Raw genomic sequence first — 461373 nt, forward strand, 5'->3', positions numbered from 1 at the left:
AAAATGATAAGCAGATTATACTCGCTGCGCTTCATCTGACTGGATAGAAACCGAGTGAGTCCGCTATAATCCCTTTTTTGAGTGAGGATTCGTTATGAGTATTGAGAAAGAAGAAAACGCCGTGTGTGAAGCCTGTGGCTGCGCTGGTGAGATTGGTTTCATTATTAAAGAAGGCGATGACGTTGCCGACGTCACTATTTATGCGAGTTCAAAAGAGTTGCTGGAAGCCGAATTTGCGCGTTATTTAGAATTGGCAAAGTCGGTAAATGAAAACGTTGAATTTAATACCAGCGAACTCAATTCTGAATCGACCGAATTAAAAGCGCGCTTTAAGTTTGAAGTGAGTGCAGAAAAACTGATTTTTGAATTAAAAAGTCGTTCTTTAGCGCGTTAATGCTAATTTGTTTAAATTATATGCAAACGAGTCTCTATGAGGCTCGTTTTTATATCTGGCTATTTATTAAACCAAGTTATTTCCTGACGTAATAAAGAGCAGCCTGGTCAATACATTCTAAACGCCTTGCCGCAACCTTCACCTTTTTCGCCTGAGTAGAGTACACTTATGCCTCGCTACTTATCTCAAACGAGGATGTTGTCGTGACCCGGTCTGTTCTGCTCTCTTGTTTATTGCTCTTGCCCTTGTCTCTTCAAGCGCAAGCCCTCGATCACTATCAGATCCTCAATCATCTGGATAACTACGGGAATTTAGATCTGCGAAACAAACCCTACACCTCGCTGCCAGACGGATTGAAAGTCAAAGGCAATCTCAATATCGGCAAAACAGCGATTAAAGCACTACCACGAGATCTCGATATTCAGGGCAGCTTGGATGCGCGAAACAGCACGCTCACAACCGTCTATGCCGGTACTTCAATAAAAGGCTATGCCAACTTACTCGGCAGCCAAATCAAAAACTGGCCAGCAGGGGTGAAACTTGGCGGTTACCTTAATTTGACCGATACGCCGCTGGAAAAGCTGCCCAACGGCTTGGTCGTTAAGGGCGATCTCAGCGTGATTCGCACGCCATTAACGAGCTTGCCAGAAGGGATCGTGGTAGAGGGGAATCTGTATATCGGCGGATCGGCCTTGAGCGAATTTCCCAATAAAATGACCGTTAAAGGCAACATTTTCCTCGGGGGTAACCGCATATCCAAATGGCCACAAGAGCTCAACCTTGGTGGCGCAGTGGCTCGCTAACACATGCAGTGGCGCGCTAAAACAAATAATGACGTTGATGAGAAAGTAAAAAACAAAAGCCGACCATTTGGCCGACTTTTGTATTAAACGGTTATTTGCAATCCGGTTGTAACTGATTGTTGACCGGGTTAGCGTAGCTCGCCACCAAATAGTCTCTGGCGCCCTCTGGGAGTTGGTGCAATTTTTCGCTTAGCTGACGACGCACTGCTTGCACAATCTCCGCACTTTCTTGGCCAGCGGCCAGACGGTTGATCGGATAGACGTGGTAGTTGGCATGAATTTGACGGTCAATCTCTTGCGCTAATGCTTCTGGCGTTTCAAAAGCACCTTGGATCACATCACCAAAAGCGACATGCACTCGGCCTTTGTAGCCGACAATTCCCTGTATGATGCTTTCAATATCCTCAAACTCACCTTTCTCATAACGGCCGTGCGTCGCTTTCTCGTACAACTCTTTCGCCTTAGCGATGTCGCACGGATCGTTCTCGTATGAGATGGAAACAGGAACAATTTTTAGCGCGCTCATGTAGTCAGCAAAAGCGATTTTTTGCTTACGGCCTTCGACATGAAACATCTTTAAGATAGCGGGATCGGTAAAATCATTGCCATCTTTTGCTCGGCCCTCTTTCTGCGCGATCCAAATCGAGTTACCGCTATCAAGAGAAAACTTGATATAGGAGGAGAGCTGGCCTAGCACTTTCATCATTTCACGTGGCGCTTTGACCGAACGTTTTACGATAAAGCTCTTGTTGAGTTTCATCAGCTCCGTGGCACACGGCTTTTTCAGTAGGTTATCACCTATCGCGATACGTACCGTTTTGTGTCCGTTGGTAAATAGCCCATAGTTGACCAAAGCCGGGTCCATCGCAATATCACGATGGTTGGAGACAAACAGATAGGCACTGTTGCGGTCAAGCTTATCGAGCCCGCTGTAGGTCACCCCGTCGGTGGTGCTCTCTAAAGTATCTTCTAGATAGCGTTTCACCACTAACTGGATGGCTTCAACAGAATCCAGCGTACGCCACTTGCGCTTCAGATAGAGACGCAGAAACGGTTTTACTAGTCCTTTGAACCAAGGACTACGCTGTGGAAAACGATGTTGCAATATCGCACTGATAAATTCATCGTCTTGGATCAGGCGCTCTATTGCCGCAGGGATCTCTTCGTCATTGTAAGGACGAATCTCTGCATAAGGATCGATATGGTCAGTCATTATTCTTTTCGTGTTTTAAAAAAGCTGGCACATTCTACGCATTGTTATTCGCGCACGCAGCTACCTTAGCCATAGTTTGAGGAAGGTCATACCAGTCAAATCACAAATATGACAATTTGTTGTGTTTAGGGTTCCTCAGACACCGCCGAAAACGGCCAATATCTAGGGCAAAAGTTGGCTTTTGCCTTCAGAGACGGTAATCTTGGCGCCCCAAGATTTGAGGTACCTAAGATGAACTACGCGATCGAGTTTAAAAGCGAGCACCACCGCCACCTATTCGCCACGGCGAGAAAGCGCACTTTGAAACACCAACTAGTGATTGTGCGCGCTGGCCTTGCACTGGTGAAACTCGGTAAGCAAGAGTTCGCGGTCAAACCCGAGCAAGGATTTTGGATCCCACAAAACTGTTTAACCGCTCTGACGGTTCTGCCGCATACACAGCTAGAGCGGTGCGATCTTTCTCTTAGGCTCAAAGAAACGTTTCCAAGCAGTTCAGGCTACGTGACACTCACCCCCTTGATGAGTGCACTGTGCGACAAACTTGCCGTGACACCTGCGCACTCCGCTGCCCATAACGAATTGCTCGCCGTACTTAAACGTGAGATCACCGAACTTGATCCATCTTCTTTACCCAACCCGCTCAACGAGGCGATAAATCATTGGGAAAAAGAGAGCAAAGCCCTGCCAAGTGAGGTGTATCTAGCTTTATTGGTGCGTGAAGCGATCAAACGCCAGCAATCCGGTGTTAGTAAAGATGCGATTGTCGATGCATTGTTTGCGGGAAATCTACCGCAGTGCGATCAAGCTTGTGAAGCCATCGCTGGGCGTATTCTCTAAGCGAGAAACTGGGGGCTTTTGAAAACGACACCGCCGCGAAATCGCGGCGGTCAGTCAAAAAGTACGAAAAGAAGAGCGCACGGTTTAAAAAGGCAGTTCGATTTGCATCATCACATCCCCTTCGGATGTATCGTGCCAACGGTAATCAAAGCGCATGCGAGGGTGGCCTGCTTTTTTGTCACCAAAACCAATACTAAAAAGCACACCATGACTGCGTAACCACTCTTCTGTCGTCATACTTTGCGCCTCTTTCTGGTACTCATCAGGTAACCAGAAACCAATGCCAAAATGGTTGCTTGCTAAATTTTGACTGATTACAGGGCTATCTTCAGACTTAAGCGCCCATTCATCCCAATAATCTTTTTGTTGTGTGGTCTGTTGATCATCCAAATGCAGAATCACTGCATCGCTTTCTTGCGCATCGATGGATTGACATGCCTCATGCATCTCATCTTCCAGCATCACCGAACGCTCCTCGGGAAGAACGCATGAAGCGTAAGCGTGCTGAGACAGCAGCAGATAAAAACTCGCGATGATCAGATTCTTCAACATACTCATCAGACCTCTACTCAGAAGTGGGCATTGTCTTATACAGACACTTTTCAATCAATAATTTTGTGACCGATGCAGTCGTTAGCGTATGTAAACTCTCACCATTTTCAGCCGCCCGACGAATATCGGTACTTCTTATTTTTAGCTTCTCAGGGCAAGCCATTACTGACCAGCGCTTGAGTATTTCTTGCGCTTTATGGAAGTCAGCAAACTTAAAAAAGTTATCTGGTCCGATCACAAAGGTAATATCGGCATCAGGATACTTTTCTTGAATTCTTTCTAATAGGGCAAAAGTCGTGACGCTTTGACCTGGCTGGTATAACTCTTGCTCAAATGAGGAACGCTGAATATTCGAGAGCGATAGATCCGCAATAAATGCGTCGAGCAGCTCGCACCGAGTTGGGTAATCGAGCATGGTTTTGCCCCACGCGTGGGCAATCGCTGGTTCCAACAGGACTAAGTCAAAATGGGACAGAGATTCGATCACACTTTTGTGACCCAAACTGGGGGGATTAAACGCACTCCCAAATACAGCGATTTTCAGCATAAATGGTATTTACCCGGGCTTTGGAGTTTTCTCTTCAAACGAATCGGGTATGATACTACCAGTCTTGATTATTTTGTATTACTCATCCGGATTTATACGTTCAGACGTACTTTGGATGACTTAAGCTTGCAGGAAAAGGAAACCGAAATGGAACAACTCATCCGCGATGAAATGCGTGTTCTCCCAACAATTGACCCGCATTTTGAAATTGAACGTCGCGTTTCTTTCATCAAACGAAAACTGCTTGAATCCGGGTGCAAAGCACTGGTTCTCGGTATCAGTGGCGGCGTCGATTCTACGACTTGTGGCCGTTTGGCGCAGCTAGCGGTCAACCAGTTAAATGCAGAGAGCGGCACTAACGCCTATCAATTTATCGCCGTACGCCTTCCTTATGGTGAGCAGAAAGACGAAGACGAAGCGCAGTTGGCGCTCTCTTTTATCCAGCCAACCCATTCCGTTTCCGTCAACATCAAACAGGGCGTTGACGGCTTACACGCCGCGTCACACCGAGCGCTAGAGGGAACAGGCTTGATTCCGAGCGATGCGGCCAAAGTGGACTTTGTTAAAGGTAACGTCAAAGCGCGTGCTCGCATGGTGGCGCAATACGAAATCGCCGGTTACGTTGGCGGTTTGGTTTTGGGGACTGACCATTCGGCAGAGAACATCACCGGGTTTTATACCAAATTTGGTGATGGTGCTTGCGATATGGCTCCCCTATTTGGCTTAAGTAAACGTCAGGTGCGACAACTAGCCGCAACCTTGGGCGCGCCAGAATTGCTGGTGAAAAAGACGCCAACAGCGGATTTGGAAGAACTCGCACCACAGAAGGCCGACGAAGATGCATTGAACCTGACGTACGAGCAGATTGACGATTTCCTAGAAGGCAAACCCGTCAGCCAAGCAGTATCTGACCGACTAATTGCTATCTACAAAGCCACCCAACATAAACGTCAGCCTATTCCGACCATCTACGACTGAATGGATTTCTGACATGACACGATGTAAAAAGCCAGTTGCACAGCGCAACTGGCTTTTTGTTTACTGCGGATGAGAAAAGTTGCGCGACGTTAGCCGAGATGGAAAGTCACATCCGACTCTGGTACGCAGCAACACGCGAGCGCTTTACCGTCACGTTTCTCTTCCTCCGACAGCGCAGGCACGTCCGGCTGATGAACGCGCCCTGCGGTGACCGTCACTTTGCATGCGCCACAAAATCCGGCGCGGCAACTGTAGCTCATCTCCAATCCTGCATTTTCCACTTGATCAAGCAAAGGCTGCTGGTTGTTGCCGTCAAATTCGTGCTCACCGAAGCGGATGGTCACGTTTTGCAGCGGTTTATTGGTTGCAGCAGAAACCCCAAAAGCTTCTTGATGGTAATGGTTTTCAGGCAAGCCTTTTTTCAGCAATAGACTCTTAGCTTTTTGCATAAAGCCATCTGGCCCGCAAACAAACACCTGACGCGTCTCAACCGCTGGGATCTGTTTGATGTGCGATAAGCTCAGCCGTCCTTTGAGCCCGAACCAATCCACTGGCGCTTGAGTTAAGGCGATTTTCACACTCAGGCGCGGATGCTGCGCTTTCAACTGCTCTAACTCGTCACGGCACGGAATGTCTTCAACACTGCGGCACTGATGGTAAAACACCACATCGTCCATCGCTTGATGATCAGCCAGATAGCGCAGCATGGAGAGCATCGGAGTCACACCGCTTCCGGCAGAGAGCAAAAGTAACGGGCTGTGTTTATCGGTGAGTTGAAACTGACCATCGGGCGTTTGCGCACTGAGCACATCACCGACGGAAAGATGCTCTGCCAACCAGTTCGATACGCGCCCACCTTGAATACGTTTGACCGAAATAGCGTAGCGCCCAGGTCGAGATGGGCTCGACGAGAGCGTATAGCGGCGCGCAATCCGGACTCCATCAATTTCAACTTCAATCGGCAGGTGCTGGCCGGGCTGGTAGATAGGCAATTGCCCCGACTTTGGCTCCAACCAAAAAGTGATAAAATCACGCGCTATGGTCTCTTTCTCAACACAAGTCAGTTCAATGCGCACTGGCGAGTTGTCCGGGTAGAACTCTTTCTCTTTACTTTCGATCACTTCTACGCGATCGCCCGCGCGGATCATCCCTTCATTGCGCGCCACTAGGTTCTGGCCAAAAAACACGCCGCCATGTTCATTGGCTCTAAATTGCAGCAAGGTTTTCAACGGCTCTTTACTCTGGCGAAACTGACCTTTTTCTACATCCACTGTGGTCAGTACACAGCGCTCACACGGCTTGACGGCCTCAAATTCCACCTCGCCAATACGAATCCGTTTCCAGCCATCTTCGGCAAACGCATCGGTATTGCTCACCACTAAATTGGTGCGAAATTGATCCATCAGATGATGCTCAGGGCTGCGACGATTCAGTTCCGCCAAAGATGCTTCACTGATCACAAGCAAGGGATAACCATCGGCAAAACTGACGTTGTGCCCTACTTTTTCACGCACTCGGTTCGACTGTTCACCACAAAACAACAGCTCAACACGCTGCTGCAACACGTCACTAAACCAGTCATCCGCTTCATCGGTGGTGGTATAGGCAATAAACTGATCTTTCCACACCTGCGCGGGCGCTTCTTGCATTTTAAAATCGCGGTAGCGAATCGTCAGTGGTGGTTTGCCAACAGAGCTAAACACTACACCGTCAGCCACAAGCGCGGAAGAAATGGTCACCAATTGAGGATACTTGCGCGCCGTCACCATGCCGCCATCGGCGGTTGCCAGCATAAAGCGGCGGTCAAAACTCAACCCCTGCTTCTCGACCCAAGCACTGGAGAGGGACAGTCCACCGACCGATTTCACCGGAAACACGTTAATTTGTTTAAGAATAGCTTGTGACATGGGCATCGCTTCCTTGTTATTTTGCGTGGGTCACATGATAACCAATTGATATCCATGTTAAAACGTTTTTAATTTGCAGAATAGCGAACTGTAACCGCAATAAAAAAGCGAGTGAAATGACAGACGCTTTCCTATATCATCCCGTCGCCTAAACGGTAGCGTTTGCGCAAACTGTTTAGGCTCCTTTCGGATCACAACTTTTGGTGGGAGCAACAATGACAACACTTAAGATTACTCGTCCTGACGACTGGCACGTTCACCTACGCGATGGCGAGGTTTTAGCCGATACCGTTCGCGATATTAGCCGCTATAACGGTCGCGCGCTGGTGATGCCCAATACCGTTCCTCCTGTTACCACCACCGAAATGGCGCACGCTTACCGCGAGCGTATTATGGCGCACCAACCCGCGGGCCAGTTTGAACCACTGATGACGCTTTATCTCACCGACAACACCACCGCTGAAGAAATTCACAGCGCGAAGGCAAGTGGTATCGTCGTCGCGGCGAAACTCTACCCGGCTGGCGCAACGACAAACTCCGACTCTGGTGTGACCGACGTAAAGAAGATTTACCCAACGCTGCAAGCGATGCAAGACGCCGGTATGCTGCTGCTGGTACACGGCGAAGTGACTCATCACGATGTCGACATTTTCGACCGCGAAAAGACTTTCCTTGAAACGGTTTTAGCACCGATTGTGAAGGACTTCCCGGGTCTAAAAATCGTTTTAGAGCACATCACCACCTCAGACGCGGTCGACTTTGTCAACCAAGCGGGTGACAACGTGGCGGCAACCATTACCGCTCATCACTTGCTTTACAACCGTAATCACATGCTGGTTGGTGGCATCAAACCGCATTTTTACTGCTTGCCAGTACTAAAACGCAACACTCACCAGTTAGCGCTACGCAAAGCGGCCACCAGCGGCAGCAAAAAGTTTTTCCTAGGGACCGATTCGGCTCCGCACGCTAAAGGGGCGAAAGAGTCCGCGTGTGGCTGCGCCGGCTCTTACACTGCGCACGCTGCACTTGAGCTCTATGCTGAAGTGTTTGAACAAGAGGGAAAACTGGAGAACCTAGAAGCGTTCGCGAGTCACAACGGCGCCGATTTCTACGCGTTACCACGCAATGCAGACACCGTTACCCTCACCAAACAAGCGTGGTCCGTACCAGCTTCCATGCCATTTGGCGGTGATGAAGTCGTACCTATCCGTGCTAATGAACAGATAGAATGGACCGTACAATAATCGGTTTATAGCGAAAATCGCAATAAGGCCGCTGATTTTAGCGGCTTTTTTATTCCTTTCACATTTCATCATCTACGCTTATAAATGATACTCAGAGCGGCAACCCAACCGTCTCTAGCAACGTACAACCATGATTGACGGCGCGATATGCATCTAGATTTAGATATAAGAACTTTGTCCATTGTTTCCGTATTGGTCTCAACCGCCTACGGTATTGGCATGCTTATGCTAAAAGCGATTCAAACGACTCATATTCGCGGGTTACAAACGCTCGTCTTCGCTATCTTTTTGATTGCATTTGGCTTTATGGCGCTCAGTTTGGGCAATTCAACCACTTTCTGGCTATCAAAAATTCTCGCCAATAGTGCCATAGGTTTGGGATATGCCTTAGTCGTCACCGGACTCAGTCAGTTCCGCCAAGCCTCATCCAACAGCACCACCATCGCGTTGGCAGGCTTTCCTGTGCTGGTGCTGTATCTGATTTTTTACTCTGAATTCCAAATGTCGACCAACGCGAGAATCATTGTGTTGAGTGTGTACATTTCTCTTTGTTGCGCGCTCAGCGCCTACGTTGTCGCTCGCGGGGAAGCGAAAGACCACCCCATCGCGGTGCGACTACTTTCAGCCGCCTTTTCGCTGATGTCACTGTGGATGCTATTTCGCGCCGTGTTCACCTATCAAAGTGCAGAAATAGATGACTTTATGCTCGCGAGTGATATTCACCAAATCACTTTTCTGCTCTCAATTGCGATGATTTTAACGCTTGGTTTTACCTTCCCTCTGATGGTCAACGCACGCTTGGTCACCAACATCTATAATACCTCGCTGCTTGATCCTCTCACCAACCTCTACAATCGACGAGCGATGGAAGATATGCTTCCCCGAGAGCTTTCGCGAGTAGAAAGGACCCATTCTGAGCTATCGATCATTTTGCTGGATATAGACTACTTCAAACAAGTCAATGACAAATATGGCCACCAAGTCGGGGATGTCACTTTGGCTGGGATCGGACAACTGCTCAACACACATTTGCGCGGGCAGGATTTGTCATTTCGTATCGGTGGCGAAGAGTTTTTGATTCTACTGCCGGATACAAATTTAGACAGCGCATTAGTGGTCGCGGAGAAGCTAAGACAAATCATGTCCGAAACACAGTTCTCCCCAAAACAGCAAGAGCCTTGCACCGCCAGTTTTGGCGTCGCGCAACTGCTGCAACACGACGAGTGGGATAGTTTGCTCAATCGAGCTGATGCGGCCTTATATCTGGCAAAACGCAAAGGCCGCAATCGAGTCTGTTTGGTGTCCGATATTTAACCCGCTGGATAACAAACTGGCTGATTATCAAGCGAACTTAGCGCGAGCCTTTTGTACACAAGTGACAATCGCCACCACGAGTAGCCCCGCGAGCACCCCAATCATACCGTTAAGTAGCACCGGGAGCAGCGCATTGGCCAAGGTGTATGCCGAGAAATTCATTAACACGGGTTCAATCAAGTGATGAATAGCCGGAACGTTGTGCACCACGATGCCTCCACCGACGAGGAACATGGCGGCAGTTCCCACTATTGTTAACCCTTTCATCAGCTTAGGTGCAAAGCGAATCAAGCCCTGACCCAGCGTATTACCAATTCCCTTGCCGTGCGAGCGGCGTTCGAGATAAAAGCCAAGATCATCGAGTTTGACAATCGCTGCAACAAGGCCATAGACACCGATGGTCATGACAAAAGCGATCAAACTCACCACTAATATTTGCGCGGTGGTACTTTGGCCTTGCACTGTCCCCAGTGCTATCACGATAATTTCCGCCGAGAGGATAAAATCGGTTCGTACCGCCCCTGCAATTTTCTGTTTTTCATAAGCTGCAATGTCGGTAATCGCTTGCTCAGTTCCGCTCTCCTTATCTTCCGATGGTTCGGCGTGATGCCACTTTTCAAGGATTTTCTCCGCGCCTTCAAAGCAGAGAAACAGGCCACCGAGCAGAAGCAGCGGCATGATTAACCAAGGGACGAAAGCGCTGATCAGTAGCGCTGTGGGCACTAGGATACATTTGTTTCTAAACGAGCCCTTGGCAACCGCCCAGACAACGGGAATTTCCCGCTCTGCGCTCACCCCAGACACTTGCTGGGCATTGAGAGCCAAATCATCCCCTAGCACACCTGCGGTCTTCTTCGCTGCCACTTTAGACATGACGGCCACATCATCCAACACGGATGCAATGTCATCCAATAAGGTTAATAAACTCGCCCCTGCCATTTTATTGTCTCGTTGTATAAATTACTGTATTTCAAAATGTAACAGCGACCTCGACTCTTGCAAAGCGATTATTCTGCGCGCTATGCAACATCTTCGACGCGGTTGTTTTCAGCTTAGAGTCGATCTACCCTTGGCTCTTCATCCACAGGTACGCCTAAAGGGAATGCCATGCAAACAAGACAAACTCACCCAATCGGAACACCGGGACAAAAATGGGGAGAAGAGGAGCGCCTGGCTTGGCGAGCTCAAACTCACATTCAACGTGAATACCAAAGTGAAGTGGTGCCAAAGATTCAAGCCTTGGCCGAGCAGTTTGACATCGCGCAATATGGCGCGCTCTCTTACGATCCCGCGCGTTATCCGCTGTTTTGCCTCAAGAGCAAACGTTGGGACAAAACAAAGCCAACGGTACTGATTACCGGGGGTGTACACGGCTATGAGACAAGCGGTGTGCATGGCGCTTTGCAGTTTATGGCAACCGAGGGCAAACGCTATGAATCTCACTTCAATCTGGTGTGTGCACCTTGTATCAGCCCTTGGGGCTATGAAGTGATCAACCGTTGGAACCCCAACGCACTCGATCCGAATCGCTCTTTCTATCCAAACAGCCCAGCGGAAGAATCCGCTCATTTGCTCAGTTTGGTCGCACAGTTAAGCGACGTGCTGGTGCATTTCGATCTGCATGAAACAACCGACAGCGACGAAAGCGAATTTCGCCCAGCGCTAGCAGCACGTGATGGCCAAGAATTTGAACCCGGCAACATTCCGGATGGTTTTTACACCGTCGGCGACAGCGAAAATCCGCAGCCAGAATTTCAAGCAGCGGTCATTGCTTGCGTGGCGAAAGTGACGCACATTGCGCCAGCGGATGAAAATGGCGAGATCATTGGCTCTAGCGTGGTGCAACATGGCGTGATCAACTACCCAATGGCGAAACTGGGGCTTTGCGGCGGCATCACGCAATGCCGTTTTGGCACCACCACGGAAGTCTATCCTGACAGCCCTAAAGTCACCGCCCAAGAGTGCAACGACGCACAAGTGGCAGCGATTGTCGGCGGTTTGGATTACGTGATCAGCACGCTTTAGATTCAAACTCCGCTTGGTTACAGCAAACGGCTTTTATACTGCTCCGGGGTTAGCCCGGAGTATTTTTTAAACATCGAAATGAATGGGCTCGCCTGATTGTAACCCAGTGTCAGCGCCACCTCTTTTACCGTTTGCCCTTTGCGCAACAGTTCCATCGAGTAGAGGTAACGCACACGCAGCCGCCACTCGGTAAAACTCATCCCTAATTCACTCTGACAATGCCGCGCGAGTGTGCGCTCTGTGGTGTGTACGCGCTCTGCCCAAGCAGAAAGCGGCGTGTTGTCGGTCGGATTTTCCTCCACGTGCGCCAGCACAGGCGCCAGATATTTATTGTTCGACGAGGGCAAAAAGTGGTGTTCGGTTTTTTGCGTCGCAAGCTGATCGAGCAATACCTGCACTAAACGTTTGTCGGCATCACTTTGCGCCACACTGATATCACGAGCGCGAAAATCTTCAATGATCGCCGACACAATGGGCGTAATCTTGATCAAACTGGTTTTGGCGGGAAATTGCTCAGTCAAACTGCTGGAGATATTCATTGAGCAGTATTCAAGCGGGCGGCGATTGTAACTCTTGTGTGTCACGGCCGGAGGCACCCAAATAGCCAAATGCGGCGGCGCAAGAAAACGGGTACCTTGCGCTTCCATTTCCAGAATGCCGCCACTGATCAGTTGCACTTGCCCCCACGGATGACTGTGCGCACGCGTCTCGGTATTGGACAGAAACGCCTCAAAATTCATGAATACGTCGGATGGTGCCCGCTTTATCGATAAAGAAGGATGAAGGTTTCGCGTCTTTTTTTTCAAACTTGTCTTCCTGTCACGCGCAATGTCTGATTGGAGATACATATAATTATACAGACCTGCCAAACTCTATTTCAACTTACATAGTGCGAGCAGGATCTCATGGTGTATCTTCTTCCGTTATTCACAGTATTCATCTGGGGTGGCAATTCGATTGTCAATAAACTCGCTGCTTCCACCATCGAACCCAGTGCGATGAGCTTCTACCGCTGGTTTGTGGCGATGGTGATTTTAACGCCATTTTGTCTGCCGGGAGTCATTCGCCAGTGGGCGACCATCAAGCCTCACCTCACTAAACTGGCGTTTCTGGCAATGTTAGGGATGGTGCTCAATCAGTCGCTCGGTTACTACGCCGGGCTCACCACATCGGCATCGAATATGTCCCTCATTACCTCGCTGGTGCCGCTGCTGAGCGTATTTTTGAGTTTGCCCTTGCTTGGCAAAAAGATTTCACCACTGAGTCTGGTTGGCGGAGTCGTCTCGCTGGCAGGCTTAGCGCTGATGCTCGGCGAAGGCGACCCAAGCTACTTTTTCCACCAACCGATCACACCGGGAGATGGTTTGATGGTACTTGCCGCTATCGTCTACGCTGCCTATTGCGTGCTGCTCAAGCGCTGGAAAATGCCGATGTCCAACTGGACACTGATTTACATGCAAGGCCTGTTTGCCGTGGCCATGCTCACGCCGCTTTGGCTGACCAGTGAACAGTTGCAACCGTCACCCGCTGCGTTCCCGCTGATTTTGTACGCTGGCGTTGCAGCGTCGATTCTCGCACCTTGGATGTGGGTCAAAGCCATCGACACCATCGGAGCTGACTCTAGTGCGATGTTTATGAATCTGCTTCCGGTGGTTTCCGTCACATTGGCGACCACCTTGTTGGATGAACAGATCTATCTCTACCATTTCACGGGGGGATTGATGGTGGTCAGCGGCGTCATTCTGTCGCAGATGAAACGGCGTAAAAAAAGTATCCCCGGGTCGGCAGAAGTCTCCACTGCCAGTATCTCTTAGCCCAAAAATCACTCTTTTGCGCCACACAAGTTAAACTGATTGCCAATAAGTAACATCTTTGTTATCTAGTGTCTGGTATTTTGCCAACAAAGGATTGCTCTATGAGTCGTGGTCAACGCAATATTACTCTTCGTTTTCTCGCTGAACCGGGCGACGTCAACTTCGGTGGCAAAGTCCACGGCGGCGCCGTGATGAAATGGATCGATTTGGCCGCTTACGCCTGTTCTGCCGCTTGGAGTGGTAAGTATTGCATTACAGCCTACGCCGGGGGAATTCGTTTTGTGGCCCCGATCCACGTCGGCAATCTGGTCGAAGTCAGCGCAAAAGTGATTTACACCGGCACAACGTCAATGCACATTGCCATCGACGTGCAAGCCAGCGATCCTAAAGATCTGAAAAATCGCTTAACCACTCACTGTATTGTGATCATGGTTGCCGTCGACGAAGAAGGGGTACCGACGCCTATTCAAAAGTGGGTGCCAGAAACCGATGAAGACAAAGCGCTGGAACAATCTGCGATTAGGTTGATGAACATGCGCAAAGAGATCGGTGAAGAGATGGAAGCACACGTTAAATATCTCAAATAACGTATTCCGTAAGCTCTGCGCGCCTCTGTCGTGCAGAGCCTGCTCCCAACTACTACGAGTACACTGCTCTTGTTACATCATCCTGAAACCAATCTGTCATCAATTCTTCATTCATCTTTGCTCTAATCGCAATATTCCAACGACCAGCACAGGCTCATCAATTGAAACTTCAGGAAACGACACTGAGTGAAACTACCCTTTCCAATCTAAAATCCGTCGAATACCAGTGGGTTCGAACCATGTATGTGGAAGGTTATAACAATGATGAGATCAACCACTACATTCGCACTTGCTTTGGCGGCGACTCTACGTTTGCCGATCTGTTTCGCAAAGTCGCTCTGCAACAAGAAAGCCTTTATACCTTGCTGCAATACTTAGGCTGCGCCCCTTCCAGCCGAGAGTTTTAGCCCTTCTTTTCCCTTCCTTTCAGGCTAGCGGTTATTTTTGTGAACTGATACGCATCAGGTACGCATGTATCTGGGCGAAGTCTCGCTAAATGGGTAGTCTTCTCACGTCTGAAACATAATTTACAGATATAAAAAAGCCTGAGTCTAGACTCAGGCATCCGGTTACAAAAACTGTTAGTTTTTAAGCGTAAGGAACAAAGCTAACAGCCAGCTATGCGTAACGCCAGAAATGCCTTTGCTACTGATCGGCGGCCAAACCAAGAGTGTAGACAAAGAACAAATAAATGAGCGACCTGTTACGGTCGCTCTTATTCTTATACTTTCCAGTTAATACCTTAGCGATTAACCTTTCACACCACCGGCAGTTAAACCACCAACCAGCCAGCGCTGTGCGAGTAAGAAAACGATCGTGATTGGCAGTGCAGACAACACAGCAGCAGCGGCAAAGTCGCCCCATAAGTAGTTCTGTGGGTATAAGTACTGCTGCATTCCAACCGCTAATGTGTACGAGTTTACATCAGAAAGCAGTAATGATGCCACAGGAACTTCACCTACTACACCGATAAACGACAGAATAAACACCACCGCAAGGATTGGCACAGACAACGGCAGAAGCACCAAACGGAATGCTTGCCAAGGTGTCGCACCATCTAACGCCGCCGCTTCTTCCAGCGAGTTATCAATGGTTTCAAAGTATCCTTTGATCGTCCAAACATGCAACGCAATCCCGCCTAAGTAAGAGAATATCAAACCGCCGTGCGTATTCAGACCAAGGAAAGGAATGTACTGACCTAGTTTGTCGAACAGAGCATAAAGTGCTACCAGAGCCAACACCGCTGGGAACATTTGGAAAATCATCATCGCTTTTAGGATGGTGTCTTTACCTTTAAAGCGCAGACGCGCAAACGCATAAGCCGATGTGGTAGAGAGGGTCACAATCAGCACCGATGTGATGCCTGCTACTTTCACCGAGTTCCATAGCCAAGTAAGTACTGGGAATGGCGGAGGCGTAACACTACCATCCGCGTTGGTCACGGCAAAGCCGAGTGCCAATTTCCAGTGCTCCAGTGATGGGTTATCTGGGATCAAGCTGCCTGTTGCAAAGTTACCCTCACGGAATGAGATCGCGACGATCATCAACAGTGGGAAGATAATCATTGAGAGGAAAACCCACAGAGCAATATGCGTCGCCCAGACACGGTATTTAAGAGAGTTACCTTGTACCATTGCCATTTTTACTGCTCCTTAGTTCTGAGATAGCTTAGTGAAACGCAAGTTAAGCAGTGCTAATGCGCCAACCAGTAAGAAAATCAACGTTGCGATGGCACTCGCCAAACCGAAGTCTTGACCGCCGCCGCCTTCAAACGCGATGCGGTAGGTGTAGCTAACCAAGAGGTCAGTGTAACCTGCAGGTTCTGAAGTACCGATCATGTTCGGGCCACCAGAGGTCAATAGCTGAATCATCACAAAGTTGTTGAAGTTAAACGCGAAGCTGGCAATCAGCAGTGGCGTTAACGGTTTGATCATCAGTGGCAATGTTACGCGAGTGAAGTTATGCACAAAGTTCGCCCCGTCAATCGCAGACGCTTCGTAGAGATCTTCAGGAATCGCTTTAAGTAGGCCCATACACAGGATCATCATGTAAGGGAAGCCAAGCCAAGTGTTGACGATTAACACCATGCTTTTCGCCATGATCGGATCTGAGAACCAACTTGGGCTGATACCGAACAGCGCGTTCAGTACCATGTTGATCTCACCAAAGCTTTGGTTAAACAAACCTTTAAAGATCAAGATGGAGATAAACGCAGGTACAGCGTAAGGCAGAATGAGCAGAACGCGATAAATTGCACGACCTTTCAGCTCTTCCCACTGCACCACGCTAGCCAAGACTAGGCCAATCATCAGAGTCAGAACGACGGTCAGAATTGAGAAAACCACGGTCCAGATAAAGATGCTGATGAAAGGTTCTTTAATGCCATCGTCTTTCCATACACGCTCAAAGTTATCGGTGCCGATTTGCACTACAAAGCCCGGAGAAACGGTACTGCCAACAAACTCGCCTTGCTCGTTGATCGCTTGGTAGAAACCAACATCCATATTCGGTTTAAGCAGCTCGCCCGTTTGGTTGTTTTTCAGTGTCTCACCATCGGCTTGCATGGTGTACAGCGGCACAACCCCAGCAAACTTGCGCAGACCACTCATGCGGATCTCTTCACCGCCAGGGAGATGTAGTTCAATACTGTTCAGTGCGCTACGATTACTCACGATGGTTTTGATCGGCTCAACTTCGCCAATCGTCCTTTCCACTGGCGTCAGACTCAGTTCAGAAGGCGCAGCGCCCATCGCGAAATCGTCCGTTGAAAGTGACACGTCACCATCTTTAATCACAATGCGATAACCTGCATCGGTTTTGTATAGGGTGAATGGATAACTTTCACCGCTTTGGAAGGTGCGATCGAGTAAAACGGTTTGCGCGCGGTCCAAAGAGAGTTGATTTTTAGCACTGTAGTTGGTAAACGCGAGACCGACGGTATACGCCAACGGGAAAAGAATGAACAAAATCATTCCGGCGATACCTGGATAAATGTAGCGGTGTGCGTACGTCTTTTTACTACCAAAAATATACAATGCTAACGCAGTAAGAATGATAGTGAGTATTGCGAACGCAACCTCACCTCGGGAATACATCAGAATTGTTGCGTATCCGTTAAGAATGCCGATGGTGCCAAGAAGTGCCCACTTGATAAGCACTTTTTTACTGCCCGGCACACTGGTTGCTGGAGCTGTCATAGCATCTGTACCTTGAACTGACTGCATAGGAAACCTGCTAGCGATATAAAAACATAAAAGAGAGAAAAGTGAGGAGGAGTTACCCCCTCCTCAAAAGAGCATTTATTTAGTCATTTGTTTTTCTGCGTCAGCCAGTGCTGCATCCACAGTTTGACGACCATCAACGACGTTGACGATAGAGTTCTTCGCCGCGCCCCAGAATGCACTCATCTGAGGGATGTTTGGCATGATTTCGCCGTTCATTGCGTTGTCCATGGTCGCAGCGATACGAGCATCTGCATCCAGTTCACGTTGGAAAGAGTTCAGCGCAACCGCACCTAGTGGTTTATCGTTGTTCACCATACGTAGACCATCGTTGGTTAGCAGGTAGTTTTCGATAAACTCAACCGCTAGGTCTTTGTTTGGCGATGCAGTTGAGATACCAGCGGTCAGAACGCCAACGAACGGTTTAGAGGACTGGCCGTTGAATTTCGGCAAAGTGGTGACACCGTAGTTGATGCCCGATTTCTCAACGTTACCCCAAGACCAAGGACCGTTGATGGTCATGGCTGTTTTACCTTGGTTAAACGCAGATTCAGACACTGAGTAATCCATATCCGCAGAGATAACGCCTTTCTCAACCAGTGATTTGACGAACTTCATCGCATCTTTCACGCCATCTTTTGCGATGCCTGCGTCTTTCACATCGTAACCTTCAGAGGTGTACTTGAACGCGTAACCGCCATCAGCAGCCATCAGCGGCCAAGTGAAGTACGGTTCTTTTAGGTTCCACATGATGGCTGATTTGCCTTGTTTTTTCAGTTTCGCGTCCAGCGCTTCGACTTCTTCCCAGCTCTTAGGTGGGTTTGGCACCAAATCTTTGTTGTAGATAAGCGACAATGCTTCAACCGCCACTGGGTAACCAATCAGTTTGCCGTCGTATTTCACTGCATCCCATGCGAAATCAACGATGCCTTCTTTGATTTTTTGCGAAGGTTTGATTTCAACCAGAAGACCCGCTTCTGCATAACCGCCAAAACGGTCGTGCGCCCAAAATACGATATCAGGACCATCGCCAGTCGCTGCCGTTTGTGGGAACTTATCCTGCAGGCCGTCTGGGTGTGCGACGGTCACTTTAATGCCCGTTTCCGCTTCAAATTTCTTACCAACTTCCGCAAGGCCGTTGTAGCCTTTGTCACCGTTGATCCAAATTGTCAGTTGTCCTTCTTCGATGGCAGCATTCGCACCAAAAGAACCCAGTGCAACAAGAGTACCTAGTGCTACAGCGCTTAGAGCATTTTTCATGTTCGTATCCTTTTTATATTTTGATGTAGGGCCACTCCACAGAGGGTGAGCCGTATTTCGACATGTATCATCTGAAAAATACCTCTATGACTCATCCTCCTATCCTCTACGCCCTCGATATTATGGCGCATTTTCGTGATCTGCATCGTTACCGTACCGCGACCTAAATCACAAAATGGTTACTTGATGTGATCGAATTCATATTTGCAGCATTGATTATTGTGATGTTTGACCACTCTGCGCTGGCAGCCAAGTTTATCGCTCCTCCCTGACTACTCCCCCTACAATAAATTGTGACAGGAGGATGTCGGCTTGCTCAGAATCGAAGAAACTTCACTCATCCAAGAGTGGATGGTAAGAACCCTTTCCAGCCGAGTCTGATTAGACCCATTTTTCGCTGGTTTTAGCATTGCCATGCGGGTGAAATAGCATACATTAAGATGTTAGTGGTAATTATTCACGGGGGAGGCATCTTAATAATGTGGGGGAGAAAAACCCGTATTTGGCTATCGCGGGTAGCACTTTCAATCTGAAAATGGTTAAAGTGCTACCCTATTTTCTTACCATGTCCCTGCTTACCTATTCCTACTGCTACTGTCCGCTTCCATAATTCATATAATGATGGGCAGTGAATTATAAAAAATTGATCGAGGACGAGCTAAATGGCGAGTGTCACGTTAAAAAATGTTTGTAAAGCGTATGGCGACGTAATGATTTCTAAAAACGTCGACTTAGAGATCCACGAGGGCGAGTTCGTCGTTTTCGTCGGACCGTCAGGCTGCGGTAAATCCACCCTATTGCGTTGTATCGCCGGGCTGGAAGACATCACCTCCGGCGATCTTTACATCGGTGATAAACGAATGAACGATGTTGAGCCATCTAAACGTGGCGTTGGCATGGTTTTCCAGTCTTACGCGCTCTACCCTCACTTGAATCTGTATGACAACATGTCTTTTGGCCTCAAACTGGCAAAAGCAGACAAGAAAGAGATCGACAAACGCGTTGAACAAGCGGCTGAAATCCTTCAACTGGGCCACTTACTAGAACGCTTACCGAAATCCCTATCGGGCGGTCAGCGCCAACGTGTCGCTATTGGCCGTACTCTGGTTTCTCAGCCGAACGTATTCCTACTCGATGAACCGCTTTCAAACCTTGATGCGGCACTGCGTGTTCAGATGCGTGCGCAGATCACTAAGCTTCAGCGCCAACTTGGCTGCACCATGATTTACGTTACCCACGACCAAGTGGAAGCGATGACCATGGCAGATAAGATAGTCGTGCTGGATGGCGGTTTCGTTGCGCAAGTGGGTAAGCCGCTTGAACTTTACCATTACCCACAAAACCGTTTTGTTGCGGGCTTTATCGGTTCACCAAAAATGAACTTCATGAGCGTGATGATTGAAGAGGTTGAGACGAAACAGGTGAAAGTCAAATTATCGAACGGCACCTCGTTCTGGATCCCTGTTGACGGCACAACGGTGAATAAAGGCGATCGCATGTCTCTAGGCGTACGTCCTGAGCATTTAGTGTCGGCAAAAGAGGGGGATGCGGTCATCGATGGTGAAGTGATGATCGTCGAAAAGCTGGGTAACGAAACGCAAGCTTACCTCAACTTGGAAAGCGCGGATGCGGACGTGATTTATCGTCAACCTGATACGCTTGATGTGGAAGCGGGTGATCGCTTGGAAATTGGTATCCCAGCGCACCGTTGCCATTTGTTCCACAGCGATGGCCGTGCATGCACACGTCTATTTAATGAAAAAGGCGTCGAGCGTTAATTTCGCCCCATTCGCTACGCATTCAAGTTGTAAAATCAACGCCTTCCTTGTGGAAGGCGTTTTTATTGGCACGATGGAATATGACAGCGCGTCCGCTCAACAGCAGCGCCCAGACTTTCAAGCAAACAAAAAGGGAAGCCGTGCTTCCCTTTCGTCTATTCATGCTTCACTGAATGGTGAGCTTAGTGGATCGGTGCGTCACCTTTCGCTGCAAACTGACCGAAATACTGCTCTAATACTTCCGGAGTCAGTTTACCTTCCGCTTCCAACTTTTTTAGCTCGGCAACAATCGCTTGTTGCTCCTCTAGAGAAGGCAGTTTTACTTCTGGCTCTTGTGCCACTTCCGCAGACATTGCTTGCAGCTCTTTTTCAAAATCCGTCATGGTTCTTACCTAAAACATCGAAACTAAGCGGAATTCTACCCGACTCTACAGTTTGAAGCTACCTACCATGGAATCGAGGCGTTGCGACAACAAGCGAAGGTCACGACTGGCCTCGGCAAGCTCTTCAGCTGTGCTGGTTGTCACTTCATTGATGGCGTTAATCTCTTCGATATTTTGGTTGATGGTATGCACCACCGTCGATTGCTCTTCCGTCGCAGTCGCTACTTGAGTGTTACGATCGGAGATATCTGCAATGCGCTCAGAGATACTCACCAGCACATGCACCGCTTCATCGGTCGCTTCCACCCCTTCAAAGGTCACGGTTTTACCCGCTTCCATCGCGGTCACAGCGTCTTTGGCATCGCTTTGCAACTGATTGATCATTTTCTGGATCTCTTCAGTTGACGACGCAGTGCGACTGGCGAGATTACGCACTTCATCCGCCACCACCGCAAAACCACGTCCTTGCTCCCCTGCACGCGCCGCTTCAATTGCTGCGTTCAGTGCCAACAAGTTGGTTTGGTCGGAGATATCACGAATTACATCCAAAATCGAGCCAATGTCTCTGGTTGTGGTTGCCAGTTGCGTCACCACTTGGCTGGTTGCTTCCACATCATCCGCTAAGCGGGCAATGACGTTCTTCGCTTTAGACACCACTTCACGCCCCAGTTTAGTATTGTCTGACGCTTGGTTGGCGGTATCCGCTGCGGTTGCCGCGTTAGACGCAATCTCACTGATGGTTGCGCCCATCTCGTTAATCGCGGTTACTACTTGAATGGTTTGATCTCTTTGCTCTTGGCTGTTGTTGTGGGTGGTGGATGCTTTCGAAGAGACACTCTCCGCCGCTTCACTGAGCGACATACTGGTCGACGCTACTTCTTTCATGGTGGCGTGGATTTTCTCAATGAAGCCATTGAAACCCGATGAAAGCTGAGCGATTTCATCTTGCCCCTTAACTTCAATCCGTTGAGAAAGGTCGCCCTCGCCTTTACCCAAATCGGTAAAACGCAGCGCAATTTGCTGAATCGGTTTGGTAATGCTGTTGGCCAAAAACACGCCCATGAGAATGAAGACAATCGCCACTACAACAGTGGTAATCATCATTTGCGTTGCTGCCGCGTTGAGCTCCACAAACACCTCATCGACGGGTACAACGCCGACCACAAACCAGTCCATCGATGGCACGTAGGCACTGGAAACAAACACCTCTTGACCACCTATCTCTATCTGCAACACGGTCGGTTTGCCTTTGTTGAGCAGTGAGGCTGAGCTGGAGTCAATGTACGAAGAGAGCGGTTTACCAACAGCCTGCTTATCGCGGTGAATTTGGATTTTACCCGCGCTATCCACCAGAAACACGTAGCCGCTGTCTTCGATTTGGAAACCGTTCAGCTTGTCTACCATGTCATCCATGGATTTAGACACGCCGGACATGGTAAAGCCACTCAGATGTTGGTAGTTGGCAAACATTTTCACATCGCCATTGGCTTCGGTAAAAATGCTCACCATGGTCTGTTTACCCGAGTTGGTAAAACCAAAAAACCAGCCATCTTGCGACTGATTGAGCTGGCGTAGGAAGCCATTTTGGTTCCAGTAATACGCCGTCTGGCGGTTTGCCACTGACGCATCGTTGAGCTGATACTGCTCTTTAACGTTATTCAGTTGCTTAATCAGCTTGCTCTGACCTTGCGGGTCTGCCGTTTCGCGCACACTTTCACGCACAAACTCATTTTTTGCCAACTGCTCTGCCGCAGAGAGCAACTGAGACACATCCTTGTCAACTTGCAGGTTAATCTGGTTCAAGATCAAGGGCAGTTCGATATCAACCAAACGATGGCTGATAACGTCTCTTGATTGTTTCTGCGCCATGACGCCCAGTAAAATGGTGGAAGCAAGGACAGCAAAAGTTATCCCGATGACAACTTTTTGTTTAATGCTCACTGAGTGAAGATTCATCATATTTGGACCTTTAATTAGAATCACTTTCGTGTGGTGCCTGCGCACAATGCGCTTAGACTGGCAAATACTTTTAAAGAATAGTCTATTACATTCTCATGAACGGAAAATATATCGGCTAAGTCAGCAAAAACTGGAGAAAAAACGTCACTGCGCGACTTTTTACCTCAATCTGTTGATCACCTCTTGAGATCACTTGCTCAGCCCCCCATAACAATCAACGAAAAATAACGGAACTTTTTTTACTTTTTGTGAACAAAGACAAAAACTCAATTGATGTAAGTAACCATGCAATACGCTCATTTTGAAGGATTAAAAAACTATCTTGAGGGCCAAGTCGTTGGCCAGCATGAATTAGTCAAACAACTGCTTATCGCACTTCTCGCCGACGGACACATTCTGGTCGAAGGGCCTCCGGGGCTGGCCAAAACTCGCGCGGTCAAAAGCCTAGCCGATTGTATCGAAGGTGATTTTCACCGCATTCAGTTCACTCCTGACCTTTTACCTGCCGATTTGACCGGAACCGACATTTTTCGCCCGGAAACGGGCGATTTCACTTTCCAAGCAGGCCCGATTTTTAATAGCTTGATCCTCGCCGATGAAATCAACCGCGCGCCCGCTAAAGTGCAAGCCGCAATGCTGGAAGCGATGGCCGAGGGCCAAGTGACCGCAGGGCGCCATACCTATCCGCTTCCGGATCTTTTTTTGGTGATGGCGACGCAAAACCCGATTGAACAGGAAGGCACTTATTCCCTGCCAGAAGCGCAATTGGACCGTTTTCTCTTGCATCTTGAGGTCGATTTCCCGGATGAAGAGAATGAGCTTGCCATTTTGCGCATCAACCGGGGGGAAGCCAAAGGCGAAAAGGCGGTGGACAAACCACGCGTAACACAGCCTGAGATCTTTGCGGCGCGCCAAGCCGTGCTCAACGTGCACATGGCTGAAACCTTGGAGCGTTATCTGGTGCGCTTGGTGATGGCAACCCGTGCTCCTCAGCAGTACAGTGATGAGCTGGCGGGCTGGATCAGCATGGGCGTCAGTCCAAGAGCCACCATCGCGCTGGACCGGTGCGCTCGTGCACACGCTTGGCTCAGTGGCCGCGATTACGTCACACCTGCCGACATTCAAGCCATGGCATACCCTGTGCTGCGCCACCGAATCATGCTGAGCTATCAAGCGCAGGCAGAAGGTGTCACCGCCAATCAGGTGATTGACAAACTCCTCACTCTGGTTGGCAGCGTGTAACTTATGGCTCAGTTTGCGCTGCCACCGCACAGCAACGGGGTTACTTTGTCGCTGGAAGAGCTTTTGTACTACAAAAGCCAATCGATACGCTGGCTGCCTCCGGCACGCTCACTTTGGTCCGTGCTTGGCGGGATGAACAGCAGCCGCCAGCGCGGTCGGGGAATGGATTTTGAAGAGGTACGCAAGTATCAGGCAGGTGATGACATTCGCAGTATTGACTGGCGCGTCACCGCCAGAACCGGTAAGCCGCACACCAAGTTATTCAGCGAAGACAAACAGCAATCGGTGCTGATTTATCTCGATTTGGGGCCAGATATGCTGTTCGGTTCTCAATATCTGTATAAATCGGTTCAAGCGGCCCATCTCGCCGCCGTTTTGATATGGACCACGCTCAGTAAGAAAGATAGGATTGGCGCGCTCATCGATACGGGATCAGAGCTGCTGGAGTTTAAACCAACCAGTCTGGTCAAAGGTGGGCTGACGATACTTAACGCCATCCTAAACGCTCACAATCGTATCGTTGCAGATAGCCCTAGTCATCTCGATAGAGCCGCAGTGATACCGCGACTGCAACGGATGTCGGCCAAAGGCAGTGAGATCATTTTTATCAGCGATTTTGTGCGCTTTGCCCCATCGGCACTTGAACAGATCGCGACGCTGAAACAGCATCATAGCGTGCGATTGGTGCAACTGTATGACCCGCTGGAGTACGGTGAAACCGATTATCGAGGCCAGTTGAAGCTGACCGACGGGCAAACCTCACGCTGGTTTAATTTTGGTTGTAAGCAACAAAAAATGGACTTAAAAAATAGCTTTGAACAGCATCAGCAGCAGCTTCGTCTGTTAAGTTATCGTCATGGAATTCCGTTTAGCACGCTCTCTTGCGCTAAACCTCTCATCAATCAAATTGCAGAACAATAATGACAACCCAAACTGATACTTTAGCCTTGCAGCCTATTCTTCTTCCTGCCGCTCCCTCTTGGTTTCCACTTGCTTGGGGTTGGTGGGCGATACTTGCCGCCGTGGTCACCACATTGCTGTGTATCGCGCTTTATCTCCGTTGGCGTACCCACAGGCTGCGTGCCAAGCGCACTGCACTGAAACTCTTTGAAAAGCCGATCGTGGCACATACCCCCTCTTCGGCGATTGAACTGCTGCGCCAAGCCGCGTTGTGCTATTTCCCGCGCGAGACCATCGCGTCGCTACATGGAGAAAAATGGTATCAGTTTCTCGATTTACAACTCGGCGAAGCGCGCTTTTGCAACAAAATGAACCAGTGGCAAGCGGCCTTATATCAGAGCAAACGCAGCGAACTTGACGCTGAGCTTATCAACGACTGTAAAATTTGGGTTGAACGGGCACTGCCGCCTAAGCGAGGTAAACGTGGCTGAGCTACAAGGATTGAGTTTTGTTTGGTGGTGGATGTTTGTGTTGTTGCCACTGCCGCTCATTCTTTACAAGTTGCTGCCTGAAGCAAAAACCGAACACGCTGTGCGTTTCGCTTATCTGCCGACAAGTGCCGCAAATCAGGCAAAACAAGGGCGAGCCACAAAAGCTACCACACTCCTGATTTGGCTATGCCTGCTGTGCGCGGCGGCGCGTCCGGTTTGGTTTGGTGAGCCGATTGAGTTCCAGCCTGAATATCGCGATCTGATGTTGGTGGTCGACTTATCCGGCTCGATGCAAGAGGAAGACATGCAGGATGACGGTCAATATATCGACCGTCTGAGCGCAGTTAAAAAAGTGGTGACACAGTTTATCGAGCAGCGCCAAGGCGACCGACTCGGCCTTGTACTGTTCGCCGACCATGCCTATCTGCAAACGCCGTTAACCGCTGACCGCCAAACGGTAGCCGCGCAGCTCAACCAGACAGTGATCGGCCTAGTGGGGCAAAAAACCGCCATCGGCGATGGCGTTGGCTTAGCGAGCAAAACGTTTATTGACAGCAAAGCGCCACAACGCACCATTATTTTACTCAGCGATGGCAGCAACACCGCGGGTACCCTCTCGCCATTAGAAGCCGCTGAAATCGCGCAACGTCATCAAATTAAGATCTACACCGTCGGCGTTGGCGCAGGTGAAATGATGGTGAAGCAGTTTTTCATGACGCGCAAAGTCAACACCGCCGCCGATCTGGATGAAAAGACCTTAACGCAGATGGCTGAAATGACCGGCGGGCAATATTTTCGCGCGCGCGATGCCAAAGAGCTGGCGGGCATCTACGACGCCATCAACCAACTCGAACCGGTCACCAGCGATGTGCAGATCTGGCGTCCGCAATCAGAGTGGTTCATCTATCCGTTAGCCATCGCATTCTTGCTGTCCTTATTGCTGTTTGTTTTTAGGAGCAACCGTGTCTGATTTGATTTTTCTTCATCCACAATGGCTGTTTGCGCTTATCGTTATCCCCGTGGCGATCTTGATCCAAGCCAGCCGGAAAAAGTGGCGCACAGGCCCAATTGCCGCGCACCTACTCAAAGACAACACCATGCAGCGAACCTCAACACTCTGGCTTTGGTTGCTGGCTTGGACTCTCACTATCGTGGCACTGGCATCACCCAGTTGGCAAAAGAACCCGTTACCGAGCTTTGACCTCGCCCACAACCGCGTGTTGCTGATGGATATGTCGCGCTCGATGTACGCCGATGACATCTCGCCCAGCCGTTTGCAGCAAGCCAAATACAAAGCGCTCGATCTGCTGCCCAAATGGCAAGAAGGCAGCACCGCCTTAGTCGCTTACGCCGCCGATGCGTATTTGCTCAGCCCTTTGACCAGCGACAGTAAAACGCTAGCCAATTTGGTGGAAAACTTGTCGCCAGAGCTGATGCCGTTTCAAGGCTCAAACTTAGCCAGCGCATTGCGATTGGCGCTCACTCAATTGCAAGCGGATTCGGGCCGTGGCGGCGACATCGTGCTGATCGGTGATGATGTCGACGACAGCGAGTTACAACAGGCGCTGGCGCTACTGCAAGGACACTCTGTGCGCGTCTCTGTGTTGACGGTTGGCACACCTGCGGGCGCGCCTGTGCGTCTGCCAAACGGCTCACTGCTGACCAATGCTCAAGGTCAACCGATCGTCGCGCAATCGAATCTGGCCAATATGGCCAAGCTCGCCGCGCAAACTGGCGGGATTTTTCTCCCCGTGCAACACGATAACCGCGACATCGAACAGCTTGCCGCGCTCAGCAATCAACCTGGGTTGTGGCAGCAGGTGGAAAGCCGTCAACAAGAGAGCGGTCTCTCTCGTGTTAACGGTGGTTTTTGGCTGATGCCCCTGATTCTCGGCTTAAGTTTGCTGCTGTTTCGTAAAGGCGTATTTTGGATGCTGCTCATCGCACTGCCGCTTGCCCACACACCAAACGCCAGCGCCTCGCCTTTTTTAACGCCCGATCAACAAGGCAAAGTGCAGTTTGATGCAGGAGAGTATCAAGCCGCACAACAAACGTTTAGCGACCCACTATGGAAAGGCGCAGCCGCTTATGAAGCGGGTGACTACGCCCAAGCCGCGCAGTGGTTTTCCAGTTCAGACAGTACAGCGGCGCTGTATAACCTTGGTAATGCATTAGCCAAAAACGGCCAGTTTGACGACGCGATCTCGGCGTATCAGCAAGCGTTAACCAAGCAGCCGGATCTTACTCAAGCGCAAGCCAACCTTGAGGCGGTGAAAAAGGCACAACAGCAACAGCAACAGCAACAGCAACAGCAACAGCAACAGCAACAGCAACAGCAACAGCAACAGCAACAGCAACAGCAACAGCAACAGCAACAGCAACAGCAACAGCAACAGCAACAGCAACAGCAACAGCAACAGCAACAGCAACAGCAACAGCAACAGCAACAGCAACAGCAACAGCAACAGCAACAGCAACAGCAACAGCAACAGCAACAGCAACAGCAACAGCAGTCTTCGAGTTCAGAGAGCAGCCGTCAAGAAAAAACGGCAGAAAAATCGTCGTCAGCAGATAAAAAAAATGCGCAAGATGATCGCCGCGAAGACGCAGAGTCAAAGCCTCAAGAAACTGCCAAAGCACAAGAGCAAGAGCAAGAGCAAGAGCAAGAGCAACAAGGCAAACCCAACTCCACAGAAAGTAGCAATAGCGAACAACAGCCAAGCGTTCAGGCAAAGCAAGACGAAGTGGATGCTGATAAACGCAAGTTGGAGGCGATAGAGAGTGCTCGCGACCCTGCTTATTTGCTCAAAGTGCAGATCTTGTTGCAAGCACAAAAGAGACCTAAACCGGATAACAATGGAAAAACTTGGTAGCGAAACCCGATGAAAAAGTTAAGCCTGTTTCTTATCTTGCTGATTGGCTTTGTCAGTCAGCATGCCTTGGCAAACTCCTTGGTTGCCAGCGTCAATAAGACCCGATTGGCACAAAATGAGCTGATCGAGCTGCGCATTCGCGCCGATTTTTCTGTCGATTCCAGCGACATTGATTTGAGTGTACTCGACAACGATTTCTTCAAATCGGGGCCTCAGTTCAGCTCAGCCAAGAACTACATCAACGGTCAGTACTCACAAAAAAGTGAATGGGTACTTTCCATCTCGCCAAAACGTACTGGGAACCTGACTATTCCCGCGTTCAGTGCGGGAGGGCTGCAAAGTCAACCCATCGAGTTGATCGTCTCAAGCGATAGCAATACGCCAAAGGTGAGCGACATCATCCAATACTCGATGCAGCTCGGGCAACAAACGCTCTACCCCGCGCAGACCACACCGCTAAAAGTGGAGATCCGCATTAAAGCGGACCCAAGACGTTTGGAAAACCCGCGCATCGTTCCGCCCTCAGTAAACGGTTTGTCGATGCAGCCTGTCGGGCAAAGCAAGCAATACCAAATAGTCGAACAAGGACTGCAAGTGACCGTGGTCGAGCAAAACTACCTCATCAGCGCACAAACAGCAGGCGAGTATGAAATCCAAGGCCCGCAGTTTCAGGGCTCACTGATTTATGGCGACAGCCTAACCGGCTCGGCCCGCCTGCTATCGCTCAACAGCAGCGGTGAATCGAAACACATTGAAGTGAAAGCCATCCCGGCCAACGCTAGTCGGCCTTGGTTGCCCGCGAGCCAACTTGCACTGACCCAAAGCTGGCAAACCAGCCAAGGGGGAAATTTAGACAGCGTGGAACAAGGGAGTGCGATTTCACGCATTATCAAGCTCAAAACCAAAGGGATCTCGGCCGACCTGCTACCGGAGATTGCGATCAATTATCCCGACTCGGTGCGTGTCTACCCAGAAAAGCCACAGTTTAGTACCGCTGATGATGGCAGTGTAGAAATGACGGTCAAACAGGTGCTGATCCCAAGCCAAACAGGCCGTTTAACGTTACCTGAACTGAGTATCGATTGGTGGAACACGCAAAGCGATCAGCCAAAACGCGCGACGCTCGCTGGGCTAACCCTAGACATCACACCGAGCAGTTCACAAGTGTTGAGCCTGCCAACCTTGCCGGCGGCAAGTCAGGTCAACAACGAAAGCAACCAGAACGCGGCGGCAGAAAGCGGCGCATCCCCCATTTGGGTTTATCTCACGAGCCTGTTTGCCGCGCTGTGGGTTCTCACTCTGCTTGCCTTTGCACTTTACTGGCGCCGCCAAACTCGTCGCACGCAGGCACCTCATCAGCAACAGGCGCTCACGATGGGCGAAAACTCGGTACTGCAAGCGATTGAGCGGGGCGACGCGGCGCAGATTGAGGCGGCCACGCGCATTTGGCTAAACCAACATAAGGTAGACGCCGCGTTACGTGCGGAAATTGAGCAGCAGCTTGAGTTAATGAATCAAGCGCACTTTTCAGCCCAAGCGGGAAGTTGGACGCCCGAACCACTGAAGCTTTTGCTTAGTCGCGTAGGGAAAAGTCACAACAGACAGGAACAGCCGCTCGCCAAGTTGTAAATGGCCTCACCACGTCACGAAAATTTTTTGGCCATCGATTGATGGCCATTATTCGGTGAGCGCTTCAACGATATCGTGATAATGACACACTCGGTTGCGCCCCGTTTCTTTTGCTCGGTAGAGCGCTTGGTCGGCTTGTTGATAAAGGCGATCAAAATGCAGGTCGCGGCCATAGGCTCGTTTGCTTGATACGCCGACAGAAACGGTCAGCAAATGGCCATGCGGATTCACTTCGTGCTTAATTTGCTCTTGTTCAATCCGCGCTCGAATACTTTCTGCTCTTGCTCTGACCGTCTTTTCATCGCTCCCTACCATCAACAAAACAAATTCTTCACCGCCAATGCGGCAGAACACTTCTTCTTCATTTTGCGTGTGATGCTCAAGAATGTGGCCGATGCGTATCAAGGCAATGTCGCCTTCTAAATGGCCGTAATGGTTGTTGAACAAGCCAAAGTGGTCGATATCAAGCAAGATCAAACCAAAAGCGAGTTCCTGCTCATCGTCATTGTGGCAAGCGGTTTCCATAACATGTTCGAGCATGCGGCGGTTACCAAGCCGTGTGAGAGGATCGAGTTTAGAGAGCACTTCCAGTTGCAGATTCGCTTGTTCCAGCTCCAGCGTGCGTTTACGCACCTCTTTTTCCAGATTTTCATTGAGCTCACGAATCGCTTCCTGCGCCTGAGTGCGTTGCAACACCTCAGCCAAACTGGAGGCAAACATACGGATTACCTCTCGCAGTTGCGAGGTCAGCGGCCCACGGGTTAATAGGTTGTCAACCGCAATGAATGCAATCGGGCCATCGCTATTGCTGGTGAGTAGCGTCATCGCTCCCCAGCCAAAACCGACAATATTGCAATCGTGATAAATTGGTACTGACTCTTCAAACGCGACTTCGTTAGGCATAGAGCGAGCGAGATTAATCAACGAATAATCTTGTGTTTCACCAAAGAAATAGGACTCGTCGACCACATTGCCTTGAATGTCCGTACCCCAAGTCCCTTGCATGTAAGAGCAGCTCTCATCGGTGAGAAACACCGCCATGCGATCCACGCCTAGGTGAGTAATGGCAAAACTGACCGCCGAACGGCACACGTCGCTCACTGTGGTGCAACGCGACAACTCCACCATACTGGAGTGCAACATGCGCACGTTTTGCTCTTGCCGTTTACGGATATAGATCTGCGACAGTAGCGCACCGAACGACTGCAACATCTGCTTTTGATAGCTGGTGATGGGTTTGCGGTGAATAAAATTATCCAGCGCTAGCCAGCCGAAGGGCTCGTTTCCGTCACGCAAAATCAGCATCACATTCCAACCCTGCCCGACCACTTTGCCAGCCGTATAGAGCGGCGTTTCATCAATCACTACCAGGTTGGTTTCACGCGAGGAGAGTGCGGTGATGTACTCTTCACCAAGTTGGTGTAGATCGTATTGAGTGTGGAATTCGCTGACGGTATTGCCGTGTTCGTCGGTACCGTAAGTACCGCTAAAACAGCGTTTTTTCATATCGAGCAACATGAATGTTGAGCGGTCAAAACCAAGGCGATCACGCAGCGCCTCGACTGCCATTCGGTAGAGATCGTTGAGCGAACCGGGGTTTGAAATTTCTAATGCCACTTGCTGCACCAACTTCATGTTGTCGATAAACCGCTCACGCTGATTGATTTCGTCAATGTATTGCGCTTCACGGATATCGCGATTTTTCACTTCCAAGCAAGCGTGTTTTTCGGCGCGGATGCACTGCCAGCGCGCCGCAGCCAGTTGCATCACATCGTGGGTCTCTTCATAAATATGGTGCGCTGAGCCTTCGTTTACGCCCTGAATTAACAAATAGGTACGCAGCATCGGATAGTTGTCCAGCATCATGATGTAGCTGGCGCCACCTAAAGGCTGTTGGTGATCCCAGTTGCAGGTGTTGATGGCCAGAGGAATTAAGCTTTCCGAAGTATCAAACTGGCCCGCCCATGACCAAAAGGTGGCAGGAAACTCGCTTAAACTGCACGGTTCACCATGACGGTATTGCAAAGTAAAAGAGGTGTTGATCAGCGGATCGTCGAAAATCACCATCGCTTTCGGACCCACCAACTCAGACAAAAACTCAAAGATGGTTTGCGCCAACAGTCGATGATCCCTCGTTGACGATACCTTACGTGTAAAGTTCCTGATCTTCACCTTGCTACACCACTTAATTATTCTCTCGAATTAAAGTTAGCGAGGAGTCAATGTGCAATCAATCGCATTAACAATCAGCTGTTAAGTGCTTCGCAAATTTGCCCGTTGAATAGTCACAAATACGATAGCGGCAACAGTTTAAGTGCCAACAGACTTGCTATCTTATGAGGCTTTTTATTACCACAAATAGAAAAAAGCCCCTCGTATGAGGGGCAAGATTTACCATCGCTTGTAGTTATAATATTGTATGCCAGCAATTCGGTATTAACCAAAGTCACCATTCACATAGCCGCGAGTACGGTCATCTTTCGGCTCACCGAAAATCACTTGCGTCTCGTTGTGCTCCACCAACTCTCCCATCAGGAAGAAAGCGGTACGGTCGGAGATACGGCGCGCTTGCTGCATCGAGTGGGTTACGATAACAATGGTGTAGTTCTTCTTCAGCTCTTCCATCAACTCTTCGATTTTGTGCGTTGCGATCGGGTCAAGTGCGGAGGTCGGTTCGTCCATCAGAATCACATCCGGCTCCATGGCAATCGTTCGAGCAATACACAAACGCTGTTGCTGACCACCAGAAAGGCCGAACGCGTGTGATTTCAAGCGATCTTTCACTTCATCCCACAGCGCGGCACTGCGTAGAGAGCTTTCTACTACTTCATCGATGTGTTTTTTGTCTTTGATGCCTTGGGCACGCAGGCCATAGGCCACGTTTTCATAGATGCTCATTGGGAACGGGTTTGGCTTTTGGAACACCATGCCGACTTTGATGCGCAGATCGGCGACATCAACGTTGCCATAAATATCTTCACCATCCATCGCCAATTTACCGGTGATTTTTACCCCTTCAATCAGGTCGTTCATGCGGTTGAGGCAGCGCAGCAGCGTCGATTTTCCGCAGCCTGAAGGGCCGATTAGCGCCGTCACCTGGCGGACAGGAATCGGTAGATTGATCGCTTTTAGCGCTTGGTTGTCGCCGTAGAAAAGGTCTAAGTTTTCGATATCAAATTTGTTCATGTTCTTCATCTCTAAATCGGAAAATTCGTGTCATTTAACCTGCGAAAGCGCGCAGTGATTAATACGTTGCGGTGTTGAAGCGCTTGGCGATCAGTTTGGTCACCATGTTGATCAGAAGGACCAATACAATCAGCACCGTTGCTGTACCGTAAGCCTGATTCCACTCTTCGATGGTAAACAGCTCTGTGGTTAGCTTATAAAGGTGAACCGTTAGCGTACGGCCTGAATCGAATAACGAATCAGGAATACGTGCAACCATGCCTGCTGTGAGGAACACAGGCGCGGATTCACCGATGACACGACCAATACTTAGAATGACCGAGGTTAAGATACCTGGCATTGCGCTTGGAAGAATCAAACGCCAGATAGTGTAAATTTTAGAAGCGCCCAAACCGTAAGAGCCTTCGCGATATGTCTGTGGCACGGCCATCAACGCCTCTTCCGTGGTACGGATAATCACAGGCAAAATCAGAATACTCAGGGTTAACGCGCCGGAGAGAATCGAGAAACCAAGGCCAAGAATGGCAACGAAAAACGTCATACCAAACAGACCGAAGATAATTGATGGAATACCTGCCAGCGATTCAGTACAGAAGCGAATCACCTTGACCAAGCGGCTACCCACTTTGGCGTATTCGGTTAAATAAATCGCGGTCATGATGCCCAGAGGCGCCGCTACTGCGATAGAAGCAATAACCATGTAAATGGTTGAGATGATCATCGGGAAGATGCCGTGCTCATCACCCGTACGAGTGTAATCGTCGGTAATGAAATTCCAATCCACGTGCTGTAAGCCATTCGACAGAATGTACCAGATGATCCAGAAGAGGAAGCCAACGGTCAGAGCCGCTGCCAACCAGATAAAGCCACTTAACACATTGTCTTTAAACTGACGTGCTTGTTTTAATTTTGCGCGATCCATAATTGTCACCTTCACAAACGATTACTTCGCTTTTTCTCGGTTAAGGTAAAGCAGAGATGCGTTGAGCATCATGATGAACACCAGCAGCACGACACCTGTGGCGTAGAGTGCATTGGCGTGCACACCACTGGCATAGGACATCTCAATCGCGATGTTTGCCGTCAGTGTACGAGCGGAGTCTAAAATGCCTTGTGGCATGGCTGGAGCGTTGCCCATCACCATAATGATGGCCATAGTTTCGCCAAGCGCTCGGCCAATTCCTAGAATAACGCCAGTCATGATGCCGCTGCGCGCAGCAGGAACAAGCAGTTTGAAGATAGTAAAAATTTTCGAAGCACCCAGCGCCAAGGAGCCCTCTTTGTAAGCTCTTGGCACCGCACGAATCGAGGTTTCTGATACGGTAATTACCGTCGGCAGAATCATCACACCAAGCACAATAATCCCTGCCAAAATGGTGTTACCCGCTGGGACGTCAAAAACGTTTTGGATCAGAGGTACGATGATAACTAGGCCAAAGAAGCCGTAAACGACCGAGGGGATGCCGGCGAGCAGTTCAACCGCTGGACGAATGATATCGGCGACACGCTTTGGCGCAATTTCTGCGATAAAGATGGCGGTTAACACCCCGACAGGCACACCAACCAAAACAGCGCCAAAGGTGGACACCATTGAAGCGACGATCATGGTCGCGACACCATAAAGTGCAGGTGGCAGCCAATCTTCACCGAGTACGATGCCTGAAACACCAGCCTCTTGGAAAGCGGGAATACTCTCTCGCACAATGAAGTAGGCAATCACAGCCAAAGAGACGATGCCAATCACCGCGCTGGTTAAGAAAAGACCGTGGAAGATACGTTCCCGCCAGTCAACTCTCTTTTGTGTACGTAAACCGGATTTGCTAATAGCTTTGGCTTCACTGTTCATAAGCTTTTCACTACGAGTTGCGATGGTCATTATAAAATCTCACGTTTCGATAAAGTTCGAAGTGGATAGAAAACGCTCAGCCCACAATCAGGGCTGAGCAAATTGAGCGATATTGATTAGTGAACTGAGATGTAGCCTTCTTTCTCTACCAGAGTTTGTGCTTCAGGTGTCAGCATCCAATCTAGGAACTTCTGAGTTTCTGCTGAAGGTTTGCCTTGCTTGTAAAGCACGAGGAAAGGACGCGCTACTTTGTAAGAGCCGTTTTTCACGTTAGCTACCGATGCGTCGGTACCGTTAATCGCGAGTGCGTGAACGGATTCATCCACAGTGCCCAGTGAAATATAACCAATTGCGTATGGGTTTGAAGCAACCATAGTTTTCAGCGCACCGTTACCGTTGGCGACTTGAGCGCGTTGAGAGATAGCCGATACTTCTTTACCAGAGACTTTCTTTTTCAAGCTCATGATGTCTTCGAATGCGCCGCGAGTACCCGAAGCGGTGTCACGAGTAATCGCAACGATTGGTTTGTCTTCGCCGCCAACTTGTTTCCAGTTGGTCACTTCACCTTTGTAAATTGCAGTCACTTGTTCAGCCGTCAGGCCTTTTAGCGTGTTTTTAGGGTTAACCACCACTGCGATACCGTCACGAGCGACCACTTCTTCAACCAAAGTTGGCTCTTTTTCAGAAGATTTTAGGTCACGAGATGACATGCCAAGGTCGGCACTGCCGTTTTTCGCCGCTTTCACACCAGCAGAAGAACCCGGTCCTTGTACTTCGATAAATACATTTGGGGTTTTCTTCATGTACGTTTCAGAGAAAACTTCCATCAGTGGAGTTACACTGCTTGAACCCACTGCAGAGATAGTTTCTTTAGCAGAAGCTGAGGTCACTGTCAGAGCGCCCAATAGAGCGATTGCACCGATTACTGTCTTTTTCATCACAATATCCTTTATGGCTCGATTGCCGTTGTGTTTTACTTGAACGAAGCTCACTTTAGGACGCGAATGTGACATTTGTGTTTCACTTAATTGAACCCTCTATGACACATTGCTGATTGATCAATTAATAATCGCAGCCACTACTTAGAGAAAATAGGCGAGAAAAACATTATTTGCGCCCTGGACTAAAAACCGCGCCATACCTGCTAGAACCGACTCTCAACAAGCAATCTATTCATCAAAAGTTACAGATATGCGCAAGAAATCGGCACTCGTTCGCACCATCTCACCGATTTGAGACACACAGCAAATTAGTAGTGATATTTTTGACAAAATAAGTGGTTGAATAGGCCAAATTTCAATTGATAGATTTATGTATAAATCACAAATAATATTTATTATCATTTAGAAAATAAATACAGAGGGTTGTTTTAATGCGTCAATTACTTAGCGCACTGTCGATCAAGGCACAAATTTTGCTGCCGGTCGCGTTTACCATTGTTCTTTTACTCGCAGGGCTCACCGTAGGCACAAGCACACTTAAGCAGGCGTTTGAACGCGTCACTGTCTCCACAGAGCAGCTCATCGTACACAAAAGTGAGTTGGGCGAAATCGTCGATAACATGTACGCCATGCGCATCAAGGCCATTTATAGCCTGTTTAATCCCGATGATGTCAGTACCTTGAGTCAAGTCCTCGGTGAGAGACAAAGCAATATTCGCCTCTTGCTTAACCAGATAAGCACCATGGATGGCTTAGAAACGGAGACGCAGCAAATGCGTCAGGCGCTGGATCACTACGTAAGCTATTCTCGCAATACCATGCTGCCACTGCTCAATACCAAGCATCACGAGCGTTACCCGCCACCGGGCTTTCAGGAGCAATACGATAACGCCATGAGCGCCTATCGCTTCGCTGGCGAAGAGATGGTGAAAGCGATTGATCGACTGTCCACAAAGCTCAATCAGATGGCATTAGATGAGGTCAGCGAAACGGGGCAACAGCACGATAAAACCCTGATGGTATCCGTGTTCGCCATGATTGGCATTCTGACCGTCGCCGCGCTGATTAGCCTGCTGTTAGCCAGCCTGATCGTTAAGCCGATCCGAGCTTTGCAGCAGACGATGCAACAAGTCGCCAGCGGTAACTTGCTGGTTAACGCCGAGGTAGAAGGCAAAAATGAAGTCGCGCAACTGGCGCAAGATGTCAACAGCACGGTGAAGCAGTTACGCCAAACCGTCGATTCTCTGGTGCGTATCAGTGTCGATGTGGCGTCAGCGTCGACCGAACTTGCTGCCGTAATGACACAGTCGAGTGTCAACTCTGATCAAGAAAAGAGCGAAGTCGAACAGGTGGCTTCCGCCGTCAACCAGATGGAATCGACCGCCGCCGATGTGACCGCCAACGCGGCCAAAGCAGATGGTGCTGCCAATCAAGCCAATCAACTGGCTAAACGTAGCCTAAATATGTTCGAACAAAACAGCCGTGCCAACGACAAGATGGCCGAGCAGCTTAACAACGCCGCCCAAGTGGTCACCTCGCTGAAAACCCAATCGGAACAAATTGGCAAAGTGATTGAAGTGATTCAAGGCATCTCGGAGCAAACCAACCTACTCGCGCTCAACGCCGCCATAGAAGCAGCGCGAGCGGGTGAAAGCGGCCGAGGGTTTGCGGTGGTCGCCGATGAAGTACGTATGCTCGCAGCAAGAACGCAAGACTCGACCAAAGAGATCCAAGCCATCATTGAAGAGCTGCAAAATCAATCGGGGCGGGCCAACGAGAGCATGAACTCCAGTTTGCAAATGCTGACCAGTAACCAAACCTTGGCCAGCGATGTCAGTGCCACACTGCAGGAGATCAGCCATTCGATTGAAGAACTGGCACTGATCAACGCTCAAGTGGCGACCGCGTCTGAAGAACAAAATCAGGTGACGTCAGACATCAACAGCAATCTGAGCAATATCTACGAACTGGTGAGTCAAAATGTTACAGGCATTACCCAAGCGGCGGCGGCGAGCCACGAGCTTTCTAACTTGGCGGAGAACCAAAAGCAACAATTGGCTTACTTCAAGGTTTAAAGCTTAGGATTTTGCTTTGAGCGCCTCGATAAACCATTTCATGTGACGAAAAAGAACAAGCTCCGCCAGTGCGGAGCTTGTTGCTATTGATTTTCAGTAAATCGCTGAGTTTTAGTAGACAGCGATTCGCATCTGCACCTTGATTATTGTTCGTCGGTCACCAATAACATTGAGAAGGTGCTGCTCTGCGCAGAATGAGGGTAGTTGTACACCTCACCATTAACGGAATCAAAGGTCATGATCCCCTGCCCATCACCACTTGGTGTGTTGCTCCAGATATAACCGCTTAAATCCCCTGTTTCCACCGTGTAGCCGCTAGCAAACGCCGTCCCATTCATCGCCGGGCCGAAGCAAGCGTGCTCGGTCAAAGCGACCAACTCTTTAATGTTTGGCAAACGCCACTGCTTTTTCTCCGCAAAATTGTGCAGTGCATGGTTACCCGACTCATCGCGGATCTGCTGGGCGGTCAAAAGTGCACTTTGCCACGTCACCTGGTCAGCCGTACCCGTACACGCTTGCTGCGCCGTATTCCAACTCATACCAACCGGGCAGCGCATCCACGTCAAACCTGTTTTCAAATCGGTTACTGTACCTTGCGCGGAGTAATCATAACGCGAGTTTGGGGCACTTTTGGCGATATCAATTGAACACTCTTGCGCGGCTATCGCCGTTTGAGACGCCGCAGCGAGCGCCAGTGCGGTGATTAATTTTTTCATCTTACTGCTCCTTTGCTGCAACCAGACGGATTGGGAATTGGAAGGAAGTACCGCTATCTGGGCTCACCTTATCGGAGTAAATTTCCACAAAGCTCACGTATCCACGATCCGCACCTTTGGTCGCGACCACCGGAAACTGAACCACGCCCAAAGTTTGATATGGCGAATAGCTGTTGAAGCTAATGTTGTTCAGCCAAATCGCGCCAGTATTAAGATCTGGGCTGCCTTGTGTCTGCTGGGGGAAATAGCGGACATCGAGACCATAGACTTGATCGTTTTCATCTTTGGCCGTTTCCCCAAAGTCGATGATGTCGTAAAACTCAAGGTAGGTCGGCAAACGCCACTGAGTGATGCCACACAGACTTTGTTGGTTCATGTGTGCAACGTATTGTTGGGTAGAGCAGAGATTGTCTTTGGCCTCGACACAACCAACCACTTGCAGATCGTCGCTGTAAGGTTTGAAAGTCTGTGACTCAAACACAAAGGTGCGATCCTTAAACTGCACTGAGCTGGCATCGCCACTTTTGTTTTCCCACACCAGCCCGCTACGCTCATCCAGCGTACAAGCCCAATTGGTCGCGTCATCGGCTAAGGTTTGACCTTTGGCATCCAACTTAACAAATTTGAAACCGTTGCCCGTCAGCGTTTGTTGGTCGCTGTTATCAAGGCCATATTCTGCATCCTGCCCAGGGTAAGACTCTTGCGCTTCCGCCACCTCTTGATCGCCATCGGTGAAATAGAGTGTCGCGCCTGTATCATTGTGGCCGATACGACGCTGTACTTCGGAGACGATGTTCGCAACGAGTGCAGCGCGCTCCGGTGAAGTAAGGAGCGCAGCCGTGAGGGATTTGCCGTCAAAACTCAGATCCTGCGCTAACAACGAAACGCCGCTTCTCATTTGATCTGTCGTCATCTCAGCCAGCAAGGCCAGCGTGTTTTGTTCCAGCGTCACCAACGCGTTTTCACTGGCATTTGCCAGCACACTGCCACTTAGCGATACGCCCGCCGCGGTCAACTGCGATTGCACGATCTGCTCCGCTTGCTCTAAGGTGTAACCATCATTGACCAACCCCGCCAGCAAGGTGGTCACGCCATTGATGCGATTCCCCTGGGCGAGTCGTTGCCCCGGAGCCGCCAGCGGTACGACCTGCCCTGCTCCGTTATCCACTTGCGCCAGGATCGTGCTGATCAAGATGTTTTTGTTGGTCGAGGTAAGAGAGAATTTGCCGCTATTGTCGCTTTTCGCTTTCAGCTCAGTGCTATCGCAGACAAAATTTTGGTTGTCATCGATACACACCGACGTATCGAGCAGTGAACCGGGCATCGCGATATTTCCTGACACTTGGTAGGTTGGCACTTCGCTACCGCTACCGCTACCGCCGCCTCCACCACCGCAGCCAGCAAGAGCTAAAGAGATAGCAATGACAGAATATTGAAACTTCATAGATTGATCTTCTTCTAGTAAATTGCGTTTGTTGTTATCGAGAGCGCAAGGCTCTCACCATGGCAAGCAGTAGCAGCCCGAGCAAAGCAAAAGGAGAACCGCTGCCACCGGAACGGCTGCTCTGGCTCTCACCATCCGTATTGTTGCGGCTGCCCGCACTGCACTGATATTGAGCAAAATGACTTACGCCCCACGATTTCAGAACCCCAACGTTCCCCGAGATGCGATCAGATATTTCAAGACGCCAAGTGCCCCAGCTTGGCTCGCCAAGTAGCGCTTGCAGCTCCTCGTCATACTGAGCCGTGAAGTAACCTTGAAAACCGTGTTGAGAGCCAGATTGGTGACTGAGCAGTGGCACCGATTTGCCTTGCGGAGAGATCAACGTCACCTGCAGGTCTTGCAGTGCGCTGTGCTCGATGTGCAAATAAACGGCGAAGCTGCTGTCAATTTTGCGCGTTTTGTCGGTTAGGGTTTGCACAAAGATCTTGTTGCCGGGGCTAGTCCTGCCTTGGCTATCGACTTTGGCATCCAGCAAAGGCGCATTCAGGTTTCTGGCTGGGGTTTGCAGCAGCGGCGTGCCGTTCACTAGCGATACGATGTCGCGCCACGACTGCGCTTTTAGTCTGTCGGCGAACTGATAATCCAACGCCACTGTCGAGTCAAACTGCGCGCCACAAACAAGCCCATCGGGCAGTGCGACCTGCAAGGTTTGCGCATCCGATAAGGTGGTCGCGATCTCTCGCACCTTCGCTCCGTTGAGCTGCCATTGACCTTGAATGCTCGCTTGGCGCTCATTGGCCGTCAGGCTGAGTTCAACTGGCTCGTTTTGTCCAATGTAACGGGAGTTGTAGCGCACGTTGAATGGCGCTTTGAGCAGGTTATGACGATTGAAGCTTTCAATAAGAAACTGCGCATATTCCTTGTTTGGAAACAGCGTTTTGGCAGCAAAAACCGTCGACTCCGCTAAATCGTGCATTTTTACCCCACGGCCAACCCCGTACATGCCCTCAAGCACAATGGTGTCAAACTCTCGAAACACGCTGTCACTGCCATCACCATAACGGGCGACCGCCGCTTTGAGCGCTTGAAACAGCGGCGTTGACCAAAGCTCGTCACCTAATTCACCTCCCACACTCACGTGCGCGGGGTATTCGGCCTCTTCGAAGTAGCGCGCGCGCTGATTCCACAAGCTGCGGGTCGAGCGGCGCACGCCAAACACACCATCCCAATTAAATACGGTATCAATCTCAAACTCTTGACCGCGACGAGAAGCGTCCAAATATTGCTGACGATAGCTGGCGCTGCCTGCCCAATAGTCTCCCAGCCCTTCGCCAATCGCTCCTGTGTGTCCATAAGCCCAGTCCGGTACTATCTGATAATGAATGCCGTGACCGAGCTCATGACGGATCACGTCGGCATCGATGGCGTCAGGCGACGCGCCACCGATACCGAACATCACCGCACGCGGGCCGTAGTAGTAACTGGAATTGTCCTTGGCTAAACCGCGCGCATCAAAACGCAGTGGCTCTCTAAACAAGGTGTAGTTCAGGCTGGCTAAATAGCGCAGCGAGCTATCGAGATGATAAAACGCCATGAGCTGCGGAAAAGCGTCGTCACCCAAACGCACACTTTGCAACGCATCAATAGAAGGAAATGCTTCAACGCCCTCAGGCGCTAAGAAATCACCACTGTCACGCACAGGCTCGCCACCCTGCTCAGTGACCGCGAGCAGCGCCTGCGCGTCCACTTGCTTAACACGCGGATTGGCAAGGTAGAGCTGGCCATCGGCTTGCAAAACTTGAATGGATTTCTCAACATACTCGACCGCTTGCGGGTATTCATCCAATGAGGACCAGACCGTCTCTGGCGCCGCTTGTTGCTGCATGGTGCGCAGATCTGGGTCAAACAGCGAGACTGTAACATCCAGTAAACTACCTGAGCTCAGTGCTGGCGGCTCCTTTGCTTCCAGCGTGCGCGGTGACTCGATTTCTGCCGCCACCAGCGCTTGGCCGTTACGCAGCTGCGTGTCTTGCACACTTTTAAACACACGCACCACTTGCTGCTCTGGGTTAGTCGTCACGACCAAGGCGCGCTGCGGCTGATAAACACCATTGACCCAAACATCAAAATTGTAATGGCGGCCCAGCTTCGACGCCGTTTGGTAGCGCAAGATAAACTCGCCGTCCTGCGCATAATGGGCATCAAGGTAGCTTTTGGCTTGCGCGGCATCGGCGACCGTCGTGCCTTCGGCAGGGTAATCCCACTGTCCGGCCTGAATCGCTGGCGCTGCCGCAACCAAAAGTGACAGCGCTAAAGGGGTTAACTTCATGGTGAAATCCTAGAACTGATATTTGGCATTGAGAGTGAAATAGCGTCCCGGCTCACTCGAGTAGTGCTTGTCTTGGTCAAGAATGCCGGCAACGTCTTGATAACGGATGTACTTTTTGTCAAACAGGTTGGCGATCGTCGCACTGAGACGAAGATCTTTAGACAGCTGGTAGGTCGCCCCGATATCCACACGATTCCACGCGCTGGTGATGGCACACTGAGCCGCTAAACCGAGATCGGTTTGGCAGGTCGGTACGCGATCCATCGCCGTTGCCCAGCTCCATAAGCCGTAGGCACTAAAATCTTGCACGTGATAGCCGAGCGACACACTGCCTTCCAGTGGCGTGATACTGCGAATGTAATCGCCGTCTGCCTCTTTCCCATCGACGTAACCCAGCTTGGCGCCGACGTCCCACTTTTGGCTCAAGGCGTAACCCGCAGAGACTTCTGCGCCATACGTTTCTACGCCCTCAAGGTTTTGATATTGCTTGATATAATTGCCGCTGTTGGTATCAAAGCTGATGGTGACGATATCGATGAAATTGTCGAACTTGTTGTAAAACGCAGCCAGCGACAAACGCACGCGGCCGTTATCAAATTTGCTGCCAATCTCAAAAGATTCCGAGGTTTCCGCTTTAAGATCCAGATTCGGCGCAATCACGAAAGGGGTCAGAGGAACGAACTCGTGTGACACATAGCCATAGGCTTTGTCATATTCCGCGGCTCGGTAACCGTGGTTGTAAGAGAGATAAACCCGGTTGTTGGCAAATAGCTCGCGCGACAACGACAAACTCGGCGACAGCTCTGAACTGTCGATATCTTTCAGCGGGAAACCGCCGACTTCGCCATCGGCATCTGGCGTCAAGCGATGAGCGTCAAAGCGCAAGCCGCCGGTAAGGGTCCATTGTTGCAACTCGATCATGTCTCGCACATACAGCCCAAGGTTGTAAGCGCGAGCCGGGGCAAACGGCTGCTTGGCTGAGATTTTGACGCCGTTCCAATCCAGCACCTTATCGCGATCGGTGCGTTGGTAGTAGTCACTTGCCAGTTCGATGCCAAATGCCAGCTGATGATCTGCGCCTGCGGCGAAAAGCGACTGCGTGAAATCAGCGCGCATGCCGATTGTTTCATCGGTGAAGGTTTTGTGTTCCTGTTCGCGGCGCTTGACCAGCAAATTATTGTGATCCACTTGATGCATCAAACGGTTGGTTTGCTCGTCTGACTCAGTATGACGCCAATAGAGTTTCGTATCTAACTGACGGAACCAAGTGGGATCCAGCGGGGTAAGTTCAGCGCCAAGGTAAGCGCTGTATTCTTCGCTGCTTTGATCTTGCGCGAAGTCTTCTATTTTCCACTCTCCATCTTTTTGAATCGAGGCGGAGCCTTCCAAACGAGTTTGGTTTTGTGTGTACAGCTCGGCGCGCGCTTTTAACATCAGCTCATCGCTGTAAAAATGGTTGAGGCTGTACGCCACGCTATAACCATCAAGCTCACGGTTATAGGAATCTTGATCAAAATTGCGCGTCTCTTGCCCTTGCCAGTAAGCCACGCTGATCAGGCTGTCAGTATCGCCAGAACGAAAGGCGAGATTGCTCGCACCTTTGTACTTTTGGCTGATGTCGGTGTACGTGCCAGAAACATCGGCGTAGAAATCCTTGCCTTGCAAAAAATCACTCGGCTGCTTGGATTTTAAGATCACCGCGCCGCCAATCGCCCCCGAACCATGCACCGATGAGCTCGCTCCCTTGATAAGCTCAATGGTACTTACATTGGCAAGATCAAAGGTATCGCGCCCCACTTGATCATTGATGTCATTGGCGCCAAAGCCGTCAGCAGAGCGAATGCCATCGCGAATGATGCTGATACGATTGCCCGTCATACCACGAATGGTGATGTTTTGTGGTCGGCCCGCACCGCCCGTCACGCTCACGCCGGGCTCGCCTTGCAGCGCATCGTACAGCTCGGTCACGCCTCTCTCTTCCAGCGCATCCCCCGTCACTACCGCGACACTGCCCGCCACCTTCGAGATCGGCTGCTCAATCCTATTCGCCGTAACGACCACTTCTTCCATCACCGCTAGGTTTTCTTGCGCGTGGACGACATTTGCAGCCAGTACCGACAGTACCGCCGCACAAACAGGATTCAACTTCATTTTTGCTCCGCTTGGCTCGATGTTTTAAACAGTGAAATCAGAAACGCGTATTCCAACGCTTGTTGCTCCAGCGCTTTTCGGCGATCGCTGGCATGGCCCGATTCGAAATCGGTTTGCAGTAAATAAGGACCTTGACCGGTGCTCAATGCGGCCAACTTACTGAGATATTTGGCTCCTTCCCAATAAGGCACACGCTGATCATTTAGGCCGATCTGCACCAATAAGGGTGGATAAGGAACGGCTTTGATATTTCCATACGGGTCATAGGCTTGCATCGCTTTTAACGCGCTTTCCACCTGCGGATTGCCCCACTCGCCATATTGCTGCTCAGTCAACGGTAGGCTGGTGTCGGTCATGCTGTTCACCACATCGACAAACGGCACTTTAAGCACCGCTCCGGCAAAAGCTTGCGGCGCTTGATTGAGCGCTCCAGCCACTAAAGTGCCGCCCGCGCTAGAGCCCATGGCGTAAACCAAACGCTCACCCTGTTGGTAGTGTTGCAGGCTTTTGGCGGCGGCGACGAAATCATCCATCGAGTGGCGTTTCTGCTCACCTCGCCCCGCTTGATGCCAAGCGTCGCCGTAGTACCCGCCGCCGCGCACATGGGCAATGGCGTAAATCGCCCCTTGATCCAGCAAGCTGATGATTTGCAGCATAAAGTAAGGTTTCATGGTAAAACCGTAAGCCCCGTAGCCGTACAAAATCACTGGCGAGTGTGCGGTAAGTTTATCTTTGCGATAGGCAAGCGTGATCGGCACCTCAACCCCATTTTGATCAAGGATCACCTGCTCAGAAACGTAGCGCTCAGCATGGTAGTTTTGATAGACATCTCGTGACAACGTCACCAGATCAAGCGTCTTCACATTCAACTCTTGCCACATTGGCGGAGTAGTCATGGACATGCTGCGCAGACGAAGTTGATTGCTGGAGAAATCGCCATTGCGCGATACCCACGCCACTTGTCCTTGCTGATTAAGCGGCAAACGCTTTTTCAACTCGCCAGCATAGTTAAACACCAAGACTTGTGAATCGGCCTTTTGCTGAGTCACGGCCACTAGCGCGTCGGCAAACAGATAGAACTGCTGCAACCCATCCAGCGCCTGAGTAAAACGCGTCCACTCACTTGGCTGTTTCAGCGGCGCGGTATACAAGCGCGGTTGGCCGTGCAAATTACTCTTGATGAACAGCGTGTCTTTGGCGACATCGGCGTAATACTCAAGGCCAGCTTGCGCTGGGCGAATTGGCCGCACTTCACCGCTTTGTAGATCGAGCAGTTTTTGTTCACTGCTATTTTCATTATTGCTTTGCAGCAAGGCATAACGCGGATCGCTGGCTTGATAAAAAGAGAGTAACCAGTCCGCTCTCTCCTCTTGCCAAATCAGTTGTTCGCTCAAATCGGCGACGGTTAGGCGGCGGATTTCACTTGGCCTTTGCGTGGTGGGATCTCTACGAATCAAGTAAACATATTGCCCATCGGCCGAGTAAAGCATTGACTGATCGAGCCCGGTGGCTAAGATTTTCTCTCCCCCTTGTTTGAGGTCGACTTCCACCAGTTGATAGCGCTCTGAGCCGTCGATATCTTCGCTAAACAGCAACTTACTTTGATCGCGGCTGACCGCCCAAGCACCGATTTGATAGTATTCGGCTTGCGCTTGTCTTGGCGCAAACGAGTAGACCAGCTGAGCTTGCGCTTTTGCGTTTGCTCGGCGCAACAAACTGAGTTCGCCCTGCTGCGAAGAGAGCTTCCATTCCATTGCGAAACGGCTTTGCCAAGGTTCATCAGCCTTACTGACCGTCATCGCTTGCCATTGGCTCAGTAACGAATGCTGCAAATCACGTAAAGGTGACAGTACCTCGTCAGTCAAGCGATTGTGTTGCTGCAAATACTCCAGCACTTGCGATGATTGGCGACTCTCATCGCGCAGCCATTGGTAAGAATCTTGGGCAAAAGTAATTCCTGCCGGAGCCACAGCCAGCATGAGTAAAACATGAGCAAATTTCATGAGAAAAGGCACTTAGATTTATAGAATTAATAAACGTGCCTATTCTGCCTATAAATAGAAATGATATCAATTATCATTGGCGTTATTTTTGAGATTAATGTCACATGACAGTAGTAGGAATACATCTCGTTTACATACGATCGACGGTAAAAGCGGCCAATCGATCATATCGCGAAGATTTAGGGACAGAAAAAAACCGCCAGTCGGCGGTTTTTCAAACAAGAAGGTTGAGGATTACTCGTCAGCAGCAGATGGTGACTTTTTCTTCGGAATAAAGATGCTGTCGCCCACGGCCACATTCTGATAGAAGCTCCTGTCGCGCTTAGCAGGTTTCTTCGCTGTCGATTTTGCTTGCGGTTTGGCTTTCTTCTGCACCACCGCTTTTTTATGGTAATCCGGTTTGCGTGGTTTCAGACCGGTAAACTTGCCTTTCAGATCGTCGAAGTGGCTAAAGGTAATGTCCTGCTGCAAAAACGCTTCAACACGCTTAAAGCTGTCCCAATCTTTTGGCCCGACAAGCGAAATTGCGTCGCCTTTGTTGCCAGCACGTCCAGTACGGCCAATGCGATGCACATACTCTTCGGTGTGTTTTGGCATATCGAAGTTAATCACATGAGTCACGTTAGCAATATCCAAACCACGCGAAGCAATGTCGGTTGTAACTAAGATCTTAAACACCGCACGCTCAAACTGGCTCATGATGGTGTTGCGCTGGGTTTGGATTAACCCACCGCTCAGAGCCACCGCTTTGAGGTTTTGTTGGTTGAGTTTTTCCGTCAGGCGATCGGTGTCAGCACGCGTGGCGGTGAAAATGATCACCTGACGGTATTCGGCTTCGCTTAATACGCGATCCAGTAAGGCTTCTTTGTGATCAAGATGGTCACACAAGTAGAAACGCTGTGTGATGTCTTTGTGCTCTTCATTCGAAACACCGATGGAAATGCGCTTCGGTGAATCAAGCATTTCCGATGCGATGTCATTCACTTCCGCATGATCTAACGTCGCAGAAAACATGAGCGTCTGACGACGACGATGCTTGGCCGCGTTGTGGATCCGACGCAGCTCTGGGGCAAAACCGAGATCCAACATGCGATCGGCTTCATCTAGCACTAGCGTTTCCAGGCCGTCTAAATAAAGTGAGCGGTGCTCAAGATGGTCAGCCAAACGCCCAGGCGTGGCGACAATGAATTTCGGGTAGCGGCTGAGCGCTTTCACCTGATCATTGAAGTTTTCCCCACCAACAATCAAGGTCGCATCGTAAGACAAGCCCGCTAGCATAGAGCGCAACTCTCCGTACACCTGTTTGGCTAACTCACGGGTTGGCGCAAGAATGAGCGCTCGAGGATCTTTTGCAGATAATGCTTTGTTCTTTAAAGATTTGTGCAAAATCGGCAACACAAACGCAAGGGTTTTACCTGAACCGGTTTTGGACGATGCCAGCAAGTCTTTTCCTGCGATCGCCACGGGAATGGCTTGCTGCTGAATTTTGGTCGCTTGCTTGAAATCAAAATGCTTTAAGGTTTTCAACAAACGATTATCTAGGCCTAAATCTTTAAATTGCAAAGGGTTCTCCACTTATTCGCACCAGTCCAGACAGGCAAATTTTATGCTGGAAATGGCTTTTAAAAAACGCGCAATGATACCGCAAACCACTTGATAAAGGATAGAGATCACAGAAAATTAATCCACCTCTGCGGCCTAGTTTCAAGCTCAACATCCGCTAGCCGCGAGGTACAACGGGCAAAAAGTGAGTGTTTGGTCAAAAATTCAGGTATTTGCGCCTCTGCCACAGTTTAACTCACACTTGTCACTTATACTGTTTACAATCATGGTGTCTTTATGATTGATATAAGCTTTATGATTGATCTAAGCAGTGACTAACTAAAAAGTAGAACAAGGAGTTTTTATGAACAAAATCCTAATTGCAGCTGCCGCAACGTCTGTCCTTTTACTGGCGGGGTGTGCATCAGGACCGGATGCGCAGACCAAAGCGGCCATGTCGCAAGTTGACGATCTGAAGAATCAGGTTGAGATGCTGAGCAAAGAAGTCGCGGCATTGAAGAGCAATCAAGCCGATGCAGAAATGCGGGCCCAAAACGCCTCAATGGCGGCAAAAGAAGCGTCAATGGCCGCGATGGCAGCACAAGAAGAAGCGGTGCGTGCTAACGAGCGTATTGATAATATCGCGCAATCTTATACCAAATAATCTTCACTCAGCGCCGGACTTAACCAAAGTCTGGCGCTGCCACTTCAACGGGCACCCCGTTTTGTGATGTCAGTACCGCTCTTGCTTTGCTGTCATCCAAATTGAGCTCTCCCATCCACCAATCCAACTCGATAGGCACAGTCAGTTCATCTTGTACACCGTTGCTGCGTGTCAGTGGTTCATGCGCCTCAAGATAGACAATACGCCCCGGCTCCAAGCTGACTTTAACTGGCTGGTTGATAACCGCCACCTGCTCCCCTTTCTGCACTTGAGAGAACAGCCATTCGATATCTTTTGGCTCCATTCGAATGCAACCAGCGCTGACACGTAAACCGATACCAAAATCTTTATTGGTACCGTGGATCAAATAATCACCACTGCCATAGGCAAGACGGAGCGCAAATTCTCCGAGCGGATTTTCCGGGCCTGAGGGTACGATGGGAGGAAGTTCAATACCTTTCTTAAGATACTCTTTACGGATAGAAGCGGGCGGCGTCCACGTTGGGTTCGGTCGTTTTTCACTGATTTTGGTCACCATTTCTGGCGTGTCTCGGCCAATACGACCAATCCCGACTGGGAACACGTGTACCTTGTTGATTTCAGGCTCAAAATAGTAAAGACGCAGCTCGGCCAGATTGATCACTATGCCTTTGTATTCCACAGGCGGCAGGATCATCTGTGTTGGTACTGAGAGCACGTAACCCTCTTGCGGCAAGAAAGGATCAACCCCTTTATTGGCCGCCATCAAAGCAAGAAAACCGACATCGTAGTGCTTGGCAATATTGGCCATGGTTTCACCACTTTCAACTACATGGTGCTGAATGCGGCCAATCAAGCGGCTCCCTTCCCGCGGCAAATCAAATGTCGCCGCCCATAAACTGCCACTGGCCAACAGAGAAATAAAATAAGCCGATAATCGCGCCGTCTTGCCTTTCATCTAGTCGCTGTCCTTTGCTCTTTTGTACTCCGCTAAGGTTATCTCTCTTTCCCGTTTGTGATCAACCATCGGCGCTGGGTAACTGAGCATGCTTTTCCCAGGCCAGTTCCACGGCTGATGAATGTATTTATCGGGTACACTTGTCAGCTCAGGCACCCAGCGGCGAATGAAGCGACCATCCGGGTCAAATTTTTCCCCCTGACTGGTCGGGTTGAAAATGCGAAAATAGGGCTGACCGTCGCAACCTGTGGATGCCGACCACTGCCAGCCGCCATTATTGGCTGCAAAATCACCATCAATCAGATTTTGCATAAAATACTGCTCGCCATCGCGCCAGTTGAGGTGCAAATCTTTGGTGAGAAAACTCGCCACGATCATGCGCAGGCGATTGTGCATCCACCCGGTTTCGTTGAGTTGGCGCATCGCCGCATCGACTATCGGATACCCAGTTTGGCCTTGCTGCCACTTTGTAAGCCATGCTGACTTACCCGGCCAAAAGAGTTTGTTTTCCCATTCGACAAAGCCCGCCCCTTTTACCAACTTAGGTTCAAACCAAATCAGATGTTGATAAAACTCGCGCCAGATCAGCTCACTCAGCCACGTTTCCCGCCCCGGCGATAAAAACGCTTGCTGCCAATGCAAACGCACGATGCATTGGCGTACCGACAACGCGCCTAACGCTAAATAGGGCGATAACTGACTGGTGCCAGCCACTGCGGGAAAATCGCGCTGCTTGTCGTAGCTATCCACCGACGTTGAGCAAAAGTCCCTGAGGCGCTGCAAAATCGCAGTGCTGTCTGCTGGCCAAGCATCGCTGGCTTTTCTCGGGAAAGAAAATGGCGCGTCAGGCGTTAAAATTTGCTCAGCCAAGCTTTGCGGTAAGTGACAAGGTGCAACCGCAGAAGAGGTGGCAATCACGGGCAGCGTAAACTGGCTTAACCAAGCACGTTTAAACGGGGTAAAGACTTTGAAGTACTCGCCCTGCTTGTTGCGCACTGAACCAGGTGGCATTAGACATTTGTCGTGAAAACTTTGTAGATGCATGCCGCTTTGCGCTAACTCAGCTTCCAGCCAATGGTCACGCGCCTGCTCATTCACTTCATATTCAGCATTGATCGCCACGCTATCTGCGCCGAGCCGCCGAGCCCAGCTAGCAACTTGTACTGCACTCTGTTGGTAAGTGTCCACTTCGGCGTAAAGCATAGGAATATTGAGCGCCGCGAGGTCGCGTTGCAACTCAGGTAAGCGACGCCAAATCCAGTCTGCTTGAATAGGCGCCATGTGCTGAGATTGCCACTGCTCTGGCGTGGCGACAAAACAGGCGACCACCTGCTGCGAGTTTTGTGTTGCATATTGCAAAGCGGGGTTATCGATCACGCGCAGATCGCGTCTAAACCAAACCAGTTTCATTGACTTTCCTGCTCAAAATGGAGTTTGCTCAGCACTTCTGACAGCGTGATCGTTGAATTTTGCTGTTGCAGTTGACGCACAATACTTTGCTGCTTCTCCTGCAGCGCACGATTGGAAAACAGGTGCACCCGCTGATATTTAGCTAACACATCGGCTTGCAGCAAACCACTGACATCATCAACGTGATCAATCAAAGTGATATGCCAGCCTTGATCGCTCAAACGCACTGCTTCTATCCAGCTTGCCAACGAATCACTGCTTTCATAACTGATAATCAAACACTTACCTTTGCTCGCCGCTTTGTTCTCGGCATCCAATACGGCGGCTAAACGACGCACAAGGATCGAACGCAACAACCCTTTTTGCAGTGAACGGTTAGCGCTTTTCACCAACTCCACAGACTGCAATATCGGCGATAGAAACTGCTCACACACCACGTTGAAGGGGTACTCGCGCAGCACAGTGTTTAATAGGCTTTCCACTTTGCCTGCACTGAGATCGGCTAACGCAGAGAGCATAGCTTCGACTTCTTCAAGCGCTTGGCTCTCTAGGCGGCTAATATCGGCCGTTTGGCCCAACAAGGCCTGCACTTTACCAATCGCGACCCCTTTGGCCAGCCAGCCTTGGATATCGCGGATCATCGCCAAGTTTTCTTCATTGTATAGCCGATGACCTTTTTCGGTCCGTTGCGGCTGAACGAGATTGTAGCGACGCTGCCAGGCTCTGAGTGTCACTGGCTTCACGCCCGTCATTTCTGCCACTTCGCGGATGGCGTAGAGTTTCTCTTCTGTTTGCTTACAAACCATAACGTAACTTCAATTCCTGAGGATGAGGAGCCAAAAATTTCTGACTTTGCAGATAATCATCGGGATAAGTGTTGAGATAATGTTTTATCAGTGTCAGTGGCGCCAACAAAGGCAGCATGCCTTGACGATACTCGTCAATTGTTCGAGCCAACTCTGCTTTCTGCTCTTTATTGAGCACTTTCTTAAAATAGCCCTGCAAGTGCATCAACACATTGGTATTGTTTTTGCGACTGGCACGGTGGGTTAATGCACGCATCAAATCCTCTCGATATAAGGGGATAAAGGCTTCCAAGTCGTACTCAGCAATCGCGGCAACCAAGCGGCCAAGCTCACGATAGGATTGCGGGTGGTGGGCCATCAAGGTCAGTTTATAACGTGAGTGGAAATCGACAATGCTCTTGCGCGTACGCACGCGTGCCACATTCTGATTAAAATCATGCAAGCAATAAACGCGGGTGATGAAATTTTCACGCAATACCGGGTCGTGCAGTCGGCCATCTTCTTCTACGGGCAACCACGGCATTTTGCGCATCAAAGTCTGCGTGTATAAGCCGACCCCCTCTTTCTCCGCGCCATGCTGTTTATACACCTTGACCTTTTCCATACCACAGGTTGGCGACTTGGCGCAGACAATATAACCACTCAACTCTGCGTCCATCAGTTGCGATACTTTCTGTTCGGAATAGGCCAGCATTGCATGCGAGTAATCCTTGTCAGGATTTTTGCTCTCCACTAAAGCAATGCGTTCGGCGTCCGAGACCAAACGAATTGTCGGGCGTGGCACAGGCATGCCCATCCCCACTTCCGGACAAACAGAAACGAAATCCATATATGCGCCAAGATCCTGGACAACAAATCGACTCAGTTTGTGTCCAGCGTCAAATCTGACTTTATCGCCAAGCACACAGGCGCTGACGCCAACTTTGATACCTGTCTTTTCCATCACACCACACCTTGTACAAAAAAATCTCCTGTATAGATATAGCAAAAAAACCGTGAGTTATACAAACTTTCTTTTTGTATACGTACAGATTTTCGCAAACAGAATAGGTTACTTTATGATTAACAAGGTTAATATCTTGTGAGTACAGTCAACGAATTACATCATTCTCATTAACAGCCAGCCAAGTTTACTATTGGTTTGCCAGAGACAAATCGATTGCCTTTTTGCTTTCAACATATTTAGTTATCAATAGAGACACAAAGACATAAATCAAAGCAATCTGTGAGCACTGTCTCATGGAATATCCATTTATCTAGCTAGTATTGCCTCAACGAACAGAAACAGTTTCAACAGAATTGGTAATTAGAATTCACTTTTGATGATAATTACCTCAATAGAAATATTGGAGAACGCTATGGCAACCCCACACATCAACGCACAACCTGGTGATTTTGCAGAAACCGTCCTGATGCCAGGTGACCCGCTGCGCGCGAAATACATCGCAGAAACCTTCCTCGAAGACGTTAAACAGGTTTGCGATGTGCGCAACATGTTTGGCTTCACTGGCACTTACAAAGGGAAGAAAGTCTCTGTGATGGGCCACGGCATGGGCATCCCATCCGCGTGTATCTATGTGCACGAGTTGATTGCAGAGTACGGCGTTAAGAACGTGATCCGTGTCGGCAGCTGTGGCGCCGTACGTGACGACGTAAACCTGATGGACGTGGTCATCGGTATGGGTGCATCTACTGACTCTAAAGTGAACCGCATCCGTTTTAACGATCACGACTTTGCCGCTCTAGCAGACTACGGCCTGCTTGAAGAAGCGGTTAACCAAGCACGTGCGCAAAACGTCCCTGTAAAAGTGGGTAACGTGTTCTCTGCCGATCTGTTCTACACCCCTGAAGCTGATATCTTCGAGAAGATGGAGAAACTCGGCATCCTAGGTGTGGATATGGAAGCTGCGGGCATCTACGGCGTAGCCGCTGATCTCAAAGCAAAAGCGCTGACTATTCTGACCGTTTCTGACCACATCATCCGTGGTGAAAAACTGAGCTCAGAAGATCGTCAGAAGTCATTCAATGACATGATGAAAGTTGCTCTAGAAACCGCAATCAATATCTAAACTTTTGGCCGAGTTCGCTCGGCCATCCGAATAATCCCGAGGGGGTGATTGTGTCTAACGGCGAACTGCCAAAAGACGCAGATGGGTTACAACTCAACTTTTGTAAAACATTGGCGTGTGACAACTTTGGTCTGAGCGATGCAAAGCGATACGTTTTGCAACATGCGAACCCTAAGCGTCCAGCGATGGTCTGCCGTGAATGTGGTGCTTTCCCCCCCTTACTTAACAACCGTGAAGTGCTGAACGAGCTGCATCGCTTGCGTCAGCTTCACAGTGACGGCCTGCCAGCTTGCCGCAACGACGATTGCGCCAACTTTGGCCTATCCGTTCATACTCACAAACACCTCTACCATGCGTTTGGCTACAGTGGCGATCGACAAAGATATCGCTGCAAAAACTGCCAATCGACTTTTGTCGACAAATGGTCTGGGGCAAATAAAAAGCTGCAATTCCAAGAAAACTTGATGGGCCTGCTGTTTACGGGCTACTCAGTGCGAGAGATATGCCGCAAACTGCACATCAATCCCAAAACGTTTTACGATCACGTCGATCACATCGCTAGCCGTTGCCGCCGCAAATTGGCTACCATTGATGCGCGCTGGGTCAATCATGCGCAAAGTTATCAGCTTGCTTCCCATTATGTTCCGTTACAGCCGAACAGTGATAACGGCGTGTACTGGATCGCGTCTGGCGAGGCCCAATCCGGCTATATTCTCTGCCAACACGTCAACTACTCGGCCAATGAAGAACCTTTAGGCTCGGTGGATCATAACCCTTACGAGCCGGTTTCTCGTTTTGTCTCTCCCGATTACGTTGCCGAAGCCAAAGAAGCGGCAGGAGCACCGTCAGACTATTTACGCGAGCGGATTGATCAGAAATATCAAACTATTCTGGCACGTGGAAATGTGGAAGACCCGATAGGTAACATGACGGTGTTTAACTATCCGTCAAAAGGCGCAGTGGTTCGTCCGCCATACACTTCTTACGCTCACTATCTTCATGTATTGGATATGTGCAACGACGCTTGTCGTGTCTCGATTTACATGCCACAAGATCCATTGCTGCGCTCTGCGGCGCTGAGTGTTTGCCTCTCGCGGATCAAGAGCCAGAATGTTGACCTGATGTATGTTGAAGAAGATGCGGACTGGAAAATGGATCAGCCTTTTGAACGAGTCGATATTGTCTATATGAGCTGGTGGCGAGATCGCTGGGCAATCGCCAATCAAGGCGACATGCAAAAAGGCATCTGTTATCTTGCCGGCAATAATAACCATCCTGAACAATGGTTTAGTACCGCTACTACACGCAACATCGCCTTCTTCCAGCGTCGCTTCCAAGTTCTGTTTGAAAGCTTTATCAATGAACCAAGACGCAAACTCCGCCCCGGAGGCATTTTGTCACTGCTGGATATATTCAGAGCGTGGCACAATTTATGCTACCAAGACAAACAAGGGCAAACCGCTGCACAGCGGCTCGGCGTAACTGAAAAGCCACTGACACTCAAACAGCTTTTGTCCTAATGCAGCACTGTAGAAGGTTTAACCTGAGTTAAGAATGTGAAATAACGCCCAATATTCATAACCCAGCGGCAGCGAGCGGAACAATTAAGCCCGGATATAGTGCTAATTTTTGACACGTCAATATAATGAAAGTGTTAGACGCCCTCTTTACTGTCACGGATGTAAACTTTGGATAAAAGCCAATTTCAGTTAGATACAGAACTCAGACAGCTCAAGGCTCGCATCAATCAAGAGCCAGAAGCGGTATTCAAAGTCGCTGAACAGTGCTACGTCCGTGCGGAACAGATTCTCTACCCTGAAGGTGAAATTCGCGCGCTGCTGATCCTCTCGCAGTGCTGTTGGGACTTGATGGACTATCGCCGTGGGCTGAAGTTTGTTAAAGACGCCTACAGTAAACAAAACCGCTTAGATAACGACGATCATCTTCCGGAAATTCTCCATCTTCACGCCCTGCAATACTGGGGACAAGCCAAGTATTACTCCGCCCAGCAGTATTGGATAAACACTCTTGAACAATCCGCATTGGTTGATGAGGTGGCGATCCAAATTGAGGCTCTGATTGGCCTTGGCAATGTTTGGCGCATCACGACAGACTACAAACTTGCCGCCGCCACCCATGCACTCGCGGTTAAAGTCGCCAATAACGCCCGCATTGATTGGCTGGAAGGCAAAGCACGGATTTTGCTTGCCTGGGACTACTACCTGCTCAACAACTATGTGGAAATGTTAACCGTGCTGGACGGTGCAGCCGAAGTGCTTAAGGATTACCACGACAAAACATGGCAAGCCGAAATCTGGGATTTTCGTGGATTAGCCTTACTTGGGCTAGAGCGGCTTGACGCCGCCGACGAAGCGACGCAAAAAGCCCATGAACTCGCCGTTGAGCACAACCTGACGTGGATGAAAGCCCATTCGTATATAAGCCGAGCGCGCTTGGAACTACTGCGTAAAAATACCCTCAACGCGGCGAAACTGCTCGCGCAAGCAGAAGCGTCCGCCGTTCGTTTTGACAATGGCGAACTGCTCAGCCAAATTTGCTTTCAGCAGTCTAAAGTCGCCGAAGAGCAAGGCAATTATGAGTTGGCATATCAAGCCTTTCAGAAATACCGCCGCCACTCACTGCAGATGCTCAGAGAACAAACCAGCCGCGTCAGCATGGACAAAGCTCGTGGCTCAAAAAGACAACTGGAGCAGCGCGCTCGTAAACTGATCAACCGCATACGCGCGCAGCACGAATATGATCCGGAAAAGCAATTTTCCAATGTGGTGTCCGAGACTTATTGGTGGGAACAACTGGTTCTGTTTAAGACCGAACTGAAAAAAGGCAACCACGCGGTGATCATGATCCGCCACAGCGACTCTGCGTATTTAGACGTTTGTACTGAACTGGCGCACAGCCTCTCCACCACTAAAGATCTGATTTCCCGTTTGAGCGCCGACCATGTTGCGATGCTGATCAGTGAAAAAGAACAGGCGGCCGAAGAGTTGTTCGCCATATTCTCCAGTATGCTGAGCATCTATCCTTGGAAACGCAAAGGTTTGAACGGCGCCCTACCCGAAATCACGCTGCACGACATTCTCACTTTTCCGTTTACGCTAGAGCAGTTGGAAGAGAGCCAAAGAAAAAAGACAAAGGTAAAGAAGCATGGAAAAGCTGCTGAATAAAGTCACCGATGCAGGTTTTGATCCTGCCTCCGTGGCCGGAGAAGAGGCCATTATTCTTTGGAATCATGTTCGCCAGCATGTTGCTTCCACCCGCAAAGAGCGCGCGCACTGCTACATCATCAGCGCGGAGTATCGCTACGAGTTAAAGCAGTTACAACTGAGCATTGACGAGTTGCGTCAAGCGCTTCAATTGCTTGAATTACCTGAAGACGCAGAAGACATTCTTACGGTTAAGGCCAGCCTGAGTGAACGATTGGTCGACATTGGTGACTACACCGCCGCACTCAATGAGTACATCTCCTCCTCTAATATTGCCGTTGAACACGGGTTTATTGATGAATATGTGACCACGATTGTCGGCATGGGTAACCTTTGCGATGCGTTTGGCGATCACAACCGCGCTCTGCGTTACTATCAAAAAATTGATGGTATTGACCACTCCATCAGCAGCCGCTCGCTGCGGCTACGTTATAAACTCTATCTGCTCTCCTGTTACATCCATTTAGGCCGTGTCAATGTGGCCAAGGATCTTTTAAAAGAGTGTGAAGAGCTGAGTATTCTGGTCAGCGATAAAATTCTTTCAGGGCAAGTTCTGCTTTACCAAGCCAAGCTGCACCGATTGCAGAACCAACACATGCAAGCCTTGCTGGCTCTGTCAAAAGCTCAGTACTCCTCAAGTAGCCTGCACTCGAACTGGCTGTCGATCATGAATCGTATCGAGCTAGCTTATTCGTTATGTGCGATTGGCAAACAAGAACTCGCCAATATGCTGCTGGTCAGTGCAGCGAAGAACATTGAGCTTAAAGCCTCTCCCATCGTTGCAAAGCAGTTTTACGACGCAATGAGTAAGGTATTAGCCGCGCAAGGTCGATTTAAAGACGCGTTGGCGTGTGAGAAAAAAGGTTTTCGCATTGAGTCGGATCTGATGAAACATATCCCGATCAGTGAACTTGGGGCAAGCCAGCTGCGCCGCATCTCCCGTTTTGATCTGCAACTGAAATTGATCCTCTCTGAGATTGAAAACAAGGAACTCAAAGAGACCACGCAGCAGCACAAAAATACCATGGCGCAGTTGCAGCAGGATGTGTTCACCGATCCGCTTACCGCGCTGCACAACCGACGTTGGCTGGACGTCAAACTCAAAGATCTGCTGCTGCATGAAACGCCGTTTGCGCTGATGGTGATCGATATCGACCACTTCAAATCTATCAATGATGAGCTGAGCCATTTAGTCGGTGATAAGGCGATCGTCAGCGTTTCACATGAGCTTGCCGCTTACTTTAGGTTTCGCGGTGCCTCATGCGTACGTTTTGGCGGAGAAGAGTTCTTAGTGATCTTAGAAAATACCGACCTCGCTAAAGCCGAGCTGCACGCAGAAAATTACCGCGAACGCATTTTCCAGTTTGGCTGGACAGAAATTTTAGGTGAACGCGGTTTGACCGTCTCAATCGGCATCACCCTACATCGTGATGGTGAAAATACCCAGCGCACCTTCTATCGCGCCGACAAAGCGCTCTACCGCGCCAAAGCCAACGGGCGCAATCAGGTTTGCACTGAAGAGTAACGCAGTGTGGGGTTTCCCACGCTGCTGTTTTTTCTCTAAAGCATCCCCCACTCGCGCCATCCCATCAGAGTCCATTCCCTCACCTAATATAATTCTGTATACTGCGCGCCTTATTTTTATGTGTGCTGAAAAATCAAGCGTGTCATAAGGATATGCAGAAAACATCACAACTTTTCTGATGATTAATCGCACCGACCATAAGCTACTTGGTTGTTTTGTCCATTTCATAGACAATCAGGCGCGACTCATCACAAACAATGATGTGTTCTTTCGATAATTGAACAGAGGTTAACTATGAATCTTTCAGCTAAAACCGTAGTGGTAATTGCAATCGGGGCGGCGCTTTACGGCATTGGTGGGTTGCCCATGTTTGGCATTCCGGTCTTTGCCAACACCACTCTCAAACCTGCGATGGCGGTCCTCGCGCTGTTTTCTGTTCTCTTTGGCCCTTTGGTCGGTTTTTTGGTTGGCTTTATTGGTCACTGGGTGACGGATCTGTTTGCCGGTTGGGGCGTGTGGCTAACTTGGGTTCTCGGCTCTGGTTTGGTTGGTTTGATTATCGGTTTCTTCCCATCTCTGACTCGCAATCGCTTAGAAAAAGGCGAATTTAGTATGAAAGACTTTGCCCTGTTCGTGCTGCTCGCGCTGCTTGGCAACGTGTTTGGTTATGGCTGCTCTGCGTTTCTCGATACCCTGTTATATGCCGAACCTTTCAGCAAAGTCTTTACCCAACTGACTATCATTGCCTCAGGTAACACCGTACTGATCGCCGTTGTGGGCTATTTCATTCTTAAATCGGTCGCGAAACGCAATAAACAAAGCCGCAACTTAACTGAGGCTTAATCGCGCATGACCATCGAATTTTCTAACTTCTCTTTTCGATATGAGTCGCTGGACAAACCGACGCTAAAAAATATCAATCTAAGGATAGAGAAAGGAGAGAAAATCGTCATCATTGGCCCAAGCGGCAGCGGCAAATCGACGCTTGGCCAATGCCTCAATGGGCTTATACCACATGCGGTTAAAGGAGAAATCTCTGGCAACCTATGCATTAATGGGCAAGATACTGGCCCTTTTGAGATGCACCAATTCACCGAGCAAGTGGGCACGGTATTGCAAGATACCGACAGCCAGTTTGTAGGGTTGAGCATTGGTGAAGATATTGCGTTCGCGCTGGAAAACCAACTGACTAGCAATATTGAGATGTACCCGCTGGTCAAAGCCACTGCGCGTATGGTCGATCTGGAGATGATGCTGGAGCGCTCGCCGCACGATCTCTCCGGTGGACAGAAACAGCGTGTCTCACTGGCGGGCATCTTAGTCGACCATGTCGATATTCTGCTGTTTGATGAACCGCTGGCCGCACTTGACCCGAAAACGGGTAAAAAGACCATTGAAATCATTGATGATCTGCACACACAAAGTGGCAAAACCGTGGTGATTATTGAACACCGTCTGGAAGATGTGCTGCATCGGCCAGTGGATCGCATCATCTTGATGGATAACGGCGAGATAATTGCCGACACCACACCTGACAAGCTGCTTGCTTCTTCTTTGCTGGCGCAGTACGGAATTCGTGAGCCGCTCTACCTTTCAGCCTTAAAAGCGGCGGGCTGCCAGCTTACTGAACATCATCATCCATCGAAGCTGTCGCACATCCCTGTCGAACCGTTTGCCGAACCGCTTCGCGCTTGGTTTGATGCCGCTACCAATGCCTCTGACTTCCCTTCGTCTGCTCCTCTTTTGCAAGTGCGTAATTTGACCTATTCCTATGATGGTGAGAAAAATGCGCTTGAGGGGATGAATTTCGACATTCAACGCGGAGAGTTTGTCTCCGTGCTGGGTAAAAACGGCTCAGGAAAATCCACCATCACCAAACTGCTGATGGGGGTACTGACGCCAGATGCAGGTGCAATGTACTTAAATGGCGACGACCTCAGTCTGTTGTCGATTTTTGAGCGCAGCCAAAAAATCGGCGTAGTGATGCAAAACCCCAATCATATGATCTCCCATCACATGATTTTCGATGAAGTCGCTTTTGGCCTGCGTAATCGTGGCCTCGACGAAATGCAGATCGAGAGCAAAGTGCTCGACGTTCTGGCGCTGTGTGGACTGAGCAAATATCGGCATTGGCCGATTGAAGCGCTGAGCTACGGACAGAAAAAACGCGTGACCATCGCCTCGATTCTCGCTTTAGAGCCGGAACTGTTGATCCTTGATGAACCGACCGCAGGTCAAGATTATCGCAATTACACCGCGATGTTGCGCTTTATCGAAAAACTCAACCGCGAGCTTGGCATCACGGTGATGATCATCTCGCACGATCTGCACCTAGTGCTTGAATACACCACACGTTCGCTGGTCATTGCCGACAGCAAATTGATCGCCGATGCGCCGATGACCCACGTTTTGAGCTCGCCCACTTTGCTCGATAGCGCCAACCTCACGATCACCAGTTTGTACCCGTTGGCGGAAAAATTTGCCATCGCAGACCGTGATGGGTTAATGCGCCACTTTATCGCCAGCGAGAAAGCCCATCGCGAGAAAGTCGACGAAAGTGAAACCTTGTCAACCGAGCGCTGTCACGAGAAGCAGGCATGAAAGAGACCAAAATGAAGTTTGGTATCAACTACATTGATACCCAATCGCCATTGCATCAACTTAACGGCATCACTAAGTTCGCCCTGTTTATCGCGTGGATCACGGTAGTACTCACTACCTTTGACTTACGGATGATTGGCTTGTTGATCATCGCAGGTCTTGGGCTGCTAAAACTCACCCGAGTGCCATTTCGCGTGTATAAACCTTTGCTGCTGGGTACCGCGAGTGTTCTGCTGCTCAACGCACTGTTCATGTTTGCCTTAGCTCCGCAGCAAGGCAGCGAATACATCGGCACTGCGCACGTACTGCTCTCGCTGCCCGGAGACTACTCGCTCACCCAAGAGACGCTGTTTTACCTAGTCACCGTGACGCTGAAATATTTCAGCATGTTCCCGATTGCGTTGGTGTTTGTCTTCACAACCCATCCGACGGAGTTTGCCGCGAGCCTTAACCGCCTCGGCGTGCCTTACAAAATCGCCTACGCGGTCAGTTTAACGTTGCGTTACCTACCGGAAGTGAAGAAAGATTTCGTCAATATCATGCACGCCCAGCAAGCTCGCGGAGTCGAACTCAGCAAGAAAGCACCGCTGTTTACGCGTTTGAAAAATGTCGCCAAAATTCTTGGCCCGCTCATTTTTTCCAGCTTAGAGCGCGCAGACCAAATTTCCAACGCGATGACACTACGCGGCTTTGGTCGGCATAATTCGCGTACTTGGTACAGTTTAAAACCGCTCAAACAAATGGATTATCTTTGCCTAACCGCGATTGTCGTGATCGTCGCGGCAGCGATTGGTAAGCGCTTACTCGACACGGCTCTATTCTGGTATCCGTGGTCGTAAAAACAGCGAGGCCCTGCATTATGCAGGGCCTCGCAATTTAGCATAGTGATTAGACTGCGGTGGTCGCAATCACCTCACTTGGCTGGGCTTTTTCAAGTTTAATCGCAATAAACTTGGAGGTTGGGGTAAATGTGCGTTCACCGTAACTCTCCAGCGGAACCAAAGGGTTAGTCTCAGGGTAATAGGCCGCAGCTTGCCCCGCAGGCATATCATACGCCACCAGCTCAAAGCCGCTCACACGGCGTTCCACGCCATCTTCCCACAAGCTCACCAAGTCGACTTTGTCACCCGCTTGATAACCCAAACGGCGAATTTCCTCTTGATTGACAAACAGCACATCACGTCGGCCAAATACGCCACGATAACGGTCGTTCAAACCATACAGCGTGGTGTTGTATTGATCGTGCGAGCGCAGCGTTTGCAAAATCAGATCCGGAATATCACCACGTGACGTAACGTGCTCATTCACCAATTGTGCTGGCAAAGCCGAAGGAGAAAACTGCGCTTTGCCACTGGCGGTATTCCACTCACGCCGCGCCGCCGCATTGCCCAGATAGAAACCGCCAGGGTGCTGCACGCGTTGGTTAAAATCTTTAAAACCGGGAATAGTCTGCTCAATCAAATCACGAATACGGCTGTAGTCGGCGATGGCCCAATCCCAGTCAATCGGGAAGTTGCCCAGCGTCGCTTTAGCAATCCCGGCCAAAATGGCGGGTTCAGAGCGCAAATGTGGCGAGCGCGGTTTCAACTGACCATACGAGAGGTGCACCATACTAAAGGTATCTTCCACCGTTACGCCTTGCGGGCCATCAGCTTGCTCGTCGATTTCAGTGCGACCCAAGCACGGCAGGATCAAGGCATCACGCCCGGTCACCAAATGCGAGCGGTTGAGTTTAGTGGCGATGTGTACCGTCAGCTCACAGTTACGCATGGCTTGGTGAGTGCGAGGCGTATCCGGTGTTGCTTGGGCGAAATTGCCACCAAGACCGATAAAGACTTTAGCGCGTTTTTCTTCCATCGCCTGAATCGCCTGCACGGCGTTGTGGCCATGTGAGCGAGGCACCTTAAACTGAAAACGTTTCTCCAGTGCATCAAGCAAAAACGCAGGCGGTTTCTCATTGATCCCCATGGTGCGATCGCCCTGCACATTACTGTGACCACGCACTGGCGATAAGCCTGCGCCCGGTTTGCCCACGTTGCCGCGCAGCAATTGCAGATTCACCACTTCCTGAATGGTTACTACCGAGTGGCGATGCTGCGTGAGCCCCATCGCCCAGCACATGATGACGCGATCGGCGTGGCGATAGATGTGCGCCAGCGACTCAATTTCATCGAGTTGCAAACCTGATTGATCAACAATTTGCTGCCAAGATGTTTGCTCAACGGCGGCTAAATAGGCGTCTAATCCGTTGGTGTGCTGACGAATGAACTCGTGGTCAAACACAGGTTCCCCGCCCTGCGCGTACGCTTCACGTTCCCATTGCAAAAGAAACTTCGCCATGCCGCGAAACACCGCCATGTCGCCGCCCAGCGCCGGATGATAATAAGCGCTGCTGGTCGGTTTAGAGCCGTTGCGTAGCATTTCAATCGGCAATTGTGGGTTTTGAAAACGCTCCAAACCACGCTCTTTGAGTGGGTTAAGGCAGACAACCTGTGCACCGCGTTTTACCGCCGCGCGCAGCGGTTCTAACATCCGCGGATGGTTAGTACCGGGGTTTTGTCCGACAATAAAAATCGCATCAGCGTGCTCAAAATCTTTAAACACCACCGTGCCTTTACCCACCCCGATGGTTTCAAACAGCCCGATCGCGCTGGCCTCGTGACACATATTGGAACAGTCGGGAAAATTATTGGTGCCAAAGGCACGCACAAACAGCTGATAGAGATAGGCCGCTTCGTTGCTGGCTCGCCCCGAGGTGTAGAATTCCGCTTCATCAGGCGACTGCAGCGCGTTGAGATGCTTGGCAACTAAATCAAATGCCTCTTGCCAAGAGATAGAGACATAGTGATCGCTACTCGCATCGTAGCGCATCGGATGGCTCAAACGACCTTGGTATTCCAACCAGTAGTCACTTTGCTTTGCCAACTCACTGACACTGTGCTGGGCAAAAAATTCCGGCTCGACTAAGCGGCTGGTGGCTTCCCAGTTGACGGCTTTGGCGCCGTTTTCGCAAAAATTGACCACGCCGTTTTCCGGCGATTCTCCCCAAGCGCACCCGGGACAGTCAAAGCCACCATTTTGGTTAGTCTTGAGCATCGCGCGTAGGTTACGAAAGGCATTGTCGCTGCCTAACCAGCTTTTCGTGACCGCTTTGAGCGCTCCCCAGCCACCAGCAGGGCCAGAATATTGTTCAATTTGTTCTTTTTGCTTCATGACGACACTCCTCGTTCGGAATGACAATGAACTCTGATTTACCACTCGGATTTATTAATGAGCGATAGAAAATAGCGATCCTAGCGTCAAGCACTTTGATTTCGGTGAAATAACGTTGAGGAGATAAAGTTCACTGACTGATTATTCAATGCCACAAATTATTTGGGGCGATTTTTATTTTAGATAGAGGTTAATCGCTATCTCTACGTTAGTCAAATTGATTGATTTAAATTTTAATTGATAGGAACTATCAGGATAATTAAATACAAAGCTTGCATTTTCATCACTTTTCTCGCTATTGCTCTCTTAAAAACAAAGCGTTGAGAGCCATCACTGCCAAACGGGTTAATATTTCAATCTTGATAGAGCTCATCTATCAATTGATAAAAACAATCAATTTGATCTGGGTCATTTTCAACTTTATTCTTGACCACAATCAAAGAAAGTGAAAATCAGCACAGAGTAAAAGCGTATTTAAAACTCAGAAACATTTCCGTAAATAGCTATTTTTTAACATTGAAAATCATTATTTAAATGAAGATTAAATGTTTTTATAAATTTTAATTTCTCTTTAATATTCGGAAATCAGCAAACTGATATATTCTGTAAATTAATTAAAATAGCTGTGGTATTGTGAGCGAAACATCTATTTTTTTGGTGAGATTGCTGTATTCCACTGAGACTTTGCCACGACCATCAATGCTTATTTATCGACCAACTCCAACCGCTATCATTACGCTACCCCGATCCGATTCACGACGTTTTTCTCTCGTGCGCCTTGAGTAGAAAGATATGGCGTTTTCAATAAGCGATGCGTACTCACCGATTGCAATCCGAAGCGCTGATCGTCAATATTGAGCAAAACGACTCAAGTCAGGCCGTTTCAATGCCTGCAACCTCTCTACGCTTGGCGGCTTAGGAAAGCACTATGGATATTAAGCAATTGAAATACCTCATTGCTCTCGACGAAACCCAGCATTTCGGGCAAGCCGCAGCGATGTGCCACATTACCCAGCCAACCCTGTCGATGCGTATCCGCAATTTAGAAGAGGAGTTGCAACTCACTTTGATTAACCGTGGCCAGCGCTTCGAAGGATTTACCGATGCAGGCGAGCGCATTCTCGCTTGGGCGCGCAGTGTGCTCGCCGCGCACGACGGTTTGCAAGCAGAAGCCGCCAACTGCCGCGGGCAACTGGTCGGGAATCTGCGTTTTGGCATGGTCCCTCTAGCCAGCCTTGACCCGATGACGTTGCTCAAGCCACTCACCCAACACTACCCAGATCTGCGCTATCAGCTCTTTTCGATGACCTCGGAACAAGTAGTTGACGCGTTAAACCGCAATCAGCTTGATCTCGGCCTTTGCTATCTCGATCAACTCGATACGCGCCAATTTGAGGTGTTTGAACTTCAACCTACCCGCATGGGGCTACTGCACGATAACCGTTATTTTTCCTTCGACCAGAGCGAAATGGCTTGGGAGAGTCTCGATAAGATCCCGCTTGGCTTGCTTACTCAGGGGATGCATTACCGCCGCTCGATTGACCTTAGTTTTCACAGTCACGCTATTGAACCGCACATTCAGTTAGAGAGTGACTCGACATTTCAGTTGCTGCAAGCGGTCAACGCCGGGCTATGTTGTACCATTATGCCACTCAATGGTGGCATGGAAGCCATGAACGAGCATCTGCGGATGATCCCGATCGCCAAAGCCAAGGTACACTCGCGGATTGGCCTACTGATTCGCAGCAGTGAACCGCGTTCGGTACTGGCTGAACGATGCTTTGCCAAAGCAAAGACGATATTTGCCGCCGACTCGCTCACCACGGCATAAAGAGAGAAAAACTCATGACCTGCACCATCACACCTCTGACGCAACTGAGTGAAACCAACTTCGCTGCACAAAAACCAGATCGTTATCAATATGTAGAGATGGATACCGGACGCACTCAAGGCAGTAAAGCGCTGGCGAGTGAAACAGCGCTCTCCATCAGTTTTAATGGCATCAGCTACGCGGTGATGATGGTGACACCGGGCAACATCGAAGATTTCGTTATTGGGTTTAGCCTCAGCAGCGGCGTGGTGCACTCAGCTCGTGAAATTCACGATATGCAGTTAAGCGTTGGCCAAGATTCACTGCATGCGGCGGTTGAGATCGCCAATCGCGCATTTTGGGCGTTGAAAAGCCAGCGTCGCCAGTTAGCCGGAACCAGCGGCTGTGGCATTTGTGGCGTGGAAGCGCTTGAGCAAGCTTTGCCATCGCTGGAAACACTGCCAGAGGTTGCGCCGCCTAAGCCAGCTTTGTTTTCTGGGCTACGTGAGCGCATTCAGCAAGCGCAAGTGTTGGCTCAACATAGCGGCGCATTGCACGCGGCGCTGTATGTCACTGACGTCGGTGAACTGGCGCTGTGCCGCGAAGATATTGGTCGTCACAATGCCTTGGATAAACTGATAGGCGCGATGGTGCAAGCAAACGTCAACCCAGAACAAGGATTTGTAGTGATGACCAGTCGCTGCAGTTTGGAGCTGATCCACAAAGCGGTGCGCGCCAGAATCGCCACCTTGGTGACGCTCTCGGCACCGACTTCACTGACGGTGCAATGGGCTCGCCGCCATCATTTGAACCTCGTCCATCTGCCCAAAAACAGCGCGCCGAGACTCTACAGCCCGGCGCCGCTTTGGGGAAACGAGCGACTCAAGCGAACTCACCAGTGAGTAAAAAGCAAGTTCGCTATGATGAATAGCTTAGCTCCAGCGCAAGACGCGCGTTTCGTTCCCTTCCTCTGGTTTGGCCGGAATATTGAGCGAGAGTAGCAAACTCACCCCAGCCATTGCCGCGCCAATGTAGAACACGCTGGAAGGCGAAACCAGCCAGATCACGCCAAAGGTCACCGGAATCACTACCGCCGCGATGTGATTGATGGTGAAAGCAACACCTGCGGTTGAGGCCATGTCTGCTGGATCAGCAATCTTCTGGAAGTAGGTTTTGATCGCCAGCGCCAGCGCAAAAAAGAGGTGGTCAATCACATACAGCGCGGCGGCCCACTCTGCACTTTTGACTAAGCCGTAGCCGACGAAGACAAAAATCAGCCCAACGTACTCAAACATCAGCGCCTTGCGCTCACCCACCACACCGATAAAACGGCCAATCCGTTTGGCAAACAAAAAGTTGAACAGATAATTGATCAAAAACAGCAGCGTAATATCTGCCGCCGAGTAGCCAAATTTTTCCACCATCAAAAAGCCCGCAAACACCGTGAAGATCTGCCGGCGTGCACCACTCATAAAAGTGAGGGCGTAGTAGAGCCAGTAGCGCTTACGCAGTACCAGCTTCTTATTTTGTTGTACCTCGGTTTTAAACTGCGGAAAAGCAAACACCATCACCAGCACCAACACGAACCCGACACTACCAGCAATCAGATACACAGTGCGAAAATCGAATTTCAGTTGCTCCAACATTAACCAAATCGAGCCGTAAGTAACCAGCGAAGCCAGTGCGCCCACTGAGACATATTTACCCAGCATTTCCGGCGCTTCCGCTTTACTCAGCCACTGTAAGGAGAGCGACTGCTTGAGGGTTTCAAAGTAGTGAAAGCCCGTCGACATCAATAACGTAGTCAGCAGCAGACCAAACAGGGAAGGAAACAGTCCGGTGATCGCCGTGCCGAGCGTGAGCATTGCCAGTGAAATCAACATGAAGCGTTGTTCACGAATAAACAGTAAGACAAATACCACGGTAAAAGCGAGAAAACCGGGTATTTCACGCACACTTTGCAATAAACCAATATCCGCACCATCAAAGTTGGCTTTTTCTATCACAAAGTTATTGAGAAGCGCCATCCAAGTGGAGAAGGCGATAGGCACGATGATGGAAACGAGCAGTAAGAAGTTTTGCGGTGTTTTCCAACCTTGGCGGTTTGCGGTCATGAGCTGTCCCTAGTTTTGACGTGAATAAGCCCAGCGCGGCCGATTCAGAACAGTCGTCATCATACTCTGCTGGCATTCAAAGGTGAAATTATTGTTACAAAAGGTATCGGTGGGAAGAAAAGGATAAAAAAGCCCCCCGAGATGGACAATCTTCGGGGGGGCTCAATCGACTTCGAACAGTGAGGAATAGAGGCTCTACTACTTCGCTTTATCCAAATCTGCGAGTAGGGTTTCAACCGCGACTTTCAGTTGTCTGTCGTAATTTTTGGCCATGTCTTCCGGCGAGTTGTAAACCAGCACATCCGGAATCACCTCTTGGTTTTCAAACCACTGCCCTTGGTCGTCTTTAAAACCAAGTTGAGGCACACCGTAGACGAGTCGAGACTCTTGCTGAGGCTCCCACAACACCGCCGTGCCCGTACCCGGCACACGTTCACCGACCAATTGGCCAATGCCTTCACGCTTGTAGAAATAGGGCACAATCGAACCATCAGAATAGCTCGCCGCATTGGCCAACATGACACTCGGCTTCGCCCAGCGGCGCTCAGGGAAAGTCGACAACTGATAGCCGTCACGTGTGACTTGGGCGCTGTGGCGCGTACCGGAGAGCACTTCCATGAGTTGGTCGTGCAAATTGCCGCCCATGTTGTAGCGAATATCAACAATCACACCTTCTTTGTCGTTGTACTCACCAAACAACTCATTAATCAACCTTTCGTAAGAGATCGGTCCCATCTCTGCCACATGAACGTAACCCAAGCGCCCTTCAGACCATTCCTCCGTCAGCGCTTTGCGCTCGTCAACCCAATGCTCATAGGCCAGTTCCGCTTCGTGGCCCAGATCAATCGCCACCAATTGGGTCTCTTGCGGCTCTTTTTCTCCCGGGCTCAGCACATTCAGACGCACCATTTTGCCAACTTTGCCATCCAGTAGCGGATAAATGTTCATCTCTGGCGTGATTTCTTGGCCATCCACCGAGTAAATAATGCTGCCCGGTTTGATGATGGTCTGATAGGTGTCAGCAGGACCCGCAGGCAGCACGGCCTTAATACGCACCCCTTTTCCACGGTAGTTGTCATCATAGAAAAGCCCTAAAGAAGCTTGTTCTGGCCAGCCAGATTTTCCGTCGAGGAAGAACGCGCCAGTGTGTGAGGCATTGAGCTCGCCCGACATTTCACTCAGCAGCTCGGCGAAATCTTGGTAGGTACGGATTCCAGCCAAGTGCTTGCGGTACGCCTCACCGTAAGCGGCCCAATCCACGCCATGCAGCCCTTTGTCGTAAAACTTGCTTGCGGTTAAACGCCAAGCATGGTCAAAAATGTACGCCACTTCTGCGCTAAAGTCGTAATTGGCTTCAGCTTGGTAGTCGACATAGTTGGATTCGCCACTCGGCAGATGAAGCTCTTCAATACCGTGATCGCCAATCAGCACCAGTGTCTCACTGTCTGGCTCCATTTCGATCGCTCTCACCTCTTCCGCCGCACGGGTAAACAACACTTCGGTGCTGCTATCTTCAATCATGATCTTGGTGAACTCGACACTATCGCCAACTTGGTTTGCCACCAACAGCGCTTTGTTATCACTCGAGAGGTAGGTAAAGCGTGGCAACATGGAGTACGGCGTGATGCGGTAAGTACGATGCTTGAGTCCGCGCGGCTCAACCAGCGTATCGATAGGCATCGCTTGCTCACCCTCTTCGCCCTTGTCGAGCGCGATTTCTCGATCAAGCCACTTCTGCTCTTTACTTTTCTTTAGATCGTAATCGGCCTTTTGGTTGAGCACCGTGACGTAGACATCCGACTGCACTGCCCAATCGTCGATATCACGCAGGCTGTTTCTGTCGGTTAACCAGTAGACCATCTGTCCATCGGCGCTAAATTTCGGCTCACCTTCAACAAAACCGCTGTTGGTGATCTGTACTGGCGCTTCGCTGCCGTCGGCTTTCAACAGCACGATATCGGCATTGTAAACCGCACGGTTACGCGTCACCAAATATTGGCTGTCGGGCGACCATGCGTAGCTTAGATCTTGGTCATAGTAGGAATAGAGCTGGGTATCATTGAGTAACACATAGTGTTTATCTTCTTCCAGATTGTAGACTTTAAGCGTGTTGCTGTTTTCACGGTACGCCAGCTTTTTGCCATCAGGCGAGTAGAGTGGCTGAGTTTGATCAACTGGCTCATCCGACAATTGCTCTTCTTGCACATCCAATGAGGTGGAAAAGCTTTTGCCCGTATCGTTCACATAACTGTGGAAGATATCCCAGTTGCCATAGCGCTCTGAAGCATATACCAGCGACAAACCGTCAGCCGAGAAAGAGACATTTCGCTCTGCTTGCGGGGTTTTGGTAATGCGTTTGGTTGCCCCCGACAGCAGCGACACGGTATAGACATCGCCACGGGCCACTATCGCCACTTCAGGCGCCACCGGCGAAACCGCGATTTCTGTCGCTTCATAATTGAGATTAACGAAGTGTTTGCCTTGCCCGAGAAACACCTGACGGATATTGACCTCAACTGGCTTTGCGGCGGACTCACTCGCCGCTTTATGCCAGATCTGCCCGTCAAAGCCGTAGGCGAGATCGCCTTGTTGGCTGGTTGAAAGAAAACGCACAGGCAAAAACTCGTGCTGGGTGATTTGCACTGGTTTATCCGCTTCATTCAACCCTTTTTGCCAAATGTTGAAGCTGCCTGAGCGCTCCGACAAATAGAAGAGCGACTGCCCATCGGCAGACCAAACGGCATCGCGATCTTCACCACGGTATTGTGTGATACGGCTGTGTTTGCCTGTTTGTGGATCAAAGCGCCAGATGTCGCGCGCTGCGTCAGAGACATCGCGTTTACGCCATTGCTGTTCCATCGGGGATGGCAGATCGGTATAGAGATACTGGCCATTTTTCCCATTGATGGACAAACTGCTGAGCGGATTCGACAGCATCAACTTTTCTCGTCCACCTTCTGCATTCACCGCATACAGCTGCGCAGACGCGGTGCCGGCAAAGCCATTGTTCACGCTGGTATCGGCATCGCCCAAACGCGCTGAGCTGAAGTACACCTGTTTGCCATCGGCGCTGAAAGCGTAAGGCACATCTTTGCTGAAGTGGTAAGTTAAACGCTTCGCTTCGCCACCGTGCAGCGAAGTGATGAATACGTCACCCGGGCCAAAGCGGTCAGCATTGAAAGCGATCGACTGACTGTCTGGCGACCAAACTGGGTGCTCGCTGTAGCTGTCAGCCGAGGTCAGTGGCAGCGCATCACCCCCTTGCGAAGGCACCAACCAAATCTGTCCGGCATAGGTAAAAGCGATATGTCGGCCATCTGGCGACAAGGCAATATCGCGCATCCAAGTTGGGGATGGCATTTCGGTCTTTGGAACAACACTTTCCTGAGCAACGCTCATCATTGGGCAAGCGAGAGTCATCGCCAACACCACGGAGCTAGGAGTCAAACGTCGCAATTGCATCAGTTTTCCTTATTACTTTTTAGTTATTTAATGTGACCTGTTTATTCAACAGTGACAGGGCATCCTATTACAGAACAAAATCTTTCTGAACAAAAAAATGGCCACAAAAAATGGTGCAACTGCTCACTTATCAGCCAAGCATCCAATAACTCTGCTGAAACCTCCGCAAACCTCGGCGATTTTCTTTGGTTTTTCCTGAAATCAACTCACTAAATTTATTAACAAAAAACCTGGTTTTTATGATTTTTTCTGGTTAGATTGGTTAAAAAACAACAAACAAGGAGAAAAGCATGGAAATTATCGTTCGTCCGACTTGCGTTGATGACGCGCAAGCACTGGTGGAACTCTATTCACAACCGAAAGCGCAACGTGAAACCCTGCAACTCCCAAAACCGTCAGTAGCAATGTGGAAAGAACGCTTATCGAATATTCCCGCCGGAGTGTATAGCTATGTTGCGGTTGTCGATGGCAAAGTGGTCGGCAATATCGGCTTTCACCATTCTCAACGTGCGCGCACCGCGCATACCGCCTCATTTGGTATTGGCGTGCATGACGACTATCACGGCTTGGGGATTGGCAGTAAGTTGATCGAAACGGTGACCGAGCTGGCAGACAACTGGCTTAACGTTCACCGTATTCAGATTGAAGTCAACAGCGATAACGAAAGAGCCATCGCCCTGTATAAGAAACATGGCTTTGTGATTGAGGGAGAGGCGGTGGATGCGTCATTTCGCGATGGTCAGTTCATCAATACTTACATCATGGGGCGCATTCGCCAACGTGCTAGTTAAAGCGCAACCATAGGTTCTCAAGGCCAGCAGTGCTGGCCTTGTTTTTATCAAGCGGCCAAGCTCTGCCAGCGCGGATTGCGCTGCAAATAATGCTTCACATAGCTGCAAATGGGCACCACTTTGTAGCCAGCTTGCTCAATTTCAGGCAGTACCGCTTCCATCAATACTTTACCGTATCCCTTACCTTGCAGGGCCTCTGGTACCTTAGTTGAGGTAATGTGCATCACCCCATCGACCAGTTGGTAAGCGAGTGTGGCATAGTACTCTCCCTCCAAATGCACGCTGTAACGTTGACTTTTCTCATCATGAGTGACGTTATTCACACTATTCCTCCAAAATTTCAGGTATTTATCATTGAACATGTTAATCCCCCTGAATAAAATTCCCAATCGAAATATGCGCGAATACCATTTGGGGCATACGCTTAGTGTATGCGAGAAGGCAGTGGCTCATCACTGCCAAATCTCTCGGGCTGCTCTATCAGGGATCACAACAATAAATGACGTTATCTATGGCGAGAATTCAAGGACGTAGTCCGTCGGTACAACAGAGCAATCAAACGCACAACGTATCCACTTTAAACAGTACGGACGCACTGGCGATGATTGAGCATGGCAGTGAAATGACGCTGAACGTCACCACACCTGTCGGTATCAAGTTTCTAACCACAACTAAGTTCATTGGTTCGCACTCTAACAATGCGATATTAATCGAAGTGCCACAGATCTCGGATGAAGATCTGCGTTTCTATTTTCAAGCGGGCTTTTGGATCAATATCAAAGCGCTTTCGCATCGCGGTGAAGGGGCGATCATTCAGTTTCGCAGCCAAATTTCCTACCGCTTGGGCGATCCATTCCCGCTGCTTGTGCTGAGTGTGCCCAGCACCATGCAGGTGTCGCAGCTGCGCAAAGAGATCCGCTATGAGGTGAACCTTAGCGCGAAAGCCTATTTGGGCGAGATTGGCGTGGATTGCGAAATACGCGATCTCTCCCGTGGCGGCTGCCGATTTATTACTACGCCGATGAGCCGCACTTTCCAAGTGGGCGAAGAAGTGTCGCTCGACATTGTCTTAGGTAAAAATGGCGGCGTGACGCTCGCCCCGCTCAAAGGCAAAGTGTGCAATTTGCAACGATCGACCCATTACGCTCGCTATGGGGTGGAATTCGATGACTACGGCAAAGTCAACGCCAAGAGCCTGCTCAGCCACCTCACTTTCGATGGCACCAAACTTAAGCTAAGAAGCTAGATGATAAAAAAACCGCCCAAACTTGTGGCGGTTTTTTGTTTTACAATACACGGATTTTACAGACGGAAGAAGCTTAACTGCTCTTTCTGTTTTTCGGCTAGATGCGAAAGCTCAGCACTCGCGCCTGCGCTCTGGCTGATACCGGCGACATTCTGATTCACCAGTTCCGACATATTCACCACGTTACGGTTGATGTCTTGCGTCACTTGCGATTGTTCTTCTGCGGCTGTCGCCACTTGAGTGTTGGAATCGTTAATATTGGCAACCGCATCGGTAATGCCCATCAGCGCATCATTCGCTTGGCGCGTCAGTTCATTGTTGCGCGCCAGCATATCGAGGCTAGTCTGCATGCTTTCATTGGCGAGGCCCGACTGCGTTTGCAGCTCTTCGATGATCGCCTGAATCTCTTTGGTCGAATCTTGCGTTCTCGCTGCCAGCATACGAACTTCGTCGGCCACCACGGCAAAACCTCGTCCAGATTCACCAGCACGCGCCGCCTCAATCGCCGCGTTCAGCGCCAGCAAGTTGGTTTGATCAGACACGCCACGGATCACTTCAATCACATCGTTAATCTGCACCGATTGCTCTTTCAAACGCATCACCACTTGCGCCGCATCGTTCAAGGCGTGCGACATCTGCTCGCTTGCCTGCGCACTTTCGCGGAAAATCGCCAACCCTGATTTGGCTAAGCCATCGGCTTCACGCGCGGTGGAATCCGCTGCGGTCGCGTTATCGCTGACATTATTCGCCGTGCTCGCCAGTTCGTTGACCGCCGATGCCACCTGCTCAATTTCTGCCAGCTCTTGCTGCGCGTTGACTTCCGCTTGGGTCATCACCGCCGCCAGCTCAGTGGAGGCAGAAGCCACCTCTTCTGAAATACGCGTTAGTTGATCGACCGTGGTATGCAATTGGCGAACGGTTATGTTTACGTCTTTGCTAAGGTGCGCGATTTCGTTGTCACCATCCACATCGGCATGTACCGACAAATTACCTTGCGCCAGTTCGCGCATCACCGCCTGAAGCTTAATAATTGGAGTAACAATCATGCCAGAGAGGAACCACGCCACCAGCAACGAGGCAGCAATAACGGCCAACACCGTAACCATCGCGGTGTCTTGCACCTGTTGATTGTCCAGATTGCTTTTTGCCATGCGCTCAGTAGCCACTCGGTTAACTTGCTGCGACATGGCATTGATGGCTTGAACCATGTCGTTACCGACACGGCGATATTCGCTAATAAAAAGCAGATATTCGTCTTGCGACACCGAGCCTTGATCATAGCGACCTAAAAAGGTGACCGCACGAGTGGAGTGGTCAATGTAGCTATTGACCGCATCACGCACTTGGTCAGCTTCACGGCGAAACGAACCACGCTTGGTGATCGCATCAAGATCTTGGCTGATGTCACTTGCGCCTTGTTTGAGTTCGGCGAGAAATGCGTCACGGCGATTGGCGTCGTAAATCGCGTACACCGCACTAATACGCAGTGGGTAAACGGCATCGTCGATTTTTGCCAGAGTATCTTTGTAGTACACCAAAGATTCGGTGTTACTGGTGATCTCTTCTTGCTCGGCTTGAAGGGTGTTTTTCGTCAGCCACAACGCGATGAGTAAAGTAAAAGCGGTCAAAAGAACAGGGACTAAGACTTGAGTCCTGACAGACAAATTCTTCAGGGAAAATTGCATTTAACGCCTCGATGATATGAATGAATGCGTCCTTGCTATGCGAATGTTCACTCAGGAACAGTGATGGCGGAATATTAGAGATTGATCACATTTTTGTCCAGAAAAAACTCTATTGATTTCATAGCGTTATCGACATTAAATTGGCATAACGTCAAACAATTATCCTTATGACAAGATGTGTCAGATTGTGAAGAAAAATAGTCATTTGGGTAGGAAAAAGAGAAGGGCCACTTTTACGTGACCCTTGAAAGGCTTATTTGCGTAGTGCGTTGAGCTTCGCTTGGGCGATACCAAAGATGGTATCGATCGGGTAGCTGCCATCGTCGGTCGGCTCACCAGCCCGTTTGCCAGTGAAGATTTCAATCGCTTCGGTGACGTGTTCAATCGCCCAGATGTGAAACTCCCCTTTTTCTACTGCGCGCACAATATCCGGGCGCAGCATCAAATTATGCACGTTAGAGCGCGGGATGATCACACCTTGCTGCGGATGACGTCCTTTGATCACACACACATCAAAGAAACCTTCGACCTTCTCGTTCACCCCGCCAATCGGCTGCGATTCACCAAACTGGTTCATGGATCCGGTGATCGCAATGTCCTGACGATTTGGCTGTTTAGAAAATGCCGACGCCACCGCGCACAATTCCGCCATACTAGCGCTGTCGCCATCCACGCCACCGTATGATTGCTCAAAGGTAATCGTGGTGGTTAAGGGCACACGCGCATTGCGGCCGAACACCGACGAAAGATAAGCAGAGAGGATCATCACCCCTTTGGAGTGAATGCTGCCGCCGAGATCGACACTGCGTTCAATATCAATTACTTCGCCATCACCATAGCAAGTAGTGGCTGTAATGCGGTTGGGGGCGCCAAACGCATGGTCACCGGTGCTGATCACAGACAACGCGTTGACCTGACCGACCGCTTTCCCTTCGGTGTGGATCAAGGTGGTGCCATTGATAAAGCCTTCCATCACTATGTCTTTTAAGCGGCTCACACGCATCTCTTGATTACTCAGCGCCTCTTCCACATGACCGATGCGGATCATGTTGGAATTGGACTGCTTCGCCACGTAGTTCGACTCACGTAGCAGATTGGCGATGTGCGCCGAATGCAGGGAAAGTTTGCCCTGATCAGCGACGATGCGCGAGCTGTGCTCAATGATGCGTGCAATGGCTTTTTTATCGCAATGCAGCATGTTGTTGTCATGCACCACGCTGGAGATAAAACGCGCGTAGTGCAACTCGGATTCCGGAGTGCGCTTCATCTCGTCTTCGAAATCGGCGGTGACACGAAACAGTTCGCTAAACTCAGGATCGTAGTGTTGCAGCAGTTGATATGTGCGATAGTCACCAAACAAAATGATCTTAATATCCAGTGGGATAGGCTCGGGATCGAGCGATACCGCGCCAGTCAGCGTGACCTCTTTTTCCAGCGACGTAAAACTGAGGTGGCGTGAGCGCAGCGCCCGTTTTAGGCCATCCCAAACGTAAGGCTGCTCGAGCACTTTTTGCGCATCCATCAGCAGCACGCCGCCATTCGCTTTGTGCAAACTGCCTGCGCGAATCAGCGAAAAGTCGGTAAACACTGTGCCTTTAAAGGTCGCGGTTTCAATCGAGCCAAACAGAGTGTGATAGTTAGGCGTCTCTTCCACCACAATAGGAAACTCGTCGGTTTTGCGGCTGACTAGCACGTTCACTTTGTAACGACGTGGCAATCTTTTATCCAACGCAGCCGAAGCGATCTCCCCTTGCTCACCGCTCTCTTCCAAAAAGATGTCAGCATTCTCAATGATGTCTTTTTGCAGCTCGGTGAGATAGGTTTTGATCTCCGAATATTGTGAATAGTCGAGTTTGAGTTGCTTGATAAAGTGGGTGATCACATCACGCGTCACATCATCATTGAGCTTTTTGATCTTCTCAGTGTACGCCTCTTCCCACTCGGTAAGCTGGCGCACCATGGAGCGTAAACTCACTTCAAGCTCATCAATGCTGGCCCCAAAGCTCTCTTGTTCTTTGCGACTCAGCGCATCAAAGGTTTCTTCGGTATGCAGCTCTTCACCATTCATCGCGACAAACTGATAATCGCCCTGCGTGGTAATCGTAAGGCTGATGCCTTTCTCTTTGGCATCTTTTGAGATGCGTTCCAGCTCCGCTTCTTGCTTTTGCACCAGCTGATTTTTCAATTTGTCGGCGCGGCTGAAGTACATTTCATTGTCAAACGCCAAAGGCATCGCATTGACCAGCTTGGTCATCAGCTTTTCGATGTCGTTACGAAAGCGCACCCCGACCCCCTGGGGAAGTTTAAGCACTTTGGGCGTGCGGATATCTTCAAAATTCGCCACATAGCACCAATCGTATAGCGAGCTGGCATCATGAGGATGACGATTGAGGTAGCGCAGAATCATGGTGCGTTTACCCAAACCGTTCTGACCGATGGCGTAAATGTTGTAGCCTTTCTCCTTGATCGACATCGCGAACTCGACCGCTTTTTGCGCGCGCTCTTGTCCGACAATCTCATCGATCGGTGTCAACTCTTTGGTTGACTTACATGGCAGTTGTTCTAATTCGGCCACAGAGTAAAGTTGGTCTGCGGTTAGTCTTTGAATCGCCATACCTGCCTCCTTGTTCTTGTTGTTGTCTGGTTACCCTAAGCCCGAACAATTCGGTCATTGAGCGTTCTGTCGAGATGGTTGGGCGTATCTAGCATCACAGTACATCAAGTCTAGTTGGATTTAATAGGATTTTTAGTGACTTAACCTACAGCCCCGCACAACTGGACATATTTCCACCAGCTTGGCTCCTAGTTCATGCTTTTGATACTCACTTGCATTTGATAATAATTTTCATTTAAACTTATGGAAATTATTTTGCTGGGGATTGAGACCGTGGATGTGGAACAATGTTGGTTGCGCTACCTCAAAGCGCAAGAGCTGATGGAACAAGGCCACTGGCCGGAAGCGCACCATTTGTTTAACGATGTGCTTTCACATCTGCCTATGCATATTCAATCTGCAACCGAGGCCTGTTCACTCAAGCCCTGCCAGTTTGCCTGCCTGCTCAGCGGGCTGCGGGACGCCAGCATCGCGCAATCTGAAATTTATAACCGCATGGGGTTGCATCACGATGCTTTCAGCACTCTCAATCAAACCTATGCGTTGTTTCAGTTTCTCGCTTTGGAATCGGGCGAGTTGATCGACCGTTTACGCTCCACTCTAGTTCAGCATACCGACGCGCTGCTCTCCTACATGGCCGCTTTCTGCCGTGCACAGCGCAACGCGCACTGGATGCTGGAGTTGGAACATGTCAGCCGCGCTCATGCCCAGTTTTCGGCGCTCCATCATTACTCAGGGGCTGCTCAAGTGGCCAGAGTGCTCAATTAAGACAAGGAATTTCAATGTCATCGCAACCCATTCTCACGGTAGAGAATCTCTCCGTCAGCTTTACCACCAACGACGGTATCGTGGATGCAGTAAAAAAAGTTACTTTCCAGCTCAACGCAGGGGAAACGCTGTCGATTGTCGGCGAATCTGGTTCAGGAAAATCGGTCTCTTCCAGCGCCTTAATGAAGCTGTTGCCTAACAACGCCATCATCCATCCAGACTCTTTGATTGTTTTTGAAGGTCAATCGATCTTAGAAAAAAGCGAAAAAGAGATGCGCGCCATTCGCGGCGATCGCATCGGCATGATTTTCCAAGAGCCGATGACTTCGCTCAACCCTTATTTGCGCGTCGGCATTCAAGTCGCCGAAGCGATCATGTGCCATCGCGCCGTTTCGCCCAAGCAAGCCAAACAGAGAGTACTGGAACTGTTTAATCTGGTGCATTTGCCTAACCCACAGCAAGCGTATAAGAAGTTTCCCCACGAATTTTCTGGTGGTCAATTGCAGCGTATTATGATCGCCATGGCACTGATCAACGAACCCGATATTTTGATTGCCGATGAACCCACCACGGCGCTGGATGTGACGGTACAGGCGGAAGTGCTGCAACTTATCAAAGAGATCCAAGCCAAAATGGGCATGGCGATATTATTCATCACCCACGATCTTGGTGTAGTGAAACACTTTGCTGACCGCGTACTGGTGATGTGCAAAGGTGAAGTGGTGGAACAAGGTGAGACGGCGACGCTGTTTGAAAATCCGCAACACGATTACACCAAGATGCTGATCAACGCTATCCCTAAAGGCAGCAAAATCGCGCTGGATGAGCGAGCGCCCATGCTACTCAAAGCCGAAGATATTCGAGTGCAGTTTCTCACCAAACCTCACTTCATCCCTAGCCGCTGTGAGTATTTTGAGGCAGTCAAAGGCATTTCGCTGCAACTCAAACGCGGTGAAACCTTGGGGATTGTTGGCGAGTCAGGTTCGGGAAAATCGACCTTAGGCCGCGCTTTGATTGGCCTACTGCCTTGCACTGGACACATTGAATTTCAGGGTAACGATCTCCATCAGATAAGCGCCAAGCAACGTTTTGAGCTGAAGAAAGAGATGCAAATGGTGTTTCAAGATCCCTACGGATCGTTATCACCACGCATGACGGTGGGCGAGATCATCACCGAAGCGCTCACCGTACATCGTCCCCAAATGAGCAAAGCCGAGCGGATGCAACGAGCCCGTGAAGCGCTCAAAGAGGTACGCTTGGAGCCAAACGCGATTAACCGCTACCCGCACGAGTTCTCTGGTGGTCAGCGTCAGCGCATTGCCATTGCCCGCGCCTTGATCCTTGAACCGTCGTTTATTTTGCTCGATGAACCGACCTCAGCACTCGATCGCTCGGTGCAGTTAACCGTGATTGATCTGCTCAAAGATTTGCAGCAAAAACACAATATCGGTTATCTGTTTATCAGCCACGATCTGTCGGTAGTTAAAGCGCTTTCAGATCGCGTGTTGGTGATGCAAAAAGGCGAAGTGATGGAACAAGGAAGTGCCGAGGCGATTTTCCATCATCCACAAAGCGATTACACCAAGAAGCTGATCAGCGCCTCATTTGATCTCGATAGCCAACTCAAGGTGGAGGAAGTGGCCTAGCGTCATCTGTTTGTCGTAATTACACGCTAGTCTTCAAAACAGCAGAATAAATAACAACGTCAGTCATCGTTACAACAAGCAAAAAACAGAAGTATTAAAAAGTAGGTATAGCTACCTTCGGCATGGCCGCCGACCCGTCAGTTGTCTCAGGCTTCACAGACGCTGACAAAAATGCCGCGACACTGTCGCGGCATTTTCACTTTCTCGCGGGTTTAAGCTGGGCTTAACTCTCGGATCCCCATGTTGAACAGAGTGAAGGCGTATAGGTCTGTCGACAGATCGATCATCTTACTCATTGGCATTCCCGCACCATGTCCCGCATTGACATCAATACGGATCAGAACAGGATTCTCTCCCGCCTGCTTTTGCTGTAGTTGGGCGATAAACTTGTAGGAGTGGGCAGGCACAACGCGATCATCGTGATCAGCGGTGGTCACCAAAGTCGCTGGGTAATGCACGCCCTCTCGCACATTGTGCACCGGTGAGTACCCCAGCAGATAGCGGAACATCTCTTCACTTTGCGCCGAAGTACCGTAGTCATATTTCCAACCTTCACCAGCAGTAAAGGTGTGATAGCGCAACATATCCAACACCCCCACCGCAGGCAGTGCGACTTTAAACAGCTCGGGCCTCTGCGTCATACACGCGCCGACCAACAAGCCACCGTTGGAGCCGCCGCGAATTGCTAAGTGCTCACTGTCAGTGTACTGCTGTTCAATCAAGTATTCGGCCGCAGCGATGAAGTCATCAAACACGTTTTGCTTTTGCATTTGCGTGCCGGCGTTGTGCCACGCTTTACCATATTCACCGCCGCCACGTAAGTTGGCCACCGCGTACACGCCGCCCAGTTCCAGCCAGCTTGCCACCATACCGGAAAACGCAGGCGTGAGGCTGACATCAAAACCACCGTAACCATAAAGGATGGTCGGGTTTTTCCCGTTGAGCTGAATATCTTTTTTGTAAGAGATAATCATCGGGATCAAGGTGCCATCTTTTGAGGGGTAGAACACCTGCTCAGAAACAAAATCCTCGCGCTTAAATGGCGCGCTCGATTCGCGATACACCACCGATTCACCACTGTGTACATCCAAGGCAAAAATGGTCGGCGGCGTCACGTAGTTGGTGAAGGTGTAATAGAGCGTTGATTGCGACTTTTTCCCTTCCAGACCGCTCGCGCTGCCTTGTCCGGGTAACTGAATTTCTCGGATCAGCTCGCCTTGGTAGCTGTACTGCACCACTTTCGACAGCACATCGACCATGTAAGTGGCAAACAGATAGCCACCCGCCGCTACCACCTCTAAAGGCTGCTCTTGCTCGGCGATCACATCGCGCCACTCGCCACTGGCAATATCCACGCTGACCACTTTGCCGTTAGGGGCATGCAAATTGGTGTAGAGGATAAAATGGCTGTCGGTTGCGTCGAGCAGCTCGGTGTCCGAGTCAACATGCTCCAGCAGCGTGAAGACTTGGCGCTCCTCGCTGTGCAGATCGACATAAAACAGTCGGTTACCTGAGGTCGACTCATGGCCGCTAATCAGCAAATAGCGATCATTGTCTGTCGTTTGAGCATAGACATAGCGATGCACTTCGCCCTCATTTTCACCGAACACCAACACATCTTCTGATTGCGGGGTGCCGAGCTGATGATAATAGAGCTTGTGCTGCTCAGTGCGCGCCGAGAGCTCACTGCCTTGCGGCTTGTCATAGCGAGAATAGTAGAAACCTTGGCTACCGAGCCACGCCACGCCGGTAAATTTCACATCGACAATTTCTGGTTCAATCTGCTCACCGGTTTGTGTGTTGAGCACAAAGATCTTGCGCCAGTCACTGCCCCCTTCAGAAATGGTGTACGCCACCAGCGAATCATCTTTAGAAAAATAGACCTGATCTAGCGAAGTGGTGCCATCGGGTGAAAAGCGGTTTGGATCGAGAAATACCTGCGCCTCGCCTTGGTCGCCTTTGCTGCGATACAACACGCTTTGGTTTTGCAGGCCATCGTTTTTATAGAAGTAGGTATACTCGCCGCGTACAAACGGTTGAGAGTATTTGGCGTAATTTTGGCTGGCCGCGATTCGTTCACGCAGCGCATGGCGAAACGGGATTTGCGCTAAGTAATCGAAGGTCACGGCATTTTGTCCATCCACCCATTGCGCGGTTTCCTCGCTGCGATCGTCTTCCAACCAGCGATAAGGATCGGCGACTGGATGGCCAAAATAGTGTTCGATAAGCTCTTGTTTTCGTGTGTTTATATATTGCATAACGTCCCTGTGGTCTTTCTATGCTTGGATTGAAAGGAATCGCCTGCCATCGGCTATTCCTTGCTAATAAGAATAATTTCACCCCTTAATTCGGGGTGAGAGGCGGCTTTTTCAAGGTTAAATTGGCAACAATCCTCGAAATGCAGAATAGATCGCAGTTCAGAAATAGTGCGAAATGGTGAGATAGCGCGCGCGAATATGTTCAATTAACAAGCGCACTTTGTTTGGTGGTTGACGCGTAAATGGATAGACGGCGTAGATGCCGAGCTTTTTACCAACCTGCTCTGGAAAAATATCCACCAGCTGGCCGTTGCGAAAATCGTGGTAGACCAAACAACGTGGCACATAAGCGATACCGTGGCCACCGAGCGCCGCTTTGCGCAGTGCGGTGGCGTTGTCGGTAGAAAAGCAGCCAGAGACTTTGACAATGTAGTTACCTTTGTTGCCTTTAAACTCCCAATCTGACGCGCCCGTGGTTTGATAGGCGTATTGCAGACAGTTGTGGTTGGTCAAATCATCCGGTTTGATCGGTTTACCATGCTTGGCGATGTACGAGGGTGAGGCGCACACCACCCACTGTGAGTCGAGAATGTGACGCGCGATCAGACTGGAATCTTCCAAATAGCCAGTGCGGATCACCAGATCGTATCCTCCAGAAATTAGGTCAACAAAGCGGTTGTCCAGCGACATATCAACGGTTAGCCCCGGATGCAGGTTGCAAAACTCAGCCACCGCGTCGGCTAAAATCAGATCGCCCGAGATGGTCGGCACCGACATTTTGATGTGGCCGCTGACGTTTTCGCCGAAACCGGAAATCGCGTCCATCGCTTCCATCGTGGCTTGCTTCACATTTTTAGCACTGTGTAACAACGCCTTGCCTGCTTCGGTTAACGTCAACTTTCGCGTGGTTCGATACAATAGCTGCACGCCTATCTCTTCTTCCAGTCTGGCAATTCTTTTACTAACTACTGAATTTGTAAGGCCATTTTCTTCCGCCACCTTACTAAAATTGCCCTGTTCTACCACTTGGCAAAACAAAATTAGGTCATCTGCTCGCATCTTATTATGTGATTTTTGGAAATAATGAATTTCATTATTTCCCTATATCAATAAAAAATAAAGGGGTAAATTCACCACAAATTAACAACCCCATTACAAAAACAATAAAGGATTTTCAAGATTTCAGCCGAACTCGCCTGAGATTGGAAAGTCAGAGTACGAGGAAGTACCCATGAGTGAAACCATACTTGCCTTGGTGGCCTTTTCGCCGATTGTCGTCGCCGCCATCCTACTTGTTGGCCTTAACTGGCCAGCCAAAAAAGCCATGCCAGTCGCCTTTGGCCTGACCGTTGTCATTGCCCTATTCTTCTGGGATATGTCCGGCACACGCGTGCTGGCGTCTATTGTACAGGGGCTTGGCATCACAGTGTCGGTGCTGTGGATTGTGTTTGGCGCCATTTTCCTGCTCAACACCTTAAAACATACGGGCGCCATCACCACCATACGTAACGGCTTTACCGACATTTCCGCTGACCGGCGCGTCCAAGCCATCATCATCGCTTGGTGTTTTGGCTCTTTCATTGAAGGCGCATCCGGATTCGGCACGCCCGCGGCGATCGCAGCTCCGCTGCTGGTCGCGATAGGCTTTCCGGCGCTCGCGGCGGTGTTAATGGGGATGATGATCCAATCGACACCCGTCTCTTTTGGCGCAGTCGGTACGCCGATCATCGTCGGTGTCAACAAAGGCCTCGATACTCACAACATCACTGAAAGCCTGCTCGCGCACGGTTCAAGCTGGGATATTTACTTACAGCAAATCACTTCAAGCGTCGCGCTTATTCACGCCGCCGTTGGCACTGTGATGCCAGTGCTGATGGCGATGATGCTGACCCGCTTTTTTGGCAAGAATCGCAGTTGGAGCGAAGGCTTGGACATTCTGCCTTTCGCCCTGTTTGCTGGCTTGGCGTTTACCGTGCCTTACGCGCTAACTGGTGTGTTCCTTGGCCCAGAGTTTCCGTCTCTGATTGGTGGTTTGCTTGGCCTAGCCATTGTGGTAACCGCGGCGAAAAAAGGCTTTTTGGTCCCTAAAAGCCAATGGGATTTTGAAGCCGAAGAAAAATGGCCAACGGAGTGGTTGGGTTCACTGAAAATCGACCTTGAAGAGGTCAAAGGCAAGCCGATGAGTTTGGCCAAAGCGTGGACACCTTACGTGCTACTGGCGGTGATTTTGGTCGCCAGCCGTGTCAGTCCCGATTTCAAAGCGTTGCTCACTGGCATCAGTATTGCGTCCGGCAATATTCTCGGTGAAACAGGCATCACTACCGCGTTTCAGCCACTCTATCTGCCGGGTGGGATCTTAGTCTTCGTCGCGCTGTTGGCCGTGCTTATCCAATCGGGCAGTGTCAAACCGATGGCGAAAGCGTTCGGTGAATCAAGCAAAACCTTGGTTGGTGCTGGCTTTGTTCTGGTCTTCACTATCCCGATGGTGCGTATCTTTATCAACTCAGGGGTTAACGCTGCGGATTTGGCCAGTATGCCCGTTACGACTGCAAACTTCGCTGCGGACTTAGTCGGCTCGGCGTTTCCGGCACTGAGTGCCACCGTCGGCGCACTGGGCGCGTTTATCGCCGGCTCCAACACTGTCTCTAACATGATGTTCAGCCAGTTCCAATTTGAAGTGGCGCAAACCCTGACCATTTCCAGTGCCGTTGTGGTGGCGCTACAAGCGGTGGGCGCTGCCGCCGGCAACATGATCGCCATTCATAACGTGGTCGCTGCGTCTGCGACTGTCGGCCTGCTTGGGCGTGAAGGTGCGACACTGCGCAAGACCATTATTCCCACGTTCTACTATCTTGTGATGACAGGCATCATAGGTTTGGTGTTGATTTATGGTTTGCAACTGACCGACGCCCTGATGATTCCATAACCACCATGTCACTGCACGGCATCGCGCGCCACATTGATTCGGCGCGCATGCTTGGCAAGCTTACTTCAGATGTCGACTGCGACTTGTCGCGCAGTCAGTGAAAGCGGATTGAGCAGTGTAACACGCTCAAATCGCGCCCTTAGATTGACAGCTAGGAACCCAATATGATTATTTCTGCTTCGACCGATTACCGCGCTGCGGCAAAAGCCAAATTGCCTCCCTTTCTTTTCCACTATATTGATGGCGGCTCCTACGACGAGCGCACGCTCAAACGCAACACCGATGACCTCGGTGACGTCGCGCTGCGCCAACGCGTGCTGCGTGACATGGCTGATCTCAGCTTAGAAACAGAAATTTTTGGTGAAAAAATGGCGATGCCTATCGCACTTGCCCCTGTCGGTTTAACTGGCATGTACGCGCGTCGCGGCGAAGTGCAAGCGGCGAAAGCGGCGGAGAAGAAAGGCATTCCGTTTACCATGTCGACCGTTTCAGTCTGCCCGATTGAAGAGGTCGCCCCCGCCATTCAACGCCCCATGTGGTTTCAGCTTTACGTGCTCAAAGATCGCGGTTTTATGAAAAACGTGCTTGAACGCGCCAAAGCAGCAGGCGTGACCACACTAGTGTTCACGGTTGATATGCCGGTACCGGGCGCGCGTTATCGCGACATGCACTCTGGCATGAGCGGTCCTAATGCGGCGATGCGTCGCGTGTTTCAGTCGATGCTGCACCCAAGCTGGGCGATGGACGTTGGTTTGCTGGGCAAACCGCACGATCTGGGCAATATTTCCACCTATCGCGGCACGCCAACTAAGCTGGAAGATTACATCGGTTGGCTAGGCGAAAACTTCGATCCTTCAATCTCGTGGCAAGATCTCGAGTGGATCCGCGACTTCTGGGATGGGCCGATGGTGATTAAAGGCATCTTAGATCAAGAAGACGCCAAAGACGCGGTTCGTTTTGGCGCTGACGGTATTGTGGTCTCGAACCACGGTGGCCGCCAGCTGGACGGTGTTTTATCGACCGCCAAAGCGCTGCCAGGGATTGCCGATGCCGTCAAAGGCGACCTGAAAATCTTCGTCGATTCAGGCATCCGTACTGGCCTAGATGTGGTGCGTATGCTGGCGCTCGGCGCCGATTGCACTTTGCTTGGGCGCTCGTTTGTTTACGCACTGGCGGCGCAAGGCGGTGCTGGAGTTGAGAACCTGCTGGATCTCTATGCTAAAGAGATGCGCGTTGCGATGACGCTCACAGGGGCGAAGACCATTGGCGATCTTTCGCGCGATTCTCTGGTAAAAATGCCTTAAGCGATTGATATAAGAAATGGTGCTGGAAAACGTGAGCCCAGCACCGCAGCCATTTCAAGCATAAAAACACATCGGCTGCACTGAAGAAGGAAGCAATGATGGCTAACACCCTTTCCAACGCCACTTATCAACAACTCAAAACGCTATTTGCGACACGCATTGAGCCAAAGAGAATCATCACTCAAGAAGCCAAGCGCCTCGCTTACGGTACCGATGCCAGCTTTTATCGCTTGATCCCCAAGATTGTTCTGCGCCTCAAAGATCTCGACGAAGTGATTTTCGCCATTCAAAGTTGCCGCGAACTGGGCGTGCACTGCACCTTTCGCGCCGCTGGTACCAGCCTTTCCGGGCAAGCGGTGTCCGACTCAGTACTGATCACACTGACCGATGACTGGCGCGGGCATGAAATTATCGACGATGGCCATAAGATCACTCTGCAACCCGGCGTGATCGGCGCAGATGCCAACAAATACCTTGCGCCTTTCCAGCGCAAGATCGGCCCAGATCCCGCCTCGATCAATACCTGTAAAATCGGCGGCATTGCGGCCAATAATGCCAGTGGCATGTGCTGCGGCACCGCGCAAAATTCTTACCGCACCGTAGATAGTATGAAGATCGTGTTTAGTGATGGCACCATTCTGAACACCGCAGATCAAGCCAGCATCGCTGCGTTTAAGCAAAGCCACGCTTCGCTCGTCTCCGGCATTGAAGCGCTTTGCCAGCAAGTGGCTGATAATAAAGAATTATCAGATAAAATTAAGCACAAGTATCGTCTTAAAAACACCACAGGTTACGCTCTTAACGCCTTGGTGGATTACCAAGATCCGATTGAAGTGATTGAACACTTGATGATTGGCTCGGAGGGCACCTTAGGCTTTATTGCCGAAATTACCTACAACACGGTGATTGAGCACCCCAATAAAGCCTCAGCATTGTTGGTCTTTGCCAGCATCGAAGAAGCGTGTCGCGCCGTGACCACATTATCTAAGTTGCCCGTGGCCGCTGTGGAACTGATGGATGGCCGTGCGCTGCGCTCTGTTGCCGACAAAGCGGGTATGCCGAGCTTTATTCCATCGTTGGATCTCGAAGCCGCTGCTATTTTGGTTGAGTCTCATGCAAGCGGCCAAACCACGTTAGATTTACAATGTAAATCTGTGATGGATGCACTAAAAGAGTACACCATTATTGAGTCGGTGCCCTTCACCAGCGATGCTGCAATCGTTGCGACACTCTGGGGAATCCGCAAAGGCATGTTCCCTGCTGTGGGGGCGGTACGCGAAGTCGGTACCACGGTGATTATCGAAGACGTTGCTTTTCCCGTGGAAAACTTAGCCAACGGCGTGCGTGACTTACAAGCCTTGTTTGATCGCTTCCAATACAGTGAAGCGATCATTTTCGGCCATGCGCTCGAAGGCAACTTGCACTTCGTGTTCACTCAAGGGTTTGATAGCCAAACAGAAATTGACCGCTACGGTAAGTTTATGGATGAGGTTGCAGAGCTCGTCGCGGTTAAATATCAAGGCTCGCTTAAAGCGGAACATGGTACCGGGCGTAATATGGCCCCCTATGTCGAGCTAGAGTGGGGGCGTGAGGGCTACCAGTTGATGCAGCAGATCAAAGCGCTGTTCGATCCGCAGGGCCTGCTCAACCCAGGGGTCATCATCAATGATAATCCCCATTCGCACATCGAAAACCTCAAACCCATGCCAGCCGCTGATCCTTTGGTGGATCGCTGCATTGAATGCGGCTTTTGTGAACCGGTTTGCCCATCGCGTACGCTCACACTTTCGCCTCGTCAACGCATCGTACTCTATCGTGAATTGCAGCGCAGAGAACGCGCAGGTGAAAAGGTTGAAGCCAGTGAATTAGAGAAAGTATTTGAATATCAAGGTATTGATACTTGCGCTGCAACCGGATTGTGTGCCGATCGCTGCCCAGTTGGCATTAATACTGGCGATTTGGTGAAAAAACTTCGTATCGCCAAATATGAGAAATTTACGCCGATCGCCAAATGGACGGCGGACCATTTTTCCGCCACCACCGCCCTAACGCGCGCTGGCCTCAAAGCCAACCAGATCGCCACTAAGGCGCTCGGCGCAAAAACGGTCGGTAAACTGACCAACGGACTGCGCTCGCTTTCCAAAGGGACCACGCCTATTTGGTTTGCAGAATATCCGCAGGCCAATACGCATGACTTAGGTAAAGTCCCACTGGCGCAGCGCTGCGACGAGAAGAAAGTGGTTTACATGCCCTCTTGTGCCAGCCGTAACATGGGGCAACAGAGCAGCGCGGCAGATCAACGGCCACTGACCGAAGTGACATTGTCACTCATAAGCAAGGCGGGATACGAAGTGATCATCCCTGCGCAATTGAGCAATCAATGTTGTGGCATGCCATACGACAGCAAAGGGATGAACGAATTAGCCACAAACAAAGCTAAACAGTTGGAAGAAGTGCTGTGGCAAGCTAGCCGAGAAGGAACCTATCCGGTGCTGATGGATACCAGCCCTTGCGCCAAACGCAGTATTGAGCAGTTTAGCAAGCCGCTGGAAGTGCTTGAGCCTACGGGTTTTGTGCGCAAGTATCTGCTGGAGCATCTGCACATTACTCCGCTCAACGAAACCGTCATGTTGCACGTCACGTGCAGTTCACGCCGCATGGGACTAGAAAACGACATGTTGGCACTGGCCAAAACCTGCACCAGCCAAGTGATCGTGCCTGAGCATATTCAGTGTTGCGGCTGGGCGGGCGATAAAGGGTTTACCACGCCAGAACTCAACGCCGCCGCGGTTCATCCGTTAAAAGCGCAAGTGCCCAGTGATTGCCAGCGAGGCTTTAGCAATAGCCGCACGTGTGAAATTGGTTTGTCGCATCACAGCGGCATACCCTATCAATCCATTCTCTATTTGGTTGATGAAGCCTCTGCCGCAAAAAGCTAAGCTTGTTTTCCCTCATGGCCCTGTTTAGGGCCATTTTTGTTGTTCGCAATTTTAGATTGAGCTGGGCATACTAGGCGAAACTGGACACTCAGCAGAGCATACGGGAAAAAACATGACCGAATCGCAGCAACTGATCGCTGAACTGAAAACTCAACTCAAACTGCACGGCGTGCACTATACCGACATCGCTAAGGCCTTAGATCTGAGTGAAGGCTCAGTGAAACGCTTGCTGGCAGAGGGCAACAACATCAGCTTGGCGCGTTTAGAACGTATATGCCAGCTTATCGACCTAGAGATGAGTGAGTTATTTAAGCTCGCCTATGCGCAAAAACAGGGGTTAACGGCGCTCAGTTATCAGCAGGAAAAAGAGCTGATTGACGACAAAGCATTGCTACTGGTCGCGGTGTGTGTCGTGAATGGCTACACCTTTAAACAGATCGCCGAACAATATCAGTTCAGTGAACCAGATCTGATACAAAAGTGCGTACAACTCGATCGTCTCGGCATCATCGAACTGCAACCCAACAACCGCTTTAAATTAAAGCTCACCAAGCAGTTTGCCTGGATTGCCGGTGGCCCCATTCAATCGTTTTTCCAGCAGCAAGTGCAACACGCCTTTTTCAACAGCTATTTTTCCGCTGAGGATGAAAAGCTGGTGATGGCAACAGGGTTGATGTCGCTGCCCAGCAACCAGAAAATGCAGCAGAAGATGCAAAAACTGGTCGGCGAGTTCTACGCTACCTGCCAAAGTGACAATGAACTGGATATCAAAGATCGTCACGGGACATCATTGGTGCTCGCGATTCGCCGCTGGACTTTTCCGCTGTTCGCCGAGCGAGAAGCAAACGCGAGCCAGCGCAAAAAGTAACATCAGATTAGATTTCGAGCAACAATATACGTTACTTCTGTCGCTATTCTCGCGCCTAAATGGGATTTGCGGCACTCTGCCTGCCATTGGAACGTAGTAAATCTACGCACTCATGGAGGCTACAATGTTATTTTCTCGTCGATTTTTCCCTTACTTTTGCACCCAATGTTTGGGCGCTTTGAATGACAATGTCTATAAAAATATCTTGCTGCTGATGGTCACTTACAGCCAGCTCGATAGCTTGCCAATGCCTGTCGATCTATTTGTCAACTTGGCTGCGGGTCTGTTCATTCTGCCCTTTTTACTCTTTTCTGCGCATGCGGGGCAAATCGCCGATCACATGGACAAAGCGCGCCTGATCCGCCGTTTGAAAATCGCCGAATTCTTTATCATGGGCTGCGCTGCCGTGGCTATTTTGACGCAAAGCCCTATCGCCATGCTGGTGCTGCTCTTTCTCACGGGTACCCAGTCGGCGTACTTCGGCCCAGTGAAATACTCTCTGCTGCCGCAAGCGTTGCTGCCTCGTGAGCTGGTCAAAGGCAACGCTTGGGTCGAAATGGGCACCTTTATCTCGATTCTTGCAGGTACGCTAACCGCCGGATTACTCATCGCGCTCGACAACGGGCTGCCGATTGCCGCAGGGCTCGTGCTCGTTTTGTCACTAATTGGGGTGTTCACCAGCCGTTTGATCCCTTCTTTACCTACCAACACTGCGGGCAAGGTAAGCTTCCAGCCAATTTCTGCCTTAATCACCACACTCAAAACCAGCCAGCGTAATCGCGGCATCTGGATGGCAATCCTCGCCATCAGTTGGTTTTGGTTTCTGGGCGCAACTTATCTAACTCAGTTCCCTAACTTTGCGAAAATCCACTTGCACGCCGACAGTACTGTGGTCTCGCTGCTGCTGGCCCTCTTTTCTATCGGCATTGCCGCTGGCTCTTGGCTGTGTGAAAAGCTCTCTTTTGATCAAGTCGAACTCGGTATTTTGCCCTTTGGCATTGCGGGTTTAACGCTGTTTGGCATTGACTTGCTGCTTGCTCTTCCGCAAAGCCAACCGTTGACTGATTCCTACTGGCAAGCAGGAGCATTTATCGCTCAGTCTGAACACTGGCGAGTTATGTTTGATCTCTTCATGGTTGGCGTTAGTGGCGGCCTGTTCGTTGTGCCACTGTATGCTTTTATCCAATCACGCGCCGAGCATGGGCAATGTGCGCAAGCAATCGCCGCCAACAACATCATGAATTCGCTGTTTATGGTCGCGTCAGCCGCGTTGGCCATCGTATTTTTAACGGTGCTCGGGCTCTCTATCGTCCAGTTGTTTGCTCTGCTCGCGGTCGTCAATCTTATCGTGGCGGTATACGTCTATCGCCAAGTGCCTGAGTTTACACAACGTTTTGTCAGCTACTTGCTCAGCCATCTTATGTATCGCGTGACCATTCGTGGCCGAGAGTTGATCCCTCAGCAAGGAGCCGCCCTGCTGGTGGCGAACCACGTCAGTTACGTTGACGCGCTGATTCTGATGGGGGTGTCACCAAGGCCAGTTCGTTTTGTGATGGCGAAAGAGATCAGCGAAATACCGCTGCTCAAACCTCTGTTCCGACACGCTGGCGTTATCCCTATCTGTTCGCCGAAAAAATGTCGTGACACCTATCAAAACGCTTTTCAGCAAATAGACCAAGCGCTCAACAATGGCGAAGTGGTGTGTCTTTTCCCTGAAGGTCGTTTGACCACCGACGGGTTGTTGGGTGAATTTCGCCCCGGAGTAGAAAAGATTTTACAACATAACCCAGTCAAGGTGATTCCAGTGGGTTTAGTCGGACTGTGGGGATCGTTTTTCAGTCATAAGAATGGACATGCTTGTACTAAGCGACCAAGCCGCTTCTGGTCAAAAGTCAGCGTCAACATTGGCGAGGTCGTGTCTGGTGATGTCACTGACCGTCACCAATTATTCCAGCAAGTACAAAACTTGCTTGCTCAAGCAGAGTCACAGTAACGGAATAAATCGCATGCGATACTCATCGCAGCCACGAAAGGAGTCGAGATGAAAATCATCATCTTACATGGGTTGTATATGCATGGCTTGGTCATGCAGCCACTTAGCCACCGCTTGCGAAAGCTGGGCTATCAAACGCAAACCCTGACCTACAACTCAGTCAAGATTGATGAGGAAAAAGTCTATCAAACGATCGATCAGGCGCTCGACCCCTTATCTCCCAACGTGTTAGTGGGTCATAGCCTCGGCGGGCTGATGATCAAACATTATCTTGCGTCGCGACAGCCTTCGATAGCCTGTATCTCCCATGTCGTAACCATAGGCTCGCCATTAAAAGGCGCATCCATTGCTGAGCGTATTAAAGAATTAGGTTTTGGTGCCATGCTTGGTAACGCGCCTAAGCACGGTTTGGATCTGCACGATGACCGTTGGCGATGGCCGCAAAAACTGGGCAGTATTGCGGGCACCCTGCCTTTGGGAGCAAGGCCGCTGCTGCTAATGGACGATCACACCCTATCTGACGGCACTGTCACTGTCGAAGAGACCAAAATCGCTGGCATGACTGACCATTTCATGGCACGCAGTAGTCACACTGGCCTAATCTACAGTCGCTTCATTGCCAAGCAGATTGACCACTTCATTCGCTACTCCTGTTTCAAACACAACAAGAGTTGGGTTAAAAATCGCCATCTAAAATAGACAGCATCTATAAATCCCACCTTGCCTATGGCTATTACTATGAGATTTATATATCATCACGCCCACTATAAAACAGTGTTCAAAATCAGAGCACAGAAAGTGTTGTGGGTTGCCAGAAAAAAACAGCAAGCAACTCCTTAGACCAAAGACCAACTTAGTGGGAATAACAATGAAAATGAAAGCGATCGCGCTCGCCATATTGAGCCTAGCCGCCGTGTCTACAGCTCAAGCTGAGTCGAAAGTGTCAGGATTTTATGTTGGTGGTGGCGTGGGTTCTACCGATTTCGACAGCGATGAAAGTGTGGATGGCAAAGCCGATGGCAGCGCGCTAAAACTTATCGCTGGCTATCAGTTTAACCGTATCGTGGGCATTGAGGCGCAATACAACATATACGGTGATATTAAATTCACTAATCCCGTGAATACTTGGTCGCCTACGACATTGTCGATCAACGCTAACCTAGGATACCGCTTTGACAACGGCTTTCGCCCGTACGGTTTAATAGGTCTTTCAGCGCTTGACCTGAGTGAAACGACACAAACACTCGAAGACGATCAAGGTAGTGCAATCCATTTCGGCCTCGGTCTAGAATATGCACCGCCAACACTGGATGGATTAGCGTTGCGCGTCGGATACGATACCGAGATCTTCGGTATCAGTACCACTTATGTGCAAAACAGTACTGTGGTCACTAAAGACGTGGCTTACAGCATCGGCACGGTTTATGCAGGTGTCACTTACAAATTCTAACTGCCCAGCAGCAGAAAAAACGTCACCAACCGGAGTCACACCACTCCGGTTTTTTTATCTCTGGTATTTGCACGCATACTTTGCGACGGAACGCCGCATAAAAAGAGATCAAGCGCTCAAAATCACAGCGAACAAGTGCTTAAATGGCGATAAATCAAGCAATTGATTTTTTTTCGCTTTACAAGCGAATCGCTTCCCCCTATTATCGCCGCCTACGGAGAGATGGCTGAGTGGTTGAAAGCACCGGTCTTGAAAACCGGCGTACGTTAATAGCGTACCTAGGGTTCAAATCCCTATCTCTCCGCCACTTTTGCACTGTTTAGCTTCTGCTAGATAGTTTGCCTCGATAGCTCAGTCGGTAGAGCAGAGGATTGAAAATCCTCGTGTCGGTGGTTCGATTCCGCCTCGAGGCACCATTTAAATTAGCTGGTGTTTTATAAAAGCGTCAGTAAGTGCCAAGCACGATAAAAGAATAGTTCCTCCTTAGCTCAGTCGGTAGAGCGACGGACTGTTAATCCGCAGGTCGCTGGTTCGAGCCCAGCAGGAGGAGCCACTTTTAGAAAGCCTTATCGCAAGATAAGGCTTTTTCTTTATGCTTCAGAATCGGGTAACCGCAAGTCAACGCTGACGTCAGCAGTTCTTGCTTGACCGCATTACCACATCCTTTATCCCATCAATTCTCTGTCTTCCCCATGGCACTGCCATTTTTTTCCCCGAGCGACGTTGCGTTTGACCACACCTTTCAGTCTAGGCCTCGGCTACGCAGCTTCAAGCGGACAGAGACAATTCCGATTCTTTCTTTTCCTGAGTTTTAAAGCGTTCTTCGTACGCATGCATAAAATCCTGGCGTATCAAGTGTTCCAGATGGGTCGCTTTATCGGTCGGGCAAAAGATCATGTAGTGCACAACTTGCTCACCAGCGGCGGTGGTCGTAATGTGTATGTGCGGTTCAGAGCCCGGCAAGTCGACACCCGCATGCTTTTCAATCATGGCGTTGTAGCGGCGAGCCACGTCGCTGAAATAGTGACAGTGTTCTTCAATCTTTTCGGTTAAAAGAGGGATAAGCGGATACAAGTTCACGAACTCCGGCACCACAATGGAAAAATTGTGGTAAACGTAGCGCTTCATAAAATTGAGGTTTTTCACCGGGTAGGTAAAAAACATGCTGTTCGGCAACGTCGCGGTTTTTCCGGTAAAGTGATACTGGCCGTGGTGCAAATCGATCTCTTGAATCACGGTTGCCATCATATTGTGTTCAATCACTTCACCACAGATCTTGCCCACTTCTATCCAATCTCCGACGCGAAACGAGCGCGAACTCGCTCTTTGAATTGAGCCAGTAAAACAGAGAATAATCTCTTTCGAAGCGACCACGATTGCCACCGCAATCGCGGTTACCGAAAGCGCAAACTGGTTGATTTCCGCTTGCCAAAGGGCAAACAGAATAAGAAGTGTCGCAGCGAATGTGCCATTTTTGGTGCGCGACATCCAGTTACGCTGTTTCTCCGTGATTAACGCAGCATCACCGCGGATAATTGACAAAGTAAAACGACGAATCGCGATGACGAATAACACAATCAACGCGGTAAAAACCAATTTGTGCTGCAAAAGAAAATCGACAACCAGCAGTACGTTCTCCACAAAATACCCCATAGAAAAAAGAGGACTCAATCCCTCAGTTTGCGTAGGCGCACACTCTATAAAACTGGTCGCCAGAGCGCAAACAGCGGCGACAAAAACGTTAACTCACCAGAGTTATTTACTGTTTGCTCAGACGGTACAGGTCAGCCATTTGCCCGGTAACGCGCTGCCCTTGTCTATCGAGCATGAAGAGGACATTTTCTGCGACGAAGAACTGATTAGGCGCATCTTCACCAGAAAGAATCACCACACTGCCGTGCTCATCCCAATGGAATCGGTCTTGCGAAATAAATTGCCCACTTATTTCACCAACATAGCGGCGAATGAGCTGATAAGTGCCGTCTTGATTCAGTGTGAGAGAAACTTCAATACCCTCGCAATCAGCACAGGGCAGCGTACCTTGGTAAGTGCCGTTCCAATCAAGCGAATTTCTCGCATTATGCACGCTGTCAGCAACACTCATCTCTGGCTCACTTTCCGTTGCTTGGGCATCCGCACTAAGATTCTTGCTTGACTGACAACCAAACAGTAGTGAGGCAACTCCCAAAACTACGATTACATTTAGTTTCATTTTCTCTCCTCAATTCGATGCTTTCGCCTCATCTTAGCCCCTTTGCTAAGAAAAACAGCGTCGTTTAGCTATTATTGACTCAATATTGGCAAAACGGATTCTGGTTTAACCAGTAGGTCTGTCTGACAGATCGGCTTAAAACTATACAAAAGAGCAATAAAATAAATTTATATACATTTTTATTGCATAGATCAGCAAAAATGCTAGCATAACCCACATAACAACTAACGCAGAAATGAGACATGACGATTCAGGTTAATGGCATCAATAAGTCTTACGGTAACACCCAAGTATTGCACGATATTCATTTTCGTTGTGACAAAGGCGAAACCTTAGTCTTACTCGGCCCAAGTGGTGCGGGTAAAAGTTCTCTTTTGCGCGTTTTGAACCTGCTTGAAAATGCCGATAGCGGGCAACTGAACATTGCCGGGCAAACGTTCGATTTCTCCCATCCAATGAGCGAGCATCTGGGTTTGCAGCTAAGACGTAAAGTCGGCATGGTTTTCCAGCAATACAATCTTTGGCCGCATATGACCGTGCTAGAAAATTTAGTGGAAGCCCCGGTCAAGGTCTTAGGTTTGAACAAAGCCGAAGCCAAAGAACAAGCGACACAGATTTTAACCACGTTGCAATTGGCTGAAAAAGCAGATGCTTGGCCGTTGGAACTCTCCGGTGGTCAGCAACAGCGTGTCGCTATCGCCCGCGCCCTGATGATGAAACCCGAGGTACTGCTGTTTGACGAACCAACAGCGGCGCTCGATCCTGAAATCACCAATCAAGTCGTGAAGATTATTAATCAGCTGGGTGAAACGGGCATCACCCAAGTGGTCGTGACACACGAAGTCGATTTTGCAAAAAAAATTGCCAGCCATGTGCTCTACCTTGAGAAAGGGAAGATCGTCGAGCATGGCACTAAACAAGCCTTTACCGAGCCACAAACTAGCCAGTTTGCGGACTATTTAAAGCACTAAACGAACAATAGGCTGGCTCCAGAGGGGCATCAGCGCATAAAAACACGGAGTATTACAATGAAAAAGATTTTACTGGCATCCCTTATCGGACTCGTCTCTGCCAACGCAGCAGCGCAGCAGGAAATTAAATTCGCCATGGAAGCCACTTATGCGCCGTTCGAATACATGGATGAGAACAATCAAATCCAAGGTTTCGATGTGGATTTAGCCAACGCGCTGTGTAAACAGATGCAAGCGAAATGCAGCTTCCACAATCAAGCCTTTGATAGCCTTATTCCTGCCCTGAAGTTCAAACGTTACGACGCAGCGATTTCCGCGATGGACATCACCGAAGCCCGTCTTGAGCAAGTGAGCTTTACGGATGCTTATTACGATAACTCAGCGGCATTTGTTTCCATCGCAGGCAAAGTGGCCGATCAAGGTGCTCTGAAAGGCAAACGCGTTGGGGTGCAAAACGGTTCAACTCACCAAAGCTACTTACTTGAGCAAATGGCAGGCGTGACCGCCGTACCTTACGCCAGCTATCAAGACGCCTTTATTGACATGAAAAATGGCCGTATTGATTCGGTGTTCGGTGACACTGCGGTTGTCGCAGAGTGGTTCAAGAAAGAGAACAATCTCGCTTACGTCGGCGAGTATGTAACCAACGCACAGTACTTCGGTAACGGCTTTGGCATCGCGGTCAATAAAGATAACCAGAAACTGGTCGCTGATCTGAATGCAGCACTTCAAGCTGTGAAAGCGAACGGCGAGTATCAAACCATTTTTAACCAGTACTTCGGAAACTAATATGGGGCTGACGGGCTACTCACTTTCACTGGTTCAAGCAAGCTGGATGACCGTTCAGCTTGCAGTGGTCAGCCTGTTGGTTGGTCTGGTTCTGGCGGTCATTTTCGCCAGCGGCGAGATGGCTCGGCTTGCCGTCGTCAAGTGGCCAACAACGCTGTTGGTCACCTTGCTGCGCGGCCTGCCTGAAATTCTCGTTGTCCTGTTCATCTATTTCGGTTCAACACAGGTACTGTTTTTGCTCACGGGGGATTTCATCGAAGTCAGCCCGTTTCTCTCTGGTGTGGTGGCGTTGTCACTGATTTTCGCTTCTTATGCCTCGCAAACCCTGCGCGGTGCACTCAAAGCGGTTGGCAGAGGACAACGTGAAGCGGCCAGTGCGCTGGGCATAGCCAAAAGCCATGCGTTTTTTCGTATCGTACTGCCACAGGCCATTCGCCACGCGTTGCCTGGATTAACCAACCAGTGGTTGGTGCTGCTAAAAGATACCGCTTTAGTTTCCTTGATCGGCGTGACGGACCTGCTCAAACAGGCGCAGTTAACGTCAGCCGCAACCCATGAGGCCTTTACTTGGTATGCCACTGCGGCGGCGATTTACCTGCTTATTACACTAATCACCCAACGCTTGGTGAAAGTGCTCGATAAGAAATTCTCCATTCAAGGAATGAGTATCAGCGAAGGAGGTAAAGCATGAAAGAGCAACATGTTTGGCAATTGCTGCAAGGCTTAGCCACCAGCTTAGAATTAACTGTCGCTTCGCTGCTTGTGGGCTGTCTCCTTTCTCTGTTGATGACCACCACATTGATTTTAAGAGTGTCCGTGGTGCATTGGCTGAGCCGGGGCTTGATCACCCTGTTTACTGGCACGCCGCTACTGGTACAGATTTTCTTAATCTATTACGGGCCCGGGCAGTTTGATTGGATTCGCGACAGCTTTCTATGGAACTGGTTTAGCCAACCTTGGTTTTGCGCCATGCTGGCACTGGCTCTCAATACGGCGGCCTACAGTACTCTGTTGTTTAAAGGCGCATTTAACGCTATCCCTTCCGGACAATGGCAAGCTTGCCGTGCATTAGGCATGGATAAAATCAGAACCTTACAAGTATTACTGCCTTATGCGCTAAGACGTGCTGTACCGGCTTACTCGAATGAAGTGATTTTGGTGTTCAAAGGGACGTCGCTGGCCAGCACCATTACCATTATGGATTTGATGGGTTATGCACAACGCATCAATGCACAAACCTACGATACCTTGACCGTGTTCGGTGTCGCTGGGGCGTTTTATCTCACCATCAATGCGATCTTGACCTTGCTTTTCCGTCAGATTGAGAAAAAAGCCCTCGCATTTGAAGCGCACTAAGTGGCCAGCTCTCAATGCTTATCCGATTGTGATATATCAACGGCAGAAAGCCATATCGCTCTCTGCCCTTTCTATTCCACCTAATTTCCCACCCAGATCACTCTTTGCAATGAAATCACACTAAAGCCACAATTCTAGTGGCAGAGCAATGCACTTTTTCCCTACAGTATCCAACATCAACTCACCAAAGGAACTGTTTATGGAATTTCCAATTAGCGCCTGCTGTCAATGTGGACAAGTCGAATATCAACTGCACAAGGCTCCTTTTAAAGTGCTTGCTTGTCACTGCACTGAATGTCAAAAACTCGCTACCAGCCCCTTTAGTGTTACAGCGCTGGTTCATGTGCAAGACATTGAATTTAAAGGTGAGATGCATGAGTGGCAACGCGCCTCCGAAAGTGGCAATATCAACGCCGCTAAATTTTGTCCCGGCTGTGGCAACCGAATATATCACTTCAACCCCGCGGCACCAGAGGTCATTAAACTGAAACTCAAGCCCGTTGCGCCTGATGTTCAGTCCCTGTTTCAACCGACTACCCATGTTTGGATCAAGGAGAAACAGAGTTGGTACGAGATCCCACAAGGTGTTGAGGTATTTGAAAAGCAATCCTAACCTAGGCTGTCACACAGAATGGGCTGAACCAGCCCATTTTCTCTCTAGGCCGAAAACGTTCGGCTTTGCTCTCCCTTCCCTTTGATCGTATCTAGATTTTCATTACTAACATCCTTATCACCAATGTGGCGACTTTAGTCTAACCTAAATAAAGCGGTCTGTTGTTTACCGCCATGGATTCAAGTATTCAGTCAGATTCACTAGTCAACCTCGACGAATAAGTTTATCGCTAACACAACTTTCATCTAGGTGACCGGAAAGGAGACACGGCATGAACCGATTAACCACCACTTTTTTTCCTTTTATTCTTATCGCACTGTTTTCATCCAGCAGCTTGGCCAACACCGTGAGGCTCGCCAATGGCGAATGGGCACCTTACCAATCCAAATCACTCAAACATGGAGGTTATATCTCTCATTTAGTCACGGAAGCCTTCGCCGCAGAAGGCTACAACGTTGAGTTTGTTTACTTACCTTGGAAACGGGGTTTTGAACAGACACAGGACGGTGAGTTAGACGGCTCATTTCTGTGGAGCAGAAATGACGAGAGAGCGCAGCATTTTTTCTACTCAGACAAAGTGCTGACTCTAAAAACATCCTTATTCCAACGCAAGGGCGCACAGATTATGTGGAGTAAACCAGAAGATCTCGCCAAATACGCTATCGGTGGTGTCATCGGCTATGCCTACGGCGTTGAGGATTTAGAAAAGCAAGGTGTGGTGAAGATCTCTCGCATCTCCGATGCCGACGCGAACTATAAAAAGCTTGCGGGCGGGCGTTTAGACATTGTTTTGGAAGACTCCAATGTCGGCCAAACGACCGTCATGCGACTCGGCTTGGCCGATCAAATCGAAATGAATGACAAACCGATCGTCGAGAGGGACTACTTTCTCATCGTGCCGAAAAAATCACCCAGAGCGCAAGAGATCTTAGATGCTTTCAACCGCGGCCTAGCTAAAGTACTGGCTGAGGGTAAGCTAAACGAATTTGAGCAAGAGTCAATCAAGGGTAATTATCAGTAACGCTACTACTTCGATGTTCCTCTAATAAAGAAATTTAGGGGAACATCAGGCATTAACTGTAATTCTATTTTTTATTCAAATTAATTATTCTAACTCTTCCTTACTGCCATGATTTTTATTATCTTCAAACATGGTTTACATTATTACCATACGAAAATCGAGTCTGATTAATTTTTCAAGTATTTTAAACACAGATAAGATAGTCAAATAATACTTATAAATACAGTATCTCGCTGCATAAAAAAGTGAGCGCATTTATCATCGCTCACTTTTCCATTAAGAGAATTATCACATTCCAGTTTTATCAGGCGTCAGACTAGAAAAATAGGTGTCGATCAATTCAAAGTAGCGCCCTGTTTGCTTCATTTTCTGCAATTCCACATCAAAGCGATTTCGTAATTCTTCACTCTGGCGCTTTTTAGAAAATGCAATATAACTCAAGGTGGTTTGCATCGGTGGCAGCATGATTTCCAGTTTGTCTTGTAGGGCTAACCGAGCGATGATACTGCGAGCACCAAACTCATTCGACACCCAAAGGTCGACTCGGCCAGCACTCAGCATCAGAGCACATTGCTCAGCGGAGTTCTGCCTAGCAATGGTTTTAAATGCGCCAGATTTGATCTTCGAATCGATATACTCTCCGTAGCTCACTTTATTGACCACACACAAACTCAAACCATCAAAACGCTTTTGCTCTACATCATTAGAATTTACCGAACTATCTTGATTACGAATCAAGCTGATATTTTGCCTAAACAAAACCTGTTCACTGAAATAAGCAAACTCTTCTCTCTGTGGCGTTTTAAATATCGTAAATATGGCATCGACTTCACCTATCTCCATATAGTTAAGTGCTCGTGCCCAAGGAAGAATGGTGATTTCAACGGGAACCTCTAAGTTGTTAAATATTTCTTCAACTAAACTCACGGCTATGCCAGATACTTGCGAGCCTTTACTTTCAATATAAGGCGGGTATTCAAGCGTGACTACATGTAGAGATTCGGCCGCCATTGATTTGGGTAAAAAGGTTAACAGGAGCAAACCCGTAGCTGTCCATTGTTTCATTTTAAATCTCTCCAGAGACAAATATCACTGTTAGTTATAGTTCTGCCTATCAAGATAAATCAAGAAATCAGTAAAGTGAGAAAGATGAACTGCCGACAAAACAGATAACAGGCTATTTTCTATCAAATTAAGCGATGATTGAATTTGCATATTCTCTCGCATGACACTACTTTTTTAAGAAGCATCCAAATCGAGAGTGCCTGCCGTGAAAAGTTTAAAAATCGTATTTCTCGCCCAAGTCATTTTCGCAGTCACCTTAGTTCTTCTGGTTTCTGCCTTTATTAAACATCAGAACTTTAAACAGACTTTGACTTCTGAACTGATGCTGAGTGTCAATAACACCAGCCAACGCATGGCCATCAGCCTCCCCAAAGCGGTATGGGATTTTGACCTTGATACCGCGAAAAGAGCGATTTCTGCCGAGTTGAACTTGCCAGAAATTTCAGCGATTCAGTTGCAAGACACGCAAGGGAGCGACTTGGTGTTCTTGCAGCCCAACGAAGGTGAAAACAATCAAGTTGGTGTGGAAGTCAAGGACAAAAGCGCATTTTCAGCCGAGATGATGGTGAGTAAAGAGCTGCTTTTCTCCGACTACGGCGAGGAGAAATCGGTTGGTAAGGTGAATGTCTACTACAACACACACGTACTAGATGAAAAACTGGCGCAGTCTCTACTTCTCAATCTTGTAGAGCTTGGCATCGTTGCTCTGATTATCAGTATCGTTGTTATCGCCGCGCTGGTGGCTACCGTTTTGAAACCGATACGCCAGCTCACCAACGTGATTCAATCGCTCTCATCCGGCGATGGCGATCTGGCTAACAAGCTCGCCCCGGCGAAGTACAAAGAGTTTGATGAGATTACCGACGGCATCAACACCTTTACCGAAAGCTTGCGTGTGATTGTTCAAGATGTCAGCCATTCATCCGTCACTTTGGAAGAGAAAGCGCGTGAAAGCGGCAGTAACGCCCGCGAGAATGCCAACAAGCTTGAGCAGCAGAAACATCAACTGAGCACCGTCGCAGCGGCGGCAACCGAGCTCAACCATTCAGTCTCTATCGTCGCAGACACCGCCGCAGAAACGGCCGATCAAGCTCACACTGCGACCTCCCTTGCCAATCAAGTCAATCAGGCCATCGAACATTCTGCGAATGAAATCATTAACATGCGCAATGAAATGAATCAGGTAAACGACAAGATGCATGTGTTGGTTAACGAAGGAGAGAAGATTACCACCGTGCTCAATGTGATTAATGATATCTCTGAACAGACGAACCTACTAGCGCTTAACGCGGCTATCGAGGCGGCTCGCGCTGGAGAGCAAGGCCGTGGTTTCGCCGTGGTCGCCGATGAAGTACGCAATTTGGCGGTGAAAACTAGCCAGTCAACCGAGCAAATCCAGAAAAACATTGCCACCTTGGGCAGTGCAACCACCTCGGTAGAACAAGAGCTGTCACGCATTGCCTCTTTGTTAGAGAAAACGGCAACCCGAGTGAGTGATTCACAAGATTCGGTCAATCAAGTGCAAGAATTGATCAGCGTGATCTCTGATCGTAACGGCCAAATATCTCAAGCCACCGAGGAACAAAGACAAGCGGTTGAAGAGATCAGTCAAGCGATCGTCGAGGCATCTGAAGCGTCCAATGAAGTCTCCTCTGGAGCGATTCAAAATGCCCAACGCACCGAAGAGGTACTCGACTTAAGCCAGAGCATTGCTCGACACATGACCAAGTTCCGTACCTAAATTTAATTAGTTTCTTATAAAAAAGAGGGAAGCTTATGAAAACGCTTTTGCTTACAGTCAGTGCCTTATTACTCTCCTTCTCCGCCCATGCTGCGACCATCACGGCGGCTCAAGATCCTTGGCCACCGTTTGTTCAGCAAGACAACATGAACAAAGGGATTTCAGTGGAAATCGTTACTGAAGCCTTTAAAACACAAGGATATGATGTGGATTTTAAAATCATGCCTTGGACACGCGCGCTCACTGACGTAAAAGAGGGGCGAGTAGATGTGCTGGTCGCGACTTGGTTCACTCAAGAGCGAACTTCCTACCTCAATTACAGTCAGCCCTATCTGGAAAACTCGCTTAAGTTTATAAAGCGTAAAGGAGACAGCTTCGAGTATCAAAACATGTCCAGCCTGACCGGAAAGAACGTTGGCATCGTACGCAATTATGGTTATGGCGATGAGTTTCTCAATGCGACAAATTTCAATAAACCTGAAGCTAACGATCTACTGACTAATGCGAAGAAACTTTTGGCGAACCGAATTGATTTGACCTTAGAAGATGAGTTGGTGGCTAAATCCACCTTGTCAGGCGCAGGAATGAATCTAGATGATTTCGAGTTTACTCAAAATGCACTTTCAATTAATCCTCTCCACGTCACCTCTGGGGTAGCGAACGCTCGAAATGGTGAGATTATTGCGGCGTTTAACAAGGGTCTGGCCGAGATCAAAGCAAACGGTACGTTCGACAACATCTTACGCAAATATGGCATTAAGTAGTGTCTACCTCTCAAAGATGAAAGGGATTTGATGAGAAGAGAGACCCAAGAAACAAATAGACAGAAATAAAATGGCCCCTCGAAATCGGGGCCATTTTTGACTGCGGCTGACTGAAAAAATGCGATTAGAGCGCAATTTCTCCACCATCTTCACGGCGAATCACGACCGTTGCGGCGCGAGGCCTTACCGTTTCGCCCGTAGGTGTTACTTCTGCTGCATCATCGGTATATGGCCAGTTGCCCGGATGTTGAATGTTCACGAACACCGATTTGTAATCTGGACTAATGGCAAACCCCGTCACTTCACAACCGTTTGGTCCAACAAAAAAGCGCTTCAACTGCGTTTGGTTGTCGGCACCAACCGTCACCTGCTTGCCATTTTCGTCGACCATACGTGAAGGTACGACAGCCAACATTTGATCATTGGTGTAACCGGTGACTTCACTGGCACCGTTATCCGTTTGGATCCACAAGATACCGCGGCCATCAAAGGCCAATCCGTCTGGGCTGGCAAACTGGTTCAAATCCGTCAAACCAGAGCGGTTGGTATCGGCATTACCATTGGCAGGAGAACCAAAGACAAAAATATCCCAGCTAAACTCAGTCGCACTTGCGCCTTCTTCCCAACGAATTACGTGACCAAACTTATTGTTCAAACGTGGGTTAGCCGAGTTAGCTTCTATGCGCTTGGTATTGTTGGTCAAAGTGAGATAAACGCTGCCTGTGTAGGGATCCACCGCACACCATTCAGGGCGATCCATAGGCGTCGCGCCAACCAAGTCTGCAGCACCTGCGGTATTGAGAATGATATCGGCCAGCGAAGCAAAACTGTCTGCTAGTGTGCCTCCGTCTGTTGTCACACTCTCCAGAGTAAGTGGTAGCCAAGTACCTGTTCCATCTTCGTTGAAGCGTGCGACATACAAGGTGCCTTCGTCCATGTATTTATCGCCAGTTGCTAAGCGGTTAGCGGGTTCAGCATCTGCTGCATCCCACAGCGCTTTCGATTCAAACTTGTACAGATACTCGAAGCGAGAATCGTGGCCGGAATAGAAGACCACTGGTTTACCCACTTGCAGCTTACCAAACGTACAACCTTCATGACGGAAACGGCCAAGCGCAGTACGTTTTACCGCTCTTGAGTTCGCGGTATATGGGTCAATCTCAACGATGTAACCGTGACCACTCGCTTCATTGCGGTAGTCATCCATCGCGCTTGCCCCAGTTGGTGCAACGCTAAAACGGGTAAATTCGTCTAGGCGCTCTTCTGCATGTCCAGCTAGCGTTTCCCACGCGTAACGCGTTGTGCCACTCTTTTCAATACCGATACGAGACTGCTCTGCGGTCAAAGTGTCTGTATTGATAAAGTAACCCGGCCAGTTTTCTTCACAGGTAAGATACGTGCCCCAAGGTGTGTAGCCGTTACCGCAGTTGTTTAGCGTACCGCGCGCTTGGCTGCCGTCTGGTGAGAAGCGCGTCACCAGATGTTCGGAGTACGCCATTGGGCCGGAAATGTCCATAACCGTCGCCCCTGTGTAGCGGCGGTTAAGCGGATCGTTGTCCACCATTTTCCACACATTATCTTCGAGTTTGATACGCACAACTGAAACGCCATGTGCGTTAATCTCTTTGCGCACTTCATCAACGATGGTACGAACGCCATTGACAAAAGTTTGACCATTGGTGTGCAAGGCATCTTCATCAATGTATTCGTGGTTGATACACAGTAAACCATCATTAGGATTGCCATTGAGTGGGAAGAAATGCATCCCATCATGGTGCATGCCGAGTGAGTATTGCTGATCGTCTGCGCTGTTGCTGGCATCCGATTTCCATGCAGCCGCTTTACTATTGAGCGGAGTTCCCCAAGGAACTAGAACTTGTGCTTTGTACCCTGGTGGTACACTCACCGCATCGGTTAACGATCCAGCAATTGAGTCAAAATTAAGTACCGCCGCCGCCTTACCTGCCCCTGCGTTACTGCCAGCCGATGCAGCCGTTGAAGAGCTGTTACAACCCGCTAAACCAAATGCGCCAAACGCCGTCATCGCACTGATACCCAGCCCCCCTTTGAGGATGTTACGTCGAGTAAGACTCGCTTCTAAAACGTCTTCAAAAGGCTTGTTTTGGCTATGGTTATAACGCGTCGCGTCAAATGTTTCCTTACTCATAAGTTTATTGTCCCAAGTGTTAATAATTAGAGTTGAGCGGGAACATAATGAGATAGAAAAATGACAAATTTTGTCTATCTTTATGAAAGTTTGTTTGAATAAATGTTATGAATTAGTCAATTAGAAGCGAATAAGCGCAATAGTCTTTGGTTTCTCGGACAAACAACGTTATAAAGACGCACGCCTGAACAAGCAAAGCATACTCAGTTGTTTTTGCCGTATGGGCTTTTTATCATTACAACCCTAGCGAGAGAACATAATGAAACTAGATAAAGTGGAAAACAAAAACCGTCGTCTTCGCAAAAAACTGTTTTTAGGCGAGTTCGCTATTCTTGGTTTCGAAATCAGCTGTGAAACCGACATCCACGACTTTGATCGCTATGACGTTTTTGTCGATGACTTCATTGATTTCATCGATGCGTTGGGTCTGTGCTTTGGTGGCGGCGGTCTAGAGCATTTCGAGGGTTTTATTTGTGCCAAAGAGCGTTACGCGAGCGCGACAGAAGAGCAAAAAGCGCAAGTACTTGAATGGCTAAACGCACGTGCAGAAGTCAAATCGGTTCTTGCAAGCGATCTAGCCGACGCAAACTACCTGTAAGATCTATTTAAGATCTTGATACAAATTCGGATTCTGGTGAAATAAAACTGACTAGATGAAGAGATATTTGAGCTGGCAGTTCTGGGGACCACTCCTCCAAGCGCCAGCTCGATTTCTTTGGTATAGCTTATTTATTGCGGTATTAACTTTACGGTTTGCGGTTGTAACTACTTAGCAAGATTTTTTAGATGCATCTTTCACATCTTTCCAATATTGGATACGGATGCGATGAAGCTGAGCTCTTCTCACTTTTCTCATAGCAATCTCCTTAAATTATCTGCCTAAATATAGGCTTATCTATTTTCTCTGAGGTTTATTTGCCTCGATAACATATCGAGTAACCTCGACTCTGGCCGTGATTGACTTCACAAGTTAATGACAAAGCACCAAGAGTTGCAACTCATTTTTTGAACCCTAATGTGCATATTGTCATGGCTCTGACCAATCTACTTAGCTCATATGACAGAAAAATGGCAAATTTGTTCCGTTTTCCTGATGATTAAAACTCATACAATTCTCATGCCAGTCCATCAGCCTCATTTTTAGTAACGGCACACCCACTCCGCATTCATCCATCGGTGAGAGTGTGACAGCCGCAACATCTTTTCCCATAACAATAAAATGGTTAATAACGACTTTTGCCATCTAGTTTGTGCGAGATCTCTTACACGGAATGTAAGCCTTTCTACTATTCCCAGCTAAGACCATAACCAATAAAAACTACAACTTATTGTTTTTATATCAATTTTATTCAAATGGTATTTTTTCTCACTAATTATTTTCCACAACAGCAATTGTCAGCGTTACGTAAAAAATCAATACTAGGTTCGTCAACAGGATGTTGGCGGGAACAGGACAAAGCCTAAAGGATTGGGTATCTTCAGGATGAAGATTTGATGACTTAGGATGAGTTATCAGCAAGGAAGTGACACTCTGGGATAGAGTTACGCCCGTCAGGATGACAGGCCAGGAAGGACACCGCTAGGAAGGCGATGTAGCAAGGATTAGGTTAAAGGATTTAGCCAATATCATGGATAGATGCAGGGAGCACTATCAGTAGCTGGATTGCTGCGAAAGAGAATAAGCCCCGTCTGGGAAACCAGGCGGGGTTTTATTTTTATCCCTAAACAAGATCGCTGCACAAAAAGTTGTGTTTTTGCACATTTTCAACCATCAGTGCTAGAGAACCTTGCAGAGATCGATTAAGTTGCTACCAGTGGTTACTAAACGTTCAAGAAATGAAGGGCTGTTTGGCAAGATCGATTACCGATAACGCGCTGTCACCCTAGCTGAGAACATAGGTAGAAGAAAAAAACAATCGCATCGGATGAGTTTCCTCTTCTATTATTACTAAACAGGTAGCCCGCCACTTGTTGCATTTTCCCGATTAGATGGTTATTTTCAGACGGCCAGAAGTCTAATCGGACCAGTTGTAACTCACGCTACCATAACCAATTTTTCTAATATCCGACGCCTTTTTCACTTGACAATCATTAGCCGTAAGGGATGCCACGTTGATAGAATATTTTTATCATTACGATGATTTTTTTTCGTTTTCATCGCTAGTTAAAAAAATCTAAGGTGCGCACCTCAAAAACGATGTGGTGTTCTACCACAATCCTGAATCGTGTGAACGAATGGTTTTTGCCCGCATTATTTAAGGGGTATGTCACATCATTTAAACCCGTTCGCTTTATTCTTAAATGATTTGAAATTGGTAATGACTTACTAAGGAAATGCCATGCGTATTGCTATTCTTTCTCGTAATGAGAGTCTATATTCCACCACTCGCTTAAAGCAGGCTGGTGAAGCACGTGGACACCAAGTGGATGTCATCGACACGTTGCACTGCTATATGGACATTACGAGCAACAACCCTAAGATTCGCTACAAGGGTGAAGAATTGCCGGAGTATGACGCTGTCATTCCACGCATTGGCGCTTCAGTGACTTTCTACGGTACCGCAGTGGTTCGCCAGTTTGAAATGATGGGTACATTCTGTATCAACGAATCGGTTGCCATTAGCCGCTCGCGCGACAAACTGCGTTCTTTGCAGTTGTTATCGCGCAAAGGCATTGGCTTACCACGCACTGGTTTTGCACATCATCCAGATAATATCCAAGACGTAATCAAAAACGTTGGTGGCGCTCCGCTGGTGATCAAGCTTCTTGAAGGCACTCAAGGCATTGGTGTGGTATTGGCTGAAACCAGCAAAGCAGCTGAGAGCGTGATCGAAGCCTTTATGGGTCTGAAAGCCAACATTATGGTGCAAGAGTTTATCGAAGAAGCCAAAGGGGCTGACATTCGTTGTTTTGTGGTTGGCAATAAAGTGATTGCGGCGATGAAGCGCCAAGCGAAAGAAGGCGAGTTTCGCTCCAATCTGCACCGTGGCGGGACTGCACAGCTGATTCGTCTCAGTAAAGAAGAGCGCGCGACCGCCATCAATGCGGCGAAAGCAATGGGACTGAACCTTTGCGGTGTGGACATTCTCCAGTCGAAAAACGGCCCTGTGGTCATGGAAGTGAACTCTTCTCCTGGCCTAGAAGGGATCGAGAAAGCCACGCAAAAAGACATCGCTGGCATGATCTATGAGTTTATCGAAAAGAACGCGAAGCCGAATGCTAATCGCACACGAGGCAAAGGATAATCATCCGCGGTGAAAGCGAGCCTTTCACTATACTTAAAATTGCGTAGCAAGCTTGGATATATACTATGACTCAGAAATTGATCATCGGAAATACTGAAGCTGTCTGCTTACCAGAGTTAGGGATTACTCACTTAGAGACGCGAATTGATACTGGCGCGCAGACTTCTTCTCTGCACGTTGATAATCTACTTTGTCTGAGAAAGAAAGGCAGAAAGTACGTCGAGTTTGACCTTCATCCTGATGTCTATCATTTGGAAAAAATTGTGCGTTGCAGTGCGCCTCTTAAAGCATGCAGAAAAGTGAAATCTTCCAACGGAACCTTTGAGCACCGCTGTGTGATCGAAACCCTGTTGCGAATGGGAGACCAAGAGTGGCCGATTGAAATCACGCTTAGTAACCGCCAAGATATGACCTACATGATGTTGTTAGGCCGTCAAGGCATGTCAAATAAAGTCCTAGTGGACCCAAGTCAGTCTCACATTTTGGTATCTTGAGCTGGTAGGAGGAGATTTTCTCCTCCTCACTCTCTTTTACGACCTTTCTTGCTGCCTACCGCGAAACGCCATAGTGAACCAGCTAATCCTCTCAGCTTGACTTGCGTTACACGCCAATGTGTTGCTGGGCTGCGCGGCGCTGTACTCAGAATGTGCTGATAAGCAATTTCATCAAATACCACCTGTCCTCCATGCGCAGCAAGTAGCATTTTCGGCTGCATTTCGAACACTCGCTTAAGCGATGTACGATATTTATTGGGATGAAAAACTGGAAAAGGCGCGATTAGATGCTTTTTCACTTCCACCATTAAATCTGCGACATAGAGAATATCTTGCTGAGGATGATAGACCGAGAGATCGCGATCGGTATGCCCCGGCGTTTCTAAAATTTGCCAATCTTCAAAGCCCGGAATCGGTTGACCGTCACACAAGCGGTAGTCCGGTTTAAGCCGCCTCGAATACCAAAGATTACGCTTTGGCTTTTTTAGTCGATTAGCCATCCAACGTGCTAACGCTAGATCGGTTAAATGCATCAAAAAACCATCCCAGCCGTGATACCAATCGTGCGTTTTGTCAGCCGAGACCAGTTTGCACCCTGTCAAACGTCGCAGAAGATGTGCCCCACCCGCGTGATCTGGGTGCATGTGCGTCACCACCACCACTTTGAGGTCAGAGAATGACTTTCCCAACTCGTGCTCAATAAATTGCTTAAGATAGGGAATATCGGCCCGGCTTGCTCCATCCAAGAGCATCAGTTTGTCAGGGTATTCCGCCAAATACATGATCTGGATATAACCTTGAATTGTATGTAATCTCACCAAAATTTCCCTTTATTGCCTTTAGTTGGGCATCTTATCCGTGACTCAATCTGGTCTGACCAATAGATTAGCAACAAATTTGTACAACGTCAGCTATGCGCCACATTAACGGGGAAATCGTGTGGACCGAAATTTAAGACTCCTCGCTAAAAACAAAAATCCCTCAATCAACGCTGAGGGATTTTTTAATTTTTTGGCCTGAAAAACGCGTTTAAGTTAACTCATTTCGCTCAGTGTTACTCACTGTCCATTTCGCAATCGGTACAACTTTGTAGGGCAATTTCGTGTTCGAACACGATTGTCTCGTTACCTTGTACGGTGAGATCGGCGATTTCAGCCGCGACTTCTTGTTCATCTTCTTCTTCTACTTGATCCACCAGCTCTTCTTCTGAGTAGCCGTAGAAATTAAGCAACAAGTAATCACGCGCTTCTTCTTTGGTGCAAGTCACGTTGACCGCCAGATCAGGTTCAACATTGTCTTGTGCAGTAATTACTGCCACTTGCGCTAACACATCCTCTTTCATCGCTGCCGTTAGCCAACCCAGATCCGTGCTGACGGTGGTTTTTTTACAGTTAAAACAAGGAAGTGGATGAAAGTAATATTGGAAATTAGTCATAAGTCATTTCTTCTGTGAGTGTTGAATAGCAGGATTATGCGCGATTTCTCGCAAAATACTATCTCAATAGAGATGGAAATCAGAATTGCTGTTCTGCGGCGAACTCGCGCTAACACGATGAGGCAAAATCCTCCTATAGAACGCTTTTATTCTTGACCTTCCCCTAGGGTTAAGCTTTAAAGTACAGCTAAGTTTTTCATTAAAGGCACGACATGCGTTTCTCTTCTGTTCGCATCTTCTGGATATCCATCATCAGCATGTTTGCCATGCTGACCTCTGGTATTGTTTCCAGCGCGCCTTTAATGACTTTTCAGATGCTAAGCGCAGTGCAATCTCAAAGTACGGTGCAGTCTCAAAGCACCATGACATCCGATTGTGGTATGAGCGTGAAGGTGGTTGATCCCCACGCGATGCACTCTGGAAGCCATCAATCGGCAAACTCTCAAGCCGAAAGCAATCAAGCAGCTAAGACGCCAACCAACCACTGCGCCACTGACGCCCCATCGATACACAATTGCTGTACTGCGGCCTGTGTCAGTGTCTTTGCGTTTTTGCCCCAAACTGCGCACTCCTTACCTGTCTCTTACAACATGGCGCTGATCCCTCGTGAATCAACGGCTTGGTCTATTGAAAGACAGCAATCTCTTTATCGCCCTCCAATAGCGTAATCCGATCATCAATATGTCGTATCACAAGCTCTAACGAGCTGTGGTGTGTATTTTCACGTCGCTTTTTGACGTGCAGATTGGATTATGAAAATGAAACCAAGCTTATTGGCGCTGTGTATCAGCGTTTCCGCTCTGGTTGCAACTCCAGTGATGGCGCAGTCTTCCACTGCCCCAACAGGTCAGTTGCTCTCACAGAGCGATCCTTTAACCCTGCTGATTGAACAGGCTCTGGCGAATGACGCCAGCCGCAAGCAGATTTTTGCCCAATCACAAGCCATGCGGGAAAGCGGCGTTGCAGCCTCTACCTTGATGGATCCCAAACTGAAAGTGGGCTTTGGTGGTTTACCGGTCGATAGCTTTAAGTTCGACGAAGACCCAATGACCAACATTTCTGTCGGTCTAATGCAGCAGTTTGAACGAGGTTCAACGTTAGACTTACAGAGTAAAAAAGCCACTCAGCAAGCCGATGGTATGGCGCTTCAAGTCGACACCCGCGAACGGGAAGTGGCCAACAGTATGACGCAACTTTGGCTGGAACTCGGCTATCAGCAGCAAGCTGAACGCGTTCTGCTTGAAAATCAGCGCTTAATGCGTGAGCTAGAAAGTTTCATTAGCACCAACTATTCGATTGCTAAGAGTGAAGCCCAGGACCTGCTCAATGCGCAGTTGCAAGTCAGCCAATTAGAAGAAAAGCTGCAAGCCAACCAGCAGATGCAACGCCGCATTCTGGCACAAATGTCCGAATGGCTCGGCAGCGAATGGCTGTACCAACAACGCGATCTCAAAGCGAGTAATCAACTCAATTGGGATGCGTTAGAGCGTTTATTGTCGGCGTCATCCACGACTCAGCACTTCGCCCTATTGGCCCAACATCCGATGGTGCAAATGGCCAACGCCAATATTGCGGTCAGCCAAACGCAAGTAGAGCTTGCCGAGCAATCTTACACCCCTCAATTTGGTGTCGAAGTGATGTATGCCTACCGCCAAGCCAACAATATGAAGGGGGAGCCCGCCTCCGATCTGGTTAGCGCGTATCTCACGATGGATATCCCACTGTTTACCGGAAATCGTCAAGACCGAGCACACGCTGCGGCCCAATATCAGGTGGGTGCGGCTCAATCGCAAAAAGATCTCCTCCTGGCGCAGATGAACGCCAAAGTGAACGCGTTATTGGTGGATAGAAGCAATCTCGAACAGCGCTTTGAACGCTACCAAAATACCTTGCTTGAACAAGCCAAAGCGCGCACCAAAGCTGTTGAGCGGGGCTACCAAAACAGCACTGCACAATTTAACGACGTGATCGCCGCAACCAGAGATGAATTGGCAGTGGAGTTGGAGTCGCAGCGCCTTCTCACCGACCTCAATCAAGTGAACAGTAATCTTGCGATGTTGCTTGGCGGCTTCACCTATACCGTCACCCAACCCGAACTCGCGGATATTGACGCGAACCGTCGCTAATTTGCCAAGGAATTACAGAATGAAATCACTACAAATCGCAACGGTTGCCCTACTGATTGGCGCTGCACTCGGCTTTACGGCTAATCAATATTTCAATGCTCATGACATGAGTGCCATGGCTGCTACCGACAACAAAGCAAGTCATGAGCCGTTGTATTGGGTTGCGCCAATGGACCCAAATTACAAACGCGATAAACCCGGCAAGTCACCTATGGGTATGGATCTCATTCCCGTCTATGCCGACGATCTCGCAGGGGCAAACGACAAGCCCGGAACGGTGAAGATCGACCCTTCAGTTGAAAACAACCTAGGGGTAAAAACGGCCGCAGTCGAACTGGCCAAGCTATCACCACGCATCGAAACCGTGGGTTACATAGCGTTTGACGAAAGCCAGCTGTGGCAGACCAACGTACGCGTGTCTGGCTGGGTGGAAAAACTGTATATCAACGCCGTAGGTGAGCAGGTGAAAAAGGGCGAGGTTCTCTTTACCCTCTACTCTCCTGAACTGGTCAAAGCGCAAGAAGAACTACTCAATGCCAAACGCACTGGCCGTGATGGGCTGGTTAAAGGCGCGACAGAGCGATTACTTTCTTTGGGCGTCGACCGCGAACAGATCAACCAAGTGATTCGACGTGGTAAAGCATCACAAACCATCGAGATCAAAGCGCTCGCTAATGGCGTTATCGCCAGTCTCAACATTCGCGAAGGTGGCTACTTATCACCCGCACAAGCGGTCATCAGTGCTGGCCCTCTCAATGAAGTGTGGGTAGATGCGGAAGTGTTCGAGCGACAAGCACACTGGTTAACTAATGGTAGCCAAGCGAGCATGACGTTGGATGCACTGCCCGGCAAAGCTTGGCAAGGTGAGGTCGACTACGTTTACCCCATTCTTGATCCGAAAACACGCACATTGCGCATGCGTCTTAAGTTTGCCAACCCAAATGGCGAACTCAAACCAAACATGTTCGCCAACATCACCTTGCAGCCCGTCAGCGACTCCGAAGTGCTCACCGTACCAAAATCTTCGGTGATCCGCTCAGGTGGTATGACGCGTGTGGTTTTGGCGCAAGGTGACGGTAAATACCGCTCAGCACGCATCGAAACCGGCCGAGAAGCCGATGACAAAGTGGAAGTACTCCAAGGCTTAAACCAAGGGGATCGCATTGTCACCTCTGCGCACTTTATGCTTGATTCGGAATCGAGCCAAACGGCCGATCTTTCGCGCATCAATGGTGTTGAAGCGCCAGCAGAAACCGCGTGGGCCAAAGGCGAAATCACCGATCTTATGGCCGATCACGGCATGTTAACCATTAACCACCAGCCTGTACCAGAGTGGAATTGGCCCGGCATGACGATGAATTTCAACGCCGCGCAAGGGGTGGATTTAACCAAGCTTGCCAAAGGACAGGCCATCGAATTCGAAATGCAAAAAACCGCCGACGGCCAATACCAAATCGTCGCTATCAAGGCAGACAACAGCGCCATTGCGTCTGAAGTTTGGCTCAGTGGGGATATCTCCATGTTGATGGCGGATTTTGGCATGGTTACCCTCTCCCACCTTCCTGTCGCTGAATGGAACTGGGATTCAGGTGAAATGAACTTCTCTGTGGGTGAAGAGATCAATTTGTCGGGCTTTGAAGAAGGACAGAAAGTACGATTTCTAGTTGCTAAAGTGGGCTCTGACTACCAGTTGAAACAACTTGAAGCGATGGGAGGTCAATAATGATAACAGCGATCATTCGTTGGTCTCTCAACAACCGTTTTCTGGTGTTGATAGCCACACTATTTCTTACCCTGGGCGGGCTGTACAGCGTTAAAAACACGCCCGTCGATGCGCTCCCCGATCTCTCTGATGTGCAGGTGATCATCAAAACCAGTTACCCAGGTCAAGCGCCGCAGGTCGTGGAAGATCAAGTTACCTACCCACTCACCACCGCCATGTTAGCGGTGCCGGGTGCCGAAACAGTGCGCGGTTACTCGTTTTTTGGTGATTCCTACGTCTACATCATCTTCAACGATAAAACCGACATGTATTGGGCGCGCTCTCGCGTTTTGGAGTATTTAAGCCAAGTGGCGCCAAAACTGCCACCCAATGCCAAGCCGACACTCGGCCCCGATGCGACGGGTGTGGGCTGGATCTACAGCTACGTGCTGCAAGACAAAACAGGCAAGCATGATTTAGCTCAGCTACGAAGCCTACAAGACTGGTTCCTAAAGTATGAGCTGCAAACCGTCGAAGGGGTGTCGGAAGTCGCCACTGTTGGCGGTATGGTCAAACAATACCAAGTGCAGATCGATCCTGCGAAATTGCGTGCTTACAACTTAACGTTGCAGCAAATCAACATGGCGATTCAGAACGGCAACCAAGAAACGGGCGCCTCAGTGATTGAGGTGGCAGAAGCCGAACACATGGTGCGCACCACGGGCTATCTCAGCAGCGTTGAAGATATTCAGTCCCTACCGCTTAAGGTGACCGATAAAGGTACACCACTACTACTGGGTGACATTGCCGATATCAACATTGGCCCACAAATGCGCCGCGGCATCTCTGAATTTAATGGTGAAGGGGAAGCCGTGGGTGGCGTGATCGTGATGCGTTTTGGCGAAAATGCCAGCCAAGTGATCGACAACGTCAAAGCAAAACTGGCAGACTTGCAACGCAGCCTACCAGAAGGCGTGGAAATCGTGTCGACTTACGATCGCTCGACCCTGATCAATGCGGCGGTTGAAAATCTTTGGAAAAAACTCGCCGAAGAGTTCATTGTGGTGGCGGTGGTTTGTGCGCTGTTCTTGTTCCACATTCGTTCATCCTTGGTCATCGCACTGAGCCTCCCTGTCGGTATTCTCTCCGCCTTTATTGTCATGCACTGGCAAGGAATTAACGCCAACATCATGTCTCTCGGTGGCATCGCCATTGCGATTGGGGCCATGGTGGATGGGGCGATCGTGATGATCGAAAACGTCCACAAGCACATTGAACGCACACCGCTTACGGATAAAAACCGCTGGCAAGTGATAGGTAAAGCGGCTGAAGAAGTCGGCGCGCCGCTGTTCTTCTCACTGCTTATCATCACGTTAAGCTTTGTTCCCGTGTTCGCACTGGAAGGCCAAGAAGGCAAGATGTTCTCACCACTCGCCTTCACCAAAACCTACGCAATGGCGGCCGCGGCGGGGCTGGCCATTACCTTAGTCCCCGTTCTGATGGGGTATTTCATTCGTGGGAAGGTGCTTTCTGAACATAAAAACCCGGTCAACCGTGGTTTAGTTGCTCTGTATCGCCCACTACTTAACCTCAGCCTAAAATACCCAAAATCGATGATCGTGCTGGCATTGGGATTGATGGCATCGGCTTACTACCCGACCAGTCAATTGGGCAGTGAATTTATCCCGCCATTGGATGAAGGCGACTTGATGTACATGCCAACCACTTATCCGGGCATTTCCATCGGTAAAGCGCGTGAGCTGTTGCAACAAACCAACAAGCTGATCAAAACCGTACCGGAAGTGGAAACGGTGTGGGGCAAAATTGGCCGTGCCGATACCGCAACCGATCCCGCGCCACTGACGATGATCGAGACGGTTATTCAGCTCAAACCGCGCGACCAATGGCGTGAAGGCGTGACGACAGAATCACTTCGCAAGGAGTTTGATAACCTTGTTCAGTTCCCGGGCTTAACCAACGCATGGGTGATGCCGATCAAAACCCGCATCGACATGCTTGCCACAGGTATCAAAACACCGATCGGCATTAAGATCGCCGGTCCTGATTTGAAAGTAATCGAGCAGATCGGCTCACAACTCGAACCGATCCTCAAAGGCGTGCAAGGCACCGCGTCTGTTTACGCTGAACGTGTTGCGGGTGGGCGCTATGTCACCATCGACATCAAACGTAAAGCGGCAGCACGTTACGGTTTGAGCATTAAAGATGTTCAACAAGTGATTTCCACCGCGGTTGGCGGCATGAACGTGGGAGAAACCATTGAAGGTCTGGAACGCTACCCCATCAATGTGCGTTATCCGCAAGACTACCGTGATTCCGTGGTCAAATTGCAAAACCTACCACTGGTAACGCCAAACGGAGCACGCATTGCACTCGCCGATGTGGCAGACATTCGCTATGAAGATGGTCCACCGATGATCAAAACCGAAAACGCGCGTCCAAACGGTTGGGTGTTTGTCGATATTGATGGTCGCGATTTGGGCTCTTACGTGCAAGAAGCGCAAAGCGTGGTGGAGGAGCAGCTTGAACTTCCCGCAGGCTATTCACTCGCTTGGTCTGGTCAGTATGAATATATGGAACGCGCTAAAGAGCGACTCAGTGTGGTGGTGCCCATTACGCTGGCCATCATCATGCTGCTGTTGTACTTCAGCTTCCGTCGCGTTGGCGAAGTACTGATCATCATGGCGACACTCCCTCTGGCGATGGTGGGCGGACTGTGGCTGATGCATTACCTCGGTTACAACTTCTCCATTGCGGTGGGGGTCGGCTTTATCGCACTGGCCGGGGTGGCGGTGGAAATCGGTGTCATCATGCTCGTCTACCTCAACCAAGCGTGGCATTACAAAAAGCTTCACGCTGAAGAAAACAAACAGTCGCTCGTTGCACAAGATCTCACCGACGCGATCCGCGAAGGCGCTGGTTTACGTGTGCGCCCAGTCATGATGACAGTGCTAACAGTGATCATTGGCCTTATCCCAATCATGTACGGTGAAGGCACGGGCTCTGAAGTGATGCAGCGTATCGCGGCCCCAATGATTGGTGGCATGGCTTCAGCACTTCTGCTAACGCTGTTGGTTCTCCCTGCCATATTCAAGTTATGGAAGAGCACCGAACTGACCAAAACCGAATAAAAAATCACGGGCAGTACTGGCTGCCCCCTTAACAAAACAATCAACAACAGAAAACAAAAGAACACGACTTAAAAAGGAAACCACCATGAACAAGATGACAAAAACAGTGATTGCAGCCGTACTGACTTTCTCTGCCACCGCAGTATTGGCCAACACCATGGATCACTCCAAAATGGACCACTCTAAGATGGATCATGGAAAAGTGGACCACAGCAAAATGGATCACGGCAACATGAAAGAAGGCAGCATGAAAATGGATCACTCATCAATGATGGGTATGGAAGGCATGTCTGACGTTGGCATGCCAGCAAAAGGGGCGAAGCCGGATAAAGTGGTGCACGTAATTTTGAGCGATGACATGAAGATCACCTTCAAAAAAGAAGTGACGATTGAGCCAAACGACGTGGTGCAGTTCGTTGTGATGAACACAGGCAAAATTGACCATGAGTTTTCGATTGGCTCCGCGGCTGAGCAGCTAAAACACCGTGAAATGATGAAACAAATTGGAAATCACACTCATGACAGTGGCAGCACCGTGACAGTTCAACCAGGCAAAGCCAAACAGCTTTTGTGGCATTTCCATGGCGATAACAAAGTCGAGTTTGCCTGTAACATTCCAGGCCACGCCGAAGCGGGTATGGTGAAAAGCATCGAGTTATAAGCGCATCGCTTTACTTTTAACCAATCGAGCGGTGGATTTCTTCCTTAATGTGAACAATCTACCGCTTGTTTTGCTCCGAACGACACATTTGTTGACATGCAGATTACAAATCTCCACCTTGAGCCGCTACTATTGGCATGACCAACATGAAATAGTACTCATGCCATGATTTTGCCGCCCTTACATCGCTGGTTAACTCTCTTCTTGTGCAGCTTATTTTCTGCGTTTTCTAGCGCAGGTGACAATGAAGCATCCACCCAGCGTTGGTCGATTTTTTATCGCGCGGCGCTTGAGCAGCAAAGCACGCCACTGGTGGCGAGCCAAACCCTCAATCAATACCCGTTTGCGCTACTCAGTAGTCACAGTCAATATCCTGATTTTACTCAATATACGTGGCAAGACATCGCAGATTTAGCCGCCACGGCCAAGCAGTGCCAGCCGCGAAACTCCTCTTCGCCGTATTTGGCGAAAGCGGTCGAATTTGAGTTGGCGTTATGTCGCCAAACGCCGCTCGGCGCAGAGTGGTTTCAGCGTGTTGCGTGGCAACATCCGGCGGGAGGCAGCTACGCAGATCGCTATATTGAGCACTTACCGGATGCAGAGCAGGCAACCTTTGCTTCGGCGCATCCAACACGTTTCACCTTGGCGAGTCGCTATCATCCGTTGCATGCCTTGTGGCAAAGACCGGGCGCTGCGGGGGTAGATGCACTGCTCAACGGTTTTCGCCTTTATCTTGCGTCAAATGATGAGCTGTGGCTAAGCAGCGAAGCGGGCTGGCATGTGCTTTCGAGCGTGCAGTGGCGCGCACTCACCGCACCACTGCCATTCACGCTTGAGCCTTATCAAGCGCACAAGCCTTGCGATGAGCGTTACAGCAACCTCTGCTTTAATCAGCGCGTGAGCAGTCATGCGTTGCTGTATAGCGGTTTGGTGATCGGCGTGTTGCTTGCGTTTGGCGCTGCGCTGCGTTCACTTTGGCTGCGCTATCAAGAAGGGCGCGAGCGGCGCTTTATTTTGCAACTGCTGACTCACGAACTGCGCACGCCCATCACCAGTTTAGGGTTTACGGTCGAATCACTACGCAGCCAATTTGATGAGTTATCCCCCAAGGCGCAAGAGAGCTTATGGCGATTAATGGCCGATCATCAGCGGCTAGCGCAGTTGAGCGAAACCAGTCGCCACTACTTGAGCCCAAGCCACGACAGCATGGCGCGCCATCCAGCGCAGTTGAGTGACTTTATCGAGCATTGTATCGAGGGCTTTGAGGTTGAGCTTCATATCAAACACGACTCAATACTCGCACTACCTTATTACTGGCTTGGGCTGTGCGTCACCAACTTACTCAGCAATGCCAAGCAGCATGGCGTGCCGCCCATTCGCCTGACGGTGAGTGTGGTTGCACAAACGCTGCGCATTGAAGTGGAAGATTGCGGTGAATTTCCCTCTTTCTACCAACGTCTGTGCAAACGACTTTCGAGGCATCAAGACACTCACTCTCGCCCAAACACAGATAACATGGGCGTTGGCTTACAGTTGGTGCGAAAACTCATCACCCAAATGGGCGGCAAACTGGTTATCCGTCGTCATCCAACCCGTTGTATTTTGGAGCTGCCGCTATGAAGCGTATTTTGCTGATTGAAGATGACACCTTACTCGGCCAAGGTCTGCGCGATTATCTGCATGATCATGGTTATGCATGCGAGTGGGTGACGCAGAGCCAACAGGTCGAAAAGCACTGGTTCAGTACCGATCTGGTGATTTTGGATCGGCAATTACACGATGGTGACAGCCTGAAACATCTGCCGCACTGGTTGATGCTTAAAGCCCTGCCAGTGATCGTACTGACCGCCAAAATTGAAGTGGAGCAACGGATTGAAGGGCTCAAAGCGGGGGCGAAAGATTATGTGCTCAAGCCCTTTTCCCACCAAGAGTTGCTGGCACGCATCGAAGCGCAACTGCGCCCGCTCGGCAGTAGCTTACTCAGCTACGCGGATATTGTGGTCGATGTGGCTAATCGATCTGTGCTGCATAACCAAACACCGGTTGAGCTCAAACCGAAAGAGTTTCAACTGCTGCTGATGCTGTTGCAAAATCCGGGGCGAGTTTATCACCGAGATGAGCTGCTCAATCTTATTTGGGGTTATCAATCATTCCCGACTACGCGCACCGTGGATAACCACATTTTGCATTTGCGACAAAAACTGCCGCAACTGGATATCGAGACCCTGCGCGGCGTGGGTTATCGCCTCAAAGGAGCCTCCGTATGATCTGCGCCTCTTTTCGCAATCACGTTACGCAACTTGGTATGCTCAGCGCGTTAGTAAGCGGCGCCGCGATAGCGGAAACGCCGCCAAGCCCCACCCACGCTTGGTTTCGCACCACACCGCTGCAAAGCAGTTACCAGCTATTGGTTGAGGGGCATCCCACGCAAGCATGGCACGAGCTCATCCACACACTGTCTACCACGCCCGTAGCCGAGCCTTTTTGGCAACCAATTAAAGAGGCCATTCTCAGTCAAACCCAATGCGGACAAGCACTTCCAAGCACATCGCCTAACGATCTCGCGATTGCGGTGACTTTTATTCATAAGTTCAATCAGACCTTCCAAGGCTACCAAGTGAGGCTGAGCGCCGAAAACCTCACCCAGCCGCTGGCGGTGCGTCTGGCTTCTGCGCAAGGTGCAACCTTGTTAGCAGCAGAGCTTGCGCCTGCCGATTACGCCGAAGTGGAAAGTCGCGTTCTGCTTTCGCCGTATGCCGCAGGTGTCTATTGGCTCACGCTGGGCGAGCAGCGCATGGCGCTGCTGATTTCGGCCCCTTCCAACACACCGTGGATTGAACAATCCAGCGCGGCCGATCTCACTATCCGCTTCCCCGCCACGCCTTCGGGCTGCGCATCGTCACTGGCTCGTTGGCAATTTTTTGATCAAAACTTTACCCTGCTGCACTCAAAAACCGTCAACCGTGATCAGCCTCCTACCCCACCCACAGCTCCTTCTCAAGCGCGCTGGCGTAGCCTCAGTGTTATCCAAAGTGAATACCAAGGCACCATTCGCGTGGAGCAAATGCAGCGCCTGACGATACCGATTGACTGAGTTCAGGCAAAAGCAACAAAGACATACTGGTGACAAAACCTATCGATAGACAAGGTTAAATATCTGGGTTACTCGATAGGAGACCGATATGAAATTGACCTTTTCCCCACTGGGGCTACTGCTGCTGGTGAGCGCGCCGAGCTTTGCGTTGACCTTAAAACAGGGCGATCAGCACTGGCAGATTGACCCCGACACACTGGCCATCAGCCTCAAGCAAGACTCACAGACTTTCGCCATCAACCAAGGCAGCTTACAGATTGACGGGCAGAGGCAACAGGCAACGCAAGTAACCCAAAGCGCCGAGCAAGCCACATGGACACTCAAGCCAAGTGGCGTGCAAGTGTCTGCGCAGTTGCAACAAGGGTTGAACATCGATTTTCGCTGGCCAAGTGCCGATGGGATTGAACGCCAAGCTCCTAAAGCACTGCGCTGGTTTGATCTCAGTGAAGCGTCGACCCAAACGCTGTTACTGCCGTTTGACGAAGGAATGCGAGTGCCGACCGATAACCCGACGTGGACACGCTATTTGATAGACAATCATTCGGGCGCCAATACCACGCAAGATCTCAAAATGCCGTTCTGGAGCGCGCAGCAGGGCGAACGCTTCATCAGCTATCAACTGCTCAACGCCACCAATAACCAGCTGAACTTTAGTGAGCAGCAAAACAAGTTGGACTTACAAGCGGAGCATTGGTTTACCCCGCTGAACCAAAGTGAGCCTTTTAGCGTGCGCATCACCGTGGGCGATGAGATGCTGGCCGGAGCCAAAGCCTATCGCGACTGGCGCGAAGCCGCGGGGCTGCGTGTTTCACTTGCGGAAAAACGCAAGGCAAATCCGCAGATCGAAAAAATGATTGGCGCAAGCCACGTCTATCTGTTCGGGCGTGATTTAATCGCAGTGCAAGATGTGGTGGATTGGTGGGGACTGCGCGATTGGTTTTGGCGCTCTGAGTTTACCCCTTCACCAGAATTACAAAAGGAGCTGGCGAGCCTAAAAAAAGGCCAAGACTGGCTTAATCAGTATCAGAAAAAATTGCTGGTCGGAGAGATAAACCAAGCCTTAAACCAAAAGTTCAACGCCGACCCATCGTCCATTCAAGCGCAGTACCAAGCCGCGCAGCAGCGCAAAGCGTGGCTGACTGAACACACAGGCGCATACCTCAAACCGAGCGATCAATGGGGACAAGGGTTAGCGCAACCCATGATCAGCACCCTACAGCAAGCAGGATTAAGCAAACTCTGGCTAGGTCTCGATAACTGGATGCCAGCTTTTTATCAGCCGCAAGTGGTCGATAGCGCCAAACAAGCCGGCTATTTGATTGGCGTGTATGACTCATACAACACCGCGATTGAAAAAGGCATCAACGACAGTTGGCTGACCGCGCAGCTGCCGGATCGCATGCGTAAAAACTGCGCGATTGAAAAAGCCGATGGCACGTTGCAACTGGGCTTTCGCGGTAACGGCTTTTATCTCAATCCCGCCTGTGAGCTTGGTTACGTTAAACAGCGCGTGCAAGACATTCTCCAGTTCGGGCGCTTTAATAGCCTGTTTCTCGATGTGGATGGCACCGCCATGGCGCGTGAAGATTACCGCTCGCGCAGCAACGAAACCGCGATGCTAGCCGCCTTTAACACCCGAATGCAGGATATTGCAAACACGCCGAAGCTGATTTTGGGATCGGAAGATGGCAATGCCCTGACCACTCAAGGGCTGGTGTTTGCTCATGGTATGGAAACAGTCGGCTTTGGCTGGACAGACAAAGCGATGAAGAGTGACAAGCAGTCACCCTATTATTTGGGCAACTGGTATCCCGATGAAAAACCGGATTTTTTCTTTAAATCAGCGCAAGTCAAAGAGCCTTATCGCAGCTTACTGTTTGCCCCTGAATACAAAGTGCCGCTCTATCAAGCGGTGTTTCATGATGAGCTGATCAGTAGCCATCACTGGCATAGCGACAGTTTGAAGTTTTCCAATGTCAAAGCCGTGCGTGATTTGCGTGCCATGCTGTTTAACACTCCTGCGATGGTGCATTTAAGCCGCGATGAAGCGCGTAAAAACTCCGCGCGTATCGAGCAGCTCAAACACTATCAACAAGGGTTTTTGCCCTTGCATGAGCAATTGTGGGATAAAGCCTTGGTCGATTTTCGCTGGCTGGATAAGCAAGGCCAAGTGCAGCAAACGCGCTATAGTGATGGCTCGATTCTCAGTGCAAATTTTAGCGCGCAGCCGTTTAAGCTCGCAGGAGGAGAAGTGATCGCGCCACACAGCCTATTGGCCAAGCGCAGTGATGGGCAAACACTGACTTGGGCACCAATGCCATAAGTGCGGGATCAGCGCTTTGTATCCAAGGCAAAAAAACAAAGCCGCCATTTACTCTGTGGTGTAAACGGCGGCTTTATTTGTATTCATATTGACTGTTTGACCACAAACTTGCCCATAAGCATTCTCAATGCTTGTGCTTGCTGCGCTAAGTCCTCACTGGCTTGGGATGTTTCATTAGAACTCATCATCACAATTTCACCAGCGTCGCGAATACCGTTGAGGTTGCTACTTATTTCTTCTGCAGATACTGCCTGCTCTTCACTCGCCGCTGCAACTTGGGTATTCGCTTCCATCAATTCAGCAAGAGCATTTGAAATCACATCCAGCTGCACTTTCGCTTCTTCGATAGACGCAAAACTGCTCTCGATCTTTTCATCGCTAGAGTGGATCATATCTACCGCCGTGCCAGCGCGCACAACTAGGGTGTTGATGAGATTACCGATTTCTTGTGTCGCGTGTTGGCTTCTCGAGGCAAGCGCACGCACTTCATCGGCCACCACAGCAAAACCTCGTCCTTGTTCGCCAGCACGAGCCGCTTCTATTGCCGCATTTAGCGCGAGCAAGTTAGTCTGCTCAGCAATGCCTTCGACCACCATGACAAAGTTTTGGATCTGCTCGGTACTAGTTTGTAGCTCTTCTATGATTCTTTGCGAACTTTGCGCGCTTTCCACTAACTCTTTAGACAGGGACTGGGTTTGACTAATCACAACGCAAGTGTGTTTGACATTTTCATCCGCTCTTGCTGTCGAGGTCGTTGCCTCTTCCGCACTGCTGGCAACCTCGGTAATGCTCGCGGCAATTTGATGCATCGCACTCGCCACTTGATCCATATTCTGCTGTTGTCGCTCAACAGAGCGACGGTTGCTATCCGCCACAGCGGTTAGTTGGGTAACCGTGGATGCAATCGTGTTAGCACGATCGATAACCTCTCCTACCATGCTTTCAAGCGCTTGAGCCATGCTGTTCATGTGTGTTAGCAACTGACCGATTTCATCTTTGGAATCCACCTGAGCTCGTTGAGTGAGATCGCCATGAGCGATTTTGTAAGCGAGATTTCTTGCATAGGCCACCGATTTAACGATCTGCTTGCTAAACAACAGACCCAATGTTGCGCCGAGTGCTAACGCAAACAAAGAGAGGAGCAACATACCACTAAGCGCTTCTTTTTCTTCCTCTTCGGCGATATGGATCGATTGAATCGTTGCCGCTTCAATTTTGCCCAACACCTCAACTAAATGATGATCCAGTTGCTCTGTATAGGCTTCTAACTCTGCGGCTAAGGTAACGAGTTCAGCCGCAGCAACGCCTTTGTGCAACTCTGCCAGCAGTTTATTCAGTTGACGCTCAAAACTTGCTTGTTCTTGCTGCAACGCTTGAAAATCTCGCTCTAAGTTTTGTAAATAACGTTGAACTTCTGGCATGACGTTTTGTTGTAAAGCGATGTTTAGCGCCTGGTTGGCTTTCTCTAGTTCTAGCCTCCCCTTGTCGACACCGAGCCGCAACTTGTTGAGATATTGCAGTTGTTCGTTCGCAGAGGACTCAAGCGGGATCTGAGAGAAACGCAGCAACTTTTCCAGCATTACCGCGCTTTCAAGCTGGTGAACGGTTAAGTCAGTGACAACTTTGGTCAAAGGAATATTATTATTGGCGATACTGTCTATCTCTAGAGCAACTTTCTCCATTTTAGTGACCGCAAACGCAGAGACAAGGATGATGAGGCTCAGTAGTGCGCCGACCAAGCTACTCATTTTTTGCGTTATCGTTAAATTGTTCAGCCATTTCATATTCATTCGTCCTTGCGCAAAATAAAACCAACTTGGTAAATGCTAGCCCCATCTCCAAAGCTCGAAAAACTCTATAAGCCAGACGACTGAAGTCGTTCTAATTCACGCATCATCCAAAGTGTGGATCGTCTTCCCATCTCTTTTTTGATTCTTTCATTTTAGACCATGATTAAAGTAGAACAAGCTAATTAAGTGATGAATGAATAACTCTTTAGGTTAAGAAAAAGCCAGTCACCGGGACTGACTGTCATTGGAAATGAGACTCAGGAGACGAGCTTTGTCGCAATTTACGCCGCTGCTTCTTACAAAGATACATCGCCTCATCCGCTTCAGAGAGTAACGCTTCAACCGAGTCATCGCAGAGATGTTGCAACCGTGTAGCTGCTCCCCAGCTGTATTCAATCGGCGGAAAACCCGATTCACTTTGTGATTTCAGGCTCTCCTCCAAACGCGCGATGGTGCTAGCCACATCATAATGGCCGCCATGTTGGATCAGAGCACTTACCTTTAAGTACAACGCCTTACTAGCCAAGCGACTCCACGCGGCACTCTTTGTCCAATTTTGCGGCCTCAACGAAATAGTCGTCGTGACTGACGAGAATCAAAGCCCCACGATAATCGCGCAACGCAGAGGCTAACACCGATTTCGCCTCGATATCTAAGTGGTTATCGGGTTCGTCCAATAGCAGCAAAGGATCGCCGTCAACATGGCTAACCATCAGCATCGCCAGTTTCATTTTTTCCCCGCCACTCAGATGTCGCGCTTTTCGATGTACCGAGTCACCACGAAAACCAATTCCTGCCAACAGCAGTCGCGCATCGTTGTCATTCAAGCCTAAACAAAAATCGATGAGGTTTTCCAGCACACTGCGTTCAAGCTCAAGCAAACGATAATCCTGATCTAAATAAACTACCGATGTGTTGAGCTTGATTTGACCTTGATACTCTTGATGCAACCCCGCAATCGCTTTGAGTAAGCGACTTTTACCACAGCCGTTGGCACCACTTAGGCGCAGGTGCTCAAATTGCCTAACTTGAAAGTCCAACAACAGATGATGTGCACCGCCAGAGCGATAGCGCTCAACACTCAGCAGCAGCCGATTTTTGCTGCTCTCAACATCAGCCAGATAGATTGCCGTTGGCGATTCACGCACTCTTTTGGCTGACAAACTCAACAACTGCTGCTGATTACGTTTCAGTTGATTTTGCCCATTGATGACAGCTGCAGAGCGATTTTTTTCCGCACTGTTTTTTTTACCGTTCATCAATATCTTCGGCTGGCTACCTGTTCTTAGCGCTTTGCGCCCCTGAGTTGCGCGCTGTTGCGCTTTTTCACGGCTTTTTTGCAACTCTCGCGCTATCGATTTCTGCTCGCTTTTCAGTTGGGCGACTTTTCTCTCTAGTGCTTGTTGCTGTAACTGCCACTGGCTATGGTACGCCGCATAGTTACCTTCAAACCAATGTAGCCCTTCTGAAGTCAAACGCGCTATACGATCCATCTCCATCAACAAGGCACGATCATGACTGGCGACTAAAATTGGACGCTGTTCTTTTCGTAACTGAGTTATCAGCCACTCTCTGCTCAATGTGTCGAGATGATTGGTGGGCTCATCCAACACTAAGGCATCACTTGACGCCAGAAACAAGCGCTTGAGCTTTAAAAGAGTAAACTGCCCGCCGCTCAGTTCACGGCAGCTCGCATCAGGTGGCAGCGTGATTCTCAGCTCATCTAATGTGCTTTGTATCGTTTCAACGATGTTCCACTGCTCACCAAGCTGGGTAAAGTGTTTAGCGTCCACACTCCCAGCCTCAATGGCGCGCAAGGCTGCCAGTTGTTCTGCCATGCCTAAGTAGGTCGTGATCGTTGTATCACGTTCTTGCTCGTGAATATTTTGATCAAAATAGCCTATCGTTGCGCCAACATGGACATGGCCTGATGTTTCGGTGAGTTTACCGATGAGTAGTTGTAGCAACACCGATTTTCCGACGCCATTGCGCCCGACTAAACCACTCTTTCCAGCAGGAAAATGAAAATCCAGCGAATGGAATAACCATTCACCACTATTTAATTGAAAGCTCAACTGATGAGCATGAATATTGGGCATGAGACCCCCTTACTATTAAAAACAGTAAGAAGTCAGTCGGCTAAAATTACCCTCAGACCCGAGTGCTAATCCCCGCAAAAAATAGCACGGAGCATCGAGTAAACAAGGTTAAACTAATTTAGATTTTCAGATAGACGGAAACGCAACTACGCCAACTAACTCCAAGAGCCGAATGAAATATCATCGGTATAAGAAAAGTTAGATATCCATGTTGGCGTCATCTCCGAAAGAAAGGATGTCGGGAGGTTAACAATTGAACAATGGCGATGTCAAGCGTGTAGCAAAATAGGGATAACAACCTGCAACAAAAAAACAATATTATCAATAACCAATAAATTTGTGATTCACCATTGATATTTAGAATAATCATAAAATCAAGCAATGAATCACATGATATTTTCCTCATCCTATCTATGCATCACAAATACAACTACAAGTGATCGTAATGTGTATAGATATTATTAAAACGTTAAATATCAATAAGGAACTATCTGTGAAAAAGTTGGCTTTATCTAAAGTTTTTCTCTTGGGCTTAATCGCGTCTTCTACAGTGAATGCAAACGGCCTATCAGGCGTGCTAGGCATTGGCTATGGGTTCGGTGGTGATGACCTGTTTAAAGGCATTTACGATAACGGCGATAGTGAAAAAATCAAAGCGAACCAAGGTGTTTCTCTCTTCGGTGGCGTTGATGTAGCGCTTCCGCAAGATTTTCTTTTACGCGGTACGATCGGTTACAAATTTGATAGCATCACCGCTTCAAATGGCGATGTGAGTTTCGATCGCATTCCGCTAGAATTCACCGCGTTTAAAGCGTTCAACGAACATAAAATTGGCGCAGGTATCGCCTACCACACGGCGGTCACACTAGAGTGTAAAGTAACCAATGTTTGCGATGGCGAAGTCGAGTTTGATGACGCAGCAGGCTTTACCGTGCAGTACGAATACGCTTTTGCTCCTCTAGCGATCGGTCGTTTTGCCGTTGGCGCAAAATACACCAACATTGATTACAAAGTCTCTTCGACTGGAGAGAAATTTGATGGTAGTGGCTTTGACTTTCATCTGAGCTACTTATTCTAAATAGATATCCTCTAAGCAAAAAGGGGAGCGTTGTTCATTGAGTCAACGCTCCCTGTGAAAAATTTCAATGTTAGGGATAGACAATGAAAAAACTGTTGCTTCTTCTCTTATTCTCGGTTAATTGCCACGCATTGGGTGAAATAGCCCTCACCAACTCAGACATCGATTTTGAGCCGTTTCTCTCTGACTCTCTGCAAATCCCGCTTTCCCAATATGCCGAACAGCCATTGGCTTTTACTCCAGATTTAGTAGGAACAAAGCCTTACATAATCAATAGCACCACTCAGCAAAATTGGAATGTTGTATCTAACGAGGTCATCCCGATGCTACTCATTGAGTCGGTAGCGGCGGCTTATTCTTATTGGGCCTCTAAAGATCCGGCCACTGCTGGAACCTTTTTAGGCCTCTCGGGCTTATTTCTACTCGATATGGAAAATAGAAAAGTTGGCGCCATTGGCGCATTAACTCTAGGCGCTTTAGGCTTGTACAATATCAATATTGATGAAGATGAAAAAAGTGAAGGTGAGATTTTTCGCGATAATATGATTGGGGTAAATCTCATCTTCTTGTCGATGGCAACGACCCATCTCCTCTTTCCTCGCCTGCAGGGGGATATCAGTATCTATCCTCAAGGCAAAGATACGTGGTTTATTAACTACCAATATCGCTTTTAATCACTAAAACCGTCAGCCCGCTGATTTACGGGCTGACTGATTTCTAACGCATCACAAATTTTTCGGCGTGGAAAACTTTATCAACATTCACTCGATAAGGTTTGAGCGCTTTTTTCAATGCGTTTGAAAACGGCGCAGGTCCACAGAAATAGAACTCGAACTGACGCAAATCCCCACATTGCTGGGCAATGGTTTGCGCCGAGAGTAGTAGGTCCTTGCTTGCGTCAATGATCGTTAATGACACTCCGGCTTGTTGCGCTTTTTGCTTAAGTTCATCACACAAGCTTGGCTCTGCCTGCTGACAACAGAAAAACAGATGCGTGTGCGGGTGAGTCTGTTGACTGGCGAACCACTCTAGGCCCGCCATAAACGGCGCGATACCGACGCCCGCACCAATCCAGATTTGAGGCCGCTCAGCGGTAAACTCAAACTTGCCGTACGGCCCTTCTATTTGCAGAACATCCCCCTGACTTAAGCGTTGATGTAACCCGGTTGTAAAGTCTCCCAGCTCTTTGATCAAAAACCTGAGCTGAGAGCCGTTCGGTGCGCTGGCGATGGTGAAAGGGTGCGGCTCTTCCCCGGCAAAACAGAGATAAGCAAATTGCCCGGCCTGGTGGCTTGGCCACTTAGCCTCGGCTTCCAACGTGAGATCCAGTGTCTGACTTAACGCACAGTAGCGTAACGCTTTTACCGACGCAGAGTAACGCGCTCGGCGTCCGACCAATCCCGCAAGGCTGTACAAAGCGGCTAAAGAGCCAACCACAAGAAAACTGGTGGTCAACCAGTAGATAGGCTCTCCCCAATAGGCACGTTTTAGCAGCACAAACGAATGAAAAGCCACTAGCAAGTAAACGACAGCCATTAAACGGTGAGTGAGACGAAAAGGTTTATACTTGACAGCAGACCAAAGCGAGAGCACAAGCAGAGCGAGTAACAGATAGAACCCCCATTCGCCACCTTCCAGTGCCAGTGGTTTGAGTTGTTTCAACCACTGTGCCCAGCCTGTTAAGTTCGCATTCGGGCCAGAGCCATTAAACCGGACCGGTTTCGACAACAGCTCTAGTGAAATCAACCACTTGGGTAAATGATATGCCAACCAGTGGAACGCCCCAAGCAGCACAGCGGCAATGCCGAGCCATTTGTGAATGCGATATCCTTTATCCAGCCCTTGCGTCCAAGTCTCGATTATCGGCAAGCGCAGCGCCAGCACCATCGCGGTCGACATCAGGATGAGAGACAGAATGCCAGAATACTGTATTAATCCCGATCGCCATTGGAAGAAATTATCCGAGGTGAGTAATGATGGCTCCGCTTGAATCCACAGCAGTGTGACAAGCGCAACCACGCTAAAAATGCCATATTTAACCCTATCCATAACCAATTCCGCTTTTTTATTAAGGTTATTTTAGAGTAACCAACCTAATGTAAAGCAGCGTTTCATCTTGGTAAATTTGGGTAAAGAAAAGGCCACTCTTTACTAGTGGCTTTGTTTTCGCTTGAGTACAGCAGATTGGCGATTAACGCGCGCGATTTTTGACAAACTTCTTCACTTTCTTCATCGCCATTTGCTGTTTGAGTGGCGACAAATAATCGATAAACAGATTGCCGGACAGGTGATCAATTTCGTGCTGCATCACAATGGCGAGAAAATCACTGCTTTCGATTTTAAGCGGTTTGCCGTCACGGTCTAACGCTTCGACCACTACAGAGGTGTAGCGCTCAACATCGGCGTAGTATTCTGGCACCGACAAACATCCTTCCTGTCCTATGGCTTTGTTATCACCACTGACAACAACCGGGTTAATCAGTATCAAAGGCTCATTGCGCTTTTCCGACAAATCGATCACCACAATCGCCTCTTCGCGGCCCACTTGAGGTGCAGCCAGGCCAACGCCATTGTCGGTCGCGTAGAGAGTATCCAACAGATCGTCGATCAGTGTTTGCACTGCAGCAATATCGGTTACAGGTTTGGACTCCACGCGAAGTCGCGGATCGGGTGCGGTCAGAATGTCTAAAACAGCCATGGGTTCCTTAAATCATCGATTGAATAAAAATAGCGCGGCGTAAGATAGTGTTTTATCACTCACTTGTAAACCTATGCTTGGCTAGGTGCTGGATATTCTTTAGGAGAGAGGAAGAAAGCGCAATCCTTCATTGCTCGCTTCATCTATTCACCACTTGGCGCTAGAATACGGCTGGTAGAAGCGAACTCGATCGCATTGCTGGCAACGAAATGCACACCCGCTGTGGCCGAGTCTCGTTTCACCTCCTTCTTATTTAAGCAAACAAGCCGCCAACCCGTTTCTCCTGTTCCATTCGGTTGGTGGATTTTATTGAACGCTACTTGGACACTCATCATGAGTTTATTTGAGAACTTCTCAATCATCATTGCGCTGATACTAACCAGCTGCTTTTTTTCTATGTCTGAAATCGCCTTGGCCGCGGCAAGAAAAATGCGTCTCCGCCAATTTGCTGAAGAAGGAGACGAACGCGCCACACAAATCCTTGATCTGCAAAGCAACCCCGGCAACTTCTTCACCGTGGTGCAAATTGGCCTAAATGCGGTCGCCATTATGGGCGGTATTGTCGGTGAATCGGCGTTTACTCCGCATATTAAAACACTCTTAGAAAGCTGGCTGCCTGTCGCTTGGGTTAACCAGTTAAGCTTTTTCTTCTCTTTTATTTTGGTCACTAGCCTATTCATTCTATTTGCGGATTTGATGCCAAAACGTATTGCCATGGTGATGCCGGAAAAAATCGCCATGACACTGGTTCGACCGATGCTGATCTGCATTTCTCTGCTAAAGCCTTTTGTTTGGTTCTTCAACGGCTTGGCAAACACCATTTTCCGCATTTTTAGCGTCCCTGCTGAGCGCAATGATGACATTACCTCAGACGATATCTACGCAGTGATGGATGCAGGCGCTGAAGCGGGCGTGCTCGATCGCGGTGAACAAAAAATGATGGAGAGCGTATTTGAGATGCAGTCGGTCCCGGTGACTTCTGCGATGACACCGCGTGAAAGCCTGACCTATCTCGCGATGAAAGATGATGAAGAGGTGTTAAAGAAGAAAATTTCCGAAGATCCGCATCATAAGTTTTTGGTCTGCGATGATCAGTTGGACGCAATCAAAGGCTACATTGATTCAAAAGAGCTGCTGACGCGCCTGATTAACGGCCAGCCACTTAACTTAAAAGATGGCAGCATGATACAAGCCTGCCCAATCATTCCCGACACACTCAGCCTTTCTGAAGCACTGGAATACTTCAAAAACACCCGCGCTGATTTTGCGGTGATCATGAACGAATACGCCTTAGTACTTGGCATCGTCACGTTCAACGATTTACAAAGTGCGGTCATGGGCACTTGGGTACTGGCCGAGGGGGAAGAGCAGATCGTTGCCCGCGACCACAACTCTTGGCTGGTGGATGGCGTCACACCCATCACCGACGTGATGCGCGCTCTGAACATTGATGAGTTCCCTCACCCGCAAAACTACGAAACCATCGCCGGTTTTATGATGTATATGCTGCGCAAGATCCCACGCCGCACCGACTCCATCATCTACTCAGGGTACAAGTTTGAAGTGGTCGACATCGACAACTACAAAGTCGACCAGCTATTGGTCACTCGGGTTGAAGTAAACTGATCGCACTAGAAAAAATCCCTTTGCAATGGCAAAGGGATTGTTGTTTGGTCTTTCTGTTTTAGCGCTTTGGTTTTCACGCTTTGCTTAGATTAGAATAGATTGCTCAGCCAACGCTTAAACCAATCCACTAAGCGCTTAAACAGGCTACCTTCATCCACCGATTCCAATGCCACCAAGTCTACCTGTTTGACCACCTTGTCATCGATTTTATACAACACCTGACCGACCACCTGCTGCTTTTTCACTGGCGCGGTGATGTCGCTGGTGTACGTTAGTTCGGCATGCAGATTCTTACTCTCACCTTTAGTTAACGTTAAAAAAACTGGCTCGGCGATGCCGACTTTCAGCTCATCTTGACTGCCCATCCAGATCCTTGGTGTGGCTAACACCTGGTTTACATCGGTAGGAGAAATCGTATCGAAAAAGCGAAAGCCATAACTGAGCAATTGCTTGCTCTCAATTTCCCGACTGCTGGTGCTGTTTGAGCCCATGACCACCGAGATAAGACGCATGTTGCCACTGGTCGCGGACGTGGCGAGGCTATAACCCGCACCACTGGTAAAGCCGGTTTTCATTCCGTCCACATTGAGGCTGCGATCGCGCAGCAAACCGTTGCGGTTGTACTGGGTGATGCCGTTGTAGGTGAACGAAGTCTCACTGTAAAACGGGTAGACAGCGGGTAAATCGCGAATAATCGCTTGCCCCAACTTGGCAATATCACGCGGGGTTGAGTAGAGCCCTTCGCTGTCGAGCCCGTGCGGATTGGTAAACGCACTGTTTTGCAGGTCAAGTTTTTTCGCCCAAGAGTTCATTAAGCTGACAAACGCCGCCTCGCTGCCGGCAACATGCTCGGCAATCGCCACGCTGGCATCATTGCCAGACTGAACAATAAGCCCGCGATAGAGATCGCTCATGCTGACTGAAGTACCGACTTCGATGAACATTTTTGAAGAGTCAGGGAAGTTTTTCGCCCAAGCATTGCGGCTCACCACCACTTGATCGTCAAAACCAATGTTGCCGCGATTCATCTCCTGCCCTGCCACATACGCGGTCATCAACTTGGTCAAGCTGGCGGGGTTCATCTTCACGTCGGCATTTTTGGCGACGATCACTTCACCAGAGTGGTAATCCATCAGCAGATAGCCTTTGGCGCTCAATTGCGGAGGATCGGGTACGACGGTAGGCGCAGCGATAGACGCCACGCTGCTCAAACTGGCAAGCAGCGTCGCACTGAAGGTCACAAGAAATTTTCTATTCATAGCCATCATCTGTAGTCAAAACTTACCTGAGTATATTCAAGTACGTCTTTGTTACAGCGTTTGTGTTACGAATCGTTACCTTTCTTCGAACAATGTCGCAATCTTCTATGAAAACCAATAATTTAGCGGCAAACGTAGCGCTAAATTATTGATAATAAAAATAGTTTATCGCAGAGGAGGACGTTAGAGCAGCTCTTTGGCGATCAAGCGTAGCAAGAAGGTCTCTCGCTCGACGCTTAATCCCTTTTTCGAACTCTGCGCCATGGTTTGCTCATTATGCGCAATCGCCTGATGAATATTGATCCACATTGGTCGCATGCCGTTGTTGATTTCATACTGCTCAAAGCGCGTCTCACCGAGTTCTCGGTCTATGTTGCAGGTATAACAATACGAGTGCATGTGCATCACATTCGCCTCTCCTTTATACCAAGGACGAAACTCTTCATAGATACCAAATGGCTTGATGTTATGAATATTCGTCGCACCTGTCTCTTCTTGCAGCTCGCGGATCATCCCAGCAATCACATCTTCCCCTTCGTCCAAACCTCCACCGGGAATGGTGTAGTCATGATAACGCTCGGTGTAGAGCAATAGAATGTCCTCACCATCCAGGCAAATTGCTCGGGCGGCATTGCGCTTGAAAATGATTTTATCGTCCAGATGATCGATATCCGGATGAACGGCGGTTTTCATATGTCTCATGGCGTCACAGCTCTGGGTAAACAGTGGCAGGGATACTAGCAAAAATCGCTCTGTAATCAACCTTGATCACAGAGCGAAAAAGAGAGATTGCGCTAAGCCAATCGCGATGGGGACCAACCGTTTAGCTCAAGAACTGCGTACTTAGTGACACCGTTAATATTTGTAGCTAAGGTGCAGCTTGATTTCTCGTCCGAGCGCTGGCACCCCGTTCATCAAATAGGGTTCGTAGTAGCGGTCAGTTAAGTTCTTCACCACGACTCCGGTGCGCAGCCCAGGTACTTGTTTGACGTCCCAGTTAAGATAGGCATCTTGCAGCGTGTATTGATCGCTCGGCAGATTCGACAGCATATTGCCCGGTTCGGTTTTGTTCTGCACATCGTACCAACGTACCTTCCAGCCGGTGCGTAACCCTTCCATCCACTCATAACCAAGGCCGAGGTTGATGTTAAGCGGTGGTATGTTCGGGCGGTCCTCATCGGCACCCGTCGAATCTTTCAAGCTGCCTTTGTTTTTGCCGCGAGCATAACTGGCGGAGAAATCGGAATAGAAATCGTGCCAACGAAGTTGCGAAATCAACTCGAAACCATAAATTTTGTAACCATCGAGATTGGTATTCCAACTTTGCAGCGCGTTACTCTCTTTATCCAAGTTGGCTCCCTGTCGGTTACCAACGTTGTTGCTGATGTCGTTGAAAAAAATCGTCAGTTCTGTGGCAAGTGCACTGTTGTCGCCAAACAAATCCTCGTCAATCTGAATAACACTGCCCTGATAAGCATGCACGCGCGACACGTCTAAATCTCGCGTAGAGGCGGGAGCGCTGGCCTTGGCAAACTGCACCGAATAGAGATCGTCAATCGTAGGCGCTTTAAGTGCGTACGCGTAAGAGAAATTGAGCAGCGTACTTGGGCTCGCTTGGTAGTTGATTTCTAAACGTGGACTAAAGCCCTTATGTGTGGTTTTGCTGTAGTCATGCCCTGCATCAGGGTCATTGTAATCGGGCGCCGCGTTGCCTTTACCCTGGCTTTCGATGTGCTCGTAACGCAGTGACGGAATAATCTGCAGCGCATCACTCAGGCGATAGTGATCCGCCACATACACGGCATAAATCGATTGCTCGCCCGACGGTTCAAAGTAGGGCGTGTACCAACCGTAGTTTTTCTCCGCTTTGCTTTTGTACGATTCGTTGTACACCAGCGACTGACGATCGGTTTTTTCGTATTGCAGCCCCATCACCAGATCGTGGTCGCGAAAACTCGCGCGGTTGGACAAATCGACGTAGTCACGTTGGTAACTGAGCCATGATTCGTGCCCGTAATTACCAACCGACACAAACATTTTTTCAAAGGCGATATCCGGGCGAACCCAGTGCCGTTCGTTTTTGGAACGCGCCGCAGTCAAGGTAAGATCGAGGTACGGATTGGAGGGCATGTAGCGATAAGACAAGGTGGTGGTGTTGTCTTGATAGGTGTTGTATGCCGTATTGGCGTACTGCGCCGCTTCAAGTGAACCATATTTTTTGATGTTGTAGTCGGAGATCTCCGGCATTTTTCCGCGCCGGTTTGCCCAAGGTTTGCGTCCTTCATCACGATAGCGTGTCGTGATCACGTTCAACTGGTGATGATTGCTTAGATAACCGACTTTCAACAGCAAGTTATCTTGCTCAAACGCCGAGTAATCGACTGTTTCGCCGCCGCCGACTTGCACATCTTGCGAATCTTTGAGTGAGCCATTGGCTAAGAAGTAAAACCCTGTGTCACTGCGCCCGTAAAAGCTTAAGGTTTGGCTACTCTCATTACCATTGGTGTTGTAACCGGTGGAAACGCGCGCGCCCAAGTTTTGCCCAACCTCTAGAAGATCATCAACCGTTTTGGTTTTGATGCGGATCACGCCACCAAATTTGCCGTTCAACGCTTGGTAATCATGTGCCCCTTTGATGACTTCGGTTTCTCCGATCAAGAATGGGTCAAAGAAAAAGGTGCCATAGCGATACTGCTGAAAACCGATCGGTGCGCCGTCAACGTAAACAGCGATGTCACTTGGATCGCTAAAACCGCGAATGTTGATCCGTTCGCCACCAGAGCGTGCTCCGCCATCCAGCGTCGCGCCGGGCACAGAGCCAACCAGCTCAGCAAAATTAGCGTACTGCTGCTCTTCAATCTGATCAGAATCGACGATGGTTTCTGCCGGCTTGGCGACGGTAATGGGTTTGGCGTAACGCACCCCAAGTACTTCCACTGATTCATCAGTTTGTTCACTAGCATGCAGAGCGAGACTGTGGAAAACCGCTAAAGAGATTAGGCTTACTTTACAATAAATTGAAAAATGAGGGTTCATAGCAACCGCTTATCGTTGTTATCGAAGCGGCTGATTATATGAATCTCTCCTCATTTTACAAATAGAATTGATATTTATTATCATTTAAATTTTAACACCAAAGTGTATAACTTCCGACGGGAAGGCAGAGGGACCGAGAATAGTCGCCTGCTTTGGCTTTTCTCACCAGCTCGCATCAAGAGTTCTCGATTCCTCGTGTTCTTTTTCTATCCGTCTCGATTGATCTGAGCAATCAACTCCGCTTGGACGCGATCGGCGTCTTCCACTTTAATTTGGCAAGTTCCCGCTGCGTGGTGGCCACCGCCGCCATAGTTGAGCATCAGCGCGCCAATGTTGGTTTTTGAGCTGCGATCAAAAATAGACTTACCCGTGGCAAACACGATGTTCTGCTTTTGGAATCCCCACATCTTGTGGATTGAAATGTTACATTGCGGAAACAAAGCGTAAATGATGAAGCGGTTGCCCGCGTAAATGGTCTCTTCACCGGTCAAATCGAGCAGCACCAAGTTGTGGTAAACCTTGGCGCAGCGCTGGATCTGCTCTTTAAACTTCACTTCGTGTTCACGATAGAGATCGATACGCTCTTTCACATCCGGCAGCGCTAGAATCTGCTCAATGGTGTGATGTTTACAGTACTCGATCAGATCCATCATCAAGTTGTAGTTTGAGATGCGAAACTCGCGAAAACGGCCCAAGCCAGTACGTGCGTCCATCAAAAAGTTAAGCAAATTCCACCCTTGGGAATCGAGTACTTCATCGCGGGAAAACTGCGCAGAGTCGCCTTTATCTACCGCCTCCATCATTTCCAGCCACTCATGCGGGAAAACTGATGTGCCGCCGTAGTAATCCCACACCACTCGCGCCGCCGAAGGCGCATTAGGGTCGATGATGTGGTTTGCACGCTCGCCACGGTTACGAATCGTCTCTGATAAGTGGTGGTCAAACACCAAGTGCGCTTCCGCTACGTAAGGCAAGTTGGTCACAATGTCGTTTGCCGTAATGTCAATCAGCCCGTCTTGCATGTCTTTCGGGTGCACGAACTTTATCTCATCGATCAAATCTTGCTGCTTGAGCAAAACAGCGCAAACCAGACCGTCGAAATCACTGCGCGTTACCAGTCGGAATTTTTGTTGTAACATTTACATTTCCTTTGCCAATGATGGATTGCCATACGATAACCGGAGAGAGAAAAGCGGCGCAATAACCCGGTAAATATCAATGACAAAAATAAGAACTTCGCCACTTTCGAGCTAAAGTAAGGATAGTCGAACCCCTTATAACTAACAAACCTCTCGCTTAATTGAGGCTAAAGATTGGGGTTTGTTCCGGATCGAGCCGACGATTAAGCGAAATAAGCTGTTGGTTGAACACGCGAGCAATTGCTTTTACCGACTCAATATTTGCCTCAGGTGGCGTATCACCAATCCAGCCCTGTAAGCGTGCAAAGTCAAAATTCAGCGCAGCATAATCAGCCCGCTGGGCAATGATAGCCCCAATACGCGTCAAGGCGCGCGTCGCGCTTTGCAATGGCAGCGCCCTTACCTCGGCAAGTGGCCGATGGAAAACGCCACGCGCTACCCCTTCCAAATAGACCCGATAGGGCGTTAATTCGTCGATCAACATAAACAGTTCCGCCTGCGGGCCATCGTGTGGATACGGTACGCACAGATGATCTTGCAGACGATAGCTGATGGCTAGCTCGGCACCAAGCACCGCGCAGCGCTCTCGCAAAACGCGCAGTAGGCCTTGCTCGTCCATCGATTGCTGGATCTCAAAGATGCGCTGCAAGTGGTAATTGTTCGAAACAAACGTCACGCTCAGCTGCCGACCCGACTGGCAGATCCCGCTTTCGATCAGCACCCGCGAAACTTGCAGAATATTTTCTACCGTACTGGTTGATTGCTCTTCTAAAAGAATTCGCTCAGGCGCAACGGTCAACCCTTGCTGCTGACAAAGAAGAGTGAAGTATTCAAGCATCGCGTTCGCTTCTGAGCGAGTTTGCCCTTGGGTCACGCCACCACAAAAAGCGATCAAGCACTGTTCGTCCAGCGCTCCTTCGCTCAGCGCGGCCACTAGCGCCTCCACGCGACTGCGCCCTTCTTCGGTTAATTGGTTAGCAAACAGTCTCTTACCAAGGACTATCACCACGTGGTTTGCATTCATCTTTTCTCTGGCTCTCAATTTTTTCGCAGCGGCTGTATGGACTGCTGTACTTTTAGCCCTTTTGGCGCTACTTTCACCACACAACAAGCCATTAACAAAATAACAACATTAAAACTGTGGTGGTGTTGGTGAATCACACTAATCCATCTTGAGCACTGTCAATAGGACGTTAATCATGCTGTCAATTTTCGATATCTTCAAAATCGGCGTCGGGCCTTCAAGTTCTCACACCAATGGCCCTATGATTGCCGGGTATCAGTTTACCCAATTGTTGGGCGAGGATCTTGCCAAAGTTCATCGCGTTCAGGTGGATCTCTACGGTTCACTATCTCTAACTGGACGCGGTCACCACACCGACAGAGCGGTCATTCTTGGTTTGCTGGGTAATCGACCAGATACCATTCGTATGACCAGCGCCAACCTCGCGCTGCATCAAGCGATTAATGAGGAGCAACTCTCACTGCGTGGTGAGCGTTTTATCACCTTCCATTTTGCCAGCGATATTCTGTTTCATCGCGACAACCTGCCATTACACGAAAATGGCATGACCATTAGTGCCTTTGACTCGCAGGGTGAGCGGATTGCCTTCGAAACGTACTATTCGATTGGCGGCGGGTTTATTGCCACCGCCGATGAACTCCTTAATGGCAAGAAAGAACAGGGCGTAGCAGTCGATTTTCCGTTCAAAAATGCAGAGGAAATGCTCGAACTGGCGGAGAAAAATGGCCTTAGCCTCGGTGGAATGATCCTACGCAATGAACAATCGTTCCATGATATGGCCACCATTGATGCCAAAGCAGAGCAGATCTGGAAAGTGATGAGTTTGTGCATGAAACGCGGCTTTGATACGGAAGGCATTTTGGAGGGGGGATTGAACGTCACGCGCCGTGCCCCCAACCTGCTGAAAAAGCTTGAAGCCAATGCCGCGATTGAAAATGACCCGATGGAAATTATGGACTGGATCAACTTGTTTGCCTTCGCAGTCAGCGAAGAGAATGCAGCGGGTGGCCAAGTGGTGACCTCCCCGACCAATGGTGCGGCTGGCGTTATTCCTGCTGTTCTGATGTATTACCATAAATTCATCAAAGAGTTAGATACAAAACAGCTCAAAGATTTTCTCGCCGTTTCTGGCGCGATTGGCATCTTGTACAAAACTAACGCTTCCATCTCTGGGGCTGAGGTCGGCTGCCAAGGCGAAATCGGTGTCTCTTCTTCGATGGCTGCGGCCGGATTAACCGCGCTGCGCGGTGGCAGTAACGAGCAAATCTGCATTGCCGCGGAAATCGCCATGGAACACTCACTCGGCATGACCTGCGATCCGATAGGTGGTTTAGTGCAAGTACCGTGTATCGAACGTAATGCCATGGGGGCGATGAAAGCGATCAACGCATCACGCATGGCTCTGAAACGCACCAGCAAATGCCTAATATCATTAGATAAAGTTATTGATACCATGTATCAAACTGGCAAAGACATGAACAAAAAGTATCGGGAGACTTCACTCGGTGGATTGGCGTTAATCCACATGGCGCCACCATGCGAATAGTTTTTATCGACGCACTTCACACCACTAAAGGGCAGAATTTCTGCCCTTTTTCTTGCTCATTCGTCAAATTTCACACGTTCAACTGATTTGAGTTTAACCAGAGATTAGTTCACTCAATCTCTCATCACTGCGAACTTTTGATCTAAGACAACGCATTAGCAAAGCAATCGTTTCGCATTAGAAAATGTAGTGAAAGGCATATTTTTTCTGCGACAATTGTTTCAAAATATTACTAACCGGTTAAGTAGAATAAAAGCAGTTATAAACACTGCCTATAAATCAAATATGAGCAATTAATTATGTGGAATAAACTAAATAAATCCATGATGTTCTGCCAAATGATGTTTGGCTTATCTTTCTACGGCGTGATGGTCATCCTGACCCGATTTTTCCTCGAAGAGCTAAATTACAGCGAAGCGGACACCATGATGGTGGTCGGTGCTTTTTCCGCCATCGGGCCGCTGTTTGCCATTGCGGGCGGCTTTATCGCCGACAAGTTCCTCGGTGCTTATCGGGCTCTGACTATCGCTTATTTCGGCTTCGCCAGTGGTTACACTTTGCTGGTGCTCGGCGCCACAACGCAAAATGTACCGATGGCACTTAGTGGTATCGCTTTGGCAAGCTATTCACGCGGTTTGATGTCTCCTTCTTATCCCAGTTTATACAAGCGCACTTTTAACTCTCAGGAAGACTTTGAAAACGGCTACCCAGTGAACTACTCGGTCAACAACATTGGTGCCTTCCTCGGCCAATACCTGTTTCCGATGTTTGTGTTGGTCGTTGGCTTTAACGGCAGCTTTATGCTCTCGTCGGTGTTGGCCGCATCTGCCGTGATCACCCTAGTCTTGATGAATAAAGGGCTGCGTGATGTAGCGACGGAAATCGACCAGCAACCCGTCAGCAGCAAACATTGGGCGGCATTTCTTACCTTATCTTTAGGCATGATCGGTTTAGTGTTCTTCATGTTCTCCAACATGGCGATAGGCCAGAACATCGTTTACGCCATCGGCGCTGCGGCCATTATCTATTTCATATCACTGATGCTGAAATCGGATAAGAGCGATGCGTTGAAGATGGGTACGATTTTGATCATCACCTTCCTCACCACCTGCTTCTTTGTCTACTACGGCCAAATGATGACCTCGATGAACATGGTGGCGATCAACACCATGCGCGGCGATCTGTTTGGTTTTATTCCGGTTGCGCCGGAAGCGGCCATGGCGATGAACCCACTATGGTGTATGGTGGCGGGTCCTGTGATTGCACTGTTTTTCTCTAGCCTTGAAAAACGCAACATCAACTTCTCCACCGCGACCAAAGTCGGCTTCTCGTTTATTCTCACCGCGATTGCGTTCGGTATTCTTACCTTAGCGGTAACCACCGTCGGTGAAGATGTGCTGATCCGCCCTGAAATTTTCTTAGCCATTCACTTCTTCCAAGCTTTTGCTGAGGTGATCGTCGGTTCAATGGTGGTGGCCTTTATCCTTTCGGTTGCGCCGAAACACATAGAAAACTTCTCGGTCAGTCTCTTCTCGGTGGCGATTGCGCTAAGCGGCATTGTTGGCGCGGTGTTCTCCACCTCAATAGCACTGGAGAAAGGCCAAGCCATCACACAAGAGATTGTGCACACGGTGTATGGCGACTACTTCCAGTTACTCACCGTGCTAGCAGTGGTGATGGTCGGTGTGGCACTGGGCGCCTCTTTGGTAATTCGCAAAATGTTGCAAGCGGCAGAAGCGAAGCAAACCCCAACGAAGAGTATTGAGCTGGAAGCGCGCAGCTAATTTGCCCTCACCTCGATTGATATCTAGCCCGCATTCGCGGGCTTTTTACTTTTTCACAAGTAACCATTTCGCTATTAACTATTTGAACTGTTAGTTAAAAGTCGAAACTCGCTCTATCCTCAGCACGGCTCCTTACAAATCCATACAAAAGCTCCGTGCTTTTTCTCATAAAATAAACAAATGCACAGCGTTCAAAATTTACCGCTTATGCTTTAAACCGTACAGGCGAGACGCTTTGGTGAGTTGACCGAAACATGGCTTTCATCATCAAGCCATTCGAAAAGGACAATCGGCAGTTATGCCAGAAAGCAACACAACGACGTGGACCCAATATACGCTGCACAACTAAATTATTCGAGAATTCGGAGATCTTATGTCTTACAAATACGCTTTCGCTGGTTTGCTGTCTGTCCTTTCCTTAGCGGCGCACGCTACGCCTAACAAACACGTGATTGGTGGCAGTTTAGGCTATGGTGACGTTAGCTATAGCACCAAAGTTGGCGACCAAGATGGCGATATGTTTCTTGGCGATATCTACTACCGCTACATGTTCAATGAGTACTTCGGCATCGAGCCAGGTTTAAAAGGGGCGTTTAATGGCATTGGTTCAACGCTGATAAGCCCCATTAGCGAAGTGAAAGATGTCAGCTATGGTGGAGAGAGAGTGAGTGGCTACGCCAGTTACCCACTGGGAGCCGGTTTTGAGCTCTACGGAAAAGGCGGCCTCACTTACTACACACTGAGCTACACAGTGAAAACCAGTGGTCAGAGCAACACAGAGTACAAAGAATCAAGCCTTGGTGGTGAAGCGGCGGCGGGGGTCGCTTGGGCCTACAAACACTTCGGCTTAAACCTCGAATACAACTACGCCAAAAACAGCGACTTTTCTTCCGGCGGGGTGATGCTTGGCGCTCAAGTGCGCTTTTAACCTGTTGTCATTCAGAGATCAGTGTCATTAAGAGATAGGCTAGGTAGCTCTCCATCTTCCCCCAGCGAGAGCTATCTGGCCATTTACAACCTGCTAGCCCAAACCAAGCGAGAGAAGAATTTCCAGCAGGATCAGTATCACGCCTCGGGTAAAAAATCCATTCAATCTCCTTAAACAAAAGGCTCCCAAACAGGAGCCTTGCTAACCCACCTTGGGTTCTATTGAGACAGTTGCGCTAACGATTCAATACACAATGCATCATGGCGCCAGTACTGAATATGGCAGTCAATCAACTCGCCTTGCTGGCTGTAGTTGACTCGCTCAACCACCATCGCTGGCGTACCCGATGTAGCGCGCAGCGCTTGAGCCACCTCGCCTAATAAACTGCTGGTGGTAATGCGGTAACGAATTTTCTGATACACCACGCCAAAGTGATCGCGGTAAATGTCCGTCAGCGATTGCGACAAATCGAAATCCAAAAGGTTAGGGAAGCGCTCTGGGCGCACATAATTGGTCACGTACGCCACTGGGCGATCTTCAAGATAACGCACACGATCAACACGATAAACATCGGAGAACGGCTGTAAATTCAGCAGACGTGAGGCCACTTTATTGGCCAAGATGGCTTTTGCCAGCAGCAGTTCGGTTTTCGGTTGGCGATTTTGCGCCAAAGCCATATTGGTAAAATTGAGTGTTTGCGTCGGGTCATAACGCAGCGGCGCAGGCGAGATAAACCAGCCTCGGCGATCTTCGCGGTAGATGCGCCCTTCCGCTTCAAGCAGGCCCAGCGCCTCACGCAGAGTCACGCGCGTGGTATCAAACGATTCCGCCAATTTACGCTCTGCGGGCAATTTCTGCCGAGGTGACAACATGCCCGCTTCAATCTGCTCTACGATGGCATCTTTAATTTTTACGTATTGCACTGGGTGTCCTTATTTTTTCGCCATGGCTGCCAGAGGCGGGAATGGTGTTGGCTAAGTAGAAGAATACTACCGCAGAAGTGGTGGCTAATGCATTAACAAACAAATAGCTAGCGATATCGAGCAGTGCTGGTAAACAAACGGGTTAGGTCACATTGAAAAACCGTTTGTACTGCGACAATCTGGCTTAGAAAAAGCTAATTGGCAGATAGAAATCGAGTTCAAACGCTTCGTTTTCATCGACAAAATGGTTGCGGTGATAGTGCACGTAAGCCGGGGTTGAGCGCAGTTTAAAGCCCGAATCGGGCAGCCATTTTTCCAGTACTTGACTGATTTGCGGCAGCAACTCCCCATACACACCGTGCAAACGAAAGACCGCATGCAGCCCGCCAGGAATGACCATCTGGTTGACGATACCTCGATATTTCAGCAGTTTATCGATGCCGATACAGGCAACATAGCGACATTTATCCAGTTCGACCCAAGCTGGATTGGAGTGATGCAAGCCAAATTGCGCCGCAAATGGCCGCCCTTCCGCACTCGCCCACGCTTTTAAAATTAGCCACGACTTCTTGATTGAACGGTTGTAGCCGACATGGCGCACATACGCAGCCAATCTTTGCGGCACCTCTACAATTTTCGGCTCAGGCAAACTGCGTTTCGCGACCCGATGGTAGCCCGCCGCCACTTCTGGATCTTTCAGGTAGGGTTTGTCCGAGACATGCGGATCGTGCCCTCGCCACTCCCCCGGAGCCATATGAAAAGTGGCTTTAAATGCGCGACTAAAAGAGGAAAGCGACGTAAACCCGCACTTATTGGCGATATCCAGCACCGATGAGCGCGTATCAAACATCAATTGATTGGCGGCGTATTCCATACGAGTGCGGCGAATATATTGGTGAATCGATTCACCCACCACCTGTTTAAACACACGATGAAAATGTTGCTCCGAATATGCAGCGATTTCGGCCAACTCGCGAGCAGACAGCTCACGGCTAATGTCTTGATGAATGTAGTAAAGCACATCATTGATGCGCGAAATGTGCTGTTTACTCATGACGAAAAGGCGGCCTTGTGAACGAAAATAGCATAAATGGACATATTCAACAGCATAAATGGACACACCATAAAACACAACCGGATGTACTATCAGTCGAATAACAAAATCAAAGCACAGACAGGAAACCCCATGGAAATCGCTCGCTCATTACAACAGATTCAATCTTCCTATATTCGCGAAATCCTCGCCGCTGCCAGCGACCCTAGTGTGATCTCTCTTGCTGGCGGTTTGCCAGACGAGCAGACTTTTCCAATCGAGCTAATGAAGCCGACCTTGGAAAAATTGTCTCAGATGCCTGAAGTGTTCCAGTATGGCGCAACGGCGGGTTATGCACCTTTGCTGCGCTTTCTCAAAACATACATGGCGCTGCCAGAGACACACATGGCGATGGCTTGCACCGGCTCGCAGCAAGGATTAGATCTGATCGCACGAGCTTACATCAATCCGGGTGACACCGTCGTGATGGAGGCGCCAAGCTACCTCGGCGCGATGCAAGTCTTTGGCTTAGTGAGCGCGAACATCGTCACCGTGTCGCAAAACGAATACGGGCCAAACCTTGATGAGTTGGCAGCCTGTTTCAAACAACACGCGCCAAAGATGTTTTACGCGGTGCCAGATTTCCACAACCCAACAGGGGTCTGCTGGTCACTCGAGACACGTCAGCAAGTGGCTAAGCTGTGCATTGAGCATAAAGTCGCCTTTATTGAAGATGCGCCGTATCGCGAGCTACGCTTCCAAGGGGAAGCTCTGCCGCTGGTATCGGACTTCTGCCCGCAAGATTCTATCGTGCTGCGATCTTTCTCCAAGATAGCCTCTCCGGGTCTGCGTATCGGTATTGTCACTGGCAAAACCAGCTACTTAGAGCCACTTATCAAAGTCAAACAAGGCGCAGATCTGCACTCCAGCGTACCAATGCAAGCTCTGCTGCTTGGCTTATTGCAGCATGAGCAGTTCCCTGAACATATGCAAAAAATCCGCACCCTGTACCACGCTCGCTATCAAGTGCTCGCGCAAGCGCTACAAGAGCAGCTCCCAGCAAACTGCCAACTGAAGCCCGTTGATGGCGGTATGTTTGTCTGGGTCACTTTGCCACCATGCGATACCTTCGCATTGGCTAAAGCGCTGCTAGGCAATGGTGTTGCCGTGGTGCCTAGCCCTGTTTTCTACCCTGCCGGACAAGCTGCACCTGCCGCGCTGCGTCTCAACTTTACTAACGCGACCCCAGAGCAGTTGAAAGAAGCCGTGACCCGATTGGCCGAAGGGCTTAAACTGGCCTTGGTTTAAGTCAATTCCATTAAAATACAGTGACATGAACCGCCTTCGGGCGGTTTTTTATACGCGCTAAAAGGTGACCTGTGGCAGCTAAGAACAAACTCATCCGCTATCTCAGCATCGAGGCTGACGAGCTTTTCCAACGCGAGGCGGCGTTAATCAAACAAGTGCAAACGGGTGAACTAGAGCAAGCGCTGCTGCTGTGGCAGGTCAAACAGCCAACGCTTGTCTTGCCAGCGGGGAACAAGTGGCCACAAACTGAGCAGTTACACCGAGAACTGGCCCAATTGGGCTGGCAACTGACGGCCAGAAAAACCGGTGGCGCGCCAGTGCCGCAAGTGCCCGGCATTATCAACCTTTCGCACCTCTATCATTGGCCGCACGATCAAGCATATGACATTCGCAGTGCGTACTTGAAACTGTGTGACATCTTACGCCACTTCTTTCTCCACTATGGCTTAGAGGTCGATGTCCACGCCACGCCGCATTCCTACTGCGATGGCGATTACAATCTCAATATTGGCGGACAAAAAGTGGTTGGCACCGCACAGCGAGTGCTGCTGAAAAAAGAGGGCGGGCAAGTGATACTGGCGCAAGCGTGCATTTTGATTGATGCCGATATGGCGCGGATTGTACAGCCGGTACAACTGTGTAATCGGCTCAGCCAGCGTGACGTAGAGATCAAAGCCGACGTTCACACGCCACTCTTTTCTCATCTACAAAAAAAGCCCTCTATCGAGAGCCTGATGCAAACCTTAGCGGACTGTTTTCTGCGTTACGCTTAAGCGAGCAAAATGGCATGCAGTTCAGCCATGGAACTGACTGTATAGCTCGGCGCAATACGTTCATCGGCCGGGTTACCTTGATGGTTCAGCCAACACGTCTCGATGCCGAAATTCATGCCGCCGAGGATGTCGGAATGCAAGTTGTCCCCAACCATCAAGATCTTGCTTTTACACGGCTGCCCAGCCACTTGCAGCGCGTGATCAAAAATCGCCAGATCCGGCTTTGCCACGCCCACCTGCTCGGAGATCACCACCTTATCAAAATAACCCGCCATGCCGGTGCGCTCGAGACGAATCGCCTGCAACTCAGTAAAACCGTTGGTGATGATGCCCATTTTGACTTTACCGTTCAGCGCTTCCATTAGCTCCTTGACCCCAGGCAACAAGGTACAAATATCGGCCATGGCTTCAAGAAACGCACTATTGAGTTCCAACGTGGTGGTATTGAGTTTCTCGGCCCACTCCTTAAAGCGGCGATGTTTGATCTCATCGGCGGTGATTTTACCGTCTTGATAGTCGACCCACAGCGGCTTGTTGACTTTTTGATAGTGGTGAAAATCTTGCTCGGTAAAATCCACCCCTTTACGGGCAAACATCAACTGCATGCCTTTGAAAGCGTCAAAGTGAAAAAGGGTTTCGTCGGCGTCAAACCATATCCAATCGTATTTCATTTCTGTGTCCACTACTGCGTTTTATTACCGGGGTAGTTTAGATTGTTTTTAATATGAATATAATCTCTCTCAATAGAAAAACATTGTGTCCATCTGCTCAACAATTTTGCTTATGATCAATCAATTTGCCGATCTGCCCGTGTTCGTCACTGTGGTCGACTGTGGCAGCTTTTCGCAAGCAGCGAAACAGCTCAATCTGACCAAATCGGCGGTGAGTAAACGCATCAGCCATCTTGAAGATGGCTTGGGTATTCGCTTACTCAACCGCACCACCCGCAAGCTGAGCCTGACCGAAGCGGGACAACGCTACTACGACTATGCATCGCAAGCACTGAGCCTTGCCAAACGTGGCGTCGACGCCGTTTCTGAGCTGCATGGTTCTCCGCAAGGTCGTTTGAAAATCACCGCGCCGATGACGTTTGGTGTCTTACATGTCGCGCCGCTGATCAGCGAATTTCTTAGCCGCTATCCTGAAGTGGAAATCGATCTACAACTGGAAGACAAAATGGTTGATCTGGTGGAGGGCGGTTTTGATCTCGGCATCCGTATCGGTCACTTGCCGGATTCCAACCTGATCGCCAAACGCCTTGCGCCATGTCGCACCGTTTTATGCGCATCACCGAGTTACGTCGCGAAGATGGGTGCGCCGCAAAAACCCGCCGATCTCGTGGATCACAACTGTCTGCGCTACAGTTATTTTCGCGGCGGCAATGAGTGGCTATTTCTCCACCAAGAGCAGGAATTTAAGGTGCTACCAAGAGGCAATTTCATCGTCAATAACAGCGAGGCCATTCGCCGCGCCCTCATCGCAGGCATTGGCGTGGCGCAGATGCCCACCTTTATTATTGGCAAGGAACTGCGCTCCGGGGCGTTGGTCAATCTTATGCCAGAGTATCGTTTACCAGAACATTTTCTCTACGCTGTCTACCCACAGCGTAAACATATGCCCTTGAAAGTAAGAATGTTTATTGACTTTCTCAGCGAGAAACTTGGCAGCGATACGTCGTATTGGGATTAGGCTACTGACATCTTCTGACAAAGCCACGCATTATGCTTTCCATGAACTCAGACAACAGGAGAGAATCTCATGGAACAAGTTATTGAAATGGTCAGCTTCAAACTGATTGAAGGTACGTCAGCACAAACTTACATCGCAGCCAGCGAGCAGAGCCAAGCTTTTGTCGCCAGCCAACCCGGCTTTTTGTACCGCTCGCTGAGCCACGACGCTGCAAGCGACAGTTGGACGGATGTGGTTTACTGGCAAGATATGGAGGCAGCAAAAAAAGCGGGTGAACAGTTTAAGAGCCACGCGGACTGCCAACCGCTGATGGCGTTAATTGAACCAAACTCGGTCGACATGCGTCACCAATTGATCAAAATGAGCAGTTGCAACCTCTAAACGCAAAGACCAAAAAAGGAACCCCATGAGCAAATCGGAACGTCTGTTTGAACTGTTGACCTTGTTGCGCTCGAAGCGTTATGCGGTGACCGCCAAGCAACTTGCGGAAACCATGGCCGTCAGTGAACGTACCATCTACCGCGACATTCAGTCGCTGCTCAGCTCTGGGGTTCCTATTTGCGGCGAGGCGGGGGTGGGCTATTTGCTGCAAAACGGCTCACACCTGCCGCCATTGATGTTTAGCGAAAAAGAGATGGTGGCGCTTGAACTTGGCATGTGCATGGTCAGGGCGTGGTCCGATGCCGAACTGGCTCAAGCCTCACACTCAGCGTCTGCCAAAATTCTTTCTGTGCTGCCCGACAAACTGAAACGGCAGGTGGAAGAGTTCCCTATCTTGGTGCCCGATTATCACATCCAGTCCGACACCGCCAAACGTGCTCTATTGCTTCGTCACGCTACCGACAGCCAGTTTATTGTCGATGTCGGCTATCAAGATGAAAAAGGGTCGATAACCAAACGCCGTCTGCATCCGCTCGGACAAATCTTTTGGGGAAAGCATTGGACTCTGGTGGCATGGTGCGAACTGCGCAACGATTATCGCCACTTTCGCCTCGATCGAATCGAATCGCTATCCGTCAGCGAAGAAACTTTTACCACCAGCGAGAGCAAATCTTTGTCTTACTATCTGGCGCACTGCGTTCCCCCCACTAGTTGAGCACGCGGATCAATTTGGCTGGCGTACCGCCATACAAACAATCAGGCGGTACATCGTGATTCACCACCGAATTAGCAGCAATGACCGAACGGGCTCCAATGGTAACACCTTGATTGATGACACAGTTTCCGCCGATCCACACATCATCCTCGACCACAATTGGCTTGCAGAATGTTTCCCAGCGGCGGCGACTGCGGTAATCGAGCGAGTGAGATGCGGTATAGAACTGACAACTCGGCCCGATCAATACGTGATCGCCAATGGTGATCTTCGCCCCGTCAAGCATCACCACATTCATATTGATAAAAGTTTGTTCACCAATATGAATGGTTTGGCCAAATTCACACATGAACGGCGATTGAATAAAGCTCTCCCCTACATGGCCAAATAACTGCTGCTGTAAAATGGCGCGCTGATCGCCTTGTGTCGTCACATTCAAACGCAGTAAAAGCTCCATAGCCCGGCTGCGAATGGCATCAATCTCAGGGTCTGCCCCATCAAAGATCAAGCCGTTCATCATTTTTTCAAATTCTGTCATCAGATTCTTCCTATTCACCAACGGCTTTATCCTACTTGGCCCTATAAAGGAAAAAAGAGAAAAGCAGGCGCTTTTCTCTTCCTCTTTGTGATTTTGTGGCGAGCTTGGCGTTCAGACGATTTCCCAACTGTGAGTCATCTCAACACCAGCACCCAACATCAGGCAAACGGAGCAGTATTTTTGCAGCGAATCGGCGGTGACCTTTTCCACTAACGCAGGATCTAACGCTTCCCCAGAAACGCTAAAATGAATGTTGATCGCAGTAAAAATGCGCGGCGCGGTGTCACGGCGCTCAGTCGTCAGCTTCGCACTGCACGCGGTCACTTTCTGTCCTGCCGATTTCAGGCCATCGACCACATCCACCGAGCTGCAACCGCCAGCAGCCATCAACACCATCTCCATTGGGCTTGGTGCTGTGGCACCACCATTGCCATCCATCACTACCGAGTGCCCCGATTGCGATTGACCCAGAAATTTAAAATCTTCAACCCACTTCACTTCAGCTTGCATGGCTTCCTCTTTTTTATCGTGACGTTACAAGGGCCTAATTTAGCTAGCTGGTGAGTGAAGGCAATGGAAATTTTCTTTTCGCTGTAATTTTTTTGCTGCCTCTTCGTTCTTATTACGTACAACAAGCGAAAACCTTGAGGTAAGTATGAAAAAGTTGACTAAGTTCATTTGGCTGGTGCCGATGATGTTTTCACTTCTCGTCATCGGCTACAGCAATATCGGCGTGGCCGATACGATGAAAAATGACGCCCACGGCAAACTGCAAACCGCCACACTGGCGGGCGGCTGTTTTTGGTGTACGGAATCAGATATGGAGAAACTCGACGGCGTCTACGATGTCATTTCGGGTTATTCGGGCGGCGATGTGGTCAATCCAACGTACCGCCAAGTCTCTTCGGGCAAAAGCGGCCATTTAGAAGTCATTCAGTTTCAGTACGATCCAAAAGTGGTGAGCTACGAAGCGGTACTGGATTACTTTCTTCGCCACATTGACCCCACTGACGATAAAGGCTCCTTTGTTGATCGCGGCCCACAATACCGTCCGGCCATTTTTTATCACAATGCCGAACAAAAGCGTATTGCGCAGCACTTCTTAAAAGAGGTCGATGAAGCCAACATCTATCCCGCGCCACTGAAAACCGAGTTGATTGAGTACAAAATCTTCTATCCGGCAGAAGAGTATCATCAGGACTACTACAAAAAGAGCAGCCTGAAGTACAAGTATTACCGCTATGCTTCTGGCCGCGACAAGTACTTGGACGAGGTGTTTGGTGATGAGCGCAATGAGCAGCCGAAAACGCTTCGCCAGCTGATTGATGAACAGCAGCAGATCAAAAGCGCCAAGCCCTACAGCAAACCGTCGGATGCAGAAATCAAAGCCAAATTGAGCGAGCTGCAATACTACGTAACGCAAGAAGACGGCACAGAGCGCGCGTTCCAAAATGAGTATTGGGATAATAAACAACCGGGTATCTATGTGGATGTGGTCACCGGAGAGCCACTGTTTTCTTCAACCGACAAATACAAATCAGGCACCGGCTGGCCGAGTTTTACCCAGCCGATCAATCCCGCTTATATTGTCACTAAAACCGACTACAAGCTGGTGTACCCACGCACCGAAGTCAGAAGCCGCTACGGTGATTCCCATCTCGGGCATGTGTTTGAAGATGGCCCAGCGCCAACGGGCTTAAGATACTGCATGAATTCGGCGGCGATGCGTTTTATTCCGGCAGCCGAACTCGAAGCAAACGGCTACGGAGAATACGCTGCACTGTTTGAAAAATAAGCCCTTTTGCTGAAATGGCAGAATAGCGGTCAGGCGCGTCTTTTATCGTTGCCTGACCGCCGATTTTCCCATTCGCTATGACAATGCTCGTACGGTAACTTATTGAACTCTTCTATCTCCGTTGCACATTTTGTCAAGGCAATGCATTACCTGTGCACAAAGTCATAAAATACATTGATTGACTCAGCAATATTTTTAATAATCGCTGTTCAAAAAATGGCAAAAACTCCAGCATCTCAATCGTTCATCCGCTAATCTTAGCAGTATGATTGTTTAGCTATCGTTAAAAGCATAATTAGAATGACAAGCGACGACTTTAAGAAATCCACCGCCAATCTCAAAAAAGCGGTCCCCTTGATGATTAAAAATCATGTAGCAGCGACGCCTGCTAATTACGCGCTTTGGTATACCTACGTCGACAATGCTATTCCCCAGTTAAACCAAGAGCTAGACACGGTGTTGGAAAACTTCGGCATCTGCCCACCTGCCACCAGCGAACAGCTCTACCACAGTTATGTGGCGAGTAAAACGGAAACCAGCCTGCGAGAGCTCAAAGACAGCATCGAGATCTTGCTCGGTGAGATCGCCAGCTCCATGTCGGATACTCTCTCCGATACGTCCTCTTTTACCGCCTTGGTGGACAAAAATTTCAGCAAGCTGGAAAAAGTCGAAGATGAGGGGCTGAGTATTGAAGAGGTGATGGGGGTGATTCGAGAACTGGTGTCTGAATCACGAGAAATTCGCCACTCGACCCGATTTCTTAGCAGTCAGCTCAATAACGCCAGCACTGAGATCTCACGCCTCAAAGAGCAGCTTGCCGAAGTGCAAAAAGACGCGCTATTTGATGGCCTGTCGAGCCTCTACAACCGCCGCGCATTCAATAACGATCTGCGTGCTTTGGTGAACGCTGAACAGAACATTAGTTTGATCTTGCTGGATATCGACCATTTCAAATCATTCAATGACAACTACGGCCATTTGTTTGGCGATACCGTGATCCGCGCCATCGCCAAACGTCTGCAAATGAGCTGCCGCGAAGGGATTACCGCGTACCGATTTGGCGGTGAAGAGTTTGCGCTGATCGTTCCTAACAAGTCGCTGCGCATCGCTAGACAATTCGCCGAATCACTGCGGCGCAATGTCGAAAAACTGAAAGTCAAAGATAAACGTTCCGGAAAGCAGGTGGAAAACATCACCGCGTCATTCGGTGTGGCTGAATGGAAAACGGGTGAAACGCCAGACGATTTTATCGATCGCACCGATAAACTGCTCTACGAAGCAAAACAGCTTGGCCGAAACCGTGTGATGCCACTTTAATCACATCACGGCTTTAATCGCGTTGCTACTTTAATTACGTCAGTGAAATAACGCTGCTCAGCACTCTAACCAGCGATTTTCTACTCAGACAAAAAACCCCGGAAAAGCACACTTTTCCGGGGTTTTCTCATTTTATACTTAGATGCTGTAGCAGTAGCTCAGAATGTAGTCTTCACCATTTTTCGCGGTGTACTCTTTATCTTCACTGCTTGCCATTGGCTTACCATTCACATCCCCTTTCACAAGGCTAATCCAGTGACGCATCGCGGTGGGGGCATCGCCAGTTAACGACGGGCTGAATGTGGTGCGCGTTTCCAGTTGGATGTCATCGATTTCAATCAATTCAACACAGCCTGTCCCTTTGTGACAACCCAGCATCACTTCCACATGGCTACCTGTTTCATCACGCAGCAGGATAGAGCAAGGATCTTCTTTTCCACCAGTAAAGGCGACAAAGTGCTTGGGAGAGCGCAAGCCACTGTGCGTACCGTCCGCAAAATAAGCCATCAGGTGGCGATAGTCGATCACGTAGCTGGTGACGTCTTGATGTGAACCATTTTCCAGCGGGAAAAGGCGATCAAGCAGTTGTTTCGCTTTCAGTTGCTTCTCATTTTGTTCGCTTGAGCTCACCGCTTCGACGGCAAAGACGGCTTCTGCGATAAATGGGCGGTGTTGTTGTTGGATATCATTTTTATCGAATCTAAGCATATTCATCGTCTTTCCCTCTTAGAAAATCTCATTCCTTTTTTGCTTCTGGAGCAAAAACTTTAAACTTGCGTTTGGTTTCTAACAATTCTGTGAAGTGGAAGGTTTTTTTCCTTGCCTGCTCACTATGTAGACTAGCGAATTTTTTACTACAATTTCACAACAAAAATTTTACAATGTGAATTTTACAAAATGTCTGTGTCAAAAAGCTTGATTCGCCAATCGCATTTTCTCGGAACCAAGATTAGGAACCTAAGAAAAAACAACCATTTAACTATGGAAGATCTCTCTGCACGCTGTATTCGCATCAATCCTGAATACGCGCCATCGGTCTCCTACCTCTCGATGATCGAGCGCGGTAAACGGGTTCCGAGCATCGATATGCTGGAAGTCATTGCCGAAGTGTTTCAAAAAGATCCCGCTTGGTTTTTGGATGACGAGCCCGAATTAGAAGCGATCACGCCCAACAAAGGTAATCGTGGCGGGTTAAGTGGCATGGCGCTTGAGCCCAGCTTTTTGTTCTCCAATGACATTTTACAAATCGCAATTCCGGAAATGCTCTCGCAAACGGGCATCACTGGGCGACAGTTTGCTCATCTGCTGATCCGCGCTCATCAGGAAGCGAACCAAAACCACTTCCCGGATCTGGAACGTGCCGCGGAAGAGATCGGAAAAAAACGCCTCAATATGTCGGTGGAAGATCTCATCGATATCGCCAAAAGCTTGGGAATGGACATCCGCTGGATAAGCCGCACGCCGAAAGATGTGGTTGACGAGCTGGGCGTTAACGCCAAACAGTTGGTGACTTCCTTTATGGAACCGCCGAGCACCATTTATCTCAACAGCATGATGAAAGAGTATCCAACTCGGCTAAAGTACGATTTAGCGGTGTACATAGGTCATCGCATTTTGCACAGTGCCGACAGCGTGAAAAGCGTTCTCTCAATTGGTCATCAAAACCACTGGGACCAAGCCGACGATCTCTCTCCGACATCCGACCTCAACTCCCAAGATATTCTGCTGGCGTGGCGTGATTTTGAATCCAGCTTTTTTGCAGGAGCGCTGCTCTGCCCGAAAGTACCGTTTCGCCAATTACTCGATCGGAGCGGCTATGAAATCGACGTGCACAAGAAGGCCGGGGTTTCTCCCTCTGTTGCCATGCGCCGCATGACGGTAGTCTCGCCTTATCCTCATTGGCATTATTTCGATGCGTATGGCCCCGGTAAACTCAAAGCGGTGTATCGCGGTAACGGCATCCCGCTGCCTTGGGGAAACATGCGCACGGTAAACGATCCGTGTCAGCATTGGGCGGTGTTTCGTAAGCTGTCTGAATCACAACCGGGGAGCTCTGCTCAGCTTTCCATTCTCAATGTTGGCAATGAGCCTAGGTTGTACTGCTGCGAATCGGTGAATGTGGTTGATCCTGCTGGCAATAATCGCGTGCTTTGTGCAGGCATTGATCTCAACCCGGCGATCAACGCACAGGGTGGCGATGCGATTGAAATCGCAGAAGAGTTAAAGCGTTTGTGCGTTAACCATGGTGGCAGTAGCGAAGTGCCCTACCATATAAAGAAAGATCTGACGACGATTGCCAAAATACTCAATATCAAGTGGATAGAACGAGGTATCAACGCACCCGCTCGCTTGATCTGCTCCCGCGGAGCGGTGTGCCCGCGCCAACCAAGCTGCTACGCAAAATGTGGTGAGGAATAATTTTAAGCAAATCGGCAAATTGCAGATAAAAAAGAGGCCAAACACAAGCAAGGTGTTTGGCCGTTTATACGTGTGAACAATCTGTGTCCACTAACAACGTCAGTTGGCTAGGTGACCCTCGGCTTAATAAGGGTCATACTAGGTAAAGCACGATGCGTGCCAAAAAAATAATTGTCTAAAAGGTCTATTTTTGTGCTGAATATCGTTGTTTTACAGATATTATTTGCATATCGCATTCTCAATTTGCAAAGACAGCGCATTATGCCATCGAGTGCATTGTTAATAGTTAAAATTATTAGTTAATCGTATTATTATGCTCGTCTTATTTCATTCTGGAAATGTGTGACATTAACGACGTTCTCCCTTGTCCAGACACAACAGCCTTTTAACGTCACCTTTACTGACTAGGCAGGTCAAAATTCACCAATCGGCTTATTAATCAATAACAGAGAATGCCTTGCTGCCAGGCGAATGGCTTGAATGAGATAGTGAAAGGGTATCAATCTGAAATGCAGGAGATGCAAACTCAGCTCAGCGCGTTCAAGCTTTAGTGGCGTAACAAGCCAAAGCTCGCTTTTAGCTCACCAAAGAACTGGCCGCTTCACGCTGCAGCTTCTTCTCCAGATACATACGATCATCCGCTTCTTTGAGCATGTCATCAAAGTTACGCAAGTCGTGGTGGAAAAAAGCATAACCAATACTGACGTGCAGGTAGATCAACTCACTCTCATATACCACCGGGTTGGCGCAAAGAGCGGATTTCAACTTTTCAATCAGTTGTGCAATGTCTTCCTGCTTTTGCACTCGCGGCAAAATAATTAAAAATTCGTCGCCACCAATCCGGGCAATAATATCGGTGGAACGCAATGTGCTTTTTACTCGCTCGGCACAGGCAAGCAACACTTTATCCCCCGCCGCATGACCAAACGTATCGTTGATGTGTTTAAAGCGATCTAAGTCGAAATTGATCACCGCAAAAGTCTCATCTTTACCCAATTTTTGCGCGTGTCTGAAATAGCGATCCAGTGAATACATGAAGTAACGCCGATTGGGTAACCCTGTCAATTCATCGTGCAGGGAGCGAATGCGAGCAATGTCGTACAAACGATAAATGGTGATGAAAACCAGCCCAAGTAAAAGCAGAATTGGATAACCCAGCAAACGAACAATATTCAGCTGATACCATGGTACGCCCGCCAAGAATTGCTCATTTTTCGCCACAGCCAAAACCCAGCCACCATACGGAAAATTCACTTTTTCGCGAACAAACGCTAAGTCGTAGGTCTCTTGCTCTCCCCAGAAAATATCGCCATCCGCCCCTTGGCTATCGTAGCCTTTGATCGCCAATTTGTACTTGTAAGCAAAACTCACTAAGCCCACATCGGTGAAAAGGGAATCGAGGTTTAAGACTGCACTACACACCCCCCAGTACTGCGTATTGAGCGGCGGATCGCTAAAGATGGGCACTCTGGCTATCAAGCCTCTGCCACCTTGAACCAAGTTCACTGGACCAGCAATAAAGATCTCAGCGATGTTTTTTGCTTTCAAAATAGAGGCCCACTGCTTGGGCACCGTATGATAATCAAGGCCAAGCACTTGCTCGTTGCCAGACAGAGGATAAACGTAATTCACCACGTCATCTTTGGCTAACACGACGTTTTTGAGGTGGCGTCCTTTACGAATGATTTTGGAAGACGCTTCGTTGAGCGCCTGAACATTACTGCTAGGATGAAGTGAAACCAACGTCGCTAAACTACTAACAATATAAATGTCAGAAACAATCGTCGCTTCCAGCTTAGACCGAATCGCTGAAAGTTGATCTTTTGCTTCTCGCTGCAAATGATCTTCCAACACTTGCAACTGATTGCGATTGAGTACTTCAACCACACCTGCTGAGAGCACAACAAAAAGAAAAAACAGCAGTTTTATGCCCCACTGTTTATCGAACGTGTACTTCATCTAAGCCCCTGTCCACGCCTAAGAGATAGGTATAATGATCAATAAATCGTTATTATTGTTAAAAAAGTTACTATGTATAAGAATAAACCAATCTGGTTAATAATAGTAAGCATATTTCACGAGTTTGAATTTTCGGACAACTTATGACGCAGCAACCCTCTCTGTTCCATCACGATAAATGGTTTGCCATTCGATCTGCTGGGCTTTTGTACTGGGATCCGCAATTCCTTTCTCCTAGTCAGGCACAGCGCTATTTTCATCGGTTATACACTGAGCTCCCTTGGGCCCAAGAAGCGATCACTCTGTTTGGTAAACAAGTGCTCCAACCTCGTCTGCAGGCTTGGTGTGGGGATGCCGTCTATCGTTATTCCGGTTTAACCATGCAACCCTCCCCTTGGACGGATGGTCTTCTAGAACTCAAACAACGCTGCGAGTTGGCATCTGGGGCGCAGTTTAATTCCGTACTCGCCAACCTCTACCGCAACGGTCAGGATTCCATGGGCTGGCATCAAGATAATGAACCAGAGTTAGGCAAACACCCGATTATTGCGTCACTGACTTTGGGCGAATCACGCCGTTTCCTACTGCAACACATCGAGACCAAAGAAAAAATCGAGTTTGAGCTGCAAGCGGGTTCTTTGCTTGTTATGGCAGGCACAACACAAACCTATTGGCGTCATTGCGTACCGAAAACGGCCAAATCCAAGGCGGAACGCATCAACCTGACGTTTCGGCACGTCAATCCTACCGTTTATTGACCAAGCAATTACATTAACCCAAACCATAGCTGCTAGAGTTCAATTTATCAAAGTGATAACAGGACAAGGTTATGCGTTTTAAAATCGGATATTTGGCTGTGTTGGTATCGGCCTGTGCTGCATTCCACACCAACGCGAGTGAAGAAGTTACTCCACTGAGTTTTGAACAATCAGCACAGCAGATCAAAACAACCTACGAAAGCCAACTTTATACCTTACCCGCTTATGCCGAAGGCCATTACGGTCAGCGTATGTTTCGCCAAACCTTAGACAGCAAATACGCTGCCGCGGTTTGGAGCGATTTAGCCAGAGTGGCCAGTCGGCTCAACTACTTTGCCGCAGAGGTGCACAAACCTGAGCAAATTATTCTCTATGCAGAGAAACGTTTGACTGGCTATATGGACGAAACCGATGAGCGCAGCAGATTACGTTATACCGCAACCAAGCATATGCCAGAGTATCTCTATCTTGGCGTCGATCTTATCGGCTCAATGGCTCGCGCTGACGAATATGGATTAGCTCACCGACAAGACGACAAACTGCGTGAAGTGATCCGCCGCTATGATTTTAAGAAATATGCCACCGACTCAGACATGATTAAGGCTTGGGCTGCGCAGCTAGCAAATCAAGTTTACTGGTTAAAGCAGCTTGGTGAGCAAGATGTGGTGAATGATTTTATTCAAGCATTTCGCCGTACTTACCCAGATGCAAGCGATAAAAACTCACGCCTCAGCAATATGGCAACAAGTTGTATGGCATGACGCACATTATTTTTGCCGATTCTGAATATTACCAACATCAAGTCGATGAGAAGCAGCATCAGTGGATTTACGACTATTTTCGCGACAATATTGATACCATTTTGCTCCGGGTGAAAGAGGATATCATCGCCGAAGTCGGTATCAGCTTTCTGCTCGCTGGCCTCGAAAATGACCCTGTGGTCGAGAAGACCCGCCAAGCGATTCAAGCATCAATAAATCGCGAGAAGGGCATGATTCCCTCAGTTTCCGGTGAGTTCGACCTAAAAAGTGGTGAGCATCGCAATGTGTTGGCCATCATGCTGCTGGATTGGCAGCAAGTGAATGCAGCACCAACGGTGACGAGCAATCCAAAAGTATTTTCCTCCATTCCCTACGGTTTGGTCGCGAACAAAGAGAAAGCCAAACCTTAAACATCGCTTTCGTTCCACACCAGCAAGCGAGTTGGTGTGGAGCGATTGAATCGACTTTATCGATACCTACTTCAGCAAAAGTCTGCTCGATATTCCTCATCGCCAACTTCAAATAAATGAATGGTGATTCATCACCTTAGACATTCATCCATGAAATAAGTATGTGCAAAATTGCCTACACTAGTCGCACACTACTCACTGTAATAAAATGTATTTATTGAATAAAAACTGGATCTTAACGACTTTGAAGCGAATATTTTAATTATTAATAACGCATTTTCTAATCACTTTGTTAATATGACTCACCCGCTTTGTTGAGATAAGGATGGTACATGGCAGAGCTCACGGATAAAAAACTGCTGACCCTCATCACTTATGCCCCCGCCGCCATCGTCGCTGTTTTTGCCTTGCTATGGACGGCATTGTCCGTTCGCGATGTGATGTTGCATTCCGAGCAGGAGTTAATTTCTCTGCGCGCCGATTTCCAACAGCGACAAAGCACTCAGCTCACCAGTCAGGTCGAATACGTTGCTCAGCAAGTCGACTATGCGCGTGAACTGACTGAAGAGCAGTTGGAAAGTACCATCCGTGAACGCATTTACGAAGCGCACAAAATTGCCACGCGCATCTACGAAAGCAACCGCCATCTCCCCGAGGCCAGCGTGACGAAAATGATCACCGACGCACTGCGTGACATTCGCTTCAATCAAGGCCGTGGCTATTTTTTCATCTACAAAATTGACGGCATGAGCATCATGCACCCGCTGCTGCCTAAAGTTGAAGGCACCTCTTTGTGGGATTTTAGAGACGTGCGTGGCAGCTACATCGTGCGTGAAATGGGTGAGCAGGTAAAGGCGAATGACGAAGCCTTTTACCGCTGGTGGTTTGTCAAACCCGACAATAAAAACCACGAGTTTGAGAAAATCGGTTTTGGCAAGTATTTCGCGCCTTATGACTGGTTCATCGGTACCGGCGATTATGTGGTCGATGTGGAAAACGACATCAAAGCCACTGTTCTCAAATGGATAAACAACCTACGCTTTGGTGATTACGGCTACGTGTTTGTGATGGACGAAAAAGGCACTGTCTTGTCGCACATCGACCCGAACATTATTGGTCGTAATGCCCTGCAAGGGGAGAGCGAAGCAAGCCCATCGGATGCTGCGCGTCTTGCCAAAGCCGACCACCAATTTGTTACCTATCAAGCGGCCTACTTGCCATCGGGTTTGGATGATCAAACCAAAACCAGTTACGTAATTAAAATCCCAGCATGGGGCTGGACCATAGGCTCCGGCGTGTATGAGCAAGTCAGCCAAAACTACCTCAAGCAAAGAGAGTTACAGGCAAAAAGTGAAGGGCAAAGTACCTTTAGGCAAATGGCGACTCTGGGCAGTGCTACCATTGCGATTGTTGCGCTGTTTTCACTGGGGTTAAGCCGTGTGATAGCCAAACGCTTCCAGCGTTTCCAGCGGCGTATCAATCAAGATTTCAAACAGTTGAAACAGACCAAAGACCAACTGGAATACATCGCCCGCCATGATGAATTGACCGGGCTGCCAAACCGTTCTCTGCTCCATGAGCGCATTCGTGAAGGCATTGAGAAATCAGAACAGCAATGCTGTCAATTGGCGGTGATGTTCGTCGATCTGGATGATTTCAAGAAAGTGAATGATTTGTACGGCCACTCGGCAGGCGATCGCTTGCTCAGTGAAATTGGCAAGAAATTTGAGGCGTTCCTCGAACCAGGCGATTTTGTCGCACGTTTTGGCGGCGATGAATTTATTTTCTGTTTCCCTTGTCTTGACAACTTGGCGCAAACCCAACAAAAAGTGGAAAAAATCAAACAGGTTTTTCGTCAGCAGTTCGTCATTGACAATAAAGTCCTGTTCACAAGTTGTTCGATTGGCGTTGCTGTGTACCCATCCGACGGCCACGACCCTGAAGAACTGATTTCCAAAGCCGATATCGTGCTCTACAAATCAAAAGCGCGGCAAAAAGGCGATGTACTGTTTTTCGATAGCAGCATCAACTTGCAAGTCCAACATGATTTCTTACTTGAGCGTGAATTGCGTGGCGCAATCGAACGCGGTGAACTGTATGTGGTTTATCAACCACAAATCGAGACCGAAAGCGGTAAGTTACATGGCGTGGAGAGTTTACTCCGCTGGCACAACCCTCAACTAGGACATGTTTCGCCGATTGAGTTTATCTCGCTGGCTGAAGAAATTGGCCTTATCAACCAATTAGGGCAATTTGTCATCCATCGCGCCTGCGAAGAGATAAGCCAGCTCTTTCCGGATGGCGATTCTGACTTAAACTTGTCGATCAACATCTCGCCGATGCAACTGATCAACGACGCTTTCGTCACACAGTTGACCGGAGCCGCAGCGCGTTACCAAATTGCCAACCATCGTATTACGCTGGAAATTACCGAAAACGTGCTGATCAACGACATGCCAAAAGTGAAACCGATCATTGAGCAGCTAAAAGAACTCGGGTTTACCATCTCACTCGACGACTTTGGTACCGGCTACTCCTCACTCAGCTATCTGAGTCACCTCACTCTTGATGAAATCAAGGTTGACCGCCTGTTCATCGACAAAATGCTCAATTCTGAGCAGAGCGATTCTTTAGTGAAAGCGATTATCGCCATCGCTCGTTCTTCTGAAATGAGAGTGGTTGCCGAGGGGGTAGAAACCGAGGCCCAGCGCCAAAAGCTCAAAGAATATGGCTGCGATATTTTGCAAGGCTATTTGATTGAAAGGCCGATCAGTGCGCAGCTGCTCGCTGAAAAATACACCACACCCGCCAAATAGAGCGAGAAGAGTTCCAAGTGTGAGTTTTCGTGGTAACACTTGGACTTCGCCACTACTCATTCAGACTATCAATGCGAATCATCACCGCATCAGGTCGCCAATATTCAAATTCGCAGTCGATTAACTCACCATCTTGCTTGTAGTTAACTCGACATATCTTGAGTACAGGCTGCCCTTGGGCCAAATTGAGCGCTTTGGCTACGTGGGCTGGTGCTGAAGTCGGAACCACCTCAAAGCGTGAACGGTGAGTCTCGTAACCATATTTCTGCCGATAAAGCCCCGTCAAGGAGCCTGTCAGATTCTCCTGCAAGATGGCGGGGAAGAGCGCTGCTTTAAGCACATTTTCCACAAACAGCACCACACGTCCATCAATAAAACGTAGCCGTTCAATCACATAAATTGGTGTCGTTGCCTCTATTTCAAGCACGTTGGCGTACTCACCACGCGCCATTTCGCGGCTCACATGCAGCAAACGGGTTTCAGCAATACGATGCTGATCTCGCACCATTTGATGAAAATGCGAGCGGGAAAGAGGGTTGTAACAAATTCGCTCCGGTGAGACATACCAACCGCGGCGCTCTTCACGGTATATCAGCCCTTCCGTTTCCAGTGAGACCAAAGCGTCTTTGATGGTGATACGCGTGGTAGCAAAGAGTCCACTCAATTCGCGCTCTGAGGGCAACTTTTGCCCTTGAAACCATACGCCAGCGTTGATCTGTGCGCGAATGGTGCTTTTTATCCTGCCTAGTTGAGTGGTTTGTTGAGTGCTCATTGCTGATCGAGTCCATTGCGTTTTTCTTTAACAAGGTAAAGCGAGCAGATAACAGAAATATGACGCTGGGTTAAGTTGGGCAATCACCGTCGTTTCTCTAATGATCTCTTTTGGGCCTCTTCCGATGTTTCACAAATGTACTAATCGCTTTCTCAACTGCTCGAATTGTAGTCTATGCTAAAAGTAATGCACGACTTATCTGCATGATAATCTAAGACTTTAGAGGTGGTAATGAGTGGTTCGGCCTTACACGTGATGTTCATTGACGACGATGAGCTGATGCTAAAAGCAGCAGGTAGGATGCTGCGCCGTCTCCGGCCAGATTGGCATTTCACCTTGGTCAACGACCCTCAATGCTGGCAAGAAGCCGCCGCAGAAGTCGACCATCAACCCGAGCTCATCATCAGTGATCTGCTGATGCCAAACCTTCAGGGCGATGAGCTGTTAAAGCAAGCAAGCCAAATCTACCCAGATTCCATCCGAGCGTTAATCACCGGTGACACCAGCAAAGAAGCCAGTGTTCTGCTCAATTCTTCGGTACATTTCATGCTTCCCAAGCCCTTTTCGGAGGAAGACTTCGTTCATGTGCTCAATAGTGCCGAACGGCTCAAACAGATGCCCTTTTCCACTGCGTGCCGGGCCAAGCTTGCTGAGATAGAAGATCTGCCTGTGTTGCCTCGCACTATTTTGCAAATTAGACAATGCATTCTCCGCCCGGAAGCATCGATACAGGACGTGTCAGATCTAGTAAATAGAGAGCCACCATTGGCAGCAAGGCTGGTACAACTCGCCAATTCGGCCTATCTCGGTTTTCAGGTCAGAACAAGTTCACTCACTGAGTCTATCAGACGCCTTGGCTTGGCGATGGTCGAAGCGGTTGCCAACATAATGCTCACGCAGAAAAGCTTTAAACAGCTCGATCCGCTTATTCATCAACAAATCGTCAACCGCTATCTCAACGCCGCAGAAAAAAGCAAAGCCTTATCTGAACGTCTTCATCTGCCTACCCGAGAGCAAGAAAAGATCTATCTCATGACGCTATTCTGCTCGATTGGAGAGTTGGTATTGCTAGAAAAAGGTGCTGCACCCGATCAATTAGAAGAGTTTTACTCATTTGAATGCGGCTACAAAGACAGCCTCGTGATCTGCAGCTATATACTGATATTGTGGGGCTACAGCGTTGATATGGCGGAGAGCATCCTTCGCATTGGTCGAGAGCAAGATCTTTCTGGCAAGAATATCGATAGCCAAGTTTTATTGCTCGCCATGCGCTGGATGGAGTCAGAAACGAGCAACAGTATGGAGACATTTCTGCGCTCCTTACCTGAACAAAATAAAAATGTCATTGAATCGATTTTAGCCGATACGCCTTAAGGAGAGTGATATGTCGATATCTGTAGCTGTGGTTGATGATTCAAAAATGTCGAGAAAGGCGGTTATCCGGGCACTGCCCGAGCAATTTAAAGAGAATCTTCATGAAGCGCAAAATGGCGAAGAAGCAATTCAACTTTATAAAGATGGCAAAGCCGACGTGATGTTTTTGGATCTGACGATGCCCGTGATGGATGGGTTTATGGTGTTGGCTGAACTGAAAAAAATTGCCGCGAGAAATTTTGTTTTTGTCATTAGTGCCGATATACAGCCGACCTCTCAGCAAAAGGCGCTGGAGCTGGGCGCGGTTAAATTTCTCCAAAAGCCTCTAGAGGCACCAGAGCTGGAGTCTGTTCTAAAGGAGGTCGGTTTACTATGAATCATGCATTTACACCCGACCATGAAGATTCGCTAAAAGAATTTCTCAACATATCGATGGGCAAAGCGGCCAATAAATTGGCCAACTTACTCAATTTGCACGTTACGCTCACGGTGCCCAATATCAGCATTGCCTCTCATGAAGAGCTCAACAACATTCTAAAGCAAAACCAAGAGTACTATTACACCCAGCAATCGTTTTTTGGCCAAATGCAAGGCGAGGTACTGACCCTTCTCAGCCGAAAAGGGGGCAAGGAACTGGCAAAAAATATGTGGCGTCTTGATGATAACGATGCCCTTTCCGATAACCTCCTCGCCGACTGCCTTTTGGAAGTATCTAACATCCTTTCTGGTGCCAGTATTCAAGGGTTGTGTAACCAGATCGAACTGAAAGCCAGAGTTCAACCACCGGTTCTCTTGGATCCTGACGATTTCACTCTACCAAAAGATAAATGGCAGCATACGATTATTTTGCAGGTCTCGTTTCTCATTGAGTCCTTTGAGTTCGAAACCAAAACCGTGATTTGCTTTGCAGACAGCGGCTTTAGTCAAGTGATTGAAAAACTAGATGCATGGATATAGCAGGGAAAAACATGTCGAATATCAAGCCAAAATTGATGCTTTCTGATCTGGTCAATCAGCTCTCTGTCGCGATTTGCATCGTTCGTCGTGATTACACCATTGCCATGGTCAATGAGTACTTTGTCACGCGATCGAAAGCGACAACTAGCGAATTAGTCGGCCAAAATCTGTTAGACAAATATCCAGAATCGCAGCATTTCCTCAAACGGAAAATTGACACTGCCTTTATGATTGAGTCACCCACTTTCTCATCTTGGGAGCAGGCTCCTCATGTTTTGCCTTTTTACACTTCGCGGCCAATTTCCGGTTCTGAAGACCGAATGTTTCAGAATATCGAGGTTCTGCCTATTCACAACGACGACGGCTCATTGGAACACGTCTGTCTTTGTATCCATGATGTCACCCTGCAAGCCGCTCAGCACCATTCCCTAAAAGAGTTGACCGTCAAGCTGAACAATGAACAGCATCAACTCGAAGATGCCTTAAATAAGCTAAAACTGGCACAAAGCCAGTTGCTACAATCAGAAAAAATGGCCTCGATTGGTCAACTCTCTGCGGGAATAGCGCATGAGATCAATAATCCAATCGGCTTTATTACTTCTAATTTACAGACATTGGAGGATTATTTTTCGACGGTAAAAAATCATATTCAACAGCTAAACACATTGATAAATAATTGTGAGAGTGAAACGATTATCGAAAGCAAAGAGAAAGCAGAAAAGAAAATTAATCTTACCTATATTCTCGATGATCTTTCGGATCTTATTCAAGAATCTTTGGAAGGTTCGGGCCGGGTCATGGCTATTGTTAAAAACCTCAAAGAGTTTTCTCATATAGACAGTTCTGAGTGGAATTACAGCAATTTAGAACACGGACTAGAGTCGACACTTAAAATCATAAATAATGAAGTAAAGTACAATATTGAGGTAGAGAAACACTTCTCGAAAGGCGTTCCTGAAGTATATTGCCAACCAATGCAAATAAATCAAGTCTTCCTCAATATACTTGTCAACGCCTGTCATGCGATCGAAGGGAAAGGGAAAATATCTATTTTCCTCGATAAACACGACGATGATTCTGTCTCGATTAAAATTGCCGATACAGGCAGTGGAATTCCACAAGAAATTCTAAGTTCCATTTTTGATCCTTTTTTCACCACTAAACCAGTTGGCTCTGGCACAGGATTAGGGTTATCCGTCTCTTACGGCATAGTCGCCAAGCACAAAGGGAAAATCGAAGTTGAGAGTGAAGTAGGAAAAGGTTCAACCTTTACGATTCTGCTCCCTATCAATCAAAAACCACAGCAGGACACTTCGAAGTAGAAGATGGATGGACACTTATGATCGATTATGCAGAAATACTCCTTGTCGATGACGAACCGCTGATCCTAAAGTCTTTGGAACGGCAATTGCGACGAAAAGTTGGGCATATCTACACTGCTCAGTCAGGGGCTGACGCCATTAAGATTTTAATGCAAAATCAAAATATTAATCTGGTGATTACCGATTTTAGAATGCCTGAAATGGACGGTTCAGAACTGGTGGCAAGAATAAAATCTGACTTTCCTGAAGTAGCCACCATCATGCTCTCTGGGCAAGCAGATTTCGAGCGGGTGACCAATGCCTTTAATACTGGTGCACTGACACGATATTTAGGAAAACCTTGGGACAACGATGAACTAACCTCGGTTATCGAAAATGTGCTAGATATCCAAAGTAAAACACGAAACCGAGACAGACTCACTCAACTTAAAAATATTTTTGCTTTAAATAACCATATTGAAAAAATAAAAGAGTACCGTTGCAAACCTTGGCTTTTAGTGATGCTGGATATTCAATCCATGCGAAAATTTAATGACCAGTATGGCGTCATGGAAGCAAATGACTTTATTCATGATATCGCCAAGGCCATCCCTAAATCAGAAAAACTCGTGTGGTATCGCTATGAAGATAAATTTTTCACCTTTGTTGAATACCATCACTCTGGTTACGAGTTAATATTCAATCTAGAGGAGTCGAGTTTTGCATCATCAAAAATTGAAACACGTATTCAGGTTAGTATTTACCTAAGCGATGCCTACTCGTGGAATACGATTTGTGCGGAAGAAATTGCCCGAAGAAAACTCGACGCATCACCTATCGATAATCATACCTATTGGCTAAACGATCAATTACCGAACGAAAACGTTAGAGAATTTTCCGAATTATCACTAATTATCAAAGATCTTCGCTCAAACAATTTCGTCGCTTATTTTCAACCTCAATTAAATCTGGCAACCGGTAAAATTGATTGCTGTGAAGCACTCGCCCGCCAAAAGGGAGAACATGGGAAGATCTTAAACCCCGCACAATTTTTACCTTTGATGGAAAAATATGATTTATTGGATAGATTAACCGAGCGCATGCTTAATCAGTCGCTACAGTTAATCTCACGGCTCAAACAACAACAGCTTTCAATCCGTGTTAGCGTGAATGTCACTGCCGCACAAGTTGAGTCCGGCTATGTAAAACAGTGTCTGCACAATGAAAACGGTGAGTGGGTTATAGGGATAGATCTGTTAGAACTTGAAATTCTAGAGACAGAGAAAATCGTCTCTTTTCCTAGGATGAGTGAACAGATCAAACTGCTGAAAACCGCTGGCGTGCGCTGCGCAATCGACGATTTTGGCACGGGTTACTCTGGTTTTGAATCGCTAAAAGAAATCCCTTTTGATGTGGTTAAAATTGATGGACGCTTCATCCGCTGTTTAGGAGAGAGTGAGTCCGATGACGTTATTTTGAAATCCATCACAGATAGCGCAACTTCGCTAAATATGTCTATCGTTGCCGAGTGGGTGGAAAATAAATTTCAGTATAATTATTTAAAAGAGCATGGCTGTACTCGAATACAAGGATATTGGGTTAGTCCTCCACTACCTTGTGACGATTTTTTAACGTTCCTCGCTAGTTATTAAGGAATCATCTATGAACGATACGGCAGAAAAAGATCCCCTTGATAGTGCGGAAGAGAGCACGAAGCTGTCTATTCTGCTGGTCGATGACGAAGCAGACATTCTCAAATCCCTCACACGGGTGCTGAGATTCGATTACGACGTGGTGAGTTTTACCAGTGGCGTAGAAGCGCTCGCTTATCTTGATCAAGACCATCCCCCGATCATCATTTCTGACATGCGCATGCCTGAAATGGACGGCGCCGAATTTCTTCGTTTAGCACGTGAACGCAGCCCTGATTCGATCCGCCTTTTACTGACGGGTTACAGTGATATGGAGTCTACGGTAAGAGCCGTCAATGAAGGCGGCATACACACCTACCTTTCCAAACCTTGGGACAATCAGCTACTTAAAGAAACCATCGCAAAAGCAGCCGAATTATTTCAGTTGAAAAGAGAGAAGCGAGAGCTGACGGCTGCATTGGCCGTGAAAAATGTTGAACTAGAGGAACTCAATCAAAGCCTTGAAGAAAAGGTGAAAGAGCGGACAGAAATGTTGGAATTAGCCAACAAGAAATTACAAGCGCTGCTCAATAGTCGCACCCAAACCTTTAAAGATATCTTAGCGACGCTCTCAGCGATTATTCAACGAGCAACGGGCAACAATAACGAACACAGCTTACGCATCGCTGAAATATCGCGAGCAATCGCCAAAAAGCTCCATCTCAGCGACAGTGAAATCTCGCATATCTATCTCGCTGGTTTACTGCATGAGATAGGCTTAATTCGCTCCGTTGAAGAGGAGCCTATGGAGCTCAACTTAGAACAAAATGAAGAGCAAAATAAAGAGCTTCCCCACCTTCCGCATTGCAACCCAGTGGTCGGAGCCGAGCTCATCAGTCAGATAAAACGTTTTCAACCTCTCGTAGAGATCATACGCCATCAAGACGAACACTTTGATGGGACAGGCAAGCCAGATCACCTGAAGGCGAACGCAATTCCTGTCGGCGCACGCATCTTGAAGATAGTGAAAAGCTATGATTTTCTCGTCGCCAATATGCGTAATCCCCATCGGATGAAAACCAAAAGTGCGAGACTATTTATTAAAAGCCAAGCGGGTGAAATGTTTGACCCAGATATCGCGGATCTGTTTGTCAAATTCGCTGAGAAGCAGATGGCTGATATTGATATTGATCGCTGCGTCAGCCTAGAAGAACTCAAAGTGGGCAGTGTTTTGAAGGAAGATTTATATCTGCCCAACGGCAAGTTGATGCTCACAGCAGGCAGCAAAATTACATACCATATGCTGGAAAAATTAAAAGAGATCGAGAAAGAAACTCACCTGCCTTTAGCCATCTTTATCTAATTTTTACTAATTCAGGGCAATATTGATCAGTTAGGTTATTGGCTGATTTTCGTCGCAGCAACACAGGGAAGAGTGAGGGTAACAACAGCACCATGCTCTTCCCTATTTTTAATCTCAATTTCACCTTCATGATGCTTAATAATATCGTAACAATAAGTTAGCCCCAAGCCCATCCCATGCCCAACTTCTGCTGTGGTAAAAAAGGGATCAAACAAACGCTTCAACCACTCGCGTTTTATTCCGACACCATTGTCTTCAATATCGACAAGGCAGAAATTGCCTATCTGCTTTGCCTTAATCTGAATATGTCCATTTCTGTCTTTCAAGCAAGAGCACGAATTAACCGCATTTTTGATCAGCTCGATAAAAAGTTTAACCAATTCACTGTTTGACCCTAATACGAGAGGCGCTTTAGTCACCGATGAATGAATATTTATTTCCACATTCTTTGCAACTTGTATGTTTGACAGTGCTTGATGAACTAACTCAAACAGCTCGATTGGTTGAAAGTCTGTGCTACCTTCATGACTATTTGCTGAGTATTTCTGCAATGCATCGACCAAACCTTTCACTCTATCAACGCACTGTTTGGTCTCCAAAAGACACTCTTTAAAATCTTGGTGAAGATATTGTACATGATGGTTCTTTTCCCATTGTTTAAGTACTTCTAAATCAACCATTTTATCCTGCTCTTTCAGTAAAGCGATCCAATTTTGATAAACGGAAAGATATTCAAGGCTCACTTGCAAATTGCTATTTACAACCCCAATGGGGTTATTAATTTCATGGGAAAAGCCCGCCGCCATAGTACCAATTGAGGCCATTTTTTCCGACTCCACCAGCTTCTCTTGTGTCGATTTAAGTTCTTGATTCAACTTTGTTAACTTTCTATTCGACTCAAGCAAGGCTTGCGTTCTTTGCGCTACTTTGCTCTCCAAGGATTCGTTGGCTTGCTCAAGTTGCTGTTGGTATTGAACGGTTTTCTTCTCCGAAATGGCGAGCCTTTCCACCATATTGACAAAGGCTTGAGATACAGTAGATACCTCATCTTTACCCGCAATATTCAAATCGACTTCTCTGTGACCATTAGCGATCTGGTCTGCGGCATCTCTCAATTGTGTCAAACGCTTAGTTAAATAAGCCCCCAAAATATAGGAAAACAAGGCCACCAACGACATTTCACCCAAGACAATAATAGCTGTCCACTTCTGCGCTTCCTTGATCTGGCTATTCAGTTTCGTCATGTCAAAGCCAAGCCAGACCGAACCAAAGGTGATTCCCGCCTCTCTAATGTCTTGTTTTACATCAAATATGCCATCTTTTACCTGTTTGGAGGACTCTTCTAAAATTCGCACACTGTAGCCACTTGGGGTTTGACCTTGCTCTGAGAGCAGTTGTCCTCCCTCGCCAAATACCGCGACATAGACAATGTCACTTTCGGTCACCAGCTCTTGGGTGAGCGATTCAATGGTCGCTAAGTCGTATGACAACACCGCATTCTTGACGGTGTATTCCAGCAAGCGCGTCGTTGATATAACCCGTTGATTGAGGCCGTCATAGTTCGTGGTTTTCAAATAGTTCAAGGTCAAGGATACCAAGATCGCTAGTGAGATTGCCTCAATCAGTGCAACACCTATGATCGTTTTCAACCTGAGTGACATCTTGACCTTCTAGTTGATTAAGTGTTCTAAAGAGGTGATGTTGAGGGCGCGGACATCGTCCCAATCTTGATCTTTTGCAGCTGCGATGCCGCTGAAATTGATCGCCTTTAACAGCATGGCGCCCTCTTCTGTATTGGCCAATTCAATGAGCGCGGTTTGAATCTGCTGCACAACGTCTATCGATAAATTCGGATGATAGGCAAACGCGTGGGGGGTGTAGGCTTCACTTCGCCATAGTACCGATAGCTGCTCTCGCACCTCTGGCTGAATATTATTTAGTGTTCTCTCTATACCACCACCCGCCTCAACCACACCCCTGGCAACATTGAGGTAGACCGAATCGTGTGAAGAAACATACATGGGTTTCACTTTAATGCCGCGTTGTTCTAACGCCGCTTTCGGCAGCACACTGGCCGCAAAAGCGGCTGGCGAAGGAAAAGCGACCGTCTTGCCATTCAACTTGCTGATGCTGTCTAACACACTGCCTTTTTGTACCACGATCAAACCTCGAATCATTTTGTCTTTCTGTTTAGCAAACGCTTGGTAACCGGGCGTTTGATGAAAGACGGTGTAGTGGTAAGGGTTCATGTAAGCGATGTCAAACTCGCCCTTGAGCAGCTGTTTTTCAAATTCCGGGATGTCTTTAGTGGTACGAAACACAATCTCATGGCCTGTCGATTCTGAAACCGCTTGTAATATCGGCCCCCAGCGCTTCGCTAACGTGGTTGCCGATTGCTGGGGAACAATGCCAAACGTAATCTCTTCAGAGCAAACGGAAAACGGTAAAAGCACACACATTAAAAGGAGCTTAACATTCATCGAGAACATCCACTTTCTACCTGATTTATCTATTAAATGTAGGATATTTATGAAAATTATCCATTCTAATCGCTGTTATTGTTAGCGAGATCAGAACAGGCAAGATACAAATGAAGCGATGACAAAATACAAAACTCATTCCACCTCCCTTTTCAGGACAAGGTTTGACGGGATAATGGCTCAATATCGAAGTAAGCGGTGCAAAAAACAAGGAACTGTTCAGCATCAATCGGTTTTGCAAAATGATAACCTTGAAACTCATCAACCCCCAGCTCAACAAGTTTCAACCATTGCTCTTGTTGCTCTACCCCCTCAGCAACCACTTTTATCCCAAGTTGGTGAGAGAGTGTAACAATGGAGGAAACAAAGTATTGTTGATTCTCTTGCGTTGCTATCTCTCTGACAAACGATTTGTCTATTTTTAATTTATTGAAATTTAATTGATTTAAAGTACTAAGTGATGACCAACCAGTCCCAAAATCATCTAGTGAAAGGCGAACTTCTAATTCGGATAGAGATTCAATGATTCTCTGACTTCTGTTGATATCATCCAGTGTCATGGTTTCAGTTATTTCTAGAATAATCGATTTGAGATAGTTGCGATCTTTTGCGAAAATTCTTTTCACCGCCAAGATTAAATCCTCATCAAATAACGAATCTGACAAATTGATCGCCACCTCCAAGCGAGTGTTAAATTCTACCCATTGCTTATCCAAGGCGATATAAACCTGCTGCATAATCCACTGGCCTAATCTTTTGGCTAATCCGGACTCTTCTGCAATTTTAATCAGATATTCTGGATGGATGAATCCAAAAGTAGGATGATTCCAACGAATGAGCGCTTCACAGCCAAGGCGCTGCTTGTCTCTCAAGATGATTGGCTGATAAAGCATGTAGATCTCACTCTGCTGATCTCTTTTTAGCAGTGCAAATAGATCTTCTGATAACCGTCTTTTCTTACGATGCTCAATAGCAATTTCCTTCTTGAAAAAAATCAATTTATCCAACTTACTTTTCTTGGCGATATTTAAAGCGACGTCTGCATTATTGAGTGTTGTACTAGAAAAGCCCGTTAAACTTTCGTTTATCGATGTAGTATCAAGGCTATTCGCTATCCCCATGGAAATTTTTGTTCTCTTCGACGGATCAAGCTTTGATATGAGATAGTTTAAATCATCAAGTAGTAATTTAGCGTAAGTTTCAATATTTACATCAGATTTGGTAATCACAATAGAGAATTCATCTGCACCGATGCGAACACATTCAATATTCTTGGATTTTTTGTACTTTTTTAACAAGGAAGATAAAGTAATAAGAACTTGGTCTCCATAATCGTAACCAATAGCATCGTTGATTTCTTTAAAATTGTCGATATCTAATAGTATAATCGTATGTTCTACATTTGAATCTCTATATTCATCTATATTTTTCAATAGATAGTTTCTATTTTTTAGCTTTGTTAACGGATCATACCAAGCAATGAACTCTTGCGCTCTAGCATCCCGATAAAGTTTGTATGTTAGAAAAATTATGATTATCATTATTACCATCAAATTGAAAACAACACTAGATTTATTTTCTTCTAGCACAGCTAGCTTTTGTATTGAGCTTTCTCCGGTAAAATTTGCAATCATAAGATTTCTTATTTCAGGAGTCATACTGTCCAATTCGTCACTCAGACGGCTAAGATTATCCATATTCCCTGTTAGTATAGCATTTTCATATTTTTTTAAAGAATTAAAAGCATTAATAACCACACGTTCAGAGTCATATAAGCTTCTAATATCTTTAGTTTCATCACTAGTCAAAAATGTTTCATATCGACTCCATAAAATATCGTAGCGTAAGTTGAGCTCGCTTCTTGATGAGTCTTTTTTTATCAGAAAAATGTTTAGCTCATTAATAAATTCTAGTGTTTCTATCTCAAGTTGCGCTAATGCCCAAGCAGATAATTGTGTATGCTTGGTCATCATACTAAACGTGTCATTAAACTTAACAAAAGCCGAGATAAAAAATCCTGACACGCCTAAAATTATCACTAGGAAATAAATAATGCCCTTAGTCATAATTTATTTTTCAATATCAATTTTGTCAACTTGCCATACCATTCTACTATGTAGAACCTCATTTTTTTCTTCTTTGAAATCACTTAATGGGTAGATAACCCATACAGGTCCTTTGTCACGAACACTCATTAATTTATCATCTTTTCTTATCGCTAATATCGGATTATATTTATCTATATCTTCGCTCGGGATCATTGCCCAGTAATTATTCAATGCAGTGACTTTCAAGCTTGCTTTTGATTCGCCAATAATCTTGAGTAGTGTTGCTGCTGATATTCCTTCAAAAACCGTATTTTCTCCTGTCCAAGGGGTTGTTGTTATAATTTCACTCTTCGGCAAGTCGTCAAGATCTTGCATGGTAAAATGGTGTGTCTGCTCTCCATTCACGATGCTTAATACAACACGCTCTGCCGAGTAGGCATTGACCCCAAAGAGAATAATAATGGAAATGATAGCATACGATGAATATTGGATAACCATTCTTTCTATCAATTTCATGTTCTAAATTCCTTTTAAATGAAAGCAGTGAATCTCTTCAATAAAGATAGAAACACTTTGTTTGATCCGCAAACACAGTTGGTTTAAAGTCCTCTGGCGCAACCGAAACGACACAAAACTGTCAAACAACTTGCGCTAAATCGTCACACTCCCTCCCTAGGATAAAAAACGAACTTACTGACCTAGTCCAAAAGGATGGAGACAATGAAAACTTTGCTTAGTCGTTCTACGGCGCTATCGGTTACGCTGATCGCTGCTTCGCTATCGACGCACGCCATCGCAAAACAGGCGGATCTGCAATCTCTGATTGAAGCCGCGCAAAAAGAAGGGGCGGTGTACAGTGTCGGGATGCCAGACAGTTGGGCCAACTGGAAAGGCACTTGGACAGACTTAAAGGCCAACTATGGCTTGAAGCATCAAGATACCGACATGAGCTCGGCGCAAGAGATCGCCAAGTTTGAAGCAGAGAAGAAAAACGCCACCGCGGATATCGGTGATGTGGGCTTTGCTTTTGCTCGTGTTGCGGTCAATAAAGGCGTCACTCAGCCCTACAAACCGACCACTTGGAATGACATTCCGGATTGGGCGAAAGACAAAGATGGTCACTGGGCTCTGGCTTACACCGGCACAATCTCTTTTATTTCCAACAATAACTTGGTTAAAAATTCCCCTAAATCTTGGGATGATATCCTAAAAGGGGATTACAAAGTGACGGTTGGTGATGTAGGCGTAGCAGCGCAAGCCAACAACGCGGTATTAGCGGCGGCGTTTGCCAACGGTGGTGACGAAAGTAACCTCAAACCAGCACTGGACTTCTTCGCGAAGCTGGCAAAACAAGGCCGTTTATCGTTTACCGACCCAAGCATTGCCAACCTTGAAAAAGGCGAAGTGGAAGTGGCCATTTTGTGGGACTTCAACGCGCTCAACTACCGTGACCAAATTGACCGCTCACGCTTTAGCGTGAACATTCCACAAGACGGTTCGGTTATTTCCGGCTACACCACCATCATAAACAAGTACGCGAAGAACCCGAACGCCGCCAAGTTGGCACGTGAGTACATCTTCAGCGATCAGGGCCAGATCAACCTTGCCGAAGGCTACGCACGCCCTATTCGCAGCAACGTGACTCTGCCAAAATCGGTGCAAGATAAGCTGATTGCGGATGATCAGTACCGCAACGTGCACCCGGTACAAGATTTCAATGCGTGGGAAAAATCGGCGCGCAAACTGCCGCGTCAATGGCAAGAAAGCGTTCTGATCCACCAGCAATAGAGGCCATTTTTCATGAACAGCAAAGTGATCTTGGTTGTTCTAGATGGACTCAACTATCAGGTAGCCCGTGATTGCATGGGCTACCTGAATGGCCTGATAGAACAGCAACGCGCAACGCTTTATAAACTGCACTGTGAACTCCCGTCACTCTCTCGCCCGCTCTACGAGTGCTTACTCACTGGCGTTCGCCCTGTCGACAGCGGCATCGTGCATAACCAAATTGTGCGCCTTTCGCAGCAGGAATCGATTTTCAGCTTGGCAAAGAATCAGGGCAAAGTGACCGCAGCGGCCGCTTATCACTGGGTCAGTGAACTGTACAACCGCGCTCCTTATGATGCTGTGCGCGATCGCTTCACCGACGATGACAACCTCAACATCCAGCACGGCTGTTTTTATCATTGGGATCACTACCCCGATGAAGCCTTGTTTCTCGATGGCGACTATTTGCGCCGCCGCTATCAGCCCGATTTCTTGTTGATCCATCCAATGAATATTGACGACATGGGCCACAAGCATGGTTTGGATTCACGCCAATACCGCAACAGTGCGCGCATGGCCGACGGCTATCTCTCCCATTATCTCGATACTTGGCTCACCGAGGGCTATCAAGTTCTCATCACGAGCGATCACGGCATGAACAACGATCTCTCCCACGGCGGCATTTTGCGCGAGGAGCGTGAAGTTCCTTTATTTGTGCTTGGCAAGCACTTTAGCCACCGCGAGTGTGACATCCAACAAACCGAGCTTTGTGGTGCCGTCTGCCAGTTACTTGGCCTTGAGCACCAAAAACCTTATCCACAGGCACTATTAGCACTATGAGCAGTTCTGTTATTCCTCAGAGTAAATCCGCCACCAAGCACACCACGCTTCGCCGATTTTCTCGTTTTAAACCCGCATTATGGTTGGCGCCATTTGCCCTGTTTTTCTATCTGTTCCAACTGGCCCCGATGGTTTGGGTGCTTTGTAACAGCTTTATTTACGATGAAAGCCTCTCGTTAGAGAACTATGTTGAAATTCTTGATTCGGCGTTCATGCGTCAGGCCTTTAGTAACAGCATCTGGTTGGGGTTTTGGTCAAGCCTGATTGGCTTAGCTATTGCCACTCTTCTGGTTTCCTCGCTGCGCCGAGTCAACAGTGTGCTACGTGATGGCGTGATCGCCTTTACCAATATGAGCAGCAACTTTGCTGGTGTGCCACTCGCCTTCGCTTTCATCATTATTCTCGGCACCAACGGCGCGCTCACTTTGCTATTGAAACAATATGGTTTGCTGGGCGAGTTTGACTTATACGGCAAATGGGGTTTGCTGGCGATTTACATCTACTTTCAGATCCCTCTAGCCACCTTGCTGCTCTACCCCGCATTCGACGCAATGAGCGACGATTGGCAAGCTGCAGCCGCTCTGCTGGGAGCCAAAACTTGGCAATATTGGCTCAAAATAGCGCTGCCTGTCCTATCTCCTGCGCTGCTGGGCACTTTCATCATTTTGATCGCCAACGCGATTGGCGCATACGCCAGCGTTTATGCGCTCACCTCTGGCAACTACAATTTGATCACTATCCGCATCGCCAGCTTAGTGTCGGGCGATCTGTTTCTTGAGCCCAATCTCGCGGCGGCCATTTCGGTCCTAGTGATGGTGCTTTTAGCGCTGATTACCATCATCAATCAGTGGTTGATCAGCAAAAGTTACCTAGGGAGAAAGCAAGATGCCAAAGCATAACCGCACTTTTGACCAAGCCGTCGTCACCACTATCGTCGGTTTGATGCTGATCCCCATTGTCGCGACTTTGGTGTACTCGCTTTCATCACGCTGGGGCGCGACCATTTTGCCCGATGGATTTACCTTGGACTGGTACATCAAGCTGCTCAGCGATCAGCGTTTTCTCGATGCTTTTGGCCGTTCGCTCTTTATCTGTCTCTTGGCATTACTGTTGAGCGTGGTGTTAGTGTTGCCCGCGATTTTCGTGGTGTTCTACTACTTTCCTAAACTCGACAAGGTGATGAATATGCTCATCTTGCTGCCTTTTGCTGTGCCTCCGGTAGTCTCTTCTGTCGGTCTTTTGCAGCTTTATGCGGACAGCGAGATTGCACTGGTTGGCACGCCTTGGATTTTAGTGGGCACTTACTTCACCATTGCGCTGCCTTTTATGTATCGCGCCATCGCCAACAATTTCGCCGCTATCCATCTGCGCGATCTGATGGATGCCGCGCACCTGCTCGGTGCAAGCACCACCCAAGCGTTTTTGCTGGTGGTGTTGCCAAATCTCAAGAAAGGATTAATGGCTTCGCTGTTTCTTTCTTTTTCATTCCTGCTGGGGGAATTTGTCTTTGCCAATATTTTGGTGGGCACCCGCTATGAAACCTTGCAGATTTATCTTTACAACATGCGCCAGACTAGCGGCCATTTTACCTCCGCGCTGGTGATGACCTATTTCCTATTTATCTTTTTGCTGACTTGGCTCGCCAGTCGTTTTAGCCGAGGAACTCACTCATGAGCTACGTTACCGCCAATCAACTCACCAAATATTTTGCTGACAACAAGGTGTTTGAGAACATTCAGTTTCAGATTGAACAAGGCGAGTTTGTCACCCTGCTTGGTCCTAGTGGTTGTGGTAAATCGACCTTGTTGCGCAGCCTGGCTGGCTTAGAAAGCCTGGATGATGGCGAGATCTGGGTCAATGGAGAAAACATCACTCAGCAAACACCGCAGCAACGCGGTATCGGCATGGTGTTTCAATCCTATGCGCTGTTTCCCAATCTGACTGTGGCTGGCAATATCGCCTTTGGCCTGAAAATGAAGAAGATGCCTGCTGATGCTATCCAACGTGAAGTGGCGAAAGTGATTGAACTAGTAGAGCTCAACGGCAAAGAGCAACACTACCCGCATCAACTCTCTGGTGGGCAGCGTCAACGCGTAGCACTGGCGCGCGCCTTAGTGGTCAAACCCCGCATTCTGTTACTCGATGAGCCGCTTTCTGCGCTGGATGCGAAAATCCGTAAACACTTGCGTCAGCAGATCCGCGATATTCAGAAAGAGATGAACCTGACCACCATTTTTGTCACTCACGATCAAGAAGAAGCGATGATCCTCTCAGACCGCATTTTCCTGATGAATAAAGGTGAGATTGTGCAGTCGGGCACGCCGGAGGCGATTTACACTCATCCGGTCAATGAGTTTGTCGCCGGATTTATGGGCCACTACAATCTGATCGATGCCAACCAAGCGAAACGTCTGTTTAATCTCGATACCGAATGGAAAGTGGCGATTCGCCCTGAATCGATTTATGTTAAGGAGCCCGGCCGACAGTACGGCCAACACATTTCTGCGCCGCAAGTTGGGGTAATAAAAAGCCACCAGTTGCTCGGCAATGTGATCCGCTATCAGGTGAACGTCAACCAATGTGAGCTCACGGTCGATTTGCTCAATCGCTCATCAGAGCGACTACTGGCCAGCGGCAGCCAACTGGAACTGCTGTTCAACCTTAACGAAATTCAACCAGTGAGAGCTTAAAATGGCCAACCCTTTGTACGTATTTGACCTCGACAAGACCTTGATCAATGGTGACTGTGCCATGATATGGAACGCCTTTCTGGCTGAAAAAGGCATTGCCACCGACGCCAATTTTGTCCAAGAGGATCAAAGGCTCATGGCGCTCTACGACCAAGGCAAAATGAACATGGCGGATTATCTCGCCTTCACCATCGCCCCGCTCACCCACTTGCCGATCGAAGAAGTTCACGCATTAGCCGCAGAGTGTGTCGAACGCGACATCTTGCCCAAGCAGTTCTCGCAGGCCAAAACGCTGATCGCCCAGTTACAGCGTGAAGGCATCGACATGCTCATCATCTCTGCGTCCGTCTCTTTTTTAGTTCAAGCGGTCGCACAACGTTTGGGGATTCAACAAGCCATCGGCATCGATTTACAACTCAACGGCGATCGCTACAGCACACAAATCAGCGGCATACCCAGCTATCGAGAAGGTAAGGTGACGCGCTTAAAAGCGTGGCTTAATGCAGAAAATAGAAGTGACGCGACGATCCACTTCTACACCGATTCGATCAACGATCTCCCTTTATGCCAATACGCAGACGTCACTTATCTAGTCAATCCTTGTCCGCAGCTCAAAGCTTACAGTGAGCAAACCGATTGGGTTACCTTGACTTGGGCATAAAATGATGGCGCTGGTAAACGGTGCTTACAGGATCATAAAAGGGCTCTTGCGAGCCCTTGATCAATATCGTATTAATTACGCGCTTTCTAGCTGTGCGACGATATCACGAGCCACCGCTTCGGCCACTTTAATGCCGTCGATGCCCGCAGAGAGGATACCGCCTGCATAGCCTGCACCTTCACCCGCTGGGTAGAAACCTTTGAGATTGATGCTTTGGTATTCTTTGTCGCGCTTGATGCACACAGGAGAAGAGGTACGCGTTTCCACACCAGTGAGCAACCCGTCTTCAGATGCAAAGCCTTTTATTTGCTTATCAAATGCTGGGATTGCTTCGCGGATCGCTTCAATAGCGAAGGGTGGTAACGCCTTCTCAAGGTCCGTCAGTTTGATACCGGGCGTGAATGATGGCTCCACGTCACCAAGAGCACTTGGATCGCGACCTTTTAGGAAGTCACCAATTTTCTGTGCTGGTGCATCATAGTTTTCACCACCAAGACGGTAAGCATTAGATTCAAGCTCGCGCTGGAAACGGATACCCGCCAGCGGATCCCCCTGGTAATCCACCTCAGGAGAGATGCCCACCACAATCGCGCTGTTGGCGTTACGTTCGGCGCGCGAGTATTGGCTCATGCCGTTTGTCACAACGCGGCCTTCTTCAGAGGTTGCCGCCACCACCGTGCCACCCGGACACATACAGAAGCTGTAAACCGTGCGGCCATTCTTGCAGTGGTGCACCAGTTTGTAATCTGCCGCGCCTAGAATTGGATTGCCCGCGTTTGGACCAAAACGCGCTTCGTCGATCATCGACTGTTTGTGCTCGATACGGAAACCGACAGAGAACGGTTTAGCTTCCATATAAACACCGCGCTCGTGCAGCATTTCAAAGGTATCGCGCGCACTGTGACCGACTGCGAGCACCACATGGCGAGATCTCAGCTCTTCACCGTTAGACAGCGTCACGCCGGTGATTTGGCCATCTTGCATATGGATATCGTCAACACGCGTACTAAAGCGGATCTCACCGCCGAGCTCAAGAATTTTCGCGCGCATTTTTTCAATCATCGTGACCAGCTTAAAAGTACCGATGTGCGGCTTACTCACATAGAGGATCTCTTCTGGCGCGCCCGCTTCAACGAATTCGGTGATCACTTTGCGGCCGTAGAAGTTTGGATCTTTCACTTGGCTGTAAAGTTTACCGTCAGAAAAGGTGCCCGCACCGCCTTCACCAAACTGGACGTTTGACTCCGGATTCAGCGTGCGCTTACGCCAAAAACCGAAGGTATCTTTGGTGCGCTCACGCACCTCTTTGCCCCGTTCGACAATGATTGGGTTGAAACCCATTTGCGCCAACACAAGGCCAGCAAACAAGCCACAAGGGCCAAAACCAATCACGATGGGGCGCTCAGTGAGGTTGGCTGGCGCTTTGGCAACATACTTATAATCCATGTCCGGCGTTTCGCGAACATGGGGATCGTTACTGAACTTCGCCAACAACGGCTCTTGGTTCGCCACTTCAATATCAAGCGTGTAGATCAACTGGATATTGGTCTTTTTACGAGCATCATAGCCACGTTTAAACATGTTAAAAGAAAGAACCTGATCGGCCGGAATGGAGAGCTTGCTGGTTATCGCGTCTAGAAGCGCGCCTTCCTCATGATCAAGCGGAAGTCTAATTTCAGTTAAACGTATCATTGGATGTCTCGTTGCAATTGGTGTCTTAGCCTTGCTGGATCATTTCCTTTTAGAGAAAGCAACCAGCGCAGCTCACAATGGCGCGCATTTTACGAGAATTTGCTTTCTATGTCATACAAAAAGCAGAACTGGGTCATACTAAAAACCAGAACGAGGCAAAGTTGGCCATAACAATCGCCGTCACCAATGTTGAATTTTGCCTTGGGATCAGTATCATCCCCCTTCTTCATTTTTGACCGCAACGTGTCATTGAAGAATGTGTTTCACTGAACTAAAGAGCGCTATGTCATGGCATTTGTGGTAACTGATAACTGTATCCAATGTAAATACACGGATTGTGTCGCCGTTTGCCCGGCGGATGCCTTTCACGAAGGGCCAAACTTTATGGTGATCAACCCCATCGAGTGCATCGACTGTGGTTTGTGTGTGCCAGAATGTGATGCAGCGGCAATTTTCCAAGAAGATGAGCTGCCAGAAGATCAAGTGATCTACAAAGAGCTAAATGCGGAACTGGCCGAGCTCTGGCCTGTACAAACCGAAGTAAAACCAGCAATGGATGAAGCAGAAAAGTGGAATGGCGTGCCCAACAAGCTGGACATGCTCGAAAGATAAGTTTTCCCTCCGAATCGATGGGTTAACCAGATTCGATAAAAACGGATTCAATAAAAAAGCGTCGTATTCCACGACGCTTTTTTGCTATTTAACAGCAGTAAAACACTACGCTTAACTGTTCTGACGGCGAATATTGTCGAGAATAATGCCCGTTGCCATCGCCACATTGAGTGACTCTGCCCCACCAAACGCAGGAATGGTGATCTTGTTGGTGACAAACTTTGACGCTTGTTCACGAACACCGTGAGATTCACTGCCCATCAGCAAAATGCCTTGCGCTGAGAACGCCGTTTTGTGCACACTTTCCCCTTCAAGAAACGCACCGTAAATTGGCAAGTTTGCCTGCTCCAAGTAACTTGGCAGATCAACCAAGCTCACCTGCACACGGCCAAAACTGCCCATGGTGGCACTGATGGTTTTCGGGTTGTATGGGTCAGCGCAATCGCTGCTGGCAATAATGTGTTTGATGCCGTACCAATCCGCCACGCGGATGATGGTGCCAAGATTGCCGGGGTCAGACACGCCATCTAAAGCAATCATCAAGCCTTGCGCTGGCGGAATTTCAACACGCGGGATCTCAACCACGGCAATGGCGGCATTGTTACTCACCAAGGTACTTGCTTTGGTTAAATCATCCAACGAGGCTTCAACGCACTCAAAGTTCGCCAACTCCTTGCCATACTGTGCAAGAAATTCCTCAGTGGCAAAAATCTGCTGAACCGCGAGAGCACTCTTCGCTAGTTCAAGAACGTTTTTCTCACCTTGCACTAAAAAAAGGCCATGCGCTTTACGCTGTTTCTTTTGTCCTAACGCACGCAGGAGTTTTAATTGGTTTTTCGAAATCATTGATCTTGTCCCAGATGAAAGCGGGCCGATTATAGAGCAAACCCGCGATCAGCTAAAGAGCGACACCGTTAGTCGGCGTGACTTTCTGCATCCTCACGTTTAAGGACTTTGTGACCATCTTCCGATACACCATTTTTCCAATAGCTGCTGATGTAGATATGCTCACGCCCAACCGCTCGTTCATTGCGAAAGTACTGACGCAGTTGGCGCATGGAATCGAACTCGCAGGCGCACCAAACTGATGCTCTGCCCGCCAACCATGGCAAGCGAGTCACTTTCTGTGCCAACGTCTCTTCGCCGGTTAGCCAAATCAGCTCCATATTGGCAGGCAACTCAAGCGTCTGTTGGTCAGAGGCTTCGGTAATTTTGACCACAGCGTATCCTTTTGCCTCTTTTGGTAACCGTGCCGCTTTGGCCGAAAGCGCGGGTAACGAGGTCATATCTGCCACCATAAAAAACCAATCTGCGTCGGTGTTTATCGGCGCTATTGTGCCCGGACCGACCATCGAAATAGTGTCACCGACCTGCGCAGCCATCGCCCAGCGCGCAGCAAAGCCGCAATGCGCGTCCAAGGTAATATGGCGCACAAAATCCACTTCGATTGCACCACGCTTGGCATCAAAGCGGCGAATGGTGTAAGTGCGCATTACCGGACGCTCACCTTCCGCAAGCTGGCTTAAATCGGTGTTGCCGCTGGTATCAAACAGCAGTTTGATATAGCCGCCTTCGCACTCTTGCGGAAATTGCTTGAGAAAGTTACCTTCAAAAACAATGCGTTGCATATTTGGTGTCAGGGTTTGCGTCGATACGACAGTCAGTACTTGTGGCGCGGGTCTATTCATTTCTCTACTCGATAATCATTCTCTTTTGCATTTATACTAGCAACCTCCTAGTAAAGCGCCTAGCCTCTTTAAGCAAATTTACATTGAAATTGCCTTTCTCGGCTTTTGGCCAAGCACGATCGGCGGTGGGTGTATTCACGCCAGCGTATTGCGAAATACCTGAGCGTTGAAGCAATCTATCAGCACATCTCTGGATGAGATCTCAATGCTGGTTCGCTGAAAATCGTTAATCACATCGACGACGTGGATGGGTGAGCGTCTGCATGATTGCCTCAGCGTTCAATCCATCAGCTAAGGTCATAAAATACCAAGCAAATTTTAGCCCGCTGTTACTCAGGCTATAAAACCATCCGTAACGGACAAAACCGTGCTGCACAAGATTGTTCGCCGAAGCCTCGTTATGTTCTTTGATCACCGCATACAGCAGATCCAAACCATGGGCCTTAGCGTACTCAATCCGCAACCGGGTGAGTTCTTTAGCGATGCCTTGCCTTTGATACTGTGGCAATACAAACAAGTGGCCTAACTCGCCATGTTGTCCCTGCACTAAGCTCTTGATGGTCGCGACTCCCACTAACTGTTCACCATCTAAAGCCACCACCACACAAAAATCGCTGGCAAGATCAATGCTGCGCAGCAAACGGGTGGCATTTGGCAAGGTATTCAGATGTCTCTCGGCACAATCTCGGATCGCAGCCGGAGGATTGATTTCATAGCGAATACTTTCTGACATAGCCACCTTCGTTAGTCAGCCATGCATCATGCCAGCGCTTGAGCATCAAACATCGCAGGGACAATACGTGAACCATTATTTTCAATGATCTCCATGATGCCGAGATGCAGTTCTTGAGCAGCCACTTGGTAAACGGGCAAACTTTTGCTCCCGATGTAGGCAAAGACGTTGATTTCCAAGCCATGCGCACCAAAACCGCGAAAAGTGACGCGCAGAGGCTTTTTATCCACCTTCTCATGATTTTCGAGCAAGGCTTTAATCTCTTCAATAATGGCCTTCAGTTGCGCGGTGGTTGTGCTGTAGTCGAGCCGGATATCCGTTTTAAAACGGATTTTTTCTCGCTCAGAAATGTTCTCAATTTCCATTTCAGCCAATTTCGCATTCGGGACATGAATCACCGTCCGATCGATGGTTCTTACCCGGGTACAACGCAAGCCAATTTCTTCCACCGTACCGCGAATTCCACCAAAACTGCACAAATTGCCCACTTTTACCGGAGCAGCCGAATAGAGCGTCATCGTGCCGATAAAGTTTTCCAGTGACTGTTTGGAGGCTAGCGCCAATGCAACACCCCCAACCCCCATACCGGCGAGCAGTGCCGTTGCATTGAAGCCTTGGTACTCCATCCATGAAAGTACAGCGAAGATCAACACAATGATGCGTAAGAAAGTCAGAAAAGGCCGCACCATCGCGGCACTCTGCTTATTCCCTTTGCCAATCAATCGCTCACGCATCACATATTGCAACAAACCAATTAGTGCCCAACCCAGCCAAAGCGTGGACATAAACAGTAAGTAGCCATTGTTGACCATTTCTCTTGCCGTGACGGTTAAAGTGGTGTTGGCCAGCAGTAGATGATCCAGCCCCAAGGCTAAAAAGAACAGCAAAGGTCTCGCAATCACCTTAGCTAAGTCATCTTTCATTTTTATCTGGCTGCGTCGAACCAACCAAGCACCAAACAGAGTAAAAGGTGCGATGACAATAAATGAAACCACTAAGTAGGTGGAGAGAAGCGCAATTTCCCAAAAATTCAGTTTAAACACGTAGCCACGCGGGATATTGTTAATAAACCATTCGCTCAACGGTCCGTAACCCAGCTCTTGGTACAGTGTTGGCACCATTGCGACCGTTGCGTTGGAAATCTTCCAAATTTTGCCTAGGTCCTTACTCGGAACTTGCTGCAATAGAAGAAGAATATCAGCATCTTTGATGTTGATCGTGCCAAACGTATCTCGATACTCGGGTTGGAAATCATCTACTGCGCCAGCTGGCGTATCATTAATCTCTTGTAAGTTAATCCAGACATTACGTTCAATAATGGCATGGAGTTGGCGAGCGTATTCCTGTCCGTCTTTAACTTTCAAATTCGAAGGTAAAAAACGCATATCTAGGTATTTGGCCGCTTGGGTGAAATCTTGCGCGTAGGCTGCCTGCAAAAAGCCGTTCAACGCACCTCGCGGCGTGTCTCGTTGCAAAGCATCCTTATAAGAGTAAGCGATATTCAGCGCTGGCTCCGCCACTGGAGTGTTGCTAGATTCCTCAGCCATACTGAGAATCACGCTCGTCGGCAGAGCAAAAGCGTAAGAAGGCAATAGACAGAGCACGAGAAACGTTGCTCGAAACCAATTCAAAACCATATTGTATCCATTCTAGGTAGTATTCACTCAACAAATTTTATCGGTACCTAGCGAGGAGCACCATAAAATAGTTGAGAGCGTTAAACTGTTAACAAATGATTAACATCGCCTTTTATCCCATATGCCAATCGAGTCAAGGTGATGGCGTGCGTAACCATAAAAGTACGGAATAAATCGTCATATCCGCCACTTCAAACGTGAAACCCACAGTATTAGTAAGCATAAATCAAATATTTGTGCAAACTATGATTACCCAATTCACATTTTAACAATGGTAACAATAGTGTTACTTTACTTCCCGCTGGTCACACTGACTTGAAGCCATCCAATCCCAGGAAAGCTTCTTTACAGTAAAAGAAAATGGATCTTTTGCGACCATCTCCAAAATGAATAGACACACCAATATGGTGCCTTTTTTGCCCGTGTATCAGCCTATACACGGGCTTTCTTTTTTCAATGTCCTGAAAAGAAAAAAGCCAGGTACATAGGAGACCTGGCGAACGGGGCAAACAAGGCGTATTTCACAGCGGAAAGAATCACCTCATTTGCCTCAACTTTAAATTCGATCTGTTACGGGGCAGTGACAAGCGGTTCTGGCAAAGCAAAAATGATGCGCAGATTAAGACTCTTCATTGCCTTTTTGTTGGCATTTCAAATTCACTAATTGAGACTGTTCTTGCTTGATGTAGTTCACTAACAACGCGTCCTTATCTGCGATCGCTTTAACGTTTTCTTGCTGCACTTGAGCAATCGCTTCTTGTTTCATCACTTCCATTTCGGCACTGAGATCACTGCTCAGTGAAGAGTTGTCCAGTGCATTTGCATTCGCAGCAGACGTCATCACCAATAGAAGCATTGCGGTAGATAGAATTGAACGGCGCATATTAAGTTCCTCGTGTAAATGAATAATCAACCAACGAACTCTATATAGCACTTAGCGTGCCAATTTTTTATTTATTTAAAATCAATAAGTTAATGCAGAACTCTTGGATAGTGATACGCAACTTGGCGATATTTACAAAGTATGTGCAAATTTCACCAAATATTTACAAGACGAATAATGAGCACATACTCCAACGGCATTACACTCTCTGGTTCACCACTCACCACTCATCGCTTATTGAGTATAGGCATGATAAGCAGAGGTGAGCTCAGACCATTCGAACTAGGCGGCATCGAGAGCCATAAAAAAATGCAGCCCGAGAGCTGCATTTTCGTTGGTATTTGACTTAACTTTGACTTCACTAAGAGGAAGCAAGTTTACGCCGCCCAAACCAGCGCAGCGGGTAGGTCACGCCACGCCAAAGCTGTTTTAATCCGCGCTTAATGTCTTCCAAGATAAGATATAAACAGGGTACTAGCACTAAGGTTAACAGCGTAGCAAACAGCACTGCGAATCCTAATGCAACGGCCATGGGGATAACGAAGCGTGCTTGCAAGCTGGTTTCAAACATAATCGGCAGCACCCCAACAAATGTGGTAATCGACGTCAGTGTGATGGCACGAAAACGGGCGCAGCCCGCTTCAACCACCGCTTGTTTGATTGACATCCCCTCTTTTCTCACTTGGTTCACGTAGTCTGTCATGACCAACGAGTCGTTAATCACCACGCCAGCGGCAGCAATTAAACCAAAGGTGGACATCATGCTGATGTCGAGCCCAAGCCAGAAATGGCCCCAAATCGCGCCGGTTAAACTAAATGGGATCACTGACATCACGATCAGCGGCTGGGTGTAGCTTTTGAGCGGTACGGCCAGCAGAATGTAGACGATGATCATCCCAGCCACAAAGAAGATGATCTGTTCATTGCGCTGCGCTTGCTGCTCTTCGATACTACCACCCAATTCGGTACGAACTCCCGGGAACTTCTCTTGGAGTTCTGGCAGTAAATTGTCGCGAATGTTGTTCACCACTTCATTCGGTTCGATCAGCTCTTCGTCAATCGAGCCATAAACGTAAACCGTTTGATAACCCTGTTCGCGGCGAATACTGGTCACCCCGGGTTGCTCGGTAATGTCCACCACATCGCCCAGCATCACTTTCTTACCCGATGGCGTTGTGATCACCGCATAACGAAGTGAGGCAAAGGCTTCGCGCGTCAGTTTGGGGTAACGCACCATTACCTTAAGCTCTTCACCGTCGCGAATAATCCGCTGCGCTTCATCACCGTAAAAACTGCCACCAACCTGTTCGGCGATCATGGTGAGATCTAAACCCAAGTCATAGGCGACTGGGGCTAGCGACAACAACACTTCTTTACTGCCTGAATCTATCGAGGAGGAGATATCAAACAAGCCATTTTGCTGCTGTAAACGGGTGATCAAGTAGCGCCCTGCTTCGTTAAGCTGCGCAATGTCCGAGCCAAAGAGCAGATAACCGAACTCATCGCCGCCATCACCGCTGTTGGTCGCATCACGAATGGTCAAACTCTTCACCCCAGCAAGCTCTGGCATGCGTTCACGCCACATCCGCGAGAGTTCAAAAGTGTTAAAGGGTCTGAGCTCTTCATCCACTAGCGGTACCACAATGCGTCCTTTGGTACGACCACGATTGTAGGAGAGCATGTCACGAATCATTCCGCGTCCATGCGTTGCCAGCGTTTCTTGTTCAACGTCCTTGATGACCGTTTCAATCGCTTTTAAGGTCGCAATGGTTTGTGCGCTGGAGACGTTATCGTTCATTTCCAACACCACCGCCGGGAAGTCCGTTGGCACTTTCGGGTTCATCACAATACGTACATGGTTGGATGTCATCAGCGCAATGCTGACCACCAACAAGCCGACAAAAAAGGCCATCACACTCCAACGCCAGTGGGTGCAAGCCACCACAAAGCGCTTGTAAGGGCCATTGATAAAGCCAAAGAAACGGGCGTTGAAACGCTCACGCCAACTACCCGGTTCAATTGGTTTAAAATGGGTGTGTGCCAAGTGTGCAGGCAAAATCAGTTTCGATTCGATCAAACTGAAAGTCAGGCACAGGATCACCACCGAGGCAATGCCAAAAAAGAACGCACGCTCAGGACCTGAAGACATCAAAAACGGCGCAAAAACGGCAATGGTAGTCAAAACACCGAAGGTTGCGGGGGTGGCGACCCGCTTTACGCCTTTGATGACATTGTCAACGCCACCACCCTTACTCTCAATCTCACTGTAGGCACTTTCACCAATAACAATAGCGTCATCGACCACAATGCCCAGCACCATGATAAAAGCAAACAGCGAAACGATGTTGATGGTGACACCCAAGAACGGCATTAGCATCACTGCGCCTAAAAAACACACTGGCAAACCGATCATCACCCACAGCGCCAAGCGTACACGCAAGAAAATACTCAGCATCAGAGCAACTAGTACCGCCCCTTGCAGTAAGTTTTTCAGCATCATGTCGAGGCGACCTTGCAGATAGTAGGTCATATCCACCAGTGTTTTGATCTTAAGATCGGCAGGCAACTGAGCATTTTTATGCTCAATGTACGCTTTCACCGATTCCGCTACCGGAATCATGTCTTGCTCTTTGGTCGCTTTTACCGACAGATAAATCGCGTTTTGCCCCGAAAATTGGAAGTAACGTTCTGCCTCGGTAAAGCCATCTTTAATCGTCGCAATATCCTGCAGCAGCACTTTTGCGCCATTGGCACCCAGTTTCACCGGAATGTTGCGAAACTCTTCGCCTTTGTAGTACTGGTTTTCAATCCGAACCGCTATCATGCCCGCGTTGGTGGTGACTTCTCCGGCAGAATAGTTGGCCGAATAACGGCGAATCGCATTGGTTACCTCGTTTAAGGTGAGGTCATATTTGCGCAACACCAGCGGGTCGATCTCAATCGCGATCTCCTCTTCCGGCGCACTGAGCTCCACCAGCATCACGTTTTGCAATTGCAGCAGTTCATCTTCAATTTGCTTGGCGATCGGCTTGAGTTCTTCCAGTGAACGATCGCCCACCAGCGACATTTCAATCACATCTTGGCGAAACTCATATTGATAGATGTTGACCGGCTCCATCCCTTTGGGGAAGGTGGCGATGGTACTGATGCGCTGTTTGACATCGTCGAGCACCTCTTTGATGTCCGCTTTGACATCAATTTCCAGCTCAATCTGTGCACTGCCACGCGAGGCGGTGGAGACGGCTTTTTTTATGCCAGTAACATCTTTGAGCGACTCTTCCATCTTGATCAAAATGCTTTCTTCAATCTCCTGCGGTGACGCGCCAGGATAGGAAGCACTGACGTTGATGTAGTTCACTTCGATGTTGGGAAACATCTGCCTTTGAATGAAGAAAAAGCTCACAATCCCCATGATGATGATGAACACCATCAGCAAGTTTGCGGCCACGGAGTTATGAGCGAAATAGGCGATAAGCCCGCGTTGCTGGGTCGATTCCATGACGGCTCCTTTTAACCTTGCTTGTCGTTGCTGTTGGCCTCAGCGGACAATAACTTTACCGTCATGCCTTTTTGCGGATATTCAGGCACAGTCAACACCAGTTGGTCACTCTGTTCAATGCCTTCGGCGATGAGCATGAACTCCCCTTCAGCGCGCAATACATTGACTGTTCTTGGTTGCAGCTCATTGTTTTCATTAACCACCCAAACCGTTCGGTTGTTGACCAACTCTTGAGGCAAGCGGTAAATATGCTTGAGCTCTTTACCAGCAAAGTTCACTTCAACGTAAGAGCCAAATTTGATCGCTGGCTGCTTATTGTTAATCCCGTAGGGATCGCTAATGCGCACCACCACATTGGTCATCCGCGTAGCTGAATCGATCAAACCTTGATCGCGCACTACCTTGCCTTCGCGCTGCGTTTTTTGAATACCATCCAACGTCACCAAAGCGTTTAGATCAGAGAGCTTCTCCGGCAAAAAGGCACTGTCGAACCCCGCAATCGGTAAGTGGATTTCGCCAGCTTCGATATTGTTAAGTACCGCGACCTCACTGCCCGCCGAAATAAACTGGCCGACACCTAAGTTACGTGACACGACTAACGCGTCGTATGGCGCAATCACTTTGCAGTTTTGCAGATCGCGCTTGGCGCGTTTTAGTGCCGCCTGCGCGGATTTCACCTGCGCTTCAGCACTGAGCAGTTGCGGTTTGCGCAAGTAGAGGTCGGAAACTTGCTTGTCACTCAGTTTACTTGCTTGCTTCTCTGCAACTTTCGCTTTGGCTCGCTCTTCAATCAGCGTGGCCTGTGCGCTAGCCAGTGCTGCTTCGGCTTGCAACACGGCGGCTTCGTAGTTGTCACTTTCGATGATGAACAGCACTTCGCCCCGCTTGACGATGCCACCGCTGACAAAGTTCGCATGCCACGAGGTCACCTCACCCGACACTTGTGCCGAGAGACGGGTAACTTCAAACGGCACTAACTCTCCATGGCTGGTAATGAGCACGCGATGATTGGTGGGAAACAGACCGGCGACTTCAACCGTCGGTTGCTTTGACTCGACTTTTTTCTCTTCAACTTCCGGCCCATGTGCCGCGATAGCCTGATAACCAAGATAGGAGCTACCCAGCAGAGCGACTGGGACTAGCCAACGAACGGATTTGTGTAACATATGCATCCTTTATTGTAATGTACGCTTCCAGCGTGATTTCGACCTGAATCTGCTCAATCAATGTTTCGCGAACAGTTCTCACGCAAACTATCAATATTTTTCATAAAGCTCAGACCAAGGATCGATAATTTATATCCCCAATCAATAAAAAACACTGTAAAAAATATTGCCCCAACCGATAGGCGCTTTGTCAGCAAGTAGAGTGCCATATAATAAAACGATATTTTACATATAGTTGTAAATACACCACGACAATATCTCAACGTCATAACAGTGAAATTGACCAGAATTAAGTAAAATTCACCACATTTATCTGTTCACGGCTCAAGCTGCGATGCAATACTATGCTCTACGGTCTGGTCATGCTGGACAACCGAATAAACCTGAGAGGCTTCAACATGCAAGTTCACCCATGCGTATCCTTTATCCTTTTGAAAGATAATCAAATTTTGCTTGAGAAACGCGCCAAAGAGAAAGCTTGCGATCCAAACATGGTTGCCATTCCCGGCGGACATATGGAAGCGGGCGAAAGCCAAATCGAGACACTTGAGCGTGAAATCACCGAAGAGCTGGGCGTCGCGGTTACGCAAGCCGATTATCTCTGCAGCCTCTACCATCCGACCTCTGAGCTGCAACTGCTGCATTACTATGTGGTGCGCGGCTGGCAAGGAGAGCTGAGCTGCCATGAGGCCGAATCGGTATTTTGGAGCCCTCTGCATAACCAAGCCGCCGACACCGTAGCTGACAAGACCGCGCTGAAAGAGTTAATCCGCTTGCAGCAACATGGACTATTTCAATAACCACCCGAGACAACAGAAAGTCTCAAAATGACCAGCCAAGCTGCCAAATTTGAAACTTTCTGGCAAAATAAACTCCCTAGGATGACCTAGAATGGCGTTATCCATCATTCAGGGAGAACACCATTATGAAAACGTTATTTAACATCGCTCTAGTAATCAGCGCATTCTGTTCAGCCACTGCCGTAGCGGCAAACTTTACCTTAACCAGCCAAGATATTGCAGAAGGGCACAAGATGCACCGCAGTTTCGAATACGCCGGATTTGGTTGCCAAGGCGATAACCTGTCACCGCAATTGAGCTGGCAAAACGTTCCAGAAGGGATCAAAAGCTTCGCCATCACTGCCTACGATCCCGACGCACCAACGGGCAGTGGCTAGTGGCACCGGCTCTCATGTGTGGTTATCAATCCACCGAACGTTTCACCCAACGCTTTCGTCAGCGTTTTGGTCTCACGCCGCGTGAATACCTCAAAACGCTGCCAAGTTAGCCGTCCCACTGCGGCCACTGCGCTTGGCACTAGACAGTTCAACTGGATTGGGTTAATGATCACGCTTCCTGTATACCCAAACTAAGTTAAAGAAAACCATGCAGATATTTGACCTCAACGTCTCAGAATCCCTGATACATAAAGTGATATTGGCCGTGGTGATGTATCTCATCTATCGCCTGTTCAAGCACCTGATGGGCAAAACGATTGTCGCGCTCGCCAACACCAAACAGGCGCATGCTTCACGCACCGCATTCATTCTGCGCAGCGTCAATATCGCCTTGCTGTTCGTTTTTGCCTCGCTGTATCTTATCGCCACCGGCGTCGGATATGGCGATGTGTCGCTGTTTCTCTCTTCAATTTTCGCCGTGCTTGGCGTGGCCTTGGTGGCGCAGTGGTCGATCCTCAGCAACATCACCGCCAGTTTTCTGATCTTTTTCGTTTTTCCTTATCGCGTTGGCGATTTGATTAAAGTGGTGGAAAAAGATGAAGATGTGCGGGGCAAAATCATTGATATCACCATGTTCCATGTGTTGATCCAGCATGAATCGGGCACCGTCATCACCTACCCGAATAACCTGATTTTACAAAAAGGGGTGCTCAAATTGTCTGAGGCGCCTGCCAAAGCCAAAAGCAAATCCCGTCTCTATACTCGTATTGGTAAATAGTTTTCGCTCATCCAGCCATCGCGGGGAAAAATGCCCGCGTGGCAGCGAGTGATCTTCTGCCAATTAGAGCGCGTACAAGCAGGCTAAAAACCGAGACGCACGGCCGATGAAATTTGACACGCTACGCCTGATTTTGGGTGATCAACTCAATCGAGAACACTCCTGGTTTCAGCAGCCCAATGAAAACACTTTATACGTGATGGCTGAGCTTGCTCAGGAAACGGGCTACGTGAAGCATCACGTGCAAAAAATCTGCGCCTTTTTCGCGGCGATGCGCGCCTTCGCGCAAGAGCTGCGACAGGCTGGCCACCACGTCTGCTATTTCACTCTTGATGAATCGGCGGCTTACGCCGAACTGCCTGCGCTCTTACATGCTCTTTGTGATTCGCACTCCATTCGCCATTTTGAATATCAGCAGCCAGACGAGTACCGCCTGCATCAACAGCTCGCTGCATTAGCTTTGCCGGTAGAGAGCATTCACTGCGTCGATAGCGAACACTTTTTGCTGCCGTTTAGCGATATTTCAAGCCATTTTAAGCCCGGTCAACATCGACTGATGGAGCATTTCTATCGTCAGATGCGCAAGCAAAGCGACATTTTGCTCGATACGGAGGGAAAGCCCGAAGGCGGAAAATGGAATTACGACAGCAAAAATCGCCGTAAACTAAGCGCCAAAGACATTGCTGAGCTGCCCAAACCGCTTGAGTTTCGCAACGACGTTCGGCCGATTTTATCGCTGCTCGAAAAACATCAGGTCGACCATTTTGGCCAAGCCGACGCGTGGCTGCTCTGGCCAATCAACCGCGCCCAGTCGCTCACCTTGCTGGCCCATTTTTGCCAAGTCTGTCTGCCAAGATTCGGCCATTTTCAGGATGCGATGACGGGCGAGCATGAGAGCCAGTGGAGCCTTTACCACAGTCGACTCTCCTTTGCCATCAACAGCAAAATACTCTCGCCCCGAGAGGTGATTGACGCGGCCATTCGCACTTATCATCAAGCTAAAGGGGCCATCGACATCGCGCAGATTGAAGGCTTTGTTCGCCAGATCCTTGGCTGGCGCGAGTACGTGCGCGGGGTTTACTGGAGCAATATGCCGCACTACGCGACGCTCAATTACTGGCAAGCTTCACGCCCGCTACCGAGTTATTTCTGGACAGGCAAAACCAAAATGCGCTGCCTGCAACACGCACTGACGCAATCGCTGCAATACGCCTACGCGCACCATATTCAACGCTTGATGGTGATTGGCAATTTTGCGCTGCTTAGCCAATGCCATCCCGATGAAGTGGATGCGTGGTATCTCGGCGTCTACATCGACGCATTAGAGTGGGTAGAAATGCCCAATACCCGCGGCATGGCGCTGTTTGCCGATGGCGGGATTGTCGGTACTAAGCCCTACACTGCTAGCGGCGCATACATCGACAAGATGAGTGACTATTGCAAAAAGTGCCACTATCAGGTGAAACAGCGCAGCGGCCCCGGTTCTTGCCCATTCAACAGCCTCTATTGGCACTTCGTTCACCAACATGATGCACTGTTTAGCCAGCACCCTCGCCTTGGCATGGTGTATCGTAACTGGTTAACCAAGCCCGAACATGAACAGCAAGCAATACTGGAAACGGCTAAGCACTATTTGATCCATCTAGAGAGCTTGTAGAGCACGCTTTTTACTGAAAATCTTCATCTTTCGGATTGGTCAGTAGGCTTTCTCCGCAATGCTGGGCTGCTTTTTCATCTTTCGGATTGCGTAAATTGCAGCTTTCCAACGATAGGCAGCCGCAGCCAATACACCCACCGAGTTCCTGTTGCAGAGCTTTCAACTGGGCGATGCGCAGTTCTAACTTGTCATGCCAACTGGTTGCCATCACTTCCCACTGCTGCTTGGTTGGCGCTTGGTGTTTGGGCAACTCAGCCAGCGCTTCAGCGATTTCTTCCAGCGATAAACCCACCTGCTGCGCCGCTTTAATCACTGCGATGCGGCGTAAAACACTGCGATGATATCGGCGCTGATTGCCCGCATTGCGCCAACTGCTGATCAACCCTTTTTGCTCATAAAAATGCAATGCAGAGACTTTGACTCCGGCACGTTTTGCCACGTCGCCGACACTCATTTCCATCTTATTTCTCCTTTGGCGATAAAAAGTGCTTTACCTCAAGTTAAGTTGAGCTTCTAGAGTAACCGCAAGTTGGTTATCTAGATGGAGAAAAAACATGAACTTGAGAACTGGAACGCAAAACCGCACCTTGCCTTACTTATCCGGACGTTTTTTTGATGGGATCTCTTCCGGTCTTTTTATGATGGCACTGCCGTGGATCATGCTGCAAACGCCCGATATGGGCTCCTTTGTGGCGATGACGGCACTGGCCTGTACCGCCATCTCCTTTGTACTCACCCCGTTTTTTTCCACTCTGGTTGACCGCCACTCGCGCAAGCAGATCCTAGTGTTCAATCAGGTGCTTCAAGCCAGCACTGCCGCTTTGGTTGCGCTCGCGTACCTGTTCGATTTGGGCTCTCACCTGCTACTCGCCCTCGCGCAATTGATCTTCTGGGTTTCGAGCAACCTCGCGTGGAGCACCAACAACGCTTTTACCCAAGAAAACTACGACGCCCACGAATACGCGGCCATTTCAGGCCAACAAGAAGTGGTGATGCAGGGCACCACGTTAGGCGCAGGGGCGCTTGGTGTCGTGTTACTGGAATACTGGGGAGTGGTGGAATTTGCACTGTTTGCGGCCATCGCTTCGGCGCTTGCCACGCTCAGTTATTGCTTCACGCCTTACCGACGTCAATTACGTTTGCATCAACCAAGTCGGTTTTGGACACAAATGGCTGAGAGTAAAACCATTTTCTCGGCCAGCCCACGCTTTTACGCCATCATTTTGCTCTCGTGCCTCTCGTATCCGGTGCTGACGTTTCTTAGCAAACTCGTACCGATTTGGTTTGCTGAACAACAGATCTCCGGTGACTGGTTTGCAGGATACAACATCGCTTTTGGCTTAGGCTCCCTTATTACGGGCTTGTTGGTCAGCCGCATTTTGGCTTTAACCAGCCCGTTGTCCATCATCCAATATTCACTTGGCGCTGCCGCTTTAGCGCTGGTTGGGATGAGTTTTTCCGCTTCACCCGCATTCATTCTGCTCTTTACAGCTGGTTTTGGTTTCTTCAATGCGTCAAACCGAATCGCTCGTATCAATTGGATGCACCACACCATCCCAATTGAGCAGCGCGGTCGGGTGGATGGGGGTATAGGCATGTTCTCCACCTTAGTGCAAAGTTTGAGTTACGTGTTGATTGCCATGCTCAACCACTATCAATCGACCCAAAGCGGCTTTGCCATTGCGGCCTTGGTACTAGCGGTGGCAACACTGGTGATTTGGCTGCTGCGCCGAAACGCTCACGCCATGTTGATAACCAACGCACCGGAACGCTCCGTCATTTAGACCGATTCCATGGCGGTCAACCCAGTCGCGCAACAAGCCAGCAACTAAGCAGTATGTGCATTTCGGCGCAAGCGAAAGGTTGATCGGTGTGACAAGTTGAGCAAGTTGTCGTGCGCGTCTGGGTGGATGTCGCTCAGTATGAATTGAATCACATAAAATTTGAGGCGATGGGTACACACTCTTGCTGGTATTCATGTCGTGTCGAGACAGCCTATGTATGGAGATCTGCGCAAAATGACTTGGAAGACGGGCAGGCGGTAACCCCGCCCGCTCAGGATGTTACGTCTCTTCCATTCATTGCAAGGAGCTCTTATGCCTATCAACCAAATCCGCAACATCGCTTTCATCGGCCAAACGGGCAGCGGCAAAACCACGCTCATCGAAAAACTGCTGTTTACCTGTGACGCTACCACGCACTTAGGCAGCGTCGAGAAAGGCGATACCGTCACCGACTTTGATGCTCAATCAATCCAATATCAGCACAGTATTGAAGCGACTCCGGTGGCACTGCGCTGGCAAAATCACCGTCTTAATATTATCGACACCCCCGGACAAGGCGAGCTGCTGGGGCGCACGCTCAGCGTCTTTCCGGCCGTCGAGGCTACTGCGCTGGTGTTGGATCCGCACACACCGCTGACTCAAATCTCCGATCGGTTATTTGAGTTCGCGAGTGAGCGGAAAAAATGCCAGATGATCATCATCAATAAAATCGACCACAACGACAAAGCGCTCAGCCGTCTGCTGCGTCAAATTGAAGAACATTTTGGTAGCCATTGCCTGCCTATCAACCTTCCCTCTGCCGATGGCAGCCAAGTAGTCGACTGTTTTTTCACCCCGCAATATCAAACACCAACACTGATTTCAGATGTCGAGACAACTCATGAAACCTTAGTGGATCAAGTGGTGGAAGTGGATGAGGATTTGATGGCGCTTTATCTGGAACAAGGCTCTGAGCTCACAGCGCAACAGCTGCATGACCCGTTTGAAGAAGCGCTGCGTACTGGGCATGTCATCCCGATCTGTTTTGCCTGTGCCGAAACGGGCGCAGGCATTGAACTGCTGCTGCAAACCTTGTGCGAATTGATGCCGATGCCCAATGAGGGCAACCCGCCGTTGCTGGAGAAAAACGGCAAACGTATCCGCGTCAACTGCGAGACACTGGAGCACAGCGTGGCGCATGTGTACAAAATCAGCGTTGATCCCTACATGGGTAAACTGGCCTATCTACGCGTGTTTCAAGGAGAGATCAACGCCGGCAGTCAACTCTATATCGGCGCGAGCAATAAAGCGTTTAAAGTCGGCCATCTCTATCAGTTACAAGGCAAGCAGCGCAGTGAAATTTCACGTGCCCTCGCGGGCGATTTTTGCGTGCTCGCCAAAGTCGACGAACTTGAATTTGATTCAATTGTGCACGACTCCCATGACGAAGATGGTATCTCTCTGAAAACGTTACAATTCCCACAGCCAATGTACAGCCTAAGCCTCAACCCCATAAAACGCGGCGATGAACAAAAACTGGGCGACGTGTTAAAGCGCATCGTCAGCGAAGATCCGTCACTGCGACTGGAACACCGCGCCCGCAGCAATGAGACCATTTTAAGCGGCCAAGGTGAATTTCATCTCAAGATCGCGCTGGAAAAAATGGCCAGCGTCTACAAGCTGGAGGTGGAGACCGAGCAGCCGAGTGTGGAATATTTCGAAACCATCACCCAAACCGCCGATGGCCAGTATCGGCATAAAAAGCAAAGCGGTGGCGCGGGGCAATTTGGCGAGGTGCATTTACGTGTCAGACCACTTGAGCGCGGCGAGGGCTTTAAGTTTGTCAACAAAGTCGTCGGCGGCGCCATCCCCACATCACTCATTCCTGCGGTTGAAAAAGGCATTCTGCAAGCGCTAGAAGAAGGGGCGATTTCCGGCAACCCAATTCGCGACATTGAAGTGACCGTTCACGATGGCAAATTCCATTCGGTGGATTCCAAAGAGATCGCTTTTGTAATTGCGGGGAAAAAAGCCTTCCTCAATGCGGTGGAAAACGCCGGGCCGATTGTGCTAGAGCCGATTGTGCAAATGGATCTGGTGATCCCCACGACCAGCGTCGGCGATGTCACTGGCGATTTGTCTGCCAATCGCGGTTTGATTGAGGGCACAGAGCCACAAACAAACCACTTCTCACTGATTCGCAGCAAGTCGCCGCTCAATGAGCTGCAAGATTACGCGCACAAACTCAGAGCAATGACAGGTGGTGAAGGCACATTCCAAATGACGCTCAGCCATTATGAGCCCGCGCCTCCTTCGGTACAGAGAAAAGTGTGTGAAAGCGCCTAAACTCTCGCGGCCAAGCTACAGGGAGCCTTGCGCTCCCTTATTTTTTCTCTTGCGGTTCCGCGATCTGATACAGTTTGTGCTCGGAGCAGGTGGTTTCGCAATTGCACACTTTATCGACACCGACCTGGTTTAACCCGCCACAGCTGCCTTGGATCGCTTTGCGCTTAAACATTACGCCAATCGCCATCAACGCGATGACAATGAGGAAAAAAGCAAATGCGTACAACAAAGTGGTCATGATTTACTCCTTAAACAGCCTGCGCAGCCCTTTGACTTGAAAACCCCTGATGGGCGACATCACCGCCGCGGTATCTGGTGTTGCGATCAAACGACGAGCGCGCTCTCGACGCGAGCCACAATAATGACTTTTCGACTCAGTGCGACACTCACGCCCTTGGCTCGCCTCAGTCAGCGGCATGGCTCCAGCGCTCAACACAGTAGCAAGAGAGTTGCGCCCAGCAACACGCTCGACTAACACATTCCCAGCCAGCAATTTCGCCAGCGATTTCTGCCCGATGTTTTTTACCATCACCTTGTTGACCTTCGCAGCGAGCAATTGTGCAATCAAGCGTTTTTTTCCGTGACAACCTTCACTGCTTAGCGCCGGATTATCTAAATAGTTTAGAACATTGCCGCGATCATCAAGCAAAGCAAAGCGCTGCGCTTTGGTGAAATGGTTCGCGACATTTTGATCGTTAACGGGGACTGCGATGATCATCATTCTTCCTCCAGTGAGAATTTCAACATTTTGCCTTGCACCAAACAGAGCGCGACTTTGTGACGCGCACATTTGACGATGTTGCCAAATGTTTGCCGGGAAACCCCCATGCTCTGCGCAGCATCGATCTGATTCATTTGCAGAAGATCGGCCAAACGCAGCGCTTCCAGCTCATCGGCATCAAGCGTTTCTGCCTGTAAGTTCGATGCCGGAATGCCGTTAGGCTTAAAACAACTGGCGGGTGGTCGGCAGCCGATATGGCGCGGTTTTCTTGGTCTGGGCATGGTGTTTCCAAAAAGCAAATCGATAACGAAAAGGTAAACCATGTTATTGGCATATGCCAATAACAAAAAGCTCAATGTAAGATTGCACGAAAAACAAAAGCCGCATGATGCGGCTTTATAGGATGGCACTCAGGTGAACGTCTATTTGTCGAACGACAAGTTCATCTGGCGAATTTTTTCTTCAAATTCAGCGAGGCTTTCCGCTTTGTAGGTTGGCGCACCGTTAAAGTAACGTGGTTTTTCTGGGAGCATTGCCTCTTTTAACTCACGTTCCTGCTCGTGGTTGTCATGATAGACAGTGACACGATGTGGAATATCCTGCTTGAATGTAGCCATTCTGTTCTCCTTGCTGACTGACCGTAAAAACCAGCCTTAAGCGTAGTAAAGCTGGCTAGGCTGTCAACGGCAACAAAAGGGTGGTTTTGCAGCCAATTTCGCTAATCTTCTAGCAAATCAATAGAAAGCAGTGACAAGAGGTAAAGTAAGCGGGATTCGATATGACAAAATTGTGATCCAGCACATCAATCGCACAGCTCAAACGGCCACGGTTAGCTTTGTCCAGCCAACAATCAGCACCATAGCGCAAAGTAGCCAAATCAAGGTCGCGCCAAATAAAGTCGCCAGCAGCGAAAAACGGTAGCTGAGATAATAAACCGCCAGCAAATAAGCCGCGTACGGCAGCAGTGACCACAGACCAAATAAGGCGGCTTGACGTAAATCCTCCATGCTACGCTCACTACCAATAATGAAGTGAGCAATCAGCGCAAAGGTGGGAAACAGCGGTACTAACCCCGCAATGTAAAAGCTCTTACTTTTGGACAGCAGCGCAATGAGAAGCACCGCTGCCGCCCCTAACAATGACTTAAAAAACAGGCTGAGCACTGGCCTTAACCTCTCGCTTAAAATGTGCGCAAATCGTAAAAGATCGCGCCCAAGAAGCCAGTTACAATCACGGGAAATTCTCACCCCATGAGAATTCAGCTCAAATCGGTTTCAGACAAGCGCCCAGTCGCGACGCTGCGCTATCCGCAACGCGCGCCACAAAATGCCAAATGGGTGGCGAAAGCACATCTTCTTCATCGCTTATTCGCTGCCGTGGCGTATAATCGCAGCGTTTATCACAGGGCATATACAATCCTCCAACAAAGAAGTCACAACCATGTCTGCTGCCAGTTTTTTTCGCTTACTCTGTCTTGCTGCCATTTGGGGCAGCTCTTTTCTCTTCATGCGTATCGCAGCGCACAGTTTTGGGCCTGCGTATCTGATTGAATTTCGAGTACTGTTCGCCGCACTGAGCCTGCTAGTGGTTGCTCTCTATTTGAAAAAGAATCTCGCGCCTTTGTTGCGCCATCCGAAACATTTTTTGATGATTGGCCTGTTTAATACCGCCTTGCCCTTTCTTTGTTTCGCTTACGCTGCGCAAACCCTTAACGCCTCGACATTGGCGGTGCTCAACTCCACGGCTGTCATTTGGGGGGTAATCATCAGTTACCTTTGGTACCGCACCCCAATCTCAGCCAAAGGGGTATTGGGTTTGCTGCTCGGCATTAGCGGCGTCGTCGTGTTAGTTGGCTGGGATGCGCTGCAAATCGGTCAGCAAGCGATCTTACCAATTATCGCCGCCGTCTCTGCCGCGTTTTGCTACGGAATCGCCACCAATTACACCAAAAACGCCCCGCAAATTGCCGCGTTTGATAACGCGCACGGTAGTATGTGGATGGCGGTGCTATTGGTGCTTCCTCTGCTGCCGTTTGCACCAATGCGTGATATGCCGAGCTCCTTTGAGATGCTTTCGGTTACCGCCCTCGGTGTGTTGTGTACCGGTGTTGCCTATCTGATGTACTTTCGCCTGATTGCGGAAATCGGCCCTGCTTCTGCGTTGTCGGTGACATTTCTTATCCCTGCCTTTGGTATTTTTTGGGGCTATCTGGTGCTCGGCGAACCAATTGGTTTAAATACCGTGGCGGGAACCGTGTTAGTGCTGAGCGGCACTACGCTGGTCACCGGATTCTCACTCAAAGCCGCGCTGAAACCACCAACCCCCAAAGCAGGAGCCATGTAGTTTATGTATGGATTTGTCAGTCAAGATTGCAATTGAACACTATTCAATTAAAATTATTGCCTCTTCATTTACGATGGCAATTTCTGATGAATCGAATCCTTACCTACGCTGCCTTCACAATGTTTTTGTCGGCCTGTACAACCATGAGCCCAGACGAGTGCCGTGTCGCCAACTGGCAACAAATCGGCTATCGCGATGGGCAAAACGGTAGCGACCCCAGCATCATTCAGCGCTACAGCAAAGATTGCGCAGACGCGGGCGTTGCAGCAGACAGCGACCTGTGGCGCAAAGGCTTTAAGCAAGGCACGGTGCTCTACTGTTCACCAGATAACGGTTACCGTGTCGGTAAACAGGGCCGGGAATACTACGGTGTTTGTGAGAGCGAACAATTTCTCAGTAACTACCAGTTGGGTCGGCAAGAGTATCTCGTTCAGCAGCGAATTGCGGAGATTGACCGACAAATTGACGACATCGATCGGCAACTGAGCAGTTTCAAAGAGTCCGATCAAGATAAACAGAAACGCAACGTGCTGCAAAGCAAACGGCGCGATTTAGTTCGAGAACGCAGCTTACTATTATCGCCCTCTTACAACATCAATTTCTCTTTCTGAATCTTATCGGCCAAATGTGTGAAGATTTGGTGAATTTCTCTAATTTTTCGCATCAGGCCGTTGCAAAGCCCAGTTGATCTGGGCACTCTCAAACTTGCCGTAACTGATTGTTCAGGAATAGAAATAGTGAATTTTATTAAACCGTTAACATACTTTTTATCGATGAGTTTAAGCGGATTTGCCGCCGCCGAGGTGACACTGACGGTACCTGACGAGGTGACTTTACTCGTCGCCAATGGGAAAACACCGAAACTCTCAGGCAGCCTCTTTGCCACCAGCAAAACCGCCACACTGCCCGATGGCGAGAATCAGATCGTATTCCGCTACGAACCGTTTTTTAGCCAAGGCAATGACCGCATCGGCGTTGAAAGTGACGTGATTGTGGCAAAGTTTACCGCCAATGGCAGCGAACTGAGTTTTGTTATGCCGAAATACCGCGATCATCGCGTTGCTGAAAGTGAGATCAAACAGCTCGACTGGCAGTTGATCGATGCCGATGGCCAAACGGTAGAGAAAACGGAAGACAAGCTGATCAAGGAAGGGCTGCAAATTGGCCGTGATTTTCATCGTGAAGTGGAAGACTACAACCGCGCTGGCGGCATCGCCGCGATTGGTGCCCCACTCACCGTTGCCGCATTAAAGCCAGTGGTGGAAGGGCATCAAGCCTCAAGCGCCGCTGAAGAGATGCTGCATTTCTGGTATGAAAAAGCCGACGATGAAACCAAAGCACGCTTTAAGGCCTTTATTAATGAGCAGTGATTGACTGCCACCCTGCTCAAGAGCGCTGATTTTATCAGGGCTCTTGTTTTTTCAAGCGACATCCACCTCGCAGGCTCACTTACCAATAGCGCTCGTAGAGGATATGTCCACCTGTTTGCCGGCGATATTTTTCTAACCCCAAACTTTGCAACACCACCGTAGTCTCTTTAATCATCTCAGGATTGCCGCACAACATGGCAAAACTGCGTTCAGCGCTGAGAGTACACTGCAAATGGTCAAACAACGCTCCCGATTGCAATAAGTCAGGGATGCGCCCTTTCAGCGCGCCAGCACTTGACTCTCGCGAGACCACGGGCACGTATCTGAGGCGTCCTTGGTAGAGCTCAGCAAGCTGTTCTATCAGGTAGCGATAAACGAGATCTTTCTCGTAGCGAACCGCATGCAACAGCACAATCTGGTCGCAGCGAGGTGGCTGAGTGATGTCGTCAAGCAAAGAGAGAAAAGGTCCGATGCCCGTGCCGGTGGCAAACAACCAGAGATCTTGAGTTGATTTAGGAATCGTTTCTGCCGTGAGATCGCCGTGCGCGGTTTGCCCAACGTAGATCTCATCGCCGGGTTTTAACGCTTGCAGCTTCGGCGTCAATTGCCCTTCTGGGTTAGCGACAATGAGAAATTCCAACCAGTCACTATTGACCGAGGGTGCATTCACCAAAGAGTAAGCACGACTGAGCGCTTTACCATTTTCCCCTGGCAACGCCAGTTTCGTAAATTGTCCTGCTTTGAAATCGAGATTGGCCCCGTTGATACGCAGACTAAATAACTCATCCGTCCAATCTGTACGCTTGCCCACAACCGCTCGATTAAAACCCGCCAGTTCTGTCATCGCTACTTCTCCTTGCGCACACATTTAAGCAAAAGGTACGTTGCTCTCGCGTCTTAGTAAAGCTTACACCTTACCAATTTCAACACAAAACATCTTTTATTTTTACATTCTGTTAATCTAATCATTACATAATTGTCACATACAATTTAGAATAAAAACTCGAAATGGTAAGACGAATCACGAAAAGGAGCGCCAATGCATTCACTATTAGAAGAGTTTCCGGTTATCACCGAGATTAAGGTCGCGTGGGGAGAAATGGACGCGCTACAGCACGTCAACAATGTTGTCTACTTCCGCTACTTTGAAACAGCGCGTTTAGAGTATTTTGCGCAAATCAACCTGATGGATGAACTGAAAAAGACGCAGATTGGCCCCGTATTAAGTGACACTCAATGCCGTTATCGCATTCCAGTGACCTACCCCGACACCTTGCTCATCGGCTCCAGAGTGACGCAGGTGGGTGAAGATCGCTTTACCATGGAATATCAGGTCGTGAGTAAAAACATGGGCAAGGTCACCACCATAGGCATTGCTACTGTGGTGATGTTCGATTTTAAAAATCAGTGCAAAGCGCCACTATCAGAACGCTTAAGAGATGCGATGCTCACCTTGCAGCCCACGCTTAGCTAATGTTCGTACCAGCCTCAGCTCTATGACTGAGGCGTTTTGCTGATAAATCGGCTATAGTCGGGCAAAATTATCTCTCACGACCCCTCCGATGAAAGCACTGAACGATCTGAACATTTTCGTGGAAACCGCTCGTCAGGGCAGTTTTTCAAAAGCGGCCAACAGCCTTGATCTCACTCCTGCCGCGGTGAGCGCTGCAATTAAACGCCTTGAAGAGCAGATCCATTTCCCGCTGTTTGTACGCTCGACGCGCAGCTTACGTCTTACGGGGGATGGCACGCTTTTCCTGCAAAAAACCAGTGCGGCACTCAACTTGATTGAAGAGGGTTTAAATGAGATCAACTGCGCTCGGGGCGAATTAGCCGGGCAGCTTTATGTCAGCGCCCCTTCCGATTTTGGCCGCAACATGCTCTTGGAGTGGATTGATGAGTTTATCGAACTGCACCCACGGGTAGCCGTTAAACTCGACCTGTCAGACAGCCTTACCGACATGTATAGCCAGCCCGTCGATGTCGCAATTCGCTACGGCGAACCAGCCGATTCGAGCTTAATTGCTATTCCGCTGTGCAAGTCCAATGAGCGCATTTTGTGCGCGTCACCGGAGTACGTCGGCTCTCATGCGCCGCTTCGCGAGCCTAGCGACCTGCTTCAGCACAACTGCTTGTGCTACATGCTCTCTGGTTCGCTGCACAACAAATGGCAGTTGCATCGTCAAGGTGAAACGGAAAGTGTGGTCGTCAGCGGCAATCCAACCACCAATGACGGCGAAGTAGCACATCGCCAAGCATTAAAAGGCAAAGGCGTCGCGTATAAATCACTGATGGATATTAGCCAAGATATTCTAAGCGGCCGATTGGTGCGCGTGTTGCCTGAATGGGATGGCGGCGTGGTACCGATTTACATGATGTGTACCGATCGGCGGGCAATCACGCCACTTATCCGTACTTTCCAAGAATTTGTACAAAATAAGTGCTGCCAGCAACGTCAAGCGGTACTGGCAGCCATTGAGCAGCATTGTCAGCTAAACCACACAGAACTAAGCCACGAATGAGAGCGGACGAAGGTGCAGGTATTCTAAAATATCGGCACTGTCCACTTGTTGCTTGAAGGCTTGAAAGTGGTCGCTGGCGACGTGTCTATCAAGACTTTGCTGCGAACACCAGATCTCTTGCATCAAAAAAAGGCCTTCGATTTGGCTGTCGGCAAAAAGCTCATACTGGCAGCAGCCCTCTTCCTGACGCGTCGGTTCAAGCAGCGCTGTGAGTAAACCGCGAACTTGTTCGATGTGCTCAGCGTGCGCTTTAATTTCCACTAATAGATGAATCATGATTCAGATCTCGGTAAAAACCGTTTCGGCTGGCCAGCGCGATTTCGGTAGTTTGGCATTAAAATCGGCTTCACTATGATAGCCCAGCGGCACAATCACTAAACTGGTCAGCCCTTTATCACGCAGACCAAACTCCTCATCGAGCACTTTGGCATCAAAGCCTTCAATCGGCACCGCGTCAATCTCCATCGCAGACGCACCCAGCAGCAAAGTACCGACATTCAGATAGACTTGTTTCTCCATCCAGTGATGCGCATCTTTGAGATCAAAACGGTGCAAATTGACGAAAAAGGAGCGACCATTGTGCATGCCAGTTTTGCTCGCTTCATCAGCAAAACGTCCATCTTTATCTTCGTTTTCAAGGAGATCCAGTAGATAGTTTTCATCAATGCTGGTTTTGGCACAAAACACCACAACGTGTGATGCATCCAGCACTTTGCGCTCGTTAAAAGCAAAACCGCCTTGAGTCGCTTTGGCAATGCGCGCTTTGCCCTCGTCGCTGCTAGCGACGATAAAGTGCCAAGGCTGAGAGTTAACGCTCGAAGCACTCATACGCAGTAGCTCTTTGATCTCTTCGACTTTCTCTGGCGCAATTTTTCGGCTGGCATCAAATGCTTTGGTGGAATAACGGGATTTGGCGGCGTGAACAATACTCATATTTTCTCCAATTAGTGGACCCGTGGTCCTTCATGTCGTTTGTGTGGCTAATCTAACCGACTGAACCCATTTGAAAAACCGCCAGTGATTAACTTCTTTTTCAAATTTTTTTTGAAAATAGTACTCCCACTATTCTACATCCGTCGGATTTAAGACAAACGCGGCAAGACCCGTTAAACTGCGTCCGCTAAACCCAGAACAAGGAAAGAAAAATGCATCACGCACTGACGTTTCACCACGAAGGACTGACGTTCACCCCGCACTATTTTAACGTACCATTGGATTATGCAGACCAAAGCAAAGGCGAGATTGAGATTTTTGCCCGCGCCGTGCGCCGCACTGGTGATGAGGAAAAGCCTTGGCTCGTTTACTTTCAAGGTGGACCGGGCTTTGCGGCGGGAAGGCCAACAGGCAACAGCGGATGGCTCAAGCGTGCATTGCAACAGTATCGCGTACTACTTTTAGACCAACGTGGCACGGGCAACAGCAGCGTGATCAGCCATCAGACCTTAGCCGAGCTCAGCGCGCAGCAACAGGCCGATTATCTGCAACATTTTCGCGCCGATAACATAGTGCGCGATGCCGAGTTTATTCGCCGTGAGTTAGGCATCGAAAAGTGGGCCATTTTAGGCCAGAGTTTTGGTGGTTTTTGTTCCCTCACGTACCTATCACTGTTCCCAGACAGTCTACTGCGCAGCTACATCACTGGTGGAGTGCCATCGATTTCGCGCCACCCCGATGATGTCTATCAGGCGACGTTTAAGCGCACCATGGACAAAAACCGCGCCTTCTTCGAACAATTTCCGCAAGCGCAAACTCTCTGCCAGCAAATCGCCGACCATCTGCTGACACATAACGAATATTTGCCCAACGGCCAGCGTTTTACCGTCGAGCAGTTCCAGCAAACGGGCATTCACTTTGGCATGAGTGACACCTTCCTTGCGACCTACTATTTGCTGGAAAATGCCTTTATCAACCTGAACGGCAAAGCGGCGCTACGCTATGAGTTTTTGCAGCAGATGCTGGAACAACAGTCGTTTAACACCAACCCAATCTACGCCATTTTACATGAGTCGATTTACTGTCAGGGTTTTGCGTCAAACTGGAGCGCGCACCGCGTGCGCCAAGCGCAGCAAGTGTTTGACTATCAGCCGGGCCAAGCGTTTTACTTCACAGGGGAAATGGTCTTCCCTTGGATGTTTGATCAATACATCAATCTTAAACCACTTCAGCAAGCGGCCGAGCTCCTCGCACAAAAAGCCGATTGGGACGACTTGTATGATGCCGAACAGCTCAAGCGTAACAGCGTGCCGGTAAGCTGCGCGGTATACGCCGATGATATGTTTGTGGAGATGGATTTCAGCCGTGAAACTTTAGCGCTGATGCCCAACGCCAAAGCGTGGATCACCAACGAGTATGAACACAACGGCTTACGTGCCGACGGTGAACGCATCCTCGATCGCTTAATCGCCATGGGCGAGCAGATCGCGGCCAATCAGAGCGTGTCTCGCTAAGCGCCGCTCTCATCCGTGAGTTAGCAAAAACAGCAACCGCGCGATCGTGCCCGGTTGCTGTTGCTTATCTTTTCTCAACGTTAAGGCTTTATTTCACCTCTTTAAAGCGCGCAGTGAAATGTCGCAGTACGGGCGGCTCGTAAGTAAATTCCAGCCCTTTGACGTTCGCCGCGTTGGCTTTGACCTTTTCAAACGCTTCGATAATAAAATCCATGTGCGTTTGCGTATAGGTCGCGCGGGGAATGGTAAGTCGCAGCAGCTCCGCTGGGGAGGCAAGCTGCTTGCCTGTTGCCGGGTCACGCCCTAGCAGCAAAGAGCCAATTTCCACCGCGCGAATCCCCGCAACTTTGTAAAGCTCACACGCCAGCGCATGCGCCGGGAACTGCTCCGCCGGAATATGGGGCAGCAATTTTCCAGCATCAACAAACGCCGCATGACCGCCTGCTTGCTGGCAAACGATACCCAGTGCTTCTAACCCATCGACTAAATATTGCACTTGGCTGATGCGATAGGCGAGCCACTCTTGGCGCATGCCGTCATACAGGCCAACCGCTAAACGTTCCATCGCGCCGCCTTCCAAACCGCCATAGGTTGGAAAACCCTCTTGCACCACACACAAAGTGCGACATTCGTTGTACACATCCAGCATGCGATCGTCTTTAAAACAGAGCAAACCACCCATCTGTACCATGGCGTCTTTTTTCGCTGACATCGCCAATCCATCGGCGTAGCGGTAGGCTTCTAAGGTGATTTCGGCAATGCTTTTTTCCTGATAACCCGGCTCGCGCTGCTGAATAAAATAGGCGTTTTCCGCAAAACGCGCTGAGTCCATAATCACCGGAATGTCGTAGCGCTGCGCGATTTCATACACCGCTTTCAAGTTGGCGATCGATACAGGCTGTCCGCCCGCCGAATTGCAGGTGATGGTGCTGACAATATAAGGAACATTGGCAGGCCCGGCTTCAAGGATGGCGTGTTCAAGCTTTTCTAAATCAAAGTTGCCCTTAAAATCGGCGGTCACCGAAGTGTCAAACGCCTCTTCGGTGTAGACGTTTTTCGCCACGCAGCAGTTGATTTGCGTATGCCCTTGCGTGGTGTCGAAAAAATAGTTGGATAGCGCGACCATTTTACTGCGATCTAACCCTTTCTCCTGTTCGCGTTTTTTAATCAGCACCGGAATATAAATTTGCTCTGCGCCGCGACCTTGGTGCGTTGGGATGGTGTATTGATAGCCAAAAATATCTTGTACTGCATTTTTTAAGGCGTAGTAACTGCGGCTACCGCTGTACGCTTCATCACCACGCAGCATCGCCGCTTGCATGTCTTGCGTTACTGCGCCGGTACCACTGTCGGTCAACAGATCGATAAACACATCTTCGCTGTCGAGTAAAAACGGATTCATACCGGCATTGATAATCGCCTGTTGGCGATATTCTTCTGTGGTGCGTTTTACTGGCTCAATAACACGAATACGAAATGGTTCTGGAAGATGTTTGAAATTGTTCATTATTATTACCTTTCTTGCAGGTAATCAGATCCCGCCCGAATAGAGACTCAGAATATTCAGGATAAATATATTTAAAGCGTACTTTTTCGCACGCTACGGAAATAACCGTTCGCATGTGAATGAGTAAGCAGATTGTGGGATTCTGATTAATTAACTGTTTATTATTAATTTAAAATCAGACAGATAGTGGAATACCCACCAATAGAAGAGACTATGCAGGAAAGAAGAAAGCGATTTTGTAATCTTTAGTAAACCAATAGCTTGAGTAGTTGTGCATATCCATATCACCACCATTTGAAATCGGATTGTTTCAAATTTGTCATATGAATATCAATATAATCAATATTAGTGAATTTCACTATAGTTTATTTTGCGATATTTACCTCGTTTTTAGAATTTATCACTCTATTATTTGTCAATATGCAGCAAGGACACGAGAATAATAGCGTGCTTTCAAAGGGATGTCGCCACGACCCACAACGCCGTGGCGAGTTTTATCCTTTAGCGCTTATCGTGAATCACTTCGTTGAGTAGGCGATCAATCACCGTGACCACTTGTTCACTGGACGATTCCATTGCTTCCAGTTGGCTGACTAAACGGTTCATATCACGCTTGCCGCCCGCATCCAACGCGGCGCGGCCAGCGTCGTGTACACGCTGATGTGGCGTTTTCAAGCTGCCATAGCTGGCAAGGTGACTGTACTGCTTAGCACCTTGTCCTTCAAAGTACCAGCGCCCTAAACGGCATTCGCTGTGACTGTTCACCACAGTGTCGAATTTGCGGCGGTTAATGCTGTCGTAGACATTATTTTTCCACACTGCATGGTCAAGCTTCACAGTGTCAAGGAAGGCTCGGGTTGTCGCTACGCGGATCACCTCCTGCATTTGGCGGGATTTAACCACCACATCGCTGACCACAGCGCCGATTTGTTCTGACGAGCTGGCAACTTCCAACGAATAAGTCTGGTTTTTACCGATCGACTGTTTGATGTCTGAGGTTTGCACAATCACTTTGTTGACCAACTCTTCGATTTGCTCACTGGCCGTATGCGCTTTGCCCGCTAAAGCGCGCACTTCATCCGCTACCACGGCAAAACCGCGCCCGGCTTCACCAGCGCGTGCCGCTTCAATCGCAGCATTGAGCGCCAACAAGTTGGTTTGTGCAGAGATCTCTTGAATCGCGTGGATAAGCTGTCCGATGGAGGATGCGGTGTTTTCCAACACTTGCGCCCCTTGCATATTGCTGTTGGCCTGTTCATTGATGCGTTTGGCACGACTTTCCAACCTTCCCAGCGCGGCGTGCGTTTGTTCGAACATCTCGTCCAATTCGACCAGCGACTCGCGCTCACGAATCAGCTCTTCGGCGCTAGAGGCAAGCCCGGTGCGAATCGCTTCAAGCATAGTGCCGCCTTGCAGTTGGCTTCTTACAAGAGCCGACTCAATAAAACGCGATTCTTTCAATTCTTGTATTTCTCGCTCTTTTTGCTCAATTAAGGCAGAAAATTCGGCGATTTCGATGGCATGTTGTTGTTTGGCATTGTCCAACTCACTCTGTAATTGGCGTATTTCTGATTTGAGTTTTTGATTAAACATGACTGGCTTTCCTAGTCTCTTCTCACCCTGCAAAGCGGGAGGGCAAAATGGAGTTTCTTTTTAAATGTTATTCGCATCACTTCAGGGCACATCACACTCGCCGTTGGGGCTCATACATTGCACGGGAGTGGCAGCAATCACTTTCCCTCACCTAAGCCGGTGTATTTTCTCACTAGTGCCACGGTTTTAATATGGGCGAACTCTGTGGCACGGCTTTTTTTCTGTGACTGCACTTGCGTTTATTGGTAAAACCAGTCAATTGACTAGCACACACCACACCAAAAACGCAACAAGGTGCATATTAAATTACTGATAATATTACGAATACACTAAAGAGTATTAGCAGACTCTAAGAAGCACGCAAGCTGGTCAGAGACGATTTTCGGAACATCGAGAAACGTTCAGGCAACCGCCTCCGTTGCCTGAACATAGATAGACGAGGGTTAGGATTTAGGATTGAGTACACTGGTAAAGCGTTTGGCGTCTGGGCCAAAGGCGTGCTTAGCCAATCGGCGAATTTCTTGCAGAGTGATGCTGTGAGCGGTTTTGTCCACATCAAGCAACACATCTACTCCATAGCCGCTGATTAGATAGCGGGTGTAGAACCAACAGCGCTGCTTGGGGTCCTTGTCAAGATCTTGCAGCGCCAAACTCAGTTGCTGCGCAGCGGTATCGACGTCTTGCTGCGTAATGTCATTCGCCAATTGTGAAAGTACGGTGTTTAATTGAGCTTCCATTTTTTCCACATCTTGTGGCGCCAATTGCGATTCAAAATACCAGTCAGAGACCGCTTCGTTGTCCAGTGCGATTGAAGTCACATTTGGGCTGTAATCTAAACTCGCCTCCTCACGTAGCTGTTTGAGCACGCGGCTGGTGCTGATGCGTTGTAGCATGTCTTCGGCAAACACCGCTTTACCCACCTTCACCTCACCCTGTGGATTCCACAGCCGCACAACGTACATGGATGACGCTTCTGCCCCTTCATTCAAAGATTGATAGACTTTGGAGTCTTGTCGATATTTTACGCTGAAGTCGATGGGTTCGGCGTCTTGCAACTGAATCGACGCCACATATTGACGCAGCAAGGGCGTTAATTGCTCGCTGGTCAAATCGGCAACAACGACCATCTTAAATCCATGATTTTTATGAAATAACTCTTGGTGCACGGCATGAATTTGTTCTGAAGTGACCTCCTTAATATCCTCCGGCAACAATAGCTGGTGACGGCTTTGCGGTTGGTAGAAGTTACGATTGATGCTCATAATCCACTTACCGACAGGCGAATCGACAAACGCGTCACGATTTTGCGCAAAGTTTTTCTTCGCCGCCTCAAGCTGTTTGGCTTCCACCTTGATCTCTGTTGTGGTGTTGTATAGAGCTTGCATCGCTACCGCTAAGTGCTTTTTCGCCGTGGTCACTTCAATGCCGTGGTGCGTCAAACCCAGATAGGGATAGAGGGCAACATCCTTGCTGCGCAAATAGCGATCAAGCTCCGGGCCTGAAAATTGTCCCAAGCCGCTTTGTATCGCCGCGGCTGTAGCCACTTCAAACGCAGCGAACAGCGAAGGATCCAAGGCTGCTTTACCACCTTGACTGGCAAAATTGAAGTAAGCGCGATCGCCTGCTTGTTTGTCTTGCTGGAACCAGACTTCCACCCCATTCGATAATTGAAAAACTTTAAAACCGCCGGGGTGGTCAGCCACGCTTAAAATGCGCCCATCCTGCTTCGGCTCAAGCAAGCCATTACTTTTGACATCCATATTGAGCGGCTTGATGCCCGCTTGTTGGTAAGCCGCACTAACGGCCTTGGTTGCCCCTACCCACTGGGCAATCTTATCGCCTCTATCTAAGCCCATGATGAATGCGGGATCCGAGGACAATAGATCGCGTAACTGCTGATTAGTTTGGCTTAAATCACGGCTGGCAACAAACTGACTCAAACTCTGCTGGTAGTCCGTTTTGGATTGATTGACGCTATTTTGCTCAAGGGCAAAAACGCGCTGATCAGCCGAGTAGGCTGGATTGTGCTTCGACCAATCGCTCTCTAGATTGTCGAGTAAGCCATGATATTCAGCTAGCACCGTATCTAACTCTTGCTGTGTAACACCATGATCGCGTAGTGATGCGAGCGTGCTGGTGAACAACCGATTCATCTCATGACGCTGCTCGGGTGCAAAAAATATCCCGGCAAAAGAGACTCGGCTGTAGTTGATGATTTCATTACCGGCGTAGACGTTCAAAAAAGGCTCTGCCGAATCATTCAGCGTTGCATACAAGCGCTGCTGAATGAGCTTGGCGCTAATATCATCACTCCAGTTTTGCCACTGCTGTGCGCGGCTCTGCACGCTGGCGGCACCACGATCAATCACATAATGGACACTTGGCGATTCTAAGGTATTGCTCAGTAGAACCCGATCTTCGACCACTAAGGGGATATTACGCTGTTTTGGCAAAGGCTCAGTGGTGCTTGACTGCCAGCTCGAAAAAGTCGCCTGAATCACTTCGCTCAGCTGTGCAGTATCGACATCGCCTGTAATAATCAAATCGGTATATTGTGGCTGATACCAGCGTTGATAGTAGTTTTGTAACGCCTTGGCACTGGCATTTTGGATGGATGCTTCAGAGCCCAGTACATCATGCTGATCGTAGGCCGTGTCATCAATCATGGCATTGTATAGATTATAAAAAAACGCTTTATCTTCCGGGCGAGAGCGACGCCACTCGCCTAAAATCACCCCTTTCTCTTTTTCAACTTCATTGGGGTCAAACTCAAGGCCATCGCCAATGTCACGCATCCACGTTAACGCGTCTTTAAGCCGTTTATTGTCTGCCAGATCTAATTTATAGGTTGTTTGCTGGTAACTGGTAAAGGCGTTGATATCGGCGCCAAAACTGCCCCCAGCTTGCTCAAACAGCTCAATCACTTGATTACCCGCAAAATGTTGGCTGCCATTAAACGCCATGTGCTCAATAAAATGCGCGTAACCTTGCTGCTGCGGCGTTTCTTGAAAAGAACCGCTATTGATCACCAAGCGCAGTGATACTTGCGAGTCGTCAGTAGGATAAAGGTGATATTTCATTCCATTCGGTAGTGTGGCCACCTGCCAGTTGCTGTCTGGCTGAAGTGGCAGTGACAACTCGGTCAGCGTGCATCCAGCCAGCAAAAGTGCAGGTATAACGGGTATAAACAGCATACTTCTCATTAATCTAGCCCTTCGTTAAATTGCTCTGACTAATATATCGAACAGCAGATATGCATACCATTCAATACTCACAACACCATGAAAGAGTTAGAAATCACTCGCAAACTGCTGTGTGAAACGAATCTGTCACGCTCTGATTATTAACGGCTAATCTTTAAGTAACGAAGAAGAATAAAAGTGATGCTGCCTATGTTGCCTATGCCTACTCTCCCTTTTCTGTCCAAGCTCGCCTTTCTCCTCACTTTGTTGCCTTTTGCCGTTTTTTCCGCCACTGAAACGGCGAGTACCCAGCAAAATGAGATCCACTACTTACCGATGAGCATTGGTCTTTTCGGCGGTTTGGCGATTTTTCTCTATGGCATGGAGAAAATGTCCGATGCGCTAAAACGCGTCGCGGGCAACAAGATGAAGCAGTGGCTTGCCAAACTGACCACTAACCGCTTAGCGGCGGTCGCAACCGGTACGGGCATTACTGCGATCATTCAATCGTCGTCGGTGACCACAGTCCTGTTGGTGGGATTTATTTCAGCGGGGCTAATGACGCTGCCGCAAGCGATTGGCGTGATTATGGGCGCCAATATTGGTACCACAGTTACCGCACAAATCATCGCCTTTAAAGTGACCAAAGCGGCGCTCGCGATGGTAGCGATTGGCTTTACGATGTTCTTTGTCTCGAAAAAAGAGACCACCCAGCATTACGGTAACATGTTGTTTGGCTTAGGATTGATTTTCCTTGGCATGAATCTAATGAGCGAGGCGATGGAGCCGCTGCGCAGCTACCAGCCATTCATTCAGTTAATGGCACACATGCACAATTTCTTTCTGGCGATCTTAATTTCGGCCCTATTTACCGCACTGGTTCAGTCCTCTTCCGCCACCACAGGGATTGTGATTGTGCTCGCTGGCCAAGGTTTTATTCCGCTAGAAACCGGGATCGCACTAGCTATGGGCGCGAACATCGGCACCTGCATCACCGCCATCTTCGCCGCGGTCGGAAAAAGCCGCGAAGCGATGCAAACCGCGGCCGTGCATGTGTTGTTCAATGTGCTGGGGGTGATGATTTGGTTACCACTGATTGGCTGGCTGGCACAAATGAGTATCGCACTTTCACCGACGCAACCGGGCCTAAGCGGGGTGGAAAAACTGGCCGCCGAACTGCCAAGGCAAATTGCCAACGCCAATACCCTGTTTAATGTGCTCAACACCGCAATCATGCTGCCTTTTGCGGGGGCGTTTGTCTGGCTGGTACGCAAAATTCTTCCTCCTCAATCGGGCGAGACAAAAACGCAATTGCAGACCAAATACATTGACGCAGCGTTTCTTCCCACCCCTGACATCGCGCTCGATCAAGCGAAACTGGAGATTGGCCGAGTCGGACGACGGGTCTGTAACATGCTCAACATGTTGCCTCCTCTCGCGCCAGGTTGTAAAAAGCGCCAAGAAGTGCTCGCGGTGAGAGACAAACTCAAAGAAATTGAAGCGATTGAAGAGGAGGTCGATCAACTGCATGGCGCTATTCTTTCCTATCTTGGCCAACTGCGCAAAGAGCCACTTTCTGATCAACAAAGTGCGCGGCAGATCAAATTGATCAGCATTAGCCACCAGCTCGAAAGCGTCGCCGATATCGTCGTCAACTCGCTCTTGCCACTGGCCTATAAAGCACTTAACGATGACATCAGCATCAGCCCAGAGATGCGCAAGACCTTAGACACAGTGCAAGAAAAAGTGAATCACACGTTACTGGATGCGGTTAACTCGGTGCGGCGCAGCGACGCCGCCGAAGCGCAAGCAGTAATCAACGCCAAGCGTGAGCTCAATGCGTTGATTGATGCGGTGTTGGCCCATCAGGCGCAACGATTGGCGGTGCAAGATGGCAATCGCCTACGAGTTTTCCGCTATGAGATGGAGTGGGTGGAATCACTCAAACGCGTGTATACCTTAGCCAAACGGATGGCAAAGGTGCAACTGCGCAACAGTGCCAGTGAAGAGGAGAGCCAATCGGTCGCCAGTTAGCTATTGACTTTCCGACGAGCTCAACGAATCCTCACGCTCAAGCAAGCAAAAAGGAATGCCGTGGCATTCCTTTTCTGTGGCTACTTGCAAGTGGCGCTTAAGCCTGATTAGCTGCGTTTGGCAAGTACTTGGTCGATGTCCGCGGCGCAGTGTCTTTCAGCCACCCTCTCCCACTCCTCGCCCCACGTGCGGTTGACAATACGCCCGCGTTGCACGGCGCTGCGCTGCTCGATCGCTTTTGCCCAGCGCACCACGTTTTGATAGCTCGCCACATCCAAAAACTCCGCTGCGTTGTACACGGTGCCGAGCACCAAATTGCCATACCAAGGCCAGATGGCGATATCGGCAATGCTGTACTCATCACCCGCAATGTAGGCATGTTTGGCTAACTGTTTATCCAACACATCCAGTTGGCGTTTGGCTTCCATGGTAAAACGGTTGATCGGGTACTCAAATTTTTCCGGCGCATAGGCGTAGAAATGGCCAAATCCGCCACCAAGATACGGCGCCGAGCCTTGTAACCAAAACAGCCAGTTCATCACTTCAGTGCGCGCAGCGAGATCGCTTGGCAGGAAGTGGCCAAATTTTTCTGCGAGATAGAGCAAGATGTTGCCCGACTCAAACACATTGATCGACTGCTCTGCAGAGCGATCGACCAATGCGGGGATCTTCGAATTGGGGTTGACCGCCACAAAACCAGAAGAGAACTGATCGCCATCGCCGATTTTGATCAGGTGCGCGTCATATTCCGCTTGTGAGACGCCGAGCGCCAGTAACTCTTCGAGCAAAATGGTGACTTTTTGCCCATTGGGCGTGCCCATTGAATAGAGCTGCAACGGATGTTGCCCTACCGGAAGCTCTTGTTCAAAGCGCGCACCGGAATCAGGTCGGTTGATGCTCGCCCACTGACCGCCGTTGTCCGCATTCATGGTCCAAACTTTAGGTGGAATGTAGGTATCTGCCATGATGTTTCCTTATGTTATTGGAGGGTGACTTAACCAATATCAGGGCAAGGGAGTAAAAACAAAAGCACTCAAGACAAAACATTGTCGTCTTATCTAGAACATTTGGTTATGTAAACGAAAAACCGGGCAGGAGTGCCTGCCCGATCTGATTTTAGGAAAAACAAACCACTTAGTGTTGTAGTTTTAGTGTCACGCCATTGTAGCTTGAGTAACCACGCAGCATCACATGGTAGGTGGTGCCGGGTTGCGCATTGACCGAACAACTCTCGCTGTTGCCGTTGCGATAAGGGCGGCAATCCCAAGAACCTGTGGTGGGTTTGCTGCCAGCCTTGAGATAGAGATCCGCATCGCCGCTACCGCCAGAGATGGAAACCACCGCACTCGCTGCACTGTCCACGGTAAAGGTGTAGAACTCAAGCGAACCGGATGCGCCAGAGAGGTTGTTCACTGGCGTACCATTGACCAGCACACGTGAGTTGTTTGGTACACAGTTTGCGTTGACACCCACTTGGTTAAACGCATCAACCACATCGTTCACGCTGTATCCCATGTCACCAGCCGCTTTTGCTACGCCACAAGCACCAGCATCAAAGGTACTGCTCGCGGTCCAGTACAGTTGGTTTGCCAAGGTAAACACTTCAAAGCCTTTGCGCACGTTCCAGCCGGACTTGTTCGCCAACAGGTAGAAAGCGCGGTTGTAAACACCACTGGAGTGGTGCACGTCCAAACCGTTGTAGTATTGCGAAGCATGGTCGATTGAGCGTCCATCGCGTGATGGCTGTTCAAAGTAGCGCAGACCGCCGCTCGATTTGAAAATATCCGCCCCAACTAACCAGTCAACGCTGCCTTTCATGTAAAACTCAGCCGCTTCACCAGCGATATCAGAGAAGGCTTCGTTCATACCGCCGGACATGCCGCTGTAAATCAGCCCTGAGTTTTGCTCGGTAAAGCCGTGGCTCACTTCGTGGGCACTGACGTTGATATCAACCAATGGATAGAAGGTTGAAGCGCCATCACCGAAGGTCATCGCAGAACCATCCCAGAACGCATTCTCATAGCTGCTGCTGTAGTGAACGCGCATGGTCAGTTTGAACGTCAGCGGAGCCGTGTTCATCCAATCTTGATACATGTCGTACACCACTTTACCGAAATAGTGTGCATCATTGAGTGGAGAGTATGCGCCGTTAACCGCTTTGTAGTCGTTATAGTTGCTTTCACCAGGACAACTATAGCTGTATGCGGTGCTTCCCGAGGTTCGGTTCTTCAAGTCAACGGTTTTGACCACACTGTTGTCCATGGTACAGGTGGTGCCCACTTTGTTGATGACAAAACCCGGGTAGTTCGTACCGTACTCATAGCGGCCTGTTTTGCTGTTTCCGCCAGGACCAGTACCGTGCGCCGTTGCATGGTTAAGGCCATCCCAGCTTTGCAGCACTTCGCCACTGTTGGCGTCAATGAACATAAACGGACGAGATGGCTCTTCTTCAGCAACAAAGAAATTAACTAAGTAAACCACCTGCGCTTTGTTATTTTCGTCAAGGCGCACCATCAGTTGACCGTTCTCGTTTTCAACCTTAAAAGGCTGGCCATTGAAGCTGATCGTCTGGTGGCGTTGCAGCGCAATGTTGATGGCTTGTTTGAGGTCGATAGCTGGTTTCACCGAGGCCACATCGCCTGCGATGCCTTGCGCCATGGTGCCATAAACATTGCTTAAACCTGACTGAGTTTCTGTTGCGACCACCGCAGTGTCAAAGACAGGGATCCCTTGGTAAGTCTGCTGATAACGGACTCGTACCTGACCGTTAGGAAGCTGAACACTCTTGACTGCCTGAAAGCCATTTTCAACTGGAGCCACACTTTGTGCCTGTAGCGAAAGCGCCTGCTCCAAGATATTGCTATCGGATACGGGGACCATCTCGGCGGCTGTGACTGGAAGAGAACAGATGACTCCGGCTGCAATCAGCCAAGGAATTTGACGTTGGTTGTGTTTCATTCTTGATTCCTGTTGATATAGTTTTTCCTTCTCCAACCTCATCTATGTGGTTGAAGGCCAACGGAACACCGCTGGCACGAGAAAGATGGTCAACAAAAAATCACTCAGCCAATTTTTTATAAAAATAAATTTAACCATATGTATACAAAATGATACATATTATTAACATTGAGACATTCAGTATTGATTGATTTTATAAAATACAACTATAAAAATCAGTGAATTATTCGCTAATTATATTTTTGTGCTTATTTGTTTTGACACAGAGTTATCAATAACATTACTGCGAACATTCTCTCAAAATCTCGCTTAAGAATTTGATTTATTTGTGTTACATGCAGGGTTCATTCACAAGGAGAGTTCATGAAAATTGCAATTTTGGACGATTATCAGGATCAGGTGCGGCGCCTTAGCTGTTTTTCGCTACTTGATGATCATCAGGTGACAGTCTTTAATCAAACCATCAACGACGAAACAACACTGGCGCAGAGGCTTCAGCCCTTTGAGGCTCTAGTCCTCATCCGCGAACGTACCCCGATCACTGCTTCCCTACTTCGCCAACTGCCAAACTTACAGTTAATTAGCCAAACTGGAAAAATCAGCAACCATCTCGATCTCGCTGCCTGTACACAAGCCAACGTGGCAGTAGCCGAGGGAATCGGCTCGCCGATAGCACCCGCGGAGCTGTGCTGGGCCTTGATCATGGCCGCGCGTAGGCAGTTACCTCAATATCTCAACAATCTACAACGCGGTCGCTGGCAGCAAAGTGACTTGCCGGGGCTTGGGCAAACACTGCACGGACAAACGCTCGGGATCTGGGGTTATGGCAAGATTGGCCAGATGATTGCGCAGTTTGGTAGAGCATTCGGCATGCAAGTGTTGGTTTGGGGCAGTGACGCGTCGCGACAAAAAGCGCAGCAAGATGGCTTTGACGCAGCGAAAAGTAAAAGCGAGTTTTTTTGCCGCGCGGATGTGCTTTCACTGCATTTACGCTTAAATGATGCAACGCGTGGCATCGTCACTCAAGCAGACTTAGCGCAGATGAAATCAAGCTCGTTGTTTGTCAACACCAGTCGGGCCGAGCTGGTACAAGCCGGGGCGTTATATCGACAAATGGCTGACAACCCAGACAAATTTGCCGCCGTTGATGTCTACGAGCAAGAACCCGCCAACGCAGAGAATCAACCGCTGCTGACTTTACCCAACGTGCTCGCCTCGCCACACCTCGGCTATGTTGAGCAAAACAGCTACGAGCTGTACTTTCGCTGTGCGTTTGAGAACATTAATGCGTTTGCCAATGGTAAAGCGCAAAATATCGCCAATCCTGAGACACTCACCGCACAAATAAGCGCGATTTAAGATCTGTTTGTACCTGTTTAGTTAGTAGAATGGCAATCTGTGCTTAGCAAACGATAACCACGTGAAACGGAGTCACCATGATCAGTTGCAGCCAATATGACTACATTGAAATCGCCTGCTTATATGGCATTGCGGTTGAATTAACTTTAATCAACGGCAACAGCATTTCCGGATTGGCCCTCACGACCAGTTACAACCAACAGAAGCAGGAATGTATGGAGATTGAAGTTGGCGGCGATGCAGTGTTGGTGCCCACTAAACAGATCCTCGCGATGACCGCACTTTGCGAAAATCCCCATTTCACTCAAATTGAATTCACCCAAGAGTGAGATGAGAGAAGGAAGAAGAGGAGCCTTGTCGGGCTCCTCTTAATGTAAGGAACGAACTAGATAACTGACGGGCGAAACTTCGCCAAATAGTTAGTGAAATTGTGTGTTCTTTGCTGATGGTGTCTTTTTAAGCCGATTAGAATTTATAACCACCAGTGAACATCACAACCCAAGGGTCAATCGTCACATCGGTTTTATAGGTTGTACCACCCGCTTTGTAAGTTGCTTCGGTATCGATATCGGCATACCACAAAGAGGTGTTGAGGAACCAAGTGTCGTTCAGCGCGTAGTCAACACCGACGTTGGCCACCAATCCCCAAGAATCTTCTAAGCTCAGATCCGACAGGCCGGCACCTTTGCCGCGATCGTTAAACCCTTCGTCAAAGAACATGGTGTAGTTCAGACCTGCACCAACGTAAGGGCGCCACGTGCTCTCTTTGGTGCCAAAGTAGTACTGCACCATAAAGCTCGGTGGTAAGTGCTTGGTTTTGGCGATGTTGTCCAAACCGCCCAGTTCTGTCGAAATGTTGTGGCTAAATGGCGTTGCTGCCAGCACTTCGAAACTGATGTTGTCGGTGTACATATAGCCAAACGTGAGACCAAGCTGGGTGTTTGAGTCAACTTCCAACTCATTAGAGGATCCCAGAATCTTATCGCTGCTGTCGTTTGGCATCACAGAGGCTAAACCGACGCGTAAGATGTAGTCGCCTTCTGCATGCGCAAGAACGTTTGCGGAAAAAAGCGCTGCAACCACTGCAAGACTAGAAAGTGTTTTTCTCATTGTTTATTCCTTTTATGTAGGGCTAAATTATCTTTCTAATTTGTAAGAATTTTTTGTTGCGCGCACAGTAGCACATAATAACCCTACCATTTTGACGGAAATCAATTTGTAAAAATTAGTGACGCGTTGATTACAAAAATGCTTCACCGATCAACATTTATTGCAAATAAACCACAATCATGTAATGCAAATTGCGTGTGTCACACTTAAATTGCATTCAGTCAAGAAACAAGCAAATGAGGCTAGCTTAATATAGTGCGAAATTGCCAAAGGTGAGGGTTAAACTGATTGTTTTTAAAGGAAAATAGGAAGGCGTCACTGCGCCTTCATTTTCTCGATCACTTTTTTACCGATGTACTCGCCAATCGGAATGGCTGAAGTGGCGGCGGGGGACGGCGCGTTACACACATGCAGGCTGCGTGGGCTCTCCGCAAACAAAAAATCATGCACTAAGCTGCCGTCCGAGAGCACCGCTTGGGCGCGAATACCCGCGGGATAAGGTTGCAGATCCGCCAAGGTGATGTGCGGGCAATATTTGTTGACCAATTGCAAATACCCCGGCTTCCACCACGAGTTGATAAACTCTTTCACTCCGGTGCGCAAATGTTTGGCGGTTACTTTCCAAAAACCGGGAAATGCCAACATCTGCGCACTATCGCGCCAACTGAAATTGAACTTTTGATACCCTTCCCGCTTCCAGCCTTGTACGGCGTTTGGGCCAACCGTCACACTGCCATCAATCATTCGAGTCAGGTGGACACCAAGAAACGGCAAGTCGGGATCGGGGATTGGGTAGATCAAATGCTTCACCACCTGATTGTGGTGAGCTGGCAAGCGGTAATACTCGCCGCGATAAGGAATGATCTGGAAATCGGTGGCAATGCCCATCATTTCAGTGAGCCGATCGGCCATGAGTCCGCCACACGAGATCAAAAATCGCCCATTAATCTGCACGCTTTGTCCGTCAGAAACGCACGTGATTTGCACTTCTTCTGCGTGCTCTTCAATTGCCACCACTTCGCTTTGCAAACGTACTTCGCCACCGCATTCGATAAACTCCTGCGCCATTTTTTCCGTCACCTGCTTGTAGTCGACAATACTGGTCGACGGCACATAAATAGCACCAAGGCCAACGATATTGGGCTCCGCCAGTTTCAGTTGCACAGCATCAAGCCGTTCAACCACAATGCCGTTGGTATGGCAGCGCTGATAAAGCGCTTCCATTCGTTCCATTTCTGCCCCGCTTGTCGCCACCAACAGCTTGCCGCAGTTTTCCACCGGGATCTGATGCTTAGCGCAAAACGCCTTGGTCGCTTCTACGCCGCGTTTGCAAAAATCCGCCTTCAAGCTGCCTGGCGCGTAGTAAACGCCCGCATGGATCACCCCGCTATTGTGGCCAGTTTGATGTTTGGCAAACTGCGCTTCTTTTTCTAACAGCAGCACCGATTTATCGGCAAACTGGCGTTGTAATTGCCACGCGGTGGAGACACCCACAATGCCACCGCCAACGATGATGTAGTCATACACGTTTTGCTCTCCTCCCTCTACGCGGTCGCCATAGGCGACTGCGTTTTATATGCCCGGCTACTGTAAATAAAAATCCCGATAAAAATCGCGAGCGAGAGCACACGTCCCCACAACGGCACATCGTGCCACACCATCAGTGCGCCCACAGCTAATAATACGATGCGGATCAGAATGTTAATCTTGCTTTCCAAATAACCTTCAATCGCGCCGATCAAAGCGTAAGTACCAAAGATGGCGAAAAATCCTGTCATCAACACCGTGGTCACATCCCAGCTCACCAGCCCAGTGTACGCAATCAACAGCGGCACTAAATACAAGCCTTTGGCAATTTTCCACGCAGTTAATCCGGTGCGCATGGGCGGCGTTTTGGCGATGGTTGCCGCTGCGAAAGCGGTTAAACAGACAGGCGGGGTGACGTTGCTGTCTTGAGAGAGCCAGAAGATGATCAAATGCGCCGCCAACAGCGCCAAGCCAACCGCTTCCATGCCTAAACTTTGTTCAAGTAAGGTCTCCTTAAAATCAACCGGAACCAGAGCCAACATCTCCGTCGCCGTTTGCAGCGACATCGGCGCGCTAAGCAGCGCAAACTTGTCTGGCGCGGCCAACATAAATATAGCCTTGGCTTGCTCTGGCATCTGTCCGTTGACCATCAGCTCGAGCAGTTGATTTTCCGCGATCAGTTGATACAACGCGGGCGCGGACAGTGTACCTAAGACAATGTACGCAGCGGTCACGGGCAGCCCCATGCCCAGCACCAAGGATGCCAAGGCAATCAGCACCAGCATGATCAGCAGATCGCCCTGCGACCAGCCGTTAATCATCAGCGAAAAGGTATTGCCAATGCCAGTGGTGGTAATCACGTTGATCACCAGACCAATGCCAACCAGCAAGACCGCCGTGGTCGCCATGTTTTTCGCCCCTTGCGACAGCGCATCAATAATCTCTTTTGGCCCCATCTTGTGATCTTTAGAAAACCAAGAAGCGACGATCACCGAAAGGATAGAAATGCCTGCGGCGTAAGTCGGGGTAAACCCTTTCACCAGCAGCGTCACTAACACCACCAGCGGGATCAGGTTATGCCAGCCAGACAACAGCACTTTAAACAGCGACTCATCACTGGTGGTCACTTTTTGCACTCCGCTGCGTTTGGCTTCAATGCGGACGAAAAACGCCACAGACAAAAAGTAGATCAGCGCCGGAACAAACGACACCGCCACAATATCGACATACGGAATTTGCGTGTAAGAGGCCATGATAAACGCCCCAGCGCCCATGACTGGTGGCATCAACTGCCCTCCGGTTGAGGCGGCGGCTTCCACACCTGCGGCGAAGCGCGATGGAAAACCAGCTTTTTGCATCAGCGGAATGCTGATAACCCCGGTTGAAACGGTATTGGCGACGCTCGATCCCGACACTGAGCCCATCAGCCCCGAGCCGAGCACGGCGATAAAACCGGGGCCGCCAATAATTTTGCCTGCCGCCGCGCGCGAAACGTTGATGATGTAATCACCGACGCCGGACTTGACCAAAAACGCGCCAAACAAGATGAACATGAAAACGAAGGTCCAGCTAATGCGCGAAATAGACCCAAACATCCCTTCGGATGAGAAGAAACTGCGATACAGCAAGGTTTCCATACTCAAGCCGGGAAAGTGGAAAATGCCGCCCGCCCATTTGCCCCACCACACGACGTAGCTTAGGCAAATCACGATCAGCACCGGAATAAACCAGCCCATGGTACGGCGGATCACTTCTATCGCGATCAAAATCGCCACGATAGAGACAACCCAGTCGGAAGTGACAAATTTCACGCCACGCTGATAGAGCGCATCTTCGGCAAAAGGAAGGTAGACAAGGCAGCCGAGTGCCGCGAGCGCGATCAACACATCGACCATTAAGGCCAGCTTGCTGCGTTTTAACGAGGCGTGCGCGGGATACCAAAGCAGGCAAATCAGCGCGAAGCCAGCAAAGTGGGTCGCCGAGATCCACAGTTCAGACAGGGTTGATAAGGTGTTAAACCAGATGTGCAACAGCGATAGCACCACGCCGATGCCGGTAATCGCTGCCGTCACCCAAGGAAAATCAGTCCGAGTGGGTAACTCAAACTGCTGCAACTGTTGTTGTAAAGAATCACTCATTCGTTCGCTCCATGGGGCTGAAATCACAAAGTCAGGGCACGCTGAACAAGCGCTCAGACATGCCCGTGGACATCAGTTCGCCATTAATGCTTGCGGAATCGCGATACCGACTTCTTTGTAATAACGCGCTGCCCCCGGGTGCAGTGGCAAAGGCAAACCATCGATGGCTTTTTGCAGCGCCATGTCTTTGGTCGCTTTATGGATGCCTTGCAGGAATGGCAGGTTTTCGTAAATCGCTTTGGTCAATTGATAAACATCTTCTTCAGAGACATCTTCACGCACCGCAAGGAAGTTCGGCTGCGCGATGGTGGTGATGGATTTATTCACGCCGGGATAGGTGTTAGCCGGAATGACGTATTTGGTCCACAGTTGATACTTACCGTTGGCTTGTTTGATCTGTTCATCGGTAAACGACAGTAGCGTGATGTCATTGCCCATGGCCGCAAACGCCTGCGTCACCGCACCAACAGGAACGCCTGCTGGTGTGTTCATGCCGTCAATGGTGCCGTTTTGCATCGCGCTTGCGCTGGCGCCATAGCCCATGTAGGCGAGGTTGAATTGATCCGGATTGACCCCCAACCCAGCCATGATTTGCCGACCCGAATTCTCTGTACCGGAGTTTTTGGTGCCTATGGAGAATTTCTTGTCCTTCATCTGATTAAGATCCGTCACCGTTCCGGAGGGAGCAAGATCGGTGCGGACGATAAAGTGCTCAACGTTTTGCCACAGCATAGAGACAGAACGCAGTTGAGTCTGCGGGCCACTTTGCGCATATGGGCCATCACCGCTGGAAGCCCAAGCGCCGTAAAGCCCTTGCAGAATCGCAAATTGCGCCTCCTTTTCATTTAACAGCTTGATGTTTTCGCCCGATCCCGCCGAACTTATCGCCGAGAGGGAAAACTTATATTTCGGCTCCAGCTTTACTTTGCTCAGCGTCGCCAGCGCCACCCCCACAGGGTAGTAAGTGCCGCCAGTAGATGCGGTGGCCAAGATATAACTGCGTTGTTCGGCGGCATGCAGATTGGAGGCGGCAGTAAGAGACAGGGTTGCCAGCGCAAGGGATTTCATCAGTTTATTGAGTTTCATCGTTACACTCCGTGTAGGGTGGTTGTTATTTTTTTGTTACTAACAACCCGCTAGAGCAAAAGCGATGCCAGATTTTAAATTATTGATATTTAATATAAAAATGAGAGAAACAATACGAAATGAGCCATTTTTTGCTTATAAAGCACGAAATCAGTAAGCAAGATCTTGCCTATAAGCACATCTAAATAAAAACGAATGAAATCATGTAATTATAGAAAATCAGCTTGTGACTCCACCCACATCCCAACGCTGAGATGTGACCAAAGTAATAGATTTGTTAATTTTTATGATGAGCAAGATCTTGCTCATGGACAAAACGCCCAGTTGCAGAGTTATCCATCGGTGTAATCGGCCCGGTTGAGCCCCAGCTTCTGCATCTTTTGATTGAGGGTACGGCGCGGCAGATCCAGCTCTGTCATCACCTCGACAATACTCCCCTGATGACGAAGTAACGCTTCATGAATCACTTTGCGCTCAAAGTTGTGCAACTGTATCGCCAGCGGTACGCCGCTCGGCAAGTTCTCTTGAGCAAAACCCGCCCGGTTGGAGAGAATTTCCATCACCGACAAACTTTCATCCAGCGCAAAGCGTATCGCCACATTGCGCAGCTCACGCACATTGCCCGGCCAGCCATAGCTAAGTAGTGCGCGCGATTCCGCAGAGCTTAACGCTCGCTTGTTGGCATTGGCCTGAGCCGCAAAATGTTCAAACAGCAGCAGCGCGTCTTCTTCCCGCTCGCGTAAAGGCGGAAGATGCAACTGCACCACGTTAAGGCGATAGAAAAGATCCTGACGAAAATCGGGATGATTAAGCAGATCCGCTTTCGCCGCGGCCACCACTCGCAAATCCACACTAATCGGTCGGTTGCCACCCACTCGCTCCACCTGATTTTCCTGCAAACTGCGCAGCACTTTAACCTGCATCGACATCGGCATGCTTTCTATCTCATCCATAAACAGCGTTCCTTGGTCGGCGTATTCCAACTTACCAACCCGCCGTTTATTCGCGCCAGTAAACGCGCCAGCTTCATGACCAAACAGCTCACTTTCAAACAGATTTTCCGGAATGGCGCCGCAGTTGATCGCCACAAATGGATTGGCCCGACGCGCACTTTCGGTATGTAGGCTGCGCGCCACCAGTTCTTTGCCCGTGCCCGTCTCACCATAGATGATCACATTGGTGTCCATGGCGGCCACTCTGGCAATCTGTTCACGCAGTTGGTACATCACCGCACTATTACCAATCAACAATTGCTCGATGCCACGTAACTGCTGGAGATAGTGGCTACGATCGGTGCTTTTGGCTTGGTGTTGATAATCACTCACGGCAGTGTGCAAGGTTTGCGACAAACGCTCAGGATTAAACGGCTTCTCAATGAAATCGTACGCGCCTTTTTGCAGCGCTTTCACCGCCATGTCGACATCGCCGTGTCCGGTGATCAAGATGACCGGGCAGCTCACCTGCTCAGCCTGAATCGCCTCCATCAAGGACAAGCCATCCAAGCCGGGTAAGCGCACATCACTCACCACGCCATCAAAGGCACGGCGCTTAATTTCAGCCAACGCCGCTTCACCTTGGCTAAATGCCTCAACGTGAAAACCCGCCAGTTGTAGCCATTGTGCGGTCGCTTGGCGCACAATGTCATCGTCTTCAACGAGGGCGATATGAGGGGGAGAAATCGAATCCATTTACGTGCTACCACTTATACTAATGTGCTGATATCACGCTACGTTAGGCAAAAAGCCTGCGAGGGAAAAGGAGCTGGATCTCACTTCTTGACAACAAAGCTTTAACAAACGAATGAGGCAGCGCACTCTTGCCCGGTTGAGGCGATCAAGGAAACACGTTGATGAGGGCAAAAGCAGTACTGGCAACAGCAATACTGATCTGGTTTTTTGTCAGCCAATGGGCAGGGAAAGAGTTGGTTCGACAGTGGCAAACCGCGCAAAGCATCGAACAGTCTCAGCAGCGCTTTCTCGACTACATCGGCGATGTTCGCCGCACGTTACACCGTTTTTATCATCTGCCGTATTTGATCACCAACAACCGCAACAGCCAAACGTTTTTAGCTGGCGATAGCACGCTTTACCCAGCACTGCGCAATGAGCTGACCCTACTCGACAAAGCCGCCAACACCAAAGGCTGGTACTTGCTCTCGGCCAGCGGCGACCTGCTCATTTCCAGCTTGGAAGATGAGCGCCTGAGCGAGGCCGACATTGATGCGATTGTCGAGCAGATCCACGCCCAGCGTGAAGGCGTCTCACTGGTGAGTAAAACTCGAGGCTCCTCACCGTTTTTCTATCTCGCCGCGCCCATCAACATTGATTTTGATATTGTCGGCATCGCCGTGGTGCAGATCAATTTGCGCCTGCTCACCGAACAAGCGTTAACCAGCAGTGACGCGATCTTGTTTCAGAACCTGCGCGGCGACTATTTTCTCTCCAGCCATCCAGACATGACCGCCGACTGGCTCAACGAACACCAACCGCAAATTGTTCACCAACATTCAGAGCTCAAAGACGGCACTTCGCTGCTGTTTTGGCACAACCAAGACGACACTTACCTTGCACAAACCATCGTCTTGGACGATCTCCACTGGCAACTAACCTATCTGAGCAGTTACAAGCCCGTTCGCCAAGCGGTCGTTTCCGCCAGTTGGGGGATAACCATTGGCAACCTTGTGCTGCTGATGTTTGCCGTCATCGCCTACCAGCGTCAGCAAAAAAACTTGAGCCAGCAACGCATTCAAAAACTGATGGACGAATCTCGCCAGCGCATGAGCCAGATGATCAACAAAACCCATGTTGGGTTATTTTTGCTCAACACCCAAGGCCAGATTGAGGACATCAACCCAATGGCCAAGCGCTATTTTAGCCTCTCCGACAGCATGACCAAACAAATGCCGGCGTGGCAGTTGTTTGATATTGGCAATCCCGCTTCCACGATTTTGTCGTTGTTAAAAAACCTGCCCAAACACCGAGATTTAGCCGAACTTACTGCCATTGAAACCATGGGACGGCGCAGTGATGGCAGCCAGTTTCCTTTACTGTTTTCCCTCACCGCTTTTCCTTGGCACGGCGAGCATCACTATTTGGTGACCGTGCTCGACATCAGCAAACGCAAAAAGGCTGAACAGGCGCTGCAAAAAGCCAATGAAGAGCTGACCAACCGAGTCGAAGCGCGCACCGCCGAGCTAAAAGCGGCGCAACAAGAGCTGATTGAGAGCAGCAAGCTCGCCGCACTGGGTAAGATGTCCAGCGCGATTACCCATGAGCTTAACCAGCCGTTAACGGGCTTAAAAACGCTGCTCACCAGTAACGAAGTACTGATGGAACGAGGCGAGTTGGCGATGCTGAAATCCAATAATCAGTTGATTCATCGCCTGATTGATCGCATGGGTAAAATGACCAGCCAGCTTAAATCTTTTGCCTATCAAAAGCCGGAACAACTTTGTCCAGTGTCACTGCCTGAGGCGCTGCAAGAAACGCTGCGGATTTACCAAGCAGAACTGGCCCCCATCGACGTGCGAGTGCGTCTGCCCCATCCGCTGGCCAATGTGTTGGGCGAAGAGCAGCGTTTGCGACAAGTACTGGGGAACTTGATCGCCAACGCCATCGACGCGATGAAAGCCACCGCACAACCTCAACTGATGATTTCCGCTTCAATAGCGCAAAACGAACTGAGCATTGCTATTAGCGATAATGGTTGTGGTGTCAGTGAGGAGCAACTAAGCCAACTGTTTGAACCTTTCGCGACCAGCAAAAAAATCGGTGAAGGGCTTGGCTTGGGCCTGTCGATCACCGCCAATAACATGCGCGATATGCAAGGGCACATCTCGGTCAACAAAAACGCCAGTGCCGGATTAACCTTTACACTGACGTTTTTACTCGAGGCTCACCCAGAGTAGACGCCCCGACGAAGGCATAGTGAGAAAATCATCAACGCATTTTTTAAACGCTCATCTCTTCATTCGCTTGGCGTCGCAGGTGATCGATAAACATGGGGATCTTTCTCGCTACGTGTTTTCTCGATGCATAAAAAGCGTACAACACCAGATCATCAGGCTGGTATTCCAATGCGACCATTTCAAGATGGCCGGCCTTTATCTCCTCTTGGCAAAAATCGATTGGCAGGATGGCGAAACCAAGCCCGGCTAACGCCGCCGATTTGGCAAGATTGCCACTGTTGACTCGAAACGAGGAGTGAACTCTCTGTGTCACCAATCCGCCTTGCGCAGTTTTGAAAATCCAAGGCGTTCCGTTAAGCGCCGTTAAACTGCTGATACAAGGGAGATGTTGCAAATCGGTGATGTGATACGGCAGAGGATGCGCTTGCAAGCGTTCGGGCGAGGCCACCACCACACTCGGCCAGCGCTTAACTTCCGTCGCTATCCAATTGCTATCGGCAAGCGGCCCACGCTGAAAACTCAGTACCACGTCAAACCCATCGAGGAGATCTTCTTTCGGGCTTAAGCTGGTATCACAGCACAATCCAATCGAAGGGTGCTGGCGACAAAAAGCGACCACCGCCTGAGCTAATGCAGGTGAATCGGGCATCAAGATCTTGAGCTGCCCCATCACTTCGTGGCTATGCTGCGTCACCTCTTCAAGAGCCTCATCCAAGCGTGCTAACAAAGCGTGGGTTCGCGCATAAAGTTGCTCTCCGGCATCGGTTGCCGCAATGCGGCGTGTGGTTCGGTCGAATAAACGCGTTGCCAATTTTTCTTCCAGTAAGGCAATGTGTCGGCTGACATTGGAAGTCGGCAAATTAAGGAACTCAGCGGCGCGCTTAAAGCTTTGGTTTTCATAGACACAATGAAAGCTTCTTAACCACAGCTGATCAATATGATTGAGCACTCAATAATCCCATAAAGTTGGATTGTTAAATCAATTTTTACCACTTTATTGCGATTTTAGGGTTAGTACAATCTTTCTGATTGATGATTCACTGAGTAAGGAGCGGCATGGGCTGGCTAGAAAGACTCTTCGACAAAAGAAAACTTATCGCAACACGTAAAGCGACCATCCCCGACGGAATATGGACTAAGTGCGACTCCTGCGATGAAATTCTTTATCGTTTAACCTTGCAGGCCAACTTGCAGGTGTGCCCAAAATGTCATCACCATATGCGAATGGCGGCGCGGGCACGTCTGGAAAGTTTTCTCGATATCGCGCACAGAATAGAAATTGCCAGCGAACTGCAACCCAAAGATGTCTTGAATTTTAAAGACATCAAATCTTACCAAGAACGCTTGTCGCTGGCGCAAACACAAAGCGGAGAAAAGGACGCCTTAGTGGTGATGCAAGGCCGCGTGCTAGGTGTGCCCGTGGTGGCCTGCGCGTTTGAATTCTCTTTTATGGCAGGTTCAATGGGCTCTGTGGTGGGCGCACGATTTGTCAGTGCCGTTGAAACGGCACTCGCAGCGAACTGCGGCTTGGTTTGCTTCTCCGCCTGTGGCGGCGCACGAATGCAGGAGTCTCTGATTTCCTTGATGCAAATGGCCAAAACCAGTGCCGCCCTTCGTCATCTTTCTGAGGCTGGGCTGCCTTACGTTTCCGTGCTGACAGACCAAACCTTTGGCGGTGTATCGGCCAGTATCGCCATGCTGGGTGACATCAATATTGCCGAACCCAAAGCGCGCATTGGCTTTGCAGGACGTAGGGTGATTGAACAAACGGTTCGTGAAACACTTCCGGACGACTTTCAGCAAAGTGAGTTTCTCTTAGAACACGGCGCGCTCGATATGATTGTTGATCGGCGTAAACTGCGCGAACGCATTGCAAGACTGATGGCAAAACTGACTAATACACAGATTGCTGCCAGCGAGTAAGTGTGGCTGGAGAGCGAAAAAATCCTCCTCTGTGGCCAAGCGCATCTCGGTTTGCATTGATTTTATTCAGCCGAAGTTAACGCTTTAACGCCACGCCTGCGCATAACGCATGCCCTGCCGACAACGTAATATTTTGTCAACATTTCCCTGTGCTTAGATACACCTTTTTCCTCGGTTTACCTTGGCAAAATTGATACAAATCAAATTTGCTTGTCACGGGGTTTCCCTCGTGGCGACTAAACCAATCCAGTCGCAATGACGTAATAGTCAATAAAGATGGGGCTGACTTGCCTTTACCATCACTGGTTTGTTTCATTTTTTGAGGAAAAAAGATGTTAGATACCCTCATGTTGTCGCGGATCCAATTCGCCGCCAATATCAGTTTCCACATATTGTTCCCCACCATCACCATCGCTTTGGGCTGGATGTTGGTGTTTTTCAAATGGCGCTATGTGCGAACGCAGGCCCAGCAGTGGCTCGATCTCTACTATTTCTGGGTCAAGGTATTCGCCTTAACCTTTGCTTTGGGGGTGGTGTCGGGCATCACCATGAGTTTCCAGTTTGGCACCAACTGGCCGGGTTTTATGGAACGCGTCGGTAACGTCGCCGGCCCTTTGCTCGGCTATGAAGTGATGACCGCCTTTTTTATGGAAGCAACTTTCCTTGGCGTGATGCTGTTTGGCCGCGGCCGTGTGCCGGAGTGGCTGCACACCTTAGCGACCGTTTTGGTGGCGGTGGGAACCACTCTTTCGGCGTTCTGGATTTTGGTGCTCAACAGTTGGATGCACACCCCAACAGGACACGAAGTGATCGACGGTATCGTGCATGTCACCAGTTGGAAAGAGGTGATTTTTAACCCTTCCATGCCGTATCGATTCGCGCATACTCTGCTCGCTTCTGCGCTGACTGCCAGCTTTTTGATCGCCGGGATCAGCGCTTACCAAGTGCTGCGCGATGGCAAAAACCAAGCGGCGAAACTCGGGCTAAAGGTGGCGGTGAGCGTCGCAGCCATCACCATTCCTGTACAGATCTTGGTGGGCGATCTACATGGCCTCAACACCTTGGAGCATCAGCCAGCGAAAATCGCCGCGATGGAAGGGGTGTGGCAGACCGAGCGTGGCGCGCCTTTGCTGCTGTTTGCCGTGCCTAATGAAGAGACGCGCAGCAACGATTGGGCCATCGGCATTCCGCACTTGGCAAGTTTGATTTTAACCCATGAGATGGATGGTGAAATCGTTGGCTTAGATGCCTTCGCACCGGATCACCCTCCGGTCGCGCCGCTGTTTTTTGGCTTTCGCGTGATGGTGGGCGTCGGCGTGCTGATGCTGCTAGTCAGCTGGTTCGGCGCTTGGCATTTTTGGCGCAACAAACCCGTGCCGAAACCGTACATGTATGCTTTGGTGGGAATGACTTTCTCCGGTTGGGTCGCCACTCTTGCAGGCTGGTACGTAACCGAAATTGGCCGTCAACCTTGGCTGGTGAGCGGCGTTTTGCGCACCTCTGAGGCCGTCACGCCTGTGGCAAGCAGCTCGGTCGGCATCTCGCTCGCACTCTATCTGGTTACCTATGTAGTGCTGCTCGTCGCCTACATCCACACCTTGTTCTACCTCGCGCGCAAAGGCATACAAGCCGCGCCGATTTCCTCAACCGCTTCAAAGGCCGAGTTATGATGCAGTATCTTCCAGAAATTTATCTTCTGTTACTTGGATTTACCGTGTTTATGTACGCGGTACTGGATGGCTATGATCTCGGTGTTGGCATCTTGCTGCCGCGCAATGATGTGGGGCAACGCGATCGGATGATCGCCTCAATCGGCCCGTTTTGGGATGCCAATGAAACTTGGCTGGTGCTGGCGGTGGGTATTCTACTGATTGCTTTTCCCACCGCGCACAGCTTGATTTTTACTGAGCTCTACTTACCGACAGCACTGATGCTGATTGCCCTTATCATGCGCGGAGTGGCGTTCGATTTTCGTGCCAAAGCCAAAGCGGATCACAAAGAGCATTGGGATCTCTGCTTCAAGCTCGGCTCGCTGCTCGCCGCGTTAACCCAAGGCTATATGATTGGCCGCTATGTGGTGGGTTTTGATGCTTCGCTGGCCGCCTATGGTTTTGCTGTGCTCAGCGCGTTGTGTGTTGCTGCGGCCTACGTGTACATTGGCGGCGCATGGCTGGTGCTCAAAACCGAGGGCGAATTGCAAGTGCGCGCTGCGCGTTGGTCGCGCAAAGCGGGTTGGCTCGCCGCACTGGGCGTGCTGGCGGTAAGCGTGGTAAACCCATGGGTTAACTCCGCCGTGGCCGAGCGTTGGTTCAGCTTCCCTGAAGTGATTTTACTTGCGCCGATCCCGCTTATTGTGCTCGCCACCATTTTGGTGGTGGATCGCTATCTAAAGCGGGTGCCGACGGTCAATGACGCAGGCGTGCAATGGCCATTTTTTGGTGTGGCGCTGATTTTCGGCTTGAGTTTCTTAGGGCTCGCCTACAGCTTTTTCCCAGAAATCGTCCCCGGAATGATGACGGCCCAGCAAGCCGCCTCCTCACCCGACACCTTAATGGTGGTGGGTATTGGCGTGGTCATTGTGATGCCGACCATCTTGCTTTACACCTTTTTCGTCTATCGGATCTTTAAAGGCAAAGCAACCGATCTCAGTTACTTGTAATTGAAACTAGCAGCATGTGTTCGCAGGGCTTTGCACATCGTGCGGGCGGTGACATTCACCGCCCGTTTTGTATTGGCGCTAGAGGCACAAATCAAACACAAAGAAGAATGTGGCCTGCTGCAGGACGCAGATTGAACCGATTAAAGCCGCATTAGGTTGCAAAGCTAGTCATTATTTTCGTTAGCACCGCTGCTTGCTGCCTCCTTTCGCAGCCCCACATTCGACAGTTGCACAGGAACAAAGCCAGGTAACGCTTCGACTCGCTTCAGCCACACTTGCACATCAGGGAAATCCGCCAAACTTATGCCGCCTTCTGGCGCTAATTTGATATAACTGTAGAGGGCTAAGTCAGCAATAGTCGGCGCGCTTCCCACCAACCATTGGCGGCCATGTTGGTAGCTCTGGAGCTGTTTTAGCAGCTTATATGCTTCTTGAGTCAGCGGTTCACTGTCTATCGCTCGGTGAAATAAATTCGCCGCGCGCAGTTTGGCGATTGAGCCTGCGAGTCGATGCGCGGCAAGAGAAAGAAACTGTTCAATATGCGCGCGCATTTGCGGTGAATCCGGCAGCCATTGCCACTCTTTATCATAAACGCTGGCGAGATACACCAAGATAGCGTTTGAGTCAGCGATGACCGTTTCACCATCCACCAGTACGGGGATCTGGCCAAAGGGGTTAAGCGCCAAGAATTCGGCTTGTTGATGCTCCCCAGCAGGCAGATCAACGGTAATGAGTTCAAAATCCAATTCGAGCATACTCAATAGCATATGCGCGCGGTGTGCATGCCCTGAAAAGGGGTGCCAATATAGTTTAAGCATCGTTTTCTCCTAACTGATTATTTTTCTATTTAAGAACAACTTGCTAAGAAGAAAAACCCCGCTAACATGGAATGATAATTTCCACTATGTTGATAATGCATGGATACTATCGATGGCATGAGAACAGTGGTAGCCGTCATAGAGACAGGCTCATTCACTGCCGCCGCAGAACGTTTAGGTATTTCTAAATCCCTTACCTCCAAATACGTTAACAATGTCGAAGAGCAGCTCGGAGTCAAACTGTTTCATCGCACGACCCGCAAGCTTTCTGTCAACCAGTCTGGCCACGAATACTACATTCAAGCGCAACATGTTTTGGCCAATCTTGATAAGTTGTACCAGCAGCTCCATGCCAAAAACAGGGAGGTCTCCGGGCCTTTGCGTATAACGGCCTCGCAAGGTTTTGCCGAGGAACTATTAAGTCCGCTTATTCCTGAGTTCCACCTTCGCTATCCAAATATTCAAATTGATATCATCGTTACCAATCAGAAGCTTAACTTAGTTGAGCAAGCGATAGACATCGCGTTTCGTGCCAGTGAACTACCAGACTCCAGTTTGAGATATCGTAAGATAATGTCACTTCAAAGCTCGGTGTATGCCGCACCCGATTTAGCAAAGCGGTATAGACAAGGTATGGCGCTGTCACAACTTCCTTGCCTTATCGATAGCAACCTTCACCCGACAGCGCGTTGGCCTGTGCTCAGCTCTTTGGGCCAAGGGAATAGTTTTACCGTAAACACCGTTTTCAAAAGCAATAGCCCAAGGATGATCCGCCAATTGACGCTTTCAGCGGTCGGGGCAAGTTATCAACCGGATATTATCGTTGCCCCGTATGTAAAAAAGGGCTTATTGCAAAAGCTTGATGTCGGTTTTAAGCCGCTTGAGTATCCGTTAAACGCACTATATGGCGGAGGCAATTACCAGCCTGAACGAGTAAAAGTCTTTTTGGACTTTGTGATTGATAAGCTCGCTACGGCGAATGGAAATGACATAAATACAAAGACTTAACACTGAAGCGTGTATTGTTATAGATAGCAACTTATCAGAGCCTATATATAAGGACATATTTGTAAGCTAGCGGTGCAGCTAGATCTAAATTGCCCCATTGCGTGTTCATTAGCAGCAGTAATTGATTACTAATCCTTATTTTAAAACACCCTCAATAAGATACTAATTGCTTATTGGGGTCACTTAGTTCGAACTTAGCCCAACATCTAAAAAAACCGATTTAAAGATTGTCGTTTTTGTTCAATCTTATCGAGCAGACATTGCTTATTATATGTGGCATCCGAAAGCGAGGCACTTCTTAGATAAAGGTGGAAGGCTTTCCGGTAAATCAAAAAAATTAGGTAAAAAGCGATGTTAGACATTAAACCAATCGAAAATCTAGAAGAAATCAGCCCACTAAAGCAAGCATATTTTGCACAATCAACAGCACCGCTTGATGGTATGTGGCACTTTGGATTTGTACCCATGTCTACCCACTTTGGGTTTTATGAGCAAGAAACCCTAGTTGGATACTGCTGCATCAATGGCGAAGGTTATATGTTGCAGTTCTACTTGAGTAATGATGCTAAAATGGATGCAAAAGAACTTTTCACGCTTATCGCAGAACAAAATAGCTCAGTCATTGGGGCTGTAAATGGCGCATTTGTCAGTACAGCAGAGCCACAGTATCTGTCACTTAGCCTTGATAACGCATCAGCAGTGAAGGTTAATTCTCTGATGTACAAGCAAAAAGAGGCGAGTAAGCAAAGCATTAACCCTGAGTTTGAACTAAAGCGAGCAGAGTCAGAGCAACTGGAGCAGTTTGTTGAGTTTGCAGCCACTACTATTGGCGCACCAGAGCAGTGGCTTACAGGCTACTTTGGTAACCTGATTAATCGTAAAGAGTTATTCGGTTACTGGAGCGAGAATGAACTTATTGCAACGGGCGAGTGCCGTCTGTCTGATGAGTACCAAACGGAATATGCAGACCTTGGCATGATTGTCGCTCAATCACAACGTGGAAAAGGCATTGCTACTCAACTGCTTAAATGGTTAGTTAACTCAGCTAATCAGCGTGGTTTAACGCCTATCTGTTCTACTGAGAGCAGCAATGTAGGTGCACAAAAAGCTATTAAACGTGCGGGTTTATCATCTTCAAACCGCATTGTTCAGGTTGAATTTAACAACAAATAACTTGTTATCCCTCTTGCTGTGGTAAGGGGGATTTTTGTTTACGACGATCTGACTTATAGTACCCTTAATCAATAAACCTAACGGAAATGGTTATGATCCATTGGCTAAAGTCGCCAAACTCACCATGTGTTTCCCAATATGTAGAATGCTATTGGTTGATTGATAAGTGCCCTGATTCAGAGACTTATCAATTCCCAAAGCTCAACCCTGACCCATCGGCACATTTGATTCTTTCACCTCACAATCAAGCCTACTCTTATGACCTGAACCCGAGCATAGCGAAGGGAGAAGGCAGCCATTGGCTTTATCCACATCGGCAGACCTTTGAATTAGATCACTCTAAGCCATTTGTTCATCTTGGTATCAAGTTTCGTGTCGGCGCTCTTTACTGTTTACCCGATTTTTCTGCCAATCCTTTGGCACTAGATGAAGTGGAGTCAGTGGAAGACTCAACATTGTTCAAGCAATTAGGTATGGATGAAAGCAAACTGATTGAACAGGCTCGAACTAATCCACAGCAGTGTGTAGAGCAGTTAGATACGATGCTGTCGCCTTGGTTAGAACAGTGCACCGAAGATCAGCACAGTAAAATCACTCGCAATGTACTTAAACATCTAGACCAGAGTACGATATCTGAACTGGGTGAAAAACTGTATTGTTCACAAAGAACCCTAGAAAGAAGCTTTCAACGCACCACAGGGCTTACCCTTAAACAGTGCCAGTCGATGAATAGATTAGAAGCAATGCTAGAGTATCTCTATCAACGTGAATCGACTGAACTAGATTGGGTTGAAGTTGTCTTCAAATTTGGTTTTAGTGATCAACCTCACTTGATCCGCCACCTTAAAAAACAGCTTGGCTTTACACCTAAAACTTATGAGAAAGAGCGAGGGTTGACGATTGATGTCTATGGTGGCGTTAGTTCAAAATCAAAGTTAGGCTGATGGAACTATTCAATGGGCACTAACACATTACAGAACCTAATCTAAAGTGAAAGTATTGACGTGATGATTCTAGCTCGCTTTTGTCCAAAAACAAGTTAATCCCCAAAGATTTACACTGTAAAAAGGCGTACTGCGCCCTTCTCTATTCAGCCCCTTTGGGTTGGCTTTGCATCACTAAACATCCACCAATCAGGGCAATACCCAGCCAGCCAAGCAGAGAAATGCTCTCACCGACGATCCACACGGCCAGAAGGCTGGCGACCACGGGCTCAAACAGCGTCAGCAAGTTGGCATTGTGCACTTCGACATGGCGCAGCCCGTAGCCAAGCAGCAGGTAACCCGCGCACATAGGAAATAAAGCCATATACAAGGCAATGCTACTGTTGAGTGGGTTTGCGAACAAGTTCTCACCAGTCAGTGCTAGGCTTGGCAACAACAAGAGCGCGCCAAGGGCGAAGATAGCCCCTACCGCCGCTTGTGATTTCACCCCTTGAACGATCATCGCTTTCGCAACCCAAGAGTAAATCGCGTAGGCTAGCCCTGCCACTAAACCAAGCGTGATGCCAAACAGATAATCGCGACCACTTTGCGCATGCATCGGCGTTTTCGCCCCCCCCCCCCCGCCAGTAACGCGATACCCAAAGCGCCAGTTGCAAAGCTCTGCCACCAGCGCCGACAAACTCCTAACCCTTTGCCAAAAAGACGCTCAATAAGCACGGTAAAAAACGGCGCACTGGCAATCGAAACCACCGTTCCCACCGCCACACCAGCCAGTTGCATCGACGTATAAAACGCCAGCGGATAGACGGCTAAAGCAAGCGCACTGCAAAGTAGCGCCGAGCGAAACTGCCACAACTGACGACGTTGATAAGCGATGATCTTGCTGGCGATCAGGGCTTGCAGCAAGCCGCCAACCCCCATGGAAAAAGCACCCGTCGCGAGGGGCGAAACCGCTTGGGTAAAGCTGGCCGCCGTACCGGTGGTGCCCCATAAAATGCAGGCAAGTAATATAGCCGCTGCGCCAGTTTGGTATTGGTTGGTGTCAGCTTTGCTTGTTATCTCGGCCATTTTTGCGCTCGTTTTCAATCGAATCTTGGCGCTATCCTAACCAGAGAAATTGCTTTTGACTTTGCTAAACGGACGCAAAAATTGCTTTGTCAGACGTTTTAGGTAGAAAAAAGCCCACTCGATGGAGTGGGCGAAAGCGTAATCGCATTTTAGGGGGATGTATTACGCCGTAGCTCGAACGCCTTGTTTGGCTTTTTCGCGCATGCCAAGCATGACGGTTAAGCCGAAGGCAACAGCAAAAGAGATCACCATGCCCACCACGTAGTAGCCGATCTTCTCTGGGTTGATTGAGATGACGCCTGGCAAGCCTGCCGCGCCTAGCGCCTGAGCTTTAACGTTAAACAGGGTGATAAAGGCACTGGAAACCGCCGCGCCGATGATCGCAGCAATAAATGGGTAGCGCAGTTTTAAGTTCACACCGAACATTGCTGGCTCAGTGATGCCTAGTAGCGCCGTGATACCCGATGGCAGCGCAATGCCTTTCAGCTTGGTCTCTTTGGTGGTGAAGCCGACGGCCAAAGCCGCTGCACCCTGCGCAACGTTTGACATCGCCGCGATTGGGAAAATAAAGGTGCCACCCGTAGTCGCGATGTCGGCTAAAAGCTGAGTTTCAATCGCGATAAAGCTGTGGTGCATGCCGGTGATCACAAATGGCGCGTAGATAAAGCCAAACAGTGCGCCGCCGATAAAGCCCGCCGAATCGTACAGCCAGTTCAAGCCGTCGCCCAACATAAAGCCAACATCACGAGTGATCGGACCTACCAGCGTGAAAGTAAGGAAACCAGTGATGAAAATTGCCAACATTGGAGTGAGCAAGTTATCGAGAACCGATGGCACCACTTTACGCAGGCCAAGCTCCACTTTCGCCAAGATGAACGCCGACACTAGCACAGGAAGCACCGAGCCTTGATAGCCTACTTTTTGGATTTCCAGACCGAGAATATTCCACGTCGGCACCGTACCAGAAACCGTCGCGCTACCAAAACCCCAGCCATTTAGGAGGTCAGGGTGAACCATCAACATGCCAAGTGCCGCGCCAAGGAATGGGTTGCCACCAAACTTGCGAGAAGCAGAAAATGCCAATAAAACAGGGAGATAAACGAAAGGCGCATTGGCAAAAGTGTTGATCATACTGGCGAGATCAGCAAGGCCCGGATTGGCATCAATCAACGATTGCCCATCAATAAACAGCCCCTTGGCGGTTAGCACGTTAAACAGACCCATCAACAGGCCGCCCGCGACAATCGCCGGAATGATAGGGACAAAAATATCCGACAAACCTTTGACCGCACGCTGCACAATATTCTGCTTTTCTGCGCCCGCGCTGGCAACGTCGTTGGTCGACATCTCTGCCATACCGGTGAGTTTCGCCATTTCGGCATACACTTGGTTGACGATGCCCGAACCGAAAATGATCTGGTACTGACCAGCGACCTTAAACTGGCCCTTCACCCCGTCTAGAGAATCAATCGCACTCTCATTGATCAGCGCTTCATCTTTCACGGCTAAGCGCAGACGTGTCGCACAATGCGCTAATGCCTGAATGTTGGCTTTACCGCCCAAATGTTCTAAAAGTTGTTTTGCTATGACTGGATAGTCCATAACTCACCCCGATTGTTGTTTCGTTTCAGTATAGTGGTTGACTGCGATTTTGTTTTCATTTTTGGGAACGTTTGCAAAACGAATTCTTGTCAATAAATCGCCATTGGTCAAAACATGCGGGTGAAATCTGTGAGTGGGATCGGCAAATTCAACGCAGAGGATCCGTAAAACAAGGGTAGAATCACGTTAAAAGCGGATTGAGATCGACCAGTTCTGCAATCAATCCCAAATGAAATGTGAAATAGGATGCTTTATGGCAAGTTTGCATGACGTCGCCAAAATGGCTGGCGTGTCCAAATCGACGGTTTCTCGGGTGATCAACGACGAGTACGGCGTAAAAGAATCAACAAAAATCAAAGTCTTACAAGCCGTTGCCGAATGTGGTTACGTCGTCAATCAAGTCGCCAAAGATTTAAAATCACAAAAGACCAATTTGATCGGGGTGATTGTACCGCGCGTCTCTTCCCATGCGACGGCGCAAGGTGTGGATGGCCTCACCGCCATTTTTGAACAAGCAGGAAAACACGTTCTGCTGGCCAATACACATCAAGTTCATGAAAAAGAACTTGAATATATTCAGATATTTAACCAGAAGCGTGTCGAAGGCATTGTCTTTTACGCCACCCATTTAGACGCGCCGCTGGTCAAAGCTATCCAACAATCCGCCGTGCCCGTGGTGCTGGTCGGGCAAGATGGCTCCATGCACAATATTCCCAGCGTGGTACATGATGATATGCGTGTCGGCTTTGAGGCAGGTAACTGCTTAGTCCAAGCGGGCTGCTCGCAAATCGGCTTTATTGGCGTGCAAAGGGATGACATCGCCGTGGATGTGCTGCGCTCACAGGGGTTAGAGCAATCTTTGGCGTTTCATCAACAAGCGCTTTTGTTCCATGTTCGCGGCGATTTCTCTATTGAGTCGGGCTACCGTTTAGCAAAAGAACAGCTTAAAGCACATCCTAAACTCGACGGCCTGTTTTGCGCCACTGACCGTTTGGCTGTGGGGGCGGTGAAAGCCTTGCAAGAAGAGGGCGTTCGGGTTGGCGAGCAGATCAACGTGCTGGGCGTGGGGAACGATGAACTCGCTTACGTCAGCACACCCTCACTTTCAACATTCAACTATGCCTTTGATAAAGCGGGAGAAAATGCCGCAAAAATGCTACTTGAACGCATAGCGGGGCGCGGTCAGGAAATGAGTAAAGTGGTGCTTACCTTCCAAAATATCAGCCGCGAAACCTGCTGAGCTCCCCTCTCTGTTTTCTCTCTTTTGTGCCGGGTTTCTGTGCCCGGCCTCACACTCACTGACACTCTGCCCTCCTCTTTTGCCAGAAAGACTTGCCTAAATCTTCTTTGTTTTATATTTTTGAGAACGTTCCCGAATTTATTATTAGGTAAGTTATGTCACTAGAAAAGCTTATCGAACTCGCCGGCGGGCTCGATAATATCCAACGAATTTTGGCGCCGAAGGGGCAAGTGACGGTTGCCGTGATCGACGCAAAGCGCGTTACACAGCCCGACGCGGTCTGCGCCGAGTCTGTACTCGGAGAATGGCAACTGTCGATGGCGCGCGATGCCAGCATCAGCGATGAGGATCTTGCCAAGGTGGGTTTGGCTATCGCTGCTCGCCAGCGCCAACAAGCCTCGCAGTATCTGCAACCCACCGCTTGCCCGTATCGCCCACAATGGCACATTTCACCGCCACAAGGCTTACTCAACGATCCGAATGGGTTTATTTATCATCAAGGTGAATATCACCTTTTCTATCAATGGTACCCTTTTGCCTGTGAGCACAAAGACAAATACTGGGTACACCTGAAAAGCGCGGATCTCGTCAACTGGGCTTGGCAGTCCATCGCCCTCACCCCTTCAGATTGGTTCGATAGTCACGGGGTATTTTCTGGTCATGCGGTCAGTGATGGCGACGATTTGTGGCTGTTCTACACCGGCAACACACGCCTTGGCCATGAACGTGACAGACAAACCATGCAGTGTGCAGCTCGCCTTGATGCAAATGGCAAATTTGCCAAATTAGGGCCAGTGATCCGCACGTTGCCGCCCGGTGTCACCGAGCATATTCGCGACCCCAAAGTGGTGTTCAAACAAGGTCGTTGGCACATGTTGCTTGGTGCGCAGACGCAAGATTTGCAAGGCAGGTTAGCGGTGTACCACAGTGAGGATCTGCATGAGTGGCGGTTCGATAAGCTCTACGGCGACGAACTGGCACCGTATGGCTATATGTGGGAATGCCCGGATTGGTTTGAGATCGATGGTGAGCAGTTTGTCGTGTTCGGCCCCCAAGGCATCACCTCTGATAACCCGCACCACACCATAGTGCACCAAAACCGCATCTTTCGCGTTGAGCAGGATGCACAAGGCGGGTTCCATTTTCTGCGAGGTTGGGAACTGGACGCTGGCTTTGATTTTTATGCACCGCAAAGCCTGCAAACCGCCGATGGTCGCCGCGTAATGTGCGGCTGGATGGGGCTACCCGACGAAATTGATCACCCAAGTTGTGAGAACGGCTGGATCCACCAGTTCACCGCGCTGCGTGAACTTCGTTGGCAAGAAGGTCAAATTATCCAGCAGCCAACGGCCGAACTGGACGCTCTGCGCGGCGAAACACAATCACTGGCGCTAAGCGCCCAGCCAATCACGCTTGGTACTAAAAGCTTTGAACTGCAAGTCACTCTGCCTTGGGGCAGCGAACTGCACTTAATGCACGATGAGCAGCATCGCGTGGTGCTAGCTTTAGACGCACAGCAGCGAGTGCTGCGTTTTGATCGCAGCGCCACCGAGATTCGACAAGGCGATACCATTCGCGAACTCGCGCTCACGTCCGACAAAGTGAAGCTGCACATTCTAGCCGATAACTCTTCGCTGGAAATCTTCATCAATGACGGAGAAAAAGTGATGACAGGGCGTATCTTTACTCCGCCAGAGGCAACGCAAATCTCGCTTTTCCATGCTAAAGAGCAGACACACTTTACCCCGCTAAACGCCATGTCCTGGCCGTTTGCACCGCGCTAAAACGAAAAAAACCACCGCATGCCAACGGTGGTTTTTCTTTAGCCTATGGTGATATCTAGTCCATAAAATCCACGCTCGGCAAACTCTCAAAAACGGGCTTGGCAAAAAAATAACCTTGCATCAACGCCACCCCAGCCTCTTTTAGCCAGCGATATTCACTCTCACTCTCCACTCCCTCTGCAAGCGGAGTGATATTAAGATCGCGAAACATCGCCAAACAGTGCGTGACGATGGATTGGCGCGTTGTATCGCGGTCAATATCCCGAATCAAACCCATGTCCAGTTTAACAATGTTGGTTTGAAAATCCGCCAGCAGGCTCAAACCAGAATAGCCCGAGCCAAAATCGTCGATCGCGGTTTTAAAGCCTAACGATTGGTAATAGGAGACGATGCGCTCAACGTGCTGGCTGTCTTCGATTTTTTCGACTTCGGTAAACTCAAACATGATGTTTTCAGTCGGGAAATCATACTTTTTCGCCGCTTCCAGCGTGGTGCGAATGCAGCGCTCAGGTTGGTAAACCGCATTGGGAAGAAAGTTGATGCTCAGCATCGACTCGATGCCTAGCTTCGCCGCCAACGAAATGGCTTTGACGCGGCACAACTGATCAAACAGATAACGATTTTCGTCGGTAATACGAGAAATGATAGAAAAAGCAGGTTCGTTATTCAGCCCTCTAACCAAAGCTTCATAACCAAAGACACTTTGCGTGTGGCAGTTAATGATGGGTTGAAACGCCATCGAAAAATCGAAACCCAGCTGATTTTTATCAGCACAATTTCGGCAGGTTATTCGCTCGCCTTGCATCAATTCTTCTGCCATATCCTAGCCTTATTAGAGATTTACTCTAAAGACTAGCTGGCTATTGAGTTGAACGCAACTAGGCAAGCTGGCAGTTTACGCGTGGGAAAAGTGGCAAACGCTCCCCGATAAACCAATTCGCAATATGACAAGTTGCAGTATCTTTCGCTAACACGCTGTTGTGTGCTCTTTTCAACATCACGACCAACCTAGGTAGGTAGCAAGCATGCCAACGTTATCTTGTGTAGCTAGACTATACTGCAACTTCAGGGAACGATCCCGAAATAAAATAGAAAACTTTAATCTGATTCACGATCTGAATTGGTTTTGTGATCAAGGCAGACAAAAAACGACAACAGAAAAAAGGCGAGCTCTCGGCTCGCCCAAAACAGATTCACTCGTACCATCAAGCAAGAAAGGCCATAAGCGCCGCTTGATTGGGCAGTGCCGTCATCGCCCCTTTCTGCGTCGTAGCGAGCGCACCACAGCCATGCGCCCAAGTAATAGCCTGAGTAATGGCCTCAGCCGAGCGCCAATCCTCTGCGACAGACAACTGGTAGAGTAAACCGCCGACAAACGCATCGCCCGCTCCGGTCGTATCAATCGGCTTCACCACTTTTCCGCTCACCAACGTCTGCGTTTTGCCCGCCACCACTAAAGCACCCTTGGCACCTTGGGTGATTACCACCAGCGGCAGTACATAGCTTTCCAATACCGCCAAACCTTCTTCAATCGAGGCCGTTTGGGTGAGCAGCATCAGTTCTTCTTCGGAGAACTTCACCACATCCGCCAGCGCGACCGCGCGCATCACCACCTCGATCAGCTCCTGAGGTTTCGCCCAAACTTCTTCGCGCAAGTTTGGATCAAAGCTGACAAAACCGCCAGCCTGTTTCATCCGCGCGATCGCTTCAAACGTGCTGCTACGGCTGGGCTCGTTGGCCAAGGCAATCGAGCAAACGTGCAGCCACTCGCGCGATTTAAATCTCGGGATGTCAGTAGGTTGGAGAAATTGATCCGCGCTTGGCTTGACCATAAAAGTGAAGCTACGCTCACCGCTATCATCCAAGTCGACCACCACCGTTGAGGTGCGCTTTTCGCTATCTAGAGTTAAATGCTGGCAATCCACCGCTTCATCGCTGAGTGTTTGCTGCATAAACCGCCCAAAGGGATCGTTCCCGACTCGACCAAAAAACGCGCTATCTCCACCTAGGCGAGCAATCGCCACTGCAACATTGGCAGGCGCGCCACCCGGGCATTTAAGGTAGTGCGCTTCACCATCGGGGATCAAATCCACCACCGCATCACCCGTTACCCATACTCTGCTCATCTCAATTCTCCAAATATAGCCTGCGCTCAGTGTAAACCATGTACTTAAGATGAAAAGTCACGATGCTCAAACCGATCGGCGCTGAGTTTAAATTTGTGATCATGCAAAAATTTTTGTAGCGCCAAACATGCCTTTTTAAACCTTTTCCGGTATCGTTCCCAAGAAAGGGTAATTGTCACTGGCTGCAAACAATGATTGCAGCCAGTATCTTCCGTTGTTACTGGCATATGCTATTAACTCAATTTGCCTAACCAACGGGATCACCATGAATCACGCCCTCACCCTGCACAAAAGCTGTGCTGTCTGCGCCAGCGAACAACAAAACCCGTACAGCCTTGGAGTGGAATACCAATTGAGTGAAGAAAACCTCGTCTTTGCGCAGTTTACTCCGCAGGTTCGTCATATGGGCTATCAAAATCTGCTCCATGGTGGTATCGCCAGTGCCTTGCTCGATGGTGCGATGACGCACTGTTTGCTGTTGCAAAATATTCCAGCGCTGACGGCAAGGCTCGACGTTCGTTACCATGAACCGATTGCAATTGGCGAACAGGTGATGATTTTCGCCCGTTGCGATACGCAGAAACGGGGCATATATCAGCTTTCTGCCGAGCTGTGTGTTCAGGGGAAGGTTCATGTGAGCGCAAGTGGCAAATTTATTGTGCCAAAGCCGCAAAACTAGCGGGAACACTCACGGGGAGAAAGGTCAAAGTGGAGTGAAAAACGGCGGCTGAAGGCGGAAAGAGAATGGGCAGTAGAACTAGCCAAGCCTTGCTCGCCTTGCTCGCCTAGCGAGAAGGGCAAAGCGTCATCGCTGACCGAAGAGACATCGTGATCTCGTCACTCGACTTCACACTATGGGCGTTTTGTCTTTCAGCTCATTCGCATTGAGCTTTACCGCTCATTTTGCCGGAAGAGAAAACTCCCTCTAGTTCAATATGATAGAAACCGCCGCGCAACTGGTTGATACCTAGTGGTTTAACATGTTGTTTTAATTTACTTGGCGGAATGTGCTAAACCACGATGTAAGCAATTATGACAAAAGCTATAATCCCTAATATTGTCCTCCGCCCAAGGTAAACCGACATGTTTTTTAATAACTCTCTGCAAAGAGAAAACCAACAACTAAAAGAAAGATTGTATTCGCTTGAACAGATAAATGAGAGCCTCAACAATGACATGTTGCGTATAACGCTTGATCCGCAAGGGAAGGTCAATGACGTCAATGCGAATTTTGAGCGAGAGTTGGGTATTAAGCTCGCTAATATCTCTGGCGAACACCTCACTAACCTCGTTCCCAAACATGCTAGAGCTACCCCACATTATACGCGGATGAAAAGTGCCATTGAGAAGCGTGAACATTGGAATGGTGCCTTGCAAATAGAGAAAGGTAATCACCAAGAAGCCTGGCTCAGAGCAATTGTTCAACCTGTGATAGATATAACAGGCAATGTCCAAAGCTTCATCGTTTTTGCCACTGAGCTAACCCGTACCATCAGTAAATCTCGCGAGCACGAAGATTTGCTCAAAGCGCTTAATCGCTCTACCGCTGTGATTGAATTTAACCTTGATGGCACAATTATCCGCGCCAATGAGAATTTCTTGCGCGGCATGGGATTTAGCAACAATGAACAAATCGCCGGGAAACATCACCGCATTTTTTGTCATAGCGAAGAAGCGAATTCTTCCGCTTACATAGAATTTTGGAAAAAGCTGGCAGCAGGTCAGTTCATTTCAGACCGCTTTCAGCGTATCGATAACTACGGACGTACCGTGTGGCTCGAAGCCTCCTACAACCCCATCCATGATGACTTCGGGGAACTGTATAAAGTCGTCAAGTTTGCTACGGTGATCACCGATCAAGTGAATCAGGAACAGGTTGTTGCCGAAGCCGCACATTTGGCTTACAGCATCTCTGAAGAGACTGGAAAGCAGACATCGCAAGGTCAAGAAGTGGTCAGAAGCATGATCGACAAGATGGAGAGCCTAGTCGAGCAGATGCAGCGTGCCACGCAAGACATAGAAAAACTGAAAGACGATTCACAGAAAATTGATGACCTCGTAGGCGACATTAGCGCCATCGCCGACCAAACCAACTTGCTGGCACTAAACGCGGCGATTGAAGCGGCGCGAGCGGGCGAACAGGGCCGTGGATTTGCCGTGGTGGCGGACGAAGTGCGCAAACTGGCTTCAAGAACTAACCAGACCACTAAAGAGATAGCCGATGTGGTGTCGGAGAATTTACAAGGAACCACCAAAGCGGTTGAACTTATCGCGGACTGCCAAGTGCAGGCTGGCGACACGTTGCAATTATCCAATCAAGCTGGGCAATTGATGGAAGAGATCAAATCTGGCGCGGAACAAGTCATCGAATCGGTCAGTCAATTCAACCAAAAGCTCTAAGCCGATAACAAGCAAAAGTGCCACTGGAATTCACCACTTGTGGCACAAAAGCAAAACGCCCACAGCAATGTGAGCGTTTTTTGTTTTTGCGGTCATCCGTTTGGGTTATCAGCCAATCAAACGTTCGCTGTTTTCCACTTGTTCATTCAGCGCGATGGTCTGCGCACGTTTGAAAAAGTTAAAGTCTGTTGCCGTCGCGCTGGTGTACGCGCCCATGGTACGACCAATTACCAAATCGCCGTTTTCCAGTTTTGGCAGCATGATGTTTTCCGCAATCACGTCCACACTGTCACAAGTTGGGCCAGACAACACGCTTGGCAATAGCTCACCGCCTTGTTTGATGGTCACCAATGGGTATTTGGCATCATCGAACATCAAACCACTGAACGAACCGTAGATACCGTCGTCTAGGTAATACCAGATCTGTCCTTCACGCTCGGCTTGCCCCATTACCGAAGCAACGCTAGTTACCGCTGGCGCGCAGATGAAGCGTCCGGGTTCAGCCAGCACATGCACCGTATCAGGCAATGCATTTAACGCTTGGTTAATCGGCGCACAAAACTCATCAATCGGCATCACTTGCTGAGTGTAGTTGACTGGGAAACCGCCACCGATATCGAGCGTGCTGAGTGCTGGTAGGCCCATTTCCACCACTTGCTGCATCACACGATGGCAGGTGTGGATCGCTTCTACATATTTATGCGGATTGGTGGTTTGTGAACCAACATGGAACGACAAGCCTTTAATGCGAATATTCCACGCTTGAGCGGTTTCAATGATGGTCAGTGCTTGCTCTGGTGAACAGCCGAATTTTTTCGATAAATCAGCAAACGCTTCTGAGTTGCGAAAGCTCAAACGCACCAACAATTCCACCTCTTCGCTGTACGCTTTGAACTTCGCCAGCTCATTGAGGTTGTCGACCACAAACACATTACAGCCATACGCCAGCGCATCGCGGATATCCGCATCACGTTTGATCGGATGGGTGTGGATGGTCAGCTCGGCCGGTACGCCTTCTTGCGCAACGAGATCGACTTCTCCGCTGGTTGCCAGATCAAAACTGGCGCCTTCCGCCAACAGCGTTCTGACCACAACTGGGTGCGGCAGTGGCTTGAGCGCGTAGTGTAACGTCACGCCGGGTAAGGCATTTTTCAGTGCACGGTACTGCTGACGAATAATATCGCAATCAAGCAGCAACAGCGGCGCGCCAAATTGTTCAACGGAAGATTCGATCAGCGCGATGTCGTCATTGGACAGCGCAGGAGAAGAGATAGATTGAAAACCAAATGCAGAATGAGCCATTGTAAACCTCCAAGTCTGTTGGGCACTTTTCATGTGAGTCGTGATGAAAAGTGGAGCGTCAATAAGAGCGCGCGGGCGCCGTCAAAGTCACTCTTGGATAGTTGCTCTATCGCCTTGCCACAAAACAGAATGTGATGTACTCGGATTGGCTATCATCAAGAAGCAGGGGGATAATAAGGTCATCGTTTACTCAGCACAATAAAAAATGTCCCACCTAAGGAAAAGATTTTTTATGGTAAAGACCACGATTATTTATGACTATATTTTGCATATCTATTTAACAAATCCTAATGCAATTGCATTTTCCCTTTTGGCTCGGCCTCTTAACGCTGATGAGGTACACTTGGCGCTTAAAGCAAAAGATAACAAGGCGTTGTGATGAATCTGGCTCTGTTTGACTTCGACGGCACGCTCACCAATGAAGATATGTTTTCACTCTTTCTCAACCATTCCGCCTCAGGCACGCGTAAGTGGGTGGGCCGAGTGGTGATCGCGCCGTTTTATCTGCTGTACAAAACCAATCTGTTGCCAAGTCATCTTATGCGCCCCATCGCCAGTTGGATCGCGTTTAAAGGCCGCCGAGAAGCAACGCTGCAAATAATAGGAGCGCAGTTTGCCCGTGACGTTATTCCACGTTATCTACGGCCGGAGGCGGTGGCGAAACTGGCTTGGCATCAACAGCGCGGCGATCGGATCATCTTGGTCTCCGCGTCGCTCGATCTCTATCTGCGCCATTGGTGCGACGCGCAAGGCATTGAGCTATTGTGCAGTGAAATGGCGGTCAGCCGCGGCCGGTATACGGGCAAATACCAACAAGGCGATTGCAGCAGAGAACAGAAAGTACAGCGGGTAAAACAGCACTGTCGACTAAGCGACTACAGCAAGGTTTATGCTTACGGCGACACCGAAGAGGATTGGCCGATGCTCAATATGGCCGATGAAGCGTATATGAATTGGCAGCGCGTGCGCACTGCCAATCGTTAGTCGCGAGACTATTTCCAAACGCCCCACTCTCCGGTGGTGCCCGGTTCCTCACCTTTGGTCCACCATTTGGCCGTCCATTCGCGTCCGTTGTGGCTCACGACATCGCCCGCCTGATAAACTTTGTCTTTACTCCAAAGGTTGTCTGGCTCGGTCGGCGGTGTGGTATCGCCTTTGACCAGCGACAGCGCGTAACTGAAATTGGCGCTTGGCGCATGGACTTGGTTGGCAAACAAGTTGCGCGTATCGAACATATAGTGGTTCATCTCCTGATGCCAGATACCGATGTACCAATCTTTATGCTGCTGACCATTGAACTGCCCTGCCAGCTCTGCCGCCCAAGTGCTGGTGTTGTTGGCGCTGATCGGTAAAGAGAGATCCACCAGCTCTGCGCCGGACGCATCAAAGGTTCTAAAACGCACCGTATCTCCCGATTCCACCGTAAAGCCTTGCGGAACAAAATAGCCCAGCACGCTCAGGTTGTTACCCGGCTCAGTCGGTGGATCCGTCGGGTCGGTTGGAGGTGTGGTTCCTCCGTCTTTGAACGTGATGTCGCTACAGTTGTAGAAGCCTTCGCCACCGGCATCAACACGCTGCCAGCGAGTGTAGAGAATGGCATCACCGCTGCGCCCCGCCGGAAAGCTGACCTTAATGCGATAGCGTTTTTGCTCATCCACCGCCACATCGCCAGCGCTATCGATCAGCTCGAGATCATCCCACGTCAGTGGCAAAGAAGGATCGTAGCTTGGTTTGGTGAGATAAAATTCCCAGTAAGAGGGGTTATGCGGCACCACGCCAGCAAACACTAAATCCAGCTGATTGTTGGCATCCAGAGAGACATTGCTTCTTTGCCAATCGGGCGAAGGCAAATTCAACCCCGCTTTCGCCGCATCGCCCGCCGAGCACAGCTCGCCATTGGCCACAATCGCTTTTACATGGGCCATATCACGATAGTTAGGCACATTGGCAGAGACTTCATTGCGCTGCACAAATGGATACGCGCCAGAGACATCATACGCCGCCTGACACGCCTGATTAGGGATTTCATTTGTCCAGAAACCGCCATCTTCATAACAGATGTTTTGTCTCGCATTGGGGTATTCGACCCAGCCATGGGCACTGACATTGCATGCGCTGAGCGCGGCGATAACACTCGCCCCCAAGGCAGACAGAGTAATTGTATTTTTCATCCTGATCCCTTTTGATTCTCAAAACGTTACGTATTGAAAACCTATCCCGCTTGGTGAGAATAGGCGCTGTAAAACTAGCAGGATGTGCGTGGCATGCCGCGCTCAAAATGGGATTCAGTGGGACTTTTTGCCCGGTTTGCTAGCTGCTTTCCAGCCTGTTTGTAGCACGCCAAAGCGCTCGACAAACATTTTCGAGTCACTTCAAAGCGTGCAGGTAACCGACCAATTGACCAAACAATCAAGGAGAAGCGCCTAAGATTTATTTTCAGCCTTGCCAATCAAAGTCATCGCAACAACTCAGAAAGCGTTCAGACCAGCAGGCGGCGAACGCTGCTATACAAACTCAAACCAACTGTTATCCTCGCCTAAAAAGTCTCAACGGCATACCATCTGCGGTTATACAGTTTGCTAGCGTTCATCTTTCGGCGAATCCATCACCACCATAGTGGTGATGGATTTTACCTGCTCGCACTCTCCTAACACATCGGCATGAAATTTCTTGTAGCTGACCAGATCGCGCGTTTCAACTCGAAGTAAGTACTCATTCGCCCCCGTGATGTTGTGACACTCGACCACTTCATCGACAAAGCGCACATGATCTTCAAATTGTTGCTGCGCTTTTTTGCTGTGCGACGCCAGCCCAATCGACACATAGGCGACAAAACCGATACCAAGTTGACTGCTGTCGAGCACCGCCCGGTAGCCCTGAATCACCCCTTTACGCTCCAAATCTTGCACTCGTCTTAAGGTGGCCGAGGCCGACAAACCGACACGCTCTGCCAGCTCAACATTGGGGAGACGGCCATTGCTTTTCAGTGCGTGCAATATTTTTTCGTCAAACTTATCCATAGTGAAATTTTCTTGCTGATATTGTGTTTTGTCATCAAATATAAGCACAAAATTGCCATTGAAACTACTTATGATTGTCGTGACCGGTCAAGCGTTATCTCATGAACCAACAATAAGAGAAATTGAGGAGAAAATGATGGAGTTGCAACAATTGGGGGCTTTGGCCTTGTTTGCGTTTGTTTCTACCTTTACCCCCGGTCCGAACAACATTATGTTGATGACCTCAGGGGCCAATGTCGGATTTGTGCGCACCATTCCGCACATGCTTGGCGTCACATTCGGTTTTGCCCTGATGGTGATCTTAGTCGGCGTGGGGCTGATGGGGCTGTTTAACCACTACCCGCTTAGCCATGATATTTTGAAATACCTCAGTCTGAGCTATTTGCTCTATTTGGCGGTGAAAATCGCCACCAGCGGCAAAGCGGCCGAGAAAGAGAATTTCACGCCGCTCAATTTTTTACAAGCCGCCATTTTTCAATGGGTTAACCCTAAAGGCTGGTCGATGGCACTGACTGCGGTCAGCGTTTACAGCAGCGGCAGCCATTGGTGGGAGATGACGTTGATCGCCGGGATTTTTATCGCTGCCAACATTCCTTCGGTCAGCTTTTGGGCCGCCGCTGGCACACAATTGCAGCGTTGGCTTACCACTAGCACGCGAGTCAAAGGGTTCAACATTAGCATGGCGCTTCTACTGCTGGTCTCCACCCTTCCTATGCTGGGATAAGCAAAGAGCCGGACAAGCCGGCTCTTTTTGATTGCGATGATTTGCTGGTAACAATCGGCGGCTTTACTGCGCGCTAGCCAGCGAACCCCACAGATCGTACTCATCGGCGTGCTCGATCACTACCTCAACCAGCTCACCCGGCTTGAGGCTGGTTTCGCCATTAAGGTAAACCAGACCATCGATTTCCGGCGCATCAGCGTAGGTACGGCCAATCGCGCCCTCTTCGTCCACTTCATCGATGATCACTTTCATGGTGCTGCCAATACGCTTTTGTAGCTTGGCGGCACTGATCTCTTGCTGAACCAGCATAAAGCGTTCGAAACGCTCTTGCTTCACCTCTTCGGCGATCTGCTCCGCGATCTCATTTGCCGCCGCCCCTTCAACCGGAGAGTATTTAAAGCAGCCAACGCGATCCAGTTGCGCTTCTTTTAGCCACTCTAGCAGCATCTCGAAATCTTCTTCCGTTTCGCCCGGGAAACCGACGATGAAAGTCGAACGGATCACCAACTCAGGGCAGATTTCGCGCCATTTTTTGATTTGATCCAGCGTACGCTCGGCGCGCCCCGGACGTTTCATCGCTTTCAAAACATTCGGGCTGGCGTGTTGGAACGGAATATCCAAATACGGCAGGATCTTGCCTTCCGCCATCAGCGGGATCAGATCATCCACATGTGGATACGGATAGACATAGTGCAAGCGCACCCAAATGCCCAGTTTGCCAAGTTCTTCGCTCAGCGCTTTGATGTTTTGACGCACAGGCGTGCCGTTGGCAAAACCTAAACTGTGTTTGCTGTCGACCCCGTAAGCACTGGTGTCTTGGCTGATCACCAGCAGCTCTTTCACGCCAGCGTTTTTCAAACGCTCCGCTTCGCTAATGATTTCACCCACCGGACGGCTGACCAGATCGCCACGCATCGATGGGATGATGCAGAAGGTACAGCGGTGGTTACACCCTTCCGATATCTTCAAATAAGCGTAGTGCTTTGGTGTCAGCTTAACGCCATGATCCGGCACTAGGCTGGTAAACGGATTGTGCGCGGGTTTTGGCGCAAACTGGTGCACATGTTCAAGGACGTTTTCGTAGGCATGCGGGCCCGTGATGCCCAGCACATTCGGGTGCACCTCGCGGATCTCATCTTCGCGCGCGCCCAAACAACCGGTCACAATCACTTTGCCGTTCTCTTTCAACGCTTCGCCGATGGTATCCAGCGATTCCTGCACCGCACTGTCGATAAAACCGCAGGTGTTGACGATCACAACGTCAGAATCATGGTAACTGTTGACGATTTCGTAGCCTTCGGTACGTAACTGAGTCAGGATTCGCTCAGAATCCACCAGGTTTTTTGGACAACCCAAAGAGACAAAACCGACTTTATTGCCGCCCGTTGGCGTCATTTCTTGGCTTTGCTGCTCGATGGTTTTTTTTGCCGTCTCCAACGTAGTTGTTTGGTTAGGCGTAAACGTTTGAACTGTCATTACTTGGTCTGCTTCCAGTGTTGATTACTTCCAGCCGGTCGTGATCGGATTGCCACTTTTCGCTGCTGGCGATATCTCTAAAGAGCGCGAATTATAACTGACGGCAAAAAATTGCAAAGAGCCAGATAAGGATTTTAGTGCAAAATTTAGCCAATAAAAAATGGGAACGCTCGGTTCCCATTTTTGCCGATCTAGAAACGGATTTTTAGCCCAGTTTATAGAACAGCGTCGACAGCGGCGGCAGGTTAAGCACAATGGATTGCGCCAGACCTTCGCTCGCGATGGCTTCCGTTTTCGCTTGTGGCAGCACGGCGTAATCAGCACCAGCGTATTTGCCGTCATCGGTGTTGAGCAACAGCGAATAGGTACCCTGACTTGGTACACCAAGGCGGAAATCGTCGCGCGGAACCGGAGTAAAGTTGGAGATCACCAAAATACGCTCACCCGCTTCGCTAATACGCTCGTGAGCGATGATGCTCAGCTCTGCGGCGTCTTGCAAACGCCATTCGAAACCGGCTGGCACACAATCTTGATCGTGCAGCGCCGCTTCGTTGCGGTACAAGAAGTTGAGATCACGCATCAGCGCTTTCACCCCTTGATGGCGTTCAAAATCGAGCAAGAACCATTGCAGTTGATCGTCGTGGTTCCACTCCGCCGTTTGACCAAACTCAGCGCCCATAAAGTTGAGTTTTTTACCCGGCTGACCATACATATAACCGTAGTACGCTCGCAGGTTGGCGGTTTGCTGCCACTCATCCCCCGGCATCTTGTTGTGGATCGAGCCTTTGCCGTACACCACTTCATCGTGTGACAACGACAGCACGTAATTTTCACTGTGCGCGTACACCAGCGGGAATGTGAGCGTGTTGTGGTGGTATTTGCGGTGCACAGGCTCTTCTTTGATGTACGCGAGGCTATCGTGCATCCAGCCCATGTTCCACTTAAAGCCAAAGCCCAAACCGCCGAGGAAAGTCGGGGCAGACACGCCTGGAAAGGCGGTCGATTCTTCAGCAATGGTCATGGCATTCGGGAAGTATTTGTACACTTCCTCGTTCATCCATTTGAACATCGCAATCGCATCGTAGTTCTCATTGCCGCCGTCTTGGTTCGGGATCCACTGGCCGTGGCTGCGTGAATAGTCGAGGTAAAGCATCGACGCCACCGCATCAACGCGAATACCGTCAATGTGGAACTGCTCGAACCAGTAGAGCGCGTTGGAGACCAAGAAGCGGCGCACTTGCTCGCGGCCCACATCGTAAATAAACGAGTTCCAGTCTTGGTGCCAGCCACGACGCGGATCGGGATCGTGGAACAACGGAGTACCGTCAAAATTGGCCAAGCCGTGATCATCTGACGGGAAATGCGCTGGTACCCAATCGAGCACAACGCCAAGGCCAGCTTGGTGACACGCATCGACGAAATATTTGAAATCATCCGGTGAACCATAGCGACTGGTGGGCGCAAACAGACCAACAGGCTGGTAACCCCAAGAGCCGTAGAACGGGTGTTCAGAGACCGGCATCAGCTCCACATGGGTGTAGCCCATTTCGGTAAGGTATGGCACCAGTTCATCGGCCAATTCGCGATAGTTAAGAAACTCGCCATCAGCATTGCGTTTCCAAGAGCCCGCATGCAGCTCATAAAACGACAGCGCTTCTTTGCGCTTCGCCGTGACTGGGCGAGATTGCCAAGCGGCATCTTGCCATTGGTAGCGATTGTGATCGTAAGTGACCGATGAAAAAGAAGGGTATTGCTCAGCGTAGAAACCCCAAGGGTCTGCTTTGTGCGGTAGCCCTTTGCCATCAGGCCCTTTCATCTCAAACTTGTAGCTAACGCCTTCTGCTAAGCCGGGGACAAATAGGCCCCAAATGCCGTAATCCAGACGCTGCATCGGGAGGCGGCGACCATCCCAATCGTTAAACGCGCCGACCAAGCTCACCGCAGATGCGTGTGGCGCATAGACCAAGAAACGAACCCCGGAGATCGACTTTCCGCCGCGCTCTTGGTTGACAAATTGCGCCCCCATATGGTGATACATCTGCTTTGGAGTGTGCAGATCGTCATACTCAGCGTAAATGGTATGGTACTGATACGGGTCATCGATAAGCTGCTCCACGCCATTCCAATCGATTGCTAATTGGTAATGCGTTAGATGCAGATCGCGCTTTTCTTCTAAAATAAACGCGCTTTCTTTTTCGCGCTTTAAGGTGATGCGTGGTTGCCCATCCAGCACCAGTTCAACCCCAGTTGCTCCGGGCATCCAAACCCGCAGTGAGCCTGCTGCGTCATCAATAAATGGACCCAAAAATGAGAACGGGTCGGCGTAAGCGGCTTGAGACAATTTCTCCACCACCTGATCTCGCTTACTTTTTACACTTTTTTTCAAACCTTTTCCCTCGCCAAACAGCCAACGTTGTGAACTAAATTCCGCGTTCACCACAAACTTATTGCGTTACACAGTAAAGCGCAAACGGCAATAAATAACAAAAATGCCCGCTTTATGGGGCGGGCATAATAACGGTAACTTATTCTACCAATTTACTGGTAAAGATAGAGTGACCCATGCTGTAGTTTCTGTGCGTAAAATCAAGTCATTACATCGGGTCATCTCTTGTCAAGCCGGCTTATTTGCTCGCTTGTGCACGCACTTCGCTCAACCGTTTGGCGATGCGGTTGACATCGTCACGACTGAAGATCTCATCAAGATTCATCGACAGTTTACGACGCCAGTTCGGGTACTCATCGACCGTGCCCGGGATGTTGACTGGGTTGTCCATTTGCAGCCAGTCTTCAAGCTGAACACTAAGCAGTGCCGACGAACCCGCCGCGACGTGCAGTTGCAGTGCTTCGCTTAGGTAAGCATCCATTGGCACAAATTGCGCGTCGTGACCGATGCTTTCTGGCAGATAACCATGCCAGCGTACGCTGTCCAGAATGCCTTGTTTGCACTTCAAGCGATCATCAAACAAGCCGAGCAGCTGCTCTTCATTCGGGTAAAGGCCAATCTCGCGACCCATTTTCAGGTCATCACAGTGCCAGAAACCGCGTAGCGTTGGCATGTCGTGGGTACACAGTGCCGCCATGGATTGCTCCGCGTAATGCTTAGGTGAAATGAAACCACCATCATCTTTCGATGTTTCGAAGAAGAACACCTTGTAGGAATGCACGCCCGCGTCACGCAAAATGTCAACGATCTCGTCAGGTACGGTACCCAAATCTTCGCCGATCACGCTGCACTGGTGGCGGTGAGATTCCAGCGCCAAAATCGCCAGCATGTCTTCCACTGGGTAGTAGAGATACGCCCCTTCAGTCGCCTTCTCTCCTCTTGGGATCCACCACAAACGCAGCAAGCCAAGTACGTGGTCGATACGCAGTGCCCCACAATGCTTCATGTTGGCGCGCAGCAGTTTGATGTACGCGTCGTAAGCGGTGTTTTGCAGTACTTGCGGGTTAAGCGGTGGCAAGCCCCAGTTTTGACCAAGTGGGCCGAGAACATCTGGCGGCGCGCCGATGCTGGCGTCCAGCACTAAGTTACCGTTGTCTGCCCACGTTTCGCTGCCGGAATCGGCCACGCCCACCGCTAGGTCACGGTACAAACCAACCGACATGCCTTTCTCTTCTGCGAGCGCTTGTGCTTCGTTGATTTGGCCGTCCGCAATCCATTGCAGGTACATGTAGAGATGAACGCGATCTTGGTTCTCTTTGATGTACTTCTGCGTCGCGGCCGAATCAAAACGGCGATACTGCTCAGGGAAAACGGGCCAGCCCCACATGTTGCTGTCTTTAGCGTGCAGTTCACCATGCAAAGCGTCAAACGCCGCTTGGTGCACTAAGCTGTCGCCGCCATCTTCCACAAAGGCGAGAAAGGCGCGAGCGCGGTCGCTGTTTTTGTCCAGATGACGCGCTTTGAACTCGTCAAACAGCAGTGGCAGTACGCTCATCTTCAGCTCGGCAACTTCAGAGTAATTGACCCAGTGCGATTCACGTACTTTTTGCAGGCGCTGCTGGAACTCTGCGCTGCCGACTTTTTGCTGTGCTTGCGCACTTAGGGCAAACTCAGGCACGGAACTCACATCGATGTACAGGATGTTCAGCCAGCGGCGAGAGGATGGGCTGTATGGGCTAGCCCCTTCTGGGTTTGCTGGGAAAAGTGAGTGAATTGGGTTCAGACCAATGAAATCACCGCCACGCGAAGCGATGTCGCTGACCAGTTGTTTCAGATCGCCAAAATCACCGATCCCCCAGTTGTGCTGAGTGCGCAGGGTGTAAAGCTGAATGCTTGGGCCCCAAAGTTTTTTGCCATGCTCCAGCGAGCCTTGTTTGAAACACGCGCGCGGCGTTTTGATCAGCGTCATTTCATAAGGCGCTTTGCGACGCTTACGGCTGACATACAATTTGTGATAACCCCACGCCAAATCTTTTGGCAGTGCAAACACTAGAGGGCCACCCTCGGCACGCTCGTCACGCACAATTTGTGATTGAAGATAGCCTTCCAGTACCTCTCCTTGCTCGGTTTCTAAGCGCCAGTTGAACTCGCTTTCACGCGCGCTCACGCCAAGGTTAAGCTCAACCTCAACCACATCACCGTCACGTAGAACCAAAACAGGGGCCAATACGTCTTTCTTGTGCATTCTTTCAGCAGATGCCAGTAGTTTTTCGTCGCTGCTGGTGTCGTAGCCAAGCGAAGTCAACAGGCGGCGAAGCGTTTCATCGGAAACGTACGCTTCATCTCCCCAAGCGCTGACGTAGCTATCGGCTAATCTTGCCATCTCTGCGACTTTCTTTAATGCTGTTTGTTCTTTCATCGCTTTCTCCGAAGGTACTTCTCAAGCCTTCAATGTAGGGTTTTATGCTGCAAATGGTGTTGTTATTCAATGCGTAGATAAACAACCAAGTCGTGGATAAACAACCAAGGCAGCCGTTGGCTACCTTGGTTATTTTGCTTAACGACGAACCGCTTCGAGTTTCCAGATGTTGTTCACGTAATCACGAATTGAGCGGTCTGAGCTGAACTTGCCAACCAAGGCGGTGTTCAAAATCGCTTTCTTCGCCCAACCCGCTGGGTCACGGTACTGTTTGTCCATCGCTTCGTGCGCTTTCACATAAGAAGCGAAGTCAGCCAAGCAGAGGTACGGATCACCGCCATCAAGGAGGCTATCGAAGGTCGCTCGTAGTAGGCCAGGTTGACCCGGAGTGAACTCTTCACCCAGCAGCAGATCCATCGATGCTTTGAGTAGCGGATCGGCGTGGTAGTAATCAAACGGGTTGTACCCTTTCGCTTTCAGCGCTTCAACACCATCCACTTCCAAACCGAAGATGTAGATGTTGTCATCGCCCACTTCTTCGCGGATCTCCACGTTCGCGCCGTCCATGGTACCGATAGTCAATGCACCGTTCAGTGCCATCTTCATGTTGCCAGTACCAGATGCTTCTTTACCTGCGGTTGAGATTTGCTCAGACACATCCGCCGCTGGAATGATGATTTCCGCCATGCTGACACGGTAGTCAGGGATGAAGACCACTTTCAGCTTGTTGCCGATGCGTGGATCGTTGTTGACCTTCTCTGCGATCTTGTTGATAGCAAAGATGATCTCTTTCGCTAGGTGGTAACCCGGTGCCGCTTTGGCTGCAAAGAACACCACGCGAGGCGCCATGTCGAAGTTCGCATCGTTCAGTAAACGGTGGTACAGAGACAAGATGTGCAGCATGTTGAGATGCTGACGCTTGTATTCATGCAGACGTTTGATCTGTACGTCGAAGATCGCATTGGTATCTAGCTCGATACCCATGTTCTCTTTCACCCACTTGGCCAAACGCTCTTTGTTGGCTTTCTTAACCGCCATGTATTGCTTCTGGAACTTGGCGTCTTCCGCAAACTTGGTAATGCCTTCTAGCTGCTCAAGATGAGCTGGCCACTCCGTGCCAATCTTCTCAGAGATCAGCGCAGACAAACCTGGGTTACAGAACTTCAACCAGCGACGTGGCGTCACACCGTTAGTCACGTTTTGCAGACGCGTTGGGTACAGTTCGTTGAACTCTGGGAACAGGTCACGTTTAACCAGTTCTGAGTGCAGCGCCGCAACACCGTTGACCGCATAAGAGCCAATCACACACAAGTTCGCCATGCGCACCATGCGGTGGAAGCCTTCTTGAATGATCGACAGTTTTTGCTGTTTCGCCACATCACCTGGCCATTTGGCACGAACTTCTTGCAAGAAGCGGTGGTTGATCTCGTAAATGATCTCCATATGACGCGGCAGCAGGTGCTGAATCAACGACTCGCTCCACGTTTCCAGTGCTTCAGGCAGTAGCGTGTGGTTGGTGTAAGCGAAGGTTTTTGAGCTGATTGCCCACGCTTCATCCCAAGTCAGACCTTTTTCGTCGATCAGAATGCGCATTAGCTCAGGGATAGCGATAGTTGGGTGCGTATCGTTAAGCTGAATGGTTTCAAATTTAGCCAGATCCGCCAGCGCGTGACCCGCCGCTTCGTGGCGACGCAGAATGTCACGTACCGATGCGGCGCTATGGAAATATTGCTGCATCAGACGCAGTGTCTTGCCTTTTTCGTGGTTGTCGTTCGGGTACAACACTTTGGTGATGTTGCCCGCGTCGATCAATGCGTGCTGCGCTTCAAAGTAGTTGCCGTTGTTAAAGCTCTCTAGCGAGAATGGGGCGATCGCCTGACATTCCCACAAACGCAACGGATAAACCGTATCGCTCTCGTAACCAACGATCGGTAGATCCCACGGCATCGCTTTTACATGCATGCCCGGTACCCAACGGCGTTTCTCTTTGCCATTTTCTTGGTACGCTTCCACATGGCCATAGAAACCGATCTGTTGCGCCAGTTCAGGACGCGCCACTTCCCAAGGGTAACCTTCAACGCCACACCAAGCATCGGGTGCTTCTTTTTGACGGCCATTTTCAAAAGATTGTTTGAACAGACCATACTCATAGTGCAGGCCGTAACCCACGGTTGGGAATTCTTGCGCTGCCAAAGAATCCATAAAACACGCGGCTAAACGGCCTAGGCCACCGTTACCCAATGATGGGTCACGTTCCTCTTCAAGAAGATCGGTGAGGTTTTGACCAAGCTCTGCCATCGCCTCTGTGATCTGCTCATACAGACCTAAGCTGATGAGGTTATTACCGGTTAAACGGCCAATCAAAAACTCAAGGGACAGATAGTTAACGCTCTTGGCTTGAAGAATTTTCTTGTCGGTTTCGGTAGCAAGTAAGTCGAAAGTTGTCAGCTCCGCGAGCGCACGACCCATCGCCAGATACCAAGCGCGGCTATCGGCGTTTTCTAGAGTTTGGGCGTAAGTTGCTGAGAGGTGTTTTTTGACACTTTCTTGGAACGACACTTTGTCGAATTGTTTTTGTTGAGTAGGTTTCATTAGAGAAATCTCACCTTTGGTTCTAATCCATCTGCGGTACATCGTGCATGGATGGCAATGAATAAACATCCTCCCATTTTTGGGCCTTTACGGGAGGAGGGGTCAGGGCGTAGAGGGGGGACCAGCGATGAGTTAGTGATCTGTCTCTCACCAATCAACCTCAGCAACCAGATTGCAGTGACCAAGATCACAGCCATCACTCAATCACCTTAAAAGAGAAACATGACGCTGTGATTGACAGGCAATTTTCTAAAATCCATTTATGTAAAACCGATCACAATAAATTTTCCAACAATGGAAAATATTACAAAATGTTGCGCAGCCACATTTAAATCTAGACTGGAAATAGAGATTAATATTGATATAGTTCACAAAAACGGGGCGTAGTTGGCGTGAAAAGCATCAACTCTTGAGAATTAGGAAGTGGATCAAAGTCTTTCGTCTTTTGTTTAACGTAACATGCCGGACAAATCGAGCAAATTGACTAATTTTTGTTCGCCCGTTTTTACGATGTCCTCGCTGCGGACACCGCCAAAATAAGGATAGTTAACGATGTGGATTCCTTCTAAACTCACGCGCCCAGGACGACTGCATAATGCCATTGTGCGTCCCAGAGTACTGGATCTGCTACAGCAAGCGCCACACTACAAATTGGTGCTGTTTCGCTCGCCAGCGGGTTACGGAAAAACCACCATGGCCGCGCAGTGGTTAGCCGATAAAACGCATGTCGGCTGGTACAGTGTCGACGACAGTGATAACGATGGCTTCCGCTTTGTAAACTATCTGCTGCAAGCGCTGAATAAAGCCACCAATGGCCAGTGCGCCAACGCGCTCAAACAGGCCGAAAAACGCCAATTTTCCTCGCTCCGTTCACTCTTTAGTGACGTATTCTCGGAGATGAGCGATTTTCATCAAGAGTGCTACGTGGTGTTGGATGACTATCACGTCATTACCAATGACGAGATCCACGAGGCGATGCGCTTTTTCCTCAAACATATGCCGGATAACGTCACCCTAGTGGTGACTAGCCGCGCCAATCCGCCACTCGGTACCGCCAATTTGCGCGTGCGCGATCTGATGATTGAGATTGGCAATGAGATGCTCGCCTTTGACACCGAAGAGACCACGCGCTTCTTTAATCAGCGCGTTAGCGACGGAATAGACGAAGATACCGCCAATAACCTCCGTATTTACGTTGAAGGTTGGCCATCAGCGCTGCAATTGATCGCGCTGCAAGCGCAGCACCAAAAGCGCACCTTGGCGCAATCGGCTGAATCGGTCTCGCATTTTAACCACGCTCACTTGTGGGATTATCTGGTGGAAGAGGTTTTTGATCTGCTCGATAAAGAGACGCGTCAGTTTCTGATGCAAGTGTCGGTGCTCGATCATTTCAACGATGAATTGGTCTATGCGCTCACCCAGCGCGAAGACGCGCTAGGCATGATTGAATCGCTCAACCGTTATGGCCTGTTTATCTATCCGCTGGAGGGGGAACAAAACTGGTTCCGCTTCCACAATCTGTTTGGCGAGTTTTTGTCGCACGAACGTCAGGCACGCATCCCGCAGCAAGAGCAAGATCTCAACCGCAACGCGGCAATCGCTTGGCTCAAACAGAAGATGCCCCATCAAGCGCTGCGTCATGCACAGCGCGCCTACGACGGCGAACTGGTGGCGGAGATCCTCAACGAGTACGGTTGGAAAATGTTCCATCAAGGTGAGCTCTCAACCTTAGAAGCGGCGATCAACTTGCTCGATAAAGACTTGCTGTTTAGCGACCCCAAACTCACCATGCTGCGCGCTTGGCTGGCACAAAGTCAGCACCGCTACAATCAAGTCGGCACCTTGCTCGCGGAAGCGGAAAATGAGCACAAAAAGCGCAATATTAACCTCGACATTCAATATCAGGGCCAAGCCAATGCGCTGCTGGCGCAAGTGGCGATCAATAACAATGAACCGCAAAAAGCGCTGGAGCTGGCCGAACTGGCACTGAGTCAGCTTGATAGCACTATCTATCGCAGCCGTATTGTCGCCACTTCCGTGGTCGGCGAAGTCAACCACGTGATTGGCTGCTTGGACCGTGCTCTGCCGATGATGCAACAAACCGAGAAGCTGGCGCGTCAGTACCAAGTGTACCATCAGGCGCTGTGGGCAATTTTGCAGCAAAGTGAAATTCTCATCGCGCAGGGTTATGTGCAAGCGGCATTCGAACTGCAAGATTCGGCGTTTAAATTGATAGAAGATCAGCAGTTGCAACACGTACCGCTGCACGAGTTTTTGCTGCGCATCCGGGCGCAAGTGCTGTGGTGTTGGAACCGCCTAGACGAAGCCGAAGAGTGCGCCTACAAGGGGCTACAGATCCTTGAAAATCACGCGCCAAGTAAGCACTTACACAGCTACTCGATGTTGGCGCGTATTGCCATTGGCCGCGGTGAGCTGGATCGCGCCGGTAAGTTTATCGAGCACATCCAACATTTGATGAAACAGTCTACTTATCACGTCGACTGGACCGCCAACGCCTCGCTTTCGCTGATCTTGTATTGGCAAGCCAAGGGCAACATGACAGCAACGCAAGAGTGGCTCAACAGTGCGGTTCGTCCGGAAACCGCCAGCAACCACTTCTGTCAATTGCAGTGGCGTAACATCGCCCGCGCGCACATCAATCTTGGTCAATACCCAGAAGCGCGTCAGGCACTCGATTTTCTGCAAAGTGAAGCAAACCGCTCACGTTTAATCACCGACAAAAATCGCAACCTGATTGTTGAAGCGATTTACGCAGTCCAGCAGAAAGACGAAGAACAAGCCAAATCGCTGCTTAAAGAGGCGTTAGTGCTCACCAACCAGACGGGTATGGTCGGGAACTTCTTAATTGACGGGGCGACCATTGGCAACTTACTAGAAAAACTGACCAACCGTCACGAGCTCGGCGATCTGGAACGTCACCGCGCGCAGCAACTGATGAAAGATATCTCATCGAGCCAGCGCAGCCGTTCGATTCATTTTGATGAGGAGTTTGTTGAAAAACTGGTCACTCACCCGAATGTGCCGGAGTTAGTGCGCACCAGCCCGCTCACCCAGCGTGAATGGCAAGTGTTGGGGCTGATCTATTCTGGCTTTAGCAACGAGCAGATAGCACAAGAGCTGGATGTGGCAGGCACCACCATCAAAACCCACATTCGCAACTTGTATCAAAAGCTCAATATCGCTAACCGCCGCGAGGCGATCACCACCGCCGAAAGCCTGTTGCAATTGATGGGGTATTAAATACTCCCGATTTCAGATAATAAGTGCAACACTCAAAAGCCGATCAATTGATCGGCTTTTTTCTTTCATCACATACGCTGGCTTATATCCGACATTCCGCAGCTAATTTAGGAATAAACTACCTCATAGAATCTACCGAGTAATTTGAGTAGTTGTGTTTGGTGATCTTGAAGTCCAGTGATGAACCGTTGGCCGTTAATCTCTAGCGTATCTATGCCTTCGAATTGCAAGAAGACCCAACGTGCCGTCGGTCTGGAGGTCGTCTTGTTCTTTACCATACTTGGGAAGAACGCTTCGGTTTGTGCGAGTTGCTCTCTGATTTTGTGTTCTAAACTGGCGTAAACAAGCAAGCTCAACGTCATTATCATTAGCAACGCTTCAATGCGTTCAGGCTTTTTCAAGAAGATGGAAGAGGTTAAAAATTCAGGGCTTTTTAGAAAGCGGAAGCCGCGCTCGACTTTTTGTTGCGATTTGTAATGTGCTAGAAGAGCCGTCATGGTGAGTTCTTCATTGTCGGTGTCATTTGTCGCGAGGATAAACATGCCTACTTTGAGCTTAGCCAGTTTTACTTTTTCTAGGTCGGTGAAGGGAGCGGCTTCGATAAAGTATTGGTATCCTGTCGGTGCTTCATCTGTCTTTGGGCGGCCCGAATGAGAGTAAGTCGGCAGTTTGATGAGAGTGCCTTGTTCAAACCCTAGTAAGTCAGATTGTTTCTTGAAATCGTTAAACGCTAATTCTGCGTCAACTTCACAAGCGAATGGTTTTTTACTTAGCTTTTCCAACGCTTTGATTTCTTTTGCTATGTTTTTCTCTAAGTTCTTGAAGAAAGTGATTTCTTCCCGCTTGGTGGCCTGTTCACTGTGAACGAGCAACCAACGTTGATTGACCTTTCCGTAATCCGAGTCTATCCAACATCCTGAGTAGCCATCATCAATAGCGATTAATTGCTCTGGCTCTAGCGCAAACAGTGCTTGTTTTGCGAGCTTGATGGTCATGGGTACACGGGTAATGAACTTTTGATTTTGCTCATCTAGCGAGGAGATGCTTTCTTCGGTGTACAAGGCGGCATCAGCGATAAAGTAACGACTATTTTGCGCGGCTTTTAGGCAATGTATGTGTCTTTTAGTGACTTCAGCGAATGCCTTGGCATCATTGGTGTTGCCACTCAGTGCTTGCATGTAAACAGGAATACCTGCTTGGTTTTCACAGATGAGTTCAAGCACCACTTGGTTAAGCTCTGGCCTATGATCCCGACTGTAGCCTCTTACAAGCTTAATGACGTTGGTGTTTTCATCTTGTGCATACTCACCATCAACGTGGAAGCTAGTGATATCAAGATGAACAGAATCCGTCGTCAAGCCCAGTTTATCAACAACACGCTCAGCAATAACCTGATAGAGCGCTGAGACATCGGCTTCGTATAGAGCATCTAAGGTGCGGCCTAGTACATCATCAGTAAGGTGGTGTGCTTCAATGTCTTTGGCGAGTAGCTTAGACACAGGCTTGGTCTTAAAAAAGTCCGAGAACATGTGCAGTGTTCTGCTATGAAAGCCAAGTCCATTTAGGAGCATGGCCAATACCGCGTCACCATGAGAAACATTGTGGTCAGAATATTTTGGGATAACGGCATCTATCATCCGTGGCAGGCCAATTTCGTGACAAAAGGCGGCAATGAGACCAAGGTGATCTAAGCGTTTAATAACAGGATGGGTAGACATATTTTGAGACCGTCAAATAGCAGTAATAGATCAAAACTGTCGATCGCGGTCAAGATGGTGTCGTGGTTTTTATGAAAAACTGATCGCCAGATCACACTATTTAAATTCTGGAATTAGCTGCGGAATGACGGTTATATTCTGCGTTGAGACCCAAAATGCAACATCATTAGATCCCACTCTATCTCGCTGAAACAGGTTGTTCTCTCGCTAAACTGATAGAAACCCTATCAAGATCACACTTAAAGGGAGGATTCAGGTGAAATCGACTCGTTTTGATTACCATGCAAGATTAATGAGTTTTATTCTCATTTATAATGATAAAATAGCAAAACGACATAGCTAGGTATCCGAAAAACTAAATCATGAATACATCAATCAAACCGCACCATAAATTTTCGCTGTACATGGGTGACAATCGTTCAGATTATTCCGAGTGTGAAATCAACAGTATACAATTTAATATTCATAATTTTGACATGTATGCCTCAAACTCTACTTACATCCAGAACTATGCTGCTTCCGACGATATTTTCTATCGAATAGCAAGCGCAATTCTTTTGCATTGGTCTCGGCCCGCGATTCAATATTTGATTGGTTCGGCGTCCGAGCTGGCTAAGATGCATTGGGCGATTCACTGCCAGCCGAACCAGACCATTGAGGTGGACTATTTTACCCAGCGCTTGCAAGTCACCACAGTAGAAAAGCAGCACGATTACAACAGCTACGACTCTTTGGTTCATTGGTTGGATGGCGCAAGCATGGCGATTTTGGCCGATAATCCACAGGCGAAAACGCAGCTCAACGCCGTTCCCGCTCATGAAATCTCACGGAAAACAGACCTCACCGATTTTCGTCCGATTGAACAAGATTTCTTTCACTTGTTTAAGGCGTTTTTGTTTGGTGAGCAAAACAAGGAGCAACAGGCCGCACTGCTGCAAGCAGTGGTTCCCTACCTCACCAGTGAGTTAATTGCTGAAGCTGAAAAAGGCGAACCTTACTGGATGAATTACTATGAGTTTCTTATTTTTCCGCTCTACAGCCTGATTGCAATTAGCTGGGGATTTGAAGCAACACCGCTAGACCAAGCGGTGGAAGCGTCTATCGAGGCCAACTATCAATGGTATGCCTATTTTGCCGAACAAAATGGCGGCAAAACCGGAGAAGAGAGCTTGCACCTTAATGACCGTAGCTGCTTGTTTCATAACATTCTCACCGCGTTTTTAAAGGTGCACTACCAACAAACGGGTGAAACGCCAAGCTTCGATTCGCTCTACGCTCCGATGTGGTTGATCAAAGGCGAAGGCCCAAGCTTCGAAGCGCTCAAGGCCAACCCGCCCGAGTTCACCGTTGAATCCGTGTTAGCCGAATAGTTGAGTAGCAAGGTAAAAATCCGATAGCCAAGGCTATCGGATTTTTATTTAAGCAGAGTTTGATTCAAGCATTAGCGACGTAGCTTAAGGCTAGAAAGCACCTTGGGTGGCACTGCTACTGCTGCTCAGTTGATTGTTTGCACCAGATTGCCAAACCACGTTTAGCGCTGGATTGGTTTCATCCCGTTTTAGGCACTTCCACTCAATGTTTTGCGCCGCTGGTACGCTAATTGTTGCACTCCACGTTGGGTACTGAGCTGGGTCAAGTTTGACCGCGCCTGAGGCTGCCCAGTTGCCGAGCTGCGCAACACTGCCCACCGCGTAAACGCTTTGACCAAGATTGGTGTAGCCGTTGTAACAAGTGAAGGTGACACTTTTCACCGTTGGATCCACGCTACCACTGCCTGTGGCATGCAATACCACCGCTTGGTTTTGTGCCAAGTGGAACGTCGCCTGTCCGCCAGCAACGCTAACGCTGTCATCGCCAATCAAACTGGTGTGGCTGCCATCTGTCATGGCCAAGTTGCTCACCGTCACCGACGTTGCAGGACCACGGTTGAGCGCGACGGTCACCACATCGTCGCCCTCTTGGCGCTCATAGACCAATACATCGTCATTCACCCAGCGCTGAGTATAGCTGCCGCGTTGAATCGCTAAGCTGTTCTGGCGGAGTTCAGTCAGCGCTTGGATGATCTTAAACGCTTGCGTATCTTGGCTAAAGCTTGGCATCTTTTCACGGTTGTATGGGTCACTGCCCACTTGACCAAACGCGTTTTGGGTAAAGTTCGCCGAGTAGTGCTCCGTTCCGTAGTAGATCGCGGGAATACCGCGCACCGTCATGGTCGCCACCAAACCTAAATTAACGCGCTGCTGGGCAAACGCTTCGCTCTGATTGCCACCGGCTTCGTTGTTGCCCGGGCCAAACGTCGAGGCACTGGAACGTAGCGCGGTCGAGATACGCGCCATGTCGTGGTTGTCCATAAACACCACTTGCCAATCATCACTGCTGAAGACGGATTTGCGTGTTTCCAAATAGTTGTTCAGCGTTTTCATGCTATTGCCTGCACGGCCGGCCAACACGCGCTCTAACGTATCGCGAAAACCGAAATCGAGCAGCGCTGAGCCTGAGGTGTTGGCGTAGTCAATCGCGTAGCCATCAATGCCTGTGGTGGTATTGGCGCTGGCACCAAACCATTCGCCGAAGAAGTAGAAGCCATCGCGCCCCAGCGTTTTGCTGTAGTTGTAGATGTCCGTGGTCCACTGTTGGATAAAGGATTTATCCATGTGTTTGATTGCATCGATACGAATCGCATCCACCCCGGCATCAATCCAGAATTTTGAGCCATCCAGCAGGTATTGATACACATTGGCATCTGACTGGTTAAAGTCCGAAAGGTTGAACAAGTTGAAATTGCGCACTTGATACCAGTCATTCCAGTTGGTCACACCGCCGTTGTGGTGATACCAATTGGTGCCCGCCGCGACATCGCTGTTGTAATCGGTGATGAACTGACCATCACGATACAACGCGCCGTATTCGTTTTCATCGTTGCCGTTGGAATGGTTCGGCGCGTAGTCCAGCACCAGCTTCATGTTGTACTCTGCGCTGTGCATTTTAGCGGTCAGTTCTTTGAAATCGTCTAGCGTCCCAAAGTGCTCATCGACGCGGAAGAAATCTCGTCCCCAGTAACCGTGATAGCCCGCGCCACCATTGGCATCGAGGTTATCGGCGTTGTCCACTGGCGGCGTGATCGAAATGGCCGTCACGCCCAATGATTTCAAGTACGGCAGTTTATTGATTAAGCCACGAAGGTCTCCGCCGACATACTTTTTCAAGTTGTTCGGATCGTAAGTTGCTGGGTTGCGGCCCGTGTTGTTAGTTGCATCGCCATCGCTGAAACGGTCAAGAAAAACAAAGTAAATCGTCTCTTTGCGAAAATCGAGAAAAGTGCCACTTTCCGTCTGCGCGCTGGTCGCAGCATAAAGTGTTGGGCTAAACATCAGTCCATTTGCGGCAATAGCCGCCAGCAGCGCACTGCAAAGCATAGTGCGTTTTTTCATTGGAGATCCCCCGTGGTTTGTGAAAATGAACCGGGAACTATTCCCGGTTGTTGGTTAGATTCTTTTCACTGTAGAAATCGAAGATGTGGCAGAAGGCGGTATTGAGGTTGAAGCGCATCGGTTTACCGATGTCAGCGGTAGTGATGGTTTGATCGTTCACGCGCGCGATCAGCTCCTTGCCTCCCACTTTGAAGTAGAGGTACTTCTCGTTGCCCATGTTTTCGACCACCGTCAAAATGCCCTCGACGGCGTTAATGGTGTCACCCGGTGCGGCAACACGAATGTGTTCTGGGCGAATGCCAAAGCAAACCGGTTTATCCACGTATTCGCTGAGCGCTTTCTGCTTTTCCACCGGAATGAACATGCGCAGGCCATTGCCAATTTCAACATAGAGCTGGCCATTTTCCTCGCGGATCACCGTATCAATCAGGTTCATCGCCGGAGAGCCGATAAAGCTTGCGACAAATTTGTTGGCCGGATAGTTGTAGAGGTTGGCGGGGGTATCCACCTGCATGATCTTGCCTTGGTTGAGCACGCAGATGCGATCGCCAAGGGTGAGTGCTTCGGTCTGATCGTGCGTCACGTAGATCATGGTCGCCGGGTTGCCCTCTTCTTTGAGCGATTGATGCAATTGGGCGATTTTCACCCGCATCGACACACGCAGTTTGGCATCTAGGTTGGACAGCGGCTCGTCAAACAGGAAGACATCTGGCTTACGCACAATCGCGCGCCCAACCGCTACGCGCTGGCGCTGTCCACCAGACATCTCTTTCGGTTTACGGTACAAAAGGTCAGTGATTTCCAGTTTTTCAGCCGCCTCTTCCACACGGCGCTTAATCTCCTCTTTCGGCCGCTTTTGCATTTTCAAACCAAAGGCCATGTTATCGAACACGGTTTTGTGCGGATAAAGCGCATAGTTTTGAAACACCATTGCGATGCCTCGATCTTTCGGTGGTAAGTCGTTTACCACTTTATTACCAATGTGGATTTCACCGCCTGAAATGCTTTCCAGCCCCGCGATCATGCGCAAGGTGGTCGATTTTGCGCAGCCTGATGGCCCGACAAACACCATAAATTCGCCTTCGCGAATATCCAGATCTATGCCATGGACAGCTTTAAAACCGTTCTCATATTTTTTTTCTACTTTACGTAAGCTAACCGTCGCCATGAATCTCTCCACTTACCAAAAGGGTATAAAATTGGTCCTCAATTTACCGAGGCAGACTGGCAGGCAATCTGTCTGGGTAAATCGGGCAGCCGAACGTATCTTCGGCTGCCAACTCGATGACTTTGTTACTGACACTCAGTGACCATCGCCAGCAGCGGTGTTTTGTCCGCAGCGATCTGAATGGTCCAGACGTATTTGCCATCTTTAGGCAAATTCACTACGGTGTTTTTGGCAAAGCCGCCGCGTTTCAGCTCTTTCACTTGGCCAACCGTCATCTCCATCCCGGCGGCGGTGAACTGCGGCGTCCAGCTCATGGTGGCAAATTGCAAGCTCACGTTGCCCGCTTTTTCGTCCACCACCACTTGATAGATACCATCGCCTTTGTAGCCCATTTTGTGGTTGTCCAAATGAATCCACTGACCTTCTGGGAAAGTACCCACCACAAACAGCGATGGGCGAATTGGCCCGCGATCATCTTCTAACGTCGGCAAGCTACAGTTAGAAAAGCGCGCGTCGACATTGGTCGCGGCAGGCTGGGCCTGCTCAGTGGTGGTGCTGGCACAGCCTGCCAGTAACGCGGTAGCGGTCGCCGCAATCAGAAGTGTATATTTCATAACAAATCCTTGATTATTTCGTTCTCGTTTCTATCCAGCGGAGTCCGAACTGCCTGCTCCGCGTTGTCGGTTGTGTTCGCTTGTTAGGCCGATTTCTTGTCAAACAGACGGGCAAACCAGCGCTTTTGTTCAGGTGGCGATTTTTTCAACTGCTCATAGTGCTGAGTCAGTTTGTTCAGCACCGCAAGATTGCGGTAATAGGCTTTGGACTCTTTGGCCGGATAACCAAACAGATCACTGCCCGGCGGGCAAGAGTGGCTCACCCCAGATTTGGCTTTGATCACCGAATGGCTGCCGATGTGAATGTGTCCGGCGGTGCCGACTTGGCCATGCACCACCACGTGATCGCCCAGCACGGTGTGCCCGGCGAAACCGCATTGAGAGATGATCAAACAGTGCTTACCAATGCGGCAGTCGTGGCCGATTTGCACTTGATTGTCGATTTTGCTGCCTTTGCCAATCACAGTGTCGCCCAGTGTGCCGCGATCGATGGTGTTGTTACAGCCGATCTCCACGTCATCTTCAATGATGACGCGGCCAATACTTTCCACGCGCTGATAACTGCCATCTTTGCCAGACATGTACTCAAAGCTGTAGTTGCCAATCGAGTTGTTGGAGTCGATGATGACGTTATTGCCGATCACCGTGCCTTCTTTGATCACCGTATTGGCGTGAATCGCCACGTTGTTACCAATGGTCACGCCGTTCATAATGAGTACGCCGGGCATAAAATGGCATCCCTGCCCTATCTGGCAATGTTTGCCGATATATACCCCATCAATGGTTGATGTGTTGCCTTGATCAAATAGCTGATATTTATGCACTTTATAAAAGCGCAGCAGCGAATTGATTTTCTCCACATCCAAATGGTCAATCACTATGTGTGCTTTGGCTGGGCTTTGCAAAATCGCTGCCGGGCCGACCAGCACATCGGCTGAGGTTTCAGAAAGCTGTTTAAGATCCGAGCGGGCAAAGACCACGGCGAGGCCGCCACGGATATCACTGACCACTGGACGTATGGTGTCCACCACCAGCGAAGTATCCCCCTCCACTCGACCCGATAAACTTTGCGCAATTTCTGAAACACTCAGCATGTTGACCCCTTGACTCGGTTAGAAACGGTATAAAGCTTGAAGATAAACGGTGTGCTGTTTGAGCTCACTCTCGTTTTTCGCTTCCCATCCCGCCAGTTTACTTTTTTCTTCGACTTCGTTCGCGTACTCATATTCGCCTTTTAGCAACCAGTTATCACCCACTGCCTGTTCATAGCCCAAGGTCGCTTTACGAATGTCTTTAAAGTAATCCACATTTGCGTTGCCGCCGCCGCTGTTGGCTGCATTGTTGGTTTCGTTTTCACCAACGCGAACACGTGCGTAAAGTACACCCGCATCGTCGAAGCTATATTGCACAATCGGTTCGATGTATTTTTCATTGAAATCACTGATTTCATTGATAGAACCGCTTGATGAGCGATCTTCGTTGTCTTTGATTTGGTAGTAAAGCTCGACGCCTAACTCCCAGTTGCCAAAGCGCTTATAAGGTTTAAACAGCAAGCTGTATCCTTCTTCGGTGCGCTCGCCCCAGGCACTCTTATCTTCTGAACTGTATAGGTACTCTAGATTTGAGTAGAAGCCCCAGTTGTGCTCGTTGTTAAAATAGGTCAGATAAGGACGGAAGCTGTGTTCGGCAAGCTCTTTACGCAGGCCACTCACATAAGGAGAGAATACTTTGCTACGGGTGTACTCCAGCTCATAAATAGCACCAGTAGCCCAGCCATTACCGAGATCAAAGCCCTTATTGAGGGAGAAGAGATGCTTAATGCCGTCTTCATTTTCATGGTAGCCGGGATTTCTCTGCTCACGGTTTTCCAGTTTCAGGCCATAGAGCGCGCTAAGGTTCCAGCGGGCGTTGTTGTAGTAGACGCCAAACACTTCATGGGTGGTGGTTTTTTCCTTTTTCTTGTCGCCGTTGAAGCCATCAGTCACCTTATCTTCGTATTCAAGAGAGGTGCCCACATGGCCGCCAAACTGCATCGCTTCGTCAAGAAAACCAGTGTCAGAGTCCATGCCACGCTCACTGGCAGCAAGAGTAGGGAAAGAGAGAGCAAGCGCCGCCGCTACGGAGACGGAAATTAACGTTCTTTTCACGATAGGTCCTTATCAACCATTTGGTTGTAAATCGTCGGTAGAGTTAAGTTGAATATTTAGTAGTTCACTGTGAACGCCTATCTATTCTTCTGCATGTTGATTTGTTTTTCCTCTCCCCTTTTCTTCAAATGAGACTCTCATCACTCTCACTGGCTCATTTGAATGACATTGGTCACAATTTTAGATTTGACAGCCGAGATTACAGCCAATTTGTGAGCGCTTTTTGCTCATGAAAAAAACATTCTATTCGTGAGACACAAAGCGACACCGGACTTAGCTTCCATCAGCATTTATTGATGAGCATCACACTTGAACTCAAAGTTCGATGGATAGTAGTTGACTTAAAAGAAGGCGGATTTAACCTAGTAGTATATTATGAACTACTACAGAGCTATCACGATGAAAAAGACATGGATAAAAGCAGCGCTACTCGCGACGTTCGTTAGTCTGCCCGCAGTTACTTACGCTCAAGATATTCAGCCGGAACCTGGGTCAGATCTGTTGATCTGGACCGACACCACCACGCTGGACTACATGAAGTACGCGGCAGAGTCGTTTAACCAAGATTTTGGTTACAAGGTGAAGTTTTCATTTCGTGGTTTAGCCCCGATTGATGCTGCGTCACGCATGATTCAGGATGGTGGTTCTGCTCGCGTGGCCGACATCGCCGAAATTGAACACGATCTGCTCGGCCGTTTAGTGGTCGCGGGTGGCGCGATGGAAAACCTTGTCTCTGCCGATCGCATTCAATCGACCTTCTTACCCAACGCGACCGCTGCGGCCAAATACGCGGGCGCCAGCTATGGCTTCCCAGTGAGCTACGCCACGTTAGCGCTGTTTTACAACAAAGATCTGCTGCCAACGGCACCAAAAAGCTTTGAAGAGATCATCGATTTTGGTAAAGGGTTTAATAACGCCAAAGAGAACAAATACGCGCTGCTGTGGGATATTCAGAACTACTATGAATCACGTATGTTCTTAACGCTGTACGGTGCCTACGAGTTTGGTAAAGGCGGCACCGATGCCAAAGATCTCGGCATCAACTCGCCACTGGCGCAGCAGGGCATGAGCGCGATGAAAACCCTTAAAGCGGCGAATAACTCTAACCCGGTCGACATGCGTAACCCACAGGTGCGTCGTGGCCTGTTTGGTGAGGGCAAAGTCGCCGCGATCATCGATGGCCCGTGGGCGATTCAAAGCTATGACAACAGTGGCGTCAACTACGGCGTCGTGCCAATTCCTACCTTTGAAGGCAAGCAGCCGCGTACCTTTTCCACCGTACGCCTGGCAGTCGTATCCTCGTACAGTGAGTACCCGAAAGCAGCGCAGCTGTTTGCCGACTACCTCTCTTCAGAGAAGATGCTGATGAAACGCTATCAGATGACCAAATCCATCCCACCAGTACAGAGCCTGATGGAGAAAATCATTGTCGATGCGGATGAAGCGACCTACGCGATCATCGCGCAAGGCTTCTACTCAGACGCAATGCCATCCATTCCGGAGATGGGCTACCTGTGGTCGCCGATGGCCAGTGCCATCACTGCGATGTGGGTCAACGATCAAACGCCCAAACAGGTTCTTGATCACGCTAAAGCGATCATTGAAGAGCAGATCGCGTTTCAGGAGTAGTTATGTTGTTGTCGCAAACCATCAAAGCACCGAAAGTGTCGGCCTCGTGGATTATCATGGGCTCAACACAACTGGCGCACAAACATTGGGTTACTGGCGGGGTTTTCCTCGCCATCCAATGCCTGTTTCTGCTCTACTTGCCGGATTTAGCGGCCGCACTCAAGGGCTTGGTATCACTGGGCGACGTGGCGCAAACTCGCCAAGGGTTTAAAGTGATTCAAGGAGACAACTCCATCTTTATGTTGGTGGAAGGGGTCATTGCCCTGCTGTTTCTTTTCTTAGCGATTACCGCCTACGTGGTTAACGTTCGTCAGGCGCAAGAGTGTCAGCCATGCCGTTTGAGCGTGCGCCAGCAACTTAAAGCCATCTACGACGACAAATTCGCCTTTATCGTGTTGTCACCGGCGTTTATCGCCAGCATCGCTTTCATCATCATGCCGATTGCGATCACCGTGTTGGTCTCGTTCACCAACTACTCAGCGCCGCACCATATTCCGCCGAAAAATCTGGTCGATTGGGTCGGTTTTAAAAACTTTCTGACGCTGTTTGAGCTGAGAATTTGGTCGAGCACCTTTGTCGGTGTCGCCACTTGGACGGTCATCTGGGCGATTGCCGCGACCATTTGCACTTGTGGTTTTGGTTTTATCCTCGCGCTGGCGCTGGAAAATCGCAACATCAAAGCGAAAAAACTATGGCGTTTTGTGTTTATTTTGCCCTATGCCATTCCTGCGTTCGTGACGCTGCTGATGTTCCGCCTGCTACTCAACGGTATTGGCCCAGTCAATGCCACACTCAATGCTTGGGGCTTTGAGTCGGTCGCTTTTCTCTCGGATCCACATTTAGCCAAGCTGACCGTGATTGCGGTGAGTGTTTGGGTCGGCGCGCCCTACTTTATGCTGCTGATTTCCGGCGCGTTGACCAATATTCCACGCGATCTGTATGAAGCGAGTGAAGTCGACGGCGCCAGCAAGTTCCAGCAATTTCGTGAAATCACCCTGCCGATGGTGTTGCATCAAGTCGCACCGTCGTTAGTGATGACCTTTGCCCATAACTTCAACAACTTCGGTGCGATTTTCTTGCTCACCGAAGGCGGGCCAATCAATCCGGAATACCGTTTTGCTGGCCATACCGACATTTTGATCACTTGGATTTACAAACTGACGCTCGACTTTCAGCAGTACCAAATCGCTTCGGTGATTTCGATTGTGATCTTCTTGTTCCTGTCGGTGATTGCTATCTGGCAATTCCGCCGCATGAAATCCTTTAAAGACGATGTGGGGATGTAACTATGAGTCGTGTATTAGAAAAACTGGGTACCGTAATCGTCTATTTGTTCCTCGCCGTCAACGCCATCCTGGTGCTTGGCCCGGTACTGTGGACAGTGCTGGCTTCGTTTAAACCGGGCAACAACCTGTTCAGCTCCTCGTTCGGCGAGTTCGCTTTTACCCTCGACCATTACAAAGCGCTGTTTACCGATACCCCGTATTTGGAGTGGTACAAAAACACCTTTATGCTCGCGACAGCCAATATGGTGATCTCTTTGGTGATTGTCACCATGACGGCATTTGTTTTCTCGCGCTACCGCTTTCAGGGCAAACGTAACGTGTTGATGAGCATTTTGGTGTTACAGATGTTTCCGGCCTTTCTCTCGATGACGGCGATATACATTCTGCTGTCAAAAATGGGCTTGATTGATACCTACATCGGCTTGCTGTTTGTCTACGTGACGGGCTCTCTGCCCTTTATGACTTGGCTGGTGAAAGGCTACTTTGACGCCATTCCTACCTCGCTGGATGAAGCAGCGAAAATCGACGGCGCCGGACACATGACCATCTTCCTTGAGATCATTTTGCCACTCGCCAAACCGATCTTAGTGTTTGTCGCCTTGGTCTCTTTTACCGGCCCTTGGATGGATTTCATCCTGCCGACGCTGATTTTACGCAGCGAAGAGAAGATGACGTTAGCCATCGGCATCTTCAGTTGGATCACCTCCAACTCAGCGGAAAACTTCACCCTGTTTGCCGCTGGCTCGCTACTGGTCGCCGTACCGATCACCTTGCTGTTTGTCGCCACTCAAAAACACATCACAACTGGCTTAGTCAGTGGCGCAGTAAAAGAATAAATATCAGGAACCTTTATGATTACTAGAAGCTCATTAACTCACTTGGCGAAAAGTGCGGACAGTTACGCCTACGACAACGACACTTTGCACATTCGCTTTCGCAGTGCCAAAGGCGAAGTTGACCGAGTGACACTGTGGATCGGCGACCCCTACACCTGGGCCGAAGGCGGCCTAGACGGTGGAAATTTAGGCGGCAGCGACGCGCACGGCTGGACAGGCGGGACTGAAGTGCCGATGCAGTTGGAAGGACAAAGCGAACATCATGATCACTGGTTCGCCCCGTTCGTGCCACCGAAAAAACGCACCCGCTACGGCTTTATTTTGCATGGCAAAGCGGGTGAGAAACTGCTGTTTGGCGAAAAACGTTGTGTGAACATTCAAGACGAGCGCACAGCCGAAATCGAACTGAGCAACTTAAGCAATTTCTTCTGCTTTCCCTACATCAACCCCAAAGATGTGTTGAAAACCCCACAATGGGTACGCAGCACCATCTGGTATCAGATTTTCCCGGAACGTTTTTACAACGGCCGTGCGGAGATCTCGCCTGCCAATGTGCAGCCGTGGGGCAGCACGCCCACCAGCGACAACTTCATGGGCGGCGATCTATGGGGCGTGATTGAAAAACTCGATTACTTGCAAGAACTCGGGGTCAATGGTCTCTATTTCTGCCCGATTTTCACCGCCAATGCCAACCACAAATACGACACGGTCGATTACTACAATGTCGACCCGCATTTTGGCGGCAACGAGGCATTCCGTGCTTTGGTTCAAGAAGCGCACCGTCGTGGCATGAAGGTGATGTTAGACGCGGTATTCAACCACATCGGCCATCAATCCCCACTGTGGTTGGATGTGGTGGAAAAAGGCGCTGAGTCTCGCTACGCCGATTGGTTCTGGATCAAGCAATTTCCGGTTTATCCAGACAAGCCCAAATCGGAGTGGGACTTTAGCAACCTCAATTACGAAACGTTCGGCAATGTGGCAGAAATGCCCAAACTCAATACCGAAAACCCAGAGTGCCGCGCCTACCTGTTGGATGTGGCGCGCCATTGGGTGCAAGAGTTTGATATCGACGGCTGGCGTTTAGACGTAGCCAACGAGGTCGACCACGAGTTCTGGCGTGATTTCCGCCGTTTGGTCAAAGGCATCAAGCCCGATTGCTACATTTTGGGCGAGATATGGCACGAAGGCATGCCGTGGCTGCGCGGCGATCAATACGACTCGCTGATGAACTATCCGCTGACACAGGCAATCACTGACTTCTTTGCCCTTGGCAACGACGACAAAACCAGCTTCATCAATGCGGTCACGCGCTCTTACCTTGCTTACCCGCGTAACGTCAATGAGGCGATGTTTAATCTGCTGGAAAGCCACGACACCACGCGCCTGTTGAGCCTGTGTGGCAACGACAAGCGCAAAGCGAAACTGGCGTATCTGTTTATGTTCACCCAAGTGGGCTCTCCGTGTATCTACTACGGCGGCGAAGTGGGCATGGACGGGCAAAAAGGCATGGGCCTAGAGCTAAACCGCAAATGCATGATTTGGGATGAGCAGCAGCAAGATCTCGAATTCAAAGCCTTTATGCAAAAGCTGATTCGACTTCGCCAAGCCTACCCGGAGTGCAACCTGCCTTACTTAGAGTGGATCGAGGTGGATCATCCACACGTGGTGGCTTTTCGCAAAGGCGCACTGCAAGTGGCCCTCAACAACAGCGACAGTGAAGCGCGCTGTCTTATCAACGGCACTGAGCTTGCTTTGCCCGCGTTTGGCTTTGAACTGCGTGATCTCACCACTGCGGAAGTGCTATGAAGCTGGGTCTTTCTGTCGATTCAGAATGGATCTGGGGGGTGCTCATCGATAACGATGGGCAGCCCCGTTATCGCAATCAGCTCAAAACGCCACTCAGCGCGCAGCAAACCGCTGAAGTCATCACTAGCATGGCGCTGAGCATGCAGCGCATGTTCGGCCCACTGACACTGGTCGGTATCAATCTCATGCCCGATTGCTGGCAAGGCGCACTCTCCAATGGCAAAGAGGTATTGACCGATTGGCTGACAACGCACCTCTCGGTGCCCTGCCAGTTGTTTAATCCGGCGGTGATCGCCTTAGCGCAAATCCCAAACCTGCCGCAAGGCAACGTTTTAAGCGCGGTATTGGATGACGGCTGCGAGCTGTACGTTACCGATCAGCTTTGCCGACGCGAACCGTATCGCCACGTGCTCGATTTAGGTTGGGCGCACAAACCGCTCAAAGGGTATCAAAGCTTAATTGACGGGCTGACACCGCTGTGCAACTGCGGCAGTGATGAGTGCATTCGTCAGTACTTGTCACGCAAGGGGATTGAGCGCCAATATCATCAGCTCTCTTTGCAACATCGCACCGCGCGCGACATCGTCTTTGGTGTTGATGACAACCACGCTTGGTCAACGCGCATCTATCGTATCTGGGTCGATCAGCTTGCCAGATCGCTCTCCGATGCGGTGTTTCGCTTCCAACCTAAGCTGCTGGTCTTAAGTGGCAGCTTGATCCTGCACCCTGATCTCGCCTTAACGCTCAAAAGCACTTTAAGCCGCTACTGCCAATTTGACGCCCTACCGGAAATTTTATGTCTGCACAACGATGAGTATCGTTTTGCCGAGGGCGCCGTCTCGATGTGCACCGTAAATTGTGCACAACCTTCTACATTCACTGCATGAGGAGTGGTAACCTTGACAGGAAAATTCGCGTGAATCATTACCGAGGAACCCCCGTGACCGAGCTGGTAACAAAACTGATGGACTTTGGCTTTACCAAGACCGATGCCTTGGTTTATATCAATTTACTCAAAAATGGCCGCGCCAGCGGTTATAAAATTGCCAAAGAGATTTCGCTCTCTCGCTCATCTGTCTATTCATCGATTGATAACTTGTACAAAAATGGCTGCATCTTTATGTCCGATGGTGAGACCAAAGAGTACGAGGCCAAATCGCCCGATTTGATTTTTAGCCAGATTGAGAAAAAAACCATAGAAAACATTCAGATCCTGAAAAAAGAGCTCTCACGCATGATGCTTCAGGAAGAGAAAGAGTTTATCTATAACGTCTCTGGTTTTGAAAACCTGCTGCAAAAAGCGCGCGAGATGCTGAACCTGGCGCAGATCGAAGTCTATCTCAATACCGATTTTCATCTCGACCTACTCGCCGATGAGATCTGCCACGCGATTGAACGTGGAGTACGCGTCATTGTTTTCTCTTTCAATCGCTTAACCTTGCCGCATCCGAAAGTCGAGCACTATTCGCGATCCGACAGCCCAGAGCAGCGTTATCCTTCACACCGCTTTATGCTGGTGGTGGACATGAAACAAGCGATGATGTTTTCACATCGCGAGGAGACGCAGGGGCTATTTTCCAACAACCGTTTGATGGTCAAAATGATGGCCGAACACATCCACAGTGATATCTATCTCACTGAGTATGAAAAGCTAGCGCCGGAAAAACGCTGTCGTATTGCCACCGTGCACGAGCTCGAAAACAATATGGTGGTGGATGATCGCTTAACCTTAAAAGCACAAAGCAAAGCCTAGGCAAGAAAAGTGCGGCGGGAAACGGATGTTCCGTCAATGGCGAATAGGTCAAAAAGCGTCCAAACCAAAACGCAGATAAAAAAAGAGCCAACCGCAAAAAGGTGCGATTGGCTTATGTATGGTGTGAACAATATATATCCACTAACAACGTCAGTTGGCTAGGTGACCCTCGGCTTAATAAGGGTCGAAAGAGATTATGCATGATTCATGCCAAGATTAAAAGCTTTATTTTTTCGCTAAATATCTCATATTATTCTCATTGACTGGATCTCTATTGCATTTTGCAGTTGCAAAATGCAAAAGCGCGCGCAAATAGCCATATTTATATCAAGGTGATGATTACTTACCCAATCGCCATTACTTTCTCAGCACCGGAAGATCGCGGCGGCGCGATTCAAAGTGATTGCATACTTTTTTGCCCTGAATCTGGTTATACTCCTCCACTCTGTTTTCTGACGGTTTATGAGCCATGAATTATTTATCCACGTTTCTCAAAGGGCTGGCCATGGGCGCCGCCGATGTGGTCCCGGGCGTTTCTGGGGGTACCATCGCTTTTATCACTGGTATTTACGACACCCTACTTGAAAGTATTCGCCGCATTAACCCGAGCATTTTTCGTTTATGGAAAGCCCAAGGCTTTACAGCCGCTTTTCAGCACATCAACGGTTTTTTCCTCATTGCGCTGTTCGGCGGCGTACTCACCAGTATCGCCACGCTGGCTAAGCTAATTACTTGGATGCTGGCCAATCACCCGATCCCGATTTGGTCGTTCTTTTTTGGCCTGATCCTCGTTTCCGTGTACCACATTCTCAGACAAGTTGAACGCAAAGATGTGACGCGTTTTGCTCTGCTATTATTCGGCATCGTTTTCGCCTACAGCATCACGGTGCTCAAACCACTGCATCTTGAACCGACGTCGCTCAATGTCCTGTTAGCAGGCGCGATTGCCATCTGCGCAATGATCTTACCGGGCATTTCTGGCAGCTTTATTTTGCTGCTGATCGGCATGTACGCGCCTGTGCTCGGCGCGGTCAAAAACGTGCAGCTTGATATTCTCGGACTGTTTCTCGCCGGATGTGTCGCGGGCTTGCTGACGTTTTCTCATGTGCTCTCTTGGCTGTTACGCCGCTTTCGCGATTTCACCTTGATGTTTCTCACCGGATTGATGATCGGCACACTACCGAAAATTTGGCCATGGAAAGAGACCATCAGTTGGCGCCTCAACTCCAAAGGTGAGCAAGTGCCTCTGGTGCAACATAATCTCTCTCCATTCGAGTTTGAAAGTCTGACCTCGCAACCTTCGCAGTTAGGCTTGGCCATCATCATGGCCTTGCTGGCGTTTGTCTTGGTACTGGGGCTGGAGAAGTTTGCCGAAGCCAATCAAAAAACGCATTAACATTTCGCGCACGCTTTGGCGCTATGTCAAAGTCAGAAGTTGCCCTGTTTGAATAGACAAACCCCACCGATTTTGGTGGGGTTTGTTTTTAGGCCGATAGAATGAGTGAAGCGTTAGTTACGCAGCTTCTCAAACACCGCCACAGACCACGCAGGCACAGAGAGTTTGCCCTCGGTCACTGACGCCACTTGATCTTGGTTTTTCGCCAAAGAATCATTGCCAGCGGCAGCTTGAATGGCATGCAGGCTGTAACCTGTCGCATCAAAGTGAGCGAAGCTGCTCAATGCGCTTGGTGAAGCGTTCACCACCACCACTAAGCCATCACGAGTTGCATCCACTTTCGCGTCGTACAGCTCACCGCTGTTATCCACGCTCATCACAATCAGACCCGGGGTTTGATCCGCGCCAGTGTTGTGGAACTTAACTCGTTTGATGATTTCGCTGCCTTTGCCTAAGGTCAACAAGCCAGAGGATGCACGCAGCGCCGCCAGTTCATTGAAGAACTTGTCCATGTTGCCGATGTCTGTTGCGGTTGGCATGGCGCGATCACTCGAACCTGTGATGACATCGCTAATGATGCCCCAGTTGCTGCCATCTTTATCTTCACGTGGCAAGCCAACATTCCAGTTGTTGTCTTGTTTGGTGAAATCAACACGGTTGTACCAGTCACCCGAATCGTACGAGTCGCGCTGCATCGATTTAGAACGAAGCAGCTCACTGCCCATGTGGATAAACGGAATCCCCTGTCCCAGCACCGCCGTTGACAGGCTGACCGCCTGCATGCGAGTACGATCAGCAGACGTCACGTCGTACGCAATCTTGTACTGGTTGTTGTCCCACAATGTTTGGTTGTCATGCTTAGAGACGTAGTTTTGAATTTCCCACGCATCTTGCGCATAACCAGCCGGTTGGCCGTTGTAGTCCAGCTCACCACCTGTAATCGCTTTGCCTGTGCTGTCGGTAAATGGGAATTCTTTCAGGTTGCCCGCCATACCAAGGCGAGTGAGATCCGCCAAGTGCAGCGCGGTTTTCTTCAGCTCTGCGGTTTGAGTATTTTTGTCATTCACTTGTACGTAAATACCGTTACCAAAACCTTGGTTCGAACGCAGGGTCGCTTCACCATCAAATGGGCCTCCACCGCGAACGGCGTCGCGCAGACGGTCAGAGAAAGAGCCGATGCCCGTGCCGCCTAAGTTCGGCTGTGTCGCTTGCTTGAACATGCGATCATTGCCTACTTCACCAAAGTTCCACCCTTCACCGTAGAAGTAAACGTGTGGATCGACCGCTTGCGCCGCCGCGAGGGTTTGCTGCATTTGCGCCAGTGGGTGATGTCCCATCAAATCCCAGCGGAAGGCATCAATCTTGTACTCTTTCACCCAAGTGGCGATCGAATCGTCGATCAATTTGCCGAACATTTTGTTCTCAGGAGCGGTGTTTGAGCAGCAGGTGGATTGCTCCACCGCGCCAGAGAATTCGTTCAAGCGCTGGTAATACCAAGGCACAATGCGATCGAGAACCGACTTGGAAGAGACGCCCGATTCGTTGGTGTGGTTGTACACCACATCCATCACGACGTTCATACCGACATCCTGTTTCACCGCCATCACCATCTCACGGAACTCTTTGATGCGCGTCATGCCCTCGGCGTCAGAGGAGTAAGAGCCTTCTGGCACCGTGTAGTGGTATGGATCGTAACCCCAGTTGAATGAGTCAACATTACGAACATGGCTGTTGAGGCGCTGAACCACCGCATTGTCTTTGCTGTCGGCCTTTGACAGAGTGTCAAACACCGCGGCGATGGTTTCATCTCCGGCGCAGTAGCCGCCAAAGTCTTTGTCATCTTTCACGCTAGCGTCGAGTTCACACAATTTGGCGAACTTAGCGTTGATATCGGCCACTTTGCTTGGATCTTCGTTGATGGTCGCGATGTCAAAGGTAGGCAACAGATGCAAATGAGTAACACCCGATTTCGCCAGATTCTTCAAATGCTCAACAGGCGCGCTACCACTTTGAGTAAAGGCTTTGTATTTGCCACGGTTCGCTTCAATGGTTGAACTGTCTAGCGCAGAGAAATCACGAATGTGCGCTTCGTACAAGACAAAGCTGGCTGGGTTATCTTGCGCGTGCGGCGCGGCAAGCGCATCCCAACCCGACGGTTTCAGCTCGGCATTTTCCAGATCCACCACTTGGCTGTATTCCGAGTTCATCGACAAGCTCAATGAATACGGGTCGGTCACTTGATAGGTTTCCACTTCGTCGGTTGCAGGGTGGTAAACCGTCACTTCGTAGCGGTAGAAATCACCGTGTTTTAACGCTGTGTTTTCTGCTACCCAAGCACCGCTACTGGCGTCAAAGCTCATTGCAATTGCGCTTTGTGCCTGTTTATCTGCGCTGTAAGGGATCAGTTTGACGCTTTGCGCGGTCGGTGCCCACAAACGGAACGTGGTGCTGCTGTCTTGGTTGATGATCGCGCCATAGCTTAGCTTGGTCGCGCTATCCGCGTATAATGCGTCCAGTGCGCTGGCTGGCTGCACTTCGGTCGCCTTGATAACGCCTGTCGCGTCGCTAGCCACCACCATTAGCTGACCTTTCAACAGATCTTTCAGCGCGAGACCTTCGCCGCTAAAGTCCATCTCAAAACCGATAAAATCATTTTTCAAATGGGGTTTAGCGCTGGCCCAATCGCCGCTTGCCACTTTGCTCGACGTCACCTGTTTGGTGGCGCCAGTGACTTTTTTAGTCGCGCTGTCAAACGCGAGTTCGCCGCTTTGTGAATAGTAGAGCGTGACGCTGGTTGCGTCTTTGGCATTGACTAGGATGACTTTATCATCGGCAAAAATCGCGCTCGCGCCCGCCAGTTCCACTTGTGCCACTGGTTTTTGCGCCAAAGCGGTGTAGTAAACCTTATCGGTGCCTTTGAAAACAAACGCCACATTGCCAATCACCGTGGTTTTATCAAACTCAAACTTCAAGTTCGCGGTTTGGTAATCGCCATTCGATTTGTTGTTTGGAATGATATTGAGACAGCTGTCGGTACCGGTGACAGGCAAGTCCCAATACGGGCCATACACCTCACTCACGCCCGTCGGCTCAATGCCAGGCCAACTGGTATTGGTTGAGCCATAGTTTTTACACGTGTCGTCATTCCACACATGCAAGCGGAACGCACTTTGGTCGCCATCTGGCGTGTTCATGTAAACGCGCGCCGTGTTTGCAGGAATGTCCGAGGTCGGGATCAGCTCAGGATAAACCGCCTTGACGCCTTCTTGGGTAAACACCGCGTTGCTTTTGCCTGTTTGCGTCAGATCGAGCTTGGCATCGAAGTCGCCCAACGGTTTGTTGCCATCAATGCGCGGAATAAAGTTGATACACTGAGTCGCATCTTCACGGACGTCGAGATCCCAGTAAGCACCGAGCTTATCGTCTACCCCTTTTGGCGCTATGCCTGTTCCCCAGTCGTTGGCATTGGGATCGGTTTCGGCGTAGCTATTGCAGTTGTCATTGTTCCATACATACAGCGAAGCTTTGTCGTAAGCAGAGGTATCGGCCGCTGCCACTGCGCTATTCGCTTTATAGTAAACACGCGCCGTTTTGCTGGGTTCAGGTTGTTGCGGGGTGCTGCTGTCGCTGTTTGAAGAGTTACAGCCAGCAACGATCGATGTGGCCAACAGAGGTAAGATGGCTTTCGCCACCATTGATAAATTAAAAGGTTGTATGTTCACGTTCTATATCCATATGCGTAATTATAAAAAGCCCAGTTATGCTAAGGATTTCGTTTGCCAGCAAAATGTGAGAAAACTCAGTAAAGATTTTTGTCGTTAATAATTAATGCAATGCGGCTATCGGGATCACGAAAAGTAGAAGGAGAGGTCGTGAAATACTGCACATTTTTAGGGCGTAGAAAGGGGGAGGAAAAGGCGCTTTTGTGAGCTAGGTACGGAGGATGCCATTCTGCATGAAATTTCGCCACTCTCACCCAGTGCGGGTTAAATCACATATTTCATTGATGTTAATTTCTGTATAAAAATAACCTTTCCTGTTACTCAAGGAAAAAGCGCATTCCGCACCCAAATGAAAAACAAACCAGATAAAGAGAAAAGCGGAGAGTAAAAGAGGAGTTTCTTGAGGAAGAACGGCACAGGTTATCAAGCCCTCCCCAAACCAGTGTCTGGGGAAGGCTAAGGCTTGTGATTACAGCGCCATATCGACGGTGATGTAGTAAGAGCGGCCAATCTCACTTTCTTGATAATCTTGGCTTTCCGCTTGAAGATTTTTGTCTAGGAAGTTGGTGATGCCTGCTTTTACCGTCCAATCATGGTTGATGCGATAGCTGGCACCAAGGTTGGCGATCACATACGGGTCAAACCAGATGTTCTCACCGAGGCTATAACTGTAGCCCAACTGTTTCCCCGTGTAGTTAGCTGAAGCAAACAGAGTGAGATCCGTGCTTGCGTCCCAGTTCAGCGTAACGCTCGCCAACCATGACGGTACGTTTTCCAAATCCAACCCCGTCGCTTTCACTTCGGTTTTGGTGTATGTGGCATTCGCGTTGAGATAGAGGGTATCGCTGATATCCAGATCGCCTTCCAGCTCTAAACCTTTCGACTCAACATCGTCTTCAATGTTCTGGTAGGTAATAAAGCCTGTCGCACGTGTTGAGGTGTCTCGGTCAATCATATTTTCAATCTGGTTTGCAAACACAGTGCCCTGAACAAACCAGCTATCACCACGGTAACTAGAGGTGAACTCAACAGTTTTTGAGCTCTCCGGCTTGAGGTCGGGATTGCCCGTCAGGTAGCAAGCACCGCCACAACTGACCAGAGTGAAATCTTTCGATGATTGGTAAATAGAAGGCGTTTTAAAACCTTCCGCATAGCCCCCTTTGAGGGTCAAACGATCGCTTGGGGTATACACCAAGTACGCTCTTGGGGTGAAATCACTGCCAAAATTGTTGTTGTGGGTTAAGCGGCCACTCAGCGTTGCTGACAAGGTATCACTCAAAGTGATCTGATCTTGCAAGAACAGCGCACTTTGCGTCAGCGATTGGCTGTCATTGTAATCTCGGTCGATGTCGATTGAGGTGTAAAGAACATCAAAGCCAGTGGTAATCAATTGTCCATCGATGGCCGTGATGCCAAACTTAGCATCCAGTGAGTGGTTTTGCTGTTTCGCATTGGCAACCTCTAACAGAGGGTGCGTGTTGTCATCATGGATTTTCGAGTTTTCGTACAAATAGTTGATGTTGTCATTACCCCAACTCCACTCTCCTTGATGGCCCAACGAGGTGGTGTACTTTTTACCGTTGGTGATGTCATCATCCGACGAACTGTTTCTATCGGTGTCGGGATAGGTACGCTTATCTTCCAGATAGCTGATGTCCCATAGGATTTTGTTATTTTCATTTACAAGCCAAGTCAATGCCGCTTGGATACCTTTACGTTCCTGCTCTGCGTTGCCGGAGAAGTTATTCCCAGCATGCACATCGTCAGGGAACCAAGCATCTTGCTGGCTCACTTCTGCTGCCACAGAGTAAAGCAGTTTGTCAGGTCGTGCGCTACCACTGACCCAAACGTTGCCTTTGGTCATAGCGCCATCCCCCTCTTCGGGGTGCGAATAAGAGAGGCTGGCGTTAACACGCGTCTCTTCCGTTGGCTGTTTGAGGATAACGTTCACTACTCCGCCGAGCGCATCACTGCCATAAAGCGACGACATCGGCCCGCGGATCACTTCAATGCGATCAATGGCGCTAATCGGAATGCTGGAGAAATCAAAACCGGCACCGCGTACCATCGTCTCACTGGAATTGATACGACGGCCATTGACCAGCAACAAGGTAAAGTTGTCCCGTGCGGTATTGTTGTTCTTCAAACCACGAATAATGATATTCGGCTCGCTACCAGAACTGCGCACCACATGCACACCGGGGACACTTTCGAGTGCGCTGGCCACATCATTCACTGGCTTGCGGTTGAGATCCTCACTGGTGATCACGCTAATGGTCGCTGGCGCTTCGCGCAACGAGGTTTGGTTGGTGGTCGCGGTCACCACCATAACATCCACGTCAGAACTATGCGTTGTATCCGCCAAAACAGGGAGGGAGAAAACCGCCAACGTAATTGCGTAACTGAGTGCTGATTTTTTCATTCTCTTTTTCATTCCTTTTTATCCTGGTTAAAAAACTGGGCTAAACCTTGTGCCAACATGACGCGCCAACTGAAGTAGTCATGGCCACCGGCTACCTGTTCAAAGACCACGGAGTAACCTTTCTCTTTCAGCACTTTGTGCAGCTTTTGGTTGGTTTTCAGTATGTTTGCCGAATCCGGGCTGACTTCGAACACGCCCGCGTTCATGTAAATGTCGATATCTTTGCGCTCGCTAAGCGCGAACTGCTGCGTCAACCACTCGCTGCTGTGCGGGCTTTCTCCCCACCAAAACGAACCTGATTGACTGAGCACTTTGCCAAAGGCATCGGGGCGGCGAAAAGCAATCGCCATTGAGGCCAAGCCACCGAAGCTTGAGCCTGAAAGAATGGTCTCTTCCGCCTTGGGGCAAATGCCATGCACCTGACACAACCACGGCTTGAACTCGTTGGCCATGAAATCGGCAAAGCGATCGTTGGGAGTCAGCTCTTGAGCACGTAAGCTGGGAAGCGGGTTATTGATAAACACCGCTCGCAGTGGCGGTATTTTTTTCTGCGCAATTAAGTTGTCCAACATGGTCGGTACAGAGGCGCGCCCCAGATAAGCATCCCCATCGAACAAAATAAGCAGCGGTGAGGCTGGCGTCACCGCATAGCGGGCGTGGGGTTGATAGAGGTGGATGGTGCGGCGATTATTCAGCATCGCACTGTCGTAGCTAAACGTCGTCACTTGGCCAGTTAGGTTGCCCTGTGGCCGGGTTATCTCATCGCTCAGCGCTTTCGGTAACGTCACGGTGGAAGCAGTAGAAAACAGCGTATCGTCTTGCGCAAAAGGCGCGTTGTGATTAAGAGGATCGGGCCCTGCTGTTGCAAGCACCGCGCGGCGCTGCTCGCGCCACGCATCTTGAGATTCGTCACTCACAATTTGTGGCACATTGGGCGCTAAACGATAAGAAAGGCGGGTTTGTGCTGGCACCACATAGCTTTTGTACCAGATAGTGCTATTGGCTAAACGGGCTAAGTGCACATGGCCATCGTACGGGCTGCCGAGCAAACGAACGTTGTCTGCTTCACCGCGCCAAAGAAATGTGAGGAGCATTTGCTCATCATCAATCGGCTCGATCAGGGGTGTCCCTGCTTGTTCTATTCGCTGCCAGAAGCGCGACTCAGCATCGGCGTTGCTGGCCACAATCGCATCGTGCGTCTTCTGAAGCAACGAGCTGAGCAACGGATGTTGTGGTAATACACGTTGATCAGACTTTAGGGCCAACTTGTTCAAATTAAGCGAAATGTGAGCATTTTGCTGCGCAAACGGCTGGATCTCTATCTGATAGCGCCCTGCCTTATCCGCCAGCCAGAAGATCTCTGCTTCTTTCTGCCCAGCGCTGAGCAGTTGTTTCACCACTTGGCCTTGCTGATCGACAATCGAGGCAGACTGTAGTGGCGCATCACTGGTGAGTGTGCCGCGAAAATAGGTTTGCGACTCAGTGAGCACAGGCTGGTGCGTGGTTTGCTCGATGTCAAACTCTTGCTGCCAAGTTTGGGGCAAAGGTGACGTGGCTGAAAGCGCTAGCAGAAATACCGGGGACAACACAACGACTCTCCTTGATGCAAATAATAACAATTATCATTTGTATTTTGGCGCATTATACTGATTTGGTTCATTAGGTAAAGTGATGTTTTCGATTGGTTTTATTCGCGACTCTGCTATAGGGGTTCATCCGGAAAATCGATACCTGAATGGCTTTTCTGATACCATATCGCCAAAAATAGCCAGTTAATGTCAACTTCACTTCTTTACCATCGCTTTGGAATACGCGGCCCTTTCCATTATTGCTCTACAGAGTTTGATGGTGACGCGACCATCTTTCACGTAGCACACAATCCTCATATTAAATGTCCATCATGTCGTAGTCGTGATGTCATAAAAAAAAGGAGGTAAGGTTCGCCGTTTCATCGCTACGCCAATCGGCACTAGCCCCTGTTACATCCAGATAGCAAACCAGCGGATTGAATGCCGAGCTTGTAATACACTCGGGTATTTGCCGCTTAACTTTGTTCCTCGTCCCAAAGTGCGTTACACAAAGGGCTTTGAACAGTATGTTCTCTCGCTGTCAGCATTGAACGTCACCATCAATGCCATTGCCAAGCTATGTGGTGTCTGTTGGGATACAGTGAAAGATATTCAGAAGCATTACCTGCAAAAGCGATACTCTCAACCTTGTCTTAAAAACGTCACTCACATTGGAATTGATGAGATTTACTGTGGCTCAAAAAGTGGCTTCATGACGGTTGTGATTGATATGAAGACAAGTGCCGTCATTTATACAGAGAAAGGAAAGAAGGCCGAAAGCCTTGACGGTTTTTGGAAACGGAAGCTGCGTTGTAAAAAGCCGATTGAAGCCGTCGCCACCGATATGGGACAGGCATACATCTCTTCGGTAAAACAGCACGCCCCGAAGGCGAAGTTGGTCATTGACCGTTTCCACGTGGTGAAGCGTTTTAATGAAAAGCTGACAGAGTTCAGGCGTGAACTACAAAATTCGATGAGTAACAAAAATGACGCTCAATACCTTAAGAATACTCGTTGGTTATTGGTAAGTAATCCCGATAGGTTAGATGAGCAAGGCCAAGCGAGATTGGAGCGAGCACTCGCAGCCAATCAGCCCTTAGCGGTGGTTTATTATTTAAAAGAGAAGTTAAGAATGCTGTGGTCGCAGCCATCAAAGATAGAGGGTGAGAGATGGCTAGAAAGCTGGATAGATGAAGCGAACCACTCAGGCATTGTGATGCTAGAGAAGTTTACTAAGACCCTGAGGAAGCATAAGGATGGGATATTGGCATTTTATGATGAAAGGATGAATAGTGGTCGAGTAGAGGGTGTGAACAACCGAATAAAGACGCTGAACAAAGTCGCCTATGGGTATCGTGATTGGGAATTTTTTGAGTTAAAAATCAAAGCCAGTCATGAGGCGAAGTATCGATTTTCCGGATGAACCGCTATAGGGATACAAAGTACTAAAGACGACGCAAAAAAATCCCCAAGCATGGCTCGGGGATGAAAAGGTTTGAGCAAAGTGGCATCAAGCGCCGCTCATATCATTCTGCGCAGATTAACGCTGAGCTTTTTGTGCTTCTGATTCACATACTGCGGCCGTAAAGATCACGTCAGTTGAGCTGTTGAGCGCCGTTTCCGCTGAATCTTGGATAACACCGATGATAAAGCCGACCGCGACCACTTGCATTGCAATGTCGTTGGAAATCCCGAACAGGCCACACGCCAGCGGGATCAAAAGCAGCGATCCCCCCGCAACACCAGATGCGCCACACGCCGACACCGCCGCCACAACGCTGAGCAGGATTGCGGTCATCAGATCCACTTCAATACCCATGGTGTGTACCGCAGCCAGAGTCAGTGTTGTGATGGTAATAGCAGCACCGGCCATGTTGATGGTCGCACCTAGTGGAATCGATACCGAGTAGGTGTCTTCATCCAGTTTTAGCTTTTCACACAAAGCCATGTTGACTGGAATGTTAGCCGCACTAGAACGGGTAAAGAAAGCCGTTACGCCACTTTCACGCAGACACTGGAACACTAACGGGTATGGGTTTTGTTTGGTTTTTACGTAAACCATCGCTGGGTTAACCACCAGTGCAATGATCGCCATCGCGCTCAGCAGTACCACTAACAGGTGTGCGTAACCGGCCAACGCGTCAAAGCCCGTAGTCGCGAAAGTAGACGCAACGAGGCCGAAAATACCGAACGGCGCCAAACGGATGATGAAACGCACAATGTGTGAAACGCTGTGGCTGAGATCTTCAAACACCGCTTTGGTGGTCGCTGAGGCATGATGCAGTGCCAAACCAAGGCCCACACCCCAAGCCAAGATACCAATATAGTTGGCATTAGTTAGCGCGTTAACTGGGTTATCCACCAGCTTGAACAGCAGGGTTTTAATTACTTCCAGAATACCTTGCGGCGGGTTCGCCCCTTCCGCACCCGTCACTAGGGTCAGTGTCGTTGGAAACATGAAGCTCAAGACAACGGCTATCAGAGCAGCAAAGAAGGTTCCCGCCAGGTACATCACCACGATTGGGCGCATATGGGTATGTTGATTTTTCTTTTGATTGGCGATGGAAGCGGCGACAAGGATAAAGACCAAAATTGGGGCGATCGCTTTCAACGCACCGACGAATAAGCTCCCGAGCAAGCCTACACTTTCGGCTGAGCTTGGTGAGACGACGGCAAGTGAGATCCCAAGGACGATACCGACTAGGATCTGTAGCACGAGGTTGCCACGGGCAAATCGCGCTATAAGACTGTTATGTTGCATACATCATTCCTGCATTTATCAGAATTATGGTGGTTTGATTATTCATTTTATAGAACTAAGCGAAATTCAGCATAGTTGTGCTGAATGGTACCTATAGTAACGAGGGAATATTTTGTGTCTAGTTTTAGTTTATTTCTGGGCTGATTGTTTGTGCAAAGTTGTGATGGGTGGTTAAAAGTGTTGTAAAGATGTTATAAGCAAGAGAAAGAAGAATAAAATAATAGCCAAAGTAGTTTTGCTAACCACTTTGGCTATAAGAGGATGCGTTGTCAGTTAACTCAATAAGGCGCTTTTAATTTTTTCTTATCGCTGAGTACGTTACGATGCATTTTTCCTATTTGCTTCAATCGATTCCTTTGCTCAGCGAAGGTTGACGCATTGTAAGCCTGCTCTTTTTGCAGTTTGAGGTAGTTTTGATAGCGTCTTAGCTCTAATGTGCCATTTTCTATCGCTTTTTGTACCGCACACCCCGGCTCTTGCTGGTGTCGACAATCACTAAAACGGCAGCGCTCTGCCAAACTTTCAATTTCGGCAAAGGTCTCACTGACCCCTTCACCGCAATCAGCCAGTTGCAGCTCACGCATTCCGGGCGTATCAATAATGATGCCGCCACCGGCTATCAGATGCACCGAACGCGCTGTGGTGGTGTGTCGACCTTTGCTGTCGTCTTCACGAATCCCGCCCGTTTGTTGCGTTTCATCACCCAGTAGCGAGTTGGTCAAGGTTGATTTTCCGACCCCGGATGAGCCGAGAAACGCCACAGTGCGGCCCGTCGTGCACCACGGTCTTAACACGTCAACACTATGGCTGTCGAGTGCGTTGACCGCTTCAACCAGCAAAGTCGCGCTTAACTGCTTCACTTGTTGGATACGCGCTTCGGCATCAACACAAAGATCTGCTTTGGTGAGCACCACCACCGGCTCAATGTGTGCTTCCTTGGCGACGCTAAGGTAACGCTCAATGCGGCTGAGGTTGAAATCATCATTGAGCGAGCAGACGATAAACAGCGTATCGACATTGGCCGCAATCAATTGCTCCTCAACTTTGCTGCCCGCCGCTTTACGGCTCAATTCACTCTGGCGTTCCAGCAACCGTTTGAACTGATGTTGCGTATCGACCAACAGCCAATCGCCAACGGTCATTTTGGGCTGCGCATGATGAATAGCTAAATGAAAACTGCCCTGCTCACAAGCCAGTTGATACCCGCTACGATGATGAGCAAGCACACGGCAAATCAGCGTGTCGTCGTAGTCGTCCAGTGTCAGTTGTTGTTGAAAAAAAGGTTTCCAGCCAAGTTGAGCAAGTGTTGCTGGCTGAAGTGGATTACTTGTTTTGTTCATTGCGAATCTTCCCGGTGCACAAAAGCACCTGACTAAATCATTAGGATTCAGGGTGTAATTCGTTCGTTACGATAGAATGACCCCGGTTTTACCGGGCAAACAAGAAGGGATGGGGAGAAGTCGCTCGTTGCGATAAAAAGGTTTGTGAACGGACTTTCCGTTAACCCAACAATGCCCTTTGAAGTTGGTTAGTGACAATCATCAGAATTCCTCCAGTGTGTTTTAGACAGTGGCAGTATAGGCGCACAAAAGAAAAAGGAGCGACTGTTGCCACTCCTTTGTGTGATTTATATCACATTAATGATTGGCGTGCTTCATGCCTGCCATCACTTTTTTCACTGGTGCGGTGAAGGTTTGTTTCTCACCAGTGGCGAACGTGACGGTCACTTCTATCTCACTGCCCTCTTTCAGTGGCTGTGCAAGATCAAACAGCATGATGTGCAAACTGCCCGGTTTAAGTTCCGTCTTGCCATTGGCAGGAACCTCAATGCCTTCAATCTGGCGCATCTGCATCACATCGCCTTGTTTGATCACATCATGCAGTTCCACTTTTCCCGCCGCCGGAGTGCTAGCCGCAACAATGGTTTGCGCTTGCGCGCTATTGTTAACCAGTTCGACAAACACTGCGCTGTTGACCGCCCCCGGTGCCATGGCGCGCGCATAAGGATGGTGGAACATAACATCACTGGCGTGTGCGAGCGGGCTAAGCAGCAGTGCGCCAATCATCAAAGCTTTCAGTTTCATTTTATTGTCCTTGTGTAGTGGTTTTAATTGCATCCACAACCGGTGCAGGCGTTAAGGTGTGCGGCACTTTGGTGATCAAGGTGCCGTCAGGCTTCAAAAAATAAAAATAGGAGCTATGGTCTAGGGTGTACTTGAGTTGTGAATCTTTCAGCTCGGTTTTACGAAAAATAACTCCATAGCGATTAGCCAGCGATTTGGTGATATCGAGTGGCGCAGACAGACCCTCAATCATGGGGTGGAAGTAGTGGGCGTACTCAGCGGAAGCCTTGGCACCATCTCGCTCAGGGTCGAGAGAGATAAACAGCGGGCGCAACTTGGCTTTGGTGGCATCATCCAGTTGATTGAGCGCGCCAGCGAGCATCGCAAGCGAGGTTGGACAAACATCCGGACAGCGAGTGAAACCAAAATAAGCGATGCGAATGCGTGGATCATTCTGGTCAAAAATATCGACTGGCTGCTCGTTTTCGCCAAACAAAATCGGCTGCTCGGCACTTTGTGCGGGCTTAGGGGCAACTTTCTGCTGCTGATCAAAATAGCTTTTTACGCCAAAACCTAATACAAAAGCCACCACTAAAATTAGTGACCAATTTCTACTCATCGTTGCATCCTCATCGCGGGGTAAAGGGTATGTTGTCCGTCACTCAGTTCCCCCGCCCAGGTCATTGAGTCTGACGTACACACAGGCAGCACTAACTCGCCCACATAGTGGCCGGGAGAAACTTGCTGCAAAATGTATTTTGGATTGCCCATCTCCATTTCCACCCCCGTCAAGCTCAGTACCAGTTGTTTGGCACTGCTCTGCGGCCAATCAACGGTGAGCGTGGCCGCGGCAAGCGGTTGCAGCGTGTCAACGCTTAGCGTCATGGACGCTTGCTGCTGCTGACAAAGCTCAGTGGACAATAGGCAATAATCGGCGAGATCGACGCTTCTATGCTCAGTAGAGAAATAGCTGGCAACATCTTGGGCAAAATAGCCACCAGCCAGAGCCAGCATCAGTGCGACGAATTTGAGAAAGTTGTTCATTGGCATTCCGGGAAGATAAACCGTGCTCGCATCCTAACACAAAACCGCTCAAGGCACTGTTTAAGCAGTGAAAATTGTGCGTCACTGCCTCCACTTTTCTTGGTCGAAAAGGTGTGTATGAGGCAGAGCAGGAAAGGCTATTTTTGATATAGGGTCGAAAGCAGCTCAGGATTAACGCCAAAACCCGTTTTATGCTCTTCAATCACCACTTCGCTGCGAGTTTGAATCACTCCCGGCAAGGTGCCTAGTTTACTCGACATAAACTCCTGATAGGCCTTCATACTTTTCACTCGCACCTTAATCATGGTGTCGAAGTCACCCGAGAGGGAATAACACTCTTCGATTTCCGGCATATCCGCCACCGCTTTGGCAAATTTGTCGAAAATAGAAAAACTGGTTTGATCGAGGCGAATATGAATAAACACTTGCACATCCAGCCCTAACTTTTCCGCATTGAGCTCAGCATGGTAGCCTTTGATGTAGCCCTCTTTTTCTAGGCGTTTAACCCGCTCAGAACAAGGTGAGGTGGTGAGATTGACTATTTTCGCCAGCTCCACCACGGGCAGACGCCCCTTCAGATGCAGTATCCGCAATATGTGTAAGTCGATGCGATCGAGTTGGTAACCTGGCATCTTTAAGTCCTTTTTTCTTTTTTGTCAGTTTTTCTCTTTTTTGTCAGTGTAATCGCCAAGCGCTTTGATCAGCAACCGTCGGCGCCACGGTTGCACATGCCGATTAAAAACAATCCACGCAAAAAGCCCAAGCGGAGAGGCTCAGGCGAGTAAGTGACAAAGTATCGGTACGAATTTAAATGTGTTGCACAACGGAGGGCGCTGGGCTCTTCTTCACTGGCGCGACGTTTTTCTGGTTGCAGTAGCGACAAAAATGCTGCGGCTCCATCTCGTAGTAGTGCTCACCCGAGACGAATTTGGCCATCAATTGAGTAAAGCTCAAGATCCTTCCGGTAAAACTTTCTACTGGCTGTGACTCACAACGACACATGATAACCTTGTGCGCGGTTGTCTTTTTACAAGCTGAGCAGTAAATTTCCGGCATGACCTTTCCTCCGATGTCTGACCACTAGTTAATGAAAGTGACCTATTCTGTGCAAAAATTTCCCACATGAAAAAAGATACTTTTAATTTTTGTGGTACAGATTCAAAATTTATTGTTGATTTTATCGAAAGTGAGAAGCGTATCGGCAAACTATGTTCGTCAGCTCTCACTTTGTCACGTAGCGAGTATAACGTTCAACGTATTGCTTGTGTTAAGCGCATGACAGAATAGCGACAATTTAGTCATTTTCTTTCAACAAGAAAAAACCCCGCACAGCGAACTGAGCGGGGTCTGACTATTTACAATGTAAATCGAGCGGGGGCTTAGTCTAGCTCAACCAGTTTCTGTTCGAACTGTTTGTGCTGATCAACCACATTCTTCGCAGGGCCGCCGGTCAGTTTGCTGACAATTACAATCGCCGCAGTCGAAAGAATAATGCCAGGGACAATTTCGTACACATCGAACCAGCCACCAGAAAGCTGTTTCCACACCACGATCGTCACGCCGCCTAAAACAATCCCCGCCAACGCGCCATTGCGGTTCATCCCTTGCCAATACAGGCTGAGCACCACCGCAGGGCCAAAGGCCGCACCAAAGCCTGCCCACGCATAGGACACCAGACCCAATACAGAGCTGTCTGGCGTCATCGCCAAGAACAGCGCCACCACCGAAATAACGATCACACCGATTCGGCCAACCATGACGATCTCTTCAGAAGAGGCGTTTGGCTTGAAGACTTGTTTGTAGAAATCTTCCGCTAAGGCTGAAGAAGAAACCAACAGCTGCGAGTCCGCCGTACTCATGACGGCCGCCAGAATGGCTGCCAGCAAGATGCCCGCAATCACTGGATGGAACACGGTATTGACCAGCAACATGAAGATTTTCTCGCCATCGGCCAGTTCAGTGCCTGGGTGGCCATTGACCCACACCAAACCCACAAGGCCAACCAGAATCGCGCCGCCCATCGAAAGCGCAGTCCAACCCACAGCGATACGACGTGCCGTGACCAGTTCACGGTTTGAACGTGTGGCTTTAAAGCGCGCCAGAATGTGTGGCTGACCGAAATAACCTAGGCCCCACGCAACCAGTGAAATAATGGCAATCGCAGAGAGCGGTTCCCCTTTTACGTCATGCCAAAGGGTTAACAGCTCAGGGTTGATGTTGTGCATGTCGCTCGCCAACTGGCCAAAACCGCCTTCCATCACCGCCACTGGAACGATCATCAGCGCCGCAGCCATCAGTAGGCCTTGCACTAAGTCAGTCCACGATACCGCGAGGAAGCCACCAAATAAGGTGTACGATACGACACACACAGTGCCGACAATCACCGCGATGCTGTAGTCTAAACCAAATACCGTTTCAAACAGTTTGCCCCCTGCGACCAAGCCAGAGCTGGTGTAGAAGAGGAAGAACAGAAGAATGAAGAACGCAGAGATTGTCTGAATCAGTTTTGATTTATCATCAAAACGACGAGATAAGAATTCAGGCAAAGTGAGAGCGTCTGTTTGAATACTGTATGTACGCAGACGTTTGGCATTAACCAGCCAGTTCGCCCAAGTACCGACAAGCAGGCCACCCGCGAGCCATAGAGACTCGATACCCGCCGCATATGCATAACCCGGTAAACCAAGCAGCAACCAACCACTCATGTCTGACGCACCCGCCGACAGTGCTGCTGGCCACGGCCCAAGGCTGCGCCCTCCCAAGAAATAGTCACTCGAACTAGACGTCTTTTTATAAGCGTAAATCCCTATAGCGACCATAAGAATTAAATAGGCAACAAACGTGCCCGTAATAGCAAAGCTATTCTCTATCATTAGATAGTCCTCATTAGAATAGTAATCCTTCCCTGTTTCCCCCCAAACGGCTTGGGGGGAGTGGAGAAAGGTTAGTGAGTATCGTTCCCCAACTCGAGCAGAGTTGCGTTACCACCCACAGCGGTAATATTTATGGTACGCGTGCGCTCGGTAATAAAGCGCAGCGAGAGATGCGGATCGTTTGCTACGTTCAACGTTGCCGGATCCGTTGCAGACACTAAACCAACGATCGCCCCGTTGCGTTTAGCCAGTTGCAGGTTAAGCTCACGCTCAACCGAAGTATGCCCAACATAACCGACACTGCGTACATCACGCTCAATCAACTGCTGAGCAGCATCATAAGCCACCATCTGTACTAGGTTTGATGGAAAAGGCGTTTGTTCAAGGGCACTGCTGAGCAAGCCATTGAACGTTTGGTTATCACTGCACACAATCACACTGTTTCCAGCGATCAGCGTACAGGTCACCAGAGCAAACGCGCTATACAGAGCCGCCTCTTGGTCGCTTTGCTCATTTTCAACGATCACCAGCGCGACGCCACGGCCAGCGGTGTACAACTCGTTGGTTTCTCCGGTTGGCCCAACCAGAAGATGGGCCTCCGCCAAAAGTGAAGCCGCTTGCTGCAAGTGGTACGACACCACTTTCGCCAGCGTAGAATGCTTCGCTTCCAGCGCGTTTTTAAATGCCAGCAAGTGCTCGCATTTGTAATCAAAATTGGTCAGATTCCACTGTTCCCACGCTGAGAATGCATCCGCAAAACTTGTTACTTGATGAACCATGTTGTGACTCCTTATGCGTTCTCAGTTGGTTTGAATTGGATCTGGGTAAAGCGGTACAAATAGTGTGGGCCACCTGCTTTCGGTCCAGTGCCAGACAGCCCTTGGCCGCCAAACGGTTGTACGCCCACCACCGCACCGACTTGGTCACGGTTGATATAGCAGTTACCGACTCGCGCATGTTTCTCTATCCAGCGATAGGTGGTCTCGTTACGGCTGTGTATCCCCATGGTCAAGCCAAAACCCGTTTGATTGATCTGCTCAACCACTTTCGTCAGCTCAGACGCTTTGAAACGCACGATGTGCAGAATAGGCCCAAACTGCTCTTCTTGTAGCACGTGGATACCTTCAATTTCAAACGCACTTGGTTCGATAAAATCACCATGCTGGCAGACGTCATCCAGCGTCAGTTGCGCCACTTTCTTCTGCGTGGCACTCATCTGTGCCAAGTGCGCACGTAGCTTCTCTTTTGCTTTACTATCGATCACAGGGCCAACATCGGTTTTGTGCAAATACGGCAGACCAACGCTCAGCTCGTTCATCGCCCCTTGGATCAGAGAAATAACGCGATCAGCGATGTCTTGTTGCACAAACAGCACGCGCAACGCCGAGCAGCGCTGGCCCGCCGAGGCGAAAGCTGAGCGGATCACATCACGCACCACTTGCTCTGGCAGCGCAGTACTGTCGACGATCATCGCGTTCTGCCCACCCGTCTCTGCGATAAATGGCACGGGTTTGGCTTCACGCTGTGCTAAGGTCACGTTGATGCGCTGAGCGGTTGCGGTCGAACCGGTAAAGGCGACCCCCGCAATCGCAGGATGAGATGTCAGCGCTGAGCCGATATCCGCGCCACGACCAGGGATCAATTGAATCACACCGGCAGGGAACCCCGCTTGCTGCATTAACTCCACCGCGCGCGCTGCGATAAGGCTGGTTTGCTCAGCGGGTTTAGCGACAACGGTATTACCAGCCACCAAGGCGGCGGAAATTTGCCCTAAGAAGATCGCCAGCGGGAAGTTCCACGGACTGATACAGACGAACACACCCAAGCCTTCACGGCTAGCGATGCGCTTCACACCATCAAAACCTTGCAACTCGAAAGGTTGCAAGTTTTGCGCTTGCTTAGCGTAGTAACGACAGAAATCGACCGCTTCACGCACTTCATCGATGCTGTCGTGTAGCGTTTTACCCGCTTCTTGATGGCACAGTGCCACCAGCTCGGCCAGATTGGCTTCCATGAGATCCGCTAACGAGTCCAAGCAACGTGCTTTCTCCGCCAGAGGAGTGGTTTGCCAACCGGCAGACGCTTGTTGCGCACCCTCAATCGCGGCGGAAACATGATCAAGTGACGCAAAGGCGATCTTACCAACCTCGATGCGGCGATCATAAGGCGCGGTCACGCTTTCCGCTTGCCCCTCCTTGATCATGCTTTCAGCCAGAGATTGACCATTGATCACCGGGCCAGCGATCCACTGCTTGGCTAAAAACGACTCAACCTGCGCTTCAAACGGCTTGGCTTCGCTTTCAATATCGACGTTCACGCCATACGAGTTCTTACGCTCTGGGAAAATCGCACTCGGCAGTGGGATCTTGGTATTGTTGAGGGTTGCAAAGGAAGTCAGCGCTTCGACTGGATGCTTAGTCAGCTCAGAAATTGGGCAGCGCGCGTCAACCAAACGGTGTACAAACGAGCTGTTGGCACCGTTTTCCAGCAAGCGACGAACCAAATAAGGCAGCAGATCTTTGTGGCTACCGACTGGCGCATAGATGCGCACGGGCTGACGATATTTGTCCATCACATGGTTGTAGAGCGAATCGCCCATGCCATGTAGACGTTGGAACTCAAAATCTTTATGTTGCGCCATCACGGCAATCGACGAGACGGTTTGCGCGTTGTGGCTGGCAAATTGAGGGAAGATGTTGCCGCGCACGTTCTCACTTAAGAGGAAACGAGCACAAGCAAGGTAAGCGACATCGGTCGCTTCTTTACGGGTATAGACTGGATAGTTCTCGTAACCGCGCTGCTGCGACCATTTCACTTCGCTATCCCAGTAGGCGCCTTTTACCAAACGCAGCGGGATCAAATCGCCCTGCTCTTTGGCCAGTGCGTTGAGCCACACCAAAACAGGCAGCGCACGTTTGGAGTACGCCTGAACAACGAGGCCAAACTTACCCCACCCTTTAACCGTTTCGCTGCGGTAGAGTTTGGCAAACAGCTTGAGCGACAGTTCTAGGCGATCCGCTTCTTCTGCATCAATGGTGATGGCGACATCCAATTCAACCGCACGCTTAAGCAGTTGTTCAAGCGTGGTATACAGCTCGCTCATCACACGCGCTTCATTGGCCACTTCATAACGCGGGTGCAGTGCAGAAAGTTTGATCGACACCGACGGCGCAGGGCTGGTATTATTGCCATAGCTTTCACGGCCCACCGACTCAATCGCCATCAGGTAATCTTTGAAGTATTTATTAGCATCAGCCGTGGTCAGCGCCGCTTCACCCAGCATGTCAAATGAGTAAGTGAAGCCTTTATCACGCATTGGGCGACCGTTTTTCTGCGCTTCTTCGATGGTGCGACCACGGACAAATTGGTGGCCCATGATCTTCATCGCCTGATACATCGCTTTGCGGATCACTGGCTCAGAAAGCTTGTTGACCAAACGATTCACGGCTTGCGTTGGGCTGCTGGTATCTTCATCCGCGAGACCGATCACTTTGCCCGTCAGCATCAATCCCCAAGTGGAGGCGTTGACGAACACGGAATCTGAGTTCTTTAGGTGAGATTTCCAATCGGCCACACTGAGTTTATCTTTGATCAATGCATCGGCGGTGGCCGAGTCCGGAATTCGCATCAGCGCCTCAGCCAGACACATCAACAAGATCCCTTCCTGAGTATCTAAGCTGTACTCCAGCAAAAGGGCATCGATCAATTGGATCGATTTCTTATCAGCGCGAATCGCTTCTATCAGTTGCGTGGTGCTTTTGGCAATCGCCGCTTTTTCTTCCGCTGAAGGGGTCGCCAGTGGCAGGAGTTGCTGTAGCCATTGAGATTCGTCCACCATATACAATGGGGAGATCAATGACCAAAGCGTATCAAGCGGCTGCTGGACAAACTCCGGTTTCAACACATCTGTCGCTGTAAACATGCGTTTTCCTCAATCTCATCCCCGAAAACCGCTCCGGGGCTATACATATGGCAGGCAGTGTATTTTGAGGCTGAGAGGAATACTTGTCAAAAACTCCGAGCTTTTTGCTAAAAACTCGCTTTTTTAACAAAACAAACACATGATCACACGAAATTAAGCAAAATAAACCAATACATAATGCAACTTATTTAACGCTATTTTGCTTTTTGTAGAGAGAAGGAGAAATGCCCTGCAGACGGGTGAAGGAGTGGGTAAAAGTGCTTTGTCCGGAAAACCCGGTGATTTCGGCAATTTGCCCTAAGCTGAGGGTACCTTTTTCGATCAGTTCTTTGGCCATGTCGATGCGTTTACCCAACACATACTGATGCGGGGTGATGCCCATCTGTTCTTTGAACAAATTATGGAACTGGCTTTCACCAAGAAAAACGCTCCCCGCCAGTTGCGCGACGCTGATCCTATGGCTCAAATGGCTTTCGATGTAACGATCAATCGCGTCGAGATCAAAGCGAGACTCTTTTTTCGGCGTCTCAAACGCTGAGATGTGGCGCTGTAGCAGCGCCATGACCGTATCGTTGCAAGCGCGACTCAGCAGAAGATCGCCTGGACTGGCCTGCATTTCACGCACTAGCATCTGGATCAATTTTTGGATCTGTCCATCTAGCTGAAAGTAGAGATGAGATTGCTCCAACTGATTGATTTTTTGCAGCATCAAAGGATCATCGCCGCTGGGCAGCGGCATATTGAGCACCAAAATATCCGACTGACCAATCACCCCACCGAAAGCATGATCAGAGCACGCCGTCACCACACATCCCTGCCCGGGGCCAACTAAGTTACCGCGCCCGCGCACTTCAAATTCCGCCTGCCCTTTGAGGCCAATGACAATTTGCGTGTACTGATGATCATGGCAATCCATATACGAGGGTAACGTCACCAGCTCTGCGGGTCTGGGCTTACTCTGCTCCGGCGTGATCTTAGATTGCACTTTCGGTTGTTCGCTCATAATCAAGTTTAGTGAGAAAAGGACCAATAAATCATACCCCAGCGCTGACCGATTGCCTATCCGCACTCATTTGATTGGCGAGGATCCATGCGTCGTCTGCGATGATCATTGTTCCGGAACGATGATCATGCTGTACCATCCTACGGTCACTGTACAACCAACCGAGCACTACCGCTTTTGGCCATCTCATTGATGAATAGGGGTTTTCCCCCCTTTTGCTTATGTACCATTTCCCCTAAAGTAGCGCTTAGGAACTCAAGGTACTGCTGTACGCTGAGATCCCGGTATCAATCGATACCTCTAAATTCTCGTAGCAGACCCTCGCTATGTGATTTAGAACCTCTTCTACACGTCGACAAGATGATTATCTTGTATTGCCAGCCCGTCTTCAGGCTGGCTTTTTTTTATCTGCGCCTTGTCTCTTTATTGATAATCCTCGCAAAAATGAGACATTACTTATAAGATATTGCGCAACCAAAAGATTGCACACCAATCAAGCGCATATTTATTCTGTCCTAGTGTCGTAAAAGCGAGTTGCAACGTGACGATTTCATTTACCTCTGTCGAACAATCTCTTTTTCATCAGTTACCCGGCTGTTGGGGCTGCAAAGATAAAGACTCCGTATTTCGTTACGCCAATCACCACTATGCGCAGTTAATCGGCCATCGCAAAGCAGAAGATTGCATTGGCCTCACCGATTTCCAGATGCCCAGCCCGACTACCGAGTGCGCTGCCGAGTTTCAACGTCAGGATAAATACGTGATGGAAACGGGCCGCACGCTGAAGATCCTCGATATTCACCCTTATCCAGATGGCCACTGGCACGCACACATCTTCACTAAATCCCCTTGGCGTAACGCTGCGGGAGAAGTGCAAGGCACTATTTTCTATGGGCAAGAGCTGACCGACACGGCGGTACTGGAAGTGGGTTACTGGGTGTGCCGCGCTACGGGGCTTCATCAAGATACGCGCAGCAATTTTCGCTTCGATGAATCGGTCAGCGTGCCGAAAAACTTAACCGCGCGAGAGCAGGAGACGCTGTTTTTGCTGCTTTACGGCCGCAAGCCACAATACATCGCGAAAATTATGGGCATTTCCATCAAGACCGTCGAAGGGCACGTGGCACGATTGCGCACTAAATTTGCGGCCAATAGTAAAAATCAACTGATTGATAAAGCGTTAGAGGCAGGATTTGGATCGATGATCCCGGAGAGTTTGTTGCAAACGCAGCTTTCGGTAGTACTCAACGGCGACCAACTGTGAAGTCGGTCGCCAGAAAAAGGCGTTAAGGTGCAAGACGATCGATCTGCCACTCGCCTTCAGTTTGGCTAAACAGGAAGCGATCGTGCAGACGATGCTCGCCCCCTTGCCAAAATTCCACGCTTTGCGGCTTAACACGGAAACCACCCCAGAAGCTGGGCACCGGAATATCCCCGTTAGCGAACTTCTGTTTTAGCTCAAGAAACTTCCCTTCCAACACGCCACGCGCTGAAATACGGCTACTCTGACGGCTGGCAATCGCCGCCAGTTGGCTCTCTTTGGGGCGCGAGGTGAAATATTTCAGGTTTTCCATCGCCGTCAACTTCTCCGCCGTACCGGTAATGTGCACTTGGCGCTCAAGTGGATGCCAGGGAAAATGCAGACTGATTTTGGTGTTGTGATCTAAATGCTGCGCTTTGCGGCTGCCTAAATTGGTGTAAAAGACAAAGCCATTTTGATCGACACTTTTCAGCAGTACGATGCGTTGAAAAGGCATGCCGTTTTCATCAACCGTGGCCACTGTCATCGCGGTGGGATCGCTTAAATTGGCACGGATCGCTTGTTCCAGCCAAAGATTAAACTGGTCAATCGGATTTTCTTTCAAATCTTTGCGTCGCAAACCACCTTTGGTGTACTCGCGGCGAATATCAGCAAGTTCCATCTTTACTCCTTCACTACTTTTTGCCGATTGTGCGCCCGAACGCAGACAAACTCAAGGTTTGATGGCCGTTTGTAAAACTAAGATCGGTTTCGCGTTGTTACGGTGCATCGGTTTATCTTTGGCTTTCTCGCAGTTAAAGTAAGCCTCCTTTAATCTTCGCTGTGGCTTGGGTTTCCAGTGTCCGTTTCTAATCGTCCATCTTTGCGTCGCTTCGTCTTACTCGCTACCCTACTTGGTGTTGCTGGCCTATTGGTCACCCATTTTTCTGCCTCGCAGTATCTGGAAAAAAAATGGGCAAACATCCTGAAAAATTACTCGGAAAGAGCCACCCAGCAGATCGCCTCTGAGCTGGCGAAATTTGAACAGATCCCCAAACTGCTCAGCCACGACCCTCGCCTAGCGGCCTACCTCACGGAGCAAGGCGATCAAAGCGCACTCAATCGCTTGCTGGCCGATTGGTCACAGCAGACGTTGGCCGATACCATCTATCTGCACGATCGCCACGGTTTGGTGCTGGGATCGAGTAACTACCAGCAAGACGACACCTTTGTCGGCGAAAACTTCTCTTTTCGCCCTTACTTTATCACCGCCATTCAGGGCGAGATCGCCCGCTACGTTGCTTTGGGTATTCGCTCCAACAAACGCGGCTATTTTTACTCTGCGCCGATTTGGCACGCCGATGAGATCCTTGGCGTGATTACCGTGAAAGTGAGTTTGGAAGCGCTTGAAGAGACCATAGAGCCAGAGCGGGCTGACATCATGGTGCTGGATGAGAATCAAGTAGCGTTTCTGAGCAATCATCCTCATTGGCGCTACACGGCTCTAGCGCCGATTGATGAGCAACGTATCGCGCAAATGGTCGAGAATCAGCAATATGGCCTGCAAGCGCCCGAAGCGCACCCCGATATTCAACTGCCGCTGCATCTCGGTCCTGAAGCGGCCGCCTTGATGGCGGCACGCTACCAAGTGTTCATTTCGGCTAGCAACGAAAACGGCTTTCGTGTGGTGACGCTCGCACCGCATCAGCAACGCATTCTCGCTGCGCTACAAGCCGACACCATCTTCTTACTGATTTTCGGTTTAATTACCCTGATCGCGTTTGCTTGGCGTCAAACCCTAACCAATAAACAACAGCTAGCCAAACTCAACACCGAGCTTGAACAGAAAGTGACCCAGCGCACCGAAGTGCTGAGCCAAGCGAATAGCCAATTGCAGCAAACCATCATTCAGTATGAAAAAAGCCAGCAAGAGCTCAAACAAACACAACAAGAACTAACGCAAGCGGCAAAATTGGCGCTGCTTGGCGAGCTCTCGGCCAGCATCAATCATGAGATTAACCAGCCGCTTGCGGCGCTGCGTACTTACACTGAAAACAGCCAAAAGCTGCTGACGATGGACAAAATTGAGCTGGTTAAGGGCAACCTTGAGCAGATGCTTGAGCTTAATCAAACCATCAGTGAGGTGATTGCGCGCCTGAAAGTATTTACCCGTAAATCCACCACCGATGATCGACGCTATTGCGCCAATCTGCACGATTCGGTGCACAATGCCACGCGAATTTTAAGCAATAAACTGATCAAATCAGGCGTCACCCTCAAAGTCGAGCCCATTCCCGCCACACTTGCCGCCAACATTCACCATGTCGAGCTCGAACAGGTGCTGATCAATCTTATCCATAACGCCGCACAAGCGATGGATGGGCAAGCCGACGCACAAATCCTTGTCGAGTGTCAAAATGACAGCGATTATTGTCAGTTGAGTGTTGCGGACAACGGCCCGGGCGTAGAGACACAAAAACTCACTCACTTGTTTGACCCTTTTTATACTACCAAGCCTGAAGGGTTAGGGCTGGGTTTAACCATTTCCCGGCGCATCATCGAGAGCTATCAAGGCTCGCTTGAGGTACAAGCGCGCTCGCCGCAGGGCATGCGTTTTACCATCCGTATCCCACGTCTCTTGCCGACACAAGAATAAAGCATGCAAAACCGAATTTACTTCGTCGATGACGAACCACACATCCGCGATTCAGTCAGCCAAGCCCTGATGATAGAGGGCGTTGAAGTACAAACCTTCCCCAACGCCGTAGAAGCGCTCAAACAAATAGATAGCAGCGAGCCTGCGGTTGTGATCACCGATATTCATATGCCAGTGATGAATGGCTTAGCCTTCCTCGCTCAGTTGCTTGAGCGCAACGCGCATTTTCAGGTGATCGTCTTAACTGGCTACGGCGATGTGAAAACCGCCGTGAAAGCGATGAAAAGCGGGGCGTACGATTTTCTCGAAAAACCCTTTTCCAGCGATAGTCTGCTGAAATCGATCCGCAATGCACAAGATAAACTGGCGCTGCTGCAAGAAAACGTCTGGCTGAAAAAGGAGCTCGACATGCAGACTCATGCCGGTTCCAAACTGATTGGCCATTCACAAGCCATGGTGCAGATTCGCCGCGCTTTGATCAGTGCTAATCCCGAAAAACCGCTGATCTTGCTGGGTGACAGTGGTACGGGGAAGCGGCTGTGCGCGCAGTTTTTCTACGACATTCACAATCGCGCTGAAGGCGAACTGGTGCCCATTTCCGGTTTTTACTTTAGCGATATGCCTGCTGACGAGATCCAGAGCAAGCTTGCTCGCCTGCTGGAACAACACAAACACGGCACTTTGTACATTAATGACGGCGAAGTGCTCAAACCATCCCAATGGCAAGCACTGGTCTCTGTGCCCCTAAACGGCACCCGCTTGGTCTGTTCAACACAAGCACTGCCAACTGCGTTGCAAGGCGAAATTGATAGTGTGTCACTGCCGCCGTTGGATGCACGTAAAGAAGATATTCCCGCGCTGTACAAACACTTTGTGCGCAATGCTTGCAGCCGCTATCAAGTACAACCTCCACGTATCACCGCCGCTGAGCTAGACGCCATCCAACAGCAATCATGGCCAGAAAATATTCGCCAGTTGCGTCAGTTTGCCGAACTGCGGGCACTGAAAGCGCAGCAGTTTGTCACTTGGCAAGATGTCGAACAGCTCAACCACGGCGAAGCGCAAAGTATGTCCCAACGCATGGATTACTTCGAATACACTTTGCTGTTTGACGCTCTGCAACGGCACGGAGGACGGTTAAAAGACGTGCAACACGAATTACAGATATCTCGTAAAACGCTGTATGATAAGCTTAAAAAGCATCAGCTAGATAAATCTCAATTTAAAGAACAGTAAGCAAGTAATATTGGGCGGTACTCGATTTGTCGACCCCGCCTTTAACATTATTTCAGACTGGGCTTACAATTACTTAGACAAATAATCAAACAAGGACAGTGCATGAGCAGCGACAACTACAATAAGCTCAGCAACCAAGAGCTCGATTTTGTCGACGACAAAACCGCCGCTTTGCTTTTAAACACCCCCACCAATGCGCGCCTTATGCTGTGGGTGATTGTGTTGTTTTTTGCCATTGCGATTGGCTGGGCTTCTTGGGCCGAAATCGACAAAGTGACCGTCGGCCAAGGGAAAGTGATCCCCTCGTCGCAAATCCAAATTGTACAGAACCTCGAAGGGGGGCTAGTCAAAGAAATTCTGGTAAAAGAGGGCCAGTTGGTACAAAAAGGCCAGCAACTGTTACTGATTGACGACACCCGTTTTCGCTCTGACTACCGCGAACGTGAGCAGCAAGTGGCCAACTTAACGGCGGCAGTGCTGCAACTCACCGCCTCAATCGACAGTGTCGAAATCGATGAAGAGTTCACCAACGCGGAGTGGGAAAAAAGCGTGGTGATCAACTACAGCCAGCTCAGTTTTCCTGAGCAATTGGAGCAAGAGCAGGCTGATCTAATCCAGAGACAAAAAGCGGAATATCGTCAAGATTTAAATAACTTACGCAACCAAATTTCCGTATTAACCCAGCAAGTCCGGCAGAAGCAGCAAGACTTGGTGGAGATCCAATCGCGCGTGAAGAGCCTGCGACAAGGATACGAGTTTGCTCAAAAAGAGCTGGAAATTACTCAGCCGCTGGCCGACGAAGGTGTGGTGCCGAGAATCGAGCTGCTGAAATTGCAGCGTCAGGTCAACGATACCCGTCGAGAGCTCACATCGACCGAGCTAAAAATGCCGGTACTGCAATCTTCGATTCGCGAGTCCATGCTCAGCCGCATTGATGCGGCGCTGAAGTTTCGTTCGGAACAGCAAGAACAACTCAATAAAGCGCAAGATCAGCTCTCTGCGTTAGTGGAATCCACCGTGGGGCTAAAAGACCGAGTGAAACGAACCGTAGTGGTTTCACCGGTTACGGGCAAGATTAAAACGCTGAACATCAATACTGTCGGCGGCGTTATTCAGCCAGGGATGGATATTGTCGAGATCGTACCCACCGAAGACACGCTCTTAGTCGAGGCAAAAATTGCCCCGCAAGATATCGCCTTCCTCAGACCTAATTTGTCGGCGGTGGTGAAATTCACCGCCTACGATTTTAGTAAGTACGGGGGCCTGACGGGGGTTCTGGAGCACATCAGCGCCGATACCACCCAAGATGAGGAGGGAAACAGCTTCTATATTGTTCGAGTTCGTACCGAAAAGACTAACTTTGGCCAAGATGCCGATTTACCGATTATTCCCGGTATGACCACCTCGGTGGATATCATCACCGGTAAACGAACCGTACTGGAATATCTGCTCAAACCTATTCTTAGCGCGCAAAGCAATGCCCTCAAAGAATAAGAGACACTTTAAAGCCGTGCTCAGCCTGCTAAGGCGTAACACCAACGACATTGGACGATGGGTTGGGCTTGCGTTGCTAGGCTGGGCGGCCTTTGCCTCCCAAGCGCTCAACACCACCGAGCAAAAATGGGTTGAGGCCGTTTCCAGCACGTATGGGCAAAGAGCGGGAAAGCGTGTTACGGCTTGGCGCGAGAATATTGATTTTTTCAAACAGTTAGAAGAACAAGAACAGCTGGCTGGTATCAACGACTTTTTCAACCAGCTCTATTTTGTCGACGACATTGAGCTTTGGGGACAAAAAGATTATTGGGCTACACCTCTGGAATTTTTAGGCAGTAATGCAGGCGATTGTGAAGACTTCACCATCGCCAAATATTTTTCATTGCTGGAATTGGGCGTCTCGGACAACAAACTGCGCTTGGTGTACGTCAAAGCCTTGGAACTCAACCAGTTCCACATGGTGTTGGCTTACTATAAAACACCGAGCTCAGAGCCATTGATCCTCGACAACCTCAATCCAACGATCCTCAAAGCGTCCAAGCGTCAGGATCTGCTGCCGATATACAGTTTTAACGGTAAAAATCTATGGTTGATGAAATCTGCCAACTCCAACGGACAACTGGCTGGCGATTCATCCCGTTTAAGCTTGTGGAACGATCTTCGTTCAAGAGAAAAAACACTCAAGCTAAACAAACCTATCATTAACTATGACGAGTAATGAGCATGACATTATACAAGCAACTTGTGGTTGGTATGATTACAGTGTTTATCCTGCTGATGGCATCAGTATTTGTAATCGAATTCAACACCACTCGGAATAGCCTAGAGCAGCAGCAACGCTCCGAGATGAACAACACCATCAACACCGTTGGTTTGGCACTGGCCCCTTATCTGAAAGACAAAGATAAAGTGGCGGTGGAATCGGTGATCAACGCGTTGTTTGATGGCAGTTCTTACTCGGTGGTGCGGCTTATTTTCCTCGATTCAGGGGAAGAAATCATTCGCACTTACCCAGTCAAGCCGAACTCGGTGCCTGCTTGGTTTAGCAAATTGAATCTGTTCCAGCGCATCCATGATCAGCGCATCGTGACCAGTGGTTGGTTACAACTCGCGGAAGTGGAGATAGTGAGCCATCCGGGCGCTGCATACGAACAGCTTTGGCAAGCTTTTATGCGCCTTGTCAGCGCATTTAGTGGCATCTTTGTCATCGGTCTAGTCGCGATTGCTTACATCCTCAAACGCTCGCTGAAACCGCTCACCGCCATCATTGAGAAGATGAACGATATCGCCAACAACAAGTTTGGCGAGCCACTCTCTCATCCTCACACCAAAGATTTGATTGCCGTCGTCGATGGCATTAACCGCATGTCATCACAGATTGAAGTCTCCTTTAAGATTCAGGCGAAAGAGGCACAACGTCTGCGTGAGCAGGCGTACATCGACCCTGTATCGAAGCTGGGCAACCGCTCTTTCTATATCAGTCAGCTCGATCAATGGCTCGCGGAAAATGCCCCCGGCGGCGTCGCGGTACTCAACGCAGAGTACATCGGCGAAGTGTATGACAACAAAGATTATCAATCGGCCGATCGCATGGTGGCAGAGCTGGCAAAACAGCTCGAGAGCACCATCGCCGTTCCGGGCGCAACCATGGCACGCATCTCCAGCGATGAGTTTGGTTTTATCTTCCCTCACATGGATGAGAGTGAGCTCAAAATTGTCGCTGACAGCATCATCAATTGCGTGCAAATGCTCAATACTGACCCAACGGGTACTGCTGATGCCAAAGTGGCGTTGGGGGTTGCACATAACAAAGACAGCAAAACGCGCACTGAAATGCTCTCTATGGTCGACAACGCACTGTCTAAAGCTAAAGCGTCACCAGAGCTTACCTACGGCTTTGTCGGCACCGACACACAAGGCAGTACCATGGGCAAACAACAGTGGAAAGCTTTGGTGGAAGAAGCGATTCACAACGATTGGATTCAGTTCCGTTTTCAATCAGCCAACAGCCGCACTGGCAATACGTTCCATCGTGAAGTCTTTTCCAGCATTGAAAAAGAGGGCGTGGTTTACCGTGCGAACCAATATCTCTACGCATTGGAGCAGCTCGAAGCGACCCACCTGTTTGACGAATACGTGATTGAATCAATGATCAAGCTGCTTGAGCGTAAAACCTTCACCGAGCCGATGGCGATCAACATCGCCCACAGCAGTCTGTCACAGCCCAGCTTCATCCGTTGGATAACCAATACACTGGAGAAACATAAATCGGTGGCGTCTTTGCTTCATTTTGAGATTCCAGAAGAGTGCTTTGTTAACCAGCCGCACCACACCGCTTTGCTGTGCCACGCCATTCGTAACGCTGGTGCCGAGTTTGGCGTGGACAACTACGGTCGCAACTTCCAATCGCTCGATTACATAAATGAATATCGTCCTAGCTACGTCAAACTCGACTATCTGTTTACCCACAATCTGGACGATGAAAAGCAGAAATTCACCCTGACATCCATCTCTCGGGCAGCGCACAATTTGGGTATCACCACCATCGCCTCAAGGGTAGAAACCCAAACGCAGTTGGACTTCTTGTCAGAACATTTTGTTGAAGTATTCCAGGGCTTCATCGTAGATAAAGAGTAGTAAGGTTATCTCATGAAAGATCCATTGTTGAATTCGCTGATATACGTCAGCCGCTACTACGGACTGGCCAACTCGCCAGAGGCGCTAGTCAACGGTTTGCCACTCTCCGATGGCAAGCTGACGCCTTTTCTGCTGCCACGATCTGCAGAGCGCGCGGGCTTGGTCGCGAAAGAGAACCGCGCTGAACTGGAAGCTATCTCCAGCTTAGTCTTGCCCGCCATTTTGCTGCTCAAAGGCGGCGACTCGTGCGTGCTTAACAGTGTCAGCCAAGAAAAAGGCGAAGCGGAAATCACCAACTTAGAAAGTGGCATGGTGCCAGTCGTCATTCCTTTGGACGAGCTCAAAGCTCAGTACACAGGGCGCTATTTCTTAGTCAAAAAGCAGTTCCGCTATGACGAGCGCTCACCAGAGATCCTCAAAACGCGCGAAGGTCACTGGTTTTGGTCAACCTTGTGGCAATCAAAACACATCTATCGTGACGTGTTGATCGCTTCTATCCTGATTAACCTATTTGCCATCGCAGCACCGATGTTTACTCGTATTGTCTACGACAAGGTGGTACCAAATCTCGCCTTTGAAACCTTGTGGGTATTGGCAAGTGGGATTTTCGTTGTCTTCCTGTTCGATTTTGTCCTAAAAATGCTGCGCAACTACTTTATTGATGTGGCAGGGAAAAAATCGGACATTCTGATCTCTTCAAAGTTGTTTAGCAAAGTGATGGGCATTCGTATGGAATCGAAGCCACCCTCGGTCGGTGCTTTTGCTCGCCATTTGCAAGAGTTTGAATCGATTCGCGAGTTTTTCACATCGGCAACGATAAGCTCGCTGATCGACCTACCTTTCGCGTTGCTGTTTCTCTTACTGATTTGGCTGATGGCGGGTGACTTGGTTTGGGTGCCTATCATCGGCGTGCTGATCGTGATGATTCACTCATTTCTAATTCAAGGCCCCCTACGCCGATCGATTGAAGAAGGATCTCGTTTGGCGTCGCAGAAATACGCTAATCTGATCGAAAGTTTAGCCGGGCTGGAAACGGTCAAACTGTTCAGCGCACAAGGGCAGTTTCAGTACCGCTGGGAAGAAGCGGTTGCGCATATGGCCAACTGGAACATCAAAACTCGCCGCATCACAGACAGCATCCAAAGTGCCGCTGGCTTTGTGCAACAAAGTGCCAACGTGGGTATGATCATTCTTGGCGTCTATCTCATCTCTGAGGGTGACCTTACTATGGGGGGCTTGATCGCTGCGACGATGCTGAGCGGCAAAGCGATCGGCCCGCTGGTGCAACTGTCACTGTTATCGACTCGCTACAATCAAGCAAAATCGTCAATGACTATCATTAATAAGGTGATGGAAATGCCAGACGAGCAAGAAGAAGGCAAACGCTATATTCACCGCCCGATTGTGCAAGGCAAAATTGAGCTGGATCGAGTAACGTTCCACTACCCTGATGCCCCCATCGCTTCGATTCGTGATTTGAGCCTGACCATTAATCCAGGGGAGAAAGTCGCCATCATTGGCCGTATTGGTTCGGGTAAAACCACCCTTGAGCGGCTGATTATGGGCTTATACAAACCCACAGCTGGGCACGTGCGTATCGATGATACCGATATTGAGCAGTTGCATCATGTTGATATCCGTCGCAACATTGGCTGCGTTCCGCAAGACAGCACGCTGTTCTTTGGCTCCATTCGCGAGAACATAACCTTGGGGCGTACGTTGGTCGATGATAGGGATGTGTTAGACGCCGCTAACCGCGCAGGGGTAACCAACTTTACCCAAGCAGACCCAGCAGGTTTAGAGCGCCAAGTCGGCGAAGGCGGTGCGATGCTCTCAGGTGGGCAGCGACAATCGGTGACGATTGCACGCGCATTTTTGGGTCGGCCGCCAATCCTACTCATGGACGAGCCAACCAGTGCGATGGATAACCGCTCAGAGATGCAAATCAAGCATCAGCTCTCTCAACTAAAAGCGAGTGAAACGCTGATTCTCATCACGCACAAAACCTCGATGTTGGATGTGGTGGAACGCGTCATCGTGATGGAAAAAGGCAGCATTATTGCCGATGGGCCCAAAGCACAGGTGCTCAGTGATCTCAAACAAGGCAAGGTTCGCGCCGTCAGTTAACACCAACCCCAGCACAGGCTGGGGTTGTTTTTATCCTCAGTTTACAGTGTAAATACACCCATCGTATCCAGCCTTAACGCCGTTGTAACTTCGTCGAGTGGTTGCCAACGTCATTGACTTGATAACCGTTTAATCTCAGCACGCAAGTCAAAACATCAACAAACAAGTCGGTACGCAAATTGCCGATATGCGCGTAATCGTAAACCGTCGGGCCACAAGCATAGAGCCCGACCGCATTTTCCCGGATGGTACAAAAAGGCTGAAGGGTCCTTGTGAGCGTGTTAAATAACTGCACGGGTGAGGGCTAGTTTGCGGCCACGTCTTCTTCTTCCAGGGTTGAGGAAACTTTGATCTCATACTGATTAAAACGGAAGATACTGCCACCATGAGTTCGCTTGGTGACCACCTGTTCATCACCAAATTGCACCGTCACTCGGGTGAACACTTTTTCCGTCGCTTCCACCGTATTGATTTCCAACAACGCATTGAATTCAGAGTCGACTGTTTCAAGCTCACCTTTAAGCGACTCGAGTTGTTCACTGTTTTGCGCTTTCAGCTCTGTAATTTCAGCCTCGACGCCTTCTTCCCTCTCCGCTTTGGGTGTCTTCTTAAATTCGAGTTCGCGACGAATCACATCCATCGTCTCTTCTTGGGCAATCTTATACTGCTCTTTGAGCGAAGCGATTTTATCTTTATATGCTGCAAAACGAGCAAAGGCTTCAATCTTGGTCGCCGTATCCCCTTCAACACCAAGAAAGACACATTTTACTTTTCCGCCAACGCGGGCAACCCCACCACTCAAGGTACCGTTTTTGCCGTTGGCATCCATCACGGTAAGATCATGACCGCACATAATGTCGTTGTTGAGTGAATGCACCGCAAGGTCAATGTTGTGCCCTGCCTGCAACTCACAATATTGTGCATAGTTGGCGCTAATATTGCCTTTGGTTTTAACCGAGCAGCTTTTGGCTTCACCCTCACTCACGGTATGACCGATGATGCCTTTGCCAACCACAATATCGCCTTGTGCCTGCACATCGGCCGATTCGATAAAGCCGCCAACGGTGATCGAGCCTGTCGCGCGAACTTTCATCCCGGCTTCTATATCACCCGAGATCACCACATTGCCCTTAAATTTGATATGCCCCGTCCCGACACCGACGTTATTGAGGCACAACGCGCTGTCGACTTCGATGGCTTTTTCTTTAATCAGAGGCATGCCCGCTTGACTGGCGACGAGTATGTTGGGATTGTAAGATGCGATTTCCGTTCCTTTGCCAGGTTTTAATGCTGCGTCTTTCCCGGCTAAAGGCGGAATGGCTTTGCCTTGAACCGTGAATCCCGGGGTACCTTTAGTGGCAGGCTCGCGACGCATCACTTCGTCTCCGCGTTCGACGGTAATGGTTTCACCAAGATTGCGCATGTCGATTTTAGCGTTCGCTGACTTCCCTTTCTCCGGCTTAAGCACTCGCTTGGTGATGTCTTCCACCAGAGGAACAAATTGGGCATCTTTGCCTTTGACCGGTTGTTTGCCTTGTGCCACAGCTTGTACAAAACGCTCACCAGGTTTGAGCTGGTTGCTCATGACCAGCACTTTTTTCAAGGCCAGCTTGTTAATGCCTTTGGTAATATGCGCGCTGGCTAGGGCGTGGACTATCTCGCTACCGCGCAAACCTCGGCCTCCATAGGCACCCGTTATTTTCATACTGGCCAACATATCATTGTTTGACAGTTCGACTTCTAACTGCGCATTCAACCGTTTTGCCACCTCAATACCTTGATACGCTTCGGCCTTTTTCTCCCGCACACTGTTAATAAACCGCACCACTTCTGCTTCATCAAGAAACAGATTTCCAGCGTCCATCTCTGCCAGTACGGCGTCAATTTCTTTTCTGATCAGCTCACCACCCAAATCCACTTCAGGGAGTTTGGCGATGATACTGGTCTTTTTTTCATTCCATGAAAGGCAAAGTTTCCACATAAACAGCCACGTGCAGTTAAAGCCAAAAGACAATCTTGGAACTAGTCTAACGAAAATGAGGATCGCTGAGAATCATTGAAAGGGAATAATCTGGCTCACATCACTAAAGGGTATGTCGAACGAGATTGCATCCAGTTTGTGACAGTGGGTCTATTTCTTGCCCAATCGGTTTACACTGTAAATCCACATCGCTAGCCACAAACAAAAAGAAGCCGATTAGGTAAAGCGCAACATCGAGGGTATTTTTATTTTCCGCTGAAGCTCACAATCTCTATGTATTTGGAATAAACCGCTAAAGCCACGAGCGATTTACAGTGTAAAGAGCAATGGGTTTACTCTGCAAGATGCTCCAATTTACATTGTAAATTCGATAGAGAAACGAGTTGGCGCACATCGTCTCTTAGCGCTTGTTCTGCTTGTTTGCGACCAGGAAAAGCAAAACGCGCAGCGCAGCGCTGCCACGACTGGTTGAGCAACACTTTGCTGATTAGCAGATCCGACAAGCTCTCCACGTCAAGCGACAATAGCCAAGCTTTAAGCCAAGGTTGGACGCTGTCAAAACTGTTACCACCTTCAGCATAATTGACAATCAGCGCGATACAAGTCGGATTGGGGCTTGAGTAGCTCACCGTGTTGAGCAGCGATCGCACCAGCATCGCATCCAACTCGGAAAAGCTCAACGACAGATAATCCGGCAGTGTCTCCTTGAACATCAGATGCGCTTGGGCTTGCCATATTTCAGCCAACGAACTTAACGCTTTCACCATCACCAGAGAATGGCATCCACTGGCTGCATCTTGAGAAAAACCCAATCGCAGTGGCACATAACCCGCTCGCTGCCAGAAGCGAACCAATCCCGCGCTGGCGCCAAAGCTGGTAGCAAGATAATCCGTTTTATCTTTAAGCAGAGTTTGTAACTGAGCCAATAGATTCTGCCCGATGCCACGCCCTTGCCAATCTGGGTGAACAGCAATCCGCATTACTCGTGTCGCGGTTTGCTGCGCAGCTTGCGTGATGCCGAGATGATTGGCAATGGTGGTCGCAACCAAATGCCCGGCTGGGCGCCTATGTCCAAGCTGAATCGCTTTAATCAGATCGGCGTCCAACCCGCCTTCCTCAACGGTCAAAATGCAGCACACGACAGCATCTTGCACTTGTGCCAAGTAAAGCTGACACGCCTCATCGGCGAGCAACTGAAGTAAGTCATTGGGTGTGGTTTGATAATGCGCGTTGACCAAAAGAGAGATACAGGATTGGAGTACCGCTGGCTGTGCAAGTAATTCAGCTTTACTCACTAAGCGTAAGCTCAACGCATCACTAATCACGTCATCAATCGACACATCATCGCTTTGTAACAAAAAGGCACGATTGAGCCACTCTTCCAGTGGGTCATTTCTCTTCCAGCGGATCGGCTGCTCTAAGTGATACGCTTTCATTCCGGGGCGCTCAGCTTGCAGCCAAGGGATAAACTTATTAGAAAAACCTCTGCCGCACCCTTCGTAACCATGAACGGTAGAAGAGAAGACCAAACGATGATAGTCAACGACCATCGCTTTTAGCATCGGCAAAGGAATGGCTGCAGCTTCATCAACCAGCAAGAGATCACACGATGGGCGTTGTGATAACAGCTCATCGGGCGCAATAAATTGCAGTGACGATTCACTGGTACGAAACATGAATTTCCCATCGCTTTGGGCACTGGATAACTGTGTTTGTGCGTGGAAAAATAATGTTTCAACTGCTGAAAATGACGGCGCGGTCAGCAAAATTTTCAACGGCCGCTGCTGCATTAACTGGCCACAAGCCAGACCAAGCGCACTGCTTTTTCCTCGTCCTCGGTCTGCCGTCAGCACAAGAGGCCGCTTGCGATGCCCAGTCAGCACTTTTTTGACCGATTCGATGGCATGACGCTGATCCGCGAAGCCATCTTCAACCTCTGGCGCTACAACCAACTGGGGAACCTGTGTGACCTGCCCTTTGTTAATTTGCACTAACTCGGCGAAGTGACGCTCTAACCAAGCTTGAGCATAAGAGGTTGTTGGTCCATCACTGGGTAATATCAGCAAAATCCCGCCGCCAACTAATGCACCACAAGCCGCGGTGAAACTATTGGCATCAAACGGCTGGCGCGCATCGACAACAAGAACTTGGCACTCCTGCCCTAAAAGGCGCTGCCCTTGTTTATATCCGACCGCTTTTCTGATCTGCGGATGAAAGTCATCACGTAGCCCAACAGAAAAAATGACCGCCGAAGTTTGCAGAGTTAGCCAGTGATGCAGTTGTTCATCTTGCCAACTAGCGTCACCACGCAAAACCACGCCATAACGCCAGCCTGTCGTTGATGCTTGCTGATAAATCGCATGCAACGCTTGTAAAGGAGTGTCCATAAATCGTACCCAAGTTCGAAGTGTGCTTATGGTAGCACAGGATCAAAAAAAGCCGCATCAGCGGCTTTTTCGTCAACAAATGGCGGTTTATCCTAGCTTGGATTCAAGGAATTTGAGGATCTCATCCATCGTTTGGTCATCTATTTTCTTTAGTGTCAGCGCCAAATTACTGCCCTTACGGCTGTAAGACGCGCGTCCTTTGATAAGCTCTGTCTTCTCTGCTTTGGCTTGAGGCTTAGTTGGTAGCAACTCAGACATCCACTGCTCAAGCGTTTCCGTCACTTCTTTGGTCAAACGCGCCACTCCCTGAGCCTGACTACGTTGCCAAACCAGCCCTTCTTCACTCAGACATTTATGCAAAAGCTGCGTTTGTTGCTCACTTGGCAAAGAGAAGTACTGTTTGTGCAGTTTTACGATCGTCGGGCGGCCAAGCTCGCTCACGTTTGGGTAAGCTTGCAGCAACTCCATAGGCAGCGAAGCCGCTTTGAGCGCGCCGCTAACCAATGCCTCACTACATTGGAACATTTTTGCCAGCGCTTTTTGATCTTCGGCTTCCCCTTTATCCAACTTCGCCTGCATCTCTTTGCCTTTCTCGTACAGCGAGAGTGGCTTGTGTGCATTAGCGACATCAGACAAAAATTTCGCCTGCTCGGCACTGATGTTATCGGCGACATAAATGAGGAAATCTTGCTTCGCGAGAATACAAGACATACGACGGCGACTACCATCGAGCACTTCGATCTTACCTTCAGCTGCACGACGACCGACCGCAGGGTATTGCTGCCCTCTCTCTTTGAGCGTACTTAAAACATCGGACAACGCGTGTTCGTTTAAAAATGCCTGTTCACGTGCATTTTCTGCAAACACGACCGTTTTCTGTTCCACCTCTTGAGCGGCAATACGCACCAATTCAAACGTGACGCTCTGCTCTCCCGCCACAGACAGTTCAATCACTTGTGCTTGTTCTTTCGCCGCAGTCTGCGCCTCTTGAGGTGTGGTGACTCGGCGCTTATCTGCTTTACCAAAGAGTTTGGCATTGAGTTCTGAAGTTCTGATTGCCATGACTTATTTATCCTTGATTCAGTGAAGACCAATGAGAATGAAGCACGCGCTCCAGTTCAAGCGCACTCTTTTGCACCGCATCTTGCGCCGTCGCTAGTGTCTTTTTGCCGCCTTCAAAGTCACCCGTGGTTAAATCAAATACCGTGCTGTAGGTATCGGCGCAGGTTTCAAAAGCGCGACTGCGAGGAATGGTCGCCATCATCACTTGGTCACCCAGTAAGTAGTTCATCTCAGTCAGTACCGAGACTTGCTTTTTATTGTCATCTTCAAACATGGTTGGCATAAGGCGGACAAACTCCAGCCCTTTCCAATCGTCTGGAAACATTTCGTACACGGTTGGCAAGTGCTGGAAGAAGTTGACTGTCGACGCCCAGTCCAAACGTTTCGCCGCACATGGGATCAACAGCGCATTCGATGCATACATCGCATTCCAAACAAGAGGATCGACGTGAGGACCGGTATCAATCATGATGACATCAAAATCATCAGCAATCTTATCGATCAGTTTTTCCTTGAGCAAACGAACGATATCAAGAGACTGATTTTGAGACAAATACTGCCAAGCTTCAGCGTTAAACATCGCATCTTCCGGGAACGCCGAAATGGTTTTTAGATTAGGATATTGCGTTGGTAAAAGCACATTGCGGTGCAAGAATTCACGATTAACCTCGACCTCTTCTGGAACATTGTCCAGCATGATATCAACCGCAGAATAGATATTATCGTGCTCAGCAATGCTGATTTGCGGATTGAGGAATAAACGCAGAGAGCCTTGCGGGTCTAAGTCAATAAGACAAATACGGTAACGTTTATCCAAATTCAACGCCAAGCAAGCGGCTAAATGCACAGCCGTCATCGACTTGCCCGTACCGCCCTTTTGGTTTTGCACATTGATAATCCACGGCTTGTTTCCGGTGCTGTTTTTACGCTGGTGAAACTTCGCCACGCCCGCGGCGTCCATCAACATGTGTGCTTCTTCTAAAGAGATCGAGTAATGGTTGGCGTTGTTTTTGGTAAACTGATGCCCTTCCGCTTCCATTTTGCTGATCGCATCATCCAACTTACGACGGGTTAAACCCGAACGAGTTTCCATTAATGCCTTAGACATTGGCGGAAAATAATCATCACTACGCTCTTCAAGCACAATCTCAATTCGGTCCGCCTGAACTTGTTGGGTTGATTCAGCCAACTTAATGAGATTCTCTATCGTTTGCTCTCTTTTCATTATCGATTCCTTAGAGAAATATCTTTCGCACGATTGTACAGCACTTTAATTCAAATACAACAAAAAGGTGAACGTTCATTTTGAAGAACAATCACATAAAAATGTTTTAATCACGTCATAATGATGTAAACAAGAGCGATAATGTGCTTGTGACTACAATGACTTTCATCAACCCTAACCGATTGCACTGAGACAAAACAAAAGAATTACAGTGTCACTAATTTACAATGTAAATGTTATCACTCATCGGAACGATTAGATAACACCTCTAAATTACGGCACTTGTCAAATTGATTAGTGAAACGAGCGAAAAAGCCGCTCTCATCGCAATCACGTGAAAGACTGAAACAAAGCGCGGAATCTCATCATGATCATGCTTCTGCAAAAGATCAGCGCGTTTTATATTTCATTTTGGACAAACTAGAATGGGAAAGATGATCAAGGAAGTCCGTTGATCATCTTTCCGTAAATAGTCTGGTTGACGAAACGATGATCATGGTAATGAAGATCGGTGAGGTCTACAGAAAGAGAGACGGCAGGAAGATCAATTCTGCGGAACCATGATCAAGTACCGTCATGCTCGGAAGCATGTAAATACTTCGCGAAACTACGGAAGAATGCCGATGGAATGGGGATTCAGGCAATCCCGTACGTTTCTGTAGTGCATCTGCCAGTCAAGACAAACGCATTACCTCTTTCACATCGCCATGATCATGCTTTCGTAAAGATTGCCCCAAGCCAATCACGCTCTATTGCCGTTGGAAAACGCACATTTTTTAGACCATAAGTCCGCACTGCTGTTATTCCCATCGTATATCGCCAATAAGTGCCATGCTTGATCATCGTTCCGTTATCATTTCAGCTTGCCAAACAGAGGCTACAAGCCTAATTTTTTCTTCTTGCTGTGGATAAATTGTTTACCGCGGATGATCATGCTTTCAATACTATGGTGATCATCGTTTCTTTTCTCTAATGATCATGTTTTCATAAACTTATGATCATGCTTTCTCACTAATGATGATCATATTTTCAACCTGGCGATGATCATAGTTCCTAACGGGGAAAATAAAAATACTTAAATTACAGCCACCTACAAGCACCTCCCGTCACAGATCATTAGATCATCTATATCAATAGGATCAAATAAATCAAAAAAGATCAGTTATTTAAAGACCGCTATTTTCTCTTTATTTATGATCTTTTTTTCATTATTCTCTTGGAACTATAGTGCTTTTACGGTCAACGCGATCTGGATCTAACATGACAACCGAAGAAAAAATACTGATCAAAGCTCCAAGGAGCCACAAAGACGGCCATCTGTTTGAAGTCAGTGCCTCGTCTGCAGATTGGGTTGAGCAATATCAGCATTTCAAAGGGGTAACGAAAAGTATTTTAGAATTGTTAAATTTGATCTCTTTGCGTGGATTTAGCAGTAAAGACGGACTGGTATCAACCACTGAAATTGTCGATGCTACCGATGGACAATTAACCCGAGCCGCACTACAGCAACGTTTACGAGCCGCGGTCAGCATCGGATTGTTTACCCAAACGCCAGTACGCTTTGAGGAGGGGCTTGCAGGCAAAACGATGCTGCATCGTTTCGTTAACCCGAACAAACTGATCTCGGTATTAGGCGCTGCCAGTTTAGTCACCGAAAAAGTAAAACAGAGTGAAAAAGAGAAACGTTCGAAAGCGTTAGCGCAAACTCAGGTCAATAAACGATTACTCAATGAACACGGCTTAAATACGCCGCCGAGTATGAAAGATGAAGCTGATCAATTCGTCGTTTCACCAACCAATTGGGCCGGGATCATTGACCAGGCACTCGCCCCCCCAAGGACTCGCAAAAGCTACCAGAAATCGATGGTTTCAATCTCCGGTACTCGAGCGGTGATTGAAACTCGCTCCTCGAAAAACATCATGACGGTGGACGATCTGATGACACTGTTTGCGTTGTTCACTTTGACGGTGCAATACCATGATCATCACAAAGAGGAATATCAGTTAGATGCCACCCACATTCCGAACAAGACACCACTCTATATCACGGATATTTTGTCGCTAAGAGGCAAAAAAGACAGTGGACCAGCGCGCGATTCTATCCGCGATAGTATTGATCGTATTGAGTTTACCGATTTTCAATTGCATGAACTGACCGGGCGTTGGCTGAGTGAGAATATGCCCGAAGGGTTTAAAAGCGATCGTTTTCGCTTTATAGCTCGCACCATTACGGCGTCTGAAGAGGCGCCTACAGAGGGCAGTGACGGTGAAATTCGCATTAAACCCAACCTATACATTTTAGTTTGGGAACCCTCGTTTTACGAGGAGCTACTGACTCGCGATTACTTTTTCCTCTTTCCACCAGAAATCTTGAAACAACATACTTTGGTGTTTCAGTTGTATTCGTTTTTCCGCAGTCGTATGGTTCGTCGCCACACGGATAGCATGCTGTTGACCGAGCTCAACCAAAAGTTGGCGCGCAATATTGAATGGCGCCGTTTCTCAATGGATCTGATCCGTGAGTTACGTCGGCTATCAGAAGGGAAGGGATCGGAAGATCTTTTTGTCGTTAACTTGTGGGGCTACCACCTGACCGTGGCGACGATCCAAGATAAAGACAAAGTGATCGACTACCAGATCGATATCAAATGTGATGTTGAAGAAGTGCTGCGTTACTCACGAGCTCGTACCACCAATGCGGGCAAACGCAATATGGCGCCGACGCTGCCTAATCCGCTACGCAACGAAATGGTTAGCAAGCAGAAGCTGGAGGAGCTATCAGGCATCATTGATGGTGAGTTTGAGCCGATCCAGCGCAAAGAGCGTTCTCCGAAAGGCAATTTGGGGCGCAGAGTGAAACTGCGTAAGCACTTAGTGGAGATCAATGCCGATGAGATCACTATTACGCTAACCAAATATACCTCTCCAGAGGCCCTAGAACGCAGTATAACGGCGTTATCAGCGATGACAGGGCATCCGTATGTTTCTATCAAAGAAGAGTGTCAGGAGCTGTTAGAGAAGCTGGATTACATTCGCGTCGATGAGCATGTTTTACCATATGAAGCGCTCAGTAAAGTCGTGGAGCTGTACAACAGCCAGACGGAGAACAAACATTTGTCGATTGAGCGTTTGATTGCTGGCCTTGCCGTGCGGCGAAAAGTGTGTCGCCAAGTGTTTGAGGGCCATCTGGATGACACTGTGTTCCGCGCGCTAGACGAAGTGGCCGTTTGACTTTCCAGCGCAGCATCTTATTCACTGGGCGGATGTGAAGCCGCCCAGGTCAAATAATCTTACATTATCCTAAATATCAGAGAGTTAACTATATTGGGTTGAGTTCACATTGGCGATCTGTCAGCAATAGTTTACGTACTATAAAATAAGCAACTAGTTGCTTATTTTATCACAGCAATTATGTTTTTATCGAGACCTACAACCGATAAGGACATCTAATGAGAAACATTCTACGCAACGTCATATTGGCTTCATCGTTTTGCACCGCTTCCGTGGCTTATGCGCAAGTGGATCTGCCGGTGATCGCCGATCACATACCATTTACTCACTCCTCTGCATTCAAGTCGATCAATCCGCTGGTGGTTCAACATCCCGGCGCACAGTTTATTAAGATCCACTTTAAAACGCTGATCTTACCGCCAGGAAGTTCGATCCGCCTGACCTCAAAAGAGGGAACCGAGGTGCTGGAGTATACGCAAAGTCAAGAGAATTGGTTCGCTCAATCGATTTTCGGTGAACAGGTTACCGTTGAGTTGCTGCCTAACCAAGCGGGTGAAGTCGGTGAGTTCGACATTGACTATTTTACCGCTGGTCATCAGGCTGGAATGACAGCGTCTACGGGTGATAGCACATTCTCCACTTGCGGAATCAATGAGCGTCGGGACGTCGCTTGCTGGCAAGAGAGCCATGCTGACAAAGTGGCGTGGTCAAGCCCGGTGGCTCGGCTACTGATCAACGGGCGTAGCCTCTGTACCGCTTGGCGTGTTGGCCCTGACAATACACTCTTTACCAACAACCATTGTGTAAGCACGGCATCTGAGTTGAAAAACACCGAAGTTTGGTTCAACTATCAACGCAGCAGTTGTAACGGATCCTTGGCAACAACGGTGAAAGTGATGGGTAATGAGCTGCTGCGCACAGACTACACCTTGGACTACACCCTGTTTAGTGTTGATGACTTTGCCAAGATTGCAGCCTTTGGTTACTTAGGCTTGGATGCCAATGAGCCAGTCTATGGTGATGGCATCTATATTCCGCAACATGGCGCTGGCAATCCGAAAGAGCTCGCGATTGAAAGCGATCAAAATGGGTCCGGTTTGTGCCAAATTGATATCGCTTCAACCAATGGCCGAGGCACCAACACCGATACCGGTTATTTCTGCGATACCATCGGTGGATCATCGGGTTCTCCAGTATTGAACGCGGCCAATAACAAGGCGATTGCGCTCCATCATTTTGGTGGCTGTGAAAATCAAGGGGTCAAAATGAGCCGGATTTGGCCGCAAGTGGCCATGTACTTCAACAACACTTTGCCTGAGGGGTCCGTTGATCCAACCGTGCCAACCATTGAAGAACTCATCCCTGGTTCTGCGCGCACTGATCTGGCTTTGAATAAAGGGGAAGAGAAGAGGTTTGTTGTCAAGGCGCAAAATAGGATTTCAGCGCTGACAGTGGCGATTCAATTTGGCGCGGGTGATGCCGACTTATACGTACGGTCAGGCGCACAACCCACCACGAGCGTCTATGATTGCCGGCCTTTTCGTTCAGGCAACAATGAGTCTTGCTCTGTGCCTGCTGTGGGGGAAGATCTTTACATCATGGTGAGAGCTTACAGTCACTTCTCTGGGGTGATGTTGAATGCAACCCAAGAGTAAAAAGCCTCTGTTTATCCGGCGAAGGGTATTCATGTACGTAAATATTAACCAATGCAATAATTTGTATATTGATTGAATTCAGACCGAACGTTAACAATCTACTGACATTTAAATCGTTCGCCAAAGCTACTATGGCTTCGAATAGACAACCTTTTGTCCTTTCTGATGATTAATAGATTGGCTCATATTGTTACATTCATTCTGAATAGATTTCGCGAGTTCACTGAACTCGCTTTTTTTTGTCTTGCGAAAAGTATTACGCATGATCGACTTGATGTTTAGCGATTTCAAAGTCTTCCAGACTGCGGTTTCTGATGATGGGCATGACTCACTGATAGGCTGTACTGGTCTAACTGTCTATAAGATTGATGGTTTAGGCTAGTGTTATCATTGATATAATCGATAACCCAGACTTTGGATAGAGCTCCCCTACGTGACGGCTTCTCCACGTCTGCTCAACGCATCATGGCAGTAGTCGATGTCTTTCCAATCTCCGTACGGATTTATTCCTCCACCGCGATTTGACAGAGTTTATCGAGCAAATATCGATTCAGAAGGAACAAGGGCCAGAAAACATCAGGCACGGTAAAAGTCATGTGCATCCAACGACAATTAGGTAGACGCTCTACCTGTTGGGTTATCCAGTTATCGGTGGATTTTTTACCGCAGCAGGAGCAAGCGCGGCTGGAGCACGTAAACCAAATGTTTTTAGTATGGTAGCAGTCGTCGTTTTCACAATGCAGAGTTTTACCGCCCAAGGTGGATTTGCCGCCGGCGAGCATTTTAGCGACTTCAGAGATTTCAACATCACGAAGAGGATGATCGGTAGAGACCAAGTGTTGCCAGGCTTTGTTGTATTCAAAGAGAAAGTTAAGAGGTCGAGGTTGGTAGAGTGTATTGACAGAAGTGCGAGCGGCCATAGTCAGTAAAGATTATCGGAGCGGTATTGCCGCGAATGCAGAGCCTGATTATACGTCTAAACCTACCCACCCCGTGCCCAATTGCAGCGTAGCTGCTCTGTTCCACCCAAAGCCGAAATGACTATTCAGTGTGGTTCAATGTTCAAACTTTGCAACAGAACCGCAGGAATCAAGCGTCTACCAAGGTGATTCTAGGGAGAATGGCAACCTATCGACCTGACCATCATAACCCCATTTCAATGGCCTTAGTCTAACTGCTTGGTAGGCCCCGGGCCTTACAATACCCTCGAGTTCAGATAGATAACCAACTTTCATACCTCCTCCACCCATCCTACCGATATGTAAGCAGTTCCTCACACTCATGCCTTGGTATTGTTGAACACTCGTAAAGACACCTAGTAGACTAGGAACGCCTCCAAATTCTGAAGTAGCAACCTCAGCAAAGTCCTTTGCGATACTGGGAGTCAAGGAAAAATAAAACCCTTTCCCTCCCGACAACCCCCCATTGATATTCATTTTTCCTAAGTTTAATCCGCCTTCTATTCCTTGATCTAGGAAATGACTTGAAGTCCCATGAAAACCTACAAGTGTGTCACCTGTTGTTTTTGAGATCTTTAGCCCGCTCTCAAGATCCAAAGCATCGAGTAGAGAGTTGTTATAGAGAGCACTAAAACGCCTTCCTGCCGTGACCGCACCTTTCCCACTCAATCCTTTAGTTTTGGCCCTTGCAATCCTTTGACTCGCAGCTGACAGTGATTTCCCCAACTTGCCCACTCCCTGCCCCATTCCAAAGGTGCCCAGACCGACAACGGCGCCGATAATGGTATTGATTCCTGCTTGCTTAACGGGGACCCCTGCGGCAACATTCAAGCCAAAATCCGCACTACCGGAAACCGCGATATCAGCGATCGCTAGGCCAACCTGAACACTGGTCTTCGCTCCCTGGGCTGCTGCACCAAATCCGCCACTAATAAAACCAATAGCGGCACCAATGCCAACTTGCTTCCAGTCAAATTTATGTTCAGGATTGATAGCGCATTGAATTCCCTCACTTACAGCAGATAAAGCGCCTCCCACCAGAGCACCAATAATGGCTCCGATTAACAAACTGAGCAGAGCAAAGTGACCACTGGGATCGTGGCGATTTACTGGATCACCCAGACAATAGGCATATCCGTTGGTCCCACCTTTGCCAAAAGGGCTTAGGCTATCTTGAGCATGGAAGCGCATTAGTGTGGGGTTATACATCCGGTAACCATTGCCTAGTGCATAGAGTTTCGTCACAGGATCTTGACGAACCCCATTAAATCCAACGGGATTCTGGCAGATAGGGCCGATTTTTCCATAAGAAAACTCGGAGGATGATGTGTATGCGATAGGTAATGTAACAGACGTAACCACCAAGGCGGATAGATGACCTGTTTGCTTCAAAAACTGTCTTCGGTTAGGTTGGAAAGAAGAATTGCTCATATTATTAACTGAATTGTTAATTGTGTTACTGACAAAGTAAATAGAGTTTTAATAGAATGGAACTCTCTGTTTACTCCATGGCGTTGTTGCCTAAATCTGTTGAATTTTTTCCAAACCCTGCGATCTGATCCTTTGTGATGGTTAGAACGGTCGGTGGTGACATGGGTAAAGCGAAAAAGAAAATAACTAATTGGGTGGGGCTTTGTTGCAATACTCGACCTCTCCGTCTTTTGACGGATCTCAGGTGTAGCGGTAGCTTTGGGGCATGCCAAGCGATGTAAATCGGTTCAACACGCCGCAGACGATCATCATCTCCATCTTTTGGTTGGAGATTTTTCTGGCATGCAGTTGGTTACCAAAGGGTCGATTGTTTCTAAAAATCAATGAAGGGCTTTTCTCGCCCTCGCGAGGAAAGTTCTTCGTTGATTGTCGCAGCTCGCCTGTACGAGTGAGAATAAGAACTTGAATATCTAAAGATATTCTTAAAGATCTAGAAAGATCCTCAAAACTATACCAGTTGACCATTCCCTAGAGGTTGTGACTGTAAACTCATTTGGTAAAAATTTCCGAGTCGAGCTGCACAATAACTACCGGTTACATGCCCACCGAGATGTGCTTGATCATTTCCCTATTTATTGCCATTTCACTTGATCATGCTTTCGAGATTCATTCCAGCAGAGGGCGTTCAACAGCTTCACGTGGCATTCGATAATCTCATGAGCTTGCATTAACCACTGTTGTCCTTCCTGCTGATTGCAAAACTCCAAGCTCAGCACAGTGAGATGTTGTAGTCGTTTGACACACCAGTCGCGGATCTCAATATCGGTGCGAACATCGCTCGCCACCTGTTCTAGTTTGCTCGATATGTACAGCAAATAGCCCAATGCCCTCTCGGGATGGGTGCTACGAGAGGCTTGAAACAGCCGCAGGCAACCGTCTAACCAGCATGCGATCGCTTTACTTTGCTCATCACTGAGGTGAGGACCAAACACGGCAGGCGGTGCAGAAAAGAGCATTGATTTCAACGCATCACATTGATCATGCTTTTGTGACTGATACCAATGGGAAATATCGGCTAGCCAGAGAGTCAGTTCCATTGCCCGTTCTACCTCTGATTGAATCTTGAGGGTTGTTTATACCATTGAGTCTGGTTGATGTTTGAAGGATTGACCAGTCGTAAGCATGGATGTGAGCGCAAGTGTGTTGGTCTAAATCAGAGCGTTTGAATGAGAAGGTTGAAAGAGAAATGAGAGCTTGATCTCCCTGATTTTTTCAGGGTCAATTTTTTAAATCTACTGGGCGATAGGGAATTTAGCAAAAGGTAAATGACGGTTTTATAATTTAGTTGATGGAAGAGTGGGAATGGTCACATTTCCCTACTGTTTTACTTAATTCAGCAAATCGGGTTTGCTATACATCAATTGTCAAAACATGGTGTGTTCGGAGGTAATATGTCCATTAATTCAATAAACCATGACGAGATAGCAGATATGGCTCATAAGTGGGAAGTTTCGGAAGAGGAAGTCGCGCTGAGACCAGAAAAACAAGTGAAATCTGCAGAAGCGAGACGCCGCATTGAAGCGCTGAGAGAGATCCGTGAAAGCGGTCTGAGTATCGAGGAAGCAAAAGAATTAGGACTGCTTCACTAACGCAACTGTGTGATCTAACGAACTCAATGGAGAGGGTGGCCGCTAGCCACCCTTTGTGTTTTTTGGCAAGCAGACGAGTGTTTTTCGGGACGACTTGCTAAACCAGCGCCCTCAATTTATCTTCTGTAAAAAGCGGGCGCTGTGTTATATTTCGCGACTCGTTGTCCTTAAAGGTGGCGATTTCCTCACTAAGAGGGGCTCCTTATAACAACCAAATACGTACCGATGTAGAACTTCAGGAGATTTTCATGTCGTTTAATCTTTCACTGTTGGCACCGGATGAAAAGAACAAAGTTGAGTTAGATAAGCAGGCTTCGTTCTTGGTCTGGAGAATGAAAGAAGCGAAATGTGGTCCAGAGGCTATCATTGAGCGTGCCAATAAAATCACTGATCCGCGCGAAAAGGCATTTTTTGAGCAATCGATCGAAAAATACAAGAGAGTGATGAGAGTAGCTTGAGCTCCTATTTCTCGTGGAGCGAGAATTGAATTGATCTCGCTTTTTGCTAAAATCCTTCGCGTTAAAAATGTAATGTAGAGAGACATCCCGATGGGAAGAAGTTTTGAAGTGCGCAAAGCCTCAATGGCGAAAACAGCAGGCGCAAAAATTAAAGTTTACTCCAAATACGGTAAAGAAATTTACATGTGTGCGAAAAACGGTGGTATTGACCCAGACATGAACCTGTCTCTACGTCACTTGATCACTAAAGCGAAAAAAGATCAGGTTCCATCGCACGTTATCGAAAAAGCGCTTGATAAAGCCAGCGGTGGTGGCGGTGAAGATTACCAACCAGCACGTTATGAAGGTTTTGGCCCAGGTGGTGTCAGCGTGATCGTTGACTGTCTAACAGACAACGGCAACCGTACTTTCCAAGACGTTCGCCAATGTTTCGTGAAAACGGGCGCTAAAATTGGTACTCCAGGCGTGGTTGCTCACATGTTCGACCATCAAGCGGTTTTCCAGTTCAAAGGCGAAGACGAAGAAGCGATTCTTGAAGCGCTGATGATGGCCGATTGTGATGTGACTGACATCGAACTTGAAGACGGTGTGATCACGATTTACGCACCAAACACCGAGTTTTTCAAAGTGAAAACCGCGTTGAACACCGAGTACCCTGATCTGGTTATCGATGTTGAAGAGATCACTTTCGTTCCGCAAAACTACACGGCGGTTGCGGGCGAAGATGCTGAGAAATTCCAGAAATTCCTCGACATGCTGGATGACTGTGATGACGTTCAGCAGGTTTACCACAACGCTGAACTGTAATGAAAAAAAAACCGAGCTGTTCGAAGCTCGGTTTTTTTATACCTCGACGTTATTGCACGCCTCGATTTTTCACGCTCGCATTGACTTTTCTGATTGAAGCCTTGCTGACGAAAGTGGCGCAACCGCAATTTCGCCATCGCCATTAAGCTCTCCCGTTTATCCTCTCTGTTGACCGTTTATCGCGCCTCGATGCGTTTGGTCGCATGCTCCTGCAAGAGGTAAATGGGCCCGATATGCTGACATCATCAAACCAACAGAAGGATAACGGTGATGATGTTGCTAAAGAAAAAAACGCTGCTCTCTGGTCTCTTAATCGCGACGTCGCTATGGACGGCACAGGCGCTTGCCAACCCCGATCAAGCGTTGATCAACCAGTATAATCTTGCCGCACAAGGCGAAACGGCACTGGTCGACTCCGTATTCGGTCAACTGAACCGCTTGATTGAACAAGAGGGTGCAACGCCTCTGTCTCTGGTCTACCTTGGCAGTACGCAAACCTTGCAAGGCCGAGATGCCTTCTTACCGTGGAACAAAATGAAGTTCACCGAGCAGGGGCTTTCGACCATTAATAAAGGCTTGGCGCTGCTGCACACTTTACCTTCCTCTCTCGAAAAGCAAGAACGAATTCAGGGATTGCCAGAAAGCTATTTAGTACGTGCGATGGCGGCCGCCACCTTCACAGCGCTGCCGGACATGTTTAATCACTTTGAACGCGGCTACGACTTGTACCTCAATTTGCTTGATGAACCGGGCTTCGTTGAGCAGCCGTTTGCAGCCTCCTCATGGATTTACCGCCACGCGGTGCAGGCGGCATTGCGAGCGGAAGACATTAAACAAGCGAAAGCATGGCTCAGTGAGATGGAACAGCGCGACAAAGCCAATTTAGACACCCAATCGGCATTGGCGCAAGTGGACGCTAAAGGGTAGGGGAAGCAAGATGATTGAATTTAGCCAACTTGAGCGCCACTACCTTTTAGGGAGTCACAGTGTCCCCGCACTGCGTGGCGTGAGCGGGTATATCGCACAAGGGGAAATGGTTGCGTTATGCGGCCCATCTGGCTCGGGCAAAAGCACCTTGCTCAATATTTTGGGCATGCTGGATATGGACTATCGAGGTGAGGTGACTTTTCAAGGCGCTTGTTATCCTCGCCATGCGTTGCAAGCCGCCAAAATGCGTCGTGAGCAACTGGGGTTTATCTTCCAAAAATTTAATCTCGTGCCGGTTATGACGGCACTGGAAAACGTTGCCTATCCACTGCAATTAAATGGCCTTCACAAAGCAGAGCGCGAACGCATTGCGACAGAGATGTTGCTGCAGGTTGGCCTTGAAGCGTATCTGCATGCCATGCCGGACAATTTGTCCGGAGGCCAGCAGCAGCGCGTTGCCATTGCACGTGCTTTGGTGCACCGACCTGCCCTGGTGATTGCCGATGAGCCAACGGCCAGCCTCGACAGCCAAACCGCTAATCGGGTGATTGATATCATGAAGCAGTTAGGTCATGAGTGGCGCACGACCTTTATTGTCGCCACACATGACGCGCGTATGGCGTCGCGCTGCGATCGGACCATTGAGCTGCTAGACGGCCAGCTCAGCCAGTATCACGGCGAGCAGGAGGTGATCTCATGGGCAAGTTAATCGCACGCTGTTTGCCTGATTCGCTACGTATTGCGTTGCTCAATTTGCAGCGCAATCGTCGTCGCAGCGCACTCTCAGCCAGCATTATCGCCATCGCGGTGTTTGCGCTTGGCAGCGCGGGCGGTTTTGGCCTGTACACCTACGACAGCCTCAAAGAGTCAACCGCTAGAGATACCGGTCATTTGACCATCAGTACCCCTGGCTACTTCGAGAAAGAAGAAGAGATGCCGCTGAGCAACGGTTTAAGCAATGCCGACTCTTTGATGCGCGATCTGATGGGGCTGGAAGTGGTCCGTGGCGTGCAGCCGCGCATCGACTTTACCGGACTGGTGTCGAACGGCAGCAAGTCGACCATTTTTGCTGGTATTGGCGTTAATGAGCGCGAGTTTGATATGAAAGGGCCGTTTTTGGATGTGCGCCAAGGGAAAACCTTGTCTGATCCAAGCTCTGCACGCTATGACCCGAGCGAACCGGAAGTGATGTTGGCGACCGATCTGGCGCGCAACTTACACGTCAGTGTCGGAGATTGGGTGACATTGCTGGCCACCACCACCGATGGTGCGCTCAACGCGTACGATTTCAAAGTTCGCGGCATCTACTCAACAGGTGTCCCTGAGCTGGATAAACGTCAGTTGTATCTGCACATTGACAGCGCGCAATCGCTGCTGGGTAGCGACAAAGTGAGCACTCTCTCCGTGTTTCTGTTTGAGACGGCGAAAACCGAGCAAGTCCGGCAAATATTGACCAAACGCCTCGCCAGCCAAGAACAAGCATTGCAGATCACCCCTTGGCAAGAGCGGGCTTTTTTCTACCTCAAAGTGAAAGATCTTTATGATCGCATTTTCGGCATCATGGGCGCGGTGATGGCGCTGGTGGTGTTTGTCGCACTGTTTAATACCATGACCATGTCGGTGACCGAACGCACGCGAGAAATTGGCACCTTGTCGGCGCTGGGTAGCTATCCCAATGAAATTATTGGTGGCTTTTTACGTGAAGCGGGATTAATCGGCCTGATTGGCAGTGTGGTCGGTGCGCTGGCTTGCGCTGCGCTTTGTGCTCTTTTGATGGTGGTGGATGTGCAGATGCCGCCACCGCCGGGGCGTACCGATGGCTATCCGCTCTCCATCTACTTCTCTTGGCCGTTGGTGTTGAGTGCAACACTCGGCGTGGTGGGGATCTGTCTCCTTGCCGCTTATCTTTCCGCCCGCAAAGGGGTGAAAAAACCGATCACGGAGGCGCTAATTTATGTCTAATTTCACCGTATTTTCATCGCGAATTTTGCTCGGCCTAGCGCTTGTTGCCCCAACCAGTATGGCCGCCACCGCGCCATCGCCTAAACAAGTGGCGCAAATGCTTCAGCGCGCCGACGACTATCGACTGAAAGAAGACGCTGCGCGAGTGATTTCACTGGTCAGTCTCTATCAAGCTGGAGAACTGGATAAAACCCGCGAGTATCACGTATACACTCGTTCTAACCGCGAATCTCTGGTGATCTTCAAATCGGCGGTTGAAGCGGGGCAGAAGATGCTGATGCTACAAGATAACTACTGGTTGCAAATGCCGAAAAGCCGCCGTCCGATCCGCATTACGCCGATGCAAAAACTGCTTGGCGAAGCCTCGGTGGGCGACATTTCGACCCTGACTTGGAGTGACGATTATCAAGGCCAGTGGCAAGCGCAAGAGACACTTACTTTGCCTGAGGGCCAATCGCTGAACACGCACAAGTTGACCTTAACTGCGCTCACCAGCGGCGCCAGCTATCAGCATATCGACCTTTGGATCGCGCAAAAGGATGACTTTCCCATCAAAGCGGATCTCTATCTGCGCTCCGGGAAGCTCGCGAAGCAAGCGTGGTTTGAGCGTGGCGATCGGCAAGGCGTTAGCCGCGTTGTCTCAATGACCTTGCTTGACCGCATCCAGCCCGCGAAAAAAACCGTGATTGAGTATCAAGACATTCAGCCATGGGCTTTGGAGGATAAGTTTTACAACCCGAGCTACCTCATCAAAGCGGATGTCAGCCAATGGTAGCGCTGATGCACAAACAGGGGTCAATGCGCTGGTCTCGTACTTGGTTTGCTCTTGCGCTGCTCAGTTGTGCTACGCCGAGTGTTGCAGGGCTAAGCACGGTTTGGGATTGGGCACTCAGTTACGAAACGGCAACGCCACGTGAAAGCGCCTTTGTCGCGGCGCAAGCGAGTCATCGCGCTGCTCTTAACGGCATGTTGGATTTGCAGCTTGATTATGGCAGTGAGTACGGTACTTGGACTTCGCTTTGGACGCTCTACAGTCAGGGTTTGTATCTTGATGATGGCCATCAATCTACATGGTGGCAGGAGCGAGATTCGGATCTGATTGTTCGTGAGCTCGCTTGGCAAGGTGAATTGACGATTTACGATCTACCACTGGATGTCAGTGTCGGCAAATTGCGCCTCGATTGGGGGATGGGTTACGGCTATCGGCCACTGGATCTGTTTCGTCCTTATCGGCAGAACCCGATCAGCTTGGTGGCCGAAGAGGGCACGGGCGTGGTGTCGTTGTCGCATTTTGACTTAGACGGAGAATGGACTTGGCTGGCGACGGATTCGAGCTGGACGCGTGCCACACAAACGGCGCTGGATAAAGCCAGTGAGCAGCGTGGTTCTGGTATCCGTCGTTACTGGTTAAATGAGCAAAGTGAGTATCAATGGATTGGCTACTACGATGACGTACGCCGCGGGTTGCTTGCAGCCAGTTTGCGCTCCGTGTGGTCGGATTCTCTGGCTTGGCATGCCTCTGCCGTTTGGCAGCGGAAAAGCGTCGGCTATCAACTCCCGACGACGCTCTACACAGCGCCGTACGTTGCAGAGCAAGGCCATGCGCTGCAGGCTTTGGTGGGGCTGAACTGGGCCAGTCAAGACGGCCACAACCTGATTGGTGAATACTGGTACGACAGTCGATCTTGGTCGAATGATGAGTGGCAACAGGCCCTTGAGCGAGCAGAAAGCCTAAAAACAGTGACACAAACGGCAGGATTAGCCGCCAGCTATCAGCAAGGCTTTCAACATGCCAACTTAGTACAGCATAACCTGATGCTGCATTGGCGTTGGGATCTGCAAGCTTGGATGATGTGGAATGAACTTGCCTGGCCTACCTGGCTTTCGGATGTCACGCCAACGCTGGATCTGCTTTTCTCGCCGCAAGATGGCGGGGTGATTGCCACTCAGTGGCTACGTTATCAGTGGCTCGACACGGGGGCGCAAAGCGTTGAAGTGGAATTTGCCGCACGCTTTTTGACGGGGAATGGGGATTCTGTGTACGCGCATCTCCCCGACCAGCATATGATGGTTTTTAATCTCAAAGGGAGGTTTTAATGTTTGTCGCTAATGTTGCTAATGAAAACAGTTGGCAGAAAAGTTTCATCGTGACATCGCTTTTCTGCCTGTTCGTCTCTCTGTTGACCCTGTCGGTGTGGGGCGGGCCATACTATATCCATCTGTTCATCAGCGTAGGGTTTGGTTATTCAGCGCTGTTTTTTTCTTGGCTGATTGTACATCTGTTCCCTGAGGTACCTCGCCGGGCGGAAGTATTGCTCTCACTCACCGCTTGCTTGCTGTTTGGCATTCTCAATGCCCGTTTTTGGGTGAGTGACTACATGGGGATGTCGGATATGGTGCCCGTTGGCTTGATGGGATTGCTTTTCAGTGGCATGTGCTATTTTTATTTTCACTCTAAAGAGCAGCAAATGAGAGCGTTGCACGAACTAGAAGTGATCAAAAGAGAAAAAGCAGAGCAAGAACGGGCGCTGCTGCTCAGTCAGCTCAAACAAATGCAGAGCCAAATTGAGCCGCATTTTCTTTTCAATACGCTGGCTAACATCAGCGCTTTAATGTCGCAAGACATCGATAAAGCGCGGCTGATGCTGGAAAGTTTAACCGCCATGATGCGTGCGACGCTGAGCAATTGCCGTGAAGAACACACCACGATTGCCGATGAAGTCGCGCTGATTGAGGCGTACCTCGCCATCCAACATATCCGTTTGGGTGATCGGCTGCGCTATCGAATCCAGGTAGATCCCGGTTTAGAGCACGTCAGCATTCCGCCGTTGATGCTGCAACCTTTGGTTGAGAACGCTATTTTGCATGGGATTGAACCGCTCAAAACGGGCGGCGAGATTGAGGTGACGATCGACACGTTCAATCAGGCATTGCAGATTTGCGTAAAAGACACCGGGGCCGGGCTCGGTTCAAGTTCGACGCATGTTGGCTCAGGTGTTGGATTGAATAACCTTAAGCTGCGGGTAGAGACTTTGTTTGCTGGGCGTGGTCAGGTCAGCATCGTTGAGAACAAGCCGCAAGGTGTGATTGTACGCTTGAGCTGGCCGTTAGCGTTGGCAGAGAAAAAAGAGTAGGAAAAACAAGATGCAAGATAGCTATCGTGCGATCATCGTGGATGATGAGCCGCTGCTGCGACACCATTTGAACAAAAGCCTCGCCGATGTGTGGCCAACGCTGGAGATAGTCGCGTTAGCTGAAGATGGCGAACAAGCGTTGCAGGCTATTGGGCTGCATCAACCGGATGTGGTGTTTCTCGACATTCGTATGCCGGTGATGGATGGGTTACAAGTCGCCAAACAATTGCACGGCAAACAAGGCGCGCCGTTGGTGGTGTTTATCACCGCGTACGATGATTACGCGATTCGCGCTTTTGAACAAAATGCCGTGGATTATCTCCTCAAGCCAATTTCGGCGGCGAGATTGCAAAAGAGTTGTCAGCGGGTTGAGCAGCGGTTGCAAGAGCGAGCGGGGCAAGCGCAAAGTGATCCCTCGCTCTCTGCCTTGTTGAGCCAACTGCAGCAGCTCTCGACACCATTACGCACACCGCCGCATTTGCAGTGGATCAAGGCACAACTGGCCGAAGAGATCCATCTGATTGCGGTTTCGGATGTGCTCTATTTTAAAGCGGAAGAGAAGTACGTCTCCGTTTTCGCCGCGCAAGGGGGGGAGGCGATGCAAGAGTATTTGATTCGCACTTCGTTAAAAGAGTTGCTGGCACAGCTCGACCCAGATCAGTTCTGGCAAATCCATCGTTCTTGCGTAGTGCAGGTGAGTAAAATTGATAAGGTGAAGAAGGACTTTAGCGGACATATGTTTGTGCATATCGGCAAAACGCAACTGCCGGTAAGCCGCGCATCACAAAGTCTGTTTAAAGGGATGTAACTGTGGTGTTTACAGTGTAAATCGGGCAGCCAATGGGCTGCCCGAACTTTACATGCACCGTTAGCTTATACGGTGAATCGACCGACCAAGTCATACAGCTCATGGGCTTTGTGGTTCAAGCTCTGACTGCCCGCTCGGTTTTGGTTCGCCAGATCGGCAGATTGGCTGCTTTGATCGGAGATGACCACAATCCGTTGGGAGATTTCCTGTCCGACAATGCTCTGTTCCTCGGTCGCGGTAGCGATTAGCGAGTTCATATCCATGATCGTGCCAATCGAGGATTTGATCTTAAGCAGTGCTTCTGCGGCCGCATTGGCCTCTTTAACGGTATGTTCACCACGGGCTTGGCTGGCATCCATCGCTTTCACTGCCGCATCGGAAGCGGACTTGAGCTGATTAATCATCTGATGGATCTCGCCGGTACTGTCTTGAGTGCGGCTGGCTAATTTACGCACTTCATCGGCCACCACGGCAAAACCGCGTCCTTGCTCGCCAGCCCGCGCCGCCTCAATGGCCGCGTTCAGCGCCAGCAGGTTGGTTTGCTCGGCAATGTCTTGAATCACTTCCAGCGACGACGAGATGTTTTTCACGTCATCTTCTAAACGGGAAATAACCTGATTGGCTTTGGAGACTTCACCCGCCAGATCGCGCACCGAAGTGGCCGCTGAGTTGACGATGGTTTGTGCTTCGTTGGCATTGTCTTCCGCGTCGCGAGCGGCTTGTGCTGCTTGGTTAGCGTTGTTTGATATTTCGGTCGCCGTGGTAGTCATCTCAGTCATTGCTGTGGCCACTTGCTCGGTTTCTTCCCGCTGGCCAGTGGCGATTTCATCAACTTGGGTTGCACGCCCTGTCATGTTGTTGGTTTCGCTGACGACCTCTTGCCCAACTTCACTGACGCGGCGAATGATGTTCTGCAAACTGGCAACAAACTGGTTAAAGTTTTTGCCCAGTTGCGTGAACTCAGGAACGGTGAACGGTTCCATACGCGCGGTTAAATCAGCATCACCACTGGCAAACGAGCGGATCGATTGGTCAAACAGCTCCAACGGTCGCATGATGCTGCGGTTAACAAACACGGCGAAAATGACCACCAGCACAGCGATAACCACACAGAACAGGCCGATTGCCGTGAGTGTGTCTTGCAAAGCTTGATGGGCATTTTCCTTCATCGCGTTAACGGTGGCATCAATATCGTCAGTGTAGAAACCGGTGCCAATCATCAGATCCCATTGTGGAATGTACAGCGAGTAACTGAGCTTAGGCAGTGGCGTGTTTTGCCCAGGTTTGGGGAAATAGTAGGTGGTGAACTGACCTTGTTTGGCGTTCTTTAAAAGATCTTTAATCAAGTAGTTGCCTTTCTGATCTTGCAAATTCAGAAAGTTTTCGCCTACTCCTTTCTCGCTTTTACCGAGAAAAACCCGTGTCCCTTTGGAGTCATAACCAAAGATGTAACCGGAGTCACCGTACTGCATCTCTTTTAAAATCGGCAGCGCTTCAGAGAGCGGGGCGTTTTTCTTTAATAGCGGTTGAACAGCGGATTCAGCCATTTGTATGTAGTTTTTTAGTTCCTCTTGCTTCATGCGCATCATGTTCTCGTGGGTAACACTGAACTGCTGCTCATTAAACGCGACGGTTTTGAGATAGGTAAACCACATCATGCCCAATGCAATGGTGACAACCGGCACTATTGACAAAATGTAGAGTCTTTTTCTTATGGTCAAACTCATTGCTACTTTCCTTGCTTAATCGGCTTATATCGTGACAACTTAGCGTTGATAGATGGTGTAATAGTTATGTGTTAAGCGTAGCCAAATCTGACTGTTCAGACTGTGAAATCTGAAAGTTTTGTGGCTGAAAAATGAAGTTATTGCCGTAATTTTGCTTTTTGTCATTTTTTTAGCCGCACATTTTAAGCGTTCGGTTGCTTATTGTTGGGCTGTCACGGTAGCGATGCTTACTTCCACTGGTGTACGAAATGATATGTGAGATATTGTTTAAGCGGCCTTTTGTTTTTGTACTGATATTGTTTTCTTTTCTGGTTTTTATCGATGATTTTTCTGATTAAATTGGCTGTTTAAGCTAAGTTCGGACATTTTCTTCGAATTATGCTATAGTTTTCGACCTATTGATTTGGTGCGAGAATCAGCATCGCAATGATTCGATGGTTTGGCCGTTGATAGGCTCTGTTTGACCAACTCAATAGCAACGGATTTTGAACGCCAGTACGCGCGTAAGGCTTTTGCACCTCATCGAGGAAAGTGAGATGTGCAGTTTGCCGACACTTCTAGGAGCTAGAGATAGCTCCTTTTGCATTTTGGAAGCTTGCAGAGGGTGTTTGAGACATCACCCGATGATCGTCTTCCTGTCTGAGCCTAACCAGATGGCTTGTCTCTGTTGTTGCTAACCATGCGCTGTGGCGAGGTTAGTTCGACGCCTTAAACACAATGCAGCACTGACGTTCAAAAGTAACAACAACACTCTGACATCAAGGAAGATAAAGAGTCTGAGATGAAGAGGTTGTATGAATCATCTAATTACCGTCGGCGCGCTGGAATCATTTTTAGTGGCGATTAGCGTCCTGTTTCTCGGCCATTTTATTAATGCAAAATTGCCCGTGTTGCGAAAGTTCAACATTCCAGAACCTATCGTGGGTGGGTTGATTGTGGCTTGCGCCATTACCGCGCTGCACTTTCATGGCGTGGATTTGCAGTTTGATTTGCCCTTGCAAAACACCTTTATGTTAATGTTTTTTGCCACTGTGGGGCTGGCGGCGAACTATACGCAGTTGCTCAAAGGTGGTGCGAAAGTGCTGCTCTTTTTAGCCATTGCTTCCGTGTACATCGTGATTCAAAACGGAGTTGGCGTAGCGTTAGCCAGCGCGCTAGGTCTGGAGCCATTAATGGGCCTGATTGCGGGCTCGATTACCCTCTCTGGCGGGCATGGCACGGGCGCGGCGTGGTCGCAAACCTTCACCGATCTGTATGGCATTGAAAATACGCTAGAAATCGCAATGGCGTCAGCGACATTTGGCCTGATTATCGGCGGCTTGATCGGTAGCCCAGTGGCGCAGCGTTTGGTCGATAAACATCAGTTAGAGTCGGAGTACGGGCGCGGTTCGAAAACTCACGAAAAGTTTCCCGAGCTGGTGACCTACAACGAAAACGAAGAAGACAAAGTAACCGCCAAAAAGGTGATTGAGAAGCTATTTTTTCTGCTGATCTGCGTCACTGGTGCTAAATACGTAGAGCAGTGGGTGAGTGCGTATCAAATCAAATGGCTGATGATTCCCGATTTCGTCTATGCGCTGTTTATTGGTGTGATCATCACCAACTTGCTGGAAGTGAGCAAAATTCGTAAATTGGACGCAGAAACCATCGATATGCTGGGCACGGTATCACTGTCTTTATTTTTGGCGATGGCGCTGATGAGCCTAAAACTGTGGAACATTTTTGATCTGGCGATTCCATTTCTGCTCATTCTCGCGGTTCAGTCGCTTGTGCTGGCGCTGTTTACTTACTCCGTGACGTTTCGAGTGATGGGGCGCAATTACGATGCAGCGGTGATGGCCGGAGGGCACTGTGGTTTTGGCTTGGGAGCGACTCCCACTGCGGTGATGAATATGGGCTCGATTGTCAATCGTTTTGGCCCGTCGCCTCAGGCGTTTATGGTGGTGCCGATTGTTGGGGCGTTTTTTATCGACATCGTCAATTTACTCATCCTGCAAGGGTTTATCTCGTTTATCAAATAGCCATTCATGTTAAAAACAAGGAGCTTTCGGGCTCCTTTTTTCTTATCTGATGATAATTAATTGAGGTTATTTGTCTTAAATTCTCTTTGGGTGAGAATGAGATGGGCATGACTCAGTGACATTCCTGACGATGACGGCACACTGCCTGTTTGAAAAATCGTTGTCTGTATGGACAACAACGAGCAACAAAAGGGGTGTTATGAACAATGTTGTCTCTGTTGGCCCGCTAGCGTCTTTTCTCGTGGCGATTGGTGTGCTGTTTCTTGGTGGCTTGATAAATGGCCGTTTTCCTCTTCTGAAAAAATTCAATATTCCTGAACCGATCGTGGGTGGCTTAGTGGTGGCGACGGTGATGACCTTGCTGCACTTTCGTGGCACGACACTCAACTTCGACCTGCCGCTGCAAAAAACCTTAATGCTGATGTTTTTCGCAACGGTTGGTTTGGCGGCAAACTATAGCCAGTTACTCAAAGGAGGCGTGAAAGTTGTGCTCTTTTTGGCGATCGCCTCGCTCTACATTGTGATTCAAAATGGCATTGGCGTCTCACTGGCAAGCTTGTTGGGGCTCGATCCGCTGATGGGCTTGATTGCAGGATCGATCACCTTGTCTGGTGGTCATGGTACAGGCGCGGCGTGGTCGCAAACCCTCACCGAGATTTATGGGATTGAAAATACGTTGGAGATTGCCATGGCATCGGCGACCTTTGGTTTAGTGGTAGGCGGGATCTTAGGCAGCCCACTGGCGCAGCGCCTGATTGATAAACATCAGTTGGAATCGCAATATGGGCGTGGACCACAAGCGCATCAACGCTTCCCTGAGCTTGTTACCTACAACCAGTATGAAGAAGACAAAGTGACGGCGCAGAAAGTGATTGAAAGCTTGGCGTTGATTCTGCTGTGTGTTTTGGGTGCTCGCTATCTGGAGCAGTGGCTCAGTGCCTTGGCTATCCGCTGGCTGATGATCCCCGATTTTGTCTATGCCTTGCTGATTGGCGTTGTGGTCACAAATTTGCTTGAAGTTACCCGAGTGAGAAAATTGGAAGCGGAGACGGTGGACATCATCGGCACCGTCTCATTGTCACTGTTTTTGGCTATGGCGTTGATGAGTTTGAAACTGTGGAATATTTTTGATTTAGCGCTGCCGTTTTTACTCATTCTTACGGTGCAATCTTTCGCCATGGCGCTGTTTGCCTATGGCGTGACGTATCGCTTGATGGGGCGCGGTTACGACAGCGCGGTGATTGCCAGCGGCCATTGCGGCTTTGGCCTCGGCGCGACGCCAACAGCGGTGATGAACATGGGGACCATCGTCAATCGTTTTGGCCCTTCTCCACAGGCATTTCTGGTGGTGCCGATTGTTGGCGCTTTTTTTATCGACTTAATGAACATGATCATCTTACAGGGGTTTATTTCCCTGCTTGGCTAAGCCTTTGACTTGGGAGCGTGAGCTCCCTTTTCTTTATAAAACAGCGAACTATCTGATTCAGCCATCTTCTATTACAATGGTTTTGCAACCGTTTGCACTGTTTTGCTGGCGGCATAAAGAGGAAAGGTAAACCGAGGGCAGCATGATGAGCGAAAAAATTTCCACCACGGCGTTGGCCAAAATGCGCAACATGGATGCTCCGATGTTGTTTAGCGATCTCAAACGTGCTGGTTACATTAGCCGCGTGGGTGATAAATGGATCTTAACGGAACTCGGCGCTCGTTTTGGCGGAGAGTATGTCGATCACCCCAAGTTCGGTCAATTCATTGTGTGGCCTGCCAATTTACACATCGAATTGGCCAATACTCAAGGCAAGCTGCTTAGTGCCACTGAACTGGGAGCAGCGTGGCAACTCAATGCGAAAAAAATCAACCAATTGTTGAGTGAACTGGGTTGGATGTTTAAATCAGAGCAAGGTTGGCAGTTAACCGAATCTGGGATCCGTGCTGGCGGCAAACAAAAAGGCGATGGCAGCGAGCACCCTTTCTACGTGCTGTGGCACGATTCTCTGCTGCGTCACAAGCGTTTGCGTCAATCGGTGGTGGAATTTTTAGGTCAAGACGCACAGACGCAGTCCACCGATCGCTCGCTGTCGAATTTTCGGCAGAAATTTGAGGCCAAACACCGCACTTTAGATGGCCACTATGTCCGCTCGAAAGGTGAGCTGTTGATTGATAATTGGTTGTACATGGCGGGTGTCGTGCACGCTTATGAAAGACAACTGCCGATAGAAGAAGAGGTGATGAGCGATTTCTACTTGCCTGCGGGCAAGGTCTATCTGCAATTTTGGGGTTCAGACAACAGTGTAACGGCGGACAGCATCAGAGAAAAAACCAGAGCCATCTACCAAGCACACCATTTTAATCTGATCGAAATTGAGCCTGAAGAGGTGGATAAATTGGATGACGTGCTGCCAGCTAGGCTGCGTCAGTTTGGTATCAAAGCCTACTGAAAAAGAGCCAATAAAAATCCCGCGTTTGATGCGGGATTTTTATTGCAAATTGAAACGCCGCGAGTGCGATTAGAAGCCTTCGATGTTCTTCGCTTCTAGCTCAGAGAAGTATTTCACGGTTTTTACTTTGAGCTCTTGGGTCGATGGTGCGTCACACACAATCACCGATTTTGGATGCAATTGCAGTGCAGACACGGTCCATAGGTGGTTAACACTGCCTTCAACAGCCGCTTCCAGTGCAAGCGCTTTGTTGTGGCCTGTGACTAGTATCATGATCTCATGAGAATCGAGCAAGGTGCCTACGCCGATGGTCAGCGCGTATTTTGGTACTTGATTGATATCGCCATCGAAGAAACGTGAGTTGGCAATACGCGTGTCTTCGGTCAGCGTTTTGATGCGAGTACGAGATGACAGAGAGGACGCTGGCTCGTTGAAGGCAATATGACCGTCGTTACCCACGCCGCCCATAAACAGATTGATCTTGCCGTAAGACTTGATCTTATCTTCGTAGCGTTGGCATTCGACTTCGTGATCTTCAGCGTTGCCGTTGAGCAGGTTGATGTTTTCTTCCTGGATATCCACGTGATTGAAGAAGTTGTTGTACATGAACGAGCGGTAAGATTCTGGGTGCTGTGGATCGAGGCCCACGTACTCGTCCATATTGAAAGTGACCACGTGTTTAAAGCTCACTTCTCCTGCTTTGTATAGTTCGATCAGTGCTTTATAAGTCGCGAGTGGAGTGCCGCCAGTTGGCAGGCCAAGCACAAACGGACGCTCTGCCGTTGGGTTGAAATCATTGATGCGTTTAGCAATGTGCGCCGCTGCCCACTTACCAACTTGTGCCGCGGTTTGTAACGGGATAAGTCTCATTTTTCGCCCCTAGATATTGGAAATTTTGTTATGCTGAAACATTATTTTGCATTATAAAATAAGTTTTCTGGGTCTGCCATTGTTTTAGGTCAAAATTTCACAACTTTTGTTTTTCTACGTTACATTTCGCTGAGTTAGTGGCGATTTTGTCCATTTTGTGACCGAAGAATGTCACTGGTGGACGAGCGAAGTTGGCATGTGTTCTCTAGGATGAAGGGATAAATTTACCACTTGAATTAAGTGAACTTTTGATGGGCTTCATGTTTCGCCATTGGCTAAATTTTGTGTCGTTAACCATACTTAAAATGTCTCTTTGGTCAGGAGTACCATTATGAAAAACGAACTCGATTCCACCAAAATTTTGCATGCTTACGAAGTCATTATGGAGCGTGGTACGCCGACGGAGTTCGGAAAAATCTATGAAGGTGTTGAAGCCTTCTCCGATTACGATGGCTACAGTATTTACATGCGCGGTAATGGCGTTGAGTTGAAAATTGGTTTTCACAACACCTATCATCTTGACTACGATCAGGAACATCTCAAAGAGAGTTTCTTGAAGAAAGTGGCGACGCTAGCGAAATAGCGGGTGGAGTGCGGTTGCCCAAGTCATTAGATTCTAAGCTCCACGTGGTCTGTGGAGCTTTTTCTATCGGTCGTTTTGCTATTCAGTGGCCGTCAGATTTTTAGGCTATCAATCAAATAAGAGAGATGTGGCTCAGACTCGGCGCGCTTATCCATCAATGGGTGAGGCGGTTTGGCTAACCAGCCGCGCGCGACCAACTCGTCAAGCAGATCGAGATAGCGATGGCTGCATTTGCCCAGCAAAAGATTATCGAGGCTGCGCTGCTGCTCTAGTTGGCGCATGTGCAAAAAGCCGCTGAGATAGAGGTGATCTTTGGTAAAGCCGCCGCCACGGTAAACGCGCATTGTGGTGGTCCAAGCACTCTCTTGGTTCAACACCAGTTCGTCACGCAGATATTGGTATGTTTGGTAGAAATTATGCTCTTTGAGCATCGAGTGCACCGCCAGTACTCGCGTGGCTAAGAGTTTCAGCCGCTGGTGGGACATCCAGCCCGCTTTGTATTCGGCCAAGATGGCCAATCCTTCTTGAGTGGCTGCCGCGCCGGGCAAGCCTAAACGAAATAGATTGAGCGGCTGCTTTCTTGCATTCAGTGTTGTCGCCATATGCACGCCAAGCTCGTGGTGGATTAAACGCTGCACTTCGGCGTGAGAAAAGCGTGCTTTGCCATTGATCAGCATAGTCGGTGGCTGGGACGTCACCATGGCTTTGGCCGCCAGTGACGTAGACGCAGTGACTTTGCACGGCATGTGCCACTGCTCGGCGGCCTCTTGCATTAACTGCTTGGCCTGCTGTGCGCTGTATTGCTCAACTTCATCGTCTGCCAGCGCTTTGGCGTAAAGAAGAAACTGAGCGTTATTGATAGCGTTGCTATCCGGGCGGCCATAGTGGCGCAAAGAGTGATAGAGAAACGATTCTTGGCCGACGTGGGTAAGCAGATCGACTTGTTCGCTCAAGCTATTGAGCGTGTCGCTGTAAAGCTGGCGCATGTCTGGATCGGCAATCTCTTCAACCGGTAACCGATAAAGCTGAGATTTAAACTCGTTGGCATGCAGGGGTAATTGACGGTAGCGGTAGTCCGGTTGGTAGCGACTGGGCGCGGCTTCAAAACGCTTTTTCTCTGCGCTGAGATTGTTTGGATTAACGTATTTAAGCGTTTCCAATTTTTGCGCCAGTTTATACAGCGCCTTGTCAACGTGCAGTACTGCTGGTTCAATCGATGAGCTGAGCATGTCGGCTTTGCCAATGCGATGCTGTCGGTTAAAGCGGCGCTGGAAATAAGCACCTGTTTGGCTAAAGGCTTGCTTGATCCCGGTTTGCAGAGCTTCCAACACCAGCGGAAATAGGGTTCCGCTCTCTTCCTCCATAAAGATTTTTTTCACTTCGGTTGGTAACACCAGCGTGCGGTCAAAGTGCGCATTGGTGTGGGAAATCAGATACCCTCGACCTTCAAACACCGCATTGATTGCCGCGCTGGTGGTCATGTTGGGTAGCGTTATCTGCTCAAGCTCAGTGCAGAAACGTTTCACTACCGGGCCCCAACGTTCCATATCGATCTGGGCGGTGCCGATGTTGAATATTGGCGCGTCGGCCTTTTGTCGTTTGTAGTTGTACGAATGAAGATCAAACACCACCACCATCCCGTGCAGGGCTTCTAGCTTGCCAATCAGCGCTTGATAGAGCGTGTAGAAAGCGGCGTGTTTGCGATGGCTCTCTTGCCGTTGATGGGCACTAAGCGCTTTTTGCCACACTTGTCGGCTCCATGCCGATTTGTAATAGGTGCTGAGCGCCATCGGACGATTAAGATCGTACTCAAAACGAGAGTCGAGACCGATTAACGTAATCGGCTGGGAGGCGATCATTTGATCGGTAAACGGGTCTTCTTCAAAATAGCGTTCGTCTGGGTTAAGCAAGCACTGTTTGTGCAGATCGGGTCTTAAACGATGTCCGGCGTGAATCGCGGTACAAACCACGGGAAGGTATTCATCGATTTTGATGTAACAGCCCGCACCGATTAACTCGCCGTTAAATGGCAATCCTTGCTTGATAAACCCAAGCATCTCTTGCAGGGAGTAAGCATTAGTGTTCGATGTGTGCATTTTGCACGGCGCTGCGAAACGCGCTTTTGCGCTGTTGCAACAGATCTTTCGAGTTTACGATGTTTTCAACAAAATCAATCACCTGACGCTGAAGGCGCACGCGGTTTAATTTGTTGATGCGTGTGATGCCACCGGGGCTGAGTACGTTCACTTCCACCAGCTTGTTACCAATCACATCGAGACCGGTAAAATAGAGGCCATCGCGAACCAGTTTGGGCCCGATTGCGGCGCACAAACGGCGTTCCTCCTTGCTTATCACATGCTTAACCACCGAGCCGCCAGCGTGCACATTGGAGCGGAACTCTCCGCTCGCCGGGACGCGGCGCATTGCACCAATCGGCTCTCCGTTTAGCATCAGAATGCGTTTGTCACCCTCTTCTGCGCCTTCGATGTAATCTTGCAAAATCACGTAGTTACTCTGTTCCCCTTCACCAATGTAAAAATCGAGCAGAGAGCGAAAGTTTTGCCGCGCGTTTTTCTCAATCACAATCACGCCATGGCCGCCAAAGCCATTGAGTGGCTTTAGGATCATCTTCTCGCTGGGCGATTCTTCCAACACGCGCTGAAGGTAATCGCGGTTTTTTGAAACGTGGGTGCTGGGAAGAAACTCGCTCGCCGTTCCGCCCATGCTAGCGGTGTAAAGCTTGTTATTGGCAATGCGTAGCCCTTCTAAGTCATTGATGATCAAGGTATCATCTTTGATTGAATCGAGAAAGTTTAACGCCAGATTATCCAGTGGCGGATTGGCGCGCATAAAAATAACGTCAAAGCCCGCCATGGGGAGGCGGGCTTTTTGAAACTCAGCTTGGCGATAGAAAGTGGGCACTTTCCCGGAGATTTTTTGGCCCTTTTTCAGGACCTGACAGAAACCGAACACGTTGCTGTCACGAATGGTTAACCCGCTTGTTGTTGTAATGGCAACCGTATGGCCTCTGGACGCGCATTCGTGCACTAAGCGCAACGTGGTGTCCGTTTCCGCACATACCTGCTCCCATGGATACATCAAAAAGCAGATATGCATTAATCTTCCTCGTTTAGGCTTGCGTCTTCTTCCACGTAATCATCCCCTGCGTCTGGCTTATTGCGGCCATTCAGAGTGTGAAAACGCTTGCGACCACGCGCTAAACGAACGTATTTGAGCCAAGTGCGTTCTACTTTGCTGTTGGCATTTTCTGGGTTATCCAACAGAGTCAGAAAATGTTCTTCTGCTTCGTTTTCTGGTGTCAATTCACCTGTTTCCAGAGCCTGCAAAGTGTCCCCATAAAGTGTTAGGATTTCCTCTTCTGCCAGAGTAAAATCACCGGATTTGGCAAATCCTCTAGGAAACTTTGCGTTATCGTAAAAACGTTTTTTGCCATGACGAATCGTCGTGTCAGACATATCAAACAGCCTCTATAACCGTTATTGATCAACAATGATGATTTACGGCGAAAATTAGGCGCAAAGTTAACAAAAGAAAAACAAAACATTTTTATCGAAAAGATTGTTTTTTATTGTTAATCTGATGGCGATTAACCCGGAGAAGTGCAATGGACGTAAAGGTCTTTCGAACATTTTTAGAGTTGGCTAAGGTCCGTCATTTTGGTCGAGCGGCAGAAAATCTCTACATCACACAGGCTGCGGTGAGTGCCCGAATTAAGCAGCTAGAAAGCTATTTTGATACCCAGTTATTTATTCGTGATCGCAACAACATCAAATTGACGTCCGCGGGTGAGCGCTTGGTTGGCTATGCGGAAGTGATGGTGGCGACGCTGCAGCAGGCTAAGTTAGAGCTGTCGATGCAAGATGGCCGAGGGTTGCAATTGACACTGGGTGGAACGCCCAACGTGTGGGATGCCTATCTGCAAAACTGTTTGAGTGTGGTGAGCGATGCGTTTGGTGGCTACGGTTTTATCGCCGAAGTGATGGGGCGTGAGCAACTCAATCGTGGCTTGCAAGAGCGCACGTTAGACATGGCGTTTGCTTTTGATCAAATTAAGGCCGATGAACTGTACTGCAAAAAAGTGGCCGATTTAGTGCTGATACTGGTGTCGACTCAGCCGCACAACAGAGAGACGGTATTTGACAACAAATATGTTTACGTCGATTGGGGCACCAAATTCGCGTCTGAGCACGCCGAACGCCACCCCAAAAGTATGGCTCCATACTTACGTACTTCGACTGCGCGCATTGCCTTGGATTTCATTTTAGAGAAAGGGGGCAGCGCTTATTTGCCGGCTTCTTTGGTCCAGCCGTTCATTGCCAATGACCAACTGTATCGTGTCCCCGGTGTTGAGGATTGGTATCGTCCTATATATCTCAGCTATCGCAAAGCCAGTTCGACCATAGATGCGATTCGCCAAGTGGAGGAGTTGGTGAAGATGATCGATCCACTCACCGCCTACAGTTTGCAACAAGTGGCCGAGCGGCCTGTTGAAGACGAATAAAACCGTTCTGGCCCCTGAGATACAACAAAAAGCCTCATAACGAGGCTTTTTGTGTTTTAGGAGAGGCACTACAGGTTCATTAGGCTTTCAAGAGAATCCTCAATATTGTTGCAGTGATAGGTTCGGATAAAGTTCCCATCACGGGCATTGATTTGAATGGTTGAGATGCTTTTAGGCCCCTGAGTTTCAATGATACCCAGTGAGTCTTCCACAGAGTTGCTGGTAATAACATTGCTGTTACGCAGCACAATAATGCAGGTATGCAGATCCATAGCCGTTTTCCTTCTATCTGACGTTGCTGACCCAGCCATTAATAAGCGGTGAACTGGTGTCACAACTTTTACCTTAGTTCAGTTTGGCAAATTTGCCACAAGAATGGATGCAGCGAAGGCTCATCATTGTCGCGACATTTCATTCGTCATCATTCAGTTCCGAAAATGGCTGGTTGTGTGCGCTGTGATGTTTACAATTAGGGCATCAAGCGAAGGAGTGTTTTAGTGGCGATATCAGTCTATTCATCGTTGACGACAGAGCAATGCCAGCAGGCAAGAATGGCGCGTGACAGTCGTTTTGACGGCTTATTTTATGTGGCGGTAAAAACCACAGGCATCTTTTGTCGTCCGGTCTGTCCGGCTAATCTGCCGAAAGAAGAAAATGTGGAATACTACAGCGATCGCACCCAAGCGCTTGATGCCGGATATCGCCCTTGTTTGCGTTGCAGGCCAGAAAGCCACCCGGGCTCTTGGGCGTGGAAAGGCGTAGAAACCACCTTCCAGCGCGCGCTCAATCTTATTGACAGTGGCTCGTTACAGCAGCACTCTCTCACTGAACTTGCACAGCGATTAGGCGTGAGCGATCGTTATGTGCGGCAACTGTTTTCACGCTATTTGGGCATCTCGCCCAAGCAGTACGCCCAATATCAACAGTTGATGTTTGCCAAACAACTGCTGCACATGAGTAATCTCAGTGTTACAGACATCGGCTTTGCCGCGGGTTTTAACAGCACGCGTCGCTTTAATGACGCTTTTAAAGAAGTGATCCAATTGACTCCCTCACAGGTGCGGCGAGAAGTTGCGCTGCCAGCAGATGAGCAAGCGCTGATTATCCCTTTTCAGGGCGCTCTCAATTGGTCACATATGCTGAATTTCTACCGTTTGCGCGCAATTGAGGGTGTCGAGCAAGTGGATGAGAACAGCTACTCCCGCTTTGCAGATTTGGCGGGAGCGCGCGCTTGGTTTAGGGTGCAGCAAACGGCAGAACAGCAGATGACGGTGTGGTTTCGATTAGACGATGTTGGCCAACTGCACTTGCTAGTGAAAAAAATTCGCCAAATGCTCGATCTGAATTGCAATACCGATAACATTGAGCGCCATTTTCAGTCACTCGCTCCTGGTCTTGTCAAACAAACCGGTATTCGCATTCCCGGAGTATGGAATGCATGGGAAGCGGGCGTTCGCGCCATTTTAGGTCAGCAAGTGTCGGTTAAGGCGGCCATCGGACAGCTTAACTTGCTGGTGAGCACGTTAATGCCAGAGCCTAGTGAGCGTTGTTTCCCAACCCCTTTGCAACTTGCTCAAGCGAATCTCGATTTTCTGCGTATGCCGCAAAGTCGTAAAGAGACCTTGCATCGCTTCGCCTGTTATATGCAAGACAACCCTGATGCGGATCCAAAAACGTGGTTAGCGCTCAAAGGGATTGGACCTTGGACGGTCAGTTATGCGCAGCTCAGGGGAGAATCGCGCCCAGATTGTTTTTTAGATAAGGATTTGGTGGTGAAAAAAGCTTTGCTAGCTTATCCGCAACTGAACGCAAAAACGGCCTCCCCATGGGGGAGTTACGCTACTTTTCATCTATGGAATCAATGATATGAACTATTACACTATCGCACCAAGCCCATTGGGTGAGATGACGTTGCAAGCCAATGATGAAGGCATACTTGGCATCTGGTTTACCACTCAAACGACTCTGCCAGATGATCTCGGTCAGGAAAATGCCAACCACGCCGTGCTTAGTCTGGCGTTAACTCAACTGGATGAATACTTCACTGGAAAGAGGACCCAATTCGACTTGCCGATTGCTGCTAAAGGAACCGCTTTTCAGATGCAGGTTTGGCAGGCGTTAACCACCATTCCTTACGGAGAAACATGGAGTTATCAGGAGTTAGCCAATGCGATTGGCAACCCAAAAGCAGTTCGGGCGGTGGGGCTTGCCAACGGTAAAAACCCGGTTTCAATTGTAGTACCTTGCCATCGTGTGATTGGTAAGAACGGCAAACTCACGGGTTATGCAGGCGGAATTGAGCGGAAGCGGTGGTTATTGGAGAGAGAAAGCAATCAGGGACGATAAGCCCCTGATTAAGTCATTGTTAAGCCGTTTGAATTTTTGCTTGATAGCGCCCTGGTTTGTGATTCATGGCCAAAATCAAGTTGGTGGCCACCGCGCCTAACACGGAAAGCGCAATTAGAGTTGGCTCAACAATAAACAGCGACATGATGACGATGCCGCAATCGAGCGCCATTTGCACTTTACCTGCTCGGATGCCAAAGCGCTCTTGTAGAAACAGGGCAAGAATGTTGAAGCCGCCCAAGCTCATTTTGTGGCGGAAAATGATCAGCATGCCAATCCCAATCAATCCGCCGCCCAGTAGCGCTGCGTAGAACGGGTCAATATGCGCGATTTCAATCACGTGATGCAGATGGTCAACGGCGAAAGAGACAATCGTGACCGAGATAAAGGTGTTGATGGTAAAACGCCAACCCATGCGCAGCACGGAAAGTAGGTAAAAAGGCAAGTTGAGGGCAAAAAATACCTGACCAAAACTAAAGTCGCTGATTTTTGTCAGGAAAATTGCTAATCCAGCGGTGCCACCAGTGAGTAGTCCCACTTTGCTGAAAAAAATGACGCCGAGTGAAACCAAGGCACTACCGAGCGTCAGAGCCAATAGATTTTCTCTGAGGCTATGATCTTTATCCATTATCATGATTCCTTTCTTATTTGGTCGTCAAAGACGTAAAACGGGCAAAAAACTGACTAAAGATGTCGACTATTGTGTTTTTTGTCGAGTGGCATACTGAAATCGGCAAAATGTTATGTGTTTAACAAAATTTACACAGCGGATTTGAGGTTGAGGGAAAAAATGAGTTTGCTACAAGGCGCATACAAGGAGAGCTTCAATGATCAAACAAATTGGAAAAACCCAGATCTTAGAAAAACACACCGCTTCCTGCCATTGTGGCAAGGTTGTGCTCGAACTGAGCCTGCCCAATGGTATTGAGAAACCAAGACGCTGTGACTGTTCGATTTGCCGACGAAAAGGGGCCATCGTCGCTTCGGTGAAATTGGACGGTATCCGCATTTTGCAAGGTGAAGAGTCACTCAAGCTGTACCAATTTAATACCCACACCGCCAAGCACTACTTTTGCTCTCACTGCGGCATCTATACTCATCATCAACGTCGTTCCGCGCCGGACGAATATGGTTACAACCTCGGTTGTCTGGATGGTGTGAACCCGTATGAGTTGGGGGATGTGCCGCTAATGGATGGCGTCAACCACCCAGCGGACTGGCAGTAATTGGCAGGGGTGATTTCTGCGCCAAAGTGCGCTAAGCGAAAGCTTCATTGGGGCAAACGAATCGGTTTACCCCTTTTTTCGCTTCAGAGCGTAAACAGCGCGGAGTTAAACATTAAGTGGACGGCAATGCTGGCAAAGTAACCAAACAAAATCACTGGCGTCCATTTTAAGTGACCAAAGAAGGTATATTTCCCTCTGGCGGCGCCCATCAATGCGACCCCCGCTGCTGAGCCAATCGAGAGTAAACTGCCGCCAACACCTGCGGTTAGCGTGACCAGCAGCCAGTTACCTATCGACATGGCGGGCTCCATACTCAGCACGGCGAACATTACCGGGATGTTATCAACAATCGCCGAGAGAAAACCAACCATGACGTTGGCCCAGAACGGATCCCACTCGCTATACATGGTGAGTGAAACCACCTGCAAATAGCCAAGCAAACTGAGCCCACCGACACACATCACTACGCCGTAGAAAAACAGCAAGGTGTCCCATTCGGCGCGCGAGATACGGTGAAAGACATCAAAGGGCATCACCGAACCTAAACGTTTCAACGCCTCTTCATCCCCATTGGCAATGGCGATGGCGGTTTTTCTCGCCAAAGAACGCACCAAGGTTTTTCTGAGAAAATAGCCAAAAAACTGCAGATAGGCCAAGCCCATCATCATTCCCATCACAGGAGGAAAATGCAGCACGGCATGGAAAGCCACTGCCGTGGCGATGGTCAGGACGAACAGAGCGACGATACGCCTTGCACCGCGTTTTAGCTCGACGTGTTGGTGAAGGGTTTGTGGTCGCTCTTGAGGAATAAAAAACGACATGATCAAAGCGGGCACCAAGTAGTTGATGACGGAAGGCAGAAACAGCGGCATGAACTGAGAAAAACTGACATGGCCAGCTTGCCACACCATCAAAGTGGTGATGTCGCCAAACGGGCTGAAGGCGCCTCCGGCATTGGCCGCCACCACGATATTAATACAGGCAATATTGACAAAGCGCCGATTATCGCCGGAGACTTTAAGTACCACGGTGCACATCAAAAGGGCGGTTGTGAGATTATCGGCAATCGGAGAAATAAAGAAAGCGAGAGAGCCCGTGAGCCAGAAGAGTTTGCGAAAATCGAAGCCTTTTCCCACCATCCAAGCCTGCAAAGCGTCAAACAAACCGCGCTCTTCCATCGCGTTAATGTAGGTCATTGCCACCAGCAAGAACAGCAGTAGCTCGGCATATTCCAGTAAGTTGTGTTCTAAGGCCAGTTTGGCAACGTCACTTTGTCCATGTGCTTGATAAGCAAAACCAATGAGGATCCAGATGAGACCCGCTGCCAGCAGCACAGGCTTCGACTTACGCATCTTGAGATACTCTTCCAGCATCACCAAGAGATAGGCGAAAAGGAAAATAACCAGCGAGACGATTCCAATGGCAGAGGTGGTGAGATCAAGCGTACTGGTGTTGGCCGCGTGACTCCAAGTAGGAAAAAATAGCAGGATGAGTGCAACCATCCATTGAAAAATGCTCATAGAAATTTCTCCTTATTTGTTTGGAGAAATTCTAGACACAAATGAACGGCTTAGGTGTGATTACAGTCCAATTCGTTGGACGTCGCGAATGTTAGCGCTTGAGACTGTATAAACCAGCGACACTGAGCAGAGCGGCAACAAGATACAGGCCATGAGATAACCAGGCGCTGAGTTCTAAAATCGGTGTTAATTGACTGGTCCACATAACCCCTCCTTGCTATCTTTGGCTACCACATGTGGAATGAATTGGTCACTTTACCGAGTTTATTGGCAAATTTTTGTGATTACTTACAAAGAGTTAGATGTGTCTTTCTCTTGTTTTCTCGAAGTGGGATTTAGGTCGCAGTTTGCAAAGGTCTAATCACGATTTTGCTGAGGAAGATCATGGAAAATCCCTCGTCAGTTAACTCCCTCAGATGTGACTAGGCAATTATTGCTTGGTTAAAAAGAACGGTCGTGCTAAAAAGGGCCACTATGAGTAAAGGTCGAATTACAAAAGAGTACATACTGCAGCAAGCGTTTCAGTTAGCCAGTGAAAATGGGCTAGACAGCTTAACCATTGGTGAACTGGCAAAGTTGTGCGGTATGTCGAAAAGTGGCTTGTTTGCCCACTTCAATGCCAGATTGAATTTGCAGTTGTCAGTGCTTGAGTACGCCAATCAAGTGTTTGCTGAGCGTGTTATTGCGCCAGCCAGACGGTTGGGGGATGGCGATATTGAACAGAAGATTCGCCAGCTTCTCGATAATTGGATGACGTGGAATCACTCTTTTCAAGGCAGTTGTATGTTTCTTGACGCGTGGAATGACGTCAGTAGTAAAGAGTGCGAGCTGCAAAATGCGTTGCGTCAATCGATAGGGCAGTGGCTGGATTACTTGCAAATTCAGGTAGAAAAAGGCATCGAACTCGGAGCGTTTCGTGCTGATTTGCAGGCGAAGCAAGCGGTATTCGAATTGTATGGCCTCTACTTAAGCGCTCACGTGTTCTATTCGATTCGTGGTAAGCAGGATAGCCAAACGCATTTTTGGTTAGGTGTTGAGAAATTATTGGTCAGTTGGCGCGCGCTTTAGGCGTCGATAAGTAAGGGCAACGCGGTTGCCCTTTTTAAAACATGAAAATAGCACGGTCGTTCTATTGCGATCCAAGGACAACAAAATGAGTGAAAAAATCTACTTCAATACGTCAGGAAAGTTCAGCCTAAAGCGCAGTTTAGTGAATTGGTCTACTCGCTTGCATCACACGCTTGCCCCGACTCATGCGAAGAAAACCGCACGTAAGTTATTACTTACTCCGGCGCGAACGAAGAGCAAAAATGCACAACCGAATGGACTGGTGAAAGGCCAAGTCAGCACATCTCACGGCACTTTGACCACCTATCAGCTAGGTGCGGGGCCGGTTTGGGTGCTGACCCATGGTTGGTCAGGAACGGCCAGCCAGTTTTTCCCGCTAATGGAGTATATTGCCGCACAAGGATTTACTGCGCTTGCCTATGATCATCCGGCGCATGGTGAGAGCTCAGGTGAGATTGGACACATTCCCGCTTTTGTTGAAGGCTTAGAGGCGATACTCGACTCGGTTGAGCAAATCGAAGGTTTGATCGGTCACAGTATGGGAACCGCATCCGCGCTTGAATGCCGTCATCGTAAACTGGAAAACAAGCCGATTTTGTTGATTGCGCCCGTGCTCAACTATGTTGAGAACCTGTTCTCGAGTATTGAACGTTCAGGCTATTCGATGAAGCTGTTTAAGGCGGTGGTGTCAGAGGTTGAAGAGCAGTTCAATTATCCCATTCAGTCTATCGACCCTTATCGCCGTTTGGCAATGCGCGAAGCACCAACAATCATAGTGCACGATCAGCAAGATAAATTCACCAGCCACGCAATATCGGCCTCTGCCGCGAGAGAAATGCCACGTGTTGAACTGATCAGTACCAGCGGTCAAGGGCATGGTCGCGTGATGAAATGCCAGCAAGTGTTTGAGAGCTTTGATCGTTTAGCCAAAGCGTGCTGAGAAAGAAAAGATCAGGTGCTTGCACCTGATCTTGCTTCTTAGTGGATTAAGTAACTAACGGAGGTTAGTTGCAGTTAGCAGGGCCCACTTCTTTCCATACGCCCCATTGACCAGATTTGGTTGGATCATCACCTTGAGTCCACCATTTCGCTTGCCAAGTTTTGTCTGCGTAAGTGACTTGCTGACCACCAGTGTAAACGGCGGACGCATCCCATGCATTACTACAGGTGCTGCCGCTGTCCTTCTTCGCCACCACAACCGTTGTAGAAGCGACCGAGCTTGCTAAGCCATCACTCACGGTGACCGAGAAAACTAGGTTAGTATCTGCGCTGTATTCTGCGGCGGTGAAGGTCACTTTCGAGCCGCTGACTTGTGCGTTCAGCCCTTGTGGCAACTGCCAAGTGTAAGTTAATACGTCGTTGTCCGCATCGGAAGAAGCCGAAGCATCTACTACCACTATATCACCCGCGTTGGCTGTTGCAGGCGCGCTCACCTTCGCAACTGGCGCGGTGTTGACTGGGCCAGTATCTTTCGCTTTCACTGTGACCACCACCGTATCGATTGCACTGGCACCATCAGCATCAGTGACGGTCAGTTGGAACGCCAAAGATTGATCGGCGGCCACTTCCGCTGCGCTAAAGCTGGCGGACGCGCTGTTTGCGCCAGTTAATGTCACCGTTGTACCGCTGACTTGCTTCCACGCATAGCTAGTGATTGGGCCTTCCGCGTCTTTGGATGCAGAGCCATCGAGCGTCACAGTAGCAGGACCGACAACAGTGATGTCAGCGCCCGCATTAGCCGTGGGTTTTTTGTTGGGTGGTGTCACCACGCTGCCAGCCAAACCTTCATGCATAGCATTGAGGATATCGCCGTTATCGGCATCAATTTCCCACGAGAACAAGCCCGCTAAGCCTTGCGCTTTCGCATAAGCACCTTTGGCGAGCACTGAGCGATGGTCATCAAAGGTGATCAGCGTTCCTTTGCTACGGTTCCAAACGTACGGCGCTTCAGCTTGTGCATCATAGCCATATTCAAAGCCATTGATGCCGGTATTATCTGGCCCTAGCATGTAAGACTTAATGCCTTTGTAATCGATGACACCATCCTCCCAAACACCTTGGGCTGTGCTGCCTTTCAGTTTGCCTGTGCCTGTGCCTGTCATCGGATCGGTTGGGTCGGTGAGGGTGCTCGGCATCACGCCTTCCCAACCACGGCCATACATCGCCGTTCCTAGTACCAACTTGTTCGCAGGTACGCCTTGTGCAAGCAACAACTGAATGCCGTGATCGGCGGTGTACGCAGGGCCTTTGTATGGTACGCCATTCTCATCGACGCCAGTACCGTCACATTGGCCGGGGCGCATAAAGTTACCACAGTACAATGCCGTTTGATGTCCAGGCACATTGTTCCAACCGCCGTAGAAGTCATACGTCATGGCAAAGATGTAATCCATGTATTGGATTGCATCGGCATAGTTGACATCTTCGATCTTGTCATGGCCGACACCGATAGCGGAAGTCAGCTCGTAAGTTTTGCCTGTTTCTGCTTCTAACTCGTCTAGCATGGCGCGCAGTTCACGCATCAGCGCCACATATGCAGGGCCGTCATTTATCGGATCGCCTTTATCTGCTGCTGCGCCGTCACCGCCAGGAAATTCCCAGTCGATATCAACGCCGTCGTAAAACTTCCATGTGGTCAGGAAGCGTTTTACCGAGGCAACAAAGGTGTCACGGTTTTTCTTGTCAACGAAGTCATAGAATGGGTCAGACAAAGTCCAGCCGCCGATAGATGGGATGATTTTCAGATCAGGATAACGCTGTTTGAGCGCCATCATCATCGCGTAGTTGCCTTTGATTGGCGTGCTGTACTGATGCCCGGCTTGTGGGAAACTTTTTTGGTAAGCGGCCCACGGGTCGTGGATCACCACTTCATAATCTGGCACTCCCTGACAGGCGGTTTGCAGTGCGTTGAAACTGTTGCCGCCAACTGATTTGACCGATTCATTTGGACCACAGATAGGGATAAAACCGTAGAGAATATGAGTGAGATTTTGTGCCGGAAGGTTATCCACTGTGTAGTTGCGGCCATAGATGCCCCATTCAACAAAGTAAGTGCCTACTACGGTATTTTTATCCGTGTTGTAAGACTTGTTATTGTGGTCAACATTCATGACTAGCGGTTTTAAGTGCGCACCATCGGTATCGGCAATGGTAATTTCTGCGGGGGCACTTTTTGCGCAGCCTGTGACATCACAAGCTTCGATTTCCATCTGGAACAAGCCGCCTTTGCCATACTGGAAAGCGGCTGTGGTCTGGCTGCCAGAAATCGCACCAGAGGCCACTTTGACCCCATCAAAGTAGATATTGTACGTATCGCCAGTATTGCCACTCCATTGATTGAATTTCACCGATATGGTGGCCTGGTCATGATATTTTACCATCTGGTTGTAACCAGCCGTGGTTTCCATCGCGAGTTCAATTTTTGAAAACTGCAGATTGTTGGAGCCATACAGATCCAAGCTTGGTGCGGTCGGTACGGCAAGCGCGGCTCCGGAAAGAGCCAACGTAATACTCGCTGCACACAGGTTTAATTTAGTCATCATGTTTCTCTCAGTCCTTGAATGTTATGTCATTAAAATAAGAGACATAATCTGCCAGTGAATGAGTTCACGCGGCATCATCAACAGTATTGAAGAGTCTTTTTTTTCAGCAAAAAAAATTAAAGCGCTTTTCGAGTGACCAGAGAGAAATCGATGGAAGAAAAGTACGTGTTACATTGGAAATGGAACCGTGGCATAAAGTTTTATAAATTATCGTACAGCATCGTGAAAATTTTGCAGTTTGACATAATTTGGCCATATGTCAGTGATTTCACCATCGGAGAATTCCTCAATTGGAGATGTCGAAATGTTCTCGTAATGCTTGGCGACGATCTTGCGCCGAACCGTCAACACTTTGCAAAATGGTGTCTTCATAGCCTTTTTTCACCAGCCGCTGAGATGGAGAGTCAGGGACGATACGGCGTAGTTGAGGGGAATTGTCGTTACCGGTCAGTTGGTAGACGGTCAAACCAATCCCCGTCTCAATGGTGATGCGTTTGCCATTAAACTGATAGCTGGTGGCGATCAAACGATTGTTGCGATAAACGCCTGTCTCACTCAAGGTCAGTATTTCGGTTTGATAGGGGGGCGCACCAATTTCAATCCAATCACCATACACATTCGCTGGGTTAATGTATTTCTGGTATTCGATATAAATTCGGTAGGAAAAATAAGTCACTAAGGCAAGGAAAAACAGCGTTACTGTTGAGGCAATCAAAGTGCGCCGGATGCGACGCCTTCTTTCTGCTGCTTCTCTATTGTCGTCCAGTTTACGATTTTCGTTGGTGGCTTTACTTGTGTTCATACATCATCCTTGTTCATGGCTAATAGTGGTTTTTTTGTCCCCAATTAGCAACATTTCCCTCCGAAAGTTTGTACTTTTCTGTGTGATCGATGTGGTGATGAGCTTTTTTATCGCCACGCGAGGAATGGCTTGAGGTCAATGGGAAAACACGGTAAAAAGAGGTTCCGCATCCAGCGGTAATTGAAGTGTTTAAGGATAAACAATGATCAAAGAAAACAGCTATTTTGCAGGTACCGTTAAATCTCTTGGCTTCGAACAAAATGGCGAAGACAGTAGCGTGGGTGTGATGTTGCCAGGCAATTACACTTTCGGTACCGATGCCCCTGAGCGCATGACTGTGATTAAAGGTTCCTTGGTCATTAAGCGCGCCGGAGAGGATACGTGGAGTACCTACAATGCAGGTGAAGCGTTTGAAGTGGCGGGAAAATCTTCTTTCGATTTACAGGTTGAAATCGCCACTGCTTATCTGTGCGAATACTTATAAAAACAAAGGGGTCCGAATCTCGGGCCCTTTTCTCTAATTAACCTGAGATCGGTTTAACCCACCGCCATCAGTCCTGACTTTTCGGTGTCAGTGATATTTAGCGATGGCTTTTCTGGCTTTAGACAGTAAGCGATTAAGCCACCAAGTAAATTCAGCATGAAACCATGTAAGCTCCTATGGTGAGAGTGCTCAATTTGAGAGATGTTTTTCAGTTGGTCATTGATGGTCTCAATGACGAACCTTTTTGGCCACATCACTCTGTCCCAAGCAGCAAGAAATTCAGGTTTCCTATTCTTACGGTGAGTCGTTATCAAGGTAATTCAATCGTCCTTCAAATCGTCGCTAAGGGCTTTACTGATATAGCCTTTGTCCGCAAGCCTATCGAGCAGCCCTTTTGATAATTCACGAACGGGTTTTCTATCGTCCGTATTCGCAGGCGTGAGTTTGGCGGCAACGATATCACCAAGGTGATTCGTGGTGATGTGCAGCTTAAACCCATAAAACCACCCTATTGAGCTTTTTCCTCTCGCCGCTGTCCCTTGAAATACTTTGTGCTTTGGGATACGTAAGCTGTGACAGACCTTGATACTCGTAGAGTCAATAAACTCCATGCCTGTAGGCTCTCCTTTCAGATAGGTGAAGAAAGAACTGAGAGGGACTAATACGGAAGGCATGACTTCAAGAAAACGCGTGTCGCTGAGCAGGGTTGGAAATTCATTCTTGTGGTATCGGTGGATAATGCCGAGATAGAAGTTCTTAAAATCCCGTTGGTGCGACATATGAAAAGCAATAATGATGGTCATGACTTCGCTTTCGGACATGCGACCTTTGCGATGACGCTTACGTTCCCCACTCCCAAGCTGAAGTTAGTCGCGACGCCCACTGCGGAGTTAATCCCGAGTAACTTACCCCAGAACTTGGTCATGTCCTTGTAGAGGGTTTTTCCCGTCACGACGAACAAAGATTCCATAACGGTGAGCAAGAAAGACAAACCTATGGTCAGTGGGACGAATATAAAGTGATAGAGTGCGGTACTAGCGAACTGAAACCGAGACAGAAGCAAACATAAGGGCTCCTTCCCGCTAACAGAGTAGCGGGTTAGATAAGGTTATTATTGGTCTGTTTAGTTAAGCGTTAAAGCTTGGTGTTGCGCGTCAATTGCGCCTTTGCTAATGTGCGAGAGAAGGGTTTTCTCAACCAGTAATCTAAGCTTACGTAGCGACCACCGCCATAGAAGAACAGCACCAGCAACATCACAAAGTAGGTGGTCGTGAACCCCATACCGTTGTTGAGCATCACAGGGTCACCCAATTCGGTGATGTAGTTGTATCGACCTGGGAAGTTGGTTGCTAACCATTCCATAAAGCCGTTCAAACGTACGGTTGCTTCCATGCTGCTGGTGGCGATGGCATCCCAACCGTGTTTCCAGTGCACCATTGCGCTAGCAACGCTCATCAAGAAAATCATCGGAATCGACATCACTCGGGTAAACAAACCCAATGCGATACAAATACAGCCGAGAACTTCCGTACCTGCGGCAAGAAACGCTAACAACTCGGGAAATGGTAAGTTCAAACCACCATCTGCGGTGGATGCGCCAAACCACGCGACGGTGCCAGAGAAGCCCAACACCTTAGAGCGAGCACCGACAAAAATGACCGGAATGAGGTAGAGACGAATCGCAAGCAACGCTAAGTAATCGTATCTTCTGCATTTCTCGACGAGACCGTCGAACCAATTGAGGGCTGACTTAATCATAATTTTTCTCCTGAAGGGCGGACGCTGACGAGTCCTAGTTCACTGAAGTGTTGAGCCCACTCCATGAAACTGAATCTGGCGAGTTGCTGAGCAATCATTTGTTGTAGTTGAGTCAGAGTCAGAGTCAGGTTTGGTTGCTGTTGTAATAACTGAATCAATGCGACATCCACTTCTCTGAGCTTTTGCGATATCACATGATGCTGTGAGTTCCGATACACGCCATAAAATACAGGGTGACGCCTGTCAGTGAGAAAAGTCACGGAGTCTTGATGCAGCAAGAAAGGCACTTCGAGCAGCTTTAATGTTGGGTTGAGTTGCAGCACTTGGTTCTCTTCGAATATCGGATTCGGTGAAGAAGTGAATGCCGCGACTAAGGTGTCAATCTCTACATTGAACGCCACCCATTCATATTCCAACAACGCCATCTGGTCGGCAGAAATGGAGCTGGAATCTTGATGCGCTTTCTGTTGCAAAAACTGAACAAACTCGGTGGCAATATGATGAAACTCAGGTTCGGATGCGCCATGTATCACCACAAAGTCATCCACCATGCGTTCAAGTTGTTCATCAGCGAACTGCGAAGAAAATAGAGGGAACGTATTCGCAACGACACCCAAGATGTTGTCGCGGATAAATTCGCTATATCGACACAGCGCATGCTGATTCATAGGCGTGCGAATCAGAGCCGTTATGGACTCAGTTTGCGCGCGCATTTTGCTAGGAGGTTTAAGCATTGAGCACCTCCTTACACAACACTTCGAGTGTTTGGCTGAAATCCAAGATCTCACCATGAATGCTGCGAAGCTCTTCGGCCAGAACAAGCAGCGACGGCACATTGTGGTCGCGCTCAAGCAGCAAAGGCTTGCTGCCATGCACCGAGTAGGTGTAACGAGCCAGATCAATCACTTCATCAGGTACGGGTTTACCATGAGTATCGAGCAAGAAGTCGTCACGCTCTTTCAAGTGACCCGCAATGTGGTAATAACGAATCGCGTCGCTTGGTAAAGTGCTTAGCATGTCGTAAGGGCAGAAATGATGATTTCGGCTGTTGACGAACACATTGTTGATGTCGATCAGCAGCTCACATCCACTGCGCTCACTCACTTCAGCGATAAACTCGCCCTCTGGCATTTCATGTCCGTAATCGTGGTAGTAAGAGATGTTCTCTAACGCCAATGGACGCTGAATAATGTCTTGCACGCGTTGAATGCGTTCGACCAAATACGGAATGTTCTCTTTATGTCGAGGGATCGGAAGCAGTTCATACAAATAGCCCTGATTGTCTCTAGAGAAACTCAGATGTTCGCTATAGATGTCGATATTAAATTCATCGAGAAAGCGTGCGACGCCTCGTACAAAAGACTCGTTTATCGGCTGGCAATCACCAATCGATAAGCTCAAGCCATGAGCGACAAGAGGATAATATTGAGCAATGTCTTGCAGCTGTTCACGTTTCAAGCCGCCAATATTCATCCAGTTTTCCGGTGCTAATTCGAGGAAATTGATATCTGGGTGTTCGGGCAACTGACACAGTAAATCAACGTGTTCGCTGCGCAGCCCAATCCCTTTTGATGTATCGGTTATTGTCCGCATACCCCACCTGTGATTTTGCTTTTGGTTAATTTGATGGTTTCAGCTGAAGGGTTAATGCCTTCACCTGTCACACCACATTTACCGTCACGGGCGCGTACCAACCGGCCTTGCGGATCATCTTTCAACTCTTGTTTCTCAAAGCGTTTCTCTGTACCACATTTACCAGCCGCACACTTACCGCCATGTTGAGAGCTGGATTGAGCTTCTACGGGAGCTTCTGTGGGTACATCAGCAAACGCCATGCCTGAGTTTAAAGTAATGACAGACGTCATCGCGATAGATAGAGCGAGTTTATTGTTCATGAGACATCTCCTTCGCTGCGCTCATTGGGTAGCTAGATAAGTCGTGACCAGCGATAACTTGACCGTGGTAGTACTCTTTAACGATCTTGATGGAAGCGGGTTTGAGTTTTAGACCTAAGCCCATCCAGTGGTTAAGCACCAAGAGTTTTGGATTTACTTCTGCGGCGATCTTGCCGACAACCGATGGCTTAGCGTGCAGAAATGACGAGACTTCGTCGGCTTCTTCATGAATTGCCAATGGCATCAATAAGATGTCCGCACCTTTAGCGAAGTCGATGAAGTCAGGGTTACTGCCGTTTTGGTCGGCGGAAATCACCATCACTCCTTCGGCACTTTCGATTCGAAAAGCGAGGCAAGGTACGTCGCCGTGTGGGATGCCTAGTGCATAAATGGTCAACCCATCTTGCTCGTACACCTTGGTGCCTTGGGAAGTTTTGTATGGCACATCCGTAATAGTGATAGGGAACAAGCCATCACTGCCATCAAACAAACCATTCAAGTATGCGTAAGCGCCTTTATTACCGTCGAAAAGCGCTTGCATGTAACCGGTTAGGCTAGGGAATGCAGAGCCCGCTTTCGGACCGGCAATATCGAGTGGATCTTCACGATCAAAGAAGTAACCACCTTTTAGCAGGGCTGGAACGTCGGCGACGTGGTCGGTGTGAAAGTGGCTTAAACCAAGGAAGTCTAAGTCTTCCAGTTTGCCGCCCGCTTGACCGAAACGCAGATAGACACCGCCACCGGCATCGATCATCACGCGTGATTTTCCTTTCCACCAAACCAGTTCACCAGACGATGCGCGAAGGTCATCAGAAATTGGTCCGCCAGAGCCAAGAAGCTGCAAAGTAAAATCTTTGTCGAGCGGTTCGAGAGAGATCGCGTAACTGTTGGCGGCTCCGAGCGATAACCCCAGAGCCAGCACTAACGCTTTTAAAGGCTGTTTCATATCGAATACCTTTTCTTATTTGTTTTCTTTGGGTGAGCATCCAAAGAAGAGTTGAAGAGGCAAGAAAAACGATTTGTTTTTGATGTCCGTCAAAGCACGGGAATAAGATATCCAATATTGGTGGTTAATTATATCTAGTAATTTTAAAGCCTTGTTCAGGTAAATTGAACGTTATTGATTTGAGCAGAACAAGCATCAGAATGTAAAAAGGCACCGCGAAGGGTAATGCCCTTGTTTCTTGTGTATTTTCCAGACATTTTCCCGTCTTAGAGATCGACATTTTTACCGGAGTATGATCAATTATTGGTTTTAAGAATGAAGCCTATAATGCCATGAATATCTCCTACCGTTTTAAGCTGATCTGTGAAGAAATTGCTGAACTTAACGAACTCACCAGTAAAGGGAAGCACAACGCCAGAAAGCTAAAGCGTGCTCAGATCCTTTTACTGGCAAATCACAGGCAACATACAGACGCTGAAATAGGTCAGCTCTTAAATACCAGTACTTCAACGGTCTAAAGAACCAAACGCGGCTTTGTCGAAAGATCTGATCGCAGAACCCGCTTTTAGTTCCCTTCAATTCTTAACCCGAGTTCAGGTTAATTAGACAAAGTGACCTGTTTGGTAATCTTTAATAGCTTGCTCAATTTCTTCCACGGTGTTCATCACAAATGGGCCGCAGTGCACGATGGGTTCATGGATTGGCATTCCAGCGAGAATTAGGGCGCCACTTTCCTCTTGCGCCGACAGTTTCAGTTGTTCTGCGTTGCTCAAGACGCCGAGTTGCCCTGCACTGACAAGGTGTTGGTCAATGGCAATTTTCCCTTGGTAGACAAATACTAAACATTGAAAGTCTGCCGGGATCTCGACCGTGAGCTCATGGGAGGCGTTGCTGCGCCAATCGGCAATGGTCATGGCTATCGAACTGCTTTGCAGTGGGCCAGCGATCTCATGCGCATCGATAGATAGCGCTCCGGCAATCACGCGAACTATGCCCCAGTCAGGATGGCTTTTTTCGGTAATGCTCTCAGGCTGGAAATCGTGGTATTGCGCTGGCGACATTTTGTTTTTGGCTGGCTGGTTAATCCAGATTTGAAACCCATGCAGCTGCCCATCCATCATAATCGGCATTTCGCTGTGTATCACGCCGCGACCTGCCGCCATCCATTGAGCTCCACCACTTCTCAGTTCTCCGACATTCCCCATGTGATCTTTGTGCTGAAAATGGCCATTGAGCATATAGGTCAAGGTTTCAATACCGCGATGCGGGTGCGGTGGAAAGCCGCCGATATAGTCGGCCGCCTTATCTGATTTCAGCTCGTCAATCATCAGAAAAGGAGAAAAGTTCGGTTGGTTAAAACCCGCGACACGACGAATATTAACCCCATCACCATCTGAGGTTCGAACGGCGCGATGGAGTTGTTTTACAGTGCGGTATGAGGACATGGCTGACTCCTTGTTTTTCCAATGAGTTTAATGACATTCGTCGAATGAGAGCAGGTTGGAAAGTTGTTCAACATGTTCGAAAGATTTGAAAACCAGCAAGTGTTTTGGCGAGAAAATTGGCATCCTGATCTGGACAATTCAGCATGTCGGAAACACATGCTTACGGTTTTCACTCTCATTTGAGAGAGGTATTTAAATCGTCATAGGGGGAATTGACTATACTAACAATAGCCTAGTCAAAACGGAGGTGTAGTGTGTCTGTACAACCGAAGCACAGTGACCATTCCCCTCGCTATGAAGTGCCGGATCTGACCAACGAGCAGCGGCATAGATTTACCTCGGTGGCGAACAAAGCGCAGGTAAGAAAAGAACAGTTGGAAGAGCGCCCTACTATTATTGAAGCGGCCAAACGGGCAGCGTTAAAGCCTGTGGTACAACCGCGGCCAAACAAAATAAATAAAGTGCGTTATGCTATTTGGCTATGCACTTTTTTAGCGGTCTGTTTGTGGCTGATGTATATGGCGGGTTAGTTAGGCTCATTGGATGAATGTTGTTCCTTTTAGGCTTTGTGCGAATCGTTAATATTTGCTCGGGCGTTGGCGAGGTATCAAGGGTGACACATTCGACATAGAGGCAGTCTGATACGTTTCCAACGGGTGACTAAAGTGGTTTTGCTCGTCCTCGTTGTAGTAAGTGAAACGATTCTTGCCTGCGTGCTTGGCTTTGTACATGGCTTTGTCCGCGCAGCGTGTCAATTCTGAGAGCTCAAAGGCATCTTGCCCGTATATCGCCGCACCTACACTTAAGGTCAAACCTTGAATCCGCTGATTCGCTTGATAGCCAGTGCGATAGAGCGTAATGATGCGTTTGAGGATGTTGTCCAGATCTTGGCGATTTTTTACCTCATAGAGCATCAAAACAAATTCATCGCCAGCGAAACGGGCGATGGAATAATCATTCTTGTCGGTGCGACGATCTTTATTGCGGATGTTATTTTTCAGCCTTCGAGCAAAGTGTTGCAGCACCTTATCGCCAACATCATGGCCGTAGTTGTCATTGATGGTTTTAAAATTGTCGATATCAATGAAGATAAGCGCGGTGATGCAAGTCGTGGGCGTGGCGTCTATATCTTTGAGCTTCTCTTTTGCCCAGATCTCGAAACTCCAGCGATTGGCTAACCCAGTGAGCTTATCGGTATAGGCGAGATCTTCGATGCCTTCGAGATAGAGAGAATGGACGTAGTTGATCAACCGGTAGTGGTAAAACGCAAAGGCATGACAAATAAGGCTAGTGAAAATTAAGGCGATCACAAGGCTGTAGGCCGTTTGGATCGGATACCCTTGCACGGGATGGCTGACAAGCAGAATCACGCAAACCGTAAGATAGAAAAGCGAGTTCAGTAATACGCCGATTTTAAAACGGTTAAGTAGGATAACTGCGCTTAGAATGGGGAACAACCACAGCAAGCGATCTGGGTTTGGTGTGGTGTGGAAAATCATCGGCATTGCGCCAAGCAATAGAATGGCACTCAAGATCAGGTCGGCATTAAGGCCCTTACGGCTGTGCTGAAGGTAAGCAAAAACCAATAAGCTCAACAAAGCAAACGCACCATTGAGTAGCGCAATACTCAGATGAGCCGCCAACGCTTGTTCAATAGTGTGGTAGAGAAACAGCCCGCAGGACGCGAGTGACCCAATGCTGACAATTTTGCGCTTTCTCGTCAGCCTTATATCTGCCATTTCTTCGATATGTTGTCCTGCTAAAGTGGCCATTTTCCCTCAATAAATTCTGCAACCTGTACTCCTTCACAGCGTAATTGTAGTTGAGAAATGGATTTTTTAACCAATAGCTCAAAAGTATTAGTTAAGTGTGGTGGTATGTGAGACTCAATGGATTGTTGCTGTGTTAGATATTTGTCATTGCGGCCATCGGCTTTCTTGGGTTTAAAGCAAGAGAATGTAATGTGTTACGGGGGTTGTCGGCAAAAAATTGACTATCAATAGGTGACAAAATGTATAGCAAAAAGAAACATTAAGAATGTTGTTTAATAGCGAAATAATCTAAAAAGCCAATGGTCTCAAAATCAGAGAGGCTGGTTTTGCCAGCCTCTGCCTTGTGTTAATCAACGAGGCTGCTTTTGGGCGCTTCTTGGGGCTGATAGTGTAATATCGCCATCGATACTGGAGAGAGCAGTAACTCACCCTCTGCGTGACCAGGGGAGATGTTACGTACGTTGGTATCGCAGATCAGCGTCCAGGTTTGTTTACTGTCATTAGGCAGGGTAAAACGTGCTGGGGCGCTGGTTTGGTTGATGAGATAGACCATTTCCGCGCCATCTTTGCCAATTCCAATATGCAGTGCCACCGCACTCAAACGATTCCAATCTTCGTGCTCCATCGGTGAGCCATCCACTCTACGCCAAAAAATGCGGTTGAGGTTACGGTTGGCCCCACTGAACGCGCGAATAAACGGCACCATATAGGTCTGTCGATTCGCCACCATCTGCGAAAGCCAGTGTTTAAAATCTCGCTTACGCTCTGATGATTGCCAATTGAGCCAACTGGTTTCGTTGTCCTGACAATAGGCGTTATTGTTGCCTTTTTGCGTGTGAGACAACACATCGGCGGTTAAAACATGCGGAATGCCAAAGGCGAATAGCAGGCTCGCCATAAAGTTACGCTTTTGCTTTTCACGCGTGGCGATCACCATCAAGTTCTCAGTGGGGCCTTCTACGCCATAGTTTTCAGAGCGGTTGTCACCGTGCCCATCGCGGTTTTGTTCGCCGTTGTCTTCATTGTGCTTATGTTTGTAAGACACCAGATCTTGCATGGTGAAACCGTCGTGATACGTGATGTAATTCACAGTGAGTTTGTATGGCCAGTTTGCCGCGCTGTAGATATCACGAGAACCCATCAGGCGAGTGGCAAACTCTTTGAGATAGCCTTGATCGCCACGCCAAAAGCTGCGAGTGATGTCGCGCAGCTTGTCGTTGCACTCGTTCCAGCCAAATGGGAAATTGCCGACTTGGTAGCCATTTGGCCCGATATCCCAAGGTTCGGCGATCAATTTGGTCTCTTTTAAAATGGGATCCTGCGCGACCGCTTTGAAAAATGCCGCTTCCGGGTTGTAGTCATCCCCTTGACGGCCCAGCGTGGCTGCGAGATCAAAACGAAATCCGTCGACTTTGAACTCACTTACCCAGTAGCGCAAGGTATCCATAATCAAGTTGAGCGCAGGTTGATAGGTGAGATCCACCGTGTTACCGCACCCGGTAAAATTGGCAAAATGGCTGCCATGTTTAAAGTAAAAGCGTGAATCGAGCGCTTTTAGGTTAAACACGGTTGGGCCAGCGCCGCCTTCTGCGGTGTGGTTATAGACCACATCTAAAATCACTTGAATACCGTGGCGATGCAGTTCCCGAATTGCGGTTTTAAGCTCAAGCACCGCATCTTTGTCGGCGTAGCGCGGGTCAGGCACCATAAACAAATAAGGGTTGTAGCCCCAATAGTTCACTTTGCCCATATCGAGCAAATGCGGCTCGTGCATGCAGGCGGCAATGGGCAAGAGCTGTAAGGTGTTGATGTTTTGCTCTTTGTAAAACGCCAGCATGGGCTTACTCACTAAGCCCAAATACCGACCCTGTTCGCTCACCGCAACATCAGGGTGAAGTTTACTCACTCCCTTTACATGCGTTTCAAACAGAATCATCTCTTCACGTGCAATACGAGGGTGATCGGTATCTTGCCAATCGAAATCATCCTGATAGACCACGCACTTGGGCATGGCGAAGCTTTTTTCTGCGCTGTAAGGGGTCTTGTAATGCAGTGGCCCATCTAAGGCTTTGGCATAGGGATCGGAAAGGAGCAATGGCCCTTCTTCGCTGTCCACTAGGTAGCCATATTTTTGCCCAGCTTTAATGCCCGGAACAAAAGTGTAGCGAATGCCCGCGTACTCATTCTCTAGCTCATAGGTTTTGAATTGTTTTTTTTCATCAAACAGAGCTAAACGAATCGACGGACAGTCCGGTGCATGTATGGCAAAGTTGCACCCCGTTTCGTGTAACGTAGCGCCCAGAGGGTATGGGCGTGAGAGCGATGCTGTCATGGTTATTTTTCTTGGGTCTTTATCCATATTCGGAACTATTAGTAAAAAACTTTGTCACAAAGAGGTCAAGCGCCCCTCAGGGATTAATATAAATGTAATAAAATTACTTTCTACCTACCATTGTTGGCAAAAATATGAATTGCGCCTCACTTTGTAGCGCGACGATCTCTAGCAAAGTTACTAACTCCACCCTAATTCAGTGATCCTGCTCTATTAAACATCGTTCGGTAAAATCTATCCTCCTTTCTCATCCCCCCCATTTTTTTTTGGGGCGGAGGACGCCATTCTGTTCCTCCTCTCTTAGCATAGTCTGTGTTGAAACAACTGGGGACCTTGTCCCATCTTACCTCTCTTTCTTTAGGTGATTTCTACTGCCTACTTCATCTTGAGAGCGAGCGGGGAGACAGAACGATAAATACCCTTAATGGAGTTAAGAATGAAAAAAGTAAGTTTGATCGCTGCCGCAGTGGCTTCTACTTTAGCAGCAGGTACTGCCTTTGCTGCTGGTACTGACGTTACAACCGATGGATGGGAAGTTCACGGTTATATGTCTTCGAACTACCGTCTAATTGATGGTAACACTAATGCTACTACCTTTAACAAAGGTGACTACCATGTTGCTGGTTCTTCTGCGACCAGTGAAAGTACAAACCAAGTTGAATTTGTTGTTAAGAAACATACAGAGTACGAAAGCGGTGTGTGGGCAAATTACAACGTTCGTGCTGAGTATGGTAATGGTAACTCTTACGCTTACTCTTCTTCAGGTAACCAAAAGAACAACACAAATTCTCAGTTCGAAGTGAAAGAAGCATTCGTTGAACTGGGCGCACTTCCTTATCTCGGTGAAGATTCTGTCGTTTGGGCTGGTCAACGTTTCCTAAACCGTAGTGCAGGTATTCTGTCGGGCGAATTCTGGAAACAGTCTTCAGGTGTTGGCGCAGGTTTTGAAACAAAACTGGCTGGCCATAAATTTGGTGTTGCTGCTGTGTCTGCAGACCCGAAAAATACTGTTAATGATTCAAGCTTAGAGCGCAAAACCCGTACTTCTCTTGATGTTTACTTCTACGGTTTGGATGTTGGCATTGGTAGCCTAGATCTTGACGCGAAATTCATGAAACAAGACAAAAACAATGCGAGTGCAGCGGATGAAGCTGAGAATGGCGTTGGTTTTTCTGTCACTCTGAACTCAAGCTACTATGGTTTAGATGGTTGGACACAAACGGGTATCGCTTACGGTAAAGGTATGGCAACAAACCGTGGTGTCAACTTCGGTGAATGGAACGATACCTTTAAAGAAGACGATAACTCACTGTTCATTACCTCTTACGGTGTGTTGAATATTTCAGACACTGTTCAATTAGGTACTGAATTCACTCATTGGGAAATGATGGAAATCGGCGCATGGGGTCTTGGCGATGGTGGTTCTCGCACTATGTTTGCAGCGCGTCCTTCTTTCAAGATCAACGACAACTTCCGTTTCGAAGTAACAGCTTCTTACGCAGTAGAGAAAGCTGAACAGTGGCATAAACAAGACGGTTCTTGGATGTTTGTTGAAGCAGCGCCAATCTTTACTGTTAATGCGGACTACTTCGGTCGCCCACAAATCAAGCCTTACATTGCTTACATGAAAGCGCTTGAAGATGGTGTTGGTAACAAAGGTATCAACGGCGAACAAGACGAAACCGTTGTTGGCGTTCACGCTGAAATTTGGTTCTAAACCATTTAGTATTAAAGGCAGCCCACGGGCTGCCTTTTTGACTTTGTATCCTACAACCTATAGTGAGAAATAAAATGAAAAACAAACACTCTTTGTTAGCGGTCGTACTGGGTGCCTTGCTTGCCGGTTGTGCATCGGATGCCAAGGTGCAAACAGAGCTTACTCCTCCGACTAATGCCGAAGTCTGTTGCACCGATTTTGCTCAGTTTCCTTATGCTCAGCTTAACGATAACGAAGATCTCAAGTTTGATGTCGATCTTGCCTCACCGGTGGGCACTTTTGCGGCGGGCAATAGCCACTTTGCGGCATTTCGCTTTAGCGAGCGCAGCGGCGATGTTGTGGTGACGGTCTCCAGTCTGATGATTGATGACTCGGTGTTTGCGCCAGAAGTGCTGCTGCTGGATAAACAGTTTCAAGTGGTTGAGACCTTAAAACTGCAAGATTTCCAGATTTTGCCGTCCGATGCTTTCACCCGCACACGTTATATTGAAAAATTCACCACCAACGCAGAGCAAACCCCGTACTTTGTGATTTACACTCCTGCCGATCAATTGGGCAAACAAGTAACGGTTGACCATCCTGCGAAAATACGCGCCAAAGAATTTGGTGAAGTGATGCCGATGGTCACCGATCCGGTTTATACCTATCGTTTAGGCGGACGTATTGAGTTGCAGGTTGAGACGCGTAAATTGCGTCCATTCCGCGTGGCAGAAGCCGTGCAATCGGTACAAACGCCAGTCGTAGAAAAAACCATTAAAGCGCAGCCTGAATCGCAAACATTCTATTTATCAGCGATTGAGAATGCCGTAGCCGCAGGCGACATTCCTAAAGCGCTGAGCCTATTAGATGAAGCCAAAGCGCTCAATATTTCCGGCGCGCAAGAGACGTTTGTCCGCGCGGTCAATCAGATGAAATAAATCCCTTCGTTTTTAGACGCTCCTTGTGAGCGTCTTATTTTTAAGGAGCTTGTCATGGCATTTGATCCTGAACGTTTACAGATTCTGGATGCTTTTCACATGCCGCAGTTGGCGCGCGAGCGAGCCATTCGTCTCTATCTGCCACGTGACTATCACACCACTTTGCGCCGCTACCCAGTGATTTACATGCAGGATGGACAGAATGTGTTTGACGATGCCACTGCCAGTTATGGACGCAGTTGGCGGGTTGGGGAGACGTTAGATGCGCTGCATGAGCAATCCGGACAGGGCGCGATTGTGGTCGCCATCGATTATGGAGAGGGGTTACGTCGCTTTAACGAATACTCGCCGTGGCAAATGGATGCGCAGTTTGCGTTGCCCGGGCGCGATAAACAGGGGCTGCACGCTTCTGGTGGCGAAGGCGAAGCGTACGTGCGTTTTCTCACAGAGACGCTCAAACCATACATCGACCAGCATTATCGGACGTTGAGCGACCGCCAGCACACTGTGATTGCGGGCAGTTCGATGGGCGGCTACATCAGCTTGTATGCGGGAATGACGCGCCCAGAGCTGTTTGGCATTTTAGGCGTTTTTTCGCCGGCGTTCTGGTTTAATCGCCAAGCGATGTTTGATTTGGTCGAGCGCACCACGCTTGCTTACCCGATGCGTATTTATATGGATATGGGCAGCGACGAAACCAGCGATCACGCCCGCAGTGACTTTGCCCAAGTCTATCTGCAAGGCTCGCGCGATATGCACGCGCTGCTGCAAAACAAAGCCAACCTTGAGGTGGAGTACATCGAAGGGAATGGTCATCAGCACAATGAGCTCGCTTGGTCACTGCGCTTTCCACACTTTGCACGTTGGGCTTTGCCAGCCGAAAAGGCTTGAGCTTGAACACCAATCAATAAAAAGCCACCCATAACAAGCCACCAATAAAAAGCACTGGGGTCGCCAGTGCTTTTTTCTCGGTTGTGAACTATTCTGCTGCGTTTAATCCTGTGCGATGTTGAGCTTCTCCGTCATGCGTTTTTGCAGCAAGTAGTCACTTTGTGTCAGCGCTGGATGCTCGCTTTGCCAGTCCGGTTGAGCAAAGCGGAGCCCATCGAGCAATGGATAGTGCACCGCCGCACTCTCCATGCAGTGCACATCGCTCGGGGAGCAAATGACCTCGCCATGGCGGATAGTCACCAGCAGCTCGCTTTGCAGCGTCCCCGTTATTTGCAGATGTTTGTCGCTCGCCTCCAGCTCCAATAGCAAGGTTATTGATGGCTCGTCGCGTTCGGCTTTTACACTGTAAATAGTGCCATCCTCGTTGCTTGTCATCTCAAACCACAGCGCATTATCTTGGCCAAAGGGCAGGCGCGCTTTGACCTGCTGCCAAGCGCTTGGCAGGGCAGGACGCAAAATAATACGCTGCTCGGCGAGGCGCGGCGTAAAGCCGAGATAATCTTGCTGCGCGTTGCGCGCATACTCAGAGACCGACCACGCTTGCGCGTAAGTGCCTGTCATCACCAAGGCGTTTTCATCTGCTTGATACGCGTCGAGGTTTTCACTCATGGTGCCACGGTGCCCTTGGGTTAAGATCTGTTGAGCGAGATTTTTACTCAGCTGATAGGCAAAGTCTTGCTGTTTAAATTGGCACAGAGCACTGACGGTAAATCCGGCATTCCAGCCCCAAATGGTGCCGTTGTGGTAAGCCGCGTCTTTATGATATTCGCCGCGATTGTCGTGGTAAGGGTGGAAATCGAGGTGATCTTGCGTCAAAGAGCAAATGCCCCACGGAAAGAGCAACTGTTCAACGCTGTTTTTGACCACGTGCAGCGCAATGTTGGCAGAAAGCAGATTGCGTTTGAGCGGAATGGTCAAAGTGAGCAACTGATTTGGCCGAGTGCTTTCATCGGCAATATCCTGCGCTCGCAGGCAATCGGCCAAGCGCTGGCTCTCTGGGTTCCAAAATTTCGCGACAAAGCTCTGCGCCACTTGCTGGCTGAGTTTCTCGCAATGCGCGGCAAAGGCCGAATCTTGCAGCCAATGGGCTAACTGCTCGGCAATCTGCAAGCTCTCAAACCACAATGCCTGAATATCGTTGGCTTTCGGTCCACGTGGCGACCACGGGATCTGGCCATTGATTTTGGCGTCCATCCACGTATCCGGATCGCGGTGCGACATCAAACCATCGTCGCTTAAATAGTGCTTTTCTACCCCTTGGATAAACCGCTGCACCACAGGATAGATCTGCTCGGCAAATGTCATGTCACCGCTGTAGTGGATGTATTCCATCACTTCGCGAATCATCCACGGCGTACCATCGGTGGTGTTGTAAATGATGTTGGTTTTACTGGTGACGCGGTTGGGGATGCGGCCATGATTGACGTCATCCAGATCCACCTTCTGCATGGCGGCAAAGTTATTGATGATCTCACGCGCTTCGTCAAACGCACCGTTTATTAGTGACGTGCCGGAAAGGGCAATAAAGGTATCGCGACCCCAGCAATCTTTGAACCACGGTAAACCCGCCCAGATACCAGCGCCAAACTCATGGCTGACAAACGTGCGGCTGGCGAGCCTCGCCCACATCACCGCGCAGTTGTATTGCACATCGTCACACCACAGGTAATTGTCGGTCAGGAACTGATAAATCTGCTGTTGATGCTGCTTTTCGGCGTGCTGCTTGGCGGCCAGTTTGGCCTTGTGCAGCGCCTCTGCTGAGTCATGTTCAAAGCAGAGATAAACACTCAGTTGAGCGCATGCTCGAACCGTACTAAGCATCAGTTTGCAATTTTGCCCGTTGAGACGCACTGCTGTATCGAGCGCAGGATACGCATCAAAGCTGACCTCTTTGGCGCTAATCGCTTGATTGGCGCTGATGGCGATAAAGCGTGGCGCGCCTTCTGGGCACAGCTCAGGTTTCACCGCAATCAACACCATGTCGTCAATTGTTTCAATCGTGCAGTCGTTGAGGCCGAGATTGAGCTCCGGCAGCAGTGACAGCACCGCCTCGTTTTGGCTTTCGACGCTGAGTGTCACCAAGCGTTGCCCTGCCGCCAGCGATAGGCGATCTCGGCTATGGCTGGCAAACTGGTGTTCAATGCCGTAAGGGAGTAAACGTGCGCTGCTCGCTTGGGTTTTATCCAGTAATTTGCCATCGACAAAAGCGGCAAAGCCGCCTAAGTACCAACCTTGATGATGTCGATAACGGCCTGCGCCAACAAAGCAGTGGCTGCGCCCTTCGTAGTAGCCATCGATGTTATCGCCAAACACAAACGCAAAGGAGCCCGTCTCTTCAATGGCGAGGGTATCGAACAGCTCGTTGGCCGAGAGAGCACCTTGACGTGTCTCGATCGCTGGCAGCGGATCGCATTCGGCTTTGAGCTCGCTATCAAGCAGCGCGCGCTGGGCGAGCGCTTGTTGGTTGCTTGCGCCAGAGGTGATGGTCAGCGTGGGAGCGGGGCCGGATAAGTCCAGCGTCAAGGTAAAACGGCCAGTTTGGCTGGGAGTAAAGGCGAGATCGTTGCCGATGCCTTGGGTGCGGATCAGCGTTTGTGGCTGATCGAGATTAAGCGCTACCGCTTGGGTTGGGTGCGCGGCCAGCGTCCATTGCGCGCTGCCATCCATATCGGCAATTTTGCATTGATGGCGGTCGGCGGAAAACACCACGCTGACTTGCAGCTGTGAGTCAGAAATAGGCACAAAGGGGGTATCAAGTCCCCAACCGTTAAAGGTGCCTTTTAAATATAAAGTGGGCATAGGCATCATTTTCTTCCCAAAAACGAAAAAAGGCACAGCGAACTGTGCCAAGGATACGATGAAATCGTTATTTAGTGATCTGTTTGGCTGCGGTATCCAGCGCTTGTTTAACGCTCTGTTTGCCTTGCATGGCGTTATCAATCGCAGCGCCTTCTGCAAACCAGTAAGCGGTCATTTGCGGAATGTTCGGCATAATTTCGCCATTTTCCGCGTTGATCATGGTGGATCGGATGCGATCGTCGCTCTCTAGCACTTTCTGGAATGACTTTAACGTCACCGCGCCAAGCGGTTTGTCATCGTTCATGGTTTTCAGCGCATCATCTTTAAACAGATAGTTTTCTAAAAACTCCACCGCGAGATCGGTATTTGGACTGGCCGAGTTGATGCCCGCGCTGAGAACGCCAACAAACGGATTGCCTTTACCGCCGTTTAAGGTAGGCAAAACAGCCACGCCGTAGTTGACGTTCATTTTGTCCAAGTTGCCCCACGACCAAGGGCCGTTGATGGTCATTGCCGCTTCGCCTTTAGTAAAAGCGGCTTCTGAAACGGAGTAATCCATGTCTGGGTTGAGTACGCCTTGGTTAACCATGTCGACGAGGAACTGCAGGCCTGCGACGCCGGCTGGGTTATTCACACCAGTGCTCTTGGCGTTGTAGCCGCCGTCGATTTTCTCAAAGGCAAACGCGCCGCCAGATGAGACCACCGGCCAAGTAAAGTAGGCGTTTTTGATGTCCCACATGATCGCTTGCTTGCCTTGCTTTTGCATCTGCTTTTGAATCGCAGGCAGCTCTTCCCACGTTTTAGGCGGGTTTGGCAGTAAGTCTTTGTTGTAAATCAGCGAAGGCGCTTCAATCGCCAATGGGTAACCGACAATTTTGCCGTTGACGGTCACGGCGTCCCAACTGAAATCGACCAGTTTTTCTTTGAACTCTTTGCTGGGTTTCACTTCGTAAAGCAGGCCCGCTTCAGCGTAGCCACCAAAACGATCGTGCGCCCAGAAGATAATGTCTGGGCCGCCGCCAGTGGCCGCGTGCTGTTGGAATTTGGCTTCCAGCGATTCAGGGTGCTGGACGATCACTTTTACGCCGGTATCTTGCTCAAATTGTTTGCCAATTTGCGCCAGACCTTCATAGCTTTTGTCGCCGTTGATCCAGATGGTGATTTCGCCCTCTTGCATCGCCATGACTGGCGTGGCAATCAAGGTTGCAAGCGTACAGACAGAAAGGGTTTTGATGACTCGTTTCATTGTTATTATTCCGTTTAATATGTTCTGAGTGGAATATTAACCTCTCTTTTTTATCGGGAGAAATAGCTAAGCGATGCAGTGATATAGGAAAAATCGATATCACACTCTATTGCGACGCTTCTAAACCGTGTTATCAAGTCAACGGGCTTGTCACCTTAATACGAATTTGTGAACAAGCCCAAAAACTAAATATTGCCTCGCCAATCTTGGTGGAATTTGGCTATGTCGCGTGCCGTTTATTGCTGCAACACCCAAGCGCTGGCCGCAAAGGGCGGCAGTTCAATCCAGACGTCCCCTTGCCCTTGCTGTACTTGCAACTGAATGTCGGCTTGCTCGCCAACCGCGTCGCTGAGTGTATAGCTTCCGTCGCTCAGGCCGAACTGGCTGAGCAACTTTTCAGGCAGCGTCACGTGGCATGTATTACTCAGTTCAGCAGAGAAATTACTCGCCGCTAAGACCAGCGTTTGCTGATCAAAACGAGCAAACAGATGGCAATGCTGGCCGAGTGCTCTTTGGTTGAGCGGATAGAGATCCATATACTCGCCACACAGCGCAGGGCAATCGAGGCTGAAGTTGAGTAAGCGGGCGTAAAAGGCGCGCAGCGCTTTTTGTTTGTCGCTTAACAGGCCACCGTCAAACAGGCCGTTGTTCATCCATTTCTGATGTTCCGGCACGCCGATGTAGTCAAAAATCGAGGTACGACTTGGCAGGCCAAAGCCCGCGTTTTCATTGCCCGCTTCGCCGACCTCTTGGCCGAAATAGATCATGCTGGGAGAACTGCTCAGCAGCGCCGAAACCAACATGGCCGGGCGACCATAATCGGCATCGTCAGCAAATTCGGCGTGGGCCAGCCTCTGCTCGTCATGATTGTCGAGAAAATGCAGCATATTGTGCTCAATATCCATCATCTCGGCTTGAATTTCACCGATAATCGCCGTGGGTGCTTTGCCCTGAATCACCGCTTTTAGCCCGTCGTACAAATCCACTTTATCGTACAAGTAATCCATTTTGCCCAAGTGAATATAATCGCGATAGAGATGAGGTTGGTAAACTTCCGCCATCAGAAACGCATCGCGGTTGCGCATCTTGATGTGTGAGTTGAGATAGCTCCAAAACTCGACAGGGACCATTTCCGCCATGTCGTAACGGAAACCATCGACGCCAAAATCGAGCCAAAACAGCGCGATATCGCGAAACTTGCGCCAAGAGTTCGGCACCTCTTGCTGCTGCCAAAAGGCAAAGTGTTCCTCAAACGAACGCTGCGCGTAATCGGCTGGCAGTTCGGCGAAATCTTTGCTGCCATCGGGGCGTACGCCGTAGTTCACTTTTACCGTTTCGTACCAGTCATCAAAGTTGGGTTTGGCAAGTCGTGAGCCATTGCCGGTCCATTTAGCGGGAAATTCCTGATACGGCTTTGCCAACTGCGGGTGCGCTTCGCCGCCAAGGGGGGAAAACGGCGTTGGAATATCCGGCAGTTGAAACGCATGGCCTGGAATATAGTAAAAGTTGTTGTCGCGGTGATATTCGACCAAGGTATCGTCATCAGCACCAAAGTCGCGCACTCCTTCAGGGTTGTTTAATCCATGATACTTTCGTGCGACATGATTCGGCACGATATCGATGATAACGCGCATGCCGTGGCGATGAGTGCGCTCAATCAGCGCGGCGAATTCCGCCATGCGTTCGGCCGGATTGTCGGCCAGATCTGGGTTGACCGAATAGTAATCTTTGACCGCATAGGGAGAGCCCGCCCGCCCTTTGACCACCGCCGGGTGATCGTTGTCGATGCCGTAGGCTTGGTAGTCGCGCACCAAAGCGTGATGCGGAACACCTGTGTACCAAATATGGCTAATACCCAGTTGTTTGATCGCCGCAAGCGCGTCGTCATTGAAGTCACTGAACTTGCCGACGCCGTTCTCTTCTAACGTTCCCCAGGGCTGATTTCGCGCACATTGGTTGCCAAAAAGGCGAGTAAAAACTTGATAAACTGAATATTTTTGTTTTTTCATTGTTTATTCACTTGCAGATGTAGGGTTGGTCAGCGGCTAATTTAGCGAATATGAAATGCATTGAACTCATCCTATGTGGGGGCGTAGAGCGAGGGAGCAAGTGACTGGAGAAAGCGACGTCCGTTTGGCTATCCTCGTAGAATAGCTCAAGAATTTGCGATAAAAGCCGTTAAACTTAACACTAGGCGTGGTTTAATTGGGCTTAGGATGAGCCAATGATAAAAGAAATGACACTATGAGTATGATGGCGGTTGCAATTGGTGCTACCAGCCTTTCATTGCTGTTGGTTTTTGTCTGGATGTTTTCGCTGTCATTAAGGAAGCAGCGTCTAGAACAGGAAAGGAAAGCAAAAGAGGCGGCGTATCGCAGGGCGATTGAAAAAGCGCGAGAACAGGAACGACAAGAACGCCTTTTTAAGGCGGAGAGTGGACACATTCCAACCATTTTGTTTTTAGCCAAGGAAGCAGAACGCACCAACTTAAAAGAGGCGTTCTATTGGTACAACAAAGGCGCACGTTTGGATAACATCAATTGCATGTATGGCATTGTACGCATCAGTGAACGCATGCGCGAAGATATGGTGATCAAGGAGCAAGCTAACTTCTGGCGATTGGTGATTGCTGGCGCGGAGGGCAACCTTGGAGCCAAGTTTGAGGCGGGGAAAGCGTTAGTTAATGGCCGCGGGGTGGAAAAAAACATTCCCAAAGGCTATGGCTTAGTTGAAGAGGCGGCGACGGAAGGCAGCTTAGATGCCATGCTGTTTATGGGCGATTGGAGCCAGTCTTATCAAAACCCAGACAAATCAAGTGATAGTGCGTTTGAGTGGTATCGCAAAGCGGCGGATTTGGGCAGCGTCGATGGGCAAATTCAGCTTGGCTTAAGCTACTTAAGTGGTTTGGGTACCAGTAAAGATCACACCAAAGGGACTTACTGGTTGGAGCGCGCGGCAGAAAAAGGCAGTGCGGAAGCGATGTTTCATGCTGGTGAGGCGTGGCGCGATTACGGTAAAACGGGCAATGCGCTGGCCTACGTGTGGCTGTTTCTGGCGTCGCATTTTGGTTATGAAAAAGCAAGGGCGATGCGCGATCAAGTGGCGACCAAAATCGGCGTAGATATTGTGGTCGGATTGCAATCGGTGGCCAAGCCGCTGATGAAGAAACTGGAAGCGGGCAAAGTCGGCAAACATTCGATTATCAAGGCGCTGAACAAGGTCTACAAACGCCCTGCGTACTTCCCACCGTTGGAAAAACCGCTAGACGCAGACACTCAGTTACTTAGCGATGACGCTGCGTTTGAAGAAACCTTGCTGGCGGATACGGTAGAAATTGAACAAGAGCCCGTTTCGCCAAGCGCCAACTCAGAAAAGCCTTCGCTTGATTTCTCGCAATCCTTTGTTACGCCGAAGAAGTAGCAAGCAGAGTGAACAGACTGCTCAGCAAAACGCCCGCCAAATTGGCGGGCGTTTTTAATCGCCGGTTGGTTTCGTTTGCGGCAACAGACGTTGGCTAGTTAGGCAATTACCGCAGTGACAAGGCCAATTAAGCCACCAAACACGCCGCCCCAAACCACCAGCCAGCCTAAATGTTGTTTGATCATCTTTTGCACCATCTCTTTGACCATTTTCGGCGTCAGCTCGTTGAGACGCTGATCGATGATGTTTTCAATATTGGCTTGGATCTCTTCCATCATGGCAGGCGCTTCCAACTCTTCTTTTAACGCCTGCTTAATGCTATCGCTCTGGCTAAGCTCAACCATGGCCGCTTGCATTTTTTCTACGAAGGGTTGTTTGAGTGGCACCAAGGCTTCTGTTCCACCAAACATCGCCAGCATGCCGCCAAACTGCGATTGGGCGATCACATCGACCAAAGAATCAAACGTTGGATTGAAATCCACTTTGGCAATAATCGGCTCAAGATTGAGGCTCTTGCCACCCGCCATCTCTTTGTTGAGGAACTTGTCGATGTTTTCGCGGGTGAAAAATTGTTCCATCATCAGGGTTTTGATCGCCGCTTTGAACTCTTCAAAACGCGCTGGAATGACCCCTGAACCATAAAGCCCCGGCACTTTTTCAAACAGCATATGAATCGCTAGCCAGTTAGTGATCGCCCCTGAAAAAGCAAACAGGCCAGCATAAAGAAGGTAATCGTTACTTAGCGCGTAACCCGCAGCTAAAGCGCCAAGCGACAGCAAATTAGTGATTAAGCTTTTGTTCATTAGTACAAAATCTGATTTGAGTTGAGTCATCGGTGCGGCGATTTTAATCACATTTTGTGATCTAAGCCACCCTCGCATGGAGGTTTAATCGCACGTTTTTCGCTAAAAAAAGCCCCGAATGAACGGGGCTTAGGTCAACAAACGGACATTTTTCACGACTGGATTTAGGCGATATTGCTGCTTTCTTCAGGGCAATCGTCGGCGAGGAACCCGCCAGTTTGATGGGCCCAAAGCTGCGCGTAGATGCCTTTGTTATCCAACAGTTCTTGATGCGTTCCTTGCTCGACGATGTTGCCTTTATCGAGCACGATCAGCCGATCCATCTGCGCGATAGTCGAGAGGCGGTGGGCAATCGCGATCACCGTTTTGCCTTGCATCAGCTCGTTCAAGCTTTCTTGGATAGCCGCTTCCACCTCGGAATCGAGCGCAGAAGTCGCTTCATCGAGTACCAGCAGCGGTGCGTCTTTGAGCAATACGCGAGATATGGCAACGCGTTGGCGCTGACCGCCAGAGAGTTTCACACCGCGTTCGCCCACTTGTGCATCGTAGCCGACATTGCCAAACGGATCGGTCAGCGTTTCGATAAATTCATGGGCATGCGCTTGCTTGGTGGCGCGCAGCAGCTCTTCTTCGCTGGCGTCGGGGTTGCCGTAAAGAATGTTGTCGCGGATCGAGCGGTGCAGCAGCGACGTGTCTTGCGTCACCATGCCTATCTGCGCGCGCAGCGAATCTTGCGTGACCTCGGAGATGGTTTGCCCATCGATCTTGATCTTGCCGCTTTCCACGTCATGAAAGCGCAGCAACAGGTTAACCAATGTCGATTTGCCAGCGCCAGAGCGGCCCACCAAGCCGATTTTCTCTCCTGGCTTGATGCTCAGATTGAGATGGTTGATCACCCCTTTGTTCTCGCCGTAGTGAAAGCTGACATCTTCAAATTCAATGCCGCCTTGCGTTACCGTGAGCTCAGTGGCTTGCGGTTTATCTTGGATGGCAATCGGCTTTGCCAGCGTTTTCATTCCGTCAACCACGGTGCCCATGTTTTCAAACAGCGCGCCGACTTCCCACATGATCCACATCGACATGCCGTTGATACGCAGTGCCAAACTGACGGCAATCGCAATCGCGCCGACACTGATTGCGCCGCCCAGCCACAAATAGATAGAGAGCGACGCAATGGAAAACACCAGCACATAGTTGGTGACTTGCACGGCGATGTTAAAGCCCGTGACCAGGCGCATTTGTCGATAGACAGTGCCTAGAAACTCGCGCATACCGTTTTCGGCGTACTGCGTTTCCCGCTTGCTGTGCGAGAACAGCTTCACGGTTTGAATGTTGGTGTAGCTATCGACAATACGCCCGGTCATGGTGGAGCGCGCATCCGCTTGTTCAGAGGCGACACTTTTCAGTTTTGGCACAAAGTAGAGCTGAATAGCAATGTAAATCAGCAGCCAAAACAGCATCGGTACCATGAGTCGCCAGTCCGCCGCCGCCAGCATCACGATGATGCTGGTGAAGTAAACCGAAACATAGACGAACACATCCATGGTTTTCATCACCGATTCACGCACTGCCAGCGATGTTTGCATCACTTTGGTAGCGACGCGGCCGGCAAAATCATCCTGATAAAAGTTCAGGCTCTGATTGAGCAGATAACGGTGCGCTAACCAGCGAATGGACATCGGGTAGTTGCCGAGTAGGGTTTGATGCACCACCAGCGAATAAACTACGACGAGCGTGGGCATCACCACCAACAGCACCAAGCCGTAGTAAATCAGCTCGCTTTGGTTTTGCTCGATAAAGGTACGAGGGTCGCTATTGCTCAGCCAATCCACCAGTTGGCCCATCGCGCCAAACAGGGAGACTTCGACCATGGCGACAATGGTTGACAACAGTGACATCAAAATCAGCGGTTTCTCAAAGCCACGGGTGTAGTAGCGGCAAAATGCCAGTAATCCCTCTGGAGGCTGCTCCGGCTGTCCGGCCGGAAACGGATTGGTAAAGCTTTCAAATCGTTTAAACATAAGGCGTCCTAAAGTAATGCACCCACACGGACGGAAAGTGCGGGTAAAACGAGACAGAGTGGTTTGGAAGGGCAAAAAGTAGTCTAACGGATTGATGAGGCAAATGTAACTAGTTGGTTATGGCTTTAAGACAATGGTTCGGCACAGGCGACACTCTGGAGACGGAATAGTGTGTTTATCGGCGATGTGTCGATAAATATTTCTGTTATATCCCACTTCTAGAGTAACTCTTGCTAAAGAAGGCGTGTGCTATGCTTAAAATCAGTAAAAGCATGGTTAACATTAATTTTACAATCTGCCTAATCTAGTGATAAGGAATGGACCGATGTTGTTACCGAATGAGACAAATTTATCGAAACAGAGCGTGCGACAAAACGCCAACTGCGTGGTGATGGTGCCGCCGAAAGAGTTTCGTTTTAATGAAGAGACCGCTCGCGACAACGAATTTCAGAACCAAATCTCCCTCGGCCAAGAGGCGGTGCGACAAAAAACCATGGCGGAGTTTAAAGCGATGGTGAGTAAATTGCGTCAGGAAGGGGTGCAAGTGGTGGAGTTTGATTACCCCGAGTCATCCGTCGCAACGCCGGACGCCGTTTTCCCGAATAACTGGTTTAGTACTACCGAAGAGGGCGCTTTTTTCACTTTTCCGATGGCGTGTGAAAACAGACGGGAAGAGGTTCGCCCGCAAGCGTTGATTGACGCGCTTATCGCCGCAGGGCGAGAAGTGACCCACCAAGATTCACTGACCCAATACACCCACGATCAGGCATTTTTGGAAAGCACGGGCGTGATGGTGATCGATCATTGCAACAAAACCATCTACGCTGCCTTGTCACAGCGTTGTGATCGCTTGGTGCTTGAAGAGTATGCCAAACGTATCGGCTACTCGCGCGTGATCTCATTTCAAACCCGCTTACCGTCGGGCAAGCCGATTTATCACACCAATGTGATGATGGCGATTGGCGAGAAATTTTGTGTGATTTGTGATGAGGTGATCCCTGAATTTGAACGCCGCTTCGTGCTCAAAGCGTTGGCGAAAGATAAGCAAGTGATCTCGATTTCGCTTGAGCAGATGAACCGTTTTTGCGGCAACATTTTACAGTTGGAAACGGTCAACGGCAGCAAGGTGATCGCCATGTCGCAATCCGCTTATGATGCGTTTTCAGAAGCGCAGCGCAACCAACTGGCCACGCACGGAAAACTGCTTCCCTTCGATGTGAAGACCATCGAAGAGATTGGCGGCGGTTCGGTGCGCTGTATGCTTGGTGAAGTATTTTTGCCAACGCGCAAAAGCGTGCTGTAACGGACCGCTTTATTCTTCGTTCAAACACGTTCGCCTTAAAATGAAAAAGACCAACCCAGAGTTGGTCTTTTTCATTTAAAAGTGGCGAGAATTTTGAGATCAATCGAGTAAAGCCGCAATCGGTGTGCGGTATTGCTTAAACTAACAGGGGGTTAAAAGGGGCGAGTAAATCCTTAGCCAGCGGTATTCGCCCGTGGTAAAGTTCGCCTTTATACCCTTTCTGTTTTCGTCTAGGTACGTTGCTATGCCATTTTCCTCTCTTTCTTTAAGCCCTGAACTGATTCAGGCTTTGCCGAAAAACATCGTGAAACCGAGCGACATTCAAACGCTGGTGATCCCAGAGATGTTGGCTGGCAAAGACGTGCTGGCGCTGGCGAATACGGGCAGTGGTAAAACGTTCGCTTATGGTTTGCCTTTGCTGGAAAAGCTCAAAGCTGATACTCAGCAGCAGGCTCTAGTGTTAGTGCCTACGCGCGAGTTGGCGCAGCAAGTCACAGAAGCACTTAGCCCAATTGGTCGAGCGCTCGGTTTGCACACCGTGTGTCTGTCCGGCGGAGTCGATAAAGAGTTGCAACTGCAAGCGCTGGCACAAAGGCCGAATCTATTGCTGGCGACCACAGGGCGTTTGCAGGATCTGATCAAAAGCGGGTTAGAGCTGAGCGAAGTTGGCTACTTAGTGCTGGACGAAGCGGATCGGCTGCTCGATATGGGCTTTTGGCCCGAGGTGCAGAAGATTGCCGAGCAAACCGCCCATGCACGGCAAACCGCGATGTTCTCGGCAACGTTTTCGGATGAGCTAAAGCACAAAGTCGCGCAGCTGATGCCAGACCCTGTTCAACTGGCGGCTCACGCGCAAAACAGTACTAATCAAGATGTGGCGGAAACGCTCTATCTCGTCAATAAAGGCAGTAAAACCAAAGCCTTTATTGAGCTTGTACAGCAAAAGCAATGGCCACAGGTGTTGGTGTTTATTGGTGCGAAAGAGAATGCCGATGGCTTATGTAAAAAGCTCAATAAAGCGGGCGTCGCTGCCAGTGTCCTGCATGGGGATAAAAGCCAAAGCGAGCGAGAGGCGGCGCTTGCGCAGTTCAAAAGTGGCCAAAGCCAAGTGCTGATTGCGACGGACGTTTTAGCGCGCGGTGTGCACATTGAACAGTTACCAGTGGTGATCAACTTTGACCTGCCTATGCACGCCGAAACCTATGTACACCGAGTCGGTCGCACTGCGCGAGCCGGACAACAAGGTCTTGCTCTTTCGCTGGTGTGCCACGGTGAAATGGAAACGCTCAATGCCATTCGCCACCTCACGCAACGTGAATTGCCGGTGCAAAACTTAGAAGGTTTCACGGTTACGGATCAGCCCTCAACGGGCGAGAGTAAGCGCGCTCCGCGCGACAAAAAAGCCAATCGCCGCACGCAAAATAAAAACAGCATCAAACAGTTCCAAAGTAAACCGACCCAGCCGAACCCGCGCGTAAGATAATCACCTTGGCGAACGCTTAAATCCATCGCGCAGTCGCAACTCTAGAAATAGAGTTTATCCTGCCAGTTGTACTCACAAGAGCGTTATTGGTTGGTATGGGTGCTGTGACATTTAACCCTTGCCGATGAACAGCAGCGGTAAGTTGGACCGCCGAGCGATAAGCGAACAGTGAACAACCAAGGAGTAGTGCTTTGCCAAGCCACGATGCATGCATTATTTGTGCTATTAATAGTAATAGCGATAACTTACAACACTATCGGGTTGCCGAGCAAAATGGGTTGAAAGCCGTGCTCGATATCTTCCCGATAGCCGAAGGTCATGTGCTGATTCTGAGCCGCAGTCACGTCTCTCATCTTGAGCAACTCTCTGCTGAAGAACATGCAGAGCTGTTTCAATTTACGCCTTCAAACAAGGCCGATTCTGCTTGCTATGCGTTCTGTCATTCGTGAATTGCTAACGTTCGATTTTCTGAAAACGATCTCGTTCAGAAGCTGTTGGTGGGGGAGAGTAAGGTGTAATTGCCCAAAAGTTTGTCAGAACAATTTGTTAGAACAATAAAAAAAGGCTGATTGATAACTCAGCCTCTTAAAACCCATAGTGTGAGCTTGTTCTTTCTAGTTTGTACAACGATGTTTATATTCAAAGCAAACACCAATCATTGGTTTGGTTTTCATAATTTGATTTTTCTTTTTTAAGTTTGAACCAAATTTTCTTTCTGCCATTATTCTTCAAAAAACATCTCCAAAACCACACCTCTTTGACCGCTTGATATTCTTTTAAGCAGGTTGTTTACTGAACTTTTATTAAGTAAATCTTTCTTGATTTTAAATTTTTTATTATAAGAATTATTCATGGAATCGATATTTTTATTAGACATACTATGCCCCTTATTTATTAAATAGTTAAGGTGCACTGAACATGTGTTATTTTATGATAGAGAATGAAGGGCGATTGCAGAGAAACTTGTTAAGGATGACGCTGGAAAAACTGGCTTTATACTTTTTATCTGAAACAACTCTAGGTCAGAGCTACTACTTCCTTATCACTTTATTAGGCATGATAAGGAAGCCAAAGTTTGTAAGACTACTAAATTGTCGTTACATTTTCTGCCTGAAGACCTTTAGGTCCTTTACCCACGGTAAAAGAAACCTTGTCACCTTCAACAAGTTTTTTAAACCCATCACCAACGATGTTTCGGAAGTGAACAAACAGATCATCACCATTATTCTGAGAAATGAAACCGAAACCTTTAGTTTCATTAAACCACTTTACTGTACCAATTACTTGATTAGACATATTATGCCCCTTATAAAAAATTAAAATTAAGGTGCACTGAACATAAGCATTATTTTTTTGATAGAGAATTAAGGGAGATACAGAGAAAAACTTGCTAAGGATAACGCTGGAAAACTTACTTTATTTTTTTATCTTGAAACAACTCTTTGTCAGAGCAAAATCGACTATACAGGTTTAAAAAATTAAAGATAGCTTTATTTTTATTTTATTTATCCTAAGGATGAAAATCGCAAAACCTGTGTACGCGATGTGATTCGACTTAGTCACATGATAATCAAACAAAAACTGAGGAGATAGATTCATTTAAGGTGGTTATTTATACCTAGCAAGCTTCTGTCCCAAAAGACGCTAAAGCCACGCCCACTATCGGTGTGTAGGTGTGGCTTTTCTCTCTGTGCCTTTGCAACTGGTCGGCGAAAGCGGCCCGATAGTTCTCTTGGACAGAATGTCGGCGAGCCTCGTTTTGAAAAATCCAACTTCACACGCTTCTTTGCCTCGATGGCGGAAACGACCGATCTGATTTATCTCTATTTATCTCTCTGAAAGTAAAAGCCACTACCATCACGAAGATTAGACAAAGCGCGCTGAGAAAATTTGCTCAGCTTTCACTCTCATCGCGGTAACAGCAAAGCCGCACCGTTATCCCTATCAGAATCTCTTAGTGAAGGTGAATCGCGCCCTTTCTATTTCTCTTAACGTCTTTCAACTGCAACACTAAACATCACAAATCGTGATGCTCGTTGCACCACCTGCGCTAATTGGGGCTATGTTTAATCTATCTACTCAATCATCAACGAGGATATGTTCATGGGCTTATCTATCGTACAGCGGATTATCGCTGGATTCGTGTTGATGCTCCTGTTGTTGATCTTATTGGGCGTCATCAGTACGTTTAAAATTCAAGGCATTAATGATGGTTTGTCTCAAGTTACCGATAAGGCGACGCCTTTAGTGGTATCGGTGGCTGGGCTTAAAGAAGCGTTACAAGAGAGTAACCGTTGGGTGCTTGAGTTTCGCACCAGCGAAGATGCGAACGAATTACCGCAACTTTCGAGTCGCTTTCAAGACCAGCAAGCTCGTTTCCGGCAACTGAGCCAAGAAATGAACAAACTTGCCTCAGAGGAAAGCCAAACCCAGTTTCAACAGGTGCTCAAAGCGACCGATCAATTCTACGCGCAAGCGGACCAAGTGTTGACGAAACATGGTGAATGGGTCAATACCTTGTTGCAGCGCCGAGAGCTGGAAATCGCCTTTATTCGTTTAGAAGACACCTATCAATGGGCGGCGGATTTGCTGTTACAACAGAGTGCTAGCCAACGCTCAATGCGCAATAAAGCGGAGCTGATTACCTCGGGGATTGCTCGCGATTTGAAAAACATCCGTCGCGCCGATGCCAAAACCGACCTCAATGAGCTGGAAAAAGTGCTAAGTAAAGATATCGAAATGGCGCGAAAACGGCTCGAACGGGTGCTGGTGGCGGACGATGTCAAGGCGCGCTACGTGGCGAATCTGAATCGCTTGCAAGAGTTGGCGCTTGGACAGCAAGGTTTGCTGGCAACCATGCGCAGAGCGCAGCAGCTTGAAAACGATCTCGTGAGCCAAAACCAACAGGTTGATGCGAGCTTAGCCAATAGCCTTTCAAAGCTAGATGAAATGGCGCAATCGGCGGGCAGAATCGCAGAGCAAAGCCGCGTGCTCGCGGATGCGGCGGTAAGCAGTGCCAATTTCTGGATCATGGCGGTGTCTGCCATTTCTGCGGCGGTGGCACTGGTTATTGGCTACACCACCGCGCTCAGCATTCAAAGACCATTGCAGAAAATCAACAGCGAGTTGGCCTACATGGCCAAAGGCGATATGACGCGCCGAATCAATTATCAGACCCGCTGTGAGTTTGGCGAGCTGTCCCGTTCTATCGACATTTTGGCCGACAAAACCGGTGAATTGCTGTCGCAAATTAACGCCGGATCGCGCCACTTGGTGGAAGAAGCGAGCCGTTCGGCTGAAATAAGTGAACGGGCGATGGCGCGCGTGCAAGAACAAAAGAGCCAGACCGATCAGGTCGCGGCCGCCATTACTGAGCTTGAAGTGAGTGCTACCGAGGTTGCACGTTCGACCGATGGCGCGAAAGATGAGGTGGATCGTGCCGATGCCGAAGCGAAGAATGGCCGCCAGAAAGTCGCGACCACACGGCGCATTACCGAGCAACTTGCAACCGATATGGAGTCTGCGGTCGGCATTACCCACAAACTGGGCGAGTTTAGTAACAACATTGGCAGTATCTTGGATGTGATTCGCGGTATCGCCGAGCAAACCAATTTATTGGCATTGAACGCCGCGATTGAGGCCGCTCGCGCGGGCGATGCCGGACGCGGTTTTGCGGTGGTGGCTGATGAAGTGCGTGCGCTGGCAACTCGCACGCAAACCTCAACCGAAGAGATCCAAAATATGATCGAGAATTTGCAGCAATCCAGCAAAGAAGTGGTGGAAGTGATGGGCCGCAGCCAAGAGCAAACGCGGACCTGCGTGGAGCAAACGCGAGAAATGGACAGCGCATTGCAGTCAATTGCGGATCGCATGAGTGCGATTAAAGAGATGGCCGACCAAGTAGCGCACGCGGCGCAAGAGCAGATTTTGGTTAGCCAGAGCGTCGCCCACCACGTGACGGGCATCTCGGAAGTGGCGCATGAAACCGAACGGGAAGCGAGAGAATCGGCTACCAGCAGTGAAGTGTTGGCCGATCTAGCGGCGAAACAGCAACAACTCATTGCACATTTCAAGGTTTAGGAGGGCTTATGACCAACAAGTGGATTGGAGCGTTGAGTCTCCTGTTTTGTAGCCAACTGATGGCCAGTGAACTGGTGATCGAAAGCTGGCGTGGTGATGATAAAGCGTTGTGGGAGCAAAAAATCATCCCAGCCTTTGAAGCTGTTCATCCTGGAATCAAGGTGAAGTTTCATCCGGTGCAGAACGTCAACTACATGCCGACCTTGTGGCAAAACCTCAAGGCAGGTAAAGCGGGGGACTTAATCACCTGTCGTCCGTTTGATGACTCATTAGCGCTGTTTAAAGCGGGGCATCTTGCCGAGTTGACCGAAATGGCGGGGATGGAAAACTTCCCCAGTTTTGCGCAAGCACCATGGCAAACCGACTCGGGGGCGCAGACCTTCTGCGTGCCGATGGCATCGGTGATTCATGGTTTCTTTTACAACAAAACCATCTTTAACCAGCTGGGTTTGAGTGTGCCACAAACACGCGATCAGTTCTTTGCTGTGCTGGATAAAGTGAAAGCCGATGGCCGTTATGTGCCGTTATCCATGAGCGGTTCGGAAAGCTGGGTTTCCTCTGAGCTCGGCTTTCAAAATATCGGCCCCAACTACTGGAAGGGAGAAGATGGCCGCTTGGCGCTGATTAATGGTCAGGAACGTTTGGACGATCCGCAATACGTTGAAGTATTTGAAGAGCTTGCCCGTTGGCGCAAATATCTTGGTTCGGGGGGCGAAAGTCGCGATTATGGCACCAGTAACGAGCTGTTCACCTCAGGAAAAGCGGCGTTTTATGTCGTGGGATCGTGGGAAATTGCCCCTTTCACTGGCAAGGTGGATTTTGGCGTAATGCGTCCACCGGTGGCAAAAGCGGGCGAAGGCTGCTTTTTTACTGACCATACCGACATCGGCATGGGGATGAATCCGGCGAGCAAAAATCCGCAAGCGGCGAAAGCGTTCTTGCAATGGCTGACCACGCCTCAGTTTGCTGAGCTTTATACCAACTCGCTTCCCGGTTTCTTCTCGCTTTCAAACCATTTCTTTGACGTGACCAACCCCGCTGCAAGGGAGATGATGGAGTGGCGCGATCAGTGTGACTCCACGATTCGGGTGGCGACGCAAATTCTCTCGCGCGGCAAGCCCAAATTGGGCGATGAACTGGCCGAGGTAAGCCAAGCGGTGTTACTCGGCAAAATGGCACCGAAAGCGGCGGCCGAACGTTTGGAAATGGGGCTGCAAGCGTGGTACGCGCCACATCAAAACATGCCAGAGAAAGAGACAAGTTGTCAGTGTGTCGAGGCAGCAACCATGCCAATATCGAATAGCAATGAGGTGATGTTATCAGCCACCGTCACGGAAGGCTTTGCCGCAGAAGAGAGTGAGCAGATATCAGAATAACGGTGAAGATAGGCTCGGGTTGTTTTGCACTTGCGAAGCGAGATGCTCAGGCGTATCAAAAATTAAAGCGGCCTTCTTGAGCCGCTTTATGTTTCCTGAAGGTAAACAATTTAGGGGACAGCAAATTACTGTGGCTGCTGCATTTTCGCTTTCGCTTCTTCCACTTTAGAAAAATCGAGGCCGAGCTCTTCCACCGCTTCTTTGATCAGAGCCGGGTTTTGCATCACTTGCGCCATCAGCGCTTGCAACTGCTCTTGAGGCAAACCGAGCTGGGAGATGGTCATCATCGCGGCGAGCGGGTTTTGTGTTAGTGCTTGGAAAAGCTCGTTAATCTGCTCATCGCCAATATTATTTTCTTTCAACATCGCCAGAATTGGGTTCATCACATTTCCTTTTAATCGATACACGAAATAGACAGGCAGTTTAGCACTTGGTTAAACAGGGGTGAACTGGCAAAGGCGCGTTTTATTGCTGCTACCATTTATTACTGCTACCAGCCATAGCTCGGGGGAAATCGTAGAAAAAGAAAAGCCGACGCAAGCATCGACTTTTCAGGTTGTCAGCGAAACTGATGAAGTTACACGTAGTAAGCTTCAACCGTGCCTTTCAGTTGAATCAGCATTGGGTTACCGTAGCGATCTTTTGCTTTTGGCGATGGAATTTTAACCCAACCTTCGCTGATGCAGTACTCTTCAACATCAGTACGCTCTTTGCCGTTAAAACGGATACCGATCTGGTGTTCGAAACACTCTTTAATGAAGAAAGGGCTGCGTGGATTACCCGCTAGGCGATCCGGTAGGGCTGGTTTTGCCGTAGTGTCGTTCATGTTTTTTGACCTAAAGTCGCTAAAAAAGTGCGCCATTGTAGACAGAGCCAGCGCGCTGTTCAAGTGAAGTCGTTCGCGTTGGTACAAGCTGAAAGCGCTGGGCAACCGTGGTTTGTTTGATTTTGCTTAACCTCAATTTACCAACTTTTGACAGTCATTGACGAGCTGAGCAGGTAAGCTCAGTCTCTGGCAAACAATGAATATCTGAGATTATGTTAAGAAAATACGTTGCGTTACTCTGTTTACTCTCCGCGTCAAGCGTTCAGGCAGCCGATAATTGTCAGGTGACCATTGAGCGGTTTCATGATGTTGCTCAAGGCTATCAAGTTGAAGATAACGTGGATGGTGAGCGCTCAAGCGTTGCACCCAATCCACCGCTTCGCTGCGCAGAAATTACGATTACGTCGACTTTTCGCAAAGAAAAAATCGCCATTTGGTTGCGCGAGCACATTGAAGCGACCTTGATTGATGGACGCGAAGTGACGGCTACCCAGCTCAACTTTAAAAAAGATGACGTTAAGGCGGGCTACATTACCTTTCGCCCGCAACAGGCGGTTTGGGCGTATGTCTGTTTTGGTCAAGATGCTACACCAATCGCCAGTATTGAGTGCGAATTGGACTGATGGTGGACGACCATTAGGCTCTCAACGAGGTAAGCTTAGGTCACACTTTCATTTTTTCGTTAATCACTTCCACGGACTGATTCATTTCGCGGACAAGGGAAGATTGCTGCTCGGAGGCAATGGCAATCTGAGTACTCATCTCATTGACACGACTGACTTGGATGAGAATCTCGGCGAAGCTTTCTCGTGTTTGGGTTACGCCATTAAACGCTTCTGTGATTAGAACGTGAGCACATTTTTCACCGAGGTGATATTGACGCAAAACGCTGTGGCATTATGCAATTTAGAGGGGCGCCTTATATCAAAGCCAATGTGATCCGCGATCTGTTTGCTTTATCTTGTATTGAATTACTCGCCTGGGACTGTGGTTGGGGGGATCGTTGCGCAGCCGATGCAGCCTGTGAGTGATCAAGAGGAGTGGCTGCTTTTAGATGAGCTTGCCCAGGTCAGCGCGTTATCCGATGGTGTCAAAGCGTGCCACTATACACAGTGTCATAATGCGCTTCGCTTGCCCAACAAAGAATGGCAGTGGAGCCAAGCGCCGACCATAGCGCAACTGCTGAGCGTGCGGCAGAAGAGCGGTACTAAGTTCTTATATTGTGTACAAATGCCAGGCTAGAACGTTTTTGATATCAGTTGCTTGAGTAGACCTAGGCGTTGACATCTGGTATTTTCGCTCAGCTGCTCTGTGCTTCACAAAATGTTACAATTGGGTGTCATTTTTGTGTTGACCTTCGCAGGGCGGAAGTTTGCTTAAAGCGGCGTAGGCTGTGGACTGGCAAGCATTCGGGCTCTAATGAATGTGCATTGGAGAGTGACTGTTGAATGAGTTGTAAACAGGCCTTATGCAAAACAGCAAGGAAAGCTTCAATGTCGCCGTGTCTGAGCAAGAAATCCGCAAAATGGATACGCTGCTACAAAATATCGACACGGATATGGCGGTCTCTATGTCTTACGTACGCCGCGCTCAAGGTATCTCCTTCAAGCAGCTCGAGCAACGTTTCTCGGGCATCAATGGTTCGACGCTCAAGCGTTACATGCAGCAAAGTTATCCGTCGATGCGCCCCATCCATGTGGTGGCCGCGCTAACTTGGGTCATGATGGTGCCGATGACCAGCTTTTACTATGGCCTGAAAATGAAAGAGCAGTTTCGTGGCATGGATGACAAAGCCATTGAGGCGCTGCTCTGTATTGGCCGACTGCCCAGCGATCAGTTCAAGCTGTATTTGGAGTTAGTGGCGAACTTAATGAATGAAGACGATCGCGTGGCGTTTCTTCGTTTCAAAAGTGAGCTTGAATCGCAAACGGGTTTGCTGAGTAACTACAACGAGCTGCTTCCCCCTCCCGTGCTGGATATCCACGACTTTGCAATTGACTACTATCGCTCTGTGGCGATTACCGTAAAACGGTTTCGTCTGCAGCACAACATTCCACTCGAAACCATTGCGCGTGTACTGGGCATTTCAGAATATCAGTACCAAATTTTGGAAGATGTGAACAAGGTACGCGATTTCCCAGTGGCGATTGGTTTTCGTGTCAAGTTGGGTTTCCATCTCAGTTCGCACGTTAACTTTACCAGCGAGATGCGCCAATTCCCTGAGTTCCATCAGTTGCGTCAGGTGCAGCATGTGCGCGATGCGTTGATTGTGGAAGCTTTGACCAAGGTTGAAAAGTCACGAAAAAATAGCGCTATCGATATACTGATGAGTTTATCAAAGATATACACATAAAATGTGATATTGATAAGGTGAGTGAAAATAATCAACCCAAATTGCACAGCGACTTGAGTTGATTATAAATGCATGAAAAATGAAAATACCCTAAGTTTTTACGTTAGGCTGGCGAATGTTTTCTGCAGCGCAACCGATGAAGCGGCTTGGGCGATTAATATATCCGCCACTTTGTCTGGATGTTGTAAATGGACTAAATGGTCCGCATTTTTGATCACAATAAAGTGACTTCGATTGAGTTTGGCTGAAAATTCTTGCGCCACTTCTTTGGTGACATAAGGGTCAAATTCACCGACACAAATGGTGCAGGGGATATTGATATTTTCAATATTTGCTGGCGTATGAACTAATAGACGAACCGAATTCTCAAAGAATACATCAATACGTTCTTGCTCCATTTTGCTGACTTCTCGCTCTGTTGCACGAATGATGGCGCTGTTTCTAGGAATCTCTGGATGCGTGATCGTCAAGGAATGGGTAAAACTTTTGGCGAATGCCAGTGGGCTTTCCATGGCGGCCGCAATCATTTTCTTGGTGGCGAAACGGCCAGAAGAGGGAATACCGGGAACGCCACCACAAATAGAGAGGCTGAGCACGTTTGGCCAAAGGTCGCACAGCTCCACGGCAACCGCCGTGGCGTAAGAGAATCCCATCACGTGGGCCTTGTTTATGCCTAAATAGTGAATGAGATCTTTGAGCATTTGTGCTTGATCGCGAATACTGATGGTTGAGTCCAACGGCGTGGTGCGACCTGTGCCGGGCACTTCAATGGTAATGCAATTCAGTTGCGTGGCGAAGCGGGTCGAAAAGGCATGCACGCTTTCGATATCTTGCAGAGCGCCAAGTAAAAAGATCGCAAATTGGTCGGAATGTTTGCTCGGATAAGCGCGGTAGCGGTATTGGCGGCCGTTTAATACGATTTTTTGGATTTCCATGTTGTTCTCCTTTGGGTTAAAGAAGAACACAATATAAATGATTGAAAAATATATAAGAATTAACGTTAAAGTTAGGGTTAGGTGCATTAATGAAAAATGAAGATCTGGAGCAATACCTTTCTCAGGCAGATCAGTCAGTTAAAGATTTTATGGCTGAAGTGCTAGAAACATTGGGAAAAAAAATTAGTGAAGAAGAAGAGCCGTTGATCAGTTTGCAATATTTCGGTGCCAAACTGGAAATAAAATTGCTCTCCTTTGATGGTGTTTATGATTGATTTATTAATAATAAATATCCTTAGTGGGATTTGAATAATAAAAATGCCAGCAATTGCTGGCATTTTTGTTATTTGTTGTCATTGGGTGGGCGTTTGTGTTTAGGCACATAATTTAAGATTGAAATCGGCACCGGCTTTTTCGGCGTAAAACCGTCTATTTCGCGGCGCTCAAGGAGATGGCCTAAGCGGCTTTCAATCATGCATAGATTCTTGAAGTTATCTTTAGAAACGAAGGAGATCGCTTCACCTTGTGCGTTGGCGCGCCCGGTTCGTCCAATGCGATGCACGTATTCGTCGGCCGGGAACGGCAGATCGTAGTTGACCACTCGCGGTAGCGCTTCAATGTCAATCCCGCGTGCCGCGACACCGGTTGCCACCAAGTATTTGATTTTACCTGCTTTGAAATCTTCAAGCAGTTGAGCGCGACTTGCTTGGCTGCGGCCACTGTGGAACGCTTCTGCGTGAATGCCGCGTTTTTCTAGCTGAGAAACCAACTTGGCCGCCCCATGCTTGGTTTCAATGAAAATCAGTGTTTGATCCCACTGATTTTGCTGGATTAGATGGCTCAAAAGTGCCGATTTTTGATCTTTGTCGACGCTAATAATCCACTGCTCAATGTTGGCTTTGGAGGCCTGCTTCGCCGCGATGCTGATCTCAAACGGGTTGTGGATCACGCTTTTCGCCAGATCGCGCACTTTGTTCGACAAAGTGGCGGAAAACAGCAGATGCTGCATCGCCTCCGGCAAACGATCGAGGATCTTGTTGATGTCGTCGATAAAGCCCATATCCAGCATGCGGTCCGCTTCATCGAGAACTAAAATCTCCACTTCTTCAAAGTAAACCGCGCGTTGGCCGTAGAGATCGAGCAATCGTCCGGGTGTGGCCACCAGAATATCTACGCCATCAATCAGCGCTTGTTTCTGCGCTTTTTCATCCACACCGCCATAGATAGCCAGTGAGCGTAACGCCAATTGTTGACCGTACTGCTGAATTTTGTCATCGACCTGAATGGCGAGCTCACGGGTAGGCACTAAAATCAGCGCGCGGATGCGTTTTTTCTTTTGCGTTTGCGCGCCGTGCAGTTTGTGCAAAATCGGCAATACAAAACTGGCGGTTTTCCCCGTGCCCGTTTGCGCTGCGGCAATGACATCTCGTCCTTGCAAAATCACTGGAATAGCTTGGCTCTGGATATGGGTCGGCTTCTCGTAACCGAGCGCGCTGACCGCTTGTGCCAGTGGCTGGCATAGGCCGAGTTGAGTAAATGACATGCGAATCCTCACTTAATGGGTATCAAAATCGCGTCACTTCTACTGGCGGGACGCAAAGCGCGGCATTCTATCATAGCCTTGGTAAAACTACAGACGGATATCCTGCCATTTTGTTTGAGCAAAATAGCGCAGCAGATGATCGATTAAGCCCCGCACCGCAGGCGAAAGGTGCTTGCGCGAAGGATACAGCGCGTAGATCTCCATCACCTTAGGCTGCCACGAGGGGAGTATCACCTCAAGCTCGCCTTTTTCCACGGCACTTTGCGCCAGATAGGTTGGCTGCATCGCAATCCCCATACCGTGGCGCGCTGCGCTCAGCAGTGTGGTTGCCTCGTTCGCCGTGAGCGCGCAGGAGACCTCCACCGACTGATGATGGTCACCTTGACTAAGATGCCAGATATGGCGCTCGAAGTTCTTGTAGCCAAGACAGCGATGATGAGCCAAATCGGTCGGATGTTGAATCGGGCGACTACTGGCCAAATAGTCGGGTGAGGCGACTAAAATGGAATCGCAGCGGGCGATAGGGCGGCCAATCAGCGACGGATCGGGATTGGCCGCGATGCGGATCGCCAAATCGATCCGCTCGGCAATCAAGTCGCTGGCACGGTCTTGCACATCGATATCAATTTCAACCATCGGATGTTGCGCCATAAACTCTTTCACTGCGGGGATCAACTGCGCAAAGCCAAACGACATACTGGTGGCGATGCGAATGCGTCCGCCGAGCGCGCCATCGTTACTGAGTTCATCCTGCAGCGCCGCCGCTTGCTCGACCCACGCTTGCAATAAAGGCAGGCACTGCTCTCCCGCTGAGGTCAGGGCCACTTTACGGGTCGTGCGGTGCAAAAGACGCACACTTAACCACTCTTCAACCAGATCGACGTGGCGTGTCACCATAGGTCGCGACATATCCAACCGTTCAGCGCTGGCGGTAAAACTTTGCGTCACGGCGACGTCCAGCAGGACGCGTGCAGCAGTCAGTCTATCCATGATTTGCTCTTATTACGAAATAATGATGTTAATTATTGGCTATATATCTGAACAAGTACAGCCCGTAAACTGCGCTCATCCACTTAGCTCACCGCCAAGTGAGTGAAACAAGATTGAGCCAACCAATACGGGAATAGAGAATATGAAAACAGTTATGACTTTAACCGCAACTTTACTGATGTCTGCAGGCGTTATGGCAAAACCGCTCACCTTAGAGGTGTACAACGCCGACGGTAACAGCTTCCACGTTAACTCAACACTGGTTTATGGCGACACCGAAGCCATGGTGGTTGACACGGGTTTCACCAAAGCCGATGCGCTGCGCATTGCGGCTAAGGTGCTGGACTCTGGCAAAACGCTGAAAACCATTTTTATCAGCCAAGCGGACCCGGACTACTACTTTGGTGCCGAGGTGCTTAAGCAGCTCTTCCCACAAGCGGAAGTGGTCGCCACTCCCGCTGTGCGAGCAAAAATTGCCGAAAAACTGCAAGGAAAACTGGCCTTCTGGGGGCCAAAAATGGGCGCGAATGCGCCAGTGAATCCGCTATTGCCAACCGCTTATCAAGGCAAAACATTGAGCTTAGACGGCGAAACGATTGAAATTCGCGACAGCGAAGGAGAGTTGGCGCACCGTCCTTATCTGTGGATCCCGGCGAATCGCGCGATTCTTGGTAACGTTGCGGTGTATGGCAATGTACACCTGTGGATGGCAGACGCGCAGTCGAATCAAGAGCGTCACGCTTGGGCTGAGCAGTTGCAGCAGATGGCAGAGTTGAAACCACAAGTGGTGATCCCGGGTCACATGACGGCCAACACGGCGACCGACAGCAGCGCGATTCGTTTTTCACAAAGCTATTTAACTGCGTTTGACCACGCGAAAAGTAACAGCAAAGACAGTGCTGCGCTTATCCAAACCATGCTGGCGAGCTACCCAGATGCAGGTTTGCCAATGGCGCTGGAGATTGGTGCGAAAGTGCACACAGGAGAGATGAAATGGTAAAAGTTCACTATATTTTTGACCCAATGTGTGGGTGGTGCTTCGGCGCCACCTCATTGATGGCTGAGCTGGCATACCACCCTGAGATTGAACTGCTTCTGCACCCCGGCGGTATGATGCAGCGTGCGCCGATCAGCGTCAATTTTCGTCAGCACATTTTGCAGGCCGATCAGCGTATCACAGCGCAAACGGGGCAACCGTTTGGCGAGGCGTACTTAGAGCGTGTATCGAGTGGCGCGCCGCTGATTCTCGACTCTTACCAAACTGCGCAAGCGATCATCGCTGCTGAGCAAGTGGGGATTGCCGCTTTTGAGATGCTTAAAGCGATTCAAAAAGCGCACTACATTGATGGCAAACTGGTCGCCAGTGAAGAGACGTTGAGCGAGCTTGCGCTGCAGTTAGGCGCAGATCAAGACGCGTGGCAACAGGCGATGCAAGCGGCGAGCAGTAAGGTGGATAGCCAAGTCGCTAACACCCGCCGCCTAATGGAACAGTATGGTCAGGGCGGTTTTCCTTCCTTATTGGTTGAACAGCAAGGCCAAATGCGCAGCGTGCGCCCAAGCGATTTTTACGGGCAAAGTCAGCGTTGGAAATCCTTTTGGCAACAAGTGGTTAATCACTGACAATTCAAGCGCAACAGGTTATCCTCAGGCACTTCATATTGCTTAGAGGGTAACTTCCATGCGTTTTGAATCGGTCCATCAGGACGTGATTTCTTTTGAACGTTTTGTTTGGCGCTGCGTTCGTTATGCTTTGATTGCGCTGTTGGTACTGCTCATCGGCCTTATGCCGGGCATCGGTGGCTTCGTCTGGATCACTGGCCTATCTGTCGAGCAAGCGCTGCTCAACGCTTTGTCCATGGTCAGTGGTTTGGAACTGCCTTATCCGGTGGCTGATTTGCTGGAATCCACGGCCACGCACCTCTTCTTGGCGCTTTACAGCCTGTTCATTGAAGGGGTATTTTTTGCCGCTTTAGCCACCTTATTTGCTCCGGCTATTCATCGCCTGTTTCACCGCCTGCATTGTGAACCCAGAGAGTAACCTTAGGGAGACAAGCTCTCCCGACATTTCCCTCATTGCCATTTAAATGGTGCTCCTCCTATTGGATTAAGCGTTTCTTAAGTTACCCAAGCTAATTTTGCTGACAGATTGAGCAAAAGGGGAACGCTTATGTACAGCAGATACCAGCCATCATCGATTCAGCTTGAAGTGATTGACCAGAAGCATGCGCGCTGGTCTGAGGCGACACACTTGGTTCAAGAGCGTTACCAACAAGCCTTCGATGCTCACTTACATCACTTTATGCCCAGTTTTTTGGCCTTGCTCGACAACGGTGAGATGAAATCGGTGTGCGGCTATCGAGTGGCGAAGGATGAGCCGCTGTTTTTGGAACAGTATCTCGACGAGCCTGCGAACCAGATCCTCTCACGCCGTTTCGCTTGCGACGTCACCCGAGACTCACTGATTGAGTTCGGTCAACTGGCCTCTTTTAGCCGAGGCTTATCGGGATTGCACTTTACCCTGATCGCCGAAAAGCTGGTTGGTCTTGGCTTTGAATGGTGCATCTTTACCGCCACCGATCCGCTGCATGCCTTGATGAAACGCTTTGGTTTAGAGCCGACCATGATCGCCAGTGCCGATGCCAAGCGCATCCCCAACGCGACCCAGATCTATGGCAGTTACTATCAGCACTCGCCACGTATTCTCGCTGGTAATTTGCGCTTGGGTCTGGCCCATTTAAAGCAATTGGCGCTGCAGCAAAAACAGGCATAGGAGGGGAAGATGAACACGATTTTGATCGCGCTTGAACAGCGCGCCCTCACTCGCCCCGAGCAGCTTGCTTTTATTGGTCACAACGCCAAAGGGCAAGCCATCTCGCTGAGCTATTTTGCCCTGTGGCAATCGGTGGTGGAAATCGCTGAACAGTTTATCGCCCTGGATGTGCAGCGCATTGCGCTCAGGGCAGAAAACAGCCTCGATTGGGTGGTGGTGGATCTCGCGGCGATGTTGGCCGATGTGGTAATTGTGCCCGTACCGATGTTTTTTTCCGCTGAGCAGGTGGCGCATCTCCTATCCCAATCTTGCCCAGATTTGCTGATAGGCGAATGGTTTTTTGGCGCTGATCAACGAATAGACGCGCTTGGCCAACTGCAATCGGCGGGTGAGCTAAGTAATCTGCCGATTTTCTCGCTCAGTAGCGCGCATTCGGCCAACTTGCTTAGGAACACACGCAAAATCACCTTTACCTCTGGGTCAACCGGAACGCCGAAAGGGGTTTGTTTAAGTGATGACAACTTGGTGCGGGTCAGTGAAGCGATTGCCGCCGAGCTTGGCAGCGAGTTTCGTCAGCATTTGGTCGTGCTGCCGCTGTCCACCTTGCTGGAAAACATAACCGGTGTTTACGTGCCGATTTTACTCGGTGTCACCTCATTGATTTATGCCGGACGTGAAGTAGGGCTAAACGGCTCAAGTCAATTTTCTCCCCACGCTTTCGCTGCTGCACTTGGTCGCTTACAGCCCTCGAGCTTGGTGCTGACCCCTGCGCTACTGATGGCGCTGATCGCCGTGGTGCAGCAAGCGCCATCACTGGCGAGCTCACTGCAATGGGTGGCGGTCGGCGGCGCACGGGTTGCTCCAGAGCTGATTGACAAAGCTCGCGAGCTCGGCATTCCTGCTTTTGAAGGTTACGGGTTGTCGGAGTGCGGCTCTGTGGTGAGCATGAACACCGCGACGCACAACAAACCGGGCAGTTGCGGCAAAGTGCTCAGCCACTTGCAGGTTAAAATCGCCGACGATGGCGAGCTGTGGGTCAAAGGCAATAGCGCGCTGGGCTATCTTGGTGAGCCGTTTGAGGATGTGTGGCTGGCAACGGGCGACATCGCTACCATCGATGACGAAGGATTTCTCACCATCTCTGGCCGTAAAAAGAATCTCATCATCAGCAGTTTTGGTCGCAATATCTCCCCCGAGTGGATCGAGTCGCAAGCCCAAGTATTTGTCCCTGGAGGTCAGTTTGTGGTCGTCGGCGATGGGCAAGCCTATCTGACGGCGGTGGTGAGCCCCCATTTTGACGACATTGCCCAACGCGTCGAGGCGTTAAATCGCACTATGCCCGACTACGCGCGTATTGCGCAGTTGCTGGTGGTTAAGAGCAGTGCCCAGTGGTGTGACTGGCTGACCGCCAACGGCAGACCAAAACGTGCGTTGATTGAACAACAAACCGCCGCCACCAGAGCGCAGTCAGACGCGGCGCTGATTCGCTGGCCACAAGATGCGCTGCCAGCGTAACGCTTTAAATCAGGCGAATTATTTCAAGGAGATAGACCATGACTTATTTTTTCCAAACACTACAAAATGAAACATGCAGTGCTCAGCAGAGTATGCTGCAAGCGCCGGTGTTTGCGGCCTGTGCCAATGGCGATATCTCGCTTGAGATGTACCAACGTTTTCTGACTCAGGCTTATCATCACGTTAAACACACAGTGCCGCTTCTTATGGCCTGTGGTGCGCGTCTGAGCGACGATTATGAGTGGGTCCGCGATGCCATCGCCGAATACATCGACGAAGAAAAAGGCCATCAAGAGTGGATTTTAAATGATATCCACGCCAGTGGTGGCGACGCCGATGCGGTGCGTGCTAACCGTGCGCAAGGCCGAGTGGGTACGCCGATTGAGCTGATGGTGGCTTATCTCTACCACCAAATTGACCGTCACAATCCACTCGCTCTGTTCGGCATGGTGTGGGTGTTGGAAGGCACTAGTGTGGGTGTCGGTGGCAACATTGCCCGTTTGGTAAAAACACAGCTTAATTTGCCTGCCGAGGCGATGACCTATCTCACCTCACACAGTGAACTGGATCAGCAGCACATCCGTTTTTTTGCTGCCTTGATGGATAAGATCACCGAGTCAAGCGATCAGCAGGCGATCATTGAATCGGCCAAAATGGTGTTTCACCTCTATGGGCAAATGCTGTGTGAACTCTACCCAAGCCCACTTGGCAAAGTGGCTTAGGAGCGCTGTATGAAAATTGAAGACAGCCATATTCTGCTCACCGGCGCTTCTGGCGGCATTGGGCGTAGCATCGCCAAGCTATTAGCTGAAAAAGGGGCGCGCCTGACCTTAGTTGGGCGTGATGGCGACAAGCTAAACGCGCTGCGTCAGTCGTTGGTCAATGCTGAAAAGCACAAGCTGATCTGTGCCGATTTGACTAGCGCGCAAGGGATTGCACAGATCCGCCGCGCCGCGCTGCAATGTATCCAGCAAGACGAGCGGATTGACGTGCTCATCAACAATGCGGGCTGCAATCAGTTTCGTCTATTGGCGAAACGCAGTGCCGAATCGATAGAGAGTGAGATTGCGCTAAACCTGCTCACGCCGATCCACTTAACCCAATCGGCGCTAACTTGGCTGAACAAACCGGGGATCATTCTCAATATCGGTTCGACTTTTGGCTCGATAGGTTACCCCGGTTACGCCACCTACTGCGCTGCAAAATCAGGTTTATTACGCTTTAGTGAAGCGATGAACCGAGAGTTGGAAGGCACGGGCATCAAGGTGCTTTACTTGGCCCCGCGTGCCACCAACACCGAGCTCAATAGCGAGGCGGTTAAGCAGCTGAATCAGGCGCTTGGCAACCATAGTGATGAGCCGGAAGTGGTGGCGCAGCACGTGCTGACAACCTTAGAGCGCGAACACAATATGCGTTGGATAGGTTGGCCGGAGCGTCTGTTTGTGCGCATCAACCAGATCTTGCCGTTTTTGGTCTCGGGCGCGATTCGCAAGCAGCAATCGGTGATTCTTTCATTTCTTAATCGTTAATCTTTATTTCTCAGGGAGAGGATGTCATGAACACTCAAATTTCTCTTTTGGCTTTGGCGGCGGCCTCGCTGACCGCTTCGATACCTGCATATGCGATCACCCCGCTGGAAAAAATCCAAGCAGATTGGGCTCATTGCCAGTACCAAGTGATCGACAGCGATGAGCAAGAACGCTGTTTTGAAAATGTGATTGCACAAAATACCGTCGAAGTGAACATCGCCCCCGACAACGCGGAGCTAAAAGTCTGGCTTGCGATCAACAAATCGTCATTGGCGGGTGTGCGCGGCGGTTTAGGTGCTCTATCCTTAGTCAAGGAATCTAAGGCCTTGTTTGAAGAGGTGATTAAGCAAGCACCGCAAACACTGAACGGCTCGGCCTACACCAGCCTTGGCACACTCTATTACAAAGTGCCCGGTTGGCCGCTTGGTTTTGGTGATGATGACAAAGCCGAAGAGATGTTGAAGAAAGGGCTTGAAATTAACCCAAACGGCATTGACTCCAACTACTTTTATGCTGATTTTCTCGCCGAACAAGGCAAGAAAGCCGAAGCCAAGCAGTATCTCGCCCGCGCGCAGCAAGCACCCGCCAGAGCGAATCGCCCACTGGCCGATAAAGGGCGGCAAGGGGAAATCGCCCGTTTACTGGAGAAATTAAAATAATATATGCGCTTATTACTGGTTGAAGACGATACACAATTAGGCGAATCCATGCTCGCGGCGCTCAGTCGGCATGGATACACGGTGGACTGGCTTGAGCGCGGTAGTGGTGTCACTACCGCGCTGAAAACCGAGCAGTTCACCGCCGTGATCCTCGATCTCACTTTGCCAGACATTGATGGCCTAGAAGTGCTGCGACAAATTCGCCGCGCCGGTTACACTTTGCCCGTGATGATCCTGACCGCACGCGATGACATCAGCGATCGAGTCAAAGGGCTTGATGGCGGCGCGGATGAGTACATCGGTAAACCATTCGCATTAGAAGAGTTGTTGGCGCGCCTTCGCCTCATCATTCGCCGCAGCAGTGGCAGTGCGGAAGAGCAGATTCAGGTCGGCGAACTGACGTTATCTCTCTCAAAACAAGAGATTTGTTGTCAGCAAACGCCACTGAAACTGACACGCAATGAGTATAAGATTTTGGCCACCATGATGACCCAGACCGGGCGAGTATTGAGCAAAGAGCAGTTGCAGCAGGCGCTACACGGCTGGGACGAAGGCAGCAGCGACAATGCCATCGAAGTGCACATTCACAATTTACGCAAAAAGCTACCGGATAACGTAATCAAGAATGTCCGCGGTGTGGGGTATCTAATTGAAAAGGCATAAAGTTTTCTCGATTAAACGCCGTTTAACCCTATCGGTGGTCCTGCTAAGTTGCGCACTTATCCTTTTGTCTCTCTACTTCAGTTTTTCTGCCGCACAAGATGAGGTTGAAGAAGTGTATGACGCGCGTTTGGGTCAAGCAGCGAAACAGCTTTTGATGGCAACTGCGCTGTCGGCGGAACATCTAGCACGAAAAGAGCAGCGTGAACATTTTGATGAGTGGATGGAGAATATTCAGCGCCTTTCTCACGCTCGGGATGATATCGCCACCGCTTTTGGTCACCCCTATGAACAGAATATTCTCTTCCAATTCTATCGTGACGATGAGCTAATATTCAGTTCTGACTCGCAACAAGCTGCGCTGAGCCTTGGTCGTGATCATCAAGGCTTTGGTGATGTACAGACTGAAGGACATTTCTGGCGCATTTTTCAGCTCGCTCAACCGCACAGTCAGCGTGGCTATGAATACGTCTTAGTGGCGGAAAAGCAGCACATACGTGATGAAGCGATCAATGAAATTGCGCTCTCTACGGCGCTGCCACAGTTGGTGCTCATCCCTTGTTTAGTACTGCTGATGATTGTTCTCATCGATCGCAATTTCCGTCCGATTCACGAGCTAAAATCGGCCATCGCGGTGCGCAGCGTGCATAAACTCGATCGCATCTATGTGCGTGAACAAACCGCCGAATTGACCCCTTTGGTGGATACCTTAAATGAACTGCTCGAACAACTTGAGCAAGCGTGGCAGCGGGAAAAACGTTTTACGCGTATGGCGGCGCATGAACTTAAAACGCCGCTGACGGTGCTGCGTTTAAATGCGGAGAACGCCCTGCACAGCCAAAACCCAGAAGAGTTAAAACATGACTTGGGCATGATCCTCAAAGGGATTGACCGTACCGACCGTTTGATTCACCAACTGCTTACTTTAGCTAAAGTCGAAAGCCTAGCCGAGCTCACAACTCAGCAAGTTGAGCTGTCGGCTTTGATTCGGCAAGTTATCGCCAATCTCGCGCCATTGGCCATCAAGCAGCAGCAACAGTTGAGCTTTGAGGGGGAAAAATATTGGCTGCAAGGGGACGAGATTCTGCTGGGGGTGCTGTTTAAGAACTTGATCGACAATGCGATTCGCTATTCTGGCACGGGGAGTGAGATTGAAGTGCAACTCACGGTGGATGCCCATGGCGCGCAAGTGACGGTGGCAGACAGTGGGCAAGCGATCAAAGAAGAGGTGCGCGAGAAAATGTTCGACAACTTTTATCGCGCCAACACGGAAAAAGGCGATGGCGCTGGCTTAGGAATGTCGATTTGTCGTGATATTGCCCAGCGTCACGAGGCTAGCGTAGAGCTTTTAGCTAGAGAAGGTGAGCGTAATGTTTTTTGTGTGCGTTTTTCATCCTCATGATGACGAATGCAGAGACAGCGCCGCAGTGAAATGCTGTTGAAGGGGCTGGGATAGAGGTTGATTTCCAAATGATTGCTTTGGCTGAAGATTGCTATCAAAGCTTGAGATTAAGCGAAGCGGCATAAAGAGGCTTTTACTTAGAATATTTATTGGAAGCTGTTCGATGAGGCGCTTTTGATGTCAGCGCCTCACACTGAAATGTGCGAACTAAAACTCGGCATCCACTTGAAAATGCATGCGCTCTTTGCGGTAAGGGTGGTCGAGCTCAAGCGACTCGGCGTGCAAGTGCAGTCGGTTTGCCTTCTCACCATATAAACCATCGCCCACCATCGGCATGTTCAAACCAAGGTGATGAGCGCAATGAACGCGAAGTTGGTGAGTGCGTCCCGTTCTTGGGTAGAGGTAAAGCTTGCTGCGACCATCGCGAATTTCAATCAACTGCCAATCAGTGTGCGCGGGTTTTCCGTGTTCAAAACAGACCAGTTGGCGCGGTCTGTCGTCTGGGTCGCCTCGCATGGGCAGGGTAATTTCCCCTTGGCTTTGCGACACGTCACCTTCCAATAGCGCCACATAACGCTTTTGTACGCCACGAGAAATAAACTGCTTTTGCAGGCTCTTGTTGGCGCGGCGGGTGAGGGCAAACACCAACAGTCCCGATGTCGCCATGTCTAAGCGGTGAATCACAAACGGCCCTTCCACGTCAGGGAATAGCGCTTGCAAACGGGTATAAGCGGAATCGGTAATGGTTTTGCCCGGCACCGATAACAGCCCAGAAGGTTTGTTGACCACGACCATTGCTTCGTCTTGATAGACGATTTCCAGCGCTTTGTCTTCTGCCCAGTTTTCTTCCAGCGGGTTCGGGTCCATGTTCAGCCCTTGCAGCATATGGCCCAAAATAGGGTGGCATTTACTGTGGCAGGAGGGGTAAAACTTTTTGTGTTGGCGCACTTCCGATTTCGGCGACACCCCCCACCAAAATTCCGCCATTGCCAGTGGCTTCAAGCCGTGGGTAAAAGCGTATTGCAGCAGTTTTGGTGCGGCACATTCGCCAGAGCCGGCTGGTGGTACAGGGCTGGTGGTCGGCGCGAAAATCGCGTTGAGATCGCTCGGCTCCCCGCGCCCATTGAGGAAGCGATACTGAGCAAACAATTTGTGTTGCAAGGCGTTCGATAAGGTTTTGCGCTGCTCTTTGAGCGTGTCGAGTTGAGTAAGCAGCTCTTGTAAACGTGCCTCTTCATTGGCGAGTTTTTCATCCCACTCCAGTTTGAGGTATTTGAGGACGTTTTTCTCAGCCACGCTTTGTTTGGCGAGATCATCCAACACCGCTTTGAGCGCATCGCCAGTGAGCGTTGCTTCCGCTTGTTCGCGCTGTTGCTTGCGTGCGGCGCGCCCTTCAATCATGGCTTGGCGCTGGGCTTGTTCTTGCGCTTGGTAAGCTTGGCGGTCAGCCTCAATTTGCTGGTGAAGTTGCATCAGTTCAGAGCTTTGCGACAGCTGTTTTACTTGATGGTTGATGTCGGTGATTTCGGCAAACTCACGGTGGAAAAAGCTCTCTTTGGTCAACATGTCAAACACCGGCGGGACAAAACCCGGCAACAAATTTTGCTCCGCCACTTTGCCAGAAAAGGCACTTAAAAAACCGATTTCACCTTGTGGGTTTTGCACCAGCAACACGCCAAACATTTTGCCAATCGCGTGCTCATCGTCACTGACCACTTCGCCGTTCAACAAGCCAAAGTTGTGCTGCCACTCTTGCTGAGTGAGCAAATGGTGTTGCAACTGCTCAGCGGCCAACGCACACAGCGGGTGCGGTGTGTAGTAAAACGGGAAGGTAAAGCGCTCGGGCAGGGCGTAGCCGTCGATAGCGGTGGTGAATGGCGTAAAGCAAGGGTCCGGCGTGTGCATGAGGGAGTCCGCGCAAGTCAAAAAAATCGAGCGAGGATTGTACCTATTTTACGCAGGATTGCACGGCGCAAAGGTTCGCTGTTGTCACTCGTTGCAATGAATTAGGCAATTTTTTGGCGCAATCAAAAATCCATGAATATACTTTATGTGCATTAATGCATATCTGAGCAATAAGCCCATGCGGTATCGGGCAGCACATAACAAAAGTACATAAAGTAAAGGAAGCAAATATGGATTTTCAGCGTTTGGCCGGGTTGCAGTTAGAACGAAATCCGCGCTTATCGAACCGAGACATCAGCCATTTAGCAGCCGATGTGAACGCCGTGCGTTGTCTGACTCAGGCCGCGATCAACGTCGAGCTGTTTACTATTCCGTTGTACATGACCACCATGTACTCGATATATGGCATGCACTCGATCACAGGGAAAGACAATGCGCTCTATCTTGGTCGTCGTTGGCCGGGCATCACGCCGACTCCGAACCCGCAAACTGCCAATCAACAAGCGTGTAACTTGATTTTCAGTGTCTTTATCCAAGAGATGCTGCATCTGCAAATGGCGGCCAATATTCACAACGCGCTCAGTGCGACCGTGGCAGGTAGCCAAGCGGCCGCGGCCGATTTCAACTCGCCACTGCTGGTGAATGAGAACAATGGCTGGATCTGCTACGGCCCGGACAAAACCACCATTCCGCATATTTTGGATCTCACCGACTTGTCAGAAGCACCCTATAACGCGGTGAAAGTTGCGCTGGGTGGCTTGGATGAAAACAGCATCAACCTATTTTTGTTGATTGAGGAGCCGTCGGATGTGCTCGCCAGCCGCATCAAAGCGACTGCGCACGATAAGTACATTGCAACTAATGGCAAAGGCGTCGAGAGCTGTGTGCCGTTTAAAGATTGGAGCGCGCAATCTACCGAAGCCGAGCTGCCGCAATTTGGCACCATTGCGACCATGTATGAATGTTTGGCCGCGTATTTGAATGTCACTTACAGTGACGGTAGCAGCCTGTTTAACAATATGTTTAATCCGGATTCGATTCAGCGCGACTTGTTCAATACCGAAGAGAGCGGCCACCCGCTGGCAGAGTTCCCACGCATGAAAACGGTGGTGGACGCTAAAGAGGCCAATCAAGCGAAAAGCCAGATTTTCCAGTTGATGAACGCGATTACCGATCAAGGCGAAGGCGCAACCATGAAAGTGGAAGCGCAAACCGTCTTGCCAGCCGGTTTGGTGGGGGCGCCAGTTGACCCAAGCTACCAGCCAAACTTCCAAGCACTTCAAGCCGATTACAAGCAGTATGACGAACAGGGCAACGAACTGCCGATGTCTGGCGCAGCGCACGCCCGCTTCTTTGGTGGCGTGGTGGATCACTACGACCGTTTCCAGCAAGTGAAGGGGTTGTTGGAATCCGGCGAAATCACCACCTGGGCCGATTGGCATGCCAACCCAGCCAATAAATGGCAGCCAGACGATCTGCAAACCGCAGAGTACCAACACAACCAATATGCGGGTGTGTTGCCTTCTGCTCAGGCGGTCTCCACGGCGCTCAATAACCTCAAAGCGGGTGGCGACGCCAGCTGGCAAGAGATGAGTCATGTGGCTGCTGGTGCGATTGCAGGCATTACCACTGTGCTCAATAAATACTGGACAGACAAAGGTGTCGACTTCCCGTTCCCGTCAATGTCAGGTTCTGGCGATCGTGTCTCCATCTGCTGGGCGGTGTTTGGCCAAGCACCGGATCTGTCGCTAGGAGAGTACCAGCGCATTCCTGAATCGCAGCGTGATTATCTCTATCACGCTTGCCAAGGGATGGCGCTGGAGCCAAACCCAAATGAAACGGGCAATAGCTGCGCGTCGAAAGAGATTTTCCACACCTGTCGCGGCTCGAACAGCTGTAAAGCGGAAGGGGGCTGTGGTTTTGTGCAAAAAACCTCTGGTGGCGGCTCGGGTTGTCGCAGTTTGAGTGCCACACCGAGCAATAAGAATGCGGTGCAAGCGGGTTGCGGCGCGCCGGAGCTCTACTCTCCGCCCGCCGATAACGCTTGTGGTGGCTTGGGCGGCTGTGCGGTGCCCATCTCCGCCTCACAGCTCTATCCCGATGGCGGCCTGATGCCCATTTACCAATTGCGCGCTGGACAGCATCCAGAACAGGTTTCCGGTGAGGGGGTGCAGTTTGCCACCGGTGATGCGGTGTATGACATTGCTTGGCAGGCGTACAGCAAAGCGCTGGCTGCTGAAGGAAAAACGGCGGGGGACAAGCCACAACCTTCTGACCTGCGTTTGGCCTTCCCACCATCAACGTAAGAAAAATAACAGCTTGCCTATTTGCAATGCACTTCGCTCTGTCTGCCCTTTGGCAGACAGAGTTGTTATGACTACACATTCAGTTGAAAGGATGCCAATGCGTTCCAAGTCAGATCTGCCTAATTTCCCAGCATCGACACCGCCCCATTCTCATGCAGAGGACTCTCATGCACAGGACTCTCATGCCGAGCTTAGCGCTTCCATGGGGTTTGGTGTCGGGCTTCGCTCTTGCCATTTTGCTTGGCTTGAGCAACACCTACTACCAGAGCAAAGCGGCGTTGATTGGTTTGAAGCGATCAGCGAAAACTACCTCGACCACCATGGCTATGCGCGCCACTTACTCGTTAAGCTGCGTGAACACTATCCGATTGCCTTGCATGGCGTTTCGATGTCGATCGGCTCAAGCGATCCGTTGGATAAAGAGTACCTTGGCAAACTGCGGCTTTTGTGCCAAGAACTGGAGCCGAAGCTGGTCTCCGACCACCTTTGTTGGACAGGGATTCAAGGGATTAACAGTCACGATCTGTTGCCGATGCCACTTACCGAAGAGAGCCTGACGCATGTTTGCGCGCGGGTGCAGCAGGTACAAGAGTTTCTGCAACGGCCGCTGGTGATAGAAAACCCCAGCACCTATTTTGCTTTTCAGGAGAATCAATTCCATGAGTGGGATTTCCTTGCCCAGTTAGTTCAGCGCAGTGGCTGCCGCTTGCTGTTGGACGTCAACAACGTCTACGTGAGCGCGAAAAACCTCGGCTTCTCCGCTCATGACTACTTGGCGGGTATTCCGCTCGATGCGGTGGTGCAGTGTCATTTAGCCGGTCCGACCGATTGCGGAACCCATTTGATCGACACGCACGACAAGCCAGTGCCAACCGCTGTGTGGCAGCTCTATCAACAAATGATCGAACAGGCTGGTAGGCCGATTTCCACATTGCTCGAGTGGGATGCCAATATTCCGGATTTTCCCGAACTGGTCGGCGAACTGAACCTTGCCAAAGCGGTATTGCAAGGGCAAATTCCACAACGCGAGCCGTTAAGACAGAGCGAGAATGCACCACTCTCGACGCCGATTGCCGATGCGCTTGGCCGCAAGCAGTTCGTCTCTGCGCAGGAGGTCGAATGAGCTCATCTAATGAGTTAGCCGCGCGTCAGCAGTGGTTGCTTGAGTCGATTCTACAAGGCCCCAAAGCCAGCCAAATGGCCAGCGAGTTTATTGTCGGCTCGGCGCAAATGTCAGCGGCAGCACGTCTGGCCATATATCAGGACGGCTATCGGCTGCGTCTGCTTGAATGCATGGCGGCGGAGTTTCCGGCATTGCAGCACTACCTCGGCGAACCGCTGTTTCGTTTATTCAGCTTAGGTTATCTGCAACAGCAGCCTTCCCGTCACTACAGTTTGTATCAATTGGGTGAGGGATTTGCCGAGTTTCTCGCCGCAACGCGCCCGAGTGAACAGAACGTGCAGCCACAATGGGCAGCAGGGCTTAAGATTCCAGAGCAACTCGCGAGATTCGAGAGGGCGCGGGCAAATGCGCTCCGCGCTGCGGGGGCGCAGCCGCAGAGCACGCCGGAGTTAGGTTGTCTGTTTCACTTTCCAGCGCTGGCCTTGCCTCAAAGCAGTACATTAGTCGAGCACGATTTTGCGCTGCATGACTATGTACTCGCCGCTGATCGCCACGCACTGGCGCTTGAACAAGGTCAGAGTGCTGAAAAGCCCGCCATGCCTGCAGCACAGCCCGAGTCTCTGCTGGTCTATCGCCATCAATTTCGCGTCAAAGTGGTCAAACTTGAAGCTTGGCAGGCCGATGTGCTGCGCGTACTAAGTGCCACGACGCACAGAGCACAAAAGGGCAAAGCCATGCAAGCGGATTGGCAAACCTTGCTTGAGCACAACCGACTCGCTGAAAGCGAACTGCTGATGAAACTCAACCTGTGGCTGCCACAGGCTTTAAAAGAAAATCAGCTTACGCTTGCCGAATAACGTTGTTTGAAAGCGTAGGCAGGGCGCTTCTTCGGTTTGCAACGGTGAAAAGCGTGCGCAGCGCGGCACGTCCCAAGGCATTAATCCAACTGAGGCGAGGTGGTCGCCGCTGGCGAGTTTACCGTGGGTAGGTTGCGATTAAAAATGCTGAGCAAGGCAGGGCTATCTTGGCGCTGTTTCGGGAAGAGTAAGTAGTTGCTGTTGGTGAGAAAAGGCACAGGATGGTGGGTTATCCGTTGTCTCAAATGAGGGATCTCTTTATTAATCAGATAGTAGCCTATGTGTTTCTCTTCGGGGACAATTTCAACTCGTCCTTTGGCTAATTTTTCTAGGTTTTTAGCCGCCAAGCCATCACGTTCCATGTAGAGAACGCCACTCTCAATCAGCGCATCCATCTGCTGTCCATAGCTGTATGCAATCACACCACCCAGTTTGTACGGGGCCAGATCGCTAAGGGATTGCCACTCAAAAGGTTTTGCACTGGGGTAGAAAAAGACAAACTCTTCTTGGCTCACTGGTTGGCTATAGTAAAAATCGTTCTCCCGCTCCGCGCTGTGCATCCAAATCGCCGTCGCATGGTAAAGCCCCCTCTGTGTTTCGGCGTACGCTCTTGCCCAAGGGAGAAAGTGGAACTGAACTTGATACCCTTCAGCCGCGAAGGCGGTTGAGATGATTTCGGCAACGAAACCATAATTGTTTAAATCACTGCCGATAAAAGGAGGCCATTCGCCCGAAGCGATATGGATGATGTTATCTGCGCTAGCGATGCTTTTCTCGATACGCTTTTCTGTAGCGTAAACCTTGACTCCCCAACTGCACAGAGCAAGTAAGCATAGGCCCCACTGAATGTGTTTAAAAAAGGCAGATTTCAACAGCGGAACTCCTTTGTTGTCATTGCGTCATGACTTGATGATGGGCGCAGACGATACCGACTGTCAATTTATCGAACAATTATCCATGAGAAGAGTCGCGCCTTGGCCATCCACAAAGGCGCAACTTGTGACGGGCGCAGCATGTCATACAAGTAACACCCGTTTCTCATCGCCTTGTCACAATCGGTCACTAGCTTGTTCGGATCTATGAACAATAAGGAAGTTTTAAATGCTTATCTCCCATTTTCGTCTGGGTGCGCTGGCGCTCATCTTGGCCAGTTCTTCTTTTGCCAGTTCCGCCGACTCGTTCAAACGTATCGCCAGTTTTCCGGTGGCCGACAATGTGCCCCATGGTATGGACAGCAAAAAGCCGACTTCGGCAGAGATCATCACCGCCACAGAAGATGGCAACATACTGATTTATTCCGACAGTCCACTCGGCGGGATCGGTTTTATCGACATCAAGCAGCCCCATATGCCGCAAGCCGCCGGGTTTCTCTCGCTGAATGGCGAACCCACCTCGGTAGCCGCGTATGATAAATGGGTGTTGGCGGCGGTGAACACATCGAAAAACTATACCCAGCCTTCGGGATATCTGGCGATTGTGTCGGCGACTGGGCGCAAAGTCGTCGATAAATGCGAACTGGGCGGCCAACCAGACTCGGTCGCCGTCTCTAAAGATGGTCGCTACATCGCGGTGGCGATAGAAAACGAGCGCGATGAGAGCCTTAATGACGGCGAACTGCCGCAGTTGCCAGCGGGTTTTCTGGTGATCATTGCAGCGCAAAAAGGCAAAGCCGACTGTTCCACGGCCAGACGTGTGACGTTGACTGGATTGGCGCAGATCGCCCCCGACGATCCTGAGCCGGAGTTCGTCGCATTCAATACCGCCAATCAAATTGCGCTGACTTTACAGGAAAACAACCACATTGTGATTGTTGATGCCGCCAGTGCGAAAGTGGTCAATCACTTCTCGGCAGGTCGTGTGGACTTGCAGCAGATTGATGTGAAAAAAGATGGCGCGCTGCTGTTTACTGGCGAGCAGAAAGGCGTTTTGCGCGAACCGGATGCGGTGAAATGGCTCGATAATGAACGTCTGGTGATCGCCAATGAAGGTGACTATCACGGCGGCGCACGGGGTTTTACCATTTTCAGTAAGCAGGGATCGGTGCTGTTTGAAAGCGGCGCGTCATTTGAGCATCAGATCGTGCGCGCCGGGCACTATCCAGAAAAACGCTCGGGCAAAAAAGGAGCAGAACCGGAAGGGCTGGAAGTCGCGACTTTCAACGGTCAGCAGTACATTTTTGTTTTGTCGGAGCGAGGCTCGGCGGTCGGCGTGTATCAAGACCATCGGGCGAATCCGCGCTGGATGCAACTGCTGCCTTCGGGCATTGCGCCAGAATCGGCGGTTGCCATCCCCCAGCGTAATTTGCTGGCAACAGCCAACGAAGCCGATCTCATTGCTGAAGGCGGTGCACGTTCTCATGTGATGATTTATCAGCTGAGTTCAGGTGAGCCGACCTATCCGCAAATCGTCTCGGAGAATGACGAACACGGCGCGCCGATTGGTTGGGGGGCGCTTTCTGGCCTTGCTAGCGACGGTAAAACGCTCGGCAAATTGTATGCAGTGAATGACAGCTTTTATTCTTCACAGCCGACGATTTTCACTATCGACGCAAGCAAAACGCCTGCGGTAATTAAGAGCGCTCTTACGGTCACCCGCGACGGAAAAGCAGCGAAAAAGCTGGATCTGGAAGGTATTACGACCGATGGCAAAGGCGGCTTTTGGCTTGCCTCGGAAGGCAACGCCGCCAAAGAGGTGCCGCACGCGCTTTATCATGTCAACGCCAAAGGCGAAATCCAACAAACGGTTGAATTTCCAAAAGAGTTGTTGCAATACGAAACTCGTTTTGGTGCAGAAGGGGTGACGTTAGTCGATGATACTTTGTGGGTTGCGGTGCAAAGACCGTGGAAAGATGACCCAAGTGATCTGGTCAAATTGCTCGCGTACCACATTCCGTCGGATACGTGGCGCGCGGTGCACTACCCGCTTGAACAGACAGAAAAAGGTTGGGTCGGTTTGTCGGAGATCACCGCATTCCAAGACAATCTCTACCTGTTGGAGCGCGACAATCAACTGGGCAAATCAGCCAAAATCAAACGCTTGTACAAAGTCTCGCTTAAGCAAATTTCGCCTGTCGCGCTTGGGCAAACCTTGCCTGTGGTGCAAAAAGAGCTGGCGTATGATTTCTTGCCAGAACTTAAGGCAGGCAATGGGTATGTGGTCGATAAAATTGAAGGTTTCACCATCGACCCGCAAGGCCGTGGCTACGCGGTGACCGATAACGACGGCGTCGATGACAGCAGCGGCGAAACCTTGTTCTTCAAACTCAAACTGGATTTTCTTGATCGTTAATTCTGTTTCCCCCGGTTTTCGGCGTGAAAGCCGGGGGTGTTTCGCTTAAGTTACGCGTGTTTTAAACAATCCCTCACTAATTTGTAGCGCTTTTGTAACCAATTCTCTACCAACAAGACATCGTTCGTTCCATGCTGGCGCAGTTTTTCGTTTTCCAAGTTGACCCGCACACGCTCATCACAGGCACCTATGATCCCGCTTTGGCGCAGCTTTCCGTCCTGCATGGCCTCCTTTCACTGCGTCACTATGGCAGCCTAACGGGGCTGCTTGTCTCACTCTGCCAACGATTCTAGCGCTTGGATTGCCGCGTGCGCTTTCTCTTGTGGGACAAAAATGTGGTCATGGTAATAACCAGCAACCACATTGGCGCTGATGCCATGCTCGGCGAGCTGGCTCGCAAACGCCGCCGTTAAGCCAACGGCTTGCAAACTGGAATGCACCGTTAACGTAATCAGGCAAAAGATGCCATCAAATGTCAGGCCGCCAAGCTCGGCTTTGTCGCGTGGTACAACCAAGGTCAGCCCTTCTTGCTCACGAAAGGTCGCCATCGGCTCTAGGTGCAAATAGTCGGCTAATGGACCATCGACGCAGCAGAAAACATACTCACCGTCGAGCAGTTTGGGTGACATGGATTTTAGCAGCAGGTCTAAATCGGTAATCGCGCTCATAATAACTCCTTGTAAAGTGGCTTGGCCGCAAGCTTACGCGGCGATTTGGCCGAAGTACACCGTATGATATTAATCCATGATTAGCTGCGCTTATCGCTTTGTCGGCACTGGTGAATCAGGGCGAGCAGCGTGTCGAGCTGCGCTTTGGCCTCATCTTGTAAGGGATACCCTGCGTTGATGCGCAGACAATCTTGATACAAATCCAACGTGGTGAAGAGTTGCCCTAAACGTACATCCAACCGCTGCTCCTGTGCCTGTTTTGCAAAGGCATCTGCATCAAGAGCAGGGATCTGTAGCCAGATAACCATGCCGCCTTGCGGCTGGCTGATTTTCACCTCTGCGGGTAGATGGGCGCTGAGATACTGGAGATATTCGCGCTTAAGCTGCGCCAATTTCTGTCGCCGCTTTTTGACCTGACGAGCATAGTGCCCCGAGGCGATATAGTCGGCGACGGCGAGCTGCATGGGGGTTGCTACGCCGTAGCTGCTGACCGAAAAGCGGCGTTGGTACGTCTCAAGATAGCGCCCGGGTAGGCACCACCCCAACCGATAACCGGGGGAGAGGCTTTTCGACACCGATCCGCACCACAGCACATAGCCATCGGTGTCGTAACATTTTGCCGGTAGCGGCGTTGTTTCTTCGTGGCTCAACTCCAGATACACGTCGTCTTCAATCACTGGGATCTGGTATTGGTTGGCCAACTTTGCCAAGGCCTGTTTCTGTTTGACCGACATAGTCATGCCCTGCGGATTCATGTGCGAGGTGCAGAAGATCGCTGCGGTGACCACGCCTTGCTGGAAATGGGTCTCCAACTGAGCGAGATCAACTCCGTCATCCAGTGAGGGAATTTCGACGATGTTGCGTGACATCTCGCCAAGGAGCTGCAAAATGCCGTTAAAACAAGGGGAACTGATGGCGATGGCATCCCCCGGCTGTGTGCAAGCTTCCAACGCGGTTTTGATTGCCGACATGCATCCTGATGTCACCACAACCTCGTCAGGAGAAAAATGCAGCCCGAGCGGCGTAAAGTGATCGCTCAGCGCGGTGCGTAGTGAAAGTTCGCCACGGCTGTCTGGATAGCGATTGAGTCTGTCCCCCATGCGCTTGACCGCACGGCGAAAACTGCGTTCCAGTTCAATCACATCCGCCGCTTCACTGTGCGTGCTGGAAACCCCAAGCGGTCCATTAAAGGCGGCAGGCAACTGGTGATTGGGTTTCGCCGCAGAGATTTGGCTGACAAACTGCGTCCATTCTGGGGTGGCGTGAGAAACCGCACTGGCCGAAACAAAATAGCCCGCTTGCGGCCGGGCGTGAATTCGCCCTTGGGATTCCAGCTCCTGATAACAGCTGATAGCGGTCGACAGACTCACCGCTTGCTGTTTGGCAAGTTGGCGCAGTGACGGCAGGCGGCTGCCGGGTTTGCGTCGGCCTTGTTCAATGTCGCTAACAAACTGCTGTGCCAGTTCTTGATAACGGCTCATCTTGCGCCCCCTTAAAATTGTACTGGTTTTAATTGTAAAAATTGTATCTGTATCCCTTTTCTTGCTCAAGCCATACTCCGCCTGTCGATGATTGGCGTAGAAGGGAGAGAGTATGAAAAGAGAAGATCTGCTGTTGGCGGTTGCGGTGATGGCGATATGGGGTTTTAACTTCTCGATGATCAAGTTAGGGGTGAGCGAAGTGCATCCGCTTTTGGCGACGGCGGCCCGTTTTACCTTGGCCGTGTTTCCGGCGATATTTTTTATCGCGCGGCCCAAAGTCGCTTGGCGCTATTTGGCGGCGTATGGATTGGTGTTTGGTGTGGGCATCTGGGGCATGGCCTCTTGGTCGATCACCGCTGGCCTGTCGTCGGGAATGTCCTCGATCTTGCTCTCGACCAACGTGCTGTTTGGCATGCTGATGGGGCTGGTGGTGTTCAAAGAGCGTTTGTCACGTCGCAAATTACTCGGCGCGGGCTGCGCACTGGTGGCGCTACTGATTTTGGTGTTTGCCACCCAAGGCAATATTACGCTCAGCGGCTTGGTGCTGATTTTAACCGCTGCGATGAGTTGGACCGTGATGGGCGTGATCGTCAAAGCGTCGAAAACCACCCAAGCCTTTGCCTTTAACGTGTGGGGAATGTTGTTTGCTCCGCTGCCACTGGTGCTGTTTGCGTTGGCGCTACACGGGCCAAATATCCTGTGGCAAGCGGCGGAAAAATGGAGCGCGTTCACTACCATAGCGGTGGTGTTTCAGGCCTATCCAACGACGTTGTTCGGCTATTGGGTGTGGAACAAAATGCTGATTAGGTATCCGTTAAGTACCGCTGCACCCCTGACGCTGTTGGTGCCGATCTTTGCGTTAGTTAGTGGTTTCTTTATGTTTGCAGAAACCCTGACACTGGCGCAGATCATCGCTTGCGCGCTGTTTTTGCTTGGCATTGGTTTGATTGTTAAACCAGCCAAACCCAAGCCGTCGCTTGCTCAAGCAGAGGTGCTGGTACGCTAGTCACCTCGAAAAGTCGTGAATAAAATAGCGGTATCAGCGTCGAGGCAGGATGGTTTTTGTCTAACGACTTCTTATGCTAGGATTTCTCCGCATCCATCATCAGAGAATCCTATGCTGACCGCTTTAGCGATTAATAATTACCGTTCCATTCTTGATCTGGTCATCCCGCTTGGGCCGTTGAATGTGATCAAAGGGGCGAACGGGACGGGCAAGTCCAACCTCTATAAAGCGCTGCGCTTGCTGGCTGAAACGGCGCAAGGCGGTGTGGTTTCTGCCTTGGCGGCCGAGGGCGGCTTAGACTCTACCTTTTGGGCTGGCCCGGAAAAAATCACGGCGGCCATGCGGCGCGGCGATCAACCCGTTGAGCAAAGCGTGCGGCAGGAGGTGAAGCGGCTGAGGCTTGGCTTTTCGACCGATCACTTTAGCTACGCCATCTCGCTTGGCTTGCCAACGCCGACGATCTCCATGTTTGGGTGCGATCCCGAGGTAAAGCGCGAGTGTATTTGGAACGGGCCAGTTTATCGTCCGGCGAGCGCCTTGATTGACCGCACTGGTGCAATGATAAAGTCACGTGAGGGTCGAAGCTGGCAGGTGGTTTCCCAGCATATTGCGACATACCACAGCATGTTTGATCAAATCGCCGATCCCATGGCTACCCCTGAAGCGTTTACTTTGCGTGAAATCATTCGCGGGTGGCGTTTTTACGACCACTTTCGCACCGATAAAGAGGCGCCAGCACGTCAGCCGCAATTAGGCACAAGAACGCCAGTGCTGCATCATGATGGGCGAGATCTCGCTGCCGCATTGCAGACCATCATTGAAATTGGTGATAAAGAGACGCTGTTCAAGGCGATTGATTACGCTTTTCCCGGTGCGACCATTCGTATTCTCAACCACAGTGATGGCCGTTTTTCGTTGGAGTTTAAGCAGCATGGGCTTTTGCGACCACTAAGCGGAGCAGAACTGTCTGATGGCACTTTGCGTTACTTGCTGTGGGTCGCCGCGCTATTAACGCCTCGTCCACCGAGCCTGATGGTGCTCAATGAGCCAGAAACTAGCCTGCATCCTGATCTGCTGCCCGCTTTAGCGCGGCTGATCCTTCACGCCAGTGCCCATACTCAAGTGTGGGTCGTGTCGCACGCGCCTCGATTAATCGCCGCGCTGCAAGCCCACCCTGAATGTAACGCTATCGAGTTAGATAAGGATTTTGCTCAGACTGTGGTGCCGGGCATGGATATTCTTTCCACCCCCAATTGGCGCTGGCCGGATATGGGATAGGTAGAAATTCGGTATCGGCAACGTATCATTATATGTTGGTGTTGTGCTGTTTGTGTTGACAGCACAAGGTCACATATAAAGAGGCGACCGCGCATTTCTGCACTATCGCCTAAGTTTGTCTGGTCTAGGGTAAATCAAACACCAATGCGGTGACGGTTTCACTGCCTGAGCTGCGCAGTTCAATCGTGGTTTGATCCACCACTTTGGCGCCATCCCCCGGCTGAAGTATGGTGCTATCAAGCGATAGCGTGCCACTAACTAGATGCACATACACCTTGCGTCCGGCTTGCACTGCTAAGCTGAATGACTCACCGGATGCTAAGATCAACTGTGATAAGGTCGCATCTTGCTTAATGTGCAGTGTGCCTTCTCGGCCATCAGGTGTGGCGATGGGCGTCAGTCCCGGTTCTCGACCAAAATCTTTCTGCTGATAGCCGGGCTGGCCGCCGAGGCTGTTGGGCTCAATCCAGATTTGCAGAAAACGTAAATCATCTGCTTTGGATGCATTGAACTCACTGTGGTAGATGCCTTTGCCTGCCGACATCAATTGGAACTCACCCGCAGGCAATGTTTGTACGTTGCCCTCGCTGTCTTTGTGCGCAATGGTGCCGCTGAGCACATAACTGATGATTTCCATATCGCGATGACCGTGGGTCTCAAACCCTGCGCCGGGGATAACCTTGTCATCGTTGATCACACGCAGTGCGGAAAAGCCCATATGCTGTGGATCGTAGTAACTGCCAAACGAGAAAGTGTGTTTACTGTCGAGCCAGCCAAAGTTGGCGCGCCCGCGCTCTTGTGCTTGTCTTACGCTGATCATGATGTCTCCTCCGAACTCTGTGAGAGTGGATTATTTTCCAGCCAGTTTTTGGCTAAGAAGGCTATCTAGGCCCAGTTTTCCTGCTCCTGAAGAAGCCAGTGATACGCTTGCGGCCAGCAGAGCCAAACCAAATTCGTAACCGTTGTTGGCCATAAACAAGCCATTCTCAAGGTGTACAGAAATAATCGCCACCAGCATGGTAAAGGCAAGTGCAAAGGCAGCGGGGCGAGTCAGCAAGCCGAGCAAAATGGCCAATCCGCCAAAAAACTCGGCACTGCCTGCTAGGCCAGCCATCAACATGCCAGGGCCAAGGCCGATGGAATCCATCCATTGTCCGGTTCCTGCAAGGCCATAGCCGCCAAACCAACCAAACAGTTTCTGCGCACCGTGAGCCATAAAAATAATGCCGATTGGCAAACGAAGGGCCAGCGCGCCGTAACCTGCTTTCGATTCAGCTAAGCTTTTGATTAGTGATTTCATCTTCATATCCTCAATAATTTTTAATGTCTTTTTGTTTTGAGAGAGGCTTTATCTCTCAAGCGTTGAAGCAAGTTTAGAGCGAAAAGTCGCTTGCAGTAATCACTAGTTTGTGATTGAGACGTTCAATTATTTCGAATGAGTTTGGTGGAGCTTCTTAAGGGTTGCTACTGCCACGCTCGCCGTTTAGGTATGTGCTAGCGATTGATAGCCGCGTTTCGTTTACCTTCGAGCAGGTGAACGAGCGAATATTCATCGCCTACGCCCTTGATTGGCGAACTTGTGATAGGGGTTAAATTTTAGGGCGTAGTGGCGGTGAATGATGTCCGTTGCCACAGAGTTTTTTACCATGCACGGTGAACAAAACTATTCTAACAACGGACTGAACGATGAAACTCAATGCCATTACCCTGACTTTATTGCTCAGCTCGGCCGCTGCGGTCGCTGAGCCCAATTTGACCATTTCAACCACCACCAACAGCCGCGACTTTCCACTCAGCGCTGAGCAGCCGTTAGTGGTGCCGCTCGTCAAAGATACCTACACCTTGAAAGTGACCGGGCTTGAGGGGAACTGCCAAGCGCAGGACGACCAGCGCATCAAGTTTAACCAACCGATTTCGCTAAACTGTGGCAAAGCCACCGAATTACCGTTGAAAATCCTCTTTAGCGGCGATTACGCTTTTGATTTTGATGCAAGTGCAAATACCTTGACCTTTAAGCGTGAACCGAAAAAGGTCGCCAAAAGCGAGTTTAAGCGCCCCGTGCCGCAAGTCGAATGTGAAGTGTACGCTGGCGGGGAAGTGAGTGTGAACCTTGGTGACACCTTTGCCGACGGCACTGAACTGCGCGACGCGTACAGCGGCCAAACCGTGACAGTGAAAAATGGTGCCGTGTCGCTAACCCCAGCGGCGCGCTCTGGCGGTCTGCTGCTGCTTGAACCGGTGACCCCGGCCAAGTCAGATGCTGGTTTTGATTACCGCAACGCCAACATCTACTTTGTCATGGTTGATCGTTTCCACAACGCCGATCCGAGTAACGACAACAGCTACGGGCGCAAAAAAGATGGCAAAGAGGAAGTGGGGACGTTTCATGGCGGTGATTTGCAAGGTGTGATTGCAAAGCTTGACTACATTCAAAGCCTTGGCACGGATGCAATTTGGCTTTCGCCGATTGTCGAGCAAGTGCATGGCTTTGTTGGCGGCGGCGACAGCGGTTCGTTTCCTTTTTATGCGTATCACGGCTACTGGACGCGCGATTTCACCAAAATTGACCAGAACTTTGGCAACGACGCCGACCTAAAAACCTTGGTTGATGAAGCGCACAAACGTGGCATCAAAGTCTTGCTTGATGCGGTGATCAACCATTCCGGCTATTCGACCTTGGCTGACTTACAGTTTGATGGCTTAAACGTCATCAAACCCGAGGGGCAACTGCCGCCCAAATGGGCCGATTGGCAGCCACAAGCAGGTCAGAACTGGCACAGTTACCATCAAGCGATTGATTACCAAAGCCAAAACTGGCGGCAATGGTGGGGGCCAGATTGGGTGAGAACGGGGCTGCCCGGCTATCAGGCTCCGGGTAGCAGCGATATCACCATGTCGTTGGCCGGTCTACCCGATTTCATCACTGAATCGACCAAAGCTGTGACGCCGCCCGCTTGGCTGCTCAACAATCCCGGTACGCGTGTGGTGGCGAGAGAAAACTACAGCGTGGCCGATTATCTGATTGAATGGCAAAGCGATTGGGTGAAACGTTTTGGTATCGACGGTTATCGCGTTGATACAGTGAAGCACGTTGAAGGCGAGGTGTGGCAACGGTTGAAAAAAGCCGGCAGCGAACGCCTTGAAGAGTGGCGTAAAGCCAACGGAAAAACCGGTGAACCCTTCTGGATGATGGGCGAAGTCTGGGGCCATTCGGCGTATCGCAGCCCCTATTTTGATGATGGCTTTGATGCTTTGATCAACTTCGACATGCAGAAAAAACTGGATAAAGGCGCGGCTTGTTTTAGTCAAATGGCGGATACTTATCAGGATTACGCGAATACCATCGCCAAAGAGAAAGATTTTAATCCGGTCAGTTACATGTCTTCTCACGACACGGAGCTGTTTTTCAGCCGCTTCAAAGACGATGCGATGCAGCGTAACGCCGCCAATGCATTGTTGCTGAGCCCCGGAGCAGTACAGGTTTATTACGGCGATGAGATCGGCCGCAACATTGGCCCGTATGCCGACGATTTCCATCAGGGAACGCGCTCAGATATGGTCTGGACGCTCAATGACGAGCAGCAAGGCTTGTTGAAACACTGGCAGACCGTCGCCAAATTCAGACAAGCTCACCCGGCGATTGGTGCTGGAGTGCATCAGGTGATAGAGCAAGAGGGTGTGTATGTTTTCTCTCGCACCAAAGGCGATGACAAGGTGGTGGTCGCTTTTGTCGGCCGAACGGAAAAATAGTCAGCATAGACCTCACCCATTTAATCCCTCGACAAAGTTCGAGGGATTTTTTTAACTTTTTCCTGTATTACCCGTCGCAAGCAGATGCGCTTGATTGCAACCGAGGCAAATAAAAACAGCAAAAACGGGTCAAGATCACAGCGAAAAAGATCTCGACCGCCAGCGTTTAACTCGGCATAATGCATTAAAACCACTTACGTAATTTTAAGTTTATGACGCAAGAAGAGCGCCTGATTCACTTACAAATGCTGATTAAGCAGCAGGGGAAAATGACCCTGACTGATATCTGTGACCAATTTGGCGTATCGCGTGATTCCGCGCGGCGCGATCTGGTGAAGCTCACCCAGTTGCCGGGCATTCAGCGCATTCGTGGCGGTGCGATGCTGGCGCCAGTGTCGCCGAAAAGCGAGCCGTTCTCGGCCAAAACCGTCAGCGCGAGCAAGCACGCGTTGGCGCAGTGCGCGGCATCCATGGTGGATGCGCAGGATTATATTGTGCTCGATACCAGCACCACCTTGGCGCTGGTCCCCGGTTATCTGGCGGCACCCGCGACCATCGTGACCAACTCGGTTAACACACTGGCTCAGGTTGAAGAGGGCTGTTCGCATTCGGTCCATTTGCTGGGCGGTCATTTCGATCCGTACAGCCGCGCTATTTTAGGCGCGCAGGCTGAACAGCAAATGGCTGGCTATCATGTCAACAAGGCGTTTATTGGCGTGTGCGCGCTGTCTGAGCGCGGCCTGACCACCAATTATGAGCAAGAAGCGTCGATGAAACGCGCGATGATGGCGCAAGCGCAGCAGATCATTTTGGTGTGCGAACAGCGCAAAATGGGCAGCGAGAATTTTCATCACGTGTGTGATGTGGCGGCGATCGACATGGTGATCACCGACGCGCCCCCCGCGCCAGCACTGCAAGAATTATTTGACCGTCACGACATTCAGTGTGTTGTGGCGACCGCACCAGAAGGACAGTTTTGATATGACTTACGCTCCGGTAAAAACCGCCGTGATCGGCTACGGCTATTCGGCGAAAACCTTTCACTTGCCTTTCATCAACGCGCTGCCCGAGCTGACGCTGAGTGCGATCAGTTCCAGCCAGCAAGCCGCAGTCGCGGCCGATTGGCCGAGCGCGCAATGGTTTGGCGATGCGAATGATCTGCTGGACAACAGCGATGCGGAGCTGGTGATCATCACCGCGCCGAACGATGTGCATTACCCGCTGGCCAAACGCGCGCTGCAAAATGGCAAGCACGTGATCGTTGAAAAGCCGTTCGTGACACGCATTGAAGATGGCGAAGAGCTGATTGCGTTGGCAGCGGAAAAAGGCCTAACGCTGAGCGTGTTCCATAACCGTCGTTGGGATGGCGATTTCCTCACCCTGCAAAAGCTGATGGCACAAGGGCGTTTGGGCGACATCAAACTGTTTGAATCCCACTTTGACCGCTACCGTCCACAAATTCGTCAGCGCTGGCGTGAACTGGCGCAAGACGGTGGCGGTATTTTGTTTGATTTGGCGCCGCACCTGCTGGACCAAGCGCTGGCTCTGTTTGGCTTGCCACAAGCGATCAATGCTCAGTGCCGCATGATGCGCCCGGGCGCGACCACCATCGATTACTACAACCTGATCCTGCACTACCCAAATCACTTGGTGCACCTGCATTCGAACCTCTACAGCCCAGAGCCGAATCTGCGCTACAAAGTGCTGGGTAGCCTGGCGAAGTATGAGAAATACGGCCTCGATCCGCAGGAAAGCTACCTCAAAGAAGGCAAGCAGCCGGACAGCCCGCAGTGGTCACAAGAAGAGGCGTCGCTGTATGGTCAGCTGTACAGCGAAACGGGATCACAAACCATTCCGACGGAATTGGGCGGCTACCAGCTCTATTTCAAAGGCGTGGCGGATGCGATTCGTCTCGGCACCGCCAACCCGGTGCCGCCAGAGCAGGCGCTGCAAAACATCGCGCTGATTGAAATGGCGCTGGAGAGCAGCAAAACAGGTCAAACGTTGCAGGTGAACTTATGAGCCTGACACTGGTCGAGATTGCGCAGCAAGAAGAGGCGCTGCAACTGAACCATTTTAACCACGATGTGGCATGGCAACTGGGCTGCGCGCTCAAACAGATGGCGGAAAGTCAGCAAGCTGCGGTGGCGATCGAAGTGTATGGTTTTGGCCAAACACTGTTCCAATACGCCATGCCGGGCACGTGCGCGGATCATCTCGATTGGCTGCGCCGTAAACGCAATTCGGTACTGCGATATGGCCGCAGTTCTTACTACCTGTCGCTGTACAACGCGCAAAAGCAGCGCGAGTTTGAAACTCAGCCGCACATTGATGCCGCAGAATATTGCGCTCATGGCGGCTCGTTTCCGATTCGTATTGCCGGTTCTGGATTGGTGGGGGCGGTGACGGTTTCTGGTCTGCCTTCTTTGCACGATCACAATTTGGTCACGCAGGCACTTGCTCAGGTGATGGCTGAGAGCGAAAAATGAGAAAAGCCCGTGCTGGGCTTTTCTTAGTTTGGCGTCATTCACAAGGTTTTGAGGCTTTGTTTACAGTGTAAATTTAGCTCAGTTTGATCAGCGCAAAATGCTTTTTACCGCGTTGCAGCAGGTAGTAGCGATCGAACAGCGCAAAGCTCTGGCTCAAATCGGCGCTGGCCATTTTTTCCCCGTTGACGCGAATGGCGCCGCCAGCTAACCATTCACGCGCCTGACGTTTTGAGCTGGCGAGTTGCGATGCGATCAGCAGTTCAACCACATCATCTGCGGTGCTAACGGTGGTGCGTGGCAGCCCATCCAACTCTAGTTGTGCCAGTTCATCTAGGCTGAGCTGTGCAACTGCGCCACTGAACAGAGCGTCACTGATGCGCTGCGCGCTCGCTAAGCCCGCTTCACCATGCACAAACGCAGTGATGTTTTCGGCCAGAATTTGCTGCGCTTGCGGCTTGCCGCTTCGCGCGGCATCTTCGGCTTCAATGCGTGCAATCTCGTCCACCGAGAGGAAGGTGTAGTAACGCAGAAAACGGTACACATCGGCATCATCGCTGTTCAACCAGAACTGATAGAACGCGTAGGGTGAGGTTTTGCTTGCGTCCAGCCAAACGGCGCCACTTTCGGTTTTGCCAAATTTGCTGCCGTCGGATTTGGTGACGAGTGGCAGCGTTAAACCGTGCACGGTTTGGTTGTTCAAGCGACGCGTGAGGTCGATGCCACTGACGATGTTGCCCCATTGATCGTTGCCGCCAATTTGCAGGCGACACTGATGTTCGCGGTTTAAATGGGCAAAGTCGAACGATTGCAGCAGCGAGTAGCTAAATTCGGTGAACGAAATGCCTTGGTCCGGGCGAGCCAGACGCTGTTTCACCGATTCGCGGTTGATCATCGCATTGACTGAAAAGTGTTTGCCGATGTCGCGGAAGAAGTCGATCACATTCACTTGGCCTGTCCAGTCGGCGTTATTGACACACCGCAGTGGCTGGGTGAGATGCGGCGTCATGGTGCGCGTGATCTGCTGGCGTAAATCGTCCACCCATTGCTGCACGGTCTGCGCTGAGTTGAGTGTGCGTTCGGTGGCTTTAAAGCTTGGGTCGCCAATCATGCCCGTCGCGCCGCCAATCAGCGCAATGGCTTGGTGCCCCGCATCCTGAAAACGTTTGAGCATCAACAGCGGCACCAAGTGACCAATGTGCAGGCTGCCCGCGGTTGGATCAAAGCCGCAGTACAGGGTTTGCGGTTCAGAGAATAGGGCGGCGAGTTCATCGAGCGATGTGCTTTGCGCGATCAGGCCGCGCGCGGTTAAATCATGAAATAGGGTTTGGGAATTCATACAGCCTCCAAGATGTCTTGCAGGCAGAGTAACGGAAAGGGCTTTGTGTCGGCGATGTCCCTAAAGGGATAATCGCGGTGATTTTTTCAGGCGCGTGGTGAATGGTTGGGTGCGCCAATCAAGTGATTTAAAAACAGCTGAAACAGTTCACTGAGCGAGGCGACATGGAGCTGCGCGTAGATGCGCTTGCGATGATTTTTGACCGTGCCGTGTGTGATGCCCAGTTGCGTCGCGATCTCTTGCGAATCCAACCCTTGTACCAGCAAGGCGGTAATTTGCTGCTCGCGTGGGCTCAGCAGTTGGGTGCCAAAACTGGCCAGCGCGCGTTCCACCCAGCGGCGCATGTCGGGCGTGTGGTTGGTCTCGTTCTCTAGCGCGGTGTCATCGCTGTGAGCCAGCAGCAGCGCATTGGCGCTCCAATGTTGGCGGCAGAGCGGCGCCAGCGTGTGGAATCGGCTTTTGAGCGCTTGCCGGTCCTGCGCGGAAAAACTGCGTCCGACAGCAAGTTTGCCAAGGTAGAGTAAAATCCAGCGCTCATGGTCGAGTTGCACCGCCAGGCTCATTTCATCCTGCCAGCCGGTTTGCGGATAAAACTGCTGCTGGTAATGGCTTTGCTGATAACTGTGCGGCGCACCGCTCATCTCGCTGAGATGAAACACGCCTTCTTGTTGCGTATCGGCCACCAAACGATAGAACGGATCGTGCTGATATGACTCAGTCAGGTAGCGTTGAAACAGCAGTTCGCGGTTATCCGGAATCGAATCGTAGAGATAAATCGGGTGTTTGTTGTGGCGGTAGCCGAGCATCACCGCGCAGTCAAAATCGACAATCTCGCGCAGCAGCGCCACATAGCGCGAAGTAAAGGCGGGCGTATTGAGCGAGATAATCGCATCACCCAAGGCGTGATATTCCAAGAGACTGACTTGCATAATCCTAACCGAGCGAAAAGCACAGCTGACAGTATGCCGACTCTGCTGGGTTTGGTCGAGTCCCTTGGTTTTACTAAGATGGAAAGCTCAGTTAAGTGGCGGCATTTCCAGTTGAGTTTGCTGCATTTCACTCAGGCCACCACCATTGTGCACATTGGTGAAACCTTGTTTCATCAGCGCTTGCATGGCGATGGACGAGCGGTTGCCGCTGCGGCAATAGACCACGATCGGCTGGCTTTTATCAATCGAGCGAAAGCCGGTGGCAACCTCGCTAAGAGGGATATTACGCGCGTGTTCGAGATGCCCACTGGCGAACTCTTCGGCAGTGCGCACATCGATCAGCAGCGCGCCGCTTTCTACCCATTCCCATGCCATTTCTGAGCGCTCAGAGGCGAGAAGTGGCCCGCAAGGTGCGAGAAGCAATAACGTCAGACAGGCTGATTTCCAGTTAAGTTTTGGCATGTTGTTCTCCAGTTCGTCGTGTCATCAAAACCAATAGATGAAGGTTCAAGGCTAACAAACAAACTCATTTTCGAGCTGTTTCAGCAGTTGTTGACTGAGCAAAGGGTGTGGTTTAGCGGCGACTGCCAACACAATATCCACCTTAGGTAGGGGAGGCATATCGGCCAATATTTGCACTTTATTACCAGCGCTGAGGCGTCCCATGGCGCCAATCGCTAAACCCTGATCGACCAAAGCGCGCTGCGCCGAGGCGGTATTGCAACAGGCCAAAAGGTGAAAAGCGATACCACGCTTGGTCAAGCCATCAATCGCAGCCGCGTGATATTTGCAGTCGGTTTGAAACAGCGCCAGAGTAAGCGGCTTTTGGTGGTCGGCTTGATAGTGCGGCGATGCGATCCACACGCCCTGATCGGAGGTAAGCCAGTAGCCTTCCTCGCTATCGGGCGCGCGGGTAAGAATCGCGCAGTCCAGCTCGCCCGCGTCTAATTGGCGACGCAAATCGACACTGGGCAAGCTGTAAATTTGTATCGAGCAGGTGGGTTGTAACTGTTGCAGCTTGGCCACTAACGTCGGCAGCACGGTTTGATTGTAATCTTCCGGGCAGCCAAGGCGCAGCGGTCGTTTATCCTGAAAATGCTGCAGTTGAGACAAGGATTCATCATGCTGCGTCACCAGATTTCGCGCATGAGTGGTGAGGCGCACTCCAGCATCGCTAAGGACCAAATAGCGCCCCTCTTTGATAAACAGCGAAGCGCCAATCTCTTCCTCCAATTTGCGCATTTGCGCACTGAAAGCCGATTGTGTGCGGCTGATCTGTTTTGCCGCCCGGGTAAAACTGCCCGTTTCGACAAAAGCAAGAAAACTGCGTAAAGCTTCAATGTCCATTGTTTGCCTCATCCATCGTAATTTTGAATAGGTTATATAAAAACTATCCGTTAGTCGCGCAGAAAAACTTGCCCTATTGTTTTGCGATATCAACTGAAAAAGGAATGACAATGAAGCTCTACATAGGAAATCAAAACTACTCTAGTTGGTCACTACGCGCATGGTTGGGGTTTGCTCAAAACGGACTGGAGGTCGAAATTGAAAAGCTCAAGTTGTTTACCCCTGAGTTTTACCAAACATTACAGGGAGTTACGCCTACAGGGAAAGTGCCTGCTTTAGTTGATGGTGAGCGGGTGGTGTGGGATTCCTTGGCGATTTTGGAGTACCTCAACGAAGTGAAATTAGGCGGAAAAGCGTGGCCTAGCGATGTGCGAGAAAGAGCCAAAGCGCGCGCCATCGCTTGTGAAATGCATTCAGGGTTTAGCGCATTACGCAATGAGTTACCAATGAACTGCCGCGCGAGGCGTAAAGTGGCACTTTCTGAACAGGCACGTCTCGATGTCGCCCGTATTGATGCCATTTGGAGTGAACAGATGGCGCAGTACCCGCAGCAATGGCTGTTTGGTGCCTGGTCGATTGCCGATGCCATGTACGCTCCGGTGGTTTTGCGTTTTATCACTTATCAGATCCCGCTGTCAGAGCAAGCCGCGCTCTATCGAGACAAAGTACTGCAAAGCGCCGCGATGCAGCGTTGGTTGGCGGAAGCGGCTCAAGAGAGCGATATTGTTAGCGAAGACGAAACGGGTGAAGAGGTTTCAATCTAACGGCTTCTCACCTTGTCGCTGAGGTCAGTATACCTTAGCGACAATCTGTCTCCACGTTATTATGATTTCTATCAAAAAGTGACAAAAAAAAACCTTAGCCCGGCATCGTATCGCTTATAGTTACTGACATGTAATCATAGCTGTATAGTCATCTATCCAGAGGGGCGAGACAATGTTGGTGCAATCTTTGCAAGTCCTTCTTGTCCTGTATGAGCGTGTCTCAATGGCTGGAGGATCGTATGGATAAATGGGCTCTACAGCGGGGGCGTTCTTTAGCGCTGAGTTTGGTGGTCATGGTGATCTTGACCACGTCATTGGTCATCGCCAGTTACGCCTTTCACACCTACCAACAGCGCATTGAGATGCTGGAAGAAGAGCTCCTTGGTCAAGCCCAAGAGAGCGCAGAGCGGCTAAGCCGTGCGATTACTACCGATTTGCAAACCGGTCATCTTGCTGATTATTCGCTCTTGGTGCAAACAGAAATGAAAACCGAGAATCATAAAGCGCTGCTGGCCATCTTGCTGGAAGCTTCTTGGTTAGAATCCGCCTCTGAACCGCCTTTCTCTGCCGTCGGTTTGATTAAAATGCCAACAGGTGAAGTGCGTGAGTTTATACCTAGCCAAGATGAGCACTTGCTCGCTTCTTCACTGTTTTTCCAGCAGCGAGAAATTAAAAACGCGGAGGGTACACTGCTTGGCTATGTCAAAGTGTATGGCAGTGGTGAAGAACTACAGCAGGAAAAAAGAAGCCTATTGCTGAACTCGTTACTCACGGCCCTTGGCCTGCTGCTAATGCAAACCGTGATCTCGGCAACCCTGATACGATGGATTTTGACCCGTCCGCTACAACGAATTACCAATACCTTAGTTGAGCGAGATGCCGATGGCTTACCCACCGCACAGGTTCATTCCTCTTCTTATACCGAACTTTCCTTATTGACCGACACCGTCAACGAGATGTTAGACGTAATTTGCAAAACACGAGATACATTGCGCGCGCAAACTGAGCGGCTGGAAAACGTGATCGAGGGGACCGATGCAGGCACTTGGTATTGGAATATTCAGACAGGTAAGACCGAGTTTAACCCGCGCTGGGCGGAAATTATTGGTTATCAGTTGCATGAACTAGGGCCTATTTCTATCCAAACTTGGCTTGCACTCCTTCATCCCGACGATGTAAAAAAATCAGAGAAAAAGCTGCAAGCGCATTTTGCTGGTGAGCAGGAGTACTACCAGTGTGAGGTGAGGATGCGTCACCGAGACGGACATTGGGTGTGGGTGATGGATCGGGGCAAAGTGGCGCTGTGGGATGAAAGTGGTAAACCGCTAGAGATGTTTGGCACTCACATTGACATCAGTGAAGATAAAGCGCGAGAGCAGCAGCTGGCACTCGCCGCCGATGTGTACAAATATGTTCACGAGGGAATTTTGATTGCCAATAGTCGCGGTTTGATTGTGGATGTTAACCGGGCGTTTAGCCAAATCACGGGTTACAGTCGAGAAGAGGTGATTGGTCAGTCGCCGAAAATGCTCAAATCCGGTATTCACGACCGAGCGTTTTATCACAATATTTGGAAGACCTTACACCTTGAAGGGTGTTGGCGCGGCGAGATCTGGAATAAACGTAAAAACGGCGAAATCTATCCTGAATTGCTAACCATTAGCCGGGTCAGCGATCCGGTAGAGGATGTTCGCTATGTCGCGCTGTTTTCTGATATTTCCGCGCTCAAAGAGCACGAGTACCACTTAGAAAAAATTGCCCATTACGACGCCTTAACCAAACTTCCTAATCGTCTTTTGCTGCAAGAGCGTCTGAATACGTCGATGCTGAATGCGAAAAAATATGGCCGCGCCATTGCACTGCTGTTTATTGATTTAGATGGCTTTAAAGATGTGAACGATCAATATGGGCACACGGCGGGTGATGAAGTGCTGTGCGTGATGGCACAGCGGATGAAAACCATTACCCGAGAAGAAGATACTTTAGCGCGCTTTGGTGGCGATGAGTTTATTGTGATTCTGTCGGATATTGATGATAAACACCGCACGACTCAGATCGTAACCCGTTTACTCAGCTCTATCGCTAAACCTCTGCATGTCTCAGGGTATGAAATGAGCTTGTCGGCCAGTATTGGTATCAGTCTATATCCAGAAAATCGTGATATCAGCGCTGAAAGGCTGATACAGCAAGCCGATGAAGCCATGTATCAAGCCAAACTGGCGGGGAAAAATGGCTACTATTTTTACCAAGCTTAACTGCGTCAATAGTGGCGCTGGGGGCATCTTAAGTGTTGTCATTGTTTTGTCGATACTTGTTAGCTCAGCATCCCCAAACTCTTAAGTTTGCGATAAATGGTGTTGCGGCTTATGCCAAGCAAACGCGAGGTTTTGCTGATGTTGCCTTGTGTCGCTTGGTAGGTTTTCAGCAAAGATTCATCGACAGTCGATTTGATGTCTTTGACCGCCGCTTCTTCCTCATAGTGAGGTTGCGGTTGGCCCAGTTTGCCAGCAAGGTGATTCGGCAGATGGCTGAGCGTCAGCAGCGCTTCACCTTGTGCCATCAGCGCGGACACTTTAAGCAGGCTATCGAGTTCGCGTAAATTGCCCGGCCAGTGGTAATCGAGCAACAGCGCCATTAGATGAGGGCAAATCGATTGATCGCTCTCGGCATAACGGCGGTGAATTTGCTCTATCAGCGTTTGTTTGTCGCTGCGCTGTTGCAAGCTCGGCAGTTCGATGATGAGGCCATTGAGGCGGTAGTAGAGATCCTGACGAAACTCGCCCTGCGCCACTAACTGTTCAAGATTTTTGTGCGTAGCGGCGATGATTTGTGTATCCACTTGCACACTCTGGTTCGAGCCAATCGGCAGAACAGTTTTATCTTGCAGTACGTGCAGCAGTCGGCTTTGCGCCGCTAAAGGCAGATCGGCAATCTCATCTAAAAACAAAATCCCTTTGTCGGCTTGGCGCACCTTACCCAGATAGCCCTTGTTACTCGCGCCAGTAAAAGCGCCCGCCTGATAGCCAAACAGCTCCGATTCAATCAGATCTTTTGGTAGTGCGCCGCAGTTAACCGCAACCAATGGCCCGTTTTTGCGCGCGCTGTTTTTGTGTAGCGCTTTTACAAACTCATTTTTACCCACCCCGGTTTCTCCGAGGATCAGCAAACGGATATCTTTGTCGATGACGCGGTTCGCTTGTTGCCAGCAATGCTCGACTCTGCTGTCGCCAAAGTGAAGATCGTTTGAGGCGCAAATCGCGCGGCTGCGGCGCTTTTTCTCGCCCAAGGTTTGGGTGGCAAACACCAGCGGATGCTGGGATGAACGCTGATGCAAAATGCTCTCCAGCGGCTGGCCGATCACCTTGTCTCGCGCTAACAACTGCTTGGCTACTTGGTTGTGCGCCAAAATTGTTCCCGCCTCATCGGCGATGATCACGCCTTGCCAGCCACTGTGCAGCAGGGAGGTTTCACAGGCCAAGTCGACCCGAATATGACTATCTGGGATCTGGTTTAGCAACTGATTTTCTACCTGCTGCACCATGTTTTGCACCAGCACTTGGGTGGAAAAATCATGCTTTTGCTCTTCGCTGGTGATGTCCAAAATACCGATCAACTGCCCATTGTGATCAAAGAGTGGGCTGGCAGAACAGCTGATAAAGCGGTGATGCTGTATAAAATGTTGATCGCCAATCACCGAGATGGGTTTGGCTTCGATTAAGGCAGTGCCAATCGCGTTGGTGCCTTTGAGCTTTTCCTGCCAGCAGGCTCCGGAACTTAGGGCGATTTCGGTCAGTCTTTCACGAAATTTCGGTTGTCCCCAACTGCCGATAATTACCCCTTCTGCATCGGTGAGAATCAAACGGCTGTCACTGTGCGCAAACAACTGATTAAAAAGGGGCAACGCATATTGACTGACGCTGTCAATCAGTACGCTGTTTTGCTGGCGACGATCTTTGAGCAGTGCAGCAGTTAAACGCACATCTTCTGGGCGTCGGCGCTGCTTTAGGCCGGCCTGTTCACTGCGATTCCAAGAGCTGGAAAGCCAATTGGGGTTAGTAACCTGTTGAAGTTGCATGACTGTACCATTTTGTCACAGTGAGAGTGTGCCATTTTGTAGCACTTGAACACTGGTGAACACACCATACTTCTGCTCAATCTGAACTCACCCAAGTTGTTATCGTTTGGTAATCATAGTTTTACATTTGTTTAACAACAAGCTTGTTGTTGTTGGCCTGTGACTTGCGTTGTTGAGTTGGACAACAGTGCGTTTCGACACTGTCAACACTGAACGAGAAACAAAAGGACGAGTTATGATCTATGCACAACCAGGCAGTGAAAATGCCATCGTTAGCTTCAAATCTCACTATGACAATTACATTGGCGGAGAGTGGGTGAAACCGGTCGGCGGTGACTATTTCGACAACATTTCTCCGGTCAACGGTCAGGCGTACTGCAAAGTCGCTCGCTCAGGAGAAGCGGACATCAATCTCGCGCTGGATGCTGCGCACAATGTCAGAGCGCAGTGGGCGAAAACCAGTGTTACAGAACGCTCCAATATCTTACTGAAAATCGCCGATCGCATTGAAGCGCATCTGGAAGAGCTGGCGGTGGCCGAAACGTGGGAAAATGGTAAGCCTGTGCGCGAAACATTGGCGGCAGATTTACCGCTGGTGGTTGACCACTTCCGCTATTTTGCTGGTTGTATCCGCGCGCAGGAAGGCAGCGCGGCGGAGCTTGATGCCAATACCGCGAGCTATCACTTCCCTGAACCGATTGGCGTGGTCGGACAGATCATTCCGTGGAACTTCCCGATGCTGATGGCGGCGTGGAAACTGGCACCCGCGCTGGCGGCAGGCTGTTGTGTGGTTCTGAAACCGGCAGAGCAGACGCCAACGTCGATCTTAGTTCTGATGGAAAAAATCGGCGATTTGATCCCGGCGGGTGTTATCAATGTGGTCAACGGATTTGGCGCTGAAGCCGGTCAAGCGCTCGCGACCAGTAACCGCATCGCCAAATTGGCCTTTACTGGCTCAACGCAAGTGGGCAACCACATCTTGCGCTGTGCAGCCGATAACTTAATTCCATCCACCGTGGAGTTGGGCGGTAAGTCACCGAACATCTATTTCCCAGACGTGTTTGACCACGAAGATGAGTATCTGAACAAGTGTATTGAAGGCACCTTGCTGGCGTTTTTCAACCAAGGTGAAGTGTGTACCTGTCCGTCACGCGTGCTGGTGCATGAATCCATCTACGATAAGTTTATTGCCAAAGTGGCCGAGCGGGCGAAAACCATCAAGCAAGGCAACCCGCTGGATACCGATTGTCAAGTGGGCGCGCAAGCCTCGCAAGAGCAGTTTGACAAGATCCTTAGCTATCTTGAAATCGGTCGTCAGGAAGGTGCAAAAGTGATTTTCGGCGGTGAAATCGCCCAGCAAGAAGATGCGTTGTCGCAAGGCTACTACATTCAGCCAACCCTACTGCAAGGTCACAACAAAATGCGCGTATTCCAAGAGGAGATCTTTGGCCCGGTGATCGCGGTGACCACTTTTAAAGATGAAGCAGAGGCCTTGGCGATCGCCAACGACACCGAATATGGCCTCGGCGCTGGGGTGTGGACGCGTGACCAGAACCTCGCTTATCGCATGGGACGTAATATCGAAGCGGGGCGGATCTGGATCAACTGCTATCACGCCTATCCCGCCCATGCGGCATTTGGCGGCTACAAAAAATCGGGCATTGGCCGTGAAACGCACAAAATGATGCTCAATCACTATCAAAACACCAAAAACCTGCTGATCAGTTACGATGTCAATCCACTTGGCTTCTTCTAAGTTGGCAGGTTAAATAAACCGACAGGTTAAACTTCACTCTAAGCCCTGAAACCTCAGGGCTTTTTTTATGGCTTGACTGGGGTTTTCTCACCTATCTGGTGCAAGTGCTGCAACTTAAAGGCGCATCTGCACGCAAATAGTGCAAAAAAATAAATTCATCAAATCAAAAGCTTAAGTTTCATTCACTGACCTTTAGCCAAAATGCCAGTGGGGTTTTTGGGAGCGAGTTCAAATTTCAGTATATCGTCTGGTTTTCTTATTTCTGCAACAGTTGTGGAATAAGGGTTGCACAGCTTTTGTGAATAAAAATGAGAAATGGTGGTTTATCTATGCATTTAACGTCGGAAGAACAACGCTGGCTGCCTTGGCTGGGGAAAACAGGCAAATTGGCGATGGGTAAAGCGTGCTTTATTAATCGCAACCGCAAGCACGCTTTGGAGCAAACTTTTGAAAATATTGCCAATACGCGGGTGCAAATTTTAACCACGTGGGCGAACAATCAATGGTCATTTTTGCAAGATGCCGCGCTCTACCTCTCCTCCAAAGCGCCCAATGAATATCACGAAACGCTGCAAAGGTTGCTCAAACGGGGCACGGATTTTTCCGAGCTGTTTATCGTAGAGCCCAATGGCACCATTGTGGAATCGACTTACTCTGGGCAAAAAACGCGTCAAGTGGCCGCAAAAGCGGCGCTAAAAAACGGCTTGCAACAACCATTTCTGCACGGTCCGTATGTCGATAAAATCACGTTGGCGATAGGCGCCTCGAGTTCCACTTTTCACGACCAAGTGACCCTGATGTTTTATCAACCGCTGCGCCAAGAGGGCAAGTTGCTTGGCTGTCTCTGCGGGCGAGTGCCGAATGATGTGATTGGCGATCTAATTCAGCGCGAAGCCGGGCACATTTACAGCGAATCGGGCGATAACTACCTGTTTATGGTGCAGTCAAATTTTGACCCTGCGATAGCCCCTGGCGTAGCACTCTCGCGCTCGCGCTTTGAAGATAACCGTTTTTCGCATGGGGAAAATTTGAAATCTGGCGTGCATACCAAGTGGGGCGTGGTCAAAGTGCAGCACCATACTGAATTTGAGATTGTGTTTAATGATCCGAAAACGGGCAAGCTGCATCCCGGTGTGCGTGAAACCATCAAAAACGGCGCCAATTTGTATGTGCAATACCCTGGCTATTCCGATTACCGGCACATCCCGGTGATTGGTAAAGGGGTGACTTTCACCATGCCTGGCTCTTTGGATAAATGGGGCATGATGTGTGAAGCGGATCTGGAAGAGGTGTATCGCCATCGCTCTGTGGCGCAAAAACTGAATCAGCAGTTTGCATTGAGTATTTTTGCCCCGATGCTGCTGCCGTTTGCAGTCAGCTCTCTTTACCCGCTGAGCGAGTGGCAACTGCTGCTGTTCTCTCTGTTGATGGGCACTGTGGCGGTAACGCTGTTTCATCTTCTCACCGCGAAGCCACTGGCGAGGCATCTTGCTAGCATGACGCAAGTGATGCAAGTTTTGGCTGAGGGGGATGGCAACTTGACTCGGCGTCTCGATGCCAGTCGTTTTAAAGCCGATGAAACGGGCGATCTTGGCCGCTGGACCAACAGTTTTATCGACAGTTTGCAGGGGGTGGTCAAAGAGCTGGTGTTTGCCAGCAAAGAGGTGCAGAGCGTATCGCAGTCGATGTTTCGTCGTAGCCAGATGTTGCTGTCCAGCAGCGACTCGACCGCCACATCGCTCACCGACATGCTGACGTTAGCGGGGATTCAAAGCCAAGAGATTGCAGGGGCCAACGACACTGCCATCGAGATGAATGGCTTGATGCAGGACGCGGTACACGCCGCGCAGCAGGAATATCACAATGCTGCGCAAAGTGCCGAGCAGATCAAAACCATTGTCCAATCCTCGGCGCAGACGGTGGAAGAAGTGAACCGCGAAATGCAAAAGATCGGTGGCATTGTCGATCTCATCACGGAGATCACTTCGCAAACCAATCTCTTAGCCCTGAATGCGGCGATCGAGGCTGCGCGCGCGGGCGAGCACGGGCGAGGGTTCTCGGTAGTTGCCGACGAGGTGCGTGTTTTAGCCAACAAAACCTCGCAGGCGGCCAATAACATCGGCGAGCTGATGAAAGCGCTGCACAGCCAGTCCGAACTGGCGGTCAGCTACATGCAAGAGGGCATTGCCAATGTAGAAAGTAACACGCAGGTGGTCGACCAATCGGCGCAAAGTGAGCGCTTGCAAACCTCAGTTAGTGGCCTCTTCAAACGGATCCAAGATATCGCTCGCAACAGTGAAGAACACCGCCAAACCGCCGACGCCACCTCACACACCGTGGCGGAGCTTCAAGAAGCTTCTGGCCAGTTAGCGCGTCGAACGGCGTTGATGCAAAACTCATTGCAACGTTTGGATCAATTGGTCGGTCGCTTTGATGTTGGCAAAGCGTCTTAACCAAATGCCGCAGCAAAGTGTCTTAACAAATGTCTTAAAAAAGGGGAGGCACGCAGTGTGCCTCCCTTTTGTTATTAGCATTACCGAGTGGTTAGTAAGTGACCACTAGGTTTATACATATTGATTGTCTGAGCTATTAAACGAGAACATGCGGATTTCATCTCGCGCTTGCCACCCCGATTTTAGGTAGAAATCCTGCGCCGAGAGATTGTTACTCAGAACGAAAAGGTGGGTTTTGGCTATGCCTTGCTGCGCGAGGGCTTCGGTTGCGCTTTGCACCAAACGCTGAGCAATTTTCTGTCCGCGGTAGTGCAGATCGACTGCCAAATGTTGTAAGTAACCACGGCGGCCATCGGTGCCAACCAGCACGGCGCCAACCATGTGCTGCCCGCCAATCTGTTGTCCGTCAATCGCAACGAAGCTCAGCCCGGGGTTTTTGGCTAAATAGGCGGCGATGCTCGCGCGGGAGTCGGCGTCTTTAAGCGATAAGTTTTCTGTTTGTCCCCACAGCGTCATCACTGAGTCGTAGTCTGAAATGTCCATTTGACGAATTGTAATCACATCTTCTCCATTGCCTTCGGCAGCATTTGTTTTAGTGCGCTTTTCGCCGATATCATGCGGCCAATTCACTCATAAAGACAAGTAGCAATTGCTTGCCACTGGACAAGATGGCTCAGTGAGAGCCATCTTGTCCGTCCGCAGCTAGTTGGCGTTGGCTTGCAAGCTTAAGCCGCTAAAAGCGGAATAGCCGTTGAGCATGATGTGGTAGGTACCCGGCGTGGCGCTAGGGAATGTGCATGTTTCGCTATTCCCATTGCGATACGGGCGACAATCCCAGTTTTGCAGTGTCGGCTCTGAGCCAAATTTGACGTACAGATCCGCATCGCCGCTCCCACCCCAGCTTGTGATCTGCAGATTCTGTGACTGCGTCAGTTCAAAGGTATAGCGAAACTGAGTGCTGCGTGAGCCAGCGAGATTGTTGACCGGCACGCCATTTTTCAGCACGTTGCCGGGTTGCGGGGTTGAGTCTGCATTGGCCATCTCAATCGCGTAGGCTAAGCCCAGCTTAGTAAATTTTTCCGCGTGTGCGCCTTCAGCATCGGAGTTTTGCAGCGTGTCTCGGCCCGTATGAATATTGGGGTTTGAGTCATTGAACTTAGATTCAAACGGCATCGCGGCTGAGAAGCCTGCATTGTGCCACGAAGCGTGATCCGAGCAGGCGTAGCCGCAGCGATCATAGCCGTAAGTGAGTGATGGTAAATATTCATCAATCAAGTTGGCGAGAAACTGCGTGAGGTTACTGTCGGTGTAATCGGTGATAAACACAATGTCTTGCGCAGATCCTTGATAATTGGTCATATCCAGTTGCAACGCTGAGACGACTTTCTTACCTTGCGCTTGATAACGGTTAGCGATCTCTTGTGAACCGCGTAGCCCAACCTCTTCGGCGGCATACGCCATAAAGGCGATAGAGCGTTTGGGCTGGAAGTTGTTTTGTGTCAGCACGCGGATAACCTCCGTCACGGAGGCGATACCGGAGGCGTCATCGTCCGCGCCCGGAGCAATGCTCTGCTCGTTGGTGCGTGAGCCGATGGTGGAGTCGAGATGACCACCGATGACGATCCACTCGTCCGGCTTTTCACTACCAGTAATGGTCAACACCACCGATTTTTGGTTGTAACCACTATGGGCAATTTGCTCGACATTCGCACCGGGTAGACCTGATGAGAGTGAGCGCCATTGACTCGCGATCCAGTCAGACGCTTGTGCGCCAGAGGTTGTGGTGTAAAAACGGTTGTTGAAACTGGCGAGTGAGCTGATGACGGTGGTGATTTGACTGGCATCGACTTGCGGTAACCACGCGTTGACGGTTGCTTTTTGGGAAATATCAGGAATAGCGAAACTAGCAAGGGTTTGCGGCATGACGCTTGCGGCCATGGCACTTTGCGCTGATGCGTGCACCATATATCCCCCACAGCGATGATGCTCTTCGTGCATGTCATGGGAGAGCGCCGCGAGCTGGCTGCTGTCGACTTGCCCGACCCAAACCTCGCTGCTGCTCGCCAGCGTATTGGGTAAAATGGGCATTGCCCCAGAGCGAGTGACGGTCTGCACCGCATCCGAGCCGATCGAAATCCAGACTTTCTCTTCCTCGGCGTATGCCTGTGCAACGCTGCCTGCCAAGACCATAGCCAATAACGTTTTGTTGTATTTCATTATCTCCTCCTGAGATATTTATAAAATCAACAAAATTTAGAACAGAAATTCGTTTTATGTTAATTATTTGTTATTGCTATGCTTGTCATGATTTATTGGCAGAAAATTATCAATAACGGCGGGAATGAGTAGCAGCACGTGAACAGCTTAGGTGGGAAGATTCTCTGCTAAAGGATCAGCAGAGAAGTGGCTTCTCTGCTGATAAGGTACTAAACAAACAAGGTTTTACGCTTTGGCTGCTTGTTGTGGTTTCGCTCTGCGACGCGTGGAGGAAGGATTGCCACCATTTGGCTTGGCATTGCCTGATTTGCCAGCGTTTGCTTTAGGCTTACCTTGTTGATTGTTTGGTTTGGCGTTGCCGCTTTGCTTCGCGCGCGGTGAATTGCCTTTGTTTTCTTGGCCAGATTTCGGCTGGCTAAACTGACGTTTAGGCTTTTTCTGCCCGTTATCCGCAGAGTTTGCTGGGCGACGCTCACCGCCTTCAGCGTTTGTTTGTGGTTGCTTCGGTTTTTTCGGCTTTTTCGCTTTGATTGGGCGAGTATCGAGTTTGGACTCTGGCACTTCGTTGCTCGGTTTGAAGCCTTGCAGCTCATGGCGAGGCAAGAGCTCTTGGATCAAACGCTCAATTGCGAACAGTTCAGGCGCTTCCAAGGCGCACACCAGTGAGATGGCTTTGCCCGTTTCGCCTGCACGACCTGTACGGCCAATGCGGTGCACATAGTCTTCTGCCACTTTCGGCAGCTCAAAGTTAACCACTTGTGGCAACTGAGGAATGTCGATACCACGAGCGGCGATATCCGTCGCTACCAGCACACGAATGTCACCCGATTTAAAATCCGCCAGCGCTTTGGTTCGCGCACCTTGGCTCTTATTGCCGTGAATCGCCGCTGCTGAAATGCGGTTGTCATTGAGGAAAGCGGCAAGACGGTTTGCGCCGTGCTTGGTGCGGGTAAACACCAGCACTTGCTGCCAGTTACCGTCTTGGATCAGTTTCGCCAACATGTCTGGCTTTTTCTTCACATCGGATGGGTAAATACACTGCTCAACGGTGCGAGCAGTCGAGTTTGCCGGGCTAACCGAGATCTCCACCGGATTGTTTACCAGCCCTTTGGCCAGCGCGCGGATCTCTTCTGAGAAGGTGGCCGAAAACAGCAAGTTTTGACGTTTTGCCGGCAAAATCTGCAGAATTTTACGAATGTCGCGGATAAAACCCATGTCGAGCATGCGGTCCGCTTCATCCAGCACCAGTACTTCTAACTGATCAAACTTCACTGCGTTTTGCTGGTAAAGATCCATCAGACGCCCTGGGGTCGCGACTAAGACGTCGGCCCCTTTACGCAGGCGCAGCATTTGCGGGTTGATTTTTACCCCACCAAATACCACTGCACTGCTCAGTGGCAAGTGACGGCTGTACATAAACACGTTCTCTTGCACTTGCGCCGCAAGTTCACGCGTTGGCGTTAGGATCAAGGCGCGAACTTGGTTACTACGCACACGTGGGCCGTTGGACAATCTTTCAAGGATCGGCAGAGTAAAGCCTGCGGTTTTCCCCGTACCTGTCTGCGCGGCGGCCATCACGTCCTTGCCTTGTAAAATCGCAGGAATTGCCTGCATTTGAATTGGCGATGGCGTGTCGTAGCCTTTCTCCTGAATAGCTTTAAGGATTGGTGCAGACAGACCTAACGAGGTAAAACCCATATGTGATTCTCAATATAAATGGTAGGAAGCGTCGCCCATTTTTCAGGCGGCGAAAAGTGCGACATTCTGAGGCTTTTACCCGTCTACTTCAACCGATAATTGTCTCTTTTCAATTCAAGTGCAGAGTCGTGGCTTTTGTGAAGCACTTCTCGCTTTTGCTCATCAGGGCCCATTTCCTCTTTACCTCAACTTAACTTGGGGTTTTAGCCTGCATCTAGGGTTTAAAAAACAAGGAGATGATGATGAGAAGTTATGTTGAACACGCCAACATGTCGGTGGTGGACCACAAAAAACCATCCACTTTTTGACCAGTGCTGACGTGCACTTACGCAATGACTACACAATAACGATAGGCAGGCCATCTCACGGCGCAGTTCAGCGAGCTGACTGCGCGTCAGGGGAAGGCTATAACTAATGACAAAAAGAGGCGAGCAATGAAAACCTACAATGTGTTCTATTCGGTCAAGCAAGGCGTGAGTTGTAAGCAGGTGAGTAAACTGACCGATGAATTTGTCGCCCAGTTACGCACTCATGAGTTGATTGAATCGGCAATGAGTCAGCGCATCGTCAACAAAGGTAACTTTCCGGAGATGGCGGATTTTCATTTGGCGGTGAACTTTAAAGATCAAGCGCAGATGGATGCGTCGTTTCACACCATTCGGCTATCTTTAATGACAACTTATCCGCATGCCGACTTGATGCGTTCAGTGGCGGATTTTAAAGTGACGTTTAGCGAGTCGCTGAGCGATTTACCCGTGGCTTAAAATGAGGATGTTATGCAAAAGCAAAACCCAATTGAACTGCAAGCGATCGATCACCTTGTGCTGCGCGTGAGCGATCTGCCGCGCATGCTGCACTTTTACTGTGAGGTGTTGGGCTGCCAAGTAGAACGTGAATTAGCGGAGTTTGGCTTAACGCAACTTCGCGCTGGCAGTGCCTTGATTGATCTGGTGACCATTGAGGGCAAACTTGGTCAACAAGGTGGCCGTGCGCCGGGCAAAGAAGGGCGCAATATGGAGCATTTTTGTTTGCAAATTACTCCGGCGGATGAAGAGCAACTGCTGGAGTACTTTGCTTCACATCAAGTGACCGTGGACGAGTTTGTTGAACGTTATGGCGCACAAGGCTTTGGCCGCTCTGTGTATATTCGCGATCCAGAAGGCAATACGGTGGAGCTTAAACCGCAGGTGCGCTAAAGCACCGAAACAAAAAGAGCAGCGTGTGGGCTGCTCTCTGTTTCGCAAAGACGGCACTTTAGTCGGCTTGGCTTGGTGCTCGCCACCATAAAGGGAAGCACTGGCGCGGCTAAGCCATTACGCTTCCGTTCAAACTCATCGTGCTACCGCTCAAACTCATCACGCTACCGCTAAAAGCAACGTCTAATTAACGTTACCCGATTTTCTGGCAGATCGCCTCGGCCAGTTGGTGGCTGGCGATATTGCGCTCAATGACCGCATCCGGCACTCGGCCTTGTTCAATCACGCCAATCCAATCTTCGATCATGCTAGCAAAGCCTTTGCTGGCAAGCATCGGCGTCCAGTCGGCGAGGTGAAGTGTGCTTTGTTGCCCTTGTTGCCACAGGGTACCTTGGACAAAAGAGTCAAATTCCACGGCGCGGTTTTGATAGCTCGCGCTGACTCGCTCGCAAGTGATGCCAAACTGGCGGTTCATTGAGGCGTGCAGCAGCGTTTCGCCACTTTGCCACTGCACATCGACTCTGGCGAGCTTGCCATCGGCCATTTGATGGGTGAGGTAGACATCGCGCAAATCCGCTTTGGCATTGAGGTTAACGCTATCGAGTGGGTGAATGAAATCGTCAAAAAGGAAAGTGCGAACATCGCCAGGTAAATTGAGACGATGCTTTTCCCAGCGTAGAGAGCGCAGCTCTGCGCTCTCGCCATGCGCTAGTTCTGGAATATGCTGGTTAAACAGTGGGATATGGCGGCGATTGAATCCGACATACAAAGGCTGTTGCTGACGAATGGCTAACTCGTAGAGCGCTTCGACCTCTTTGGCATTATCAGCCAAGGGTTTATCCACAAATGTGGCGATGCCGTGCTGAAGGAAAAACGCGGCAATTTCGTAGTGAATCTGCGTGTCCGCGTGGATCATCACCGCATCCACCTTCATCTCCAGCAGTTGGCGATAATCCTGACACACTTCAGTCACGCGATACTGCTGTGCTAACTGCGCTAAAGTTTGCGCGTTGCGGGTGCAAAACACCAGTTCAATCCCAGCTCTTTGGCAAATCACAGGTAGGTAAGCTTTCTGCGCGATGTCGCCCAGCCCAATGATGGCTATTTTCATATTTTCCCCAGCGCTATTCAGCGATTGATGCTTCTATCGGTAAGATGAGCAACGTAATGAATGGGTTGGCATTCGGTCAACAATTCTCTACCAAGCTTGTGCAGCGAATCGCTTTGTTTAGCCTGTTGCTCATTTTGTATAGTAAAAACCAGCCCCAAAGCGGGGCTGGATAGGTTCAGTCGAGGGATTTTTTAAACCTGAAAGACGCGAGAATCAGGCCAAATAGGGTGAAACCAATCATCCAGATGGTGTCGCGCCATAGGTCGAATAAATCCGCGCCGCGCAGCACAATGCCGCGGATCATTCGCATAAAGTGGGTAGCGGGCAGCACTTCAGCAATCCATTGCGCCGCGACGGGCATCCCCTCGTAGGGGAACATGAAGCCTGAGAGCAAAATCGAGGGCAGCAGGATAAACACCGTCATCTGCATGGCTTGTAATTGGGTAGTGGCGATGGTGGAGATCACCAAACCGAGCGTCAAACTGGCGGAAATAAACAGCAGTGTCCCGAGCAAGATCTGGCTGACCGCGCCATTAATGGGCACGCCGAAAATAAAGTGACCCAAACCCAAAATGATGAACACCTGAATCAGGCCGACAAAAATATACGGCACAATTTTCGCCACCATCAGCTCAAATGAGCGCACGGGCGTGGTGATGAGCAGCTCCAAATTGCCTCGTTCGCGCTCACGCACAATCGCCGCGCTGGTGAACAAAATCATCGTCATGGTGAGGATCACCCCAAGCAAACCCGGCACGATATTGACCGCAGAGCGGCGACTCGGGTTGTAATAAAGCGCCACTTCAAAGGTTTTCTGCACTTTGGGCCTGAGCTCAAAATCAAAGTCGGTCAACGGCATATTTTGCAAACCAAGGATCGCCGAGCTGATCATGGTATCGGAGCCATCGACAATCCACTGCCCGAGCTCGCGCCCCTGCGCCATACGTTGTGTCAGATCAGGCGGCAAGATCAGCGCCGCGCGCACAATACCGTCTTGAATCGCCTGCTCAGCTTGCTCTGCGGTGGCGTAGTGCTGGGTAACGTTCACCACTTGTGTCACCCTGACTGATTGGGTCAAGAGGCGTCCTGCGGTACTTTCGCTTTGATCGACCACTGCCACGGGAATATCGCGAATATCGGTGTTGATCGCATAACCAAAGAGCAGCAACTGGATAAGCGGGATCATCACCACCATGCCAAAGGTGATGCGATCACGAGATAACTGACGAAGCTCTTTAACCACAATCGCTTTCATGCGAAACAGCGCGTTCATTGGCGACCCTCCCCAGTGACAGAAACAAACACATCTTCCAAACTGGGTCGGGCCAGATTCATTTCCGCTTGTTGCAGATGAGGAAATTGGCTTTTCAACCACGCGATTGGATCGGGCACGCTTTGGTCAATCAGCACCCGCAAACGAATACCGAGCTGAGCGGCGGAGCGCACTTGCGGCAGTGGCAACAGGGCTTCTTTTAGGGCGCGCAACTGGTTTGCTTTTACTTCAACAATCTTGACCCCCATTTGCGCCATCAGCTCTTCAGGCGCGCCATCGGCGCGGATCAGGCCCGCTTCCATAATCGCTAAACGGTGGCAGCGTTCGGCTTCGTCCATGTAGTGAGTGGTCACCAAAATGGTGGTGCCTTGATCGGAAAGATCGAACAACTGCTCCCAAAAATCGCGGCGATTTTCTGGGTCAACCGCCGAAGTCGGTTCATCTAAAAACAACAGCTCAGGATTGTGCATGGTGGCCGCTGCCAAAGAAAGACGCTGTTTTTGTCCGCCGCTCATGCCAGAAACCCGCTGTTTGCGGCGCTGATCCAGCCCATAGGTGGCGAGCTGCTCGTCCACGCGCTGCTTGAGCGCTTTACGATCCATACCGAAGATCTGCCCGATAAATTGCAGGTTCTCTTGCACGGTTAAGTCGTCGTACAGGGAGAACTTCTGCGTCATGTAGCCAATTTTAAGTCGCAGTTGTTCCGATTGACGCGGTATCTGCAATCCGAGCACATCCACCTTACCTTCGGTTGGGCTCAGTAGCCCGGTCAGTACGCGGATGGTGGTCGATTTACCACAGCCGTTTGGCCCGAGAAAACCGTAAATGCTGCCCTTGGGAACGTTAAGCGTGATGCTATCTATGGCGGTAAACTCGCCAAATTTCTTCACTACATTTTCGGCTTGAATCGCGTAATCGCCGCAGTTGATTTGATTCATGCTCAGTCTCCCAAATCGATCTGCGCGGGCACGCCGGAAGGGAGCGATTGGGCAGCTGCGTCGAGATCCACCTCGGCGAGATACATCAAACGTGAACGCTCCTCTTCTGTCAGAGCAAAATAGGGGGTGAATGACGGCTCGTCAGAGACCCAACGCACGTTGCCACTGAGCGGGTTGTCCACACCATCGACGTGCACCGTGACCTGCTTACCGGGCACAAAATCGACGCGATATTTAGCGGGTACGTAGACGCGCGCATAAGGAATGCGGTTGGCCTGAATCACCGCGACCATGCCATTGACAGGAACGCGCTCACCCAAGTTATACGGAAGATTATCGAGAATGCCGTCACGGGTAGCGACGATGGTCAACTCGGCCAATTTTTGCTCTTGCAGCGCGACATCGGCATCGGCAACCGCCAGTTGCGCTTTGGCTTGCTCAATGTCTTCCGGACGTGCACCCGAAGTCAATTTACTGAACTCTTCGTTGGCCGAGTCAAGTTCGGCTCTGGCGGAATCACGCGCGGCGAGAGCGGTGTCTTTCTCGGATTGACTGATGAGTTTTTTCGCCACCAGCTCGGATTTGCGCTTGTAGGTTTTCTGCGCTTCGATCAACTGCGCTTCGGCTCGTGCCACCCGCGCTTGCGCCGCAGCGATGTCTTCAGGGCGCTCGCCGTTGGTCAGCTTGAGTAAAGAAGCCTGCGCTTTGGCTTTTTCGGCCAGCGCACGCGCTAACATGGCTTGCTGATTTTTACTGTCCAAACGAACCAGAACATCGCCTTGCGCTACTGCGCTGCCCTCTTTAACGGGCAACTCTCGAATGATTTCATTGGCGGTAGCGGTAAAGGTCACCCTATCGCGCTCAAGCGTGCCGAGTGCTTGGGGTTTGGAATCGCTGGTGCAAGCGGTAAGGGCGGTTAAAACCAGTGTTGCAAATAGCAGATGTCTCATTGTTTTGTCCTGGTTAATTCAGCAGTGATGATTTAAGCACAGTGTAGCCTCGCCGAGTGAAAGAGCGAAAGTGGCATAATTCTGCAAATATTACGCAAGTGATGAATTTGCGTGACTAACACCTTGAGTATAGTAACTTACTGATTAAGCGTTATTTGTTGCATGTGGTACGGGATCAAGATCGCGCGAAATACTCTGTGTGGAGGCGAGTATGGTGAGCAACTGCTTTCCCGATCGCGGGTATTTGTTAAGAGGAAGTTGCATGAAAAGTGGCACAATTAGAGGCGTGTTTTGATTGAATTTAGACTCACCTCAAATTAATTCTGCCCTTTAAAACGGATTGCTTTGCTATATTGCGTGGCAGGTATGGATTGCAGAGAAAATGAAGGAATAACAATGAGTAAACGCACATGCGTTTTGACGACCGCAATGTTGCTGGTGGGTTGTGGTGGCGGTGGTGGAAGCGCGACGCCAAGCGAGCAAGGTTCCGCGAATAACAGCAACTGCGGCAATATGCCAGAGATGGCGTGTACCTATCCCTTAGAAAAATTAACCACCAAAGTGACTTTTTCGCATAGTTCATCCTCTCTAGAGGACGTCTATACGCTGTATATCCGAATGGAGGGGAATAACGGACAGACCTCAACGCCGATTCAAATTCTCAATGATCACAAGTTTGAATTGACTATCGGAGGTGTCTCTTTTCCGCTCAAAGCAGGTAACGGTGGGGAGGTGCTAACCGCTCATAACTTGCCGATAAACGGGCAGATTTATGAGCTGTACTGGTATAAAGGCGACGATTTGATCGAAAGAAACGCCGTGCAATCGCTGGCTGAGCCAGTCAAAGTCAATTTGTACACAGATGCTTCTGATAATGCGCAAATTGAGGTCAGCAATTGGCAGCCGGACAATTATCAATACCGTGTTGATCTGTTTAATTTGTCTTGCGACAACCTGCTTGGGGAAAAACAAACCTATGTTCCCAAAGGGACGGGCTATTTTACACTCGAAGAGCCGGTTGCTTTTATCTCCTTTTCCGACAAGTATGGCGTAAGCTATCAGCAGTTGGTCGAAGGTAACCAGAGTTGTGAGTTTATGGTTAATGTCGATGCTGAAAAGAAGCTGACGCCAACCGATGCAGTGAATAAGTTGAGCTTTAGTAGCTACTCCCACACAACTGAAAGCAAAAAACTGTTTTAAGCGTATTGGCCTAGAGCCGTTGACACAACATTTCGCTCATTAACGTCCAGTGTATTCCACTGGACGTTAATGTTTATAGGGCTTAATCCCCCAGCGGCTGCCTCTCTTCACCGCCTCGGTGGGAATCTAACGCCACTTTCAAGCGACGCAGTTTATCTCGTGAGCGGCGTTTGTTTTTCACCGCCAGCGCCATGGCGAGTACATCGATCAAAGCCAGCATTGCGTAGCGGGATGCGGAGGGTTTGTAAATAAAATCGGTCTCATGGTGCTGGATGGGCAGCAGCAAATCTGCTTTCTGTGCCAAAGGGGTGCGCGGCGGACAAATCACGATGACTTTTAGCCCATACTCGCGCGCCAGTTGCGCACTTTCCAGCAGATCCGGTGTGTAGCCAGACGCCGAAAGCATCAGCATCACATCGCTGCGCTCCGCGGTTGCCGCAACCATGCGCGTTAGCAAACCATCGTGATAGGTCACCACGGCAAAACCGAGGCGAAATAACCGATGTTGTAGCTCTTGCGCGGCGATGGTTGAGCCGCCGCCCATGCCGACACTGATGATCTGCCGTGCGCTATTGAGCCACTCTACCGCTTGGTCGATCGCTTGTTCGTTTATTAAGCGACGGTTTTGTTCCAACGTCTGTTTGATCGATTGGTAAACCATCTGATAACTGCTCGGCTCGGGTGATTCGAGAATAAATCGCTGGCCGATGGTTAACGATTGGGCCAGTTTGATTTTCATCTCACGCACATTCTTGCAGCCAATCGCCTTGGCAAAACGGGTCACGCTCGCCTCACTCACCTGCGCGCTTTGGGCAATGTCGCTAATGCTGGCATTGGCGGCGGCGCTGACCTCATCCATCACCCATTGGGCGACTTTTTTCTCCGCGTCACGCAGAGTGCTGAAACGCTCGTTGATTTGCGAAAGGATGTCGACATCTAAGTTCACAAGAAGATCCTGTACTGCTTACTGTGGGAGGAAACTAGAAACGGGTTTCTAACCACTGGGTTACTTGATATTGCTCATCTCGCAGGGCCAGAGCGCGCCATTTATCGAACGTCAGGCATGGGTGTGAGGTGGAAAACACCAAAATGTCCCCCACATCCAGCGAGCAGTCAGCGGGAATTTCGACAAAGGTGTGCTGGTCCATAATCGCTACCGCTTGGCTGTGCTGTGGCAGCGCGAGCGGCTCACCATCGCGAAATGCCAGTTGTAAAGTCGGCAGCCCTGCGTCGAAAGCCACGTCACGTTTGCCCATACCGACCAGAAGGCGAGTGGGCTCAGGGCGAGAAATCACGTGCGCCCAGATTTCCAGCGCGGAGATGAGATCGCCGCCTAACTCACACGCCGCGCCCTGATGCGGTTTGGCGCGCGCCATCACTTGTTGCTGCGCCATTTGGTAAATTCCGGTGTCATGGGTAACGTAGCAGCCGGGGCGGATCATCGTCTCAATGCCGTCGAGCTCGGCGAAGGTTTTTGCTACCACGTCATACCACGCCGAGCCTGCGCCTGTGAGCAGGGGTTTAGCTGGCAATAGCCCGGCGGTTTGCAACTGGCGCGTCAGCTCACAGGCAGTGTGGAGAAATGTGCGGATCTCGCTTTCGGCATTGTCGCCGTGGATCACCCCTTCATAGACTTCAATGCCCGCCAGTTTCAGGTTCGGTTGCCTAGCAATGTGCGTCGCCAAGGCGTGCACTTGTTGCAGCGTGCGGCACCCGCAGCGACCGCCCGCCACGCCGTATTCGATCAAGACGTTGAGCGTCAGTTGCTGCGCTGCGAAAAACTCCGCCAACGCATCGACGTTGCGTGTTGAATCCACGCAGCAGTAAAACTCAATCGGTTGTTCACTAAGCAGCTTGGCGATGATCGCCATATTGCCTTTGCCCACCAATTGATTCGCCATTATGACCCGTTTGGCACCCGCCATAACCGCCACTTGCGCTTGAGCAGGGCTGGCCACGGTGATGCCCCAAGCGCCATGCTGCAGTTGCTGGCGAAACAGTTCTGGTGTCATCGAGGTTTTACCATGGGGAGCGAGTTTGACCTGATGACGATCGGCAAAGTCTTGCATCCAACGCAAGTTGTTTTCCAGCGCGCTGTGGTTTAACACGGCGGCTGGCAGGCTGATCTCGTCATGAGCAAGAGAAGGGAGATGAGCATGAAGCGCTTGCCCTTTTTCACCTTCGGCAGGGAAATTGTCTGCGTGCTTCTGATAGTTTTTATCAGGTAAGTCCTTTATTTTGCTCATAATCTTCCGCTCCTAACATGATTTAATTAATTGAAAAATAATACTTATTTTTGATAATGCTAAGCGTCGTGATAGAAACTATCAAACTTTGCTCGATGCTTTGCGGGAGACATCACTGATTCGAAATGACCAAGCTTTAAGATCACTTCCTCTTATTTTGGCATGGACGCAAACCCGCATGCAGTTCGATACCCTCATCAAACAGGCAGAGATTTACGACGGCACAGGCGCGACGCCATTTATTGCCGATGTCGCGATAAAGCAAGATCGCATAGTCCAGCTTGGACAGCTCGCGAACGCTTCGGCGCAGCAAGTGATTGAAGGACAAGGTCTAGCGCTAGCGCCCGGATTTATCGATGTGCATACTCATGACGACACCAATGTGATCCGCTTCCCACACTGTTTGGCCAAAATTAGCCAAGGTGTCACCACTGTGATTGTGGGCAACTGCGGCATCAGCGCCAGCCCTGCGGTGCTGAGCGGTGAACCGCCGGATCCGATGAATTTGCTTGGTGAGCAGAGTGATTTCGTTTATCCCACATTTGCTCACTATGCCGCGTCGGTCGAGCAGGCCAAGCCAGCAGTGAATGTTGCAGCGCTGGTTGGCCATACCACGCTGCGCAATAA

At 49.5% G+C, this 461373-nt stretch carries 380 protein-coding genes, 3 tRNA genes and 9 pseudogenes (1 of these 392 only partly in view); 205 read left to right on the forward strand and 187 right to left on the reverse strand.

The genetic code is table 11. From position 1 onward, the window contains the following. Positions 1–94 precede the first annotated feature (94 nt). Together I3X05_RS18810 and I3X05_RS18815 are read left to right on the forward strand one after the other, a co-directional pair. Positions 95–394, forward strand: coding sequence for a YfcZ/YiiS family protein (locus I3X05_RS18810; protein WP_039427963.1), 300 nt, complete (start codon positions 95–97; stop codon positions 392–394). A 203-nt stretch (positions 395–597) separates the two neighbouring features. After that, positions 598–1197 carry a hypothetical protein gene (locus I3X05_RS18815; protein ID WP_045570445.1) on the forward strand — a complete coding sequence of 200 codons (600 nt, stop codon included), beginning with the start codon at positions 598–600 and terminating at the stop codon, positions 1195–1197. Between the two features lie 91 nt (positions 1198–1288). On the opposite strand, the gene I3X05_RS18820 is transcribed toward I3X05_RS18815, so the two are convergent. After that, positions 1289–2410: a 1-acyl-sn-glycerol-3-phosphate acyltransferase gene (locus tag I3X05_RS18820; RefSeq protein WP_193157750.1), complete on the reverse strand. Its 1122-nt coding sequence runs from the start codon at positions 2408–2410 to the stop codon at positions 1289–1291. A 231-nt stretch (positions 2411–2641) separates the two neighbouring features. On the opposite strand from I3X05_RS18820, the gene I3X05_RS18825 reads away from it, so the two are divergent. Continuing rightward, the gene (locus tag I3X05_RS18825; RefSeq protein WP_045570447.1) at positions 2642–3247 is read left to right on the forward strand and encodes an AraC family ligand binding domain-containing protein; all 606 of its coding nucleotides are present in this window, start codon (positions 2642–2644) and stop codon (positions 3245–3247) included. Positions 3248–3331: 84 nt separating this feature from the next. Here the strand turns inward: I3X05_RS18825 and I3X05_RS18830 are convergent, their stop codons facing one another. Together I3X05_RS18830 and I3X05_RS18835 are read right to left on the reverse strand one after the other, a co-directional pair. Further along, on the reverse strand, positions 3332–3805 hold the full coding sequence (locus I3X05_RS18830; protein WP_193186725.1) for a hypothetical protein: 474 nt from the start codon (positions 3803–3805) through the stop codon (positions 3332–3334). 7 nt (positions 3806–3812) lie between these two features. After that, complete coding sequence (locus I3X05_RS18835; RefSeq protein WP_337971412.1) at positions 3813–4346, reverse strand: nicotinate-nicotinamide nucleotide adenylyltransferase; 534 nt, start codon at positions 4344–4346, stop codon at positions 3813–3815. Between the two features lie 147 nt (positions 4347–4493). Here I3X05_RS18835 and nadE point away from each other — a divergent pair, with 147 nt between their 5' ends. Further along, the gene (nadE, locus tag I3X05_RS18840; protein ID WP_337971413.1) at positions 4494–5324 is read left to right on the forward strand and encodes an ammonia-dependent NAD(+) synthetase; all 831 of its coding nucleotides are present in this window, start codon (positions 4494–4496) and stop codon (positions 5322–5324) included. Positions 5325–5413: 89 nt separating this feature from the next. On the opposite strand, the gene I3X05_RS18845 is transcribed toward nadE, so the two are convergent. Then, entirely contained in the window at positions 5414–7231 is a 1818-nt protein-coding gene (locus I3X05_RS18845; RefSeq protein WP_337971414.1) for a hybrid-cluster NAD(P)-dependent oxidoreductase, read from the reverse strand. A 215-nt stretch (positions 7232–7446) separates the two neighbouring features. Between I3X05_RS18845 and pyrC the strand changes: the two genes are divergently transcribed. Next, positions 7447–8475, forward strand: coding sequence for a dihydroorotase (gene pyrC / locus I3X05_RS18850; protein ID WP_337971415.1), 1029 nt, complete (start codon positions 7447–7449; stop codon positions 8473–8475). Between the two features lie 219 nt (positions 8476–8694). Next, entirely contained in the window at positions 8695–9789 is a 1095-nt protein-coding gene (locus tag I3X05_RS18855; protein ID WP_226980236.1) for a GGDEF domain-containing protein, read from the forward strand. Positions 9790–9816: 27 nt separating this feature from the next. Here the strand turns inward: I3X05_RS18855 and I3X05_RS18860 are convergent, their stop codons facing one another. After that, positions 9817–10728, reverse strand: coding sequence for a DUF808 domain-containing protein (locus tag I3X05_RS18860; protein WP_193186716.1), 912 nt, complete (start codon positions 10726–10728; stop codon positions 9817–9819). Positions 10729–10896: 168 nt separating this feature from the next. Here I3X05_RS18860 and I3X05_RS18865 point away from each other — a divergent pair, with 168 nt between their 5' ends. Continuing rightward, the gene (locus tag I3X05_RS18865) at positions 10897–11814 is read left to right on the forward strand and encodes a M14 family metallopeptidase (protein ID WP_193167578.1); all 918 of its coding nucleotides are present in this window, start codon (positions 10897–10899) and stop codon (positions 11812–11814) included. A 17-nt stretch (positions 11815–11831) separates the two neighbouring features. Here the strand turns inward: I3X05_RS18865 and I3X05_RS18870 are convergent, their stop codons facing one another. Then, positions 11832–12620 (reverse strand): AraC family transcriptional regulator, encoded by a 789-nt coding sequence (locus I3X05_RS18870; RefSeq protein ID WP_337971416.1) that lies wholly within the window; start codon positions 12618–12620, stop codon positions 11832–11834. Positions 12621–12719: 99 nt separating this feature from the next. Here I3X05_RS18870 and I3X05_RS18875 point away from each other — a divergent pair, with 99 nt between their 5' ends. The 3 genes from I3X05_RS18875 to I3X05_RS18885 all read left to right on the forward strand — a co-directional run bounded on the left by I3X05_RS18875 (position 12720) and on the right by I3X05_RS18885 (position 14622). Beyond that, positions 12720–13628 (forward strand): DMT family transporter, encoded by a 909-nt coding sequence (locus I3X05_RS18875; RefSeq protein WP_193167576.1) that lies wholly within the window; start codon positions 12720–12722, stop codon positions 13626–13628. A 101-nt stretch (positions 13629–13729) separates the two neighbouring features. Beyond that, positions 13730–14215 carry an acyl-CoA thioesterase gene (locus I3X05_RS18880; RefSeq protein ID WP_045570456.1) on the forward strand — a complete coding sequence of 162 codons (486 nt, stop codon included), beginning with the start codon at positions 13730–13732 and terminating at the stop codon, positions 14213–14215. Between the two features lie 161 nt (positions 14216–14376). Beyond that, the gene (locus I3X05_RS18885; protein ID WP_039427993.1) at positions 14377–14622 is read left to right on the forward strand and encodes a hypothetical protein; all 246 of its coding nucleotides are present in this window, start codon (positions 14377–14379) and stop codon (positions 14620–14622) included. 342 nt (positions 14623–14964) lie between these two features. On the opposite strand, the gene malG is transcribed toward I3X05_RS18885, so the two are convergent. The 3 genes from malG to malE (I3X05_RS18900) form a co-directional block, all read right to left on the reverse strand. Further along, positions 14965–15855: a maltose ABC transporter permease MalG gene (malG, locus tag I3X05_RS18890; protein WP_045570457.1), complete on the reverse strand. Its 891-nt coding sequence runs from the start codon at positions 15853–15855 to the stop codon at positions 14965–14967. 12 nt (positions 15856–15867) lie between these two features. Next, positions 15868–17439, reverse strand: a complete 1572-nt coding sequence (malF, locus tag I3X05_RS18895) for a maltose ABC transporter permease MalF (protein ID WP_045570458.1) — start codon at positions 17437–17439, stop codon at positions 15868–15870. A gap of 75 nt (positions 17440–17514) precedes the next feature. Beyond that, entirely contained in the window at positions 17515–18696 is a 1182-nt protein-coding gene (malE, locus tag I3X05_RS18900) for a maltose/maltodextrin ABC transporter substrate-binding protein MalE (RefSeq protein ID WP_045570459.1), read from the reverse strand. Between the two features lie 662 nt (positions 18697–19358). Between malE (I3X05_RS18900) and malK the strand changes: the two genes are divergently transcribed. Further along, positions 19359–20474, forward strand: a complete 1116-nt coding sequence (gene malK, locus I3X05_RS18905; protein ID WP_045570460.1) for a maltose/maltodextrin ABC transporter ATP-binding protein MalK — start codon at positions 19359–19361, stop codon at positions 20472–20474. A 182-nt stretch (positions 20475–20656) separates the two neighbouring features. Here malK and I3X05_RS18910 read toward each other — a convergent pair whose 3' ends face one another. After that, positions 20657–20857, reverse strand: a complete 201-nt coding sequence (locus I3X05_RS18910; RefSeq protein WP_039428004.1) for a restriction endonuclease subunit S — start codon at positions 20855–20857, stop codon at positions 20657–20659. A 45-nt stretch (positions 20858–20902) separates the two neighbouring features. Next, the gene (locus I3X05_RS18915) at positions 20903–22816 is read right to left on the reverse strand and encodes a methyl-accepting chemotaxis protein (protein WP_193157748.1); all 1914 of its coding nucleotides are present in this window, start codon (positions 22814–22816) and stop codon (positions 20903–20905) included. 285 nt (positions 22817–23101) lie between these two features. Here I3X05_RS18915 and I3X05_RS18920 point away from each other — a divergent pair, with 285 nt between their 5' ends. From I3X05_RS18920 to I3X05_RS18945, 6 genes are read left to right on the forward strand one after another with little or no spacing between them, the layout of a single operon-like run. Beyond that, the gene (locus I3X05_RS18920) at positions 23102–24058 is read left to right on the forward strand and encodes an AAA family ATPase (RefSeq protein WP_045570462.1); all 957 of its coding nucleotides are present in this window, start codon (positions 23102–23104) and stop codon (positions 24056–24058) included. Positions 24059–24061: 3 nt separating this feature from the next. Continuing rightward, a complete protein-coding gene (locus I3X05_RS18925; RefSeq protein ID WP_045570463.1) occupies positions 24062–24979 on the forward strand; it encodes a DUF58 domain-containing protein in 918 nt (305 codons plus the stop codon). Then, the gene (locus tag I3X05_RS18930) at positions 24979–25449 is read left to right on the forward strand and encodes a DUF4381 domain-containing protein (protein ID WP_045570464.1); all 471 of its coding nucleotides are present in this window, start codon (positions 24979–24981) and stop codon (positions 25447–25449) included. Before I3X05_RS18925 ends, I3X05_RS18930 begins: the two co-directional genes overlap by 1 nt. Before the next feature lie 31 nt (positions 25450–25480). Further along, positions 25481–26419 carry a vWA domain-containing protein gene (locus I3X05_RS18935; protein ID WP_045570465.1) on the forward strand — a complete coding sequence of 313 codons (939 nt, stop codon included), beginning with the start codon at positions 25481–25483 and terminating at the stop codon, positions 26417–26419. Further along, positions 26412–28322 carry a vWA domain-containing protein gene (locus I3X05_RS18940; protein WP_337971417.1) on the forward strand — a complete coding sequence of 637 codons (1911 nt, stop codon included), beginning with the start codon at positions 26412–26414 and terminating at the stop codon, positions 28320–28322. Before I3X05_RS18935 ends, I3X05_RS18940 begins: the two co-directional genes overlap by 8 nt. 9 nt (positions 28323–28331) lie before the next feature. After that, positions 28332–29951 (forward strand): BatD family protein, encoded by a 1620-nt coding sequence (locus I3X05_RS18945; RefSeq protein ID WP_045568627.1) that lies wholly within the window; start codon positions 28332–28334, stop codon positions 29949–29951. A 48-nt stretch (positions 29952–29999) separates the two neighbouring features. Here the strand turns inward: I3X05_RS18945 and I3X05_RS18950 are convergent, their stop codons facing one another. The 5 genes from I3X05_RS18950 to I3X05_RS18970 form a co-directional block, all read right to left on the reverse strand. Continuing rightward, a complete protein-coding gene (locus I3X05_RS18950) occupies positions 30000–32069 on the reverse strand; it encodes a sensor domain-containing diguanylate cyclase (protein ID WP_045568628.1) in 2070 nt (689 codons plus the stop codon). A gap of 318 nt (positions 32070–32387) precedes the next feature. Then, positions 32388–33137 (reverse strand): phosphate ABC transporter ATP-binding protein PstB, encoded by a 750-nt coding sequence (pstB, locus tag I3X05_RS18955; RefSeq protein ID WP_045568629.1) that lies wholly within the window; start codon positions 33135–33137, stop codon positions 32388–32390. 58 nt (positions 33138–33195) lie between these two features. Next, positions 33196–34059 (reverse strand): phosphate ABC transporter permease PstA, encoded by an 864-nt coding sequence (gene pstA, locus I3X05_RS18960; protein ID WP_039428021.1) that lies wholly within the window; start codon positions 34057–34059, stop codon positions 33196–33198. 21 nt (positions 34060–34080) lie between these two features. Further along, a complete protein-coding gene (pstC, locus tag I3X05_RS18965; RefSeq protein WP_039428023.1) occupies positions 34081–35013 on the reverse strand; it encodes a phosphate ABC transporter permease subunit PstC in 933 nt (310 codons plus the stop codon). Between the two features lie 86 nt (positions 35014–35099). Beyond that, on the reverse strand, positions 35100–35921 hold the full coding sequence (locus tag I3X05_RS18970; protein ID WP_045568630.1) for a phosphate ABC transporter substrate-binding protein: 822 nt from the start codon (positions 35919–35921) through the stop codon (positions 35100–35102). 434 nt (positions 35922–36355) lie between these two features. On the opposite strand from I3X05_RS18970, the gene I3X05_RS18975 reads away from it, so the two are divergent. Then, positions 36356–37999 carry a methyl-accepting chemotaxis protein gene (locus tag I3X05_RS18975; protein ID WP_045568631.1) on the forward strand — a complete coding sequence of 548 codons (1644 nt, stop codon included), beginning with the start codon at positions 36356–36358 and terminating at the stop codon, positions 37997–37999. 143 nt (positions 38000–38142) lie between these two features. Here the strand turns inward: I3X05_RS18975 and I3X05_RS18980 are convergent, their stop codons facing one another. The 6 genes from I3X05_RS18980 to I3X05_RS19005 form a co-directional block, all read right to left on the reverse strand. Next, positions 38143–38715, reverse strand: a complete 573-nt coding sequence (locus I3X05_RS18980) for a DUF1566 domain-containing protein (protein ID WP_045568632.1) — start codon at positions 38713–38715, stop codon at positions 38143–38145. A gap of 1 nt (position 38716) precedes the next feature. Next, the gene (locus I3X05_RS18985; protein WP_045568633.1) at positions 38717–40159 is read right to left on the reverse strand and encodes a DUF1566 domain-containing protein; all 1443 of its coding nucleotides are present in this window, start codon (positions 40157–40159) and stop codon (positions 38717–38719) included. Between the two features lie 34 nt (positions 40160–40193). Next, entirely contained in the window at positions 40194–42488 is a 2295-nt protein-coding gene (locus tag I3X05_RS18990) for a proprotein convertase P-domain-containing protein (protein WP_045568634.1), read from the reverse strand. A 9-nt stretch (positions 42489–42497) separates the two neighbouring features. Then, positions 42498–44639 (reverse strand): TonB-dependent hemoglobin/transferrin/lactoferrin family receptor, encoded by a 2142-nt coding sequence (locus I3X05_RS18995; protein ID WP_045568635.1) that lies wholly within the window; start codon positions 44637–44639, stop codon positions 42498–42500. Continuing rightward, positions 44636–46642 (reverse strand): prolyl oligopeptidase family serine peptidase, encoded by a 2007-nt coding sequence (locus I3X05_RS19000; RefSeq protein WP_045568636.1) that lies wholly within the window; start codon positions 46640–46642, stop codon positions 44636–44638. The genes I3X05_RS18995 and I3X05_RS19000 overlap by 4 nt, the downstream gene beginning before the upstream one ends. Positions 46643–46876: 234 nt before the next feature. After that, positions 46877–48217, reverse strand: coding sequence for a DEAD/DEAH box helicase (locus I3X05_RS19005; protein WP_045568637.1), 1341 nt, complete (start codon positions 48215–48217; stop codon positions 46877–46879). 331 nt (positions 48218–48548) lie between these two features. Between I3X05_RS19005 and I3X05_RS19010 the strand changes: the two genes are divergently transcribed. Beyond that, positions 48549–48848, forward strand: a complete 300-nt coding sequence (locus tag I3X05_RS19010) for an Lpp/OprI family alanine-zipper lipoprotein (RefSeq protein WP_045568638.1) — start codon at positions 48549–48551, stop codon at positions 48846–48848. A gap of 19 nt (positions 48849–48867) precedes the next feature. Here I3X05_RS19010 and I3X05_RS19015 read toward each other — a convergent pair whose 3' ends face one another. From I3X05_RS19015 to I3X05_RS19030, 4 genes are read right to left on the reverse strand one after another with little or no spacing between them, the layout of a single operon-like run. Further along, positions 48868–49785, reverse strand: a complete 918-nt coding sequence (locus tag I3X05_RS19015; protein ID WP_045568639.1) for a L,D-transpeptidase family protein — start codon at positions 49783–49785, stop codon at positions 48868–48870. Beyond that, on the reverse strand, positions 49786–51195 hold the full coding sequence (gene phrB, locus I3X05_RS19020; protein ID WP_337971418.1) for a deoxyribodipyrimidine photo-lyase: 1410 nt from the start codon (positions 51193–51195) through the stop codon (positions 49786–49788). After that, positions 51192–52001: a MerR family transcriptional regulator gene (locus tag I3X05_RS19025; protein ID WP_045568641.1), complete on the reverse strand. Its 810-nt coding sequence runs from the start codon at positions 51999–52001 to the stop codon at positions 51192–51194. The genes phrB and I3X05_RS19025 overlap by 4 nt, the downstream gene beginning before the upstream one ends. Beyond that, entirely contained in the window at positions 51991–52944 is a 954-nt protein-coding gene (locus I3X05_RS19030) for a YbgA family protein (protein WP_193158064.1), read from the reverse strand. The genes I3X05_RS19025 and I3X05_RS19030 overlap by 11 nt, the downstream gene beginning before the upstream one ends. Positions 52945–53359: 415 nt before the next feature. Here I3X05_RS19030 and deoD point away from each other — a divergent pair, with 415 nt between their 5' ends. The 7 genes from deoD to I3X05_RS19065 all read left to right on the forward strand — a co-directional run bounded on the left by deoD (position 53360) and on the right by I3X05_RS19065 (position 62259). Further along, positions 53360–54070: a purine-nucleoside phosphorylase gene (deoD, locus tag I3X05_RS19035; protein ID WP_045568643.1), complete on the forward strand. Its 711-nt coding sequence runs from the start codon at positions 53360–53362 to the stop codon at positions 54068–54070. 50 nt (positions 54071–54120) lie between these two features. After that, positions 54121–55590 (forward strand): lactate dehydrogenase, encoded by a 1470-nt coding sequence (locus tag I3X05_RS19040; protein WP_045568644.1) that lies wholly within the window; start codon positions 54121–54123, stop codon positions 55588–55590. Between the two features lie 168 nt (positions 55591–55758). Further along, on the forward strand, positions 55759–57255 hold the full coding sequence (locus tag I3X05_RS19045; RefSeq protein WP_045568645.1) for a hypothetical protein: 1497 nt from the start codon (positions 55759–55761) through the stop codon (positions 57253–57255). After that, positions 57236–58819 (forward strand): GGDEF domain-containing protein, encoded by a 1584-nt coding sequence (locus I3X05_RS19050; protein WP_045568787.1) that lies wholly within the window; start codon positions 57236–57238, stop codon positions 58817–58819. Before I3X05_RS19045 ends, I3X05_RS19050 begins: the two co-directional genes overlap by 20 nt. Positions 58820–59113: 294 nt before the next feature. Continuing rightward, positions 59114–59662 carry an ECF-type riboflavin transporter substrate-binding protein gene (locus I3X05_RS19055; RefSeq protein ID WP_045568646.1) on the forward strand — a complete coding sequence of 183 codons (549 nt, stop codon included), beginning with the start codon at positions 59114–59116 and terminating at the stop codon, positions 59660–59662. 6 nt (positions 59663–59668) lie between these two features. After that, entirely contained in the window at positions 59669–61420 is a 1752-nt protein-coding gene (locus I3X05_RS19060) for an ABC transporter ATP-binding protein (RefSeq protein ID WP_045568647.1), read from the forward strand. Next, positions 61417–62259, forward strand: a complete 843-nt coding sequence (locus I3X05_RS19065) for an energy-coupling factor transporter transmembrane component T family protein (RefSeq protein ID WP_045568648.1) — start codon at positions 61417–61419, stop codon at positions 62257–62259. The genes I3X05_RS19060 and I3X05_RS19065 overlap by 4 nt, the downstream gene beginning before the upstream one ends. Positions 62260–62308: 49 nt before the next feature. Here the strand turns inward: I3X05_RS19065 and I3X05_RS19070 are convergent, their stop codons facing one another. Continuing rightward, on the reverse strand, positions 62309–64633 hold the full coding sequence (locus I3X05_RS19070) for an FdhF/YdeP family oxidoreductase (RefSeq protein WP_045568649.1): 2325 nt from the start codon (positions 64631–64633) through the stop codon (positions 62309–62311). A gap of 928 nt (positions 64634–65561) precedes the next feature. Here I3X05_RS19070 and I3X05_RS19075 point away from each other — a divergent pair. Together I3X05_RS19075 and fdhD are read left to right on the forward strand one after the other, a co-directional pair. Next, positions 65562–66464: a LysR family transcriptional regulator gene (locus tag I3X05_RS19075; protein ID WP_045568650.1), complete on the forward strand. Its 903-nt coding sequence runs from the start codon at positions 65562–65564 to the stop codon at positions 66462–66464. A gap of 14 nt (positions 66465–66478) precedes the next feature. After that, entirely contained in the window at positions 66479–67345 is an 867-nt protein-coding gene (gene fdhD / locus I3X05_RS19080) for a formate dehydrogenase accessory sulfurtransferase FdhD (protein ID WP_045568651.1), read from the forward strand. A gap of 30 nt (positions 67346–67375) precedes the next feature. Here fdhD and I3X05_RS19085 read toward each other — a convergent pair whose 3' ends face one another. Then, positions 67376–68557 (reverse strand): MFS transporter, encoded by a 1182-nt coding sequence (locus I3X05_RS19085; RefSeq protein WP_045568652.1) that lies wholly within the window; start codon positions 68555–68557, stop codon positions 67376–67378. 198 nt (positions 68558–68755) lie between these two features. Beyond that, on the reverse strand, positions 68756–72019 hold the full coding sequence (locus tag I3X05_RS19090) for a S41 family peptidase (protein WP_425304505.1): 3264 nt from the start codon (positions 72017–72019) through the stop codon (positions 68756–68758). A gap of 290 nt (positions 72020–72309) precedes the next feature. Here I3X05_RS19090 and I3X05_RS19095 point away from each other — a divergent pair, with 290 nt between their 5' ends. Further along, positions 72310–72810 carry a GNAT family N-acetyltransferase gene (locus I3X05_RS19095; RefSeq protein ID WP_193167977.1) on the forward strand — a complete coding sequence of 167 codons (501 nt, stop codon included), beginning with the start codon at positions 72310–72312 and terminating at the stop codon, positions 72808–72810. A gap of 47 nt (positions 72811–72857) precedes the next feature. Here I3X05_RS19095 and I3X05_RS19100 read toward each other — a convergent pair whose 3' ends face one another. Then, positions 72858–73133: a GNAT family N-acetyltransferase gene (locus tag I3X05_RS19100; protein ID WP_082069508.1), complete on the reverse strand. Its 276-nt coding sequence runs from the start codon at positions 73131–73133 to the stop codon at positions 72858–72860. Between the two features lie 176 nt (positions 73134–73309). Here I3X05_RS19100 and I3X05_RS19105 point away from each other — a divergent pair, with 176 nt between their 5' ends. Continuing rightward, positions 73310–74056, forward strand: coding sequence for a flagellar brake protein (locus tag I3X05_RS19105; RefSeq protein WP_045568656.1), 747 nt, complete (start codon positions 73310–73312; stop codon positions 74054–74056). A gap of 56 nt (positions 74057–74112) precedes the next feature. Here I3X05_RS19105 and I3X05_RS19110 read toward each other — a convergent pair whose 3' ends face one another. Further along, entirely contained in the window at positions 74113–75741 is a 1629-nt protein-coding gene (locus tag I3X05_RS19110; protein ID WP_193167978.1) for a methyl-accepting chemotaxis protein, read from the reverse strand. Between the two features lie 253 nt (positions 75742–75994). After that, positions 75995–78355, reverse strand: a complete 2361-nt coding sequence (locus I3X05_RS19115; protein WP_193167979.1) for a Lon protease family protein — start codon at positions 78353–78355, stop codon at positions 75995–75997. Between the two features lie 273 nt (positions 78356–78628). Between I3X05_RS19115 and I3X05_RS19120 the strand changes: the two genes are divergently transcribed. After that, complete coding sequence (locus I3X05_RS19120) at positions 78629–79123, forward strand: hypothetical protein (protein ID WP_193167981.1); 495 nt, start codon at positions 78629–78631, stop codon at positions 79121–79123. Between the two features lie 14 nt (positions 79124–79137). After that, positions 79138–80769 carry an ABC transporter ATP-binding protein gene (locus tag I3X05_RS19125; RefSeq protein WP_045568659.1) on the forward strand — a complete coding sequence of 544 codons (1632 nt, stop codon included), beginning with the start codon at positions 79138–79140 and terminating at the stop codon, positions 80767–80769. 212 nt (positions 80770–80981) lie between these two features. Here I3X05_RS19125 and I3X05_RS19130 read toward each other — a convergent pair whose 3' ends face one another. Both I3X05_RS19130 and I3X05_RS19135 read right to left on the reverse strand, forming a co-directional pair. Beyond that, on the reverse strand, positions 80982–83027 hold the full coding sequence (locus tag I3X05_RS19130; protein WP_337971419.1) for a prolyl oligopeptidase family serine peptidase: 2046 nt from the start codon (positions 83025–83027) through the stop codon (positions 80982–80984). Positions 83028–83186: 159 nt separating this feature from the next. Further along, entirely contained in the window at positions 83187–84086 is a 900-nt protein-coding gene (locus tag I3X05_RS19135; protein ID WP_061898938.1) for a LysR family transcriptional regulator, read from the reverse strand. A gap of 172 nt (positions 84087–84258) precedes the next feature. Here I3X05_RS19135 and I3X05_RS19140 point away from each other — a divergent pair, with 172 nt between their 5' ends. The 10 genes from I3X05_RS19140 to I3X05_RS19185 all read left to right on the forward strand — a co-directional run bounded on the left by I3X05_RS19140 (position 84259) and on the right by I3X05_RS19185 (position 95060). Next, positions 84259–85953, forward strand: coding sequence for an L-lactate permease (locus tag I3X05_RS19140; RefSeq protein WP_337971420.1), 1695 nt, complete (start codon positions 84259–84261; stop codon positions 85951–85953). 164 nt (positions 85954–86117) lie between these two features. Continuing rightward, positions 86118–87257, forward strand: a complete 1140-nt coding sequence (gene lldD, locus I3X05_RS19145) for an FMN-dependent L-lactate dehydrogenase LldD (protein WP_337971421.1) — start codon at positions 86118–86120, stop codon at positions 87255–87257. Between the two features lie 95 nt (positions 87258–87352). Then, positions 87353–90196: an FAD-binding and (Fe-S)-binding domain-containing protein gene (locus I3X05_RS19150; protein WP_337971422.1), complete on the forward strand. Its 2844-nt coding sequence runs from the start codon at positions 87353–87355 to the stop codon at positions 90194–90196. Positions 90197–90308: 112 nt separating this feature from the next. Further along, positions 90309–91064 carry a helix-turn-helix domain-containing protein gene (locus tag I3X05_RS19155; RefSeq protein WP_337971423.1) on the forward strand — a complete coding sequence of 252 codons (756 nt, stop codon included), beginning with the start codon at positions 90309–90311 and terminating at the stop codon, positions 91062–91064. A 124-nt stretch (positions 91065–91188) separates the two neighbouring features. Continuing rightward, a complete protein-coding gene (locus I3X05_RS19160; protein ID WP_193157580.1) occupies positions 91189–93057 on the forward strand; it encodes an MFS transporter in 1869 nt (622 codons plus the stop codon). A 48-nt stretch (positions 93058–93105) separates the two neighbouring features. Beyond that, positions 93106–93756 carry a cob(I)alamin adenolsyltransferase/cobinamide ATP-dependent adenolsyltransferase gene (locus I3X05_RS19165; RefSeq protein WP_045568667.1) on the forward strand — a complete coding sequence of 217 codons (651 nt, stop codon included), beginning with the start codon at positions 93106–93108 and terminating at the stop codon, positions 93754–93756. Positions 93757–93925: 169 nt separating this feature from the next. Then, positions 93926–94507 (forward strand): porin family protein, encoded by a 582-nt coding sequence (locus I3X05_RS19170; RefSeq protein ID WP_337971424.1) that lies wholly within the window; start codon positions 93926–93928, stop codon positions 94505–94507. A 216-nt stretch (positions 94508–94723) separates the two neighbouring features. Further along, positions 94724–94814, forward strand: a tRNA-Ser gene (locus tag I3X05_RS19175). A 33-nt stretch (positions 94815–94847) separates the two neighbouring features. Beyond that, positions 94848–94923 (forward strand) — tRNA-Phe (locus I3X05_RS19180). 61 nt (positions 94924–94984) lie between these two features. Then, positions 94985–95060, forward strand: a tRNA-Asn gene (locus tag I3X05_RS19185). 215 nt (positions 95061–95275) lie between these two features. Here the strand turns inward: I3X05_RS19185 and I3X05_RS19190 are convergent. Together I3X05_RS19190 and I3X05_RS19195 are read right to left on the reverse strand one after the other, a co-directional pair. Continuing rightward, positions 95276–96148 carry a mechanosensitive ion channel family protein gene (locus I3X05_RS19190; RefSeq protein ID WP_193157577.1) on the reverse strand — a complete coding sequence of 291 codons (873 nt, stop codon included), beginning with the start codon at positions 96146–96148 and terminating at the stop codon, positions 95276–95278. Positions 96149–96266: 118 nt separating this feature from the next. Continuing rightward, positions 96267–96719 (reverse strand): copper resistance protein NlpE, encoded by a 453-nt coding sequence (locus tag I3X05_RS19195; RefSeq protein ID WP_193168146.1) that lies wholly within the window; start codon positions 96717–96719, stop codon positions 96267–96269. Positions 96720–96961: 242 nt separating this feature from the next. On the opposite strand from I3X05_RS19195, the gene artP reads away from it, so the two are divergent. The 6 genes from artP (at position 96962) to I3X05_RS19225 (ending at position 101469) form a co-directional block, all read left to right on the forward strand. After that, entirely contained in the window at positions 96962–97690 is a 729-nt protein-coding gene (gene artP / locus I3X05_RS19200; protein ID WP_193157575.1) for an arginine ABC transporter ATP-binding protein ArtP, read from the forward strand. Positions 97691–97747: 57 nt separating this feature from the next. Continuing rightward, on the forward strand, positions 97748–98479 hold the full coding sequence (locus I3X05_RS19205; protein WP_045568671.1) for a lysine/arginine/ornithine ABC transporter substrate-binding protein: 732 nt from the start codon (positions 97748–97750) through the stop codon (positions 98477–98479). 1 nt (position 98480) lies between these two features. Next, positions 98481–99170: an arginine ABC transporter permease ArtQ gene (artQ, locus tag I3X05_RS19210; RefSeq protein WP_045568672.1), complete on the forward strand. Its 690-nt coding sequence runs from the start codon at positions 98481–98483 to the stop codon at positions 99168–99170. Continuing rightward, the gene (gene artM / locus I3X05_RS19215) at positions 99167–99835 is read left to right on the forward strand and encodes an arginine ABC transporter permease ArtM (RefSeq protein WP_045568673.1); all 669 of its coding nucleotides are present in this window, start codon (positions 99167–99169) and stop codon (positions 99833–99835) included. Before artQ ends, artM begins: the two co-directional genes overlap by 4 nt. A 199-nt stretch (positions 99836–100034) precedes the next feature. Beyond that, complete coding sequence (locus I3X05_RS19220) at positions 100035–100448, forward strand: GFA family protein (RefSeq protein WP_045568674.1); 414 nt, start codon at positions 100035–100037, stop codon at positions 100446–100448. Positions 100449–100719: 271 nt separating this feature from the next. After that, positions 100720–101469 carry a substrate-binding periplasmic protein gene (locus tag I3X05_RS19225; protein ID WP_045568675.1) on the forward strand — a complete coding sequence of 250 codons (750 nt, stop codon included), beginning with the start codon at positions 100720–100722 and terminating at the stop codon, positions 101467–101469. A gap of 288 nt (positions 101470–101757) precedes the next feature. Here I3X05_RS19225 and I3X05_RS19230 read toward each other — a convergent pair whose 3' ends face one another. Continuing rightward, positions 101758–102534, reverse strand: coding sequence for a substrate-binding periplasmic protein (locus I3X05_RS19230; protein WP_045568676.1), 777 nt, complete (start codon positions 102532–102534; stop codon positions 101758–101760). Positions 102535–102739: 205 nt separating this feature from the next. Here I3X05_RS19230 and I3X05_RS19235 point away from each other — a divergent pair, with 205 nt between their 5' ends. Next, positions 102740–104275 carry a methyl-accepting chemotaxis protein gene (locus I3X05_RS19235; protein WP_045568789.1) on the forward strand — a complete coding sequence of 512 codons (1536 nt, stop codon included), beginning with the start codon at positions 102740–102742 and terminating at the stop codon, positions 104273–104275. A gap of 35 nt (positions 104276–104310) precedes the next feature. Next, complete coding sequence (locus tag I3X05_RS19240; RefSeq protein WP_045568677.1) at positions 104311–105039, forward strand: transporter substrate-binding domain-containing protein; 729 nt, start codon at positions 104311–104313, stop codon at positions 105037–105039. Positions 105040–105163: 124 nt separating this feature from the next. Here I3X05_RS19240 and I3X05_RS19245 read toward each other — a convergent pair whose 3' ends face one another. Next, the gene (locus tag I3X05_RS19245) at positions 105164–107206 is read right to left on the reverse strand and encodes a PhoX family protein (RefSeq protein WP_045568678.1); all 2043 of its coding nucleotides are present in this window, start codon (positions 107204–107206) and stop codon (positions 105164–105166) included. A 259-nt stretch (positions 107207–107465) separates the two neighbouring features. Between I3X05_RS19245 and I3X05_RS19250 the strand changes: the two genes are divergently transcribed. Continuing rightward, on the forward strand, positions 107466–107804 hold the full coding sequence (locus tag I3X05_RS19250; protein ID WP_039428128.1) for a YggL family protein: 339 nt from the start codon (positions 107466–107468) through the stop codon (positions 107802–107804). Positions 107805–108254: 450 nt separating this feature from the next. On the opposite strand, the gene I3X05_RS19255 is transcribed toward I3X05_RS19250, so the two are convergent. Next, positions 108255–108449, reverse strand: coding sequence for a hypothetical protein (locus tag I3X05_RS19255; RefSeq protein WP_045568679.1), 195 nt, complete (start codon positions 108447–108449; stop codon positions 108255–108257). Between the two features lie 1096 nt (positions 108450–109545). Between I3X05_RS19255 and rimK the strand changes: the two genes are divergently transcribed. Together rimK and I3X05_RS19265 are read left to right on the forward strand one after the other, a co-directional pair. Continuing rightward, positions 109546–110451 (forward strand): 30S ribosomal protein S6--L-glutamate ligase, encoded by a 906-nt coding sequence (rimK, locus tag I3X05_RS19260; protein WP_045568680.1) that lies wholly within the window; start codon positions 109546–109548, stop codon positions 110449–110451. Between the two features lie 65 nt (positions 110452–110516). Next, positions 110517–110945: an ATP-dependent zinc protease family protein gene (locus I3X05_RS19265; protein WP_045568681.1), complete on the forward strand. Its 429-nt coding sequence runs from the start codon at positions 110517–110519 to the stop codon at positions 110943–110945. Between the two features lie 26 nt (positions 110946–110971). Here the strand turns inward: I3X05_RS19265 and I3X05_RS19270 are convergent, their stop codons facing one another. Together I3X05_RS19270 and I3X05_RS19275 are read right to left on the reverse strand one after the other, a co-directional pair. Next, positions 110972–111763, reverse strand: a complete 792-nt coding sequence (locus I3X05_RS19270; protein ID WP_045568682.1) for an MBL fold metallo-hydrolase — start codon at positions 111761–111763, stop codon at positions 110972–110974. A gap of 236 nt (positions 111764–111999) precedes the next feature. After that, complete coding sequence (locus I3X05_RS19275) at positions 112000–112380, reverse strand: hypothetical protein (RefSeq protein WP_045568683.1); 381 nt, start codon at positions 112378–112380, stop codon at positions 112000–112002. Between the two features lie 257 nt (positions 112381–112637). Here I3X05_RS19275 and I3X05_RS19280 point away from each other — a divergent pair, with 257 nt between their 5' ends. The 9 genes from I3X05_RS19280 (at position 112638) to I3X05_RS19320 (ending at position 125435) form a co-directional block, all read left to right on the forward strand. Then, on the forward strand, positions 112638–113048 hold the full coding sequence (locus I3X05_RS19280; protein WP_082069513.1) for a hypothetical protein: 411 nt from the start codon (positions 112638–112640) through the stop codon (positions 113046–113048). Positions 113049–113138: 90 nt separating this feature from the next. Further along, positions 113139–114506 carry a TolC family protein gene (locus I3X05_RS19285; RefSeq protein ID WP_045568685.1) on the forward strand — a complete coding sequence of 456 codons (1368 nt, stop codon included), beginning with the start codon at positions 113139–113141 and terminating at the stop codon, positions 114504–114506. A gap of 19 nt (positions 114507–114525) precedes the next feature. Beyond that, positions 114526–116229, forward strand: a complete 1704-nt coding sequence (locus tag I3X05_RS19290; protein ID WP_045568686.1) for an efflux RND transporter periplasmic adaptor subunit — start codon at positions 114526–114528, stop codon at positions 116227–116229. Beyond that, positions 116229–119357, forward strand: coding sequence for an efflux RND transporter permease subunit (locus I3X05_RS19295; protein ID WP_045568687.1), 3129 nt, complete (start codon positions 116229–116231; stop codon positions 119355–119357). Before I3X05_RS19290 ends, I3X05_RS19295 begins: the two co-directional genes overlap by 1 nt. 94 nt (positions 119358–119451) lie before the next feature. Continuing rightward, entirely contained in the window at positions 119452–120018 is a 567-nt protein-coding gene (gene copI, locus I3X05_RS19300; protein WP_337971455.1) for a copper-resistant cuproprotein CopI, read from the forward strand. Positions 120019–120183: 165 nt separating this feature from the next. Then, positions 120184–121638 (forward strand): DUF3404 domain-containing protein, encoded by a 1455-nt coding sequence (locus I3X05_RS19305; RefSeq protein ID WP_337971425.1) that lies wholly within the window; start codon positions 120184–120186, stop codon positions 121636–121638. After that, on the forward strand, positions 121635–122285 hold the full coding sequence (locus tag I3X05_RS19310; protein WP_000821691.1) for a response regulator transcription factor: 651 nt from the start codon (positions 121635–121637) through the stop codon (positions 122283–122285). The genes I3X05_RS19305 and I3X05_RS19310 overlap by 4 nt, the downstream gene beginning before the upstream one ends. Then, positions 122282–123112: a DUF2861 family protein gene (locus I3X05_RS19315; RefSeq protein WP_337971426.1), complete on the forward strand. Its 831-nt coding sequence runs from the start codon at positions 122282–122284 to the stop codon at positions 123110–123112. Before I3X05_RS19310 ends, I3X05_RS19315 begins: the two co-directional genes overlap by 4 nt. An 88-nt stretch (positions 123113–123200) precedes the next feature. After that, positions 123201–125435 carry a glycoside hydrolase gene (locus I3X05_RS19320; RefSeq protein ID WP_337971427.1) on the forward strand — a complete coding sequence of 745 codons (2235 nt, stop codon included), beginning with the start codon at positions 123201–123203 and terminating at the stop codon, positions 125433–125435. An 83-nt stretch (positions 125436–125518) separates the two neighbouring features. Here the strand turns inward: I3X05_RS19320 and I3X05_RS19325 are convergent, their stop codons facing one another. The 3 genes from I3X05_RS19325 to I3X05_RS19335 form a co-directional block, all read right to left on the reverse strand. Next, positions 125519–127219 carry a methyl-accepting chemotaxis protein gene (locus I3X05_RS19325; RefSeq protein WP_193166793.1) on the reverse strand — a complete coding sequence of 567 codons (1701 nt, stop codon included), beginning with the start codon at positions 127217–127219 and terminating at the stop codon, positions 125519–125521. Positions 127220–127466: 247 nt separating this feature from the next. Next, positions 127467–127751, reverse strand: a complete 285-nt coding sequence (locus tag I3X05_RS19330) for a hypothetical protein (protein ID WP_337971428.1) — start codon at positions 127749–127751, stop codon at positions 127467–127469. Then, on the reverse strand, positions 127744–129324 hold the full coding sequence (locus I3X05_RS19335) for an ATP-binding cassette domain-containing protein (protein ID WP_337971429.1): 1581 nt from the start codon (positions 129322–129324) through the stop codon (positions 127744–127746). The genes I3X05_RS19330 and I3X05_RS19335 overlap by 8 nt, the downstream gene beginning before the upstream one ends. Positions 129325–129817: 493 nt before the next feature. On the opposite strand from I3X05_RS19335, the gene I3X05_RS19340 reads away from it, so the two are divergent. Both I3X05_RS19340 and I3X05_RS19345 read left to right on the forward strand, forming a co-directional pair. Then, positions 129818–130402 (forward strand): hypothetical protein, encoded by a 585-nt coding sequence (locus tag I3X05_RS19340; protein ID WP_242401969.1) that lies wholly within the window; start codon positions 129818–129820, stop codon positions 130400–130402. Between the two features lie 83 nt (positions 130403–130485). Continuing rightward, positions 130486–131076: a hypothetical protein gene (locus I3X05_RS19345; RefSeq protein WP_045568694.1), complete on the forward strand. Its 591-nt coding sequence runs from the start codon at positions 130486–130488 to the stop codon at positions 131074–131076. 43 nt (positions 131077–131119) lie between these two features. Here I3X05_RS19345 and I3X05_RS19350 read toward each other — a convergent pair whose 3' ends face one another. Together I3X05_RS19350 and def are read right to left on the reverse strand one after the other, a co-directional pair. Continuing rightward, complete coding sequence (locus I3X05_RS19350) at positions 131120–132451, reverse strand: ferredoxin reductase family protein (protein ID WP_193157572.1); 1332 nt, start codon at positions 132449–132451, stop codon at positions 131120–131122. 142 nt (positions 132452–132593) lie between these two features. Continuing rightward, a complete protein-coding gene (gene def / locus I3X05_RS19355; protein WP_193157571.1) occupies positions 132594–133100 on the reverse strand; it encodes a peptide deformylase in 507 nt (168 codons plus the stop codon). Between the two features lie 333 nt (positions 133101–133433). Between def and I3X05_RS19360 the strand changes: the two genes are divergently transcribed. Then, positions 133434–134726 (forward strand): hemolysin family protein, encoded by a 1293-nt coding sequence (locus tag I3X05_RS19360; RefSeq protein ID WP_193157570.1) that lies wholly within the window; start codon positions 133434–133436, stop codon positions 134724–134726. 89 nt (positions 134727–134815) lie between these two features. Here I3X05_RS19360 and I3X05_RS19365 read toward each other — a convergent pair whose 3' ends face one another. The 5 genes from I3X05_RS19365 to I3X05_RS19385 form a co-directional block, all read right to left on the reverse strand. Further along, positions 134816–135985: a D-alanyl-D-alanine carboxypeptidase family protein gene (locus I3X05_RS19365; RefSeq protein WP_045568699.1), complete on the reverse strand. Its 1170-nt coding sequence runs from the start codon at positions 135983–135985 to the stop codon at positions 134816–134818. A 183-nt stretch (positions 135986–136168) separates the two neighbouring features. Continuing rightward, positions 136169–136687, reverse strand: coding sequence for an NUDIX hydrolase (locus tag I3X05_RS19370; protein WP_193157569.1), 519 nt, complete (start codon positions 136685–136687; stop codon positions 136169–136171). 153 nt (positions 136688–136840) lie between these two features. Next, on the reverse strand, positions 136841–139021 hold the full coding sequence (locus I3X05_RS19375; protein ID WP_193157568.1) for a TonB-dependent receptor domain-containing protein: 2181 nt from the start codon (positions 139019–139021) through the stop codon (positions 136841–136843). Between the two features lie 206 nt (positions 139022–139227). Beyond that, positions 139228–140160, reverse strand: a complete 933-nt coding sequence (locus I3X05_RS19380; RefSeq protein ID WP_045568702.1) for an exopolyphosphatase — start codon at positions 140158–140160, stop codon at positions 139228–139230. Positions 140161–140317: 157 nt separating this feature from the next. Then, positions 140318–141184, reverse strand: coding sequence for a YdcF family protein (locus I3X05_RS19385; protein ID WP_193157567.1), 867 nt, complete (start codon positions 141182–141184; stop codon positions 140318–140320). 175 nt (positions 141185–141359) lie between these two features. Between I3X05_RS19385 and I3X05_RS19390 the strand changes: the two genes are divergently transcribed. The 3 genes from I3X05_RS19390 to I3X05_RS19400 all read left to right on the forward strand — a co-directional run bounded on the left by I3X05_RS19390 (position 141360) and on the right by I3X05_RS19400 (position 145442). Next, positions 141360–142730 carry an L-serine ammonia-lyase gene (locus I3X05_RS19390; RefSeq protein WP_045568704.1) on the forward strand — a complete coding sequence of 457 codons (1371 nt, stop codon included), beginning with the start codon at positions 141360–141362 and terminating at the stop codon, positions 142728–142730. Positions 142731–143029: 299 nt separating this feature from the next. Continuing rightward, a complete protein-coding gene (locus I3X05_RS19395; protein ID WP_045568705.1) occupies positions 143030–144514 on the forward strand; it encodes a peptide MFS transporter in 1485 nt (494 codons plus the stop codon). 373 nt (positions 144515–144887) lie between these two features. Then, positions 144888–145442 (forward strand): outer membrane beta-barrel protein, encoded by a 555-nt coding sequence (locus I3X05_RS19400; protein WP_045568706.1) that lies wholly within the window; start codon positions 144888–144890, stop codon positions 145440–145442. A gap of 218 nt (positions 145443–145660) precedes the next feature. Here the strand turns inward: I3X05_RS19400 and phnR are convergent, their stop codons facing one another. Together phnR and I3X05_RS19410 are read right to left on the reverse strand one after the other, a co-directional pair. Further along, entirely contained in the window at positions 145661–146365 is a 705-nt protein-coding gene (phnR, locus tag I3X05_RS19405; protein ID WP_045568707.1) for a phosphonate utilization transcriptional regulator PhnR, read from the reverse strand. A 184-nt stretch (positions 146366–146549) separates the two neighbouring features. After that, positions 146550–147419, reverse strand: coding sequence for an AraC family transcriptional regulator (locus I3X05_RS19410; protein ID WP_193157566.1), 870 nt, complete (start codon positions 147417–147419; stop codon positions 146550–146552). 132 nt (positions 147420–147551) lie between these two features. On the opposite strand from I3X05_RS19410, the gene I3X05_RS19415 reads away from it, so the two are divergent. Together I3X05_RS19415 and I3X05_RS19420 are read left to right on the forward strand one after the other, a co-directional pair. Next, a complete protein-coding gene (locus I3X05_RS19415) occupies positions 147552–148706 on the forward strand; it encodes a PLP-dependent aminotransferase family protein (RefSeq protein ID WP_045568709.1) in 1155 nt (384 codons plus the stop codon). 71 nt (positions 148707–148777) lie between these two features. Further along, entirely contained in the window at positions 148778–149479 is a 702-nt protein-coding gene (locus I3X05_RS19420; protein WP_193157565.1) for a lipoate--protein ligase family protein, read from the forward strand. Here the strand turns inward: I3X05_RS19420 and yjjG are convergent. After that, positions 149476–150150 (reverse strand): pyrimidine 5'-nucleotidase, encoded by a 675-nt coding sequence (yjjG, locus tag I3X05_RS19425; RefSeq protein ID WP_045568711.1) that lies wholly within the window; start codon positions 150148–150150, stop codon positions 149476–149478. The two genes, I3X05_RS19420 and yjjG, sit on opposite strands and share 4 nt — an antisense overlap. Positions 150151–150262: 112 nt before the next feature. Between yjjG and I3X05_RS19430 the strand changes: the two genes are divergently transcribed. From I3X05_RS19430 to I3X05_RS19440, 3 genes are all read left to right on the forward strand, one after another. Next, positions 150263–151168: a LysR family transcriptional regulator gene (locus I3X05_RS19430; RefSeq protein ID WP_193157564.1), complete on the forward strand. Its 906-nt coding sequence runs from the start codon at positions 150263–150265 to the stop codon at positions 151166–151168. A gap of 69 nt (positions 151169–151237) precedes the next feature. Further along, entirely contained in the window at positions 151238–151549 is a 312-nt protein-coding gene (locus I3X05_RS19435; protein WP_172566266.1) for an antibiotic biosynthesis monooxygenase family protein, read from the forward strand. 25 nt (positions 151550–151574) lie between these two features. Continuing rightward, positions 151575–152264: a helix-turn-helix transcriptional regulator gene (locus I3X05_RS19440; protein WP_193157563.1), complete on the forward strand. Its 690-nt coding sequence runs from the start codon at positions 151575–151577 to the stop codon at positions 152262–152264. Here the strand turns inward: I3X05_RS19440 and I3X05_RS19445 are convergent. Together I3X05_RS19445 and I3X05_RS19450 are read right to left on the reverse strand one after the other, a co-directional pair. Then, positions 152257–152802, reverse strand: coding sequence for a sugar O-acetyltransferase (locus I3X05_RS19445; protein ID WP_045568715.1), 546 nt, complete (start codon positions 152800–152802; stop codon positions 152257–152259). The genes I3X05_RS19440 and I3X05_RS19445 overlap by 8 nt on opposite strands. Positions 152803–152913: 111 nt before the next feature. After that, positions 152914–153312, reverse strand: a complete 399-nt coding sequence (locus I3X05_RS19450; RefSeq protein WP_039434725.1) for an OsmC family protein — start codon at positions 153310–153312, stop codon at positions 152914–152916. Between the two features lie 145 nt (positions 153313–153457). Between I3X05_RS19450 and msrB the strand changes: the two genes are divergently transcribed. Both msrB and I3X05_RS19460 read left to right on the forward strand, forming a co-directional pair. Continuing rightward, complete coding sequence (gene msrB / locus I3X05_RS19455) at positions 153458–154597, forward strand: peptide-methionine (R)-S-oxide reductase MsrB (protein ID WP_045568717.1); 1140 nt, start codon at positions 153458–153460, stop codon at positions 154595–154597. Between the two features lie 300 nt (positions 154598–154897). Further along, complete coding sequence (locus I3X05_RS19460; protein WP_045568718.1) at positions 154898–155914, forward strand: GGDEF domain-containing protein; 1017 nt, start codon at positions 154898–154900, stop codon at positions 155912–155914. Between the two features lie 138 nt (positions 155915–156052). On the opposite strand, the gene I3X05_RS19465 is transcribed toward I3X05_RS19460, so the two are convergent. After that, positions 156053–156628 carry a malate synthase gene (locus tag I3X05_RS19465; protein ID WP_039441250.1) on the reverse strand — a complete coding sequence of 192 codons (576 nt, stop codon included), beginning with the start codon at positions 156626–156628 and terminating at the stop codon, positions 156053–156055. 183 nt (positions 156629–156811) lie between these two features. Between I3X05_RS19465 and I3X05_RS19470 the strand changes: the two genes are divergently transcribed. After that, positions 156812–158332 carry a DUF3612 domain-containing protein gene (locus tag I3X05_RS19470; protein ID WP_045568719.1) on the forward strand — a complete coding sequence of 507 codons (1521 nt, stop codon included), beginning with the start codon at positions 156812–156814 and terminating at the stop codon, positions 158330–158332. Between the two features lie 576 nt (positions 158333–158908). Here I3X05_RS19470 and I3X05_RS19475 read toward each other — a convergent pair. Continuing rightward, positions 158909–160291 carry a diguanylate cyclase gene (locus I3X05_RS19475; RefSeq protein WP_045568720.1) on the reverse strand — a complete coding sequence of 461 codons (1383 nt, stop codon included), beginning with the start codon at positions 160289–160291 and terminating at the stop codon, positions 158909–158911. A gap of 143 nt (positions 160292–160434) precedes the next feature. Between I3X05_RS19475 and I3X05_RS19480 the strand changes: the two genes are divergently transcribed. The 3 genes and pseudogenes from I3X05_RS19480 to I3X05_RS19490 all read left to right on the forward strand — a co-directional run bounded on the left by I3X05_RS19480 (position 160435) and on the right by I3X05_RS19490 (position 165036). Next, a complete protein-coding gene (locus I3X05_RS19480) occupies positions 160435–161049 on the forward strand; it encodes an alpha-ketoglutarate-dependent dioxygenase AlkB family protein (RefSeq protein WP_045568721.1) in 615 nt (204 codons plus the stop codon). 71 nt (positions 161050–161120) lie between these two features. Then, a pseudogene (locus I3X05_RS19485) lies at positions 161121–162220 on the forward strand (DUF3541 domain-containing protein). 332 nt (positions 162221–162552) lie between these two features. Beyond that, complete coding sequence (locus tag I3X05_RS19490; RefSeq protein ID WP_337971430.1) at positions 162553–165036, forward strand: bifunctional diguanylate cyclase/phosphodiesterase; 2484 nt, start codon at positions 162553–162555, stop codon at positions 165034–165036. Between the two features lie 52 nt (positions 165037–165088). Here the strand turns inward: I3X05_RS19490 and I3X05_RS19495 are convergent, their stop codons facing one another. Beyond that, entirely contained in the window at positions 165089–165808 is a 720-nt protein-coding gene (locus I3X05_RS19495) for a UTRA domain-containing protein (RefSeq protein WP_045568723.1), read from the reverse strand. Between the two features lie 231 nt (positions 165809–166039). Here I3X05_RS19495 and I3X05_RS19500 point away from each other — a divergent pair, with 231 nt between their 5' ends. From I3X05_RS19500 to I3X05_RS19525, 6 genes are read left to right on the forward strand one after another with little or no spacing between them, the layout of a single operon-like run. Continuing rightward, positions 166040–167182, forward strand: coding sequence for an HDOD domain-containing protein (locus I3X05_RS19500; RefSeq protein ID WP_337971431.1), 1143 nt, complete (start codon positions 166040–166042; stop codon positions 167180–167182). 10 nt (positions 167183–167192) lie between these two features. After that, positions 167193–167558, forward strand: coding sequence for a response regulator (locus I3X05_RS19505; protein WP_045568725.1), 366 nt, complete (start codon positions 167193–167195; stop codon positions 167556–167558). After that, a complete protein-coding gene (locus tag I3X05_RS19510; RefSeq protein ID WP_045568726.1) occupies positions 167555–168139 on the forward strand; it encodes a chemotaxis protein CheX in 585 nt (194 codons plus the stop codon). The genes I3X05_RS19505 and I3X05_RS19510 overlap by 4 nt, the downstream gene beginning before the upstream one ends. A gap of 11 nt (positions 168140–168150) precedes the next feature. Continuing rightward, positions 168151–169461, forward strand: coding sequence for a PAS domain-containing sensor histidine kinase (locus I3X05_RS19515; RefSeq protein WP_045568790.1), 1311 nt, complete (start codon positions 168151–168153; stop codon positions 169459–169461). Between the two features lie 17 nt (positions 169462–169478). Then, positions 169479–171092 (forward strand): GGDEF/EAL-containing response regulator, encoded by a 1614-nt coding sequence (locus I3X05_RS19520; RefSeq protein ID WP_193166776.1) that lies wholly within the window; start codon positions 169479–169481, stop codon positions 171090–171092. A gap of 10 nt (positions 171093–171102) precedes the next feature. Beyond that, positions 171103–172434, forward strand: coding sequence for an HD domain-containing phosphohydrolase (locus tag I3X05_RS19525; protein ID WP_337971432.1), 1332 nt, complete (start codon positions 171103–171105; stop codon positions 172432–172434). Positions 172435–172469: 35 nt separating this feature from the next. On the opposite strand, the gene I3X05_RS19530 is transcribed toward I3X05_RS19525, so the two are convergent. From I3X05_RS19530 to I3X05_RS19545, 4 genes are all read right to left on the reverse strand, one after another. Further along, the gene (locus I3X05_RS19530) at positions 172470–174095 is read right to left on the reverse strand and encodes a HAMP domain-containing sensor histidine kinase (RefSeq protein WP_193166775.1); all 1626 of its coding nucleotides are present in this window, start codon (positions 174093–174095) and stop codon (positions 172470–172472) included. Positions 174096–174104: 9 nt separating this feature from the next. Next, positions 174105–174914 (reverse strand): phosphate/phosphite/phosphonate ABC transporter substrate-binding protein, encoded by an 810-nt coding sequence (locus I3X05_RS19535; RefSeq protein ID WP_193277812.1) that lies wholly within the window; start codon positions 174912–174914, stop codon positions 174105–174107. A 152-nt stretch (positions 174915–175066) separates the two neighbouring features. Continuing rightward, a complete protein-coding gene (locus I3X05_RS19540) occupies positions 175067–176980 on the reverse strand; it encodes a putative bifunctional diguanylate cyclase/phosphodiesterase (protein WP_193166774.1) in 1914 nt (637 codons plus the stop codon). Between the two features lie 3 nt (positions 176981–176983). Further along, positions 176984–177478, reverse strand: a complete 495-nt coding sequence (locus I3X05_RS19545) for an oxidoreductase (protein ID WP_226972209.1) — start codon at positions 177476–177478, stop codon at positions 176984–176986. 204 nt (positions 177479–177682) lie between these two features. On the opposite strand from I3X05_RS19545, the gene I3X05_RS19550 reads away from it, so the two are divergent. Genes I3X05_RS19550 through I3X05_RS19575 form a run of 6 tightly spaced genes read left to right on the forward strand, consistent with a single transcriptional unit; the run spans position 177683 to position 182920 of the window. Next, entirely contained in the window at positions 177683–178750 is a 1068-nt protein-coding gene (locus I3X05_RS19550; RefSeq protein WP_337971433.1) for an ABC transporter substrate-binding protein, read from the forward strand. Positions 178751–178762: 12 nt separating this feature from the next. Continuing rightward, positions 178763–179569, forward strand: a complete 807-nt coding sequence (locus I3X05_RS19555; protein WP_337971434.1) for an alkaline phosphatase family protein — start codon at positions 178763–178765, stop codon at positions 179567–179569. Beyond that, complete coding sequence (locus tag I3X05_RS19560) at positions 179566–180468, forward strand: ABC transporter permease (protein ID WP_337971435.1); 903 nt, start codon at positions 179566–179568, stop codon at positions 180466–180468. Before I3X05_RS19555 ends, I3X05_RS19560 begins: the two co-directional genes overlap by 4 nt. Then, on the forward strand, positions 180455–181243 hold the full coding sequence (locus tag I3X05_RS19565; RefSeq protein ID WP_045568735.1) for an ABC transporter permease: 789 nt from the start codon (positions 180455–180457) through the stop codon (positions 181241–181243). The genes I3X05_RS19560 and I3X05_RS19565 overlap by 14 nt, the downstream gene beginning before the upstream one ends. Continuing rightward, positions 181240–182259 (forward strand): ABC transporter ATP-binding protein, encoded by a 1020-nt coding sequence (locus I3X05_RS19570; RefSeq protein ID WP_193251307.1) that lies wholly within the window; start codon positions 181240–181242, stop codon positions 182257–182259. The genes I3X05_RS19565 and I3X05_RS19570 overlap by 4 nt, the downstream gene beginning before the upstream one ends. Position 182260: 1 nt before the next feature. Then, the gene (locus I3X05_RS19575) at positions 182261–182920 is read left to right on the forward strand and encodes an HAD family hydrolase (RefSeq protein WP_193166771.1); all 660 of its coding nucleotides are present in this window, start codon (positions 182261–182263) and stop codon (positions 182918–182920) included. Positions 182921–182995: 75 nt separating this feature from the next. On the opposite strand, the gene I3X05_RS19580 is transcribed toward I3X05_RS19575, so the two are convergent. Then, entirely contained in the window at positions 182996–184612 is a 1617-nt protein-coding gene (locus I3X05_RS19580) for an NAD(P)/FAD-dependent oxidoreductase (protein ID WP_337971436.1), read from the reverse strand. 288 nt (positions 184613–184900) lie between these two features. Here I3X05_RS19580 and fdxA point away from each other — a divergent pair, with 288 nt between their 5' ends. Next, positions 184901–185224: a ferredoxin FdxA gene (gene fdxA, locus I3X05_RS19585; protein ID WP_045568747.1), complete on the forward strand. Its 324-nt coding sequence runs from the start codon at positions 184901–184903 to the stop codon at positions 185222–185224. Between the two features lie 111 nt (positions 185225–185335). Here the strand turns inward: fdxA and I3X05_RS19590 are convergent, their stop codons facing one another. The 7 genes from I3X05_RS19590 to I3X05_RS19620 all read right to left on the reverse strand — a co-directional run bounded on the left by I3X05_RS19590 (position 185336) and on the right by I3X05_RS19620 (position 194830). Next, positions 185336–186070 (reverse strand): RNA methyltransferase, encoded by a 735-nt coding sequence (locus I3X05_RS19590; protein WP_045568748.1) that lies wholly within the window; start codon positions 186068–186070, stop codon positions 185336–185338. 68 nt (positions 186071–186138) lie between these two features. Beyond that, positions 186139–186912: a siderophore-interacting protein gene (locus I3X05_RS19595; RefSeq protein WP_045568749.1), complete on the reverse strand. Its 774-nt coding sequence runs from the start codon at positions 186910–186912 to the stop codon at positions 186139–186141. Between the two features lie 226 nt (positions 186913–187138). Continuing rightward, positions 187139–187645 (reverse strand): GNAT family N-acetyltransferase, encoded by a 507-nt coding sequence (locus tag I3X05_RS19600; RefSeq protein WP_193166768.1) that lies wholly within the window; start codon positions 187643–187645, stop codon positions 187139–187141. A gap of 26 nt (positions 187646–187671) precedes the next feature. Then, entirely contained in the window at positions 187672–189282 is a 1611-nt protein-coding gene (locus I3X05_RS19605; protein ID WP_045568751.1) for a mechanosensitive ion channel family protein, read from the reverse strand. A 619-nt stretch (positions 189283–189901) separates the two neighbouring features. Next, entirely contained in the window at positions 189902–190165 is a 264-nt protein-coding gene (locus I3X05_RS19610) for a hypothetical protein (protein WP_045568752.1), read from the reverse strand. Positions 190166–190526: 361 nt separating this feature from the next. Then, on the reverse strand, positions 190527–193664 hold the full coding sequence (locus tag I3X05_RS19615; protein WP_337971437.1) for an efflux RND transporter permease subunit: 3138 nt from the start codon (positions 193662–193664) through the stop codon (positions 190527–190529). Positions 193665–193675: 11 nt separating this feature from the next. After that, entirely contained in the window at positions 193676–194830 is a 1155-nt protein-coding gene (locus I3X05_RS19620) for an efflux RND transporter periplasmic adaptor subunit (RefSeq protein WP_045568754.1), read from the reverse strand. A gap of 398 nt (positions 194831–195228) precedes the next feature. On the opposite strand from I3X05_RS19620, the gene I3X05_RS19625 reads away from it, so the two are divergent. The 5 genes and pseudogenes from I3X05_RS19625 (at position 195229) to I3X05_RS19645 (ending at position 198442) form a co-directional block, all read left to right on the forward strand. After that, entirely contained in the window at positions 195229–195630 is a 402-nt protein-coding gene (locus tag I3X05_RS19625) for an NUDIX hydrolase (RefSeq protein WP_052702486.1), read from the forward strand. A gap of 125 nt (positions 195631–195755) precedes the next feature. Beyond that, positions 195756–196004, forward strand: a pseudogene (locus tag I3X05_RS19630) (YbhB/YbcL family Raf kinase inhibitor-like protein); the annotation flags it as partial. An 11-nt stretch (positions 196005–196015) separates the two neighbouring features. Further along, a pseudogene (locus I3X05_RS19635) lies at positions 196016–196117 on the forward strand (AraC family transcriptional regulator); the annotation flags it as partial. Positions 196118–196215: 98 nt separating this feature from the next. Beyond that, the gene (locus I3X05_RS19640) at positions 196216–196785 is read left to right on the forward strand and encodes a mechanosensitive ion channel family protein (RefSeq protein ID WP_045568755.1); all 570 of its coding nucleotides are present in this window, start codon (positions 196216–196218) and stop codon (positions 196783–196785) included. A 106-nt stretch (positions 196786–196891) separates the two neighbouring features. After that, on the forward strand, positions 196892–198442 hold the full coding sequence (locus I3X05_RS19645; RefSeq protein ID WP_045568756.1) for a cryptochrome/photolyase family protein: 1551 nt from the start codon (positions 196892–196894) through the stop codon (positions 198440–198442). Positions 198443–198452: 10 nt separating this feature from the next. Here the strand turns inward: I3X05_RS19645 and soxR are convergent, their stop codons facing one another. Continuing rightward, a complete protein-coding gene (soxR, locus tag I3X05_RS19650; protein WP_045568757.1) occupies positions 198453–198902 on the reverse strand; it encodes a redox-sensitive transcriptional activator SoxR in 450 nt (149 codons plus the stop codon). 94 nt (positions 198903–198996) lie between these two features. Between soxR and I3X05_RS19655 the strand changes: the two genes are divergently transcribed. Both I3X05_RS19655 and fusA read left to right on the forward strand, forming a co-directional pair. Further along, complete coding sequence (locus I3X05_RS19655; protein ID WP_045568758.1) at positions 198997–200226, forward strand: MFS transporter; 1230 nt, start codon at positions 198997–198999, stop codon at positions 200224–200226. A 312-nt stretch (positions 200227–200538) separates the two neighbouring features. Then, complete coding sequence (gene fusA, locus I3X05_RS19660) at positions 200539–202551, forward strand: elongation factor G (RefSeq protein ID WP_337971438.1); 2013 nt, start codon at positions 200539–200541, stop codon at positions 202549–202551. Between the two features lie 37 nt (positions 202552–202588). On the opposite strand, the gene nqrM is transcribed toward fusA, so the two are convergent. From nqrM to I3X05_RS19685, 5 genes are all read right to left on the reverse strand, one after another. Further along, on the reverse strand, positions 202589–202789 hold the full coding sequence (nqrM, locus tag I3X05_RS19665; protein WP_039441349.1) for a (Na+)-NQR maturation NqrM: 201 nt from the start codon (positions 202787–202789) through the stop codon (positions 202589–202591). 3 nt (positions 202790–202792) lie between these two features. Further along, on the reverse strand, positions 202793–203272 hold the full coding sequence (locus tag I3X05_RS19670) for a NifB/NifX family molybdenum-iron cluster-binding protein (protein WP_337971439.1): 480 nt from the start codon (positions 203270–203272) through the stop codon (positions 202793–202795). After that, positions 203269–203553 (reverse strand): DUF134 domain-containing protein, encoded by a 285-nt coding sequence (locus tag I3X05_RS19675; RefSeq protein WP_193166762.1) that lies wholly within the window; start codon positions 203551–203553, stop codon positions 203269–203271. Before I3X05_RS19675 ends, I3X05_RS19670 begins: the two co-directional genes overlap by 4 nt. A 141-nt stretch (positions 203554–203694) precedes the next feature. Then, on the reverse strand, positions 203695–203889 hold the full coding sequence (locus I3X05_RS19680; protein WP_039428405.1) for a hypothetical protein: 195 nt from the start codon (positions 203887–203889) through the stop codon (positions 203695–203697). A 198-nt stretch (positions 203890–204087) separates the two neighbouring features. Further along, complete coding sequence (locus I3X05_RS19685; RefSeq protein WP_045568761.1) at positions 204088–204435, reverse strand: GlpM family protein; 348 nt, start codon at positions 204433–204435, stop codon at positions 204088–204090. A gap of 277 nt (positions 204436–204712) precedes the next feature. Here I3X05_RS19685 and I3X05_RS19690 point away from each other — a divergent pair, with 277 nt between their 5' ends. The 3 genes from I3X05_RS19690 to I3X05_RS19700 all read left to right on the forward strand — a co-directional run bounded on the left by I3X05_RS19690 (position 204713) and on the right by I3X05_RS19700 (position 206985). Next, complete coding sequence (locus I3X05_RS19690; protein ID WP_045568762.1) at positions 204713–205615, forward strand: DMT family transporter; 903 nt, start codon at positions 204713–204715, stop codon at positions 205613–205615. Positions 205616–205701: 86 nt separating this feature from the next. Further along, on the forward strand, positions 205702–206226 hold the full coding sequence (locus I3X05_RS19695; protein WP_193166760.1) for a DUF2799 domain-containing protein: 525 nt from the start codon (positions 205702–205704) through the stop codon (positions 206224–206226). Between the two features lie 126 nt (positions 206227–206352). Then, on the forward strand, positions 206353–206985 hold the full coding sequence (locus I3X05_RS19700; RefSeq protein WP_337971440.1) for a DUF2057 family protein: 633 nt from the start codon (positions 206353–206355) through the stop codon (positions 206983–206985). 79 nt (positions 206986–207064) lie between these two features. Here I3X05_RS19700 and I3X05_RS19705 read toward each other — a convergent pair whose 3' ends face one another. Beyond that, a complete protein-coding gene (locus I3X05_RS19705; protein WP_193166758.1) occupies positions 207065–207829 on the reverse strand; it encodes a ferredoxin--NADP reductase in 765 nt (254 codons plus the stop codon). 195 nt (positions 207830–208024) lie between these two features. On the opposite strand from I3X05_RS19705, the gene I3X05_RS19710 reads away from it, so the two are divergent. Then, complete coding sequence (locus I3X05_RS19710; RefSeq protein WP_045568765.1) at positions 208025–208459, forward strand: acyl-CoA thioesterase; 435 nt, start codon at positions 208025–208027, stop codon at positions 208457–208459. Positions 208460–208547: 88 nt separating this feature from the next. After that, positions 208548–209507, forward strand: coding sequence for a LysR family transcriptional regulator (locus tag I3X05_RS19715; protein WP_045568766.1), 960 nt, complete (start codon positions 208548–208550; stop codon positions 209505–209507). Here I3X05_RS19715 and I3X05_RS19720 read toward each other — a convergent pair. Next, positions 209493–209783: a putative quinol monooxygenase gene (locus I3X05_RS19720; RefSeq protein ID WP_039428419.1), complete on the reverse strand. Its 291-nt coding sequence runs from the start codon at positions 209781–209783 to the stop codon at positions 209493–209495. The two genes, I3X05_RS19715 and I3X05_RS19720, sit on opposite strands and share 15 nt — an antisense overlap. 3 nt (positions 209784–209786) lie before the next feature. Further along, on the reverse strand, positions 209787–210440 hold the full coding sequence (locus I3X05_RS19725; protein WP_039428422.1) for an oxygen-insensitive NAD(P)H-dependent nitroreductase NfsB: 654 nt from the start codon (positions 210438–210440) through the stop codon (positions 209787–209789). 212 nt (positions 210441–210652) lie between these two features. Between I3X05_RS19725 and I3X05_RS19730 the strand changes: the two genes are divergently transcribed. After that, on the forward strand, positions 210653–211954 hold the full coding sequence (locus I3X05_RS19730) for an alpha/beta fold hydrolase (RefSeq protein WP_045568768.1): 1302 nt from the start codon (positions 210653–210655) through the stop codon (positions 211952–211954). An 88-nt stretch (positions 211955–212042) separates the two neighbouring features. On the opposite strand, the gene tnaA is transcribed toward I3X05_RS19730, so the two are convergent. The 4 genes from tnaA to I3X05_RS19745 all read right to left on the reverse strand — a co-directional run bounded on the left by tnaA (position 212043) and on the right by I3X05_RS19745 (position 218257). After that, on the reverse strand, positions 212043–213461 hold the full coding sequence (tnaA, locus tag I3X05_RS19735; protein ID WP_045568769.1) for a tryptophanase: 1419 nt from the start codon (positions 213459–213461) through the stop codon (positions 212043–212045). 211 nt (positions 213462–213672) lie between these two features. Beyond that, positions 213673–213744: a tryptophanase leader peptide gene (tnaC, locus tag I3X05_RS23860; protein ID WP_081946377.1), complete on the reverse strand. Its 72-nt coding sequence runs from the start codon at positions 213742–213744 to the stop codon at positions 213673–213675. A gap of 218 nt (positions 213745–213962) precedes the next feature. Then, entirely contained in the window at positions 213963–215054 is a 1092-nt protein-coding gene (locus tag I3X05_RS19740; protein ID WP_045568770.1) for a methyl-accepting chemotaxis protein, read from the reverse strand. A 443-nt stretch (positions 215055–215497) separates the two neighbouring features. Then, the gene (locus I3X05_RS19745; protein WP_337971441.1) at positions 215498–218257 is read right to left on the reverse strand and encodes a M16 family metallopeptidase; all 2760 of its coding nucleotides are present in this window, start codon (positions 218255–218257) and stop codon (positions 215498–215500) included. A gap of 180 nt (positions 218258–218437) precedes the next feature. On the opposite strand from I3X05_RS19745, the gene I3X05_RS19750 reads away from it, so the two are divergent. Continuing rightward, positions 218438–220270: a Na/Pi cotransporter family protein gene (locus I3X05_RS19750; RefSeq protein ID WP_337971456.1), complete on the forward strand. Its 1833-nt coding sequence runs from the start codon at positions 218438–218440 to the stop codon at positions 220268–220270. A 107-nt stretch (positions 220271–220377) separates the two neighbouring features. Here the strand turns inward: I3X05_RS19750 and yghU are convergent, their stop codons facing one another. Further along, complete coding sequence (yghU, locus tag I3X05_RS19755) at positions 220378–221235, reverse strand: glutathione-dependent disulfide-bond oxidoreductase (RefSeq protein ID WP_193166755.1); 858 nt, start codon at positions 221233–221235, stop codon at positions 220378–220380. Positions 221236–221404: 169 nt separating this feature from the next. Beyond that, the gene (locus tag I3X05_RS19760; RefSeq protein WP_045568773.1) at positions 221405–223228 is read right to left on the reverse strand and encodes a M4 family metallopeptidase; all 1824 of its coding nucleotides are present in this window, start codon (positions 223226–223228) and stop codon (positions 221405–221407) included. Between the two features lie 363 nt (positions 223229–223591). Between I3X05_RS19760 and I3X05_RS19765 the strand changes: the two genes are divergently transcribed. Both I3X05_RS19765 and I3X05_RS19770 read left to right on the forward strand, forming a co-directional pair. Next, entirely contained in the window at positions 223592–224587 is a 996-nt protein-coding gene (locus I3X05_RS19765; protein ID WP_045568774.1) for a D-2-hydroxyacid dehydrogenase family protein, read from the forward strand. A gap of 77 nt (positions 224588–224664) precedes the next feature. Continuing rightward, positions 224665–224916, forward strand: a complete 252-nt coding sequence (locus tag I3X05_RS19770; RefSeq protein ID WP_039428436.1) for a Rho-binding antiterminator — start codon at positions 224665–224667, stop codon at positions 224914–224916. Positions 224917–225052: 136 nt separating this feature from the next. Here I3X05_RS19770 and ompW read toward each other — a convergent pair whose 3' ends face one another. From ompW to I3X05_RS19795, 5 genes are all read right to left on the reverse strand, one after another. Then, positions 225053–225697 (reverse strand): outer membrane protein OmpW, encoded by a 645-nt coding sequence (ompW, locus tag I3X05_RS19775; protein WP_039434653.1) that lies wholly within the window; start codon positions 225695–225697, stop codon positions 225053–225055. 315 nt (positions 225698–226012) lie between these two features. After that, positions 226013–227224, reverse strand: a complete 1212-nt coding sequence (lhgO, locus tag I3X05_RS19780; protein WP_193166753.1) for an L-2-hydroxyglutarate oxidase — start codon at positions 227222–227224, stop codon at positions 226013–226015. 17 nt (positions 227225–227241) lie between these two features. Beyond that, positions 227242–229362, reverse strand: coding sequence for a TRAP transporter permease (locus I3X05_RS19785; RefSeq protein ID WP_337971442.1), 2121 nt, complete (start codon positions 229360–229362; stop codon positions 227242–227244). A 72-nt stretch (positions 229363–229434) separates the two neighbouring features. Beyond that, positions 229435–230448, reverse strand: a complete 1014-nt coding sequence (locus I3X05_RS19790) for a TAXI family TRAP transporter solute-binding subunit (RefSeq protein WP_337971443.1) — start codon at positions 230446–230448, stop codon at positions 229435–229437. A 332-nt stretch (positions 230449–230780) separates the two neighbouring features. Beyond that, positions 230781–232136 carry a sigma-54-dependent transcriptional regulator gene (locus tag I3X05_RS19795; RefSeq protein ID WP_193186489.1) on the reverse strand — a complete coding sequence of 452 codons (1356 nt, stop codon included), beginning with the start codon at positions 232134–232136 and terminating at the stop codon, positions 230781–230783. Between the two features lie 161 nt (positions 232137–232297). On the opposite strand from I3X05_RS19795, the gene I3X05_RS19800 reads away from it, so the two are divergent. Continuing rightward, on the forward strand, positions 232298–234355 hold the full coding sequence (locus I3X05_RS19800; RefSeq protein ID WP_337971444.1) for a PAS domain-containing sensor histidine kinase: 2058 nt from the start codon (positions 232298–232300) through the stop codon (positions 234353–234355). Between the two features lie 43 nt (positions 234356–234398). On the opposite strand, the gene I3X05_RS19805 is transcribed toward I3X05_RS19800, so the two are convergent. Continuing rightward, positions 234399–235304 (reverse strand): LysR family transcriptional regulator, encoded by a 906-nt coding sequence (locus I3X05_RS19805; RefSeq protein ID WP_193166749.1) that lies wholly within the window; start codon positions 235302–235304, stop codon positions 234399–234401. 107 nt (positions 235305–235411) lie between these two features. Here I3X05_RS19805 and accD point away from each other — a divergent pair, with 107 nt between their 5' ends. The 3 genes from accD (at position 235412) to I3X05_RS19820 (ending at position 238937) form a co-directional block, all read left to right on the forward strand. Further along, positions 235412–236278, forward strand: coding sequence for an acetyl-CoA carboxylase, carboxyltransferase subunit beta (accD, locus tag I3X05_RS19810; protein ID WP_337971445.1), 867 nt, complete (start codon positions 235412–235414; stop codon positions 236276–236278). Positions 236279–236610: 332 nt separating this feature from the next. Further along, positions 236611–237948: a cytochrome ubiquinol oxidase subunit I gene (locus I3X05_RS19815; protein WP_337971203.1), complete on the forward strand. Its 1338-nt coding sequence runs from the start codon at positions 236611–236613 to the stop codon at positions 237946–237948. After that, the gene (locus I3X05_RS19820) at positions 237945–238937 is read left to right on the forward strand and encodes a cytochrome d ubiquinol oxidase subunit II (protein WP_045568783.1); all 993 of its coding nucleotides are present in this window, start codon (positions 237945–237947) and stop codon (positions 238935–238937) included. Before I3X05_RS19815 ends, I3X05_RS19820 begins: the two co-directional genes overlap by 4 nt. Positions 238938–239101: 164 nt before the next feature. Here the strand turns inward: I3X05_RS19820 and I3X05_RS19825 are convergent, their stop codons facing one another. After that, positions 239102–239755, reverse strand: coding sequence for a glutathione S-transferase family protein (locus I3X05_RS19825; RefSeq protein WP_045568784.1), 654 nt, complete (start codon positions 239753–239755; stop codon positions 239102–239104). A gap of 99 nt (positions 239756–239854) precedes the next feature. Here I3X05_RS19825 and I3X05_RS19830 point away from each other — a divergent pair, with 99 nt between their 5' ends. The 3 genes from I3X05_RS19830 (at position 239855) to I3X05_RS19840 (ending at position 242880) form a co-directional block, all read left to right on the forward strand. Beyond that, positions 239855–240763 carry a LysR family transcriptional regulator gene (locus tag I3X05_RS19830; RefSeq protein WP_226972206.1) on the forward strand — a complete coding sequence of 303 codons (909 nt, stop codon included), beginning with the start codon at positions 239855–239857 and terminating at the stop codon, positions 240761–240763. A 351-nt stretch (positions 240764–241114) separates the two neighbouring features. Beyond that, the gene (locus I3X05_RS19835; protein ID WP_045568785.1) at positions 241115–241936 is read left to right on the forward strand and encodes a GNAT family N-acetyltransferase; all 822 of its coding nucleotides are present in this window, start codon (positions 241115–241117) and stop codon (positions 241934–241936) included. A 92-nt stretch (positions 241937–242028) separates the two neighbouring features. Then, positions 242029–242880 carry a helix-turn-helix domain-containing protein gene (locus tag I3X05_RS19840; protein WP_045568786.1) on the forward strand — a complete coding sequence of 284 codons (852 nt, stop codon included), beginning with the start codon at positions 242029–242031 and terminating at the stop codon, positions 242878–242880. A gap of 142 nt (positions 242881–243022) precedes the next feature. On the opposite strand, the pseudogene I3X05_RS19845 reads toward I3X05_RS19840, so the two are convergent. Further along, positions 243023–243948 (reverse strand): annotated as a pseudogene (locus I3X05_RS19845) (DMT family transporter). Between the two features lie 162 nt (positions 243949–244110). Further along, the gene (locus I3X05_RS19850) at positions 244111–245550 is read right to left on the reverse strand and encodes a sucrose-specific PTS transporter subunit IIBC (RefSeq protein ID WP_045570003.1); all 1440 of its coding nucleotides are present in this window, start codon (positions 245548–245550) and stop codon (positions 244111–244113) included. Between the two features lie 253 nt (positions 245551–245803). On the opposite strand from I3X05_RS19850, the gene I3X05_RS19855 reads away from it, so the two are divergent. Then, positions 245804–246790: a LacI family DNA-binding transcriptional regulator gene (locus I3X05_RS19855; protein WP_337971204.1), complete on the forward strand. Its 987-nt coding sequence runs from the start codon at positions 245804–245806 to the stop codon at positions 246788–246790. A gap of 155 nt (positions 246791–246945) precedes the next feature. Further along, the gene (locus I3X05_RS19860; protein WP_045570005.1) at positions 246946–248574 is read left to right on the forward strand and encodes a glycoside hydrolase family 32 protein; all 1629 of its coding nucleotides are present in this window, start codon (positions 246946–246948) and stop codon (positions 248572–248574) included. A 55-nt stretch (positions 248575–248629) separates the two neighbouring features. Here I3X05_RS19860 and I3X05_RS19865 read toward each other — a convergent pair whose 3' ends face one another. Together I3X05_RS19865 and I3X05_RS19870 are read right to left on the reverse strand one after the other, a co-directional pair. Then, positions 248630–249394 (reverse strand): EAL domain-containing protein, encoded by a 765-nt coding sequence (locus I3X05_RS19865; RefSeq protein WP_337971205.1) that lies wholly within the window; start codon positions 249392–249394, stop codon positions 248630–248632. 385 nt (positions 249395–249779) lie between these two features. Next, positions 249780–250700 carry an aminoimidazole riboside kinase gene (locus I3X05_RS19870; protein ID WP_337971206.1) on the reverse strand — a complete coding sequence of 307 codons (921 nt, stop codon included), beginning with the start codon at positions 250698–250700 and terminating at the stop codon, positions 249780–249782. 265 nt (positions 250701–250965) lie between these two features. Between I3X05_RS19870 and I3X05_RS19875 the strand changes: the two genes are divergently transcribed. The 3 genes and pseudogenes from I3X05_RS19875 to I3X05_RS23870 all read left to right on the forward strand — a co-directional run. Beyond that, positions 250966–251379: a PaaI family thioesterase gene (locus I3X05_RS19875; protein WP_045570030.1), complete on the forward strand. Its 414-nt coding sequence runs from the start codon at positions 250966–250968 to the stop codon at positions 251377–251379. 497 nt (positions 251380–251876) lie between these two features. Beyond that, positions 251877–252515, forward strand: a pseudogene (locus tag I3X05_RS23865) (PAS domain-containing protein); the annotation flags it as partial. Between the two features lie 159 nt (positions 252516–252674). Continuing rightward, a pseudogene (locus I3X05_RS23870) lies at positions 252675–253100 on the forward strand (methyl-accepting chemotaxis protein); the annotation flags it as partial. 108 nt (positions 253101–253208) lie between these two features. On the opposite strand, the gene I3X05_RS19885 reads toward I3X05_RS23870, so the two are convergent. Then, positions 253209–254402 (reverse strand): type III PLP-dependent enzyme, encoded by a 1194-nt coding sequence (locus I3X05_RS19885; protein WP_039463817.1) that lies wholly within the window; start codon positions 254400–254402, stop codon positions 253209–253211. Positions 254403–254780: 378 nt separating this feature from the next. On the opposite strand from I3X05_RS19885, the gene I3X05_RS19890 reads away from it, so the two are divergent. After that, on the forward strand, positions 254781–255386 hold the full coding sequence (locus tag I3X05_RS19890; protein ID WP_045570009.1) for an HAD family hydrolase: 606 nt from the start codon (positions 254781–254783) through the stop codon (positions 255384–255386). Positions 255387–255394: 8 nt separating this feature from the next. On the opposite strand, the gene I3X05_RS19895 is transcribed toward I3X05_RS19890, so the two are convergent. Together I3X05_RS19895 and I3X05_RS19900 are read right to left on the reverse strand one after the other, a co-directional pair. Then, complete coding sequence (locus I3X05_RS19895; protein ID WP_045570010.1) at positions 255395–256573, reverse strand: lytic polysaccharide monooxygenase; 1179 nt, start codon at positions 256571–256573, stop codon at positions 255395–255397. A 408-nt stretch (positions 256574–256981) separates the two neighbouring features. After that, entirely contained in the window at positions 256982–257422 is a 441-nt protein-coding gene (locus I3X05_RS19900) for an Lrp/AsnC family transcriptional regulator (RefSeq protein WP_045570031.1), read from the reverse strand. 136 nt (positions 257423–257558) lie between these two features. Between I3X05_RS19900 and I3X05_RS19905 the strand changes: the two genes are divergently transcribed. After that, complete coding sequence (locus I3X05_RS19905; protein ID WP_045570032.1) at positions 257559–258146, forward strand: LysE family translocator; 588 nt, start codon at positions 257559–257561, stop codon at positions 258144–258146. Positions 258147–258209: 63 nt separating this feature from the next. Here I3X05_RS19905 and rimO read toward each other — a convergent pair whose 3' ends face one another. The 4 genes from rimO to I3X05_RS19925 form a co-directional block, all read right to left on the reverse strand. Further along, positions 258210–259622: a 30S ribosomal protein S12 methylthiotransferase RimO gene (gene rimO / locus I3X05_RS19910; RefSeq protein WP_039426538.1), complete on the reverse strand. Its 1413-nt coding sequence runs from the start codon at positions 259620–259622 to the stop codon at positions 258210–258212. A gap of 205 nt (positions 259623–259827) precedes the next feature. Continuing rightward, positions 259828–262008, reverse strand: coding sequence for a 1,4-alpha-glucan branching protein GlgB (gene glgB / locus I3X05_RS19915; RefSeq protein ID WP_045570033.1), 2181 nt, complete (start codon positions 262006–262008; stop codon positions 259828–259830). Between the two features lie 238 nt (positions 262009–262246). Next, a complete protein-coding gene (malQ, locus tag I3X05_RS19920) occupies positions 262247–264427 on the reverse strand; it encodes a 4-alpha-glucanotransferase (RefSeq protein ID WP_193184855.1) in 2181 nt (726 codons plus the stop codon). Between the two features lie 138 nt (positions 264428–264565). Next, positions 264566–267019 (reverse strand): glycogen/starch/alpha-glucan phosphorylase, encoded by a 2454-nt coding sequence (locus I3X05_RS19925; protein WP_193166738.1) that lies wholly within the window; start codon positions 267017–267019, stop codon positions 264566–264568. A 552-nt stretch (positions 267020–267571) separates the two neighbouring features. On the opposite strand from I3X05_RS19925, the gene malT reads away from it, so the two are divergent. Next, positions 267572–270280: an HTH-type transcriptional regulator MalT gene (malT, locus tag I3X05_RS19930; RefSeq protein WP_045570013.1), complete on the forward strand. Its 2709-nt coding sequence runs from the start codon at positions 267572–267574 to the stop codon at positions 270278–270280. 107 nt (positions 270281–270387) lie between these two features. Here malT and I3X05_RS19935 read toward each other — a convergent pair whose 3' ends face one another. Next, positions 270388–271998 carry an IS1634-like element ISSpu7 family transposase gene (locus tag I3X05_RS19935; protein WP_337970633.1) on the reverse strand — a complete coding sequence of 537 codons (1611 nt, stop codon included), beginning with the start codon at positions 271996–271998 and terminating at the stop codon, positions 270388–270390. A 362-nt stretch (positions 271999–272360) separates the two neighbouring features. Between I3X05_RS19935 and I3X05_RS19940 the strand changes: the two genes are divergently transcribed. Then, positions 272361–273368 (forward strand): immunity 49 family protein, encoded by a 1008-nt coding sequence (locus I3X05_RS19940; RefSeq protein WP_045570014.1) that lies wholly within the window; start codon positions 272361–272363, stop codon positions 273366–273368. A gap of 90 nt (positions 273369–273458) precedes the next feature. On the opposite strand, the gene I3X05_RS19945 is transcribed toward I3X05_RS19940, so the two are convergent. From I3X05_RS19945 to I3X05_RS19965, 5 genes are all read right to left on the reverse strand, one after another. Further along, on the reverse strand, positions 273459–275429 hold the full coding sequence (locus I3X05_RS19945; protein ID WP_337971208.1) for an alpha-amylase family glycosyl hydrolase: 1971 nt from the start codon (positions 275427–275429) through the stop codon (positions 273459–273461). A gap of 37 nt (positions 275430–275466) precedes the next feature. Continuing rightward, positions 275467–276597 carry an ABC transporter ATP-binding protein gene (locus I3X05_RS19950; RefSeq protein ID WP_045570016.1) on the reverse strand — a complete coding sequence of 377 codons (1131 nt, stop codon included), beginning with the start codon at positions 276595–276597 and terminating at the stop codon, positions 275467–275469. A 125-nt stretch (positions 276598–276722) separates the two neighbouring features. Beyond that, the gene (locus I3X05_RS19955; RefSeq protein WP_045570017.1) at positions 276723–277211 is read right to left on the reverse strand and encodes a glycosidase; all 489 of its coding nucleotides are present in this window, start codon (positions 277209–277211) and stop codon (positions 276723–276725) included. Positions 277212–277294: 83 nt separating this feature from the next. Next, a complete protein-coding gene (gene lpxD, locus I3X05_RS19960; RefSeq protein WP_045570018.1) occupies positions 277295–278305 on the reverse strand; it encodes a UDP-3-O-(3-hydroxymyristoyl)glucosamine N-acyltransferase in 1011 nt (336 codons plus the stop codon). Between the two features lie 18 nt (positions 278306–278323). Beyond that, a complete protein-coding gene (locus I3X05_RS19965; protein ID WP_045570019.1) occupies positions 278324–279358 on the reverse strand; it encodes a porin in 1035 nt (344 codons plus the stop codon). A gap of 399 nt (positions 279359–279757) precedes the next feature. On the opposite strand from I3X05_RS19965, the gene I3X05_RS19970 reads away from it, so the two are divergent. The 7 genes from I3X05_RS19970 to I3X05_RS20000 all read left to right on the forward strand — a co-directional run bounded on the left by I3X05_RS19970 (position 279758) and on the right by I3X05_RS20000 (position 288067). Beyond that, positions 279758–280987, forward strand: coding sequence for a maltose ABC transporter substrate-binding protein (locus I3X05_RS19970; protein ID WP_045570034.1), 1230 nt, complete (start codon positions 279758–279760; stop codon positions 280985–280987). A gap of 2 nt (positions 280988–280989) precedes the next feature. Next, the gene (locus tag I3X05_RS19975; RefSeq protein ID WP_045570020.1) at positions 280990–282273 is read left to right on the forward strand and encodes a carbohydrate ABC transporter permease; all 1284 of its coding nucleotides are present in this window, start codon (positions 280990–280992) and stop codon (positions 282271–282273) included. Between the two features lie 2 nt (positions 282274–282275). Beyond that, complete coding sequence (locus I3X05_RS19980; RefSeq protein WP_045570021.1) at positions 282276–283109, forward strand: sugar ABC transporter permease; 834 nt, start codon at positions 282276–282278, stop codon at positions 283107–283109. Between the two features lie 15 nt (positions 283110–283124). Then, complete coding sequence (locus I3X05_RS19985) at positions 283125–284918, forward strand: glycoside hydrolase family 13 protein (RefSeq protein ID WP_193166732.1); 1794 nt, start codon at positions 283125–283127, stop codon at positions 284916–284918. Further along, positions 284915–285805, forward strand: a complete 891-nt coding sequence (locus I3X05_RS19990; RefSeq protein WP_045570023.1) for an ROK family protein — start codon at positions 284915–284917, stop codon at positions 285803–285805. Before I3X05_RS19985 ends, I3X05_RS19990 begins: the two co-directional genes overlap by 4 nt. A gap of 53 nt (positions 285806–285858) precedes the next feature. Beyond that, positions 285859–286671, forward strand: a complete 813-nt coding sequence (locus I3X05_RS19995; RefSeq protein ID WP_045570024.1) for a TrmB family transcriptional regulator — start codon at positions 285859–285861, stop codon at positions 286669–286671. 469 nt (positions 286672–287140) lie between these two features. Next, positions 287141–288067: a DUF368 domain-containing protein gene (locus I3X05_RS20000; protein ID WP_193166730.1), complete on the forward strand. Its 927-nt coding sequence runs from the start codon at positions 287141–287143 to the stop codon at positions 288065–288067. 113 nt (positions 288068–288180) lie between these two features. On the opposite strand, the gene pulA is transcribed toward I3X05_RS20000, so the two are convergent. From pulA to fes, 3 genes are all read right to left on the reverse strand, one after another. Beyond that, complete coding sequence (gene pulA / locus I3X05_RS20005; protein WP_193166729.1) at positions 288181–291789, reverse strand: pullulanase-type alpha-1,6-glucosidase; 3609 nt, start codon at positions 291787–291789, stop codon at positions 288181–288183. Positions 291790–292258: 469 nt separating this feature from the next. Then, positions 292259–294211 carry a TonB-dependent receptor plug domain-containing protein gene (locus I3X05_RS20010; RefSeq protein WP_337971209.1) on the reverse strand — a complete coding sequence of 651 codons (1953 nt, stop codon included), beginning with the start codon at positions 294209–294211 and terminating at the stop codon, positions 292259–292261. Positions 294212–294219: 8 nt separating this feature from the next. Further along, positions 294220–295800, reverse strand: a complete 1581-nt coding sequence (fes, locus tag I3X05_RS20015) for an enterochelin esterase (RefSeq protein ID WP_052702536.1) — start codon at positions 295798–295800, stop codon at positions 294220–294222. Between the two features lie 400 nt (positions 295801–296200). On the opposite strand from fes, the gene I3X05_RS20020 reads away from it, so the two are divergent. Continuing rightward, positions 296201–297202: an ISL3 family transposase gene (locus I3X05_RS20020; protein WP_337971166.1), complete on the forward strand. Its 1002-nt coding sequence runs from the start codon at positions 296201–296203 to the stop codon at positions 297200–297202. 117 nt (positions 297203–297319) lie between these two features. Here the strand turns inward: I3X05_RS20020 and sstT are convergent, their stop codons facing one another. From sstT to I3X05_RS20055, 7 genes are all read right to left on the reverse strand, one after another. Next, positions 297320–298540, reverse strand: a complete 1221-nt coding sequence (sstT, locus tag I3X05_RS20025) for a serine/threonine transporter SstT (RefSeq protein ID WP_045571431.1) — start codon at positions 298538–298540, stop codon at positions 297320–297322. A gap of 278 nt (positions 298541–298818) precedes the next feature. Further along, entirely contained in the window at positions 298819–299880 is a 1062-nt protein-coding gene (gene rsgA / locus I3X05_RS20030; RefSeq protein WP_045571430.1) for a ribosome small subunit-dependent GTPase A, read from the reverse strand. A 297-nt stretch (positions 299881–300177) separates the two neighbouring features. Continuing rightward, complete coding sequence (locus I3X05_RS20035) at positions 300178–300624, reverse strand: copper chaperone PCu(A)C (RefSeq protein ID WP_045571429.1); 447 nt, start codon at positions 300622–300624, stop codon at positions 300178–300180. Between the two features lies 1 nt (position 300625). After that, positions 300626–301222, reverse strand: a complete 597-nt coding sequence (locus tag I3X05_RS20040; protein WP_193166727.1) for an SCO family protein — start codon at positions 301220–301222, stop codon at positions 300626–300628. Next, positions 301219–301647, reverse strand: a complete 429-nt coding sequence (locus I3X05_RS20045) for a hypothetical protein (RefSeq protein ID WP_337971210.1) — start codon at positions 301645–301647, stop codon at positions 301219–301221. Before I3X05_RS20045 ends, I3X05_RS20040 begins: the two co-directional genes overlap by 4 nt. Positions 301648–301784: 137 nt before the next feature. Then, positions 301785–302279: an Lrp/AsnC family transcriptional regulator gene (locus I3X05_RS20050; RefSeq protein WP_039426589.1), complete on the reverse strand. Its 495-nt coding sequence runs from the start codon at positions 302277–302279 to the stop codon at positions 301785–301787. A gap of 175 nt (positions 302280–302454) precedes the next feature. Then, positions 302455–302703 carry a hypothetical protein gene (locus I3X05_RS20055; RefSeq protein WP_193184833.1) on the reverse strand — a complete coding sequence of 83 codons (249 nt, stop codon included), beginning with the start codon at positions 302701–302703 and terminating at the stop codon, positions 302455–302457. Between the two features lie 66 nt (positions 302704–302769). Between I3X05_RS20055 and I3X05_RS20060 the strand changes: the two genes are divergently transcribed. Next, on the forward strand, positions 302770–302934 hold the full coding sequence (locus tag I3X05_RS20060; protein ID WP_171816749.1) for a hypothetical protein: 165 nt from the start codon (positions 302770–302772) through the stop codon (positions 302932–302934). A 92-nt stretch (positions 302935–303026) separates the two neighbouring features. Here the strand turns inward: I3X05_RS20060 and putP are convergent, their stop codons facing one another. The 4 genes from putP to I3X05_RS20080 all read right to left on the reverse strand — a co-directional run bounded on the left by putP (position 303027) and on the right by I3X05_RS20080 (position 309445). Next, complete coding sequence (gene putP, locus I3X05_RS20065; RefSeq protein ID WP_193166725.1) at positions 303027–304520, reverse strand: sodium/proline symporter PutP; 1494 nt, start codon at positions 304518–304520, stop codon at positions 303027–303029. Positions 304521–304591: 71 nt separating this feature from the next. Next, positions 304592–305299: a 1-pyrroline-5-carboxylate dehydrogenase gene (locus tag I3X05_RS20070; RefSeq protein WP_045571426.1), complete on the reverse strand. Its 708-nt coding sequence runs from the start codon at positions 305297–305299 to the stop codon at positions 304592–304594. 11 nt (positions 305300–305310) lie between these two features. Continuing rightward, entirely contained in the window at positions 305311–308442 is a 3132-nt protein-coding gene (putA, locus tag I3X05_RS20075) for a bifunctional proline dehydrogenase/L-glutamate gamma-semialdehyde dehydrogenase PutA (protein WP_045571425.1), read from the reverse strand. A gap of 184 nt (positions 308443–308626) precedes the next feature. Beyond that, entirely contained in the window at positions 308627–309445 is an 819-nt protein-coding gene (locus I3X05_RS20080; RefSeq protein ID WP_337971211.1) for a helix-turn-helix domain-containing protein, read from the reverse strand. 541 nt (positions 309446–309986) lie between these two features. Between I3X05_RS20080 and I3X05_RS20085 the strand changes: the two genes are divergently transcribed. Then, entirely contained in the window at positions 309987–310709 is a 723-nt protein-coding gene (locus tag I3X05_RS20085; RefSeq protein WP_045571423.1) for a helix-turn-helix transcriptional regulator, read from the forward strand. Positions 310710–310731: 22 nt separating this feature from the next. Here I3X05_RS20085 and pdxH read toward each other — a convergent pair whose 3' ends face one another. After that, positions 310732–311367, reverse strand: coding sequence for a pyridoxamine 5'-phosphate oxidase (pdxH, locus tag I3X05_RS20090; RefSeq protein ID WP_045571422.1), 636 nt, complete (start codon positions 311365–311367; stop codon positions 310732–310734). 177 nt (positions 311368–311544) lie between these two features. On the opposite strand from pdxH, the gene I3X05_RS20095 reads away from it, so the two are divergent. The 6 genes from I3X05_RS20095 to I3X05_RS20120 all read left to right on the forward strand — a co-directional run bounded on the left by I3X05_RS20095 (position 311545) and on the right by I3X05_RS20120 (position 320835). Next, complete coding sequence (locus I3X05_RS20095) at positions 311545–313341, forward strand: ATP-binding protein (protein WP_193184818.1); 1797 nt, start codon at positions 311545–311547, stop codon at positions 313339–313341. Between the two features lie 3 nt (positions 313342–313344). After that, on the forward strand, positions 313345–314577 hold the full coding sequence (locus I3X05_RS20100) for a sigma-54-dependent transcriptional regulator (protein ID WP_193184815.1): 1233 nt from the start codon (positions 313345–313347) through the stop codon (positions 314575–314577). Positions 314578–314679: 102 nt separating this feature from the next. Next, complete coding sequence (locus tag I3X05_RS20105; RefSeq protein WP_045571419.1) at positions 314680–316071, forward strand: HlyD family type I secretion periplasmic adaptor subunit; 1392 nt, start codon at positions 314680–314682, stop codon at positions 316069–316071. Next, the gene (locus I3X05_RS20110; RefSeq protein ID WP_193166720.1) at positions 316055–316789 is read left to right on the forward strand and encodes a transglutaminase-like cysteine peptidase; all 735 of its coding nucleotides are present in this window, start codon (positions 316055–316057) and stop codon (positions 316787–316789) included. The genes I3X05_RS20105 and I3X05_RS20110 overlap by 17 nt, the downstream gene beginning before the upstream one ends. A gap of 5 nt (positions 316790–316794) precedes the next feature. Beyond that, on the forward strand, positions 316795–318708 hold the full coding sequence (locus I3X05_RS20115; protein ID WP_337971212.1) for a bifunctional diguanylate cyclase/phosphodiesterase: 1914 nt from the start codon (positions 316795–316797) through the stop codon (positions 318706–318708). 12 nt (positions 318709–318720) lie between these two features. Further along, positions 318721–320835 (forward strand): type I secretion system permease/ATPase, encoded by a 2115-nt coding sequence (locus I3X05_RS20120; RefSeq protein WP_045571416.1) that lies wholly within the window; start codon positions 318721–318723, stop codon positions 320833–320835. Positions 320836–320935: 100 nt separating this feature from the next. Here the strand turns inward: I3X05_RS20120 and I3X05_RS20125 are convergent. The 5 genes and pseudogenes from I3X05_RS20125 to I3X05_RS20145 all read right to left on the reverse strand — a co-directional run. Next, positions 320936–321130: pseudogene (locus tag I3X05_RS20125) on the reverse strand (cysteine--tRNA ligase); the annotation flags it as partial. A gap of 9 nt (positions 321131–321139) precedes the next feature. Continuing rightward, the gene (locus I3X05_RS20130) at positions 321140–322816 is read right to left on the reverse strand and encodes a DUF342 domain-containing protein (protein WP_045571415.1); all 1677 of its coding nucleotides are present in this window, start codon (positions 322814–322816) and stop codon (positions 321140–321142) included. 332 nt (positions 322817–323148) lie between these two features. Beyond that, on the reverse strand, positions 323149–325203 hold the full coding sequence (locus I3X05_RS20135) for a tRNA(Met) cytidine acetyltransferase TmcA (RefSeq protein WP_337971213.1): 2055 nt from the start codon (positions 325201–325203) through the stop codon (positions 323149–323151). A gap of 87 nt (positions 325204–325290) precedes the next feature. After that, on the reverse strand, positions 325291–326265 hold the full coding sequence (locus I3X05_RS20140; RefSeq protein ID WP_337971214.1) for a ParB/RepB/Spo0J family partition protein: 975 nt from the start codon (positions 326263–326265) through the stop codon (positions 325291–325293). Positions 326266–326272: 7 nt separating this feature from the next. Beyond that, complete coding sequence (locus I3X05_RS20145) at positions 326273–327490, reverse strand: AAA family ATPase (RefSeq protein WP_039426622.1); 1218 nt, start codon at positions 327488–327490, stop codon at positions 326273–326275. A gap of 1260 nt (positions 327491–328750) precedes the next feature. Between I3X05_RS20145 and I3X05_RS20150 the strand changes: the two genes are divergently transcribed. Then, complete coding sequence (locus I3X05_RS20150; protein ID WP_045571412.1) at positions 328751–330721, forward strand: replication initiator protein RctB domain-containing protein; 1971 nt, start codon at positions 328751–328753, stop codon at positions 330719–330721. Positions 330722–330939: 218 nt separating this feature from the next. Further along, complete coding sequence (locus I3X05_RS20155) at positions 330940–332376, forward strand: serine protease (RefSeq protein WP_193157500.1); 1437 nt, start codon at positions 330940–330942, stop codon at positions 332374–332376. 503 nt (positions 332377–332879) lie between these two features. Here the strand turns inward: I3X05_RS20155 and I3X05_RS20160 are convergent. The 3 genes from I3X05_RS20160 to I3X05_RS20170 all read right to left on the reverse strand — a co-directional run bounded on the left by I3X05_RS20160 (position 332880) and on the right by I3X05_RS20170 (position 335863). After that, positions 332880–333296 carry a transposase zinc-binding domain-containing protein gene (locus tag I3X05_RS20160; RefSeq protein ID WP_082069740.1) on the reverse strand — a complete coding sequence of 139 codons (417 nt, stop codon included), beginning with the start codon at positions 333294–333296 and terminating at the stop codon, positions 332880–332882. A 177-nt stretch (positions 333297–333473) separates the two neighbouring features. Continuing rightward, positions 333474–334766, reverse strand: a complete 1293-nt coding sequence (locus I3X05_RS20165; RefSeq protein WP_082069739.1) for an RHS repeat-associated core domain-containing protein — start codon at positions 334764–334766, stop codon at positions 333474–333476. Between the two features lie 632 nt (positions 334767–335398). Continuing rightward, the gene (locus I3X05_RS20170) at positions 335399–335863 is read right to left on the reverse strand and encodes a hypothetical protein (protein ID WP_045571409.1); all 465 of its coding nucleotides are present in this window, start codon (positions 335861–335863) and stop codon (positions 335399–335401) included. Between the two features lie 354 nt (positions 335864–336217). On the opposite strand from I3X05_RS20170, the gene I3X05_RS20175 reads away from it, so the two are divergent. From I3X05_RS20175 to I3X05_RS20220, 10 genes are all read left to right on the forward strand, one after another. Next, positions 336218–336415, forward strand: coding sequence for a PA3496 family putative envelope integrity protein (locus I3X05_RS20175; RefSeq protein WP_045571408.1), 198 nt, complete (start codon positions 336218–336220; stop codon positions 336413–336415). A 248-nt stretch (positions 336416–336663) separates the two neighbouring features. Then, a complete protein-coding gene (locus I3X05_RS20180) occupies positions 336664–336873 on the forward strand; it encodes a DUF3283 family protein (RefSeq protein WP_045571407.1) in 210 nt (69 codons plus the stop codon). A 90-nt stretch (positions 336874–336963) separates the two neighbouring features. Next, positions 336964–337680 carry a YebC/PmpR family DNA-binding transcriptional regulator gene (locus I3X05_RS20185; protein ID WP_045571406.1) on the forward strand — a complete coding sequence of 239 codons (717 nt, stop codon included), beginning with the start codon at positions 336964–336966 and terminating at the stop codon, positions 337678–337680. A 273-nt stretch (positions 337681–337953) separates the two neighbouring features. Continuing rightward, a complete protein-coding gene (locus tag I3X05_RS20190; RefSeq protein WP_045571442.1) occupies positions 337954–338607 on the forward strand; it encodes a hypothetical protein in 654 nt (217 codons plus the stop codon). Between the two features lie 10 nt (positions 338608–338617). Beyond that, the gene (locus I3X05_RS20195; RefSeq protein WP_045571405.1) at positions 338618–339316 is read left to right on the forward strand and encodes an ABC transporter ATP-binding protein; all 699 of its coding nucleotides are present in this window, start codon (positions 338618–338620) and stop codon (positions 339314–339316) included. After that, a complete protein-coding gene (locus tag I3X05_RS20200) occupies positions 339304–340569 on the forward strand; it encodes an ABC transporter permease (RefSeq protein ID WP_045571404.1) in 1266 nt (421 codons plus the stop codon). The genes I3X05_RS20195 and I3X05_RS20200 overlap by 13 nt, the downstream gene beginning before the upstream one ends. Next, on the forward strand, positions 340562–341344 hold the full coding sequence (locus tag I3X05_RS20205) for an outer membrane lipoprotein-sorting protein (RefSeq protein WP_045571403.1): 783 nt from the start codon (positions 340562–340564) through the stop codon (positions 341342–341344). The genes I3X05_RS20200 and I3X05_RS20205 overlap by 8 nt, the downstream gene beginning before the upstream one ends. Further along, positions 341338–342666: a hypothetical protein gene (locus tag I3X05_RS20210; RefSeq protein WP_045571402.1), complete on the forward strand. Its 1329-nt coding sequence runs from the start codon at positions 341338–341340 to the stop codon at positions 342664–342666. Before I3X05_RS20205 ends, I3X05_RS20210 begins: the two co-directional genes overlap by 7 nt. Continuing rightward, the gene (locus I3X05_RS20215; RefSeq protein ID WP_045571401.1) at positions 342666–343703 is read left to right on the forward strand and encodes a sensor histidine kinase; all 1038 of its coding nucleotides are present in this window, start codon (positions 342666–342668) and stop codon (positions 343701–343703) included. The genes I3X05_RS20210 and I3X05_RS20215 overlap by 1 nt, the downstream gene beginning before the upstream one ends. 10 nt (positions 343704–343713) lie before the next feature. Then, on the forward strand, positions 343714–344511 hold the full coding sequence (locus I3X05_RS20220; RefSeq protein WP_045571400.1) for a LytR/AlgR family response regulator transcription factor: 798 nt from the start codon (positions 343714–343716) through the stop codon (positions 344509–344511). A gap of 65 nt (positions 344512–344576) precedes the next feature. Here the strand turns inward: I3X05_RS20220 and I3X05_RS20225 are convergent, their stop codons facing one another. Then, the gene (locus I3X05_RS20225) at positions 344577–346238 is read right to left on the reverse strand and encodes a methyl-accepting chemotaxis protein (protein ID WP_045571399.1); all 1662 of its coding nucleotides are present in this window, start codon (positions 346236–346238) and stop codon (positions 344577–344579) included. 794 nt (positions 346239–347032) lie between these two features. Between I3X05_RS20225 and gltS (I3X05_RS20230) the strand changes: the two genes are divergently transcribed. The 3 genes from gltS (I3X05_RS20230) to I3X05_RS20240 all read left to right on the forward strand — a co-directional run bounded on the left by gltS (I3X05_RS20230) (position 347033) and on the right by I3X05_RS20240 (position 350697). After that, positions 347033–348259, forward strand: coding sequence for a sodium/glutamate symporter (gltS, locus tag I3X05_RS20230; protein WP_045571398.1), 1227 nt, complete (start codon positions 347033–347035; stop codon positions 348257–348259). A gap of 199 nt (positions 348260–348458) precedes the next feature. Beyond that, positions 348459–349685, forward strand: a complete 1227-nt coding sequence (gene gltS / locus I3X05_RS20235; protein ID WP_045571397.1) for a sodium/glutamate symporter — start codon at positions 348459–348461, stop codon at positions 349683–349685. A 145-nt stretch (positions 349686–349830) separates the two neighbouring features. Beyond that, positions 349831–350697, forward strand: a complete 867-nt coding sequence (locus I3X05_RS20240) for a hypothetical protein (protein ID WP_045571441.1) — start codon at positions 349831–349833, stop codon at positions 350695–350697. Between the two features lie 69 nt (positions 350698–350766). Here I3X05_RS20240 and nagB read toward each other — a convergent pair whose 3' ends face one another. Next, the gene (gene nagB, locus I3X05_RS20245; RefSeq protein WP_039426665.1) at positions 350767–351567 is read right to left on the reverse strand and encodes a glucosamine-6-phosphate deaminase; all 801 of its coding nucleotides are present in this window, start codon (positions 351565–351567) and stop codon (positions 350767–350769) included. Between the two features lie 331 nt (positions 351568–351898). Between nagB and I3X05_RS20250 the strand changes: the two genes are divergently transcribed. After that, positions 351899–352150: a DUF3081 domain-containing protein gene (locus tag I3X05_RS20250; RefSeq protein WP_045571396.1), complete on the forward strand. Its 252-nt coding sequence runs from the start codon at positions 351899–351901 to the stop codon at positions 352148–352150. Between the two features lie 92 nt (positions 352151–352242). Here the strand turns inward: I3X05_RS20250 and I3X05_RS20255 are convergent, their stop codons facing one another. From I3X05_RS20255 to I3X05_RS20265, 3 genes are read right to left on the reverse strand one after another with little or no spacing between them, the layout of a single operon-like run. Further along, positions 352243–354246, reverse strand: a complete 2004-nt coding sequence (locus I3X05_RS20255; protein WP_337971215.1) for a flavohemoglobin expression-modulating QEGLA motif protein — start codon at positions 354244–354246, stop codon at positions 352243–352245. After that, positions 354227–355267 (reverse strand): glutathione synthase, encoded by a 1041-nt coding sequence (gene gshB, locus I3X05_RS20260; protein WP_337971216.1) that lies wholly within the window; start codon positions 355265–355267, stop codon positions 354227–354229. The genes I3X05_RS20255 and gshB overlap by 20 nt, the downstream gene beginning before the upstream one ends. Beyond that, positions 355267–355626, reverse strand: coding sequence for a DUF413 domain-containing protein (locus I3X05_RS20265; RefSeq protein WP_039426671.1), 360 nt, complete (start codon positions 355624–355626; stop codon positions 355267–355269). Before I3X05_RS20265 ends, gshB begins: the two co-directional genes overlap by 1 nt. Before the next feature lie 149 nt (positions 355627–355775). On the opposite strand from I3X05_RS20265, the gene I3X05_RS20270 reads away from it, so the two are divergent. Beyond that, complete coding sequence (locus tag I3X05_RS20270; RefSeq protein ID WP_045571393.1) at positions 355776–356672, forward strand: LysR family transcriptional regulator; 897 nt, start codon at positions 355776–355778, stop codon at positions 356670–356672. Positions 356673–356740: 68 nt separating this feature from the next. On the opposite strand, the gene I3X05_RS20275 is transcribed toward I3X05_RS20270, so the two are convergent. Further along, positions 356741–356944 carry a hypothetical protein gene (locus I3X05_RS20275; RefSeq protein ID WP_061895461.1) on the reverse strand — a complete coding sequence of 68 codons (204 nt, stop codon included), beginning with the start codon at positions 356942–356944 and terminating at the stop codon, positions 356741–356743. A gap of 225 nt (positions 356945–357169) precedes the next feature. On the opposite strand from I3X05_RS20275, the gene I3X05_RS20280 reads away from it, so the two are divergent. Both I3X05_RS20280 and I3X05_RS20285 read left to right on the forward strand, forming a co-directional pair. Further along, positions 357170–358537, forward strand: coding sequence for a DNA-3-methyladenine glycosylase 2 family protein (locus tag I3X05_RS20280; protein WP_193166708.1), 1368 nt, complete (start codon positions 357170–357172; stop codon positions 358535–358537). Between the two features lies 1 nt (position 358538). After that, positions 358539–359018: a methylated-DNA--[protein]-cysteine S-methyltransferase gene (locus tag I3X05_RS20285; protein ID WP_045571390.1), complete on the forward strand. Its 480-nt coding sequence runs from the start codon at positions 358539–358541 to the stop codon at positions 359016–359018. A gap of 19 nt (positions 359019–359037) precedes the next feature. Here the strand turns inward: I3X05_RS20285 and I3X05_RS20290 are convergent, their stop codons facing one another. Beyond that, complete coding sequence (locus I3X05_RS20290; protein ID WP_045571389.1) at positions 359038–359646, reverse strand: YitT family protein; 609 nt, start codon at positions 359644–359646, stop codon at positions 359038–359040. A 199-nt stretch (positions 359647–359845) separates the two neighbouring features. On the opposite strand from I3X05_RS20290, the gene I3X05_RS20295 reads away from it, so the two are divergent. Then, positions 359846–360244 (forward strand): GFA family protein, encoded by a 399-nt coding sequence (locus I3X05_RS20295; protein ID WP_193166707.1) that lies wholly within the window; start codon positions 359846–359848, stop codon positions 360242–360244. An 83-nt stretch (positions 360245–360327) separates the two neighbouring features. Here I3X05_RS20295 and nhaD read toward each other — a convergent pair whose 3' ends face one another. Continuing rightward, positions 360328–361764 (reverse strand): sodium:proton antiporter NhaD, encoded by a 1437-nt coding sequence (nhaD, locus tag I3X05_RS20300; protein WP_337971217.1) that lies wholly within the window; start codon positions 361762–361764, stop codon positions 360328–360330. A gap of 474 nt (positions 361765–362238) precedes the next feature. Between nhaD and I3X05_RS20305 the strand changes: the two genes are divergently transcribed. Together I3X05_RS20305 and I3X05_RS20310 are read left to right on the forward strand one after the other, a co-directional pair. After that, positions 362239–362832: a TetR/AcrR family transcriptional regulator gene (locus tag I3X05_RS20305; RefSeq protein WP_045571386.1), complete on the forward strand. Its 594-nt coding sequence runs from the start codon at positions 362239–362241 to the stop codon at positions 362830–362832. An 85-nt stretch (positions 362833–362917) separates the two neighbouring features. After that, the gene (locus tag I3X05_RS20310; RefSeq protein WP_045571385.1) at positions 362918–363772 is read left to right on the forward strand and encodes an alpha/beta hydrolase; all 855 of its coding nucleotides are present in this window, start codon (positions 362918–362920) and stop codon (positions 363770–363772) included. Positions 363773–363836: 64 nt separating this feature from the next. Here I3X05_RS20310 and I3X05_RS20315 read toward each other — a convergent pair whose 3' ends face one another. Next, entirely contained in the window at positions 363837–366371 is a 2535-nt protein-coding gene (locus tag I3X05_RS20315) for a glycosyl hydrolase family 18 protein (protein ID WP_337971457.1), read from the reverse strand. Positions 366372–366660: 289 nt separating this feature from the next. Next, positions 366661–367176 (reverse strand): DUF2850 domain-containing protein, encoded by a 516-nt coding sequence (locus I3X05_RS20320; RefSeq protein ID WP_337971218.1) that lies wholly within the window; start codon positions 367174–367176, stop codon positions 366661–366663. 202 nt (positions 367177–367378) lie between these two features. Between I3X05_RS20320 and I3X05_RS20325 the strand changes: the two genes are divergently transcribed. Continuing rightward, on the forward strand, positions 367379–367660 hold the full coding sequence (locus tag I3X05_RS20325) for a pyrimidine/purine nucleoside phosphorylase (RefSeq protein WP_045571384.1): 282 nt from the start codon (positions 367379–367381) through the stop codon (positions 367658–367660). A 53-nt stretch (positions 367661–367713) separates the two neighbouring features. Here I3X05_RS20325 and I3X05_RS20330 read toward each other — a convergent pair. The 8 genes and pseudogenes from I3X05_RS20330 to I3X05_RS20365 form a co-directional block, all read right to left on the reverse strand. After that, positions 367714–368520, reverse strand: a pseudogene (locus I3X05_RS20330) (IS982 family transposase); the annotation flags it as partial. After that, positions 368517–368723, reverse strand: a pseudogene (locus I3X05_RS20335) (cytochrome ubiquinol oxidase subunit I); the annotation flags it as partial. The pseudogenes I3X05_RS20330 and I3X05_RS20335, both read right to left, overlap by 4 nt. A 71-nt stretch (positions 368724–368794) precedes the next feature. Continuing rightward, positions 368795–369418, reverse strand: a complete 624-nt coding sequence (locus I3X05_RS20340; RefSeq protein ID WP_193157499.1) for a DoxX family protein — start codon at positions 369416–369418, stop codon at positions 368795–368797. Next, positions 369415–370152 (reverse strand): putative DNA-binding domain-containing protein, encoded by a 738-nt coding sequence (locus tag I3X05_RS20345; protein WP_193157498.1) that lies wholly within the window; start codon positions 370150–370152, stop codon positions 369415–369417. Before I3X05_RS20345 ends, I3X05_RS20340 begins: the two co-directional genes overlap by 4 nt. After that, on the reverse strand, positions 370145–371011 hold the full coding sequence (locus I3X05_RS20350) for a DUF692 domain-containing protein (RefSeq protein WP_193157497.1): 867 nt from the start codon (positions 371009–371011) through the stop codon (positions 370145–370147). Before I3X05_RS20350 ends, I3X05_RS20345 begins: the two co-directional genes overlap by 8 nt. After that, the gene (locus I3X05_RS20355; RefSeq protein ID WP_193157496.1) at positions 370999–371313 is read right to left on the reverse strand and encodes a hypothetical protein; all 315 of its coding nucleotides are present in this window, start codon (positions 371311–371313) and stop codon (positions 370999–371001) included. The genes I3X05_RS20350 and I3X05_RS20355 overlap by 13 nt, the downstream gene beginning before the upstream one ends. Beyond that, entirely contained in the window at positions 371303–372259 is a 957-nt protein-coding gene (locus tag I3X05_RS20360) for an MBL fold metallo-hydrolase (RefSeq protein WP_193157495.1), read from the reverse strand. Before I3X05_RS20360 ends, I3X05_RS20355 begins: the two co-directional genes overlap by 11 nt. Positions 372260–372861: 602 nt before the next feature. Beyond that, entirely contained in the window at positions 372862–373704 is an 843-nt protein-coding gene (locus I3X05_RS20365) for a pirin family protein (RefSeq protein WP_193157494.1), read from the reverse strand. 254 nt (positions 373705–373958) lie between these two features. On the opposite strand from I3X05_RS20365, the gene I3X05_RS20370 reads away from it, so the two are divergent. Further along, positions 373959–374234 (forward strand): hypothetical protein, encoded by a 276-nt coding sequence (locus I3X05_RS20370; protein ID WP_193157493.1) that lies wholly within the window; start codon positions 373959–373961, stop codon positions 374232–374234. 48 nt (positions 374235–374282) lie between these two features. Here I3X05_RS20370 and I3X05_RS20375 read toward each other — a convergent pair whose 3' ends face one another. Together I3X05_RS20375 and glgX are read right to left on the reverse strand one after the other, a co-directional pair. Beyond that, positions 374283–375476: a GGDEF domain-containing protein gene (locus tag I3X05_RS20375; RefSeq protein WP_045571376.1), complete on the reverse strand. Its 1194-nt coding sequence runs from the start codon at positions 375474–375476 to the stop codon at positions 374283–374285. A 346-nt stretch (positions 375477–375822) separates the two neighbouring features. Next, positions 375823–377808, reverse strand: coding sequence for a glycogen debranching protein GlgX (glgX, locus tag I3X05_RS20380; protein ID WP_171816748.1), 1986 nt, complete (start codon positions 377806–377808; stop codon positions 375823–375825). A gap of 436 nt (positions 377809–378244) precedes the next feature. Between glgX and I3X05_RS20385 the strand changes: the two genes are divergently transcribed. The 3 genes from I3X05_RS20385 (at position 378245) to I3X05_RS20395 (ending at position 381333) form a co-directional block, all read left to right on the forward strand. Continuing rightward, positions 378245–379525 (forward strand): carbohydrate porin, encoded by a 1281-nt coding sequence (locus I3X05_RS20385; protein ID WP_171816747.1) that lies wholly within the window; start codon positions 378245–378247, stop codon positions 379523–379525. 74 nt (positions 379526–379599) lie between these two features. Further along, complete coding sequence (locus tag I3X05_RS20390) at positions 379600–380442, forward strand: MalM family protein (RefSeq protein WP_337971219.1); 843 nt, start codon at positions 379600–379602, stop codon at positions 380440–380442. A gap of 54 nt (positions 380443–380496) precedes the next feature. Continuing rightward, on the forward strand, positions 380497–381333 hold the full coding sequence (locus I3X05_RS20395) for an alpha/beta hydrolase (protein ID WP_337971220.1): 837 nt from the start codon (positions 380497–380499) through the stop codon (positions 381331–381333). Between the two features lie 102 nt (positions 381334–381435). Here I3X05_RS20395 and I3X05_RS20400 read toward each other — a convergent pair whose 3' ends face one another. The 3 genes from I3X05_RS20400 to I3X05_RS20410 all read right to left on the reverse strand — a co-directional run bounded on the left by I3X05_RS20400 (position 381436) and on the right by I3X05_RS20410 (position 387447). After that, the gene (locus I3X05_RS20400) at positions 381436–384201 is read right to left on the reverse strand and encodes an amylo-alpha-1,6-glucosidase (protein WP_337971221.1); all 2766 of its coding nucleotides are present in this window, start codon (positions 384199–384201) and stop codon (positions 381436–381438) included. Positions 384202–384259: 58 nt separating this feature from the next. Further along, a complete protein-coding gene (gene malE, locus I3X05_RS20405; protein ID WP_337971222.1) occupies positions 384260–385438 on the reverse strand; it encodes a maltose/maltodextrin ABC transporter substrate-binding protein MalE in 1179 nt (392 codons plus the stop codon). A 236-nt stretch (positions 385439–385674) separates the two neighbouring features. Beyond that, positions 385675–387447: an alpha-amylase family protein gene (locus tag I3X05_RS20410; RefSeq protein ID WP_337971223.1), complete on the reverse strand. Its 1773-nt coding sequence runs from the start codon at positions 387445–387447 to the stop codon at positions 385675–385677. Between the two features lie 235 nt (positions 387448–387682). Here I3X05_RS20410 and I3X05_RS20415 point away from each other — a divergent pair, with 235 nt between their 5' ends. Next, positions 387683–388858, forward strand: coding sequence for a tetratricopeptide repeat protein (locus tag I3X05_RS20415; protein WP_045571368.1), 1176 nt, complete (start codon positions 387683–387685; stop codon positions 388856–388858). Between the two features lie 98 nt (positions 388859–388956). On the opposite strand, the gene I3X05_RS20420 is transcribed toward I3X05_RS20415, so the two are convergent. Together I3X05_RS20420 and I3X05_RS20425 are read right to left on the reverse strand one after the other, a co-directional pair. Continuing rightward, positions 388957–389661: a DUF445 domain-containing protein gene (locus I3X05_RS20420; RefSeq protein ID WP_045571437.1), complete on the reverse strand. Its 705-nt coding sequence runs from the start codon at positions 389659–389661 to the stop codon at positions 388957–388959. A gap of 164 nt (positions 389662–389825) precedes the next feature. Next, entirely contained in the window at positions 389826–391682 is a 1857-nt protein-coding gene (locus I3X05_RS20425) for an ABC transporter ATP-binding protein (protein ID WP_045571367.1), read from the reverse strand. A 325-nt stretch (positions 391683–392007) separates the two neighbouring features. Here I3X05_RS20425 and I3X05_RS20430 point away from each other — a divergent pair, with 325 nt between their 5' ends. The 3 genes from I3X05_RS20430 (at position 392008) to I3X05_RS20440 (ending at position 394917) form a co-directional block, all read left to right on the forward strand. Then, positions 392008–392985 carry an arginine deiminase-related protein gene (locus I3X05_RS20430; protein ID WP_045571366.1) on the forward strand — a complete coding sequence of 326 codons (978 nt, stop codon included), beginning with the start codon at positions 392008–392010 and terminating at the stop codon, positions 392983–392985. A 244-nt stretch (positions 392986–393229) separates the two neighbouring features. Further along, positions 393230–394468, forward strand: coding sequence for a DEAD/DEAH box helicase (locus I3X05_RS20435; protein WP_045571365.1), 1239 nt, complete (start codon positions 393230–393232; stop codon positions 394466–394468). Positions 394469–394659: 191 nt separating this feature from the next. Beyond that, complete coding sequence (locus I3X05_RS20440) at positions 394660–394917, forward strand: HIT family protein (protein WP_052702572.1); 258 nt, start codon at positions 394660–394662, stop codon at positions 394915–394917. Between the two features lie 272 nt (positions 394918–395189). Here I3X05_RS20440 and I3X05_RS20445 read toward each other — a convergent pair whose 3' ends face one another. Both I3X05_RS20445 and I3X05_RS20450 read right to left on the reverse strand, forming a co-directional pair. Beyond that, positions 395190–395345 carry a hypothetical protein gene (locus I3X05_RS20445; RefSeq protein WP_171816745.1) on the reverse strand — a complete coding sequence of 52 codons (156 nt, stop codon included), beginning with the start codon at positions 395343–395345 and terminating at the stop codon, positions 395190–395192. A gap of 209 nt (positions 395346–395554) precedes the next feature. Then, the gene (locus I3X05_RS20450; RefSeq protein ID WP_045571364.1) at positions 395555–395764 is read right to left on the reverse strand and encodes a cold-shock protein; all 210 of its coding nucleotides are present in this window, start codon (positions 395762–395764) and stop codon (positions 395555–395557) included. An 807-nt stretch (positions 395765–396571) separates the two neighbouring features. Between I3X05_RS20450 and I3X05_RS20455 the strand changes: the two genes are divergently transcribed. Together I3X05_RS20455 and I3X05_RS20460 are read left to right on the forward strand one after the other, a co-directional pair. Continuing rightward, positions 396572–398548 (forward strand): methyl-accepting chemotaxis protein, encoded by a 1977-nt coding sequence (locus tag I3X05_RS20455; RefSeq protein WP_045571363.1) that lies wholly within the window; start codon positions 396572–396574, stop codon positions 398546–398548. 8 nt (positions 398549–398556) lie between these two features. Then, positions 398557–399924, forward strand: a complete 1368-nt coding sequence (locus I3X05_RS20460; protein ID WP_045571362.1) for an ABC transporter substrate-binding protein — start codon at positions 398557–398559, stop codon at positions 399922–399924. 125 nt (positions 399925–400049) lie between these two features. On the opposite strand, the gene I3X05_RS20465 is transcribed toward I3X05_RS20460, so the two are convergent. Continuing rightward, positions 400050–400307: a DUF2999 family protein gene (locus I3X05_RS20465; RefSeq protein ID WP_045571361.1), complete on the reverse strand. Its 258-nt coding sequence runs from the start codon at positions 400305–400307 to the stop codon at positions 400050–400052. A gap of 194 nt (positions 400308–400501) precedes the next feature. After that, complete coding sequence (locus I3X05_RS20470; RefSeq protein ID WP_039441740.1) at positions 400502–400750, reverse strand: DUF3297 family protein; 249 nt, start codon at positions 400748–400750, stop codon at positions 400502–400504. A gap of 212 nt (positions 400751–400962) precedes the next feature. Between I3X05_RS20470 and I3X05_RS20475 the strand changes: the two genes are divergently transcribed. After that, on the forward strand, positions 400963–401373 hold the full coding sequence (locus I3X05_RS20475) for a hypothetical protein (RefSeq protein WP_226972165.1): 411 nt from the start codon (positions 400963–400965) through the stop codon (positions 401371–401373). Positions 401374–401413: 40 nt separating this feature from the next. Here the strand turns inward: I3X05_RS20475 and I3X05_RS20480 are convergent, their stop codons facing one another. After that, positions 401414–401635: a hypothetical protein gene (locus I3X05_RS20480; protein WP_045571359.1), complete on the reverse strand. Its 222-nt coding sequence runs from the start codon at positions 401633–401635 to the stop codon at positions 401414–401416. A 138-nt stretch (positions 401636–401773) separates the two neighbouring features. Here I3X05_RS20480 and I3X05_RS20485 point away from each other — a divergent pair, with 138 nt between their 5' ends. After that, positions 401774–401992, forward strand: a complete 219-nt coding sequence (locus I3X05_RS20485; protein ID WP_139046392.1) for a hypothetical protein — start codon at positions 401774–401776, stop codon at positions 401990–401992. A gap of 226 nt (positions 401993–402218) precedes the next feature. Beyond that, positions 402219–403103 carry a hypothetical protein gene (locus I3X05_RS20490; RefSeq protein WP_045571357.1) on the forward strand — a complete coding sequence of 295 codons (885 nt, stop codon included), beginning with the start codon at positions 402219–402221 and terminating at the stop codon, positions 403101–403103. A gap of 98 nt (positions 403104–403201) precedes the next feature. Here the strand turns inward: I3X05_RS20490 and I3X05_RS20495 are convergent, their stop codons facing one another. After that, positions 403202–404038 carry an alpha/beta fold hydrolase gene (locus tag I3X05_RS20495; protein ID WP_045571356.1) on the reverse strand — a complete coding sequence of 279 codons (837 nt, stop codon included), beginning with the start codon at positions 404036–404038 and terminating at the stop codon, positions 403202–403204. An 89-nt stretch (positions 404039–404127) separates the two neighbouring features. Here I3X05_RS20495 and I3X05_RS20500 point away from each other — a divergent pair, with 89 nt between their 5' ends. Beyond that, a complete protein-coding gene (locus I3X05_RS20500; protein ID WP_039426805.1) occupies positions 404128–404313 on the forward strand; it encodes a hypothetical protein in 186 nt (61 codons plus the stop codon). Between the two features lie 68 nt (positions 404314–404381). Here I3X05_RS20500 and I3X05_RS20505 read toward each other — a convergent pair whose 3' ends face one another. Next, a complete protein-coding gene (locus I3X05_RS20505) occupies positions 404382–405581 on the reverse strand; it encodes a DEAD/DEAH box helicase (RefSeq protein WP_045571355.1) in 1200 nt (399 codons plus the stop codon). Positions 405582–405668: 87 nt separating this feature from the next. Next, the gene (locus tag I3X05_RS20510) at positions 405669–406571 is read right to left on the reverse strand and encodes a LysR family transcriptional regulator (RefSeq protein WP_045571354.1); all 903 of its coding nucleotides are present in this window, start codon (positions 406569–406571) and stop codon (positions 405669–405671) included. A 142-nt stretch (positions 406572–406713) separates the two neighbouring features. On the opposite strand from I3X05_RS20510, the gene I3X05_RS20515 reads away from it, so the two are divergent. The 10 genes from I3X05_RS20515 (at position 406714) to I3X05_RS20560 (ending at position 415106) form a co-directional block, all read left to right on the forward strand. Next, positions 406714–407571, forward strand: a complete 858-nt coding sequence (locus I3X05_RS20515) for an MBL fold metallo-hydrolase (RefSeq protein ID WP_045571353.1) — start codon at positions 406714–406716, stop codon at positions 407569–407571. Continuing rightward, the gene (locus tag I3X05_RS20520) at positions 407565–408191 is read left to right on the forward strand and encodes a DsbA family protein (protein WP_045571352.1); all 627 of its coding nucleotides are present in this window, start codon (positions 407565–407567) and stop codon (positions 408189–408191) included. Before I3X05_RS20515 ends, I3X05_RS20520 begins: the two co-directional genes overlap by 7 nt. Positions 408192–408249: 58 nt before the next feature. Beyond that, positions 408250–408609, forward strand: coding sequence for a hypothetical protein (locus I3X05_RS20525; protein WP_045571351.1), 360 nt, complete (start codon positions 408250–408252; stop codon positions 408607–408609). A gap of 129 nt (positions 408610–408738) precedes the next feature. Next, on the forward strand, positions 408739–409341 hold the full coding sequence (locus I3X05_RS20530; RefSeq protein ID WP_045571350.1) for a thermostable hemolysin: 603 nt from the start codon (positions 408739–408741) through the stop codon (positions 409339–409341). Positions 409342–409350: 9 nt separating this feature from the next. Then, the gene (locus tag I3X05_RS20535) at positions 409351–410856 is read left to right on the forward strand and encodes an AMP-binding protein (RefSeq protein WP_052702571.1); all 1506 of its coding nucleotides are present in this window, start codon (positions 409351–409353) and stop codon (positions 410854–410856) included. A 38-nt stretch (positions 410857–410894) separates the two neighbouring features. Beyond that, complete coding sequence (locus I3X05_RS20540; RefSeq protein ID WP_193157489.1) at positions 410895–411578, forward strand: TenA family transcriptional regulator; 684 nt, start codon at positions 410895–410897, stop codon at positions 411576–411578. A 9-nt stretch (positions 411579–411587) separates the two neighbouring features. After that, complete coding sequence (locus I3X05_RS20545) at positions 411588–412385, forward strand: SDR family oxidoreductase (protein ID WP_193157488.1); 798 nt, start codon at positions 411588–411590, stop codon at positions 412383–412385. Between the two features lie 26 nt (positions 412386–412411). Then, positions 412412–413044: a tetratricopeptide repeat protein gene (locus I3X05_RS20550; protein ID WP_193168025.1), complete on the forward strand. Its 633-nt coding sequence runs from the start codon at positions 412412–412414 to the stop codon at positions 413042–413044. Positions 413045–413047: 3 nt separating this feature from the next. After that, complete coding sequence (locus I3X05_RS20555; protein ID WP_039426815.1) at positions 413048–413707, forward strand: response regulator; 660 nt, start codon at positions 413048–413050, stop codon at positions 413705–413707. Between the two features lie 58 nt (positions 413708–413765). After that, positions 413766–415106, forward strand: a complete 1341-nt coding sequence (locus tag I3X05_RS20560) for an ATP-binding protein (RefSeq protein ID WP_171816751.1) — start codon at positions 413766–413768, stop codon at positions 415104–415106. A gap of 207 nt (positions 415107–415313) precedes the next feature. On the opposite strand, the gene I3X05_RS20565 is transcribed toward I3X05_RS20560, so the two are convergent. After that, positions 415314–417011 carry an RluA family pseudouridine synthase gene (locus I3X05_RS20565; protein WP_193157486.1) on the reverse strand — a complete coding sequence of 566 codons (1698 nt, stop codon included), beginning with the start codon at positions 417009–417011 and terminating at the stop codon, positions 415314–415316. 230 nt (positions 417012–417241) lie between these two features. Here I3X05_RS20565 and I3X05_RS20570 point away from each other — a divergent pair, with 230 nt between their 5' ends. The 3 genes from I3X05_RS20570 to I3X05_RS20580 all read left to right on the forward strand — a co-directional run bounded on the left by I3X05_RS20570 (position 417242) and on the right by I3X05_RS20580 (position 421297). Next, positions 417242–419317: a ferritin-like domain-containing protein gene (locus I3X05_RS20570; RefSeq protein ID WP_193157485.1), complete on the forward strand. Its 2076-nt coding sequence runs from the start codon at positions 417242–417244 to the stop codon at positions 419315–419317. Between the two features lie 97 nt (positions 419318–419414). Beyond that, complete coding sequence (locus I3X05_RS20575) at positions 419415–420440, forward strand: DUF692 domain-containing protein (RefSeq protein WP_337971224.1); 1026 nt, start codon at positions 419415–419417, stop codon at positions 420438–420440. Beyond that, entirely contained in the window at positions 420437–421297 is an 861-nt protein-coding gene (locus tag I3X05_RS20580; protein WP_193157484.1) for a DNA-binding domain-containing protein, read from the forward strand. Before I3X05_RS20575 ends, I3X05_RS20580 begins: the two co-directional genes overlap by 4 nt. Before the next feature lie 80 nt (positions 421298–421377). Here the strand turns inward: I3X05_RS20580 and I3X05_RS20585 are convergent, their stop codons facing one another. After that, positions 421378–422076, reverse strand: coding sequence for a substrate-binding periplasmic protein (locus I3X05_RS20585; RefSeq protein WP_413470305.1), 699 nt, complete (start codon positions 422074–422076; stop codon positions 421378–421380). Positions 422077–422398: 322 nt separating this feature from the next. Here I3X05_RS20585 and I3X05_RS20590 point away from each other — a divergent pair, with 322 nt between their 5' ends. Further along, entirely contained in the window at positions 422399–424585 is a 2187-nt protein-coding gene (locus tag I3X05_RS20590; protein ID WP_193167405.1) for an esterase-like activity of phytase family protein, read from the forward strand. 50 nt (positions 424586–424635) lie between these two features. Here the strand turns inward: I3X05_RS20590 and I3X05_RS20595 are convergent, their stop codons facing one another. The 3 genes from I3X05_RS20595 to I3X05_RS20605 form a co-directional block, all read right to left on the reverse strand. Beyond that, positions 424636–424809, reverse strand: a complete 174-nt coding sequence (locus tag I3X05_RS20595; protein ID WP_171816744.1) for a hypothetical protein — start codon at positions 424807–424809, stop codon at positions 424636–424638. Positions 424810–424857: 48 nt separating this feature from the next. After that, positions 424858–425253, reverse strand: coding sequence for an ACT domain-containing protein (locus I3X05_RS20600; RefSeq protein WP_193157482.1), 396 nt, complete (start codon positions 425251–425253; stop codon positions 424858–424860). An 80-nt stretch (positions 425254–425333) separates the two neighbouring features. Continuing rightward, on the reverse strand, positions 425334–426734 hold the full coding sequence (locus tag I3X05_RS20605) for a PLP-dependent aminotransferase family protein (protein ID WP_337971225.1): 1401 nt from the start codon (positions 426732–426734) through the stop codon (positions 425334–425336). Between the two features lie 112 nt (positions 426735–426846). Here I3X05_RS20605 and I3X05_RS20610 point away from each other — a divergent pair, with 112 nt between their 5' ends. After that, the gene (locus I3X05_RS20610) at positions 426847–427740 is read left to right on the forward strand and encodes an EamA family transporter (RefSeq protein WP_337971226.1); all 894 of its coding nucleotides are present in this window, start codon (positions 426847–426849) and stop codon (positions 427738–427740) included. 111 nt (positions 427741–427851) lie between these two features. Beyond that, entirely contained in the window at positions 427852–429018 is a 1167-nt protein-coding gene (locus I3X05_RS20615) for an AAA family ATPase (protein ID WP_337971227.1), read from the forward strand. Positions 429019–429142: 124 nt separating this feature from the next. Here I3X05_RS20615 and I3X05_RS20620 read toward each other — a convergent pair whose 3' ends face one another. Next, entirely contained in the window at positions 429143–429838 is a 696-nt protein-coding gene (locus tag I3X05_RS20620; protein WP_193167400.1) for a pirin family protein, read from the reverse strand. Between the two features lie 30 nt (positions 429839–429868). Further along, entirely contained in the window at positions 429869–430318 is a 450-nt protein-coding gene (locus tag I3X05_RS20625; RefSeq protein WP_337971228.1) for a DoxX family protein, read from the reverse strand. 386 nt (positions 430319–430704) lie between these two features. Here I3X05_RS20625 and I3X05_RS20630 point away from each other — a divergent pair, with 386 nt between their 5' ends. The 4 genes from I3X05_RS20630 to I3X05_RS20645 all read left to right on the forward strand — a co-directional run bounded on the left by I3X05_RS20630 (position 430705) and on the right by I3X05_RS20645 (position 435257). Beyond that, positions 430705–432768 (forward strand): alpha-amylase, encoded by a 2064-nt coding sequence (locus tag I3X05_RS20630; protein ID WP_337971229.1) that lies wholly within the window; start codon positions 430705–430707, stop codon positions 432766–432768. Positions 432769–432980: 212 nt separating this feature from the next. Beyond that, positions 432981–433748, forward strand: coding sequence for a DeoR/GlpR family DNA-binding transcription regulator (locus tag I3X05_RS20635; protein ID WP_045571333.1), 768 nt, complete (start codon positions 432981–432983; stop codon positions 433746–433748). Position 433749: 1 nt separating this feature from the next. Continuing rightward, the gene (locus tag I3X05_RS20640) at positions 433750–434790 is read left to right on the forward strand and encodes an oxidoreductase (RefSeq protein WP_045571332.1); all 1041 of its coding nucleotides are present in this window, start codon (positions 433750–433752) and stop codon (positions 434788–434790) included. Then, the gene (locus I3X05_RS20645) at positions 434787–435257 is read left to right on the forward strand and encodes a heme-degrading domain-containing protein (protein ID WP_045571331.1); all 471 of its coding nucleotides are present in this window, start codon (positions 434787–434789) and stop codon (positions 435255–435257) included. The genes I3X05_RS20640 and I3X05_RS20645 overlap by 4 nt, the downstream gene beginning before the upstream one ends. Positions 435258–435330: 73 nt before the next feature. On the opposite strand, the gene tyrS is transcribed toward I3X05_RS20645, so the two are convergent. From tyrS to I3X05_RS20665, 4 genes are all read right to left on the reverse strand, one after another. Beyond that, a complete protein-coding gene (tyrS, locus tag I3X05_RS20650; protein ID WP_045571330.1) occupies positions 435331–436593 on the reverse strand; it encodes a tyrosine--tRNA ligase in 1263 nt (420 codons plus the stop codon). Positions 436594–436679: 86 nt separating this feature from the next. After that, complete coding sequence (locus I3X05_RS20655) at positions 436680–437522, reverse strand: helix-turn-helix transcriptional regulator (RefSeq protein ID WP_045571329.1); 843 nt, start codon at positions 437520–437522, stop codon at positions 436680–436682. A gap of 87 nt (positions 437523–437609) precedes the next feature. Continuing rightward, on the reverse strand, positions 437610–437984 hold the full coding sequence (locus I3X05_RS20660; protein WP_337971230.1) for a rhodanese-like domain-containing protein: 375 nt from the start codon (positions 437982–437984) through the stop codon (positions 437610–437612). A 51-nt stretch (positions 437985–438035) separates the two neighbouring features. Next, complete coding sequence (locus tag I3X05_RS20665) at positions 438036–438869, reverse strand: LysR family transcriptional regulator (protein ID WP_082069736.1); 834 nt, start codon at positions 438867–438869, stop codon at positions 438036–438038. Between the two features lie 110 nt (positions 438870–438979). On the opposite strand from I3X05_RS20665, the gene I3X05_RS20670 reads away from it, so the two are divergent. Next, complete coding sequence (locus tag I3X05_RS20670; RefSeq protein WP_171816743.1) at positions 438980–439633, forward strand: glutathione S-transferase family protein; 654 nt, start codon at positions 438980–438982, stop codon at positions 439631–439633. 239 nt (positions 439634–439872) lie between these two features. Continuing rightward, positions 439873–441888: a sensor domain-containing diguanylate cyclase gene (locus I3X05_RS20675; RefSeq protein ID WP_045571325.1), complete on the forward strand. Its 2016-nt coding sequence runs from the start codon at positions 439873–439875 to the stop codon at positions 441886–441888. A gap of 59 nt (positions 441889–441947) precedes the next feature. Here the strand turns inward: I3X05_RS20675 and I3X05_RS20680 are convergent, their stop codons facing one another. Further along, a complete protein-coding gene (locus I3X05_RS20680) occupies positions 441948–443708 on the reverse strand; it encodes a sigma-54-dependent Fis family transcriptional regulator (RefSeq protein ID WP_045571324.1) in 1761 nt (586 codons plus the stop codon). A 235-nt stretch (positions 443709–443943) separates the two neighbouring features. Between I3X05_RS20680 and exaC the strand changes: the two genes are divergently transcribed. After that, the gene (gene exaC / locus I3X05_RS20685) at positions 443944–445464 is read left to right on the forward strand and encodes an acetaldehyde dehydrogenase ExaC (RefSeq protein ID WP_045571323.1); all 1521 of its coding nucleotides are present in this window, start codon (positions 443944–443946) and stop codon (positions 445462–445464) included. 329 nt (positions 445465–445793) lie between these two features. After that, positions 445794–447917 carry a methyl-accepting chemotaxis protein gene (locus I3X05_RS20690; RefSeq protein WP_045571322.1) on the forward strand — a complete coding sequence of 708 codons (2124 nt, stop codon included), beginning with the start codon at positions 445794–445796 and terminating at the stop codon, positions 447915–447917. A gap of 111 nt (positions 447918–448028) precedes the next feature. Here the strand turns inward: I3X05_RS20690 and I3X05_RS20695 are convergent, their stop codons facing one another. The 3 genes from I3X05_RS20695 to I3X05_RS20705 form a co-directional block, all read right to left on the reverse strand. After that, positions 448029–448478, reverse strand: coding sequence for a GNAT family N-acetyltransferase (locus tag I3X05_RS20695; RefSeq protein WP_045571433.1), 450 nt, complete (start codon positions 448476–448478; stop codon positions 448029–448031). Between the two features lie 141 nt (positions 448479–448619). Next, a complete protein-coding gene (locus I3X05_RS20700) occupies positions 448620–450134 on the reverse strand; it encodes a M28 family metallopeptidase (protein ID WP_045571321.1) in 1515 nt (504 codons plus the stop codon). 225 nt (positions 450135–450359) lie between these two features. Further along, complete coding sequence (locus I3X05_RS20705) at positions 450360–451832, reverse strand: DEAD/DEAH box helicase (protein ID WP_045571320.1); 1473 nt, start codon at positions 451830–451832, stop codon at positions 450360–450362. A 434-nt stretch (positions 451833–452266) separates the two neighbouring features. Between I3X05_RS20705 and I3X05_RS20710 the strand changes: the two genes are divergently transcribed. Continuing rightward, on the forward strand, positions 452267–452596 hold the full coding sequence (locus I3X05_RS20710) for a DUF6614 family protein (protein WP_045571319.1): 330 nt from the start codon (positions 452267–452269) through the stop codon (positions 452594–452596). 12 nt (positions 452597–452608) lie between these two features. After that, positions 452609–453028 carry a VOC family protein gene (locus I3X05_RS20715; RefSeq protein WP_045571318.1) on the forward strand — a complete coding sequence of 140 codons (420 nt, stop codon included), beginning with the start codon at positions 452609–452611 and terminating at the stop codon, positions 453026–453028. A 193-nt stretch (positions 453029–453221) separates the two neighbouring features. Here the strand turns inward: I3X05_RS20715 and I3X05_RS20720 are convergent, their stop codons facing one another. The 4 genes from I3X05_RS20720 to I3X05_RS20735 all read right to left on the reverse strand — a co-directional run bounded on the left by I3X05_RS20720 (position 453222) and on the right by I3X05_RS20735 (position 457300). Beyond that, positions 453222–454139: a Gfo/Idh/MocA family protein gene (locus I3X05_RS20720; protein WP_193157479.1), complete on the reverse strand. Its 918-nt coding sequence runs from the start codon at positions 454137–454139 to the stop codon at positions 453222–453224. A 175-nt stretch (positions 454140–454314) separates the two neighbouring features. Then, entirely contained in the window at positions 454315–455412 is a 1098-nt protein-coding gene (locus tag I3X05_RS20725; RefSeq protein WP_045570039.1) for an ABC transporter permease, read from the reverse strand. Continuing rightward, on the reverse strand, positions 455409–456350 hold the full coding sequence (locus I3X05_RS20730; protein ID WP_045570040.1) for an ABC transporter ATP-binding protein: 942 nt from the start codon (positions 456348–456350) through the stop codon (positions 455409–455411). Before I3X05_RS20730 ends, I3X05_RS20725 begins: the two co-directional genes overlap by 4 nt. 2 nt (positions 456351–456352) lie before the next feature. Continuing rightward, entirely contained in the window at positions 456353–457300 is a 948-nt protein-coding gene (locus I3X05_RS20735) for an HlyD family secretion protein (RefSeq protein WP_039464107.1), read from the reverse strand. Positions 457301–457696: 396 nt separating this feature from the next. On the opposite strand from I3X05_RS20735, the gene I3X05_RS20740 reads away from it, so the two are divergent. Further along, the gene (locus tag I3X05_RS20740; protein WP_045570041.1) at positions 457697–458500 is read left to right on the forward strand and encodes a hypothetical protein; all 804 of its coding nucleotides are present in this window, start codon (positions 457697–457699) and stop codon (positions 458498–458500) included. Positions 458501–458582: 82 nt separating this feature from the next. On the opposite strand, the gene I3X05_RS20745 is transcribed toward I3X05_RS20740, so the two are convergent. Continuing rightward, a complete protein-coding gene (locus I3X05_RS20745) occupies positions 458583–459446 on the reverse strand; it encodes a MurR/RpiR family transcriptional regulator (RefSeq protein WP_045570042.1) in 864 nt (287 codons plus the stop codon). Positions 459447–459480: 34 nt separating this feature from the next. Next, entirely contained in the window at positions 459481–460746 is a 1266-nt protein-coding gene (locus I3X05_RS20750; RefSeq protein ID WP_045570043.1) for an amino acid deaminase, read from the reverse strand. A gap of 178 nt (positions 460747–460924) precedes the next feature. Between I3X05_RS20750 and I3X05_RS20755 the strand changes: the two genes are divergently transcribed. After that, positions 460925–461373 carry the beginning of an N-acyl-D-amino-acid deacylase family protein gene (locus I3X05_RS20755; RefSeq protein WP_045570044.1) on the forward strand. It continues 1006 nt past the right edge of the window, so only the first 449 of its 1455 coding nucleotides appear in the window; its start codon is at positions 460925–460927; its stop codon lies off the right edge, out of view.

It is taken from the genome of Vibrio navarrensis, from assembly GCF_015767675.1.
In the GTDB taxonomy this organism is placed as follows: domain Bacteria; phylum Pseudomonadota; class Gammaproteobacteria; order Enterobacterales; family Vibrionaceae; genus Vibrio.

What these genes read in the sequence shown, in the direction of transcription:
- I3X05_RS19820 (WP_045568783.1), top strand. Translation starts at nt 237,945, where the DNA reads ATGATGCAGTATCTTCCAGAAATTTATCTTCTGTTACTTGGATTTACC.
- malT (WP_045570013.1), top strand. Translation starts at nt 267,572, where the DNA reads ATGTGGATTCCTTCTAAACTCACGCGCCCAGGACGACTGCATAATGCC.
- I3X05_RS20365 (WP_193157494.1), bottom strand. Translation starts at nt 373,704, where the DNA reads ATGTCCTCATACCGCACTGTAAAACAACTCCATCGCGCCGTTCGAACC.
- I3X05_RS20545 (WP_193157488.1), top strand. Translation starts at nt 411,588, where the DNA reads ATGAAAATTGAAGACAGCCATATTCTGCTCACCGGCGCTTCTGGCGGC.
- I3X05_RS20605 (WP_337971225.1), bottom strand. Translation starts at nt 426,734, where the DNA reads ATGAGCCGTTATCAAGAACTGGCACAGCAGTTTGTTAGCGACATTGAA.
- I3X05_RS20610 (WP_337971226.1), top strand. Translation starts at nt 426,847, where the DNA reads ATGAAAAGAGAAGATCTGCTGTTGGCGGTTGCGGTGATGGCGATATGG.
- I3X05_RS20525 (WP_045571351.1), top strand. Translation starts at nt 408,250, where the DNA reads ATGCGTTTTGAATCGGTCCATCAGGACGTGATTTCTTTTGAACGTTTT.
- I3X05_RS18925 (WP_045570463.1), top strand. Translation starts at nt 24,062, where the DNA reads ATGGCTCAGTTTGCGCTGCCACCGCACAGCAACGGGGTTACTTTGTCG.
- I3X05_RS18975 (WP_045568631.1), top strand. Translation starts at nt 36,356, where the DNA reads ATGCGTCAATTACTTAGCGCACTGTCGATCAAGGCACAAATTTTGCTG.
- I3X05_RS20455 (WP_045571363.1), top strand. Translation starts at nt 396,572, where the DNA reads ATGGGCTTATCTATCGTACAGCGGATTATCGCTGGATTCGTGTTGATG.
- soxR (WP_045568757.1), bottom strand. Translation starts at nt 198,902, where the DNA reads ATGGAAATGAGTGTCGGCGACGTGGCAAAACGTGCCGGAGTCAAAGTC.
- I3X05_RS20270 (WP_045571393.1), top strand. Translation starts at nt 355,776, where the DNA reads ATGGACGTAAAGGTCTTTCGAACATTTTTAGAGTTGGCTAAGGTCCGT.
- I3X05_RS20445 (WP_171816745.1), bottom strand. Translation starts at nt 395,345, where the DNA reads ATGTCTAATAAAAATATCGATTCCATGAATAATTCTTATAATAAAAAA.
- I3X05_RS20220 (WP_045571400.1), top strand. Translation starts at nt 343,714, where the DNA reads ATGCAAGATAGCTATCGTGCGATCATCGTGGATGATGAGCCGCTGCTG.
- I3X05_RS19675 (WP_193166762.1), bottom strand. Translation starts at nt 203,553, where the DNA reads ATGCCCAGACCAAGAAAACCGCGCCATATCGGCTGCCGACCACCCGCC.
- I3X05_RS20215 (WP_045571401.1), top strand. Translation starts at nt 342,666, where the DNA reads ATGTTTGTCGCTAATGTTGCTAATGAAAACAGTTGGCAGAAAAGTTTC.
- I3X05_RS20135 (WP_337971213.1), bottom strand. Translation starts at nt 325,203, where the DNA reads ATGGACACTCCTTTACAAGCGTTGCATGCGATTTATCAGCAAGCATCA.
- I3X05_RS19450 (WP_039434725.1), bottom strand. Translation starts at nt 153,312, where the DNA reads ATGCAAGCTGAAGTGAAGTGGGTTGAAGATTTTAAATTTCTGGGTCAA.
- I3X05_RS19555 (WP_337971434.1), top strand. Translation starts at nt 178,763, where the DNA reads ATGAACAGCAAAGTGATCTTGGTTGTTCTAGATGGACTCAACTATCAG.
- I3X05_RS20115 (WP_337971212.1), top strand. Translation starts at nt 316,795, where the DNA reads ATGACATTATACAAGCAACTTGTGGTTGGTATGATTACAGTGTTTATC.
- I3X05_RS20265 (WP_039426671.1), bottom strand. Translation starts at nt 355,626, where the DNA reads ATGTCTGACACGACGATTCGTCATGGCAAAAAACGTTTTTACGATAAC.
- I3X05_RS19705 (WP_193166758.1), bottom strand. Translation starts at nt 207,829, where the DNA reads ATGACAGAACTGGCGGGTTTTAATCGAGCGGTTGTGGGCAAGCGTACA.
- I3X05_RS19000 (WP_045568636.1), bottom strand. Translation starts at nt 46,642, where the DNA reads ATGAAATTTGCTCATGTTTTACTCATGCTGGCTGTGGCTCCGGCAGGA.
- tnaA (WP_045568769.1), bottom strand. Translation starts at nt 213,461, where the DNA reads ATGAACAATTTCAAACATCTTCCAGAACCATTTCGTATTCGTGTTATT.
- I3X05_RS19770 (WP_039428436.1), top strand. Translation starts at nt 224,665, where the DNA reads ATGATCAGTTGCAGCCAATATGACTACATTGAAATCGCCTGCTTATAT.
- malK (WP_045570460.1), top strand. Translation starts at nt 19,359, where the DNA reads ATGGCGAGTGTCACGTTAAAAAATGTTTGTAAAGCGTATGGCGACGTA.
- I3X05_RS19850 (WP_045570003.1), bottom strand. Translation starts at nt 245,550, where the DNA reads ATGGACTATCCAGTCATAGCAAAACAACTTTTAGAACATTTGGGCGGT.
- yjjG (WP_045568711.1), bottom strand. Translation starts at nt 150,150, where the DNA reads ATGAAATACGATTGGATATGGTTTGACGCCGACGAAACCCTTTTTCAC.
- I3X05_RS20200 (WP_045571404.1), top strand. Translation starts at nt 339,304, where the DNA reads ATGGGCAAGTTAATCGCACGCTGTTTGCCTGATTCGCTACGTATTGCG.
- I3X05_RS20620 (WP_193167400.1), bottom strand. Translation starts at nt 429,838, where the DNA reads ATGATCAGCGTAAGACAAGCACAAGAGCGCGGGCGCGCCAACTTTGGC.
- artP (WP_193157575.1), top strand. Translation starts at nt 96,962, where the DNA reads ATGACGATTCAGGTTAATGGCATCAATAAGTCTTACGGTAACACCCAA.
- I3X05_RS19125 (WP_045568659.1), top strand. Translation starts at nt 79,138, where the DNA reads ATGTCATCGCAACCCATTCTCACGGTAGAGAATCTCTCCGTCAGCTTT.
- I3X05_RS20665 (WP_082069736.1), bottom strand. Translation starts at nt 438,869, where the DNA reads ATGGACATTGAAGCTTTACGCAGTTTTCTTGCTTTTGTCGAAACGGGC.
- I3X05_RS19500 (WP_337971431.1), top strand. Translation starts at nt 166,040, where the DNA reads ATGAGTGGTTCGGCCTTACACGTGATGTTCATTGACGACGATGAGCTG.
- I3X05_RS20070 (WP_045571426.1), bottom strand. Translation starts at nt 305,299, where the DNA reads ATGGTTCATCAAGTAACAAGTTTTGCGGATGCATTCTCAGCGTGGGAA.
- I3X05_RS19400 (WP_045568706.1), top strand. Translation starts at nt 144,888, where the DNA reads ATGTCTTACAAATACGCTTTCGCTGGTTTGCTGTCTGTCCTTTCCTTA.
- I3X05_RS19990 (WP_045570023.1), top strand. Translation starts at nt 284,915, where the DNA reads ATGAAGCTGGGTCTTTCTGTCGATTCAGAATGGATCTGGGGGGTGCTC.
- putP (WP_193166725.1), bottom strand. Translation starts at nt 304,520, where the DNA reads ATGATAGAGAATAGCTTTGCTATTACGGGCACGTTTGTTGCCTATTTA.
- I3X05_RS20740 (WP_045570041.1), top strand. Translation starts at nt 457,697, where the DNA reads ATGAGTAAACGCACATGCGTTTTGACGACCGCAATGTTGCTGGTGGGT.
- I3X05_RS19085 (WP_045568652.1), bottom strand. Translation starts at nt 68,557, where the DNA reads ATGACCGCAAACCGCCAAGGTTGGAAAACACCGCAAAACTTCTTACTG.
- I3X05_RS19545 (WP_226972209.1), bottom strand. Translation starts at nt 177,478, where the DNA reads ATGAAATTGATAGAAAGAATGGTTATCCAATATTCATCGTATGCTATC.
- I3X05_RS18865 (WP_193167578.1), top strand. Translation starts at nt 10,897, where the DNA reads ATGCAAACAAGACAAACTCACCCAATCGGAACACCGGGACAAAAATGG.
- I3X05_RS19760 (WP_045568773.1), bottom strand. Translation starts at nt 223,228, where the DNA reads ATGAAACACAACCAACGTCAAATTCCTTGGCTGATTGCAGCCGGAGTC.
- I3X05_RS20640 (WP_045571332.1), top strand. Translation starts at nt 433,750, where the DNA reads ATGACTTACGCTCCGGTAAAAACCGCCGTGATCGGCTACGGCTATTCG.
- I3X05_RS19220 (WP_045568674.1), top strand. Translation starts at nt 100,035, where the DNA reads ATGGAATTTCCAATTAGCGCCTGCTGTCAATGTGGACAAGTCGAATAT.
- I3X05_RS20450 (WP_045571364.1), bottom strand. Translation starts at nt 395,764, where the DNA reads ATGTCTAATCAAGTAATTGGTACAGTAAAGTGGTTTAATGAAACTAAA.
- I3X05_RS20670 (WP_171816743.1), top strand. Translation starts at nt 438,980, where the DNA reads ATGAAGCTCTACATAGGAAATCAAAACTACTCTAGTTGGTCACTACGC.
- I3X05_RS19520 (WP_193166776.1), top strand. Translation starts at nt 169,479, where the DNA reads ATGATCGATTATGCAGAAATACTCCTTGTCGATGACGAACCGCTGATC.
- I3X05_RS20340 (WP_193157499.1), bottom strand. Translation starts at nt 369,418, where the DNA reads ATGATTAAGTCAGCCCTCAATTGGTTCGACGGTCTCGTCGAGAAATGC.
- I3X05_RS20465 (WP_045571361.1), bottom strand. Translation starts at nt 400,307, where the DNA reads ATGAACCCAATTCTGGCGATGTTGAAAGAAAATAATATTGGCGATGAG.
- I3X05_RS19715 (WP_045568766.1), top strand. Translation starts at nt 208,548, where the DNA reads ATGAAAGCACTGAACGATCTGAACATTTTCGTGGAAACCGCTCGTCAG.
- I3X05_RS19875 (WP_045570030.1), top strand. Translation starts at nt 250,966, where the DNA reads ATGAATCACGCCCTCACCCTGCACAAAAGCTGTGCTGTCTGCGCCAGC.
- I3X05_RS20535 (WP_052702571.1), top strand. Translation starts at nt 409,351, where the DNA reads ATGAACACGATTTTGATCGCGCTTGAACAGCGCGCCCTCACTCGCCCC.
- artM (WP_045568673.1), top strand. Translation starts at nt 99,167, where the DNA reads ATGAAAGAGCAACATGTTTGGCAATTGCTGCAAGGCTTAGCCACCAGC.
- I3X05_RS18855 (WP_226980236.1), top strand. Translation starts at nt 8,695, where the DNA reads ATGCTTATGCTAAAAGCGATTCAAACGACTCATATTCGCGGGTTACAA.
- nqrM (WP_039441349.1), bottom strand. Translation starts at nt 202,789, where the DNA reads ATGACCACTTTGTTGTACGCATTTGCTTTTTTCCTCATTGTCATCGCG.
- I3X05_RS20350 (WP_193157497.1), bottom strand. Translation starts at nt 371,011, where the DNA reads ATGCGGACAATAACCGATACATCAAAAGGGATTGGGCTGCGCAGCGAA.
- pyrC (WP_337971415.1), top strand. Translation starts at nt 7,447, where the DNA reads ATGACAACACTTAAGATTACTCGTCCTGACGACTGGCACGTTCACCTA.
- I3X05_RS19110 (WP_193167978.1), bottom strand. Translation starts at nt 75,741, where the DNA reads ATGCAATTTTCCCTGAAGAATTTGTCTGTCAGGACTCAAGTCTTAGTC.
- I3X05_RS19315 (WP_337971426.1), top strand. Translation starts at nt 122,282, where the DNA reads ATGATCTGCGCCTCTTTTCGCAATCACGTTACGCAACTTGGTATGCTC.
- I3X05_RS19440 (WP_193157563.1), top strand. Translation starts at nt 151,575, where the DNA reads ATGAGCAAATCGGAACGTCTGTTTGAACTGTTGACCTTGTTGCGCTCG.
- I3X05_RS19595 (WP_045568749.1), bottom strand. Translation starts at nt 186,912, where the DNA reads ATGAATAGACCCGCGCCACAAGTACTGACTGTCGTATCGACGCAAACC.
- accD (WP_337971445.1), top strand. Translation starts at nt 235,412, where the DNA reads ATGGGCTGGCTAGAAAGACTCTTCGACAAAAGAAAACTTATCGCAACA.
- I3X05_RS20690 (WP_045571322.1), top strand. Translation starts at nt 445,794, where the DNA reads ATGCATTTAACGTCGGAAGAACAACGCTGGCTGCCTTGGCTGGGGAAA.
- exaC (WP_045571323.1), top strand. Translation starts at nt 443,944, where the DNA reads ATGATCTATGCACAACCAGGCAGTGAAAATGCCATCGTTAGCTTCAAA.
- I3X05_RS18810 (WP_039427963.1), top strand. Translation starts at nt 95, where the DNA reads ATGAGTATTGAGAAAGAAGAAAACGCCGTGTGTGAAGCCTGTGGCTGC.
- I3X05_RS19725 (WP_039428422.1), bottom strand. Translation starts at nt 210,440, where the DNA reads ATGAGTATTGTTCACGCCGCCAAATCCCGTTATTCCACCAAAGCATTT.
- I3X05_RS20165 (WP_082069739.1), bottom strand. Translation starts at nt 334,766, where the DNA reads ATGAGCAATTCTTCTTTCCAACCTAACCGAAGACAGTTTTTGAAGCAA.
- I3X05_RS19795 (WP_193186489.1), bottom strand. Translation starts at nt 232,136, where the DNA reads ATGGATTCGATTTCTCCCCCTCATATCGCCCTCGTTGAAGACGATGAC.
- I3X05_RS19430 (WP_193157564.1), top strand. Translation starts at nt 150,263, where the DNA reads ATGATCAATCAATTTGCCGATCTGCCCGTGTTCGTCACTGTGGTCGAC.
- I3X05_RS19445 (WP_045568715.1), bottom strand. Translation starts at nt 152,802, where the DNA reads ATGACAGAATTTGAAAAAATGATGAACGGCTTGATCTTTGATGGGGCA.
- I3X05_RS19625 (WP_052702486.1), top strand. Translation starts at nt 195,229, where the DNA reads ATGCAAGTTCACCCATGCGTATCCTTTATCCTTTTGAAAGATAATCAA.
- I3X05_RS20100 (WP_193184815.1), top strand. Translation starts at nt 313,345, where the DNA reads ATGCAAAACCGAATTTACTTCGTCGATGACGAACCACACATCCGCGAT.
- I3X05_RS19070 (WP_045568649.1), bottom strand. Translation starts at nt 64,633, where the DNA reads ATGAAGCAAAAAGAACAAATTGAACAATATTCTGGCCCTGCTGGTGGC.
- I3X05_RS20040 (WP_193166727.1), bottom strand. Translation starts at nt 301,222, where the DNA reads ATGAGTAGAAATTGGTCACTAATTTTAGTGGTGGCTTTTGTATTAGGT.
- I3X05_RS19305 (WP_337971425.1), top strand. Translation starts at nt 120,184, where the DNA reads ATGATTTTGCCGCCCTTACATCGCTGGTTAACTCTCTTCTTGTGCAGC.
- I3X05_RS20190 (WP_045571442.1), top strand. Translation starts at nt 337,954, where the DNA reads ATGTTGCTAAAGAAAAAAACGCTGCTCTCTGGTCTCTTAATCGCGACG.
- I3X05_RS20010 (WP_337971209.1), bottom strand. Translation starts at nt 294,211, where the DNA reads ATGAAAAAATCAGCACTCAGTTACGCAATTACGTTGGCGGTTTTCTCC.
- I3X05_RS20490 (WP_045571357.1), top strand. Translation starts at nt 402,219, where the DNA reads ATGCAAAACAGCAAGGAAAGCTTCAATGTCGCCGTGTCTGAGCAAGAA.
- msrB (WP_045568717.1), top strand. Translation starts at nt 153,458, where the DNA reads ATGAAAAAGTTGACTAAGTTCATTTGGCTGGTGCCGATGATGTTTTCA.
- pdxH (WP_045571422.1), bottom strand. Translation starts at nt 311,367, where the DNA reads ATGGAACTTGCTGATATTCGCCGCGAGTACACCAAAGGTGGTTTGCGA.
- nadE (WP_337971413.1), top strand. Translation starts at nt 4,494, where the DNA reads ATGGAACAACTCATCCGCGATGAAATGCGTGTTCTCCCAACAATTGAC.
- I3X05_RS19935 (WP_337970633.1), bottom strand. Translation starts at nt 271,998, where the DNA reads ATGTCTACCCATCCTGTTATTAAACGCTTAGATCACCTTGGTCTCATT.
- I3X05_RS19855 (WP_337971204.1), top strand. Translation starts at nt 245,804, where the DNA reads ATGGCAAGTTTGCATGACGTCGCCAAAATGGCTGGCGTGTCCAAATCG.
- I3X05_RS19600 (WP_193166768.1), bottom strand. Translation starts at nt 187,645, where the DNA reads ATGTCAGAAAGTATTCGCTATGAAATCAATCCTCCGGCTGCGATCCGA.
- rimO (WP_039426538.1), bottom strand. Translation starts at nt 259,622, where the DNA reads ATGACAGTTCAAACGTTTACGCCTAACCAAACAACTACGTTGGAGACG.
- I3X05_RS20000 (WP_193166730.1), top strand. Translation starts at nt 287,141, where the DNA reads ATGAATTATTTATCCACGTTTCTCAAAGGGCTGGCCATGGGCGCCGCC.
- I3X05_RS20550 (WP_193168025.1), top strand. Translation starts at nt 412,412, where the DNA reads ATGAACACTCAAATTTCTCTTTTGGCTTTGGCGGCGGCCTCGCTGACC.
- I3X05_RS19955 (WP_045570017.1), bottom strand. Translation starts at nt 277,211, where the DNA reads ATGAAATATACACTTCTGATTGCGGCGACCGCTACCGCGTTACTGGCA.
- I3X05_RS19245 (WP_045568678.1), bottom strand. Translation starts at nt 107,206, where the DNA reads ATGAGTAAGGAAACATTTGACGCGACGCGTTATAACCATAGCCAAAAC.
- I3X05_RS18995 (WP_045568635.1), bottom strand. Translation starts at nt 44,639, where the DNA reads ATGAAGTTGAATCCTGTTTGTGCGGCGGTACTGTCGGTACTGGCTGCA.
- I3X05_RS20750 (WP_045570043.1), bottom strand. Translation starts at nt 460,746, where the DNA reads ATGAGCAAAATAAAGGACTTACCTGATAAAAACTATCAGAAGCACGCA.
- I3X05_RS19150 (WP_337971422.1), top strand. Translation starts at nt 87,353, where the DNA reads ATGATGGCTAACACCCTTTCCAACGCCACTTATCAACAACTCAAAACG.
- I3X05_RS18970 (WP_045568630.1), bottom strand. Translation starts at nt 35,921, where the DNA reads ATGAAAAAGACAGTAATCGGTGCAATCGCTCTATTGGGCGCTCTGACA.
- I3X05_RS19885 (WP_039463817.1), bottom strand. Translation starts at nt 254,402, where the DNA reads ATGGCTCATTCTGCATTTGGTTTTCAATCTATCTCTTCTCCTGCGCTG.
- def (WP_193157571.1), bottom strand. Translation starts at nt 133,100, where the DNA reads ATGGCTGTTTTAGACATTCTGACCGCACCCGATCCGCGACTTCGCGTG.
- I3X05_RS19225 (WP_045568675.1), top strand. Translation starts at nt 100,720, where the DNA reads ATGAACCGATTAACCACCACTTTTTTTCCTTTTATTCTTATCGCACTG.
- I3X05_RS20700 (WP_045571321.1), bottom strand. Translation starts at nt 450,134, where the DNA reads ATGAAATACAACAAAACGTTATTGGCTATGGTCTTGGCAGGCAGCGTT.
- I3X05_RS20630 (WP_337971229.1), top strand. Translation starts at nt 430,705, where the DNA reads ATGAAACTCAATGCCATTACCCTGACTTTATTGCTCAGCTCGGCCGCT.
- fdxA (WP_045568747.1), top strand. Translation starts at nt 184,901, where the DNA reads ATGGCATTTGTGGTAACTGATAACTGTATCCAATGTAAATACACGGAT.
- I3X05_RS19550 (WP_337971433.1), top strand. Translation starts at nt 177,683, where the DNA reads ATGAAAACTTTGCTTAGTCGTTCTACGGCGCTATCGGTTACGCTGATC.
- I3X05_RS20720 (WP_193157479.1), bottom strand. Translation starts at nt 454,139, where the DNA reads ATGAAAATAGCCATCATTGGGCTGGGCGACATCGCGCAGAAAGCTTAC.
- I3X05_RS18880 (WP_045570456.1), top strand. Translation starts at nt 13,730, where the DNA reads ATGAGTCGTGGTCAACGCAATATTACTCTTCGTTTTCTCGCTGAACCG.
- artQ (WP_045568672.1), top strand. Translation starts at nt 98,481, where the DNA reads ATGGGGCTGACGGGCTACTCACTTTCACTGGTTCAAGCAAGCTGGATG.
- I3X05_RS19690 (WP_045568762.1), top strand. Translation starts at nt 204,713, where the DNA reads ATGTCTGCTGCCAGTTTTTTTCGCTTACTCTGTCTTGCTGCCATTTGG.
- I3X05_RS18980 (WP_045568632.1), bottom strand. Translation starts at nt 38,715, where the DNA reads ATGAAAAAATTAATCACCGCACTGGCGCTCGCTGCGGCGTCTCAAACG.
- I3X05_RS19900 (WP_045570031.1), bottom strand. Translation starts at nt 257,422, where the DNA reads ATGGATAAGTTTGACGAAAAAATATTGCACGCACTGAAAAGCAATGGC.
- I3X05_RS19790 (WP_337971443.1), bottom strand. Translation starts at nt 230,448, where the DNA reads ATGAAACTCAATAAACTGATGAAATCCCTTGCGCTGGCAACCCTGTCT.
- glgX (WP_171816748.1), bottom strand. Translation starts at nt 377,808, where the DNA reads ATGACAGCATCGCTCTCACGCCCATACCCTCTGGGCGCTACGTTACAC.
- I3X05_RS20705 (WP_045571320.1), bottom strand. Translation starts at nt 451,832, where the DNA reads ATGGGTTTTACCTCGTTAGGTCTGTCTGCACCAATCCTTAAAGCTATT.
- I3X05_RS20180 (WP_045571407.1), top strand. Translation starts at nt 336,664, where the DNA reads ATGTCGTTTAATCTTTCACTGTTGGCACCGGATGAAAAGAACAAAGTT.
- I3X05_RS20500 (WP_039426805.1), top strand. Translation starts at nt 404,128, where the DNA reads ATGAAAAATGAAGATCTGGAGCAATACCTTTCTCAGGCAGATCAGTCA.
- I3X05_RS20345 (WP_193157498.1), bottom strand. Translation starts at nt 370,152, where the DNA reads ATGCTTAAACCTCCTAGCAAAATGCGCGCGCAAACTGAGTCCATAACG.
- I3X05_RS19165 (WP_045568667.1), top strand. Translation starts at nt 93,106, where the DNA reads ATGAAAATCATCATCTTACATGGGTTGTATATGCATGGCTTGGTCATG.
- I3X05_RS20385 (WP_171816747.1), top strand. Translation starts at nt 378,245, where the DNA reads ATGAAAAAAGTAAGTTTGATCGCTGCCGCAGTGGCTTCTACTTTAGCA.
- yghU (WP_193166755.1), bottom strand. Translation starts at nt 221,235, where the DNA reads ATGGCAGATACCTACATTCCACCTAAAGTTTGGACCATGAATGCGGAC.
- I3X05_RS19380 (WP_045568702.1), bottom strand. Translation starts at nt 140,160, where the DNA reads ATGTTACAACAAAAATTCCGACTGGTAACGCGCAGTGATTTCGACGGT.
- I3X05_RS19840 (WP_045568786.1), top strand. Translation starts at nt 242,029, where the DNA reads ATGATCCATTGGCTAAAGTCGCCAAACTCACCATGTGTTTCCCAATAT.
- I3X05_RS20460 (WP_045571362.1), top strand. Translation starts at nt 398,557, where the DNA reads ATGACCAACAAGTGGATTGGAGCGTTGAGTCTCCTGTTTTGTAGCCAA.
- I3X05_RS20590 (WP_193167405.1), top strand. Translation starts at nt 422,399, where the DNA reads ATGCTTATCTCCCATTTTCGTCTGGGTGCGCTGGCGCTCATCTTGGCC.
- I3X05_RS20410 (WP_337971223.1), bottom strand. Translation starts at nt 387,447, where the DNA reads ATGAAAAAACAAAAATATTCAGTTTATCAAGTTTTTACTCGCCTTTTT.
- I3X05_RS19640 (WP_045568755.1), top strand. Translation starts at nt 196,216, where the DNA reads ATGCAGATATTTGACCTCAACGTCTCAGAATCCCTGATACATAAAGTG.
- I3X05_RS19730 (WP_045568768.1), top strand. Translation starts at nt 210,653, where the DNA reads ATGCATCACGCACTGACGTTTCACCACGAAGGACTGACGTTCACCCCG.
- I3X05_RS19475 (WP_045568720.1), bottom strand. Translation starts at nt 160,291, where the DNA reads ATGAAGTACACGTTCGATAAACAGTGGGGCATAAAACTGCTGTTTTTT.
- I3X05_RS20325 (WP_045571384.1), top strand. Translation starts at nt 367,379, where the DNA reads ATGATCAAAGAAAACAGCTATTTTGCAGGTACCGTTAAATCTCTTGGC.
- I3X05_RS19265 (WP_045568681.1), top strand. Translation starts at nt 110,517, where the DNA reads ATGACTCAGAAATTGATCATCGGAAATACTGAAGCTGTCTGCTTACCA.
- I3X05_RS19010 (WP_045568638.1), top strand. Translation starts at nt 48,549, where the DNA reads ATGAACAAAATCCTAATTGCAGCTGCCGCAACGTCTGTCCTTTTACTG.
- I3X05_RS19670 (WP_337971439.1), bottom strand. Translation starts at nt 203,272, where the DNA reads ATGATGATCATCGCAGTCCCCGTTAACGATCAAAATGTCGCGAACCAT.
- I3X05_RS19985 (WP_193166732.1), top strand. Translation starts at nt 283,125, where the DNA reads ATGATTACTAGAAGCTCATTAACTCACTTGGCGAAAAGTGCGGACAGT.
- I3X05_RS19765 (WP_045568774.1), top strand. Translation starts at nt 223,592, where the DNA reads ATGAAAATTGCAATTTTGGACGATTATCAGGATCAGGTGCGGCGCCTT.
- I3X05_RS20320 (WP_337971218.1), bottom strand. Translation starts at nt 367,176, where the DNA reads ATGAACACAAGTAAAGCCACCAACGAAAATCGTAAACTGGACGACAAT.
- I3X05_RS18825 (WP_045570447.1), top strand. Translation starts at nt 2,642, where the DNA reads ATGAACTACGCGATCGAGTTTAAAAGCGAGCACCACCGCCACCTATTC.
- I3X05_RS18845 (WP_337971414.1), bottom strand. Translation starts at nt 7,231, where the DNA reads ATGTCACAAGCTATTCTTAAACAAATTAACGTGTTTCCGGTGAAATCG.
- I3X05_RS19050 (WP_045568787.1), top strand. Translation starts at nt 57,236, where the DNA reads ATGGAAAAGCTGCTGAATAAAGTCACCGATGCAGGTTTTGATCCTGCC.
- I3X05_RS20735 (WP_039464107.1), bottom strand. Translation starts at nt 457,300, where the DNA reads ATGAGACATCTGCTATTTGCAACACTGGTTTTAACCGCCCTTACCGCT.
- I3X05_RS20175 (WP_045571408.1), top strand. Translation starts at nt 336,218, where the DNA reads ATGTCCATTAATTCAATAAACCATGACGAGATAGCAGATATGGCTCAT.
- I3X05_RS19890 (WP_045570009.1), top strand. Translation starts at nt 254,781, where the DNA reads ATGAATCTGGCTCTGTTTGACTTCGACGGCACGCTCACCAATGAAGAT.
- I3X05_RS19195 (WP_193168146.1), bottom strand. Translation starts at nt 96,719, where the DNA reads ATGAAACTAAATGTAATCGTAGTTTTGGGAGTTGCCTCACTACTGTTT.
- I3X05_RS20110 (WP_193166720.1), top strand. Translation starts at nt 316,055, where the DNA reads ATGCCCTCAAAGAATAAGAGACACTTTAAAGCCGTGCTCAGCCTGCTA.
- I3X05_RS19865 (WP_337971205.1), bottom strand. Translation starts at nt 249,394, where the DNA reads ATGGCAGAAGAATTGATGCAAGGCGAGCGAATAACCTGCCGAAATTGT.
- I3X05_RS20520 (WP_045571352.1), top strand. Translation starts at nt 407,565, where the DNA reads ATGGTAAAAGTTCACTATATTTTTGACCCAATGTGTGGGTGGTGCTTC.
- I3X05_RS20045 (WP_337971210.1), bottom strand. Translation starts at nt 301,647, where the DNA reads ATGAACAACTTTCTCAAATTCGTCGCACTGATGCTGGCTCTGGCTGGT.
- I3X05_RS20120 (WP_045571416.1), top strand. Translation starts at nt 318,721, where the DNA reads ATGAAAGATCCATTGTTGAATTCGCTGATATACGTCAGCCGCTACTAC.
- I3X05_RS20105 (WP_045571419.1), top strand. Translation starts at nt 314,680, where the DNA reads ATGAGCAGCGACAACTACAATAAGCTCAGCAACCAAGAGCTCGATTTT.
- I3X05_RS20290 (WP_045571389.1), bottom strand. Translation starts at nt 359,646, where the DNA reads ATGGATAAAGATCATAGCCTCAGAGAAAATCTATTGGCTCTGACGCTC.
- I3X05_RS19410 (WP_193157566.1), bottom strand. Translation starts at nt 147,419, where the DNA reads ATGAGTAAACAGCACATTTCGCGCATCAATGATGTGCTTTACTACATT.
- phrB (WP_337971418.1), bottom strand. Translation starts at nt 51,195, where the DNA reads ATGAAACTGGTTTGGTTTAGACGCGATCTGCGCGTGATCGATAACCCC.
- pstC (WP_039428023.1), bottom strand. Translation starts at nt 35,013, where the DNA reads ATGACCATCGCAACTCGTAGTGAAAAGCTTATGAACAGTGAAGCCAAA.
- I3X05_RS19160 (WP_193157580.1), top strand. Translation starts at nt 91,189, where the DNA reads ATGTTATTTTCTCGTCGATTTTTCCCTTACTTTTGCACCCAATGTTTG.
- I3X05_RS19065 (WP_045568648.1), top strand. Translation starts at nt 61,417, where the DNA reads ATGAAAGAGACCAAAATGAAGTTTGGTATCAACTACATTGATACCCAA.
- I3X05_RS18990 (WP_045568634.1), bottom strand. Translation starts at nt 42,488, where the DNA reads ATGAAGTTAACCCCTTTAGCGCTGTCACTTTTGGTTGCGGCAGCGCCA.
- sstT (WP_045571431.1), bottom strand. Translation starts at nt 298,540, where the DNA reads ATGCAACATAACAGTCTTATAGCGCGATTTGCCCGTGGCAACCTCGTG.
- I3X05_RS19535 (WP_193277812.1), bottom strand. Translation starts at nt 174,914, where the DNA reads ATGAATGTTAAGCTCCTTTTAATGTGTGTGCTTTTACCGTTTTCCGTT.
- lpxD (WP_045570018.1), bottom strand. Translation starts at nt 278,305, where the DNA reads ATGCTGAGTGTTTCAGAAATTGCGCAAAGTTTATCGGGTCGAGTGGAG.
- gltS (WP_045571397.1), top strand. Translation starts at nt 348,459, where the DNA reads ATGAACAATGTTGTCTCTGTTGGCCCGCTAGCGTCTTTTCTCGTGGCG.
- I3X05_RS20515 (WP_045571353.1), top strand. Translation starts at nt 406,714, where the DNA reads ATGAAAACAGTTATGACTTTAACCGCAACTTTACTGATGTCTGCAGGC.
- I3X05_RS20420 (WP_045571437.1), bottom strand. Translation starts at nt 389,661, where the DNA reads ATGAACAAAAGCTTAATCACTAATTTGCTGTCGCTTGGCGCTTTAGCT.
- I3X05_RS19860 (WP_045570005.1), top strand. Translation starts at nt 246,946, where the DNA reads ATGTCACTAGAAAAGCTTATCGAACTCGCCGGCGGGCTCGATAATATC.
- I3X05_RS18985 (WP_045568633.1), bottom strand. Translation starts at nt 40,159, where the DNA reads ATGAAGTTTCAATATTCTGTCATTGCTATCTCTTTAGCTCTTGCTGGC.
- I3X05_RS19540 (WP_193166774.1), bottom strand. Translation starts at nt 176,980, where the DNA reads ATGACTAAGGGCATTATTTATTTCCTAGTGATAATTTTAGGCGTGTCA.
- I3X05_RS20580 (WP_193157484.1), top strand. Translation starts at nt 420,437, where the DNA reads ATGAGCTCATCTAATGAGTTAGCCGCGCGTCAGCAGTGGTTGCTTGAG.
- I3X05_RS20725 (WP_045570039.1), bottom strand. Translation starts at nt 455,412, where the DNA reads ATGAACGCGCTGTTTCGCATGAAAGCGATTGTGGTTAAAGAGCTTCGT.
- I3X05_RS20250 (WP_045571396.1), top strand. Translation starts at nt 351,899, where the DNA reads ATGAAAAACGAACTCGATTCCACCAAAATTTTGCATGCTTACGAAGTC.
- I3X05_RS19345 (WP_045568694.1), top strand. Translation starts at nt 130,486, where the DNA reads ATGAAAAAACTGTTGCTTCTTCTCTTATTCTCGGTTAATTGCCACGCA.
- tyrS (WP_045571330.1), bottom strand. Translation starts at nt 436,593, where the DNA reads ATGAATTCCCAAACCCTATTTCATGATTTAACCGCGCGCGGCCTGATC.
- I3X05_RS19940 (WP_045570014.1), top strand. Translation starts at nt 272,361, where the DNA reads ATGAATACATCAATCAAACCGCACCATAAATTTTCGCTGTACATGGGT.
- gshB (WP_337971216.1), bottom strand. Translation starts at nt 355,267, where the DNA reads ATGCATATCTGCTTTTTGATGTATCCATGGGAGCAGGTATGTGCGGAA.
- I3X05_RS18935 (WP_045570465.1), top strand. Translation starts at nt 25,481, where the DNA reads ATGTTTGTGTTGTTGCCACTGCCGCTCATTCTTTACAAGTTGCTGCCT.
- I3X05_RS20680 (WP_045571324.1), bottom strand. Translation starts at nt 443,708, where the DNA reads ATGCAACTTCAACAGGTTACTAACCCCAATTGGCTTTCCAGCTCTTGG.
- I3X05_RS19140 (WP_337971420.1), top strand. Translation starts at nt 84,259, where the DNA reads ATGAGTGAAACCATACTTGCCTTGGTGGCCTTTTCGCCGATTGTCGTC.
- I3X05_RS20375 (WP_045571376.1), bottom strand. Translation starts at nt 375,476, where the DNA reads ATGGCCACTTTAGCAGGACAACATATCGAAGAAATGGCAGATATAAGG.
- I3X05_RS19135 (WP_061898938.1), bottom strand. Translation starts at nt 84,086, where the DNA reads ATGCGAGCAGATGACCTAATTTTGTTTTGCCAAGTGGTAGAACAGGGC.
- I3X05_RS19575 (WP_193166771.1), top strand. Translation starts at nt 182,261, where the DNA reads ATGGCCAACCCTTTGTACGTATTTGACCTCGACAAGACCTTGATCAAT.
- I3X05_RS20295 (WP_193166707.1), top strand. Translation starts at nt 359,846, where the DNA reads ATGATCAAACAAATTGGAAAAACCCAGATCTTAGAAAAACACACCGCT.
- I3X05_RS20160 (WP_082069740.1), bottom strand. Translation starts at nt 333,296, where the DNA reads ATGGCCGCTCGCACTTCTGTCAATACACTCTACCAACCTCGACCTCTT.
- I3X05_RS20060 (WP_171816749.1), top strand. Translation starts at nt 302,770, where the DNA reads ATGAAAAAAGATACTTTTAATTTTTGTGGTACAGATTCAAAATTTATT.
- I3X05_RS20210 (WP_045571402.1), top strand. Translation starts at nt 341,338, where the DNA reads ATGGTAGCGCTGATGCACAAACAGGGGTCAATGCGCTGGTCTCGTACT.
- I3X05_RS19895 (WP_045570010.1), bottom strand. Translation starts at nt 256,573, where the DNA reads ATGAAAAATACAATTACTCTGTCTGCCTTGGGGGCGAGTGTTATCGCC.
- I3X05_RS19750 (WP_337971456.1), top strand. Translation starts at nt 218,438, where the DNA reads ATGCTGCCTATGTTGCCTATGCCTACTCTCCCTTTTCTGTCCAAGCTC.
- I3X05_RS20285 (WP_045571390.1), top strand. Translation starts at nt 358,539, where the DNA reads ATGAACTATTACACTATCGCACCAAGCCCATTGGGTGAGATGACGTTG.
- I3X05_RS18915 (WP_193157748.1), bottom strand. Translation starts at nt 22,816, where the DNA reads ATGATGAATCTTCACTCAGTGAGCATTAAACAAAAAGTTGTCATCGGG.
- I3X05_RS18835 (WP_337971412.1), bottom strand. Translation starts at nt 4,346, where the DNA reads ATGCTGAAAATCGCTGTATTTGGGAGTGCGTTTAATCCCCCCAGTTTG.
- I3X05_RS20570 (WP_193157485.1), top strand. Translation starts at nt 417,242, where the DNA reads ATGGATTTTCAGCGTTTGGCCGGGTTGCAGTTAGAACGAAATCCGCGC.
- I3X05_RS20395 (WP_337971220.1), top strand. Translation starts at nt 380,497, where the DNA reads ATGGCATTTGATCCTGAACGTTTACAGATTCTGGATGCTTTTCACATG.
- I3X05_RS19515 (WP_045568790.1), top strand. Translation starts at nt 168,151, where the DNA reads ATGTCGAATATCAAGCCAAAATTGATGCTTTCTGATCTGGTCAATCAG.
- I3X05_RS19800 (WP_337971444.1), top strand. Translation starts at nt 232,298, where the DNA reads ATGAGGGCAAAAGCAGTACTGGCAACAGCAATACTGATCTGGTTTTTT.
- putA (WP_045571425.1), bottom strand. Translation starts at nt 308,442, where the DNA reads ATGTTTACAGCGACAGATGTGTTGAAACCGGAGTTTGTCCAGCAGCCG.
- I3X05_RS20435 (WP_045571365.1), top strand. Translation starts at nt 393,230, where the DNA reads ATGCCATTTTCCTCTCTTTCTTTAAGCCCTGAACTGATTCAGGCTTTG.
- I3X05_RS20195 (WP_045571405.1), top strand. Translation starts at nt 338,618, where the DNA reads ATGATTGAATTTAGCCAACTTGAGCGCCACTACCTTTTAGGGAGTCAC.
- I3X05_RS20565 (WP_193157486.1), bottom strand. Translation starts at nt 417,011, where the DNA reads ATGCACACGCCGGACCCTTGCTTTACGCCATTCACCACCGCTATCGAC.
- I3X05_RS18830 (WP_193186725.1), bottom strand. Translation starts at nt 3,805, where the DNA reads ATGAGTATGTTGAAGAATCTGATCATCGCGAGTTTTTATCTGCTGCTG.
- I3X05_RS20730 (WP_045570040.1), bottom strand. Translation starts at nt 456,350, where the DNA reads ATGAATCAAATCAACTGCGGCGATTACGCGATTCAAGCCGAAAATGTA.
- I3X05_RS19975 (WP_045570020.1), top strand. Translation starts at nt 280,990, where the DNA reads ATGTTGTTGTCGCAAACCATCAAAGCACCGAAAGTGTCGGCCTCGTGG.
- I3X05_RS19925 (WP_193166738.1), bottom strand. Translation starts at nt 267,019, where the DNA reads ATGAAACCTACTCAACAAAAACAATTCGACAAAGTGTCGTTCCAAGAA.
- I3X05_RS19645 (WP_045568756.1), top strand. Translation starts at nt 196,892, where the DNA reads ATGAAATTTGACACGCTACGCCTGATTTTGGGTGATCAACTCAATCGA.
- I3X05_RS20655 (WP_045571329.1), bottom strand. Translation starts at nt 437,522, where the DNA reads ATGCAAGTCAGTCTCTTGGAATATCACGCCTTGGGTGATGCGATTATC.
- gltS (WP_045571398.1), top strand. Translation starts at nt 347,033, where the DNA reads ATGAATCATCTAATTACCGTCGGCGCGCTGGAATCATTTTTAGTGGCG.
- I3X05_RS19815 (WP_337971203.1), top strand. Translation starts at nt 236,611, where the DNA reads ATGTTAGATACCCTCATGTTGTCGCGGATCCAATTCGCCGCCAATATC.
- I3X05_RS19255 (WP_045568679.1), bottom strand. Translation starts at nt 108,449, where the DNA reads ATGGCAAAAGTCGTTATTAACCATTTTATTGTTATGGGAAAAGATGTT.
- I3X05_RS19025 (WP_045568641.1), bottom strand. Translation starts at nt 52,001, where the DNA reads ATGGTTTGTAAGCAAACAGAAGAGAAACTCTACGCCATCCGCGAAGTG.
- rimK (WP_045568680.1), top strand. Translation starts at nt 109,546, where the DNA reads ATGCGTATTGCTATTCTTTCTCGTAATGAGAGTCTATATTCCACCACT.
- pstB (WP_045568629.1), bottom strand. Translation starts at nt 33,137, where the DNA reads ATGAACAAATTTGATATCGAAAACTTAGACCTTTTCTACGGCGACAAC.
- I3X05_RS20275 (WP_061895461.1), bottom strand. Translation starts at nt 356,944, where the DNA reads ATGGATCTGCATACCTGCATTATTGTGCTGCGTAACAGCAATGTTATT.
- pstA (WP_039428021.1), bottom strand. Translation starts at nt 34,059, where the DNA reads ATGGATCGCGCAAAATTAAAACAAGCACGTCAGTTTAAAGACAATGTG.
- I3X05_RS19435 (WP_172566266.1), top strand. Translation starts at nt 151,238, where the DNA reads ATGGAACAAGTTATTGAAATGGTCAGCTTCAAACTGATTGAAGGTACG.
- I3X05_RS19470 (WP_045568719.1), top strand. Translation starts at nt 156,812, where the DNA reads ATGTCTGTGTCAAAAAGCTTGATTCGCCAATCGCATTTTCTCGGAACC.
- I3X05_RS20470 (WP_039441740.1), bottom strand. Translation starts at nt 400,750, where the DNA reads ATGAACGACACTACGGCAAAACCAGCCCTACCGGATCGCCTAGCGGGT.
- I3X05_RS20140 (WP_337971214.1), bottom strand. Translation starts at nt 326,265, where the DNA reads ATGGCAATCAGAACTTCAGAACTCAATGCCAAACTCTTTGGTAAAGCA.
- malE (WP_337971222.1), bottom strand. Translation starts at nt 385,438, where the DNA reads ATGAAACGAGTCATCAAAACCCTTTCTGTCTGTACGCTTGCAACCTTG.
- I3X05_RS19295 (WP_045568687.1), top strand. Translation starts at nt 116,229, where the DNA reads ATGATAACAGCGATCATTCGTTGGTCTCTCAACAACCGTTTTCTGGTG.
- I3X05_RS20035 (WP_045571429.1), bottom strand. Translation starts at nt 300,624, where the DNA reads ATGAAACTGAAAGCTTTGATGATTGGCGCACTGCTGCTTAGCCCGCTC.
- I3X05_RS19740 (WP_045568770.1), bottom strand. Translation starts at nt 215,054, where the DNA reads ATGTTTAATCAAAAACTCAAATCAGAAATACGCCAATTACAGAGTGAG.
- I3X05_RS19365 (WP_045568699.1), bottom strand. Translation starts at nt 135,985, where the DNA reads ATGAATAGAAAATTTCTTGTGACCTTCAGTGCGACGCTGCTTGCCAGT.
- I3X05_RS18910 (WP_039428004.1), bottom strand. Translation starts at nt 20,857, where the DNA reads ATGACGGATTTTGAAAAAGAGCTGCAAGCAATGTCTGCGGAAGTGGCA.
- I3X05_RS19360 (WP_193157570.1), top strand. Translation starts at nt 133,434, where the DNA reads ATGAGTTTATTTGAGAACTTCTCAATCATCATTGCGCTGATACTAACC.
- I3X05_RS19560 (WP_337971435.1), top strand. Translation starts at nt 179,566, where the DNA reads ATGAGCAGTTCTGTTATTCCTCAGAGTAAATCCGCCACCAAGCACACC.
- nhaD (WP_337971217.1), bottom strand. Translation starts at nt 361,764, where the DNA reads ATGAGCATTTTTCAATGGATGGTTGCACTCATCCTGCTATTTTTTCCT.
- I3X05_RS19620 (WP_045568754.1), bottom strand. Translation starts at nt 194,830, where the DNA reads ATGTTACACAAATCCGTTCGTTGGCTAGTCCCAGTCGCTCTGCTGGGT.
- malG (WP_045570457.1), bottom strand. Translation starts at nt 15,855, where the DNA reads ATGGCAATGGTACAAGGTAACTCTCTTAAATACCGTGTCTGGGCGACG.
- I3X05_RS19565 (WP_045568735.1), top strand. Translation starts at nt 180,455, where the DNA reads ATGCCAAAGCATAACCGCACTTTTGACCAAGCCGTCGTCACCACTATC.
- I3X05_RS20495 (WP_045571356.1), bottom strand. Translation starts at nt 404,038, where the DNA reads ATGGAAATCCAAAAAATCGTATTAAACGGCCGCCAATACCGCTACCGC.
- I3X05_RS19655 (WP_045568758.1), top strand. Translation starts at nt 198,997, where the DNA reads ATGAACTTGAGAACTGGAACGCAAAACCGCACCTTGCCTTACTTATCC.
- I3X05_RS20315 (WP_337971457.1), bottom strand. Translation starts at nt 366,371, where the DNA reads ATGACTAAATTAAACCTGTGTGCAGCGAGTATTACGTTGGCTCTTTCC.
- I3X05_RS19525 (WP_337971432.1), top strand. Translation starts at nt 171,103, where the DNA reads ATGAACGATACGGCAGAAAAAGATCCCCTTGATAGTGCGGAAGAGAGC.
- I3X05_RS19285 (WP_045568685.1), top strand. Translation starts at nt 113,139, where the DNA reads ATGAAACCAAGCTTATTGGCGCTGTGTATCAGCGTTTCCGCTCTGGTT.
- I3X05_RS19095 (WP_193167977.1), top strand. Translation starts at nt 72,310, where the DNA reads ATGGAAATTATCGTTCGTCCGACTTGCGTTGATGACGCGCAAGCACTG.
- I3X05_RS19950 (WP_045570016.1), bottom strand. Translation starts at nt 276,597, where the DNA reads ATGGCGACGGTTAGCTTACGTAAAGTAGAAAAAAAATATGAGAACGGT.
- copI (WP_337971455.1), top strand. Translation starts at nt 119,452, where the DNA reads ATGACAAAAACAGTGATTGCAGCCGTACTGACTTTCTCTGCCACCGCA.
- I3X05_RS19395 (WP_045568705.1), top strand. Translation starts at nt 143,030, where the DNA reads ATGTGGAATAAACTAAATAAATCCATGATGTTCTGCCAAATGATGTTT.
- malF (WP_045570458.1), bottom strand. Translation starts at nt 17,439, where the DNA reads ATGCAGTCAGTTCAAGGTACAGATGCTATGACAGCTCCAGCAACCAGT.
- I3X05_RS19015 (WP_045568639.1), bottom strand. Translation starts at nt 49,785, where the DNA reads ATGAAAGGCAAGACGGCGCGATTATCGGCTTATTTTATTTCTCTGTTG.
- I3X05_RS18860 (WP_193186716.1), bottom strand. Translation starts at nt 10,728, where the DNA reads ATGGCAGGGGCGAGTTTATTAACCTTATTGGATGACATTGCATCCGTG.
- ompW (WP_039434653.1), bottom strand. Translation starts at nt 225,697, where the DNA reads ATGAGAAAAACACTTTCTAGTCTTGCAGTGGTTGCAGCGCTTTTTTCC.
- lldD (WP_337971421.1), top strand. Translation starts at nt 86,118, where the DNA reads ATGATTATTTCTGCTTCGACCGATTACCGCGCTGCGGCAAAAGCCAAA.
- I3X05_RS20155 (WP_193157500.1), top strand. Translation starts at nt 330,940, where the DNA reads ATGAGAAACATTCTACGCAACGTCATATTGGCTTCATCGTTTTGCACC.
- I3X05_RS20510 (WP_045571354.1), bottom strand. Translation starts at nt 406,571, where the DNA reads ATGGATAGACTGACTGCTGCACGCGTCCTGCTGGACGTCGCCGTGACG.
- malQ (WP_193184855.1), bottom strand. Translation starts at nt 264,427, where the DNA reads ATGAAAGAACAAACAGCATTAAAGAAAGTCGCAGAGATGGCAAGATTA.
- I3X05_RS19115 (WP_193167979.1), bottom strand. Translation starts at nt 78,355, where the DNA reads ATGGCGATTCAAAGACTAACCGCAGACCAACTTTACTCTGTGGCCGAA.
- I3X05_RS20080 (WP_337971211.1), bottom strand. Translation starts at nt 309,445, where the DNA reads ATGAGCGAACAACCGAAAGTGCAATCTAAGATCACGCCGGAGCAGAGT.
- I3X05_RS20425 (WP_045571367.1), bottom strand. Translation starts at nt 391,682, where the DNA reads ATGTTTAAACGATTTGAAAGCTTTACCAATCCGTTTCCGGCCGGACAG.
- I3X05_RS20505 (WP_045571355.1), bottom strand. Translation starts at nt 405,581, where the DNA reads ATGTCATTTACTCAACTCGGCCTATGCCAGCCACTGGCACAAGCGGTC.
- I3X05_RS20225 (WP_045571399.1), bottom strand. Translation starts at nt 346,238, where the DNA reads ATGAGTTTGACCATAAGAAAAAGACTCTACATTTTGTCAATAGTGCCG.
- I3X05_RS20600 (WP_193157482.1), bottom strand. Translation starts at nt 425,253, where the DNA reads ATGAGCGCGATTACCGATTTAGACCTGCTGCTAAAATCCATGTCACCC.
- I3X05_RS19335 (WP_337971429.1), bottom strand. Translation starts at nt 129,324, where the DNA reads ATGCCCAATATTCATGCTCATCAGTTGAGCTTTCAATTAAATAGTGGT.
- I3X05_RS19680 (WP_039428405.1), bottom strand. Translation starts at nt 203,889, where the DNA reads ATGGCTACATTCAAGCAGGATATTCCACATCGTGTCACTGTCTATCAT.
- I3X05_RS19695 (WP_193166760.1), top strand. Translation starts at nt 205,702, where the DNA reads ATGAATCGAATCCTTACCTACGCTGCCTTCACAATGTTTTTGTCGGCC.
- I3X05_RS20615 (WP_337971227.1), top strand. Translation starts at nt 427,852, where the DNA reads ATGCTGACCGCTTTAGCGATTAATAATTACCGTTCCATTCTTGATCTG.
- I3X05_RS19075 (WP_045568650.1), top strand. Translation starts at nt 65,562, where the DNA reads ATGGATATTAAGCAATTGAAATACCTCATTGCTCTCGACGAAACCCAG.
- I3X05_RS19460 (WP_045568718.1), top strand. Translation starts at nt 154,898, where the DNA reads ATGACAAGCGACGACTTTAAGAAATCCACCGCCAATCTCAAAAAAGCG.
- I3X05_RS20310 (WP_045571385.1), top strand. Translation starts at nt 362,918, where the DNA reads ATGAGTGAAAAAATCTACTTCAATACGTCAGGAAAGTTCAGCCTAAAG.
- I3X05_RS18875 (WP_193167576.1), top strand. Translation starts at nt 12,720, where the DNA reads ATGGTGTATCTTCTTCCGTTATTCACAGTATTCATCTGGGGTGGCAAT.
- I3X05_RS19385 (WP_193157567.1), bottom strand. Translation starts at nt 141,184, where the DNA reads ATGAATGCAAACCACGTGGTGATAGTCCTTGGTAAGAGACTGTTTGCT.
- I3X05_RS19370 (WP_193157569.1), bottom strand. Translation starts at nt 136,687, where the DNA reads ATGAGACATATGAAAACCGCCGTTCATCCGGATATCGATCATCTGGAC.
- fusA (WP_337971438.1), top strand. Translation starts at nt 200,539, where the DNA reads ATGCCTATCAACCAAATCCGCAACATCGCTTTCATCGGCCAAACGGGC.
- I3X05_RS19980 (WP_045570021.1), top strand. Translation starts at nt 282,276, where the DNA reads ATGAGTCGTGTATTAGAAAAACTGGGTACCGTAATCGTCTATTTGTTC.
- I3X05_RS19055 (WP_045568646.1), top strand. Translation starts at nt 59,114, where the DNA reads ATGAATCTTTCAGCTAAAACCGTAGTGGTAATTGCAATCGGGGCGGCG.
- I3X05_RS20185 (WP_045571406.1), top strand. Translation starts at nt 336,964, where the DNA reads ATGGGAAGAAGTTTTGAAGTGCGCAAAGCCTCAATGGCGAAAACAGCA.
- I3X05_RS19825 (WP_045568784.1), bottom strand. Translation starts at nt 239,755, where the DNA reads ATGCTTAAACTATATTGGCACCCCTTTTCAGGGCATGCACACCGCGCG.
- deoD (WP_045568643.1), top strand. Translation starts at nt 53,360, where the DNA reads ATGGCAACCCCACACATCAACGCACAACCTGGTGATTTTGCAGAAACC.
- I3X05_RS20430 (WP_045571366.1), top strand. Translation starts at nt 392,008, where the DNA reads ATGTTGTTACCGAATGAGACAAATTTATCGAAACAGAGCGTGCGACAA.
- I3X05_RS20255 (WP_337971215.1), bottom strand. Translation starts at nt 354,246, where the DNA reads ATGCACACATCGAACACTAATGCTTACTCCCTGCAAGAGATGCTTGGG.
- I3X05_RS20050 (WP_039426589.1), bottom strand. Translation starts at nt 302,279, where the DNA reads ATGCCAGGTTACCAACTCGATCGCATCGACTTACACATATTGCGGATA.
- I3X05_RS18945 (WP_045568627.1), top strand. Translation starts at nt 28,332, where the DNA reads ATGAAAAAGTTAAGCCTGTTTCTTATCTTGCTGATTGGCTTTGTCAGT.
- I3X05_RS19325 (WP_193166793.1), bottom strand. Translation starts at nt 127,219, where the DNA reads ATGAAATGGCTGAACAATTTAACGATAACGCAAAAAATGAGTAGCTTG.
- I3X05_RS20145 (WP_039426622.1), bottom strand. Translation starts at nt 327,490, where the DNA reads ATGAAAAGAGAGCAAACGATAGAGAATCTCATTAAGTTGGCTGAATCA.
- I3X05_RS19350 (WP_193157572.1), bottom strand. Translation starts at nt 132,451, where the DNA reads ATGGATAGGGTTAAATATGGCATTTTTAGCGTGGTTGCGCTTGTCACA.
- I3X05_RS19310 (WP_000821691.1), top strand. Translation starts at nt 121,635, where the DNA reads ATGAAGCGTATTTTGCTGATTGAAGATGACACCTTACTCGGCCAAGGT.
- I3X05_RS19615 (WP_337971437.1), bottom strand. Translation starts at nt 193,664, where the DNA reads ATGGAATCGACCCAGCAACGCGGGCTTATCGCCTATTTCGCTCATAAC.
- I3X05_RS20635 (WP_045571333.1), top strand. Translation starts at nt 432,981, where the DNA reads ATGACGCAAGAAGAGCGCCTGATTCACTTACAAATGCTGATTAAGCAG.
- I3X05_RS18930 (WP_045570464.1), top strand. Translation starts at nt 24,979, where the DNA reads ATGACAACCCAAACTGATACTTTAGCCTTGCAGCCTATTCTTCTTCCT.
- I3X05_RS19610 (WP_045568752.1), bottom strand. Translation starts at nt 190,165, where the DNA reads ATGCGCCGTTCAATTCTATCTACCGCAATGCTTCTATTGGTGATGACG.
- I3X05_RS19710 (WP_045568765.1), top strand. Translation starts at nt 208,025, where the DNA reads ATGCATTCACTATTAGAAGAGTTTCCGGTTATCACCGAGATTAAGGTC.
- I3X05_RS19275 (WP_045568683.1), bottom strand. Translation starts at nt 112,380, where the DNA reads ATGACTAATTTCCAATATTACTTTCATCCACTTCCTTGTTTTAACTGT.
- I3X05_RS20715 (WP_045571318.1), top strand. Translation starts at nt 452,609, where the DNA reads ATGCAAAAGCAAAACCCAATTGAACTGCAAGCGATCGATCACCTTGTG.
- I3X05_RS20530 (WP_045571350.1), top strand. Translation starts at nt 408,739, where the DNA reads ATGTACAGCAGATACCAGCCATCATCGATTCAGCTTGAAGTGATTGAC.
- I3X05_RS19280 (WP_082069513.1), top strand. Translation starts at nt 112,638, where the DNA reads ATGTTTGCCATGCTGACCTCTGGTATTGTTTCCAGCGCGCCTTTAATG.
- I3X05_RS19170 (WP_337971424.1), top strand. Translation starts at nt 93,926, where the DNA reads ATGAAAATGAAAGCGATCGCGCTCGCCATATTGAGCCTAGCCGCCGTG.
- I3X05_RS19205 (WP_045568671.1), top strand. Translation starts at nt 97,748, where the DNA reads ATGAAAAAGATTTTACTGGCATCCCTTATCGGACTCGTCTCTGCCAAC.
- I3X05_RS20400 (WP_337971221.1), bottom strand. Translation starts at nt 384,201, where the DNA reads ATGATGCCTATGCCCACTTTATATTTAAAAGGCACCTTTAACGGTTGG.
- I3X05_RS19130 (WP_337971419.1), bottom strand. Translation starts at nt 83,027, where the DNA reads ATGCAATATATAAACACACGAAAACAAGAGCTTATCGAACACTATTTT.
- I3X05_RS19490 (WP_337971430.1), top strand. Translation starts at nt 162,553, where the DNA reads ATGGCAGAGCTCACGGATAAAAAACTGCTGACCCTCATCACTTATGCC.
- I3X05_RS19375 (WP_193157568.1), bottom strand. Translation starts at nt 139,021, where the DNA reads ATGAACCCTCATTTTTCAATTTATTGTAAAGTAAGCCTAATCTCTTTA.
- I3X05_RS19155 (WP_337971423.1), top strand. Translation starts at nt 90,309, where the DNA reads ATGACCGAATCGCAGCAACTGATCGCTGAACTGAAAACTCAACTCAAA.
- I3X05_RS20475 (WP_226972165.1), top strand. Translation starts at nt 400,963, where the DNA reads ATGTTAAGAAAATACGTTGCGTTACTCTGTTTACTCTCCGCGTCAAGC.
- I3X05_RS19320 (WP_337971427.1), top strand. Translation starts at nt 123,201, where the DNA reads ATGAAATTGACCTTTTCCCCACTGGGGCTACTGCTGCTGGTGAGCGCG.
- I3X05_RS19745 (WP_337971441.1), bottom strand. Translation starts at nt 218,257, where the DNA reads ATGAGAAGTATGCTGTTTATACCCGTTATACCTGCACTTTTGCTGGCT.
- I3X05_RS19230 (WP_045568676.1), bottom strand. Translation starts at nt 102,534, where the DNA reads ATGAAACAATGGACAGCTACGGGTTTGCTCCTGTTAACCTTTTTACCC.
- I3X05_RS18920 (WP_045570462.1), top strand. Translation starts at nt 23,102, where the DNA reads ATGCAATACGCTCATTTTGAAGGATTAAAAAACTATCTTGAGGGCCAA.
- I3X05_RS18820 (WP_193157750.1), bottom strand. Translation starts at nt 2,410, where the DNA reads ATGACTGACCATATCGATCCTTATGCAGAGATTCGTCCTTACAATGAC.
- I3X05_RS19415 (WP_045568709.1), top strand. Translation starts at nt 147,552, where the DNA reads ATGGAAATCGCTCGCTCATTACAACAGATTCAATCTTCCTATATTCGC.
- I3X05_RS19830 (WP_226972206.1), top strand. Translation starts at nt 239,855, where the DNA reads ATGGATACTATCGATGGCATGAGAACAGTGGTAGCCGTCATAGAGACA.
- I3X05_RS19835 (WP_045568785.1), top strand. Translation starts at nt 241,115, where the DNA reads ATGTTAGACATTAAACCAATCGAAAATCTAGAAGAAATCAGCCCACTA.
- I3X05_RS20675 (WP_045571325.1), top strand. Translation starts at nt 439,873, where the DNA reads ATGGATAAATGGGCTCTACAGCGGGGGCGTTCTTTAGCGCTGAGTTTG.
- I3X05_RS19465 (WP_039441250.1), bottom strand. Translation starts at nt 156,628, where the DNA reads ATGAATATGCTTAGATTCGATAAAAATGATATCCAACAACAACACCGC.
- I3X05_RS20595 (WP_171816744.1), bottom strand. Translation starts at nt 424,809, where the DNA reads ATGCAGGACGGAAAGCTGCGCCAAAGCGGGATCATAGGTGCCTGTGAT.
- I3X05_RS20645 (WP_045571331.1), top strand. Translation starts at nt 434,787, where the DNA reads ATGAGCCTGACACTGGTCGAGATTGCGCAGCAAGAAGAGGCGCTGCAA.
- I3X05_RS19250 (WP_039428128.1), top strand. Translation starts at nt 107,466, where the DNA reads ATGAAACTAGATAAAGTGGAAAACAAAAACCGTCGTCTTCGCAAAAAA.
- I3X05_RS19970 (WP_045570034.1), top strand. Translation starts at nt 279,758, where the DNA reads ATGAAAAAGACATGGATAAAAGCAGCGCTACTCGCGACGTTCGTTAGT.
- I3X05_RS19870 (WP_337971206.1), bottom strand. Translation starts at nt 250,700, where the DNA reads ATGAGCAGAGTATGGGTAACGGGTGATGCGGTGGTGGATTTGATCCCC.
- nagB (WP_039426665.1), bottom strand. Translation starts at nt 351,567, where the DNA reads ATGAGACTTATCCCGTTACAAACCGCGGCACAAGTTGGTAAGTGGGCA.
- I3X05_RS19495 (WP_045568723.1), bottom strand. Translation starts at nt 165,808, where the DNA reads ATGAGCACTCAACAAACCACTCAACTAGGCAGGATAAAAAGCACCATT.
- I3X05_RS19390 (WP_045568704.1), top strand. Translation starts at nt 141,360, where the DNA reads ATGCTGTCAATTTTCGATATCTTCAAAATCGGCGTCGGGCCTTCAAGT.
- I3X05_RS20150 (WP_045571412.1), top strand. Translation starts at nt 328,751, where the DNA reads ATGACAACCGAAGAAAAAATACTGATCAAAGCTCCAAGGAGCCACAAA.
- I3X05_RS19105 (WP_045568656.1), top strand. Translation starts at nt 73,310, where the DNA reads ATGACGTTATCTATGGCGAGAATTCAAGGACGTAGTCCGTCGGTACAA.
- I3X05_RS20170 (WP_045571409.1), bottom strand. Translation starts at nt 335,863, where the DNA reads ATGGAACTGACTCTCTGGCTAGCCGATATTTCCCATTGGTATCAGTCA.
- I3X05_RS20130 (WP_045571415.1), bottom strand. Translation starts at nt 322,816, where the DNA reads ATGTGGAAACTTTGCCTTTCATGGAATGAAAAAAAGACCAGTATCATC.
- I3X05_RS20575 (WP_337971224.1), top strand. Translation starts at nt 419,415, where the DNA reads ATGCGTTCCAAGTCAGATCTGCCTAATTTCCCAGCATCGACACCGCCC.
- I3X05_RS19530 (WP_193166775.1), bottom strand. Translation starts at nt 174,095, where the DNA reads ATGTCACTCAGGTTGAAAACGATCATAGGTGTTGCACTGATTGAGGCA.
- I3X05_RS20415 (WP_045571368.1), top strand. Translation starts at nt 387,683, where the DNA reads ATGAGTATGATGGCGGTTGCAATTGGTGCTACCAGCCTTTCATTGCTG.
- I3X05_RS20540 (WP_193157489.1), top strand. Translation starts at nt 410,895, where the DNA reads ATGACTTATTTTTTCCAAACACTACAAAATGAAACATGCAGTGCTCAG.
- I3X05_RS19510 (WP_045568726.1), top strand. Translation starts at nt 167,555, where the DNA reads ATGAATCATGCATTTACACCCGACCATGAAGATTCGCTAAAAGAATTT.
- I3X05_RS19505 (WP_045568725.1), top strand. Translation starts at nt 167,193, where the DNA reads ATGTCGATATCTGTAGCTGTGGTTGATGATTCAAAAATGTCGAGAAAG.
- I3X05_RS20710 (WP_045571319.1), top strand. Translation starts at nt 452,267, where the DNA reads ATGAAAACCTACAATGTGTTCTATTCGGTCAAGCAAGGCGTGAGTTGT.
- I3X05_RS20390 (WP_337971219.1), top strand. Translation starts at nt 379,600, where the DNA reads ATGAAAAACAAACACTCTTTGTTAGCGGTCGTACTGGGTGCCTTGCTT.
- I3X05_RS20240 (WP_045571441.1), top strand. Translation starts at nt 349,831, where the DNA reads ATGAGCGAAAAAATTTCCACCACGGCGTTGGCCAAAATGCGCAACATG.
- I3X05_RS20055 (WP_193184833.1), bottom strand. Translation starts at nt 302,703, where the DNA reads ATGCCGGAAATTTACTGCTCAGCTTGTAAAAAGACAACCGCGCACAAG.
- I3X05_RS20205 (WP_045571403.1), top strand. Translation starts at nt 340,562, where the DNA reads ATGTCTAATTTCACCGTATTTTCATCGCGAATTTTGCTCGGCCTAGCG.
- I3X05_RS20660 (WP_337971230.1), bottom strand. Translation starts at nt 437,984, where the DNA reads ATGCCAAAACTTAACTGGAAATCAGCCTGTCTGACGTTATTGCTTCTC.
- I3X05_RS19905 (WP_045570032.1), top strand. Translation starts at nt 257,559, where the DNA reads ATGGAGTTGCAACAATTGGGGGCTTTGGCCTTGTTTGCGTTTGTTTCT.
- I3X05_RS19570 (WP_193251307.1), top strand. Translation starts at nt 181,240, where the DNA reads ATGAGCTACGTTACCGCCAATCAACTCACCAAATATTTTGCTGACAAC.
- I3X05_RS20305 (WP_045571386.1), top strand. Translation starts at nt 362,239, where the DNA reads ATGAGTAAAGGTCGAATTACAAAAGAGTACATACTGCAGCAAGCGTTT.
- I3X05_RS19030 (WP_193158064.1), bottom strand. Translation starts at nt 52,944, where the DNA reads ATGGAAAAGACAGGTATCAAAGTTGGCGTCAGCGCCTGTGTGCTTGGC.
- I3X05_RS19580 (WP_337971436.1), bottom strand. Translation starts at nt 184,612, where the DNA reads ATGATACGTTTAACTGAAATTAGACTTCCGCTTGATCATGAGGAAGGC.
- I3X05_RS19480 (WP_045568721.1), top strand. Translation starts at nt 160,435, where the DNA reads ATGACGCAGCAACCCTCTCTGTTCCATCACGATAAATGGTTTGCCATT.
- I3X05_RS19590 (WP_045568748.1), bottom strand. Translation starts at nt 186,070, where the DNA reads ATGATTTCGAAAAACCAATTAAAACTCCTGCGTGCGTTAGGACAAAAG.
- I3X05_RS19090 (WP_425304505.1), bottom strand. Translation starts at nt 72,019, where the DNA reads ATGCAATTGCGACGTTTGACTCCTAGCTCCGTGGTGTTGGCGATGACT.
- rsgA (WP_045571430.1), bottom strand. Translation starts at nt 299,880, where the DNA reads ATGAACAAAACAAGTAATCCACTTCAGCCAGCAACACTTGCTCAACTT.
- I3X05_RS19945 (WP_337971208.1), bottom strand. Translation starts at nt 275,429, where the DNA reads ATGAAAAAACGCACTATGCTTTGCAGTGCGCTGCTGGCGGCTATTGCC.
- I3X05_RS20355 (WP_193157496.1), bottom strand. Translation starts at nt 371,313, where the DNA reads ATGAACAATAAACTCGCTCTATCTATCGCGATGACGTCTGTCATTACT.
- I3X05_RS20555 (WP_039426815.1), top strand. Translation starts at nt 413,048, where the DNA reads ATGCGCTTATTACTGGTTGAAGACGATACACAATTAGGCGAATCCATG.
- malE (WP_045570459.1), bottom strand. Translation starts at nt 18,696, where the DNA reads ATGAAAAATGCTCTAAGCGCTGTAGCACTAGGTACTCTTGTTGCACTG.
- I3X05_RS19240 (WP_045568677.1), top strand. Translation starts at nt 104,311, where the DNA reads ATGAAAACGCTTTTGCTTACAGTCAGTGCCTTATTACTCTCCTTCTCC.
- fdhD (WP_045568651.1), top strand. Translation starts at nt 66,479, where the DNA reads ATGACCTGCACCATCACACCTCTGACGCAACTGAGTGAAACCAACTTC.
- I3X05_RS20360 (WP_193157495.1), bottom strand. Translation starts at nt 372,259, where the DNA reads ATGAAACAGCCTTTAAAAGCGTTAGTGCTGGCTCTGGGGTTATCGCTC.
- I3X05_RS19785 (WP_337971442.1), bottom strand. Translation starts at nt 229,362, where the DNA reads ATGAGTGATTCTTTACAACAACAGTTGCAGCAGTTTGAGTTACCCACT.
- I3X05_RS19290 (WP_045568686.1), top strand. Translation starts at nt 114,526, where the DNA reads ATGAAATCACTACAAATCGCAACGGTTGCCCTACTGATTGGCGCTGCA.
- I3X05_RS19720 (WP_039428419.1), bottom strand. Translation starts at nt 209,783, where the DNA reads ATGATTCATCTATTAGTGGAAATTAAAGCGCACGCTGAGCACATCGAA.
- I3X05_RS20625 (WP_337971228.1), bottom strand. Translation starts at nt 430,318, where the DNA reads ATGAAATCACTAATCAAAAGCTTAGCTGAATCGAAAGCAGGTTACGGC.
- I3X05_RS19060 (WP_045568647.1), top strand. Translation starts at nt 59,669, where the DNA reads ATGACCATCGAATTTTCTAACTTCTCTTTTCGATATGAGTCGCTGGAC.
- I3X05_RS19605 (WP_045568751.1), bottom strand. Translation starts at nt 189,282, where the DNA reads ATGGTTTTGAATTGGTTTCGAGCAACGTTTCTCGTGCTCTGTCTATTG.